The organism is Marinobacter sp. THAF197a (assembly GCF_009363275.1).
Classification (GTDB): domain Bacteria; phylum Pseudomonadota; class Gammaproteobacteria; order Pseudomonadales; family Oleiphilaceae; genus Marinobacter.
In genome coordinates, this window is record NZ_CP045324.1 from 1,834,344 (window position 1) to 2,295,716 (window position 461,373).

Sequence of the window (461,373 nt, forward strand, 5' to 3'; positions counted from 1 at the left end):
GTGGCGAATTTAGTTTTCATGATAGTGTCTCCTTTGGTAGAGCCAGCGAACATCCAGCGCAAACGACCAACCCAGAAGGGCCAGTGCCATGGCCAGTGTGGTGCCGGCAAACCCGGTGGGGGTAAGAGGAAGTATGGCGATCATCAGCGTAACAATCTGCCATACGCATACTGTTTTGCGCCGGAAACTGTCCGGCAGTGGTTGGTTGAGCCACGTCAGGAAATGGCTGGCGGCCAGAAAGCCATAGCGCATCAGGGCAAGCATCAATACCCATGGCCCGGCTTTGCCGACAGCCATCGTGGCAACGCATAAGCCGAGGATAAACAGCGCATCCAACTCCATGTCGAAGCGGGCGCCGAATTCACTGTTGCTGTTGGTGGCCCGGGCCACCTTGCCATCCACGCCATCAAGGATCAGCGCAATGAGGCAGGCCACGGCGTAAATCCACAACGCGGAAGAATCGGCAGCGGACAGAAACGGCGCCCAGGCCACCAGGGAAACGACCAGGATGGATCGAAGCAGGGTAGTGCGGTTGGCCCAGCCAAAGTTTTGTCGGGCTGGCCAACGCGTAAGTATCAAGGCGCCCTGGGTGGCGAAGATCAGAATCGCCAGCAGACCGAACCAGCCGGGCGGGCTGAACCATTCGTGCACGGACAGCAACACCAAAAACAGCAGTAGGGCAGCCCAACCAAGCTCCCTCACAGTGGCAGGAATCTGAAATGTTGCCGGGCGAATCGAATCCATATCCGAGCGTTTCCGTATAGCCTGACTGGTACATGTGTTAGGCCCCGTTCTATGACTATAGTTTGGGGTAGATGCTTTTGCTTACGGAGATAACAAGAGAATGGACTGTTTATGACGTCATCAGGGAATCAGGCGTTCTGGGTGACTGGCCCGGGCCAGGGGGAACTTCGGCCGGCGACTCTGGAATGGCCTGAGAGTGCCGGGGCAGAGATCGTTACCGTGTGCACGCTGTATTCCGGGATCAGCCGGGGCACGGAATCACTGGTATTCAACAATCGGGTTCCACAGGACGAATACCTTCGAATGCGCGCACCCTTTCAGGAGGGCCAGTTTCCGTTTCCGGTCAAATATGGCTATGCCAATGTTGGCGAAGTGCAGGACGGGCCAGAGCACCTCATGGGTAAGCGGGTCTTTTGCCTGTACCCCCACCAGAGGCACTACCGCGTGCCGGCCAGTGCCGTCACCGCACTGCCGGACGATCTGCCGCCGGGACGCGCCATTCTTGCTGCCAATATGGAAACCGCCATTAACGGGCTCTGGGATGCCGAGCCCGCTGTAGGCGACCGGGTTGCCGTGGTTGGGCTGGGGGTGGTCGGGCTTCTGGTGGCCTGGCTGGTCAAACAGATCCCCGGCTCCCAGCTACTGGCTGTCGATACCAATGAGTCCAGGGCTGACATTGCCAAGGCTTTGGGGCTTCCGTTCACAACCGAGGCTTCGGCCCGTGATTGCGATCTGGTGATTCATGCTTCCGGCCGGAGCGAGGGGTTGTCATCAGCCCTGTCCATGGCCGGGCCAGAAGCTCGCATTGTGGAGCTTAGCTGGTATGGCAACGAACCGGTCACGGTTCCCCTTGGCCATGCCTTTCATCCTAACCGCCTTGAACTTAAATCCAGCCAGGTAGGGCAGATTCCGCCGCACAGGCAGCCCCGTTGGAGTTATGCACGGCGGCTTGAGCTTGCACTGCAGTTGCTCAGAGCGCCTGAGCTGGACAACCTGATCAGCGGCGAGTCCCGGTTTGACGACCTTCCTGCGGTTGCCAGCACCATATTGTCACCAGCAGGGGATGCGCTCTGCCATCGAATTACCTATTCCTGAGGAAACACTATGTTCAGTTTGACCGTTCGCGATCACATGATGATTGCTCACAGCTTTAAAGGAGAAATCTTTGGTCCGGCCCAAGGGCTTCATGGCGCCACCTACGTGGTAGACGTGACCTTCGAGCGACACGTGCTGGACGATAACGATTTGATTGTGGATATTGGCCAGGCGTCTGACCTGCTGAAAGAGGTGCTTTCGGAATTCAACATGAAGAACCTGGACGACTTGCAGGAATTCGAAGGCCGGAACACCACCACGGAATTCATGGCGCAAGTTGTGTTCAATCGCATGGCTGCCGCCATTCATGCTGGCCGCCTTGGTGAAGAGGGCCGGCAGGTTGCCGGCCTTAAAGTGACTTTGGGCGAGTCGCACCTGGCCTGGGCCAGTTACCATGCCGGCATCTGATCTATGGTTTGTGGTTCCCGGTGATCCTGACCAGAACACCGGTGGGTACCGATATGTGCAGCGCCTGGTGGCGGCATCGCGCCAGGCGGGGGTAAGCGCGCGGGTTCAGGGGCTCGCTGGGTGCTTTCCGAGACCGGATCAAACTGCTACCAATGCCATGCAAGAGTTCCTGACGTCTTTGCCGGACAACACGTTAGTGGTGCTTGACGGGCTTGCCATGGGGGCCATGCCAGACGTGCTGGAGCGCCACGGCACACGCTTGCGGCTTGTGGCGCTGGTACACCATCCGCTGGCGGATGAGACCGGGCTATCCCAGGAGCAACAGGCCTGGTTTCGGGAAGCTGAAAGGCAATCCCTGGCCCAGGTCGGCAGGGTGGTTACGACCAGTGAGTACACTGCCCGCCGCGTGCAACAGGATTATGGTGTGCCGTCCTGGAAGGTTACGACGGCGCAGCCGGCCGTGGACGCCCTGTTCTTCCAGATTGAGCGCAACCATTTGGACAAGCCCATGAGGCTCTTGTGCGTGGGGCATCTATCCGCCCGGAAGGCGCAGCACCAACTGGTCGATGCCCTCGCCACCCTGCAGGAACTGCCGTGGCAATGCACTCTGGTGGGGGCGGAGGATCGTGATCCGGACTATGCGCGGGCCGTTCGAAGTACCATCGCCCGGCACGGACTGGCTGATCGTATTCAGCTTCTGGGAGAGCTATCGGAGCCCGCGCTGGAGGAGGCCTACCACCGAGCGGATCTGTTCGTGTTTCCGTCACTCTACGAAGGCTATGGCATGGTCATCGATGAAGCCCTGGCCGCGGGCTTGCCGGTGCTGTCTTCCGACGGCGGCGCGCTGGCGTTGACCACCAGCAAACCCGGAGCCCGGAATTTTCCGGCTGGCAATGTGAAGGTCCTGGCGTCAGAGCTTCGCTCTCTCCTGACGAATACCGCAGATTTCTCGGAGCTGGCGCGACGTGCGCGGGCCCATCGGTCAGATATTCGCCAGTGGTCAGATACCACAAGGGAATTCCTCGGTAGTCTGGGCTTTAGCGAAGAGGGTGATCCTGCAAGATTCTCTGGCCAGTGGCTGGAAGCCCGGGAGCAAGCGGATCATACCGCCAGAAGCCGGGCCTTGACGGATACGCTGGCAAACTGGCTAACCGTTGAATACAACACAAAAGCCGCCGGAAAACCGGCCGGTGATCCGTTGCATCTGGTGGATATAGGCAGTGGGCGGGGCTCTAACCCCGGTTATCTGATTCCCCGTTTGCCGGTGCCCCAGCGGTGGACATTGATTGAACCGGATCAGCATCTGCTGGGGCTGGCCTGCCACCGGGTTGGGGCACTGGACGCCCCGGCGGCTCCCATGATGCGGGAGCTGACCCCGCACAACCTGGATGAGCTATTGCCAGACGATGCCACCCTGGTCACGGCTTCGGCCCTGATTGACCTGGTCTCAGAACACTGGCTTCGTGCCTTTTCCAGTGCCGTGGTGCGAAGGCGAGCGGGTGTTCTGGTGGTGATTAGCTACAGCGGGCACTTTGAACTGGCGCCTTCCCATGCCTCCGACGCCCTGGTACAGGAGCTGGTGAATCAGCACCAGCATGGCGATAAAGGCAGCGGGGCGGCATTGGGTCCCGAGGCAACCGGGGTTTTGGAGAGACTGCTGCGTGAGGCAGGCTATACCGTCACGGTGGAGCAGAGCCAATGGCATCTCAGCCCGGGCCAGGGCGGCACGAGTGCTGAGTTGATCACCATGCTAATGACGGGTTGGGCAGATGCCGCCTGCCAGCAGAACCCGGCTGCGCAGGCTGAGATCAGAACCTGGCTGGCAGACAGGCAGGATCAATTGGCCCGTCACGAACTGCGGGTGGTGGTTGATCACCTGGACCTACTTGGGTTACCCGACTCAGGTTTGCCGGCATGATGCGCCAGCGGCCATGGCCAAAGCTGCTGCTTCGGTGGGCTGCGACCCTTATTATCCTGGTGCTGGTGTTACGGTTTGTGGACCTGTCCGGTCTGATAGCCAGGCTCCGATCCATATCGCCCTCACTGATCGCCCTGGCCCTGGCGGTTTCTGTCCTGCAGGTGGTGTTGTCCGCCTGGCGTTGGCGTTACACCGCCGGCAGGCTGGGTGTTTCTGTACCGATGAACTTTGCCGTTCGGGAATATTACCTGGCCACCTTTCTGAATCAGGTGCTGCCGGGTGGTGTTATGGGCGATGTGAACCGGGCCTGGCGACACAGCCGGGCCCACGGGCAGGGCACCGTTGAGCGTTCGGGGCAGCTTTCGGCGGTTCATGCGGTTGTCCTTGAACGGCTGTCCGGGCAATTGGTGTTGTTTCCGGTGGTCTTGCTCGCCGTCGTTGTGCTTTGGAGCGTGGGTGCTTTTAGCAGTCAACCGCTGCCCATCAGTATATCCCTGAACCCGGCATACTGGCTGTTGCCTCCTCTGCTGGTGGGCATTGGAATCTGGCTGCTGTGGGTCAGTGGTCGGCTTGCCTCACTGCGGCGGTACCTTGGGCGCCTGGGTGCCGATCTCAAGAGGGCATTTGCAGGCTGGCGCAATGGTTCGGTGCAGTTGTTTACTTCCCTTGCCGTTCTGGGCACGTATTTAACGGTGTTTGTGTTGTTGGCATTTGGAATGGGATTAGCGGCCGATGCCAGCAGCCTGTTTCTGACCGCCGCCCTGTGTCTGCTATTGCTTCTTGCGATGGTGGTCCCAATAACGGTGTCTGGCTGGGGTGTCCGTGAAGGTGCAGCAGCTCTGCTCTGGCCGGCGGTTGGGCTACCGGCAGAGCAGGGGGTGGCGATCAGTATTGGCTACGGTGCATTGATATTCCTCGCCAGCTGGCCGGGGGCGCTGGTGCTTCTCAAACGCGCCTGATCAATTCCAGCGCCTCTCGAATGCCAGGTCAAACAGCATGTCACTGCCAAGGTTGACCAGCTGGGCCCGCGGGCGCAGGGCATCATCCAGTTGGTCGATTTCCGGCAGCGAGAATGCCGGCCGGCCACTGCCGATGATCATCGGAGCCACCATCACGTGCAATCTATCCAACAGGCCGGCTTTCAGGAAGGACGAAACGGTGACTCCGCCGCCTTCAATAAAAATTTTACGCAGCCCGTGGTCCTGTAACACTTGAAGAATACGCTCGGGTGGCACGGGCGTGGGATCGTCTTCGGCACCGAGGCAGGGAATGGTCGTTACCTGGCCAATGCTGGCGGGTTTCCGGGTTGAGTCATATTCCCCGGCAATCAGGTGCAGAGTGGGTGCTGCGTTGTCGGTAAACAGGTGGTGGCTGCGGGGCACCCGGTTATGGCGATCAATCACCACCCGTACCGGGTTGGGTCCGTTGGCACGGCGAACCGTCAGCCTTGGGTTGTCAGTGGCAGCGGTGCCAGCACCGACCACCACCGCATCGCACAGGGCGCGAATGCGGTGCAGGTGGGTAATGCCATCGTCGCCGTTGATAAACCGGGAGCAGCCGGTCACTGTGGCAATACGGCCGTCCAGGCTCTGACCAAGCTGACCAATCACATGGTTACCCGCCGGGCGCTTGATGGGCTGGCACAGCGGCAGGAACAGCGATATCAGATTCCTGGCATCTTCGGTTGCCTGATGCACCAACTCCCAGCTTTTGCCGTTAATCCGCAACGCTGGTTGGCTAGTTCCCGGCAGTGGAAGGGTGACATTGCTGCGGTTGCTGGCATTCAGTATGAGCTTCCAGGCAGTGTCTGTATCCAGGGTGGCCATGGCTTTCCCGTTTGTTGGTTTTGTGGTTTCAGTATAGGCAGATTGTGTGCAAAGCTATATGTACGATACATTTCCGGATTGATTCACTTTTCCAGCCAATTTTTCAGGAACACTGAGCTATGCGGTACCTGCAGTCCTTTCATCGCCGCTTGCGGCAACTCCGGCAGACCGGGCAGCTGTCTTTGGCGGATGTGGCCAATATGTGCGGTGTGGACGAGGCCCGGGTAGGCAGCTGGGAGGCCACAGATCCCAAGCAGCGGAGCTATCCGGGCGTCAGCGAACTGCTGGATGTGTGCCTGAAAACCGAAACACCGTTGGATCAACTGCTGGATATGGATGATGGCGGTGACAGCGGTCAGCTGGAGCTGCCGGGGCTGGCGTTCAGCAACAGCGATGATTTGTCTGTAGCGTTGAAAGAGCTGGAGCGGGAGCTGAACCGATTGCAGCTATCAGAGGAAGAGTTGGAACTGCTGCGCCGGTTCCGCAAGGCAACCGCGGAAAACCGGCGCATGGTGCTTCAGCTTCTGGGGCGTTAACCGCCCCGGCAGGCGGGCTTACTTGCCCTTTTTGTAGATATTCTCGTAAACGTAGTTGGTGGCTTCGACAAAGCCGTCGATGCTGCCGCAGTCAAAACGCTGGCCCTTGAACTGGTACGCCAGCACGCAACCGTTCTTCGCCTGCTCCAGCAGTGCATCGGTAATCTGGACCTCGCCGTTCTTGCCCGGAGGGGTGCGTTCGATAATATCAAAGATATCCGGTGTCAGGATGTACCGGCCAATGATGGCGAGGTTGCTGGGTGCGTCCTCCGGAGCCGGCTTTTCCACCATGTCGGTAATTCGGTACAGGCCGTCTTTCATGGACTCGCCGGCAATCACACCGTATTTGTGGGTTTCATCCTGCGGCACTTCTTCGATGGCCACGATGGAGCAGCGGAACTGGTTGTACAGTTTCACCATCTGCGCCAGAACACCGTCCTCGCCTTCCGGCCCCACACAGAAGTCATCAGCCAGCACCACCGCGAACGGGTTGTCACCCACCAGGTTGCGGCCAGTCAGAATGGCATGCCCCAAGCCTTTCATCTCGTTCTGACGGGTGAAAGCAAAGGTGTTGTTGGTGATCAGGTCGCGAATGGAGGTTAGCAGGCCTTCTTTTCCGGTTCCGGCAATCTGGTGTTCCAACTCGTAGCTGATGTCGAAGTGATCCTCGATGGCACGCTTGCCACGGCCGGTTACGAAACCGAACTCGTGGATTCCGGCTTCGGCAGCTTCCTCTACGCCGTACTGAACCAGCGGCTTGTTAACGATCGGCAGGATCTCTTTCGGCATGGCCTTGGTGGCAGGGAGAAAGCGGGTGCCGTAGCCGGCTACCGGGAAAAGGCACTTTTTGATCATGGTGTTCATCCTTAGTTTGAATCTTGCATGCTGGGAGCCGTCCCACAAAGTGTGCCAAGTGTAACCAAGTTGTTTCGCGAGTTGGAGGATTTCATTTCTGAATGTTGAGTGTTGGTAATTCTGTGACCTGTTTCCTGCTTCCGCTGAGCGATTGAAATATCTCGAAAATAGTTTCAGTTGGCTCAATAAAGTACTGATTTAAGGTAACATTAAAATTGTAAAATTATGATGACAAGGGTGGTTGACTGGCTCTCCATATTTTAAAGTGGCAATGCTTCGGCACATTTACACGATCTTGACACTTCTACGGGTACTGAATGGCACATCCGCTGGTCGCAAAACGGCACGGCCCTCAACGGAGCTTCATTGCACTGTTTTCGTGCGCACTGGCTGTATTTTCGGTGCAGGGGGTTGCCAGCGAGCTTTCACTCTCCGAGCAGAATGCTCTCAGCACCCAGGAAGCCCTGTTTGCTCAGGACCGTTTGAAAGCCACCCGCGAGCATTGGCTGCGTTCGAAATTCGAGTTCTCAGGACGTACCAACGACGATTCAGATCGCCTTGACGGCACGCTGAACCTTGGGTTGAAGAATATGTTCGGTGAAAGTCATCGGGCTGATCTTCGATACGCGGACTCCAAGACTTATCGAGTCAGTAACGAGCGCAAGGTCCTTGGGTTTGGCTATGGCTTGCCGGTAGGGCGCAACCAGCTGCGAATGGAGCTGACCAATACCGCCTATGATGAGGTGTCGAGGGTTGAGGGGGCCCGCTATCAGAAGGCCGGCCGAATTCGCGACGTGGCCGTAACCGGTAGTCGGCCGCTGTTCTCCGTCAGCGGTTACAGTATCCGGGGGCGTGCAGGGTATAACTCTGTAACCCGTTCCTGGACCCGGCAGAGCGATGAGAACCACAGAAATCACTACGAGGTATCTACCCTGGGCTTTGAAGCCCTGGGGCGCCATGACCTGGTGGGCGGCTTCAGTCTCTCTAGTGGATTCAGGGCTGTCACTGGCATTGAGACAGAGGCGGAACGCACGGCGGTTGGTTATCAGGATTCCCAGGACGATCAGTTCGGGCGAATGTTGTTTACGGCGTCTCTGGACCGGGAAATGCTGGACTGGCAATGGGATCTTGAAGGGCAATATCAAATTGCTTCTGCGGACATTCCCGGATCTCACCGCCTGCAGGTTGCTGGCGCAGCGCTTTCGACGGGCTATAGCGGCCAATCCCTGAGTGTTGCGGAGGGTGGCTGGCTGCGCCTCGGTAGCCGCAGCCCCACCTTTAACGTACCGTTTTTCCCCCAAATGCTGTCCAGCGTCCGGCTGTCGGTGTTGCGGGGCTGGGTTCCCGACGCCTCGTTCCAGCAGGACCAGTCGGGCCACGTCACCTCCGGGGAATTGTCCCTCGGCCTTTCTGCCCGCAAGTTCAGCGCTGATGTCAGCGTTGGCCGGGTACTTGGAACAACCACCGAAGCCATTGTCGTTCCGGACCACCCGGATGTACGGCTTTCCATGAGCTTGCAGATCTGATTCCTCTCATCCTGTAAACAATAAGACTTTAAGCTTGTCTCATTTTGTTGACAATCCAGCTTGTTGGGCGTAATTTCACCAACATCACTCATTGGATTGTTAACAAAACATGGTTCAAGCCCCGGCCCAAGTACATACTCGTGCAGATGAAGCTTTCGATTGTCTGCAAACCGCCATCGTGATGGGCGACCTTGCGCCCGGTGAAAAGATTGGCGAAGTCGAACTCTGCTCCCGCTTTAATCTTACCCGTGGTCCCCTGAGAGAGGCGCTTGGCCGCCTTGAGTCCCGTGGTTTGCTGGTGCGCCGGCCCCATGCTGGTGTGAAAGTGGTATCTGTCAGTGCTGAAGAGCTGCTGGAGCTTTACCGAATTCGTGAAGTTATGGAAGGGTTGGCTGCCCGCCAGGCTGCCGAACGGATGACCGATGAGGAAATCCGCGACCTGAAAGCTACACTGGATAGTCACGAGAAAATGATTGAAGAAGCCCAGGGCCAGGCCTATTACCAGGCTGAGGGTGACTACGATTTCCACCACCGGATTGCCACTGGCAGCCGCAACACCAAGCTGGCCCAGATGCTGTTGGGCGATCTGTATTACATGGTGCGCATGTACCGTTACCGGTTGAGCACCTCCGCCGGGCGCCCGCACATGGCGCTGGGTGAACACCGCCGTATCGTCGAAGCCATTGCCCAGCGCGATGGCGAACTCGCCGAATTCCTTATGAAAAGACACATCAATGCCGCACGCCAGAATATCGAACAAAAGATTCAGCAAGGCGTGTTAACAATCTGATCCAAGAGGTAATGTCCCATGGCTAACCAACTCTCCCCGGGCGCTCGTTTCCGCAAGGCCCTGAAAGAAAACCAACCACTGCAGATCGTTGGTACCATCAACGCCTACACCGCCATGATGGCGGAGCGGGTAGGGCACCAGGCCATCTATTTGTCGGGTGGTGGCGTCGCCAACGCCTCCTATGGCCTGCCGGATCTGGGCATGACCACCATGAACGACGTTGTGGAAGACGTGCGCCGCATCACTGCCGCCACAGAAGTGCCGCTGCTGGTTGATATCGACACCGGCTGGGGTGGCGCGTTCAACATCGGCCGCACCATTCGCGAAATGGAACGTGCCGGCGCTGCGGCTGTGCATATTGAAGACCAGGTGGCCCAGAAGCGCTGTGGTCACCGTCCGAACAAAGAGATTGTGTCCAAAGAAGAGATGGTCGACCGCATCAAGGCTGCTGCCGATGCCCGCCAGGACAAAGACTTCTTCATCATGGCCCGCACCGACGCCTTCCAGAAAGAAGGCCTGGAAGCCGCCATCGACCGCGCCAAAGCCTGCATCGAAGCTGGTGCCGACGGCATCTTCGCCGAAGCTGTTCACGAACTGAGCGACTACAAAGCTTTCGCCGAAGCCATCGACGCCCCGATCCTGGCCAACATCACCGAATTCGGTGCCACCCCGCTGTACAACCGCTCCGAACTGGCCGACGCCGGCGCCGCGATGGTTCTGTACCCCCTGAGCGCCTTCCGCGCCATGAACAAAGCCGCCCTGGCCGTGTACCAGAACATCCTGGAAAAAGGCGACCAGAAAGACGTGGTAGACCTGATGCAAACCCGAATGGAACTGTACGATTTCCTCAACTACCACGACTTCGAACAGAAGCTGGACCAGCTGTTTGCACAGAAGAAGGATTAATAAGGGGTCTGTCCCAAGGGGTCTGTCCCCGAATGGGGACTGACCCCACCTTGGAACAGCTGACTCCGCAGTAAAGGGTCTGTCCCCGAATGGGGACTGACCCCACCTTGGAACAGCTGACTCCGCAGTAAAGGGTCTGTCCCCGAATGGGGACTGACCCACCTTGGAACAGCAGACTCAAAAGTAACCGGGGCTGAGCCAGCCTCGACCAGAATCAAAGCCCCCAGCGCAATGGGTTATAGCCCCTGCAGCAACGGGCAAAAGTGGGTCAGACCCCATTCGGGGTCAGACCCGATAGACTCAATGGGTTCTAGCCCCCGCATCAACGGGCAAAAGTGGGTCAGTCCCCGTTCGGGGACAGACCCGATAACAGAAAAATCAGAAACAACGGGAGACCAACATGGCTGAAGCAAAGAAACTGAGTGGCGCAGGCCTGCGAGGCCAGGTAGCTGGCGAAACCGCGCTGTGTACCGTCGGTAAAACCGGCACCGGCTTGACCTACCGCGGCTACGACGTAACCGATCTCGCCGCCAACGCCCAGTTTGAAGAAGTAGCCTACCTGCTACTACGCGGCAAACTGCCTAACCAGGCCGAGCTGGACGCCTACAAAGCCAAACTCAAAAGCCTGCGCAACCTGCCAGACGCCCTGAAACTGGTGCTCGAGCAGATCCCCAAAAACGCTCACCCTATGGACGTGATGCGCACCGGCTGCTCCATGCTGGGTAACCTGGAAACCGAAAACGATTTCAGCGAGCAGGACGACAAGATCGACCGCATGCTGGCCACTTTCCCGGCCATCATCACATACTGGTACCGCTTCGCCCACGAAGGTGTCCGCATCGACACCGCCAACAGCGAATGCGATTCCATCGGTGGCCTGTTCCTGGAACTGCTGCACGGCAAGAAGCCCAGCGAGCTGCACGAGCGGGTGATGAACGTCTCCCTGATCCTGTATGCGGAGCACGAGTTCAATGCCTCTACCTTCACCGCCCGCGTCTGCGCCTCCACGCTGTCTGATATCCACAGCTGCGTAACCGGCGCCATCGGCTCCCTGCGCGGCCCGCTGCATGGCGGTGCCAACGAGGCGGCCATGGAATTGATTCAGCGCTTCCAGACGCCGGAAGAAGCCGAAGCCGGCCTGATGGGCATGCTGGAACGCAAAGAGAAAATCATGGGCTTCGGACACGCCATCTACAAAGAGTCTGATCCGCGCAACGCCATCATCAAGCAGTGGTCCGAGAAGCTGGCCAAAGAAGTGGGCGACACCGTGCTGTACCCGGTTTCTGTGCGTTGTGAAGAAGTCATGTGGCGCGAGAAGAAACTGTTCTGCAACGCCGATTTCTTCCATGCATCTGCTTATCACTTCATGGGCATCCCCACCGAACTGTTCACGCCCATCTTCGTGATGTCGCGGGTATCCGGCTGGACCGCCCACGTGAAAGAACAACGCGCCAACAACCGCATCATCCGCCCGAGCGCGGACTACACTGGTCCTGAGCATCAGGATTGGTTGCCGATTGAAGAGCGGAGCTGATTATTATGAACACCGAATTCAGAAAACCCCTTCCAGGCACCGACCTGGAATACTACGACACCCGCCAGGCGGTGGAGGCTATCCAGCCCGGCTCCTACGCCAAGCTGCCGTACACCTCCAAGATCCTGGCTGAGCAGCTGGTTCGCCGCTGCGACAAGGAATCCCTTACCGATTCCCTGAAGCAGCTGATTGAACGCCGCCGCGACCTGGACTTTCCTTGGTACCCGGCGCGGGTTGTGTGCCACGACATCCTGGGCCAGACCGCCCTGGTAGACTTGGCTGGCCTGCGTGACGCCATCGCCGAGAAGGGCGGTGATCCCTCCAAGGTAAACCCGGTGGTACAAACCCAGCTGATCGTGGATCACTCCCTGGCGGTTGAAGCGCCGGGCTTTGATCCGGACGCGTTTGAAAAGAACCGCGCCATCGAAGATCGCCGCAATGAGGACCGTTTCCACTTCATCAACTGGACCCGCACCGCGTTCAAGAACGTAGACGTGATTCCAGCCGGTAACGGCATCATGCACCAGATCAACCTGGAGAAAATGTCTCCGGTGATCCAGAACCGCCCGGACGAAGACGGTCATCCGATTGCCTTCCCGGACACCTGCGTGGGCACCGACAGCCACACCCCACACATTGATGCCCTGGGCGTTATCGCCGTGGGCGTGGGTGGCCTGGAAGCGGAAACCGTGATGCTGGGCCGTCCGTCTATGATGCGCCTGCCGGACATCGTGGGTGTGAAGCTGACTGGCAAGCGCCAGCCGGGTATCACTGCCACCGATATCGTGCTGGCCATTACCGAATTCCTGCGTAAGGAGCGCGTGGTTGGCGCCTACCTGGAATTTTTTGGGGAAGGTGCGTCCAGCCTCACCATCGGTGACCGTGCCACCATTTCCAACATGACCCCGGAATACGGCGCCACCGCCGCGATGTTCTACATCGATGAGCAGACCACCGATTACCTCAAGCTCACCGGCCGTGAGCCGGAGCAGGTGGATCTGGTGGAGAAATACGCCAGGGAAACCGGCCTGTGGGCCAGCGAAATGACCGAAGCCCAGTACGAGCGTGTGCTGGAGTTTGATCTGTCTACCGTGGTGCGTAACGTGGCTGGCCCTTCCAACCCGCATCGTCGTGTAGCCACTTCTGATCTGCACGACCGCGGCATTGCCGTGAATCTGGACAAAGCGCTTGAAGAAGAGAAGAAAGGCCTGATGCCCGATGGCGCAGTGATCATCGCAGCCATTACCTCCTGCACCAACACCTCCAACCCGCGCAACGTTGTGGCGGCCGGCCTGCTGGCCAAGAAAGCCAACGAGCTGGGGCTGGTGCGTAAGCCGTGGGTGAAATCTTCCTTCGCGCCGGGCTCCAAGGTTGCCCGCCTGTACCTGGAAGAAGCTGGTCTGCTGCCGGAACTGGAAAAGCTGGGCTTCGGTATCGTGGCCTACGCCTGCACTACCTGTAACGGCATGTCTGGCGCGCTGGACCCGAAAATTCAGCAGGAAATCATCGACCGGGACCTGTACTCCACTGCCGTGCTGTCTGGTAACCGTAACTTTGACGGCCGGATTCATCCTTACGCCAAACAGGCGTTCCTGGCGTCTCCGCCCCTGGTTGTGGCCTACGCCATTGCCGGTACCGTGCGTTTTGATATCGAGCGTGACGCCCTGGGTTACAGCAAGGATGGCAAGCCGGTCACCCTGAAAGACCTGTGGCCGTCTGATGAAGAAATCGACCGCATTGTGGGCGAATTTGTGAAGCCGGAGCAGTTCAAGCAGGTGTACATCCCGATGTTCAACCTGGATGCTGCCGAGCAGGCCAAGAGCCCGCTGTACGAATGGCGCCCTCAGTCCACCTACATCCGCCGCCCGCCTTACTGGGAAGGCACCATGGCCGCTGAGCGGGAACTCAAGGGCATGCGCCCGTTGGCTATCCTGCCGGATAACATCACCACCGACCACCTGTCGCCGTCCAACGCCATCATGATGGACTCGGCAGCCGGTGAATACCTGCACAAAATGGGGCTGCCGGAGGAAGACTTTAACTCCTACGCCACCCACCGGGGCGATCACCTGACCGCCCAGCGTGCGACACTGGCCAACCCGAAACTGTTCAACGAAATGGTTCGGGACGAGAACGGCGAAGTAGTGCAGGGCTCCCTGGCCCGTGTTGAGCCGGAAGGCAAGACCATGCGCATGTGGGAAGCCATCGAAACCTACATGGAGCGCAAGCAGCCACTGATCATCGTGGCCGGCGCCGACTATGGCCAGGGTTCTTCCCGTGACTGGGCGGCGAAGGGCGTTGCTCTGGCGGGCGTAGAAGCGATTGTGGCCGAAGGCTTCGAACGCATTCACCGCACCAACCTGATTGGCATGGGCGTAATGCCCCTGCAGTTCGAGGAAGGCACCACCCGCCATACCCTGCAGCTGGATGGCACCGAAACCTACGATGTGGAAGGCAAGGCTGCACCGGGTGCCAAACTGGAGCTCGTGATTCACCGCAAGACCGGCGAAGTGGACCGTGTTCCGGTGATCTGCCGTTTGGATACTGCGGAAGAGGTGACTGTGTATACCGCCGGCGGCGTACTGCAGCGCTTCGCGCAGGACTTCCTGGCTTCTGAGGGGGCGGCATGAGCTTCCCCCAACAAATAAAAGTCCCCGCCACCTACATGCGTGGCGGCACCAGCAAAGGCGTTTTTTTCCGCCTGCAAGACCTGCCGGAGCCCTGCCAGGTGCCCGGCGAAGCACGGGACAAGCTGCTGCTGCGAGTCATCGGCAGCCCCGATCCCTACGAAAAGCAGATCGATGGCCTGGGCAACGCCACTTCCAGCACCAGTAAGACGGTGATCCTGGCTGCGCCCACCCAGCCGGACCACGATGTGGACTACCTGTTCGGCCAGGTGTCCATCGACAAACCGTTCGTGGACTGGAGCGGCAACTGCGGCAACCTGACAGCTGCGGTTGGCGCCTTCGCCATCAACGGCGGTTTTGTCGCCAAAGACCGCATTCCAGACAACGGTATTTGTACCGTGCGTATCTGGCAGGCCAACATCCAGAAAACCATCGTGGCCCATGTACCCATCACCAACGGTGAAGTGCAGGAAACCGGCGATTTCGAACTGGATGGTGTGACCTTTCCGGCCGCGGAAGTGAAAATCGAGTTCATGGACCCGGCCGATGGCGAAGGTGCCATGTTCCCCACCGGCAACCTGGTGGATGACCTGGACGTACCGGGCGTCGGCACCCTGAAAGCCACCATGATTAACGCCGGTATACCGACCATCTTCATCAATGCGGAAGACATCGGCTACAAAGGCACCGAGCTACAGAACGACATCAACAGCAATCCCAAAGCGCTGGCGATGTTCGAGACCATCCGGGCCCACGGCGCGGTAAAAATGGGCCTGATCAAGGATGTTGCCGAAGCCGCCAACCGCCAACACACGCCAAAAGTGGCGTTTGTAGCCAAGCCAGTGGATTACGTCTCGTCCAGTGGCAAGCAGATCAATGCTGCAGACATTGATGTGTTGGTACGGGCTTTATCTATGGGCAAACTGCACCACGCCATGATGGGCACCGCAGCCGTGGCCATCGCCACCGCGTCCGCCATTCCGGGAACCCTGGTAAACCTGGCGGCCGGCGGCGGAGACCGCACCGAAGTCACCTTTGGTCACCCCTCCGGAACCCTGGGTGTGGGTGCTGAAGCCAAAGAAGTAAACGGCCAGTGGACTGCCACCAAAGCCATCATGAGCCGCAGCGCGCGGATAATCATGGAAGGCTGGGTGAGGGTGCCCGGCGACTGTTTCTGATTCGTTACAGTCAGACCTGTGAGGTGTTGAAGGATTTTACACATTCCGGATACACCTCCGGTTTTTCCCTTCTCAAGTTCAGCTATCTCCCTGATATTTAAAGCCTGACGTGAAACTGGACAGTTTATTGCTCCACGGACCGCTTGGCCGGCGGTTATAAGCGCCGACCAACAACGCGGATTTTTTATCTAAAGGGAGATTAGACAGTGAATCGTATTCCTGAATCATTCAAAAAGCCGGCACTGCTGGCAGGTTGCGCGGCCCTGACACTTGCTTTCTCAGCAACGTCAATGGCGGCACCTATCATCATGGAAGGTGATTATGTTCGTACCGCCATCAGCGACAACGGCACGCTGGGGTACGGCGGAACAACCTCCCCAGGCTTGCTGCACGATCCAAGCGGCACACGCAGCTGGGGCGCAGAAGACTATCTGACTCCTGGCAGTCCCTGGGAAATGTTCGGTGTAAAGGCCGATCAGTTTGGTAACGTTCACAATAACAACGAGTGGCCCAGCAACATTGGTTCCACCTCCCTGACGGACATCAGCGGCGGTTCCGCCTTCGATAATCACGTGCTTTGGAGCGGAACCTACGGTGGGATGTTCAATATCACCCACGAATACATCTTCAATGACAATTACGAGCGCATTGATATCCTGACGTCCATCGAAGCTCTGACTGACCTGACCGGTCTGAAGTTTCTGCGCGCGATTGATCCGGATCCTGACGTAAACACTTACGGTAGCTTCGACACCATCAATACCCGAGGCGGAGCAGGTATTGCCGAGGAAGACTTTGTGAACTCCCAGGGCGCCCAGACCGGCCTGACTCTTGGCTTGTACACAAACTCCTCCATAGAGCATAACACCGGTATTACCTCCTCCTGGAGCAACGACCCGGATGCCTACCTGGCGGGCCAGAACGACGGCAATGGTGATAACGTCATCGGCCTGGCGTTCAACATTGGCAACCTGTTCCAGGGTGACCTGGTCAAGCTGAGTTACTCCTATGTGATGGGTGAAACCCTCGACAACGTCGACATTCCTGACGAGCCTGTGGCGAGTGTTCCTGAGCCGGGGACGTTGGGCCTGCTGGGTCTGGGCCTGGCTGGCTTGCTGGGCGTTCGTCGCCGTAACAAGTAAACCCTTGGGTCAAGCGCATGATCGGGATCTCATCTGTGAGATTCCGATCTTTGTTTTTAAAGGACTCATTGAAGTTTCAGGAGATTGAAGTACAATTCTGTTACGGTTTGTTACGGTGTGTAGCAAAGGATGCTGGCAGTACAGTGCAGTGTGAACCGCACAAGGAGTCGACGTGGCCCACGTCAGGTTGTTCAGACACTATATTCACCTACCTTTTGTCATCCTTGGCCTGATTGATCTGGTCGTGATGGGCTTTGCCTTTGGTTTGGCGGTGTTCTTCCGCTTTTTTGGTGAAGTCGGTTTTTTCCTTGAACATCTGTATTTTGTCTTGCCCTCCATCATTACGTTTGCCCTGTTTAACCTGCTGGTTATGATTGCCTTGGGTGTGCATCAGTCCCGGGTGGAAGAGGGCATGTCCGGCATGATGCTAAGAACCATCATGGCGATGATTCTGGCTATCCCGGTTCACGGTTTCGCTTACTTCATCGCGGATGACTGGCTTTGGTATCTGGGCAGTTTCGGCCTGCTCACCTCCGCCACAGTTCTGGCCATTTTCTCGCTGGGCATAGTGCGCGTGCTGTTTTTTGCCCTGGTTGGCAAAGAGGCTTTCAAGCGCCGGGTATTGGTTCTTGGCGCAGGGCACCGGGCCAGGCAACTGCTGGAAGATCTCACCACCCCATTCAACCGCAAGGGGTTCACGCTTGATGGCTTTGTCCCACTCCCGGACGAACCCATCGAAGTGGGTGATCAGCACCTGATCAACCTGCCTACATCATTACACGACTACGTATTGCGCCATCCCGTTCGGGAGATCGTGGTAGCTGTAGATGACCGCCGGCGCGGTTTGCCGATGGAAGACCTTCTGGAATGCAAAATGGAAGGTGTCAGTATTATTGACGGTGCCAATTTCTATGAGCGGGAATCGCGGAAAGTGGCCCTGGAAATGATCAGTCACGGTTGGCTGGTCTTTTCGGATGGTTTCTCAGTGTCGTCCGTTTACGGTGCGGGCAAGCGAACGCTCGATATTCTCGCGGCAGGCACACTGCTGCTGGCGACGTTTCCCATCATGATCCTCACCGCACTTGCCATCAAACTGGAAGACGGCTTCAAAGCGCCGGTGATCTATAGCCAGGAGCGGGTAGGGCTGAATAACAAAGTCTTCAAAGTTCATAAGTTTCGCTCAATGATCACCGATGCCGAAAAGGACGGAGCCGTCTGGGCAAAAAAGAACGATACCCGGGTAACTCGGGTTGGCGAGTTTATCCGGAAAGTCAGAATTGATGAGTTGCCACAGATCTTTAACGTTCTTAACGGCACCATGGCGTTTGTAGGGCCAAGGCCGGAACGCCCGGTATTCGTGGCGCAGTTATCAGAGAAGATCCCCTTTTACTCTGAACGCCACCGGGTAAAACCAGGCCTGACCGGCTGGGCGCAGCTATGCTTTGCCTACGCAGACAACGAAGAAGACACCCGGGAAAAGCTTCGTTACGACCTTTATTACATAAAGAATCAGAGTTTGCTTCTTGATCTGTTGGTTATAATTCAGACAGTAGAAGTGGTATTGTTCAAAAAAGGATCAAGGTAGTTTCGGGAGTAAGCTGTTCCCGAAACATGGAATGCAGCACGGACCTCACAAGAGAGGGTATACGATGTCACGGAAGTATCTCACCCAAGGGCTGTTTGTGTCCTTCATGGCGGTAGCTTTGGCAACAGGTTGTGCAGGGCCGTCCGCATCTTCTCCTGACAAGATTCAGCGAGCACTCGCACTGGATACCCGCGACAGTGTGGACCAGTACATACTCGGTGCTACGGATGTTGTCCGGGTGTCTGTGTGGCGTAACGAGGACCTGAGTATCTCGGTTCCAGTGCGCCCGGATGGAAAAATATCCGTACCGCTGGTTGGTGATGTTCAGGCCAGTGGCAGAACGCCTGAGGAGCTTGCCAGCTCAATCCGGGCATCTCTGGCTGAATATATACGTGAACCGCAGGTAAGCGTGGTGGTGACCTCCATGGGCAGCCATGAGTTCACTGACCGGGTGCGTGTGACCGGTGCTGTGCGCCAGCCTGTGTCTATTCCCCATCGCAGTGGCATGACGGTACTGGATATGTTTCTCAATGCTGGCGGCGCCAACGAGTTTGCTGCCCTCAACAGGTCCATGCTGTACCGCAAGGTGGGTAACGAGGTAGTTGCCATCCCTGTAAAGCTGGATGACATCCTGAGCAAGGGCCAGGTTGAAACCAATTATTCCATGCGCCCGGGCGACATCCTGACCATCCCGGAACGCAGTTTCTGACAGACGTTGTCTGAACCATTGGTCTCGAATCGAGTGTAGTTATGGCATTACCGTTATCGCAGTTACCGCAAGAGATTATTCGCGAAGTGCGCCAGCGCAAGGGCCTGGCGTTCTTGTTGTTTGTGGTTGTCAGTTTTGCGGTGCTGGGTGCCGGGTTCATATGGCCTTACAAGTACCAGGCAGACACCATTATCTTCGTGGATGACCGGAATATTATTGCGCCTTTGATGGAAGGGCGTGCGGTTACAACCAAGATAAATGATCGAACATCGGCGGCCCGAGAGCTTCTGATGAGCCGAACCTTAATTGAGCGGGTGGCTTCAGACCCGGAGATCTACCGCAACGCTTCTATGGACCCGGATGCTTTGGAAGGGCGCATTGCCAAAATCCGAAGTGGGCTATCGGTGCGCCCCCGGGGCGACAGCTACTTCAGCATTGGCTTTTCTTCGACTTCCCAAATGGAAGCCTTCCGTGTAGCCCAAAAGCTTGGCCAGGTGTTCATAGAAGAAACCAAAGACCGGAAGCGGTCAGAAAGCCGCAACGCCTATGACTTCATCGACAAGCAGGTGAAAAGTTACGAGCAACAACTGACCCAGGCCGAAAACCGCCTGAAACAGTTTCTCTCCGAAAACACCGACGGCACGGAGCAGGAGGCAAACTCCAGAATGGCTCAGCTGCGTAACCAGCTGGAGTTGGCTCAGCTAGAAAAGGAAGAGCTGAGAACACGTATTGCTTCTTTGCAAGGACAACTCAACAACATCCGGCCGACCATTCGCCAGGGCAGAACCGAGGATGCGTTCCGGGAGCGGATTCGGACACTGGAAGAGCGATTGGATGCCTTGAGGCTCCAATACCACGACACCTATCCGGATATTGTGATCACCCAGGAACAGCTGGCCGAGCTCAAACGCCAACGGGATCTGGCTGCGGCACAGCAAGGCGGCACCACCTCCCTTGATGGCGAAGAGGCAGTGAACCCACTTTACCAGGAACTCAGCGCTGCACTCTCCAAAACCCGGGCTGACATGGCGACCATTGATACCCGTATCAACTCGTTACAGCGCCTTATGGAGCAGCAAACACAACGCATGGAGCGCATACAGGCAAATAAAGCCCAGTATTCGGAACTCACCCGAGACATGGAAGTAAACCGCGAAATCTATGATGACCTGCTCAAGCGTCGGGAAAAAGCGCGGGTGTCCATGCATCTTGATATAGAAGGGCAGGGATTGAATTACCGAATTAACGAAGCGGCACAGTTCCCCAGAACGCCTTCTGGCCCCCAGTTTTCCATGTTCGCCATGGCCGGGCTGTTCCTTGGGTTGGCAGCGCCTTTTGGGGCGGTTGCCGGATTGCTCCAGGTAGATCCCCGAATTCGTGCCCGTAAGCAGCTTGAAGACGGCATCGGTTTACCGGTCCTGATCGAAATTCCGGAAGTGCGCACCCCCTTTGAGAAACGCCGGGACCGGCGGGTCACCATGATGGTCGGCATTTTTGTCGTGTTAACTGCAGCGGTGTATATCACCATCGTTGTGCTCGCCCAACTGGGAGTGATCTGATGCCAGAACAACGAAATGATCAGCCCGAACTGGATCCAACAGAGCAACGCTCTGGACATTCCGATGCCCAAGATGCCCGGAGCGCCGAAGAACAGTCTTTCTGGTTGAAGCGCAAAGAGCGTCTCAAGCAGGAGCTCGGACACTTTGACGAAGACGATTCGAGAATGCTGGTGCCCAGCTCCCTTGAGCTGGGGCCGGGCGCTGTCGACAAATATGTCATCAGCAAGCAGATCGTTCGGATGCAGGAGCCCAGACGGCTGACACCTGATGACCTGGATGAACGTCGCATTATCTATCCTGAATCCCGCAACCGGACCCTCGTTAACCGGTTTCGGGATCTGCGGACCAAGCTTCTGGAGCTTTCCGGCGGCAACAATTTCACCCTCGTGGTGAGCGGAGCCTCTTCAGGGGCTGGGTCATCCTTCGTAGCGCTCAACCTGGCCGCAGCCTTTGCCTTTGACCAGGCGAAAACCGCGCTGATCATTGACTGCAACCTTCGGGAGCCGTCCCTGCACACCACGCTTGATGTGTTGCCAGAAACGGGCCTGACAGACTTCCTGGATGACCCAGACTATGACATCGCCAGAATCCTTTACCCAACGGGTATCCCGAGGCTGAGACTGATCCCGGCTGGCAGCCGCCGTGAAACGCCGTCGGAATTCTTCACATCGTTCCGAATGAAGCAGTTCCTGCAAGCCGTTCGCCGCCGCTACCCAGATCGCTTCATTGTTTTGGATACTGCGCCCATTTCTGAATCACCTGACGCTAGGATTCTGACCGAATTGTGTGACTACGCCATGCTGGTGGTTCCTCACGGCAAGATCACAGCAACTACCGCTGAGCATGCTGCCACGGCTTTCAACCCGGATAAATTTGTGGGAGCGGTGATCAATGGATAGCAAGCAGGGCGCAGGGATGCCCCACAGCAGAATACTGGCGATCGGGTTTTTGCTGGTATGTTCCGGTGCTGCAACCACCGCCCAAGGTAATTCAGAGGTCACCGGGGGCCTGGACACCCGTTTCACCGATAATGCCCGCAAAACCAGTAGCGGAGAAACCAGCGATATGGAAACCCGGGCCTACATCAGAGCTGGCTATCGCACTGACCCCGGCCGCTGTAATGCAGACTTTACCGGTACTCTGGGCTATTCCCTGTGGCACGACAACTCCTTTGATGACGAAGCCTTTGGTGAGATGGACTTCATCGGTGATTGCGAACTGGCGAACCGTTTTTACTGGGATGTCAGCAACAACCTACGTGAAGTGAACCAGGACGCGGCCCAGAGCAACACCCCTGACAACCGAACTCGCAAAAACGTATTCAGCACCGGCCCCCGTTACCTTTTGCGCGTGAACGATACCAACTGGCTGAACTTGTCGGCCCGATATGAAAACGTAGAGTTCAGTGAGCCAGAAGAATCAGACAGCGAACGCTACATCGGCTCCGTGGCGTGGAACCACATCGTAAGCCAGACACTGACTGCCGGCGTGAGCACCTCCTACAGTCGGACCGAGTACGACACCGATGCAGAGGTTGATGTAAAGAGCGCCAGACTGACGTTTTCCAACGTATGGGCCACCACAAGATTGTCCGGTGCCATTGGGGTGAGCGAAATAGAAACCCGCTTTGGTTCAACCACCCAAAGCAGCGACGGCCTGATCGGCGAGTTGGACCTCACACGCACCATTACCCCAAGCCTGGATTGGTACCTGCGCGGTGCCCGGGAGCTAACCGACCGCACCTCCAGCTTTGACATCCGATTTGGCGAGTTCGAGTTCAACCTGCGTGACAGTATCTCGGTTGAAACGACAACGCTCTCTACCGGTATCAACCAGCGTTATTCAGACCGGTCATCGCTGACCGTTGATGTCTATGCCAGCCAGGCGGATTACCTGGAATCACCGGAACGTGAAGACAAGTCTGGGCTTAATGCCCGCTATTCCAGGCCGTTGACCGAACTGGCCAGCGGCTACGCCAGCATCGGCTATGACTACACCAAATTCCAGAGCGACCAGGCAGATGACCGCACACTTCGGCTGGAAGCCGGTACCGAGTACCAGGCCACTCGCGACTTTAATTTGGTGGCGAAAGTTGGGCACGAAAGAAAAGTAAGTGATGTGCCTACCCGGGAGTACGACGAGAACTGGGTGTTGGTTGGGGTGGAGTACCGGTTTCGGTAGGTGAAAGAAAAATGCTGACGAATGCTGAAGGAATAGTGAACAAGCTTGCCGCCTACGGGCTGGCGGGCATTGTTGGCACACTGTTTCACTATCTGACCCTGTATATCTTTGTGGAATTTGCTGGTGTCGGTGTTCTTTCCGCAACCGGTATTGGATTTGTGGTTGGCGCGGTAATCAACCACGAACTTAACCGGCGCTATGTATTCAGGGGCGCCGGTGGGCGATACGCCGAGACTGCTGTAAGGTTTTTCGCCATAGCGGTGCTTGGTTTTTGTATGAACATGCTGGCGATGCACCTATTGCATTCGCTGATGCATGTCTATTACTTGTTGGCGCAATTGATAGCGACAGCCGGGGTGTTCCTGGTTACTTTCGTTTTAAACAAGTCTTGGACGTTCAGGACATAGGATGGCGGGTCGAATGGATTCTTTGACGGTACTGGTGCCGGTCTATAATGAGGAAGCTGTAATCGATGAGTTCTATCGTCGAACGGTGGCAGTGTGCGAAAGCCTCGACAGAACGCAGTTCGAGATCCTTTTTGTAGATGATGGAAGCTCTGACGAGTCATGCGACATTATCAGTGGATTGATTGCGAAGGATCCGCGCCTCTCATTGCTCCGACTTTCAAGGAACTTTGGAAAAGAAGCCGCGTTAACGGCGGGACTTGATCATGTGGATGCTGATGCCACTGTTATCATCGATGCAGACCTTCAGGACCCCCCGGAACTTATTCCGGACATGCTCGCTCTCTGGAAAGAAGGATACGACACTGTATATGGCCAGAGAACGGAGCGGCACGGCGAGTCTTTCCTTAAAAAGCTAACAGCCAGTGCTTTTTACCGTTTGATGGCCCACGTCGGACGATTCTCGATTCCTCGGGATACAGGAGATTTTCGCCTGCTAAGCCGGCGAGCGGTGAATGCGCTGCGGAGCCTGCCGGAGTCCAACCGCTTTATGAAAGGGCTATTCTCCTGGATTGGCTACCCTCAAATCGCGCTCAAGTATTCCCGTGATCCCCGCCATGCGGGAGAAACCAAATTCAATTACTGGAAGCTGTGGAACTTTGCACTTGATGGTATCACATCTTTCACCACAATCCCCTTGAAACTGGCGTCTTACATCGGGGTCTTTCTGGCCTTCGGCTCCTTTGTTTACGGCGCCTACGTTATTGTCAAAACCCTGATCTGGGGGGATCCGGTTCCCGGTTACCCGTCATTGATGACCGTGATTCTTTTCATTGGTGGTATCCAGCTCATGTTCCTAGGCGTACTGGGGGAATACCTCGGGCGAATGTTCGACGAGACCAAACGCCGCCCTCTTTATCTTATTCAGGAGCATGTTCGTGGTCCCGATTTCAGGGGCTCGGTTGGTGCGGCAGAGTATGCTAGGGAAAATGTCAAATGACCCTGCAGTTATCGGCTACAGAGCGAAATCTGTGGTTTGTCGCCCTGATTGTATCGATTGGTTTATGTCTGTTTTACGGGCTTCGATACAGTCTCAGTGAAGGGGTCTGGTTTGATGAAGCGCTAACCACTTACTTTATCGGCCTGGGCTGGGCCGATCTGTTTCACTTCATTGCCCGGTATGAAGCCAATATGGCGTTATATTACGTCGTGCTCAAAATCTGGAGCATGGCAGCAGGCTCCGAGTTCGCCCTGCGGGTTTTTTCCCTACTTTGTTACGCTGGCGCACTTTGGCTCATGTTCCTGCCGGTCAACAAGCACTTCGGTATACGAGCTGGGTTTACCGTTCTAATCTTAACCCTCTGCCATTTCTATCTTGCTCGATACAGTGTGGAAATCCGGGGTTATGCCCTTGCGCTGCTGTTCATGGCGCTGATGTGGTTCTGTTGGACTCGCATTGTTCTCGACGGTGAACGGAAATATTGGCTTTGGTACGCATTGGCTGGTTTGTTTGCGGTACATACTCATTTTTACATCGCTCTTGGTATTTTTTGTCTTGGCTTGATGGCGTTGCCGGCATTGAAGAACCGTGGAGACTTCGGCAGATGGCTTGGCGCCCATTCCGTTATCGGTTTGAGCTTTCTGCCCATTCTTGCTTTTGTGGTGTTTAAGGAAAGTGGACAACTGGCTTGGCTTACCGCCCCTGACCTCAAGTCTCTCATCTACCTTGGCTTTGATTATTCCGGAGCCGCACCCGAAGCTAGTGACCCCGTGCGCTTTGGATTGCTGCTTGCAGTCGGCACCTTTGTACTGATCGGCTTGGTGCGGCTCTTGTATTCCGAGGGTGGAATCAAGGTGCGAGGTAACAGCCAGCTTCAGCTCTGGGTTAGTGCGCTTGTCATCGCTGTGGTGCCTGTTGGGATTGTATTTCTGGTTGCTCAGTTTGAGCCTGTTTTCTCCACACGCTTTTTTACACCGTTCATGCCTTTTTATCTGATGCTGGCTGCGATCGGGGCAACACTGGCGTTCCGTACCTGGGCCTTGGCACCCGTGGCGCTGTCCATGCTGCTCCTGGCATTGTCTGCCCACGCATACGCCCATCGCGAACCGAACCGTTGGGCAGCGGCATTCGGTTTTCTCGCCGATCACTGTGGTAAAGAGCAGGCTGTGCTTTACATGAACCCACGGGGGCAAGCTGCCATTAACTACTATGAGAAGCACGCTCCCACCGGCTGTAATCTGGATCCATTGCCTTTTGAGTTGGTCCCGGAGAACTACTTTAAGGGGCCGGATGAGTATCCAGATCAACTGGAGGGACTCAATCAATACCGAACGGTATGGCTAGTATTGACCCATCTCTCAAACCCTGAAAGAGACAAGCTGGATCGTTACCTGGAGCAAGTTGAATCTGCTGCAGGCCCATGTGAGCCCGCATACAGTAATGTTGCGGTAGAAATACACAGGTGCTCACAGGTCGACAAACGGGAGGTGACGAAGACGCCATGAACGAACAACCCATTTCCAACGCTTTAACCATCGACGTGGAAGACTATTTCCAGGTAGCGGCCTTGGCAGAGGCCGTTGACCGTGATAGTTGGCACGCTATGGAATACCGGGTGGAAACCAATGTAAACCGGCTTCTGACGTTGCTGGATGAAGCGCAATGCAAGGCCACCTTTTTTACCCTGGGGTGGGTAGCTGATAAATCACCAAACTTGGTTAAAGCTATTCAGAGAGCCGGCCATGAAGTGGCGAGCCATGGTTACAGCCACCAGTTGATCTACAAACAAACGCCAGAGGTTTTTCGAGAAGAAACCCGTAGGTCTAAGCAGACCCTTGAAGATATCACCGGTGAAGCGATTACTGGTTATCGAGCGGCGAGCTATTCCATCACCAACCAGTCCCGCTGGGCACTGGATATCCTGGCGGAAGAAGGATTTACCTGGGACTCCTCCATATTCCCGGTGCACCACGACCGATATGGCATGCCCGGTACACCCCGCTGGCCCCACAAGCTGACAACTGACAAGGGCTATGAACTGGCCGAATTCCCCTTGAGTACCCTGAAGTTCCCCGGCTACACATTACCCATAGCCGGTGGCGGATACTTCCGACTGTTCCCATACTGGTTCAGTCGCTGGGGCCTGGGCAGCATCAACCGCCAGGGGCAGCCGTTTGTGTTCTACCTGCACCCCTGGGAAATCGACCCGGGGCAGCCAAGGCTGGACGTTAAATGGTTCTCCCGTTTCCGTCATTACAACAACCTGGATGTCTGTGAACAACGCTTAACCAAGCTGTTACACCACTTCAACTTCACCACCATGAGTGACGTGCTGCGCAATCAGGGCGTGCTGGACTCGTCAATCGACAACAAGCTTTTAATGACAGCGGCATCCGGAGCGACGGTGTAATGCAGTTTCTGTTCTGGCTATCCCTGGCGTTGCTGTTTTATATCTACTTTGGCTATCCACTGCTGGCCAAAGTGGTTGCGAAAGTTACCGATTACCAAGTACAGAAAAGCGGGAGCTATGAACCTTCTGTGTCCATCCTCATCGCAGCTTATAACGAGGCAAACGACATTGAGGCAACCCTGCGAAACAAGCTTGCTCTGGACTATCCCACATACAAAGTTGAAGTGTTGGTGATTTCTGACGAATCAGAAGACGGCACGGACGATATCGTGCGTGAGGTGGCGGAAGATGCAGCTTTCCCAATCCGCTTGTTTCGGCAAGTACCCCGGCAGGGCAAAACTTCGGGCCTGAACACTCTGGTGCCAGAAGCAAACGGTGAGATCATCCTGTTCTCTGATGCAAATTCACATTGGGATACTCAAGCCCTCAAACACCTGTGCAGCAACTTTTCGGACCCGGCCGTAGGCTATGTCACCGGAAAAATGGTTTATGTAAATAAAGATGGCTCCCTCGTGGGGGACGGCTGCAGCGCCTACATGAAGTATGAAAACTGGCTGCGGGAGCAGGAAACACAAATTGGCTCTGTTGTTGGCGTAGACGGCGGCATTGATGCAATGCGCAGGGAGCTATACAAACCACTCAGAGCGGACCAGTTACCGGACTTTGTTCAGCCGTTAAAAGTTGTGGAGCAGGGCTACCGCGTAGTCTATGAGCCCAAAGCCTTGCTCAAAGAAGATGCGCTGAACGACAGTGACAGCGAGTTCAGCATGCGCGTGAGGGTAAGCCTGCGAGCACTCTGGGCCCTGAAAGACATGAAGCAACTGATGAACCCGTTACGGGACCCTGTATTTGCGTGGCAGATGATTTCACACAAATTACTGCGATACGGGGCATTTGTGCCCTTGATCCTGCTCGCGATCACCGCATTAATGCTGGCGCCTATGAAAGCAATATATACCCTGGCGGCGCTAGGCTACATCGTGTTCATGGCTTTGGCCTGGGCCGGGCACAAGCAGGAGAAAGAAGGGAAGTCGCTCTCCGCGCTACTGTCTATTCCCTACTATTTTGTGCTGTTGAATATGGCCTCCTACAAGGCATTTATGGCCTTTTTGCGGGGAGAGAAGAAGGTTATCTGGAATCCAAGGAAGGGGTGATCAGTGGCATTGCCAGGGCTTGAAACAATACTTCAATCGAAGAAACTTCCGGGTCTTGATGGCTTCCGGATGATAGCCGTTATGGCTGTGGTATTGGCCCACTCCGGCATTGGAACGCTGTTCTTTTCATCCCGACACGGCGTTGCCGGATTCTTTGTTCTAAGCGGTTTTCTGATTACATGGTTGTTGCTCAAGGAGCATGATAAAAATGGTGATATTTCTCTCAAGAACTTCTATGTGAGGCGTTCACTACGCATATTCCCAGCTTACTATGCGTTTATCGCCGTATCGATCAGTTGGGACCTGTATCGTGGTAACGACGACATCCGGGAGGTGATCTTTCCCGGACTGTTTTATTTGATCAATTACCATAATGCACTGGAAGGTCACAGCTCATCTTCCCTGGCTCATCTTTGGTCGTTGGCTATTGAAGAGCAGTTTTACCTTATCTGGCCTGCTGTCTTCCTGCTGTTGATGAAACGAGGCAAAAGCACCGTACTGACTTTTCTATTATTTGCCAGCCTCGTTGTCATGATCTGGCGAAGCATCACTTATTCTGTTCTCGACTGGGGTAGCTCCTACGCCTATAACGCTTTCGATACCCGGTTTGATAATCTGGCTATCGGATGTGCCTTGGCGTTTTTGATGGAGCGGCAGAGGGCAATTGGGCTGCTAAATGCAGTAAGCAGTCAATTCTGGATGCCGATAGTAACCTTTGTTCTGTTATTCCTGTCTAGACAACTTTCAGATACGCATTATGCCTATGGCCCAGGCTTCACTATCGACGCGTTGCTTTTAGCTGTTTTACTGATGCAGCTTGTCCGTTTGAGCGCGGGTCGATTCTGGGGCTGGTTGAACCATCCCTATGTTGTCTATCTCGGAGTTATTTCCTACCCAATTTATCTTTGGCACATGTGGGGGGTACAGGCCGGCCAGAAACTGAATTTCCTTCCCGAATCTGTCCAATTGATGGCGGGCGTTGTCATCAGTGGTTGCTTGGCCGCAGGGTCTTATCATCTTCTTGAGAAGCGATTTCTGGCCTTGAAAGGTCGCTACGAGGGGCGTAGAGAGGGCGAAGCAACTGGGCCGACTGTAACGGAAACGATCGGAGTAGTGAAATGAAGGTTCTGCACCTGATTGATAGCGGTGGGCTTTATGGTGCGGAGAAGATGTTGCTCGCTCTGGTGAAGGCTCAACTGGATCAAGGGCTGGAACCGATGATACTGAGTGCAGGTGAGCCCAATATCGAGGAGAAACCGCTGGAAGCCGAAGCGAAGCGGTTGGGGTTGCCGATAATTAGCTGGCGAATGACCCCCGGAATTAACATTGTCGAAAGTTGGAAAATTCTGAAGTGGGCGCGTTCTAATGGCTTCCATCTCCTCCACTCCCATGGGTTCAAATTCAACGTTCTGGTTGGCCTTATCCCGCGGTTTCTGCGTGAAATGCCAGTGATTTCTACGTTGCATGGCTATGTGCATGCAAAACGGTTTTCTAAGCTTTGGTTTTACGAATTATTAGACAGGGCAGCTATCAGATCTGTGGATGGCATTGTGTTGGTTAGTGAAATGACGCGGAAAGAGCTCCCGAAAAAAATTCGCCATTCAATGAATGTAGAAGTAATAAGCAATGGAGTGGACTTATTTGAGTTGAGTAAACGTGCAGGCGAAAAGATACCCGAAGATATACAGGCGTTTGTTAGTGGGGCGGTTCCGCTGCTTTTAGGTGTAGGTAGGTTGTCCAGGGAGAAAGGCTTTGATTTGTTAGTCGAATCCTTCGCCGAAGTAAAAAATGTGTACCCAGAAGCAGGTTTGTTGTTAGTCGGTGAGGGAAAGCAGCGCCCTGCGCTTGAAGCCAAAATCAACGCTCTTGAGCTAACTAAATCCGTACTTATGCCCGGATATATGGACGGTGTTCCGGCCCTGCTTCACCAGGCAGACGTACTTGCGATGCCATCCACCACAGAAGGGTTACCTATTACGTTGCTGGAGGCTGTAGGCTTGGGGTGTCCTGTTATTGCGAGTCCAGTAGGGGATATCCCTTTGGTTTTGAAGAAGGTAGATGCTGGCACAGTACTTAAGGAACGGTCGCCAGGTGCCTTGGCTACGGAGATCTTGCGTACGCTGCGGCATTCAGATGAGTCGAAACTGAGAGCAAAGGAGGCGACGCGCAGAGTTCACAGTTTCTATTCCGCATCTGCGATGGCAGAGAGTTACCTCGCGGTATATACCCAGCTAACCTGCAAGCGCCAGGTACGATGATACTTTACAAGAAATTTAGGTCCGTGATCACCAGAGCACTATATCGATTTTTAGGGTTGAATATTGATTATTGGTGTAGAGAGGTGGCGCGGCTATGGAGTTTGCCGAGCGAACAGCTGGTACTTGAGCGGGAAGCGGTGTTGGCTGAAACTGGGCCGCTGAATGCTAGCGGTCAACCGGTAAGAACGCTTGCGCAGCTTTCCTCATCGAGTGTGCTGTCAAAGGCGACGCTAATCGATAGGTTTCAGAAAGCTAATGCCCAAAAATCACCCGGTATGCGCTATTTCTCGCGGCATACTTCGGGCACCACGGGCCAGCCTACAGAGATCATTCTGAGTAGAGCGGAACTGTCTCGCCTTCTCGCCGTTCGCGACTACTGCTTTCGGCACCACGGCATCTCTTTGGGAGAATCAGAAGGCCGACTCTGGTCGGAGCATAAGGGCATTAAAAGTCGGGTGATGAACTTTTTACTTAACAGGAGGGTTGTGTGCCCCACTGGGGCCAATGCTGTCACGAAGGTGCTCGAATTACTGCGTTCGAATCCAACGTATCTTTATGGTTACTCATCGTTGTTACTGGAAGCCGCCCGCTTGATCGATGAATCGGGGGAGTCGTTTCCACCGCCCAAGCTTGTTGTGTGCACCGCAGAAACGATCCTCCCTGCACAGAAGGCGTTCATTAGTAAAGTGTTCAACGCGCCGGTAGCCGAGGAATATGGTTCCACCGAGTTTGATGTCATTGGTTTTGAGTGTTCAAAGGGACATCGTCATCTGGTCAATCCGTGGCTTGTTGTTGAAGATGGCCCGGAAAGGTGTCTGGTGTCAGATGTATCTCGTAAAAGCCAGAGTTTGGTGAGATATGATCTGGGCGACGCTCTTGAGCTCTCTACATCTCAATGTGGCAGTCTTGGGTCTAAACAGGTAATCAAAAATCTGCAAGGACGAACAATTAATCGTTTTTTCTATGTCTCTCCTGACGAAAAAGTTCACTCGTCTATATTTTCCCGCATCATTGATGAATATTCTCACCAGTATAATGAAATGTTTTCCTTCTTGGCGACTCAAGAACATTATGGGGAGCTTGCTTTAAATATTGATGCGGTAAGGTTAACGAATGCTGACGATCTCTCCGAGTTTGTAAGGATTAGGTTTGAGGAAGAGTGTGGAACTACTATTCGTGTCACCGTTAATGCTGGGGCGCGCCAGATGCAAGCTGGAAAACGGAACTATTTTATTCAAAAATTGACGGAGTCTATTTAATGGAGGTTTCAGCAAGCAAGCTCTCAATCTCAGCGGTGGGAGATGTTTCGTTAGGGGATCATCCAGTCTGTGCCGGGATCGGTATGAGAAGCGCGTTCCGAAAACGAGGTGGTTCCATTCTGGCAAACGTCGCTGATAAATTCAGGGAGTCAGACCTAACGGTTGCAAATCTCGAAACGGTAACATCAAACAAGGGGTTAAGACCCTTCTGGTTGCCGTCCTATGAAATGCGAGGGGATCCTCAATCCCTGACTTATCTGCGTGAAGCGGGGATTGACATTGTCGGCGTCGCTAACAATCATGCTATGCAACATGGAGAAGTTGCCTTTCAAGATATGGTCGAGCAAGCCCGTGCCGCTGGAATGGAAGTGATTGGTACCGAGGAGTCCGAGGGACGAACGAAGGTATTTGAGATCGTACATGAAGATGGACTTGTAAGCGCAATTGTTTCACTGTCGATCAGACCAGAAGAGTGGGCAGAGTCAAGTAATGGTTTGCCATATAGTTACCGGGATGGCGCTGACGAATTACTTAATGAAATAGCTCGACTACGTAGGGAATTTTCGGGGTTTCTTATTTGCTCTTTGCACTGGGGTCTTGAGTTTCTGGATTATCCATCCCCCGAGCAAGTTGAGCTTGGGCACAAATTGATCGACAAAGGTGTTGATGTGGTGTTTGGGCATCATTCTCATGTGCTACAGCCCGTTGAGCAATATGGAAATGGGTTGATATTTTATTCCCTGGGAAATTTTGTATTTGACCTTTGGCCGGAAGAGACCCGCTATACAGCAATTGCGCATGTTGACTTGAAAAAGGGCAAAGTTCCGCAGTTTCAAATCACTCCTGTAAAAATCAATGCTGATTATTCGTTATCGATTGCTGTTGGCAGTGATGCAAGAACAGTCGAGGAGCTTTTATCTTGGGAACGTTTTCAGGCTATGGGGAGCAAACCGGAATCAGAAAGCGAGTACCGTGGGCAGTACAATAGCGCACGTCGGAAATTTCGGTTTTCGAGCTATCGGTACTTTCTCAAAAACTGGTACCGATATCCTCCTTGGTTTTTCGCTCAAGCATTGGGGCGCACCGCAATCAGGAGATTAACCGGAACCTGAGTCCAGCGATGATATTGCTTGTGCCAGCCGGGCTTTATCATTCTCCCAATTATAAGTTTCAATGACGGCATTGTGCCCATTGCGCCCGAGCAATTGTCGGAGGTGAGGGTCTCTCAGCTGTTCGAGTTTTTCTGCAATATCAGCAGTATTCTGGTCTTTACAGACCAAGCCGCAATTGCTTTGCTCAACAATCCTGCGAATTGGGATGACTTCTGTCGTCAGCACGGGTAGGCCGGCCAGCATGTAATCAAATATTTTGTTTGGAATTGTATGGTTCCAGTGCCCGCACACTCTATACGTAAGTGAGCCGACGTTAGCTGCGGCCATTAGCTCATTGACGCTTTCATGACTAAGCCAGCCGTGAATAGTCACCGATTTTGCTACACCTAGCTCGGTAACTAAACGCTCCAGTTTTGGTTTGCTTGCTCCTTTGCCAACGATATCGACTCTGATGGAGTCAGCAGTGTTTCCTCTTTTAACGTATTGAGCAACAGCGTGGATTAACAGATCCAAGCCGCGAAGCTCGGTCAGGAAGCCCACATAAACAAGATGAAGGCTTGTTCCGGAGTGTTGATGCACTGATCCGCTGAATTTATCAATTGGTGGTGTGTTACTGACGATCGATATCTGCTGTTCCGGAATATCTTTTTTTAGCAGTCGATCGCGTGATTCTTCGATCATGACCAGGGTGTGATCTAGCTTTGGAAGAACTGAGGATTCGTATCGCTCAGCAACTTCTGGGCTTTTAACCAGCCTTTGAACCACTGATTTGTCAGAAAACTTAGCAGAGGAAGCGTACATTTCGGGGTACACCTCTGCCATGTCAAGAACCACTTTGGTGCCAAGGATGCGCTTCAGGATCAACGCACTTCTTACTAACGGAAGATCGCGGACAATGATTAAATCTACGTTGTCTTGGTGAACAGCCCGGAAAATTCTAAAAATCCAGAGCGGATTAAACCAGAGCGGGAGGTTCAGAAGTTTTCGGAGAAATAAAGGAAGTAGCCTTAAGCGGGGAAGCCTTAATAACTTAAGGTTATTGTCTGTTTCTCTTATCGGTCTTTGTTCGAGATTCCGACTGACGATAGTGACCGAATGGCCTTGCTCTGTCAGTGCCAGCGCGAGTTTCTCAACCCTTACATCCCATGGGTAATCTTCTTTATACACGAGAATTATGTTCAACGAAGGGTCCTCCTTTACCTAAATTATTCACGTTGAAAAATGTGCTGGGGTGGCTTGTGTTAGGCGACGTAGTCTATCATGTAGGTAAGTGGGCTGCCCGTCCTTGACTAGGTTTCCGGAGGGGCCGCTCGGTCTGGATTGGTCCGAATTTTGAGATCTGGTTCTCGTTTTATTTTAGGTAAAGTCCGGGCGTGTTTTGTGTCAGATCGGTAACGACATGTGGCGTTTGGTCGGGATGTGAACGGCAGCAAGCTAATGCTCTGTTTTGACGTTCATAGTCTGCCAATCGGCAACATGCATTCATTACGCAAAGCCTGCGTAATGGTATTTGATAGGAGTGAGAAAAATGATTCTCCATTACGCCCTTCTTGGAAGAATAAACGCACTGATCTTTTTGTTTGCAGCTGGATCATTGTCGTCAATCGCAACTGGCGCCAGTGCAGAGCCGTCTATTTCTGGAGTTCGGGTGTCCGAAGAGGTTAGGCACGGCTCTGCAGTAACTATTAGCGGAAAGGGTTTTGGCAATAAGACGTCACCTGCCCCTGTATTCGTAGACTATGTGGAAGAAACCTATGAATATGGCAAACGAAGAGCAGTATATTCTAACTTTAGAGACGGCGATATAATTCAGCCAGCATCTGAGAATCCGGAATCCCTATGGGGAGCTTCAACATCAATTCTGCCTGTAAGGTATGATAACGACGGTGAGAACGCGCGTCATCAGTTTGACGAAGCCCGATATCATTTTTTCGGTGAGAACTCTTGGCTCGGGCGCCCTGTTGTATACGGCGGACCTGATGGGTGGAGCACTCCTGACAACAACCCACAAATTTACGTTAGTTGGTGGGTAAAGGTCGATTATAACTCTACGTACTATTGGCGGATTAATCCCGCTGAGCTCAAGGGGCAGTTCCGCGCCGGAGAGCCTGTAGCTTTAAATGGTGAAGTGGCCGGCGATTATGTGGGCACAGATGATGAAGGCCTTCTTAACTTTGTGTTTCCCGGACATATCAATTCAAACAACTTACGGGGAATGGTCATAGAGGGTATTGAATCGAAAGCAAGCGCGGTGTTTCCGGAATCGCCAATATCCGGGGCTGGTTATGGTTTCATAAGTCCTGGCACCAAATATATACGAATCTGGGATGAACCAAACTCGAAGGGAATACGCGCTAGTCTTTCTATGACGGATTATTATGTTTCGTCAGCCGAAGACTTAAGTTATGGGACTGGAAAAATATATCAGCGTCGCGAAATGGAGCCGGAGATCTGGCACCATTTCGAAGTTGAAATCGACACTGAAAGAGGTGTGATGCGGTCCTGGTTCAATGGCGAAATGGGTGGGGTCGGTGAGTTTGATCCCCGGGCAGCCTTCGAAGAAGGGTTTAGCCCTACCATTGCGCTGATTGGTAACAATGCGAAGCAGGATAAGCTTCAAAACCTCTACATTTCAGAAATCTACATGGATAGCAGTGTTCAACGAGTTGTGGTGGGTGATGCACCACGCTACGAGGACCTGTCCCACTACGAAATACAGAGGCCCATCGGTTGGAATAGTAGTCAAGTTGAGTTCGTTCTTAATCTTGGTGCGCTTGATACTTCGTCAGGGTTATACGTTTACGTTTTTGATGAGATTGGCGTTCCAAATCAGGAAGGCTTTGCGTTGTGTGCAAGTGTAAATTGCCCCTCGCCACCTGAGCCCATTAAATTACAGGTAAACTGAGTCGCCTGAGTGGCATTTTCTCCACCTCTCGACGCGTATCCACTCAATGGAGTTGTAGATGACAAGGAAGTTAAAGCGAGAGCTGTTTAACCTCGCTCGTGAATCAGATCTTGCCGGCTGGCGTTTTGTGATTCGTATGGTCTGGATTCGTGTCTTCAGTGGTGGGGGGGCGGGAAGGGAACAAAGACTTGATCAACTTACCGGAACGCTGGCTCACTTTCCCGGGAACCACCTTCATAAACGACAGCTATCTGAGGCTCTGGGTTTAGCCGGCTCGGTCAATCGTTCCGTGAAGGGAGATAAACCGCTTTCCCTCAGTTACTGCGCCTTATTGAAGACTTATATCTCGGACTTGGAGAAGGGAATATTACTGGTGTCTTTCGAGAACCAGTTGGAGCAGTTGCTTAACTCCGGTCGTATTGATGACGTTCTTGCTCGCTACCATCTTGTTTTTATCCCTTCTTGGAGTGGTCTGTACTCCAAAGAATTATTCAGATTGGTTGCCGCTGCCGGCCAAGAACCTGTTTTCGTTTTGCCCGTTCATAGGCATGAGCGGGAGCTGGTTCCAACGCTTAGTGCTAATTGCCACGCTCTCCCATTTAACGCAGCCAGTTGGGTTAATCCTGAGTTCTTTGAAGGGCCAGCTCAGGAAAGAGATATTGATTGCCTGATGGTTGCCAACTTCGCCAGTTTCAAAAGACACTGGCTGTTATTCAAGGCATTGAAGGAGTTGCCTGAGGATGTCCGGGTAACGTGTGTTGGCGTTCCTTTGGGATCCCGAACCGCTGAGAGCATTCGTCAGGAGGCAGTGGAATACGGGGTATCGGATCAGGTAACGATCGTTGAGGATCCTAGCCAGGAAGAGCTGAGGCGATATTTTCGAAGGGCAAAGATGTTCTGTGCGATGTCTTACCGCGAGGGGTCGTTTATTGCCGTTGCGGAGTCTTTGATGTCTGGCACGCCTGTGCTTATGTTTCGCAATGCACATATTGGTACAAAGAGCCTCATTAATGAAAACACTGGTGCACTGGTGAAGTCTGTTAGGGAGTTGCGGCAGAAAATACTGGAGTACAGGAACTTTGAAGGGCACGATCAGGTTCGTCAGATTGCGATAGATAATATCAGTGCACAGGCTAACTCTCGTAAACTTAACGATATGCTCCGGGACTGGTCAGACAGTAATGGCAAGGCCTGGACGGTTGACATAGAACCATTCTACAGTCAGCGACTCGACTTTTATTATTTCAACGAAGATAACCGTGATCGTCTGGCTGATGATTACAGGTATTTATCCGAGTTAGGTATCCGGTTTCCGAGGTTCTCTTAATTCCATGCCCTCCAGGAACAGTGTTGTGCCGTCTTCATCCAATAAATTGGTTTCCGTAATCATCCCTTCCTACAATCGTGCAGCCTATATCGAGGCGGCCATTAACTCTGCGCTTGACCAGACTTACGGTCCGGTTGAGGTAATTGTCGTGGATGATGGATCGACGGATGGCAGTTATGAAAAGTTACAACAATGGGCAGAACGAGAAGAACTGGTGCTTCTGACTCACCCTGAGCGCAGGAATCGGGGCCAGTCTGCATCGATTAATCTGGGTATTCAGCGAGCGACCGGTCGCTATATAGCAATTCTGGACAGTGATGACATGTTCGCCAAAGAAAAATTGGCCGATCAAGTAGCGTTCCTGGAAGCAAACCCCGAAACAGGTATGGTTTATGGCCAAGGTCATGCCGTAGACGCTAATGGTAATTTCCTGTTCAAAGTTCCTGGTGATGGCCATCAGGAACTGAGTGATCCTAACCGGCTACTGCTCGATTGTTACATGGCGCTGCCAGGGGGGTCGCTTGTTCGTCGTTCGGTATTTGAGAAGGCTGGCTTATTTGAGGAATCTTTTAGGGCCGGCCAGGATCACGATATGGCTATTCGGATCATGGAAGCGACTAAATGCGCTTATTTGCCGAAACTTGCTTTCTATTACCGCAAACACGACGACGCCATCAGTGTTAAAGGGCTCGAACGTCGCTGGCTTACTGGGCTGGAAATTCTTCGCCGTGCTAATGAGCGGTATCCCTACATGAGAAGCACGATTCGAAAACGCAAAGCGGTGCTTCAATTCAGGTTAGGGCAGACCTATTGGCGAGAAAGGCGCAAGGCCAAAGCGTTACCGCATCTTATCTCTTCAGGTTTGCTTGATCCCGCCCGTGCCTTGATGGTTCTCATAGGGCGAGAGCAGGTTTAATGGATTCCGTACCGCAGCCCATTCTCTTTGTTATCGACCACTTCCGTAATCCCAATGCTGGTACTGAGGGACAGCTCTTCCAGTTGGTTAAAGGCTTGGATCGAACCAGGTTCAAACCTCACCTGCTGGTCTTCCGGGATTCGGAGTTTCTTCAGGTCGGCGGATTTCCTTGTGATTACTCGGTTTTGGGGCAGCATCGTATTCTTTCTGTGGCCACTTGGTATGCGCTTTGGCAAGCCGCCCGGCGGTTTCGCGCTTCTGGTGGCCGCTTGGCTCATGTGTTTTTTAATGATTCCTCGGTCGTCTGTCCGCCGATCTTCCGTTTGCTTGGCATCGAAACGATTATCTCCAGGCGGGATATGGGGTATTGGTACACCCGCAAGTATCTGGCTCTGTTGAACCTAAGTGGACGATTTGTTGCCGCTGCGATCACCAACAGTCAGGCGGTTAAGGAAGTGACGCTTCGGCATGAGCCTGTTTCTTCAGATAATACCCACGTGATTTACAACGGATACGAATTTGAGGACGAGCAACCCTCAATACCCTCCGATCTGCAGGAATTGCGAGCGGAGCATCCAGCTGCAGTATTCGCCGGAATTGTCGCCAACATCCGGCCGATAAAACGGATGGAAGATGCGATACGAGCGTTAGGGTTGCTGTCAGGGCAAAGCCCCGCTTTGCATCTGGTTATCATTGGCGATGGTGAGCCCGAGGACCTCAAAGTAATGGCAAAAGAGCTGGGAATTGAAGGGCAGGTACACTTCCTGGGCGCGCGTAGGGACGTAAGGGGTTGTCTCGCCGGCCTGGATATCGGCTTGTTATGTTCTGAATCAGAAGGTTTCTCTAACGCCGTGGTAGAGTATATGCAGGCGGGATTACCCGTGGTTTGTAGCGCCGTGGGGGGCAATCCGGAAGCGATTGCCCACGGGGAAACCGGTTTTTTGTATGGCTGTGGTAATGTGAGTGAGTTGGCGGAACGCCTCAGAGAATTGGCTTTTGATGGTGATCTCCGTGCCCGTTTGGGAGAAAATGCCAGCGTTAATGCAAGACAGCGCTTCAGTATGGAAACGATGGTTCGGCAGCATCAGGAAGTTTATGGCTCTCTGCTGAACAAGGAGTAAGGCAGTATGGGGTTGTTTTCGAAAACCATTCGCACGCTGGGCCCTTGGGGCGGCTATCAGCTGGCCAGGCAGATCTGCCGGAACCAGCCACGCATCCTTATGTATCACCGGTTTTCGGATCCGCCGGTCAAAGGGTGGGCAAGTCCGCAGTTCTTCGAACAGCAGGTCCGACACATCAAGGATAACTACAATCCGTTTTCGCTGGTTGGGTTAATGCAGTATAAGCGTGAGCATGGCCGCATGCCTTCTCACGCGGTTGTCATTACCGTGGATGACGGTTACCGCGATTTTTATCAGTATGCTTATCCGATCCTCAAGAAGTACCAAGTACCTGCCACGCTGTTCGTTACCACGGGGTTTATAGAACGTAAACTCTGGCTGTGGCCGGATAAGATTACCTGGTTGTTGAGCCAGGTCGACCGCATTGAGGAAACAGTAAAGATCGATACTCTTCGGATTGAGGCTGGGCCGGTGAATGCCGAAACACGTCAAGTCTATTGGCAGCAATGGAACGATCACGCCTTGTCGTTGCCTGATGATGAGAAGCATAGGTTCATCGATGAGTTGGCCCGCCGCCTCGGAAAGACCTTTCCCGAGTCGATTCCCCCGAAGTTTGAGCCGTTAAACTGGGATGAGCTTGCGGAGATGCAGCAGAATGGTGTTGAAATTGGAGGCCATACAGTTACCCATCCCTCGTTGGGGAGGGTCAGCGAATCTCAGGCTCAAGCAGAAATAGTAGGGTGTAGTAATGCATTGAACGAAAACCTGGGACGGCGCTCGCGTACTTTTTGCTATCCAAATGGTCAGCCCTCTGATTTCCAGTGTTTCCTGCCTGCGATAGTTGAAGGTTCAGGGTTCCTCGGGGCAGTGACGGCATTCCCTGATGCGAATGGAACAAAAGATCCGTTTTTAATGCGTCGTCACGTGAGTGGCGATGACATGTTTCAATTCTTCAAAGCTACATCTGGCGTTGAATTGCTAGGGCATATGCTAAGGAGGGATATAAGACTGCGGAGAGATTCTTTTCCGGGCGCTACTGGTATCGCAAGCCCCGGAGGAAATGCGTAATGGTTCTGGCGGTTGGAGCGTTAACTCTCTCTAGGGCGAGACTTTCGACGCAAACTGTCAGCACCTTTACATTTTTATTCTATCTGTATTTTATCGTGGATTACTTCCTTCGGTTTCCAGCAAGGATTCCCGGCTACAGTAGTCTGAGACCGACTCTAATAGGGATTCTGATTCTCTCAACATTATTGTTTGTTCAACGAGAGAAATTCAAAGGGCGTTTTGATGATCCAGTTTTTCGTGGGTTCTTCCTTCTGGTGGGGTACATTATTCTGACTTTGCCCTTGGTAGAGTGGCCTGGGAGTGTTATACGAGGTAACTGGGAAACCTTTCTGAAGGCCGTGGTTTTTCTGTTCTTTACGGCGCTAACTATAGATACCGAAAAACGTCTCAAGTGGTTTGTAGCTGTATTCGTATTTTGTCAGATATTTCGTGTTCTGGAACCATTATATCTTAATATAACCCAGGGGTACTGGGGAAGCGCAACACACCTTCAGGGTGCTGAGTTTGCGAACAGGCTTTCAGGTGCACCAGCGGACGTAATTAATCCGAATGAACTGGGATTTGTTATAGCGACAGTCATCCCATTCCTACATTATCTGCTATGGCCTAAGGGTTGGTTGAGTAAGGGAATTTATTTAGTCCTGATTCCTTTGCTTCTCTATGCGTTGATACTTACTATGTCCCGCGGTGGATTTATTGCTTTGCTGGTGGTTGCCTTTTTTGTGTTCAAGGAGTCAAGGCGAAAGTCGGGATTAATTGCGCTAGGTGTCATCATTGTTGTTGGTGCGTTCAGCGTTATGACTCCGATCCAAAAGGATAGATATTTATCACTTGTCGATAGGGATACTGCCGGCGGGGCTTCGGCAGAAGGCAGATTTCGTGGAATGGTTAATGAGTTTAAAGTGGGGCTGAGCAGGCCCATTGTTGGTCATGGTTTGGGAACAACCCCCGAAGCCAAAACACATAAGCTCGGGTCACGACAGGCAAGCCATAACTTATACGCTGAAGTCTTGATTGAACTCGGGGTTATTGGCTTTATTATATTTATGATGTTTTTGGTGAAAATCGCTAAAAAGCTTAGGTTAGTTAGAGAGAAGATGACCAATATTGTCTCAGATTCCGGGAACTATTTTTTACGATTAAATAAGGTTCTTTTATGTGTTTTTTGGATGTATGTCGTATACAGCATTAATTATTGGGGGCTTTCTCAGTATTACTGGTACCTATTTGCGGGCCTTGTGATTGCTTTCGGAAGGCTAATTCCATCTCCAGATGAGGTCGAAAGAAGCGAGGATCCGAATGGAGAGGATGCAGTAAATCACCGTTACAGGCTGGCTTCGAGTTTGAAAAATAGGCATCCCAGAGAAACACGAGCATGGAAGCCATTGAATGAAAATCAGGAACGATGCTAATGAAGGTTTTAATGTGTGCTCTGCAGCCAGGGGGGGGGATAAAGACATTTCTCAGATACATATATTCCCAGCCTTGCTTTGATGACTGCGAGTTTGTCCTGTTTGCGCCAGACAATGGCTTGTCATCGTACCTTAATGCTGTGGTTGGGGATGATCGAATTGAGGTGATTCCCGCTCCTCAGAATTCGTGGGATTTCGCTGTTGCACTAAGAGGCGTCATGAGAACCAGGGAGCATGACCTGGTTCATTCCCATGGATTTGGCGCAGGCGTACTGACCGAAATTGTAAGAACCTTGTCCAGCCGGTCGCCGCACTTGATGACGGCTCATGATGTCTTTCTTGACTCACAATTTGCAGGGTTGAAAGGAAATGTTCGCAAACTGGCTATGGCGCGGCTTTTTGGTCGAATAGACCGTATTCACACGGTAACAGAGGACGCGACCAGAAACTTCAGCGACTTTTTCCCCGGAGTTTGTACTGAGCGGCTAAAACCAATCTTGCATGGTGTGGATACGGATCTTTTCAGTCAGGGTGAGCCAGCAGATCTTCGCTTTGAACTTGGTATATCAGCATCAACGCCTCTCATTGGTTTTTTCGGTCGGTTTATGGGCCAGAAAGGTTTTCGTACTCTTGTGCATGCAATGTTGGCAATAAAGCAAGAAGGTATCGAACCCTTGCCCCGTGTGCTGACTTTTGGTTGGGGTGGTTTTATCCGGGAAGACTACGAGTACCTGACAAGTCTGGGATTGGCTGACGACTTCGTTCAAATGCCCGCAACAGACAATATGCCCTCGATGATAAAAGCGGTAGACATGGTCGTTATGCCCTCCCGTTGGGAGGCTTGTGGTTTGTTGGCTATGGAAGTGCTTTCTGCTGGCGTGCCGTTGATTTCGACTGATTGCATCGGCCTTCGAGAAGTCGTTGCAGGTTCGCCCACAAGGATTTTTCCGCCCGGGAGCGCTGAAGGTCTTTCTGTCGCCATAAAAGCAGAGATCGCTGCCCCGAGTAAAGATTATTTTTCGGACTATCAGCAAACTGCCATAGCCCGTTTTCACATTGGTCGCCCAGCGAGTGAGCTGCGTGCACTTTATGATGAGTTGGCCGGTCAAACTTCATGATACGTACTTTGCTAGTCAATACTGGCTCAAACGTCCTGGTCATGTTCGTAAAGCTGGTCATTACTTTCATTATGACCCCCGTATTTGTCCACAACCTGGGCAAATACGATTACGGCCTGTGGGAAATGATTGGTGCGGTTATTGGCTACATGGGCATACTCGATCTTGGCCTTCGCCCCGCTATAAGCCGTTATGCCGCCAGGCACCTGGCAGAGAAGGATGAAACCGCACTTCAGTCTGTCTATATGTCTGCGCTCGCATTCATGGTGGTGGTCGGCCTACTGTTGTTTGTGTTCTTTTTCTCATGGGGATTTTGGTTTGGCGGTGCATTGGCCCCGGAGGGTGAGCCCCATCAGAAGTACACCTTGTTCCTCATTATTATTGGCGCCTACCTGCTGATTTCTTTTCCTGGGTACGTGGCAGAAAGCTACCTTGAAGGCTTTCAGAAGTACTACCTGAAGAACAACATTACCATTGTGAACTCGGTAGTGGGCTCTGTGCTGCTGTATAGCCTGATTACACCGGAAAACGGATTGGTGCTTTTGGCGGGTATTAATGCCATTGGTCTTACGGTGAAGTATCTGCTGTTTATGTGGATTCTTTCGCGCCCAGCCTACGGTGCCATTCGCGCGCAGCTGGGGATGTTTTCCTGGGTACGGTTGCGAGAGCTTATCGTATTCGGGTTCAAGTCGTTTGTTCAGGGTATAGCAACCCGTGTTGAGAATGCGACAGACGTTCTGGTCATCGGCTTGATTCTGGGGCCGGCCATGGTGCCGTTTTACAGCATACCCGCAAATCTAACGCAACACATTCGCGGATTGGGCTGGACGTTGACTCATGCTTTTATGCCCCTGTTCAGTGGGTTAAGTGTCAAGGCTGAAGACGAGATGATCCGTCGAGTATTCCTTGTGTCATCCCGATACGTGGTCAGCATCGTGTTTGCCATGGGTACGGGTGCGCTGCTGCTTGGCGTCCCGTTCATTAATATTTGGCTTGGCCCTGAGTTTGGTGAGAAGGCGAAGTATCTGATTATTTTTCTGGTTTTCTTCACCATTCTTCCTTTTATCAATCCCTTTGCCAGCCGCTATCTCACGGCCATAAACAAGCATGGTATTTTTGCCAGGCTTACCCCCATCGCTGCCATTATGAATATCGGGCTTAGCCTGGTTCTGGTGAATCCTTATGGTCTGGAAGGTGTGGCTTTTGCCTCAGTGGTACCTGGACTGATCTTTGTGCCTTTGTATCTCCGCTATACCTGTAGACATTTGGAGCTCCCAGTTTGGAAATACCTCCGTGTGTCTGTGCTGCCTGCATTTGTGCCGGCAGGGACCATGGCATTGATTCTATTGGGTATGGGGGAGTATCTGATCTATGATTCCTACGCTGATATTGTTGCCGGCGCACTTCTGAGCAGTCTTGCCTGGCTTGTGGCGTTTTGGTTACTGGTGTTAAACAGGGAAGAGCGAACGTATCTGGGTATCCGGATCATTCGTATGGCGGGAAGGAAATAAGGAATGTGTGGTTTTGCAGGATTCGTCGGTAAAACACCTTTTCCGGGCGCGGAAGCTGTATTAGAGAAAATGGGGAGCGCCATCGCGCATAGAGGGCCCGATGCCGCCGGAATATGGTTGGACGGCAATCTATCCGTTGGTCTTACCCACCGCCGCCTTTCAATTATGGATTTGTCGGAGCTGGGTGCTCAGCCCATGGCATCGGAGTCTGGCCGTTATGTTATTGCATTCAATGGCGAGATATATAACTTTCGCCAGCTAAGCAAAGAGCTGGAAGCTGACGGTGCGCAATTTCGAGGGCATTCCGATACTGAAGTCATGCTAGCAGCATTCGAAGCCTGGGGGGTCGAACCGGCCCTCCAGCGACTTTCAGGGATGTTCGCCTTTGCGTTAGTGGACAAGCGGTTCCGTAAGTTTTATCTGGCAAGGGACCGAATGGGGGAAAAGCCCCTGTACTATGGCTGGCAGGGTGAAAGCCTGCTTTTTGGTTCAGAGCTTCGGGCGTTACGCCAACATCCCGCTTGGCAGGGGGCAATTGATACATCAGTCCTGCCCGCTCTCCTGCGCCATAATGTGATTCCGGCACCCCGCACCATACACCAGGGTATATGCAAGCTTCCGCCGGCTTCTTATGTGTGCCTCGACCTCGATCACCCTCAGTCCGGTCAGCTGCCGGATCCCCAGCGTTACTGGATGCTGGAAACCAGCTTCAAGGAGCATCCCGGTTACACCCTTGAAAGTGCTGCCGATGAGCTCGAAAGGCTACTGAAGCAGTCAATCAGTGACCAAATGGTCTCTGATGTACCTTTAGGTGCGTTCCTGTCCGGTGGCATCGACTCTTCTACAGTCGTCGGGATTATGCAGAGCCTGGCCAGCCAGCCGGTGCGTACCTTCAGTATTGGTTTTCATGAGAAGGGTTTCAATGAAGCGGAGCATGCAGCGGCCGTTGCTAAACATCTGGGCACGGAGCATACCGAGCTCTATGTGACGGAAAGAGAGGCAAGGAATCTGGTTCCAGACATCCCTGGCATTTACGATGAACCCTTTGCAGATTCATCGCAGATACCAACGTATCTGGTTAGCCAGATGACGCGAAAGCACGTAACTGTGGCACTTTCCGGAGATGGGGGGGACGAGCTGTTTTGTGGTTATACCCGTTACCCGGGCATGCTGGTTGCCTGGAACAAACGTTCATCGATTATCAGCCACCTCAAGCGAATTGCTGGCAGTTTACCGCCCGGGCTTTCTGCCAGGTTTATCCGTGCAATAGTATCTTCCCAGAAGAGCCGAAGCCTGGAGGCAATCCAGTATCAGTTGCGCAGAATTCAATCGATAGCTGGTGCCCGCGACCTTTCGGACTTTTATAGGCGGTCTGTTTCCCTGTGGCCAGATCCTGCAATGGCGCTGAAGGATGCTGGCGAGTACAGTTATGGATTGAACATGACGCTCGCCGAGGGAATCCCGGATAACACCCTTAAGACACTGATGTGGCGGGATCTTAACTGGTACCTGCCGGATGATATCCTCACCAAAGTGGACCGGGCCGCCATGGCCTGTAGCCTGGAAACACGTATCCCGATGCTGGATCCGGCGATTGTGTCGTTTGCATTGGGGCTTCCTGAAGATCTCAACCTGCGGGGAGGTGTTGGCAAGCAGGTTCTGCGTGCTGTGCTGTACCGTTATGTACCCAGACAGCTGATCGACCGACCAAAACAGGGATTTGCAGTGCCGGTTGCCGCCTGGTTAAGAGGGGGGCTACGGGAGTGGGCCGAGGAACTGCTGGCGGAACACCGGCTAAATGATCAGGGTTACTGGCACACAAAGAGAATTCGCTGGTTGTGGGAAGAGCATCTTTCTGGGAGAGAAGACTACAGTTTTGAACTTTGGGGAATTTTGATGTTCCAGGCCTGGTTTGACCACAATCAATCATGAGGAGTTGCTTTGAATAGCCCGCCAGTTTATCTGATGGATTGCGAACAGCGTTGCGCCGAGGGCGTATTGTATTCGCTTGCGCGTAATGGCTGCCGGGTAATTGGACTTACCTCAGTCTCTTTCTTCCCAATGCGATTCTCCAGGCACCTGGCTTCCTGGTATTCCTCCCCAACGTTAAGTGAAGGGTTCGAAGAATATCTCCAGTTTCTTAAAAGCCTTCCTGAAGCCGGCGTTATCCTGCCTTCTGGTGACTTGAGTGTGAAATTTCTTGCCCGCTATTTCCGGGAGCTGACTGATGCTGGTTTTATGCTGAGTGTTCCCGGAACCGGTGATCTCGAAACGTTGTTCGACAAGCTCAGCTGCAATCGGGCATGTGCAAATGCCGGAATTCCGGTCGCGAAGACCTGGTCTTTGTCTGAGCTGGAAGACGATCCCACGATTATCGAAAGATTGCGCTGGCCGGTTATTGTTAAACCTACAGCTCTTGCTGGAGGCAATTACCGCAAGGTTGAAGAGACGGGGGAGTTGGAGCAGGCAATTGACTATATTTCCGGTATTGTCCAAAAGGAATCAGTAAGACTGAATGAATCCGGTGTTGTGATTCAGGAGTGGATTGACTCAGGAATGACAGACAACTGGAGTTGTGACGTGTTTTGTGACAGTCAGGGGCGGATTGTCGATCATGTGACCATTCAACGTGTCAGGACATCGCTCAATGAAAAGGGGACACCCACTAGCCGCATGTACTGTGGCGTATTCCAGCCGGAGCCCAGGCTCCTTGAACGCACCGAACAGTTATTGAAAGCGCATCGCTGGAAGGGGTTCGCTCATGTGGAGTACATATACTGCAGTCGAGATGAGGAGTTCTATCTGACGGAGGTGAATCCTCGCCTGCCTGGGTACTCCTATCTGCTCAGTGCCACAGGCCATGAGCAAGGGTGGTACTACGTGGCCGATCTGATAGGGGTAGATTATGACAGCCAGGGTAAGGATTCCGGCGTCGTTTATTTTGAGTCCTTGCGGTATCCGGGCGACCTGACTGATGGTGTTGTGAATGCCGTTCGTGGAAATCTCGATATTTCCACGCTGCTTTCAAGTTACTGGCGAGCGTTGTTCAGTCCTGATCAGGTCGTTATTGACCATTTTAACCGTAAGGATCTTGGGCTCACGTTTGGTCTTGTTTTATTCAATGTCAGGACGTTTATTGAGAAGGCTGTCAGTTATATTCGAAGGCGGATGTTGAAGAATGGCTTTGCCAGGAAAGCTTGAGCGACCAATTCTGCGTTATGGGATTCTGGGCGGGCTTTCCCATATCGGAAGAGAGGCTTTATCGCGTGTTTTCAAGATCCAGTTGGTCTACCGGGAGACAAAGCAAGTTAGGGGGGCGTCGTCTGCTCTGAGGAGTCTGCTGGTGAGCTGCGAGTCCGAAGCCAACGATCAGGCGACGCTGGATGAATATTGCCCGGATTGGCGTGATCGTCTTCGCCAAGGAAACTTCCTGATATGCGTGGTGGATGAAGAGCGTATGGCGGGGTTTGGTTGGGGGCGGTGGCAGCGTGAATTGGGGTTCACTTATGTGGAGTCCTGCCTGGGCTTGTCTCAGGAGATTTTCTATATCTATGACTGTTACACGATTGCTGAGCATCGTGGCAAGGGAGTCTACCAGGCTGTCTTGACGTCGTTAGCAAAGGTTGCCAGGGAACATCCGGTTTATGTGGCGTGCAGATGGAACAACACTGACTCTATCCGAGGAATAGGAAAGGCTGGATTTATGCTGGACAGGATCTTTGTGTGCTTCGAAGTAATGGGGCTGCGTTTGAGATTTAACTACTGAAATGTCTGAGGACATTCAAGAATGACGAAGGAAGGAACCATGGACGAGAATCCGCTTGTAACCATAATTACACCTACTTATAACCGCGCAGCCTTCCTGCCCCAGGCTATTGATGGCGTTCTTGCCCAGACTTACGGAAATCTTGAGCTGATTATTGTGGATGACGGCTCCACGGATAACTCTCCGGAAATCCTGTCGGAATATCAAAACAAAGATGACCGGATTCGAGTCTATAGACAGGAAAACCAAGGACAGAGCATCGCGAGGAATAAAGCGATCAGGGAAGCCCGAGGTGAATTTATCTGTTTTCTTGACTCGGATAACTATTGGGCGCCGGACAAATTGGAGCAACAGGTCAACCAGTTCAGAACCAATCCCGCTGCGGATGTGATTTACGGGAATGTTGTCACAGTTGATGAACAGGGTAACGAGATTTCCCGGAAGAACATGAAGCGTTATTCCGGGGACATTACTCGCTGGATGCTGCGGGATAACTGCGTGAGTATGAATACTGCTATGGCTCGGCGGCAGTGTTTCGATGAAATGGGGGGGATGAGTGGACAGCGCCGTGTGGCCGATGATTACGATCTTTGGCTGAGGTTTTCTGCCCGCTATCGATTTCTGTATGTGCCACAGTACTGGGCCTACTACAGAGTGATGGAGGATCAGATTTCATCCGATAAAACTGCACGTTTTGAATCCAACGAGGCAATCATTCGAGACTTCAGGAGAAAGTTTCCTGATGCCCTTACCAACAAGGAGTTCGATGTGGGATTTGCCGTGTTTTACGTTCGAAAAGCACGCTATCTGGCATCCACCGGCCGTAAGAGGGAAGCCTTCGGAGAGCTTTTCAAAGCCCTTAGCTATCGCCCGTTGGAGAAAGTTGTTTGGCGGGGCGCCGCGGCAATAGTGCTCAAATAAATGGATTTATGATGGCTGATCAAAGACCTGTAGTTTCCGTTGTTACGCCAACGTTTAATCGCGCTGACTTCTTGCCCTATGCAGTTGAAAGCGTGTTGGCACAGACGTTCCGTGATTTTGAGCTTTTGGTTATTGATGACGGGTCTACCGACAGCACACGGCATCTGATGGAAAGCTATACCAAGGATTTGAGAGTCAGATATTTCTACCAGCCCAACCAGGGGCAGAGCGTGGCAAGAAACAGGGGGCTTGAAGAGGCCCGCGGTGAGTTTATCTGTTTTCTTGACTCGGATAATGCCTGGTTCCCGGATAAGCTGCAAAAATCACTGGATGCGTTCCGGGCATATCCCGACGTTGACGTGATCTATGGGGATTTCCTTGAGATAGATGAGACTGGCGCTGAGCTTGGAACTAACAAGATGAAGCGACATACCGGCCACATAACTTCCGAGCTCCTCAAAGATAACTTTGTCAGCATGAATACCACCATGACTCGTCGTCAGTGCTTTTCAGAGATGGGCGGCTTCGACGCCGCTGATCGCCTGGCAGAGGACTATGGTTTGTGGTTGCGATTTTCCACCCGTTACCGGTTCTATTATCTGCCCGAAGTACTTGGCTACTACCGTGTAATGGAGGATCAGATTTCTTCTGACAAAGTACGCCGATTGAATGCAAACGAAAGGCTGCTGCTCTCCTTTCTGGATGCCTACGCAGGCTGTGTAACATCGAAACAAAGAAGGCGTGGCCTGAGCCACTTTTACCTGAGGCGGGCCAGATTGCTTGCGACAGAAAAGCAATTCGCAAATGCCTACAAAGATATCCTTAGAGCTGCAAAACAGGATCCGCTCTGGCAAGGGCCATGGCGGGGTGCTGTGAAGGTTACTTTAAGGGCGGTGAAACTGTGATTGGCGGCAGCGCTGCCTTGCGGGTGGATCTGCTGGATGAACATGCATTCGCAGCTTTGCAGTGTGACTGGGCGGAATTGTTGGCAAAGAGTAATGCCGACCCATTGTTTATGAGCTGGCCGTGGCTCTATAGCTGGTGGGAAACCTGGGGCGAAAGCCTTGGCCTTGAACTGATGTTGTTGGGGGTTTACCAGGCAGATGATCAGCTCGTCGGGATTGCACCGATGTATCGACACAGGATTCCGCTCAGCGTCGGAATGACAGTAACTCGAGTGCATTTTCTGGGTAATGCGTGGAGGGTGAGCCCTACGGTGCGTACCGAGTATGTAGGGCTGGTCGCTAAGTCTGAGCTTGAATCTGACGTTGCTTTGGCTGTTGCAGCATATTTGAAAACTTTGACCTGGGATGAGTTGGTGATTCCCGATAGCCAAGAGGAAGCGGGTGGAGCGCTGGGGCGTGCTTTGGCTGAGGCTTGCAGAGCGACCCCGGTGGTGCGGAGTGAATCCATGGGGGTGTGTATTGATACGGCCCTTACCATTGAACCGTGGCTGGCCAGTCTTGGTCCCAACACTCGACGTAAAGCGTTTAACCGAAGATGCTTGTTCGAGAAGCAGTTAGGTGGGAATTGGCAACACTTTGAAAATAATGCTGTTTCTCAGGCAGCGTTTCTCGACCAGCTCAACCGATTTCACGTAAAGCGATGGGAAAAGCCTTGTTTTGATGATAAAGCCTGCCAGTTTCATTTAAAGCTGCTTTCAAGGTTGTCTGATAAACAACACGCGTTAATGTCCAGGCTCGTGGTCAATGGACAGGTGGTCTCGGTGCTTTATGACATTCAGGCGGGAGCCAGAGTTTATAACTTGCAATCTGGTTATGATGAAAGCTTAAATCCCAAATTATCTTTAGGCACTTTGCACCTGGGGTATGCTATCGAGCAAGCTTTTCAGGATCCTGGAATTAATCAGTATGATTTGTTGGCAGGTTCCGGTAAAAATACTTTCTATAAGGCAAGGTTTAATGGTCGACAGGTGAGTTTCCCAACGGTTGACCTTGTGCGGTCTCCGGTGTTGCGCGCGGCTTACCGGCTCCGGTCCTGGTTGCCTGGTGGGCTGGTTTCTCGTATTAATCGTGTGTTCAGGCTTTAGAGGTTCTAAGGAAGACAGTAATGCCGAACGAAAGGACTCAATCAATCCATGTGTTGCGTAACACAATTCCATTTGCTCTGAGCCTTCTGGCGCTTGGCTGGCTGATCTTTCCCACGGTGCAGGGTATTGTTAGCCGCTGGTTCAAGTTTGATGAATCCTATTCCCATGGGCTCCTGCTGCTTGCGGTGTCCCTGTTTCTGACAGGCCGGACCTGCCTGAGATATCGGCTCCAGCCCGGTTTCTATCCTCTTTGGCTGATCCCGTTCCTGCTCGCCCTTATCGGTTATGGGCTCGGCGATATACTGCGTATTCAGGCCGTCCAACAGATTGTTGTGGTTCCTTTGTTGCTTGGCGTGCTTGCAGTTTTCATGGGGTGGCGCCAAGTTCGACATTTCATTGTGCCCGTTGGCCTTCTGATATTTACCGTGCCGGTCTGGGATTTTCTTTCCTGGACACTTCAGGTCATAACGGTGGAGATCAATCGGGTACTGCTGGGGCTTATGGATATAGAGTTCCGCGTGGAAGGGGTGTTCGTTTACCTGATTGGTGTGGGAACCTTTGAGGTGGCTCATGGCTGTTCAGGATTGCGTTATCTGCTGGTAGGGCAGTCATTGTCCGTTATCTATGGAGAACTGAACCTCCGGCGATTGCGCTCCAGGATCATTATGTTTTGTTGTGGCGTCCTGTTCGCTTTGGCCGCTAACTGGATACGGGTATTCGTGATCATCTATATGGGTTACGAAACAAATATGCAGACCAGCCTGATAGATGACCACGACAATTTTGGCTGGTGGGTCTTTGCGGCGACGCTGGTGCCGTTATTCCTGATAGGACGGGTGTTGGAGACATCGCCCAGGGAACAAGTGCAAAGTCCAGGGTATAGGGACGATGGTCGACCTGTTGCAGATAGATCTGGTCGCACCCGAATGGCTGTAGGTGTCGCCCTGATGGTAGCGCTTCCTTTAATTCTTTGGCTTGCACTGCCCTCCACTGAACATAAGATACGCTCTGAGCCAGCCCAAATTAATCTCCGACTCGATGGTGAGCAGTTTGGTTCGTTGTTTTCCAGCAATCTTGAAGGGTGGCGGCCGCAGGTTCGCAATCCCGACAGAGTATATGTGCAGACGCTATTTGAGCGAGGGCGGGTTGAGCCGGATCAAGGCTTGGCTGAACGGCTTTTAGTAAGTATCTATAGTTATGATTTTCAAAGGCACTCAGCGGAGTTGGTTCAGTACTCCAATCGCTTATATGACCGTGAGAGGTGGCATCCTGAAAACGTCTTTACAGTGGCCGCCCCTGGGGCTGTATCCTTGCGAGGCGTTACGTTACGCGACAGAGTTTCCGGTAAACATCTACACCTCGCCTATACATACTATGTCGAAGGGATTTGGGAAACTGATGACCTTAAGGCCAAGTTGGCCCAGATTCGGGGATTCGTTAATCCGCGAGAGGATGCGTCTTTGATAATCTATGGTGTTTCTTGCGAAGACTGTAACGGGCTAGAGCGACTGGAAGAATTGATCCTGGGTACATTCAGTCGCGTCGTCGAATCTATAGATCAACATTACGCTCCCTAACGAGAGCTCCCTCGGATCTGGTTTTGTGGTCCAGGAAAGGTCTCATTGGTATATCGAGTCGGAAAACTTTACACGTATTGAGTTTTGAATGGGGCGTTCGGAATAAATTCAGTAAGTTGTAGTCTGGTCTAATATTTGCTGATTAATGAGCCTGACAAGGAGGTGCAGGATGAAACTGTCGACATTAGTGATTTTTGTATTGTTTGGCTTGAGTCCGCTACAGGCTTTAGGGTATATCATCGATTACACGGGAACGATGGAGATGAGCCGAACACCCTGGGGTGATCCAGACCCACTATCTTTAGAAAAGTTCGATGTTCCCTTTGAGGTTGAGGCTGATACAGAAACGCTCAATTTCTTAACTATGAGTATATGGCTTGATGGGATCAAGCTAACTCACCATGTTGAGAACACGGGTCACATAGCGCGATGGGATTATTATCTGAATCAGTGGAATGCTGTTGACGGATTTTATTGGCGATTCGAACATAATGGCGTTAACTATGACCTTGAGTGGCTGTGGGTTGAGATTCCATCTCCGCCCGGCTCCAATCCTATTGAAGAGTTTCATTCGTTCGCTGAAGGGCCATGGTATTTCGGAGTTTATGACTCTGATTACAGCACGTCATACTCGGCCTGGCCAAAAGGGCCTATCCACGGATTGGCCAGACAAATTCCAGAACCGGCCACTTTCATTCTGCTTTCTCTGGGGTTGTTAATCACTGCGATCCAGAGACTGGTGAGAAATTCGCGTGGAGGACCTCACTGACCAGTTGAGGTCTGAGACTTGCGGACTGGGTCCATGGGGAAGGGGGGCAACTAACTCGCTGATAGCTGCTTGGAGGTTTTCAATAAAGGCTTTGTGGTTTGAGGAATACCACTGTTCAGCATTGGCTGAAGTCCGCTCAAGAGTTTCCGGCATTGCGTTTATGGCGGTGTTAATTGTTGCATCAAGGCTTTGTTCTGAAACCATGTACCTGGTTCCTAGCCGGAAGGCTCGGCTATTGTTCGGCTCTGCCAGGTAGCCTCGGCTTCTCTCAATCAGTTCGTTCATTGGTGGTGCATTTGTGGTGATTGTCACACAACCGTTTTCGAGTGCTTCCGCTAATACCTGTCCGTAACCCTCTACTTCAGACGGAAGAATTGCAAATCCTGCTTCCCGCCAAAGTGTTTTCATTTCCTTGTCTGTCAGATTGCTCAGGATCTCGATGTTCTGGTTGGGATAATCAGAGCTATCTATATGTTCTGAAACCACTATTAGCTTTGGCCATTCAGGATGTCGCGACCAGCAAGCCAATACTGCTGAGGTTCCCTTGAATTGACTGTTACCGGCTACATGCAGCGCAAGGCGATAATTTTTGCCGGAAGTACAAGGTTTGGATATCTCGGATCCGCCGGTAAAGCCCAGGTACATCACGTCCGAATGGTATCGCGAAAAGATCTCGGCAGCGTGTTGCGTCTTGCAAAGAATTCGGTCAACACTCGGGAGGTATGGTAGTAGGGATTCAACAAACCACTCCTGATTTGGAATCAGCCAATGCCTTTTACCCCGGCGTAGTTGAGACACTCGAGGGTTTTGAAGGTGGATTACCAAGTCTGATTTTGATTGTCCTGATACTGATCTGGCGATACCGTTTTTTAAAGCATAGTAAAGGCGCCCAACGGGTTCAGGTAGATATTTACTAAGTAATCGGTATCGATAATGTGATAGTTGGTTTTGCCATTCTGGTGTTGGTGGTAATGGCTCTATTTGGCAATTATGCCCAAGAGAATTAAGTGCAGACTCAAGGATAAGCGCATCCTTTCTTAACCCGCGCCCACTGCTAGCATAAACGATGAGGATGTCCATGGGTCACCACCAGAAAGAGAAAAGCCCTGCAAAGGCAGGGCTTTAAAGCGTAGCACAGAGTTGCATGTCAGGCTTTTTTACGACCCTTCATACGCACTGCGATACCGGCTAGGCCGAGGCCCAACAGAGCCAGGGTGCCGGGCTCAGGGACTTTTGAGGCGCGAACGGCAATAACCATGTCATCGTGGTTATCATCGCCACTCCAGCCATCATCGAAACTGATAAGGAAGTAGTCATCTTCTACGTAAAAGAGGTTGAAGTTGACAGAGGTGTTTGGATTTACCGGTACGTTCAGTTGACTGCCATTGGTTCCATCATTGACCACCTCAACGTTGTTTCCATTGATAAAGCTGAACGTTAGTAATTCGTTTAAGCCACCAGTGAATATAGTGCTAAACGTATCGTCTGGAGTGCTGTTGGTATCGAATACCAAGGTGTTACCCCAGTAGAACTGGTTGTTATCTGAAGCCTCTTTACCCAGATAAGTAAATGTCAGTTTGAATGGGTCTGAAGAGGTCGATACGAGGTTGTGCCCGAACAACACTGAGTCACCAACGCTATATAACGGGGCGTCAGCAGTCCAGGTGCCGGCAACGCGGGTTGCGTAATCGTTATCGCCGGGTACGGTTTGCTCGGCGGCTGCGCCGGGGGCATTTCCGTTGGCAACGGCGTCAATGTAGGCTGCCTGTGCGAAACCGGAAAAACCAACTGCGGCTGCCAGTGCGATGCCTTGTGTAAGTTTGTTCATTTGAGTCACTCCTCCAGTGAGTGGTCGAATTTTTACAACACCCTTTAACCAAAGCAGATAGCGTGCCAGATTTTAAACCATTGATTTTAAAGAATTAATTCTTTCTTTAATCTGGGCGATGTAAATTAATTCGACGATCTCTCTTTTACTGCACACTGTACTGAACTGGATCTGACGGTTCGCTACTCAGTCCGTTGGTGTCAATCACCCTTATAGTGAAGTACCAATCTCCCGAGGAGAGCCCTTCTATCCTTGCTTCAGTTGTGCCCGCTGGAACCTCCAGGATCTGGGGCATGTTTGTTGGCGCTTGGCCGTAGTTGATCAAATACCCGGAGATTTCGCTGAGTGAGATACTGCTGCCGTCTACGCGTGTAAGGGGCGGAGTCCAGGATAGCGTGACACTGCCCGCGCTGGCGCCATTATCAGATGGTTCGCTGGTTACCGGCGCATCCGGTTCAGATACGGTCTCAAGTGTGTACGGGTGAAGTCCTGACTGGTAAGCCTGCAACACGGTAATACCGCTGTCATTAAAGACTTGATCGGCGACAGGTTGTAGCAGCGGTAAGCCGTATCGGAGCTTGTACAGGTCGTCTATGCCGTCGTTGAGTGAGCTGTCGCTGGAGGGGCTATCAAGAGAGAGGGCTTGCACCACGTTTTCCGGGTTAAGGTTTTGCCCGGTCGCTGTATCGGATATCACCAGACTTGCAGAGGCGTCCCATCCTGATTCGAAATATTCCATAGTTACCGCTACGGGAATCTCGGCCGGGAGGCTGGCTGTACTGGTATAGGTGGTGGCGGATTGGTTTTTCCACTGATTGATGACCAGGTTGCCATCAAGGAAAAGGCCAACACCGTCATCCGTTCTTGTGGCAAACGTGTATTCGCGCGTGCCTTCCGTGTGCGGTGGAGTAAACCAGCCCTGCCACCGAATACTGAAATTATTATTGGGCATATTGGCAGACGGGCTGCCACTTCCCCAGTTGAAATTAATGGCAGTGTCTCGCTGAGTGTAAACAAAGCTGTCAAAGTTTACGCCTGTGAAATACTGGCCAACGTATCCTGGCTGGTAGGTTGCTTCAGGTGCAGGGAAATCCTCAGGATCCAGTGGGTTTGTGCCCGCCAGGTATTCCTCGAGTACAGAGTATCCGTCTCCATCCAGGTCTCGCGAGGCATCGGTTGGGTCTGTGGGATCAAGGCCGTAAGCGTATTCGTAACCATCGGGAATGCCATCGCCGTCGGTATCTGCAAGGTTGGGATCTGTGCGCGCCCAGAATTCATCCAGTGCTGTAAGCAGGTCTCCGTCGGTATCTGACATCGCATCCGTCGGGTCTGTCGGGTCCAGGCCATAATAGATTTCCCAGTTGTCGTAGAGGCCATCACCATCTTCATCCAGCGGTGGATATTGGGCGTTATACGACAAGCCCTTCTCACCATCGAAAAATCCGATACGGTAGCCGAGTTCATAGGCTTCTTCGGTGGTCAGGTCCGGTTGGGTGCCCGGGGTTGTCTGCGCAAAACTATGCAGGAAAGGACCATCGATCACCTGTTGATTCAGCCCGGGCCCGGACCAGGCCACGGTAAAGTGGTCATCCCAGCCGCCTTCTTTGTGTCTCAGCTCGAAGTAGTATTTTTGCCCGGCCTCAAGGTAATGAATGCCCGAAGTTTGTGAGCTGTAGCGGGTGAAGTTATCGAGGGGGGTCGCCATGGTTGAGGCGATTCGAACGATATCTTCCGGAGACTGTGAAGGGGAGAGCCAGAGTTGAGTTTCGTCGTCACCTGCAATGTAGAAGGTGTATTCACCCGTTGCGGGCGGTTCCACATAGCCACGGATCAGGGTGCCGTAATTGTTAGCCCGGCTCGCTGCGCGCCTTAATTGATTCAGTTCGGTGATTTCATCAGGTGAGTCCGGAAATTTTTCGGCATCTACCATGCTTTGAACGTTGGTGCCTGATATGCCATCAAAGTACCAGACGTCGACTTTTCCCGGTTCGCTGACTTCTGGAATGGCAGCAGTGGGCGGTAGTTTTTCAATGTCCCGAAACTGCCAACTCTGGCAACCACCGAGAAAAACCACCACCACACCGAGGCCGAGAATCTTCTTGGCAGCCATAACTCACCTTCCTTGCGCAACGATACATTGTGTAAAGTATTGTTGCAGTGTGTTAGGGCTGCCACCGAGTCTTAGGAACGTTTCGCTATCTGCCTACCGCGCTTATAGCGTTAACCTCTGTCAGGCCTCGTTATCCAGCTTGGTCAGAATTCGCCTGGCGTCGTCATCCCTGCCGGCTGCCCTGTAGGCCTCCACCAGATGCATGGCAATTTCGCGGGAGCCTGGGTCCAGCTCGTGCGCTTTCTCAAGCACGACAAGGCTTTGTTGTTGCTCACCGGATTCAAACAGTATCCAGCCATAGGTATCCGCCACCGCTGCGCTGTCGGGGACCAGTTCGTAGGCTTTCCTGGCAGTGTCCAGGGCCCGATTATCACCCGTTTCGTAATACAACCATGCCAGGTTGTTAAGGGCTACCGCATTGGTCGGGCTGAGCGATACCAGCTGTTCGTAACTCGCCTTGGCTTTGTCTTGTTGGCCCGTCTGCTGATGTGCCATGGCCAGGCTGAGCATGATTCTGGTGTTGTTCGGGAACTGCTCCATGGCGCGTTCAAGAGATTCCAGTGCCGCGGTGGGTTGGCCTGCACTACTGAGTGCTCTGGCTCGGGCAACTTGCAGCTCTGGGGTGTTTCGTTTGGTGAGTGCGAGCTGATAGAGCTCAGCGGCTTGTTGGTGTTCACCTTGGCTCTCGTAATAGCTGGCTTCCAGCTGATATGGGCCTGGGGATTCGGGGTTGTGTTGTTTTGCGTCCCTCAGAGCGTCCCTGGCTGCAGCGGTATTGCCATTACGGAATTCGATAGAGGCCACTTTCAGGGCCATGTCTTCGTTATCCGGGAACAAGGTGCGGCCCCGATTGAGTATCTGTAGCGCCCGTTCGGTTTGTCCACGCTGTACCAGTTGCGTTGCGATACCGTCGTACACTGTGGCGACCAGTGGCTCGGTGGGAGCTGGCGCATCCGCTTGCTGCCGCTCCATCAGCTGGGCAGTGAGTTCGTCGGCTTCGGAGGTGTTGTTCTCAATGAGTGCTGTCTCAAGAAGAATCAGGCGCGGCCCTGCCGCTTCCGGGTTGTCCTCGCGTATGCTTCGCATCAACTCGGTTAGGTCGTCTCTGGGCAGGAGGTTGGCAATTGCTTGCAGTGCTCCGCGGTTGTCGGGCGCCAGCCTTACGGCCTGAGTATAGAGTTCTCGGGCGGTGTCATTATCATCGCGCAACCGGGCCAGGTTACCGAGCCCTACCAGAGGCGTCGGGTTGTCGGGTGCCGCTTTGTGTGCCATCTCAAAAAATTTCCGGGCGTTGTCCATGTTGCCGGTGTTGCCGGCCAGGTTGCCTTTTGCAATCAAAGCGGCCACGTTTGCCGGCTCTTTTCGTAGCAGGTCGTCCAAGGCCTTATGTGCGGCGTCGGGATTGCCTGAGGCCATCTGCGCCTGGCTCACGAGTATCGTGGCCTGGGTCGATTCAGGAGCCTCTGCTGGAATCTGGCGAGCCTGGCTGATGGCGGCCTCATAGTCCTCGCGTTGGGCAAGGTAGGTGGCGTAGCGCAGCCGAAGATTGTGGTTATCCGGTTGCAGTTCGAGGGCCCTGTTGATGAGTTGGCGGCCACTCTGGTCGTCACCGCTGGCGAGAGAAGCGATGCCAACCAGGGCCAGAGTTTGTGGGTCGCTGTCGCGATCCTTGAGGTCGTCAAGCAGTGTTTTGGCGCCCTGGGGGTCTCGCATGGAGATTCTGGCTGCGGCCAGAAGCTTGCGAACACCGTCGGTGTCGTTCATCTCCGCGAGGGGTTCCAGCAGGCTGGCTGCTTCTTCAGTGCGACCCTGCCGGAAACGGATAACGCCCAGCATCAGCGCACTTTGCTGGTGCCCGGGCGCCTGGTTCAGCACTTCCTGTAAAAAGCGAGCAGCGGTATCGAGATCTCCATCGTTATAGGCGGCGGCTGCTGCTTCAAGGTTGCTCTTGATGGTTCCGGGCCCCGACTTGGCAAGGATTTCTTCATAAACAAAGGCTTCTGCTGATTTGCCTTGCTGGCGAAGGACCGTTACCAGAGCTGAGATGGTCTGGTACTTTCGGTAAGTCATCACGTCGTACTGGCCAATCGTTTCCAGTGCGCGGATATAGTTTTGCTCTGCCTCGGCCCATTGTTCCTGTGAGTGGGCGAGTTGTGCTTTCCATAGCCAGATGTCTTCATGGTCAGAATCGATGGTTTCTGCCTGGCTGAGCAGTTCGCGGGCCTTGGCAATGTCGCCCCGGGCGGCGGCGATTCTGGATAATCCGACCGCGGCGGTGACATTCTGATCGTTGCGTTGAAGGGCGTCAGTATAGGCTATCTCGGCCCGATCAAAATCGCCGGCCGATAACCAGGCCTGGCCCCTCAGGTTATCCGCCTTGAGTTCCTGGTCCCGAGAGGGTGAGCTAATCTGATCCAGCGCCTGGACAGCTTCTGCGGTTTTTCCCTGCAATATCCTTGATTCCGCGCGGATTAACGCGGCCTGGTTCATCTGGGACTGGGTAAGGGCGTCTTCGGACCGGTTCTCCAGGAATTGGTCAAGCTGGCGCTCGGCGTTAACAGCATCTCCTGCGGTCAGCAGGTTGTTGATGATGACGAAGTAGGGATCAACGCGCTCAGGTTGCATCTGGATGGCGCTGCGAGCCTCAATAGTGCTCGCTCTTAACTCCCCCTGGCGTTGGAAGAACCGCGCCTGGTCAAGGTGGCTGATATACTGGATGTCGTCCTGTGACATGTCCGGCTCGCTGTTGCAGCCAGTCAGGCTTAACGCGATGGCAGCTGAAAGCAGCGACACTCTTACAACGTTACTGATTTTCATGCCCTGTTCCTTCCTTTTATCGGGGTCTTGTTCTGAATCCGTTGGAGTTGGTCACACACCGCTTGTCGCGGTGGAGGTCTCAATCCGGTATTTGTCTGTGAGGTTATAGAGCGTTGGGCGGGTGACTCCCAGCAGTCTCGAAGCCTGCGCCATATTAAAGTTGCTGGTGGTCAACGCCTGCATGATCGCTTTACGTTCCGCCGCTTCACGAACCTGGCGAAGGTTTAGCTGGTAGTCAGCTTCACAGCCGTCGGCCGGGAGCACCAGGTCGTCTGCGGTAATCCGTTTGCCGTCAGCCATGATGATGGCCCGTTTCACTTTGTTGATCATCTCCCGCACGTTCCCTGGCCAGCCATAGGCATTAATGGCCTGTACAGCGTCTTCGGAGAAACACAGGTTGGGTCGGTCGAGCTGCTTGCCCAGGGTTTTCAGCAACGACTGGGCTATTACCAGAGCATCGCCTTCACGTTCCCGCAGGGCTGGCACATCCAGGGTGATTTCACTGATCCGGTAGTAAAGGTCTTCCCGGAACTCACCCTGGCTAATCAGGTCCTGAACATTTCTATGGGTCGCGCAAACCACCCGGACGTCTACCGGTATGGGTTTGACTGAACCCACTCTGTCTACCACTCGTTCCTGCAGGAACCGCAACAGTTTTGCTTGCAGGGCCATGGGCATATCGCCGATCTCATCGAGGAACAGGGTTCCCCCGTTGGCGCTTTCAATCTTGCCTTTCTTCGATTGCGTCGCGCCGGTAAACGAGCCCTTTTCAAAGCCGAACAGCTCACTTTCCAGAAGGTTCTCCGGGATGGCGGCACAGTTGATGGCGGCAAAAGGTTTGTCAGCCCGGTGGCTGAGATCGTGCAGTGCCCTGGCCAGCAGTTCCTTGCCAGTGCCGGTTTCTCCGGTAATCAGAGTAGTAACGTCTGCAGGGGCGACTTTTTCAACCGTACGGCAGATAGCGAGCATTTCAGGGCTGGCGGCAACAATGCCTTTGATACTGGTGCCGTTGCCCTGGCCGGCCAGTTCACGGTTCTCTCTCTCGAGCTCTGCGAGTCGGAACGCGCGGTTGACCACGAAAGTAAGGATGTCTGCGTCCAGCGGCTTCTGGTAGAAATCAGAGGCGCCCATGCCAATGGCTTTGACCGCGTTTTCTTTGTCTTCCCGGCCGGTCACGACGATCACTTTAGTCATGGGTGCCAGGCGTAAAATGTCTTCCAGCAGGGCAAAGCCTTCAGAGGCTCCGCCTGGGTCCGGTGGCAAGCCAAGGTCCAGGGTAACCACTTGGGGCTCAAGGCGTCGGAGGGCCGTGAGCGCGGCCTCACGATCTGAGGCAACAGATACGTCAATGTCGTCGCTGAAACACCAGCGCATCTGGCTCTGCAGGCCGGGGTCGTCTTCTACAATCAGTAGCTGCTTCACAACAACACTCAATCCTTTGGTCTGTGTACGGCGCGGCTGCCACCATTGGCTGAACCGGCATTTCCATGGTTATGATTCTTAACTGAACATTGACACTTTGCAATGCTGATTCAGAAAAATACCTTCGGGTGACGATTAGTTGACGGTTTTCTGTGGGTGTACGGTTTCCTGAATTGGCACACTCGGGGCCGCAGCCCGTATTTCGGCTTCGGACGTGAGCAGAGGAATTCTGACGGAGAAGCAAGACCCAACGCCTGGCTCACTGGTGACATCAATATTGCCGCCTAATTCCTGAATGTATTCTCTGGCCTGGTAGGCGCCAATTCCCATGCCGGTAAGGCCCTTTGTGCTCTCGAATGGTTTGAACAGCTGGCTGCGGATGAAGTCGTCGGTCATGCCAGTGCCAGTGTCCTGAATGAAGATCACAACATTGCCTTTGGCGGTTTTAAGATTGATGGATATGTCGCCGTTTGCCGGGGTTGCATCCTGGGCATTCTGCAACAGGTGGCCGAGCACGCTCCGCAGCTGTTCTTTATCCGCAGACACAAAAATGTTGTCTGGGCTGCCTTGCAGGGCAGGTGCCGGAGCCCGGTGGCTGTGATGGGCGATCAGCTCCTGGACCAGTTCGGTCAGGTTTATCGGGCTCCGGTTTTCTTCTGCCGGGCTGGAAGGTTTACGAATGTGGTCCACGAGGTTGGCCATTTTGCGTACTGCGTGGTCTGTGGTGGCGATCATGTCGTCGATAAACGCCGGGTTGTTCCGATGCTTGGGGGCGTTTTTAACCAGCAGCGACAGCTGTGCAATCAGGGTTTTCAAGTCGTGCACCATAAATGCTGAGGCTTTACTCACAGCCTCGAACTGCATGGCCCGCGAGAGGCGGTTCTGGGCATCCATCTGGGCGAGCAGGTTACAGGTCTGTCGGGCTACCACTTTGATCAGGTCGAAGTTTTCCCAGTTCAACTCAACTTTCGAATAGGGGCGCCCCACCATGGCAACGCCGTAAAGCTCGTTGCCAAGGTACAGGGGAATGATCAGCCAGGCGTCTGGGGTGTTGGTGATGGGGTCAGGAATCTCGAGCAGGTTGTAGCTTATCGGGTCGGACCGGTATTCGTTCAGATCAATAATCCACTCCCGATCCGTGAAAAAACGGACCAGTTCCGAATCACTATCGATAATGGTGTATTTGGGCGTGGCGAGGTTCACGCTCGCATTCAGCAGGTAGTCGCCCTGGTCGCTGCGAAGCCAGATGGCGCCAGCGTTGCTCTCCACCAGGCCTGCGAGAATTCGGATTACGCGCTCGGGCAGGGGCGGATCATTGCTCAGGTCGGCCAGTTCACGGGTCATTCTCAGCCATTCGTTCCGGTAATCGTACTTGTAGTCGAAAAAGTTCTGGCTGATGAACACCATTAGCTTGGCCCGGATTCGCCTCGACAATAACAGGGTGACCAGAAATGCCAGGGAAACGCTGATGAACAGCACCTGCATGGCTTCGCCCCACGCTCCCCCCAGGGCGCGAACGTAGTATCCACCTACGGCAAGGAACAACAGGTACCCGCCGGCGAACAGGAAGGTGCCCACATGGAATACCGCGGAGCGCGAAAGCTGGAAATCCACAGGTTGTTTGCGGGTATTGATAATGTTGACGGCAAACAGCGGCATTAATGCAGCGTTGACGAAGCCCCTGGCATTCCAGAACGAATCGGCGACTTTGCCGAACAGCAGGGCATCGGCGTACATGAAGAAGTCAAAGGTGAAGATCGTGGCAACACCAATGCAGAGGTACTTCATGGAGGACCGGCCAAAGCCGGGGGCGTTGCGCCAGATCTGTTCCACCAGTGACAGCCCGAGCAGGGCCAGGGCGATTTGCCCGATGACTTTGGTTTTGCCATCCAGCAGGGCGAGGCCAAGGATAAATTCAAGGCTGCCCAGGGTCAGCAGGGTTGCGATCAGTATGAAGAGGGAGGCGCCAAGCACTTTTTTGAGCTGGCTGGCGAGCTTGCCCTGGCGAAAAGCGTCCCGAAGCATGGCGAACAGCAGCAGGATCCAGGCCGTATCTCTGAGCAATTCAAGCAGGTAACGTACGAAAAAGCCGGGGTGCCCCCAAAGGCTCTGGGAGACCAGGGTGCTTGCCCACAAGGTGGTGACCAACGCCGCAAGGAAGAGGGCGCGGTCAAGATCCCTTCGCAGATAACGTGTAGCGATCAGCACAGACAGCACCGCGAACAATGCTGCCGCCGCACCGTAGCTGATCACGCTGATGTCCCTGAGCATTCGGTCTTTCCTTGAACCTGGGTTCTGTACTTATTCTGTACAGGGTAGCTCTGAACTCCCGGTTCCGTCTACGGGTATCGGCGTTTTCCCGGCCTGGTTCACACTGGCCGTTTGTTGTCCCGATAGTAACGGAAAATATCTTTCAACTGACGTTTGGGGGTAAATCCGAACTCCCGGGCAAAGGCCCGGCCATCAATCACCACTGGGTACTTGAAGAACGCCATCAGGTAAGTCGGGAAGCTCCTGAGGTTCAGAATTCTTGAAATCGCCTTGGGAACGACGGGTGGAATGGATGGCAGTGGAATGCGCTGGCATCCGCAAAGTTTCAGGGCCTGTTGATAGGCTACCCAATCCTGGGGGGCGACGTTGAACACGCCTTTTACGGGTTTGTTCCAGGCCAGTACGATGGCATCTGCCATGTCGTCTATGTGGATGAATTGCATCATCGGCGAGAAGCCGGCCAGCACCGGAGCCCGGGAGCTGCCCAGCAGTGAGCTCATGGAATTTCGCACACCGGGGCCCACGATGTTGCATGGCCGAAGAATGGTGATGTTCAGCTCCGGATAGCGCCAGAGGTAAATGTTGGCCAGGTTCTCCAGTTCCACGGAATCCACAAGATCCGCGCTCAGGCCCGCGCTTTTGAGGGGGGCGGATTCGTCAATCAGGGCCGGGTTGTAGGCGACGGCGCCGTATACGTGGTAAGTGGAGAGAACAATCACCCGGCGAATACCGTACTTCTGGGAAAGATCCAGCAACTTCTGGGTGCCCAGCACGTTGGCGTTATAACGGCGCATGCGGGTGAGCTGGCTGGACAGTATCCGGCCCAGGTGGATCACGCCGTCAAACTGATATCGCCTGAACAGGTCCTCGAAAACCCGCTTGTTGAAGTCGATGCAATAGCTGGGGATGTCATCTCCGAGGTACACCTGCTCACGGAAATCGACGGCGACCAGGTCGCAGGTTTCCTTGAGGCGGCTGATGACCTGTTGAGCCAGGGCGCCGGCGGCACCAGTCACGAGGATGTGGGGTCTGCGTTTGGTGGTCATCAGAACAGCCTTTTCCTTTCACTAAGCCCTTTGTCGATCAATCGGCTGATTTCAGCCTTGACGGCTTCCACCCGCTCGGTCACCTGTTCTTCCGGGATTTCGGTATTGTCGAAATGCATGGGTGGGCCGAAGTTCAGGTGTACCTTGGCCGGAAGAATCACGGGCAGTGCCACCGGAACGTAGGGCACGCCCAGTGCATTGGCCAGTGGCTTTATATTGGCAATGGCAGGGATGGTTTCCTCGCAACCCACCACACCTACCGGAACAATCGTCGCGTTGTATTTCATTGCCAAATGCATGAAGCCGTTACCGAAGCGCTTGAGCTGGTAACGGTCACGGTACAGTTTGCCGGAGCCGCGAACCCCTTCGGGGAAGACGATCACCGCTTCATTGTTCTCCAGCATCTTGGCGCAATTGACCGGGTCCCCAAGAACGGCACCCATCTCATTGAGCAGGTTGCCCAGCCAGGGCACGGTGGGAAAGAACCGCTCGATCATGGCCCGGGGAATGCGGGGGTTGTCTTTTCGTGATGCCAAAGCATAGCCGATAAGGAGGCCATCCAGGGGGAGCTGGCCGGAATGGTTGGCAATGATCAGAACCGGGCCTTCGGCGGGCACATTGTCAACGCCAGAGGCCTGAACACGAAAGTACTTCTCGTAGATCTGCCGGGTAAGGGAGAAGCCGTACTTGATGGCCTCGTTGTTATAACCCCAGGGGTCGTAGCCCAGGGAGCCGATTGGCTTGCGTATTCGCTCTATCTGCTGGTCCAGTTCGGCTGGTACCAGCCTGGATTTGAGAAACGATGCCAGGCCCATGCCTGCTCCCTGTCTGATGGATTTGGATTTTCGGCGCCGTTAGATGCGGCCGATCAGTACACCCAGAGTGTGGCTCTGGCCCTCATTCAACACCCGATAATCGCCCGCGGCATTGGCTGTTTCGACACACAGCATTTTTTGCCAGCCATTGCCGGGGAAGTCCGAAAGCCGGGCAGATTTGTCCGGGCCGGGATTCCACACCACGGTCGAATCACTGCCCACCGAGGTCAGCTTGCGTTTGCCAAGCGGTGTCACCACTGTAAGGGGCTCGCCGGATTCATAGATTCTGTCGGTTTCACCCTCGAAATAGACCGGGCCTTCCTGAGTGCAATACTCCCAGTCTTTCAGGGTGTCTATGTACTGACTGTTGCCAAGGCCAAGCACGCGGGTGCGGCTGATGTCAGCGGTTGGTAAATAGGTGTGCAGCGCCTGGCTGAACGCCAGTGGCTGGCGTGAGAGGTTGGTGGTGGTCAGTGCAACCTGGCAACCCCTGACCGAGAAACTGAACGTGGCCAGCACCAGTGCGTGGCCATCCCATTGCTCGGCGAAATCCTCGTTGGCATTCAGGGACAGGCTGATCTCCACTTCATGGGCACTCTCGCGCACATCTTCCAGGCGCCACAGGGCGGTGCGGACGAAACCGTGAGCAGTCGGTTCATGAACCCGCTTACGGATTTCCGGCGGGTTTTTGGCTGGGTCGCCAAACCAGGGCCAGCAAATTGGAATGCCGCCCCGGATTGGCCGGCCCGGTTGGAATTTGGCCAGCTCACTCAGCCACAGCCAATTGTTCTGGTCCCGTGGGGAAAAGTGAGTCAGGTGTGCGCCTTGGAGGAAAATAGTGGCCTGAAACAGAGGATGGTGCACCTCCAGGGCCTCAAGCTGGCCGATGGTTTGCCAGCGGGTGAACGACCATTGTCCCGGTGTAACCGAGACCGGTGGTTTGTTACTGCTTTCAGACATGGCGTGCGACGACTTCCTTTGCGATGACTTCCTTAAGGGTATCTGCTTACCAAGAGAGTAAATTAAATCCGCCGCGCCGGCGAGTTTGATCATACAATAGCCTAAAATTCAGGGGGTGTATTGATGGATTCTGATAGCCAGAGCGCGGTTATTGTTCCACTGCCGGAGCCTCGGCTCGAACATGGCCAGGGACATTTCGATCAGGTAGTGGGCGAGGGCTCGCTGGCGGGCACTGCGGGCGCGCACGATGTTGATCGCGTTGACGCAAGGTGGCTGGATCAATTGGCGGATGGCTTGAGCGAGCACGCCTGGCTTGAGCTGGATCTTGCTGATCGCCTGCCGGAGGGCTTGGTGCCGGCCCTGCTCAATGAGGTGAAGATTCTCGAACGCACCGAAGCGATGAGCCGGGCTGGTATCGGGCGTGGAGCGGATCTGGTGAAGGATCGCAGCGTTCGGCGAGACAGTATTGCCTGGCTGGAAGGGTTCACCGAACCGCAGGCAAGTCTTTTCAGGTTTCTGGACCAGTTGATGGCTGGCCTCAATCAAAGGCTGTTTCTCGGGCTTAAACGGTATGAAGCGCATTATGCGACCTATCAGGCCGGCGACTTTTACAAGTGCCACCTCGACAGCTTTCGCGGGCGAGCCTCCCGGATGATCAGCCTAGTGCTTTACCTGAATGACGACTGGGGCCTGGAAGACGGCGGCGAATTGCAGGTGTTCAGCCCACGGGAAGAGGATAGGGCGATTGGCCTTGTGCGCCCGGAAGCTGGCCGTGCCGTACTCTTCCTGAGCGAGGAAGTGCCCCATGAGGTGCTGCCGGCAAGGCGAACCCGTCATAGCATTGCCTGCTGGTTTCGGCAGGATGAAGTGCTCTTGCCGCTCTAGGCCGTTGTAGTCCTTATATCCTTCTGATAATATGCGCGCCGCTTTCGGGGTAAAAGTCCCGGAACGCCGTTATGGTGGCCCCATTGGTGCCCCCGCAACATGAAACCGTGAACCCGGTCAGGCCCGGAAGGGAGCAGCCGAAGCGGTGGATGTGTGTGCCGGGGGATTGCTGATGGGGTCACCCCCAGATTTCCCTCCCCTTTGTCCTTGAAACAGCGTTCCCTGAAACAACTTTTCTTCTTTAGAATCACGGTCCATGCTAAGGTTAGGCTCGATTTTCTGAGTAGTTGAAGGATCATGAGCTATCAGGTTTTAGCCCGAAAATGGCGCCCCCGAACCTTTGAGGACATGGTGGGGCAGGAGCATGTGCTTCAGGCACTGGTGCATGCGCTTGAGCACCAGAGGCTGCATCACGCCTACCTGTTTACCGGCACCCGGGGCGTGGGTAAAACCACCATCGGTCGATTGCTGGCCCGTTGCCTTAATTGCGAAACAGGCATTACCGCCAATCCGTGTGGCAAGTGTGGCAGTTGCCAGGAAATCCTGGAAGGGCGGTTTGTTGACCTGATCGAGATCGATGCGGCCTCCCGCACCGGTGTTGACGATATGCGTGAACTGACAGACAACGTTCAGTACGCTCCCAGTCGCGGCCGCTACAAGGTATACCTCATCGATGAGGTACACATGCTTACCAACCAGTCCTTCAATGCCTTCCTGAAGACCCTGGAAGAGCCGCCCGAGCACGTAAAATTCCTTCTGGCTACGACCGATCCCCAGAAACTGCCGGTGACGGTGCTATCCCGTTGTTTGCAGTTCAACCTGAAGCGGATGACACCGGAACACATCGTAGGCCACCTCAAGCACGTACTGACCGAAGAGCAGATTCCCTTTGAAGAACCAGCGCTCTGGCTGCTTGCTCGGGCGGCTGACGGCAGTATGCGTGATGCCTTGAGTCTGACCGACCAGGCGATTGCCTTTGGCAACCAGAACCTGGCCGCCAGTGATGTCAGCAATATGCTGGGCACCATTGATCAGCGCGACATTGAGCGCATAGTTGCAACGCTGGTTGAGCGGGATGGCCCCGGTTTGCTGGCGGAGATCAGCCGCATTTCAGATTTTGCGCCGGATTACGCGGTCATTCTTGCGGATCTGCTATCACTCTTTCACCGGGTCACCATGGAACAGGTGGTGCCGGGCAGCGCCGACAATGCCCTGGGGGATGCCGCCCAGGTTCAGTCACTGGCAAAACAGTTGAGCGCGGAAGACGCCCAGCTGTTCTATCAGGCGGCATTGATGGGCCGGAAAGATCTGTCGATCACACCCGATGCCCGTATGGGGTTTGAAATGACCCTGCTCCGGATGTTGGCTTTCCGGCCGGGGGCTGATCGCCGTGAGCCGCCAACCATTGCCTCTGGTGGCAATGAGGGCCAGGCGCGCGCCGAACCGGAACCAGACCCTGCGCCAGCTCAAAGCCAAAAGCCTGCACCGGTAACTGAGCAGGCGCCAATGCCCGCGCAGAATCCTGAGCCGGTGCAAGAGCCGCGGCCGATTCCAGAATCGGCGCAGGCACACCGTCCAGCCGAGGCTGACTCGGCAGAACCGGAACCCGCGCCGCCCATGATGGATGCTCCACCCTGGGATCCAGACCCCAGCGACCCGGCTCTGAGCGCGGAGGCTGAAGAACCAGAGACTTTGGTGAGTAATATTGCACTTGAGCCCACCGAACCGCCGGTATTTGAGGAAGCCCAACCTCAAGGCCCGGTGGAACCGGAAGTTGAGCCGGTTGTCGAAGCTCAAGAGCCAGTAACCGCTGACGGATTTGTATGGGAACGGGATTTTCGCCAATTGGACATTAATGGCATGCCCGGGAACCTCGCCAGTTACAGTGCCATGGCGATGGACGGGCAAACCGTGGTGTTAACCCTGGATGAAGGTCACGCCCGGCTGCTGAATGCGCGCCATGAAGAAAAAATACTGGCGGCCTTGAGATCGCGCTTCGGTGATGCCACTTCACTGAGAATAGAGCAGGGTGAGCCAGGGCTTCATACCCCGGCCGCCTGGGAAGAACGCCAGCGGGCGGCCAGGCAGAAGGCGGCCGAACAGGCCATCCGTCAGGACCCGGTGGTAAAAAGTATCGTTGAAAGATTTGAAGGGCGGGTCGTTGAAGAAAGTATCCGCCCCATAGAGACAGGCAGGAGATAAACACATGATGAATAACATGGGCGACCTGATGAAAAAGGCGCAGCAGATGCAGGAGCAGATGCAGAAGGCCCAGGAAGAGATTGCAAAGGCGGAAGTTACAGGCGAGTCCGGTGCCGGCCTGGTCAAAGTGACCATGAACGGTCGCCACGACGTTCGCAAGGTAGACATTGATCCGTCGCTGCTGTCTGAAGACAAAGAGATTCTTGAAGATCTGTTGGCAGCGGCCGTTAACGATGCCGTTCGCCGTGTTGAGGCAAATCAGAAAGAAAAGATGTCTGGCATGATGTCCGGAATGGGTGTGCCCCCCGGATTCAAGATGCCGTTCTGAACCTGGCCCCGGCCCGCCATAGTCTTTGAGGAGCGTTCATGGCATTCAGCCCCCTGGTTGATGAATTGGTTGAATCTCTCCGGTGCTTGCCCGGAGTTGGTCAGAAAACAGCACAGCGCATGGCATTTCATCTGCTGGAGCGGGGCCGCTCCGGCGGCACCCGGCTAGCCGGTGCCCTGAGCCAGGCCATGGACGGTGTGCGTCGTTGTAACAGCTGTCAGAATTTCTCCGACACCGAAATCTGCCATATCTGCGAGAAGCCTGAAAGGCGCACCGGCACCCTTTGCGTTGTGGAAAGTCCTTCTGACTTGCTTGCCATCGAACAGGCCGGCGATTATCGGGGCAGTTATTTCGTGCTGATGGGGCACTTGTCGCCGATTGATGGCGTGGGCCCGGAAGAAATCGGTATTGAACGGTTGCTACAGCGGGTGCGCGAAGAAGGCGTGACCGAACTGATCCTGGCGACCAATCCCACCGTCGAAGGCGAGGCAACTGCCCACTACATCGCCGACCGCCTGGATGGCCAGAATATCCTGATCACCCGTCTGGCCCATGGCATCCCGGTGGGTGGCGAGCTGGGCTATGTAGACGGCTTTACACTTACCCATGCATTCCGGGGCCGCAAGCCCCTGTCTGAATAACGTCTCAGGTTCCTTCATGACTCTTTCTGCACCGGCCGTTACCGTTCCCCCGGCCCCTGACACTGTTCGCTGGATTCGCGAGCCAGATACCCTGGACAATTGGCTGGACGCCCTCGAGCCCGGGGTACCGGTGGTGCTGGACACAGAATTTGAGCGGGTGTCTACTTTCTATCCCATTCCCGGTCTGGTGCAGTTGGGCGGCGGCGGTGAGTTCTGGCTGATTGATCCGGATGTAGCCGAGGCCTCCGAACGGTTTCGGGCGATGCTGGCGGATAGTCAGCGACCAAAGCTGCTATACGCCATGAGCGAAGACCTTGAGCTGTTCCGGCACTGGCTGGATGTGATGCCTAAAGGTGTGTTGGACCTCCAGATTGGCGCGGCACTGGCCGGTGCCGGGTTTTCCGTGGGTTATGCCCGCCTGGTGGAAACCCTGTTCGGCGAAACCCTGGATAAATCTGTTACCCGGTCCGACTGGGTAGCCAGGCCATTGAGCCCGGAACAAGAGCGCTATGCTCTGGATGATATTCGTTTTTTGCAACCGGTGTATGAGTGGGTCTGCCACGGCTTGCGCCAGCGCGGGCTGCAGCAGGCCATGGCCGACGAGTCACAGCGCTTTGCGGATGAAGCGGCCAGCCTGGAGGACGCCGGACAACACTACCTGAAACTTCGCGGTGGCTGGACACTGAATCGGGAACAGCAGGCGGTTCTGCAAGCCCTGGTGGTGTGGCGGGAACAGGAGTGCCGGCGGTTGGATCGCCCCCGAAACCGGGTGTTGAATGATGGCTTGCTGATAGCCATTGCCGAGCGCTGCCCTGGCTCGCTCAGAGCCCTGAATGATGTGCAGGGCGTTCCGGGCGGCATTGTAAAGCGTTATGGTGAACACCTGCTGGAACTGGTTCGGGGTGCCAGAGAAGCCGACCACACCGATCTGAAGCCCATACCCAGGCCGCTGACCCGAGATCAGCAGGCGCTGTTCAAGAAAGTTAAGCGTTGCTTCAGAAAAGTGGCAGACGATACTGATATACCAATTGAATTGCTGGCGCCAAGAAAACGCCTTGAAGGCGTTATTGAAGATGGCACCATGGCAGGTAATCCGTTTTTTGAAGGCTGGCGCAGAGACATACTGGCGCCGGTCGTCCCGGAAATTGAGGAGCTTCTCGCACAATGAAAGACCGTGAATTTGTATCGGTGTTTCGCAGCAGTAAAAAAAGCGATACCTACATCTATGTTCGCCGCGGCCAGAACTGGGGCGATCTCCCCGAGGCTTTGCGTTCGATCTTCGGGCAGCCGGTTCACGCCATGGATCTGCTGTTGAGCCCGGACAAAAAGCTCGCCAGGACCACCGGCAAAGAAGTGCTGGAGGCATTGGCCGAGAAGGATTTCTTTCTGCAAATGCCGGAAGAGCAGGAAACCTATATTGTTGATTTTCGAAGTAAAATCGAGCGGCGTGGACAATGATCGCAGAGATTCCCTTCTGGCAGCGTAAGCGCCTCAACGAAATGACCAGGCCGGAGTGGGAATCTCTGTGTGATGGCTGCGGGCTTTGTTGCCTGCAGAAGCTTGAAGACGAAGACACCGGCGAGGTGTACCACACCGACCTGGTCTGCGGTTACATGGATACGCAAACCTGCCGTTGTACCGTGTATTCTGACCGGCTGAAGAAAGTTCCAGGTTGTACGGTTCTGACACCGGAAACGGTATCAGGCTACCACTGGTTACCGTATACCTGTGCTTATCGAACGTTGGCGGAAGGCCGGCCCCTTGCGGACTGGCACCCCTTGCGATCCGGTGATCCGGATTCCGTGCATCGTGCCGGGGTATCCGTTCAGGGCAAAGTCGTCTCTGAGGACAGCGTGCCGGAAGAGGATTGGGAAGACCACATTATTCACTGGGTTCTGTAATGATCGATACTGATGCTTCACTAGCTTACGGAATTTTCTGGGCGGCCTATGCAGTTGCTTTCGTTGTGCTGTTCTACATGATGAAAGCGCTGTTTCGGATACTGCCATTCTATGGTGTGCGGACGCTGCTGTTGTCGGCTCTGGTTGTTTTATTTCTGACGCCCGTAGAGTCTGCAGAGCTTGCAGGCTGGTGGATTCCCGCCTGGTTGTTCGCCGGTTACGAACTTATTCTGGGAGACGCCGACGCGGCGGGCAGGGCACTGCTGAATTTCAGCATTGCCGCTCTGGTGATGTTGTTGGTCTGGATTCTGGATCTCGTCCGGTATCGGCTGGTGCGCAAATAACTCCAAGAACGTGCGAAATGTCAGACAGGTAAGGGTAGCTATGAAGCGAGTTCAGGTAATCCTAATGCTGGTGTTGGCCAGTTTTGTGCCAGCGCAGTCCAGTGCCCAGGGTTCAGGTCTGACATTACCCGAGCAGGCCGACGTGCGCATCATTGTTGATATCTCCGGCTCTATGAAAGAAACCGACCCGGAGAACCTTCGCCGGCCGGCGGTGCGTTTGTTGGCCCGGATGCTGCCAGCGGGTGCTGAAGCCGGTGTCTGGACCTTCGGCCAGTATGTCAACATGCTGGTACCCCACGCCACTGTTGATGATGCCTGGCGTAACAGGGTTATTGAGCGTTCCGAGCAGATCAATTCCGTCGCCCTCTATACCAATCTCGGGCTGGCCATGGAAAAGGCCAGCGACGACTGGTTGTCTGACGGAACCCTGGAAAACACCCACCTGATTCTACTGAGTGACGGCAAGGTCGATATTCCGGGCGGAGAGGCTGCCAGCCGTGAAGAGGAGCGGCGCATCCTTGAAACCCTGCTGCCTTCCCTGAAAGCCAAAGGCGCCACTATCCATACCGTTGGCCTGTCGGAATTGGCAGACATCACCTTCCTGCAGCGCCTGGCCCGGGAAACCGGCGGCAGCTTTCAACTGGCCAAAACCGCTGAAGCACTCAATCTGGCGTTTGCGGATGCCCTGAACACGGCCGTACCGCAGGAGCAGATTCCCATTGAGGGCGATGGCTTCGCCGTAGATGCTGGCGTCCGGGAATTTACCGCTTTGATCTTCACGGGCGGCTCCGACTCCGAAGCGCGAAGCCTGGCCCTCTCTGAGCCGGATGGTGAGCCGTTCACGGCCAATAATCTGCCAGACAACGTGCGGTGGGCGGTAGAGCCGGGTTACGACCTGATTACCGTAACTGAACCAGCCGCCGGGCGATGGCGTATTGTTGGAGACCTCGGGCAGGGTAGCCGGGTGACGGTTGTCAGTGACTTGCGCATGGCCGTGAGTGAGGTGCCGCCAGAATTTTCGGAAGAAACGCCGTTCAATCTGGAGGTCGTGTTTTTCGAGGAATCCGAGCAGATCAGGAATTCGGATTTTCTGGGCGTGATGCAGGTAAGCCTGTCGATCACCGCCAATGATGGCCGGCGGGGCACCAAGGTGCTGTCTGGTGATCAGCCACCGGAAGACGGCGTTTATCGGGACACGGTGACGCGTCTGCCTGCTCCCGGGCGGTACCAGATTGATGTGGTGGCTGACGGCGGTACGTTCTCCCGGAAATTCAGTGCAATGACCGCTTTCACTTTGCCGGGCGAGGAGCCTGAGCTGGCGGTGGTGTCTGAGCCTCTGGTGCCTGACCTCAGTGAACAGGTTGAACCCGAGGCGCCGGCTGAGCCAGAACCGGTCGAGGCGCCGGTGCCTGTCGAGGACCCGGAACCAATGCCTGTGCCAGAATCTGAGCCTGAACAGGCAGAAGCTCCCTCGGAGCCACAACCTGAACCGGTTCACGTACCGGAGAAAGGCACGTTGTGGGGAATACCGGTTTGGGCATTTGGGGCGGGTGCCGCCTTGCTGGTGGCCATTATCGGGCTGGGGCTTTTCGCCTGGCGCCAGAAGAAGTCCATTGCGGAGGCTGAGCAGGCCGCCGCAGCGGAGAGAGAGACCCTGGAGGATCTGCCGGAGGAAGAGCCGGAGATCCCTGTGGTGGCAGCGGCTGTGCCAGACAGCGAACCGGATGAAACGCCGGAGTCCGAGGAAGTCCCGGAACTGACCGAATCGCTTGAAAGCGATGAGATTCTGGAAACGGAAGATGACCAGATTCCCGTTGCCGATGATGCGGTTAACGAAGAGCCGGAAGACGATGAGACTTTGGCCGAAACTGATCCAGAGCCAGAGCCAGAGCCAGAGCCAGAGCCAGAGCCAGAGCCAGAGCCAGAGCCAGAGCCAGAGCCAGAGCCAGAGCCAGAGCCAGAGCCAGAGCCAGAGCCAGAGGAAGACGACGATGATGAGTTCGGTCTTGAAGACTTCGACTTGTCGGAGTTTGATGATCTGCCGGAGCTGGACGAATCAGAAGCGGACGACGAGGCTACGGACAAGTCCGAAGCCGACGACACCGATAAAGACGACGAAGATCAGAAAAAGTAACCAACAGGAAACAGACACATGAAGTTTACCGGTACCGATAAATACGTAGCCACCGATGACCTGCAGATGGCTGTAAACGCAGCAATCGCGCTCCAGCGCCCGTTGCTGATCAAAGGCGAGCCCGGCACCGGAAAAACCCTGCTGGCGGAAGAAATGGCCGCGGCGCTGGGTATGCGCCTGATTCCCTGGCACATCAAATCCACCACCAAGGCCCAGCAGGGCCTGTACGAGTATGATGCGGTATCCCGCCTTCGTGATTCCCAGCTGGGCGATGAAAAGGTCAAGGACATCCGCAACTACATCGTCAAGGGCAAGCTCTGGGAGGCCTTCGAGGCCGATGAGCAGGTGGTGCTCCTGATCGATGAAATCGACAAGGCCGACATCGAGTTCCCGAACGATCTGCTGCTGGAACTCGACCGCATGGAGTTCTTCGTATACGAAACCCAGGAATTCGTGAAAGCGAAGAAACGCCCGATTGTGGTCATTACCAGTAACAACGAAAAGGAGCTGCCAGACGCCTTCCTGCGCCGGTGCTTCTTCCACTACATCAGCTTCCCGGACCACGACACCATGAAAGACATCGTGGATGTGCATTTCCCGGGCCTTCAGCAACAGGTTGTGCGTGATGCCCTCGAAGTGTTCTTTGACGTGCGCAAGGTGCCCGGGCTGAAGAAAAAGCCGTCCACCTCGGAGCTGATTGACTGGTTGAAACTGCTGATGGCCGATGAGCTGTCTGCCAAGGCGCTTCAGGAGAAGGACAGCAGTTCTGCACTGCCGCCTCTGTATGGCGCCCTGGTGAAGAACGAGCAAGACGTGCACCTGCTGCAGAAGCTGGCGTTCATGGCACGTCGCCGCAACTGATCTCTGGCAAGAGTTTCGCTCTATGTTGATCGATTTTTTCCTCGAAGTGCGCCGGGCCAAGGTTCCGGCCAGTCTGCGAGAGTTCCTTGACCTGCTGGAAGCTATCCAGCAGCGCCTGGCGTTCGCAGACATGGAGGAGTTCTATTACCTGGCGCGGGTGTGCCTGGTGAAAGACGAAAGGCACTTCGACAAGTTTGACCGGGCCTTCAAGGCGTATTTTGAGGGCATCGAGAACCTGGACGATCTGCTCGAAGCCCTGATCCCTGACGACTGGCTAAGGGCCGAGTTCGAGAAGCACCTCACCGAAGAAGAGAAAGCCAAGATTGAGTCCCTGGGTGGCCTTGAGGAGTTGATTGATACCTTCAAGAAGCGCATGGAAGAGCAGAACGAGCGCCATGCCGGCGGCAATAAATGGATCGGCACCGGCGGTACTTCACCCTTTGGTGCCAATGGCTATAACCCTGAAGGCTTCCGGATTGGCCAGAAGAACGGCCGCCACGGCCGGGCCGTCAAAGTGTGGGAAAAACGGGAATACCGTGATCTCGACGACAGCATCACCCTGGGGCTGCGCAACATCAAGGTGGCCCTGCGCCGGTTGCGTAAATTCGCTCGACAGGGGGCGGCAGATCAACTGGATATGGATGACACCATCCGTTCCACCGCCCGCAACGCCGGCTACCTGGATCTGAAAATGGTGCCAGAGAGGCACAACGCGGTGAAGGTTCTGATCTTCTTCGACGTCGGCGGCTCCATGGACCCGCACGTCAAAGTATGTGAAGAGCTGTTCTCCGCCGCCAGGCTTGAGTTCAAGCACATGGAGTATTTCTACTTCCACAATTTTATCTATGAGAGTGTGTGGAAGAACAATATTCGCCGCATGAATGAGACCCTGAGCACCTGGGACATCCTGCACAAGTACACCCCGGACTATAAGGTTATCTTTGTTGGGGACGCCACCATGGCACCTTACGAGATTACCCATCCCGGTGGGTCTATCGAGCACTGGAATGAAGAAGCCGGCGCCACCTGGTTCCAGCGGGTGTCGGAGCATTTCCGCAAGGTGGTTTGGCTGAACCCGCTACCGGAAAGTTACTGGGGTAGCGGTGGTTCGCTGGGCATAACCAAGCAATTGGTCAATAATCATATGTACCCACTGACCATTGAGGGGCTTGAATCCGCCATGAAACACCTGAGCAAGTAGTTCTGTTCGAGGTGGGTGGATCAAAAAAAAGCCGATGCGGTTGAGGGCATCGGCAAAGCTCGGCATATTCAAGCGGGGGTTGCCAGAAGGCGCTCCCGCCGCTTTCCCCATAGCAAGCCTTGGGCCACTGGTAAATAGGCTTTAATTATCAACTGGTTACCTTTTTAGTTCGGCCGTATCCACTGGCCCTCTTCGTTCCCGCCTTTTGTTCTGTCAAATAACTCGACACTTATTCCTACGCCACTGCCGGCGAAAGTTTCATTTGGTGAATTGGATACCGTTCTTGGTTGTTAGCGGGTGTTACTCTTTATTTCGAATTGTAACGGTGCCCGGTTTTGCCGGGGCCCGAGATCGCACGGCAGGAAAATTATGTTCGGCAAACAAAAATCACAACACTGCCGGATTGTCCCAGGGACCAAGGGGCTTTGGATATCCGGAATGATGGCCGCACTGGCATTCGGCTCTGTTTCAGCTTCATCGCTGGACGATGAAATCGACCGCCTGACAGCGGACGTTACCCGTCATTCGGCATCGGTGCATGCCCTTGAGCAACGCTTGCTGCACCCGGTGGATACCCGTGTCTCGGTATTCCTGACCCTGGGGAACCGGCAGGCACTCAATCTTGATTCTGTTGAACTCTTTATCAACGATCAGCCCGTAGCATCCCATCTATACAGCGCCACGGAGCGAACGTCGTTGGAGCAGGGTGGGGTGCAGCAGCTATTCGTAGGCAATATGGCTGACGGCAACCACCAGCTGAAGACGGTGATCAACGCCCGCGCTGCCAACAAGCGCTTTGTCCGCCGTGAGGTGGTTCACCGGTTTGATAAACGTCCGGGTACTTTGCGGCTACAGATGAATCTCGATGCCCGGGCTCCGGACTACGAGCCGGAAGTCACGTTCCAGGAATGGAAGTAGCCGATCATGACGGGACCTGTTCGCACCGTTCATTGCGCTGCCCGGGCTTTGCTGGTGGTTTGTACGCTGGCGGTGCCTCAGGCAGGCGCATCTGAGTCTGTGCCGACAGAGCTGGCCACTGGTGTTGCCCGGTTTGCGCTGGATACCGGGAATATCGCACAGGCTATTCCTCTGGCCGGCCAGGTCAAAGGCGATTCCGCCGACTACCTTAACGCGCGAGTGTTGCTGGCCAGTGGTCGAACCAGTGAAGCGAAACGGTTGCTGGAGCGTGTGTTCAACAGCAACGTTCATCGCGCCGAAGCCGCTCTGGAGCTTGCCCGACTGGCAGAGGCGGGAGGGGACCAGGTCGAAGCTGACCGGTGGTATCAGGAGGTTGTCCGAACCGGATTTGGCGAGGTTCGCCAAAGAGCACTGCTGAACCTTGCGGAAACACAGCGGCAGCAGGGAAAAGCGGATCGTGCCGGCCAATACCTTGCCAGTATGGACGACGGTTACTGGGCCGCAGTGGGCTATATGAACCTGGCGGGCGATTTCGCCCGGGATGACCTGGATCCATCAAGGGCCCTGGTGTCTTTGAGGGTTGCCATGGCCATGGCTGCGAAAGACCCCGACAGTGCCCGTAGCGCGGATCTGCGCAATCAGCTTTATCTCCGGGCAGGCTATTTGTCTGTGCGCAACCAGGATTACGACAAGGCCACAGACTTCCTTGAGAAAGTCTCTCTGGAGAGCTATTACACCCCCCAGGCCCTTTACCTGCATGGTTTCGCCCTGTCCGAAAAGGGCAATCACCGAGCGGCGATGCAGAGCTGGCACCGCGCCAAGAAATTCCCGCTGGCGTTTCCCGGGGTGGCCGATGCCTGGATCGGAATGGGCCGTGGATACGATCTGGCGGGCTATCCGGGGCAGGCCGGCGAAGCCTGGCTTGCTGCCAACGCTGCTTACGAAGGGGAGCGGGTAACGCTTGGTAAGCTCGCAGAGCGAATCCGTGTTGAAGGTGCCTACAAGGCGCTGGTGGCAGACGCACGGGGCGTTGATACCCAATGGTTCCTTGCCGACAGCCGAACGTTGACCCAGCCCCGGCTGGCTTACCTTCTTCGCTTCCTTGAGAGCGCCGAGGGGCAGTCGGCGGTTGGCCGGGTAGCCCGGCTTGATGATCTGGCGTTCTCCCTGGAGAGCAGCAAGCATGATCTCGATGTATTTATCGGTGCCCTGGAAAACAACCATTATGGTGGTGGGGGCGGCCAACGGGCCGCGTTGCAGGAGCAGCAAGACACGTTAACCCGGCAACTTGAACAGCTTGCGGATCGCCCATTGAGTGCTGATCACATCGCCCGGCTCCGGCAGCTGCAGCGTTTGCTTCAGTCTGGGGGGCAGCGTCTGTCGTCCTTGCCCCGTCGTGAAGCCGGCAGGCAAGAGCAGTTGCGGGACAACCTTGCCGAGGCCCGGCAATTGCGGGACGAGATCTCTAGCCTGCAGACCCGTGTGAGCAAAGCCCGCACCCGGGCTGCTGACTACCTTGATGAAAAGGCGCTGGCCCTGGTTGCCGCTGAACAGCAGCGGATGGCTCACTCCCTGGATAAAACCGAACAACAGATTGCGCACCTATACGAGTATCTTGCGCTGGAAAACATCGGGGAGGCTGCCCGATGAATCGTCAGTTTATGCGTCGGTTGTCGCTCGCTGTAATCCTGATATCTGCAGTTCCAGGTGGGAGCGTAGCGGCCCAGGAATCGTTCCGTGTGGAACTCGGCCGGGATGGCGAAACCCTGGGCGATATGCGCCCGGTGTTTCTCAAGTTTGAAAGCCGCCCCCTGCCTGCAATCTCGCCGAAAGAGGTGGCTCGTCGCTATCAGAAACTGTTCGAGAAGTCCGACGAACCTGAAGTCCGTATTGATGCGCTGAATCGCCTCAATAACATCCGAGACCGTTCCGGCCAGGATATTGGCTTCTCCGATGAGCAGCAGTCGGCGGTCTATGAAGAGGCTCTGGCCAGCTATGAGAGCATCCTGGCCCGTGGCTCCTTCTCCGGCAAACTCGACGAGTTGCTCTATCAGATGGCCAAAGCCCATGCACTGACTGGACAACATGAAGAGTCCATCCAACGACTCAGACAGCTGGTGGGCCTGTACCCTCGCTCATCTCTGGTGCCGGAAGCCCGGTTCCGGATTGCCGAAGCTGCCTATAACGCCGGCGAGTATCAGGAAGCGGAAACCGGGTATCGGCAGTTGATTGAAGGTGACGGTCACCAGGACCTGGCCATGAAAGCCCGTTACATGCTGGGTTGGAGCCAGTTCAAACAGGGGCCCGCGGCCTGGAACCGGTCGGCCGAGACGTTTATGGCATTGCTGGATCAACACCTTCCCAGCGAAGCCACGTTGCTGGATCCGCCGCACACTGGTTTGGACATGATTGAAGACAGTTTTCGGGTGCTGGCTTTGATGGCCGCCCGGGCTGACAACTCTGCGACATTGGCGGCGTGGCTTGGTAACCGAGCGCCAGTGGCCTGGCCGCACCTGCTTTACGACCGGCTGGCAGATTTGCATGCCCTTGAAGGGCGTTTTGATCTGGCCGTTGGCATTAACCAGGCGTTCGCCGGGAACTATTCCGAGCATTCAGCCGCTCCGGATTTCCTGGCTCAGAGTGTGGATTACTGGCGGATGGCGGGCGACACCAGTAAGGCTCGTGAAGCGAGGGCAGATTATGTGGCCCGGTTCCAGTCACAGCCGAAGTTTCAAGAGTTGAGGGGCCAACAGCAGGCTCTCTGGCGGGACTATGCACGCTTCCTGGGGGATTACCATTATGCCGCACAGGATTGGACCAGTGCGGCTGGCTACTATGAAGTACTTGCAGGCCATTCCGGCGACACTGGCAAACTGTTGCACCTGGCCGGCGATGCCCGGTTACAGGCCGGCAACCGCAACAAGGCTCTGGAGAACTATCGCAACGCCGCCTACGGCGCCCGTAGGGGCGGCCAGCAGCGGTACCCCGATGCGGCCGAGGCGGGTTGGGCTGCTATCAAGGTGTTGAAATCGACCCTTGAGGAAAGCGCTGCCGGGGCAGCCAGAGGCGTCTTGGCGGAGTTATCCAGTGAGGAGCAACAATTCGGCAAAACCTTTACGCAGGACCCCAGGCTTTCAGGTTTGAGGGCTGACCTGGCAAACCGCTGGTACGAGGTTGGTGTCTATGATGAGGCACTGGCGTATGCCCGTTCGACACTGGTTCTTGAATCGGCAAAGACCGAAGAACGTTATGCCACCTGGCTGGTGACCGCCCGGGTACGCCAGAGAACCGGGGAGTTCGGGCTGGAAGAGCGGGCCTGGCGACAGGCGCTGTTGCTGGTGGACAGCGAGCCTGATCTGGCCACAACTCCGGACGAACCGGAACAGATTCGTGAGCAACTGGCGACGGCCATCTACCGGCAAGGTGAGAGAGCGGCAGCCAGTGGCGACACTGCCGTGGCAGTCGCCCATTTCCAGCGTGTGAATTCCGTTGTGCCCAATATCGAGATTGCCATCCGGGCGCGCTTTGATGCCAGTAATGCATTGCTCAAGGCTTCTGAATGGCAAACGGCCATTAACGAGCTGAACCGTTTCCGGCTCGACTACCCGGCCCATGAGCTCACGGAAGAGGTAAGTGAAAAGCTGGTCTACGCCTACCACGAATCCCGCCAACCTCTGAAAGCAGCCGGTGAACTGATGGCTGCCTCTGAACGTGCGCAAGAACCCTGGCCGCTGAAGCTACGCGCTGCGGCGCTCTACCACCAGGCCGGTGAATTGCCCGAGCGCAATGCCCTGTATGTGGATTGGCTGGCGGTTGCTCCGGATCCGGATGCGGCGGCTGACCATGTGCAGCAGCAAACCATGCGCCAGAGGTTGATTGAATCCGGCGTTGATTCAGTGCGCCAGCAGAAAGCGATGGTCACCCGTGAAGCAGCGAGCCAGTGGCACTCGGAAGAAACCCTGCTGTGGGCCGGCAAGGCGGCGCTGGCCCTGGGTGCTTCGGTGGCTCAGGAATTTGCTGCCATCCGCCTGGAACATCCCCTGGAGCGGGCACTTGAACGCAAGCAAAAGGCAATGGAGCAGGCCCAGGCCTATTTCCTCGAAGCGGAATCCTTTGCCGGAGAAACTGTGGCATCAGAGGTGCTATACCGAAGGGCCGAGCTCTATCGCACCCTGGCGGCAGACTTAATGGCTTCTGAGGTACCGTCAGAACTCAATGAGCTGGAAGCCATGCAATACCAGATGCTTCTGGAAGAAGAAGCCTGGCCGCTGGAAGAGCGGGCAATGGAATTGCATTCCAGGAATCACGGGCGCATTGCCAGCCAAGGTTTTGATGAATGGATTGGTCAGAGCCTGGAGGCGCTGGCCGTCATGCACCCGGGGCGTTACGACCGTGAACTTCGCTGGATGAGCTGGAACATGGAGGAGAACGAAGGTGCATAGAGGTTTTCACTACGCGCAACGTGCCCTGATCATCTCGGTGCTGGCGGGTTTGACCGCTTGCGCTACTGGCCCCGGCAAAGCCCCCGAGCGGGCCGCGGTGCAGCCTGTGCATTCACCGGAACAGGCGAGAGAGTGGGCCATAAAGGGGGTGAACGCCCATGAGAACGGCGACATCCCTGGGGCCATCAAGGCCTGGCAGACCTCGGTGGCCCTGGACCCCAGCGACGCGACAACGGTCAATAACCTGGCGCTTTTGCTGAAACAGCAAAACCGTTTCCGGGACGCGGCCAACCTGCTGGAGCAGGGCGTGGAGGCGGCTCCGGACGTTGCCCAGCTGCATTACAACCTGGCTGTGATCAGTGAGCTTTATCTGCTGGATCTTGATAAGGCGCTGGTTCATTACCAGCGATACCGGGCGTTGACCGCCGAGGAAGACAAGCTGGTTGCTGGCTGGATCGCCGACCTTGAGCGGAGGCTGCAATGAGCATCGGCCGGGATCTTCTCCGCCTCTGCATTGTTGTGCTGGCCAGTGGTTTTTTCCAGGCGGCCACGGCCGAAGACCGGGAGCAATCGGCCCTGACAGTGAGCGGTTTGTCTGCCAGCGTGGGGGACGATGACCCCAGGGTGCTTTACATTCTGCCCTGGCAGAACCCGACGCTGCCCAGAAGGCCCAGGGCAGAGCTCAATAGCCAGGCGCCGGAGCTTAACCAACCCCTTTCCCCTCAGGTGCTGGAGAATCATCGCCAGTTCCGGGAATCCCTGAACCCATTGGTCCTGAAGCCAGCCGTGAATGCGGCCGGTCCGGGCCAACCGTGACCCTGCAGTAAACGGAGACAAAGGCATGCTCGATACCATCATTCGATTTTTTCAGGACGGCGGTCCATTCATGTACCCCATTGCCATTGTGTTGGCGCTGGGGCTGGCGATCACGCTTGAACGGTTTCTGTATCTGGGGTCGGTGCGGCGGCGAAATCGTCTGGCGTTTGAGCGCGGTATTCTGCCCGCGCTGCAAAAACGTGACTACCAGCGCGCCATGAAGGCGGCAACCAGTTCCGACAGTGCCATTGCCTCGGTGCTCGGGGCGGGTATTTCCCGGTTGTTGAATAACAGCCGCCGTGAAGATATCGAATACGCTATGGAAGAAGGTTTGATGGAAGTACTGCCGCGCCTGGAAAAGCGCACTCAGTACCTGGCAACCCTGGCCAATGTGGCCACTCTTTTGGGCCTGCTTGGCACCATCATTGGCCTGATCGCGGCGTTCACCGCCGTTGCTGCAGCCGATCCTGCCCAGAAGGCCAGCCTGTTGTCGGAAAGCATCTCGGTAGCCATGAACACCACCGCGTTTGGCCTGATATCCGCCATTCCCTTGCTGTTGTTCCATGCCCTGTTGCAAACCCGCACCAATGAAATCGTGGACAGCTTCGAGATGGCCGGGGTCAAGCTGTTGAATATGGTGTCAGATCCCGACGCCGGCAGGGTAGCCGCCTGATGCACTTCGTGTTTCAGCCAGTGTAAACAGGAGTATGGCGATATGAGACGCAGACATCGCAGGCTGACGGCTCAGGCGGATCTGGACATTACCGCGTTTCTGAACCTGATGATTGTGCTGGTACCGGTGTTGTTGCTGGGCATGGTATTCACCCAGATCCGCATGATAGAGCTGAATTTTCCCGGGATGGAAGCCGGGCAGGCGCCAGCCTCTGAAAATTTCCGGCTGGTGGTCACTGTTATTCCGGGTGGCCTGGAAGTGGCCGACAGTGAGCGTGGGCTGATTGAAGTGCTTCCGGTCAAGGATGGGGGCCAGGACTTTCAGGGGCTCAGCACTGTTCTTCAGCAGATCAAGGCCCGTATGCCCGAAAAGACCGACGTAACCCTGGAAGTAGGCCCGGATGTGGATTATCAGACACTGGTAACCGTTATGGACACAGTCCGCTCTTACCCGGCAGTCGTTGCCGCCAGCGTGGTGGAGGCTGAGTTGTTCCCCGATGTGTCCCTGATGGATGCAGGCGAAGATCGCTCCCTGGCTCAGCGTGCCCCGGCAGCAGACGGAGGTGGCGTATGAAGGCATCACGCCGCGCCCGTCTGCGCCAACGCCATTACGGCAGGATGCACAAGGCCGGTGGCCTGAACCTGGTGTCGCTGATGGATATCTTCACCATTCTGGTGTTCTTTCTGATGGTGAATTCCTCCGATGTGAAGGTCATGCAGAATACGGCAGACGTGCCTTTGCCCACCTCGACGGCGGAGAAAGAAGCCGTGGAGAATCTGACCGTGCAGATCAGTGGCCGGTCTATTCTGGTTCAGGGCCGGGAAGTGGCAAGGCTGGACGGTATTGAGGCCTCGGACACTCACATTGCGGGCCTGTCTGAGGAGCTGGCGTATCGCCGGGGCCGCTGGGCGGAAGTGCCAGATCAGGGACTGGAAGTCACCATCATGGCGGCGAAAGAGACCGACTACCGGTTACTGCGCAAGATCATGCAAACCTGCGTGGACGAGGATTTCCGACAGGTCCGGCTGGCGGTAGAGGCGGAGGTGCGCAATGGCTGAACGCAAGCCAAGCACACAAATTTCCCGCCTTCCCTGGAGCAGTGATGGACGGGAGAGCGCGCGTTTCGGTGTGATACTTGCGGTCGTGGTTGCGCTGTTTCTGGTGCCGGCACTCATCATTCCAAACCTGCATGTACCCGAACGGGAACGGTCCGAAGCAGAGCGCATTCCGCCGCGGCTGGCGCAATTGGTGGAGGCGCCAAAAACCGTTGTAGTTGAAGTGCCAGAGCCAGAGCCGGAGCCGGAGCCTGAACCCGAGCGGGCAGAAGCCGAACCCGTCGTGGCCGACCCGGAACCCCGTCCGGAAACCAGGGTCTCGACACCCCCGGAGCAGACCACTGAACAGGCGAGGGAAAACGCCGCCCGTTCTGGTTTGTTTGCCATGAAAGACCGGCTTGCGGCACTGAGGGCGCCTGAGCCCTCAGCCCGGCCCGAGAACCGAACCGCTAATATTGGTGATGTACAGGCAGGGGTAAAGCAACCGATAGACGACCGCTCCAGGGTGTTAGCCGGCAGTGGCGGCGTCCAGAGCCGTGAGGGGCCGGCCCGGGAAGTGGCGCTGGCAGAGCAGAGCGTGCAAACCGTTTCGGCGCCCCGGGAAGTGGCGGTTGCCCCGGCAACCCCGGCCAGGCCCTCGGTAGGTGAGCGGGCCATGAGCAATATCCGGCAGGTGTTTGATACCCAGAAAAGTGTGCTCTATGCCCTGTACCAGCGGGAGCTGCGACAGGACCCGACGCTGGAGGGCAAGGTCACCCTGGAGCTGGTGATAGAGCCGGACGGCTCGGTGTCCGCATGCCAGGTGGTCAGCTCAGAGCTGGGCAACCCGGCCCTGGAGCAGCGCATTGCCATGCGGGTACAGATGTTCAACTTTGGTGCTGACAATGTCGAAACCCGGAAGGTTCGGTTCCCGATTGATTTCCTCCCGGGCTGACAGAATCCGACCTCAGCTTTCGATAGTAATTTTCGGCAGGCGTGGCTTTTGCAGTGAGATTTTCTCGGTGGGGGCGATGACTTTCGCCTCGCCGGTAACCACCTGGCTGTCATTCTGATTGCGCACATCGCACTGGAGTACCACGCGATGCTTCGGTTCTTTGCGCAGTACGGTGAGGGTGACGGTCAGGGTGTCGTCCAGTTTGACCGGGCGCTTGAACGACAGGCTCTGCTCAAGGTAAATGGTGCCGGGGCCGGGCATGACCGTGGCCAGTGCGGCAGAAATCAGAGAGCCACTCCACATTCCATGGGCAATGCGCTCCTTGAACATGGACTCCGCGGCAAACTCGGAGTCCAGGTGTACCGGGTTCACATCGCCCGAAACCGCAGCAAACAATACCAGCTCATCTTCGGTCAGTGTCCGGGTGAAGGTGGCAGAATCGCCCTCGTTCAATTCGTCATAGGTAATATTTTCAAGGGTATCCAGGGTGTCGCTCATCACAGACTCCGGTGACGGAAGAAGTGTTTGAAAGGGGTATACAGTTGTACCGGTTAACGCTTTGAAAACTACCTCATCGTTAACAAAACTGCTATTCTCTCCCGACTTTTTAAGGCTGAGACTTTTGTCGGGTTGATTTTTTGACCAGTTCGGCCTTGGCAAAACATTACAATCAGGGAGTTTCTGAACCCATCCGGTTGCTCCCCAATAGCGCCAATCAGACAGGAGATGGTGATGGATTTTGAGCAGTTCTATCAAGACAAGTACCCCGCCGGCATTCCCCGTGAGGTAGATCTCAAGAAATACAAAAACATGGTGGATGTATTTGAACAGGCTGTTAAGAAGTTTGCAGACAAGCCTGCGTTCACTGCGGTTGGCGTCACCCTGACATACCGGGATCTTGATACTCAGAGCCGTAATTTTGCGGCCTGGCTGCAGAATAAAACCGATCTCAAACCGGGTGATCGCATTGCGGTGCAAATGCCCAACATTACCCAGTACCCGGTCATTGTCTTCGGTGCCATGCGTGCTGGCCTGATCGTTGTTAACACCAACCCGCTGTACACCACCCGTGAAATGGAGCACCAGTTCAACGATTCCGGTGCCAAGGCGCTGGTGGTGCTGGCCAACATGGCAGACAACGCGGAGAAAGTGCTGCCCCATACCGGCATTGAGCACGTGATCGTGACTGAAATTGCCGATATGCATTCACCCATCAAGCGTACCCTGATGAACGCTGTGGTGAAGCACGTCAAGAAGATGGTTCCGTCCTACAACCTGCCGACTGCCCACAAACTGCCGGCGGTGCTTAGTGCCGGTGCCCGTGAGAAGTTCACTCCGGTAGATATCAATCTGGACGACCTGGCTGTACTGCAGTACACCGGTGGCACCACGGGTGTCGCCAAGGGCGCGATGCTGACCCACGCTAACCTGGTGGCCAACCTGACTCAGGTGCGCCCGATGATGGAAGATCAGGTAGAAGAGGGCAAGGAAGTGGTGATTGCACCGCTGCCGCTGTACCACATCTACTCGTTCACCCTGAACTGCGGCATCATGCTGGAAGCCGGCGCCCACAACGTTCTGATCCCGAACCCGCGCGATATTCCGGGCTTCGTGAAGGAAATGCAGAAGCAGAAGTTCTCTGCTTTCATTGGCCTGAACACCCTGTTCGTTGCCCTGTGTAACAATGAGGACTTCCAGGACCTGGATTTCTCTGGCCTGAAGCTGACGGCCTCTGGTGGTATGGCGCTGACCAGCGATACCGCAAAAATGTGGGAGCGTGTGACCGGTTGTGAAATCAGTGAAGGTTACGGCATGACTGAAACCTCTCCGGTGGTGACCTTCAACCCCCGCAGCGCTATCCAGATTGGCACCATCGGCCTGCCGATCCCGTCCACCGTGGTGAAAACCATTGACGACGACGGCAACGAAACCCCCATCGGCGAGCCCGGCGAACTGTGTGTGAAAGGCCCGCAGGTGATGCGTGGTTACTGGCAGCGCCCGGAAGATACCCAGAAGTCCTTCACTGACGATGGCTTCCTGAAAACCGGTGACGTTGCACTGATCCAGGAAGACGGCTACATCCGCATTGTTGATCGCAAGAAAGACATGATCATTGTGTCTGGCTTCAACGTGTTCCCGAACGAGATTGAAGACGTGGTAACCAGCCATCCGAAAGTGGTTGAGTGTGCCGCTGTGGGCATTCCGGACGCCAAGAGTGGCGAGGCCGTGAAGGTCTATGTGGTGCCCACGAAAGAAGGCGTAACTGCAAACGAACTGAAAGAGTTCTGCCGCGAGCGCCTGACCGCCTACAAAGTGCCCAAGCACTTTGAGTTCCGGGATGAGCTGCCCAAGAGTAACGTGGGCAAGATTCTGCGCCGTGAACTGCGGGACGAAGCCAACGCCAAGTAAACGGCGCAACTGTCAGGTTGCACCGCCTCCCACAAAGACCCTGCTCAGGCAGGGTCTTTGTGTTTCTACCGTTCGGATTTCCCGCTAGACTGTGGCGCCTTGTGATGCATCCATCAACCCATGAGTCTGTTGCCGTTCAATGACTGACAAAACAACGCCCGATAACGACCAATCCACGGCTGCCGATCCTCAGGCGGCAGTGAAGGCCTTTATGAGCCAGCTGGATGTCTGCAACCAGCAGGAGGCGGCGCGCATTATCCGCAGGGTGGGCCGCACCAAGGGCAAGCCGGGCCAGAAAGACCTGGAACAGATGGCAAACTGGTTGGAGCAGGGGCTTGAGAAGGTGCGCCAGCGTCAGGCGCTGCACCGCCCAGCGAGTTTTCCGCCGGGACTACCGGTCAGTGATCGGGTGGACGACATCAGCGAGGCCATCCGTAACCATCAGGTGGTGATCATCGCCGGCGAAACCGGCTCCGGTAAAACCACTCAGATTCCAAAAATATGCCTGAACCATGGCCGTGGCGTTCGTGGGCTGATTGGCCACACCCAACCGCGCCGGATTGCCGCACGCAGTGTCGCCGCCCGTATCGCCGAAGAGCTTGGTGAACAGGTTGGCCAGCAGATCGGTTACCAGGTGCGCTTTACCGATAACACCTCGGAGGCGTCCCGGGTCAAGGTCATGACCGATGGTATTCTGCTGGCGGAAATCCAGCACGATCGCTTCCTGGATCGTTATGACACGCTGATTATCGACGAGGCCCACGAACGTAGTCTCAATATCGATTTCCTGCTCGGGTACCTCAAGCAACTGTTGCCGAAACGGCCGGATCTGAAAGTCATCATTACCTCCGCCACCATTGAGGTTGATCGCTTCAGCGAGTTCTTCGATAAAGCACCGGTTATTGAGGTCAGCGGCCGAACCTATCCGGTGGATGTGCGCTACCGGCCCCTGACCGGGGATGAAGACGACCGGGACCAGGGCTGGACCGACGGTGTACTGTCGGCCATTGAGGAGATCGAACAGCACGAACGCAAGGAGAAGCAGCCCCCAGGAGATGTGCTGGTGTTCCTGCCGGGTGAGCGGGAAATACGGGCCCTCAGTAAAGTGCTGCGGCATGCGGAGCTGCGACACACCGAAGTATTGCCGTTATATTCCCGGCTCAGTAACCAGGAACAGAACCGGGTTTTTCAGGCCCATAAAGGCCGGCGGCTTGTGTTGTCCACCAACGTGGCGGAAACCTCGCTGACGGTACCCGGCATTCGTTACGTGATCGATACCGGGGTTGCCCGTATCAGCCGTTACAGCGTTCGCTCCAAGATTCAGCGCTTGCCGATCGAGCCAATCTCCCAGGCCAGCGCCAACCAGCGGGCGGGCCGTTGCGGGCGGGTGGCGCCGGGTATCTGTTTCCGGTTGTATGATGAAACCGATTTTCTCAACCGCCCCGAGTATACCGACCCGGAAATCCTGAGAACCAATCTGGCCTCGGTGATCCTGCAAATGGCTACCTCGGGCCTGGGCGACATCCAGAATTTCCCGTTTCTGGAAGCGCCGGATCGCCGCCAGGTGAACGATGGCTACAAACTGCTGGAAGAGCTGAGTGCTGTTGATGACAAACGCAGGGTGAGCCGTCTTGGCCGCACCATGGCACGCCTGCCACTGGACCCGCGCCTGGCCCGGATGCTGGTGACGGCGGCAGAGCAGGGCAGCCTGAGCGAAGTGCTGATTGTAATTGCCGGCCTCAGCGTTCAGGACCCGCGAGAGCGGCCCCAGGACAAACAGCAGGCAGCTGACCAGGCCCACGCACCGTTTAACGACAAGGAATCGGACTTTGCCACCTTGTTGAATATCTGGAACTGGTTTGAGGAGCAACGCCAGGAGCAATCCCAGAACCAGCTTAAACGGCTTTGCCAGAAAACCTTCCTGAGCTGGATGCGAATGCGCGAGTGGCGGGATATTCACCGGCAGCTGACGTTAATCTGCCGGGAGCAAAAGCTGGCTCTGAACAAGCAGCCGGCAAGCTATGAGTCCATGCATAAGGCGATTCTTGCGGGTTTGCTGGGCCACGTTGCGGTCAAGGTAGAGAAACGGGAGTACCTGGCAACCCGGAACCGGAAAGTGATGATTTTCCCTGGTTCAAAGGTGGCCAAGTCTGGGCCCAAGTGGATTGTGGCGGCGGAAATTGTGGAAACCAGCAAGGTATTCGCCCGCATGGTTGCTGCTATTCAGCCGGAATGGGTGGAGCCCCTGGCAGGCCATGTCGTAAAGCACCACTTTTTCGAACCCCACTGGGAGCAGAAACGAGCCCAGGTGATGGGTTACGAGAAGGTGACTTTGTATGGGCTGGATATTGTCGCCAAGCGGCGCATCCCCTACGCCAAGGTGGACCCGGAGGAATGCCGTAATCTGTTTATCCGGCGAGCGTTGGTGGAAGGCGATTACCATTCAAAAGCGCCGTTTATCGCCCGCAACCGGGAGATGCTCGATACCGTCGAGAATCTGGAAAAGAAAACCCGCCGTCGTGACCTGTTGGTGGATGACGAAGTGCTGGTGGCCTTTTACGACCAGCGCCTGCCAAAAGACATTGTCAGTGGCCGCCACTTTGAAAGCTGGTGGAAAGGTTTGTCTGCCGACGAACTTCGCAAACTGGAGCTGACCGAGGCCGATGTCTTGCAGCGCCCGCTGGACCAGGGTGCAGTGGAGCAATACCCGGATTATCTGGAATGGGAAGGCGTCAAGTACCCGCTCAGTTACGAATTCGAGCCCACCAGCGAGCGGGACGGGGTAACGTTACAAGTGCCCCTCATGGCGCTCAAGCAGATTCCCTCTCGCCGGCTGGAATGGCTGGTGCCAGGACTGTTGCGAGAAAAATGCATCGCCCTGGTGAAAGGGTTGCCCAAATCCCTGCGCCGAAACTTTGTTCCGGTTCCGGATTTCGTGGATGCGGCCCTGGCCAACATGCAGCCTGGCAACGAACCCCTGGCCCTGAAGCTGGGGGATCAACTGCGCCGGATGACGGGTGTGCAGATTGATCCGGAAGCCTGGCCGGAGGACGAACTGCCCCGGCACCTGCGGATGAACCTTCGGGTAACCGGAGACAAAGGCAAAGTGGTGGCAGAGAGCCGGGATACCGACGATTTGCAGGCCAAGCTGGAGGGCCGGGCGGAAGCTGCGCTGGCCTCGGCCACGAGCGATGAAAGTAGCTCGAAAGCACCTAAAGAATTCAGTGACTGGCAGTTCGGCAAGGTGCCAGAGCAGGTGCAGACTGAAAAAGGCGGTATGCAGGTAACGGTCTATCCCGCCCTTGAGGACCTGGGCAAGCAGGTGCGGTCCATTCGCTGCCTGGACCGGTTAACCGCTGAGGACACCATGCGCAGGGGTATTGCCCGGCTGATCATCAACCGGTTTGGCAACAGCCTGGCGGACCTTGAGCGCAAGCTGCCCCGGTTCAAACAGTCGGCACTGATGTTTGCCCCGGTGGGGCAGGCGAAAGTGCTGCTGGACGATCTGTTGTTGTCTGCGGTGATGCAACACTTCCTGCCCGGAACCCTGCCCAGAGACGAAGAAAGCTTTGTCAGGGTATTCGATGCCCACCGCGGGGATTTTATTCCGGCGTTGGAGCAGGCCGACGAACGCCTTTATCAGGCTATGGCCGGTTACCAGAAAGTCGCCAAGCAGCTCAAGGGCAAAATCAATCTGGCGCTGGCGCAAAGCATGGCAGATCTCAAATTCCAGCTTCAGTACCTGGTCTATCCGGGCTTCCTGGTGGCCACGCCATCCCAGTGGCTGGAACGCTTCGGGGTGTATTTCGAGGCAGCCTTGATTCGCCTGGAAAAAATGCCCAGGGAGATGGGCCGCGAGCGCGAATTCCTGCACACCATAGAGCCACTGTGGGCCCGTTACGCCACGAAGCTCGAACAGCAGAAACGCCAGGGCGTGCAAGACCCTGAACTGGAGCTGTATCGCTGGATGCTGGAAGAATACCGGGTCTCATTCTTTGCCCAACAACTGGGCACGGCGATGACCGTATCGGCCAAGCGACTCGACAAACAGTGGCAGAATACACGGGTGTAGGAGCTGAACAGGGTGCTTCTCGGGCCAGTATGGGGGAAGGCTGCACCGTTCTGGTGCTACTGGACTTTGGTCAGGCGGGCAATTCCGGCCGTGTGTGTTAGTATTTCTGACAGCATAGTGTCTTATTACAACCATGACGTGGGGTTATTGTGATTAAAGCCGTCATCAGCGGAACCGGCCTGTATACGCCACCCGCCATTATTGAAAACGATCAACTGGTTGAAGCCTTCAATCAATACGTAGAGCTGTATAACGATGAACACGCGGAAGAGATAGCCCGCGGTGAACTGACGGCTCTGCAACCTTCGTCATCTGCCTTTATTGAAAAGGCATCGGGCATCAAGCGCCGTCATGTGATTGACCGTGACGGTATTCTGGACCCGAGGCGCATGACACCGAATATTCCGGACCGGGATAACGAAGAACCGTCAGTTCAGTGCGAGATGGCCATTGTGGCCTGCAAGGAAGCACTTGAGCAGGCGGGCAAAACCACGGCGGATGTGGATGCGGTGATTGTTGCCTGTTCCAACCTGCAGCGGGCCTATCCGGCCATATCCATTGAAGTCCAGCAAGCCATGGGCATCGACGGTTTTGCCTATGACATGAATGTGGCCTGCAGCTCCGCCACCTTTGGCATCCAGGCTGCGGTGAACGCGGTGGAAAACGGCAGTGCCAGAGCCGTTTTGGTGGTCAGCCCGGAAATCTGCTCCGGGCATCTGAACTTCCGGGACCGGGACAGCCACTTCATTTTCGGTGACGCCTGCACGGCGATTCTGGTGGAAAGGGAAGAGAACACCCAGGCTGGCCAGGGTTTTGAAATTCTCGGTACCCGGCTGAAGACTCAGTTTTCCAACAATATCCGGAATAACTTCGGCTTCCTGAACCGGGCGGACGAATCGGGTATTGGCAAGCCGGACAAGCTGTTCATCCAGCAGGGGCGCAAAGTGTTCAAAGAGGTGTCACCGCTGGTGGCAGACACCATTCAGGGCCATCTGGCATCCCTGCAGCTGACGCCGGAAGACCTCAAGCGCATGTGGCTGCACCAGGCCAACCTGAATATGAACCAGTTGATTGCCAGAAAGGTTCTCGGCCGGGATGCAACGGTCGAGGAAGCGCCGGTGATTCTGGACGAATACGCCAACACCAGTTCGGCCGGTTCGATCATTGCCTTCCATAAACACAAGGATGACCTGAAAACCGGCGACCTGGGCGTGATCTGCTCGTTCGGCGCCGGCTATTCCATCGGTAGCGTGGTTGTTCGCCATCGGTGAGGCCTGTTACCTCGCTGCCAGCGCCCTCAGGGTGTCTGGCAGGGGGGTGGACTTTCGGGAAGCCCGGTCCATCCAGACAATCTTGGCGTAGCCTTCCGCGTAAACCACCCCTGTATCTGAATCTTTCAGCAGGTGGTAGGTATCCAGACTGGTATTTCCCGCTTTGTCCGCGTATGTTTCAACCACGACGTTGGCGGGGTGAGTCAATTCCTTCAGAAATGTGGCACTGGTCTTTATAATAACCGGTCCGGTTGGCTCTTCCGCGCCACCCAGTTCCAGTGACGACAGCCAGACAATCCGGGCTTCTTCAAAGAAGCGGAAGTAAACCGTGTTATTGGCGTGGCCGTATGCATCCATATCGCCCCATCGCAGCGACATGGTCAGGGAACTGACGGGGTTTCCCGGTACTGACATCTGATTTCCTCCGGATGACTTTCATAATAATAATCAAACGCCGGTATTGTCGACGAACTGAAACAGGTTAAACAACCCAAGAGAGCAACATGAGAAACCTTTTATCCCGGCGCCTGACCACGCTGGCTGCTCTGATCCTGCTGACGTGTGCAGGTGGCCAGTTACACGCCCAGAACATGCAGGAGCCGGTTCCCGAGGGTTCTACCCCGGTGAATACTGATGATCCCTACGAGAACTGGAACCGGAAGGTGTTCTCCTTCAACGATGCCATTGATCGCTGGTTCCTTCGGCCAGTCGCGCAAGCCTACCGCACAGTAACACCAACAATTGTCGACCGGGGTATCACCAATTTTTTCAATAATCTCACCGAAATCCGCAATTTCAGCAACAGCCTGCTGCAGCTGAAAGGTGAGTCGGCGGTGGTGGCCGCCGGGCGCTTCACCTATAACACGGTGTTTGGCCTCGGGGGCATTTTTGATGTGGCCACCGCCTTTGACTTACCCGAGCGCCCGGAAGATTTCGGTCAAACCCTGGGATACTGGGGGGTCGGTTCTGGCCCTTACCTGGTGATGCCGCTCCTCGGCCCGGCGACCCCGCGCTACTTTACCGGCATGGCAACTGACGGGTTCCTGTTGCCATCAGCCTGGGATGAGGTCAGCAGTCCCGAGTGGTATTACCTGCGGGCACTGCAGCTCGTTGATAAGCGGGCCGACCTGATCCCGGCAGAAAGCTTTATTTCTGGTGACCGGTACACGTTTGTGCGTAATGCTTTCCTGCAGCGTCGTGAATTTCTGATTAACGATGGTAAGATCACGCAAGACCCCTTCGCAGATGATGACGACTTCATGCTCGACGATTTCTGAGCGTTCACGCCGGGAGGCCGCAGGTGATCAAGGACCCCAGGATAGCCCGATTCCGCAAGTTGTTGGCGGAAGCTCCCAATTATGAACAGTGGAAGGCCGCCGCGCTGGAGCTGGATTTTCTTGAGGGCAATGCGGAGTGGAAGGAGGACTTTGCGTCTGACCTTTACCACTACGAGCTGATCTATGACCGGCTCAGTAACATCAAACAGTATCGTCAGCAGAATGACTTCGAGCGTTTGAAGCGAGCGCTCCGGGAAGGCCTCCACCATGATCTTGGCAACATGGGCAATCCCGCGCTTTACACCCGTTCCCGGGTTGGCACCAAGCACCTGATCGAGGAATACATCACCCAGGTGTGCGAGGCCCTGGATTACCTGTGTGATCATCCGGTGCCGGGCTTCCCCGTCTATGACAAGCTGCAGTTTTTCCGAGACACCCTGACCAGTTATGGCCGGCCAACGCTGCTGCTCAGCGGTGGCGCCAGTCTGGGTATGTTCCATTTTGGGGTGATCAAGGCCCTATGGGAAAAAGGTCTGCTGCCGCAGGTGATTGCGGGTTCCAGCATTGGCGCCATCATTGCCGGTATTCTCGGCGTGCATACTGACGCGGAAATCCCCGAAATGCTGGTGCCCGAGAACCACAACCTCAACGCCTGGAAGTGGCGGGGGATCATGAGCGCCATGCGGGGTGATGGCCTGATGGATCAGGAAACCCTGAAAAACTGCCTGCGGGCAAACATCGGCGACTATACCTTTGAAGAGGCCTACCAGCGCACCGGGCGAAGCATCAATATCAGTGTGTCGCCGGTTCAGACGCACCAGAAAGCACGGTTGATGTGCGGTTACACCTCGCCTTATATCCAGGTGTGGAGTGCGGCTCTTGCCAGTGCCGCGGTGCCAGGCATTTTCCCGCCCGTTACTCTGATGAAGAAAGACCTTTACGGTAATTCGCTGCCCTACATGCCCCGGTTGAAGTTTGTGGATGGGTCGGTGGTCAGCGATCTGCCCATTGAACGTTTGGTGCATTTATACGATGTGAATTTCACCATCGTCAGTCAGACCAATCCCCACGTTGTGCCGTTCCTCAGCCAGCAGAGTCGGGACGAAAAGCTGTCCCTGGGAAGCCTGCCGATGCATCTGGTGAAGTCCGAGATCCAGTTCCACGGCCAGGGTGTGTTCGATTATCTGAGAAAGCGGGTACGCCCGGAACTGATGCGGCAGATGGCTGGTCAGATGTACACCATCATGGCCCAGCGCTACTCCGGTGATGTGACGATTGCGCCCACCTATGCATTCCGGGACTTCCGTCGTATGCTGTCCAACCCCAGTCCGGAGTATGTTCGTGAGATGATTCTGGCCGGAGAGCGCGCAACCTGGCCGAAAATTTCGATGATTCGCTCCCACGCACGCATTTCGAAAACGCTTGAACGGTGCGTTCGTCGCCTGAAACAACAGAACCGAAAGGCCGCTGAATTACGACTGGTCAGCGGAGCCGACAAGGCTAAACCCTGATCCTGAGGAACCATGTACTACGATTTTTTCGGCTTTAGGGAACCTCCGTTTTCAATCGCACCGGACCCTCGCTACCTGTACCTGAGTGATCGCCACAAGGAAGCCCTGGCGCACCTCATGTATGGCGTGCAGGGGCAGGGCGGGTTTATTGTCATTACCGGTGAGGTGGGAACCGGTAAAACCACCGTGTGCCGGTGTTTTATCGAGAATGCTCCCGAGCATGTCGATATTGCGCTGATTCTCAACCCGCGGTTGTCTGCCCGGGAACTGTTGTCTTCGATCTGCGACGAGCTGGAAATCGACCACGCGCCGGAAGCCACCATCAAGCAGCTGGTGGATGGCATCAATCAGGAACTGCTCAAGGCCCACGCTGCTGGCCGCCATAAAGTTCTGATTATTGATGAGGCCCAGAACCTGTCCGCCGATGTGCTGGAACAATTGCGCCTGCTCACCAACCTGGAAACCGCCGAGAAAAAGCTGCTTCAGATTGTGCTGTTGGGGCAGCCGGAATTACAGGACATGTTGGCGCTGCCTGAATTGCGCCAGCTCAACCAGCGTGTGACCGCACGGTATCACCTCGACGCCATTGAGCAGGCAGATCTGCCGGCTTACCTTCGTTACCGTTTGAGTGTGGCCGGGCTGCGCGGAGATATCTTCAGCCCGGCCGCTGTCCGGAAACTCTATCGCCAGAGCCAGGGGATTCCCCGATTGATCAACCTGATCAGTGATCGTGCGCTGCTGGGCGCTTATGCTGAGGGTGAACACCAGATCACCGCCGACCACATCCGCCAGGCAGCTCGGGAAGTTCATGGTAGCAGCCGCCCGAAGACCACCGGTGGTGGCAGGGAGGTTTCCCGCGCAGGTCATCTGTTGTTGCTATCGGCGTCGATTCTGGTGGCGATCATCGGCACTATCTGGTTGTTCCAGCTGCCGGTAACCGAGCAGACCCTCGCTGACGACCTTGAAGCACCCGCCATCTCCGGCGTCATCGAGCGAGTCAGTGATCCGGTGGTGGCTGAACCCGGATTCGACACCGCTGAGCCAAATACGCTTCCGGAGCCAGCGGAACCTGGTGTAACCTCCTTTGAATTTGAACGCCACACCCAAGCGCTGACCGAGGCGTTTGGGCAGCTGTTCGGCGTTTGGGGCGAAGAGTATGACGCCCGGCAGTTTCCGGTTGCCTGCGATTACGCCCGAAGCATCCGCCTTGGCTGCCTGGAACGGCAGGGCAGCCGACGAAGCCTGGAGTTTCTGGATCGCCCGGCGATTCTGCACCTTCGCAATGGTCGAGGCGACACGGGCTATGTGGTGCTGCGATCTCTGGAGGGTGATACCGCCAGTATCGAGTTGGCGGGTGAAACCCGGGAGATTCCGTTTCGCCAGTTAGAGCAGTATTGGTATGGTGATTTCCGGGTGCTGTGGCGAATGCCCGAGTATATGTCGGGTGATGGTTTTTTTGCTGGCACTTCCGGGGCGCAGCTATGGATGGGCGCGCGGATGATGGAGCTGGCAGACCGGATATCGCCGAACCAGGCAGAGAGCGCCCGGGTAAAGCGGCTGACTACCGAAGAACAGGTGCGCTGGTATCAGGAGGCCAAAGGGCTGACGGTGGATGGAATTGCCGGGCCGATGACCATTATCCAGATCAATAATGACCTGGGCACGAATGTACCCCGGCTGGTAGCGGCCCGTGTGGGCAATAGCGGGTAGGCTATGTCATATATTCTTGATGCGTTGAGAAAATCCGAAGCCGAGCGGCGACAGGGCAAGGCACCAGACCTGGGGCAGCAGGTACAGATGGTCTACAGGCCCAAAAAGAAGCCGTTATCACCCGTTGTCTGGGTGGTTCTGGCGCTGTTGCTCAATGCTGCTGTGATGGCTTACCTGTTCTGGCCAGCGCAGCCTTCAGTTCAGCGCCCGGTGGAGGACGCACCGACAGTGGCGCAGCCAGCGCTAACCGCTGCAGATCCGGATGACGTGGTCACCGAACAGGGGCCAGTGGCCCCGGAAACTGCTCCGGTCGAGGCGACGCCACAGGTTGAGCCAACCCGGGAAGTGGTTCCGGTGTTTGAGGTGGCGGACGAGCCCCTGGTTGAATCCGGCAATGAAGCTCCCCTGGTGATTGTTCCGGACCAGTCTGTTAGGGAAAGGGTGTTGACGCCGGCTGACTCTCAGGGCAGAGTGCCGCACCTGGTAGAACTGCCGCTGTCGTTTCAAAAGAGCGTTCCTGATTTGACCTTCAATAGCCATATCTATTCGTCCGACCCCATGGCCAGCCGGGTAATGATCAACAACCAGTATCTTCGCCCTGGCGACACCTTTGCCAGCCTGGTGGTTGAGCGTATCACTGAGGATGGCGTGATTCTCAGCAAATCTGGCCAACGTTTCCGGGTAGGCACGGTACGAGACTGGGTGAGCCCGCGATAATGGCGCTGACCGACGACGTCAAACAACAGATACAGCAGGCTTATCGAGATGTCTTGGCCGGTAAGGACGTTCGCGCCCGTTACGGCCAACGGCTGATGATCGCGGAGATTGCCCGTTACATGGGTGAAATCACCGACAACGATGGCCAGCGTACCTCGCCACCGGCAGCCTGTGTGGTGGAAGCCGGCACCGGTACCGGCAAAACCCTGGCGTACCTGATCGCAGCGATACCCGTAGCCAAGGCCCTGGGTAAAACGTTGGTGATCTCCACGGCAACAGTGGCGTTGCAGGATCAGATTGTTCTGAAGGACCTTCCCGACCTTCGCAAACACAGCAAACTGGATTTCAGCTGGACCCTTGCCAAGGGGCGGGGCCGTTATCTGTGCATGTCCCGCCTGGAGGCCCGGTTACACGACGAGGGCCATGGTGACAGCGACACCATGCCCCTGTTCCTTCTTGATCAGCCCATGGATGACGAGGCTGCAAGCCGAATCACCTTTGAGAAGATGCTTGCCACCTACGGTTCCCGTGAATGGGACGGCGACCGGGACCATTGGCCGGAGCAGATTCCCGATGAGATCTGGCGCCAGGTGACCACCGACCACCGCCAGTGTACCAATCGCCATTGTGCCTACTTCGACAGTTGCGCGTTTTTCGATGCCCGCAAAGACCTGGACGACGCCGATGTGGTGGTGGCCAACCACGACCTGGTGTTGGCCGACCTTGCCCTGGGCGGCGGTGCCATTTTGCCGGAACCGGAAAATGCCCTGTTCATATTTGACGAAGCACACCACTTGCCAGACAAGGCGTTAAACCATTTTGCTGCGTCGGTACCGTTAAACTCCACACGGCAATGGCTGAAACAGTTGTCCCAGGCCCTGGTGAAAATGCAGCCCTGGTTACCTGGCGGCTCCCAGGCGACCAAGGCGGTTGAGAAAATCAGTACATCTGGCCGTGACCTGGATCTCGCCCTTGGCAAGGTTTACGAAGAGGTTGAGCAGAACACCGGCTGGGAATTCAATGACGAACGGCGCAGCGCCCAGTGGCGTTACCCGGATGGCGAGCTGCCGGAGGCGGTTGCAGAGTTGGCGGCGGAGACCCGGATTGTCACCGCAGGCCTGGTTAGGCACCTGGGCACTCTGGTGGATGAACTGCAAAGTGCCTTTGATGAGCGAAAAGACCCGGAACTGGACCGGGACACTGCCGATTCCTGGTATCCGGTGATTGGCGCTTTCCATAGCCGGGCAGAGGAACAATTACGCCTGTGGGCAGCCTGGTGTGAATCCGGGCTCGCCAGTCCACAAAACGACGAGCAGGCAGAAGCCGCACCGGTCGTGCGTAAAGGGCCACCGTCTGCCCGCTGGGCCGTGCGCCAACGTTGGGACCATGCAGAAGATATTGCCCTGTTCAGCTCACCGGTGCTCGCGGACAACCTGTTGTATTCCCGGCTGTGGTCGCGGGTCTATGGCGCCGTTCTGACCAGTGCCACACTGACGGCCCTGGGCCGTTTCGACCGTTTGCGTTCCCGGGCGGGATTGCCAGAGGCCAGCCGTTATCTGGTGGTTCCCAGTTCCTTCCGTTATGGCGAGATGGCCACGGTGGAAGTGCCGGCTATGGCTGCAATGCCAACCGATGATGGCTTTGCCGAGGCGCTGATCAAGCGACTACCGGATCTCTGGGCAGGTGAGAAGGCCACCCTGGTTCTGTTTACTTCCCGCCGGCAGATGCAACAGGTGAGGGATGCTCTGGCGCCGGACTACCCTGAGTTGATTCTGACGCAGGATGACATGGCGAAGAATGAGGTGTTGCGCACGCACTGCTCTCGTGTTGATGAAGGGCGCCCCAGTGTGCTGTTCGGAGTGGCCAGCTTTGCTGAGGGAATCGACCTGCCCGGAAAATATCTGCACCACGTGGTGATCACTCGCCTGCCTTTCTCTGTGCCGGACGACCCGATCGAGGCCAGTCTGGCTGAGTGGGTGACCCAGCGGGGTGGCAACCCGTTTATGGAAATCACCGTGCCGGATGCCTCCGTAAAGCTGGTCCAGGCTGTGGGGCGGTTGTTGCGCACCGAGCAGGATACCGGGAGGGTAACCATTCTGGACCGCCGTATAGTGGCGCGCCGATACGGCCAGTTGCTGCTGGACGCGCTGCCGCCGTTCCGGCGAATCATTGAGCATTAATTCGGGTAGTGCCCATAAAAAAAAGAGCCAACCCGAAAGGGGATGGCTCTTATCGAAAGGGGTTCAAACGAACCCGGGCGTCGAAACAACGCGGAACAAGAAGTCTGAAGGCCTGAAGTTCAGAATTCCCGGCAAGGCGTTAACCTCACCATGGTTGAATAATAGGGCTTAACGGGGCGTAAACGGATCGTCCAAAGGGCGTAGTGAGGAGGCTTAATTCTCGAAAAGTGTGACATGCATCACACTTTTATTCACGGAGCACTTTCAGTTCCCGTGCCCGGGCCAGAGCTTCGGTGCGCCGGCTAACGCCGAGCTTTCCGTACAGGTTCCGGATATGTGCTTTGACGGTGGCGGGCGCCACCGCCATCCTGATGGCGATGTCCTTGTTGGCCAGCCCCTGATTAATCAGCAGCAGTACTTCCTGTTCTCTCTGGCTCAGGGGTTCGGCCAGCCCGTCAGTTGTTTCAGAAGGCTGGTCCGATTGGGGCTTGGATATGGCAATGTCGGCGTTTCCGGATAGCTGGTCTTTCAGCATGGTCAGCAGTTCACGGTTCCAGCGCCCAGGCGTTCGTAGTCGGGGGCAGTCCAGCAGCATGGCCCGGAGACTGGGGCTTTCTTCCGCAAACAGCTTCAAAAAACCTGCGTTTTCGGCTCTATCCAGCGCCCTCTCCAGCATGACGGCGGCTTCCTCAGTGCGATCTTCCTGCGCAAGGGCATCGGCATACACCAACAGGATCTCCACCAGATGTCGGTTATGGGCGTTGCGTTCCGCCACCGGAACCAGTGCCGACAGGGTTTCCTGCGCTTTCTGGTAATCCTTTTGGGCTACCTGCACCCGGGCCAGCGCGATCTGGTTCTGTTCCCGGTTCAGGGGGTTGGTGGCTGGTGTTTCCAGGGCCGCCTTCAGGGTGGTCATGGCTTTATCAGCGAGACCCAGCGCAAGGTAACAACGAGCCAGAAGGGCCGAAGCGGCAGGTGGCTCAAACAGGATGTGGTCACGGCGCTTGCTGCCAACGGCGACAGCGTCATCCAGCAATTCAATGGCCTCTTCGAGTTTGCCTTGGCTGAACGCAAGGTGGCCGCGTACGTACTGGATGACCACGTGCTGTCCGGGCTCCGTACCTTTCTCCACATGCTCTAGCAGCGGAGACAGGTAACTGGCGGCCAACTCCGGTTCATTGCGTTCACGGTAGATTTCGGTCAGCGCGCTGTTCTGCCAGCAGGAAATAAGGCGTGGCTGGCTTGGGTCTGCAAAATGCTCATCCACCCAGTTGCGTACGCGGGTGGTGGTTTTCAGGGCCAGCTCGGTGTCACCACGATTGTACTGAATCCACGCCAACAGGCCGCCGGAGGACAGCGCGGTGCTGGCCTTGCGCTCTATCTGGCCATAGTGAACGGCTGATTCCAGCGCTTCCTCGGCATCGTTGAGTTCACCCTTGCCAAAGTAGTCGAGGCCGAGGCCGTAATAGGTGACGGATTTCAGCGGAATCTGGATCTGATCGATGTCCTTGAGTACCTGGCGGGTCAGGTCTGACGCATTCTTTTCGTCATTCCTGCTTCGGGCCAGGTAAGAACGCACCAGGGATATTTCACTGTGGATAGCCAGCGCGCCCTCGGCGTCCGGATGGGAATCGGCTACCCGCCGGTCGAGCAGATCTTCGACTTCAGTCAGCAGGGGCGCCAGGCCCTCAACGCGGTTGGCAAAGAACAACCCCCAGATTCTGAGCATCTGCAGCTGAGGGCTTTCAGCCAGTTGCCTTGGCGGTATCGTGTCCAGCCACGCCAGTACCGGCAGGTGGTAGCCACCGTGAATCAGGTTGTTACCATGCTCGGCAAGTACCCGGGCCAGGCGGTCGGTGTCATTCTGGCTGACGATCTGGGCAATCCCTTCCTGTACCTGGCCGTGGCTAAGCAACCAGTCAATGGTGCGGGACTGGAGCTCCGCCGCCCGTTGTGGATCAATCGATTCTATCCGTTGGAGCAGGGCTTCCCGGAACAGGTCATGGTAGCGGAACCACTGGTTGTGTTTGTCCAGGGGAATCAGGAACAGGTTCAGGGAAAGCAGGCGAGTGAGGATGTCCTGGCTGTCATCCCGCTGGCGAACGGCATTGCACAGTGAGCTCGACAGACGAGGGCAGTAAGCAGTGTCCAACAAGAATCCGGTGAGTTCGTCCGGGAGCTGGTGCAGAACTTCGGTAAGAACATAGTCACTGATCAGCGCACCATCTGGTGTGCCGATACGCTCATGGCCGGAGTGGCCGGACTCCAGGGCTTCGGTTTTACCTGCCAGGGCGGAGAGCTGCATGGCGGCAACCCAGCCCTCGGTACGCCGGCAAATGGTGCGGATCTCCTGTTCAGACAGGTTCATTGCCATGGTGTCCTGGAAGAAGGCTCTGCATTCGTCTTCCGAAAACGCCATCAGTCCCGGATGAATATCCTGAACCTGGCGCCTGACCCGCCATCGTGCCAATGGCAGTGGGGGTTCAGTGCGGGAGGCGATGGTTATCAGGATGCCCGGGGGAAGGTAGTCCATGCACCAGGCCAACTGACGGTGGATGCCGTCGTTACTGATCACATGGTAATCGTCGAGAACCAGATGCCAGGGATTGCGGTCTTCGGCCAGGGCATTGACCAGTCCGGTAATGGCGGCAGTCAGGTCGTCACCCTGTTGCCGGGATATCTGCTTCTCGCAGTCTTCAAGCCCCATGAGACCGGCATGCTTGAATGCGCCAATCACGTACTGCCAGAACTGCCCCGGCTGGTCGTCATGTTCATCCAGTGACAGCCAGGCGGTGCTGGTACTGTTGCGGGCGCACCACTGGCTGACCAGGGTGGTCTTGCCAAAGCCTGCCGGTGCCACGATCAGGTTCAGCCTTTTACCTTGCTCCGGTTCCAACAGGGCGTCCAGCCGGTGCCTGCGCACAGCTCTGGAATCGGGTGTTGGCCTGAGAAATTTTGTGGTCAGTAGCATGATTTCCCGGGGTCAGGGCATGGTAGTAACCGGATTGTGTGCTTTGTCGCACACAAGTCAAGTGCTGCGGTGACGCAAAGCGTTGGTGGGGCAGCGAATCCTGGTAATTGGTCTACACTGAATACAGATAAAATTGTATATCCAAAAAGAATGAAAAAATAAATTCTTATGCGTATTATCGGGTAAAAGACTCATCCAGGGAGCGACAGACTCAATGAAATTACAGCAGCTGCGTTATATCTGGGAAGTGGCGCACCACGATCTGAATGTCTCCGCCACCGCCCAGAGCCTTTTCACTTCCCAGCCGGGTATCTCAAAGCAGATTCGGTTACTGGAAGATGAGTTGGGCCTGGAGGTGTTTGCCCGCAGTGGTAAGCACCTGACTCGCATCACCCCCGGTGGCGAGATTATCATCCGGGAAGCCGGTGAAATACTGCGCCGGGTGGAGGGCATCAAAAAGATTGCCCAGGAGTTCAGTAATCAGCGCAAGGGTGACCTGAGTATTGCCACGACCCATACCCAGGCCCGTTACGCCTTGCCACCGGTGATCAGTGGTTTCATTGAAGAATATCCGGACGTGTCTCTGCATATGCATCAAGGCACGCCGATGCAGATTTCCGAGATGGCTGCCAATGGCGCTGTGGACTTCGCCATCGCCACTGAGGGCATGGACCTGTTTAATGATCTGATCATGATGCCTTGTTATAAGTGGAATCGCTGCGTGATTGTGCCCAAGGATCATCCGCTGGCAAAAGGGCAGGAGCTGACCCTGGAAGAGCTGGCGGAGTATTCCCTGGTGACCTACGTCTTTGGTTTTACCGGCCGGTCCAAGTTGGATGAGGCCTTCCAGTCACGTGGTCTGACACCAAAAGTGGTGTTTACCGCTGCCGATGCCGACGTGATAAAAACCTACGTAAGGCTGGGGCTCGGGGTCGGGATTATCGCCAGCATGGCGTTTGATCCAAAAGTGGATACCGATCTGGTATCGCTGGATGCCAGCAAACTGTTCCGGCCTTCCGTCACCCGAATCGGGTTTCGAAAAGGGACCTTCCTGCGTGGTTACATGTACGATTTCATGCACAGGTTTGCGCCACACCTGACCAAAGACATGATCGATAACGTGGTCGCGCATCAGGGCAGTCGCACAGAAATCCAGGATTTGTTCAAGGATATTGAGCTGCCGGTTTATTGAGGTTCTGAATAACAAAAAAGCCCGCCGTCCGTGATGACGTGCGGGCTTTTTTTGCGGATGTGAAATGGGGTTAGCCTGATTTGCCGATCAGGTTGCCCGCATGCAGGCCACATTCCTTATGGGTAGCCTCTTCCCACCACCAGCGGCCTTCCCGCTCGTGCTGGCCCGGCAGAACCGGCCTGGTGCAGGGCTGGCAGCCGATGCTGACGAAGCCTTTTTCGTGCAGTGTGTTGTAGGGCACCTCAGACATCCGGATGTAATCCCAGACCTCTTTCGAGCTCCAGTTCGCCAGCGGGTTGAATTTCACCAGAGTCTTGTTGTCGCTGGAGAAAGCTGAATCAACCTGAACGACCGGTACGTCGTTTCGGGTACCGGGGCTCTGATCCCTGCGTTGCCCGGTAATCCAGGCATCAACGGTCGCCAGTTTCTTGCGCAGAGGATTGACCTTGCGAATGCCGCAACATTCGGAATGGCCATCTTCGTAGAAGCTGAACAATCCTTTGCGGTTCACCATGTCCTGAACTTCACCGGCATCCGGGAACAGCACTTCGATCTCGATTCCGTAATGCTTTCGCACTCGCTCGATGAAGTCGTAGGTTTCCGGGTGCAGCCGGCCTGTGTCGAGGGTAAACACCTGCAGGTTGTCGGTTAGCTTGTGGGCCATTTCGATCAGCACCACGTCTTCGGCGCCGCTGAATGAAATGGCGATGTTGTCATAGCGCGCCAGCGCCGCCTTGAGGATAGCCCGGGGGCTTTGGCCGTCGAGTTCAGCGCGGAGAGTTTCAATATCAGTCATGTTGCTCCAGGGGGCTTTTCCACTGTGCGATCAACGGAGTGAATAAAGGCGTGATCTAACCTGAAATAAAGGCTACCACCAAATGCCTCATAGCTTGAAGGAATGAGCATCTATATCTTTATGCCTCGCTGATAAGGTGATCCATGGGATTCACGATGCATTCCGGTCAGGATTTTCATATCATACGCCCCAGACAACCTGGGCCTTGTTGGCCCGGCCAATTATGACTTTTTCAGGAGACCGTTGTGGAACTCGCATGTCTTGACCTTGAGGGCGTACTGATCCCGGAAATCTGGATCGCATTTGCAGAAAAAACCGGCATAGAGGAGCTCAAGGCAACCACTCGGGATATTCCTGACTATGATGTGCTGATGAAGCAGCGTCTGCGGATTCTGGACGAGCACGGCTACGGGCTGCCGGAGATCCAGGAAGTGATCAGCACCCTGGACCCACTGCCTGGCGCCCGTGAATTTCTGGATTGGCTGCGTGAGCGGTTCCAGGTGGTGATCCTGTCAGATACCTTCTATGAATTCGCCATGCCCCTGATGAAAAAACTGGGCTATCCGGCTCTGCTGTGCCATAAACTCGAAGTGGCGGAGAATGGGCAGATCACCAACTATCTGCTGCGTCAGCGTGATCCCAAGCGCCAGTCAGTTCGTGCTTTTCAGTTGCTGAATTACCGGGTGATTGCGGCCGGTGATTCCTACAATGACACCACCATGCTGGGCCAGGCAGAGGCCGGCATTCTGTTCCATGCTCCGCAGAATGTTATTGACGAGTTCCCGCACTTCCCCGCGGTGCACAATTTCGATGATCTGCGGCAGGAATTCCTGAAGGCCAGCGCTGTTCACCCGGCCTGATCCTTTGGGGCTCTGACTTGCGCTGCCGCAAGCCTGGCAGTGCAGGTCAGAGTTTCAGTTGCTCCAGAAACCGCATCAGCGGCTGAACTTTTGCCAGGGTTTCCTGGTATTCAGCCTCTGGTTCAGAGTCGGCCACGATTCCACCCCCTCCCCAGCAACTAACTGTCCCGTCCGGCTCGCACAGCAGGGTGCGAATCGCAATACTGCTGTCCAGATTGCCATCAAGAGCGTAATAGAACACCGAGCCACAGTAGGGACCCCGCCAGTGGGGCTCCAATTCGGCAATGATTTCCATGGCCCGGATTTTCGGGGCTCCGGTAATGGAGCCACCGGGGAACGCATCAAACAATGCCTGTAACGGGCTGATGCCAGGTTTCAATTTGGCTCGAATGTGGCTAACCAGGTGATGCACGTTGCGGTACGACTCAAGCGCAAACAACTCATCCACACTGACCGAGCCGGGCAGGGCGTGGACGCTGAGGTCGTTACGAAGCAGATCCACAATCATCAGGTTCTCGGCCCGGTCTTTCTCCGAGGTCAGTAGCTCCTGCGCCAAAGCTTCATCCTGTTCAGGGTTCTGGCCCCGGGCACGGGTGCCCTTGATGGGGCTGGTTTCAATCACACCATCGCGAATGGCCAGGAATCGTTCCGGTGATACTGACACTACGGCGTTACCCCGGAAGCGGAGAAAAGCCGCGTAAGGCGTAGGGTTGGCATGGCTGAGCGCGTTGAAGGCGGCCCAGGGGCTGCCCTGGTAACGCCCCTCAAAGGACTGGGACAGATTCGCCTGATAGCAGTCGCCAGACTGAATGTAATGTCTTACCTGATCTACCCGCTGCCGAAAACGCTCGGGGGATTGCGTTGGGGTGAAATGGCTGGTCATCAGCCAGGGGGCATGATCAGCGTTGGGGGAGCTCTCAAGCCAGCTGATTATTTGTTTGGCCGCGGCGGCAGGCAGTGCGGGATGGACCCACAGATAACATTCGCCACTCTCCAGGTCTTCACTGGCCATCCACAGGTACAGCCCGGAGAAAAACAGGGGGTAACGGTGTTCTTTCGCCAATCTGTTCAGCCTTGGCTCCCGGGCGTAGCCGAACTCGTAGGCAATACTGCCAACCCAACCACCCGCTAGCGGGCAGGGCACCTCGGCATTGGTAATCCCGGGCTGCCGGTAGGAGTCTGCCAGTGCCTCCAGCTTGGCGGCCAACGCTGGCGTATCGATTCGGCTACCCGGATTGCTCTCGATGACGACCTGCTCCACGGCAAGACAACTGAAGCCCCTGGCCCCACCACGACCCCCCGATGACGCCTGGCTGCCCAGAAAAACGAAGTCCGGTTGCTGCGAGGCATGGGTGCACAGTTGGTTGTACTGTTGCCGGGTAACAGGCTGGCAGAGAGGAAAGGCCAAGATACCTCCGTTAAAAATTGGAAGAATGATACACGATGCACAAAACGGCCGTTGTCCGATCAGGACAGGCGCTGATCTAATGGTTATACGGAGCCGATCAGCCCGGAGCGTATTTTACCGGGTTTTGACGCCCATGAACTGAAAATCCATAAAACAAGAACGGAAGTTGTCCTATGTCCCGCTTCAGAAAACACGCACTTGCCGCCACGTTCAGTCTGTTTGCCCTGGGTGCGACGCATTCGTTGGCGGAGGGTTTGCCGCAAGACGGTCCCTTGTCTGATGGAAAAATTTCGGAGGATGAGTTGGGTGTGGTTATTCTCAGCGCGCAGCAGCAGCTGATTCGGTTGTCGGAGGCGGCAACGAAAGAGTATCAGTCAGCCATCTTGGAACCGGGTGCAAATACGCCGAAGGCCTGGATGCTGATGAAGGATGGTGAAACCGTAAAGCGGATCAATATTGATGCTCAGGCTGTTGGCATGCCTGCGGTCGCACAATTAAAGATGTATCGGGCAGCTATTAAGTCGATTGCCCAGCGAGGACAGATAAACGCTGCGGCGATCCTCTACACCGGTAGGGTGAGTGAGGGGAATGAGACGGAAGTTCTGGTGATAGAGCATGAGCATCGGTTGGGCGTGTCCTCAAACAAGGTGATTGGCTACGAGATTCGTAATGGAGCGATTTCCTGGGCTGAGCCGGTCTCTCAGGAGAAACCGTTTGAATGGTTTTACGAGGGCAAAGGCGGTAAGTCCTGAGCAAAATGCGAACTCATCGATACTTGTTTCCAATTGTAAATGTAACGTAAAAGACTGTGAATGGAGTCACGGACTAGGACTGTAAAACAATCTTAAATGGACCTGTGGAGTAAAGGACTTCACTTAAAAAACTCACACAAGAATAAAATGAGTTTCACAAGGAGATAATAATGAAAGGCCTGAAGAAAATTGCTCTGGCAACTGCCGTTGCCGCTATGCCATTCGCTGCTCACGCTGACATGAAAGCTCTTGACGATACCGCAATGGGTAACGTTACTGGCCAGGCTGGTGTGACCATCGAACTGGAAACCAAAGTCAGCATCGGTCAGTTCGTGTATACCGATGAAGGTAGCTTCACCGTGAACGACATCGTTCTGGGTGGTTCTGGTGTTGCTGGCGGTCCTGGCTCCGATCTGCTGGACGACCTGTACATCGATATCGATGTAGAGGCTGACGGCGACGCAGTCATCTCCGTTCACTCCATCTCCGGCGCCCCGATCGACTGGGGTATGACAGCCAGCTCCATGGAACTGGTTGCAGCTGATGGCAGCGAGAGCACCACACTGGTTTCCAACCTGAGTGGCTACGGTGCGTTGGGTCAGCTGGACATTCGTGTTGATACCGCGACTGACACCCTGAACCTGGACGTTGCATTCAACGTGCAGCAGATGGACTTCGATGTTGAATTCCTGGGTGTTGGTATCCGTGACATGGCTATCATGGGTGGTAACTTCTTTGAAGAAGTTGCAGCTAACGGCCAGCCAGTTAGCGCAGCCGGTCTTTTCGCTGTTGCTAACGTAGATGTTTACAAAGGCGATGGTCTTGGTGCATCCACTATGACTGACGTCCTGCGTATCGACATCAACGACATCACCATGGACATGTCCATCGGTGCGATCGAGATTGGCGGCGCTTCCATCGGCTCTATCGCCATGGATAACCTGACCATCTCCGACACTCGTCTGGCTGTTTACGGTCACTAATCTGACCTGAACACCTGAGTAGGTGATGAGCGCCCCGCATTGCGGGGCGTTTTTAGTTAGTCAGAAAAAATCTGGCCAAAACAAAACGGCGACACGAAGAAGGTCGCCGTTGTACTTTTTTAAAGTTGAGGGCTCTGAATCAGCGGTCGGGAACCTGAATGGACAGGTCGAATCCGCCACCGGGTCTTGGGGTTAGTTGGATTGGCCCCTCATTGATCCCGTGGGGAATATCAATGCGATCAATGCCCGGCGGATTACCGATACTGAAGTTCAGGTTCTGCCCGTCGAATCCGATTCCCAGTTGGTCGTTAAGAAACGTCTGGGTAAAAGGTTCGTCGGGTATCTGTGGTTGCTGGCCGAAAATGAGTTGTGGAAGGGTATCGGCAAAATTGGCCGGGGGTTGTGCCCGGGCCAGTTCCTCGGTTGGCAGCAGGAGAGCCCTGCGCAGGAATTCCTCCTCGGCGCTGCTCAGAGCGTCGGACTTGCCATCTTCCATATAGCGCTGGAGCGCTTCGCGGTAGGCTTCCTCTTCGGCTTCACTCAGAACCGGCTCGCCGGGCGAGATGGTCAGCGCCCTGATAATGCGCTGGCGATCCGCTTCGTTTCTTTGCTGGTCCCTTGGCACAACTATGACTGCGGAATCCTGAACATAGGTTTCCACCATCTCATCCGATGTCATCGTCTGAACGCCGGCCATGGCCGGAGCGGAGAGAGTGACGGCCATGGCCGTTGCAAGCAGTGTTGGGCGTGTCATGGCATAGCCTCTTGCGTTACCGGATCAGTTGAGGGGCGCGGCTGAGACTACTCTATTCAGTCAATACGCTTCCTTATCGGAGTATTCGGTTTGTCAGACAGTTTTTCAACCGGAAAGTGCCTGGTCTGTGATCAGAATCCGCAGTTTGGCAGTAAAGCTTTATGAGCGGCAGGATAATATGGTTTGATGCGTGCCGATAACGGGTGAACTTTTGAGGAAGAATGCGGCCTGATGGGCATGATAACGCGAAAACTCCGGCAACGATGGCAGCACTGGATTAACCGCAGGGTTCCCCGCGGAGACAGCCAGACGTTCAGCCAGAAAAACATCTTCATCCTGCCAACCGGTGCTGGGGTGGTTTTTGGTGTTCTGCTGCTGATCATGCTGATCACCGGTATCAATTACCAGAACAGCCTTATTTACCTCCTGACCTTCATTCTCGGGGCCCTGTTCGTCGGTGCCATGCATCAGACCCATCGCAATCTCTCGGGGCTGACGCTCGCCCTTATTCAGCCCGGCGAGGGCGAGGCCGGGGATGATGTACCGTTTCGATTCCGGGTCACCGCTGGAAAGGATAGCGGGCTTGCCATTGCGCTGTCGGTTGTGGATTCAAAGCTGGAAGGTGTCCATGTGCCGGCTGGCCAGGCCCGGGACGTTATTTTGCCCATTCCCTCAGCCCATCGTGGGTACCTTCGGCCAGACAAGGTTCGGATTGAAACCCGTTTTCCATTCGGGTTGCTCAAGGCCTGGTCCTGGTTGCGCCCGAGTTCGGCCGGCATTGCCTATCCCAGGCCACTGGTTGCTCCGGAGGTAATCAGCCAGGTGGATGACGGCAGTGAAGCCCGTTCTTCCGCGCCGGTGGCCGGTCAGGACAATGCCGACCTTCGGCCCTGGCGTGAAGGGGATATGAGCCAGCGGGTGATGTGGAAACGGTTTGCCCGCTCCGGGCAGATGGTGGTTGCCGATTGGGAAGGGGAGCAAGGAAGCCCCCACTGGCTGGATTTCAACGCTTTCCCGGGCGCGGATACTGAGCTCAGGCTCAGTTACCTGGCCTGGCTGGTGGCCGACCGGCTACAGAAAGGTGCAAAGTTTGGTTTGAACCTGCCGGGGGAGGTCATCGAACCCGACACCGGCCCAATCCATGGAGACCGGTGCCTGCGGGCGCTGGCGGTCTGGGGCGAAAAGCCGCCGAGAGAGCAGGATGCATTGCCGTTTGGTACCCGTAAAACCGTGGACGGCGCTACGGCGGGAGGCAGCGTATGAGCCGCCTGGTCGATGTACTTCTTGGTAGAAACCGCCGTTCCGAAGTACCGATAGATGCCATTCCTGGCACTGCGCTACTCTGGTTGATTGGCAGTTTTGCACTGTTACTGTTGCCGCAGTGGAACCGGTTACCCTGGTGGCTGATTGCCGCCTGCGTGGTGCTGGCCGGTTGGCGCTGGCTAGCCCAGAGTGGTCGGGTGCGATTGCCGGGGCGCTGGTTGCGTACGGGCATTATGCTGGTGTTGATCGGAGTCTACCTGGGCACTGTTCAGGGCCGCTTTACCGTTGATACTGCTGCGTCGTTCTTCGTATTGGCGGTGGGGCTCAAATGGCTGGAAACCCGCTCCGCCCGGGACTTCTATGTACTGTTTTTTATTCTGGTGTACCTGGCGGCTGTAAACTTCCTGTTCCAGCAGGACATCCTGTGGGCCCTGCTGACGTTTGCGGCCATTGCCTGCCTGCTGGTGGGACTGCAGATTCTCAATGCCCCGGATTTGCCCGGTTCATTGAAGGCGGGCTGGAAGCGGCTGGGCCTTTTGATGGTGAAAACCCTGCCGGTAGTCGTCCTGTTATTCGTGTTCTTTCCGCGTATGGCGCCGCTGTGGAGCGTCCCGCTGGTTTCCGGCGAGGCTCGCAGCGGTATCTCCGATACCATGCGCCCCGGCGATATTTCCAATCTGGCCCAGAGCAGTGAGCGGGCGTTCCGCGTGAGTTTTGGTGGTTCGATTCCGGAGTATCGGGATCGCTATTGGCGAGGGCTGATTCTCGATTATCTTGACGGCGAGACCTGGCGGCAGCGCGACCGGGATCCATTTCAACGCCCGGGCAGGGTGGCGGTGGATGGCGGCATTGGGGCGCTGGCGAGCAACCAGTACGATGTACTGATGGAGCCGACGGACCAACGATGGGCCTTCTCTCTGGAAAATTCCATTGCGGTGTCGGACAACGTGTTTGACGCAGGGGAAGACCTGTTCCGTTTCCGTCGCCCCGCAGATAGCCCGGTGCGCTACCGGTTGGCGATAGACCCCGGGCAAACCCGGCCGGGTAGTGAGCTCACCCAGGCAGTGCGTCAGCGCTACCTGCAATTGCCTGGCGAAGGGAACCCGCGCGCACGGGCATTAGCCAGTGAGCTGGCGGGCCAGTATTCCCCGGCCCAGGTGGTTAACGAGCTCATGCAGCGGTTCCGTAACGAAGAATACTATTACACACTGCGGCCACCGGCGATGCCCGACGATGGTGTGGATACCCTGTTGTTTGAGGAGCAGCGCGGGTTCTGTGCCCATTATGCGGGCGCTGCCACCTTTGTATTCCGGGCCGCTGGTATTCCATCCCGTGTGGTGGTGGGTTACCAGGGCGGAGATGCCGGCGCCGGGGGCGATTATCTCATTGTGCGGCAGTACGATGCCCATGCCTGGGTTGAGGTATGGCTGGAAGGCCGGGGCTGGGTTCGGGTTGATCCAACTGCTGCAATTGCTCCTGATCGTATTGAGTTCGGATTGCGGGAGGCGATGGCCGAAGAGGGCTCCTTCCTGGAGAACAACCTGACCTCTCCCCAGCGTTATGGCGATCTGGCGGTTTTGCAGTGGGCGTCGCTGCAGCTCGACCGAATAAACTACCACTGGCAGCGTTGGGTGGTGGGCTATCAGGGCCAGAGCCAGATGAACCTGATGTCCCGGCTGCCAGGGGGCATTGGCATGAAGGAGCTTGGCTACATTACTGCCGGGCTGGTTGGTTTTGCCCTTCTTGTGGCCGGGTTGGTGTCGGCGCTTTCAATGACCCGGGGAGCCCGTCAGGATGGCTTCAGGCGCGTGGTCGGATCATGGCACCGGCTGTGTGAACAGGCCGGTGTGCCTGTGCGCAGTGGCGAAACTCCGGTGGTGCTGGCGGAGCGCATGGCCGAGGCCCGGCCATCGGTGGCGGAGTCTGCCCGGATCTTTGCCCGGACAGTAAACAGCCATTACTATAGCTCTGCCTCAACCCGTCAGGCTGATGACGATACACGGCGGCTGAGGCGGCTACTGAAAACCATGAAGCGTCAACTCAAACGCAATCAGGAAACCGGATCCCGGATGCCGAAACATGACTGACATCGCACAGGAAATGCCCTGGCTGACCCGCGCCTGGTCGGCAGTGCAAAGCCGACTGGCACAGGATCGTTTGCCCCACGCATTGCTGGTAGTGGGTGAGCGTGGCGTAGGAAAGCGCGCCTGGGCCCAGGCAGTGGCCGGATTGCTGTTGTGTGAAACACCGGCCAAATCAGAATCCGGCGCGGCGGTGGCGTGTGGCCATTGCAAGCAGTGTGAGCTGATGGCTGCAGGCAGTCATCCGGATCTGCGGGTTTATACCCCGGAAAAATCGCGCATGGTGAAGGTTGACCAGATACGGGCACTCTCCACGTTTGCTGTTGCTTCGCCCCAGGTTGGTCACCATAAGGTCGCGATTGTTGACCGGGCAGATCAATTAAACATCAATGCCGCCAATGCGTTGCTGAAAACCCTGGAAGAGCCGTTGCCGGACGTGACGTTGCTGCTGTTGCAGGAGAGCGGTCGGCCGGTCCTGCCGACCATTCGCTCCCGTTGTCAGGCGCTGACCATACCCTTGCCGACAGCAGAGCAGGGCGGGCAATGGCTGGCTGCCCGCGTGGCTGAGCTGGACGAGGCAAGCCGGCCGGGGGCGGAGACCTTAGCCAAAAGCCTGATGCTGGCGGGCAATGCACCGCGGTTGGCGCTGGACTATGCCCTCGGAGATTTTTTGCCCCTTCGGGACAAGGCCTTTGAAGCATTCCGGCAGTTTATGAAAGGGCAGATCCCGGTTGGCGAAGCGGCTAAATCCTTCAAGGCCCTTGGCCTGGACGATTCGCTCTGGTTATTTGAAAGCTGGGCCGCGGATCTGGCGCGGGCCAGTGTGGGGGGGGCAGTATCTGACCCGGAAGCGGCGGACATGCTTGGTTATCTGGCAAACAACAATCCGCCGTGGCGGGCTCATCAGCTCCTGGACCTGGTCAGGGAAAGTCGCAGTGCCGCGGTATATAATGCCAGCCCGGAACTGGAGGCCAGCCAGCTTCTGATTGCCTGGCGGGAACTGATGCCAAGGAAGCGGAAAGCAAGCTGAGCTTTCTTCAATTTCAGCTGCTATGATTGTGAAATGTCAGGAAATTCCTGAAGCATTGTGGCAATGTTTAACGACACAAGAACTTCCAGCGTAAAAGGTATGTGATATGGGCCCAGGATTTGGCGCACGCAGCGGCATTCTCACCCTGACCATCAAGGACAAAGCGGTTCTGTACGCCGCCTATATGCCCTACATTCGGCAAGGTGGTCTGTTCATTCCTACCCAGAAGCAATATCAACTCGGAGACGAGGTGTTTTTGCTGCTCAACCTGATGGACGAGCCGGAGAAAATTCCGGTTGCAGGCAAAGTGGTGTGGATTACCCCGAAGGGTGCTCAGGGTAACCGTGCAGCAGGCATCGGTGTCCAGTTTAACGGTGACGATGAATCCGCAAGGACCAAGATCGAGTCTTACCTGGCAGGCTCGCTGAGCTCTGATCGCCCAACGCACACCATGTAGGACTCGCCTTGCATGACTGACACTGTGTTACCCGGCAGTGGGCACGACATTCCGGCCGGCTGCCGGGAGGCACGCTGGCCGCTCGATAACCTGACCCTTGCCGGCCTGACCTGGCATACGGACCCCTCGCACGAAGTTCGCTCCCCCATACTTATGGTGCACGGCTGGCTTGATAACGCCATGACATTCGCCCGGTTGGCGCCAGCGCTGGCCTCCGATGCCAGTGTTCACGCAATCGACATGGCTGGTCATGGCCACTCGGGGCATCGACCACCGGGCTATGGTTACTGGCTGATGGACTATGTGGCAGACCTCAGTGAATTGATTGACCATCATTTCCCGGAAAGCGAACGGTATCCCCTTGATCTGGTGGGCCATTCGCTGGGTGGTATCGTTTGTGCCCTGTATGCGGCAGCTTTCCCTGAGCGGGTGAGGCGGCTGGTGATGATTGACAGCCTGGGTGCCCTGAGCCGCCCCGCCAAGGAAACCATCCCCCAGTTGCGCCGGGCCTTGCAAAAAAAGCGGAACGGATCTGCACCTCCGGCGGTCTATCCCGATGTGGCGACGGCGGCGAGGATCCGTGAGGGCGGGCTCAGCCCATTGAGCGCCGAGGCTGCAGCATTGCTGGTGCCCAGAAACATGCGGGCTGAAGGAGATGGCTTTGTCTGGCGCACCGATGCACGGTTAAGGCATCCCACGCCTTTGATGATGACCGAAGAGCAGGTTCATGCCTCGCTGGCCGCCATCCAGACGCCAACCCTGTTCGTAAGAGCGTCGGAAGGGTTGTTGGCCAGCCGTGGCGGATTGGACAAGCGTGCAGAGCTGATACCCGACCTGACGACAGTGGACGTTCCCGGGGGGCATCATTGTCACCTGGATGGTGACACCACGCCGGTTGCACATGCTATAAAAAGGTTTCTATTCAATGAATAATCGTGCTGTTGTAATGAAACTCCGGAGCCTGTTGGCGTTTGCTGTGTTGGCTTTCGGTTCCGTGGTGTCAGCATCGGAGCTCGGCGAGCCGTTGGATGCGTTCGCCCAGTCGAGCCTTCAGTCGGCGCTGGACATTCGGTCGTCCGGGCACCTCGTGCTTATGAGCCCGGTTCGTGAGATACGCGGAGAGATCCGCTCGGATGTCATGGCCAGGCTGCCGGTGAACGGCAAGGGCCAGTTATTCGAAATCAACCGGGATGCGAGCCGCAGGGCCGCACAGGAACACTATCGGGGCGAGCTTCAGGCGCGAGGCGGCCAGATCCTTTTCGAATGTTCCGGAGTGGCCTGTGGTCGAAGCAACGTCTGGGCAAACCAGATTTTTGAGCAACCCAGGCTCCTTGGCCGGGATCAGGACCAGGACTACTTCGTCGGTGCCGTGGCGGATGTTGATGGCAACCGATGGTTGACCCTGGTGTACACCGTCACCCGTGGCAATCAGCGTGAATATGTTTGGGTTGAACATCTCCAGGTAGCAACCGGAGCGGACATTCCCGGCTTTCAGGCCTCTGCTGCACGGTTGCTGGGTCCCATTATTGTGCCCTGGCAGGGCGGTGTTACCCATCGGTTTGATTTGTCGACTACCGATCGCCGGCGGTTGGGAGAGTGGGCGGCAGAGGAGGGCGCCGAGGTGGTGCTCGCCGCGTTTTCTTCGCTGGAAAATGATGAAAGCCTGAATGATTCGATCGCAAGGGCGGAAAGGGCTGCGGGCGCCCTGGCCGACGTGCTGGCGAAATCCGGCGTCTCCCGGGAGCAGGTCCGCACCCTGGCCATCGGGCCTGGGGTGCAGGTAGCGGACCCTAACCGCACGGGTGACCGCATCGAAATTCTGGTAATCAAGAGGTAAGGGAATGTCCGGGGACACTAAGCCAGACGACCAACCGGTCGGCAGTGAGCAAGCGGCTGCAGAGGATGGCGTCAGCAAAGTATTGGCAAGTTCTGACGTATCGCCGGCCGAAGCTCCGGCCAATTCTGCACGCAAGCCCTCGCAAACCGGAAACGGCAAAACGGTCGCCTTGACCCTGGGTAGTGGCGGTGCCCGGGGTTACGCCCACATTGGCGCCATTGAGGTACTGCAGGAACGGGGTTACAACATTATCGCTATCTCCGGCTGTTCCATGGGCGCCCTTATCGGCGGTATGTACGCGGCTGGCAAGATGAAAGAATACAAGGACTGGGTGACCGGGCTGGGCCAGTTCGATGTCCTGAAACTGCTGGACGTTACCTTCACCTCGGTCGGCGCGATTCGGGGAGAGAAGGTCTTCTCGGTGGTCCGTGACATTCTGGGCGACACCCGGATCGAAGACTTGCCCATTGCGTTTACTGCGGTTGCCACCGATCTCCTTGCCCACAAGGAAATCTGGTTTCAGGAAGGGCCGCTGGATCGCGCCATCCGTGCATCCATTGCCATCCCGAGTGTTGTGACGCCTCTGGTGCTGGATGGCAGGGTGCTGGTAGACGGTGCATTGCTGAATCCCCTGCCGATTATCCCGACGATCTCTGCCCACGCCGATTTGATCATGGCCGTCAACCTGAGTGGCGAGGATGAACAGCCAAGGCGAATTCCCGATGCGGCATTTGCCGATGAAGACTCCGGCAGCGATATGGATGAATGGGTCGACGCCATCCGGGATAAGGCCTCCCGGTGGTTTGACTGGGATGCCATTAAGTCCCTGACTTCCAGGAAGCTCGATACCGGGGAATCTCCCGAAGAAAAGATCACCCGGGAGATGGCGAAAAAGCATAAAGAGAAGGATTTGAAAGCCCGGCAGGAGGAGCCCGAGAAGGCCGCTCATCACCAGAAACGGGATGACCACGAGACCATTGACTGGGACAAGCTGGGCATTGGCAAATTTGATGTGATGAACCTGACCATCGAAACCATGCAGAGTGCTCTGGTTCAATACAAGATTGCCGGGTATCCGCCTGATCTCCTGGTTAATATCCCCAAGAATGCCAGCCGAAGTTACGATTATCACAAGGCACCGGAACTGATTCAGCTGGGCCGGGAGCGTATGGCTGCCGCACTGGACCGGTTTGAGCAAAGCCGCAGCAGTTCCGGTCCGTTGGCCCTTTAATCTGTATGCGGGCTGCAGGCCTGTGCTTAATAGGCGTATAATGCCGCGCTACATTAGCCTGACCAGGAAGACGTTTTTGTGACCAGTCCAGTTGACGATCTACACACCATCCGGGACTTTCTGCGCTATGCCGCGTCACGGTTTGCGGCATCGCCGTTGTATTTCGGGCATGGTACCGACAACGTGTGGGATGAAGCCGTGCAGCTGGTGTTACGCAGTGTCCACCTGCCATTGGAGAACAACAATGTGTTTCTGGATGCGCGCCTGGTGCGCACAGAGCGCGAACTGATTGTTGAGCGCATTGAGCGCCGCATTAATGAACGCGTACCAATCGCCTATCTTCTGGGCGAAGGCTGGTTTATGGGTATGCCGTTCAATATTGATGAGCGGGTGCTGGTTCCCCGGTCGCCGATTGGCGAGCTGCTGGAGAATGGCCTGCAGCCCTGGTTGGGCAGCCAGCCCGTTCAGCGGATACTGGATTTGTGCACGGGTAGCGGTTGTATCGGTATCGGCGCGGCCACCGTCTTTGATGAAGCCGAGGTTGATCTGTCTGATATTTCCGAGGCCGCCCTCGAAGTGGCGGACTCAAATATCGAGTTGCACGGTCTGGAAGGGCGGGTTCAGACCATCCGTTCGGACGTGTTTGAGAGCATCGAAGGCCGTTACGACGTGATACTCAGCAATCCGCCCTACGTGGATGCTGAAGACATGGCGGACATGCCGGAAGAGTACCGTCACGAACCGGAGTTGGGTCTGGCTGCAGGCGACGATGGTCTTGATATTGCCCACCGTATTATCGCCGGGGCTGCAGAGCATCTTACCGAGAACGGTTTGTTAATCGTGGAAGTGGGTAACTCCTGGGGCGCCATGGACGACGCCTATCCGGACCTGCCGCTTACCTGGCTGGAATTTGATAGCGGCGGCGATGGCGTGTTTCTGGTAACGGCTGCCGACCTGCGCGAGTGGCAGGCCAGAAACAGTTAAAAAATATTTTATAAAACCTTTATAAAGTGCTGAATTATGTCGGGAAATACGTTTGGTAAACTGTTCACCGTAACCACATTCGGTGAGAGCCATGGGGCTGCCCTGGGGTGCATTATCGATGGCTGCCCTCCGGGCCTTGAGCTGTCAGAAGCCGATATGCAGAAGGATCTGGACCGCCGCAAGCCTGGGACTTCCCGCCACACCACGCAGCGGCGTGAGGCCGATGAAGTGCGCATCCTCTCTGGCGTGTTCGAGGGTAAAACCACCGGGACGCCGATTGGCCTGATCATCGAGAACACCGACCAGCGCTCCAAGGATTACTCCAAGATTTCCGAGCAGTTCCGGCCGGCGCACGCCGACTACACCTACACGCACAAGTATGGTGTCCGGGATTATCGGGGTGGTGGCCGGTCATCGGCCCGTGAAACAGCCATGCGCGTTGCTGCCGGCGCGGTCGCCCGCAAGTTTCTTGAGCAGCGTCTGGGCATTCGCATTCGTGGCTATCTGTCTCAGCTAGGGCCGATCAAAGCGGAAAAACACGATTGGGACCAGGTGCATCAGAACCCGTTCTTCTGTCCGGACGCCGATAAGGTGCCGGAAATGGAAGCCTATATGGACGCCCTGCGCAAAGAAGGGGATTCCATCGGTGCCCGCATCAACGTGGTCGCTGACGGTGTGCCGCCGGGACTGGGTGAGCCGATCTTTGATCGGTTGGACGCAGACTTGGCCCACGCACTGATGAGCATCAACGCGGTAAAGGGTGTGGAAATCGGCGCCGGGTTTGGCTGCATTGATCAGAAAGGCACTGAACACCGGGATGAAATGACGCCGGAAGGGTTCTTGTCCAATCACGCCGGCGGCGTACTCGGCGGGATTTCCTCCGGTCAGCCGATTGTTGCCAGCATTGCGTTAAAGCCCACATCCAGCCTGCGTTTGCCGGGCCGGAGTATTGACGTGCATGGTAATCCGGTTGAGGTGATTACCACTGGTCGCCACGATCCCTGCGTGGGCATTCGCGCCACGCCTATCGCCGAGGCCATGATGGCCATCGTGTTGATGGACCATTACCTGCGCCACCGGGGGCAGAATGGCGATGTGGAAGTGAGCACTCCGGTCATCGGCCAGCTTTGATCAAAGGGAGGTGACACCATCTACTGGCGGCTGTCTAACCTCTACTTCTGGTTCTTCGCACTCCTTGGAGGGCTTTTGCCTTATTGGTCCCTCTACCTGGAGGGGCAGGGGTTTTCCTATCTGCAAATCGCCACTTTGATGGCGACCATTCAGCTCACCAAAATTGTCGCGCCAAGTGTCTGGGGCTGGCTGGGGGATCGTTCCGGCCAGCGGGTGCGATTGGTCCGTTTTGGAGCCATTACCGGGTCGCTGTTCTTTGCCGGCGTGTTCATGGAACCCGGGTTCTATGGCCTGCTTCTGGTGATGCTGGCCTTCACCTTCTTCTGGAACGCGATCCTGCCGCTGTATGAGGTGATTACCCTACGGGCACTTGGCACGAGGAAAGACAAGTACGGCAAGGTTCGGCTCTGGGGCTCGGTGGGTTTTATCGGTGCCGTGGCTGTCGTGGGTGCCATTCTGGAGTGGGTTCCAGTCACTTATCTGCCCTGGCTGCTGTTGCCGGTCTTTGCGGGCATCGCGGTATCGGCGTTTCTGGTGCCTGCAGAGCGGGGCGAGCGTAAACCGCCGGCTCCCAAAGGCAGCCTGAAAGCCATCGTCACCCATCCTGCTGTGATTGCCTTCTTCCTGATGAACTTCCTGCTGCAGGTATCTCACGGTGCCTACTACACCTTCTTCAGTATTCATCTGGAACAACATGGCTACGGCAAGCTGTCGATTGGCTTGCTCTGGTCGCTGGGGGTGCTGGCGGAAATCGGACTGTTTCTGGTGATGCACCGGTTGTCGCATCGGTTCAGTGTGCGCCAGATTGTCATCGGGGCTCTGTTCCTGACCATGATTCGCTGGATACTCATTGCCGAATTGACCATGGTCGTGCCCATTCTCATCTTCGCCCAGCTGCTTCACGCAGCGTCCTATGGTGCGTTGCATGCGATTTCTGTGCAATACATTCAGGGGTTCTTTGGCAAGCATCATCATGGCCAGGGGCAGGCCTTGTACAGCGGTCTGACCTTTGGTGCCGGCGGCGCCCTCGGCGCCTGGATGTCCGGTTTTCTGGTGGAGGGCATCAGCACCTCCGCCGCGTTCTGGGGTGGCGCTGCCGCCATGGCTGTGGCCATCCTGATCACCTGGCGCGGCTTGCAACCCATGCCGAAGGTTGATGAGGAGACTGGGCGCTAATCAGCTCCTGATTTCTTCCGCTTCCACAATCTCAAGCAGCGCCCGGGCACCGTTGCTCAATTGCCGGCCACTCAGCGCGACGGCGCCAAGTACCCGGGAAACCGGGTGTCCAACGTCAAGCACCCGCAGGCTGTTGTCCAGCATGCTCACTGGCAGCACACTCCAGCCCAGGCCAACGCTGGTCATCATTTTGATGGTTTCCAGGTAGTTGGTGGGCATCAGGGGTTTCAGTGGCTGGTTCGCTTCCAGAAATAATCGGCTGACCACCCGGTAGGTCGCAGTGCTGGTGTCCGGCAACAGGGCCGGGTGTTGGGCCAGGTCTTCAAGCCGTGGGTGTTGCAGTTGTGCCAGCGGATGCTCCGCGCCAATGACAAAGGCCATCGGGTCTGGCCATTGCACCAAAATCCGGAACTCCGGGTTCATGCTGTCGCTGAGGGTGACGAACGCGATCTCGGCATTACGCTTGTTCATTTGGTGGTAGGCGGCGTCGGATTCCATAAACTGGAGATCCAGTGTTACCTGTGGGTATTCGCGGCGGTAGCGCCTTAGCCAGTTTGGCAGGTGGTGCAGGCCGATGTGGTGGCTGGCGATGAGCTGGAGTTCGCCTTCGATGGTGTCGGCGTTCGGGCTGAGGGCGAGGCGGGCGTTGTGTATTTCATCAAGGATTTTGCGTGCGTGGGGCAGGAGTCTGGCGCCGGCCTCGGTGACGCGGATTTCGCGGTTGCTTCGGTCGATGAGTTTGGTGCCAAGCTGGGTTTCGAGGGCGGCGAGGCGTTTGCTGATGGCCGGTTGTGTCAGGTGGAGTGTTTCGGCGGCTTCTGAGAAGGAGCCCTGGTCGACTATGGTCAGGAAGGCTTTCAGGGAGTTTGCGTCCATTTTTGTTGTCCCGCCTCTGGTTGGGATAATCCTCTGGTTCTGTGGCAGGTCCCGGCTTGCGGGGCACCTTTCCAAAAAACGCTACGAGCACATCCCTGTGCGCTTCGCTCCGGCCATCCATGGCCTACGAGATTTTTGGAAAGGTGCCCCGCAAGCCGGAACTCAAGCTTTGGGTTATAGCCGATCGATTCATTGGTTTTAAAGACGCCCCGATTATTGTCCGGGGCGCGACTGGGCGGGAAGGCTTTTCAAAACCGTTGAGGGCCATGGACGGCCCGAAACGAGTCCACATGGACGTGCTTGTAGGCGTGTTTTGAAAAGCCTTCCCGCCCAGTTGTGCCTGACACCAAACTTGGGGAATTCGTTCGAGCCAAGAACCGACCATGCTTAATCTTAATGGTATGCCTCTCGGGAATGCAACGAATGAAAAACATGAGTTGAGGTTATTCTGGGCGAGAGAGTAAAATAGGCGAACTGAGAGCATAAACAGAAACCCCCAGAGAGTGAGAGAGCAACCATGGCGGGCAAGACTTTATACGACAAGTTGTGGGACGACCATTTGGTCAAGCAGCGGGATGACGGTTCCGCGTTGATCTACATCGACCGGCAGTTGCTGCACGAAGTGACATCTCCCCAGGCATTTGAAGGCCTGCGTCTGGCCAGTCGCAAGCCCTGGCGGATTGATGCCAACATCGCCACGCCGGATCATAACGTGCCGACTACCGATCGTGCCAAAGGTATCGACGGGATTGTTGACCCGGTGTCACGCACCCAGGTGGAGACTCTGGACAAGAACTGCGACGAGTTCGGAATTCTGGAATTCAAGATCAAAGACCAGCGCCAGGGCATCGTGCACGTGATCGGGCCGGAGCAGGGGGCAACCTTGCCGGGTATGAGCATTGTCTGTGGTGATTCCCACACCTCAACCCACGGCGCCTTTGGCTGTCTGGCCCATGGTATTGGAACGTCTGAAGTTGAGCATGTACTGGCTACCCAGTGCCTGGTTCAGAAAAAGATGAAGAACATGCTGGTGAAGGTGAACGGCAAGCTTGGCGCGGGTGTGACCGGCAAGGATGTGGTTCTGGCTATCATCGGCAAGATCGGCACCGCAGGTGGCACCGGTTACGCCATCGAGTTCGGTGGTGAGGCGATTCGTGGCCTGAGCATGGAAGGCCGGATGACCATCTGCAACATGGCCATCGAAGGCGGTGCCCGTGTGGGGATGGTGGCGGTGGATGACATCACTATTGACTACGTGAAAGGCCGTCCGTTCTCGCCAAAAGGCGAAACCTGGGACAAGGCGGTTGAGTACTGGCGTACCCTGCACAGCGATGACGATGCGGTATTCGATAAGGTAGTTGAGCTGGACGGTTCCGCGATCAAGCCGCAAGTAAGCTGGGGTACGTCTCCGGAGATGGTGACCGGTGTTGATGGCAGCGTGCCGGACCCTGCGAAGGAAGAAGACCCGATCAAGCGTGAAGGCATTGTTCGTGCGCTTAAATACATGGGGCTGCAGCCGAACCAGAAGATTACCGACATCCAGCTGGACCGGGTGTTTATCGGTTCCTGTACCAACAGCCGCATTGAAGACTTGCGCGAAGCTGCGGCCGTAGTGAAAGGCCGCAAGGTGGCCGCCAGTCTGAAGCAGGCGATGGTGGTGCCGGGTTCTGGTCTGGTGAAAGCCCAGGCAGAGCAGGAAGGTCTGGATAAGATCTTCATCGAGGCGGGCCTGGAATGGCGTGATCCCGGTTGTTCCATGTGTCTGGCCATGAACGCCGACAAATTGGGGCAGGGCGAGCATTGTGCGTCCACGTCCAATCGGAACTTTGAGGGCCGTCAGGGCTTTGGTGGGCGTACCCACCTGGTGAGCCCGGCGATGGCGGCGGCAGCAGCCGTGTCTGGCCATTTTGTTGATGTTCGTGAGTTGCTGAACTGATCCACAGGAGAGAGACCATGCGCGCATTTACGCAACACCAAGGTATTGTTGCCCCCATGGACCGGTCCAATGTGGATACGGACATGATCATTCCCAAGCAGTTTCTGAAGTCGATCAAGCGCACGGGCTTTGGCCCGAACCTGTTTGATGAGCTGCGGTATCTGGATGAAGGCAAGCCGGATCAGGACTGTTCCAATCGCCCCGTGAACCCGGATTTCGTTCTGAACCAGGATCGATACAAAAGCGCCAGTGTGCTGTTGGCTCGCAGGAACTTCGGTTGCGGTTCCAGTCGGGAGCATGCCCCGTGGGCGCTGGATGATTTCGGCTTCCGGGTGATTATTGCCCCGAGCTTTGCCGATATTTTCTACAATAACTGCTTTAAGAATGGCCTGTTACCCATTGTTCTGGATGAAGAAATAGTTGATAAGCTGTTTCAGGAGACCGAGGCTAACGAAGGTTATGAATTAACGGTGGACCTGGAAGCTCAGACAGTAACGACCCCCTCTGGTGAGTCTTACAGTTTTGATGTCGATAATTTCCGTCGTCACTGTCTGCTCAATGGGCTCGATGATATCGGTGTGACCCTTGAAGACGCCGATGCCATTCGCGCCTACGAAGATGCTCGCCGCCAGACTGCCCCCTGGTTGTTTAACGCTGGAAACTGATAAACAAGGATTCTGATATGTCCCGTAATGTGTTGCTTCTGCCTGGTGACGGCATTGGTCCGGAAATCGTCGCTGAAGCGGAGAAGGTTCTGAACAAGGTTAATGACCAGTTCAATCTTGGCCTGGCCTTTGACAAGGCCCTGGTGGGTGGTGCGGCTATCGATGCCACGGACTCACCGTTGCCGGACGAAACCCTGGAAAAAGCGCGCAATGCCGACGCCATTCTGCTGGGTGCCGTCGGTGGCCCCCAGTGGGACAGCCTGCCGATGGCCAAGCGCCCGGAGAAGGGGCTGCTGGGTCTGCGTTCGAACCTGCAGCTGTTTGCCAACCTGCGCCCAGCCATTCTGTACCCGCAACTGGCGTCTGCGTCTTCCCTGAAGCCGGAAGTGGTTTCTGGCCTGGATATCCTGATCGTGCGCGAGCTGACCGGCGGTATCTATTTTGGACAGCCCCGCGGTGTGCGCGAGCTGGAGAATGGTGAGCGCCAGGGCTACAACACCTATCAGTACACTGAGTCTGAGATTCGCCGAATCGGCCGCGTCGCCTTTGAAGCGGCCCAGCAACGCGGCAAGAAGCTGTGCTCTGTCGACAAGGCAAACGTACTGGAAGTGACCGTGCTGTGGCGCGAGATCATGGAAGACCTGAAGCGTGAATACCCGGATGTCGAGTTGTCCCATATGTACGTGGACAACGCCGCCATGCAGCTGGTTCGGGCTCCCAAGCAATTCGATGTGATTGTGACTGGCAACATGTTTGGTGATATTCTTTCTGACGAAGCGGCTATGCTCACCGGCTCCATCGGCATGTTGCCGTCGGCGTCGCTGAACTCTGAAAAGCAGGGCATGTACGAGCCTTGCCACGGTTCGGCGCCGGATATTGCCGGGCAGGGCATTGCCAACCCGTTGGCCACCATCATCAGTGCAGCCATGATGCTGCGTTACAGCCTGAATGAGGAAAAAGCCGCAGAAGCGATTGAAGCGGCGGTCAGCAAGGTACTGGATCAGGGGCTGCGCACCGCAGACATCATGTCAGACGGTGGTAAGAAGGTTTCAACCCGGGAAATGGGTGAAGCTGTTCTCAATGCGCTTTGAGTCAGCCCTGATTCGCTAAACCGAGACCCGACAGTGGCGCGATGCTGCCACTGCGGGATCATCCATCCTGTCCCTGCCAGCGATAACGGTAGCGGGCGGGCATAATGTGAGGTTCAAAGGTCGCACATGAAGCGAGTTGGACTTGTAGGTTGGCGTGGCATGGTAGGCTCAGTCCTCATGCAGCGCATGCGTGAAGAAAACGATTTTGCCGACATCGATCCGGTGTTTTTTACCACTTCCCAGGCGGGCAAGCCGGCCCCGGACGTAGGCAAAGAAGGCGTTCCGCCACTCCAGGATGCCTTTGATATCGACGTCCTGAAAGGCATGGACGTAATCCTGACCTGTCAGGGCGGTGATTACACCTCAGCGGTGTACCAGAAGCTGCGCGATGCAGGTTGGAACGGCTACTGGATTGACGCGGCATCGTCCCTGCGGATGGTGGATCACTCCGTCATTGTGCTGGATCCGGTTAATCGCAACGTGATCGATGCCGCCCTGGATAAGGGCGTAAAAGATTATATTGGCGGTAACTGCACCGTGAGCCTGATGATGCTGGCCCTGGGTGGTCTGCTGGAGCAGGATCTTATTGAGTGGGTCTCTCCAATGACCTATCAGGCGGCTTCCGGTTCCGGTGCCCAGAACATGCGGGAACTGCTGAGCCAGATGGGTGCGTTGAACGACAGCGTCAAGTCAGAGCTTGCTGACCCCTCGTCGGCGATCCTGGAAATCGACCGCAAGGTAACCGATACCATGCGTTCCGGTGATTTCCCCACCGAGCACTTCGGCGTGCCCTTGGCGGGCAGCCTGATTCCGTTTATCGACAAGCAGCTCGATAACGGCATGAGCAAGGAAGAGTGGAAGGCGGGCGTTGAGACCAACAAGATTCTTGGCCGCAGCGACAATCCGATTCCTATCGACGGCATCTGTGTTCGTATTGGCGCTATGCGCTCTCACAGCCAGGCGCTGACTATCAAGCTCAAGAAAGACCTGTCGGTTGCGGAAATCGAGGGTATCCTTGCCAAGGCCAACGACTGGGTGAAAGTCATCCCGAATGATCGTGATGCCACCATGCAGGAACTCACGCCGGCGAAAGTGACCGGCACCCTGAGTATCCCCATCGGGCGGATTCGCAAATTGTCCATGGGGCCGGAATACATTTCTGCGTTTACCGTGGGTGACCAGTTGCTGTGGGGGGCCGCTGAGCCTCTGCGCCGCATGCTGCGGATTCTGCAGGAACGTTAAATAGTGTTACACAGTGGTAATTAATGCCAACTGTGTCCGGTTTTTCGTATGCCGGAGTGGGGCGGAGGCTGATTTCAGCGTCCGCCCCTGTTATTTTCAGGGCTGTTAAGGAGTTCCGCCCGATTGGTAAAAAAACGGTGCAAGGATTGCGGCTGATTGATTGATAAAAGAGGCTTTATCAACAATACTTGCCAAACTGAACGGTATAATTGCGATATAACAACGAGAACTAAAAAGACGGAAGTCATCCAACCTCGTCCGATTCTGTTGAGATACAGCAGTAAAGAATAACGGAGACTGGAAAGGAAAAAGCATGAAGGTACGCAAGCTTGCGGTTGCCATGGCGCTGGCGGGAGGGCTCGGTTCCGGTGTCGCTCAGGCGTTGGGGCTGGGGGAAATTGAACTGCAGTCCTGGCTGAATGAGCCCCTGGATGCGGAAATATCACTCCGTGAAAGTCGTGGGGTGGATCCCGGTGATGTATTTGTAAATGTTGCGCCGGAAGCCGCTTATCAGCGGATTGGCATTGATCGCCACCAGTTTCTGAGCAGGCTGAGGTTTGAGGTGGTTACCGTTTCCGACGGCAGTCTCGTTGTTAACGTCTCTTCCCGGGAGCCGCTCCGGGAACCTTACCTGAATTTTCTGTTGGAGCTGACCTGGCCTAATGGCCGACTGATGCGGGAATATTCGGTACTGGTAGATCCACCAGTGTATGCCGAAGATTCCGGTGTTCAGGAGCAGGTGAGTGCGCCTTCGGCAGCGCCAGCAAGTCCAAGGCAGGCAGCGCCCCGTAGCCAGGAGTCTGTGCGTCGCCAGGCCCAGGCCGAGAGTTCACTTGCTCGGGGCTATCAGGCTGACACGTTCGGCCCGACCGGTCCATCAGACACGCTCTGGACTATCGCCCAGCGTGTCCGCCCGGACAGCTCTGTGTCTATGCAGCAGGTTATGCTGGCCCTTCAGGACCAGAACCCCAATGCCTTTATGGGCGGCAACATCAATCGGTTGAAGCGTGGTGAGGTGCTGAGAGTTCCAACCATGGAACAGATCCGCAGCCGGAGCCAGGCAGAAGCTAACCGCGTTGTTGCACAGCAAAACGAGGCGTTCCAGTCTCGTACCGTCGACGCCACCCGTACCGCAGAGGCTGAATCCGCTCCGGCGCCTACCCAGGCGGGCGCAGCCGGTGACGAATTGCGCTTGCTGGTAGCGGATGGCGAATCTCGCGATGTTACCGAGGGTGGCTCCGCTGGCGGTGATGGCGATTTGCCGGGCGGCAGCGACGTGGGCTCAGCGGTAGCGATGGAAGAGCTGGAAGCCACGCGTCGCGAAAACGAAGAATTGAACAGTCGCCTGGCTGATCTTCAGGATCAGGTTTCCACCCTGCAGCGTCTGTTAGAGCTCAAGAACAGCCAGCTTGCAGATTTGCAGGGTATGACGGCTGAAGAGGCAGCGGCGGCGGATCAACTCCCGGACGACGAGGCCGAAGCGCCGACCGGAGAACTGGCGGCAGTTGATGGTGCTGATGACGTCGCCGAGGACGATTCAGAAGTACTCGAAGATATGCCCGCAGCTGAGGGTAGCGAGCAGGCCGTATCGGATGAGCTGACAGACGACAGTGGCGTAGATGGCGCCGGTGAGGAAGTCGCTACTACCGAATCCGCGCAACCCGCCGACGAAGCGGCAGAGCAGGAAGCCGATGAGGTAGACGTGGCCGCCGCTCCGGCAGCGGAGCAGCCCCGCGAACAGCCTCGCCAGCCAGCGCCGGTTGCCCCTCCCGCCGTGGAGAAGGGTTTCCCCGGTAATGTGATTGACGCCATTTCAAACAATCCGATGTACCAGATTGCCCTGGGTGGCGGCCTGGTTCTGCTCTTGCTGTTGCTTCTGCTGGTTGCACGCCGGAACGCCAATCGTGAAAAGGCATTCTACGACCAACTCAACAGCGAGGACGGTAGCGAAAGCGATTCGTTTGATCTGAGCCTGGAAGACGAAGCTGTTGATCAGCAGGAAGGCGCTGACGCCCTGGCCGAAGCCGACACCTACATTGCCTATGGTCGTCATGATCAGGCAGCACAGGTACTTGAAACCGCCATTTCCCGGGAGCCGAGCCGCACTGATCTCCGGTTGAAGCTGCTTGGGGTATACGCGGACAGCCAGGATCGTGATTCGTTCGAGAAACAGTACGGGGAAATTGAGGCCCTGGAAGACGAAGCCGCTATTGAGCAGGCAACCGTTCTTCGCGAGCGTCTTGAAGAAGCCGAGTCTATGCCAAGCATCGACGACCTTGAGTCGCAACTGCGGTCTGATTCCTTCAGTACTTCGGTGGCGACAGAGGAAGAGCCTGGTCAGGAAGACGAGTTACCGTCTGATGATGATTGGCATCTGTCCGATGACCTGAAAGCAGACGAGTTTGAGGCCAGTCCCGAGCCTGAGCAGGAGAACGAGTTCGGAGAGCTGGAATCGGACGTCGAGAAGGAGGGTGATTCTCCCGACGATCTGATTGAATACGACCTTTCCGGTCTTGAGGTATCTGAAAAAGACGAATCCGCCGTCGACACTTCCGAAGAGCAGGATTTCTCTTCTCTCGAAATGGATCTTGAAGACTCGGGCGAGGCCAAAGCCGACGAAGAGGATCTGAGTTTCGATTTCGAGTCCGCACTTGAAGACGAAGCCACCGAAGAGCCGGCGGTTGAGACAGCGGAAGAGGATACTCTGGATTTCGGACTGGAAGAGGAGTCTGATAAAGCAGAACAGGTTGGAGATGCGGAAACCGTTGAGGATGAATTGTCGGGCGACGTGGATGCCCTGGATGAGTCCTTCCTGGACGAGCTTGATGCCGAACTGGACAAGGTTGCTGAGGAAGAAGGCGAGCCGGAAGGGCTGGACCTTGACGAGTCTACGCTGGACGACCTGGAACTTGATGTGTCTGACGAGGATCTCGCCCTGATGGAAGAGTTCTCTGAGTCTGACGAGCAGCCCGCAGGTCCGGAACAGGAAGCGGCATCCCTGGATGAAGAGCTTGGTCTGGAAGACGCGTTCAGCAGCGAAGAGCCGGCTGACTCAGAACCAACAAGTGAGCAGGCTCAGGAAGGTGAGCCTGAGGCCACTGAGCAGGAGGCTGATGCCATGGATGACGATCTGGTTCCGCTGGCGTCCGAATCGCTGGATGGCAAGCAGGAGCAGAGTTCCGCGCTTGATATCGATGAGGAGTCATTGGGCGAGGACGATGATTTCGATTTCCTTGCCGGGACTGACGAAGCGGCGACCAAACTCGATCTGGCCCGGGCCTACATCGAGATGGGGGACAGCGACGGAGCCCGTGATATCCTGGAAGAGGTCGCTCTGGAAGGAAACGACGAGCAGAAGGCGGAAGCGCAGGAGCTCCTTAAAAATCTTTCCTGATCCGTTATAATCTCGTGATATCGGTAACAGCGCCGGCCATAAGGCCGGCGCTTTGTTTTTCAGTGAACTCTTTTCGACGGACCAATCCTTGTTTCTCAATTCTCAGCCTTTGACCACAGATAATGCGATCGGAAACGGTCGGGTAGCCATTGCGTTTGAATACGATGGTCGCGGGTTTCATGGCTGGCAACTCCAGAAAAGCGGTGTCCGGTCAGTGGAGAGCGAGCTGGCCAGGGCCGTGTCCAGAGTTGCTGATCACCCGGTTGACCTGGTGTGCGCGGGGCGTACGGATGCCCGCGTTCATGCCAGCTTTCAGGTGGCTCATTTTGATACTCCCTCGGTGAGGAATCTCCGCTCCTGGGTCATGGGCATGAATACCGCCTTGCCGGATGATATTTCCGTGCACTGGGCGGGCAATGGTGTGGCAGATTTTCATGCACGGTTCTCGGCGGTTTATCGGCGCTACCGGTATGTTATTCTGAATCGTCCGGTAAGGCCCGGGATTCAGCGGGGGCAGGTGAGCTGGACCTTTCGGCCGCTTGACGTTGCCAGTATGCACAGGGCGGCTCAGGTGCTTGTCGGTGAACACGACTTCAGTTCGTTCCGGGCAGCCGGTTGTCAGTCCAGAACGCCAGTTCGCTATCTGGAGCGGATTTCGGTAACCCGAAAGGGCGACTATGTCGTAATAGATGTTCAGGCCAACGCTTTTCTGCACCATATGGTGCGCAACATTGCTGGCGCCTTGATGGCCGTGGGGGCAGGCAAACAGCCTGAACCATGGGTTGGTGAGGTGTTGGCCAGCAAAGATCGCAAGTTGGCGGGTGTGACCGCACCACCGGACGGACTCTATCTTGTGGATGTTGGCTACCCGGATCAGTACGGAATACCGAGGGCTCTGTGCGGCCCCGGTTTCGTAAGTCCCTGGTTCACCGACGGTGAGAACGGACCTATTGAGCCAACGCACATTCACCCCAAACAACCGGTGTCAGAAACATGACCACCCGTGTGAAAGTTTGCGGCTTGACCCGGCCGGAAGATATTGACGTCGCGGTAAGGTGCGGCGCAGACGCCATCGGTCTGGTTTTCTATGAGCCGAGCCCACGCTCGGTTACGGTTGAGCACGCCAGGGCGCTGGCGGATCGAATACCTGCCTTCGTCACGCTGACCGGTTTGTTTGTGAATCCGGATGCCCGGTTTGTCGAGAGTGTGCTGGATCAGGTCCCGCTGGATCTGTTGCAGTTCCACGGCGATGAATCCCCGGACTTCTGTGCCAGCTTCGGACGCCGCTGGATCAAAGCGGTCAGGGTTCGCGAAGAGGGTCAGATAGAGAAGGCCTTTGATGACTATCGCAAGGCCTCCGGCCTTCTGGTCGATGCCTGGGATCCGAATCGTTATGGGGGAACCGGGCAGTCCTTCAACTGGGCATTGATTCCTGAACACCGGCCGTTACCCCTGATATTGGCCGGTGGGTTGTCTTCTGCTAACGTAGCCCGCGCCATTGAAGAAGTCAGGCCCTGGGCTGTCGACGTAAGCGGAGGGGTGGAGCAGAGCAAGGGCAAGAAAGACGCCACCAAACTATCCGATTTTATGAAAGAGGTTCACCGTGTCTGTAAAACTGACTGAAGAGATGTTGAAGGCGCTTCCGGATGCGAAAGGTCACTTCGGTGCCTTCGGTGGCCGGTTTGTTTCCGAAACCCTGATGGACTCGTTGATGACGCTGGAGAAAGAGTATCTCCGGCTGAAAGATGATGCCGAATTCCAGGCCACTTTCGATAAAGACCTGGCGGACTATGTGGGGCGTCCCAGCCCATTGTATTTTGCCGAGCGACTGACGCGGGAAACCGGTGGTGCCCAGATCTGGCTGAAGCGTGAAGACCTCAACCATACCGGTGCTCACAAGGTGAACAACACCATTGGCCAGGCGCTTCTGGCCAGTTTCCTGGGCAAGAAACGAATTATTGCTGAAACCGGGGCCGGACAGCATGGTGTGGCAACCGCAACGGTGTGCGCGCGGCTTGGGCTTGAGTGCCATGTGTTCATGGGGGCGGAAGACGTCAAGCGTCAGTCCCTCAACGTCTACCGGATGAAGCTACTCGGGGCCACCGTGCATGCGGTCCAGAGCGGCACCAAAACCCTGAAAGATGCCATGAACGACGCCATGCGTGACTGGGTGGCCAATGTTGATGAAACCTTCTATATCATCGGTACCGTGGCTGGCCCGCATCCCTATCCACTGCTGGTTCGCGATTTCCAGTCGGTGATTGGTCGGGAAACCCGTCGCCAGGCCCTTGAGCAGGCCGGTAAACTGCCGGATGCGCTGGTAGCCTGTGTTGGTGGCGGCTCCAATGCCATCGGCATGTTCTATCCGTTCCTGTCTGATGAGAATGTTGAGCTTTACGGTGTTGAAGCAGGCGGCCTGGGTATCGAAACCGGTCAGCATGCCGCACCTCTGTGTGCCGGGCGCCCGGGGGTTCTTCACGGAAACCGTACGTACCTGATGGAAGACGAAAACGGCCAGATCGCAGCAACCCATTCGGTCAGCGCTGGCCTGGATTATCCGGGAGTAGGCCCAGAGCACTCCTGGTTGAAAGACATCGGTCGCGCCAATTATGTCTCGGTCACCGATGACGAAGCGCTGGACGGTTTCCGTAAGCTGACCCGTGTTGAGGGTATTATGCCGGCGCTGGAAACCGCCCATGCGGTTGCCTACGCGCTTAAGCTGGCAGCAACCATGGACAAGGACAAGATGATCGTGATCAATGTCTCCGGCCGTGGCGACAAGGATATTCACACCATTGCCCAGTTGGATGGCATTGAGATCTGAAGGTATCAGGAGCAGGCATGAGCCGAATTGAAGGCGTACTGAAATCATTGAAAGAGCAGGGTCGAAAGGCGCTGATACCGTATATCACCGCCGGTGACCCAGAGCCGGGGCAGACGGTCAGTCTGATGCACACCCTGGTGGATGCTGGCTCAGACATCATTGAGTTGGGCGTGCCGTTTTCCGATCCCATGGCGGACGGGCCTGTTATCCAGCTTGCCTGTGAGCGAGCCCTGGTGCACGGCACGTCCCTGCGCCAGGTAATCGGAATGGTCAAGGAATTCCGGAAGACCAACACCACCACACCGGTGGTACTGATGGGGTATCTGAACCCGATGGAAGCCATGGGTTACGAGGCGTTTGCGGATGCTGCGGCCGATGCGGGTGTAGACGGTATCCTCACCGTTGACCTGCCACCGGAAGAGGCCGAAGACGTCGCTCCATTGTTTTCCGCCCGTAACATGGACCCAATCTTCCTGCTGGCGCCCACCACCACGGATGAGCGCATCAAGGCAATCAGCGAACACTCATCCGGTTATGTGTACTATGTTTCAATCAAGGGCGTGACTGGGTCGGCAACCATCAATGTTGATGAAGTGGCGAAAAAAGTGGCCCATGTGCACGAACTGACGGCGCTGCCGGTCGGTGTCGGATTCGGAATCCGGGATGCGGAGACAGCGGCTGCCGTTGGCAAAGTATCCGATGGTGTAATTGTCGGAAGCGTGCTGGTCGATACAATAGCCCGACACCAGACAGATCCCGAAGCCCTGGCCAAGGCGCTGACGGATCTGTTGCACCCGATGCGTGAAGCCCTGGATAGTCTGGCATCCTGAGGGGCCGGCTTCCAGGCATCAAAGGACAGGATGAAAGCATGAGTAACTGGCTGGATAAGATCATGCCGAGCAAGATTCGCTCGGAATCGCGGCAACGTACCGGGGTGCCGGAAGGGCTGTGGAAGAAGTGCCCCAAGTGCGGGGCGTTTTTATACAAGCCTGAACTCGAGAAAAACCTGGACGTCTGCCCGAAGTGTAACCACCACCTGCGTGTGTCTGCCCGGCGCCGGCTGGACATCTTCCTCGACAAGGACGGCCGCGAAGAAATAGCCGCAGAACTGGAGCCTTCTGATCGGCTCAAGTTCAAGGACAGCAAGCGCTACAAGGACCGGCTTTCAGCAGCCCAGAAAGCAACCGGCGAAAAAGACGCCCTGGTCGCTATGAAGGGTTCAACGATGGGCGTTCCCCTGGTGGCTTGTGCTTTCGAGTTCAACTTCCTGGGCGGTTCCATGGGCCAGGTGGTTGGTGAGAAATTCGTACAGGCGGCCAATGTTTCCCTTGAGCACCGTATTCCCCTGGTCTGCTTTTCTGCCAGCGGTGGCGCCCGTATGCAGGAGGCCATTCTGTCGTTGATGCAGATGGCAAAGACCGCTGCAGTGCTGGAGAAGCTCAAGCAGGAAGGCATTCCCTACATTTCGATCATGACCGATCCGGTGTTCGGCGGTGTGTCTGCCAGCCTCGCGATGCTGGGCGACCTCAATATAGCCGAGCCTTATGCGCTGATCGGTTTTGCGGGCCCCCGGGTGATCGAGCAGACCGTCCGCGAGAAACTGCCGGAAGGTTTCCAGCGCAGTGAATTCCTGCTGGAACACGGTGCTATCGATATGATTCTGCACCGGCACCAGATGCGCGAGCGGGTAGCCCACGTTCTTGCCAAGTTCACCGGCCAGGAAAAGCCAGGCACGGAAGATCCCATCGAGTTCGAGATCACGGAAAAACCCGACACAGATGAACCCTCCCAGCACTGACGCAAGGCCCGTACCGGTCCCTCCCGGGGCCGGTGCGTCTGTTGAAAAGTGGCTTCAGTATCTGGAAGCCATTCATCCCACCGAAATTGACCTTGGCCTGGATCGGGTTCTGGTGGTTTTGCGCCGCCTGTTTCCGCGAAAGCCAGCAGCGCGAATCATCACTGTAGCGGGCACCAACGGCAAAGGCACGACCGTGGCGGCCCTGGAGTCGCTTTTGCGGGCCGCCGGGCGAACCACCGGAGCTTATACTTCTCCCCATCTTCAGCGTTATAACGAGCGGGTGCGGATTAACGGTCAGGATATCAGCGATGCCGCGTTGATATCCGCCTTCGAACAAGTGGAGGCGGCACGGGGTAAGGTTTCCCTGACCTACTTTGAATTCGGAACCCTGGCAGCCTTCGTGGCGCTCGCCGACGCGGGTGTCGAAGACTGGATTCTGGAGGTCGGCCTTGGTGGACGTCTGGATGCCGTTAATGTGCTGGACGCTGACTTCGCGGTGATCACCTCTATTGATATCGACCATATCGGATTTCTGGGCGATAACCGGGAAGTGATCGGCTTCGAAAAGGCCGGTGTTCTGCGGCCCGGGATTACTGCGGTCTGTGCAGATCCGGAGCCTCCCGCCTCTGTGCTTCAGCAGGCCGCCGCGCAGAAGGTCAATCTTAAGGTGACCGGGCGTGATTACCGGCTCAGGCCGGTTGGCGATTCCGTTGAGCTGACGATCGAGGGGCTCAGTATAACCCTGCCGGCCGGCCCGCTACCTGTCGAAAGTGTTGCGGCAGCGGTGGTGTTGGCGCGGGTGTTGGCGCCAACCATGACTGTCAGCCTGTTAGCGGATACAGCCAGGTCTGTAACGGTGCCGGGGCGTTTTGAGCGGTTGAGAACAAGGCCGGATGTGATCGTGGATGTTGGTCACAATCCCCATGCCGCACGCTGGTTGGCTCAGCGGCTTGAGTTGCAGCGGTCAGGGCAGGGCAAGGTGTTCGGTGTTTATGCCGCTCTGGCGGATAAAGACGTGGAGGGGGTAATGCGGGCCATGGCGCCAGTTGTCGAACGCTGGTGGTTCGCCGGTCTCGATGTGCCGCGCGGGCTGGAGGTGCAGACTCTGGTGGAGCGGGCGCGGGCTTGCGGAATTGCCGGTTGCACGACGTCTGAGTCTGTGGCTGATGCCATGGCTTCGGTACTGGCGGAGGCCGGCGAGAACGACACTATCGTGGTATTCGGTTCGTTCTACACCGTTGCGGAGGCCCGGGCCCGACTTGCCGGCGAAGTCTCTTAAACTTTGTCCATGGCAGGCGCCGGAGCTTTGTGTTAACGGCACTCGGCGGTTAGTATCAATACCAAACTGTTAGGTTAAGGGAGCCCTTTCTCGTGAACGGATTGAAACAAAGAATCATTGGTGCGCTGGTTCTGGTCTCCCTGGCTGTGATTTTTGTGCCGATGATATTTGACGAGCCCCATTCCGAGCGCCAGTCCCGGCCTGTCACCATCCCCGAGGAGCCGCCGTTCCCTGAAGTGGACGTTCCCCCGGAGCCGGCCCTTGGCGGCAGCGACTACGGCATGAATTCAGCGCCTCAGGACACTCCCGCTACGGAATCAGCTCCCGGTTATCGACTGATTGAAGGCGTTGAGGAGCCTGCGCCAGAATCGTCCAGCGCCCGCGTGCCCGCGGCCCAGGTAGCAGAGCCGGTTACCCGCACGACGGATAGCCCTGCAGCCAGCTCAGAACCTCAGCCACAGGTTTCGCAATCCTCTGAGCCTGCAACTTCTGCCAGCTCGGCGGTGGAATCCGCTGAGTTCACCCGGTCACTTGAAGGTGCCTGGGTTGTCCAGCTTGGCAGCTTTGGTAATGCCGACAATGCCCGCCGGCTGCGCGACAATGTTCGCGACATGGGGTACGGCGCCCACCTACAGCAAGTGGAGCGCGGCGACACCACGTTGACCCGGGTGTTCAGCGGGCCGTTTGTCAACAAGTCCGAGGCCGAGGCCGCCAAGAAAGCCTTGGATGATGCCTTCTCACTGAACAGCCTGGTTACCTCCGGCGGAAAGTGACCCGGTGACTTGCAATTTATGAGCCTCAGGCGGTTTGGTGACGCCCGGTTTCCTGTTAGAATTCGCGCTTCCTTTTCTCCATCGGGTTTTTCATGGACGCGCTGATCTGGATTGACTGGGTCATCATTGCTCTGATTGCTGTTTCCACGCTGATCAGTCTGAAGCGGGGCTTTGTTCGCGAAGCCCTGTCGCTGGTGACCTGGGTTGCGGCATTCATCATTGCCCGCACGTTCCATCCTCAGATGCAGTCATTGCTTGAATCCACCGTGGAAACACCACTGGTGCGTTTGATTGCGGCCTTTGCAATTCTGTTTTTCGGCACCCTGATTGTGGGCGCTATTATCAATAATATGATTGGTCATCTGGTGCGGGCGACCGGATTGTCAGCCACCGACCGCGTTCTCGGCATGGGGTTCGGGTTGCTGCGGGGTGTGGTGGTGGTCATTGTCGGTATCGCGTTTACCCGCTACACACCGCTTGCCGAAGATACCTGGTGGAGAACGTCAGTGATGATCGACCGTCTGGCGGTGGTCGAAGACTGGTCCCGCCGAACCCTGGGTGATGAATTTGCCCGGTTCCTGGGCCCCGAAGCAGGGGCCGGGTACAGCACCGAATCCTCAACAGAGCAGGAAGGCGTGGAACCCACGCCTGCATCCCGTTAACATTCAGATTTAACACTCGGAGAGTTCCCCAGCCATGTGCGGCATTGTCGGTATTGTCAGTACTTCAAACGTCAACCAGCTTCTTTACGATGCACTGACTGTTCTTCAGCACCGTGGCCAGGATGCGGCGGGTATTGTGACTTTTCAGGATAACCGGTTTTTTCTGCGCAAGGACAATGGCCTGGTCCGGGACGTATTCCATACCCGGCATATGCGCAGGCTGGTAGGCAATGTGGGGATCGGTCACGTCCGTTACCCCACCGCTGGCAGTTCAAGCTCTGCCGAGGCCCAGCCGTTTTACGTGAACAGCCCCTATGGCATTACTCTGGCACACAACGGCAACCTGACCAATGCCGATGACCTGAGCAGCGATTTGTTCCGCACCGATCTGCGCCACATCAACACCAATTCCGATTCCGAAGTGTTGCTCAACGTATTTGCCCATGAGCTGCAGAAGCTTGGGAAACTGAACCCGACCAAAGACGAGATCTTTGCCGCCGTCCGCGCCGTGCACAAGCGGTGCCGGGGTGCCTATGCTGTTATCGCGATGATTACCGGCTACGGCATTGTCGGTTTCCGCGACCCCAATGGCATTCGCCCGGCCTGTTACGGTGTGCGGGAAAGCGACGATGGCCAGAAAGAATATATGATCGCCTCGGAGAGCGTGGCTCTGAACGCCGCCGGCTTCGAGATCGTTCGGGATATCGCACCGGGTGAAGCGGTTTACATCGAAACAGACGGTACCCTCTATACCGAGCAATGTGCGGAATCCCCCAAGCTGTATCCATGCATCTTCGAGCACGTCTATTTTGCTCGTCCCGACTCCATCATGGACCGGGTGTCGGTATACAAGGCACGCCTGCGCATGGGCGAAACCCTGGCAGACAAGGTGCTCAGGGAGCGGCCGGACCATGACATTGATGTGGTGATCCCGATTCCGGACACCAGCCGGACGTCGGCCATGCAGATGGCCTATCAGTTGGGCGTCAAATACCGGGAAGGCTTTATCAAGAACCGCTATATCGGGCGGACGTTCATCATGCCCGGCCAGAAAATGCGGAAGAAGTCGGTGCGCCAGAAGCTCAATCCCATAGACCTGGAGTTCCGCGGCAAGAACGTCATGCTGGTTGATGATTCCATCGTCCGGGGAACCACCTGTAAGGAGATCGTTCAGATGGCCCGTGACGCCGGTGCCCGGAACGTCTACTTCGCCTCGGCAGCGCCGCCTGTGCGTTATCCCAACGTATACGGCATTGATATGCCCTCGGCCAGTGAGCTGATTGCCCACGACCGTTCGGTGGAGGAGGTTCGGGAGCAGATCGGTGCTGACTGGCTGGTATACCAGGACCTGGAAGACCTGATTACCTGCGTCAACGATGTCAACGACGATATCGATGGTTGGGAGTGCTCGGTGTTTACCGGTGATTACGTAACCGGTGACGTAGACGAGGCCTACCTGCGCCGGCTCGAGGACCTGCGTAAAGACGAGAAGCGTCCCGGTGGGCAGATCATCGATGGTGATAATGCCATTATCGACCTCCATAATGACGAAGACTGAACCCCTAACGCCCGTGCCAGGAGAACACTATGACAATCGGCCGTGAAGAACATCTCTGGATTCCTGAATCGGATCTGGACGGTATGTCAGTGGATACCCTGGCAGTGAGGGCAGGGCAGGTCCGGACCGGTCAGCTGGAGCACAGCGACGCCATCTTTCCGACCTCCAGTTTCGTCTATGGCAGTGCAGCCCAGGCGGCAGCCCGTTTTGGTGGTGAGGAGCCCGGCAACATCTATTCCCGCTTTACCAATCCAACCGTTCAGGGTTTTGAGGCCCGCATCGCTGCCATGGAAGGTGGAGAAAAGGCCGTTGCCACTGCCTCGGGCATGGCGGCCATCCTGAGTACCTGTATGGCGTTGCTGCAGTCCGGGGATCACGTTATCTGTTCCCGTGGCGTGTTTGGCACCACCAACGTGTTGTTCCAGAAGTATATGGCGCGTTTCGGGGTTGAGACCACGTTCGTTAGCCTGACGGATGCAGACGGCTGGGAGGCAGCAGTCCGGCCGGAAACCCGGATGCTGTTTATTGAAACGCCATCCAACCCGCTTTGTGAAATCGCTGACATGGACGCATTGTCGGCGCTGGCCAGGGCCAACGATGCCCTGTTTGTGGTGGATAACTGTTTCTGCACGCCGGTATTGCAGCGACCCCTGGAACAGGGGGCGGATCTGGTGATCCATTCAGCCACAAAGTACCTGGATGGCCAGGGCCGCTGTGTTGGCGGAGTGGTGGTAGGGCCTGCCAGGTATCTGGATGAGATCTACGGGTTCCTGCGATCTGCCGGGCCCACCATGAGCCCGTTCAATGCCTGGGTGTTCCAGAAGGGGCTGGAAACCTTACCGATTCGTATGCGAGCCCACTGCAACAATGCGTTAGAGTTGGCGAACTGGCTCGAACGCCAGCCAAGCGTGGAAAGAGTGTTCTACGCGGGTCTTGAAAGCCATCCCCAGCATCAGCTGGCGAAGAAGCAACAGGACGGGTTTGGCGGAATTGTGTCGTTTCTGGTCAAAGGGGGCAGAGAAGAAGCCTGGCGCTTTATTGATGCCACCCGAATGATTTCAATCACAGCGAATCTGGGTGATGTGAAAACCACCATTACCCACCCGGCGACGACAACCCATGGCCGGTTATCTCCCGAGGATAAAGACAAGGCGGGCATCACCGAGAATCTGATCCGGTTGTCTGTTGGCATTGAAGCCATTGATGACCTGAAAACCGATCTGACACGGGGTTTTCAGGCGCTGAAAGACTAAACTCACTGACGGTTTGAGCATTCATGGCGGAATCCGCTAAAGCGAAACAAGCAGCATCGACGGAACTGACAGAAAAACAACAGCGCTTTCGCCGCCTGATGGCCCAAGGGGCCAGAGAGGGTGCGGTTATCGGCATGATTGTGCTGTGCATCTATCTGGCGATGGCGCTGTTTACCTTCAGTGCGTCTGACCCCGGGTGGGCGAGTATCGGCCACGATACTCGCGTGGATAACGCCGCCGGGCGCTCCGGCGCCTGGCTCGCAAGCCTGCTGGTGGACTTCTTCGGGCAGGTTTCCTGGCTGTTCCCGGTGATGATTGCCGGTTATGCCGTCATGCTGATCCGTCGCAGGCATGAGTCACTGGACCTCCATTGGCCACTGTTCATGGTTCGCTTTGGCGGGTTTCTGCTGATTCTGTTGTCGGCCACCAGCCTGCTTTCCCTTTATTCGGTATTTGGCCTTGGTGCCTCCTCCGGTGGTGTACTGGGCACGGCGGTTTCAGAAGCCATGGTGCGCTTCTTCAATCTGCCAGCCACCACGCTGTTGCTGATCGCGATCTTCCTGTTCGCCCTGACCGTGACCGTCGGCCTGTCCTGGTTCCGCTTGATGGACCATGTTGGTGGGTTGACGCTCAGAACCGGACGTTGGCTTCAGTTGCTGTTCAAGGGCAGCGAGCGCAAGGTCAAAAGCCCTGGTGTGCCTCCTGCTGCCCGCCCTGAGCCAGAGCCTCCGGTTATCAAGGACCGGGTGGCGCAGACCAATCCGGTAGCAGAGAAAGCACCTCAGAAAGGCTCCTGGTGGCGCCGTTTATTCCGCCGCAAACCAAAAGCGGCCGATAAGGGTACACAGAAGGATAGAAGCAAAGCTCGTAAGGAACCGGCGATTGACGGGCTTCCTGAAATTGAACCAGAACCCGCAAGACTGGAAAGTTTCAGCTCGGGGGATCGGGATGAAACGCCTCGCAAGGCGGCCGCGCCCCAGCAGCCCAAGCCCGCGAACCGGGCACTGAAAATTGCCCCGTTCAAGAAGGATGATCAGGGGCCTGCCGACAAGAAAGCCAACAGCAAGCAGGGCTCTTTGCTGGAAGACATTGAGAGCCTGATTCCGCCCATTTCCTTGCTGGACCCGCCTGAGGAACATAAAGAAAAGGGTTACTCGGAAGAATCACTGGAGCACATGTCGCGCCTGCTCGAAGAGAAGCTGGCGGATTTCGGTGTCACGGTAGAGGTGGTCGAGGTCAATCCTGGCCCGGTTATCACCCGATTCGAGATCAAGCCCGCCGCCGGGGTGAAAGTCAGCAAGATTTCCAACCTGGCCAAGGATCTCGCCCGTTCATTGGCGGTGTTGAGTGTACGGGTGGTGGAAGTCATACCCGGAAAGTCCGTGGTGGGCATCGAGATTCCCAATGAGGAGCGGGAAATCGTTCGTCTGAGCGAAGTTCTTGGGGCCCGGGTGTTTACCGAGTCGTCATCGCCGCTGACACTGGCACTGGGTAACGATATTGGCGGTAATCCGATGGTGGCCAATCTGGCCAAGATGCCGCACCTGCTGGTGGCCGGTACGACCGGTTCGGGTAAATCGGTCGGGGTTAACGCCATGCTGCTGAGCATGCTGCTCAAAGCCAGTCCCGATGAAGTGCGCTTTATCATGGTGGACCCGAAGATGCTGGAACTGAGCATCTACGACGGCATCCCGCACCTGCTGGCACCGGTTGTGACGGACATGAAAGAAGCCGCCAATGCACTGCGCTGGTGTGTGGCGGAGATGGAGCGGCGCTACCGTTTGATGGCCAGCCTGGGCGTGCGCAACATCGCCGGCTACAACAAAAAGGTGAAGGACGCCAGGGCTGAGGGCGAGCCGTTACTGGACCCTCTCTGGAAACCGGATGAATACCTGGCTAACGACGAACAGGAGCGGCCAGAACTGGAAACCCTGCCGTTCATCGTTGTCGTAATCGACGAATTCGCTGACATGATGATGATTGTCGGCAAAAAGGTGGAAGAGCTGATCGCCCGCATTGCCCAGAAGGCCCGTGCCGCCGGTATCCATCTGATTCTTGCTACCCAGCGGCCATCCGTGGATGTGATCACAGGCCTGATCAAGGCCAATATCCCGACCCGGATGTCGTTCCAGGTGTCGTCCAAGATCGACTCCCGTACCGTGCTTGATCAGGGTGGCGCCGAACAGCTGCTGGGCCACGGCGACATGCTATACCTGCCGCCGGGTTCTGGCCTGCCGGTTCGGGTACACGGAGCCTTCGTTGACGATGACGAAGTACACCGGGTGGTCAGCGCCTGGAAAGCCCGGGGTGAACCGGAATACGTGGATGATGTGCTTAACGGCGCCGAAGGTGAGCACCTGCCGGGCGTGCCAACCCTCAGCGAAGGCGGTGCCGGCGGTGGTGACGAAGGAGACGCGCTGTTCGACGAAGCGGTGGCCTTTGTGACCGAGAACCGACGGGTGTCGATCTCCTCCGTTCAACGTAAATTCAAGATCGGCTACAACCGTGCTGCGAACCTGGTAGACGCCATGGAAGCCTCGGGAGTGGTCAGTCCGGCGGGTCATAATGGTGCCAGGGAAGTTCTGGCGCCGCCGCCCCCAAGAGACTAGGAGCAGCACACTTATGATCAGATCTGTCTACACGATGATAGCGACGCTGTGCATGATGGCCGTTGTGGCAACGGCCTCTGCGGAACAGGGCAACAGCTCTCGCGATGCCGCTGAAGAACTGGCCTCTATGTTGCGCAGTTACCAAACCTACCAGGCCGATTTCATCCAGATTGTGGTCAATGAAAATGGCAACCGGGTTCAGGAAACCCGTGGGTCTCTGAAGGCCAAGCGACCGGGTCTGTTCTACTGGGAAACCGGTGCGCCTTTATCCCAGTTTATTGTCAGTGACGGCGACACGGTGGAGGTTTACGACCCGGATCTGGAACAGGTCACCATCCACACCCTGGATGATCGGGTGCAGACAACACCGGCGCTGCTTCTGAGTGGCGAAGTGGATAATCTTGAGGAAACCTACGATGTGAGTGAGCGCCGGATGGGTGACAATACCCGCGAGTTCACACTGGTTCCGAGGGGCGCCGATTCCCTGTTTACATCCTTGCGCTTGAGCTTCTACAACGGTGAACTTCAGGAAATGAGAATGGAAGATTCGCTGTCTCAACTGAGTATTCTCAGCTTTGACCGGATAACACTGAATCAGGAACTGGACAACAGTGCGTTCCGCCTGGAATACCCCGAGGAGGTGGATATTATTCGGGACGGTGCCTGATGCAGGACAACCTGTTTGAGCCCGAGGCCGGATTCCAGCCCCTGGCGGCGCGAATGCGGCCGGCCAACCTGGACGAATACGTTGGCCAGTCTCATCTGGTCGGCCCCGGAAAACCGCTCAGGCGCGCCGTAGAGCAGGGCCAACTGCATTCGATGATTCTCTGGGGGCCACCCGGAGTGGGTAAAACCACCTTTGCCCGGCTGTTGGCCAATGTGGGTGACTTGTCCTATGAAACGCTCTCTGCCGTGCTCAGCGGCGTCAAGGATATCCGGGATGTGGTCGAGCGGGCCCGCAACCGCAAGCAGTCCCAGGGCAGGGACACGCTGCTGTTCGTTGACGAGGTGCACCGGTTCAACAAAAGCCAACAGGATGCCTTTCTCCCTCATATTGAAGATGGCACGTTCATTTTTGTGGGTGCCACCACGGAAAACCCCTCTTTCGAACTGAACAGCGCGCTCTTGTCGCGGACCCGCGTATATGTGCTCAAAAACCTGGACAAGCCGGACATCCTTGAACTCCTGAATCGAGCATTGGTTTCGCCAGCGGGCTTCGGCGGCACCCTTCAGGTGCCAGCCGGGGTGCTGGATAACATGGCCGAAGCCTCTGGAGGCGATGCCCGGCGTGCTCTGAACATTCTCGAGGTGGCCGCTGACCTGGCCGAGCCGGATGACAACGGGCAGAACGCCATCACCGCCCAGACACTGGAACAGGTACTGCAAACCAGCCTGCGCCGGTTCGACAAAGGCGGCGACGTGTTCTATGACCAGATCTCCGCGTTGCACAAATCCGTGCGGGGCTCCAGCCCCGATGGTTCCCTGTACTGGCTTTGCCGTATGCTGGACGGTGGCTGTGACCCCCTGTATGTGGCGCGGCGCCTGGTGCGGATCGCCAGCGAAGACATCGGCAACGCCGACCCCCGTGCCCTGCAAATTACCATGCAGGCCTGGGATGCCCAGGAGCGGTTGGGATCACCGGAAGGGGAGCTGGCGCTGGCTCAGGCTGTCACCTACCTGGCGCTGGCACCAAAGAGTAATGCCGTGTACAAGGCGTTCAACGAGTGCATGGCGGACATCCGAAAGGATCCCGATTACGAAGTGCCGGTGCACTTGCGTAATGCTCCTACCAAGCTGATGAAAAGCCTGGGCCACGGTGATGAATATCGCTACGCCCATGACGAACCGGACGCTTACGCGGCCGGAGAGTCTTACCTGCCTGAAGCTATCCACCAACGCCGTTACTATCAGCCTGTCATGCGTGGGCTGGAGATCAAACTGGCTGAAAAGCGCCAGCGTCTGGATGATCTCGATGCCCGAAGCGGCAAAAAGCGTTATTGATGTAACGCTCATGCCGCAAATTACCTGGCCTTCGCCCGGGGATGGTGGTCAGCAGAACCACGGCAGGTATAATGCCGTGATATCCATACTATTCGTTAACCGGAAAATTCAGGAAGATCATGCTCGATCCGAAACGTGTCCGTTCACAGACTGAAGAAATTGCCCGTCGGCTGGCTATCAAAAACTTCGAGTTTGACGTTGCCACCTTCGAACGCCTTGAGGAACGCCGTCGAGCCATTCAGGTTCGTGCGGAAACGCTGCAGAGCGAGCAGAACAAACGGTCGAAATCCATTGGTAAGGCCAAAGCGGCGGGTGAAGACATCAAACCGCTGCTGGAAGAGGTGGACAATCTCAAGCAGCAGAAGGCCGAGGCTGAGGAGGAGTTGCGCTCAGTACAGGAATCCCTGAACGCGTTTTTTGCCGGTATTCCCAATCTGCCGGACGAAGACGTACCGCCGGGAGCGAACGAAGACGACAACGTGGAGACCCGTGTTTGGGGCACGCCGCGTCACTTTGATTTCGAGCCCAGGGACCACGTTGCCCTGGGCGAACAGCTCAAGGGTCTGGACTTCGAGAAGGCCACCCAGCTGGCCCATTCCCGCTTTGCCGTCATGCGTGGTCAACTGGCGAAGCTGCATCGGGCACTGGCTCAGTTCATGCTCGACCTGCACACAGAAGAGCATGGCTATACCGAAGCCTATGTGCCGTACCTGGTCAATGCCAACGCGCTGTTCGGTACCGGCCAGCTACCCAAGTTTGAAGAGGATCTGTTTCGTACCGCCGGTGACAACCCTCTGTACCTGATCCCGACGGCCGAAGTACCGGCGACCAACCTGGTGGCCGACAGTATTCTGGAAGCCAGCGAAATGCCACTGCGGATGGTTTGCCATACCCCCTGTTTCCGCAGCGAAGCGGGCTCCTACGGGCGGGATGTGCGTGGCATGATCCGGCAGCATCAGTTCGACAAGGTTGAACTGGTGCATGTTGTGCGCCCCGAGGACTCCACCGAGGCGCTTGAGCAGCTCACTGGCCATGCCGAGAAGGTGCTGCAGTTGCTGGAGCTGCCGTATCGGGTGGTTACCCTGTGTGGCGGCGACATGGGCTTCTCCGCAGCGAAGACCTACGATCTGGAAGTGTGGCTGCCCGGGCAGGGTAAATACCGGGAAATTTCATCCTGCTCCAACACCCGTGATTTTCAGGCACGGCGTATGCAAGCACGTTGGCGCAACCCGGAAACCGGAAAGCCCGAGCCTGTTCATACCCTGAACGGATCGGGTCTGGCCGTTGGCCGTGCGATGATCGCGGTGATGGAGAACTACCAGCAGGAGGACGGCAGTATTCTGGTTCCGGACGTTCTCAAACCCTATATGAAAGGCATTGATCGGATCCAATGAGCGAACCATTCACGGATGCACCAGAAAGGGGCGTCAAGGCAGGGCCTGCACCAGTTCGGTACAGGCCCAACCCGGTAACCGAAAACCCGAATAATTCTGCGGGCGAGGTCGCCCTGGTGGGCGCCGGCCCGGGTGATCCTGAACTTCTGACCCTCAAGGCCTGGCGCCTGATCCAGTCGGCCGACGTTATTCTCTACGATCGGCTGGTTTCTCCGGAAATACTCTCCCTGATCCCCGATAACGTTGAGATGGTTCATGTCGGCAAGCAGCGCTCAAATCACACGTTGCCGCAGGATCAGATCAACCAGCGCTTGGTGGAGCTGGCCCGGGAGGGCCGCAAAGTGGTGCGCCTCAAGGGTGGTGACCCGTTCATCTTCGGCCGCGGCGGCGAAGAGATTGAAACGCTGGCAGCTGCCGGTGTTCGCTTTCAGGTGGTTCCCGGCATAACCGCAGCGTCCGGCTGTGCGGCCTATGCGGGCATTCCGCTGACTCACCGGGACCACGCCCAGTCGGTGCGCTTTATTACCGGGCATTTGAAAAACGATACCTGCGATTTGCCCTGGTCAGACTTTGTGCAGAATAATCAGACACTGGTGTTCTACATGGGGTTAGTCGGTTTGCCGATTATCTGCCAGCAATTGATTGGCCATGGCATGACACCAGACATGCCGGTGGCGCTGGTGTCCAAGGGCACAACGGCCGACCAGAAAGTCGTGGTGGGTACGCTCAGTGATATTGTTGGAAAGGTCGAGAACAGTGGTGTCCAGGCCCCCACTCTGGTGATTATCGGTCACGTGGTCGGGCTCAGAAGTCGCCTGGACTGGCGGGGAGCTGTAGCGAGCGCCTGAGGGTGGAGAAGCAGGGCGGGCCCGCGTATCGGTCTCACGGGGCGCCGAAGCTGATCGGCTACCCCGTGAATCCTGTCAGCACGCTCAGGCGTTACGCTTGGGCAGCACGTCTTTGAGCTTTTCGCGCATATCCCGAATGGCTTTCTCGGTGGTTTCCCAGTCAATACAGGCATCGGTTACCGACACGCCGTATTTCAGGTCTGCCAGGTTTTCCGGGATGGACTGGTTACCCCAGTTGATGTGGCTTTCCACCATCAGGCTCTGGATAGACTGGTTGCCCTCCAGGATCTGATGGGTCACATCCTGCATGACCAGAGGCTGAATGGCCGGATCTTTGCTGGAATTGGCGTGGCTGCAATCCACCATGATCGACTTGCGCAGATTGGCTTTGTCCAGCGCCTGCTCGCACAGTGCAACACTCACGGAATCATAGTTCGGTTTGCCACCGCCACCGCGCAACACCACGTGGCCATAGTTGTTGCCCTTGGTGCGGATGATGGCCACCTTGCCTTGCTGGTCGATGCCCAGGAAGCTGTGGGGGTGAGAAACCGATTTCATGGCGTTAACGGCTACGTCCAGGCTGCCATCAGTGCCATTCTTGAAGCCAATGGCCATGGACAGGCCGCTGCTCATTTCCCGGTGGGTTTGAGACTCGGTGGTGCGGGCGCCAATGGCGGACCAGGCAATGGTGTCTTGCAGGTACTGGGGGGAGATCGGGTCCAGGGCCTCGGTGGCGGTTGGCAGGCCCATCTCGTTGATATCCAGCAGCAAGCGACGGCCAATGTGCAGGCCCTGTTCAATATCGAAGGTATCGTTCAGGTGTGGGTCGTTGATCAGGCCTTTCCAGCCAACGGTGGTGCGCGGTTTCTCGAAATATACCCGCATCACCAGCAGCAGGGTATCGCTGACTTCGTCGGCGAGTTTTTTCAGCCGGGCAGCGTAATCGCGGGCTGCCTCCACATCGTGGATAGAGCAGGGGCCAACCACGATAAACAGGCGGTGGTCTTTGCCATCCATGATGTCGTAAATGGCCTGGCGGCCAGAGGCTACGGTTTCGGCAGCTTCATCTGACAGCGGCATTTCGTTCTTCAGCGCTTCAGGAGTGATCAGTGGTTCCTGGCTGGCCACGTTCAGGTTTTCCAGTTTCTTGCCCGACATCTTGTTGTGCTTCCCCGAATCAGATCGTTACATCACCGGGTAACGCTGTCATTATGGGCCCGGTGTTTAATAATTAACGCGAATGGTGCCGGTCTGCAGTTGCTGTAAACCCCGGCGAGTTGGTTATACTGCGTTATTTGAAGGCCCTTTTCAACGCTTCCAGTCAACAGGTAACGGATGTCGCCGCCAGCCAGGAAACTACAAGCAGACTCTTCCCCCCGAAAGGTGGTTTCAGAGAGGATTACGCAGGTTCTTTCGGGTATCCGGGTGCCGGATTTACCCTATCCGGCCGGAAAATCGTCACCTGAGTCCAATGCCGATTGGCGCCCGCTGTTGTTTTCCTGTTGGACGGAACAACGGGACGAGCGGGTAACGGACGTTCTGCGGTCGGTGGAGATCGAATGGACCGTGCGCCAGGTCAATGCAGCCTATCTGTCTGACCGGATAATGGACGTGTTCCTGAAAACCAGTGGTTTGCATCGTGCCCTGGTTAGTCGTATTGCCAGATTACGGTTCTGGCTGGCGTGGCAGCTCGATACCCGCGGAGCCAATGTGTTCAGCGACGTTGTTCTTGACTGGTTGGACAACCTGCAGGAGTGGCGGGGGTGGAGTGATACCGGGGGGCGATCATCCAGGGTGTTGCTGGACCAATTGGACAGCCTGGTTATCGCGGTGTCCGGCAGCTTTGAAAGTGGCCAGCCCGAACTGGTGGAGAGCTATTGTAAACAATGGCTTGATGACCGGGAGAAAGGTGAGCACCAGGTCAGCCGGTTGCGTGAACGCCTGCTTGAGACCGAGCGTGGTGCTTCGCGGCAGCGTCTTGCCGACCAGGTTTCCCGCGCGCTGATCGGCAGGGCGCTGACTGGGCGTGAGTTACCGGTGGTCATCAGTCGATTCATCATCGAAGACTGGTACAAGGTTCTCAAACAAAGCGTGTGGTCCGAGGGCACAGACAGTGAGCTGTATCGACACGCCAACAAACTGCTCGAGTGGTTGGTATGGCTTGGTGACCCGGCACTGTCTGACAGAGATCGGAACCGGCTTTACCATGTAGGCGAGCAGATAGGGGACCGGATACAGGATGTGTGGACCCGGGCCCTCGGGCAGGGATTACCGGATAATGCATTGGCGGATATCCAGGCGGTTATCGTAGCGCGTATCCGCGGCGAGGTGCCGGAACTCAAGCCTGCCCTGGGTAGCGGTAACAGTCTTACCTGGGACAGCCGTTGGCTGTCCCTGACTCCGGTAGACCCGAAACAGGCCGCGGGCTTCATCGGCCGCTGGTTTGTTGAAGGCGAGGGTGCTACCGAGCAAAGGCGCTATCTGTTCGCGCTGCTCGAAGACAGCGGGGAAGTGCTTTGGACCAACGGCGCCGGGGTCAAGCTTGGGCTTCAGGACTGGGTGTTGTTCCTGGCAGATCTTGAAGCCGACACCCTGCGGTCCTTACCGGCTCCGACACCGTTTGGTGAGGTGCTCTCGGAAACCGTGAATCTGTTGTTCAAGGTGTGCGAGAAACAGCAGAAACAACGTGAAGAGGCGGCTCGGGAAGCGAGGGCTCGGGCAGAGGTACTGCGAAAGGAGAAGGAAGCCGCCGAGCGCGCAAGAAAGGCCGAAGAAGAGGCAAAACAGGCAGCCCTGGAGCAACAGAGGGCAGAAGCGGAACGGCAGCGCCAGGAAGATGAGAAAGCGGAGGAGGAACGTCTCCAGAAAGAACATGAGCTGGCGGCGGCCAAACAGGTGGATAGTATTGGTTTGGGAGGCTGGATTGTACTGGCCGCCCAGAAGGATGGTGAGGAACCGACCAGGCTGAAACTGGCGGTCAAGATTTCTGCATCCCGGAAGTTCGTGTTCGTGGACCGTCTGGGGCTTAATCGCCGTGAGTTTCTGCACGATGAGCTGGTATCCGGGGTCGTATCAGGCCGCATCCGGATATTGGGGAGTGCAGCAGAGTTCGACGACACCCTGAGCCGGGTTGTTGGCCGGATCCGTGTTGGCCGTAACTGAGGATGGCTTATGGTTGATGATAACTACGAGTTCGGAAGCTCCCAGGGGTTACCCGGTGGGCAGGACAATCGCGAGGAATATCGTTTAACCGCCAGGGCTCGGGCATGGCTGTGGCTTGAGTCACCTGAACCGGATGTTGAGGTACAGGATGCCATTCCTCTTGAATGCCAGATTCGCGATATTTCGGCGAGAGGCCTGAGCCTTGTCTCGTCGGAGCCGTTGGTGCTGAACTCGTTGCTGATGGCGGAGATCAGTCTTGGGCACAAAACGCAGCGGTTTCGGTTAATGGTGGAGGTTGTGTGGTGCCGTGAAACGGGCCAGGAATACCTGGTGGGTGTCCAGATTCTGGAATCGGATGAGACGGATTATCTGGAATGGATGGATGCGGTTGCCACAGCACTCACTGAAAGTTGAACCAAAAAAGCCGGCAAGGAGCCGGCTTTTGGGATGATGTCTCAGGACTGCGATCAGGATTCCAGTTCGCTCATCCCGGTGATGTTGAAGCCGCCATCCACGTAGAGAATCTCACCAGTAATACCAGAGGCGAGATCGGACGACATGAACGCTGCGGCGTTACCGACTTCTTCAGTGGTGACGTTGCGGCGAAGGGGAGCCTGCTTGGCGTTCTCGGCCAGCATTCGGCGGAAACTCTTGATGCCGGAAGCAGCCAGCGTCTTGATCGGGCCTGCGGAAATACCGTTTACCCGAATACCTTCCCGGCCAAGGCTGGCGGCCATGTAGCGGACGTTGGCTTCCAGTGAGGCCTTGGCAAGCCCCATGACGTTGTAGTTCTGCAGAACCCTTTCCGCACCGAGATAGCTCAAGGTCAGCAGGCTGCTGCCCTCATGCATCATCTTGCGAGCGCCCTTGGCCAGTGCGACAAAGCTGTAGGAGCTGATGTCGTGGGCGATACGGAAACCGTCACGGGTGGTCACATCCACATAGTTACCGTCGAGTTCATGCGCTGGCGCGTAACCAACAGCGTGAATAATGATGTCGATGTTATCCCAGTGTTTGTTGAGCTCGGTGAACACAGCGTCAATCTGCTCGTCACTGGCCACATCGCAGGGGAACGTCAGCTGACTGCCCCACTGATCCGCGAATTTCTCAACCCGGGACTGAAGTTTTTCGTTCTGGTAAGTGAAGGCCAGTTCAGCGCCTTCACGGGCGAATGCCTCGGCGATGCCGTAGGCGATGGAATGTTTGCTGGCTACACCAACAATCAGTGCTTTCTTGCCACTGAGGATTCCCATGGGTATCTGCTCCCTGTGTTCCTTGGTTTCAGCGCATTATCCCCGACATGCGTCGGCGGGCGTAACGGTCAATTGGTCGTAGGCTGATAAAAGAAAGCCGCGGTCAGCAGTTCCCGGGTGTAGTCCTGTTTCGGTGCCCGGAAAATAGCCTCTGCGGCCCCGTACTCCACTATCTGGCCGTTCTTCAGCACCAGCAATTTGTGGCTGAGTGCCCGAACGACAGCCAGATCATGACTGATAAAGATGTAGCTTAGCTTATATCTGGCCTGAATTTCCCGTAAAAGCTCAATCACTTGCTTCTGGACGGTCCGGTCCAGGGCGGAGGTAGGCTCATCGAGAATGATCAGTTCCGGCTGCAACACCAGTGCCCGGGCGATGGCAATGCGTTGTCGCTGCCCGCCGGAAAATTCGTGGGGGTAACGGTGCCTGGCGTCTGGGTCCAGCCCCACATCCTTCAGTGCCTGAATCACTCTGGCGTCGTGTTGCTCGGCATCGTTGGTGTCGTGTATCTCTAGCCCTTCACGGACAATTTCAGCCACCGACATCCGGGGGCTCAGACTACCGAAAGGATCCTGAAAGACAATCTGGACCCGCTTGCGCCAGGGTCGGAACTGCTTCTGGGACAGAGGCCCAAGTTCGGTTCCCGCCAACCGGATACTCCCGGTGCTGGCGGTTAACTTCAGTAGCGCATGTCCGATGGTGGTTTTGCCACTGCCGCTTTCACCGACAATACCCAGTGTCTCGCCTGGTTGCAGGGCAAAACTCACGTTCTGAACCGCGTGGAAACTCTCCTTGACCTTGCCCAGCAGGTTCTTGCGAATAGGGAACTGAACATTCAGCCCCGTGACTTCCATCAGTGTTCTACCACCATCAGTCGGTGGGAGAGGGTTTTCTGGTGGTTCCGCATCAATGAGCTTCCGGGTATAGGGGTGCGCAGGCGCGGTGAACAGTTGCTCGGTGGCGGCTTCCTCAACGCATTGACCCTGTTCCATAACCACCACTCTATCCGCATAGCGGCGGACAATGCTCAGGTCGTGGGTGATCATCAGAATGGCCATGCCGAGTTTCTGTTTCAGCGATTCCAGCAACTCCAGTACTTGTTTCTGTACGGTCACATCCAGAGCCGTGGTGGGTTCGTCGGCGATTAGCAGATCCGGTTCGTTGGCCAGGGCCATGGCGATCATGATCCTCTGTTTCTGGCCACCGGACAGCTGGTGTGGGTAGCTGTTCAGGCGCCGCTCTGGCTCGGGAATGCCCACCAGGTCGAGCAGTTCAATACAACGCTTTCGGGCCTGGGGGCCACGCATGCCCTTGTGTAGCTCCAGAGTTTCGGTGATCTGCTTTTCAACCGTGTGTAAGGGGTTGAGCGAGGTCATGGGCTCCTGGAAGATCATGCTGATTTCCCGGCCGCGGATTTGTCGCAACCGGCTATCCGCAGCCGTCAGCAAATCTTCGCCACGATACAGAATCTTGCCAGAGGGATAACGGGCATGCCGGGCATCCAGTAACCTGAGAACAGACAGGGCCGATACCGATTTTCCAGAGCCGCTTTCGCCCACCAGCGCCAGGGTTTCGCCGAGACCAACTCGCAGCGACAGGCTGTCTACGACCAGCGGGCCGTTATCAAAGCGGATGGACAGGTCCGAGATGGTCAGGAGCTCACTCATATCAGTTCTTTCTCGGGTCAAAGGCATCTCGTACGGCTTCGCCTACAAACACCAGCAGCGTCAGCATCACCGACAGGGAGACAAAGGCAGAGATACCCAGCCAGGGGGCATGAAGGTTGGCCTTGCCCTGGGCGATCAGCTCCCCCAGGGACGGAGAACCGGACGGCAGGCCAAAGCCCAGGAAATCCAGCGAGGTTAGCCCGGTAATGGCGCCAGTCAGGATAAACGGCAGAAAGGTGAGGGTGGCCACCATGGCGTTCGGCAGAATGTGCCGGAACATGATGTGCCGGTTACCCAACCCGAGCGCCCGAGCCGCTTTAACGTATTCGAAGTTTCTCGCCCGCAGGAATTCAGCACGAACGACATCCACCAGCCCCATCCAGCTGAACAGCAACATAATGCCCAGCAACCACCAGAAGTTGGGCTGGACAATGGCAGAGAGGATAATCAGCAGATACAGCATTGGCAGGCCCGACCAGATCTCGATAAAGCGCTGGCCGAACAGGTCCACCTTGCCTCCGTAAAAGCCCTGAATGGCGCCGACGATCACGCCCACAATGCAGCTGGCGATGGTCAAGGTCAGACCAAAAACCACGGAAATCCGGAAGCCGTAGATGACCCGGGCAGCCACGTCCCGGCCCTGGTCGTCTGTACCCAGCCAGTGTTCGGCGCTGGGTGGTGCGGGCGAGGGTACGCTCAGTTCATAGTTGATGGTGTTGTAGCTGAATTTGAACGGCGGCCAGAGGATCCAGCCGTTGGCCTCTATTTCGTCCCGGATGAAGCGATCCCGGTAGTCGGTTTCTGTGGGCAGAAAGCCGCCAAATGTTTCCTCGGGCACCATCTGGACTACCGGGAAATAGACATCGCCCTGATAGGAGACCACCAGTGGCTTGTCGTTGGCGATTAGCTCTGCCACCAGGGAAAGACCGAACAGGGCCAGGAAAAGCCACAGTGACCAGAAACCACGGCGATTATTCCTGAAATTCCGCAGCCGGCGCTGCTGTATGGGCGTCAGTCGGGGCATGGTTACGCACCCTCCCGGCTTTCAAAATCGATGCGCGGGTCTACCAGCACATAGGTGATGTCGCTGATCAGTTTCAGAATCAAACCCATCAGCGTGAAGATGTAGAGAGTGCCGAAAATCACCGGGTAATCCCGGTTCAGGGCCGCTTCAAAGCCCAGCAGGCCTAGGCCGTCCAGGGAAAAAATCACCTCTATCAGCAAGGACCCGGTAAAGAACAGGGACACCAGAACACCCGGCATGCTGGCGATCACAATCAGCATGGCGTTGCGGAACACGTGGCCATACAGCACTTGTTTCTCTTCCAGACCCTTGGCCCGGGCCGTCACCACGTATTGTTTGCCGATCTCATCCAGGAATGAGTTCTTGGTCAGCAGGGTGAGGGTGGCAAAGCCGCCAATCACATTGGCGGTCACCGGCAAGGCCAGGTGCCAGAAGTAATCGGCAATCTTCTGGTACCAGTTGAGCTCATCGAAATTCGGAGAGGTCAGGCCCCGGAGGGGGAACCAGTCGAAATAGCTGCCGCCGGCAAACAACACGATCAACAGAATGGCAAACAGGAAGCCGGGAATGGCATAGCCCACCACGATGGCAGAGCTTGTCCAGACATCGAATCGGGAGCCGTCAGACACGGCTTTGCGAATGCCCAGGGGGATGGAAATCAGGTAAATGATCAGTGTGGACCAGAGCCCCAGGGAAATGGAAACCGGCATCTTGTCGATGATCAGCTCAACGACGGTACGGTCCCGGAAAAAGGATTCGCCGAAATTGAAGGTGGCGTAATCCTTGAGCATTTTCAGGAAGCGCTCATGGGCGGGCTTGTCGAAACCGTACATCACCTCGATTTCTTTCAGCAATTCCGGTGGCAGGCCCCGGGAACCCCGGCTGTCGCCGGAGCTGGTGACGACTTCACCACCGGTATCTCCACCGCCCGCCCGTGCCAGGGCACTGCTGCCGTGGCCTTCCATCTGGGCAATAAGCTGGTCAACCGGGCCGCCCGGTGCGGCCTGCACAATGATGAAATTGAGTAGCATAATCCCCACCAGCGTGGGGATGATCAGTGCTAGCCGCCGGAGAATGTAGATGCCCATTTAGGGGAGGAATCCTTTCGTTACAGCGTTGGTGACAGTCGATGGATCAGCGGTTGATCCACCAGTTGTTCAGGTCGATACCATTTTTCGGTGTGACCTCAGGTCGCTGTAGATGGTTCCAGTAGGCTACCCGGTCTTTGGTCAGGTGCCAGTGCGGAATCACATAGTGGCTGTGCAGAAGCACCCGGTCGAGCGCCCGCACACGGTGTACCAGCTGTTCCCGGTCCGGCGCCTGGATGACCATGTCGACCAGTTGGTCTACCACGGGATCATTAACGCCCATGAAGTTCCGGGACCCGGATACCTCTGCGGTACTGGAGTGCCAGTATTCCCGTTGCTCATTACCCGGGGAGTCTGATTGCGGCAGCACCTGGGTGATCATGTCGAAGTCAAAGCTGCGCACCCGTTGAATGTACTGGTTGCTGTCAACGAGCCGCACGGTGACGTCTATGCCCAGACGTTCCAGGTTGCGGGTAAAGGGTAGTACCACCCGCTCAAAACTCTTCTGGAACAGCAGTACTTCAAAGCTCAGTTGCTTGCCGGTTTCCTCGTGCACCATTTTGCCGCCTCGGATGCTGTAGCCGGCCTCGTTCAGCAGTTCCATTGCCGCCCGCAGATTGTCACGCATGGACCGGCTGTCGCTGGTGTCCGGCGGGGTGTACTCGCGGGTAAATACCTCCGGGTTAAGCTGATCGCGGAAGCGCTCCAGGATGTCCAGTTCAGGGCCTTCAGGTAGGCCGGATGAGGCCAGTTCACTGTTTTCAAAATAACTGTTGGTCCGGGTGTACTGATCAAAAAACAGGTTACGGTTAGCCCACTGGAAGTCAAAGCCGTAGGCCAGGGCCTGGCGGACCTTCGGGTCACGGAATACCGGCTTTCGGGTGTTGAAGACAAAACCCTGCATACCGCTTGGGCGTTGATGAGGGATGGCCTCGCGAACGATTCGGCCATCTTCGAAACGCCGGCCGGTGTAGGCGGTTGCCCAGTTCTTTGCGGAGGTTTCCTGGCGGAAGTCGAAGTTGCCTGCTTTGAAGGCTTCCAGCGCTACCGTGTCATCGTTGTAGTATTCGTACTGGATGCGCTGGAAATTGAAACGTCCTACACGTACGGGCAGGTCTTTTGCCCAGTAGTCTTCAATCAGCTCATAGGTAACAGAGCGCCCAGCATCAAACGAACCAATGCGGTAGGGCCCACTGCCCACCGGAATGTCCAGACCGTTTCGACCAAACTCCCGCTCTTCCCAGTAATGGGCCGGGAGAATAGGCATTTGCCCCAGGATCAGAGGCAGCTCACGGTTATCGGTTTCGCCGAAATCGAATCGGATACGATGACTGTTCTCGATGGTAACCTTGCGCACATCCGCGTAGTAGTTGCGGTAGAAGGGGTGCCCTTCAGTGGTCAGGATACGGTGCGAGAATTCGACGTCTTTGGCGGTGATCGGGGTGCCGTCCTGGAATCTCGCTTCTTCCCGCAAATTGAATATGACGTACCGGCGGTCTTCGGGAAACTCAACGCTCTCGGCAATCAACCCATACTCGGAGAATGGCTCGTCAGAAGACGATTCCATCAGTGTGTCATAGACGTAAGTGCTGACGCCGGCAGCTGCTACGCCGCGAATCACAAACGGGTTGAAGCTGTCGAACCCGTTGGATACCACGGACAGCTTCAGAGTGCCGCCTTTGGGCGCCTCGGGATTAACGTAATCGAAGTGGCTGAAGCCTTCCGGGTATTTCAACTCACCATGCATGGCGATCCCATGAACGGGCGCTGGCCCGTTTTCATGGTGATCGTCAGCAGCGGAAAAAAGTGGAGTGGCCATCAAGGCCAGGGATGTGATCAGTCCAGACAGGATCAGATGAGGTGCTTTCCGTGTTTTTGTCATGGTTCTCGCACGTTATGGGCTGTTTCTTATGTCCACGTAGAGTACCAGACTTTGGCCGGGTTGCAGATAACGGTTGGTATTAAGATCGTTCCATGATGCGATATCCCGCACATTCACCGAGAAGCGGCTTGCAATGGCAGACAGCGAGTCACCCTGGCGCACACGATATCCCACCTTGCGAACCATGGCGCTGTCCCGCTGGCTACTGGCAACATTCTTGGTGGGTTGTGCGGTTTTAGACCAGATCACCAGTTGTTTGCCCGGGATCAGTGGGTCGCCCGGCGCCATCCCGTTCCAGGCCGCCACTTCCCGTACCGAAACCCGGTGTTCCCGGGCAATGTCCCAGAAGGTATCGCCACGGCGGACCGTGTAGTTAACCTTGTTGCCATCCCGTTGCCGCTCCTGGGTGCGTTGCAGGCGCTGGCTCTGGCTCAGCGCATAGGTCTCCGAACCCTTGGTGGCCGAGGGAATCAGCAGCTGCTGGCCGATGCGGATGAGATCGCTGTTCAGCTTGTTAACCTGCTGGATGACGGAAGGTGTTGTCGAAAACTTTCGGGCGATGGTGTTCAGGCTATCGCCTTTCTGCACCCGGTAATTCTGCCAGGACACCCGCTGCTCGGTCGGGAAATCGGCAAGCGCTGTACGGAAGCCCTCGGCTTTCTCAACCGGAACCAGCAACCGATGAGGCCCATCCGGGTTGGTGGCCCAGCGATTGTAAGAGGGGTTCAGCAGATAGATTTCGTTGATTTCGATACCGGCAAGTTCGGCCGCCTGGGCGAGGTCGAGCTGAGAGCCGGTGTCGACGACCTCGAAAAATGGCTCGTTCTTCAGGGCCGGCAGTTCAATGCCATAGGCTTGAGGGTCGTCAAAGATCTTTGCCAGCGCGATCAGTTTGGGTACGTAGTGCCGGGTCTCGGTGGGCAGGCTGAGCGACCAGTAGTCGGTGGACTTACCGGCGTTGCGATTACGGCGCATAGAGCTGGATACCGTACCGCCACCCGCGTTGTAGGCTGCCAGCGCCAGGGTATAGTCGCCGTCAAAGCGGTTGGCCAGGCGGTCAAGGTAAGTAAGGGCTGCATCGGTGGCCGCAATCACGTCCCGGCGGTCATCGTGCCACCAGCTTTGAGTCAACCCGAAATACTTGCCGGTTGACGGGATGAATTGCCACAAGCCCGCAGCCCGCCCGTGTGAATAGGCGAAGGGGTCAAAGGCACTTTCAACAATGGGTAGCAGTGCGAGTTCGTTGGGTAGCCCCCGCTTTTCGGTTTCTTCGAGGATGTGGTACAGGTATCGGGAGCCGCGTTCAACAACCCGGTCGATATAGCGGGGGTGTCGGGCATACCAGTCCAGCTGTGCCTGAACCCGGGCATTGTCGACGGAGTGGTCCATCTGGAAGCCTGCCCGGAGTCGATCCCACAAATCCGACTCGGATGCGGCAACGTCCTGACCGTCGCGGGGGTTATCCAGTTTTTCCCGCGCTTCCCTGGCTTGCTTGCGCAGTTCGGGGGCGATGGCGTCGTCCAGCGGGGCTTCGGCAGCGCCGTCACCGTTTCCAGAGGCTACCGACCTCTTCAGGCCTTCGTCTCCCTGTGCAACCACGACTTCATCGGAATCCAGGGGGTTGGTGTCCGCGGTGTTGTTGTCTTCACCAAACCAGGCTGACGGTGTGTGCCAGTTTTCCAGAACCTGGCTGGTGCTACAGCCTGAGAGGAGGGTGCTGGCAAACAGCACATAAGACAATCGTTTCACCGACATAGACACAGCTTCCGGATATTGGCCGGGTGTGGACAGAAACCCGGCACATTAATGAGTTACGGTAACAAACAGGCTTGGATTCTATGGGAGCCCTTTTCCGGGGGTCAATAAGGCTGATGTTACGGCTGTGAGAAGAAATGTTAAGAACTCAATCAACAACGGCTCAGAAATGGTCCTTGCCGTGCCGGATGGCCGCGAACACGGCATCCGCCGTATCGCATGGCAAACCCTGCCTTGCAGCATATTGCCGGGCGCTTTCGATCACTTCCGGCTGGTCCCAGCGCATAAACGGGTTCAGGGTTTTTTCTGCACCAATACTGGAGGGTACGGTTGGCTCGCCACGGTCTCTCATGGCCTGACAGTCCTGCTCAAACTGCTCGAGGGCCTTGTCGTCTGGCAACCAGCTGCGGGCAAACCGGAGATTGGCCAGGGTGTATTCGTGGGCACAGTAAACCCCGGTCTGATCGGGCAGGGCGCGCAACGACTCCAGGGACTGTCGCATCTGCTCGGGTTTGCCCTCGAACAGCCTCCCGCAGCCGCAAACGAAGAGCGTGTCGCCGCAGAACAGCACAGGGCGATCATTAATTTCAGTTTCCGAGTAGTAGGCAACATGGTCGAGAGTGTGGCCCGGTACTGCCATGACCTCGAAGGTCAGGCCTTGCCAGACCACTTCGTCACCGGGATGGATCGAGTTGGTGGTGCCCTTGAAGGGCGAATCCTCCGGGCCCGTTATGCGAACATCCGGAAAGGTCTTTGCCAGGCTGGCGATGCCGCCGGTGTGGTCGGGGTGGTGGTGGGTGACCAGTATGGTATCCAGAACCAGCTGCTGACTTTCCAGGTAGTCTTCCACCGGCTTGGCCTGCCCAGGGTCTACCACCAGCGCTTTGCCGGATGACCGGTCGCAGAGGCACCAGATATAGTTGTCGGAGAACGCAGGAATGGCCTGGATATCGAACATGAATGACCCCATGTGCTGATTGGATGTGGCTGTTATGATAGTGCAACGCCGTTTCTATCCCAAGGGTCGTTCGTGAGCCGGGAACAAAAGGCGGTGCAGGGGAATCCGGTTAATGCAGAGATTCAGATTGGGCGCCACAGGGGCGGTGGACTATTCGCAAAGGCATGAGAGTTTCGAACGCTGGTTCCAGACTCCGCTAGGCAGATCGTTGCTGGCCAGCCAGCGCCGTGTGCTTGATCATGCATTCGAAGACCTGGCCGGGGCGCGGCAACTGCAGGTGGGGCTAAGCCACAGGCTGCCGCTTGCCAGTGGCGCTGATTTCGTCCAGAAAATCATAACCACGCCTGGCTGGCACCCGCAGATGCCGGACGGCGTAGCAGTGTGTGATGCTGACGAGCTGCCGTTTCCAGGGGACTCCATGGATCTGGTGATACTGCATCACACAGCCGATTTCTCCCCGGATCCCCACGAGGTATTACGGGAATCGGCCCGGGTGCTGAGGGGCGAGGGGCGAATTGCTCTGATTGGATTCAATCCACTGAGCCTTTGGGGTGTCAGGCGTTTCCTTTCAAGGCACCATCAGGGGCCTTGGGGAGGACGCTTCCTGATGCGATCACGGATGGAGGATTGGCTCCGGCTACTCGGCTTTGAGCTTGAGACTTCCTGCACCCATTTCTGCACCCTGCCGGTTCAGAGAAAGGAAGGCTACTCCACCAGGAATCACCGTACCCTGAATGAGAACGGTCATTTCCTGCCGGTAGGCGCATATTACTGTATCCTTGCCCGCAAGCGCGTTTACGCCCCCATCCGCAGGCGGGCGCCCTGGCGCAAGAGCAAGGTGATTTCAATGCCCGGCACCGTGGGCGCCTCGCGGGGGTGTTCAAACCAGAGTGCTGGCGCGACAGAGAATCAATGAATAATTGGGAGAGTAAATGGCTGGCAAGGTGGTGATGTACACCGATGGTGCCTGTAAAGGCAATCCTGGTCCCGGTGGGTGGGGTGTGGTTTTGCGATACGGAGATGCCTGCAAGACCCTGCATGGTGGTGAGCGCCAGACCACGAACAACCGTATGGAGCTTATGGCCGCTATTCGCGGTTTGAGGGCCCTGAACCGTGCATGTGAGGTTGAGCTGTATACAGACTCCCAGTATGTCCGCAAGGGCATCACGGAATGGATGGCGGGCTGGAAGCGAAACGGCTGGAAGAATTCGGCGAAGAAGCCAGTCAAGAACGCCGACTTATGGCAAGAGTTGGACACCGAAACGGCACGACATAAGGTGAACTGGCACTGGGTCAAGGGCCATTCCGGTAACCCCGACAACGAGCTTGCGGATGAACTGGCCAACCGTGGCGTTGACGAACTGACCAGCGCCTGACGCGGCCTGTGGCGTGGGCGACGACGGAAACAGAGAGCACAGAGACATGAGACAGATCGTACTGGATACCGAAACCACGGGTATCGACCCGAACGACGGCCACCGCATTATCGAGATTGGCTGCGTTGAAGTCATTGAGCGTGAGCTGACGGGCCGTAATTACCACGTCTACATCAATCCAGAACGGGAGGTTGAGGCCGAAGCTATCACCGTTCACGGCATCACCAATGAGTTTCTGGCCGACAAACCCAGGTTCGCCGAAATTGCCGATGAATTTTTTGAGTTTATCAAGGGTGCGGAGCTGGTTATACATAACGCGGCTTTTGACGTCGGCTTCATGGACGCCGAGTTTGCGCGCCTCAAGCCGGTCCGGAAAACCGCTGACCACTGCGGCATCGTCGACTCGCTGGCCATCGCCCGGGCCAAGCATCCGGGTCAGAAGAACAACCTGGATGCTCTGTGCAAACGCTACGGAGTAGATAACAGTAACCGGGAACTGCACGGCGCGTTGCTGGATGCGGAGATTCTGGCTGACGTTTATCTGTTGATGACCGGCGGGCAAACAGCGTTATCCCTGGATGCCGGGTCAGGCGATCATGGAACTGCCGGTGGCATCCGCCGCCTGACTGGCAGCCGACCGGCTTTGGCTGTGATCCGTGCTGACGGAGCCGAGGCCTCGGCCCACGAAGAATTTCTGGCGATGATGGAAAAGCAGGCCGGCCACACCGTCTGGAGCAAATTGCAGCAATCGGAATGAGAACCACGTCAGGGTGTACCATTTGTTACATTCCGCCTTTCTTGAGGTACTTGAGTTTTATGTTATAAGTAATGATAAGTTCGCCAGTTTTCTGCGAGCTGAATGTTGGCCGGCAGGGTGCATGGCCCAATAACAAACGCCGGCCCCATGTCCCCGGCATTAGTTCACGAACAGGATGCGGTAGTCTCCGCAAAGTAACAGGAAGCGTTTATGGTTCAATCGTCTCTGGCGACGAAATCGCAGTCGTTTGATTTGGTCAAAAGCGAAATCGAACAGACCATCAAACAGGCAGAATCCAGCCTTGAGCGCTTTCAGGAAAATCGTGAGAGTGGGGAAGACCTGCAGAACTGTGTTGATTATCTCAATCAGTTGCGGGGCATCTTCATTCTGGTGGAATTGCGTGGTGGAACCCTGCTGTGTCAGGAGGCAGTGAACCTGGCCAACGATGTGCCCGTTGGCGCCAATGACGACAAGAACATTCTGCTGACGACCCTCAACAGCGCCCTGTTTATCTTGCGTCGCTACGTTGAATATTACCACCAGCAACGGGAGGACCATCCGGAACTGCTGCTGCCGGTGATCAATGATCTGCGCGAGGCGCGGCGCGAGAAACCCTATCCCGAATCCTGTTTCTTTGATGTGGATGTGAAAGAGCGTCCGGATTTCTGCTCCGGGCTCTCGCTTCAGCCGCTTGAAGGCGGCGATGCCGAATACGAAATTCTCGCCAGGCGTATGCGCCTGACCCTACAGGTCGCTCTGCTTGGCATTCTTCGTGAGCGTAATGAGGTAGTCAGCAAAAAGCTGGTTGCCAGAGCTTCCCGTGGCTTTGCCAGGCTTTGTCGGGGCGCGCCAATGGGACAGATGTGGTGTTTGCTGTCTGTGGTTGCAGACACCATGCTGGACCGGGCCATGGGCTTCAATAAGGCCCGCAAACGTCTGCTTATGCGAATAGAGAAGTATGCCCGCGAAGTGGTGTACGTTGGCAAAGTGGCCACCACCAAAGATGCCCCTGACTCGGTCATCAAAGACCTTGTCTACCTTTTGTACCGCAGCGGGTCCGCTAACCCTGAGGTTGCGAGCGTTCTTTCCGCCTACCGGCTGGCGCCCTCTGAGTTTCCCGATGCTATCCTTGAAGCCCATTCGCGCCGGCTGTACGGCCCGGGTTCGGATGTACTGAAATCCTTGTCGGAAGCGCTGCAGGAAGAGCTCAACCAACTGAAGGATAAGCTGGACATCATCGAACGGGGTATTGAGCCGGACCTGGCCGAGCTGGCGTCCATCGCTGACGCCCTCGAGCGCCTGGCGAACACCCTGGTGATGCTCGATCTCAATCGCCTGGCCGGTATTGCCCGTGAGGAAGCGACGAAACTCCGTCAGTGGGAGGAGGAGAAGCGCCTGCCGGCAGAGGACGAACTCTATCGCCTGGCCGATTCGGTGCTGGGGGTGGAGGATGCCGTCATGCAGATCGTCATTCGAGGTATTACCTCGGAGACCGATGCGTTGGCAGGCAGTGAACGCAAGCGGGACGAGTCTGTCTACCTGCAGGAAGCCATCTGGGTGGTTGCAGACGAGGCGCGTAGCGCCCTGACCTTGGCCAAGCGTGCCATTACCGCGTTTATCGAATCCGACTACGACAAGTTGCACCTGGCCAACCTGCCGGGCACCCTGCGCAGTATCTGGGGTGGTTTGCAGATGGTGAACGACCCCCACGCTGCCAGTGTCATTGCGCGGGTAGCGGCATCCATTCAGGAGCAGCTACTGGATGCGAGGGAAGCGCCGGCACCTCAGGTGCTTGAAGCGCTGGCGGACGCGCTTACGTCGCTGGAGTACTACATTGAAAGCATTGGCCGCCGCGAAGAGAGCAACAGCGACCTGCTGAAACTGGCGGAATCGTCGTTGGGCGACGTCGGGCTGTAATAACAGCTTCGGTGTCGTTGAAGGGCCATAAAAAAACCTGCGACTTGCGCAGGTTTTTTTGGTCTGTTAAGCGGGGCTTAGCCCATGTTGAACAGTTCACCCAGCTTGGTTGCCAGCATCATGTCGCCTTCGGCGCGCAGCTGACCAGCCATGAATGCCTGCATGCCGTCGGTCTCGCCGGAAACGATTCCCTGCAGGGTGTCGGAGTTCATGATCAGGGTAACGGAAGGATCGTCGTTCGCGCCTTCGTGCAGCTTGCAAGTGCCGTCGTTGATCACCAGGTGGTAGGTTTTGTCATCTTCGATGTCGAACTGGAACACCAGATCCAGGCCTTGTGCCGCGTCTGCGTTGAAATTCTGTTCGAGTTTTTCAAATACCTGAGCTACAGACATTGTTTTACCCTTTTGAGTGGTTGTCTTGTCATGGTGACGGCTTGGAATCCCTGGCCTCAGAAGCCTGTTTGATAGCCCGGGTAGCGCCGACCTCGCCATCCGACTTTATGGTTAGAACACGGTTGTGTCAAGCTTGATCGAACGCTTGTTTTAATTTTCTTTTGGACTTATCACGCCCCCTGTGAGGGGGTACACTCATGGCTTTGCAACGACGTCTGGAGACTGCATTTTGGAATTTCTGACCGAATACGGACTTTTCCTCGCTAAAGTGGTGACCTTCGTGGTGGCCGCCATCATTCTGGCCTCGGTGATTTTCTCCGCCACCCAGCGGGACCGGAGTGATCATGAAGGAGAGGGCGAGCTCAAAATTCGCAAACTGAACGACCAGTACCGGAAACTGAAAGAATCCATCCAGTCCCGGTTGATGTCAGACGCCGAACACAAGGCGTGGCAGAAACAAAAGAAAAAGGAAGAGAAAGCCGAGAAAAAATCGGCCAAACAGGATAAAACCGCTGAGGAAGAAAAGGCCTCCAAACCACGCATCTATGTCATCGACTTCGATGGCGACATCAAGGCCAGCGATACCGACACGCTCAGGCGGTCGGTCTCTGCGGTGCTCAGTGTCGCCAACCCGGAGACAGACGAGGTGGTGGTTCGCCTGGAAAGCGGTGGCGGCCTCGTGCACGCCTATGGTCTGGCAGCCGCACAGCTTGATCGGATTCGCAGTAAAGGGGTTCCCCTGACGGCCTGCGTAGACAAGGTGGCGGCCAGCGGTGGTTACATGATGGCTTGCGTTGCCGACAAGATCATTGCATCGCCCTTTGCAGTCCTGGGTTCGATTGGTGTGGTTGCCCAGCTACCGAACTTCCATCGTTTCCTTCAGAAGAACGATGTGGATTTTGAAGTGCTGACCGCCGGTGAGCACAAGCGCACGCTGACCGTGTTTGGAGAGAACACCGAAAAGGGCCGGCAGAAATTTCTTGCGGACCTTGAAGATACCCACGGCCTGTTCAAGGAATACGTCAGTGAGAGGCGCCCTGCGCTGGATATCCAGGCGGTGGCCAATGGCGACATCTGGTTCGGCAAGCGTGCCCTTGAGGTCAAGCTCATTGACGATATCAAGACGTCGGATGAATACCTGATAGAGGCCTGCGATCGGGGTGAGGTGGTCTCGGTGTCATTCCAGCGTAAGAGAACCCTGCCGGAACGGCTTGGCCTGGCCACCAGTGCGGCGCTTGAGCATACCGTTTGGCGGGTGCTCAGTGCTTTCCGTAATCAGAAGATTCAGTAGGTCAGGGCGGGGCGCAGAGAGTTTAACGCTCTGCGCCCACCCGTGATTGCTCAGGACGCCCTGCGACGGAACAGGGGCTGGTCGGTATCAGTGGCGGCCTGGTAGGCCTGACTGAAGAAGTTCAGGCAGCGAGCTGCCTTGCTGATGTCCTTGTCGGCCCGCAGTACGTAGGAATCGAAGCCGCACCGTTTCATGAACTGCAACTGGTCCAGAAGTACATCTCCGATGGCTCTCAGCTCTCCCTGGTAGCCAAACCTTTCCCGCAGCAGGCGGGCAATACTGTAGCCTCGGCCATCCACAAAGCGTGGAAAGTTCACCGCAATCAACGGTAGTTCCTTAACCTTGTCCCCGAGCATTTCGGGCTCGTCATGGCTGTCGAACCAGACTCCGATATCATCCCGACCTGCATAGTGCTCGTAGCCTGCAAGCCACAGATCCGCGGGAATCAGCGCAGGCTGGCCTGCGGCTACATTGAGGGATTCACCCTCGGCAGGGCGCTCTACGACCACCCAGCTGTCGTTACGGATGCTGCCGTCAGCAGCGATTACATCAGGCATAGACCCGCTCCTTGAATGGTTCAATACCAACACGGCGATAGGTATCCAGGAAGGTTTCTTCCTCGCTCCGCTTGTCGACATATACATCAATGATCTTGGCGATCACTTCGGGCATCTGGTCCCTTGCAAACGAGGGCCCCAGGATCTTGCCAATGGCAGCGTCATGATGGGAATCGCCACCGAGACTGATCTGATAGAACTCTTCGCCTTTCTTGTCAACGCCCAGCACGCCAATGTTTCCAACGTGGTGGTGGCCACAGGCATTCATGCAGCCGGAGATGTTGAGGTCGATGGGGCCGAGGTCGTACAGGTAGTCCAGATCATCAAAGCGACGCTGGATAGCCTCTGCAACGGGAATCGACTTGGCGTTGGCCAGGGCGCAGAAATCGCCGCCCGGGCAGCAGATGACGTCGGTCAGCGTGTTCAGGTTGGCAGTGGCAAAGCCCAGGGGTACGAGGCGCTGCCAGAGCTCGAGCAGCTGATCCTGGCGAACATCGGCCAGAACCACATTCTGCTCGTGTGTCGCGCGGGCCTCACCAAAGCTGAACTGGTCTGCCAGGTCAGCAATCTGCTCAAGCTGATAATCGGTCACGTCACCCGGCGGGGTCCCGGTTTTTTTCAGGGTCAGGGTGACACTGGCGTAGCCGGGCTTCTTGTGCTCGCTGACGTTGTGAGTCAGCCACTTATCGAACTCGCGGTTCTCAAACCGTTGCTCACTCAGCAGGGCAGTGGCGTTTTCCAGTGTCTCGTAGTCAGGCTCGGTGAAATAGCCCTGGAATTTGCGGATCGCTTCCGGGGTCAGGCGAGTCGGGGAGTCTTTGATGTGTGCCCATTCAGCTTCGACTTTCTCGGCGAAACCTTTCGGGGTCAGTGCCTTTACCAGAATCTTGATGCGTGCCTTGAACTTGTTGTCGCGCCGGCCGTAACGGTTATAGACCCGCAGGACCGCCTCCAGGTAAGTCAGAAGGTCGAGTTCCGGCAGGAATTCCCGAATAACTGGGCCCACCATGGGCGTGCGGCCCAGGCCGCCACCGACGTGTACGCGGAAGCCCAGCTCACCCTGATCATTCCGGACCAGTTGCAGGCCGATGTCGTGCACCTGAATGGCCGCCCGGTCTGTCTTCTCGGAGGCATTTACCGCCACCTTGAATTTGCGGGGCAGGAAAGCAAACTCCGGGTGGAAGGTAGACCATTGCCGGATAATCTCGCAGTAAGGGCGAGGGTCGGCGATTTCATCGGCCTGAACACCGGAGAACTGGTCTGTGGTGGTGTTACGGATGCAGTTACCGCTGGTCTGGTTGGCATGCATTTCCACTTCGGCCAGTTCGGCCAGGATATCCGGAACGTCTTCCAGATTTGGCCAGTTCAGCTGGATGTTGGTACGGGTTGTAAAATGCGCATAACCCTTGTCGTAATCACGGGTGATGCGGGCCAGGCGGCGAATCTGGTCTGAACGGAGCATGCCATAGGGCACACAGATACGCAGCATGGGTGCAAGACGCTGAACGTAGAGACCGTTCTGCAGACGAAGTGGAAGAAACTCTTCTTCCGCCAGCTCGCCCGCCAGGGCCCGCTCGGTTTGGTCCCGAAACTGTGCGACACGTTCCGCGGCGATTTGCCGGTCGTGCTCATCATAAACGTACATAGGGTAACGTCCTGCCTGGTAACTTCTGAAATGCGGTTGTTGAATGGCGCCAAAATGACATTGGGCCTTATTCCTGAAGCGGAGGATATCACTGGGTTTTTATTCTTAAAATGATTATTTCAAAATATCATTATCGATTCAGGTGATAAGCAGCAAAATCAGCTGCGACGGGCAGGACTGGACGAATATCAATTTCCTGCTTTAATAAGAGCCGGGTACTGAAACAACAACAAGACTGGATAACCGAGGAGTAAGCTATGAAAAAGACAGCGGATTCAGATAGCCAGGCCGATGCCGTTGCAGCCGTGTTACTGGTGTTGCTGGCTGTTGCCTTTGCAGTGGCGTGGGTTGCCGGCCAGTAGCACTACTGGCCTGCCAGCACCACCTTTACCACCAGTATCAGCCCGCCCACAAACGCAGCGCCAAACAGCAGCCCGGCAATGATATAGGGCACCGGGCTGTGGCTGGCGAAATCCTCTTGTCGGCGTTTTTCAGACTGCACCCCCAAAGCGCCGGCGAGGATACTTTGCATGATTTTCAGAACGCCCGGCGAACCGGGCTTTTTCTTGCTGCTGTTATTGTTGTTGTCAGCCATATCGTTCATTGAGTCACCCTGGTTTATTCGGCCGGATCGTAGGCCAGGCTGGGCATCAGCCAGCGCTCGGCTTCTGCTTTGGACAGCCCTTTTCGTTCAGCATAGTCTTCAACCTGGTCCACGCCAATTTTGCCGACGGCAAAGTATTTGGATTCCGGGTGGGCAAAGTACCAGCCAGAGACCGCTGCCGTTGGGTACATGGCAAAGTGTTCGGTCAGCTGGAGGCTGGTGTTGGCTGTTGCATCCAGCAGTTTGAACAGGGTGGCTTTCTCTGTATGGTCAGGGCAGGCAGGATAGCCGGGGGCCGGGCGGATGCCCTGGTACCGTTCCTTGATCAGGTCATCGTTGGCCAGCTGTTCATCGGTTGCATAGCCCCAGAATTCTTTGCGAACCCGTTCGTGCATACGCTCGGCAAAGGCTTCTGCAAGCCGGTCTGCCAGAGCCTGGACCATAATGGCGCTGTAATCGTCGTGGGCATCCTTGAACTCTTTGGTCAGTTCGTCCACCCCGATACCGGTGGTTACGGCAAAGCCGCCGACATAGTCACCCACGTGGGAGTCTTCAGGGGCCACAAAATCAGACAGGGCCATCATGGGTTTGCCGGGCGCTTTTTCGTCTTGCTGGCGAAGGTGGTGCAGGGTGGTCAGCTCCTCGGTGCGGGACTCGTCTGTGTAGACGACAATATCGTCTCCGCGACGATTGGCCGGCCAGAAGCCAATCACGCCTCTGGCGGTGATGCGTTTATCTACGATCATCTTCTTGAGCAGTTTCTGGGCGTCGTCGAACAGAGTGCGTGCAGCTTCGCCCCGCTTCGGATCGTCGAAGATTGCCGGGTATTTGCCGGCAATGTCCCAGGAAATGAAAAACGGCGTCCAATCGATGTAGTCCACCAGTTCGTTCAGGTTGTAATCGTCGAACGCCCGCACCCCGGTGAAGACCGGTTTCGGTGGCTGGTAAGTCTCGAAATCGAGTTCCGGTGCCCGTGCCCGTGCTTCTGATATAGACACCAGCTTTGTACGGTCGCCACGGTTCTTACGGCGCTCACGAATCTCGTCGTACTCGGTACGGGCGGCTTCCACGAGCGTGGGCTTTGCGGTCTTGCTCAGTAGCTGAGAGGCCACGTTTACGCACCGGGAGGCATCGGATACATACAGGGCAATGTCGTTCTTGTACTGGGGCTCGATCTTCACCGCAGTGTGGGCTTTGGAGGTGGTGGCACCGCCAATCATCAGCGGGATATTGAAATCCAGCCTCTGCATTTCTCGGGCAACATGGACCATTTCATCCAGCGAGGGTGTGATCAGGCCGCTCAGACCAATAATGTCGACATTCTCTTTTTTCGCAACGTCCAGAATCTTCTCGCAGGGCACCATCACGCCTAGGTCGATGACTTCGTAGTTATTGCACTGCAGGACCACGCCCACGATGTTCTTGCCAATGTCGTGTACGTCGCCCTTCACGGTGGCCATCAGAATCTTGCCCTTGGCCTGCTGGTCTTCTGTTTTCTCAGCCTCGATGAAGGGGATCAAGTGGGCAACGGCCTGCTTCATTACCCGGGCGCTCTTGACCACCTGGGGCAGGAACATCTTGCCATCACCGAACAGGTCGCCGACCACATTCATACCCGCCATCAGCGGGCCTTCGATCACTTCGATGGGGTGGCTGGCGTTCTGCCGGCAGGCTTCTGTGTCGTCAATAATGTAACTGGTGATACCTTTCACCAGGGCATGCTCAAGACGCTTCTCGACGGGCCATTCACGCCAGGCAAGGTCTTCTTCTTTGGTCTGGCCGCCTTTGCCTTTGAACTTTTCGGCCGCCTCAAGCAAGCGATCTGTTGAGTCATCGCGGCGGTTCAGGACGACGTCTTCCACCAATTCCTTCAGGTCTGGCTCGATCTCGTCATAGATCACCAACTGGCCCGGGTTCACTATGCCCATGTTCATGCCGGCCTTGACCGCGTGATACAGGAAAACGGAGTGAATGGCCTCACGCACCGCATCGTTACCGCGGAAAGAAAACGAGACGTTACTCACGCCACCGGAAATGGACGCGTGGGGCAGGTTTTCCCTGATCCAGCGGGTGGCATTGATAAAGTCCACCGCATAGTTGTTGTGCTCTTCGATGCCGGTGGCGATGGCGAAGATGTTCGGATCAAAAATAATGTCGGCCGGGTTAAAGCCGATGCCGGTCAGCACATCATAGGAGCGTTTGCAGATCTCGGTTTTGCGCTCGAAGGTGTCGGCCTGGCCATCTTCGTCAAAGGCCATGACCACAACGGCCGCACCGTAACGCATGCAGTCTTTTGCCCGCTTGATGAACTCGTCCTCGCCTTCCTTGAGGCTGATGGAGTTCACGACGGCCTTACCCTGAATGCACCGAAGACCGGCCTCGATCACGTCCCACTTGGAAGAATCGATCATGATCGGCACGCGGGAAATGTCAGGCTCGGATGCCACCAGTTTCAGGAAGGTCTCCATAACCTCCCTGGAATCCAGCATGCCCTCGTCCATGTTGATGTCGATGATCTGGGCGCCGTTTTCCACCTGATCCCGGGCCACGCTTAGTGCTTCCTCGTACTGTTCTTCCTTGATCAGTCTCAGAAAGCGCTTGGAGCCGGTCACGTTGGTGCGTTCGCCCACGTTAATGAACAGCGTGTTTTCGTCACCGGTAAAGGGCTCGAGGCCTGACAGGCGCAGTGCCTTGGGGCGGTCGGGAATCTTCCGGGGCGGATACTTGGATACCGCGTTGGCGATGGCTTCGATGTGATCCGGTCGTGAACCGCAACAACCCCCGATGATGTTCAGGAACCCGTCCTTGGCGAAGCCCTCAATGATGTCGGCCATTTCTTCGGGGGTCTGGTCGTATTCGCCAAATTCGTTGGGCAGCCCGGCGTTGGGGTGGGCCGACACATAGGTTTCTGCCTTGTTGGCCAGCTCTTCCACATAGGGGCGCAACGCATCCGCGCCCAGAGCGCAGTTAAGACCCACTGAGATGGGTTTTGCATGGGCAATGGAGTTGTAGAAGGCCTCGGTGGTCTGGCCCGACAGTGTTCGACCAGACGCGTCGGTAATGGTGCCGGAGATCATGATCGGCAGTTCAAAACCGTTGTCCTCAAAGAACTGCTGGGTCGCGTAAATGGCGGCCTTGGCGTTCAGGGTGTCGAAAATGGTTTCAATCAGGATCAGATCGGAGCCGCCTTCCACCAGGCCTGAGACCGCCTCATAGTAGTTATCCACCAGGGTCTGGAAATCCACATTCCGGTAACCCGGGTTATTGACGTCTGGTGAGATGGAGGCGGTGCGCGAGGTAGGGCCCACGGCGCCGGCAACAAACCGCGGTTTTTCCGGATTGCGGGCGGTGAACTCATCAGCGATTTCCCGGGCGATCCTGGCCGCTTCCACGTTCAATTCACGGGCCAGATCTTCCATGCCGTAGTCCGCCTGGGAAAGGCGGGTGGAATTGAAAGTGTTGGTTTCGATGATGTCTGCGCCGGCATCCAGGTAGTCTGCGTGGATGTTGCGGAGCAGGGCCGGCTGGGTCAGGTTGAGGAGATCGTTGTTGCCCTGAACTTCCCGGTCGAAATCCTTGAATCGGTCGCCCCGGAATGCGGCTTCGTCCAGCTTCTGGTTCTGGATCATGGTGCCCATGCCACCATCGAGGATGATGATGCGTTCCTTGAGGGCCTTATGAAGCTGTTCCAGGCGGGTAGTACGATCGGTCATAGGGAATTCTTCCGGGGTCATTAATAACGTCGTGTTTGTTCGGACGGCGCGGGATCATAGCAAAATTGTACGTATACGTCTTAATACAGATGATCATTATCAAGCACTGACCACAAAGTTCCCGGCGGGAGGTTATACGTGCAATTCATTATCCTGTTAAAGCCCGACTATTTTACTTGGTCTTTTAAGTTCCTGCGAACTCTCCTAAAATAGAGACTACATTTGAAAACAGGTAGGAAGCATGGCTTTGGTAACTGTCACTGATTCCGCAAGGGATTATCTTGCGCAACTGATTGAAAAGCAGGATGTCGAGGGCATGGGCGTTCGTATTTTCGTCACCCAGCCGGGTACCCGCAATGCCGAGACCTGTCTGGCCTATTGCCCGCCAAACGAAGTCGTCCCTACAGACGAGCAGGTTGATCTGCAGAAATTCACTCTGTTCCTGGACCATAACTCGGTACCGTTTCTGGAAGATGCCTACGTGGACTACTCCAAAGACCAGATGGGCGGCCAGTTGACCATCAAGGCGCCGAACGCCAAAGTGCCCCAGGTGTCTGATGACGCACCCCTTCCTGAACGGGTGAACTACGTGCTGGCGTCTGAGATCAACCCCAATCTGGCGGCCCACGGCGGTGATGTATCACTGGTGGAGATCGTTGAGGAGTCGGTGGCAGTGCTGCGTTTCGGTGGCGGTTGCCAGGGCTGTTCCGCCGTCAGCCTGACCCTCAAGCAAGGTGTTGAGAAAACCCTCAAGGAGCGGGTTCCGGAGATCACTGCGGTTCGTGATGTGACCGACCACTCGAACACTGAAAACGCCTACTATCAGTAAGTTCGGCATTACCTCTGCCAGGCCGCCGTTCACCGCGGCGGCTGCCGCAGATGCCTGTCTTTCGTGGCTACACGGCCAATGTCCTGATATCTGCAATACTCCATCATCCTGTTGACTAACAGAACCGTGCACGGTTGCTGTACCGTGCCATAAAAAACAGTGATATCAGCGGCGCCATCGCCGCCAGACTTGAAGCCGGGGTAACACTTGCTCGACCTTGCTCTCTTATCCGTACCTGTGATGGCTGCTGTCGTCGGCTGGTTTACCAACTGGCTTGCGATACAGATGTCATTTCACCCGGTGCGTTTCATCGGCATTGGCGTTATTGGTTGGCAGGGTGTTATCCCCCGTAAAGCCGAGAAGATGGCGCACATCTGTATCGACCGCACGCTGCAGCAGTTTGGTGATCTGAATACCGTCTATCAAAAGCTGGAGCCCCAGCGCATTGTTCAACAGGTGGTGGCACAGGTTTCACCACGGATGGATGAATACATCGACGAAGTCATGTACGAAGTGCAGCCGGTGTTGTGGGATAACCTGCCGCTGTTTGTTCGCGCCAGGATCTACCAATGGGCCAGGCAGCAGCTGCCGGACAGGATTGAAGAGCTGGTTGAGGATTTCGGTGACGACCTGAATGAGCTGGTGGATCTGAAAGCACTGCTCAGCCGCGAATTGCAGAATCATCCTGACCTGATGAATCGCATTTTCCGGGAAGCCGGTTCCGTTGAATTGCAATCGGTCATCAACCGTGGTGCCATCATTGGCGGTTTGCTGGGTGCCATCCTGGCGCCGCTGTGGCTGGCCTATCCGGAGCCATGGCTGCTGCCGGTCGGTGGTTTTGCCATTGGTTTTATCACCAACTGGATCGCCATTAATCTGATTTTTGCACCGCTTCGCCCTCGCCGGGTTCTGTTTTGGCGGATTCAGGGGTTGTTTCTGCGCCGTCAGGAGCAGATCAGTGATACCTGGGCACGTCTGGTGGCCGAGGAACTGATCACCGTTGAGAAGGTGGCGGACGCCATGATCAATGGCCAGCACGGAGCAAGAACCCGAGCCATCATCCAGAAGCATCTGCGGCCGATGCTGGATAACTCCATGGTTATGAAGCTGGCGGCACAGGTGACAGTCGGTATGACCGGCTACACTGATCTCAAGCGAGTGATGAACCAGAAGGCGGTGATCGCCACCCGGGATGTGTTCAACGATCCCGCTTTTAACAAGGAGCGGGCGCCCATCGTGGCCGGTGTGCTGGCGGGCCAGATGAAATCGCTCCGTCCGGAGGAGTTCCAGGACATATTGCGGCCGGCGTTCAGAGAAGAAGAGCTCCAGCTGATGTTTGTTGGAGGCTTGTTCGGCGCAGTGGCCGGCCTGATTCAGTTTATCGCGATGAACCAGCTGCCGATGCCGCCACTGGGTGGCTAACAAGGGAGACAGGTAATGTCTGTGTGGGTTTTGATGATTGTTCAGGTGCTGTTGACCGCTGGTACGGTGGCGGCGGTTCTGTTTGCGTTCTGGTACCTCGTGGTTCGGCCCTGGCTGGCTGAACGCATGCGGGAGTTGGTGGAGGCCGCTGACCAGATCGAGCCCAAGGTGGCCAAGGGTGTCAACAAAGGCGTCGCCGATGCCGTCCGGCAGCTCCCGCAAAATGCATGGGAAGGCGCGACCAAGGAATCGACCAAGCAATTCCTGAAGTTTGGCTCCAATCTGTTCGAGAATGGGCTCAGCAGTTTTCTGGGCTCGACTGCCGAAATGCAGAAATCCCAATCCAGCAGTGGTAGCCGGCCACCAGGGCAGGGCGATCGCTGATCAAAGGCAGTTGGTTGGTCTGGGCAGCCCGGCAATCCGGCAGGCGGTTTTGGCGGGTGTGCCGGGGAAGAGCTGCATCAGGTAAATACTGTTGCCCTTGTCGTCCCCGAACGCCTCTTTCACCGCCTTCACAAATAACCGGTTTGACGGCGGAGACATTTCATGTTGTTTGTAGAATTCCCTCAGGAAATCTATGATCTCCCAGTGATTTTCATTTAGCTGTATGCTGTCCTCGGCGGCAATCTCCTGTGCTACCTCAGGGGTCCAGCTGCCAGCGTCTTCCAGAAAACCCTCGTTGTTGCGCAACGGCAAAGTCGTCATTGTATTACCAGCTCACCGTACGTGAATGTTCGGCGGTCAGGCGCACCAGATCGCCATAGCTGATGATTTGTACATTGGGGTTGCCTGCCAGGCCTCTGGCCTCAAGGTCTGCGTCAAGCGCAACACAGTTTCGGGGGAGGCCAGCAGTGCTGTCTGTTACCGCCAGTACCGCATTTTCCGCCAGTGCCAGCGTGTCTCCTTCGTGAAGGGCTGCCAGACAGGTTGCGAACCTTGGGTGACTGGGTGATTTGTTCAGGATATGAAGTGTCGGCTGAATCGTTTGTTCCTGTGTCATTCCGTCATCCTTAGCCTGCAAAAACGATGCGTTCAAAGCGATCAAGGGCGTCTCTGACCGATGGAATCAGTTCCACGCCATTCAGCCTGTCTTCCTCACCAAGCCGAAAACGCTCGCAGGCGGATTGTTCTGCGAGAATCTGTTCGACTCCGAACACCGGTGCCGCAGCAAGGTTCTTTTCAACCGTTCTCTGGCCGATGCCTCCGGCATCCTGGGATTTGCGCAGCCAGTTAACACCAGCGCCCATAAAGAGCAATGCCGCTGGTTGATCGAAGGCTGCGAGGGAAAACACCATATCCAGCGCTTCGCGACCAGTCCAGGAGCCATACGGAGCCTGATCAATCACAATCAAGGTGGTCATCTCAGTGGCTCCCATGAAAGTAGATCACGCGGTCAGACTTCATGTTGCCTTCCACCCATTCCCCCAAGCCCGCTATCTGGTAAGGCTGGCGAAGGTTGTTGGCGCTGAGTTCATACCTCGCCTGTTCGCCCTGGTCGACGATTCCCCGGCGCAAGGCCGAGGCAATGCAGGCGACCCCAGGCGTCTGGTTGTCAGCAAGGAAATCTGCCCACTGTCCAGGCCAGTCGGGTTCATCGGAGGGGGGCGTACTCAGGGCTGAAGCTAGGTGTACGCCCTCGCCATAAAGAAACACCCGGTCGATGTGGTGGCCGGCTGCAATCAGCTCCTGTGCGAATGCCAGTGCTGTTTGTGGTGCCTGGCTAGACCAGGGAGCGCCGGTAATAACCAGGGTGTAAGAAAGGCCAGGGGACATAACGATAGGTTGCCGGTCAGAAATGGATCGGATTTCAGTTTACCGAAAGCAAGAACCCCGGCAAAGGCCGGGGTTCCTGTTCAACGCATTGCTCTGGCGAATCAATCGTCGCCGCTGAATGCCGCCAGCAGGTGCAGCAGGCTGACAAACAGGTTGTAGATGGCCACGTACAGGCCAACGGTTGCGATCACGTAGTTACGCTCGCCGCCTTTGATGATCCGGCTGGTTTCAAACAGGATCATGATGGAGGCGAAAATGGTGAAGCCAGCGGATACCGCCAGATGCAGGGCAGAGCTCTGCATGAAGAAGGCCAGCAGCATGGCACCGATCAGCACGAACGCACCGGCCGTCAGGAAGCTGGACATAAAGCTGAAGTCTTTCTTGGTGATCAGCGCGGTGGCTGACAGACCAACAAAGGCTACGGCTGTCAGGGTCAGTGCCTGGGCGACAATCTGAGAGGCACCCGCGGCAACGAACGCGCCGATGATCGGGCCCAGGGTGTACCCCATGAAGCCGGTCAGGGCGAAGGTGGTTACGATGCCCCAGGGGCTGTTTTTGAGCTTATAGGTCGCGAACAGCAGGCCAATATAGCCAACGATGGTGATCAGGAAGCCCGGATGCGTGCCGTTCATGTTCAGGAACGCAGTCAGGGCCGAGAAGGCCAGGGTCATGCCCAGCAGCATGTAGGTGTTGCGCAGTACCTTCAGCGCATCTTCATCAATGCCCGCTGTTACGCCGGTGGCTTGACCGGACTGCGGGTAGGCAGCCTGGTTGTTCTGAACGCCGAAACGTCTGTCTTCCATTGTCATCTCCGTTTATTGCAACTGGATACTGAGTCCCATGATAATGTCGAATCCGCAACTTTCAATCATTTACGACAGAAAATGCCCCAATGGATTCCATTAAACTGGTGTAATCTTGCTCGCACCGTGACCAGAACCAGTGGAATTTCCAACGTTTTTTCTTCAAGGCGTTGACAGTAATGGCAAATCCGGTATCATTCCACCCGCTGTCGCGACGGCAGCAACTGAAATACGCCTTCTGGCGTTTTTTCGGTAAGACGGTGGGCTGGCAGAGTGGCTGAATGCAGCGGTCTTGAAAACCGCCGACGGTTAATAGCCGTCCCGGGGTTCGAATCCCTGGCCCACCGCCATTTTCTATTTTTTCCTCTAAATCAGTAGCTTGCACGGCATGTGCTGACCAAAATGTTGACTGCCCGCTTGACCTAATTGAAGTTGTACGGGCGTCAATATCAGTGAGTCGCCCCTTGCAACTTTCAAGCCCTGGAGGCGACGCCTCCGCAACAGTACATTTAGCTGGCCATTCTCAACCCTGAAGCACCGTACTTGCGCCTTAGTGAGTCATCAAAATTGTCTACCACTCGGGACGCATCTTGCCGGAGGTCTTCTCCAATAATGCGATGAGCCGCACGAACCGCATCTGCTCTCAGCTTTCGGTTCGGGGTAAGTTGCATCAACAAGTCCAAATTGTCTTTGCGGCAGAAGTTCCGCATCAGTTTGCGTTGACGAACTAGCTCTTGCTCAATTTTGTCTAGCTGAGACACCTGCTTAATAACCTCTTCAGCTTCTTTGATCTCAGGCTCGCTCAGAAATAAGTGCGTTGGAAGATTGTTCAACCGCCGTCCAACTGCACTGAAACTGATACCCCACCCGCCCCTTCTTGGGGTAAGCCAATCTCCAAGCCCTTCTAGAGGGCGGAAGTCCATTAGGTGCCAATCCTCAGCAGTTGAGGTTGATCCGTCCTCCCGCTTTACTTCCTTTCGAACCGAATATTCCCAAGTTAAGTCAAAGCTCCGTCTCTTCCATCGATCCCGAAGAGTTTTCAAGATTGGTCCAGGTAGGTTTTCTACAATACGAGAGGCTTCATGGAAGTTACTCTCCGCGACTTGCTTCAAATAACCGAGCCTGTTTTCTATCTCTTTGCGGCCTGCCAAGAACTTGCGAACTTTGGCGCGGTCTGCTTCGAGCTTTTCTGATTTTCGGAGCCTGCTAAACGCCAGCTTGATATCTTTGTCCTCGATTCCGAGGTGTTTCTCAGCGCAACAGTTCCCAATAAGAACTTTGTTGTTACTCTTCGTCTCGACTACATACCCCCAGAGGTGCTCTTGGCCACAAATGTGTTGCCCTCTGAGGTACTGACATCTGGCTTCTTGCTTCAGGAGGCGGTAGGACTTGATGGGGCATCTGAAATTGTCTTTCGACAAAGGCTCGTCGCCATTAATGTCAAAGCTTTCGCAAAGCTGACTGTAGGTCTTGATATTAAGAATATGGAGGCTATCAGAAGACATGGGCAAAGGGGGCTCCTTCACTGATTTCAAAGAAATCCGACTGCTCAACTGGATGCCTGAAAACAGGGTACTACAGCTCGACTGTACATAAAAGCAGCATTGTTTAAATATACAGTATTATTTGTGAGGCCCCGTTTGCCAAAGACTCATATTCAAGTGGACAGTTTACCGATCTGGATTGGCCGTAGCCCTTTCCCGTGAGGCCAAAAGCCTAAAATGACTCGCCAGAGGTCGAAGCAAGGGGGTACGGGGGGGAAGCCAGATGTTGACGCGATTAAAGAATACAGACGAATTTTATGTTAATTTTCGATTCGGTTGGCTGTCATGGTAGACGGTCCAGAATCTTGTCACGCTCGCAGAAACGGAAAAGCAACAACTCATGGCCTCATCACGCAAAACGCAAGAAAGACCAATTGGCATTGACCTATTCGCAGGTGCTGGTGGTTTATCCCTGGGCTTTGAACAAGCCGGTTTCGATGTTGCGGCTGCCGTAGAGATTGACCCAATTCACTGTGCTACGCATGAGTACAACTTTCCGTACTCTAAGGTCATCTGCGCGAGTGTCACGGACCTCACAGGTGAGGACATCCGGCGGCGTGCTGATTTGGGGAATAAACAAATCGATGTTGTCTTTGGCGGAGCGCCGTGTCAGGGATTTTCACTCATCGGTAAGCGCACTCTCGATGACCCCCGAAATCAGTTAGCGTCAGACTATGTGCGCCTAGTGTACGAACTTCAGCCCCGTTACTTCGTGTTTGAGAACGTCAAGGGTCTGACGGTTGGCAAGCATGTGAAGTTTCTTAAAGACATGATCAAAGCCCTAAAGGACTCTGGCTATGATGTGGTCAATCCATACGAAGTGCTGAATGCGGCTCACTACAGTGTCCCTCAGTCGCGCCAAAGGCTATTTCTCGTGGGTGCTAGGCGTGGCCTACCCCTGCCTGTGTATCCCGAGCCATACAATAAAATAGTTACTGTCGAGGAAGCTATTGGCGACCTGCCGGACGCTAACGAATTTCCTGAACTTGTCGATTCGGACACGGTTGCGACTGAGTGGGAGACCACATCGACATATGCACGAATCCTCAGGGGCCAACAAACCGATGAGTCAGACTATAGCTTCCCCCGTCGCTTTGATCACTCTCTGCTGACATCGAGCTTGCGAACAAAACACACGGAGTTGTCCCAGTCTCGATTCCTTGCCACTGAACCCGGCAAGACAGAGCCTGTAAGCCGTTTCAGAAAACTTGATCCTAAGGGGCTGTGCAACACCCTGCGGGCCGGGACCGATAGCGCGAGAGGTGCCTTTACCTCACCACGACCGATCCATCCTGCGCTACCACGGGTTATCACCGTGCGTGAAGCTGCGAGGCTCCATTCTTACCCAGACTGGTTCAGGTTCCATTCAACCAAATGGCATGGATTCAGGCAGGTCGGAAATAGTGTTCCGCCCATGCTGGGAAGAGCTGTGGCCAGGCAGATTGCAGAGGCGCTTCGTTATACCCCGGTTCAACCCGCTGACTACATTAACCTCGGTGCTGAAGAACTGCTTTACATGGACATGAGCAGGGCCGCGAAAAAATTCGGTGTCCCAGTCGACACCATAGCTCAGAGGACACGAAAGACTGCTAAAGCTGCTGAACAAGCAGAAGATGCAGAACAACTGACCCTGGCCCTGCAAGCTGCAATCACTGAGGAAGCTAATGCCTAAGAAAAAGCAAAACCGATACAGCGCCCTGATCGCGGAAATATTTGCTAATCATTACCAGCCCGGTATGACTGAGTTTGTCTTCGAGAGGAGTGAGCTGATTGATTGTGCGCACAAACTACAGGTCGATCTGCCAAAGAATCCCGGCGACGTGATTTATTCCTTCAGGTATAGAAACAACTTCCCTCAGACCATTCAGGAAACTGCACCCGATGACCTTGAGTGGATCATCGTAGGCGCGGGCCGCGCGAAGTACCGTTTCAAGCTCGTGAAGCTCAATCGCATCGTACCGCGCGATGACCTAATAAAAGTTAAGATTCCCGATTCAACACCAGAAATTATCAACGCATACGCCCTCAACGACGAGCAAGCTCTCCTTGCGAAGGTCAGGTACAACAGACTGGTAGATACCTTTTTGGGAGTTACTGCGAACTCGTTGCAAAACCACCTGAGAACTACCGTCAAAGGAATAGGTCAGATTGAAATTGATGAAATTTATGTTGGCCTTAACAAGCATGGACAACACTTCGTAATCCCGGTGCAAGCAAAGGGCGGAAAAGACAAACATGGATCAGTCCAGACATCGCAAGACATCCTGTTCTGCGAGCAGAAGTTTCCATACCTAGCCTGCCGGGCAGTGTCCGCACAATTCATGGATGATGACCTTATCGCAATGTTTGAGTTGGTGATGCAGGATGACGAGGTGTGTGTGGTGCAGGAAAAACACTATCGCCTCGTACCCGCTGCAAGCATTTCGAAAGCGGACCTAGAGCTATACGCTAGGGAGGGTCTGATTAATGCCTGATTTCTTGCCGAATAACTTTATTAGCTCAAAAAAAGCTATTCAAAGGCAATTTAGGCACGATCAGCCCCTCTATTTGTTCATTTTTTGCCCGTTTCCCGCCATTTCGGCGGAAAACAGGCGCACTGGCACTACGCCAGCAGGTATTTTTCACCCATCAGCAGGTTGCTGAACGCGGCCAGCAAGTGTAATCGGTTACTGTTTTTAGCCAGGCCGCGATAGCGAACCTTGCTGTAGCCAAAGACCTGTTTGATGTACCGGAACGGATGTTCCACTTTGGCACGGGCGCTGGCTTTGAGCTTTTCAGCCTTCAACTTTCGGTCGTCCAGTTTTTTACGAGAACCGGGGCGTTTGGCAATGAACCAAGAGACGTTTTTGCGATCCTTATGCTCATCCCGCTTTTGAATGCCAAGATAACCGGCATCACCGAACACGCGCTGCTCGTCACCGTGAAGAAGGTTGCCGGCCGGCACAATGTCGTGGACGTTGGCGGCCGTCGTGTCGATGCTGTGGATCAGTCCGAGCGTGTCATCAACGCCGATGTGCATCTTCATGCCGAAATACCATTGATTGCCCTTCCTGGTTTGGTGCATCTCTGGATCCCGCTGACCACTTTTGTTCTTGGTGGAACTCGGTGCCGAAATAATGCTGGCATCCACAATGCTGCCTTCGCGCAGCATCAGGCCGTTCTTTTCCAAGTGCTTGTTAACTTCTTTGAACAGCACCTTGCCGAGTCCGTGGCGTTCAAGGAAATGGCGGAACTTGAGAATGGTGGTTTCGTCCGGCAGGCGGTCCAGCTTCAGACCAGCGAAGTGCCGCATGGATTCGATCTCGTACAGAGCGTCTTCCATGGCCGGATCGCTCAGGTTATAGAACAGCTGCATGCAGTGAACTCGAAGCATGGCCGGCAGCGGATAGGGAGGCCGGCCATTCTGGCCCTTCGGGTAATAACGGGCTACCTTCTTCTCCAATTGCTTCCAGGGAATCAGCTTGTCCATCCGCTCCAGAAAGATCTCACGACGCGTTTTGCGCTTCTTGGTCTGGTACTCAGCTTCGGAGAAGGTGATCTGATCCATGGTGGCAACGAATCCTATGCGGTTGATGATGGCCGTATTATCGCTGATTTTGGGGACTTATTCAGAGTCTCCCTAGGTCCGAGTAATTCTACCCCTGAAGACAATGTAACGAGGCTTGCTTTGCGTGCAGGTGGTGATCAATGACGGTCACCACGAAGCCCTTGTAGCCTTCTGCCGGTACCTGGATGTAGCTCTTCGGGACGCGCCGGTTGAATGACTAAGTGTTGTCTTTCAGTACGAGGTGTTTCTTATCGGAGATGGCGAGAGCAGATGCCAAGTGTTGACTAGTTTGTTGGTATCATGCCCGTCGGGAACCCGCATGCCCCATGGGCTCTGGGCTGGCAGGGGCGGCGCAGTTTCCCTGGCCCACCGCCATTTTTATTCTTATATTTCCTCTTTTTGATACTCAGTTTCGATCAACGAGCCTTTTCAGAACAGCAGAAGTTTGCATTTAGTTCGATACCTAGCTCGTACCGCAACAAGCTTAGGTTTTCATGACGAATTCAACTGCATTGTTGCGTTTCTGGACTAATTGGGGTTATTGTCATTATCGCTCAGGAGAGCGCAGGGATAGATCAACGGACAAGGAAATGGAACAGTGTCCTATCAGTTATACGTTGCTGGTGGCTACGGCTTCACCGAGAGGATTTTGCCGTCGTTACTACACCCTTCCGACGCGGTGTCCATCGCACAGGATTATTTTTCACGCGGTTACCAGGGCGCTCACATAGAGCCACCTCCGGATGGGGGCTATCGCGCCCTTGAGCAATCATCCAGCAGTGAGCGCCAGGCAATACTGGATGCCTTGCAAAGCGGCCAACTGGTTCTGGGCCGCCTGGATAGCGCAGCCTTTGGTATTTTCACCGACCGCACAGCAAGTCCAGAGCACCTTCGCTCGGATTTGCCGGCACCCCTGGCAAACCGTTTGCGAGACCGCTGGCCCTCTGGAGCCATTGGCGGGCCTGCTGTCCGATCCGATTCCCTGCATGCGCCAGCCAGCCAGGACTATCAGCTTGCACCGGAGCCGGTTGCGGAGCCCGTGCCAGGTAAAGGCCCCTATAGCCTGACCATTGAGTATCGCTGGCCGGACGGTACTGGTGTAGCGAACCTGCCGTTTGAGGTAGGCACGGATTTGGAAAGCGTCACCGGAGTTCTGGACCATCAGGGTGCCGCGTCGGTGGAGGGCCTGAATGGCCGGTTTGCCACTGTCAGACTGGGCTCAAGCGCCATGGACGATGTGGTCCGGCAAGAACGCAAGACAATCATAGCGGGCCTCCAGCGACTGCTGGAGCAGGAAAGGAAGGACTACGAAGCCCGGGAAACGGTCTATCAGCAGATGCCTCACTATGAAAAGGCTCTGGTGAACACCGGAGCGGTGTTTCAGGGCGCTTATGATGCGGGGATCGGCCTGTTTGATTTTGTGGTTGGCGTCAGTGATCTGGCTAATCCAACCAAGACACTGATGGACGGGCTTAAATCGGCATGGTCTGCAAACCAGGAAAACGGAGCCAGCAGCTGGTACGAGACCTTCAACAATCTCTATGACGACAAACGCCGGGAGCGATGGGTGCGAGCGATTGGGTTCTCGCCATCTGACATCAGTGGGGAGGACATTGCAAAAGCATATGAGTTGGCCAGTCTGGTGATGACGGATGCTCAGCTCAGCGCTGCTCTGAAAGACTTTGTAACCGATTATGCCGCCATTCAGCACCATACCGATTATGCCTACATTTTCGGAGCGATAGCATTTGAGCTGGTTTTGGCCGGTTTGCTGGCGGCAACCACACTGGGAGCGGGTAACGCAGCGCAGGCGACCAGCCGTATCCGCCATGCTCGGATTCTGGCGGGGCTCGGGCCGGCATTCGGGCGATTTGCCGAGGCGCTAAAGCTTCAAGGGTTGCGCAAGATATGGCGCGATTTCGACCTGAACAGGAAGAATCGTTTTGAGGCTGAAGCATCACCGCGTCCAAAGGGCGTGGACCCCGACCCCGTCCAGCTAAGCACGAGGCCAGGGAAAGTTCGGCCCAGATCCTTCGACGAGGCAAAGAAGCTTTTAGGAGATGCGCGGAATTCCATCATCGCCAATGGCAAGGCCCCTTCGCCCAAGTACACCCAGGCACAGCTGCACCGCATCGCTCAAGAGGGTTTTGCAGACGAGAAGTTCATTGTCCGCTTGGTAGAAGAGCCCCATGTGCATCGAAATGGCCCCCACAACGGAACATTAGGTAAGGAAGGTCCGGCCGGTGTGCAGATCTGGTCAACGAGTTTTGATCAGATAGCGCACCTGGATACGGACCCCAAATTGATCACTGAAGCAATGGGTGTGAATTACAAGCCAGATGCCAAGTATAAGTTGGCCATCATCGATCAGGCAGACGCGGTTAGGTATGCGGATGCTGAGACGATTGTTCCCACATACGGAAATCTGACGAAGTTTGTTGAGGATAAGTTGCCGGGAAAAGTTGAAAATCCTGCTTTGACGAAGGAGGTTATGACGCCGGAATATTCGCGGGAGTATGAGGCGTTGATCAGGGGCATGCCTGATGATGCGTGGGTTAGCGCAAAATTACGAAAGCAGTACCTCGCTGATAACGGTGTTGTCGGAAATGAAAAGGCGCTGTTTGATGCTCGCTTTAGTATTCAGGACAACACGGGCGCCAATGAGCATTTCACTGGAAACGGTCTAACCAAAACTGCTAGTTCAACTGCGGATAAACCAATATACGGGACCGTTGAAGCATTTAGTCTGCACAAAAATCCCAAAACGTTCCGGCAAATGACTGGCATGGAAGGTAGCGGTGCACAGTGGGTCGAGTTGGTGGACCTTGAACCGATTAATTTTGGAGCTTAAGCATGGCATATCCGAAGCTGCCTGAGTGGCCGATTATAGACCCTGATCGTCCGCCGGTGGGCTATATTAAAGTGGCTCATCACGAAGATAGAGATCGGAATAGTATTCCCTGGGATTTCTTTGTTACAGATGGATACTTGTTGTTAGTCAGCAAGGAGTGGATTCAGTATGGAGGCAAACCGGGCAGGTTTATTACCGAACAATATGAATATCCCATCGAGGCCGCTCGCTGGTTTGTAACGACTATTTCTCGTTTCTTTCTGGAGCCAGGGCATCCTAATGCGGTACCTAGAGGCGAGATTACCATTGAGGAGCAGGTTGGCGGAGAAATCTTGGGTGTTACCAGGGGCGCCCAGTACGGCAGTATCCCTAAGTCGATTCCTGGTTACTCGTTGGATAACCTTAATCGCTTTGAGCATACGTCTTTGGGGCCCGACGATAACTGGTGCCAAATGTTCAAAATGGGTGATCCGTGGTTGTTTGAGCAAGGTCTGTTGGATGTCTTCAAAGACATCGCTGAACGCCATGAGCGGGGTGAGTTTTGATATGAATGAGAACCAGAATCCCGAAGCCGAGCAGGATCGAAAGAACCGGCGCTTTGCCGTCTCTGCCAATCGTGGGAGCGCTAGCCACCGGGTGCGTTACGTTGAAACGGGTGGTGCTGCAGTGGATACCGAGGAATGCACCTTTTGCCAGGCTGTTCCAGACCTGGACCATGCCGGTGGTATCAGAGCCACTCAAGTGCCCGGCCGCTCCGACACCAGCGAGTGTGCTGGTAATGGAGCTCAAACAGGCGCCGCTGATTCTGCACAGTAGCCAGGTCAGATAATTCAAACCGGACTTGGGCGCCGGGTAGTTGTTGGGACAGAAGTGCGCAATCCATGGTGGGAACGACGCCGGGCTTCGGGTAGCCACCAATGGTCTGGCAATCGTTCATCAAGACGATAGGTTGACCATCACCGGGAATCTGGACGGCTCCAAGGGCGATGCCTTCGGAAATAATTCCGGGGGGCGGGGAGCTCAGGGGCGTTCCCTGGAGTCGAAAGCCCATGCGGTCGGATTGGTCGCCAACTGTATAGCGGCTGGTTGTTAGCCGGATGATATCCGCTCGCTGAAACTGAGGGTATTGATAGCCCGGAATCAGCCGGATAACCGTTTCTGCATCAAGGTCGGGACGCTGGTGATCTGGTACTTTCCGCTCTGGCACTTGCCGTTTTGGCTGCAACGGCATCAATCGGTCTCCTGTCTGCACCGGGCCCTGGCCCTCGAGCTTTTCCCGAACAACCACCGAATGGCTCCCGAATTGTTCCGGCGCATCCAACCCACCCACCACGGCAAGGTAGACAAGCCGATGGTGCGTTGAGTGGTCAATCGTTAGTTCGTCACCATCGTTGAGGTTCAGGGTTTGCCACAAATCAACCGTTTGCCTGTTCACCGTTACGCGTGTTCTGGCGCCGGTGAGGGCTACCTGAAGCGCACCATGGGCAATGGCGCGAAATCCACCCAGCACTATCTCCAGACAGGCCGCATTGCGAGGGTTGTCCAGCAGCTTGTTGGCCCAGGTATAGCTGATCAGGTCCAGCGCGCCGCCTGCGGCCAGCCCATGGTGGCGATAACCCCGACGACCGCTGTCTTGAACGGTGCTTTGTACGCCGGGGCGGACGACTTCCAGAAAGCTCATGGGGTCAACTCCCCGCCCGCGGCCAGAAACGCCTCCCGGCTTATGGCTTTGAATCTCACCCGGTCGCCGACCCTGAGCAGCGACAGGCTGTTTTGGTCGAACAAGGGTGTCGGGCACCGGCCAATCAATTGCCAGCCTCCAGGGGACGCCTGCGGGTATACGGCGGTCTGCCGGTTGGCTATGCCAACACTGCCAGCGGGCACCCGTTTGCGGGGGCTGGTCTTTCGGGGCGCGGCGATGGTGGGGTCCACTTGCCCCATAAAGGCAAATCCGGGAGCAAACCCAAGGGCATGGACCCGGTACTCAACGGCGCTGTGTTTGCGGATGATGTCCTCGCACTCCAGGCCGCACTCTGAGGCCAGCCATTGCAGGTCAGGCCCGGTCTCGGTGCTGTAGTAAACCGGCAGCTCAACCAGTCGGCCCTTCACCTCCGGCGCGCGCTTACAGGTGTTTTCGAGGGTAACCAGTGGCGTCAGCTCAGACACAGCCTGCCGAAAGTCGATCTTCAATGGATCGTAGACCACCATCAGCGTGGTGTATGAGGGAACTATATCGACTAACCAGGGGAGACAGGCACTGCGAATGTTGTCAGCAAGTCCGGCGATGCGGGCAGGCAGGCGCTCGTCGATGGCCTCGGCCAGGGTGATCAGGATGGTATCTTCCGAAACCGCTTCAATCATTGCCCGGGTTTGCCAAGAGCCTTGCGGATGGCCTTGATCGCCTCAAGCGCGGCTTCGTTGTCGCCATGAACGCACAGGCTGTCTGCAGGAAGTTCAAGCCAGTTACCGGTGGCACTGAATACGCCACCTTTTTCGGCAAAGTACCGGGCCTGGCGCACAATGATTTCAGGGTCTTCGTGCACCGCCCCAGCCTGGCGTCTGGACACCAGTTGGCCTTCGTCGTCGTAGGCTCGGTCGGCAAAGGCTTCCAGCAGCAGAGGAACGCCGACATCGGCGGCCATTTGCTGATGCTCCCGGTATTTCCGGGTGACCGGAATCATCAGGGGCAGATCCTGCCGGAAGGTTCGGGTGGCAACCATGACCGCGTGCAACAGGGTTGGGTCCCGCATCATGTCGTTGTTCAAGGCGCCGTGGGGCTTCACGTAACTCAGGCTTAAACCTTCTTTACGACACATGCCCTCCAGGGCGCCCAACTGATAAAGCAGAAGGGCTTCGATTTCTTCCGGGGTGTGGTGGATAGACCGCCGGCCAAATCCGCTGAGGTCGTGGTACGAAGGGTGAGCGCCAATCTCCACATGGTAACGCGATGCCAGCGCCAGCGTGTTGCGGATGACCATGGGATCTGCGGCGTGGAACCCGCAGGCCACATTAGCCATGTCGATCAGGGGCATGACCAGATCGTCCTGGCCCATCTGCCAGGCGCCGTAACTCTCGCCGAGATCGCAATTCAGTTTCATAGCGTACCGGTCGTCTCAGATATCCGTCCGGCCGGGAAACGTCGCCTGTTTCCGGGCTTCTGCGCATTTCTGCCTGGCAGCCAGATTGTCCGGGCTGTTGTCAGGCACGGCCCACCCTTTCAGGTTGTCTTCCACCAGTTGCACCAATGCGTCGATATGGCCGGGTGTGGCGTTCAGGCAAGGGATGTAGCCAAAGGCTTCACCCCCGGACTCCATGAAGTATTCCCGGTTTTCTTCGTTGATTTCCTCGATGGTTTCGAGGCAGTCCGAAGAGAACCCCGGGCAGAAGACATCTACAGATTTTACACCTTTTTCCGGTAGGGATTTAAGGGTTTCGTCGGTGTAGGGTTGCAGCCATTCTTCCCGCCCAAAGCGCGATTGGAAGGTCGTCAGGTAGTCGTCCTGGCCAAGGCCAAGCCGTTCGGCCAGCAAGCGTGAGGTTTTATGGCATTCACAGTGATAAGGATCGCCCTTGAGCAGGTATTTCAGGGGGACGCCATGGTACGACAGGATGAGTTTTTCGTGCCGGCCATGATTGGCCCAGTGCGCCTCAATATGGCGTGCCATGGCCTCAATGTAGGGCGGGTAGTCGTGATAGTGAGACACAAACCGGAAATCCGGCAGCCAGCGGCGGCGGGTAAAGTCGGCGGCGATGGCATCAAAGGTAGACGCCGTGGTGGATGCCGAATACTGGGGGTACAGCGGCAGGACAAGCAGCTTGCGAACACCTTGTTGCTGCATGTCTTCCAATACCCGGGAAATTGACGGGTTGCCGTAGCGCATGGCAAAACCCACCACCACGTTGCTGCCATACTTTTTCTTCAGCGCTTCCCGAATGCCTTCCGCCTGTTTGGCGGTGTGTATCAGCAGGGGAGAGCCCTCCGGTTGCCAGACACTGGCATAGGCCTGGGCGCTTTTTCTTGGCCGGATTCTCAGGATGATGCCATGGAGGATCAACCACCAGATGGGGCGGGGTACTTCCACCACCCTTGGGTCCCACAGGAACTCGGCAAGATACTTTCTCAGCGCTGGTGTGGTGGGGGCGTCTGGTGTGCCAAGGTTGGTCACAAGTACCCCCAGGCGTTCGGGCTCGTTATGGCTGAACTGATCCGTCCCTTTATATGGCATTGATGCTATCCGATGGTGGTGGGTTAATGCTTGCCAGCCTGCTGTGCCAATCGCGGTATAAGGCCCGTGATGTCATATCCCGCGCGATGAGCTTTGGACAGAATCTCCTCCGGCTGGGTTTCCCGTGCGGCACTCAGGGCCCACAGCACGGTACAGCGGGTTCCAGACCGACAGAAGGCCAGTACGGGTTTATCGGCATTCCGGATCATCGGCGTAAACTGGTCAACGTCCTGATCGGTGATGTTGCCAGACTCCACCGGGAGGAATACCCACTCCAGGCCATGTTCCCGCGCTGCCGCTTCTATGTCCGCCATGGCGGGTTGGCCGGGCTCTTCACGGTCCGGGCGATTTGCAACCAGGGTCCGGAAGCCGAGCCTGGCAATTTCGGCAACATCCTGAACCGAAATCTGGGGGGCTACCGATAGGGTTTCATCAATCTTTCTGATATCCACTTGGGGCTCCAATGGTTGATGGCCGGGGATTTAACGACGGGCCCCTTGGGGCCCGGCGCAATGCTGTGATCGGTTCGTGTTGCGCAGCAGTTAGGCGTTATGACCGGATGATGCCCTTATACGTTCAGCAATTTCAAACAGAATCATACCTGTGACCATCGATGCAACAAAGACCACGCCTTTGATTTCGCCCGCACCAAAGGCAACCAAAGCCGGCCCCGGGCAGAATCCGGCAATACCCCAGCCGACCCCAAACATCATACTACCGACAACCAGCCGTTTATCGATCTGGGTGTTGGTGGGGAGCTTTATGTTGAAGCCCAGGAATGACAATGTACGTCTGCGGGCGATGGTGAAGGCTATCAGCCCAACAACAACCGCACCGCCCATGACAAAGGCCAGGGATGGGTCCCAGGCACCGGCGATATCCAGAAATCCGAGGACTTTTTCCGGGTTGGCCATACCGGAAACAATCAAACCAAGGCCAAAAATCAGGCCGGCAAACAGGGAAGCAATATGATATTTCACGGCTTCAGGCTCCAATCAGGTGACGGATAACATAAACGGTCACGAACCCCATGCCCATAAAGCTGAGGGTGGCCACCAGGGAACGAACAGACAGCCGGGACAAACCGCAAACCCCATGACCGCTGGTACAGCCAGACCCATAGCGTGTTCCAATGCCCACCAGCAGGCCGGCGACAATCAGGGCAGGGTAACCGGCGTTGATTTCGATAGGTGGTAACTGGCCTGCCAGTGTCCAAATCGCTGGTGCCCCAATCAGCCCGGCAAGAAAGGCAATTCGCCACAGAATGTCGCTTCTGGTGGGGGTAAGCAAACCGCCGAGTATGCCGCTGATGCCGGCAATGCGGCCGTTCAGAAGCAGGAAGCTGGCGGTGGCCAGCCCAATCAGAATACCGCCAGTCAGTGCAGTGCCAGGGGTAAACTGGCTCCAAGCAATCTCAATCATTTACGTGCTCCAAGTTTCGCTTTGAGGAATAAGCTTATAAGTATGGGCGATAATACCAAAAAAAAAGCCCGGCAAGGAATGCCGGGCAGAGGCGTGCGAGTAGTATCCATGAAAGACTTCCAGACAAACCGACATCAACTGGGATGCCGGTAACGGGAAGTATTGACCATAATGTGAGCAGTTCAAGTGAGAGCGGCTTTCGTTTGAAAACATTTTTTCATATGCCTTGGGTGTTTATACTGCGCCCCTTCGTTATGCGGGTTTCAGGGAGGTGTGTATGACCACTGAAATCCCCGTTTGGCTGTAATACAATGGGGCCAGACCGTTCCCGCTTTGTTGCCAAGAGGTATTCATGTCAGACCACGACGATAAAAACCCGGAAAATGATCCGCAGCTGGCGGACAAAATCAAGGATTCCGCCCGCCAGATCTGGCTTGCGGGTCTGGGTGCATACACCAAGGCCGAGGAAGACGCGGGTAAGTTTTTTGAGCGCCTGGTGCAGGAGGGTGAGCAACTGGAAACCAGGACCCGGGGCGTGGTGGAAAAGCAGATCAAGACCGTAGAGGGTCGCGTTGGTGAGGTTAAGGAAAAGGCGACCGGAACCTGGGACAAGCTTGAGCACATGTTCGACCAGCGCGTATCCGGTGCTTTGCGTCGCCTTGGTATTCACCGGCGCGAGGAAATTGAAGCGATGGAGCGCAGGATTGAAGCGCTGGAAAGCGAATTGGCCAGATTGCGGGGTGATTCACCAGCCTCGGATGAAGAAGAATAACCCTCAAAGGTAGCTGCGGCTGGTCAGCTGAATCTCCTGTTGCTCCTGTTCCGCCAGGTACGGAAGGATCAGGTGCAGCATTTGATACACTCCCTTGCCCGGATCTACCGATTCCCGGTCATCCAGATGGGACAGCGTGTCAAAGCTGCTCCAATAGCAGGCCGTCAGGGTGAGCTGTTCGCACAGTGAGAGCAGCTCGTCTTCACTGATGGTCATGACCCCTTGGCTTTGAAAGCTCTCACACAAAACCCGAAACGCATTTTTTTTCTTCGCCAGAATCCGTTTAAATCGCACTTGCAGCTGGCTGTAGCGAGACAGCACGTTCACCAGATCCTGATACAGAAAACGATATCGGGCGACAGCCTCAAACAGCAAATGCAGGAAAAAGCTGAACTGGTCCAGTGAAATATCGGCGTCGTCCGGCACCGCGAGTAAGTCCACCATTTCCGCTTCAAAGCTCTGGAACAGCTCGTCGACAATGTCGCTTTTACTTTTGAAGTGGTAATAGAGGTTGCCCGGGCTGATGTCCAGCTCATCGGAGATCAGCAGGGTGGTGACATTGGGCTCGCCCAGGCTGTTGAACAGCGCCAGGCTGGTGCCGAGAATCCTGTCCCTGGTTTTGATTTTTTTCATAATCGCTGAATCGATTCCTCAGAGGTCAAACCGCGCCCATACCGGGCAGTGGTCTGATGGCCGCTCCATGCCTCGGATATCATAGGATACGCCGGCCTCTGTGGCTTTGGGCAGCAGGCTGTCGCTGGCCATAATCAGATCAATTCGCAGGCCCCGTTTAGGGTCCCGTTCAAAGCCTTTGCTACGGTAGTCAAACCAGCTGAAGGTATTGGCTTCGTCCGGGTGCAGGTGGCGGAAGACGTCGGTATAACCCCGGCTTTCAACCTGGGCAAGCCATTCCCGTTCCTCTGGCAGAAAACTGCATTTCCCGGTGCGCAGCCAGCGCTTGGCGTTATCCGCGCCAATGCCGATGTCTTTGTCTGTGGGCGAGATGTTCATGTCGCCCATGACAATCACATGGCCAGGTTGGCTCTTCAAGTCGTCCAGGTAGGCCATCAGATCCCGGTAAAACTTCTGTTTTGCGGGAAATTTCACCGGATGATCCCGGCTCTCACCCTGGGGGAAGTAGCCGTTGATCACGGTCAGCGGCTCTCCCTTCACGGTAAAGCGACCGGTTATAAGGCGGCGCTGGGCATCGTCGTCATCGGTGCTGTATCCCTTCTGGACCGACTCGGGCTCTGCCCGGGAGAGCAGGGCGACGCCATAATGGGTTTTCTGGCCGTGAAAGTGCACGTGGTAGCCGAGTTTGCGGATGTCATCTACCGGGAATTCCTGGTCAGTGACCTTGGTTTCCTGAAGCCCGATGATATCCGGGTTCAGTTGCTCGATCACAGCTTCAAGCTGGTGCAGACGGGTGCGGATACTGTTGACGTTAAACGACACAAACATCATGGGGGCGAAGTCTCCGGTACGTTTTGCCCGAGAGTTTACCACACCATGGCCGGTTATCTGTTTGGCGGCCGGGCCGGGTTCAGGGCGTCAGTTCACAATCCGGGTATTGTTCCACCTCGTAGCGGATGTGCGCTGTGAAATTGGCGTCTGCATTTTCACGGATGTTGGTAAGGCCCAGGTACTCGGTTAGTGCGCCCTCTTTGTTGTACCCCAGCACGATAGGGTCAACCAGAAACCGGAGAACGAGGCTGGTGGGGCGAATGCGAAGGACAACATCGGAGTTCAGTTGGTTATTGCTAGTGGGTTCCAGTACAAACCCATAATGCTCGCCCCGTGTCGGGCCCAGGAAGCGAAACTCCACCGACTCCCCCCGGGTAACCTTGCCCCAATTGGCCCGGACCAGATGATCAAAACCGGCATCCACCACTAATTGGTCATCGAAGCTTACCCCGTACCTCTCAACTTCGCCGGCCGGGGTCTGCCATTCAATAGCCAGGCGGTCTGGCTCGGGATAGGTAATTTCCAGCGTCTCGTTGAAGTCTGGTTGCTGAAAATCCACGCTCGGGCGGAGCGAAGAGTCCTCATAGCTCATCTGTTTGGTTGCGAATGGGGCCTCGCCAGGTTCCTTTCGGTAGTTCACTGAGTGAGTTTGGGGTTCGAAGATGCCTTCCGCACAATGGCCCTCAACCTGATGGATTTCCTGGTAAAGCAACGTGCTACCGTTACTCTTGGCTGTGCCGGTGAACACGAACTGGTTGGCGTTTACGGGCAGTACCAGAATGGTCAGGGCGCTGAAGGTAATGGCTGAGCGAATCATGGCTGCAACTCCGAATACAGGGTCTTCCGAACGTAAAGCAGCAACGGGAATAACAGGAACCACCCTACAGCCATGGCGGCCAGAGAGATCGTGAGGTCGGGCAGGGTGACGATACCCAGTTTGCTGGCGGACCAATAGGCGAACGGCCCTCCGATCGGCGCAAACACAAACGGTAGCCATTTGCGTTGCGCTATCCAGCCCAGTGAGTGGCATAGGGTGGTCATGAATATGGCCCAGATAGCGACCAGCCAGGGGGGCGCAACCAGGACTTCATCGGAACCGTTGATGCCCAGTACACCGGTCCGGAACCAGAGTGTATCCATCAGGCTGCCAAGCACCACCCCGAAGCCGATGAACTGGAGTTCGGAAAACCGCTTCTGACTGACCAGCACAAAGTGTGCTGCCAGAAACACCAGCACCAGCCCTGCAGCCGCCAGGCCAGGAAACAGAACGCATACAAGCCAGCCTGTCTGGAACAGGACGAAGTTCAGGATGTTGCGGGCGGTGTCTGAGGTGATCATAAACTGAGTATGTTGGCGCGCTTGTTGGCGGGTTTGGCCAGCACCAGGTGAGCCACACCAATGGCCCGTTCGCTGAAGCCAGCCTCACAGTAGGCAAAGTAGAAGTGCCATAGACGCTGGAAGGCCTCGTCGTAGCCTCGTTCAAGCAGGGCGTTCCGGTTTGCCATGAACCGATCACACCAATCCCGCAGGGTGCGGGCGTAATGGAAACCGAAGTCTTCGGAGTGGGTAAGCACCAGGTCGGATCCGCGGCGCATGGACGCGATAATGGCTCCGAATGAGGGTATGAAACTGCCCGGGAAAATGTACCGTTGAATAAAGTCGACGTTCTTCAGGGCCCGGTCGTAACGCTGCTCTGGCATATTAATAGCCTGTACCAGGGCAAGGCCGTCCGGCTTGAGCAGCGTGCTTATCTGGGCCAGGTAGCTGTCCAGGAACTGCGGTCCAACGGCCTCAATCATTTCGATCGACACCAGCTTGTCGAATTGCCCGGTCAGGTCACGGTAGTCATCAAACAGAAGGGTAATACGGTCTTCCAGTCCTTCGGCTTTCACCCGCTCTTTGGCCAGCTCAAGTTGCTCCCGGGAGATGGTGGTCGTGGTTACGTGGCAGCCGTAATGCTTGGCGGCGTGAATGGCAAACCCGCCCCAGCCGGTGCCTATTTCGATCACACGGTCTTCTGGTTGCAGGTCCAGCTTCTTGCAGATGGTATCCAGCTTGTAGACGGCGGCTTCTTCGAGCGTTGAGTCCGCGCTCGGGTAAATGGCAGATGAATACATCATGGTTGGGTCGAGAAAGAGCTGGAACAATTCATTACCCAGATCGTAGTGGGCACTGATGTTCTTGCGTGAACCGGCAGGGGTGTTGCGGTTCAGCCAATGCAGCGCTTTCAGGGTCGGCTTGCTTACCCAGCTGAACTTGTCTTCAAAGGCATTCATGGTGTCCAGGTTTCTGCTGAAAAAACGCAGCAGGGCGGTCAGGTCCGGGGAGCTCCAGTCCCCTGCAACGAAGGACTCGGCGGCCCCAACGCTGCCACCAGTCACCAGATCACGCCAGGTGGTGTGATCATGGATGACCAGTTCCGCTGCCGGATACTGCGGGTCTCCGTCACCATAGACGAGATCCTCAGCACCGTGTTCCTTGACCACCAGTTTGCCGTGGGCCAGTTGTGACAGCTGCTGGCAGACAAGCTGTTTTGCAATACGGCTCACCAGCGGCGTTTGGCTGGTGCGCTGGCTGTCTACGGATGTGTTCAGGTTCTCCATGAGCTTACCCTTCCCGCTATATCATCTGACTCTGAGTGCCTGGGTGCCGGTGTTAAAGTGATCTCTGCGCCTTTATCTTCCACGCCCTTTCGATATTGGCTGTCCGTTTTGTCCAGCTTGTCCGGGTGGGTGTAGAAAGGCGCGCCCTTGAGCTTCAGCTTCAGGGCATTCCAGTAAATGCCGGCGGTGCCTTTGAGGGTTTCCAGGGGAAAACGCCTCAGGCTTCTGTGCAATGTTCTACGATCAAACGGGCTGCGTTGGACTACCAGGGTGGCATCAAAATGTTTTTCCTGTCCCTGTTGCACGTTCATGTGAATACGTAGCTCGGAGTCTTTGAAACTGAACAGCCATTGGTACTGCTGATCCATGCCGTTAAACGGGGACACGTGAAAGCGCTTGCTGAAGGCAAAGCGTTCGGTATGCCACGCGCCGGCCAGGGTAGCTCCGGGCTGATGGCACTCAAGGCAGTAAACATGACGCTGCTTCCAGGGGGTGTTGGTAATCTGCGCCAGAATCACTCGGGGAACGTCGCCATTTCGGGGGCTTTCGCCGTGGTTGTAACACAGGTAAAAGCTGACGGGATTGAAAACGTACCCCAGGTAGCGCGGGTGAGTAATCAGCTCTATTGGGCCGTCCGGTGCCCAGCCAGTGGCGCTTTTCACCTGGTTGAGCACTGCCTGGCGCAGGCTGGGCACTTCCGGGTTCAGGTAATCCCGCCGGTACAGAGACATCCAGTTAAACCGTTCCAGGGAAAAGAACGGGCTAGAAGAGGTGATGGTCTCCCAGTCATCCAGGTCTAACGCCAGCATACCGATCTTGTACTTAAACTCGTGCAAAACCGGAATCTTACGCCGGTGTCTTATAGTGCCTTCTAGCCACTGGCTGGCCATTATCAGAGCTCCACCCCGAACGCACGGGTAACGCGCAATGCGCTGCGTACACCGTCTTCATGGAAGCCGTTGAACCAGTAGGCGCCACAGTAGTGGGTCCGGTTCCGGTTACCGATTTCGTCATAGCGCTCCTGGGCGGCCACGGCTTCGAGGGTAAATACCGGATGGTCGTATTCAAATCGCTTGATGACTTTGGCGGGGTCGATGTCGTGGCTTCGATTGAGCGTAACGCAGAAGGTTTCAGGCGCATCATCGAAGTTCTGCAAGGTATTCATGTTGTAGGTCACCGACACCGGCTGGGTGCTGTGTTCGGGAATCATGTAGTTCCAGGCTGCCCAGGCCAGCCGGGTGGATGGCAAAACGCTGGCATCGGTGTGCAACACTACATCGTTCTTCTGGTAGCCGATGGCACCAAGGATGTCCCGTTCCTGGTCGGTCGGATCGTTCAACATCGCCAACGCCTGGTTGCTGTGGCAGGCCAGCACAACCTGATCGAACCGGTGCTGTTGGCCGTTCACCACAATGATGACGCCTTCTTCGTCCCGAGTAATCGCCGTTACCGGACTGTTCAGGTGAGTGCGGTCGCCCAGCCGCGCCATCATCTTGTTCACGTAGGTGGCGGAACCGCCGGAAATCACCCGCCAGGTTGGGCGGTCGTCCACCGAAAGCATGCCGTGATTGTTAAAAAACTGGAGGAAAAACCGGATCGGGAACTGCTCCAATACGATTTCCGGGGCAGACCAGATAGCAGCACCCATCGGAACAATGTAGTTGTTCCGGAAATAACGGCTGTAGCGGTTGCGATTCAGGTATTCGCCCAGGGTTTCACCTTCTGGAATCTGGCCGGCAGCGAGATCGGCGCGGGTTTCCTTGTTGAACCGGAGGATTTCCCGGATCATCTTCAGAAAGTTCAGGTTAAGAAGGTTCTTGCGCTGGGCAAACAGCGTATTGAGGCTGGTCCCGTTGTACTGCAGGCCAGACACATGGCAGTCCACGCTGAAGCTCATGTTACTGACTTCCGATTTCACCCCCAGGCGGTCCATCAGTTTGATGAAATTCGGGTAGGTCCAGTCATTGAACACGATAAAACCGGTGTTCACCGGCCAAACGCGCCCGCCAGCCTCAACCTGCTCGGTGTTGGTGTGGCCACCCGCATAATCGCCAGCCTCGAACAGTTGAACGTCGTGTTTTTCGCTAAGCAGCCAGGCCGCCGTCAAGCCGGATACACCGGCACCAATCACAGCAATACGCTGACGATTCGGGTTCATGCAAACTTTTCCTGTTACCAAAGTGTTCAAGAGTGGTTGTTACGGGCCATGGATGCGGCCATGCGATCCACAAGGCCTCGAGGCAAGGCGCCCAGCGCTTTGAGCAGCCAGGTAAAACGCCGGGGAAAGGCGATTTCTGTTTTACCCTTTTCAAGCCCTTTAACGATGCGGTGGGCTGCATCTTCGGCGCTGATGATGAATGGCATGGGGAAGTCGTTACGGTCCGTCAGAGGTGTTTTCACAAAGCCCGGTGAAACCACCACCACGTCGATGCCTTCTGCCGCCAAATCGGCACGCAGCGCGTGAGCAAAGTAGGTCAGGGCAGCCTTTGAGGCGCCGTAACCCTCTGCCCGGCCAAATGGAAACCACCAGGCCGACGAGCTGACGATCACCAGTGTTGTCGGTTTACCTTTGGCCCTCGTGGCCCTGAGAGCTGGAAGCGCGATATCCAGGCTGCGGGCGGTGCCAACCACATTGGTAATCATGTTGGCTTCAATAACGCGGCTGTCGTACTCGGCGATTTCCAGGTATTCGCAGGTACCGGCATTGAGTATCGCCATATCCAGATCACCAAAGTGGCCCAGAGAATCCTTCAAAGCCTCAAGGTCACTCTTACTGGTGGTGTCGGCGGGGGCGGCCAGCAACTGTGAGGGATGCTGATTTACCAGGGCATCCAGTGGCTCCTTTCGGCGCCCGGTGACAATCAGCCTGTGACCGTGGGTGGCAAGTTGTTTCGCCAGTGCCTCGCCAATACCGGATGATGCGCCGGTCAGCCATATGTTGCTGGCGGTTTCCAGGCGTCTGCTCATCCTGCCTGCTCCTTGACCCAGCGGATCACACCGCCCACTACCGGAAGATTTTCATAGAGTAACTGGCCGGCATCGAAGTAATCCCGGTGGTACCGTACCCGACCGTGCAGAATCCGGAGGTGGCTGATACCCTCAACCTCTACGGTTTTTCCCCCTTTGATGCGCTTGTGCTGTAACTCCATTACCCAGGGAATGGTGCACCAGGAGTCCTGGATCACCGGGCTGTTGAAGCGGAACTGACAGCGGATAACGTTGCCATAGGCGCCGGCAAAGTAATTCGTCAGCTCATCCAGGCCATTCACCATTCCAAATGGATCCTGAAACTCGATGTCTTCACCATAAACCTGCTGAAGTTTGTGCAGATTGCCCTTATCCAGCTGATTGAACAGGGCGCAGAACTGGTCGAGCACAGCTGGCAGGGCGGGGTTCGGTGAGCCGACCTCGATGGCAGAAGCAGTTGTCATTTGCGCTTCCTCCTCTGTTCGTCCAATTCACGGGTTTCTTTCTGGATATGTGCCGGTATCGGATTCAAATCCCACACTATGCCGAGCTTGGACAATGCCCAAAGCCCGTACCAGGTAATATCTATTTCATACCACCGGAACCCCTGGCGCACGGATTGTGGCCACCGGTGATGATTGTTGTGCCATCCTTCGCCCAGCGTAATGAGCGCGAGCCAGAAATTGTTTCGGCTGTCGTCGTCGGTTTCGAACCGGCGTTTTCCCCACACGTGCGACAAGGAGTTGATGGATACCGTCGCGTGGAACAAGCACACCGTTGAGATGAAAAATCCCCAAACCAGCAGTTGCAAACCATTGGTGCCCAGCCCCGGTGCCCAAACCGCCAGGGCTTCACCAAGTAGGTAGATCAGCACGGCTGCCGCCACCGGGATCAATGAATCGAAACGGTTGATAAACTTGAGTTCCGGAAATTTCAACCAGTCGCGTACCCGGCGTTCATCCATGCTGAAACCGGCATCACAGGTAAACCAACCAGCGTGAGACCACCAGAACCCGCCGTGGTGGGGGGAGTGCAGGTCTTCGGCATTATCGGAGTGCTGGTGATGATGGCGGTGGTGAGCGGCCCACCACAATGGGCCCCGCTGGGCCGAACTGGCGCCCAGTACGGCAAACACGAACTGGGCGGCTCGACTGGTCTTGAATGTCTTGTGGGAAAAGTAGCGATGATAGAAGCCAGTGATGGCAAACATCCGAATGACAAAAAAGACTGCGGCAAACACGATGGCAAACGCGCTGACGCCAGTGAAAAATGCGAGTAGGCAAGCAAGATGCAATGCGATAAAAGGCAGCACTCTCACCCAGTTAAAGGATCTGGAGCTGGAGTCCAGGTGATCTGAACCGGCTTCGGAATCGAACCATCTCAGAATGTTTGTTAACCAGTAATTCAATCGGGCCATATACAACCATGCTTAAAGTGACATCAGACACCACATCAATACGCAGCGTAGCGGTTATCGGTTCAGGTCTGGCAGGCCTTACGGCTTCCATTTTACTTGGCCAACTGGGCCATAGTGTCACGGTGTTTGAGAAAAGTCGCGGGCCGGGTGGTCGTATGGCCTCCAAGAGAGTTGGTAGTGGCTCTGCCGATGTTGGTGCTCAATATTTTACCGCCCGCAATCCTGAGTTTCTTTCGTTCTTGCAGCGCTGGGCGGGAAGCGACGCTTTCCGCGAGTGGCCAGCAAGATTTCGTTTTCAGGACGACACACTGAACTGGCAGCCGTTTCCGGAAGAGAAGCGTTATGTTGGCGTACCGAGAATGACCGCCATCACCCGTGCATTGTCTGCTCACGTTGACGTAACTGCCCGGGTGAGAATTGAACGGTTGGAGCGTTCCGGTAACCAGTGGCAACTGGTGTGTACAGAAGGACTGAACCACGGTGTATTCGATCAGGTGATCATCACCGCGCCCCCGGCCCAGGCCCGGGAGCTGTTATTGGCAAGCCAGCTTGACGGGCTGGCGGAAGAGCTGGAAAACCCCGTTGATCAGATTCTCCCGTGTTGGGCAGTGGCGGCTCACTTTTCGGAGCCACCTGACGTGAACGCAGACGCCATGCGCCCGCACTCTGAGGTGCTCTACTGGGTTGCCAACAATTCCTCCAAGCCGGGCCGGAATGATTCCGGACAATGGTGGGTACTGCATGCCACCCCGGAGTGGACCAAGGCCCACGTGGATGCAGAGCCGGGCCATGTCAGTAACGCCCTGGTGGGCGAATTCGCGGCGTTAACCGGTGCCGATGCCCGACCCGATGAGACGGTGGCCCACCGCTGGCTTTATGCCCGGTCGGCCTGGAGTAGTCAGCCCGGCTATCGGTACGATGCCGAGAATGGGGTCGGGCTGGCGGGCGACTGGCTGGCTGGCGGCCGGGTGGAAGGCGCGTGGGAAAGCGCCACCCGTTTGGTTGCCGCGATTCGGTAGCGCACCAGCCTATTCCAGCATGTCGGGAGGCGCCATCCTGGTGACTTCCGGCCGGCTGTAGAAATGGGTGATGGTGCCGTCACCAAACTTCGAGAAAAACGCGCTGACCTCGGTAATCTTGCGCAGTGAGCGCTCCCGGGAAATCGGATTCTTCACCAATACTTTTATGCCGTTGAAGTTGTCCTGGATATTCGAGAAACGGGCGCGCATGGAGCAGGTCACCACGTTGCCCGGGTCCATGGCCAGCTCGCCGGCCAGCCAGTGGCTGTGGTCGGCAATCTGCTGTTTGTCGAGATTTTCCCGGGTATCGAGGTGGTGCAGCTTCACCCGGTTTACAATGCAGAATGAGTAACTTTTCGGCTGCTTGCGGGCCACTTTCCGGAAGGCTTCCCAGAAGAAGTTATCGGTCAGCTCGGCAAAGTACTTCATATCACTCAGGCAGGTGTCGATCCAGTCAAAGCTTTCCGGGTCTTCCAGTACTTCGTTGATGGCTTCCCGCAGCAGCCAGTCGAAACCCAGGGCTGTTTTGTGGGCGTAGACTTTCCGGTACATCTGATACCGGCTGTAAACGAAATCTTCCAGGGCACCCAGGCCTTTCTGGGTAATCGCAAGGCCCATCCAGGGTTCGGACACATCCCAGCCAAACCTCAGGTTGCTTAGAAGGTGGTCCAGGTTGAACCCGCCGATGGTAACGGAACTGTGGAAACCATCCCTCAGCATGTAATCTGCCCGGTCAGCATCGATCTCACCGGACACGATGGACGACAGCAACCCCATGACCAGGGCCGGCACGTCCTGTTCGCCGATGGTGCCGGCGACGGCATCTTCGCCGGCAATGAATTCCCAGAAAGTGCGGGCGTGGCGGCAAAAGGTGTCGCTTGGGGTTACGTCGGTGGTCTCCATGATGCCAATCACATCGACGGCGTTCAGCCCAGCGTTATCCAGATCTACCGATGAAAGCACGTCATGGGCAACCCGGACGGAATAATGTTCATGCTCCAGTTCTCCGGGTTCATCCGGGTGATAGCGAGTGAAATCGACCCCGCGCCAGAGGTCCCGGAAACGCTGGGGGCGAGACATCAGATCCCGGATGCGGCGGGCCTGGGTGAACTGGTGCGAAAAACTGGAGTGACCGCTGTCGTGCAACAGGCAACCAAGGCGGATGGTTTTGGCCAGGTAATCTATGGCGTCCAGCTGGCTCAGGCTCAGGTCTGTGCGTTCGCTGAGCTGCCTTTCCCGCAGGTAGGCGTCTATCATCGAGCGAAACATACGGGTGCCCACGTGCATTACGCCAATGCTGTGCAGGAATCGGGAGTGGGTCGCGCCGGGGAATACCAGGCTCAGGATGTCGTTCTGGCAGATGTTTCTCAGGCGCTGGAACAGGGGATGGTCAATCACCTGGATTTCATGCCGATACAGGGGGATGCCGCCGTGCACGGGGTCCATGATGAGCTTGTCGTAGGCTCCGAGCAGGTCGTTGACGGCACGTCGCATGGTTACAAATCTCCCAATTTAATGACACGGCCCTTGTTATATCACAGGGGCATGCCAGAATAGGCGTTATGAAGCCAATTTCTCTTTTATCGCTGGTAGTTTAAGGCAATCAACATGACCTCGCGCACCGAGCGCATTCTGATTATTGACGCCAACGAACAGGCTAGATCGGATTTGTCCCGCTACCTTGAAGCGAGAGGCTTCTACGTGACTGGATTTCCCGATGTCAGCGCCGCCCGAAGCCTTTTCGAAGATAACATTCCTGATGTCATCTTTGCGGATTTGCCCCCCGAGGCCATCCGGGAGCTGTCAAGGCGGCTGGATGAAGCCGACAGCTTTACGCCTATCGTTGCCTGTACCTGCAGTGAGTCCAGTGCGGAGATTGTCCAGGCCCTCAGAGCAGGTGCAGCGGATGTTGTTCTTAAACCCTGTAACGACGACAAGGGCGCCCTGGACGACGTTATCGGCAAACTGTTTGACCGGGTAAGGGTGAATCGCCTGAACCAGCTTTACCGGCAGGAACTTGAAGAAGCCAATCGGGAACTACGTACTGGTATCGCGGAGCTGCGAGCTGACCAAAATGCCGGGCGCAAGGTCCAGTTAAAGATGCTGCCGGACCACGAGCTGCGCCTGTCCGGTTTGCAGGTCGATCACCTGATCAAGCCTTCGCTCTACCTGAGCGGCGATTTTCTGGATTATTTTCGTATTACCGAAGACAAGGTATTGGTTTACATTGCCGATGTCTCCGGGCATGGCGCCAGCTCGGCGTTTGTCACGGTGTTGCTCAAGAACCTGACCAATCGCCTGCAACGCAATATGAGGCGCCAGTCCAGCGACGATATTCTGTATCCAGAGAGGTTTCTGGAAAGGATAAATTCGGAGCTTCTGGATACCGGTCTCGGTAAGCACGTAACCGTATTTGTAGGCATTATTTCGATTTCTACCCGTACATTAAATTATGCGGTTGGTGCCCACTTCCCGATGCCGATTTTGTCGTTCGAGGGCGGCGAAACCCGCTTTCTGGAAGGCAGTGGGCTCCCGGTGGGGTTGTTCGAGGCACCAGAGTGGGAGGTTTACGAGGTCAAGCTGGACAAGCCGTTCCGGCTGTTGCTGTTTTCAGACGGGATTCTGGAAGTGATTCCGGCAAAATCCCTGGATGAAAAGGAGAAGACACTACTTGAACTCGTATCAGGAGGTAGTCACACTATCGCATCGCTGAGCGATGCTCTGGGGCTTGGTAAAATCTCGGAGCTGCCGGACGATATCGCGATAGTATCGGTAACTGATACCATAAACGGTTCAGACAACACGTCGTCGACTTAGTGGCAGTGTGAAAATGGCTGGTTATAAAATCCTGCAAGCTGAGAAGCAGGGAATCTATGTCCTGAAGTTTATTGGGGAAATCCGGCTGAACCTGTGTTCGACGCTGGATAATCTGGTTGAGTCCATCACCCGTGATCCCCAGTTCAAAACGGTTGTGGTCGATCTCACCGAAACGGAAATCATCGACAGCACCACCCTGGGCCTGCTGGCCAAAATAGCCCTTTCGGCGCAGAAGCAAAGCCAGTTTTTACCAACTCTGATCTCGACCAACCCCGATATTACCCGCATTATTGCTTCTATGGGCTTCGACAAGATTTTCATCATTGTCCGGGAGCCTGCCTCCAGAATTGAAGAGCTCGAAGAAATCCCCGTATTGAAGGCCAGTGAACAGCAGGTCAGAGATAAAGTGCTCGATGCTCACAAAGTATTGATGAGCATGAACAGCAAGAACAGGGAAGAATTCAAGAACCTGGTGCGCGCACTGGAGTGCGAAGAACCGGGCTGAACGTTCGGTTACGCATTCCTTGCAGTGCCCCTGAAGCAACAAAACGGAACAGATATGTCTGAAAACGCAACCTACCGCACCGCCGGCGCGGGCTCTCGTGACGTCGCCGTTCTGGGTGGCGGCAGTTTTGGCACTGCTATGGCCAAGGTGCTTGGCGAGAATGGCCACACGGTCCACTTCTGGATGCGTGATGAACAGCAAGCCGAAGATATTCGTCTGCACCGCATCAATAAACGCTATATGCCAGGTATCACCCTGGAAGGTGATATCCAGCCCACCACCGATCTTGCAGACGCCGTCCGTAAAGCCGAGGTGGTGCTGGTCGCCATCCCGTCAAAGGCATTTCGTGCTGTTATCCGCGAAAACAGCCAGGTATTCCGGGATGGCCAGATTGTTGTCAGCCTGACCAAGGGCATCGAAGAGCATGGCTTCAAGCTGATGAGCGAAATTCTTCAGGAAGAGATTCCACGTTGCCGCACCGGCGTACTCAGCGGCCCTAACCTGGCAGCTGAGATTGTTAATCGGGAGCTGACGGCCACCGTCATTGCCGCCAAAGATCCAGATGTGCGACGGGCCATTCAGGAGCTGCTCGGTTGCGAGTACTTCCGGGTTTACGCCAACGTCGACGTGTATGGGGTGGAGCTGGCCGGAGCACTGAAGAACATTTACGCAATCGTGGCGGGCCTGGCCAACGCCCTGGAAATGGGTGAGAACGCCAAGGCAATGCTCATTACCCGTGGCCTGGCGGAAATGAGCCGTTTTGCGGTCAGCCTGGGTGCCAACCCGATGACGTTCATGGGGCTGGCAGGCGTTGGCGACCTGATTGCCACCTGTACCTCCAACAAAAGCCGGAACTTCCGGGTTGGGTATGCGGTCGGTAAAGGCAAGAAGCTTGACGAAGCCGCACAGGAGCTGGGGCAGGTAGCCGAGGGTATCTATACTCTGAAGCTGGTCCGTGAGAAATCGGAGGCCATTGGCATTTATATGCCTCTGGTGAGGGGGCTTTATGAAATCCTGTACGAAGGCGCCTCCATCAACGCGGTCATCAACAGCCTGATGATGGCTGTCCAGAATTCCGACGTTGAGTTTATTCTGCCCCGTACCATCAGTCAGTAAGCCCGCGCCGGGCAGGGAGGGTAACCTTGCATCTTATCATCATGCGCCATGGTGAGGCCGGCTGGCACACCCTGGACCAGGAACGGGAGCTGACGGAAGCCGGCCGGGCCGGAGTCGCCTCTGTGGCTGCACAGATTGCCAAATCCCCCTGGCGGCCGGAGCGAATCTGGTCAAGCCCGTACACTCGCGCCCGTCAGACCGCCGCGATCGTGTCTGAAGTGCTCAATTGCCCGGTTGAAGAATGCCCGGTCATCACCCCGGATGACGATCCCGGAAAGTGCCTCGATCTGCTGCTGGAGAACAAGGCCTCGCCGCTGATGCTGGTGTCTCACATGCCGTTCGTTGGCTGTCTGTCCACCCTGCTGGTAGATGGCCACCGCAAAGGTATACCGTTCATGACTGGGCAGGCGGTGTTGCTCGACATGCCAGTGGTAGGACCCGGCTGCGCAGACTTGAAAGCCCAGTTTTTGCCCTGATCTTACCCATACCCAACTTCCCTGATTTGTTGCTAAGACGCCATGTACAGCTTTCCGATTGAATACGTTGAGCCGGTGTTCCGGCCACCGAGTGAAGCCAAATCGCTGATACTGCCGGTAACCAACGGGTGCTCCTGGAACCAGTGCACCTTCTGTGAAATGTACACCCAACCCCAGAAAAAATTCCGCGCGCGCAAACCCGACGATATTCGCCGGGATATTGCCCGGGCCGCTGAGGCCTTCGAAACTGTACCTAGGGTGTTTCTGGCAGACGGCGACGCCATGGTGCTGCCAACACGCCGGTTAGTGGAGATACTGGCAGACCTTAAACAGGCTTTCTCTGGCCTGCGCAGGGTGTCGAGTTACTGTTTGCCTCGCAACCTGGCCAAAAAATCCGTGGAAGAACTTGTCGAGTTGCGGGAAGCCGGTTTGGGCATTTTGTACGTCGGTATGGAATCGGGTGATGACGAAGTGCTTCGCCGGATCAACAAGGGCGAAACCTGGGAGTCCACCCGGTCGGCGCTGGAGAAGATAAAGCAGGCAGGGCTGACCAGCTCTGTGATGGTGCTCAATGGTCTGGGTGGCGAGGTGCTCTCCCGGCAGCATGCTATCAACACAGCCACTCTTTGCAACGAGACTCAGCCCGATTACCTGTCCACACTGGTAGTGAGCTTTCCCCAGGGTGAGGAGCGCTTTCGCGCCGGTTTCGGCGACGACTTCGTTCCCCTGAGCCAGCAGGGTCTGTTCGAAGAGATTCGGGTGTTTCTCGAGCACCTGGAACTGGACAGCACCATATTCCGTAGTGATCACGCATCCAATTACCTGGTCCTCAAGGGCACCCTTGGGCGCGATAAGCAGCGACTTCTCGGCGAAGTTGACCTTGCTATTCGCGACCCCGGCGCCGCGCCGCTGCGTGCCGAATGGATGCGCGGCCTGTAACTTGGGAGTTTCCGCCAATGAACATGAAGCCTGATGATATCGAACGTTCAGTAAAGCAACACAGTAGCGCAAAGGGCCTTCCGCCACTGCACCAGTGGCATCCGGAGTTGTCTGGCGACATGGACCTGGTGATCACCCGCGACGGCCAGTGGCTTTACCAGGGAGCCCCAATCGCGCGGGAAGCCACGGTTAAACTGTTCTCAACCATTTTGCGCCGGGAAGACGACGGGCACCATTACCTGGTCACACCTGTCGAGAAATGGCGCATCCAGGTAGAAGACACCCCCTTGTTGGCACACTCCCTGGGGCGCAAAGGAGAGGGCGCAGGGCAAGTGCTCTCACTAACCACCAGCGTAGGTGAGATTCTTGAAATAGGGCCCGAGCATCCCCTGGCAGTGAGCCAGTACCCGAACAGCGATGAGCCCCGCCCAGTGGTTTACGTCCGCCACGGTATTGAGGCCCGATTGGTGACGGCGGCATTCTACGAGCTGGCTGATCTGGTGGAAGAACGGCACGAAAATGGGGAAACCCAGTATGGCGTGCTTAGTCACGGAAAATTCTGGAAAATCGGGCAGGGCGGTTGAAAAGCGGAAGTTCGCCTCTATAAATAGGGTAGAAAACGCAGTCTGTCACTTGTTAAACTGTATTTTCATACTTGTTACCGAGCCTGGCTCTCTAACGAGGCCCGGTGGTCGTTAGTCCCTCTGTGCAGTATGGCTGTTCACGAACACTTTCGATTGCCTACAATCTAAATACACAGTCATTGCGACACGCAAGGAGATCACATGGCCCAACCTCGTGTTGTCACCATCCATTACACGCTCACTAACGACCAGGGAGAGCAACTCGATTCCTCCCGTGTAGAAGGCCGTGAGCCGCTGTCTTACCTGGAAGGTGCACAAAACATTATCGGTGGACTGGAAAGTGCGCTGAACGAAAAGAACGCAGGCGATCAGGTGAAAGTATCCGTTGCTCCCGCCGAAGGCTATGGCGAAGTCAACGAAGAGCTGATTCAGCCGGTTCCGCGCTCTGCCTTTGAAGGCGTAGACACCATCGAGCCGGGCATGCAGTTCCAGGCTCAGACTCCGGGCGGTCCCCAGATCGTTCGTGTTGTGGAAGTCAGCGACGAAACCGTCACAATTGATGCCAACCACCCGCTGGCGGGCCAGACTCTGCACTTCGACGTAGAAGTGGTAGAAGCTCGCGAAGCAACTGACGAAGAGCAGGAGCACGGCCACGTGCACTGATCTCTTCCGAAAGGTTGATAAGAAAACGGCTCCTGCGGGAGCCGTTTTTTTTGGTTTTTTTGTGGCAAAAAAATACCGGAGGCGAGCTCCGGCATTTTCTGGCTAGTCTACTCGTTTACATGTTCGGGTAGTTCGGGCCGCCGCCGCCTTCCGGCGTTACCCAGGTAATGTTCTGGGCAGGATCCTTGATATCACAGGTCTTGCAGTGAACACAGTTCTGGGCATTGATCTGGAACTTCTTGCCACTGCCGTCGTCTTTCTCGACCACTTCGTATACGCCGGCCGGGCAGTAACGCTGCGCTGGCTCGTCGTATTTGGGCAGGTTGTCCTTCAGCGGAATGTCCGGGTCGGTCAGTTTCAGGTGAACCGGCTGGTCTTCCTCATGGTTGGTGTTGGAAATGAACACCGAGGACAGGCGATCGAAGGTCAATTTGTTATCCGGCTTCGGATAGCTGATCTTCTTGCACTCAGACGCTGGCTTCAGGGTGGCGTAGTCCGGAGTGGTGTCGCGGAAGGTGATCGGCAGGCTGCCACGCAGAATGTTCTGCTCGAAGAAGGCAATGGCGCCGCCTACAACGTTACCGAACTTGTGCATGGCCGGGCCGAAGTTACGCTCAGCGTAAAGCTCTTTGTACAGCCAGCTGTCTTCAAAACGCTTCTGGAAGCTGGTGATCTCTTCGCCAGATTTACCTTCCTTCAGGGCTTCAAACACAGCTTCGGCGCCCAGCAGGCCAGATTTCATGGCGGTGTGGGATCCTTTGATCTTGGAGCTGTTCAGGGTGCCGGCGTCACAACCCAGCAGCAGGCCGCCCGGGAAGCTCATCTTCGGCAGGGCGTTGTAGCCACCTTTGGAAATGGCGCGGGCGCCGTAGGCAACGCGCTTGCCGCCTTCCAGATACTTCTTGATTTCCGGATGGTGCTTGAGGCGCTGGAATTCCTCGAACGGGCTCAGATACGGGTTGCTGTAAGACAGATCGGTGATCAGGCCGACATAAACCTGGCCGTTTTCAAGGTGATACAGGAAGGAACCACCGGTGGAACCGGACTCGTTCAGCGGCCAGCCAGTGGTATGAACCACCAGGCCGGGCTCGTGTTTGGCCGGGTCAATGTCCCACAGTTCCTTGATACCGATACCGTAGTGCTGTGGATCTTTGCCTTCGTCCAGCTTGAAATCGTTGATCAGGCGCTTGCCCAGGTGACCACGACAGCCCTCGGTAAACAGGGTGTACTTGGCGCGCAGTTCCATGCCGGGCATGTAGCCGTCTTTCTGGGAACCGTCACGGGCCACGCCCATGTCACCGGTGATGATGCCTTTAACCTGGCCATCTTCAATAATGGTCTCAGAGGCAGCAAACCCCGGGTAAACCTCTACGCCCAGCTGTTCAGCCTGTTCAGCCAGCCAACGGCACAGGTTACCAAGGCTGATGATGTAGTTGCCGTGGTTGTGCATGTTCCTGGGCACAAAGGCGTTGGGAATCTTGGTGGCTTTTTCCTGGTTCTTGAGCAGGAAAATGTCATCCCGGGTAACCGGCGTGTTCAGCGGCGCGCCTTTTTCTTTCCAGTCCGGAAACAGTTCGTTCAGGGCTGTGGGCTCAAATACCGTACCGGCGAGGATGTGCGCGCCGATTTCGGAACCTTTCTCAACCACACAAACAGTCAGTTCTTCGCCAGCTTCCTGCGCCAGTTGCATCACGCGGCAGGCTGCAGACAGGCCAGCAGGGCCGCCGCCGACGATCAGAACATCAAATTCCATCGATTCGCGTTCCACGTTGGTCTCCTCAAACAGCTTTTTTTAGTGGGTGTTGTTTGCCCGCAGGCCTAACTCAATTCATTCAGGGGCGACATCATACCGGTAAAAGTGCCTATAGACGACAGCCCCAAGCCCGAAACACAGGCCCTTTGTCCCGAAAGGATAACGCATTTCAGGAATCAAACAAACGTTTGTTTGAAATTTGCGTTTACCTTTGGCATTGTACGTATACACCGAAATGTCGTGTGTTTTGAGTCGATTTTTAGTATCGTCTCATTGCCAGGCCGGGTCAACCCGGTCTATTGGCTGTGAAGGCAGTCCTGATGCGTCGAATGGGGCTATTGACCCTGTAGACAGTAGCCTGCAGTATTACTGCGCACTATCCAGCAGGCTCCCCGTTAAGGATTGCGAGTCATTAAACCCATCGTAGAAGAACGAGGAATCTATGAAGGTTCTGGTCGCTGTAAAACGAGTTATCGACTACAACGTGAAGGTGCGCGTCAAGCCGGACAACACCGGTGTTGACCTCGCCAACGTCAAGATGGCAATGAACCCGTTCTGCGAAATCGCTGTTGAAGAAGCGGTTCGTCTGAAAGAGAAGGGCGTTGCCAGTGAAATCGTTGTTGTATCCATTGGACCGAAAGCTGCTCAGGAGCAAATCCGTACTGCTCTGGCTCTGGGTGCTGACCGTGGTATCCACATCGAGACTGACGAAGAAGTTCAGTCCCTCGAAGCGGCCAAGCTGCTGAAGGCTGTTGTTGAGAAAGAAGAGCCGAAGCTGGTTATTCTTGGCAAGCAGTCCATCGATTCCGACAACAACCAGACCGGCCAGATGCTGGCTGCTCTGACTGGCATGGGCCAGGGCACTTTCGCTTCCGAAGTGGTTGTTGATGGCGAAAAGGTTAACGTAACCCGTGAAGTAGACGGCGGTCTGATGACTGTTGCTCTGAACCTGCCTGCGGTTGTTACCACTGACCTGCGCCTGAACGAGCCGCGTTACGCTTCTCTGCCGAACATCATGAAGGCCAAGAAGAAGCCGCTGGACGCCGTGAGCCCCGCCGATCTGGGTGTTGAAATCGCCCCGCGCCTGTCCACCCTGAAGGTCGAAGCCCCGGCAGCACGCCAGGCTGGTATCAAGGTGGCTGACGTAGCTGAGCTGGTGGACAAACTGAAGAACGAAGCGAAGGTGATCTAAATGAGCATCCTGGTAATTGCTGAACACGACAACAGCAGCCTCAAGCAGGCTACCCTGAATGTTGTAGCGGCTGCCAAGGCCATCGGTGGTGACATCGACGTGCTGGTTGCCGGTGAGAACGTAGGCGCCGTCGCTGAAGCCGCTGCCAAGGCAGAAGGCGTGAACAAGGTACTGGTTGCCGACAACGCTGCCTACGGTCATTTCCTGGCCGAAAACCTGGGCGAGCTGGTTGCCGAAGTAGGTAAAGGCTACAGCCACATCCTGGCTGCTGCCGGTACTACCGGTAAAGACTTCATGCCGCGCGTTGCTGCGCTGCTGGACGTGGCCCAGGTGTCTGACATCGTGCGCGTTGAATCCGAGGACACCTTTGTTCGTCCGATCTACGCGGGTAACGCCATCGCCACCGTTAAGGCGAGCGACGCCATCAAGGTTATCACGGTACGCCCGACCGGTTTCGACCCGGTAGCTGCCGAAGGTGGTTCCGCCTCCGTTGAGCAGCTGGACGTTGTAAAAGACGCAGGCCTGTCTTCCTTCGTTGGTGAAGAGAAAGCCCAGTCTGACCGTCCGGATCTGGCTTCTGCCGGTATCGTTATCTCCGGTGGCCGCGGCATGCAGAACGGCGACAACTTCAAGATGCTGGAGCAGGTTGCTGACCTGATGGGCGCTGCCGTTGGTGCATCCCGCGCCGCGGTTGACGCAGGTTTCGTACCCAACGACATGCAGGTTGGCCAGACCGGCAAGATCGTTGCGCCGCAGCTGTACATCGCAGTCGGCATCTCCGGTGCCATCCAGCACCTGGCCGGTATGTCTGATTCCAAGGTGATCGTTGCGATCAACAAGGATGAAGAAGCGCCGATCTTCCAGGTTGCTGATTACGGCCTGGTTGCGGATCTGTTTGAAGCCGTACCGCAGTTGGAAGAAGAACTGAAGAAAGTCCTGTAACTTTCTGATAGTTTGATTAAAAAAGGCGCCTCAGGGCGCCTTTTTTGGTTTCGAAGCAATGCGCTTTTCCGCTTTGCTGATAATCAGCGTGTCTGCCAGGATGTGCAGGGCACGATTGGTGGTTCTCACCGCCTGATAAACCTGCTCACTTTTCTGGTGATGAGTTTGCCGGGCCTTACGGGTGCTGTCTTTGAACTCTTCATCCTTAGAGAACATGTCGATCAGACCGAAGGTGGTGTTGGCTATCGCCTTATGCACCTTCTCAACCGCAGAAGCGCCGCCTGAGACGGTATCTTCGAGAAGTCGGGCCCGGTTGCGCACTTCCGCCAGGTCCATCCTGCTCTTCTGGATGGCGCTACGGGCCGCAATTCGATGGGCATTGAGAATCAGTAACCGTTTTCGGGTTTGGTTCGACAGACGGAACCCTGAAAAAAGAAGCGTTGCAGTGCCGGCGAGGCAAATGATGATCAGAACCTGAGAGACCATAGCCGTGCTCCTCAGCGATACTCAATGTGCATTTCAACGTCAATATCCCGCTCAAACAGCTCGCTTTCCAGTTCTTTCATGACTTCCTGATAGACCATTTTTCGGGTCATAACCGGCAGTTTGTCTGCCAGAGCCCGGCCGGTTCGGGATTCGCGCTTTGCCAGGGCAATCGGATCCAGCACCCTCAACGTAAGCACCAGTTCCGGTTCGCGATGGATATCACTGATATCCTCGTTTTCCAGCATGTTATTGATCATTTTGCGCTGTTCAAGCAGTTGCCAAAGCAGTAAACCGCTGATGGCCAGCAATATCAGGCTTGTGATGGTCAAAAAGATGATCAAGGGATGCCTCCACACTTGTGTCATTATGCGCCACAGTGTGCAACAAGCTGTATGACAAACGATTGGCCGGCCGGACGCCTGTCATGGTGTATCCGGGAAAGTCGTGCCGGTTTTAAACCTGTTACCATCAATTCAATGAAACTTGAAAGGAATCCATTATGGTCTGGATAAAGGCGTTTGTTGCGGGCTTTCTGGCAACACTGATTTTCCATCAGGGGCTATTTGCCGTGTTTTACCTGGCGGGTGTCGTACCCGCTGCGCCATTTAACCTTACTCCCGTACCGCCATTGGGGGTACCATCGGTGATCTCACTGGCATTCTTTGGCGGGTTATGGGGTTTCGCGATATGGGCCATCGCCGGCCGCCTGAAAGGAGCGTTGTACTGGCTCGGCCATGTGATACTGGGTGCCGTCGGCCCAACCGCCGTCGCGATGCTGGTTGTCTTTCCGATGAAGGGTTTGGCAGTATCAGCCCAGACTTGGGTAGGTGGTCTCATTCTTAACGGCTTCTGGGGGCTGGGAGTGGCCGTATTTATGGTGCTGATGGCAGCAAAAGTGTCTCGCCAATCCTGATCGATCAGAGATATTCGTACACGCAAACCAAAAAGGACATGTAATGACGAATTCCAAGCAGGCAGACTATGATCTGGTGGTATTTGGTGCCACCAGCTTTGTGGGCCAGATTCTGACCCGATACCTGGTAGAGAACTATGGCGCGTCCGGCAAGGTGAAGTGGGCGATCGCTGGCCGTTCAGAGGGCAAGCTGAATGCCCTCAAAGCCGAACTGGGTGCTCAGGCTGCGGACTTGCCGGTTCTGGTGGCAGACGCGGCCGACGATGCCGCACTGGCGGGCATGTGCCGACAGAGCCGCGTGGTGATCTCCACCGTTGGCCCATACGCGTTGTATGGCGAACCGCTGATCAAGGCCTGCGTGGACACTGGCACCGATTATTGCGACCTGACCGGCGAGGTGCAGTGGATTCGTCGGATGGTCGAGGGCTATGAAGCCCAGGCCAGGAAAACCGGTGCTCGCATTGTCCATTGCTGCGGTTTCGACTCAATCCCGTCTGATATGGGCGTCTGGTTCCTGCAGCAGCAGGCTGAGAAAGCCTTCGGCAAAACCTGCCAGGATGTGCGCATGCGGGTGAAGGTCGCCAAGGGCGGTTTGTCAGGCGGCACCGTGGCATCCATGATTAACGTGGCCAAAGAAGCCGGCGCCGATCCGAAACTGCGTAAGGAGCTGGCCAATCCCTTCTCGATCTGCCCGGAGGGCCACCGCTCCAAGGTACGCCAGCCCAGCCTGAAAACCGCAGAGTACGACAAAGACTTTGACGTGTGGCTGGCGCCGTTTGTAATGGGTGCCATCAACACCCGCGTGGTTCACCGTTCAAACGCGCTTCAGAATGCGCGTTACGGTCAGGAATTCACCTACGACGAAGCCATGATGACCGGAAAGGGCGCCAAAGGCCGCCTGACCGCTTACGGCATCACCGCCGCACTTGGCGCATTCTTTACCGCTTCCGCCATCAAGCCAACCCGTTGGGTGGTTGAGAAGCTGGTACCCAAGCCCGGTGAGGGCCCAAGCCCGGAAGACCAGGAGAACGGCTTCTATGATCTGCGTTTTGTGGGGCGTACCACAGACGGCAAGACCATCATCACCAAAGTCACGGGCGACCGGGATCCGGGTTACGGTTCCACGGCCAAAATGCTGGGCGAGGCAGGCCTGTGCCTGGCGTTTGATTTGTCAGACGATGACCAGGGCGGTTTCTGGACGCCGGCTTCCATGCTGGATGGCAAACTGCTGGACCGCCTGACCAGCAAAGCTGGCCTGACTTTCGACGTGTTAGAAACCCGCTGAGGGTCAATTCAGATGCAGGGTATGGCCGGAGGAGGGCAATAGCGCCTCCGGTCCATGCCCCAGGCAGATAACCGCTCGATCTTCCAGCCATCGATTGATCTGGGGCGCTATCCGCCCCCTGGTGTCTGTATCCACGCCAGTAAAGGGCTCATCCAGAATCACCAGGGGTGCCGTGCTCAGCAATACCCTCGCCAGCACCAACCGCCTTGCTTCACCACCAGACAGCCGGTTACCGGCACTTCCCAGCCAGGTGGATAAACCTTCGGCTTCACGGGCAAACCTGTCTGCCAGCTCTACCAGTTCCAGAACACGCCAGAGTTCGCCATCGGTGGCCTTGGGGTTGCCCAATAACAGGTTGGCTTTAACCGTGTCCTCGAACACCACCGTCGCCTGTGTGAGATAGGCGCAGGGCAGGGCGGCGAGCTTCCCTTGCCGGGGCGGAATCACGCCGGCGAAGGTATCCGCCAGGGTGGATTTACCGGAGCCGGAGGCGCCAATAATTCCGAGTCGTTCTCCTGCCCCAACCTTGAGGCTGAAATGGGTCAGAACCGGTGGCAGCCCTGGGTGGCCAACCGAGAGATCCCGTGCTTCCAGTACATTGGCGGTGGCTTCTGCTGGCTGCCTGTCAAACGCTGAAGAATACTCGGTTCCCGGAGCGGGCTGCACCTCCTGGTTCAGGCGCCTGGCTGCAGACAGGGTGGCGCCCAGTTTGGCGAAGGCATCCGGCAGCATGGCATAGACTTCCAGCAGCCCCATCAGGGCGATGGGTAGCAGAACCAGCACGGGGCCGGTTACCGATCCCTGGTTAAACAGGGTAATACCAACCCACAGTGTCACCACAACCGCCAGATTCACGAGTAACTGTGTGGCTGCCTGGTGCCATCCGGCACGGCTATCCACGCGCGCCTGGGTTCTGGACATTGCCAGCGCTTGCCTCATCAACCGGCCGGAGTGTTTGCCCGTGCGCCCGGCCGCAGTGAGCTCGGCAAAGCCTTCCAGGTGCTCAATAACATCGCCGCGGAGCTGCTCTTGCTGGTCACTTAGCTGACCCGATAAGTATTGTGTACCGGCGAACACTCGCCAGCTCGAAAGCAAGATAGCCACCGCCAACAGTACTAGCAGTATCAGCGCCAATGAGCCCGAGAACAGCAGCCATGCTGAGAGCACCAGCAACACGCTGACGACCCCGGCCAGGGACGTGGGCGCGATCACCCGAAGGTACAGGGTATCCAGAGCATCCACGTCTGCGGTAAGCCTGGATAGCCATTGGGCGCCAGATTTCTGGCCCCGGTCACGGTGTCCGGCTTCGGCCATTCGGTTAAACAGGGCAACACGAATATCGGTTAGCAACTGCAGTACCGTGTTGTGGTTGTACACCCGTTCCAGATAGCGAGAGACCGTGCGGGACACCGCGAAAAAACGGATGCCGCCGCCCGGAACGTACAGGTTGATGTAGGCTTGTGTGCCAGCGGCCAGCAGCAGCCCCACCAGTGCGGTCTCGGTCAGGAACCAGCCCGACAACGCCAATAACCCGATACCGGAGAGCAGGGTAGCCAGCAACAACAGGGCTCCAACCACCAGGCGGCCGCGCCGCTGAAGAATCAGGTCCAGCCAGGGCTTGAGTTCATGCATGGCGAACCTCCCCGTCACTGACAATCAGCACCTGGTCCGCGAGGGTCAGCAGGGCCTGGTGATGCGTTGAGAAAACCAGCGTTTTGCCCGCTTCCGCCAGTTTGTGAAGCGCTTCCAGAACCAGAATCTCGCTGGTCGCGTCCAGCCCGGCGGTGGGTTCATCCAGCAGGATCAGGTCATAATTCGCCAGGAAAATACGTGCCAGACTCAGCCTGCGAGCCTGTCCGCCGGACAATCCCTGGCCATCTTCCCCGATCAAACTGTGAATAAGCTGGTCCCGGCTTTCAAGCACACTACCCAGGCCCACCAGGCGCAGCGCGTTCTCAATGGCAATGTCGGATGCCTCCGGACTGGTCAGGCGGAGGTTGTCTGCCCAGGATCCCTGTATCCAGAACCCGCGTTGGCCAAGCCAGCCAAACGGGGACTGGCCGGCCGCCTGGCCGAACACACTGATGGCCCCGCTATCCGGCTGGATAAACCCCGCCATCAAGTGCAACAAAGAGGATTTGCCGCCTCCGGAGGGCCCGGTCAGCGCAACCGCCTTTCCGCGTTCAATGGTCAGGTCAAGATTAGTGAATACCGGCGTGCCGCCCTGGTAGCTGAGGGTGACGTTGTCCAGGCTAAGACCATGATCCGGCAATGATGCGGACGTATTGGATGCAGGCTCCCCGCCAACGGGGGTTGCCAGTCGAGCAAGGATTTCAGCGCCGGCACCAAGAGCGGCGGCCCGGTCGTGGTAGTGTTGCGACAGCGTGCGCAGCGGCTGGAAGAATTCCGGCGCCAGCAACAGAATCAACAAACCGGAAAAGAGTGTGAGGTCTGCGCTGGGCCCATAAGTGATGTAGCCCAGCAAACCAAAACCAATGTAGATGGCAATAACGGCAATGGCGACGGAGGCAAAAAACTCCAGTACAGCGGAAGACAGAAAGGCCACCTTGAGGGTTTTCATGGTGATCTTGCGGTATTGGTCAGACCGCTGGTGCAGGGTGCGGGAAGCATCCTCCGTCTGACGAAACAATTGCAGGGTTGTGAGGCCTCGAACTTTGTCCAGAAACTGGCCGGACAACCGGCTGATGGTCTCGAAATGCTGCTGGTTGACCTTCTCAGCACCCATTCCCACCAGTGCCATGAAAATCGGGATCAGCGGCGCGGACAGCAGGAGAAAAATGCCCGCAAGCCAGTCCAGCCAGGACACTATAACCAGAATGGCCAGTGGCACAATCACCGACAACGACATTTGCGGTAGGAAGCGGGCGAAATAACCATGCAATGCTTCCACATGGTCAAGCCATTCCCGGGCCAGAGTGCCGGCTGAGCTGTCGGCGAGCGCTACCGGGCCGGTATCCCGCCAGTGGCGGTGAATTTGCCGTCGGGCATCGCGCCGCACCTGTTCGCTGCAGCGCGCCGCAAATTGTGTCTGGAAACCCTGGCCCAACGTGCGAACCAGCAGTGTGGCCACCAGGGCGACGAACCAGGGTGCGAGAGTAGACGCAGTCTGGCCGTCAATGACGATTTGATGCACCAGCCAAGCCAGCAGAGCCATCTGAACGATGGTTGCCAGCCCGACCAGCACCCCGGCCACGACCGTGGCGCGAATCCACCGCTGGTTTTTCCGGGCGAGCCCGGCAAGCCATTGGCGACTCTCAGCCTGGACCGGTTCCGCCACTCAGTGGTACCCCTCACCAGCACGGACCTTGCCCCGGAATACCCAGTAGGTCCAGGCGGTGTAGGTCAGCACGATGGGGATGACAAAGAGCAGCCCGAGCAGCAGGAACAGCTGCGATTCATAGGCAGAGGCGGCATCCCACAGGGTGTACTCCGGCGGAACCACATAGGGCCAGCGGCTGACAATCAGACCCAGGTAAGTAGTGATGAACAACCCCATGGTCGCCACAAAGGGCATGCCCTCGAAGCGATTGCGAACCGAGCGCCAGATCTGGAACGCACATAGCAGGGTCAGTGCCGGCAAAACCCAGATCATTGTGATGTGATCAAACCAGCGCTCACGGACCATGTCATCCACGAACGGGGTCCATACGCTGATGATGGCGAAGATCACCAGCACCGCGATCAGCAGAGGTGTAGTAATACGGTATGCCCACTCCTGCAACCGGCCTTCCGTCTTCATGATCAACCAGGTGGAGCCCAGTAAGGCATAACCGGCAAGCAGGCCAAGACCGGTCAACACCGTAAAGGGTGTCAGCCAGTCAAGAGCGCCACCAGAGTAGGCACCGTTGGTAGTTTCAAAGCCCTGGATATAGGCGCCAACCACAGCACCCTGAGCAAAAGCAGCGATGGTGGAGCCGCCGGCAAAGGCCCAGTTCCAGAGATAGCGGGAGGTCCGGGCCTTAAACCGAAACTCGAAGGCTACACCCCGGAAAATCAATCCGGCAAGCATCAGAAATACGCCAATATAGAGCGCAGGCAGGATGATGGAATATACCAGCGGGAAGGCGGCTAACAAGCCGGCGCCACCAAGCACCAGCCAGGTTTCGTTGCCATCCCATACCGGAGCCACGGTATTCATCATGGTGTCTCGGTCGGTCTCCGTTGGGGCGAAGGGGAACAGGATGCCCACACCCAGATCGAAACCATCCATCAACACATACATGATCACGCCGAAGCCAATAATGAATGCCCAGATCAAAGACAGATTGAACAGTTCCATGATCAGTGACCTCCCTCGTTGGCAGGTTTGGCGTGGCTAACATCACCTTGGCCATGTTCAATTTCAAACGGTACATGGGCGGCAGACAAAGGCCGAGCAGGGCGGTCAGATTCGTGCTCGCCTTCATCCTCGTCTTCGAGGCCCACATAGAGCACACGTAGCAGGTAGTAGACGCCTGCGCTAAAGACAAGTCCATACACAACAACATAGCCAATCAGGGTGAACAGAGCCATGCCCCCGGTAAGCGACGGTGTCAGTGCCTCGGCCTGGTTCATCATGCCATACACCAACCAGGGCGAACGGCCTATCTCAGTCACAAACCATCCTGCAATCACCGCAATAAACGGGGTGATACTCATGAACCGCAAACCCTGAAGGAACCAGCGCTTCTGGTAATAGGCGCCATTGCGTCTGAGCAACAGACCAGCGAGGGCAAAGGCAATCATCAACAGTCCCAGGCCAACCATCACCCGGAAAGACCAGAACACGACACCCACTGGCGGCTGCTCTTCTACCGCAACCTCGTTCAGGCCAGGCACCTCACCATCCCATTCGTGGGTCAGGATAAAGCTGGCCAGGTTAGGAATACCAATCTCGAACCGGTTGGTCTGGTTTTCCTGGTCGGGAATAGCAAACAGCAGCAGCGGCACGTTTCGAGAGGTTTCCCAATTACCTTCCATGGCTGCGACTTTGACCGGTTGATGCTCCATGGTATTCAAACCATGAAGATCACCAATCACCGCCTGAGTCGGGGCCAGGAACAACAACATCCACAGGCACATAGACAAGGCCTTGCGGTTTGCTTCCACCTCTCGCCCACGAAGCAGGTACCAGGCGCTGACGCCAGCTACCACAAAGCCACCAGTCAGGAACGACGCCACAACCATGTGGGCGAACCGATAGGGGAAAGAGGGATTGAATATGGCCTGAGACCAGGACGTTACATGGAATACGCCGTCTCTCAATTCCACACCCGCGGGTGTGTGCATCCAACTGTTGGCAGACAAAATCCAGAACGACGAAATAAAGGTGCCAACCGCCACCATAATGGCTGCGAACAGGTGAACGCCCGCCGGCACCTTATGACGACCGAAAAGCAGCACACCCAGAAATGCGGCCTCCAGGAAAAACGCCGTGATCACCTCATAGCTAAGCATGGGGCCGAGGAAGTTGGCTGAGGCCTGGGAGAAGTTGCTCCAATTGGTACCGAACTGAAACGACATCACGATGCCTGATACCACCCCCATCCCGAATACCACGGCAAACACCTTGGTCCAGAATGCGGACAGCTTTTCCCATAGTGGATTGCCGGTTTTGAACGCCAGGCCTTCGAGGACAGCTATGAAAGACGCCAGACCGATGGAAAACACCGGGAAAATGGCGTGAAATGACACGACAAACGCGAACTGGATTCGCGATAGGATGAGAGGATCGAGTTCCATAGTACCTCCGGTAACTCAAACATAGTCAAAAAAACGGGTCAGCGCGCCCGTTCAGCCGCTGCCTTGGCTCATCTTGTCTATTGTTATTACCGGCAGTTCATTACGATGCTACGCAAATTGTAGCAATAATGGATAGGGCAGTTTGTCGCACCCCTTGATCAAAAACAATTATGGTGAGCCGCATGAGCTTTTACGAGGATAGAGTGTTACCTCACATTATCGACACGGCATGTTCCATGGGGCAGGTGATGAAACTGCGTAGCCAGATCGTACCGAGGGCCCGCGGCAGAGTGCTGGAGGTTGGTATGGGCTCCGGAATCAACCTGGAGTTTTATGACCAGAGCCGGGTTGAAATGGTCTATGGCCTGGAGCCCTCGGAAGGGATGAGGCGCAAAGCATTACCAAATCTTAACCGCTCGCCCATCGCGGTGGAGTGGTTGGACCTGCCCGGTGAAAAGATTCCGCTTGAGGACAACTCCGTGGATACGGTATTGCTGACGTTCACGCTCTGCACCATCCCGGACTGGCATGCGGCTTTGCTGCAGATGAAACGGGTACTGAAGCCCGGCGGCGACCTGTTGTTCCTGGAACACGGGGAGGCTCCCCATGAAACCGTCCGAAAATGGCAGCATCGCATAACCCCGGGCTGGAAAATGTTCGCGGGTGGTTGCCACCTTAACCGACAAATTGCAGACCTTATTCGCCACGCCGGCTTTGAGATTCAGGAGCTGGAAAACCTGTACATGCCCAATGCGCCGAAAATAGCCGGGTTCATCTACAAAGGGCGCGCCACCAAGCCGGTTTGATTCAAGTTGGCGGGAAAGTGAGCGATCAGGGCTGAGGGAGTGGAACAGAATTGCGTTACGCCATCGGGCCTTATACAATTCCGCCCTTCAAGAATCTCCCCTCCGATGCCCGGATGGTGAAATTGGTAGACACAAGAGACTTAAAATCTCTCGGCCGCAAGGCCGTGCCGGTTCGATTCCGGCTCCGGGCACCACTATATGTCTTCCCTTTGCTTAAATCCGGACACAAAAAAAACCGCTACATCAGCAATTGGAGTGCCTGGGCTTGAAATTCCTTGGATTAACAAAAGGAAAGCGGGAAGTTGCCACTCAATTCATCACTGATCCTGCTCAGCTCTTTCCTCGGGCTCCTGGTACTGTGATTCCTGGGCAGGCATTACCGGGCGTACCTGGTTGATATCGCCGGTGGGCACCCTGGGGTCATCTTTTATCAATACCATGATCGCACCGCCAAAGATCAGTGCCAGCAGAAGTATCTTGATCAGCGCATTGCGAGACATAGATGCTCCTTTTTACGTTCACCTCCTATTACCCTGAGGGCTCCGGCGCTATTTACAACCATCGTCCAAAGGTCGGTTCGACACAGAAGCCGGGTTTGGTGATACTGCCTGCACGTGTTTTGTGGGAGGAGCAGGCTATGACACAAGCAACCGGGAATCTGGTGCGACAGCGCACGGAGAATGGCATCACCACCGTAACGCTGAGCCATCCGGAGCGGCGAAACAGTCTGTCGATGGCCATGCTGGAGGCATTGTCAGATGTTTTTACAGCCATAGAACAGGATTCCGAAACCCGTGTGGTGGTGCTGGCTGCCGAGGGGCACGTATTCTGCGCGGGGCATGATCTTCGGGAGATGCGTTCGCAGTTCGACAGCCACGAATTCCAACTGGCACTGTTTCAGCAATGTAGCAAGGTGATGCAGCAGATCGTGAACCTGCCGCAACCAGTGATTGCCAGGGTGGCCGGGGTAGCCACGGCGGCCGGTTGCCAGTTGGTTGCCAGCTGTGATCTGGCCGTGGCGGAGCAGGGGGTCCGGTTTGCCACCCCCGGCGTGAATATTGGCTTGTTCTGTTCCACGCCAATGGTGGCGTTGGCCCGAAACGTTTCCCGCAAGCACGCCATGGAAATGCTGCTGACCGGGGAGATGATTGATGCGCCCAGGGCGGAAGCCATCGGGCTGGTTAACCGGGTGGTCGCGGCAGACGTTCTGGATGAGACGGTGTATCGAATGGCGGCAACGATTGCCAGTAAGTCCGGGCATACCCTGAAAATTGGCAAATCTGCGTTCTATCGCCAACTGGAAATGCCGTTATCAGACGCCTACGAATACACCGCTGAGGTGATGGCAGCCAATGCCTGCACGGAGGATGCCCAGGAGGGGATCTCAGCCTTTCTTGAGAAGCGTGACCCCAATTGGAAGCACCAGTAAGACTGTTGTTTTTATGGCTGGCAGGCCTGTTCTGCCGGCCATACAAGCTGATCGCCCGCAGTGATGCCCCGCGCCTCGAAGAAGCCCGCATTCATTTCTACCGCGTTCCAGAACCGCTCCCCCGATGGATAGGTTGGGCAGTTACGGCCATCCGATGAGGGGCAGGGAGTCATCGTATGGATACTGACAATAACGCCTTGCTTGTCCAGATAGGCGATGTCCAGGGGGATCAGAGTCTGGTACATCCAGAATCCGTGATTGGCTGAGCGCTCGGTCTGGTAAGTGAACAACATGCCGGCATCGTCTGCCAGTGCGGTCCTGTTCATCAGTCCCCGTTGCCGTTGCTTGTCCTTACTGGCCACCTCAAGCACCACTGTATGGTGTTGGCTGTTTGAGAGGAAGCAGGCCTCAACCGTGGGAAGTGTTTCTGGCGCGTCGGCCAACCCTGCCGGCGCCCAGCCTGCTGCCGCCAGCGTGACGACAGCGGCAATCCGCCACGTGTTCATGTGCGCAACCGGTAACCGGTTTTGAAGATCCACCACACGGCAATCATGCATAGGGCGAGGAAGACCAGGGTCATGCCCACGCTGATCGCCACATGCACATCTGCCACGCCATAGAAGGCCCAGCGGAAACCGCTGATCAGGTACACCACCGGGTTGAACAGGCTGATGGTTTGCCAGATGTCGGGCAGCATGTCGATGGAGTAGAAGGTGCCACCCAGGAACACCAGAGGCGTGACGATCATCATGGGCACAATCTGCAGCTTCTCAAAACCGTCCGCCCAGATGCCGATGATAAAACCGAACAGGCTGAAGGTGATGGACGTCAGTACCAGGAACGAGAGCATCCAGAATGGGTGCAGAACCGAGTAATCCACGAACAGCCGGGCGGTGGCCAGGATGATCAGGCCGAGGATGACAGCCTTGGTGGCTGCGGCGCCCACGTAGCCAAGCACAATCTCGAAATAGGAGACCGGCGCAGACAGCACCTCGTAGATGGTGCCGGAGAACTTGGGCATGTAGATACCGAAGGAGGCGTTTGAAATGCTTTGCATCAGCAGCGACAGCATCACCAGCCCGGGGATGATGTAGGCGCCGTAGTCAATACCACCGATCTCGCCCATGCGAGAGCCGATGGCCGAGCCGAACACCACAAAATACAGGCAGGTGGAGATCACCGGCGACAGCACACTCTGCATGACGGTGCGTTTCATGCGCGCCATCTCGAACTTGTAGATTGCTTTTACACCGTACAGATTCATTACGCTCTCCATTCGTACCGGCGGCTATTCGTGCACCAGGCCAACAAATATTTCTTCCAGCGAGCTTTCCCGGGTTTGCAGATCCCGGTATTCAATACCCAGATCCCCAAGGGTGCGGAGCAGGCGGGCAACGCCGGCCTGTTGTTGCTGGGCGTCGAAGGTATAGATCAACTGGTAGCCGTCGTCTGACAGTTCTACCGGTTCCAGGGTAAGCTCGCCGGGAATTTTTTCGAGCTTGTTCTGCAGATGCAGGCGCAGCTCTTTCTTTCCGAGCTTGGACATCAGGCGATCCTTGTCTTCCACCAGGATGATCTCTCCCTGGCGTATCACCCCAATGCGGTCCGCCATTTCTTCGGCTTCTTCGATGTAGTGGGTGGTCAGAATGATGGTGGTGCCGTTCTCACGAAGTTTGCGCACCATTTCCCACATATCCCGGCGCAGTTCCACATCCACCCCGGCTGTGGGCTCGTCCAGGAACAGGATACGAGGCTCGTGAGACAATGCCTTGGCAATCATCACCCGTCGCTTCATGCCGCCAGAAAGAGACATGATGCGGTTGTTGCGTTTGTCCCAGAGTGAAAGATCTTTCAAGACCTTTTCGATGTGGGCCGGCTTGGGTGGTTTGCCAAACAGCCCACGGCTGAACGACACCGCATGCCAGACCGTCTCAAAGGAATCGGTATTCAGCTCCTGGGGGACCAGGCCAATGGCCTCCCGGGCTTTGCGGTAGTCTTTCACGATATCGTGGCCGGCGGCTTGTACTTCGCCGTCGCCTTTATTGACGATGCCGCAGATGATGGAGATCAGGGTGGTTTTGCCGGCACCATTGGGGCCAAGCAAGGCAAAAATCTCACCGGGGTAGATTTCCAGATTGACGTCTTTCAGGGCTTGAAAACCGTCGCCGTAGATCTTGTTCAGGTGCTTTACGGAAATGTCCGGTTGCACGGGCGTGTCCTGTTTTTTTGAGTGACTCAGACCAGAAAGCCCGACATTTTCTCATGCTGGCAGCAGTTTAGAAACCTTTGCTATGTCGGGATTTATCCCCATAATGCCCACTTTGGGACAGCTGGGGGCGGAGAATGGTACGAGCCATCGTGATCGTAGGTTTAGTGGTGGGAGCAATTGTTCTTACACTGTTCGGTTCGCGCCTGCTCGATACAACGGGTGACACCGCTAACCATCCCGAGTGCGATCTTCTGGCTGGTGCCTGTAGCTGGACCACCCAGGATGGCAAATGGCGACTGAGGTTGCAGGAGTTAGAGGAGGGCGCCCAGGGCATGGAATATGTTCTTCAGGTTTCCGTTCCGAAGGCGCCTGACCGCTTTCTGGCTGTCCTTAAAGGCCAATCGATGTACATGGGGGAGTATCCGGTTCCGCTGGTACGGGAAGCTCCGCTCGAGTACCAGGCGAGGTTTACCGCACCGTTCTGCACTACCGGCGCCGACATGATCTGGCGAATCGAGCTTCAGGATGGTCAGGAAAGATTGGAAAATGTGCCCTGGACACTGGTGTTCAAAGCGCAAAAATAGTTAAATCCTGCAAAATTACAGTGGTTTTCAGGAAAAAGTGATGGATTACGGGGAAAGTGTTCAGAAGGTTCTGCTGCGCAAGATTACGAAAGCCGAGCAGGATCTGTTGCAGCTCAAACTGGATTACTGCCGGTTTGTTTTTGGCCTGTCTCATCGAGCCCGGGTAACCGCTAACGGTAAAACCTGGCTTGTGCGCTCAGTAGACGTGCAGTCGATGACCTACACTGACGACGGCACATTCACCAAGCCCAGTGTCAGCGGCACTCCCGAAGAAGATGATACCGGCCGGCAGGTCATTGCCCTCGGCACTGAATGGGAATTGGCAACGGTCAAATAAAGGCGTTGCCGGTTACGACTTCATAGAGGCTGAATGCCGGTGGCACGAACTGATGCTCCGCCCAGAATTCCGCGCCTTCCAACCCTGCACGATAACAGGCCAGTCGTTCGCTGCTCGAGGTAAGGGTGGCGATGGCCTGGATGGCCGCCGGCTGGCGGATCCCGGTTTTCCGATGCACGATTCTGGCAACCAGCCCTGCAAGGGCGTCGTTATGGCGATTGGCACGTGGGCTAAGGGCGCAGGCGGCACCGTACAGCCAGGCGGCCGTGTAGGCGTGCACCACCTCTGGAGCCTCTGTCAGCGCAAGTCCTTTGACCCGGCAGTCACGCTCCTGCAGGGCGGCCAGGATATGCAACTTTGTAAACAGTTCCATTTTGTCGGAAGACACCACCGATGTTGATTCTGACTTCGGCCGGGCAGGGTGTTCCGGGGCGGGCGATTGAGTAAACCGTGCACCGTCAATGCCGCCGCCATTGGCAATAACGCCACCCTGAACCGTGGATTCCTGTCGAATGAGCGAGAACATTCGCAATCCCAGCAAAGCCATCAAAATCACGAGCCCAACTTGGGTAATAACGACCAGTCCATTGACCATCATGGGTGTGCCTGCCTTTCAAACATTCGGTTAACTGCTGATGCTGATAATTGTAACAGTGTGTAACTGAATGGCGAGCCAACTGGCCAGCAGAACGGATAAAAGCTCGTGGCTTACTCTGAAATTGTGAACGGCATCCCAGCGCCTTAGCAGGTGGGCATGGTTTGCAGTGCCAGTTTGCGACGTATGTAACGGCCGAGGATATCGACGCCAATGTTCAGCAAGGCCGTGATCAGTATCAGGATCATGGCGCGGTCAAACTGAATGTTCTGGATGGCGGAATCCACATAGAATCCCAGGGTGTAGATGCCCAGAATGCCCAGAATCGCGGTTTCCCGCATGATGATTTCCCACCGGTAGAACAGAAACGCCAGGAACGATCGATAAATCCGGGGCACCAATTCCCAGCTGTAGCGGGCGAAACCCTGTGGGGCGTCCGGGCGCAGGTGAATGGTGTTGGTCTGGCGGCCAATCAGATGCCCGATGATGCCGCCGTTATGCAGTGCCAGGGCCACCACTGCCGGCAGCATGGATGGTCCCCACAGTTGCAGCAGAATGTACGCCAGGATGTATTCCGGGGTGGAACGGGCAATCACCAGAAACACGTGGCCGGAGGTGCGGCGCACCGGCCCGCCAAAGTGTTTCGAGATCAGCGGGAATGCCAGTAGCGACAATATCCCCGTGGCCACCAACGCGATCTGGGTGAGCACTACCGTGTTCCATATTCCAGGCAGGGCCTCGCTGATCATCACATCGCCAAGCCAGCTGGAGAAAGCCGCCAGGCCTTCACCATTGCGTAACGGCGCCGGCACAATGTCTTCGGTAAAGAAACGCTCAACGTTACCCCAGACAATCGGAAAGCCCTCTCCCAGAAAGAACGGTGCGGCCAGTATGTAGACAGGCAGTGCCTTGGGCCGTACCCAGAGCGGCATGGTGGCAATTAGCACGTAAAACAGAATAAGCATCGCTCCGGCGTCGGAATACATTCCCTGGGAGAACGACGACTCCAGATAGAAACCGAGTGTAGGCAGGCCAACAAAACCGAGGATAGCGGAGGACCGCAAACCGCATTCAAGGCGGTAGGCGGTGTAGGTGCGCAGTTGAACCCAGCAGTCCGGTATCCGGGCGTACAGGAAGGCGGCAATGGCGTGGGTGCCTTTAGGCAGAAGTTGCGCCGGTTCCGGGTCTGATTCATCCAGAATTTCTGAATACACCTTGGCAAAGATGCCGGCGTAGGGGATGGCAATCGCCAATACACCGGTCAGCGGGTGAAAGCCAAAGAACTGAAGGAAGATCAGCGCCCAGAACAGTTCATGGATTGCACGGATGAACGCACAGAAAATCCGTACCGGCATGAAACGATACAACAGCGCCAGCAGGAAGCCGAAGAAACTGCCAAGGGTGACGCCCACAAAACCAAAGGCAACCGTGCGTAGCAGAGCGGTTAACAGACCTTCGGTACTGAAGAAATTGGGGGTAACCACTCCCAGAAAGAATTGCCCCAGATCCCGCCAGGGGTTGGCGGTGGTAATGGCAATGTCGGCCACCAGCAGGCCTGCCACGGCGATGGCAAGAAACAGAAAGCTGGCGCGAACGGTGGGATAGGAGAACATGGGGTGCCGGCGCTGCCTGTCAGTAAAGCGTCATGATATCAGACGCGTTCAGTTTGCTGGCCGGTTGGTCCAGTGCCACCTGGCCATCCTGAATACCCACGATCCGGTTACAGTAGGCAAGGGCCATATCCACATCGTGGAGTGCAATCACGCTGGTATGGAAGCGCTCTGTCAACGCACTCATAACCAGATGCGCCATAGGGCCGTCCAGGGCAGAGATGGGCTCATCGGCGAGCAGTATCGGAGCATGCCTGTACAGAGCCCTGGCAATGGCAACCCGCTGGCGCTGGCCACCAGACAGCGAGGCCGTGGGTGACCATTGCTTTTCAGCAATGCCAAGTTGATTCAGCAGGTCGCTGATGACGGCGCGGTCCTTGCGGAACGGCCGGAGCAGGGTAAGGGTGTTGTACCACAGGGGGTGCTGGTCCAGCTGGCCCATAAACACGTTGTGAAACACCGGTAGTGCGTTGACCAGACCAAGCCCCTGGGGGACCAGCGAGGCGTCGCGGGTCAAGCGTTCATACAGCAGTTTGATCAGCGTGGACTTACCGGCACCGCTCTTACCCACCAGGGCCACATGCTCACCATCGTTTACCTTCAGAGACAGCGGGCCTATCACCCGCTTGTCTCCAAAACTTGCCTTTAGCTGATCAAATGAAAAGCCTGACATCAATCGATGATTCCAATGTCTTTGGCAACGCTGCGAATGGGCTCGTAATCATCGTTGGAAGCAGGAACAAAGCCTTCACGGGGAAAGCTCTCCAGCAGCGCGGGGTCGTCCAGATCAAGCAGGGCCTGACGAACCCTGTCCTTGAAGCCTTCACCAAATCGGGCATCAACGTCGCCACGGATGGTCCACTGGTAGTTGGGGAAGCCCGGGGTCTTCCAGATAATCCGGACATCGTCTGTATTGATGTTGCCGTCTTCCAGTTCCTTTTCCCAAACCTTGTAGTTGAGAGCGCCGACTTCATAGGTGCCGGATTCGACCAACCTTAATGTACGGGTGTGGTTACCGCTGTAACCAACACGGCTGAACACCGATTCCGGCGCTTCGCCGAAACGCTGGCGGATATGGTACTCGGGAATCAGGCGGCCGGAAGTCGAACCCTTGGAGCCAAACGTGAATGTTTTGCCGCGAACGCCCTCGGGCAATTCGTCACTGCGCTCAAGACCGGTACTCTTGTGGGCGATGAAGTAGTTGTAAAACGCCTGGTCTTCAACGCCCTGGGCGAGTGCTTCTGAGCCGGGAACCAATGCACGGGCCTGAACACCCGACAACCCGCCAAACCAGGCCAGTTGTACCTGGTTGTTGCGGAATGCAGAAATGGCGGCGGCGTAGGACTTAACCGGAATATAGCGTACATCTACCTCCAGTTGCTCAGACAGGTAATCCGCAATGCCGCGGAAGCGCTCTACGAGTTTGGTTTCGTCCTCATCGGGAATCGCGGTAAAGACAAACGTTTGTGCAGACACAGTGCCGGAGGCAAGCAGGATCAGGAAACCGGAAACAAGCCATTTCCGTATTTGCTTGGTGATCATAATCTTTCCTTCTACAAAGAGGGTGATGATGTTGCTGGGGATTGCGACCTGCAGAGGATAACGTGATTACCGTCAAGTCTGAACCGATATACGGTAGAAGTCTTTACCTGGAGCATTCAGAGCGACAGAATTGTGCAAAATCTTCCTGGCAGGCCTATGAATATTAGCATTCTTACCCCGGCGGGGCCGGACTCAAAAGCGGGGAACCGCGCAACCGCCGTGCGATGGCAGCAGTTGCTGGAGCAGGCTGGCCATCAGGTAACGGTGGTTACAGGTTATGATGGAGAGCCAACAGACCTGCTGATAGCCCTTCATGCCTGGCGAAGTGCCGGCGCGATCCAACAGTTCCACACCGAATGGCCTGAAAAGCCACTGATCGTCGCCCTGACCGGCACCGACATCTATCACCACCAGTACGAATACCCGGAACCAACCCATGCCTCTATGGCAGCGGCATCGGTACTGATTGGCTTGCATGATCTTGTTGCCCAGGACATTCCTGAAACCTTCCGGCACAAGCTGCTTACCTTGCGGCAGTCCGCCGCCAAGCCGGCGGTGCGCGGCGGATCCCGGCCAGAGCCGGGTCAGTTCAATATCTGCGTGATCGGTCACCTGAGGGATGAGAAGGATTCCCTGCGTGCCGCTTGGGCCAGCCGGCTATTACCGGAGGAGTCTGCCATCGTTGTGTCCTGTGCCGGAAAGCCGCACAACGATGAGTGGCGGGAACGGGCATTGAGCGAAAGCAAGGATAACCCTCGTTTCCACTGGCTGGGAGAACTGGATAAAGCGAAGCTGGAAAATCTGATGGCCGTGAGCAGCCTGATGGTGATCAGTTCTGTGATGGAGGGCGGGGCCAATGTGGTGTCTGAAGCCTGCAGGGCAGGGTTGCCCATTCTGGCTTCTGATATTCCGGGTAACCGTGGCCTGCTGGGTGAGCACTACCCTGGGTATTATCCGGTCAAGGATGAGGCCGCGCTGGCCCGGCTGATGCGCAAGGCCGAAACTGAACCGGAATTTCTGGCACAACTGGCCGCCTGCGTGAATGAGCTGGCAAAAACCTTTACCCCGGAGCGCGAACGCCAGAGCCTGGAACAGGCCGTGGCGCTGGCGCTCGCTGCGGTTAATCCCGCAGGGTAATGGGTTCTATCGGGCCGTTTTCATCCTGAGCGAGTACCCGGCCGATAATCGCGGTGTGGGGGTAGCCCAGGGCCTTGAGTTCCCTGACACAAGCTTCCGCCACGGCTGCGGGCACGCTGGCCAGAAGTCCTCCAGCGGTTTGCGGGTCAAAGATCAGGGGATACCGGGGGTGGTTAACCCAGTTGCCCTGGTCCCGGATACCCCGGCGCAGCCTTACGTTCGCCGGCTGCAGCGAGCTCAAAATCCCGGCCGCCACGGTTTCTTCCGCACCAGGCAGAATGGGGATAGCGGTCAGGTCCAGCTCGGCATCGACACCGGAAGGCCTGGTCATTTCCACCAGGTGCCCCAGCAGGCCAAAACCGGTGACATCGGTGCAGGCCCGGGCCCCGTGGCGCAGCAAGCACTCAGCAGCGGCTTTATTGGACTGGACCATGGAGGCCAGCGCGGCATCAATCCAGCGGCCCTTGGCCGCCAGGCGGGCATGGGCTGCGAACAGGGTTCCGGTACCAATGGGTTTGGTCAGCAGCAATACATCACCGGCTCGAAGGCCGCCCTTGCTCATGACTTTGTCCGGATCGATCAAGCCATTGACGGCGAACCCGAGCGCAAGCTCCTTACCTTCGCCGGTATGGCCGCCGACCAATGCACAACCAGCCTCATTCAGGACTTCCACCGCACCCGACATCATCTGGAACACGGTATCTTCCACTTTTGACTCGATACCATAAGGGACAGTCGCCACCGCTGTAGCGCTCTGGGCTTCCGCGCCCATGGCAAATACATCACCCAAGCTGTGATTAGCGGCTACCTTTCCGAAGATGTAAGGGTCATCAATGAACGCCCGGAAGAAGTCCACGGTGTGGACCACGGCCTTACCCGGTGGCACTTTCAACACCGCGGCATCATCCGGAGCGTGCAGGCCAATGAGGATGTCGTCGCGCTCAATCGGGCGCAGCTCGCCCAGCGCCCTGGACAGCACTGTGCTACCAACCTTGGCGCCACAACCGCCGCAACGCATGGCAACGGCCGATATGGCCTGGGAGGCTTCTTCGGGATTCTGGGCGGCCGAGGTGTCTGGTAATCTTGCGCTGTCTTCCATGGCCGGCAGGTCAGTGAATTTCTTCATGAACCGGCGGTCAATCCAGTCTTTCCAGCGCCAAACCCAGGCGCCCGAAAACCCGTAATTGCCTTTGGAAGCGACGGCGAACTGGTCACCGGTGCTGATCAACGCCAGCCAGGTTTTCTGGGGATTGAACGGTCTGGGTGGTTTGCCCAGGGCCATCCGCTTGAGGTTGTCCGCCAAAGGCCGCCCCTGGCGCACGGCAAACACTCCGGCTTTTTCACGGGGGTGGTTCACCACGTTGGCGATGTCGCCGGCCACAAAAATGTGGTCGTCGTTCTCGGTCTGCAGGGTGTCCCGGGCCCGGATAAACAGGCCGTCATCCAGTTTCAGGCCAGTCGATTCCAGCCAGGCCGGGCCACCGGCCCGGGTAACCCAAAGCACTTCGTCGGTTTGCAGTGTCTGGCCGGATTCGGTGGCCAGTAGCCCTGCGTCTACCCGGGAAACAGCATCGCCCAGATGCAGCTTTACGCCTCGGCGAACCAGTTTGTCCCGGAAAACCGCGCGAACCTTGGCATTATGGGTGGGCAGAATCTCGTTTGCGGCATCGAACAGATGAAAGTGCAGCTGGTCCGGGTCTTTGCCCCGGTTAGACAGTTCATTGCGCAAGCGGAACTGCATGGCCAGAGTGAGCTCCACGCCGCCGGCACCGGCACCCACCACGGCGATGGTCATGGGTCCATCGTGGTTCTCGATGCGTGACAGCAGCGATAGCCATCGGTTGTTGAACCCGGTGATGGGTTTCACCGGTACCGCATGTTCCGCAGCACCGTTTACCTCGGAAACCCGGGGAGAGGAACCGATGTTGATCGAAAGGATATCGTAGGGAACATTCGGGCGGCCTTTGCAGATCACCCGTTTTGCCGCACGGTCAATGCCAGACACTTCCGCACGGTAGAACCGGGCACCGGCGTACTCTGCCAGTCGGCTCAGATCAATATGCACATCGTCATAGCTGTAATGCCCCGCCACATAACCGGGAAGCATGCCGGAGTAGGGGGTGTGGGTATCACGGCATATGAGCGTGAGCCGAACGCCGGGGACCGGATTCATGGCGAATCGCTTGAGGACCCCGACGTGGCTGTGCCCGCCACCTACCAGGACGATGTCCCGTAATACAGGTTGATCGGGTGTTTGCATCAGATGACTTTCTTGGCTTCAGCAGACAGCTCACTGAACCCTTTGATGCTCTTGAAGGCTTCCAGTTTCTGTTTATCGGCATCGCTCGGGTTGGCGATCTGGTCGATGGATGTAATACCGGCATCTTTCATTTTCTTCGCCGTTGCCGGGCCAATACCCTTGACGCGAGTCAGGTCAGACTTGTCCGCCGGCTTGGCGGCTTTGGCTGCTACCGGTTTCTTTGCTGCAGGCTTTTTGGCGGCGGCAGGCTTGGCCTTGCTGGCGGCCGGTTTTTTCACAGCAGGCTTCTTGGCCGCAGGCTTTGCACTTGTTGCCTTTTTAGCGGCAGTAGTGGCCTTCTTGGCGGTGGTGTCTGCGGCTTTCTTAACGTCCTTGCCAGATTCCTTGGCTGCAATACCCAGCTTGTCCAGCAATGAGCTCTGCAGTTCGTGGAATTCGTTCATCCGGCGCTCGAACTCTTCATTGAAGCGCTTTACCTCACGCTCACGGAGTTCGTCCATTTCCTTGAGCAGTTTACGAACCGGATCCTGAACCTGATGCTGCAGGTGGTCGAACTGTTTCAGGGCATCATTGATGAGTGTTTCAATCTGAGCCGTGGTTTTCTCGAACTCTTTGTTCACTTTTTTGACAATCTTATCAACACTGGGTTTGGCTTTCTTTGCCATAGGACGTCTCCTTACAGAGGGGGATAGAACGGTGGAACGGTGTATCAGGCCAATTGCCTCATTCCGTTTGTCGTATTCGAGCTTCTTCTGGACTTGAGGCTCTGCTTCTTCAGAAGCACTTCACGAATACGGCGTAGCTTGTCCGAAAGAGGGGAGTTATCTCCGGATTCAAGTTGAAAAAAATCAATCGAGTAGAAGAAGTTGCTACAGTGCTTTCTCTTTTCGGTAACCAGTCCGGTAACACCCTCGGCGCGGATTTCTTCAAACGGCATATCCATAATAAGGTCGAGTGTAATGGTATCACCGGGCTTGAACAGCTTGTCGGTTTTCATCACACAACCGTAGCTGTCGAGCTCATAAAGCCGAGCTTCCACGGTTTCCTTGCGAAACAGGCCGTGGCGTACGCGGAAACGGGCAACAAGATCCGGTAGTTCTTCGTTCATGAAATGCTTTCTCTGCCTCTGAGATCAGCCAGATTATTTGAGCATAAATTAAACAATAGACGGGCTATTTAATTTTGGCAATGCCATCAGCTGTCTACCGTAACCCTTTCATGGAATAGTTCAACATCCGCCCCCCGCAAAGGGGGCCAGATGCGGTCGTTATCTGGTTTTCAATTCGTACAGATCAACACGACGATCTTTCAGATTGGTGACTGAGCCTTCGTTACGTACCAATTTGAGTTTCTCCAGGTCCATATCCGAGAACATGATCATTTCAGTGTTTGGTGTGGTCTCCGCCATCACGGCATCGTGCGGGAATGCGAAGTCAGACGGTGAAAATACGGAGGATTGCGCGTATTGGACGTCCAGGTTCTCTACCTTGGGCAGGTTGCCGACACTGCCGGTGATCACCACATAACACTCGTTTTCGATGGCGCGGGCCTGGGCACAATGGCGAACCCGCAAGTAGCCGTTTTTGGTGTCGGTCCAGAAGGGTACACAGATGATGTCCACATCCTGGCTGGCAGCTACGCGCCCGAGCTCCGGGAACTCGATGTCGTAGCAGATCATAATGGCAACCCGGCCAGCATCTGTATCGAATACCTGGAACTTGTCGCCGCCTTCAATCACCCAGTCGCGGCGTTCATGGGGCGTGATGTGGATCTTGCGTTGCTCGTCCACCCGTCCGTCCCGGTGACACAGGTAGGATACGTTGTAGACCCGATCGTTCTCGATCAGGGGCATGGAGCCGGTGATGATGTTGATGTTGTAACTGACCGCCATTTCCGACATCTCATTGCGGAACTGCTCGGTAAACCCGGCTAGAAAACGGATGGCGCGGGTCTGGTCCATCTGGTCGGTCAGGCCCATCAGTGGGGCGTTGAAGAATTCCGGGAAGAGGGCAAAGTCACTCTTGTAATCAGACAACGCATCTACGAAATACTCAACCTGCTTCAGTACTTCCTCCACTGAGGTGAATTCCCGCATCTGCCATTGCACGGCGCCCAGGCGAACCTGGGTTTTCTTTACGTTCAGGACCGAGGAGGGCGGGGTGTACAGGATGTTCCGCCATTCCAGCAAGGTGGCATAACCCAGCGACTTTTCATCTTCCGGAAGATACTTGTGCATCAAACGGGTTACCTGAAAATCATTGGACAGCTGAAAGGTGAGAATCGGATCGTAGATCTCTTTGCGGTCGACACGATGGATGTACTCTTCCGGCGTGTACTGTTCAGAATACTTGAAGTAATTGGGGATACGCCCGCCGGCGAGAATAGCCCGCAGGTTCATGGAACGGCAAAGTTCCTTGCGGGCTTCATAGAGCCGCCTGCCCAGGCGGTAGCCCCGGTACTCGGGATGAATAAATACATCCAGGCCATAGAGTGAATCTCCATTGGCGTTATGCCAGATTTTCTCGTTACGGAGGATCAGGTCGTCATAGGCGTGGGGGTTACTGAAGCGCTCGTACTTAACGCATACGGTCAACGCTACGGCCACCAGGTGGCCGTTGTCTTCAATACAGATCTGACCGTCCGGGAACTGCTCAACCAACGCCTTGATGGTTTCCTTTGGCCATGCGCCACCGATATCGTCGTAAACCTCATCCATCAGCTCCTGGAGCTGGCTGTAGTCTTCAAGCGTCAGGTTTCGCAGATTCAGGTGGAGCTCTTCATGGGCCATCGGGTGTATCTCCTTTGGTTTGGCAGCCTTGGTTGCCTGTCACTCCATTCTAACAAAGAGTTCTAAAGACTTCGCTCAAATTGCCGTTAGTCAATTAATTCACATCTATAATTGATGAGAAGCTGATCGAAACAACCTCAGTCTTATCGGAGGGACTCCCCTTGCAATTCTCATTTTCTCAAAAACTGCTCGTTGCCGTAGGTGCTCTCATCATCATGCTGATGGCTGCGTTGACAGTGGCGACGGATATCAGGCTCAGATCGACGACGGATCGATATGTCGATGCGCTGATGGCCGACGCGGTAGAGCAGAGTACGTCCAGTATTTCCGATTGGCTCAACACTCGCCTGGATATGGCTGAGGCGACGGCCAGCGCCCTTGAGGGCATCCGCACCGACAATATGGCCCGTACCCTGATGGAAGCAATGACGCGCGGCGGCAATATTATGGATGTCTATGCCGGCACCGAGGACGGACGGATGCTAATGCGGAGTCCGGAGGTGGAAGCGACACTGCCACCTGACTACGACCCCCGCACCCGCCCCTGGTACCAGGGAGCCCAGCGGTTAGGGCGTTCATCATTCACTGAGCCCTACCAGGATGCCAGCACTGGCGCGACCATTATCTCCGCCATGGCCCCGATCAAGTCCGGTTTATACAAGGGAGCTGCCGGCATGGATATCGGGCTTGGCACAATTGACCGGATGTTGTCGACGATCACACTGGCCGATACCGGGTTCGCCGCACTGGTAAACGAGAAAGGCACTGTGCTCTTCTACCCGGACTCAGAGGTGGTCGGAAACAACATTTCGGACATTATCGGCCAGCGGCCCGCGCTTGATGGCAGTCAACATCAGTTTGATATGGACGGCGCCCGGTGGAGTGTCAGCTTCCACCCGATAGCCGATGCCCGGGCTGTGGAGTGGTACCTGGTGACGTTTGTGAACGAGGACCTGATCAATGCTCCGATTGTTGAGGCCCGGGTAGGCGGCCTGGTCATTGCCGCTGTGGGTTTGATTGTTGCCCTGGTGGCGCTGTATTTCGGAATACGACTGCTGATGGTGCCGGTGCGCCGCCTGAATAGCGCGATGTCCAGCATTGCTTCGGGTGACGCTGATCTTACCCGCCGACTGGACGATTCCGCTTCGGACGAGTTTGGCGAACTGGCCCAAAGCTTTAACCGGTTTGTGGAGAACATTCAGCAGGTTGTCCGGGAAGTCAAAGAGGGTAGTGATGACCTGGATGAAAATGTAACCGCCTTGCGCAACACCTCCAGTACCAGCCGTTCGAGCGTTGAAAGCCAGCAGAGCGAGATTGACATGATTGCCACGGCCATCAACGAAATGTCTGCTGCTGCCGGGGAAATCGCCCAGAACGCACAGCAAACGGCGGAAGCGGCTGAGAATGCCGATCAGGAGAGCCGCGAGTCGTTGCTGACGGTGACTGCGTCCCGGGATGCGGTGCAGAAGCTTTCCAATGAGGTTAACGCAGCGGCTGAAGTCATCGACACCCTGGGTAAGGATGTGTCGTCCATTACCACGGTGCTGGAGGTTATTCAGGGCATAGCAGAACAGACCAACCTGCTGGCACTGAACGCCGCCATTGAGGCCGCAAGGGCAGGGGAAGCGGGTCGTGGCTTTGCGGTGGTGGCAGACGAAGTACGCAACCTGGCCCAGAGAACCCAGTCTTCCACTGAGGAAATCAATAACATGATCGAGCGTCTGCAGAAAGGCGCCGGCGATGCGGTGGAAGTGATGAAGGCGTCAACGGCGGTGTCTAATGTCAGTATGGAAAAAGCCCAGGACGCCATGGAATCACTGAACCGGATTGCCGAGGCCATCACCGCCATCAGCCAGATGACGTCTCAGATTGCCACGGCTTCAGAGGAACAAACCTCGGTTACCGAAGAGCTGAATGCCTCCATTACCCGGATTGCGGACCAGGGCCAGGAGGCAGCCAAAGCCGCCAGTGAAAACGATGTGTACAGCGGGCACATTGAAACCATCGGCAGAACATTGAATGAAAAAGTGACCCGCTTCCGCGTATAGAAGAGGCTGGCCATGGACGGCCAGCGGGTTACAACCTTTCAATCAGGTGAGGCAATCTGGTTCAGATAATCGAGCCGGCGGCGCAGGTTTTCCAAAGTGTGCCGCCCCACATACATGGATTCCTCGCTGAGGTACGGGTTCTCCAGGGTAATCACTTTGCGCTTCTCAAGGCCGAGCTCTGTCACTGCGCGACCGAACCAGCGCTTCAAATAAACGGCAAAACTGCCATCTTTAATGGCGCGCTCTATTCCCAGCTGTAACCGATGGGCGGCTTCCTGGTCGTTTGGAGCGACAAAAAGATAGGATGGCATGTGGTAGGCGAACAAAATGTTGGGTTCGATGACCAGGTCGTCTGCCCGATTGTGTTCAAGGTCAAACAATACTTCACCAACGCCACGGGCAAAGCATTCAAAACGTTCGTTGCGCAGCATACCAAACAGGATTTCATAGCGGGTGTGCGTAACGACATGTAAGCCGTTGGCCTCCAGAATCGGCGTGTCTGGCCAGTGGGAGCCCTGGCCAATCCGGATGTTCCGTGACGTCAAATCGTCAATATTCTGAATGCCCTCGAACTGGGGCAGATGCTTTGGTAATACCAAGCACACCCTAAAGCCCAGCAAGCCGCCATCTACCGGCAAGGGAATGGGATTGAGAAATTCCTCCCGTTCAGTAGTGGTCGCAACATTGGCAATATCCACCAGCCGGTTATTATTGTTGGCCAACTCTCGAAGTACCCGGCCCTGGCTCAGTTCCTCACTGCGAACGACCTTGAAGTCGCCGTATTCCGACGTTTTGGCCAGTGCCAGTTCCACCAGTGACCGGATGGCCGGATTATCGTAATTCCGGTACCAGAGAATGAAGGTGCGCTGGTCATCCGGTTCGGCTGAAACGGCTGGAGCGGGCAAGGACAGGCACAGGGCCAGAAGAAACCCCGGTAGATAACGATGAATAAAACGAGTTCCTGCAACCAATGCCTTGTTCCTTAAGTGGCGCGCCCCCTAACTGTAGAACAGAATCGGTTACTTAAACCGGACAACTTTCAAAAATACTGTAAAAGATTCTTGAAGCACGCGCGTTCGGCTGCAATGATCCCGAAAACCCATTCTCTGGAGCCCCGAATATGGCACTCATTGATACACTTATCGGCACCGCTGGCCAGTGGGTAACCGCGAGCGACCCGAAAGCCACGCTTCTGCAGCCTGTTGAATGGCTAAAGAAAACCGGTAGCTACGCCACCGTTAACCGCCTGATTGGACTCGCCATTCCCTTTGCCCCGCGAAACGGCTTCAGTGTCGAAGAGATGCGCCCCGGTTATGTTCGGGCGAAAATAAAGCTCAAGGGCAACAAGAACCATTTTGGCAGCCTGTACGCCGGTGCCTATTTCCTGGTGGCGGAGATTCCGGGTGGTGTGCTGTCGCTGTTTGACCTGGGGCCCGCCTACACGCCTATTCTCAAGGAAATGACCCTGGAGTTTCTGCAGCCGGCCAATTCGGATGTTACGGTCGAGTTTTCACTGGCGCCGGAAGCGGTTGCCGCCATTCTGGCGGACGCCGATGCCACCGGCCGGGCAAAGTTCACCCTGGAAGGCAAGCTGAAAGACAAAGAGGGTAACCACGTGGCCACCTCGCTGGCCCATTACCGGGTGCGCAAGAAGGGGTTCAAGCCTCAGGACTGAGCAATTTCCCGTAGGGTTTGCAGGAAGATCTCGCCATATTTCTCCAGCTTGGCGGCCCCTACGCCGCTGACCTCTGCCAGTTGCTCCAGGGTTTCCGGGCGGCGTTCCAGCATATCGAACAGGGTTGTGTCGTGGAAAATCACGTAAGGCGGCACACCCTGTTTATCTGCCAGTTCCTTCCGGCAGGCCCGTAACGCATCCCAACCGGCCTGGTCGGTAATCTGCTCCCGTAGTGCCGGGCCCAAGCGTTTGCCGGCCGATCTGGACGATGCGGATTTTTTGGCCACCGGGTCTTTGCGTAACTCGATAGCCTGTTCACCCTTCAGCAGCGGGCGACACTGCTCCGTGAGCTGTAAGGCGCCATAACCCTCCGGATCTGCCCGCAGGTAACCGTTGGCAACCAGCTGGCGGAATACCGATTTCCATTCGTTAGCCGAGAGTTCGGTACCAATACCGTAAGTGGAGATGGCCTGGTGGCCAGATTGAAGAATGCGTTCGTTCTCGGAGCCACGCAGCACGTCAATCAGGTAGTTAACGCCAAAACGCTGCCCGGTGCGATACACACAGGACAGCGCCTTTTGCACGGCCACGGTGCCATCCCAGGTTTCAGGGGGCGTGAGGCAGGTATCGCAATTACCACAGGGCTGCTCCAGTTCATCACCAAAATAACGCAACAGTACCTGGCGGCGGCAGCGGGTGACTTCGCAGAGGCCAAGCATGGCATCGAGCTTCTGGCGTTCCACCCGTTTAAACTGGTCGTTGCCCTGCGACGCTTCAAGCATCTGCCTCAACTTAATGACATCCTGCAGGCCGTAAACCATCCAGGCGGTGGACGGCTTGCCGTCCCGGCCAGCCCGGCCGGTTTCCTGATAATAGGCCTCCAGGCTTTTGGGTAAATCCAGGTGGGCGACAAACCGAACGTCTGGTTTATCAATGCCCATACCAAAGGCAATGGTCGCCACAATGATAACGCCGTCTTCGCGCAGGAACCGTTCCTGATGGCGGGCCCGGGCTGTGGCATCCAGCCCCGCATGGTAAGGCAGGGCGGTGTAGCCTTTGTCCGCCAGCATCCTGGCGGTGGCGTCTACTTTGTTGCGAGACAGGCAATAGACAATCCCGCAATCACCTTCATGTTCCGCTTTAATAAAATCCAACAACTGCTTGTTTGCGTTTGTTTTTGGCGTGATCCGATACTGGATATTCGGGCGATCAAAGCCGCTGACAAAGTGCCGGGCGTTGGTCAGGGACAGGCGCTCGGCAATCTCTTTGCGGGTTCGCTCATCCGCCGTTGCCGTCAGGGCTATCCGCGGGATACCCGGGAACTCACGGGCGAGCATGCTTAACTGAAGGTAGTCGGAACGGAAGTCATGGCCCCACTGGGATACACAGTGGGCTTCGTCAATGGCAAACAGCGATAACGATGCGTTGTGTAGTAGCTCTATGGTGCGAGGCTGTATCAGCCGTTCCGGGGCGCAGTAAAGCAAGTCCAGTTCGCCGGTCATCAGGGCGTATTCGGTGGCACGGGCCTGCTCATAATCCATGGTGGAGTTGAGGAATGCCGCTCTCACACCGAGTTCCCGCAACGCAGCCACCTGATCCTGCATCAGCGCGATCAGAGGCGAAATAACAATGGCCGTGCCGGGGCGGACCAGCGCGGGCACCTGGTAACAGAGCGATTTACCACCGCCGGTGGGCATCAGAACCAGGGCATCGCCACCATTTACAACTTCCTGAACAATCTCTCCCTGTAGTAGACGGAAACTCTCATACCCAAAAACCTCATGCAGTACCTGCTCCGGGCTGCGGTTAGCGGAGGAAGGCGGTTCGCGGGTCAGTTGCTCGAAGTCCTGGTCCGGATACATGGTGGTTGTCAGCCTTTGGGCGGGTGAAGTTCGGGGCGAAATGATACCAGATACTGCCGCTGGAGTGGTCAATACACCTTTTGGGATGGAGGCAAAGCGACAAGAGAAAGGATACAATAGCGCCCCTTCAGAGACTGTGATTAACCATTTCGAAAAACAACAGGGCATGCATGCAGGAATTTGACGCGATCCGACCTTATTCGGATGAAGAAACCGCCCCCGCGATTCAACGCCTGGTTAACGACCCGGATTTCCTGGACATGGTTGGCCGGTTCAAATCACCGGTTGCGGCCAAGTGGGCGCCGGCCCTGCTGAGAATGTTTGTGAAGCGCTGGCTGGTTCGGAATTTCGGCCACTATCATCGGGTGGATGACTTGCAGGCCGGCTTGTCCGGCTACGTTGGCGACCTGGTTGAAAGTACCACGTCCAGGGTGACTCATAGCGGCCTGGAAAATCTGAGCAAGAACTCTGCGCACCTGTTTATCTCCAACCATCGGGATATTGTGTTTGACCCGATGGTGGTGAACTATCTGCTGTTCCAGAACGGCTTTCACACCACCCGTATTGCCATCGGGGACAACCTGCTGGCAAACCGGGTATTCGCGGAGATGATGCGGCTGAACAAGAGTTTCGTGGTGCGCCGCAACATGACCAGCCCCCGGGAAATGCGGGATGCCTACCTGACCCTCTCCGGCTTCATCAATCACAGCATTGATACCAACCACAGCATCTGGATTGCCCAGCGCGAAGGCCGCGCCAAAGACGGCATCGATGTGACAGACCCGGCCATCATCAAGATGTTCTACATGAGCCGAAAGAAATCCGGGCTGGAGTTTGACGAAGCCATGAACCGGCTGCACATCGTGCCGGTTTCTATCGCCTATGAATACGACCCCTGCGATGCGGACAAAGCCCGGGAACTGGAGGTAAGGGCCAGAACGGGCAATTACCAGAAAGCAGAAGGCGAAGATACAAATCAGATAATGAAAGGCCTGACCGGGTACAAGGGGCACGTTCACGTGCATTTCGGCGCGCCGATCGCGGATGCGGAGGATAACCCGAGGGCCCTTGCGTCGCGGATCGATCATGAAATGCATGCCAATTATCACCTGCATGCGTCTAACCTGGTGGCCTACCAGATGCGGGGTGTTCACCCGGAAGCCCACGAGACACCGGGCAGTGTGAGCGAAAGTGTTGTGACAGCGGAAACCTGGTCACCGGCAGACCTGGAAGCCGCCAAGGCAGAAATGGAGCGGCGGCTGGAGGCCTGCGATGCGGCCATTCGCCCGTATCTGCTGGATATGTACGCCAACCCGGTGGTGAACGCCCTCGCCGCAAACGACATCGGCGAGGCTGTGCTTTCGCCAGCGGAGTAAGTCAGGCCCAGAGCATGGCGCCCATCTCCAGTGGATGGGTGAGTGCGTCATGGTATGGGTACATTCGCACTCGAAGGGTCTGCAGCCCAGGATAGGGCGGTTGCACCTGGGTTTTGAACAAGGTCTGCCCATCTTTTTCGCCATCCGGTTCCAGCAAAAACCGATCTGGCCCGGGTTGTGCGTGAGTACCCGCACATTCCGGCGTCACCAGACATTCAACCCGAACATCGCTGGGAGCCAGGCCATTCAGGCTAACGCCAATGCTCAGTTCCACGGATTCATCCCAGGCACACTGGTCGTCCACGCAACCCCGAACGTGAATCGAAACACCATCCCAGGCGGCCCTGACTCGAGCTTTCCACTCTGCCAGCTCGGTGGCCAGGTTAAAGCCATCGGCAGTCAGGCGTTTACCTTGCGCCGTGGCGGGTTGGTAATAGTTGCGAACGTAGTCCATCACCATGCGCTGGGCGTTGAATCTCGGCGTGATGGTCTTCATGGAGGCTTTTGAGCGGGTTACCCAACCCTTGGAGTAGCCCTGTGACGCACGGTTGTAGTAGAGCGGGATGATGTCCTGTTCCAGCAGATCGAGCAGGTCCCTGGCTTCTTCCCGATTGCGAAACTCCGGGTCCAGCCCGGTATCCCTTGGGGTAATCGCCCAGCCGTTGGTTTTGTCATAACCCTCTCCCCACCAGCCGTCCAGAACACTGAGGTTGAGGGCACCATTAAGCGCGGCTTTTTCTCCGGACGTACCGCTGGCCTCTTTCGGGTACTCGGGCGTGTTCAACCATACATCCACGCCGCTGAGCAGTCGTCGGGCCATGGCTTGGTCATAGTTTTCGAGCAGGATGATGTGGCCCATCAGGGAGGGCTGCATGGATAATCCATGGATGACCTTGATCAGTTGCTGGCCGGGTTGGTCCTGGGGATGGGCCTTGCCCGCGAACACCAGCACCACGGGGTGATCTGGATTGGTCAGCAGTCGTTCCAGCCTGGCCAGGTCGGAGAAGATCAGGGTGGCCCGTTTGTAGGTGGCGAAGCGCCTGGCAAAGCCGATAACCAGGGCGTCTTTTTCAGGCGAGGCCAGCTGCCGGGCCATGCGCTCGGTTACCGAATGCCCGGTGCCGTTTCGTTTGTGCTGGCGCTTGAGCCGGCGCACGGTGTATTCGGCCATCTGTTGTTTAAGCGCCTTGTGAACGCTCCAGTAGTGATAGTCCGGAATATTATCGATGAAGTGCCAGAAGTCCGGGTTCAGCAATTCGCTCTTCCAGGTTGGGGCGTGCATGTCGAACAGACTCGCCCACTCCGGTGCCAGGAAGGTTGGTACATGCACGCCATTGGTGATGTACTGGATCGGGTTGTCCCTGGCTGGCACCTGGGGCCAGATATCTCCCTCCATGTGCGAAGCCACCCCACCGTGAATTCGGCTGACACCGTTGTGAAAGCGGGAGCCACGCAACCCCAGACTGGTCATGTTGAAGCTGTCGTCGCCATTTTTTGAGCCCAGCGCAAACACTTCGGCAAAGTCCAGCCCTGAATCCTCTACATAGGCCCCAAGATGATGGGCGACCAGATCCCGCGGGAAAATGTCGTGGCCAGCCGGTACGGGTGTGTGGGTGGTGAACAGGGTTGAACCTGCAACGGCTTCCAACGCCGCACTGAATGGCAGACCTTCCGCCATGGCCATGCGGCACCGTTCAAGAATCTGGAACGCGGCGTGGCCTTCGTTGATGTGCCAGGTTGTCGGCTTGATCCCGAGTTCAGATAGCACCCGCACGCCACCGATCCCGAGCAGCATCTCCTGACTTACGCGTGTGCTGAAGTCGCCACCGTAAAGCTGCAGTGTCAGCGCCTGGTCGTCTGCGTTGTTTTCCGGCGTGTTGGAATCCAGCAGGTACAGGCGAATATGCCCGACCCGTGCCATCCAGACTTTGGCGTAGACATCGCGGCCAGGGAAGGGCACGGACACCGTCAGCTGTTTTCCGTCTCGTTCCACCGGAGTAATGGGCAATTCATCACTGGAATGGCTCTGATAGCGCGCGATTTGTTGACCCAGGGCGTCAATGGTCTGGATGAAATAGCCCTGCTGATACAGCAGCCCAACGGCCACGAACGGCAGGCCCAGATCGCTGGCGGCCTTGCAGTGATCGCCGGCCAGAACGCCAAGGCCGCCGGAATAGATGGGAAAGCTTTCATGGAAGCCAAACTCTGCACAAAAGTAGGCCACCAGGCTAGTCTTTGGGTCGAGTGCCTCCAGAACACCGGCCCCGGGCTCGGATTCAAGGTAGGCATCGTAACTGGACAGTACCCGGCGGTATTCCGCCATGAAGGCGCGATCTTCTGATGCCTCATTCAGCCGGGTCTGGGAAACCCGGCGCAGGAACAGTTTCGGGTTGTGCTCAACCTTTTGCCACAATCGAAGATCGATGCGGGCGAAGAGGCTTCGTACCCCATGATCCCAGCTATAGAACAAATCGTTAGCCAGAACCTCAAGCCCTTCAATAGCCTCCGGAATATGGGGGCGGGCTTCCAGCCGGAACTCCGTTGCCTTGTGCATGATCATGACCTCCTTGCGGCCACTGGCACTGTCTCAGTCATCGTGTATCCGGCCATTGCCGGTCAACAGGTTCTGATAAAGCGTTGCGTAATCCCTGGCTCGCTGCTTCCAGGAGTAATCTACATTCATTCCGTTTTCCTGCAGTCGCCGCCATGTCTTTCTGGTGTCAAGGGCCTGCAGGGCGCGCTCGACCGCCCGGAATAGTGCATCGGGTGTGGGTTCCCGGAACACAAAGCCATTGGCCTGGTCAGCTGTGACCTCCGAGGGGTCAAACACGGTGTCGTTCAGGCCACCTACACCGTGGACAACCGGCACGGTGCCGTAGCGTAGGCTATACATCTGGTTCAGCCCACAGGGCTCGAAGCGTGATGGCATGAGGAACAGGTCCGCGCCGGCGGTAATGCGGTGGGCCAGGCCCTCGTTGTAGCCCAGGGTCAATGACAGCTGCCCGGGCCATGCCCGTGCCAGTTCCTGCAGCCGCACCTGGTAGTGGCTTTGGCCCGACCCCAGGATGGCAAACTGGCAGCCGCGCTCCAGCAGGGGCACCGTGACGGCCAACAGCCAGTCGAGGCCTTTTTGTTCCACCAGGCGACCCACGAAACCCAACAGGGGAGCTCCACTGGCCTCAAGCTTGAGCTCCTGTGCCAAGCGCGCCTTGCACTGTTCCTTGTTTTTCAGGTGGCCGGGGCCGTAATGAAAGTCTAACCATCGGTCCTGTTCCGGGTCCCAGGCGCGGGTGTCAATGCCATTGAGAATGCCGTGCAGGTGGCGGGAACGATGGCGCAGCAGGCCATCCAGTCCGTAGCCAAACCAAGGTGTCTGGATTTCCTCGGCGTAGCCGGGGCTGACCGTGGTGATGGCGTCACTGAACACCAGGCCGCCTTTGATAAAGGATAGCTGGCCGTGGAATTCAAGCAGTTCCATGCGCCAGAGAAAGTCCGGCAGGCTCAGGGCCCGAAAGGTTTCGTGGCTGAAAAGCCCCTGATACGCCAGGTTATGAATGGTAAACACGCTCTTGGGCGGGTGTTGGGCGTTCTCCAGGAACACCGGTATCAGCCCTGCCTGCCAATCGTTGCAATGCACAATGTCGGGTTGCCAGGACAACCCAAGCTGCCCCAGTGCCATCATGGCACCGATTCGGCCGAAAAGATGAAAACGGTGAGCATTATCCCACCAGTCTTCACCATCATCGTTCTGGTAGGGGCTGTCGCCGGGGCGATCAAACAGCGCCGGGCAGTCCACCAGCCAGAGACTGACGGCCGTTCCGGGTAAACGTGTCTGCCACAAGGCAACGTCATACTGGCCATAACGGAAACGGGTTTTGCGGCGCGAACCTGCCCCTCGGGCGGCTTCCAGGGCAGCGGGATAACCGGGTAACAGTATCTGGCAATCATAACCAAGCTTGCACAAGGCCTCGGGCAGACTTGCGGAAACATCCGCCAGGCCTCCGGTTTTCACTAGCGGGTAGACCTCGCTTGTGGCAAACAGGATGCGGGTCATCGTGCTGCCCTCAGAATGATCAGCGCCAGGGGAGGCAGGGTTACCTCCAGCGAGGACGGACGTGCCATCCACGGCTGGTCATCGGCGATTAATGGGAGAGGGTTGCCAAGGTTACTGCCGCCATAATAAGTGGAGTCGGAATTGAAGATTTCCCGCCAGGCCCCGCCAACGGGCACCCCGATTCGATAATGTTGGCGCGGGATGGGCGTAAAGTTGACGATAACAACAAGAACTTCCTGCTGCTGCCCACCTTTGCGCACATAACTGATCACCGATTGCGGCGAGTCGTGGCAATCAATCCACTCAAACCCCGCACCGGTGAAGTTCCGGCCGTGGAGGGCGGGCTCACGGCGATACAAACCGTTCAGATCCCTGACCAGCGTTTGTATGCCACGATGCGCTTCGTGTTCAAGCAGGTGCCAGTCCAGCTCCCGCTTTTCGCTCCATTCACGGCGCTGGCCAAACTCCCCGCCCATAAACAGTAACTTGGCGCCGGGATAGGTGTACATGTAACTGAATAAAAGGCGTAATGAGGCCCGTTGTTGCCATTCATCACCCGGCATTTTCTGGATCAGGCTGGACTTACCGTGTACCACCTCATCATGGGACAACGGCAGCAGGAAATTCTCGGAGAACGCATAAAGAAGGCCGAACGTGAGTTTTTCATGGTGATACTGCCGGTACACCGGATCTTGCTGGAAGTAACGCAGGGTGTCGTGCATCCAGCCCATGTTCCACTTCAGGTTGAAACCCAGCCCGCCAATTTCCGGCGGCCGGGTTACCCGGGGCCAGGAGGTGGATTCTTCCGCCATCATCAGGATGCCCGGAAAGCGGCTCTGGCATACCCGGTTGAGATCTTTCAGAAACTCGATGGCTTCAAGATTCTCATGCCCTCCGTAGTCATTTGGCAGCCACTCACCTTCTTCGCGGGAATAGTTCAGGTACAGCATGGAGGCCACGGCATCCACCCGCAAACCGTCCAAGTGGAAGGCGTCAAGCCAGAACAGCGCACTCCCAATCAGGAAATTACGGACTTCATGGCGGCCATAATTGTAGATCAGGGTGCCCCAGTCCTGGTGCCGGCCGCGACGGGGGTCTTCATGCTCGTAAAGCGCTGTGCCATCAAAGTGGGCAAGGGCGTAATCGTCATCTGGAAAATGCCCCGGCACCCAGTCCAGTATTACGCCAATGTTGTTCTGGTGGCACTGGTCTACCAGGTAACGTAAATCATCCGGGCTCCCGTAGCGGCTGGTGGGTGCATAGTAACCGGTGGTCTGGTAACCCCAGGACTCATCCAGCGGGTGCTCGGTAATCGGCAACAGCTCTATGTGGGTGAAACCGGCCTCCAGTACATAGGGAATAAGTTGCTCTGCTAGCTCGCGATAGGTCAGCCAGCGGCCTGAACCATGGTGGCGCCAGGAGCCTGGGTGCACTTCGTAGATACAGATTGGTCGGTGCTGCCAGTCGAATCGGCTCCGCTTGTCTTGCCAGTCACCGTCCCCCCATGGATAGCGGCCACGCTCCGTGACCACCGCTGCGTTGGCAGGCCGAAGCTCGAATGCCTGGCCATATGGGTCGGTTTTGATGACCTCGCCCCGGGGGGTTCCAATAGCAAATTTGTACAACGCGCCCGGTCGGATGCCCGGTACAAACAGTGACCAGACACCGTACCCGTCGTTTGCCTGCATCACATGGCGGCTGGAGTCCCAGCCATTGAAATCACCAACCACACTGACTGAGCGAGCATTCGGGGCCCAGACCGCAAAACGCACGCCTTCCTTGCCCCGAACGGTGACCGGGTGGGCGCCCAGGACGTTGTAGATGTGCCAATGGCGACCTTCGGAAAACAGGTGGAGATCGAATTCACTTAGGGCAGGGCTTTCCATAGACCTTCGATTCCCGATCAGGGTGGCAGGGTAATGACGACCATTGAACGCCGTAGTGCCTGTACAAAAAATGATCCAAGACAATATTACGTCATAATCACGTGCTAGTGTTCTAATATTAGTTCCAGTGTCAAATTGATGTCGAACCCCCTTCGTCTACCTATAAGGGGAAGAGGACCACCGAGGTTTTCAGGGAGGGTGTCATGCATACTGCGAAGCGCTTCGTCAGCCGTCTTACACGGCAAACTCTCGCTCTGGTTCTTGCCGGGGGGCGCGGTTCCCGACTCCATGATCTCACCAAGTGGCGCGCCAAGCCCGCCGTGCCATTCGGGGGAAAGTTCAGGATTATTGATTTTCCCTTATCTAATTGCATCAACTCCGGCATCGCCCAGGTCGGAGTGATTACTCAGTACAAGTCTCACTCTCTGATACGCCATATACAGAGAGGCTGGGGCTTCATGCGTGGTGAGCTTGACGAGTTTGTGGAATTGCTTCCCGCCCAACAGCGCATTGAAACCTCCTGGTATGAGGGCACTGCAGATGCGGTATTGCAGAATCTCGACATCATTCGCAGCCATGAACCGGAGTACGTGCTAATCCTGGCCGGCGACCATGTCTACAAGATGGACTACGGCACCATGCTGGCGGCCCACGTGGAGAGAGAGGCAGACATAACCGTTGGCTGTATCGAAGTGCCGATTGAAGACGCCAAGGCCTTCGGCGTGATGTCGGTGGATGATGAACTACGGATTACCGAGTTTGAGGAAAAACCCGCGGTACCGAAGGCCATGCCAGGACACCCCGATAAAGCCCTCGCGTCCATGGGCATCTACGTATTCAGTACCCGGATTCTTTTTGATGAATTGCTTCGAGATCATAAACTTAACAACGAATCTTCACATGATTTCGGCAAAGACATCATCCCGTCGGTCATCCGGCGTCTGAATGTGTGTGCCTTTCCGTTCCGGGATCCTGTCAATAAAAAGCCGGCCTATTGGCGTGACGTAGGGACTATCGATTCACTCTGGCAAGCGAACCTTGAACTGATTGACGTGAGCCCCGAACTGAACCTGTACGATGCCCATTGGCCGATCTGGACCTATCAGGAGCAGCTACCGCCGGCCAAGTTCATATTTGACGATGAGGACCGCCGGGGAGCCGCCGTTGATTCCATGGTGGCCGGAGGCTGCATAGTGTCCGGGGCCCGAATTCGCCATTCCTTGCTGTTTTCACAGGTGCGTGTGCATTCGTTCACCACGGTTGAGGACGCGGTAATCTTTCCGGATGTAGATATCGGCCGCCATTGCCACATTCGCAAAGCCGTCATCGATCGAGGATGCAGAATCCCGGATGGCACCCGCATTGGGTTTGACAAAAAAGCAGACGAAAACCGTTTCCATGTTTCGCCCAAAGGCGTTGTTCTGATCACACCCGAGATGCTCGGGCAGGATTACCCCCATGGACTCTGACCATCGCACACCCGTTGTCTTTTGCTGGCATATGCACCAGCCCGTGTATCAGGACCAGCACACGGGCGAATTTCTGTTCCCCTGGGTCTATCTGCATTGCATCAAGGATTATGTCGATATGGCAGCGCACCTGGAGGCTCATCCAGAGGCCAGGGCCGTGGTGAATTTTGCCCCGGTTCTGCTGGAACAGATAGAAGAATATCTGGTTCAAATTGAGCGCTGGCGACACAGTGGTACGGCAGTGAGCGATCCGGTGTTGGCAGCACTGGTGGCTGACTCCTTGCCCGAGCCAGGCTCTCCTGGCTTTCTTGAGCTGATGGAAAAATGCCTGAGAGCAAACGAAAACCGGATCATCAAGAGGTTTGCGCCCTATAAACGGCTGTCGGAACTGGCCCGCTTCTATCGCACCCGCCCGGATATCCAGCGTTACATCTCACCACAATTACTGGTGGACCTGCTGGTTTGGTACCACCTTGGGTGGATGGGAGAAACCGTGCGTCGTACTCACCCGGTGATCCAGACCCTGCAGGAGAAATGCCATCAGTTCACCATGGAAGACCGGAGAGCGTTACTAGACGTCATCGAAGAGCTGATGGCTGGCCTTGGCCCCAGGTACCGCCACCTTTCGCAAACTGGCCAGGCCGAGTTAGCCATGAGTCCCTGGGCTCACCCTATCGTACCGCTGTTACTGGACTTCGGTTCCGCCAGGGAGGCCATGCCGGATATCCGTATGCCCGAGCATTCGACCTATCCCGGCGGCAAGGACCGGGCAGACTGGCACATTCGTATGGGGCAGCAGGTATTTCAGCGGTTCTTTGGTGAGCCGGCCGCAGGCTGCTGGGCGTCTGAAGGTGGCCTAAGCCAGAATACCCTGGCATTGCTGAGTGAACACGGGTTTCAATGGACCGCGAGTGGAGATTCCGTTGGTCACAACAGCTTTCGCCTGGCTAAAGAACAGGGGGCGCTGAACAAGGAGCCTCCTATTCACCGTCCTTTCCTGTTCGGGGAACAACCGGTAACCGTGTTTTTCCGCGATGACGGTTTGTCGGATCTGATCGGATTCAATTACGCGGATTGGCATGCGGAAGATGCCGTTGGCGACCTGGTCCACCACATGGAGAATATTGCCAGTCACAGCAAGGCAGGGGAGTGTCCGGTTATTTCTGTGGTTCTTGACGGTGAGAACGCCTGGGAGTACTACCCGGAGAACGGCTACTACTTTCTGGATGAGCTATATCGGGTACTGAAAAACCATAAGACCCTGCGGCTGACTACCTACCGGAACCTGCTGAACGAGCCGGTGTGCGACCCCGTGAAATTGCCGCACCTTGTGGCCGGGAGCTGGATTTACGGTACTTTCTCAACCTGGATTGGTGACCCGGACAAAAACCGAGCTTGGGACCTCCTTTGCGAGGCCAAACAACACTATGACCGTGTTATGGACAATGGCAGCCTGACGGCCGAACAGAAAGAAAAGGCCAGCTACCAGCTTGGCCTTTGTGAGGGGTCGGATTGGTTCTGGTGGTTTGGTGACTACAACCCGGCTCCGGTGGTTCGGGATTTCGAGCATCTTTATCGCCGGCATTTGGCCAACCTCTACGACAACATTGGCTACCCGGCGCCTGCCCGCCTGTTCCAGCCAATCAGCCAGGGTGGGGGCGAGCCTGCGCGGGGCGGCGCCATGCGCCCGGGGCATGAGGCCGGGGGGCTGGAATGACTGGAGCACTGACACCGGCACCGGTATTTTCCCGTCGTCGTGCAGGTGTGTTGCTACACCCGACTGCCTTGCCAGGAAATGACGGCAAGCTTGGGCAACAGGCCCGGAGCTTTATTGACTACTTGGCAGACGCAGGCATAACGGTTTGGCAAACCCTGCCAACAGGCCCTACCCATTCCGATTTATCCCCTTATCAGTCGTTATCCGCCCACGCCGGCAACCCTGAGTTTATCGACCTGTCGGAGCTTGTTTATCTGGATTTGCTCAGTACCGATGAGCTTGCGCGCGAGGCCAGGGCCCGCGCCCTTGAAATCGCAGCCGGGCGTTTTCTAGCGGCCACCGGCCCAACGTCCGTAACCGCCAACCAGGACACTTGGCGACAGTTCCTGTCTGACCACAAAGCATGGCTGGATGACTTTGCTCTGTTCATCGCCATCCGGGATGCCCATGGCGGGATTCCCTGGCACGAGTGGCCAATGCCGCTGCGGCGTAGGGAACCATGGGCCCTTGAGGAGTTCAGAGCCCGGCACTGTAACGCCATCGAACAGGTCTGTTTTGAACAGTTTATTGGTCACTTGCAATGGCAGGCAATGCGCCGCTACGCCCGGGAACGGGGGGTGCTGTTGTTCGGAGATATCCCCATTTTTGTCGCCCATGACAGCGCTGATGTCTGGGCCCACCCTGACATGTTCAAGCTGGATGCTCAGGGCCAGCCCCTGGTCGTTGCTGGCGTGCCCCCGGACTACTTTTCTCCCGATGGTCAGCACTGGGGTAATCCACTTTATGACTGGCAAGCCATGGCCGGTGATGGTTATCGATGGTGGATAGATCGGCTGGCCAGCCAGCAGGAGAAGTTCGACCTGCTCAGGATTGATCATTTCCGGGGCCTGCAGGCATTCTGGGAAATTCCTGCGGCAGATGCCCGCCCGGTGAACGGACACTGGGTGGCGGGCCCGGCCGATGCCTTCCTGTCAGCGTGTTTTGAGCAACTCCCGGAACTGCCGCTGGTTGCAGAAAACCTTGGCATCATAGGGGCCGATGTCGAGGCACTTCGGCAGCGGTTCAACTTGCCCGGCATGACGGTCATGCAGTTTGGTTTTGACGGTAGCGCAAGCAACCCTCATTTACTTCATAACCATAAAGAGCATGACCTGGTGTACACCGGTACTCACGACAATGACACCACCCTGGGCTGGTACCAGAGCCTGGATGAACGTACCCGGGATCACGTAAATCAGTACCTTCGGCTCACCGACGACAACGTTCCAAGGCAGATTATCCAGGCGGCGCTGGGGTCTGTCTCAGGGCTTGTGATGATTCCCATGCAGGATCTTCTCGGTCTGGACTCCAGTGCCCGCTTCAACACACCTGGCACAACTTCCAATAACTGGATCTGGCAGTTGCCAGAGAACTATCAATCGCTGGCGCGGTCTGATTCCCTGCGGTCTATGGTCAACATCTACGGACGTTAAAACTGACGATTGGTCATTAATTGATCAGCATCAAGATGGTTAAACCTTGACCAGTTTTAAATGCAAGCAGCGGGTGTGTTTATCGAAGGGTATTTTACGTTGAGTAAATGCAGGGGGATATCATGGAGCATCGGCTTAGCCAGCGCATTGAGGGTGAATTACCTATACTGGTGTACAAAAGGGGAATGCCGGTAGCCACCGGGAAAATCCAGGACGCATCCCGGCGAGGATTGTTTGTGGCGACCGATTACGCCGACATCCGGTTGAACCAGCCCATTCAGCTGGCCTTCAAGCTCCCGGATCAGGGACGGGATTGCCACCGTGTGCTGAAGGCGCACGTTATTCGCCGCTCTTCCGGCGGACTTGGTTTGGGGTTTGATGGCACGGATAACGAGGTGGACGTGATTACAGAGTTGGTCCAGTGGCTGCAGAACCAATATTTGCTAACTGGATTCAGGGTAGAGGGCGGCACAGACCGCACCCACAGAATCGCCGCAAGAAGGAATGGATAACATGGCACGATTAGCAGGCAAGGTAGCAGCAGTGACAGGCGGAGCCGTTGGAATAGGCAAGGCCGCGGCTCAACGTATGGTGGAAGAGGGCGCAGCGGTTGGCATACTGGATGTTCTTGACCAGGCCGGTGAAGCGCTCGCCACGGAACTGGCCGCCAAGGGTTACAAGGTGGCCTATTGGCATTGCGATGTAGCAGACGAGGCCCAGGTAAAAGAGGCTATCAATAGCGTTGCGGATAAATTCGGCAAGCTCGACGTATTGGTGAACAATGCCGGTATATCCGGCACCAACAAACCGACCCATGAACTGACAGAGGAGGAGTGGGACAGGGTCCAGGCGGTTAATGTGAAAGGTGTTTTCTTCTGCACGAAGCACGCGATACCGCACATGAAAAAAGCGGGCAGCGGCAGCCTGATCAATCTTTCATCCATCTACGGCCTGGTAAGCGCTCCAGATGTTCCGCCTTACCACGCGTCGAAAGGCGCGGTGAGATTGATGACCAAGACCGACGCGATGATATATGCACCAGACCGGATTCGCGCTAATTCGATTCACCCCGGATTCATCTGGACGCCCATGGTTGAGAATCACCTGAAAACCACCGGCATGGACCCGGAAGAAGCCAGGCAGGCGACTGCGGCCTTGCATCCGTTGGGCCACATGGGTGAGCCGGACGACATTGCCTGGGGCATCGTTTACCTGGCGTCTGACGAGTCCAAGTTTATCACTGGCAGCGAACTGGTTATCGACGGCGGCTACACGGCGCATTAACACCGGGCCAAGATCATGACGCTCGCTGCATACACCATGCGGGCCCTGCCAGCGCAGCTGTCGGGGCTTATTCCACTGGCGCATGATTTGCGCTGGAGCTGGCACCATGGCAGTGATCAGCTATGGCGATTGCTGGATGAAGATGTCTGGGAGTCTACGCAGAACGCATGGTTGGTGCTCAACAGCGTGTCTTCTGAACATTTACTGGCTCTGGCGGAGAATCCCGAGTTCCTCGAGGTTTACCAGGCCCAGATAAGTCACCATCAGGCACTCAACGCGGCAGATACCTGGTATACCGATACCTGCGATGGCCAACTTGGTGAGGGCGTTGCCTGGTTCTGTATGGAATACGGTGTGTCTGAGGCTTTGCCGTTGTACAGCGGCGGCCTCGGCGTACTGGCGGGAGATTACCTCAAAGCTGCCAGTGATCTCGGCGTGCCGGTGATGGCGGTCGGCCTGCTGTTCCAGCAGGGTTATTTTCGCCAGGCCCTGAGTGCTGACGGCGAACAACTGGAGTTTTACCCCTACAACGACCCAACCATGCTGCCGGTGGCACCTGTGAGAGACCCAAGCGGAGAGTGGGCAAGGGTGACGGTTCCGTTCCCGGGACGGGACGTTCGATTAAGGGCCTGGAAAGGCCAGGTCGGCCGATGCGAATTACTGCTGCTGGATGCAAACGACCCCCGTAACGAACCCGGCGACCGGGGCATCACCAGTGAACTCTATAGTGGCGACCCCGAAAAACGTATTCAACAGGAAATGGTACTGGGTATTGGCGGTTGGCGATTGCTGGAGCTATTGCAGCGCAAGCCTGCCGTATGCCATATCAACGAGGGACACAGTGCACTGGCGTTGATCGAACGTGCCCATTGCTGGCAGAAGGCAAATCAATCGGATTTTGCAACGGCCCGACTGGCTACCCGCGCCACCAACTTGTTTACCACCCATACCTCGGTGGCCGCCGGTTTTGATCGATTTGCGCCGAAATTGGCAGAACTCTACCTCTCCCCCTGGCTTTCCGAGAACAAAAACTGCCTACAGAACCTCATTGAAATCGCCAACGGTGGCAGTCGCGATCTGAACATGGCTGGCGTTGCGCTTGGGATGAGCGGCCGCTTTAACGGTGTAAGCCAGATCCACCGCAAAGTTACCCAGGCAATTTTCCAGCACTGGTTCGGGCGCTGGCCTGCTGACGACATCCCGGCCGAGTTCGTGACCAACGGCGTGCACACTCCCAGCTGGGACTCACCGGAATCCGATGCTTTGTGGACCAGGGCGTGCGGCCAAGAGCGCTGGCGCCGGCCGTTAACACAATCCTGCCCGCTGCAGCCCATCACCGACAACGAGCTTTGGCAGATGCGCAGGAACCAGCGCAAACGGCTGGTCAGTTATCTCCGCAAACGCCTGCGAAGCCAACACTGCGAACACAAGGTTGGTACCAGTGTCGAGGCCGCGTGCGGCCTGCTGCTAGACCCGGAAACCCTCACGCTCGGGTTTGCCCGACGTTTTACAAGCTATAAACGCCCGGATCTCCTGCTAAAAGACCCAGAAAGACTGCTGGCGTTACTCTGCTGCCGCGACAGGCCACTTCAGATTGTTTTGGCAGGCAAGGCCCATCCTCATGATCAAGCCGGAAAAGAGCTTATCAAACGCTGGAAAGATTTCTCCAGGCGCCCCGAGGCAGAGGGCCGGGTAGTGTTCATTGAGGACTATGACCTTGCCGTGGCCAACCAGCTTATTCAGGGCGTGGATGTGTGGCTCAATTGCCCGAGGCACCCCTGGGAAGCCTGTGGAACAAGTGGTATGAAGGTGCTTGTGAATGGTGGCCTGAACCTGTCCCAATACGATGGTTGGTGGGCAGAAGCCTGGAACGAGAACGTGGGCTGGGCCATTCGGCCTGGCGCCACTTTTGAAGAACTCAGCCATTCCGACCAGCATGATGACGCCGACGCAAACGAACTCTTCGAGTTGCTGGAGAAGCAAGTGGTACCCGAGTTCTACCAGCTCAACGGCGAGGGATTGCCGGCGAACTGGTTACAACGGGTGCGAGCCAGCATGGACCAGTTAACGGCCAGTTATTCCGCCAATCGCATGGTTCGGGAATACGTTGATGCTTTCTACCTGCCGATGATTGCCAAGGGCCATCAGAGGAACCCTGAAACCGCCAGACAATTGCTTCAATGGCAGCAACAAATTGCCCAGCATTGGGCAAGATTGCGCTTTGGAAGACTCACCAGCCAACAGGAAGACGGCACACGGGTGTTTACCCTAGATGTGTACCTGGACGGACTAAGCCCAGAACAGGTGATGATCGAGCTGGTGGCTGAGGCTTCGGAACACGGTGGGCGCATTGTTCAGCCTATGAAGCTTGAACGAAGCCTGCCCGGCGCTGAAGACAGCTACCTGTTTTCAGTATCGGTACCAGACCGGCCGGAGGATCACTACACTCCAAGGATTCGCCCACACCACCCGCTGCTTCATATCCCGTTAGAGGATCAGCACGTGCTCTGGTATCGCTAATGGGCGTTAGCCGCGCCAGAACCCGGGTGAAAGCACGATCACCACACTGAGAATTTCCAGCCGGCCCATCAGCATACCCACCGACAGGATCCACTTGGCGGCATCCGGCAGGGGAGAGAAGTTACCCGACGGACCAATAATGTCACCCAGCCCCGGGCCAACGTTGGTTAAAGAGGTGAGGGCGCCAGACAGGGCTGTCACGAAATCGAGCTGAAGTGACGCCAGCAGCACCGTGATAATCAACAGGCACAGCAGAAAAATGAAGGTGTAGGCAATCATCGATGAAATAATCTCGTCGCTGACCGCCCGCCCATTGTAGTTCCGGGTGAAGACCGCCCTTGGGTGAAGCAGCCGCATCAGCTGTTCCCGAAGAATGATCAGCGACAGTTGGAAACGGAAAATCTTCATGCCGCCAGAGGTCGAGCCGGAACAGCCGCCTACAAACATCAGAAAGAAGAACACCACAAAAGCCAGTGGCCCCCAGGCGGCGTAATCTTCCGATGCGTAGCCTGTTGTGGTGACCACCGAGGTTACGTTGAACAGCGTTGCTACGTAATTATGCAAGGGATCAAACGGGATCGGCGACACCCACCAGCGGTAGAGCGTGAGCAGCGCAGGAACCGTAAAGAGAATTGTCAAAAACAGTCGAACTTGCTGATCTTTAAACAGAACACCGTGTTGCCCATGCATTTCACGAACGAATAAAAAGAACGGCAAACTGCCAATGATCATGAACAACGTGGCTTCCATCAGGATCAGATCGCTGAACTTGCCCATCGACAGATCAGAGGTGGAGAAACCACCGGTGGCAATGCTGGTCAAGCCGTGATTAAAGGCATCAAACAGACTCATGCCGGACAGCCAGTAGGTAACCACCGCAACCACCGAGAACACCAGGTAAACAATCAGCAGGCCACGACTCAGCGTTTTCATGCGCGGCAAGGCTTTGTCTGTCCATTCAGACGATTCTGTCGCGAACAGCCGCATACCACCAACGCGCAGGAACGGAAGCACCGCAACGAACATTCCGATGATACCGATGCCGCCGATCCATTGCAGGATGGACCGCCAGAGCAGCAGATCCCGATCCATATCATCAAGACCGCTGAGCACCGTGGCACCCGTTGTGGTAATGCCGGAGGTACCCTCAAAAAACGCATCCGCTGCAGAAATACCGTTGCCACTGAGGTAAAAGGGAATAGATGAGAGCAGGGCGATGATCAACCAGCTGGAGACGGTAAGAACAAACATGTAGCGGGGCTTGAGATCCCTGGGTTGCCGATACATTGACAACACACCGGCCGCACCGAGCAGGAATACTATTCCGGCAGACTGGGCGAAGGCTACCGCGTTTGGTACATCCTCACCTGCAAGTGCCAGAAGAACAACCGGTAAAGTCATGAAAACACTGAGAAGTATAAACATGACGCTGATAATAAAAATAACAGGGTAAAGGTTTCTCAAGGTGCGCCCGCGCCAGCTGACAAAGAGACGGCGTCAGGATACCCGCGGTACCGGGCTTCCGCAAGGAAACAGGCGAACGCACGGGCCATTAACACCAAATTAAATCCCTGTAAAAGCAACGTAAATTCGGAACCTGGCTATGGCAAACAGCGTCTCTGTGATGCAAGTTGTAAAAAGGAGCGTTACTCATCAGCTCCCCATAAGGAACAAGGAGAACCGGTTATGAACGTAAGAAAGAATCTGTTACTCGCATCGGTTGCGTCTGCAGGCATCGCTATGGCTGGGGCTGCATCTGCGCAGGATATGTATAAGTCTGGCGTGGGCAGTTTGTACGCTGGCTTGAACTATACCTTTATGGATGTGGACTTTGACGGCTTCGGCAGCGCTGATGTTGGCACTCTGTCCGGTAAAGTGGGCGTCATGGCCAACGAATTTCTGGGCATAGAGGCCCGCGCCGGTTTTGGTGTAGACGATGACCGCCTGTTCGGTCAGAAAGCCAAACTTGATAACTTCTTTGGTGGATACGCCACCATTAACATGGCAAACCAAAGCCCGGTAACTCCGTATGCCGTGGTTGGTTTCACCAGAATCGAGGCCGAAATTGGTCCCCAGACCGATGACGACTCTGACTTTTCCTACGGTGCGGGTGTGAATTTCAAGTTTGCACAGAATCTGTCAGGAAACCTGGAGTACATGCGCTACTACGATGATAGTAACGTGACGGTTGATGGTATTGGTCTGGGTATACAGATGAACTTCTGAGCCAGAATTAACCAGGCGATTGCCCTCCTGCAATGACCAAAACAGTGTGTTGCGGGAGGGGCGTTGAGGCGCCTCCCCTAATGCGATTCAGGAGATTCCCAGAAACCGGTAACCGACGCCGGGTTCAGTCTGAATATAGCGCTGCTCTGTTGGATCGTCCCCCAGTTTTTGTCTGAGCCTTCCTATCAAAATTCTCAGATAGTGAGTATCGGTGGTATGTGTCGGGCCCCAGATATCCTTTAACAATTGCGACTGAGTGACGATCTTTCCAGACGCAAGCAGCAGGACCTTCAGTACGGCAAACTCCTTGGGTGTCAGCCTGACAGGGTCACCGCTTACCGTGACTTTGCGCATAGCTAGATCAATATTAAGCTCACCGTTATCAAAAATGGCCGAGGTTTCAGGAGCTACTGCGCTTTTTCCTTTCTGGTGTATGCGCAACTGGGTTCGAACTCGTGCAAGGAGCTCATCGATGCCAAACGGTTTTGTGACGTAGTCGTTCGCGCCAAGATCCAGGGCTTTTACCTTTTCCAGTTCCCGATCCCGCACCGAAAGAATGATAACCGGAGCTGATGACCACTCCCGCAAACCGGCCAGCACCTCTGAGCCATCCATATCCGGAAGCCCCAAATCCAGAATTACGAGATCCGGTGAGTGCCTCGCGCAAAGCCCCAGCCCGGCCTCTCCATTCTCGGCTTCAAGCAGTTCGTAGCCTTCCGTTTTCAGGCTGATGCGCAGGAAATGACGTATTTGCGGTTCGTCATCGATGATCAGAATGCAGGGCTTTTCCCGGTTATGTGCTGGTGTAGTCATTCACTGGATTCCCGATTAGACTCTCGCTCAGGCGATTCTATCAGGGGCAGGGCTATTTCGATGGTCGCACCGACACCATTTTCGCCAGCCAATGCCTGAATCCGGCCACCATGAGCCGCAACCATGCCGTGACAGATAGCCAGGCCAAGCCCGCTACCATGAGGGCCCCGGTCTCCTTCGCCGCCTGTGAAGAACATATCGAATACCTGGCCCCGCTGGTTTTCTGGTATGCCCGGTCCCTCATCCGAAATCGCTATGATTAATTCGTCTTCCTTCCTGCGGGCGAGGATAGACAGCGTTGAGTCATTGGGCGCAAACTTGGCGGCGTTCTCCAGCACATTGACCAATGCCTGCTCAATAAGCGCCGGATGCACGAAAAGCAACGGAAGGTCCTCTTCTACCTCCCGTTCGACACGGACTTTCGACATCAGGTTTCTGGTGCGCCTGAGCGCTGACGAAAGGATGTCGGTGAAAGCAATCCAGTCCCGTTCGATCTTGAGGGTGCCATGGCCCAGTTTGGTCATGTCCAGCAGATTCCGGATGTAGCGATCCAGACGCTCGCCTTCACCGAGCACTGAATCCAGAAGGCTATCGCGATCCTCGTCCGAGAGCCGGTCGAACATCGATTTCAGCGTGCTGGCAGAGCCAATCATGGAGGATAACGGTGTCCTCAGGTCGTGGGAGATGGAAGATAGCAGGGCAGAGCGCAGCCGTTCGGTTTCCTCTGCCACCCGTGATGCTGACAGATTGGCCGCCAGGCGGGTACGAAACCATGCCAAACCCAATTGATGCACGTAAACGTTGATGGCCAGGCCCCGGTAGTACTCCGGGGTCATATCCTCCACTCGAAAACCGAGTACGCCGTAGACTTCACCGTCTGCTTCAATCGGTTCAAAGCGCCAGGAAAGGCTGTTCAGCGTGTCAGAAAAAGCACCGCTGGGTTTGGCGTTACGGATGGCCCAATCAATGGCCGATCGTGCCGCATCGTTTAGTAAGTGAGAGGGGCCGCCCTGAACCACCACTTCAATTGCATCATTTTCAGGGCTCCGTTGGGCGATAATCAGAGGAAGCTTGAGCTGGGCATAGAGAGCCTCGACCGCCTCGGTCTGGACAGAGGTGATATCAGGCGCGGAGGCGAGCCTGCGGGTAAACTGCAGATGAGCATCAGTGAGATCATTCGAGGCGCGAAGCATCTGGACCTGGTCCCGCAATCGGCCGGCAAGGTTACCTCCCATGACAGCGATAATCAGGAAGAACACCACGGTCAGCAGCTCATCCGTATCGGCCATCTGGAAGGTCAAACGGGGTTCTGTGAAGAAAAAATTGTAGGTCAGAAAGCTCAGAGCCGCCGTAAACAGGGCTGGCCGAATACCGGTTCGGGCGGCCACCCACAATACAGATGTCAGAAATATCAGGGACAGGTTGCCCAGCGGAAGAACGTTTTGCATTCCCATTGCAATGGCGGTTGCAGCAGCCACGCTACCGACGGCCCAGGTATAGTCACTCCATCTGACCGGATGGCCGGCGGCTTCAGCAAGCCGACGCCGTTGTTTTCTTGGCACTGGTATAAAGGTAACTTCAAAGGCCTCAGCCTCTTTCAGCAACTTACGACTGGTGGATTTTCGTAGGTGCCACCAGCGATTGTGGGAGCGGCCGAGAATCAGGGTTGTGACGTTTTGCTCTCTTGCGAAGGCCAGGATTTCTCCGGCCACGTCGTATCCGCGTAGCGTTCTGACCTCTGCGCCCAGGCGGGTGGCCAGGTCGAACACTTTTTCCAGCCGTTGGCGTTCGTCGGCGCCTGCCCGGCCACTGTCCACGGTGACCACGGTCCAGGGCGCTTTCCGTCGCTCGGCGAGTCGCCGTGCTGCCCGAACCAGGGTTTCACCCTGCCCAGACCCGTCTACGGCAACCAGCATTCGGGCGCGGATGTGCCAGGGACCTTCGATGCCACGGGATTGCATGGTTTCACGGACATCCGAATCCAGCCGCTCGGCGATTGCCTGGACCGCCATTTCCCGTAGGGCAGATAGGTTTGAAGGTGAGAAGTACCCCTCCATCGCTGCCCGAGCCTGTTCAGGCACGTAAACCTTGCCCTGTTTCAGGCGTTCAAGCAGCTCCGAGGGTGTCAGGTCCACGAGCACGATGTCCCGAGCCCGTTCAAGAATTGAATCGGGTACGGTTTCCCGCATCCGCACGCCGGTAATACTGGCCACTACGTCTGACAAGCTTTCCAGGTGCTGAATATTGATCGCTGTCCAGACAGTAATACCTTGGTCGAGCAGTTCCTCAATGTCCTGGTAACGTCGTGGATGCCGGGAGGTAGGGATATTGCGGTGGGCCAGTTCGTCAAGAAGCAGAACCTCCGGTTTCCGCTCCAGGGCGGCATCGACATCGAACTCCCGGAAGTGTTTCCCGGCGTACTCAACTTCTTTTGCCGGGAGCTGCTCAAGGCCCTCACAAAGTGCGAGCGTATCGGCTCGCCCGTGAGTTTCCGCCACACCCACGACTATATCCACACCCTGACGCTTCAGCTCATGGGCCGCCTGGAGCATCTGATAGGTTTTCCCCACCCCCGGGGCTGCGCCCAGAAAGATCTTGAGCCCGCCGGCGGAATCACGCTCCTGGGCTTTCAGGAGCGCGTCCGGGTTGGGGCGATTCGGATCGCCATGATTCAATCGTTCAACTCCTTGCCATCCAGTGCCAGATTAATCTTGAGAACGTTAACTCGCGGCTGGCCAAAAATCCCCAGGGTAGGCCCTTCCGTGTGCTCCGCAATCAATTCATTGACCCGCGCAACCGGAATGTCACGAGCCATGGCCACACGCTCGGCCTGTATCATAGCCGATTCTGGCGAAATGTGAGGGTCTATGCCGGAGCCCGACGCTGCCAATAGGTCCGCAGGGATGGACGTCGGGGCAATACCCTCCCGCTCGGCAACGGCCGCGGAATCCTCCGCAACGCGGACCCTCAACTCCGGATTGCTGGCCGCGTAATTCGAACCTCCGACGGAGAACGGATCATAACTGGCCGCGGAAGGCCGACCATGGAAGTACTCGGGGGCGACGAACCGCTGACCCACCAGTTCTGATCCGACGATCTTGTCGTCCACGATGATCATGCTCCCCAATGCCTGATGGGGAAACATGACTTTTCCGGCCGTTGTAACCAGCAGGGGATACAGTCCGCCACACAGTAGGATCAGGACAACGGCGGCGCGCACCGCAGGGAGCCAGGAAGCGGACCGGGTGACGGCCCTGGTTTTTGAATCAGTCATCATGTCATTCTCCTCAGATAACCACGGTGAGCATCAGATCCAGGGCCTTGATGGCCGCGAACGGCAGCAGCAGGCCTCCCAGTCCGAAGATCAGAAGGTTACGACGCAACAGCTGGGTTGCAGTTGCCGGTTTGAATTGCACGCCTTTCAGGGCGAAGGGGATCAAAGCCGGGATAATCAATGCGTTGAAGATGGTGGCGGCCAACACCGCGCTCATCGGGCTTTCAAGATCAAGCACGTTCAGGGCATCCAGGGCCGGCAGGCTGGTGACAAACAGCGCTGGCAGGATTGCGAAGTACTTGGCGACGTCGTTAGCCAGGGAGAAGGTGGTTAACGAACCCCGGGTTATCAGCAATTGCTTGCCAATTTCAACCACAGCGAGCAATTTCCCGGGGTCGGAATCGAGATCCACCATGTTGCCGGCTTCCCTCGCTGCCTGCGTGCCCGAGTTCATGGCCAGGCCAAGATCCGCCTGAGCCAGGGCAGGGGCGTCATTGGTGCCATCCCCCATCATGGCCACCATGCGGCCCTCCGCCTGTTCCTTGCGAATGATATCGAGCTTCTGCTCCGGTGTGGCTTCGGCGATGAAATCATCCACACCCGCTTCGGCGGCAATCGCCGCAGCAGTTATCGGGTTGTCACCGGTAATCATCACCGTCTTTACACCCATGTCCCGAAGCTTGGCGAAACGCTCCTTGATGCCGGACTTGATTACATCCGACAGGGCAATCACACCGAGTACCCGATTACCTTCAGCAACCACCAGTGGAGTGGCGCCGTTCTTGGCGACCCGGTCAACCAGAGTGTCTGTTTCCTGGGGGTAGTTGCCGCCGTTCTCCGTGACAAATTTTCGAATGGCATCCGTTGCGCCCTTGCGGAGAATCCGCCCATCCGGCAGGTCCACACCGGACATGCGGGTGTTGGCAGAGAACGCAATGAATTCCGTGCCCTCGGCTGCCTCGGCGTCTGAGCCCTTGTCCCGAGCCAGAGCGACAACGGATTTGCCCTCGGGGGTGGGATCTGCCAGAGACGTGAGCAGTGCGGCATCCCTAAGGGTACCCGGTGCCACGCCCCGAACCGGTTCGAATGCAGTTGCCTTTCGATCGCCCAGGGTGATGGTGCCGGTTTTATCGAGCAAAAGTGTGTCGATAGAGCCTGCCACTTCCACCGCTTTACCGGACTTGGCAATCACGTTGGCGCGCATGGCACGATCCATACCGGCAATGCCGATGGCCGGCAGCAGGCCCCCGATGGTCGTCGGTATCAGGCACACCAACAGGGCCACCAGAACCGAATAGGAGGGTGTGGCGCCGACAAATCCGCCAAAGGGCACCAAAGTCACCACTACAATCAAGAACACCAGGGTCATGGCGGCCAGCAGCACTGACAGCGCCAGCTCATTGGGTGTCTTCTGGCGCTTTGCGCCTTCCACCAGGGCGATCATGCGGTCCAGCAGTGAATTGCCCGGGTCGACGGTTACTTCGATCACGATCTCATCCGACAACACTTTGGTGCCCGCGCTGACACCGCTGTTGTCGGTACCTGCTTCCCGAAGCACCGGCGCAGATTCACCAGTGACCGCCGACTCATTGATAGTCGCGGCGCCTTTCACAATCTCGCCATCAGCCGGGATCAGTTCGTTCGGTTTTACCAGCACCCGGTCACCCTTCCGAAGGTCTGTGGCGGCCACGTCCTTGTGTTGCTCGCCATCGAGTTTGCGGGCTTTCAGGTCTTTCCTGGTTGCCCGGAGCGCACCCGCCTGAGCTTTGCCGCGAGCTTCCGCGACAGACTCGGCGCCATTGGCGAAGAGCACCGTGAACAACAGGATCGCGCTGATGGCGAAATCCATACCAGCCGGGGCGCCCTGGGCGAGATGGCTCAGGCCCAGCAAAAACGTAACTACCGTTCCGATACCGACGACCATCATGACCGGGTTACGGGCCAGATCCTTCGGCGTCAGCCGCCTGATGGATTGGCCGACAACTGTGCCCAGATCAAGTGAGTCAGTCATTTTGGGGGTTCTTTTGGACATCATCATTCTCCACTCAGGACATCAGAGCCAGGGCTTCAGCGATCGGGCCGAGAATCAGCACCGGCATAAAGCTCAGCAGGGTAAACATCACAATCACCGCCAGGGTCATCAGCCCGAAGGTGGGCGTGTCGATGCTCAGGCTGCCGCGACCTTCAGGAGCGGAACGCTTGGCCGCGAGCGAGGCCGCGATGGCCAGGGGCGCCAGGATTGGAATGAAACGACCGAGGGCGAGGTTGACTGCACATGTCACGTTCCACCACACGGTGTCGTCGCCGAGGCCTTCAAAGCCGGAGCCATTGTTGGCAAAGGCTGAGGTGTACTCGTATATCACCTGGCTGATGCCGTGGAAGCCCGGATTGGAGTTGCCGGTCAACGCCGGGAAGGCAACGGTAATGGCGCTGAAACCAAGGATCAGGAGGGGCTGGATCAGCAGAGCGATACAGACCAGTTTCATTTCCCGGGTTTCCAGCGCCTTACCGGCAATTTCCGGTGCCCGGCCAATCATCAGTGAGCCAAGGAAGGCCGCCAACAGAAGGAAGAGCAGGTAGCCGATCAGACCCACGCCGATACCACCAAAGGTGACATTGATGAACATGTCGATCATCGGAACCATGCCGCCAATGGGGTTAAAGCTGTCGTGCATGCCGTTGACCGACCCGTTCGAGGTCTGGGTGGTCCAGCTGCCCCAGAGTGCGGTTGCGGTGGCACCAAACCGGACTTCTTTGCCTTCCAGGTTCTCACCGTCTGCCGCAAGTCCAGAGAAGGCGGCGTTAGGCTGGTTTTCGGACCATATCGCCACCGACGTCAGCGACACCGACATCACCACCATCACGCCCATTACCACCATGGCCAGGCGCCGCCGGCCGGTCATGAACCCGAGCGCAAACACCAGGGCGGCGGGAATCAGCACGAGAGCGACTGTCTGGACAAAGTTGCTCAAGGGTGTCGGGTTTTCCAGGGGAACACTGGAGTTGGGGCCGTACCAGCCACCGCCGTTGGTGCCTACCTGCTTTATGGCCACCATTGGCGCCACCGGACCGATCGGAATGTTCTGCTCTTCCATACCAGCGGTCTGGTCCAGCGGAATGGCCGTACGGGCACCCTCGTAGCTGTTCGGCACGCCCTGGGAGGCAATGATCAATGCCACCACCGCAGCGACCGGCAACATGACGCGAAAAATGGCCCGGGTGATGTCCTCGTAGAAGTTGCCCACAGAGACAACACCATCGACGGCCGGTTGTTTCTTCTTGTCTGAACGGCCCAGAAGCGTGCGCACAATCGCCACCAACACCGCCATGCCGGCCGCAGGTGTGACCACCTGAAGCGTCACGATGCCAAAGGTGTGCGCCAGGTAGCTGAGCTGCGCCTGCCCGGAATAGTGCTGCTGGTTGGTATTGGTCAGGAACGAGACTGCCGTATGAAGCGCCAGATCCCAGCTCATGCCGTCGATACCGTCCGGATTCAGAAACAGAAAGCCCTGGGCCATCAGCAGGCCGAAGACGATTAGAACCAGAGCAAGGTGCAGTTTCAGCAACGCCTTGCCGTAACCCTGCCAGCTCATAGGCTGGGAAGGGTCTACACCAAACAGTCGATACAGACCATTTTCCACCGGCAAAAAGACGGCGCCTGCCGTCCCCCTGGCGCCGCCGAAAACGCCTGCGATGTACTTACCCAAGGGCCACGCCAAAAGAAGCGTGACCGCGTAAATTACAATGACCTCGTTCACAGCCGTTCCTCCAGATCAATGAACAGGAAACACAGGCCAAACAGCCCCAAAATCACGCCAATACCGATCAGTGCCATGGTCAGAACCTCTCGGGCCGGAGCAGGGCGGCAACCAGGTAGCCGCCGACTGCAACAGAAACAAGTAACAGGAAAATAGACACGCTCAATCTCCTTCTGTGAGTTCGCACTTCCATGGTGCGGGGGCAGAGCGTAAAAATTCGATGACCAAAACGGGGGCGGGCGTAAAAAAAGCGTTAAAAATAGGGCTCTCTCCCCTTCGATAACGTTCGGAAAGGTAGACTTTGCGCAACAATGGGTCGCTATTTAGAGGTAGGTGTTCAATGCTTTTGCTGTCTCGAAGTTCCCATTACTCGCTATCGAGTTGGCGCCACATGTGAGGGTGCTGCTGTTTAGCTTTCTGGCTCTGGTGCTGGGAGGATGTGATCAGCCGACGAATCTCATCAAGTTGAGTGGCTGGGCACAGGGGGCGGTTTCTGATCAACCCACCGGGAACTCGGTTTTCGCATAGCGAACATGGGATTTACGTCGTACTGTCAGGGTATAACCCAAGGTAAGCGGGCCAAGGCGACCGATTAGCATGATTGCCATGACGACCAACTGGCCGGCGGTGCCGAGTTCGCCCGTCGTACCCCGTGAAAGACCAACGGTGCCGAACGCGGAAACCACCTCAAACGCGATGTCCAGAAATTCATCCTCAACCAGGATGCTCAGTGAAATTACGCCGAGGAAGACCACCGCCATCCCGATGGTGGCTGTGGCGAGGGCTTTGAGTACGGTCTCGCTGCTGAGGGAGCGTTTGAAGAAGCTGACATTCAGATTGCCCCGCAAAAACGAACGGGTTGCGGCAAGAACAATGACGAAAGTCGAAATTTTGATACCACTGGACGTGGAGTTCGGGGCACCACCGATGAACATTAGAAGCAGCATCAGCACACTGGTGCCGGCGGTTAACGATCCAATATCGAGAGTGTTGAAGCCTGCGGTTCGTGGTGTCACTCCTTGAAACCAGGCGGCGAGGAGCTTGTCCCAGAAACTATCCAGTGCACCAAGAGTGGCTGGATTGCCAAATTCCAGGATAAGGATGGCGCCGGTGGCGAACAGGTTCAGAAGCAAGGTGGCTAGTAGTATGACTTTGACGTAAACCGACAACCGCGACCAGCAGCGCTTATCCAAGAGCTCCATGATGACGATGTAGCCCAGACCGCCTGTGATAAACAGGGCCGTTACCGACAGACTTATGCCTGGATGGTCGACATAGGTAGAGAGGCTGTCTGGCGACAAGGCGAAGCCGGCATTGTTAAACGCTGAAATCGTGTAGAACAAGGCCTGGTAAAAACCCTCTGACCACCCCAATTCCGGGACGAAAAATAGACCGAGTAATACAACGCCGATGGCTTCAGCCGTCAAAGCAAATACGGCTATCGACACAGCGGCTCGTCTGGCTGTCTGAAGTGAGATTTCGTTGAACGCTTCCTGAGCAACCAGTTGGTGCTGCAGTCGTAACTTGAAGCCCAAAGCGAGAGCCGTGAGCACTGCGAAGGTCATCAAACCCAGCCCACCCAGCTGGATCAGAGCCAGTATCACCAGCTGTCCAAACAGGGTGTACTGGCTGCCAGTATCTACAACCACAAGACCGGTCACGGTCACCGCCGAGGTTGCCGTGAAGGCAGCCTCCATCCAGGTGACCTGCTCAACCGTTGCCACGGGAAGTTTGAGCAAACACGCCCCAAGCGCAATGAGGACAAGAAATGACTCAAGCAGCAGTCGGGGAGGGTTGATGCCCCGTTTGCCGGGGGTATTTCCCTTGGTCTGGTGGGAGACCAGATCCAGAAAATGGATTTTCATAAACGGTTGACCAGATCCCTCAAGTCTTCGAGTTGGCCGCCTAGGACTATCCTGTCGCCCTTTTTAATCTTCCAAGTATGATCCGGATGAGGGTGGGCTTCTTTCATTCGCTTCACAATCAGTGCTACTACCGGTTCTCCGTTAATCACTTCTCCAATGGTCTTATCGACGAGGTCTGCTGTGGTATGGAAGTCCACGATAAAATAGTCATCGTCGAGACCCAGGTAATCGTGAACCATCGGATAGTTCAATTCCTGGGAGATCCGCACCCCCATCTCATACTCGGGTGCAATTATGCGGTCGGCTCCAAGTCTCTCCAGAATCCGGTGATGCTGATTCGTCAGCGCTTTCGCCCAGACTTTTTTTACCCCAAGCTCCCGGAGCTGCAATGTGGCCAGCATGGTGGCTTCGACGTTCCTGCCGATGGCGACAACAGCCGCATCATAGCTGCCGGCGTTCAATTCAATAAGAGAGTTTTCGTCGGTGACATCGGCGATCACCGCGTGGGTAATCTCTTCTGCCAGTCGGTCTACACGCTGTTCATCCGAATCGATACCAAGTACTTCGTGTCCAAGGCGCGTTAACTCGCGCGCAATGGTTGCTCCAAAAACGCCAAGGCCAATAACAATAAACTGTTGTTTCTCAATCATGGCTGTCAATCCGGTATCGGTAGAATGTGTCAGGAAGCCGCGACCAAAATTTTCTCATGAAGCAGCCACGGTCGCTCCAACTATGCCGTAAAAAAACCGTAAAAATTTGCTTTTGGCCGTCCTCATTTTTCTCGGGATGTGATCTCCTTATGCCGTCTAATGGACAGCCGGGCAGGGCGGGACTTTTAGCTAATGAAATTCTATCGGTTAAAACCGGAACTCCTTGGTCATATCGTAGTCGCGTTGGCTTGGCTTGGTTTTTTGGCAGCGGCGAACAGTCAAGCTCCTCAGCCAGTGACGTCCATCTTTCCTTACTTGGCGCCCGTGGTTTTTTTTGCTTGGGTATACGGTGCCAAATGGGGATTTTTCTTTGCCGTAATTTCAACTATCGCAGCGCTTCCCGGTGACTATATTGATACCCACACCAAAGCCGAATTACTCTATGCTGCTTTATCTACTTATTCTCAGTTAACAGGAGCTGTCATAGGCTGTGTGCTGGCAAAAATGATACGTGAACGGTCTGGGCGATCCTGATGCTGCCTCTGTTAAATATCCTTCCAGTTATCCAAATACTCGGTTTCCTACTGATTTTGCTCAGTTTACTGATGACGCTGCCAGTAAATCTCCTAATGTTCGGTGATACACCGGATTGGCTGGCTTTCGTGAAGTCCGCCAGTATCTGTTGCGCTGTTGGCCTGTTATGTTTTTTTGGAGCGGGCGGAAAACGCCGCCATGCCCTAAAACAAAGGCAAATGTTTATCCTGACCGTATCTGCCTGGATTTTTATTCCATTATTCTCAAGCCTGCCGTTATTGTTGAGTGATCTTGACCTGAGTATTACAGACGCATTCTTCGAAAGCATCTCTGGCGTGACAACCACGGGCTCTACGGTAATGAGTGGGTTAGACCACCTCCCGGGAGACATTCTGCTCTGGCGATCGATCATGCAATGGATGGGAGGTATCGGCATCATTGGCATGGCCGTAGCGATTCTTCCATTTCTCCGAATTGGTGGTATGCGGCTGTTCGCTACGGAATCTTCAGAGTGGACGGAGAAAGCCGTGCCGCGCACGAACCGTCTTGCGAGGGGGCTGGTTGCCAGTTATCTGGTGCTGACATTTGGCTGCATCCTAACATACTGGGCCTTGGGCATGGATCTATTCAACGCAGTGAACCATGCCCTGACAACCGTATCCACCGGCGGCTATTCCACATCAGATAGCTCGATGGGGCAGTTTGACCAACTTTCGATACTCTTTGCTGCGAGTATTTTCATGATGCTCGGCGGTATTCCATTTTTCCTGTTCGTCAGACTATTGAACGGGCAAGTTCAGCCGTTACTGCGCGATCAGCAAATTCACTTTTTCCTAAAGTTCCTGTTTCTGATTGCAGCCGTTATTGCCGTATACCGCATCTGGAATGACGGAACGTTTCCACTGGATGCGTTTGTGCACGCGCTATTCAATGTGACATCGGTTGTAACGACAACGGGCTACGCTTCTCAGGATTATTCGCTATGGGGACCTCTGGTCGTGGTCCTGTTTTTCTTTCTTACGTTTGTGGGTGGCTGTTCCGGTTCAACAAGTGGTGGCATGAAGATCTTCCGGTTCCAGCTATCCATGCTGCTACTGCGGGAGCAGGTATCCAGATTGCTCCACCCAAGAGCGGTTATAGCAAGGCATTACAACGGGCGGATCATCAGTGATGAAATCGTGGCGTCCAGCGTAGCGTTCTCATTTATATTCCTGGCAACGTTAGCGGTAGTGGCAGCAGTTCTTGCCGCATTGGGCCTTGACCTGGTAACCAGTTTGACGGGGGCGGCGACGGCACTCGCAAACGTGGGGCCCGGCCTTGGTGACACCATCGGCCCTGCGGGTAATTTTCAACCATTACCAGATGCGGCAAAGTGGGTGTTGATGGTTGCCATGCTTTTAGGACGATTGGAGTTGCTGAGCGTGTTCGTGATGTTCTCACCGCAATTTTGGCGGAGCTAGAGCAAGCTGTGTGTGAGGTACCATAAATAATCCATGGCGATGGGTTAGTCGTACTATCACCATCTACTTGCTAGGCGACAAAACAATGAACAAAGTAGCCCTTCAAATCGTCACGTTTCTTGGCGCTCTATCATGTTATGGATCAGTAAATGCAACGGAGGCGAGAACCGCGCTCGTTCCACTTCCTTCCATTGACGATTTTACAAATGGCGATGGTTGGGGTTTTGGGCTTGGGTTGGGTGTTGAGTATGAGACTGCCTACGAGGGATCCGACGAATTTGAATTTGAGGTCGACCCAGCGGGCGGTGTTCAGTACCGGACCGGCGATCACCTGTTTTTCTGGGCAGGCGAAGCAATTGGCTGGCGGACACTGGTAAAGGATACCTGGTTGTTTCAATCATCCATCGGCTATGAAGAAGGCCGTGAAGAAGGTGACTCAGACGATGGCAGACTGGACGGTCTAGGCGATTCACGTTCCGGAGTCACCGTGCTGCTGGAAGTGCGCCATGCGCTGACGGAAGACTGGCGTTACTTTCTGGATGGCCGTGTCTTAACAGGCGAGGTCGGTACACTGGGAATTTTCGGGGCAGGAACCTGCCTGGCCTGCAAGCCCAACGGCACTGGCTGGGAAGTGGGTGCGGTTGTTACGTTCCACGATGGCAAGCTTGCCAACCGTGACTTTGGCGTGACCACACAACAGTCCATAGATTCCGGCCTACCGGCAACCGATGTTGATAGCGGGTATAGATCAACAGGGTTCAATGTTAGCTACCGTAATTACTTGCACAAGAACTGGCAGATCTTCGGTGAGGCTCTTTACGAAGCCTTTGGGAGTGAGGTTTCAGACAGCCCGATCACGCGCAACAATTACGAGGCGGAGATTGGTGTTGGCTTCATTTATGTTTTCTAGTTTTGGGTGAGGGAGAGGTAAACGATTCTGTGTCTCCTGCAAAAGCGACATCCTGGTCTATACCGTATTTAACATAATATACATTATGCGCAGTTGTGTGTGAGTCGGAATCACAGAAAGGATACTGTGCTGCTTCAGATCAGCTTCAAGCTCGGACTGGGATTCCAGGAAGTCGGGCTTCTCCAGATCATAGCCACTGGCTGACACGCCCATCACCCGACACATCAGGCGCACTGCGTAGCACTGACAGAATCGCTCAATCGGCGCGTACTTCACTGCCCCTATAATTTATGTACCGAATACCATAAAACTCAGCGCCACATATACACCGTAGCCCAGCAGGAGCAACCCGCCTTCAAGTCTGCTGAGCCGGCTGCCGGTATACAGGAAAAACAACAAAATCAGCGACGTTCCCAACATGACCCATTGATCAAATTGCAGAATTCGCTCATGGACTGGAAGCGGCTGTAGCAACGCAGAAATTCCGAGTATTCCGAGCAGATTGAAAATATTGCTACCCAGGATATTCCCAATAGCAACATCGGCATGTCGGCGAAATGCCGCGATTACCGAGATCGAAAGCTCCGGCAGAGACGTACCAACCGCAACAAGGGTCAAACCTATTACAGCTTCTGAGACACCAAGCGACTCGGCTATTCCCACGGCCCCCTTTAAAAGCACTTGTGAGCCGACGATCAAAAGGAACAAACCCAGCACAACCGCCATGACTATCCACAGCGTTGTTTTTGGTAGAGAAGTAACCTCCTCCCCTTCAGCTATGTGTAACCCTGCAGAAGGTGCCTCCCCAAGGCGCTCGGTCCAATAAGCCCAGATCAGAAAAGCGGCGAGCGCCAAAAGGAATATAGCAGCATCAGACCTTACCAAAGCATCCCCACCGACAAGAACAATAAACAACAAGCTAGCCGCGACAACCGTGACACCATCACGCCGCAGTACGAGCGGCTTGACAGCAAGAGGCGTAATCAGCGCGCATAAGCCCAGAATTAACAGGATGTTACTGATATTGCTTCCCACAACGTTACCGATTGCGATGTCAGGCCGCTCACTAAGAGCAGCCTCAACTGAGACCACCAGCTCTGGCGCAGACGTACCGAAACCGACAATTAACAAGCCGCTGAGCAAAGGAGAAATGCCCAGCCTATTTGCGGCTGCCAAAGATCCTCTGATAAGCGCTTCACCGCCACTAGTCAGAAGCAATACTCCGATAGCGACGAACAGCAGGTTCAGCATGATTGTGATCTTCCGGTTGTGAACTTAATAAAAATTGGGTGGATCAGCCTGGACTGCTGTTAACGCACGGCTCACGCGCCGGTTTGGAGCCGCAAAGCGGCGGAAAATCGGTCGCTGTGCAGCCGATTGTTAAACCATCAGTGTATGATTTTTCTTATAACTTGTTTTTTAGAAGAGATGATTTCGTATAAGAAATCTCGATAGTCATTATCCCCAGCAAACTCCATGATCTCCCTCATAAATGAATCACTATCGAGTAGATCTTCATATTCCAACTTATCGACGTACTCGCATAGCGTTTTTAATTGCTCCAAATGGTGCGTGAGCTCCAGAGTTGGTGTAGACGAATACTCTGTGTCAATTCTGGCATTAATCAACTGCTCTAACTGCTCGCGGTTAGCCGGAATTGATTCAGTTCCATTTCGGACATACGCAACGTTGGATTGAATGCCAGAACCTTCTTTGAGCGCTAGCAAAGGCAAAATTTTCTCTGAATACTCAACCATGATTACTTGGAAATTTTTACCTTCCAGTGACGGTTCTGCCTTATCGTATGAGAAATTGAATAGCTCGTAATTTAGCTGCTCTGGAACAAACTTCCTCAACTTCTTGTTGAGATCAGCCCTGTCTTGAAGCTTTTCTAACCCCTTAGAGCTAAACTCGCCACTTTGCTCCTCTGTGACACCAAGAACAATAGCACCCCCGCCAGAGTTCCCCATTGCTAGTATATGCTTTGCCACATGCTCAAATTTAGGCCATTCCGCCTTAAAATCTAAGTAATCAGTTTCACCAATGTTTTCTTTGAGCACCTGACTCAAAAAAGCACGGGTTGGCTTTTCAAAGAACTGTCGAAACAGCTCATGCTGATTTTTCTTTAAACTCATATTAGATCTCGATGCCGACAGTTCTCTACCTGTTTAACGCCCGCCATAAACGGCGCGAGGAACGAGCGTCCGGCGACCGAAGGGAGCGAATTTAATGGCCTGGTTATATGTTGGCATGTTGCAGCTCCAGAATACCGAAAGCCGCTAGCGCCGAGATACCCACGCTGCAACCCAGGCCAAGGATGATAATTTGAATCTGCCATCTCTTGAACGTTGACACCTGATAAACAGATGGCACCAGACATGCAGCTGACAGAGAAACTACCAATGTCAAAAAAATAAAAGGATACTGAATTTTCGTGCCATCGCCATAAACCTGCATTACAAGGGAGACCGCAATGGCCGATAGCGCGATCAATGACAATTCCACACAATGCCAGACGCGCTTCCATTTCCTGCCTTCAGGTTCTCTGTACCACTGGATCTTTTCAGGCAACGTCTTCATGGCTCACTCTGCACATATAACGCTGCCAGCACGCGCGCCTTTGTAGTGGAGGCGAAGCCGCAACGAAAAAGGCGTCGCTGTGCCTGGCCTGGTTAAGGGCCGTTCACCCGTTTTTTGATTGTGGCACCCAGTGCCGAATGCCTACTTCCGATACCTTGCAGGAACTTGACCCATTGCGCCAGGAACCAGAACACCGAATGGACGGAAGCTGTCCGATGAATGCGTCGAATTGCCCCACGACTTGAACACCAAACTACCAGCCAAAACCACTGCCCAACTAAGGGCTGTTTTCTGCCTGCCGGCAACCACAAAAATTGCAGCTAAACACACAACCAAAGAACACCGGGGCAAGGCCTTTAACGCTGAGGTAACCGGCGCCGGAGCGCAGCGGAGGGAACCAAAAGCGGTACGCTTTTGGCGTCCGGTTGACCGCCTGGTTAATGGCCGTTCACCACCGTGGTTGAGCCTGGAAACCCAGACCGCATGCCCTCTCCCGGACAGCTTGCACCAACTCGACGGATGGTGAAAGGAACCAGAACGCAAAGGCTACCGGCCCGATTACCGTTTAAGACGGACGGCCCCACGACTGGGGCACGCCATGAATACCAACGCTACTGGCCATTGTGGCAACCAAACCAGACAGCGAAGATTCCGGGCTTGGCGATCACCAGAGTGAGCGGGCTTTACAACCAACGTCGGTGCCAAGACCTTTGCACCGCCCCAGCAAAAACTCATGAATGCCGGGCCAATAACGCCTCAATAACCGGCGCGCGGTAGCGCGTCCGGCGCCGAAGGCGCGAAGTTAATTGACTTGTTATGTGGCGAGTATCTCATACCCATACCTATTTTCTATTGGGGCTGCCACATGCTCCTTACCCGTTACATCTACTGCTAGAGCATTGCAGATTAGATACAACTCTTTACTGCTCAATTCGGGAGCCAAAAAAGTGAATGTAAGTGCTGGAACATAACTAGCTTCCACTCCCTGCGAGGCCAGCATTGAGTCAAAATGTTCATTTAACCCGAGAAGTGATTTTTTAAGAACAGCCTCATGCTTTAGCCCGGCCGGTTCAATTGTAGCGCTTCGAATATTGATGTTTATGCAGCTAACACCAGACTCCAAAGCTGCACGGTACAGCCATGTACTTTTGTAATCTCCCTCGATCCAGCCAAGCGTGCTCATATATGAGTCTGCAAGGTTATGGACAAAAGACTTTATGAGTTTGATTCGAGGCACAATATTCCTTTAGCCACATAACAGCTGGTTCAACAACAAATGACATTTATCACCCAAACGCTTATCCGCATCGACCAGAGTGCCACCCATATTTTTTATCTTTAATTTCAAATGCTTGGAATTTTTACTGCCACCACTAAGTAGAGCATAACCGCAAAAAAATCCATTTTTGTGCAGACGACTCGTTCGATTACTTCGCTTATGAGACTAACTATTTCATAACTTTCATAGACTTGTAAGCCCAGCTAGTGAAGATTTATGAAGTTTTTCGACTTTTGTCGTTGATATACGTGGGACAAACAAACTCACCCGAAGCCATTTGAGAACTCCCCCGGCGCAATGTCCGCTTTTGTTTAAAATTGCCCAAACCTTCACCGAGACTGTCTTCGGCTCTCTTCTACTACAGGCACTGACCGCCTTGCATGTGACTGGAAAGTCCCGCTCGTTCTTCCGAAAACTCCCCAGCCACAGGTAGCTCTGGATCCAGGTCCGAAAGTCCCAGTCGATCTCGACGCGCTGGCGCTTGATCAAACGTCAATCTATCCAACCTGCTGCGCAATACGCGGCGCTGCGAAGTCAATAAACGCACGCAGTTTCTGCGGAATCAGAGCTCGCTGCTCATAGACAAACTGAACAGGCAAAGGCGCCGGTTCCCAGGGCTGCAAGATCGCTTCCAGGCGCCCGGCTTTTATTCCGGGTGCTGCTTGATAAGACAGCACCCGAGTGATGCCGAGGCCGGCCTCTGCGGCGTCAAGGGCGGCTTCGGCTGTATTCACGTGAAGGCGTGCGTTGACGGGAATCCGGAGTGTCTTTCCTGCCGCTTCGAAACTCCAGGCGTGATCCGCTAAAAACTGGTCGAAGACGATGCACGGCGCCCCCTCAAGGTCGTCTGGCGCTTTGGGTTCACCGTGGGTCTCGAGATATGACCGGCTTGCACAAACGATACGACGCACCTCCCCTACCTTACGTGCAATCAGGCCGCTGTCCGGCAGTGGCCCAATTCGAACGGCCATATCGATATGTTCCTCACTGAGGCTGACTGGCCGGTCGATAAGCTGCAGCCGAACGTTGATGTCTGGATAGCACTGCAGAAACTCTGTGACCACCGGCAGTACGTGCATACGCCCGAAGACAATCGGTGCCGTTAGGGTCAATGTTCCTTTAGGCGCTGCAAATTCGCCTGAGGCCCCACGCTCTATTTCTGCAACGTCGTCGAGAATTCTGCGGCATGCTGCCACGTAGGCAATTCCGGTATCCGTCAACGTCAATCCACGGGGAGAACGCAGCACCAACTCGGCATTCAGGTCGGTTTCCAGCTCGGATATCCGTCGACTAACGGTCGCAACAGGCATTCCCAGAGCCTTTGCGCCCGATGAGATGCTGCCCTTATCAACCACTTTCACAAGCATGGCCATCGTTTTCAGTCGGTCAGGCATAGCGTATCGAGCCTCTCTGTGGGTTCCTCTCAAGCTTTCCAATAAATGGAAATCAAGGTTCCAAAATTACCGCCTACTGCATGTTTATGGAAAACCTTACCCTTGATGAGCAACAAATGCCATGCCGCCAAAAACGGTCAATGTCTCATCCGAAGGAATCTGACTATGAATACGAACTTCCCTACACACGCTGCCCCCATAAAGCTCTATCGACACCCGAAATCCGGTCACTGCCATCGCGTTGAACTCATGATGGCTCTGCTCGATCTTCCCTACCAGGCGATTGATCTTGATATGGCAAATGGCGCGCATAAGGCGCCGTCGTTTTTAGCCATGAGTCCTTTTGGTCAGGTGCCTGCCATCGATGACAATGGCGTCACCCTCTGTGACTCCAACGCCATCCTGATCTACCTGGTGAAATCCTACCCCACAGGCTACAACTGGCTGCCGGAGAGCCCGGAAGCCGCTGCGGAAGTCCAGCGCTGGCTGTCGGTCGCCCCCGGGGAGATTGCCCACGGGCCTTGTGCAGCGCGGCTGGTCACGGTGTTCAATGCGCCTCTGGATCACGAGCATGCCAAGGCTGCTGCCCATCGGTTGTTTGCGGTGATGGAACAAACGCTGAAGGTTCGTGATTTCCTCGCGGGCTCCGCGATTACGATTGCCGATGTGGCGGGCTATAGCTACATCGCTCATGCGCCGGAAGGTGGTGTGAGCCTTGAAGGTTACCCATCGATCCGGGCCTGGCTGAAAAGAATCGAAAGCCAGGAGCGTTTTGTTGGCATGGCCCGCACTCCGCTACCTGAAGCCGGCTGACCAGGAGGATGCTCGAATGAAGAAGGTCCCTGATGTTTTCCATATCGGTGAACGTGTTGTGCAGGCCCGTGCTGACGTTCCAGATACATGGTTGAAGCAAACGGAACGCTTCGTTGGCACCGAAATGCCCCAACAGCACAGGGACTTCTTTGAAAACCTGCCCATGCTGTTTTTGGCGCTGCTAGACCGCACTGGCCGGCCCTGGTGCGTTCCTGCTTTCGGAGCGCCGGGGTTCGTGGTCTCCCCTGCTCCGGACAGGCTGGCGTTAAGAGGAACACCGGTTCTTGCCAATGAGCTTGAACTGGAGCGGTCGACCGGCGCCAGCGTGGGTATCGTCGGGGTCGATCTGACCAACCGGCGCCGCAACCGGATGAATGGTCGAGTACAAGATACATCCGGTGGTGTCATGACCATTCAGGTGGACCAGAGTTTTGGGAACTGCCCGCAATACATTCAAACCCGCACTCTGAGCGCAGCTCAGGACGAAGCCAAGCCCACGAATCGCCGGCGGGCCGACCTGCGTGACCCGGAGGTTCGCCGCATTATTGAGGCGTCCGACACTTTTTTCATCGCTTCCCGTGCGGCTGGTTCGCTTGACGGTGGAAGTGCGGGTGTCGATGCATCGCATCGTGGAGGCCGGCCCGGGTTTCTCGGTATCAATGACGACGGCACCCTCTCCTTTCCGGATTTTTCCGGCAATCGCTTTTTCAACACGTTGGGTAATATTGAAAGCGACGGCCGGGTCAGTCTGTTCATTCCGGATTTCGAAACAGGGTGCGCGGTGTTACTGACAGGGCGCGGCGCCATCGACTGGGATTCAACCCGCGTTGCGTCTTTCGAAGGCGCAGAGCGTATCGTCGACGTCGTGCCGGAAGAGATCTGGCACGCCACTGCGGCTTTACCGGTTATTTCGTCAGCCCCGGAGCCATGGCCCGGGCTTGATAGCACTGGAACCTGGGCTGACGCCCGCCTGGCTGCCCTCAAAACCGATGGTTATCGGCGCTTTGAGATTGCCGCTAAGCGGAAAGAAAGCGCCAACATCACGTCTTTCTACCTGAGGCCCGCTGACGGTGGCCCGATTGAACCGCACGTGGCAGGGCAATTTCTGCCGATACGGATTCAGAAAGATGATGGCGCCATATTGCGCAGTTACACGATATCTCAAGGGCCGAACGGGCAATATTACCGCCTCTCGATCAAACGTGAAGAACATGGCCTGGCGTCCCGGCTTCTGCACGATCACTTCGGCAATGGCGATACCATCGGGGTCGGCTCGCCGTCGGGCGATTTCGTTCTGGACGACGGTACTCAGCCGATCGTCATGCTATCCGGTGGCGTTGGCATAACGCCCATGATCGCCATGCTGGATGCGCAGGTGGCCGCGGTTCAGGGCGGCGCGCCCCAACGCGAGGTGTACTTCATCCACGCCACTCAGAACAGCGCTAACCAGGCTTTCACGGAAGAGTTGATTGCTTTGGCCAGGCGGTACGACTGGCTCCATCTTTATATTGCCTACAGCGCCCCATTGAAAGGCGACACGCTGGGCGATACCCATGATACGGAAGAACGGCTCAGCATGAACGTTCTTGCCAAACTTCTGCCATTTGGCGGTAACCAGTTCTACCTGTGCGGCCCCGAAATGTTCATGCGATCGCTTTATTCAGGGCTACGGGGAATTGGGGTCGATCGCTCGCATATCCATTACGAGTTCTTTGGTGCCGGAGAGCTTGATGAACCCGAAGTGGGCATTCCGGTTGTGGTGCTTCCCGAGCGCTCAAACATCGCGTTTACCCGATCGGGCGTCCAGGCCGAATGGACGCCCCAGACCGGTACGCTGCTGGAAACCGCCGAAGCCGCGGGCCTGAAACCGACCTACAGCTGCCGCTCGGGCAAATGTGGTGCTTGCGCCACCCGACTGGTCTCTGGCGCTGTGCACTATCAGCGAACCCCGGTGATAACGCCGGCGAAAGGCGACGTGCTGACCTGTTGCGCAGTGCCGATGGGTGAGGAGGTGCAGATCGATATTTGACCCCCTTCCCCCGAACCAATCGGGGTTCGCCCTCAAGGTCGGCGATGACCGTAAAAATGGAATACGAGACGGTTAATCGTCGGCTGCTTTCAATAGGGCGTTGTATAGCTTGTCCTTGAGATGGGCGCGATCTGATTTCATTCGGGTAAAACTCTCGTCTGATACCGGAACATCTCGCCGTTCCAGCGCATAAATTTCCTTATCCAGCTTGGCATACTCTTTGAGTTGCTCTCTGAAATGGGCGTCTTGTTCGGACAGCCGGTCTATGAGGTCACTGTGTTGAGGAAATTCATGGTGAAGCTCATGGTTCGAAATGCCCATCGGTCCTGACTCCTTATTGGTGGGAATGTAGAGAAGAGTGTAGTACTTGATTCAGAGAACACTCATTGATGGTGATTCACCATTGGCGCCACTCGGCGAGTGAGTTCCTCTCAATGCGGCACGGCCAGGGCTTCGATCCGTTCCGGCGGGAGCAGTGTCAACAAGGCCTTCATCTCACGCACCTCCTCACCAGGTGGACGCCCGAAGAAGCGCTTGAACTCACGACTGAACTGGGAAGGGCTTTCGTAGCCCACCCGCATGGCGGCCGCCGCTGCAGGCAAACCATCCCGTATCATCATCATACGTGCGTGATGCAAGCGGGTGGACTTGATGTACTGCAGAGGGGTGTTTTGCGTCACCGCCTTGAAGTGCACATGAAATACTGATGTGCTCATACCGACTTCGCTGGCCAGCCGACCAACCTCCAGAGGCTCTGCAAAATCGGCGTGAATACGGTTCAGTGCCTTGGCGATTCTGCCAAACTGGCCTTGTTGGGCCAGGGCCGTTCGTACTGCCCCACCCTGTTCATCAACCAAAACCCTGTAGCAGATCTCTCGCACGATGCTCGGCGCCAGGACCTGCGCCTCCTCGGGAGAGCGAAGTGCCTCAAGTAGCCGGACAGTTGCGTTCGTCATACTCATTTTAAGCGGTGTTGAGAACATACACTGCGGCGAACTCATCGAACGGGCCTCCCCGTGCTCCACCATGCTGACCAGTTCTGCCACCGTCGCCATGTTGAGTCGAATCGAAACGGCTAGCAGAGGCTCATCAGGACTGGCATCCGTCTCCGAGATAAAGGGCAGCGGCACGGACAGCACGAGGTAATGCATTGCGTCGTACACGTAGACTTCGCTGCCAAGGTACCCTCGTTTACGACCTTGGCACACGATGACGATGCTTGGTTCATAGAGGACTGGTGTCAGCCTCAGTGGACGGTTTGATCGCATGAAGCGCACGCCCTCCAGCAATGACTGCGTATAACCCTCGTTAGGTGCCAGTGAATATAGCAATTCGACCATCCGTTGTTGCGCAGCGGAATTCGTCTGTTCCAGCATCTTCATATTCTCCGTCGTCTCGCCGAATCGGAAAAGGTATAGGCAACGATAATCCCGGAAGGCCTGGCGAAAGACAATCCCATCAATAGAATCAGGCAAGCATTTCAGAGAAATGTGAATATCGACATCTCCGCCCTCTCCCTAAGCTTCTAGTACGCGCCCTTGGAAAAACTCATTGATCGTTAGTCAGTCGTTGAGCCAAGCGCGCCCTGAAAAAACCATACGGAGATTTTTTCATGAGCAAAGTTATTCTTCTAACTGGCGCCAGCAGTGGTATTGGCGAGGCCACTGCAAGACTTCTGTCAAAACAAGGTCATCGGCTGGTTATAGGCGCTCGCCGTACTGAGCGGCTCGCGGCGTTGGCCCATGATTTGCGCTCTGAGGGCGGCAGCGTGGAGTATCGTGCGCTCGATGTTACCCGGGCCGAAGACCTCCAAGCCTTCGCCGACGCGGCGCTGGCGCTTTATGGTCGGATCGACGTTATCATCAACAATGCCGGCGTCATGCCGCTCTCGCCGTTGGCAGCGCTCAAGGTTGACGAATGGGACCGCATGATCGGCGTCAACATCCGCGGCGTGCTTCACGGGATCGCGGCAGTGCTTCCTACTATGCAGGCTCAAGGCAACGGTCAGATTATCAACATCTCCTCGATTGGCGGGCTCTACGTTGTACCAACCGCCGCTGTTTATTGCGCGACTAAGTATGCGGTGCGCGCCATTTCTGACGGCTTGCGCCAGGAACATTCCGATCTCCGTGTCACCTGCGTCTACCCTGGCGTAGTCGAATCGGAATTGGCCAACACTATTACTGACGCCGGCACTGCCGAGGCGATGAGGCGTTTCCGCGAAATCGCTCTGAAACCCGACGCCATAGCAAAGGCCATCGCCCATGTTATCGACCAGCCTGACGATGTGGATACCAGCGATATTGTTGTTCGCCCTACCGCAAGTCCGGCGTGACGCTCAATTGATGTTGGGCAATTAGTGGTGTTTATTGGGCACAGAACCCTACGGAGGGTGGTTCTGTGCGCCTTTATTCTAATCGGGGAGTCGCACGATCAATTCCATTTCAACTTGAAGCTCAGGCGCTGCCAGGGCCTGAACTCCAATACCCGTTACACACGGCTGTGCGCCACCAAATGTTTCTAGAAAGGCAGGCATAAGCTCCTCTAACCTTTCACTTGTAAGATCAGTGACATAAATGCGCGCCATGACCACATGCTCAGGTATGGCATGCAGGGCATCCAAGGCAGCCCGGGCATTCTCCGAAACTAATTTCATTTGTTCCGCGAGGTCATCTGGAACAGGCTCGCCACCAGGTTGCCAGGCTACTTGGCCGGAGACGAAAGCCATGCGGCCGGGCTCTACTATGGAGATTTGGGAGTAGCCCATCTCTCCGGCATCCGGCAATGTTGAAGGGTTAAGGCGGACGATTGCGTTCGACATGATCTTTCCTCGTTTTTCAAAAAGTAATTTCCGACTCTCTTGCTAACAAATCGCGGCTTAGTTGAGTAATCCTATTCGTCAGCTGACAATGTACCGACATTTTTGTAGAAACGGATTCGCCAATGAGACGCCTGTCAATCTCTACATCCAGTAGTCCTCGCTCAAACCTTGACTTGGGCACACTTCGGATTTTCGTCGCAATCGTCGAGACGGGGAGTTTTGTTGCAGGTGGGAAAGCTCTGGGTTTGACACGATCCGCAGCGGGCAAAGCTATGGCACGGCTTGAGGCACACCTTGGTACTCGCCTGCTACACAGAACTACAAGAAATGTGTCATTGACCGTGGATGGAGAGCGCTTTTATCAACGGTGCGTTCAAATCTTACAAGATCTGGAGGAAGCTGAAGCCGACATTCGTCAGGACCTGCCTCAGCCTACAGGCACCCTGCGCATATCAGTTACCGAAGCATACGGCCGGATAGTCGTTCTGCCTTTTCTCAAGAGCTTCCTGGACACGTGGCCTGAACTCGACGTGGAGGTCAGCCTCACTGACAGAATCGTCGATCTAGTGGAGGAAGGGTTTGACTTGAGCATCCGCATAGGAGACATCCCAACAAACTCCCAACTAATAGCACGTACCGTTGAATACGCGCGACCTTACTTATATGCAGCGCCGTCGTACATCAACTCTTTTGGCGCTCCGACAGAACCGTCGGAGCTGACGAATCACCAACGGCTGATTTACGGGCTGGGTATGCATTCCACAGGGTGGAATCTGGTCACCGCCTCCGGATCGGAGGTCTCTATCGATGGAGGTAGAAAATTGCGTTTCGATAGCGGAGAGGCCATTCGCGAGAGTGCGCTTCACGGCATGGGAGTGGCGTATCTTCCTTCGTTTCTGGTCAACGATGATGTTGAATCTGGACGTTTAGTCAGGCTTTTGCCGAATTACGGAGGTAAAAAACTGCCTATACAGGTGGTCTATGTAAGTCGTAATCACCTGGCACAAAAGATACGTTTATTTATTGATGGTCTCGTCAAGCACCGTCAAGGAAGTTGACCCAAACATCTCCGATTAAATTCTCTCTTCACGCCTGAGTGTCAGTACTTCATAACCATCTGCGGTAACAGCCACCGTATGCTCCCATTGAGCAGATAGCTTCTTATCGCTGGTGACAACGGTCCACCCATCCTTTTTCAATTTAACCTTGGCCTTTCCCTGGTTAATCATTGGCTCTATCGTGAACACCATCCCTTCCCGAAGCTCCAGCCCTTTACCGGGCTGGCCATAATGCAGAACCTGCGGCTCTTCATGCATGTCTCGCCCAATGCCATGCCCACAATACTCGCGCACAACAGAATAGCCGTGTTTGTGGGCGTGGCTCTGGATGGCATAACCGATATCCCCAAGGGTCGCTCCGGGCCGGACACATCGTATACCTTGCCACATGGCTTCATAGGTTTTATCGACCAAGCGCCTCGCTACGGGAGTTACATCACCGATCATATACATTTTGCTGGAGTCAGCGATAAAACCGCCCTGCTCGAGGGTGATATCCAGGTTGATAATATCGCCTGACTTCAGCTTCTGAGTGGTTGAAGGGACGCCGTGGCATACAACACGGTTGACAGAGCTATTGAGCGCATATTGATAACCATACTGGCCTTTACTCGCTGGGCGAGCATTCAGTTGATCGGTGATGTACTTCTCCGCCAGGTCATTGATCTCCATCGTAGACATACCGATCCCGATAAAGCTGTCAATATAGGCGAAAACCTCTGCCAGGAGCCGACCTGACTCGCGCATCAGATCCAACTCTTCAGCACTTTTGAGTATCACGTTACCCACAAACAGCCCGCACCACGTCTACTTCGGCCTGCTTCATCTGCTCCCGCATGATTTCAGTGAATGTCATGCTTGGATTTGCCTCAGCGAGCATGCCAATCTTTATCCAATACTCAGCTTGCGCATTGATGGAACGGACCATTACCGAACTAGCCTTGCGAATTTCCCCATGTAGCTCGTCGTCAATCTTTACAATGCCCATAGAAAACCTGCGATATACGAAGTGTATATGGATCATATGTTATGGACTTGAGGCTAGCAATAGGAGCAGTGTGAAATTTCATACTTTTGCCGAAGCCGGTTTTACTTGCTGTGACCTTCAGCCATGAATGGCGTATGCAATAACGTGCGCAAGCACATGTGCAGTGATGGCAGCCTCCAACCCATAACGCCAGAAAAGATGCCCGGCAACCAGGCCGAAAAGTGCGTTACCGAGGGTGATATACGCAACGATTGTCAGAGGCACGCTACCCACTGCGGCAACAACGGAGGGAACGTGGGCTACTCCGAACAGCAATGCGCTTATCCCAATACCGAGCCAAACCACGGTGCTGGATGGAGCACCTTTTCCTCGTTGAAGAACGCGCCAAGCTAGCCACACAAGGATCGTCATTAGCCCCCACCGGACAAGCACTTCCTCTGTTATACCACCGTAGAGAACACGCGCCGCCAGTGGTATTGATTCACTCTCTCGCAAGGCAGCCAATTCTTCAGGGGCGAATTCGTGGAACCCGACAATGACTGCTGCGCCTAGAAAGCCACCGATAACCCCCGGAATCAGCTGGGGGGCGATTGCAGACATCAAGTCGCCCCGCTTGGTCAGCGCTGACAGAGCGGGAGCACGCAAGCCTACTTTGGCGCTTAGAAACGTTCCCAAGCCAGATGCCAAAGCAACCAATACGATGCTTTGAGCCGCGGTAGCAATCTGCAATGTCTGAAGGGGAACCGAAAGATTATCCGTATCGATCAGCATGGGTAGAGCCAGCCACGATATGGCTATAGGCCCGGGAATGGCTACCAAAGCCACCAGGAATGCGAGTCTCCAGTTCATTATCAATTCCTCAATTTGATTGGGGGGCAGAATACCAGAAGCGCACTCGCGTATAACCTAAACCCGGCCGACGAATTTGGTACTTGCCGGTCAGAGCCGCCAGCGCATCGCATGGCTTTGTTTGAGTACTCCAGCCTTATCCCAATCATCCCAGCCGGTAAACGGAATCGAGGGCTCGCGAGAAAGCATTGGTAGCCGCTCCGCCCAGGCGCTTTTTTTCTGTTCCAGCTGGTTTCTGAAAGCGCTTTCATGCTGATACCGAATACCACCGCCTTGGATTCCATAGCTTACCTGGGGTGCCAGCACATCAAATCCCACGTAATAGAGCGACGAATGAACAGGCCACAGCCATTCCACCATATTCCCTGCCCGACCAAAGGGCATAAATGCCTTTTCCGGAGAACCGGTTGTAACAGAACAAATCGCCTTCTTGCCCTTAAAATGGCCTCTATTGTAGCGCCGGCTGCCGGAATAGAGCCCCCCATAGACCAAAACCCGGTCGAACCAACCCTTCAAGATCGCCGGTTGGGCGTGCCACCACAGAGGGAATTGAAATATCACCATGTCCGCCCATTCAAGCCGAGAGATCTCCCGCTGAACTTCTGCAGGCAACCGATTCCGTTCAAAGTGAGTTCGTTGTTCATTCAAGGGCGCAAAGTAATCAGGATCAAACCTATCGGGATAGTTATCGGCACGTTCTACCGGATCAAACTCTTCCCCGTATAGGTCGTCTATATCCACCGAATGCCCTTCATTCTGAAGGCATTTCTTTGCAATATCGGCAAGGCCGCCATTGAACGATGCCCGCTCTGGGTGAGCCAGTACAATCAATACATTCATAGCCCGTTTCTCCAGTTGAAGGTATTTCGAGTTAGTCTATGCTGTTCGTAAACACACATGAATTACCTAAACTTGAGAACTGGGTTTGCATGAATGAACATTCTATTCGCTGGGATGATCTGCAGATGGTATGGGCCATTGCCGACACTGGCAGTCTCTCAGGCGCTGGTCGAAGACTGGGTGTCAGCCATGCCACGGTGTTTAGGCGCCTTACTGACATGGAAAAGCGACTTGGCGTGGCACTGTTTGAGCGCTCACGCACTGGCTATACACCGAATTCTGCGGGAGAAGACCTCGCTGCGGTTGCAAGGCGGGTAGAGGCCGATATTCTTGGCGCAGAGCGCAGACTCGCCGGGCAGGATCTAAAGCTTTCAGGCAGTGTTCGGCTTACCACCACTGATACCCTGTATGCTGGCTTGCTGGCACCGGCACTGGCGGACTTTCGTGTTAACTACCCTGATATTGAACTAGAGGTTGTGGTTTCGAATCAGGTTCACAGCCTGAGTAAACGGGAAGCTGATATTGCCATTCGCCCAACCCGGAACCCACCTGAGACGCTTGTTGGGCGAAGGGTCGGTTCTATTCGGCAGGCGATCTACGGCCAGAAACAGTACTGGGACGACACGCCCATTCCGCTGAACTCATTAACGGAACACCAATGGATTGGCCCGGACGCTCATATGGGCGACAGCACTCTGGAGGCCTGGATGACGCAGCAAGAGCTGGATAAGCGGTGCCACTACCGCGTTGACTCCATGCTGGGCATGCAAACGGCATTGCATCATGAACCTTGCCTGGCCGTGCTGCCCTGCTACCTGGGAGAAGCAGACCCCAGGCTACGTCGATTAACCGATCCGATACCGGAGCTCTCAGTACCGCTTTGGTTACTTACCCATTCCGATTTGAGGCGCACTAACCGGATAAGAGTGTTCACACAAGAGATTGGCGAGTGCATTCGACAAAGGCTGGATGAGCGCTATTGGTCATGACGAACAACTGTAGTGTGACGTACCACCAACACTGAAAAGTTCAAGCGGCTTCAGCCGGTAGTATTTGTTCTCCACGTCTTTCGATTGCTCGGCATATGGCTGCGTCATCACTTCCTGCAGTTCTCGCAGCAACTCGTAATTTCCTTCTGCCGCTTGCTGATAGGCAGGCACAACAAACCAATCCCGCAGACTGTATTTGGGGTTGACGAGTTTCATCTGGCGGGAAAGCACCTCACGGTTAACAGAACCAGTGAGCGATCTCCAGTTTGCGAGCCATGTTGACCAGCGTTGTTCCAGTCCCTCGGGGGCCGCAGCATTGGTCACGTTCCTGTAAAAGCTTTTCTTAAGTGGCTCGATATCGTCAGGCACTGAAGACAGCTCCCTGAAGAACACCGTGTAATCGACGGGCGTGTGCACCATCAGGGTTGCCAGCTCTCGGAACAGATCTTCGTCGAAAGCCTCTAGCCCAAGTTTGGCGGCCCACATCTTGTCCATTTGAGCTCGCATCACCTGGGGAAAACCGCTTTCGAGTTCGTCCAGTTGCCGCAAACTATCCCGATGCGCCGCTAACAATGGCCGCAACGCCGTGCAGAACGAATGGAAATTGCGCTCTGCCGCCGCGGGTTGGTTAAGGAACGAAAAGTGCTGCCCGCCACCGGTCCAAGGCTGGTATTGCGGGTTGAATAGATCGATGAATCCAAATGGACCATAGTCGAGGGTGAACCCGCCGGCTGCACAGTTGTCGCTGTTGAAGTTGCCCTGGCAGTAGCCAACGCGAATCCAGTTGGCTACCAGCGACGTCAGGCGGCTGCGGAACTCATGGGCAAGCAACACGACTTTTTCGGCGGTGGATAATGTCTGGTCGATAAGGCCATCGTACTCACGATCGATCAGGTGCAAGACGATCTTTTCGAGTTCTTCCATGGCTTTAGGGTGTTCGTTTTTACGGGCTCGTCGCCCGAAGAGTTCGAGCTGCCCTACCCGGATAAACGACGGTGCAACGCGGGTGGAGATGGCGACGGGCTCGGATACCAGCACATCAGGGTCAATCGAGCGCGTGCCCTCTGAATACCAAGGGCGCCGAACATTCTCGGTTTTGGACACGTACAGACTCAAAGACCGTGATGTGGGCACACCCAGCGCGTGCATGTGTTCCTGAGCCAGGAACTCACGAACACTGGAGCGAAGAACGGCCCGGCCGTCTGCGCCACGGCAATAGGGTGTGCGCCCTCCCCCTTTGAGCTGCATTTCCCAGCGCTGACCGTTGATGACGGCCTCAAGTACGGAAATGGCGCGACCGTCGCCATAACCGTTGCCGGTCTGGAATGGGCATTGCTGGTAGAACTCGGTGCCGTAGATAGACAGTGCGTAGCCACACGCCCAGCCGGTTCTGCGCAGAGGCTCCGGAAGATGCGTTAAATCACCCGAGAACATCCGCATAAAGTCTTCTGACTGCGCCAGAGTGTCGGCGAAGCCCAGTTCGCGAAACAGGCTCTTGCTGTGGGCCACGTATTCCGGGTTTTCGATGGGTGTGGGATTGACGGGAACATAATGGCCCGAGTACACCTGTCGTGGTGCATAGTCTGCACCGTTTGCTTTTCCCTCGGGGTCGCAATTGAGGGTGTCCATGAGCGAATAGTCTGCCAGTGCTGCGAGATCGTTGAGGTTCGTGATCATCGGGGCTGTGTGGCTGGTTGTTCCCTTTGGCATAGGAATTCCTCATGCGTGGTTTGCGTATGTTGAAGAGACCGATGTCTCTCGCAGCGCACATTAAAAATGCTTTCAAGGATGTAAAACGTTCAGTTAGCTGATCCTTGATTCATGCGGGGAGCACTCCATGCCAAACAGGCAAAGCCAAATCCTCCGGGTCGTCGTTCGGGCCACCGGTTCGGCTCTTGAATGAGCCTTCCTCAATGGGTATCCGGTATAGCGCAGTCGCCTTACGCTCTTTTTGGTTGGGCGCGCGAACCTGATCCCAGCGCCCAGGTTCAATCTGGTTGATGATCGCCCGGAACGCGGCATCAAACTCGGCGCTTTCCGTCACCGGTGAAGCTTTCCCGAACAATACCAGCGATTCGTAGTTCGCACTATGATGGAAAGCAGACTTGGTCATCACCCATTCGTTTGTCACCGCAAACGATATGCATAAGAGGTCCCCTGCACTGAGGCGTTTTGACAAACGCCCTCCGTTCAGCGTGTGCAGGTAGAGGTTATCATCCAGCCGCCAAACCGTTAGTGGCACAATGCGTGGCTCCCCCTGTTCGACAAACGCCACATGGGCTGTTTTCAGGCGATCAATCAGCGCATAGGCCGGCGCGCGGTCATAGCTTGCCCGCTTAGGTGCGCGCTTCACCTGACTGCGAGGGCAGCAAGTTAGTGGGGATGAGTTTATCGTCGATTCGTTTGTTGCAGTCATCATCTGCTCCTGAAGGGCTGTGCGTCCAAAAAAGTACCCCGCTATTGAAGGCCACTTCTGATACCATCAAAAGAGCCAGATTATGATTTTTATTGGGACCAGTTGGTATGATCGATGATATTCGCCTGACCAATGAGGCACCGCTCCAAAAACAGCTTTACCAGCAACTGTCCGAGCGCATTCTGAAGCAGCGATTTCCAGCTGGGAGCCGTCTCCCTTCTAGCCGACAGATGGCTCTGGATCTTGGGATTAGCCGGAACACCGTGAACGCCGTTTATGATCAGCTCAAGGCAGAGGGATTCCTTACAAGTTTTGCCGGCAGGGGTATCTTCGTACATGAAGACATCAAGGCCGCGGTAAAGCCGGCTGGACTGGGGCTTAAACAGCCAATAAAAAATGCTACTTCCCTTCCCCCATTGCCCGCTGTTCCTCGCAACAGGCTCAAAGCCGTGGAAGACGCAAGCCTGCCGTTTCAGCCGGGTCTACCTGATCTGGATGCCTTCCCCATTCGAGCCTGGAACCGGATTCTCCATCATCAGGAGAGCCGCCGGGCCCTGAGAGGTTATGACACCATTCAGGGATATCAGCCACTTCGGAGCGCCATTGCCAGCTACCTAAGGGCCTCTCGGGGCGTTCGCTGCGAAGAACATCAGATAATCATTACTAATGGTGCCCAGCAGGCGCTGTCCCTCATCGCCGATGTGTTTCTGCAACCTGGCGATCGTGTCTTGTGCGAGAACCCGGGATACCGAGGCGCCCGTAACGCACTAAGTCGTCACAATAATCCCTTGATTCCGGTCCCTTTGAGGAACCAGGTTCTGGATGTAAACGCACTCTCTGACCTGGGGCCGGCGAAACTTTTCTTCTGCACCCCCACCCACCAATACCCGATGGGTGGCATCCTCGACCTGTCCCAGCGAATGACGCTTGTGCAGTGGGCGCAGCAAAATGACTGCTGGATTATCGAAGACGACTACGACAGCGAGTTCCACTTTTACAACAAACCCTTTGCCGCCATTCAGGGGATGTTCGACAACGCCCCGGTACTTTATGTGGGTAGCTTCAGCAAAACGCTGATGCCCTCCCTACGGGTAGGCTACCTGGTGGTGCCAGAGCCCGTTGTCGAACCCTTGCTCTGGGCCAAACAGATTAATGGTGGGGAGTCTCCTTTGATGACTCAGGCCACCATCGCCGAGTTCATCGAAAGCGGTCAGTTCACGCGGCACCTGCGCCGCATGCGCCAGCTTTACCGGGACAAATGGCAGCTTTTCCAGAAGCGATTAACGCAGGAACTGGGAGGCCTGGTGCAACCTGTGGCGGAAAGCGCCGGCATGCACCTGGTGGTTGAAGGAGATTTCGACGATGTGTCCGTCAGCCAGTGGCTGAAAACCCGGGGTTTTGGCAGTACGCCGCTGAGCGCCCACTTCATCGGACAACAATCCCGGAGTGGCCTGGTGATGGGGTTTGCCAGTGCCAATGAGCGCCAGATTGAGGAGTGTGTGGTGGCGTTAAGAGCAGGACTGGTGAACTTCAAGCCGGCCCTGAACTCAGTCACAACTCGCTAACAACTGCGTAGCGTGTTCCCTCACCACTTCCTTCAGTGCGTCCGGCTTGAGGATTGTGAACCGGAAAGGGAGTTGGGCCAGCCACCAGGCAAACCACTCGTAACTGTCCGTTTGTGTGTTCAGTAGCAAGCCGTCATCGCACTGCTCTAATTCGTCTGCACAGGACGAGTGGAAACTGAAAACGGAGGCTGCGGATTCACGGTCCGTGTGCAACAACAGAGACACCTCATGTGTTCCACCCCAAGACCGCAAACTCTCACTCAGGAACTCTGCAGCATCGAAATCCGGTGGCCGCTGGAAGGTGGTATCCAGTATTTGTACATCGCTGATGCGGTCCAGCCGGAACGAACGCATGGCCTGCCTGAGGTGGCAGAACCCGGTGACGTACCAGCGCCCCTGACGGAACACCAAACCATACGGATCAACTCTTCGCTCTATCGCACCTTGGTCGCGAGAGTGATAGGTCAACCCCACCCTGCGCATGGCTTCAGTGGCAACTGTCAACGTTTGAAGGGCCCGGTCGTCCAGGCTGGGTTCGCCTCTTGGCAGGATCACGCGGGTGGTATCACTGACACCGCGCACGCGTTTTTTCAGGTTGGCCGGCATAACCCGTTCCAGTTTCGCCTGAACACTGGCAATGGCCGGTGCCGCATCCGTAAGCCCAAGCTGGCGGGCGGCCAGCAGCCCCAACGACACCGCCAGGGTTTCCTCTTCGGTAAACATCATGGGTGGCAGCTTGAAGCCGGCCACCAGTCGGTAACCCCCGTAGCGCCCCTGCTCCGTCGTTATCGGGATCCCGAGCTCTTCCAATACCGTAATGTAGCGCCGGATCGTACGCCGGTCCACGCCAAGCCGCTCGGCCAGTTCGGCACCGCCAATCTGGCCGTGTGCCTGCAATAATTCCAGCACGGTAAGCACCCGGGTTGTGGGACCAGACATAGTCGCCCTCCTGCTGGCAGCATTTTCCGGTGTTCATATTAAAGATGCATTGTCAGGTTTATTTAGGACAGTTTCTCGCCTACATACAAATTAATCTGGCCCTGCAGTAACTCACATCACTGAAATACTGGCTTGAGAAGGAGATCAAACATGTCAGAGATTACCTTTTACACCCACCCTATGTCCCGTGGCCGGGTAGTACGCTGGATGCTGGAAGAAATTGGCGTTCCCTATACGGTAGAGACCATGCAGTTCGGCCCGGAGATGAAAACCCCGGAATACCTGGCCATCAACCCCATGGGTAAGGTGCCTGCGATCAAACACGGCAACACCGTCGTCACCGAAGTGGCAGCCATCTGCGCCTACCTGGCGGACCAGTTCCCCGAAAAGAATCTGGCGCCACCACCGCACTCGATGGAACGCGGCCCCTATTACCGCTGGCTTTTCTTTATGGCAGGGCCCTTTGAGATGGCCGCCAGTGCATTGGCCTACGATTGGAAAATCGATAGCAGCAACGCGCAGGCTGTCGGCTGTGGCCGCGTGGAGGACAGTGTCAATACCCTGGAAAAAGTGCTCGGCCAAAACCCTTATATCTGCGGCGATCACTTCACCGCGGCGGATGTGCTGGTCAGCAGTTACCTGTGGTGGGAAACCATGCAGAAGAACATTCCGCTGAACGAGGTTTTTCAGGACTACATCAAACGCACGGAAAGCAGGCCCGCCGCCCAACGTGCCAATGAACTGGACGATGCGCTGGCAGAGCATATGAGCGAGGGCCACTTACCTGTCACACAATGAGTTTAACCGGGTTGGCCCGCCATTGATCGGTATACATCAACCATGGTGAGAACCACGGCTGTGCGGCTACGCACAGCCTCATCCCGGACTTCAGTAAACTCCTGCTCCGCGGCCAACACCTCGAAATAGCCCACAAATCCCTGTTCGTAACGCGCCCGTGCCAATTCAACTGCTTTCTCGGCATTGGTCACGGCCAGGGCCAGCCGCTCTTCCCTTTCCTGGGCGCGCCTGTACCGAACCAACCGCGTCTCGGTTTCTTCCAACGCTTCGAGCACAGTTTGCTGGTAGCTTGCCAATGCCGCACGGCTCTCCGCTCCCGCAGCCTCAATACGGGCCCTTACCTTTCCGTGGTCCAGGAAGGTCCAGTCTATGCCGAGGGCCAAGCTGCGGGTTTCACCTGAGCTGGCAAACAGGTCGCTGGTGTCTGAAGCCAAAGTCCCGAGGAACCCACTCAATGTGAACCGGGGATAAAGGTCCGCAGTAGCAACGCCAATGCGAGCGGTAGCCGCCGCCAGCCGGCGCTCTGCAGCGGCAACATCCGGGCGGCGACGCAATACCTCACCAGGGCTGTCGACGGGAATAACTGGCAGGGTGTCCGGTAACGCACCGACCGCAGTCAGGGTATCCACCAGAGCCGTCGGCGGCTGCCCAACAAGGATAGCAATACGATGCATGGCTGCGCGCATGTTCGCCTGGAGGGTCGATAGTTCAGCGCGGTTACGTTCCAGTTGGGCGCGGGCACGTACCTGATCAAACTCTGTGCTCCGGCCAGCCTGAACCTGAGCTTCCACTATGTCCAGGGATTGCTGCCGCAGCGCGACACTCTGCAGTGCTACCTGATACTGCTGTTGCAGCCCTCGTAGCTCAAAGTAGCTGCTGGCTAACTGGCCCCCCAGTGCTACCTGTATGGTGCCAAGATCCGCACCAGTTGCTTCGAGTTCTGCCCTTTGAGCCTCACTGGCACGCCTCAGGCGACCAAACATGTCCAGCTCCCAACTGGCGGCAATACCCGCCTGATAACGTTGCACCCGGTCAGGGCCTGTTCCGGGAGGTGACCGTTCGATATCCGCCAGGTGCTGCTCGGCTGCCATGGCGCTGGCGGTTATGCTGGGCCATTGATCCCTCTGTGCGCCGTAAAGCAGCGCCGCCGAGCGCTCGTATTTTGCTATGGCGCCTTCAAGGGTGTGGTTCGCTGCCAGGGCCTGATCAATCAAGTCATCCAGCATTGGATCCCGAAATCCCTGCCAGAAAAGCTGTTGGCCGGCATCGCTGGCTACCATCTTACGGCCCTCGGAGAAGCCCTCTGGCTCCGGGCTGGACGGCGCACGGTAGTCAGGGCCGACGGCGCAACCAGTCAGGAGCAGTAACACCACGGACATTATGATCAGGTTATGCATGACTACCTCCCGGGAGAGCATCGTTGTCAGGTCCTTCTTCGCATTCGAGTGTGGACGTATGGTTGCTGTGCAAGCGTTGACCTCCAGACAGTTTGCGCAATGCTACATAGAACACCGGTGTCAGAAACAGGCCAAACAGCGTGACCCCGATCATGCCGGCGAACACGGCTGTGCCCAGAGCCTGGCGAACCTCGGCGCCGGCGCCGGTGGCCAATACGAGGGGAACCACGGCGGCGGTGAAGGTAATCGAGGTCATGATGATGGGCCGAAGCCTCAGCCGGCACGCTTCAAGCGCCGCTTCCACAATCCCCCTGCCCTGCAGCTCGAGCTCCCGGGCGAACTCAACAATCAGGATGGCGTTCTTGCAGGCGAGACCGATCAGTACAACCAGCCCTACCTGGACGAAGATGTTATTGTCGCCGCCACCGAACCAGACCCCGATCATCGCGGAAAGCATGCACATGGGCACGATGAGGATAACCGCCAAAGGCAATGTCCAGCTTTCGTACAGGGCAGCCAAAACCAGAAACACCAGCAGGATCGCCAGCGGGAAAACCACCAACGCAGCATTACTTTGGGTAGCCTGCTGGTAGCTCAGGTCAGTCCATTCGAAATCCATGCCGACCGGCAGCACTTGTTCCGCGAGTGTCGTCAAGGTTTCCATGGCCTGGGCAGAAGACAGTATCCGGGGGTCTGCTTCGCCGGCAATATCTGCCGCGGGGTAACCGTTGTAACGCAAAACCGGGTCCGGGCCGAAGCTTTGCCGTATGTTCACCATTGACCCGATGGGCACCATCTCACCCTGTTCGTTGCGGGTACGCAGGCGGGCGATGTCCTCTACGCTGTCACGGTGCTGGGTCTCTGCCTGGGCAATTACCTGCCAGGTGCGGCCAAATCGGTTGAAGTCGTTCACATAGGTGGAACCAAGATACGTCTGCAAGGTATGGAAAAGCTCGGTCAGCGGCACTCCCTGGGCCTTGGCCTTGATTCGGTCCACTTCCACGTCCAACTGAGGCACGTTTGCCTGATAACTCGTGATGGGATATCCCATACCCGGTGTCTGGCTGATTGCGCCCTGGAACTGGTTCACCGCATTCTGCAGGGCCCCATAGCCCTGGTTACCTCTGTCTTCCAGGAACAGCTGGTAACCCGAACCATTGCCCAACCCTAGAATTGGCGGTGGCATGAATGAGAAAGCCAGTCCTTCCTTGAGCTCACCGATTTTCTGGTTGATCTGAGCATTGATCTCTCCCGCGCTGAGTCTGCGTTCGTCAAACGGTTTCAAGGGAAAGAACACGACACCGGTATTCGAGGTATTGGTGAACTGGAGCGCATTCAGGCCCGGAAAGGCCACGGCGTTGGCCACGCCATCCGTGTCCATTGCGATATCCACCACCTGCTGCAGAAGCTGGTCGGTGCGTTCAAGCGATGCGCCCTCCGGCAGTTTCACGCCGGCCATCAGGTACAGCTTGTCCTGAACCGGTATAAAGCCCGGAGGTACCGCCTTGAACATCAGCCCGGTGCCAGTCAGCAAAACCGCATACACCACAAACACCATGCCACGCCGGCGCAGTGACCGCGCTACTCCTCCTTCGTATTTCATGGCACTGGAGTTGAAAAATCGGTTAAAGGGCCGGAACAACCAACCGAATAGCAGGTCGATGATCCGCTGTAGACTGTCTTTTGGCGCGTCATGGGGTTTAAGTAGCATGGCTGCCAACGCCGGAGACAGTGTCAGCGAGTTGACTGTTGAGATAACGGTCGATATGGCGATGGTCACCGCGAACTGACGGTAAAACTGCCCCGTCACGCCAGACAGGAACGCCATGGGAACAAACACCGCGCACAGCACCAAACCAATGGCAATAATAGGGCCGGATACCTCTTTCATGGCCTGATGAGCCGCCGCCATGGAACTCAGACCCTCCTCGATGTTTCGCTCGACGTTTTCCACGACGACGATGGCGTCGTCTACCACGATGCCGATGGCCAGTACCAAACCGAAAAGGGTCAGCGTGTTGATGGAGTACCCCAGGAGGTAGAGCGCACCGAAGGTCCCGATCACCGAAACGGGCACTGCCAGCAATGGGATGATGGAAGCGCGCCATGTCTGCAGGAACAGGGTGACCACCAACACCACCAGTAACACCGCTTCTAACAGCGTTGCTACGACAGACTTGATTGAATCACTGACAAAGATGGTAGTGTCATAAACCGCCTCGTACTCCACACCCGCGGGGAATCGATCGGCCAGTTCATCCATGGTCTCGATCACCTCGTCACGGATGTTCAGGGCGTTCGCCTCCGGGGCCTGAAAGATACCGATGGCCACGGCGTCCTTCCCATCCAGTTTGGAGCGGAGGGTGTAGTTGTTGGCGCCCATTTCCAGTCGGGCCAAATCCTTCAACTGAAGAATCTCGCCGTTGGCGCCGCGTTTGAGAACGATGTCGCCAAACTCTTCCACCGTTTCCAGACGGCCCCTCGCATTGATCAAGGTGAGGAAATCACTCTCTGGAGCGGGCTCGGCGCCTATCTGACCTGCAGACACTTGCACGTTCTGTTCACGCATGGCATTGATCACGTCGCTGGCCGTCAACCCACGGGCGGCAATCCTTTCAGGGTCAAGCCAGGCACGCATGGCATAGTCGCCTCCACCGAATATCTGGGCGTCTCCCACGCCCTGAATCCGTGCCAGGCGGTCGCGAACGTGCAGGCGCGCATAGTTGCGCAAGTAGAGCGTGTCATAGGTGCCATCGGGCGATGTAAGGTGAACCACCATCAGAAAGGTTGGAGACTGTTTCTGGGTAGTGACTCCCTGGCGGCGAACCTCTTCCGGTAACCGGGCAAGCGCCTGGCTCACCCGGTTCTGCACTCGCACAGTTGCATCTTCCGCGTTGGTCCCTGGTCGGAACGTCACGGTCATCTGCAGGACACCATCCGATCCGGCAACCGATTTGTAATACATCATGTCTTCCACACCGCTGATCGCCTCTTCCAGGGGTGTAGCGACAGTTTCGGCGATTTCCTTGGGATTGGCGCCCGGATAGACCGTACGTACCACCACGGAAGGCGGCACCACTTCCGGATACTCACTGATCGGCAAATTGGGAATCGAGATCAGGCCAATGGCAAATATGATGATCGATAGAACGGCGGCGAATATCGGTCGATCAACAAAGAATCGGGACACGTTCATCGGGACAACTCCTGCGCTATAGCAACCGCCCCTGAATCCCGGGCCGGCGCCCTCATGGCAATATGCTTCGGCCTGACCTCCACGCCGGGGCCGAACACCTTCTGCACGCCGTTGACAATGACCCGTTCGCCACTCTCGAGACCCTCGTTAATCACCAGGAGATCTTCTATTTGCCGCCCGGTTTTAACATGCCGGGGTACAACCCGGTTGTGCTGATCCACCACGTAAACGAATCGTCGGTCTTGATCGGCCATCACCGCTTTACGGCTGATCAGCAGCGCATGGTTGAGCTCGGCAACGGGCATTTCCACATGGGCAAACTGACCGTGCCTGATGGCACCGTCCGGATTTTCCAACACCGCGCGATACTGCAAGGTGCCGGTTCCGGGGTTAAGTTGGTTATCGACGAAGTCGAGCCTGCCCTTGTACTGGCGATCGCTTCCATCTCCGAACGAGACACGTACGCCCCGTAACGAATCATCGGCGAACAGTGTCTGGCTCCGTAAAGCGGATTTCTCATTTACCTCGAAGTACACGTGCACAGGGTCAACGGATACAACCGTCGTGAGCAGGGTTTGGTCAGCATTTGCAAGGTTTCCCTGGGTTACCACCGCCCGCCCGGCGCGGCCGTTGATTGGCGCCGTGACCTGTGTGTATTTCAAATCGAGCTCGGCGCTTTCCAGCGCGGCCTCGGCGGCCTGAACCCGAGCACGGGCACTCATCAAGGCCGCATGGCGTTGGTCGTACTCTTCCCTGGAGATGGCACGTCCTTCCATGAGTTTCCTGGCCCGATCAGCTTCGCTGGTGGCCAAGGTCAACTGGCTGTTGGCGAGAGCCAGTTCGGCAAGCGCAGCCTGTTTGCGTGCCTGATAAGGGCGCGGATCAATCTGGAAGAGAACGTCACCCGCGCTCACAAGTTCGCCTTCTTCAAAGGCAACCTGATTGATATAGCCACTGACCCTTGGTCGCATTTCCACGGTTTCCGGAGAGGCTATTCGACCGGTAAAGGATTCCCAGAGGGTAACCGGCTCCACCAGAACTTCCGCAACATCCACCTCCGGTGGAGGTGGTATGGTCATCGCCTCATCACTTTGTGCCTTACAACCACTCAGTAGCACCGCCAGTGCCGCGACCACACCAACGGTCTTGCTGAAACTACTCGTTTTTCCTGAAATCTGACGTTCCATGGTTTCTCGCTCCAGTATCTGGACGACCTTTTGGGCTGTCCTGGTTGCCAAGCAGTCGGTTGGATTGCTTGTTTAGTCGGTTGAGGGAAAACGGATTCGACACGCAGCCTAATTCCTCAAGTTAACTTGAGGTCAATAGAGCAAATCGAGGTGTTGGCTATGCATGAGATAGTGCTGGCCTATGAACTTCGGTGGTGCTTTCCCCAACAGGCCATTTACGATAAAGAGAGACTGGTTAAAAACGGTAGCGGGTTACTGCGGGAAGCTTGCCTGATTCTGTCAGACGTCCTGTACCCTGATAATCGGGGTTGCCAATTTCTGCGGCGTCATTGCCTGATTCTGCAAATTCAGGTGCGGCTTCGTACATTTCAGGGTATGAAGAATTATACTGCCCCGAAAGGGAGGACACCGATGACGGCCATCATTCCAGAGATTGCTGGCAATCTCTCAGTCAGCTTGCAACAACAGCTTGCCCGCGTAGCCAGTCAATGGACGACACATCAGGGCATTCAGGGAACTGCCATTGATGGGCTGGAACTGATTCGCTGTAACGAGCCATCCAGCTGCGGTTCCAGTGTTTACGAGCCGTCACTGTGCTTTGTGATTCAGGGCACCAAGAGCATCCAGTTAGGTGATCGCCAAATCACGTATGAACCGCTGTCCTATCTGGCCAGTTCGGTCCATCTTCCAGTACTGGGGCGTATCATTGAGGCCTCGGACGAGCGCCCTTATCTGGCAGCAAAGCTTAAGGTAGACCCTCAGGAGGTTGCCGAGCTCGTTCTGGAAATGGGTGATAAAGCCCCTCCCCTCCAGCCAGGCGAGTCCTGCCCGGAAATGCAGTGTGGTCTCTGCGTGTCCTCTATGGGCGAAGAATTGCAGGGAGGGCTTTACCGGCTACTTCGCCTCTTGGATTATCCCGGGGACATTCCCATCCTGGCGCCATTGGCGCGCAGGGAGATCATCTACCGGGTGCTGGTTGGTGAAATGGGTTCCCGGATGCGAAGATTTGCGGCCTCCGACACACACGCTCATCGAATTTCAACCGTTATCTCGGCGCTGAAGGATCATTATGCGGAACCTCTGCGCATCAGTGAGCTGGCGGAAGCTGCGAACATGAGCGAATCCACCCTGTATCACAGCTTCAAGCAAGTGACCCGGATGTCACCGCTGCAGTTCCAGAAAAAACTGCGCCTGCACGAAGCCCGAAGGCTAATGCTGACAGAAGGCCTGGAGGCCGCTACTGCCAGCTACAGAGTGGGTTACGAGAGCCCATCCCACTTTAGCCGCGAATACAGCCGCATGTTTGGAGCGCCGCCCAAAGCAGACGTCACACTCCTTCGTGGAGAGTGGGAAATACCCGACCCTGTTTTCTGATTATCCTGTCGTTCAGACCTGGCTTGCCGATTCCAGCATTATGGAACGAAATGCATTCGCAGCGGGCGAAAGTGACCTGCCATAACGCTGTACTGCCCCATAACGCGTCCGCAGCATCTCAATTCCGGTGACACGTAAGGTCGTCACCTGACTGGTGGCCAACAAACCTGACACCACAGGCTTTGGCGCGAGGCTAATTGCCTGGCTGCCTGCGACAATCGCTGCGAGCATAGCAACGTTGTCGCATTCGATTCTGCGTTTGAGCCCTCCATGTGAAGCGCTCATGGCTTGAATTTCACGCTCCAAATCTTCGGGTACATGAGTCATCGCCATGGGGTACTCCAGTAAATCTTCCCATACCAATTCCGCTTTACGGAGCAGCGGATGATCCGGGCGGCAAATAACAATAACCTCTGGCTGTGGTAAGGGAGTAATGTCCAAGTCTGGGTCCCCAGACAGTTCACCTGTATCAGCTACGAAAAGCTCCAACTCGTGATCCAGCAATGCCAGGCGCAGCCCCTGCCAGTTATCCGTTCGGATATTCAGTCGAATACCCGGGTAACGATCCACAAACCTGGCACACACCTTGTCCATTAATGCCAGCGCCGGATAAGGGCCGGTTCCGATATTCAATTCCCCGGTTTCCAATTCATCGATTGCCTGGACTTCCTGTCGCAACGACTCTGTTGCTGCCAGTAATCCGCGTACATGAGGCAGGGCGGCCTGACCGTGAGCTGTCAGCACCACGCCAAACCGACCTCTCTCGAACAGCGTCACCCCCAGTTGGTGCTCCAACTGTTGAATGCTGCGGCTTAATGCAGGTTGAGACAGGTGAACGACCTCACAGGCGCGGGCAAAACTCCCGCACTCCACCAAGGCCAGGAAATGTCGAATGTGTCTTGTATCCATTCCTGCATTTGTATGCGTAAAGCGCATACTAAGTCAACAAACTATGCATTGGATATACATCAAGACTCCCTTCAGACTGTCTTCAGGTGGCGTCGGGCCCGTCTGCCAACAACAATTCAGCCGCCAAAACGAGGAGTTCTTTATGCGCCCCATAGTTAGAAAGCTTGCTCTGGCCTCTTTCTGTGCCAGTTTGCTGTTGCCTGCATTTATTCAGGCCAGCCCATCGAAAGCCGCAACTGATATAACAGCGGAGCTTAATAAGTCGGTTTTGAACCAGTTGCCCTTTTCCGATACTCAATCCTTTGAGGATGCGCGCCGCGGCTTTATTGCGGCTCTGCCTCAGGGCAAGGTGGTGGATAACGAGGGGCACGTGGCCTGGGACATGGAGCCTTATACCTTCCTGCAGCAAGACACAGCGCCGGACTCCGTCAACCCTAGTCTGTGGCGCATGGCCCAACTGAATGCCATTCACGGATTATTTGAAGTTGTTGAAGGTATGTACCAGGTTCGAAATATGGACCTCTCAAACATGACCATCATCGAGGGCAACAGCGGTCTGGTGATCATAGATCCCCTTCTGACACCCGCCACTGCCCGTGCAGGCCTGGAACTGTATTACCAGCACCGAAGCAAGAGGCCGGTTGTAGCAGTACTCTATACACACAACCATGCAGATCATTTTGGGGGAGTAAAAGGTGTTGTAAACGAGGAGGATGTTCGAGCCGGGAAGGTTCAGATCTATGCTCCGGAGGGATTCATGGAGCATGCGATCGCTGAGAACGTGATTGCCGGCAATGCTATGACCAGGCGTGCCACCTACCAGTTCGGCGCCGGTCTTCCACCGGGCGAGCGAGGACACGTCGACACCGGGCTGGGTAAGGCACTCGGTAGCGGCCCTCTGAGCTTGATCGCTCCAACTGATACGGTTCCGGATAACGAAAGTCTCACCATTGATGGTGTTGAGATCGAATTCCAGATGGCGCACGGAACTGAAGCGGAATCAGAGATGATGATGTACTTCCCTCAGTTTGGTGTACTTAACACGGCCGAAATCACCAGTCAGCACTTGCATAACATCTATACCATCCGCGGTGCCGCAATTCGCGATGCCAGCGCCTGGGCCAGATTTATTGATAAAGTACTGGTACGGTTTGCCGATCGCTCTGACATTCTGATCGCCCAGCACCACTGGCCTGTATGGAATCGCGATGACATCAAACACTTCCTGGCGATCCAAAGGGACCTGTACAAATATATCCATGATCAGACAGTACGCATGATGAACCGCGGCATGCTGCCTGGAGATATTGCCGAGAACCTCCAACTGCCTGAGAGTCTGAACCGGGAATGGTCCGCTCGGGGTTACTATGGGACGATTCGCCACAATGCTCGCGGAGTTTACCAACGCTACATGGGGTGGTATGACGCTAACCCCGCCAACCTGAACCCCCTCCCCCCTCGGGAAGAAGCGAAGCGCACAATCGAATACATGGGCGGAGAGAAAAGTGTCCTCAGCAAAGCTCGCGCGGATTTTGACGCTGGTAACTATCGGTGGGTTGCATCAGTGATGCGGCATCTGGTGTATTCAAATCCAGAAAACAGAGAAGCCCGTGAACTGGCCGCCGACGCATTGGAGCAGCTTGGTTACCAGGCTGAGGCCGGTACCTGGCGTAGCGCCTATCTTGTCGGAGCCCACGAATTACGTCATGGCGTTATAACGCCCAAACATGCCGGTTTGCAGCCGGATCTTATGCAGGCACTGGAAACCAGTATGTTCTTCGATGCCATGGCTGTCAGACTGGACCCCGAGAGAGCCGAAGGAAAGCACCTGGTCATCAATTGGTCTGTCACCGATAAGAACGAAGATTTCAGGCTGAACCTCGAAAATGCAACGCTGACGCACAGATCGGGAGAGTTGGACGATAATGCCCATGCAAGTGTGAGTATGACTCGCGACGTACTGGACAATATCCTTCTGCAAAAAACCAGCTTCCCGAATGCCGTGGAAGCGGGTGACATCAGGGTGGAGGGTTCCCCGGAGGCATTTTTTGCTCTGTTGCAGATGCTTGAGGCCCCGTCAGTCGACTTTCCGATTATTGAGCCAGTTGACTAGGAAACTCGTGTCGCCTTGGGACCACTGCTACTTAGTCGGAATGGAAAAGTCCACTTCATCCATGGACTCTGCAAGAAAGTCCAACAATGCCCGGACCGCAGGTAGCAACCCCCGACGAGAGGGAAAAACAGCATGAAGGATCCCACCCCTTGGCTGCCAGCCTGGCAACACGTTGACCAGGCGCCCTTCTACGAGGTCTCGCCCGCCGACAATCAGCGGCATGCGCACCACTCCCAGGCCTTCCAGGGCCGCCTGCCTGAGAGTAAACACGTCATCAGTCACAAGCCTCGGCGAGTGCCGCACCTGGGCGGTGGCGCCGCTGGGGCCATCGAGGCACCAAATGTGTCGTCCATCGGATTGCTCAAAATCCAGGCTCGGCAGATTTGCCAGCTCATCCGGATTCTCAGGTTTGGTGTAATGATTGAAGAAGTCCTTGGACGCCATCAAACATTGCGGGCTTTTTGACAGCACCTTCATGGTTAGCCCGCTGTCTTCCAACGGAGGAAATCGGACCCGTAGCGCCAGGTCCAACCCCTCTTTCAAGACATCCACCCGGCGGCTGGTGGCGTCAATCTCGACTTTCACCTCCGGGTATTTGGCCATGAAGCGCACTAACAGCTGGCCAACGTGAAAATAGATCAAGCCTGGCGGGCAGCTCATCCGAATTACCCCCCTGGGCTCCGCCCGTGATCGATCTATCACCTCCTGAGCCGCCTCTGCCTCCACCAACATGGCAACACAGTGACGGTAATACTCCTGCCCCAGCTCTGTGATGGTAAAGCGTCGAGTAGAACGATTGATCAACCGGGTGTCCAGACGGTCTTCCAGGAACGCGATACGACGGCTCAGTTTGGATTTGGGCACGCCTAGTGCCCTTCCCGCCGGCGCGAAACCACCGTGGTCCACCACCTTGACGAAATAAAAGAGGTCGTTGAGATCCTGCATATCGGCCATCGTCCTGAAATTGGAACGGTGAGTATAGATTTTGCCATCTACTCACGCCAACCGTCCAAGCCTATGCTGGCCTTGTTGGCACTGCAGGCGAAGATTACTTCCAAAAGGGGGCATCATGCTGAAATCAATCCTTTCTACCTACACGGCACCTCGAGGCCATTGGGTCGGTAACGGATTTCCTGTCCGCTCCCTTTTTTCTTATGACCGCCAAGGCGCAAGCAACATCAGCCCTTTCCTGCTGCTTGATTATGCAGGCCCGGCAGATTTCTCACCCTCAGATAATCGCCGTGGCGTGGGCCAGCACCCTCACAAGGGTTTTGAGACAGTCACGCTGGTCTATCAGGGCGAGCTTGAGCACCGCGATTCCACCGGCAGCGGCGGCCTGATTGGTGCGGGTGACGTGCAGTGGATGACGGCCGGTTCCGGCATTGTGCATGAGGAGTTTCATTCTCCGGCCTTCTCGGAGAGCGGCGGCACCCTGGAAATGGTTCAGCTCTGGGTAAACCTGCCAGCCAGGCATAAAGAAACGCCTGCGGCCTACCAGACACTGCTAAACGAGGATATTCCCCGGGTATCGCTGGACAACGTTAATGGTCATCTGCGGGTTATCGCTGGCGACTTTCAGGGCCACCGGGGGCCGGCACACACCTTTTCGCCCATTAATGTCTGGGATATGGATCTGGAACCCGGCAGCGAGTTGTCTTTACCCGTGCCGGAGGGTGACACCACCCTGCTGGTGGTCCTGAGCGGTACGGTGATGGTAAACGGCACCGATGTCATGCGAGAAGCGGAACTGGCGAGCTTTGCGCGCCGGGGAAACGAAATACAACTGGCGACCAACAACTGCTCACGATTGCTCCTTCTCAGCGGCACGCCCTTAGACGAACCCGTTGTAGGCCACGGTCCATTTGTTATGAACAACGACGAGCAAATCCGACAAGCCATTCTAGACTTTCAGAATGGAGTGTTCGGCAACCTGAACCGCCAGTAGCCAATTGGCTCATTGGCTGTGCCCCGGCGAATGTCGCCGGTTTTTGATAAAAAACGAAAAGGAGAACGAACATGTCTTTTAAATACAATCGTTTGAACAAGGACGATGTTGCTCTGCTCATGGTAGACCACCAGTCCGGTCTGTTGTCGCTGGTTCGGGATTTCTCGCCAGATGACTTCAAGAACAATGTGCTGGCGCTGGCGGACATTGCCAAGTTCTTTGATATCCCGACCATCCTGACCACCAGTTTCGAAAACGGGCCCAATGGCCCGCTGGTGCCGGAATTGAAGGAGATGTTCCCCGATGCGCCGTATTTTGCGCGGCCCGGTCAGATCAACGCCTGGGATAATGAGGACTTCGTGAAGGCGGTAAAAGCCACCGGTAAGAAACAGCTGTTGATTGCCGGCGTGGTGACCGATGTGTGTGTTGCTTTCCCCACACTCTCTGCCCTGGAAGAAGGCTACGAAGTGTTTGTGGTAACCGACGCCTCCGGCACCTTTAACCAGACCACCCGCGATGCTTCATGGAGCCGAATGGAACAGGCCGGCGCACAACTGATGAACTGGTTCAGCGTTGGCTGCGAACTGCACCGTGACTGGCGCAACGACATCGAAGGTTTTGGCGGCATCCTGGCCAAGCACCTGCCCCATTATGCCAACCTGATGCAAAGCTTCGGCGCCCAGCAAGGATAAGTAACTGAAATCACAACTTCACCCACAGGGATCGTGGGTTTTGGTTGGCCAACCTGATACCGCGAACTTACTGAATCACGCTGCGGGGTAATCCCATGTCTGACGCCACACCCAACGTGCACTATAGTAGCGGGAGAACAATTTATATTCGGCACTCTGTTAAGGCCGATCAGAGAAACCGCTATGAAACCTGGCTAAGACAGATCATCAACGCGGCAGCCGAGTTTCCCGGTCATCAAGGCGTGCATATCGTTCGTCCGGCTACCGGGGAACACACTTTTGAAATTTCTGTACGATTTTCCAGCCGGTCCGAAGCTGAAGCGTGGTTAGATTCTGATATTCGGAAGGAATTGATCAGCGAGATACGTACTGCGCTCGAATCTCAGGAGCAGGTTGAGATCAAGACGGGCATCGATTTCTGGTTTACGCCACCAGCATCCGCTGCTCGACAGCCTACACGCTGGAAACAGTGGATGCTGACCACGGCAGTGATCTGGCCGCTAACCATGGTTGTTCCGGCAGTTTATAGACCGGTATTTGATTCAATACCGGTTCTGGGGACCTGGGGCGTACAACACGGTATCGTGGCCGCTACCATTGTCGGTCTCGTTGTTTATCTGATTATGCCAAGGCTGGTTCGCCTGCTGGCGGGCTGGTTGTTCCGCTGATCTCCCTCAATACATTTGTAAACTGGAGCCGATTATGAGCAATCTCTCACCGCAAACCGAATTCGACTGCCCAATCACCAAAGAATGTGGCGCCTTGGTTCAACTCCTTCAACCACGTGAACGAGACCTCGGCGGCTTTTCAGTGCGGCGGGTTCTTCCGGTGGTGGGCCAAAAGCTGATCGGACCCTGGATTTTCTTTGATCATATGGGGCCTGCACACTTTCCTGCCGGCGACGGCATCAATGTGCGCCCTCACCCGCATATTGGCATTGCTACCGTCACTTACCTGTTTGAGGGCGAAATCCTGCATCGCGATTCCCTCGGGAGCCTGCAACCCATCCGCCCGGGCGATATTAATCTGATGGTGGCCGGGCACGGTATTGTGCATTCAGAACGGGAACGCCCGGAGATCACGGCAACTGACCACACACTCCATGGCTTGCAGCTATGGCTGGCACTGCCTGAGGCGGAAGAAGAAACAGGTCCCGCCTTTTACCACTACCCGGAGAGTACCGTTCCCTCCGTGTCGGTAGGTGATGTACCTGTCCGTGTAATGATGGGTACCGCCTATGGTGAGACCTCTCCGGTGAAGGTGTTTGCCGACACTCTGTATATAGAAGCCTGGCTGAAGGCTGGCCAAAAGCTTACCTTGCCAGACGCCCGAGAACGCGGGCTCTATGTGGCGAAAGGTCGACTTCTGGCAGGCGGAACGGAGATTCCCGAGTTCTCCATGGCGGTTCTGGCAGAGCAGGAAGGCGTCACCGTTGAAGCCCTGGAAGAAACGCGGCTCGCACTAATTGGTGGCGAGCCCCTTGGTAAACGGTTTATCGAGTGGAACTTCGTTTCCAGTCGTAAGGAGAGAATTGAAGAGGCTAAACGGGATTGGGAAAACGGCCGATTTCCCACCGTTCCGGGGGATGAGGACGAGTACATCCCACTTCCGGGTTAGGAAAATCTGTTACAACCAGCGTCGAACTTCCGCCGAATACTGGTTGTATTGCTCTCCGAAGAGTGCCCGCATATGCCGCTCCTCGGGCTTGATCTGAAAGCGATTCATATAAAACACATAGAGCGGAAGCAACAACGCGGCGAACACACTGCCGAGATAAAGCCACCAAGCTGCCAGAATCGCCAGAAATCCCACGTACATGGGGTTTCTGGTGTGGCGATAAACACCATTGACCACCAGGCTATTGGTCTGGTGAGGCGTGCGTGGATCCACCGTTGTGCCTGCGCGCTTAAACGCGAGAACGCCCAGTAACGCGATGCTTGCACCGGCCATCAAAACAGCGGCGCAAAGAACCAGCCGCCCCGGAAAGGCGAAGTAACCGGAGGGCAGCACCCGGGAAACGGCCCACATCGCAGCCCCGAAGAGAAGCGTCAGGATAACCGGTGGAACCTTGAGTTCAAGCACATTCACTTGTCATTCCCTTCCACGTTTTTAACCGGGCAGTTTTGAAGTAATGCCAAGTGATGTATTGGCAGCATCCCGCACCTCCCGATACCGTTCCGGGTTGTTGATCAGCGTGTCCAGATTATCTTCCGGAAACATGGCTCTCAGTTTCGCTTTGGCTTCATCGTTTTCAACGATAGCGGGCATTAACTGCTCAAGCGCCCGCAGCATCGCCTCCGGAGATACCGAAGCCCCCGGAGATGCACCCAGTATGGTGCCGTAGGTTTTATCGGAAGACACGATAATCTCTGTGCCCATCTGCAAGTCACCGTCCTTGATGATCTGTACCCGCTGCCCCGCCTCTATGGGCTTCCAGTCAAACTTCTGGCTCAGGCCGGGGGCAAACTTGTCGAGGGCCGCCAACATACTTTTATCGCCTTTGAAAGTTTCGGAGATCAGATACTTGACCAGCGGGAAATGCTCAAGGGCCACATTCAGCAGTCCCGGAATATCGTGCAGCCGCATGGCCCGGAGGTAATCGAATAAGCCTCTGCCCTTTTCCAATACGGGCTTGAACGAAGCGAACGGGCCAAACAGGAGGTAGTGCTGGCCATCAGCCACCCGTAAATCCAGATGCGGTACCGACATGGGCGGGGCCCCGACCTCCGCTTTGCCATAGGTTTTGGCCCGGTACTGGTCGGCCTGTTCCGGGGTAATCCTGGCCTGCAGAAAACGCCCGCCCACGGGAAACCCGGTAAACCGGCGAGCGAAAGGTAGATGGCTCTTCTTCAGAATCGGAAAGGCTCCCCCGCCGGCACCCACAAACAGAACGTCCGCGCGGTGTTGCACCGGCTCGCCCCGGGTTTGGGTTTCCACCAACCAACTACCTGCCGGGCTGCGATGCACTCGCTTAACATGCACACCGTATTCGACCTTTACACCCAGCTGATTCACGGCGTATTCCGCCATCAGCTCAGTCAAGGCGCCAAAGTTGACGTCGGTGCCCGTTTCGATAACGGTAGCGGCCATTTTCTCATCGCGTGCGCGGCCTTCCATGGTGAAGGGAATCCAGCTTTTGATTTCATCAAAGTCTTCGGAGTAACGCATATGCTCAAAGAAATGATGGGCCGACATTTCTTTGAATCGCAGTTTCAACTCCTCGATGGAGGATTCAGATACGATGGTGCAATGCTTGGTCTGGTTGATAAAGCTGGTTGGCTCTTTAATAGCGCCTTTATCAACCAGGTAGGCCCAGAACTGTTTGGCAACGTTAAACTGGGCGTGAATTTTCAGGGCTTTCTCAACGGAAATAACCTCTTCATCCACCGGCGTGTAGTTGAGCTCGCAGTTGGCTTCGTGACCAGTGCCGGCATTGTTAAATGCCCAGGAGTTACCCGCCCCTGCGCGGTCCAGGCGTTCCAGAATGGTTACGTCCAACTCCGGGGCCAGTTCCTTTGCCAGGATGGCAAACGTCGTTCCCATAATGCCTGCGCCGATGATGGTTACTTTCATAGAGATAGCCGCCCGTGTCCGTTTGAGTGTCTTTAACTGAAATATCTTCCCAGAACCTAACATAATTCCAGAGGGCTCGATAACGATATCAGAATAGGCTACTATGGAACTGTATATTTATACAGTCATCCATAAACAGCGAGGAATCTACTTAATGGCTGTTCAATCTTTGTTCTACTCAGACCGCGACGGACTCGAAATGGCACTCAAGAATCCCGACTCGATGCTTTTCACTTCCAAAGCCGAAGCTGATGCCCGCGATAAAATGCTGGAGCTGTCGGAGAATATCCAGCTCTGGTTTGAGAAGAAAATCCCGGATATGCCGGAGCAACTGGCGGAGCAGTGCGCCCTGCTGATTGCTGAGAACAAGGACCTGTTCCAGAAAGCACTGAAGAAGCCAGAGATCCTGGCTGAAGCTGAGATTCCGGCTGACTAGAAACGAAGGCCCAGGCCAACACTGGCCGGTGTGACAATCCAGTGGTAGGCGACTTCCAACCGCTGCGGACCGATGTTTACTGTCACTGGTTTGCCGTACCCCGCCATTGAGTCAGGCTGGGTGCGTATAGCGACCTCGTTGACCAACATGCCCACGGCAAAGTTAATGGCACCGTCTTCCGGGCGGTCATCAATCACGCCAATGGTTAGACCTGCTGCCAGATTCACCGCAAACGGCAGCATTCTGGCATTCAGGCCTTGCCGGCTACGTTCCTGTCGGGCCAGCTCTACCCTCAGTGCTTCTGCCAGTTTCAAGTGCTCGGCGTCATCAGCGGCTGACGCCGCAGCCGCTCTATACTTTTTTAACGCAGGGCGATGGGGTTGGGGGGTCAGGTAGAGATTGCCCAGCGCCAATACCGATTTGACGGCAGACACCCGGGCATCAAGCCGGTCATCCGCATCTGATGCATTTCGGGAAACCACGCCATAAACCACGGCTGCGCCGCCGTAAATGCCAGCCCAGGTGTTGGTCCATACCCTGTCGTGCTGGGCGGCGTCACGAAACCCGGCTTCCAGCTGATGAACGCGCGCCTGTTGTGCCGATGTCATGCCATGAGCTGGTGTTAACGAGAGAAACCAGAGAGCGACAACGCCCATAACAATGATCGACTGACTGGCACCCTGCAACCGCACTGACATGAAGCCCCTCTCATCATAAAGTAAATCGTGTACGTTAATGATTTAACCGCCGGGTAAACGTGAGCCCGGTGGGAAAATAGCTCTTTTATTGAAATATTTGTTCGTACACTGGTCTGAAAATCGATGGTAACGTAACAACACCCGTAACCCGGAATACCATTTAGCAAGGAGTCTTTAATGGCCAATACCCGCGCATACGCAGCATCAGGTCCAACGTCGGGCCTGGCGCCCTACTCCTTTGACCGGCGTGAGCTGAGACCAGACGACGTCGCCATTGAAATTGATTACTGCGGCGTTTGCCACAGTGACCTGCATACCGTCGAGAACGACTGGGGCGGCTCTCAGTATCCCGTTGTTCCTGGTCACGAGATCATTGGCCGTGTCACTGCCGTAGGCCGGGATGTTACCCGTTACCAGCCCGGCGATCTGGTCGGCGTAGGCTGTATGGTTGATAGCTGTCGTACATGTTCCGCCTGCGATTCCGGGCTGGAACAATACTGTATAGAAGGCTCCACCATGACGTATGGAAGCCTGGATCGCCACGATGGCACCGTCACCCATGGCGGTTATTCCGAGAACATCGTGGTAAGCGATCGTTTCGTGGTACGCGTGCCGGAAAACCTGGACCCGGCCAGCGCTGCACCGCTCCTGTGTGCCGGTATCACCACTTACTCCCCGCTTAAGCACTTCAAAGTTGGCAAGGGCCATAAAGTGGGCGTTCTTGGTATGGGTGGCCTGGGCCACATGGGTGTGAAGCTGGCCAAGGCCATGGGGGCGGAAGTCACCATCTTCACCCGTTCAGAAAGCAAAGTGGCGGAGGCGAAGAAGCAGGGTGCTGATCACGTCATCATTTCCACAGACAAGGCCCAGATGAAGGCCGCTGCGGATTCCTTCGACTTCCTGCTCGACACCATTCCCGTGGCCCACGATCTCAACCCTTACCTGAAGTGCCTGAAATACGATGGCACCCATATTCTGGTAGGGCTGCTGACGCCTGTGGAGCCCGCACTCCAGGCGGGACTATTGGTAACGAAGAGGCGGGTGGTTGCCGGTTCGCTGATCGGCGGTATGCCGGAAACCCAGGAAATGCTGGATTTCTGCGCGGAACACAATATTACCTGTGACGTTGAAATGCTGGACATCCGCAACATCAATGACGCCTACGAGCGACTGAAAAGGAGCGACGTGAAGTACCGCTTCGTGATCGATATGGACACGCTCAAGCAAGGCTGATTGCCACCCGTTAACACCCCGGGCTGGCATTGTGTCGCCCGGGTGGTCTTTGACAATCCGCTAATAACCATTCCGGTTGCAAAGGGTTAGCATGGGTCTATTGTTATCGTAATCGACCCTGGACACAGCGCATGACTTTTGCACGCATTGCCGGAACCGGCTCCTATCTGCCGGACAACATCGTTACCAATCGCGACCTGGAGCAGAAGGTGGACACCTCTGATCAATGGATTCGTGAGCGCACCGGCATTGAACAACGTCACATAGCCCTGCCCGGCCAGTCCACCGTGGATCTGGCAGAGCAAGCCGCACTGCGGGCCATCGAAGCCGCCGGCATTGAGGTAACGGATATTGACCTTATTGTTTTTGCTACCACCACCCCGGATAAGGTTTTCCCGAGCTGTGCCTGTATTCTCCAGGCCAGGCTTGGTATTCAGGGATGCCCCGCCTTTGATATCCAGGCGGTATGCAGCGGTTTTGTCTATGCCCTGGCAACGGCTGAGAAGTTCATAAAAACCGGCACCAGTAAGAAGGCACTGGTCATCGGCGCTGAGGTGTTCTCCCGAATCATCAATTGGGAAGACCGGGGCACCTGCATCCTGTTCGGTGATGGTGCCGGTGCGGTAATTCTTGAGGCCAACGAAGAAACCGGAATTCTGTCCACTCACCTCCACGCCGATGGCCGCTACGAGGATCTGCTACACGTTCCTTGCGGCGTATCTAACCACTTCGATGCCATTAAGGCAGGCAATGCGTTTGTAGAAATGAAAGGCAACGAGGTGTTCAAGGTTGCGGTAAACACCCTTGGCCAGATTGTGGATGAAACCCTGCAGGCCAATCAGATGCGAAAATCCGACATCGACTGGCTGGTACCGCATCAGGCAAACCTGCGCATCATTGCCGCCACGGCCCGCAAACTGGATATGTCCATGGACCAGGTTGTGGTGACTGTTAATCGCCATGGCAACACCTCCGCAGCGTCCATTCCCCTGGCACTGGATGAGGCCGTTCGGGATGGACGTATCAAACGGGGTGAAACCGTTCTGCTGGAGGCCTTCGGCGGAGGGTTCACCTGGGGCTCCGCATTGCTGAAATACTGATCAGGCGCGGCGCCCTCATTCCCGAAAGCGCTATTATTATTTTCTTTTAGTATTTTTGGTTCTTAAAAAACTTTGTTAGATTGCTTCTCAGATTCACTATTTCCGGTTCTGAGGAGCGTCTGATGAAACAACTGCTTAAAGGATTTGCTCTGGGCGCAGCCCTGCTCTCCGCCCAGCCAGCGCTGGCGGCTGATCGCGAGCTTCTCAATACTTCCTATGACATCGCCCGGGAACTGTTCGCGGCCTACAACGTGGAGTTCCAGAAGCACTGGCAGGAAAAAACCGGTGAAACGGTCAATATTCGCCAATCCCACGCTGGCTCATCCCGCCAGGCGCAGGCCATCATTCAGGGCCTCAAGGCCGATGTGGCCACGTTCAACCAGGTCACGGATATCGATATTCTGCACCAGCGTGGAGAGCTGATTCCCGAGGATTGGGCTGACCGCCTGCCCAACAACAGCTCACCCTATTACTCCACCATGGCCTTTCTGGTCCGCAAGGACAACCCGAAGAATATCCAGAACTGGGATGACCTGGTTCGCGAAGATGTTGCCCTGATCATGCCTAATCCGAAAACATCCGGTAATGGTCGTTATACCTATCTGGCTGCTCTTGGTTATGCCCAGGATGCCTATGGTGACGATGAGGCAAAAATCGACCAGTTCATGGCCAGTATGCTTGGCCAGGTCAGAGTCTTCGACAGCGGCGGCCGTGGCGCCACCACCACCTTTGTTGAACGCGGCATTGGCGATGTGCTGCTGACCTTTGAATCCGAGGTTCTGAACATCGCCGATCGTTTCGAGAACGGCGAATACGAAGTAGTCACCCCCAAGGTCAGCTTCCTTGCAGAGTTTCCTGTGACCTGGATTGACGATTACACCCGCCAGAACGGGACTGAAGAACTGGCAAAAGAGTACCTGAGCCATCTGTATTCTGAAGATTCCCAGCGCTTGCTGGCCGGGTTCAACTACCGGGTCCATAACCAAAAGGTTATCGAGGAAAACGCAGACCGTTTCCGTGAGCTGAAGTTGAAATCCATCGACGAGATTGCTGGCGGCTGGGAAAACGCCATGACCAAGCATTTCAGCAGCGGTGGCAAACTCGACCAGTTACAGCGGCGTCGGTAAGAGGCTGAGATGTCTGCTCCCGCTCAAGTGAGCGCCGCCCCAGCGCGGCGCTTTTCAGGTCGTAGCAAACGGGTATTGCCGGGGTTCGGTTTGAGCCTCGGCATTTCGCTGTTTTTCGTCAGCCTGGTTTTATTGCTCCCGTTATCTGGCCTGGTGGTGGAAACATCCGGCATGACCTGGGATCAGTTCTGGTTCACGATCACCGATCCCCGGGTGGTTGAATCCTACAAGGTGACATTGTGGACGGCCCTGGCCGCATCGCTGTTTAACGGTGTCTTTGGCTTGTTATTGGCCTGGGTTCTGGTGCGTTATGACTTTCCGGGCAAGCGCGTACTGGATGCCTTTGTCGACCTACCATTTGCGCTGCCTACCGCGGTTGCAGGTATTACCCTCGCTACCCTGTTTGCCCAAAACGGCTGGTACGGCCAGTGGCTGGCCAAGCTGGGCATTGAAGTGGCGTTCACCCCTTTGGGTATTGTGGTTGCCATGGCTTTCACCAGCATTCCCTTTGTGGTGCGCACTGTCCAGCCTGTGCTGGAGGAATTGTCACCGGCGGATGAGGAAGCCGCCGTCAGCCTTGGGGCCTCCGATGGCCGGGTCTTCCGCAAGGTCATCTTTCCGTCATTGTGGCCCGCGCTGGTCACGGGCATCGCGCTTTCCTTCACCCGCAGCCTGGGAGAATTCGGCGCCATCATATTCATTGCCGGCAATACCCCCTACGTCAGCGAAGTCACCAGCCTGATGGTATTTATCCGGTTGCAGGAATACGACTACGCTGCGGCCAGCGCCATTGCCTCGGTTGTTCTGTTGGCCTCACTGGTATTGCTGTTTGCCATTAACCTCTGGCAGGGCCGATACCTGCGCCGTCTGGAGGGCCGATAGATGGCGGCTGAACATCATCGCGTTGGCGATCAACCCTGGGTGCGCCGCCTGCTCATTGGTACTGCGGTTCTGGTGTCGCTTGTTCTGCTGGTGATTCCGGTCGTGGTCATTTTCTTCCAGGCCCTGAGTTCCGGCTGGAGCACCTTTACCGGTAACGTGCTGGATCAGTTCACCCTGCACGCCATCGGCCTGACCCTGCTGGTTGCAGCACTGACGGTACCACTCAATCTCATCTTTGGTACTGCCCTCGCCTGGGCCGTTACCCGGTTCCGGTTTCCGGGCCGGAAACTGCTGGTGACCCTTATCGACATTCCCTTTGCCGTATCACCGGTAATCGCCGGCTTGCTGTATCTGTTGCTTTACGGCCGGAACGGTTGGCTCGGCGGCTGGCTGGCCACCCACGATGTCCAGTTGATGTTTGCCTGGCCGGGCATTGTCATGGTCACCGTGTTTGTGACCTGCCCGTTCGTTGCCCGCGAGCTGATCCCACTGATGCAACAGCAAGGCAGTGAGGAAGAAGAAGCCGGCGTGGTTCTGGGTGCGTCTGGCTGGCGTATTTTCCGGAAGATTACCCTGCCTAACATCAAGTGGGCGCTGATCTACGGCGTAGTACTGACCAATGCCCGCGCCGTGGGTGAATTCGGTGCCGTGTCGGTTGTTTCAGGTAACATTCGCGGTGAAACCAATACCTTACCGCTGCATGTTGAACTGCTTTATCAAGATTATAACGTGGTAGGCGCCTTCGCCAGTGCCGCCCTGCTGGCAACCATAGCCATCCTGACCCTAATTGTTAAAGCCTTTGTAGAGTGGCGCCAATCCCGCCCAACGATCCTGACGCCCGAGAAAGGAGGTGTCTGATATGAGCATCACTATCGACCAGATTTCCAAAACCTTCGGCCGTTTCCAGGCGCTGAAAGACGTTTCTCTGGAGATTCCTGAAGGTAAACTGACCGCGCTTCTGGGGCCGTCCGGCTCGGGCAAAACCACGCTGCTGCGGATTATCGCCGGGCTTGAATCTTCGGACTCTGGCCGAATCCTGTTTGGCGGCGATGACGTCAGCAACCTGCACGTTCGGGATCGTAATATTGGCTTCGTGTTTCAGCACTACGCCCTGTTCCGTCATCTTACCGTGGCAGAGAATATTGCATTCGGCCTGGAGTCCCTGCCCCGCAAACAACGGCCGACAAAATCCGAGATACGCCAGCGGGTGGCCAAACTGCTGGAGATGATCCAGTTACCGCAACTGGCCGACCGATATCCGGCGCAATTGTCCGGTGGCCAGAAGCAACGGGTGGCCCTGGCCAGGGCCCTGGCAACTCAGCCCCGTATACTGCTGCTGGATGAGCCCTTTGGCGCCCTGGATGCGAAAGTGCGCAAAGACCTGCGTCGCTGGTTACGGGCGCTGCATGACGAGTTTCATTTCACCAGCATCTTTGTCACCCACGACCAGGAAGAAGCCCTGGAGCTATCCGATCAGGTGGTGGTCATGAGCCAGGGACAGGTGGAACAGGTCAACGAACCTACCGATCTGTACGCACGGCCCGAAAGCCGGTTTGTGTTCGACTTCCTGGGCCATGTCAATGTGATCTCCGGCGTCGTGAAAAATCATAAGCTGGTTCAGGGGGATGCCTGGGTGTCTCTGCCCGGGCAGAGGTCTGACCAGGAAGCCCAGCTGTACTTGCGCCCCCATGAGGTCCACCTTGCCCGGGCGCCGGCGATTCACGCCCGTTTACCGCTGCGTATCGAAGCCATCAGTCTGATTGGCTCGGAAGTGCGGATAGAGCTTGTGCCGGTGGGCTGGAACAGTGACGAGATCTGGGAAGTTGGCATGAGCCACAACGAATTCGCCCGCCACAACCCAAGCAGGGGTGAACTGTGGTACGCGGTGCCAGACATAGGCCACCTGTTCGTTGCCGATAGTGCCCAGCCACGATCCGTCGACTGGGCTTATACCACAGCGGCTAACGCCAGTAATATGTGATCCTCAGGCCGCCACCCAGCGGCCTTCGGAATACTGCTGCAGGCCGCTGTCATCCATCCGCCATAGCCAGAGCCACCGGTTTTCAACCAGGGCTCTGACGTCGTCCTGAGCCTGCAGTACTTGCTCAATTCGCTCTGCTGGCGCGTCGATCACCACGGTCAACCGTATGGGTTCATGGCGCAAACGTTCACCATCGTGAACGGATTGCCAGGGTAATCCGATGCGAAGATCGGTGCCGTTGCCCTCGACTACCCCAATATTGCCTCCCACGACCGAATGCAGCAGTTTGTTGCCCGCGCCGTAGAGCGACGGCTGGGTAACCGATCCGAAATACTGCAGGTTGATCCAGTTTGCCACCACCATCGGGGCCGACATCAGCGCAGACAACACTGAACCTGTATCATCCAGCTCTGGCCTGTATTCGTGAAGGAAACACCGGCCGGCAAGATTGATTGAACGGCTGCGGTGCCGGGGCGCAATAATCATGGCGGCGTTGTTTGCCAGCCCCCATTCAGGCCTGACCTCCGCCCAGTTTTGGGTGCGCTTGTTGAGTTCTTTCAGGAGGCCCTCATCGGAGTGACCATTCAATCCGAGTGTTCCTGCCCGCTCACGGCGTGTGGCCACCGAAGCGCTTTCAAAGCACTGCAATAGTTCACTGGCAATCCTTTGATGGCTGGCGGGTATGGCCGTTTCCCCCAGAAGGCGTACCTGATCCGTCACCGTGCAGTGCTCCGCAGCCACAACCAGAGTGCTTTCCGGCAAGACAATGCTCCGCTCCGCCAGCCCGACGCGCACACTGCGGTCATTAAGCAACTGTGCGGCAATGCTGGCATTAACGTCGCCGTTTTTACCGCCGCAGGCTCCGCAGGCAAGCCCGGCCTGGTTCGGATTGTTATCGGTATGAGCTCCATGGCCAACCAGCACCAGCAATGGTGCAAAATTGCCGGTCAACGACATGGATCTCAGCAGCCCCTCAGCAAGGTTAACCCGCTCTGGATCCGATAAGGGATCTCCGCCATAGCGGTGAAACAGACGGCCTTCGGGCGTCGCCTCCCTGGTTTTTCGGTTCTTATGCAAGCCGTCCCGAACCAACTTCCATGCCCACGCCAGTCCGGTGGTTTCCACCAACGTAAAGGTTGAGAGGCTACCGTATTTCGCATGTCGAACCGTTTCCCGTACCTGTTCCCGCCCGTCCAGCCGCTTGTTGCGTTCCAGGTCTGCCGAAAGACTGCCAAGGGTATCAACATAACGATAAGCCGGCGCCAGCAAACCCGGCAACCGGGCTTCATCGTCTGACGGGCCTAGTTTTTGATGCATCACGGGCAGCCCAAAGAACCCGGCAACACCAAGAGTGTCTATTTTTGCCGAAGCGCTTTCCAGGTGCCGCCTCAACACCTCTGAACGGACATCAATGCAGAACGCCGCCTGGACTTCAGGGATTCTGCTTGCCGTTTCTTCGGGTTGTTCCGCCGGGCGCCGTAACCAGTCCCTGAACTGGCGCTGCCATGCCATTTCATAGGCGCGATGCCAAACCCACATCAGTGCATCATCACCGTGAACGTGCCTTGTCAGCTGCCCACCAGAGACCGCCTGTTGCCATTTAGCCCGCTCATCGGCCGGTAGCGCAGACGCAGCCATCCACTCGCAAGCCAGTAACACCGTAGCTAACTGGTGGCAGAGGTGGGATGGCTGGCCGTCGAGGGACGCTCGCCAATCTTCGCCGCGGCACCATGACGCCCAGCCCGGCAGATGCAGCAGCAATGAATGTCCCGCCGCCGTGAACTGATCTGGAGTATAGGGCAAAGCTTGAGCAAGAAAATCTGCAGCACTCTGCCAATCATCCGGAAGTTGCGCTGCCAGCGCTTTTGAAGCCAGGCCCCGGGGTCCGGCCATGGATAACCAGTAGCGATAAAGGTCGGTTCCCTTGGTATTCGTCAGCCATTGTCCCTGCCGATGATCAAAATACCGACCACAGAGCAGCCCGAGAAACTGCATAGTCTGTGATAGCACATCACCATCACCCGATGGCTTAACGTGTGACAGCGCCAGCCCCGGTTTCACATCACGTGGCCGTAACCGGGACAGCTGTTCAAGCAATAATTGCGTCGGCCTGTCTACCCCCTGCGCCCTGGCTGCAGCGATCAGGTCGCCCTCTCGGATACGGCCCCCGTGCCAGGCCTCCAGATAGAATTCCGGCGCCATTAACATGCCTTGCCCCCTGCGGGAAACCAGTTCGATGGCGGCTTCCTCGATACCCTGATGCCTGTGGCCCCACCAGGGATTCACCGCTATCCACCGATCCAGAGGCCAGCTAGGGGCAATCCGTTTACAGGCCATAGCGACCTGATCAACAGCCTGCTTCTGATCAACGTCCGGCACGCGTAAGGTGGAATTCATGAAGATTCTCCCGATGACAGAACGTAACGGGCTTTTTTCGTCTTTTCCGTGCCCCCCTGGAGCCATTGCCTGGCCCACCGTCGGGTTACCCGTTCGAACGGTTGATCAAGATACAGGCCCTGGCTGAGCGGCAGGTTCAACCGCTGCAACCAGGCCCAATCCGGCCGGAAAAGCACAAGTAGTGACATCCCGGCCAGAAGACCCAGCATTACCCAGGCCACCACAGTGGCCGCCGGCCAGAGCACAAAATTATCTGCGCCCGCAACCGAAGGCCCCAGTACCAGGTGGAGAAGACCATATAGCGGTACCAGACTGATCGCCATGACGACAACCAATAGCCGGGCACGGGCCGTGCTACCCGATGGAAGTCCGAGAACCGACGCGGCAACTGCCAGCACCAGTAAGGCCGCCAGTATCGCTTTGCCCTCCACAAGATCGGGAAGCATCCACAGAATGGCTGCCGCCAAACCTGATGCCACGCCGGCGAGCACCAGCTGCGATGCCCCCGGGCGACCGGAGAAGTAGACCGCCGTGGCCTTTACCGCCCGGCCAGACGCCAGCAATGAGTGCGCTTTGTATAGTGAGTGGGCAAGCAAATGCAGTAATGCCAGGGTGTAGGCGCCCAGCGCAATCTCAAAGAGCATAAAACCCATCTGTGCGTTGGTGGACCAGACCAGCGCGTGTTTTACCGAGCTCTGAGTCATCATGGCAAACACTGCCACGATGGCGGTCACGCCGCCAGCGACAAGCAACACGAGGTGACCCACTGTAAACCCCTCAAACACAGGGAATAACCGCAGCCAGAGGAACCCGCCGAGGTTGATCACACCAGCATGAAGCAGTGCCGATACCGGTGTAGGCGCTTCCATCACCCGGATCAACCACCCGTGAAATGGAATCTGTGCGCATTTGAGCACGGCGGCAACGGCAAGCAGTACTGACGCGGTCGACAGCTCGGGGGACGAGCCACCTATTTCCCCGGCCAATGCGTAGATTTCGGGAATATGAAAACTGCCGTAGTGGCGCCAGATAGATACCACAGCACCAATAATCGCCAGATCGCCCAGGCGACTGGTAATGAACTTCTGTGCAGCGGCCAACCGGGCTTCCGACCGTTCCGGGTAAAGCGTCAGCAATTGATGCAAGGCCAGGCTGACACCAATCCAGGCGAATGCCAGAACCAGAAGATGATTGGTGAATACCAACACCAACACACTGGCCACTGTGGTGAGGAACCAGGGCAGGAACACCGGGAAGGCGGCATCGCCACGCAGATAATCCCGGGAATATCGCAGAATCACCCAGGAGACAAAACTGACCATCAGCGCCATCCATACCGACAGGCCATCGGGATACAGCCCCAGCGGTGCCCCCAGTTCCGGCAACCGCGTATCCAGCCCCGCCGACTTCAGCAATAGCAAAAAGCCCACCACACCGGTGACCGCAACCAGCCCTTGCAGCAAAAACTCCGCCAGGCGCCAGCAATGGTCAATCTTGGTTTTTGATTGAGTCCAGTTGGCGAAGCCGGCCAGCGCCAGGAGCAGGATAGGCAAGGCCAGCCAGGTAGCCAGGACGGAGGTAGAAAATACGCTGGTGATTGTCGGCATAACGAACTCCTTTTGCGAACAGAGCCACTTTGCCGATTATGAATTCATAGATAAAATGGTTTATAAAGATCAAACTGTTCTTCAAAAGAGAACAAAGGCAAAGCCGGGGAATATCCATGCGCCTCAACTATCATCATTTGTACTATTTCTGGAAAGTAGCCAGCACAGGCCATTTGACCCGCGCAGCGGATGCGCTGCATATATCCCAGTCTGCGCTGTCCGGTCAGATCCGGAAACTCGAGGACAGTCTTGGCCATGAGCTGTTCATCCGGGAGGGGCGGCGGCTAAAACTATCCGAAGCCGGCCGCGTGGCCTTTACCTATGCGGAAGATATTTTTCGCCAGGGCGCGGAACTGGAAGCCCTTTTCCGAACCGGGCGCCAGACCAATCGGGAGGTGCTCAAGGTTGGCGCGGTAGCAACTCTGTCAAGAAACTTCCAGGAAGGCTTCCTTCGGCCATTGCTCGGCCGCCAGGATCTGGGGCTCAAGCTCCAGAGCGGTAGTCTGGAAGATCTGCTACGAAGACTATCGGCCCACCGTTTGGATCTTATTCTGTCCAATCAACCCGTTCACGGTGACGACGAAACCCCTTGGCTATCCCGGCGCATAGCCAGGCAACCTGTCAGCATTATCGGGCCGGCGGCCGCCGAATCCCGGGGCGGCTTTCCTGACATGCTGCATGACCAACCATTGATCGTGCCGGGCCAGGACAGCAATATCCGGCAGGCTTTCGATCAGCTGTGTGAGTACCACCAGATCCACCCGATTATTCTGGCTGAGGTGGACGACATGGCGATGATGCGCCTGCTGACTCGAGACAGCGGGCATTTCGCCATCCTGCCCCCGGTGGTTGTGCGTGACGAATTGCGCAAAGGCGAACTCAGGGATTACGGTGCGTTGCCGGGCGTGTTCGAAGAATTCTATGCCATTCGTATTCGCAGGCAATTTGAGTCTCCGGCCCTTCAGGAGTTAATGGCTCAACCTCCGGAACGACTATTGACCTTTCCGGACAATGATTCTGGTTGAACTGGTCTTTTGATGCGGCGCCGGGGCCGTTATAGTCATGGGGCGTAAAAATACAACAAGATCAGGAAGTAGCCATGACATCGCGCGCCCCTCGAAAACCTTCTGTCATCATAATCGGCACCGGATTTGGCGGGCTCGGCATGGCCATCCAGCTAAAAAAGGCCGGCTATGAGCAAATCACATTGCTGGAAAAAGAAGGTGCCGTTGGCGGAACCTGGCGAGACAACACCTACCCCGGCGCGGCCTGCGACGTTCAATCGCACCTTTATTCCTACTCCTTTGAGCCCAAACACGACTGGAGCCGGAAGTTTGGCCTCCAGGCCGAAATACTCGGGTACATGGAGCATTGTGTTCAGAAGTACGACCTGGCGCGCCATATCGAGTTCGACCGTGCCGTCGCCACGGCCAGCTTTGACAGCCAGTCGAATGAGTGGGTAGTTGGTACGGAATCGGGCGATGAATATCGAGCTGATGTGCTGATCACGGCCACCGGGCAGCTGAACCGCCCTGCCATACCCGCCATACCCGGCATTGACCGTTTTAAGGGTACCTGCTTCCACTCTGCGCGCTGGAACCACGATTATGATGTGACCGGCAAGCGGGTTGCGGTGATCGGCACCGGCGCAAGCGCCATCCAGTTTGTTCCGGAGATCACTCCAAAAGTTGCAGCGCTGGACCTGTATCAACGCTCCGCTGCCTGGGTATTGCCGAAAGCCGACCGCCCATTTACCGCGCTTGAGCAATCACTGTTCCGGAAACTGCCGGCCTGGGACAGGCTCTACCGGGCCATGATCTACTGGAAGAACGAGTCCCGCGGGCTTGCCTTTACCAGGTTCAACCGGCTACTGGATATCTTTGCCCGACAGGCCAGGAAGGAAGCACAGGCATGGGTGACCGACCCCCACAAACTGAAGCACATCATTCCGGACTATCGTATCGGCTGTAAGCGGATTCTGATCTCCAACGACTGGTACCCGGCCATTAACCAGCCCCATCTGAATCTGATCACTGAGGGGATTTCTGAAATCGATGAAACCGGCGTTGTGACCGCCACCGGAGAACACCGCCCGGTCGACGCCATTATTTTCGGAACCGGCTTCAAGGCCACGGAGTTTTTGTCACCCATCAAGATCACTGGTCGTCAGGGTGTTGCCCTGAATGACGCCTGGGCAGACGGAAGCAAAGCGTTCAAAGGCATTACCGTGAATGGCTTTCCGAATCTGTTCATGCTGTATGGGCCCAACACCAATCTGGCCCACAATTCGATTCTGTTTATGCTGGAATCCCAGTTCCGATATATCATCAGCTCACTTGATTCCTTGGCCAGATACCCAGGGGCTGCCATGGAAGTGCGGGAAGATCGGCAAACCCGCTATTGCCAGGTGGTCCAGCACAGCCTTGAGAACAGCGTCTGGGATTCCGGATGTACCTCCTGGTATCTGGATGAACACGGCCGTAACACCATCAACTGGCCCGGGTTCACGTTCAGTTATCGCTTCTCTACCCGCGCCGCAGACACCGCTGATTACCAGTTTCTGGAGCCTGAAGCAGGCCGTTAGTCCTCTGCTGTAACCACTCGGTTGCAGTTCAACGCTAAACATAGGATGATTGGTTCATCATTTGTCTGGGTGATCGGAAATGTTAAAGCCAATCAAAAAAGGCTCCCTGGTGGAGACCGCGATCGAAAGCCTGAGGGGCGCCATCGAAAACGGCCAGTGGCCTGTAGGAAGCCGACTTCCGATTGAAGCCGAGCTGTCTGAAGCTCTGGGAATCAGTCGCAACACCATCCGCGAGGCCGTTCGCGTGCTGGTGCATGTGGGCATGCTGGAAACCCGACAGGGTGATGGCACCTACGTACGTGCCAATCGTGATGCAGGGGAAACACTTCGACGTATCGCCCGCAGCCAACTGGCGGAGCAGCTTGAGGTGCGACTGATGCTGGAAACCGAGGCGGCGAGATTGGCAGCCACCCGGCGTACAGACCGCGATCTGAAAGCGATGAGCGACGCACTGGATGCACGGGCAAGTGCTGGCGACAACCTCACCGATCGAATCCACCATGATGAATGGTTCCACCATGCCCTGGTGCGGGCTTCCCACAATTCCGCTCTGATCGAGCTCTATGATTATTTTTCACACGCCGTCAGCCAGACAATCGAACGTACGGAGCGCGATGACGACCTGCCAGAACCCAGCCAGGAAGACCACGAACTTCTGCTGGCAGCCATCCGCCGAAAGGACCCAGCCAAGGCAGAAATGCTTTCGCGCGCCCTGCTCTCCCCCAGCCTTGATGTGATTAACCGGCAGAATCAGCCATGAAATTCCGTCTCGATACGTTCACCCTTCTATTGCTCGGTGCCATCGTCCTGGCGTCGTTCCTGCCGGTTACCGGGCAGGCCGCGGACATGCTTGCCACCACCGGTACCATTGCTGTAGCCCTACTGTTCTTTTTCCATGGTGCAGCCCTATCCCGGCAGCAGATTATCGACGGCGCCACCCATTGGCGCCTGCACATCCTGATTACCGCCCTGACCTTCGTGTTCTTTCCCCTGGCAGTATTGCCCATTAATGGGCTCAGCAACCTTGTGCCGGAATGGATGCCGAGGGATCTGGGGTTGGGATTTCTCTATCTGGGCGTACTTCCGTCAGCGGTGTCGTCGTCCATTGCCTACACCGCCATGGCCAGAGGCAATGTGCCTGCCGCCATATGCAGCGCTGCAGCGTCTAATGTGTTCGGAATGATGCTCACTCCGTTCCTGCTGCTTTTACTGGTTTCGACTTCGGGAACCGGGGAGTTTGCCGTGGCTGAGGCGTTGAAAGACATTGTTCTGCAACTGTTGATGCCCTTTGCTGTAGGGCATGCCTTCAGGCCAATGCTGGGAGGTTTTCTTTCACGCAATGAATCATTGATGGCCCGGTACGACCAGTGTGTCATCTGGATTATCGTTTATTCGGCATTCTCACACTCGGTGGTCAGCGGCCTATGGCAGAACCTGCCGCTTCAGGCCGTGGTGTTGACCATTCTTCTATGCGTCGGTTTGCTTGGGTTGTTCATGCTGGTGGCGATGGTGATGGTCAGAAAGCTGGGCTTCAGTCTGGAAGACGAAGCCGCGGTGGTGTTCTGTGGTTCGAAGAAAAGCCTGGCATCCGGTTTGCCAATGGCCAAAGTGCTGTTCTCTGGCCATCCGGGCTTCGGCATGATTGTGCTGCCGATCATGTGCTACAACCAGATTCAGGTCATCGTCGGGGCCATCCTGGCCCAGAAGTATCGAGCGAAAATCGATCGGGCGTCAGCCGCCCATGCCTCCGAATAGGGTTGCCAGGATAACCAGGCCGACGATCCACCCAATAACGGCAGGCCAGAAATTCACCATCTGCGGTGGTTGGTCTGCCTGATCGGCACTGGCCTGCTCCCTGGACACCTCTTCATCCGGGTAATTTCGCGGGTCTGGTTCATGGCTTGCTTCCCGAACGCTGAACCAGTCAAACCAATCACCCAGAAACTGCGCCACCGGACGGGGAAAACTGCCGTTCTCTGCCATCGGGCGGATCTGGGGCTCAAGGCTTTTGGCGATTTCCCTGCGCAGCGGTAACTGGTCTGCAGGCGGTTCGCACAAGATGGCCTTCCAGATACCAGCATCCTGCTGGCGCTGGTTGTCGTTCATCAGGGCTTTAATCTGAATCACCACTTCGCGGACAACCTGGGCTTCGTGGGCGTCCAGCGCCCGCTCTGCGTTGCTCTCAACCCCGGATTCCTCAGTCTGCTCTCGGCGGACTTCTTGGGCGACTGGCTCAGGTTGGGCGGCAGCGCTGGCGGCCGGCATGCCACCGGTCGCCTCCCTGAAAGCCTGCTCCAGCGCCTGGGCCTCGTTGTCCGAGGCAAATTTCATCTGGCGCTCATAAGCCTGCCGAATGCGTTCGCGATCTCCGGTTGGCTCGATGCCAAGGATGTCCCAGCAATTCATAAAACAGTCACTCCGGATCTGTAAAATCTGTAATCTTTATAGAGACAAATCAATCGTTCTCCCCTAGGATTCAGGGAGAATCACAATAAATCAGTCCGCTCGGCAAATTATAGAACGACACCCATGCGCATTACGAATTACCTGTCAGAAAATCGCGCTAACCGGCTCCGCATGCGCAGAACCTTCGGCCATTCCCTGCTTGCCTCAGCCATTTTAGCCCTCTCGACCGGCAATGCCGGCGCGGATACCGGTTTTCCGGAGTTCAGCAATGGGTTGGTGGCTTTCAGCGATGACATTCCAGAGGTGCTAACCACCACCCGGCTGCGCCAGCCCAAAACCCGGGTTCCCGGAAGTACCACCGTGATCACCGGTGATATGATTCGGGACCTTGGCATCCAGAACCTGTACGAGGTGTTCCGCCTGGTTCCGGGCATGGTGGTCAATTTCGTTGGTAGTCACCAACCGGTTACCACCTACCATGGCACTGTGCATTATGAACAGCGCCGTATGCAGGTCCTGGTAGACGGCCGAACTGCGCATAAGGCAACCCTGTCTGATATGGACTGGGAAACCATGCCGGTGCCTCTTGAGATGATTGAACGCATCGAAGTAGCCCGGGGGCCCAACTCGGCTGCCTACGGCATTAATGCCTTCCTGGGCACCATCAATATTATTACGCGGGACCCGGCCGATACCGCAGGCGTTGAGGCGCGAGTGGTTCGGGGCTCCCGGGGTCACGTACGTACCTTTGGTTCCGTGGGCAACGCCGACCCAGATATGGATTGGCGATTAACCTATGAAAAGCGCAAGTTCGATGGCTTCGACTACCAGGTAGACGGCGGCGAGCGCTTTCCATTCCATGACGGCCACGACATCAACTCCTTTACCTATGATTCCCGCGTCAAGATCAACGACCGCACGGATGTTGAGCTGCGGGGAGGTGTTGTGGATGGCATGAATTACCAGGACAAGGACAAAAGCGGCGAGCTGAACCCGTTCGAGAATCCGGATATTGATGTGCGGGATTACTACCTGCAATCCAAACTGAACGTGATTGCGTCCGAGCGTCATTTTTTCCATGTGATGGCCAGTGTTCAAAATTTTGACCGTCGGCAACAGTACACCGTTGGCTTTCCGGATAGCACTGTGCAGTGCCTCAGAGACAACACACCGCTGTATCAGTACACCTATTTCCCGGATGGCAGTCGAGAACGGCTCTGCTTTGTAGACGGGGGTGGCGCGCCCGCCATTGCCCAGGTAGACGCGGATTCAGAGGATACCCGCCTGGAACTGGAGTTTCAGGACACCATTCTGCTCAGCGACGACCTGAGAATTGTGTCCGGCGCGGGATTCCGGAAAGATACCTTCCGCTCTGAAACCTATTTCAACGGCCGCGGTAACAATTACCAGTCCCGCTTCTTCGGCAACGTGGAATATACGCCGATAAACTGGCTGACCCTTAACGCAGGCGGTAACTGGGAACGCACAAGCACAACAGACGATCACTACTTCTCACCCCGGTTGGCTGCGAATTTCACGCTCAACAGCCGGCACGCCCTCCGCTTTGTCTATTCCCAGGCGGTCAGAACCCCGGATGGTTTCGAGCAGAATCCGGACTGGGGCTACACCCTCCGCAATGTCCGCCCTGCTATTTATTCCGATCTCGAGGGCCGCAGGGTAACAACCGCGGATGCATACGAAGACCTGGGGTGGCTTACGCTCGGCAAAGACCTGAGGGAAGAACGAATCATTTCCCGGGAAGTCAGCTACTTCGGCCAGTTCCCGCTGGAGCGGGCCATGCTGTCTCTGGAAGTGCGGGGCTTCAAGGATGAAATGCGGGACATGATCAGCGGTGTTATTCAGCTCAAGGACTGGAGCATCGACAACAACGTTGCCGTGGATCAGCAAGGTTTTGAAGTGGAAGCGATGATTGAATACCCGGGCACAACCTTCCGTGCCAGCTACGGCTACCTGGATCAGGATACCTGGTACACCGGTCAGCCAATCATCAATCAGGACGGCGAACTTGATACCGGAAAACAGGAGCAGGCGGTCAGTTTGCTGACCCGGCTGTCTATAAGGCACTCCGGCAGTCTGGCGCTGATTCAGGATCTGCCCTGGGGTCTCAAGGCCTCATCGGCTTTCTACTGGGCGGACGAATTCAGGCGCAGTCAATTCGAGCGCATTGATGCAAGAGTTGCCAAGCGCTTCTATCAACCGCGTTATACGGCGGAAGTTGCCCTAACCATGCAACACTATCTGAACCGGGAACCGGAACTGAGCTCTGATAACAACATCAAAGACCACAACCAGTTCTTTGTGGAGGCGGGAGTCCGGTTCTGACACTATGCTAAAAGGATTGACCAACGGGATAGCACACCAATTGGGACGGTATGATCTCATCCAGACACTCTGTTACTGACCAGCCACGATTCCAGCAACGGTTCAGGGGATGCCTGATGGCGCTGGCACTGATACTGTTGTTGCCATGGCCCAGCATTGTCTTCGGGCAAAACGGTCAGCCCGCGCTACCGAGTGTGTACATTGCCGGTTCGGGTAACACCGCCCTGGATCAACACGTGACCCGACTATTACGTTCAGAACTCGGAGAATCGGTTGAACTGGTATTTCTGTCAGAGGGCCAGGAAACTCTTGTATCGGCCAGCCCAGTGATCACCATTGGCCCGGCCGCATTCACTCGTATTCGTCAGATCAACAGGAACGCACAGATACTGGCATTGCTGGTAGAGCGCAAGTTTATCCAAGGCTATGTTAACCGCTCCCCTGGGCTGGTGTCTGCGGTGTTTTATGACGTTCCCCTGTTGCGGCAGGCACTGACCGGTAAAGCGATACTGCCTCAGTCCAAGCGTATTGCCTTGCTGGCTTCCACGGAGTCTGTCGAGATCTATGAAGATTTGATGGATCAGCTGGCGGAGTACAGTCTCGAAGCGCGCGTATTCGTCACAGATAGCGACGACCAGTTGATTCCTACCCTTATCAGGGCCCTGAACTACGGTGATTTTCTGCTCGCCGGCCCTGACGACGTCATCTACAACCCCAGAAATATCAAACATATTCTGCTGACCGCCTATCGGCGAAACCGTATCGTCATCGGGCCAAGCCAGGCCTATGTGAAAGCCGGAGTGCTGGCCTCAGGCTATGCCCCCTTCCCGGCCATGGCGGCGAAGGCTGGCGAGTTACTTCAGACATACTTTGATACAGGTAGTTTTCCTGAACCCGTCTATCCGAATGAGTTTCGTGTGGAGGTCAATGAACAAGTGGCCCGATCACTCAATATCCCACTTCCCAGCCGTGAATGGATATCGCAATACCTGGACGACCTGATGCTTTCCAGCCAGGAGGATTCCGAATGAACAGGCAGAATGCATCCCTGTCCAGAAAACTTCTGTTGCTTGGCGCCCTGCCTGCGGTTGTCATGTTTGTTGCCCTAATGGCGTTTTTTACCTCGGCCCGGCTGGAGGACGCGCGTACCGACCTGGCTGAAAGCAGCCAGATGCTGGCGGACAGCCTGGCCCCGGCACTCGAGTACGCTGTGGTTTCCGGCAATATTGCGGCCCTTGAGCAGACACTTAATCAGTCACTACGGCGTAGCAAAGCCGAGTGGATACGCGTAACCGATGTGGTCGGAAAAGAGCTCGGCTTTGTCAGCAATAGTCTTGACAGCCCCTCACAGCGACACCACAACTTCGATATTTATTCTGCAGAAATCCTTCAGGAACCCCTGGACCTTGGAGCAGGCGCTGGATGGTTCAACCCCGGTTATGGGTTCAGTTCTGGTTCCTTGCGGGTTGGTGCAGTTGAAGTCGGTGTTGAACCGCGCGTGCTGGCTGATCGCCAGCAGAGTATTCTGTGGTCATCTATCGCAGTTGGTGTCGCCATGCTGCTGTTCACCATCGTTCTGGTGAACCATTTCCTCAATAATATCCTGCAGCCCATTCGCAGGGTGGCAAGCCGGGTTGATCAACTGATTACCGGTGATTATGACGCCCAGCCCGTGACCACCAAGGGAAACTCCAAAGAGATCGTCGCCATACAGAAACAACTGAACGAGTTGGGGGACCATCTGGAGAAGCTCAGAACCACCCGCGACCAGACCCTGGCGGTGTCGGAAGAGGCCCGGGAAAAGGCCGAACTGGCAAGCCATGCCAAATCTGAATTCCTTGCAACCATGAGCCACGAGCTCAGAACTCCGCTTAATGGGGTACTGGGAATGGTTGAGTTAATCCAGGAGGAACCGTTAACCAAGCGACAGCGGGATTACCTTGGCACTGCCCGGCAGGCGACAGAGGACCTGCTTACCGTTATCTCCGATATTCTCGATTATGCCCGTATGGACAGCGGCACTCTGGAACTGGAACACCAGGAGTTTGATCTAAGGTCCATTCTGGCCAACTGTGCGGCTTCCTATCGCCATGCAGCAGAGCAGCAAGGCTTGGCACTGGACATCAATTTTCTGGGGGACTGGCCAGACAAACCGGTGGTGGTTGGCGACGCACCTCGAGTCCGACAGATTCTGGCAGGGCTACTGGATAATTCGATTAAATATACCACGAACGGTTTTGTCAGTGTTCGCGCAAGTTGGCTGTCGCTTGAAAGCGGTTGCGTACTGTTCGGCTGTTCCGTCAGTGATTCCGGAGCAGGTATTCCCGGTGACCGCCTCCACAATATTTTCCACACATTCGAACAAGTTGACTCCGGTAACACCCGCGCCCATGACGGCGCCGGACTGGGGCTCTCTCTGGTTCAGCGGTTGGTGGAACTGATGGGCGGCCATATTCAGGTGGAGTCTGATTTCGGAGAGGGCTCCTCGTTCCGTTTTGAGCTGCCATTTGAGCTGGCGGATGCCCCGGCCCAGGTTCAACCGGAGCTCCCGGATATCCCGCGGGAGCAGCTGGGAAGAAAGTCCTGGGCCCTGGTGGTCGAGGACAATGAGGTAAACCAGAAGGTCTCCACCACGCTGCTGAACAAGCTCGGTTTTGAAACCGATACCGCGAATAACGGCCAGGAGGCCGTCGACAAAGTAAAAAACAAACACGAAGGCTACGATGTCATCCTGATGGATTGCCAGATGCCAGTAATGGACGGCTATCAGGCAACCCGAATGATTCGCGAATGGGAACAGGGGAACGGGCAATGCGGTACGCCGATCATCGCCCTGATGGCTGATGTCTCAACAGAAACCGAGGCCAGCTGCCGGGCCAGCGGCATGAATGATTACATACCCAAACCGGTACGCTGCGAGACCCTCAGGGAAGTACTAAGCCGCTGGATTCGATTGTAAAGAACCGGAAAGCTTACGCTACCGGTTCACGCATGGTGACAAATTCTTCCGCTGAGGTCGGGTGAATACCCATGGTTGAGTCAAACTGCGCCTTAGTGGCACCGGCCTTGATGGCAACGGCCAGCCCCTGAATAATCTCGCCGGCGTCTGGCCCGACCATATGAGCGCCGAGCACCTTGTCGGTCTCATCGTCCACCACCAGTTTCATCAGGCATCTCTCGTCCCGTCCGCTCAATGTGTATTTCATCGGTCGGAACTCTGAACGGTAAATGCGCAGCCTGTGACCGGCTTCCCTGGCCTCTTCCTCAGTCAGGCCAACGGTACCGATATTCGGCTGGCAAAACACAGCGGTCGGAATAGCGCTGTAATCCATATCGCCCTGACCGTCACCAAACAGCCGACGCGACAGCACCATGGCCTGGGCCAGTGCCACTGGAGTGAGCTGCGGTGTGCCGATGACATCGCCCAGCGCGGTGATTGAGGGTACCGAGGTCTGGAAATGGTCGTCCACAACGATGTGACCCGAAGCGTTGAGTTCAATACCCAGCTCCGTCAGGCCAAGGCCGTCAACCAGGGCTCTCCGTCCGGTTGCTGCCATGACAAGACCGGTCTCCAGGCGTTCTCCGTCAGACAACATGACCTGATAGTGGGCGCCCTGAGTCTCAATGGATTCGATGGTGGCGTTGAAACGCAAGTCGACGCCCTTTTTGCGCATCTCCTGCTCGGTGAACCGGCGCACATCGTTATCAAAGCCCCGCAGGAACAAATCACCCCGGTACAACAAGGTGGTTTCCACACCAAGCCCGGCCAGTATGCCGGCGAACTCTACCGCGATATACCCGCCACCCCAAACCACCGCATGACGGGGTAATTGCGGAAGGTAGAACATTTCATTGGAGGTAAGGATGCAGTCTTTACCGGGAACATCCGGCACTACCGGCCAGCTTCCCGTCGCGACTGTGATGTGTTTTGCGCTATAGCTCCGTTCGCCTACCGTAACGGTATTGGCATCGCTGATGGTTGCCGTGCCATTGATGATCTCAACTCCGGCATTCTCGAGCAGGCGACCATAGATGCCATTCAGGCGCTCAATCTCAGCGTTTTTGTTTGCCACCAGAGTGGGCCAGTCGAAGCTGACCTGATCGAGCGGAACTCGCCAGCCATAGCCTGCTGCATCTTCCAGTTCGTCATGAACATGGGCGCCGTACACAAACAGTTTTTTCGGAACACAGCCAACGTTGACACAGGTGCCGCCCAGGTACCGGGACTCAACCACCGCAACCTTCGCGCCCCGCTGGGCTGACATTCTCGCCAGGCGGACACCACCGGAACCGGCACCAATTACGATCAAATCAAAATCATGGCTGTCGGACACATTCACTCCTGATGACAAATACTGTGTTAATGCGGCGTTGCCTCGTTCCGGGCGTCATTAGCTTCAGATCCAATTTCCCGGAACAGGACATGATCTTCAAAATCACCCAGGCGTATCTTGCCCAGGCTGCGGAAGCCCTCGGATTCGTAAAACGGCAGGTATCGGCTGTTACCGGTATCCAGTACCAGCCCCTTGCCCCGGGGATTTTCCTCACAAAGCTTCTCGACCGCTTTGAGCAAAACCCGACCATACCCCTGATTCTGGTATTTTGGATTGACCCCCATCAAAGGCAACTGATGAGCCTTTGGGTGCGGCAACAGGTCGCGGATTTTCTGATGGTAATCCAGGTATCGGCGAGTCGAGGCAAACCCCGCGGTCAACACCATGCGAATTCGCCAGCTAAGCTGCTCGGCGAGGTTCATCCGGAGTTCCGGGTCGCCGATGAAGGCCACGGCAATCAGGGTATCCCCTTTCATCACACCAACGGCATCCTGATTGAGCTCAAGGTACAGGTCAATCAGTTCCCTGACTGTCGCTCTTACTCGCTGGTCGTAACCCGCCCGGCGATGATCAAACAGATACTGGAACGTTGGATCTTCCCGGTACGCATGGCAAAGAATCGACTGGGCCTCGTTGCGGGCAGTCTCATCAAGACGAACCACGACAGCATCAGAATTATTATTGTTTTCCTGCTTATCACGCATTTACTCGCGCTCCTCCGGAATCACCGGTCAGCTTGGGGCATGCCCCTTTCAGATCGTCAGTGTCAGCCGCACGGATACCCGCCCCGGCTCATTTCCCCTGTCCATGGCAGCCTGATCCACAATCACCCCATGCCGGGCATCAAGCTGCTCCAGCCAGGCCGCTACCTCGGCAAACGGTGCGGCTTCAAGCCATACCCGTATTGCAGACTCGCCGCTTGGCTCAAATCGCTGCAGCGAAAGCCCCGCTTCACCTGCGGAGCGGGTAACCAGGGCCATCAGTGCCCGACCGTCTTCAGGCTTGTCAACGCCGGCCCCCGCCGACGAACCGGAACCCGCACCACCAAGGCGACGAATGGTTGCCTGGTTTGCCTGCATCCAGGCCAGAAGTTGCTCGGCATTTTCACGACTGGCTTCCGCCTGGTTGCTGAAATCAGCCACAGGCCGCCAGATGCCAAAATAGAGAATGGCCAACAGCAAGGCAATGCCCAGCACCACCAGCGCCTGTCTATCCCGCACCGGCAGTTGATCGTATCTCGCGATAAGCTTACCGACCGCCGGCTGGTCTTTGATTCGTGCCCACATGGCGTTAGCCTCCCGAAACCGTCAACCGGCCACGGGAGCCGGAGCTTTCATTAACCACAGACCCAATCTGCGCACGCAATCCCTGATTGGCCAGGCCATTTCTCAGATTACTCATCCGTTCATAACTGTCGGCCCGGACATCTACCACTAGCTCTCCCCTGTTCCGGCTGTAGTTAATGGAATTAAAGGTAACCGCCTGGGCATTCGCAACCCGGCTGTACTGATCTCCGGTGTATTTCATCAGCGTGATGAAATCCACTTCTTCCTGGCCAGCGCCTGCCACCCTCAACTGACCCTCAATCACCCGGCGCACATTGCCCGCGTGGGTACGGCGGTCAGCGGGAAAAGCGTCACGGTAGATGGCCATGGCCTGGCTTTGCAGCTCCTCGGCCTCCTGGTTGTGATACACACCCATACCAATCTCAAGCCCTAGCTGAATCACAAACCAGACGGACGCAACTGCAATCAGTGGCTTCCAGGGCTTCAACGGGCTGCTGCCGCTCGTTTTAACGGAGAAGGCGCCCTGGCAGAGATTGACCGGATGGCACATATGATGATGGTGGGACCACGCCAGCAGCTCCAGCGCCGTAAATTCCAGGGGCTTCTGCGCCAGATGTACCCGGCCATCGGCACCGCTCAGTTCCAACAATGCCGGCTGCCAGAGTTCCAGCTCGGGCTCGGTTCCATAAACCGTGACCGGTATCTCCGCGACCACCTCTTCAGTGGCTGGCGCTGCGAGGGTAACCCCCAACATGCCCAGGTTGGCGGTCTGCAGTCGCAGCCACTCGCCTCGATGACTTACCAGCATGGCCCACTCGCCGTCGAGGCAGGCGGTCCAGCCGTTATCGGTTGTCGGCAACAGGGAGGCGTCCGGGTAAATGGCATCCAGGCGCACGTGCTCCCAGCCTGTAAACAGCTCTAACCACTGCCCCATTTGGGATTGATCTATTGCCGCAACATGGTATCCATCCGAGGTATGACGGCCAAGCGCTAGGTGGACGCTCTCGATATCCTGGGCAATCTGTTCTTCCACCGCGTATGGCAACGCCTGGTGTACGAACCGGCTTTGCTTGGCGGGAATGTCAGCCAGGCAAAACAGGGCTTCGTCACCCGGAATAAGGCCGATCAGCAGCACTTTTTCCAATGCATTCTGGCCGAGTGTCTGCTCAATCGCATCCCGGGTATCTGCCGCACCACTGGCCTGGGTATCGCCACTGGCATCCTGTAACAGCCAGCTGAACAGCTGTGATTCCGGGTTCTGGTCCAGGTCTGCGAAGGGCGGGACCGGCCGAACAAAAAGGCGGTAAGACATGGCTATCCTTCTGAGAATGTATAAGGCTCTTTGGTGATGCGATTCTTCTGCCCGGAATCCCTGTGAACCGTCCGGACTTCACCCTCGGGACTCCTGAATACCGTGCTGACCATATTAACGACACGATTATCGTAGGTAATCCGTGAAACAACTTCAAAAAAACGGGTTTGCAAGGTCAACCCGGTGGTTTTCAGCCCCATGCCGGAAAACTCGGGCAAAGCGAGGAAATCCTGTAAATTCTCAAACCGCTCTTCTTCCCTCTTGGCCAGAACTGACTCTGCCTGAGCTTCCGTCATGTCATCGTGCAACGACATCAACACCGCGCCAGTGGCGGTATTCACGTTGATCCCGATACCACTGACCGGCAGCGTACTGACATGAGGCCGGAGCGCCACATAGATTTCCTCGGTCATCCCATCGATCAGGCGTAATTCGGTGATTGACACAAACGGCTGATTGGCCGCCCGATACGCCGGCTCCGCTATCAGGTACTGGCCATCTTCGGCGCCATAGGCACTGATGGTCTGGTCATCTGCATCAATCCAGTCAATCAGTGCGTCGACTGAAACAGCGGTAATGCCGAGAGCCCGGAACAGCCGCACCAGTCTGTCGCGGGTCAAAGGGTCTACCTGGCCGTTTGGGGTAACCAGATCATTGAGATTGATGCGCCCTGCAAGGTCATCTATCTGAACCTCCGCCACGCCGTTGTCGTCCAGTGGCAGGATGGCAGCATATTGAGCCCAGAATTCATCGGGGCTGTCCACCATCACGCCGTCCTCCCGGTCCTGCTCAAAATCGCGTACCAGAATCCGGCGGGCGAACTCTTCGGCGCCCAGTGCAATGCTGTGCCCCTGCTGCTGCGCCAGGTAATGCCCGGCCTTGAACACCTGAACACTTTGTTGCCTGCTCATGCCTGTGGCCAGCATCACCACCAGAGCCATGGCCAGCAGCACCATGATCAGTGCTACGCCCTGCTGTCCCGACGGCTTACTCTTGACCGGTTGCCGTGTCATGTGCCGGTACCTTGCTGGGTATCCTGAACTTCCTGAGATTCTTCTTCATCGGTATCCGAGTTGCCCGTTGCCTCCTGCTGCTGGTTAACCACGGCCTGTGCCTGGGCAAGGTCAAAGTCAGCCAGGGCAAAGGTTCTGACCAGTTCTCCGAACAGTTCATGCTCCAGAGTAATTTCAATGCCCCTCGGCATGGGCAGGACTGGCCTCGCACCGGGCGACAGGCTGGCGAGGTCCTGATCTGACGGCCAGTCGTCCTGCCAGTTCAGTTGACTGTTCAGAAAGCGAATTTCGAGCGACACCACGTTGTCCAGTAACAGCAGATCCTGGCTGTTATCTTCCTGCCCCTGGTCAACCGTCGGCCAGTAGCGGCGCCGGAGCTCGGTCCCGGTGTATTCCCAGGCAACCCGTTGCAGCCCACTGCGCCTCAGGCCAAGGGGGTTGCGCCAACCCTGGCGGGTTAATACCAGCTCAAAAGCGTCCTCACGACTGCTGAGTGCGGGCCGGAAGTCGCCGTAGACATCCCGAATCGGCCGGTTAACCAATTGGTTCAGGTCCCTCTCCAGCAGTAACATGGTTTTCTGGAGGTTTTCGAACTCGCCAGACACATCATTTACCCGGTCCCGCGCAGTCACCACGCCATTGATCACCTGCCATACGCCGAGGCCGATAACAGCGGTGATGGTCACCGCAATCAACACTTCCATCAAGGTAAAACCGGAACTGGTGTGAAGACCTGAATAGCCTGAACGGGAGCGCATCACTTCTCCCCAAGAAATGCTGACAGGGTATGCACCGGAACCGGGTCGCCCCCACTGTCAGTGTAGCGGGCAACGGTTACTTCCACCCGACGCATGCTCGGCTCGGCGGTACCTTGAACAACCGTGGTGACCCGCCACCGGTACTGGCCGAAATCCTGATCATCGGAGTTTTCGGAAATGCCCGGCAACGCCTCTTGCAAACGGAGTTCATTAATCCGGTTATCGGCCACCCAGCCGGCCAGGGTTTTATCGCGAACCCGTTCGTAGCTTGCGATGTACTGGCTACCCACCTCCGCTGCGGCGGTGGCGATCAACCCGAACACCAGCAAGGCAATCAGCACTTCAAGCAGCGTGAAACCTCTGACTGTGTTTACCATGCCTCATCCTCACTGCCCGGCTTTCGCCACTGAAGCGGGGATACACCGTCAGATTCGATTACGTGCATGTCGTCGGTGTTGTTGCCGATGGTGAACTCAATAATAAAGGGTGTGGTTTCGCCACTGGAGAAAAACACCACATCCGGGCGCAGACGATCTTCTGCCGAGGTCAGGCGGGGCGCGTCGTTCTCAATGTAATCAGTGAGGGTTAGCCATTCAGGCAAGGGCCTGGCACGGAACAGCCGCTCCCCGGACAACTTCCATTCACCGGTGTCATCCTGATACGACACGAATCGGTAGTTGTCGTCCTCAATTAACAGCCCAAGCTCCAGATTGTTCAGGATCGCCTGTTCCGATGCGGTTTGCATCAGCAGGAACAGATCCTGAACGGTATTCTCCAACTCTCGCTTCTGGGAACTTCCGGCCATGTTGAACACCGCCAACGCGGCCAGAAGCCCGACAATAATCAGGACAACCAGAATTTCAATCAGCGTAAAACCGATTTGGTTCGCCCTGCGTTTCACAATCAATCAGTTCCCGGTTTTCCAGACACTGATATCGGCAGCATCACCCTCGCCACCCTCCTGGCCGTCAGAGCCGAAGGAGTACAGATCGTAGGGACCCTCCGTTCCGGGGCTCACGTACTGGTACTCGTTACCCCAGGGATCTTCCGGGACGCTTTTCAGGTAGCCGTCTGCGTTCCAGTTACGGGGTTCGGGTGATCCACTGGGCCGGCGCACCAACGCTTCCAGACCTTGCTGTGTAGACGGGTAATGGCTGTTATCCAGGCGGTAGAGGTCCAGGGCATTGGCAATATTGCTGAGCTGGGTTTCCGCCACCGTCACTTTAGCCTGGTCGCTACGGCCCATGATGTTGGGTGCCACAATCGCTACCAGCAAGCCAAGGATGACCATCACCACCATGATTTCAATCAGCGTGAAGCCTTTGTTACGGGCCTGGTTCGGGTTCTGTTTCATACTCATCGTTCCACTCATCATTGACCTGGGTCTTGGGTTAGTCAGTCTTCAAGGCAGGCATCAGCCCACCAGATTGCTCATGTTCAGAATGGGCAGCATGATCGCCAATACGATGATCAGCACCACAACGCCCATCACCAGCAGCATCAACGGCTCAAACAGGCCGACAATGGCGGCAATTTTCGACTGCAGGGTGTTCTCCTGCATCCGGGCGGTGCGCTCCAGCATGCCGTCCAGCTCACCACTGGCCTCGCCACTGGCAATCATGTGCAACATCATTGGCGGAAAGTAGCCAGTCTGATCCAGCGACCGATGCAACGAGCCGCCCTCGCTGACTTTACGTGCTGCATCTTTCAGTTCTTTTCGAAGGTAGTCGTTAGACAGTACCTCACCGGCGATTTTCATGGCCTCCACCAGTGGCACACCACTGGTGGTCAGGATGCTCAGGGTGCTTGCATAACGCGCAGTGTTCACACCCCGAACCATGCCCGAGAACAACGGAAGATGTAACAACTGCTTGTGAAATTTCATCCGGAACCCGGGTTTGTTCAGGGCAATCCGAAATCCAACCAGCGCCAACATCAGCAAGATAAAGAGATAGACACCATAAGTGCCGAGAAATTCCGACACCGATAACATGGCCATGGTCAGCCCGGGCAAGTCCTGCCCTTGCCTCACAAACACCTCGATGATATCCGGCACCACGTAGGTCAGCAGGAAAACTACAATGGCGATAGCAACCACACTGAGAATGATCGGGTAGATCGCGGCCAACTGAATTTTTTGCCGGGCTTCCTGGCGGTTTTCGGTGTAGTCCGCCAGCCGGTTCAGTACCAGGTCCAGGTGCCCGGCATGCTCACCGGCGGCGACTGTCGAGCGATAAAGCCGGGGAAACGCCCTTGGAAACTCACCAAAACTGTCCGCCAGGGTGTAGCCTTCCATCACTTTGGCCCGAATCGCAATCAACATACTGCGGATGCGGGGTTTGGTGGATTGCTGGGCAGCAGCACTGAGCGCCTGTTCGATGGGAATCCCTGACTGAATCAGGGTGGCCAGTTGGCGGGTGACCAGGGCAAGGTCCGCAGCACTCAGGGAGCCTCGATTACTGAACGGGTTAGTACGAGCCTGTTGTTTGTCAACGGCCGGTTCAACGGTCAGCGGGGTTAACCCTCTCTCCCGCAATTGCTGGCGCACGGCACGAGCAGCGTCTGCCTCCAGAACACCCTGTTTCTGCTTTCCCCGTTGGTCCAGCGCTTTGTAAACGTAGGCTGGCATGAATTACTGGCTCCGGTGGGTAACGCGCAGAACTTCTTCCACGGTGGTCGTGCCTTCCAGGATTTTTTTGACCCCGTCTGCGTGAATACTCGGACTGCGGAGGCGAGCGGCTTTCTCCAGGTCCATCTCCCCTGCTCGTTTGTGAATCAGCGTGCTGATTTCTTCGGTAATTTCCACCACCTCATAGATACCGATACGCCCACGGTATCCCAGCTGGTTACAGTGTTCACAGCCTTTGGCCCGATAAATGGTGGGCGGATTGGCTGGGTCCTGCTGCAGGAATTCGCAATGTTCTTCGGTCGGCGTATAGGGTTCGCGACAATGGGTACACAACACCCGCACCAGACGCTGGGCAACAATACCCACCAGGCTTGAGGAAATCAGGAAGGGTTCAATGCCCATATCCATCAAGCGGGTAATGGCACCCACTGCAGTATTGGTATGCAGGGTTGAGAGCACAAGGTGACCGGTCAAACTGGCCTGAACGGCAATCTCCGCCGTTTCCAGATCCCGGATTTCACCAATCATGACCACATCCGGGTCCTGGCGCAGGATAGCCCGAAGCCCCCGGGCGAAGGTCATATCCACCTTGGTGTTGACCTGGGTCTGGCCGATACCAGGCAGGTTGTACTCGATGGGGTCTTCGACGGTCAGAATATTGCGGCTTCGGTCGTTGATCTCCTGCAATGACGCGTACAGGGTTGTCGACTTACCGGAACCGGTCGGGCCAGTAACCAGAAGAATCCCGTAAGGGCGGTAGATGAGTTTGCGCAGGATCTTGAGGTCATTTCCCGCCATGCCCAGGGATTCCAGCCGAATGGTACCCGCCTGTTTATCCAGCAAACGCAGCACCACCCGCTCGCCACTGGACGACGGCATGGTGGACACCCGGATATCCACTTCCCGTCCTGCCACCCGGAGCGCTATACGGCCATCCTGGGGTACCCGCTTTTCAGCGATATCCAGTTTTGCCATAACCTTGATGCGGGAAACCAGCAAAGGCGCCAGAGCCCGTTTCGGCTGAACCACCTCACGCAGCACGCCATCAACGCGGAAGCGCACTACCAGGTGCTTTTCATAGGTTTCGATATGCACGTCCGAAGCGTTGGTCTTCACCGCCTCAGTGAGAATGGCGTTGATCAGGCGAATGATCGGGGCGTCGTCTTCCTGCTCCAGAAGATCTTCGGTCTCCGGCACGGAATCCGCCAGCGATGCCAGGTCCATGTCATCGCCAATACCCTCCACCATCTGCATGGCTTCGGCCGAATCGTTCTGATATGCAGCGTTCAGGGCCTGGTCAAAACGGTTTGCTTCAATTGTGGTAAAGCGGGCCCGACCACCACTGATCCGGTTTGCTTCAGCAAGTGCAGAGTGGGACGCACCCGGTCGCACCAGGATAATCGCTTCACCGTCTTCATTGCGGGTAAGAATGACACCGTTGCGCTTGGCAAAGGTGAACGGAAGACGGCCCAGCGGCGCATCCTGCGGCTGCATTTCGGTTTCGGTGGTCAAGGGCTTCCTCGTTGTTTCCGTCAGATCATTCATTATTCTTCTGGGACTTTCCGGCGCTGGAAAAATCCTTTAATTCTTTAGCCATACAAAGGCACTAAAAAAGGCTACCACAGGAATGGGAACCACTGAACAACTCTATACACTATACTGCCACTAATTCATTTCAGTCTGATAACCTGTGAGCTTTTTACGCCTACGATCATTCATTCAGGAAACCCGATGCTCGCTCTTGATCAAAGGATACCATTGTTACTTGCGGTGACTGCGGTTGTGGCCATGCTAGGGCTGACCAGTTGGCAGGCATACCAGTTCTGGCAAAACGAGTCGCAGCGTACGCTGCCCCAGGTGCAGACAGCGGGTAACAACACCGACACACCAAGACAGAACGTGCCTGAGGTACAGCTGGCAAACCTGACCCTGTTCGGTACAGCTTCGGATACCGGTGGCGCAGTGGAGGTGGATACCGAAAATCTGCCAGAAACCAACCTCAGGCTTTCGCTGCGCGGTGTGTTGGCTGCTGACGGCGAATTCCCGGGCAGCGCGCTGATTGAAGATGACAAGGGCAAGACCGAAGCGTACCTGGTAGGCAACGAGCTTCCCGGTAACGCCAAGCTACGCACCGTGTTCCCTAACCGTGTCATCATCGAGCGCGCTGGCAAACTCGAAAACCTCTATTTTCCGGAGCTTGATGATCGTTCAGGCGTTTCTCTGGCCAGTAGCAATGCAGAATCACTCGACCAGGAGATACAGCAACGGCAAACACCACAGCCTGCACAACGTGCATCATCCAGCGGCACGGCCACGCCAGCGGGCGAACAACAACGTAGAGAGGAGATCAGACAGCGACTGGAGCAGTTACGCCAACGGCTACAGAACAGTAACTGAGGCCTGATATGGCAACGGCAACCTGGTCTGCACGTCGCCACTCCATCCTCATCCCCCTGGTGTTTGCTTTTTCCCTGGCGGGCGCCATTGAGCTCAGCGACCGGCTGATGACCTACGTGCGGAGTGAATTCGGCCAGGAAGCCCATCAGAGGCTGCAAGACTGGCAGCGGCTGCATCAATTGGCCCGTAATGCCCCCATCGACCGACAGCTTCGTCTGGTCAACTCGTTCTTCAATCGGATCCCTTTCGTCAGTGACATCCAGCATTGGGGGGAGGAAGACTACTGGGCCACCCCGGTAGAATTGCTAACCACCAACGGCGGAGACTGCGAAGACTTCTCCATTGCCAAGTATCTGACACTACGAGCCATGGGCGTTCCCGACGAAGAACTGCGTATTGTCTATGTCAAAGCCCTGGAGCTGAACCAGGCCCACATGGTTCTGGCCTGGTACAAGACCCCGGACGCCGATCCGTTGATCCTTGACAACCTGATAAACGACATTAGACCTGCCTCGCAAAGAACTGATCTGGAACCAGTTTATAGCTTTAACGGTGAAGGCCTCTGGCTCAACCGTTCCTCCGGGGAGCGCTCGAGGATTGGCGATGCCCAGAGGCTTGAGCACTGGCAGGACCTGAACCGACGTTTGACCGAGTCCCTGCGACACTGATGTTTCACCTGGCGCCAAATGACAAAGCCACTGTCGCACTCTGCCACTGGGTTTTGGCGCCAACGCTATAGAATGCCGACACTTTTCATGAAATCGGGAGTTGTGGTCGATGCGACGCTGGAACGGATGGGGTGATGATCAGTTTAACCTGGAGCTGCCTGCGCAGGGTCAGGCATTTCTTGAACAGCGAGTTGGTTCTGCTAATCCGTTACAGGATGCGACCCTGGAGCAAGTAAGCCAAAAGGTACCCGCCACACGCCTACCGGCTGACCCCAAGGTTGATGACCTGATCGATACCAGCGCGGAAGTGCGCGTACGCCACGCCCGAGGCCAAAGCCTGGTGGACTGGCTGGCCCTTCGCAGCGGCGAGATCGGCACGTTTCCCGACGGGGTTGCATTTCCGAACTCCAATTCGGATGTTCGAGCCTTGCTGCGCTATGCCGAAGACCACGACTTGCACCTGATTCCTTACGGTGGCGGTACCAGCGTGGCGGGCCATATCAACCCCGTCGACCAAGGCAAACCAGTGCTGACCATCAGCCTTGCCAAAATGAACCGCCTTCTGGACCTGGACCGGGAAAGTCAGCTGGCCACGTTTGGCGCAGGCACTCCAGGCCCCCTGGTTGAGGCGCAGTTACGTGCCCACGGCTATACCTTGGGCCACTTTCCCCAGTCCTTCGAGCTCTCCACCATTGGCGGCTGGGTGGCCTCCCGCTCCAGTGGGCAACAGTCCCTCCGCTATGGCCGAATCGAGCAGTTGTTTGCCGGTGGCCGAATCGAAACCCTGCAGGGCACGCTGGACCTGCCCACTCTGCCCGCTTCCAGCGCCGGGCCGGACATCCGGGAGATGATTCTGGGCTCCGAAGGTCGGCTGGGCCTGATCACTGAGGTCAAAGCCCGTGTCAGCCGCCTGGCTGATCAGGAAGACTTCTATGTGGTGTTCTTCCCGAGTTGGGAACAGGCAAAAACCGCTTCGCGAAAGCTGGTGCAGAACCGTGTAACCCTATCCATGCTGCGTTTAAGCAACGCGATCGAGACCGAAACCCAACTGGCGTTAGCGGGCCACCCACAACTGATCGGTATGCTGGAGAAATTCCTGTCCTTCAGAGGGGTGCGCGAAGGCAAGTGCATGATGACCTTCGGCATTACCGGCAGCAAAGCCCAGTGCCGTTCCACCCTGGCTCAAGCCAAGAAAGTGTGCAGTGCCCATGGTGGTGTTTATACAGGCACCAAACTTGGTGCCAAGTGGGCCGAAAAGCGCTTTACCATGCCCTACTTCCGGGAGGCGCTCTGGCAAATGGGCTATGCGGTAGACACCCTGGAAACGGCTACAGACTGGGATAACGTCGATAACCTGCTCAATCGAATTGAGAGCAATCTGCGAGAAGGTCTCAGTAAGGACGGAGAAAGAACCCACGTGTTCACCCACCTGTCCCATTTCTACGGACAGGGTTGTTCCATCTACACAACCTATGTGTTCCGCGTAGCCGATACCTACCCGGAAACCGTGGCCCGATGGCAGCATCTGAAAAACACTACCTCGGAACTGATCGTCCGCAACCGGGGAACCATCAGTCACCAGCACGGGGTTGGCAAGGACCACGCCCCCTTCCTGCCGGTAGAAAAAGGCGAACTGGGCATGCGCGCCATCCGTGCGCTGACGGATAGCTTTGACCCAGACGCCCGCCTCAATCCCAAAACCCTTCTGGACTGAGGTCGGTATGACACGACAACAGATTCTCGCAGAACTGAAAAGCGGTAATGCCCGATTCGATGTGGTGATTGTCGGTGGCGGCATCACCGGCGCAGGTGCTGCCAGAGAAGCCGCGGGGAGCGGCCTGAGAACCCTTCTGGTGGAACAGAAAGACTTTGCCTGGGGCACGTCCAGTCGGTCCTCAAAAATGGTTCATGGCGGATTACGCTACCTGGGCAGCGGCCATATTGGCCTGACCCGGGATGCCGTCAGGGAGCGCCAGCGCATGATGGAGGAGGCCCCGGGTCTGGTTGACCCGCTCCGGTTTGTCATGCCCCATTACCGGGGCCAGTTCCCCGGCCCCCGACTGTTCCAGACTTTGTTATCGGTATACGACCGGCTTGCCGGTGTCCGCAGCCGGCAACGCCTGACCCCCTCACAAAGCCAGCAGTGGGCGCCCGGTCTGAGCCAGGCCGGGCTTCTGGGTGCCAGCCTGTTTACCGACGCCCTCACCGACGACGCCCGACTGGTGCAAAGGCTGATCGCCGAGGCGAGTCGGGACGGCGCCTTCTGCCTCAACTATGTATCCGCCAACCGGATCACCCGGAATGAGGCCGGCAGGGTTAATGGTGTTGTTCTGGTTCCGGAGGGGGAACCGCTGGAAGCTGGCGTTTCCGTATCAGCCAACATGGTTATCAATGCCACTGGTGCCTGGGCAGACAAACTGCAACAGCAGGGCCCGTCAGAACAACCACTGAGCATTCGCCCGCTCAGAGGCAGCCACCTTGTCGTGCCCTGGCAACGGCTGCCGGTAACCTGTGCTGTGTCTTTGTTCCATCCCGAGGACAAACGCCCGGTGTTTGCCTTTCCGTGGGCCGGCACAACGGTACTCGGCACCACCGACCTGGACCATCCGGGTAGCCTGGACCAGGAACCGGTTATTAACGACCAGGAGGTTCGCTACCTGTTGCAGGTGGCTGAACACCTGTTCCCCAGCGCCAGCCTGACCGCCCAGGATGTGATCTCCACCTGGGCTGGTGTCAGGCCGGTGGTCACGGATGGTCAGGGCAAAGCCCCCTCCCGTGAGAACCGTGAACACGCCCTGCGCCGGGATAAAGGCCTGATCAGTGTCGCCGGCGGCAAACTCACGACCTTTCGCCAGATTGCCCGGGAGGCTCTGGAAGCCGCACTCGGGCCAGATGGCAGCCACAGGCTCCGGGCCGATGACCAGCCAGTGTTCACTCCACCGGACGACCTTCCGCGGCCCACTCAGGTTCGCCACCTGAGCTGGCACCGTCTCAAGGGCTACTACGGACCGGCCCTGGGCGAACTGTGCCGCGATGCGGATTTCACTGAAATCGCCGATTCCGGCGTGCTCTGGGCTGAACTGGAATGGGCCTGCCAGCATGAGCAGGTACAGCACCTGGATGACCTGTTACTGCGCAGAACCCGCCTGGGGCTTATCTGCCCCGCCGGCGCCAGAGCCCTGCTGCCAGACATCCAGAAGCGATGCCAACGCCTGCTGGACTGGACTGACGATCGTTGGCAGCGGGAAGTGGACCGTTATCTGTCGCTGTATCAGCAGGCTTATGCCCTGCCATCCGGGGGCAGGTAAACAGTATGGCCAACACACCGCTTATTCTGGCGATCGACAATGGCACCCAGAGCGTCCGGGCGCTGCTGTTTGACCAGCAGGGCAATCTGCATGGCAAGGGCAAGCAGGAAATCGAACCCTACTTCTCAGAACACCCGGGCTGGGCCGAGCAGCATCCGGACTACTTCTGGCGCAATCTCGGGCTGGCCTGCCAGGCGCTCTGGCAGAGTACCGATGCCACACCGGACCAGGTCGCCGGCGTCACCGTCACGACCCAACGGGGCACGGTGATCAACCTGGACAAACACGGGCAACCGTTGCGCCCGGCCATTATCTGGCTGGATCAACGCCATGCCCGGGTGGATGGCCCGGTAAAGGGCCCCTGGGGACTTTTGTTCAAGCTGGCAAGGCTTGAAGACACCATTGAGCGTTTCCGGGAGAAAACCCAGGCCAACTGGATTGCCCAGAACCAACCGGATCTTTGGGCACAAACCCACAAATTTTTGCTGCTCTCCGGTTACCTCAATTACCGGCTGACTGGCCTGTACAAAGACTCCACCGGCAGCCAGGTGGGCTACCTGCCTTTTGACTACAAAAAACAGCAGTGGGCCGGTAATCGGGATTTCAAATGGCAGGCCATGCCCATCACCCGCGACATGCTGCCAGACCTGGTGCAACCCGGTGAAACCATCGGCCAACTGATTCCCGACGCAGCCCATCACCTGGGCCTGCCAGCGGGCCTGCCGGTAATAGCGGCAGCGTCAGACAAGGCCTGCGAAATACTCGGCTCCGGCGGGCTCAGCCCGGACATCGGCTGCATGAGCTACGGCACCACCGCGACGATCAATACCACCAATCATCGGTACGTTGAGCCCACCCGGTTCATGCCACCTTATCCATCGGCCCTGCCCGGTCACTACTCAACGGAAGTAATGATTTACCGGGGCTTCTGGATGGTCAGCTGGTTCAAGAAAGAGTTTGGTCTGCGGGAGCAAAAGCTGGCCGAACAACGGGGAATTGAACCGGAGGTCCTGTTCGATGAACTGGTCAATTCGGTACCGCCCGGCTCAATGGGCCTGATGCTGCAGCCCTACTGGAGCCCGGGCGTGCGCCAGCCGGGTCCCGAAGCCAAGGGTTCGATCATCGGGTTCGGCGACGTCCACACTCGGGCACACCTGTATCGGGCCATTCTGGAAGGCCTTGCGTACGCACTCCGGGAAGGCAAGGAGCGGATCGAGAAACGCAGCGGTCAGAAAATCCGCCGGCTCAGGGTGGCCGGTGGCGGCTCACAAAGCGATGCTGCCATGCAGTTGACCGCCGATATTTTCGGACTGCCTGCCGAGCGACCGCACACCTATGAAACCTCCGGCCTGGGCGCGGCGATAGACGCCGCCGTTGGTCTGGGCCTGCACCCGGATTTCGATACTGCGGTACGGGAAATGACTCGTGTCGGCCAGGTATTCACGCCGTCTGGGCAAGCGACTGAGCTCTACCAGCGCCTGTATTCCGAGGTGTATCTTGACATGTACCCAAGGTTACAACCGCTGTATCGGAAAATCAGGAGTATCACCGGCTACCCCAAGTAATGATTGACTAGCACCGCATGGTGCATTTTCGCCACATAGGTATATAATGGTGAAAAATGCACAAAGGAGCCCTTGCCATGAATGAGCCGGCTACCCTGGCCCCCCAAACCAGCGACAAAGCTCTGCTGGCCAAGGCCTTGCTGAATTCCGCCAAGGCGTTTGGTCTTTCCCAGGCCGAAGCCGCCGCCGTTGTTGGCCGAAATCGCAGCGGGTTGACCCGAGACGGCATTGATCCAGACAGTAAGTCCGGAGAACTGGCGCTGCTGTTCGTACGCTTGTATCGAAGCGTTTATGCCCTGACCGGTGGCGACAACCAGGCCATGGCCCATTGGCTCAATACGCCGAACCACTACTTTGAAGGCACCCCCAGGGATATGATTCAGTCAACGGAAGGGCTGGTTCGGGTGATTCACTATCTGGATGCCATGCGGGGACGGATTTGAACTACAGGGAACGTATCAAGGGCACTCTGGGCAGCCTACAGGGCCAGCTCTTTCGGGTGGTTGAGAGTCAGGAAGACATAGCCACCACCCGAATCGTTGATAACATGCAGGAACAGGCTCGCCTGGAGCAACTGCTGGATGCCAGCAAACCGAGGATCCCCGAGCAGGCCAGTAAACTGCATTACCTGCTTGCGACGCCCTTTCGATACCCGCCACTCAAATACGGCTCTCGGTTCGGCCGTAGCTTCGAACCCAGCCTGTTCTACGGCGCCATGAGCATTCCGACAGCCCTGGCAGAGACCGCGTTCTATCGGTTTGTGTTCACCAGCCACGTGTCAGAACCGTTCAAGCGCCCTTTGACCACGCTGCACACGGTCTTTACCGCCCGCTTCCGTTCAAGTCGGGGTGTTCGGCTTCAGGCCACAGAGTGGCAAGACCTTCAGAAAACCCTCACCGACCCGGTCAGCTACCGGGAATCCCAGGCGCTGGGCAGCGACCTGCGCCACTGCGGCGCGGAAGCGTTTCAGTTTCTCTCAGCCCGGGCTCTTCAGGCCGGCTTGTACCAGCTACCCTGGCAAACCGGAAGCGGAATGGATGGGCTCAACGTGGCGCTGTTCAGCCCTCGGGCACTCCGGGACACGGCGCCAAGGTCGTACCACAAGCTCATCGTTGCCACCTCAGACCAGCAAGTATCCATGAGTCTGACGCTGGCGGATGGCAGCAAGCAGGTTCATAACTTCGGCCGGGAAGCTTTTCTGGTAGAGGGCGTTATTCCTCAACCGGCCCTGTAGCCACCACCTCGTCATCCCGCTGCCAACCTCCGCCCAGGGCTTTGTATAGGTCAACAGCGGCAATCAGTCGGTTCAGGCGCATCTGGCTCAGTTGCTGACGGGCGTCGAACACACTGCGCTGGCTCTCCAGCAAGGTCAACAAGTCGTCTGCGCCCTCCCGATAACGGACTTCGGTCAGTCGGAGTGTTTCTTCAGCCCGTACCAGGATCTCTTGCAGGCGCTGCTCCTGAAGCTCAAACAGAGAATCCCGGTCCAGGGCATCGCCCACTTCCTGGAACGCCGTCAACAGACTACCGCGATAGCTTTCCAACAGAGCCACCCGCCGGGATTCCGAAATCGCCAGGGCGTTTCGCCGCTGGCCGCCGTCAAACAACGACTGACTCAAACCCAACAGACCACTCACGCTTTGAGTCGGATCAGCAAGGCTGAGAAAACTGTCGGTGGACAAACGCACCGCCGCGCTCAGGGAAACTGATGGCAACAGTGCTGCTCTGGCCTGCTCGATATCGGCACTGGCAGCCACCAGCCGAGCCTCCTGGGCGGCCAGGTCTGGCCGACGGGTGACCAGGCTGGCCGGCGCCAGGGGGCTGATCACCGGTATACTCACCGCGGCGATATCTGCGTCTGGCGTGTCGCCCTCAAACGGTAATTCTCCAGTCAGCACCCGTAATGCTGCCAGCCGTTGCCGAGCCTGGTATTCCAGTGGCGGCACCGCGTTGCGCAAACTCAATACCGAGGTTTGTTGGCGAGCCAGCTCAGCCCGACTGGCAGCCCCATTGCGGAAGCGTGCCTCCACTAATACCAGAGTACGCTCGCCAATCGCCAGGTTGTTCCGTGCTACCTCTACCCGCTGCTGTAGCTCCAGCCATTCAAACCAGGTGCTGGCGACCGATGCAATCAGGGTGATACGAGCTGCGTCGTAGTCAAACCTGGTGGCCTGGAAAGATGCCAGAGCTGCGCCTTCCACGGCAGACAACCGCCCCCAAAGATCCAGCTCATAGTCCACGGATAACCCGGCACTGGTTGACCCCCCGGTGTTGGTATCACCACCGGAGACTCGAGAAGCCTGCCGCCCGGTATTGGCCGTTGCCCCCACTGAGGGCAAGAGGCCAGCACCGGCGGACTGCAGTTGCAAATCGGCCTGAATGACGGACTGGGCAGTGGCCGCCAAGTCGGGGTTGGCCGCCAGGGCCTTGTCAATTAGCCGGTTCAAATGGTCATCATTGAAAGCCTGCCACCAGCTGGCATCGATGCCCTGCCCCTCATCGGATTGGACGGACCATTGCTCCGGTGGAGTAACCGGCAAAGGCACCGGCTCCGGCGTGAACGTGGCGCACCCGGCAATCAGGAAGGCCGGCAGGATAACCATTAATCGAGCGGTCATAGTCATAGTCTTATTCCGACGCCAGGGCATGGACAGGGTCCAGGTGAGCGGCTTTACGGGCTGGCAGAAAACCGAAGATCAGCCCGGTGGCAAAGGCACAGGAGAACGCCAGCACCATCGGCAACACCGTCATATGAACGGGCGTGCCGAATGAGCCGATCAATTGGGTGGCAGTGATTCCCAGCGCGACACCGATCAGTCCCCCAATGGCGGAGACCAGCCAGGCCTCGGTAAGGAACTGCTGCAGAATGTTCCAGGCACGGGCGCCCGTGGCCATGCGAATGCCGATTTCCCGGGTGCGTTCGGTAACGCTCACCAGCATGATGTTCATCACACCAATGCCGCCGACCAGCAAAGAGATCGCCGCGATCGAACCCAACAGCCAGGTCAGGGTGTTCTGGGTTTCGGAAATGGTGTCGATCAGCGAAGCCATGTTACGGATGGTGAAATCCTCTACCCCTCCATGCCGCGCCAACAGGGTTTCATGGATGATCGCTTCGATGTCGCTCATCCTGCCAAGGTCAGCCACGGCCACCGTGATGTTGCGCAGGTGGGTCTGACCAAAAATACGCAAGCTGCCCGTTGTGTAGGGCACAAGGACCACATCGTCCTGATCCTGCCCCATGGGTGATGCGCCTTTCTCCCCCATCACGCCAATCACCTGGAAGAGTACATTGTTCACCATCAGGTGCTTTCCCAGAGGGCTTTCACTGGGGAAGAGTGTATCGGCGGTGGTTTTACCCAATACCGCCACTGCGGCGTAGTTGAGCTCATCCTGTTCAGAAAAGAAGGTGCCTTCAATCACCGGCCACTGCCTGGCGACCGGAAACTGGTATGAGGTGGCGTTAATTTCTGCACGGTGGTCAAGGTTAAAGTACCGAAGCGTTTGCGAACCGGTTAGTTCAGGTATCGCTGCAAGAACCCCTTCTACTTCATTGATTGCACGATAATCTTCGGGGGTTAGCGTAGTCACTGACCAGCGGCCACCACGCTGATCCGGGCCGCCGGGGCGTATCAGCAACAAGTCACTGCCCATGGTACTGATTCGATCAACCACGTCTTTCCTGGCCCCCTCCCCGATGGCCAACATGGTGATCACAGACGCCACGCCAATCACAATGCCCAACAATGTGAGTGCGGTTCTGAACAGATTGCTATGCAACGAGCGCACGGCACTTTTCAGGGCCTCCTGCCAGTCACTCAACACCACGCCATGGCGACCTGCTTCGATCGCCGGTGAAGACGCTGCAGCGCTGTCATCCTGGCCGGTATCTCGAACCACTTCGCCGTCGGCGATATGGATCTGCCGGCGGGCAACATCGGCCACATCCTGGTCATGGGTGATCAGAATAACGGTATGCCCCTTACCAGACAGCTCCGTCAGTAGCCGGATAACCTCTTTACTGCTTTTGCTGTCAAGTGCGCCGGTCGGCTCATCGGCGAAGATCACCTGGCCACCGTTCATTAATGCCCGGGCAATTGAAACGCGCTGCTGCTGACCACCAGACAACTGGCCGGGGCGATGGGTAAGCCGCTCTCCCAGCCCCAGTTCAGTTAACAGTTTCTCAGCCCGCTCCCGGCGTTGAGCGGGCGCCCTGCCTGCATAGATGGCCGGAATCTCAACATTCTCCCGAGCGGTCATGCCCGGCAGCAGGTTGTAGCTCTGGAAGACAAAGCCGAAAGCCTCCCGGCGCAACAACGCCAGGTCATCCCGACTGAGCGCGGAAACGTCACAGCCGTCATACCAGTATTCCCCGGAGCTTGGCTGGTCAAGGCAACCGAGGATATTCATCAAGGTGGATTTTCCGGACCCGGAGGGGCCCATAATAGCAACGAACTCCCCCGGATAAATTTTAAGGTCAATGCCTTTGAGTACCGGTACGGCTAACTCCCCCTCCCCGAAAGAACGGGTAACGCCGCGCAACTCGATCAGAGGCCGGCTTGCGGTCATCGCAGCATACCCCGGAAATTGCTGGTGTTATTGGAACCAGAACGCGGATCCCGGGAAATCAGCACGACCTTTTCGCCTTCCTTTACGCCGGAAACCACTTCCGTATGCACCCGGTTACTGACGCCGGACACCATGTCCCGCCATTCAACCTGGCCCGCCTGGGTCAGGACCTGCACCCGGCCCCGTTGAACCGAGGACACTGGCACACGCAGAACATCCAGGGCTTCGCTCTGAATGAAAAACACCTGGGCTGTCATGTTCGGTAGCAGTTTGCCATCGTCGTTATTGGCATCGAACAGGGCGTTGTACAGTACAACATTGTTGGTCACTTCCGGTGTCGGCTCTATGTACAGCAACTCGCCGTACACCTTCCGTTCCGCGTCCCCCAGGGTGGTGAAATAAACGCGCATCCCAGGCTCGAGTTTGCCCACATCGGCTTCCGATACCTGTGCCCGCACGCGCATGGTGGCCAGATCAGCAATACGCATCAGAACCGGGGCCTGCTGTGTTGCATTCAGGGTCTGGCCCTGGCGGGCTTCAATGGACACGACCGTGCCGTCCATGGGTGCATAGATTCGTGCATACCCGAGGTTGGCTTCTTCCGCACGCAAGGTGGATGAGGTTTGTTCAATCTGGGCTTCCAGCATGGCCAACTGCGCTTTGGCGGATGCGAGAGAAGCCTCGGCGGTTTGCAGTGATTCCCGTGTAGTGGCTTCTTCTTTATAGAGGTTGGTCTGGCGCTGATACTGGATTTCTGCCAATCGCAATTGCGCCCTGCGATCATCCAGTTGGGCCCGCTGATTCTTGAGCTGGGCCCGGGTGGCGTCTACTTTGGCCACGTAAACGGTCGGATCAATCTCCGCCAGCAAGTCGCCCTGGGATACCGTTTGCCCCACTCGCACATGGATGGTTTCGAGCTGGCCAGACACCTGGGCCCCCACGTCCACATAGTTGCTGGGCTCTAACACGCCGGTAGCGGAGACCAGCTGCTGGATGTCGCCGCGGGTGACTTCGATGGTATTCAGTGGCGGCTGTTTGTTCCCGCCGTTCTGGAAATACCACCAGCCTCCGGCGGCAAGAATCACCAGACCTGTGAAAACACCAACCCAGGTTGGCCAACGCCGGCGGTGGCGGGGAGCAAGTGCCATTCAGAAGTTCTCCATACGCTCTGGTCAGCGGCAACCATAGAGAACGTCGGGGAGAAAAAAAAGAGTATGCTCAAGGTTTTGCCAAACCTTTACATAGCCCCGGTTCAGCTACCAACTGCGGTAACCGCAACCGTTTGCCAGCGGAAATTCGCGGCCCAGTCATAAGCCTGCTGGTAAGGCATCGGCCTCGCATAGTAGAACCCCTGCCCTAGATCGCACCCGAGTTCGATCAGACGAGCGTGATGCTCAGCGTTTTCAATGCCCTCAGCCACCACCCGTCGGCCGAAGCTGCGGGCCAGGCCCAGTATCGCGGTGACCACCATATCGCTCTCCGGATCGTCCAGCATGTCATTAACAAACGAACGATCAATCTTGATCTCGTGGGCAGGAAGCTTACGGAAGTAGTCCAGAGAAGAATAGCCGGTACCAAAATCGTCCAGCGACAACTCCACCCCCAAGTCCCGACACTGCCGAAGCGTGTCAATTACCAGGCTGGCATCATCCATGACGGTGGTTTCAAGTAGCTCCAGAATCAGACGGTGGCGGAGCCCGCGGGGCAAGCGCTCGACTGCCTGGGCCAGATCTTCCGGGAAGGTTTTGCCCAGAAAGTGCGATGGGCTGAGGTTCACGCTCAGGGAATAGGCCAAACCCTGACTATTGAACAGCAACAGTTTGTCGACGGCTTCATTGATCACCAGGTTGCCAACGGTGCGAGCGTATTCGGTGTATTCAATATGTTCCAGAAAGTGCCCCGGGGCCAGCAAGCCATCATCGGGATGATTCCAGCGAATAAGGGCCTCAAAGCCTTCGATGGTCTGGCGCTTATAATCAATCTTGGGCTGGTAATACAGCTCCAATTCCGCACGACTGATGGCCTGGCCAATCTGCTCCAGAACCCTTACTCGCTCTTTCCGGGTAAAATGGGACTGCAAATCAAAGATTTTGTAGGCGTTCTTGCCGGATTCTTTGGCTGCATACATCGCCTGGTCCGCGTGGCGAAGCAGTAAATCGGTATCTGCGTCGTCATCCGGATACACTGTCACGCCCATGCTGCCAGACAGGTGTAAAACAAAGTGCCGGTAACTTATGGGCTGGCGGATGGCTTCCAGAATGCGAGAATACACTCGCTCATCGTCTACATCCCGCAGTATCGCCACAAATTCATCACCGCCAAGACGGGCAATCAAATCGTGGCCCCGCACGGTATTCTTCAGCCGCTCTGCAATCGACTTGAGAACTGCGTCGCCAACGGAGTGACCATGCTCATCATTGATCTCCTTGAAACCATCAAGGTCAATAAAACAAACCGCCACGGTGCCTTTGCGCTGCTTAGCTTCAAACAGCTCCTGTTCAAACAGTTCCGTTAACCGTCTGCGGTTGGGCAGCCCGGTCAGGGCATCAAAATTAGCGGCCTGTTCCAGGCTCAGTTGGTGCTCTCGTTTTTCCTGATAAAGACGTTTCCGTTCAATCAGGGTGCCAACGGTCTGCAGCAGCGGGGCAAGGTCGTCGGCAAGGCTTTCTTTATAGCCGCCCACCCGGTTGGCCAGGCCAACCAATCCGATCAGATTCCCGCCACTGTATACCGGCAACCCGATGTAACTGGTGATTGGAGGGTGGCCAGGTGGCAAACCACCTCGGCGGGAATCGTTTGCATAGTTGTTGGCAAGCACCACACCGCCAGATACCAACCCTGCACCTAAGAGGTTATCCAATCTCTCAAACAGCATGCCCCTGCGTTCTACCTGCTGGAACAGGGCCTGGGTTTCAGGGCTCCAGGCGATGTTGGTGATAGCGCCTACCTTGAGGTACGGCGTGCCATCGTCGTGATACAACACCTCACCGATAAACCCGAACTGGCTACCCGTAAGGGCCAGCAAGTCTGCCAGCATCAACTCGAACGCCGCCCGCTCGTTGTCATTGGTCAGAAAGACATTCTGAGCCCTCTGGATGGCCCGGCTGAGATGCGACACCGCGACGTCACCCGCGTCTCCTCCAGAGAGATAGGCACATTCCAGCTCGTCTTCGATGAGACTCGCCAAAGTACGAAGTACATCCAGGTCCACTTCCTGAATCTGACGGGGCTTGTCATCAATAATGCACAAAGAACCAAGTTTGAAACCACTGGGTTCCCGGACAGGAATACCAGCGTAAAACCGGATGTGTGGGTCACCGGTGACCAGAGGATTCGATTTGAAGCGGGGGTCCTGGGTGGCATCTTCAACAATAAACGCTTTGTCCTGGCGGATAGCGTAATCGCAGAATGCCACTGAGCGCGGTGTTTCACGAGCCTCAATGCCGTCCTTGGATTTAAACCACTGGCGCTTATCATCCAGAACGGTGAACAAGGCCGTTTTGACGCCATAAAACTGGCGGGCGATTCGAACCAGCCGGTCAAACCGCTCCTCTGGTGGCGTATCCAGAATCCCTAACTTCTCAAGCGCAGTGAGGCGCCTTTTTTCCATAGGGTCCAGGGACATACGGGTTTTGCTCCGCGCAAGGAAACACCAGACAGGGCCGTTAGGCCGTATCAGTTTTTCAGAAGAGGTAACAACAAATCCCTCTATCTACCTGACATCAGTGTAGATCAAGGCAGGGTCAGAGTTATTGGATTTTAGTAACCAGACACCAACGCGTGAACTACCAGCACGCTGCATTTCGAATAGACAAATAGCCCCTGTGGGTTAATGCCTATAAGAAATAGCTTTCTATTCAGACCGGGCAGGAGTACAGTGGCCCTCGTTGGAAAGATTTAGCACAGCACTCATCAATAAGACGCATCTCTGTTGTAAGTTGTAACAAGTAGCTTTCGTCCTGTTTTTGATCACGCCAGTTTTTTGTTTCCGCACACCGCTGACCAAGCATCACAACGAAGTTTGGCGGCACATAAAATGATTGAATTCAGGATTTATAACTATGTCTACTGTTACCGGTACTGTTAAGTTTTTCAACGAATCAAAAGGTTTTGGCTTTATCACTCGTGAAGGCGGCCCGGACGTTTTCGTTCACTACAGCTCCATTCAGGGCGGCGGCTTCAAGACTCTGGCAGAAGGCCAGCAGGTTGAATTTACCGTTTCTCAGGGCCAGAAAGGTCCTCAGGCGGATAACGTAGTAGGTCTGTAATTTTACAGCCCTGATACGATAGAAAAAGGCAGCTTCGGCTGCCTTTTTCGTTTTAGGCGTGAAAAGTTTGCAACACCGCGAACAACATCCTCCCTTCCCGATCATTACCTGTAGCATCCGCCCCCTGGTCAGGCTTTGCCACTAGGCTTGTTGCGGTTCGAAGAAATCTCTCTCCCTCCATCGGTTTACTCTGCCACGCGCCCCCTTACAAGCATTGGGCGATCCGAAACATAGCACCTATACTGCCCTAAGCAGCTGAAAGATATGGCGGGTATTTTGATTTCTGCAGACGCGCGTTTGGGAGGCATAAAATGTCGGCTCGTAATGGACCGAAAGGACACCGTTCATCCGCTGACGACAGTGGGCGTTTGCGGGCTTCCGCCAAGCAGAGCGAGCAAGATTTCTATGAGCTGATCGAAAGCCTTCCAATGGTCGCAGTTCAAGGCTATGACAGGAAACGCCGGGTAATCTATTGGAACGATGCCAGCCGACACCTCTACGGCTATACCCGGGAAGAAGCCGAGGGTCAGCTGCTGGAAGATCTGATCATTCCGGACCATATGCGCGAGGGCGTAATAGACGCCCACCGGGATTGGTTGGAGAGCAACATCAGCATTCCACCAGAAGAAATTGAGTTAAAGCACAAGGATGGGCACCTCGTGCCGGTTTACTCCAGTCACGTCATGATCAAGCAGGACACTGGCGACTGCGAAATGTTCTGCATTGATGTCAGCTTGCAGGAGCAGAAGAAAGCCAACGACAAACTCCAGTGGATGGCTAATTTTGACGACCTGACTCAACTGCCCAACAGACGGATGATGGAAGTTGAACTGTCGGCTCGCCTGATGGAGGCAGAACGGCGCCAAAGCGGCGAGATCGCCGTTGTGTTTATTGACCTGGACAATTTCAAACTGATCAATGACACCCTGGGGCATCACTATGGAGACGAACTGCTGCTGGATGTTGCGAATGGCCTAAAGGGGGAAATTCGTTGCTGCGACCAGCTTAGTCGCTTCGGTGGCGATGAGTTCGTACTCTTGATGTTCGATTTTGACGGTCCCGAAAGCATTCATGAAGTATTTCGCCGCTTGAGCAGTATGCTCGAGCGTGGCTTCGTTCTGAATGGCGCTTGCTATCAAGTCACCGCGAGTTTCGGCGTCAGTCTTTACCCCAATGATGGCACGACGGTCCCAGAATTGATGGGAAACGCCGATGCCGCGATGTATCAGGCAAAGGAAAGCGGCAAAAACAGCATCTGTTTTTATACCTCAGACATCAATGATCGCCTGCTTCATTATCAGAAAATAACGGCGCTCCTCCGTAACGCTCTGGTTGCAGGCACCCTGCAACTGTATTTCCAGCCCCAAATTGATCTGAAAAACGGGCGCATGCGGTCATGTGAGGCCCTGCTGCGCTGCTTTGATGAAAATTCACGGCCTGTACCCCCGGATATCTTTATACCGGTGGCAGAAAAATCAGGACTGATTAACCGCATTGGAGACTGGGTTATTGATGCAGCCTGCAAACAGCTTACGGCCTGGAAGGGTACGGCGCTTGGGGACCTGCGAATTGACATCAATTTGTCGGGCAAACAACTGACAAACCAACATTTGGCCAGCCATATCCTGCAGAAGTTGCACCATCATGACCTGCGTCCTTCCCAGTTAGGCGTAGAGCTAACAGAAAACGAAGTGATCGAAGGTGATGAAGTACAGATTGGTCAACTGGAAAGACTGAAAAACGCCGGGGTGCACATTTCCATTGACGATTTCGGCACCGGTTATTCTTCGTTGCTCTATTTGCGTAAACTGCCCGTTTGCAGCCTGAAGATTGACCGGAGCTTTCTGCACCATGCCATGGAAAACAACAGTGATATGGCGATCATGCAAGCCATCATCACCGTTGGGCACAGTCTCGGCTTGAGCGTAGTCGTGGAAGGCGTGGAAACCAGTGAACAAGACAATCTCGTCAAGACCCTGAGCTGTGATCTGGCTCAGGGATATCTTTACGCCAGGCCCATGCCAGCCGATTCAATGCCAGCGTATCTGGTGAGTATGGGGGAATAAAACGGCCCTTCAGTAACCGTTATGGGCGAATCTTCTCCCCAAGCTTTTTATCCATCAGCCTGAACAACGGCTGGGTGTAACGTGTAACCGGACCTGGTAACGCCGCAAGCGCAATGCTGCCGGCAGTCCCCATCAGGCTACCAACCCTTGCCGGCCCTTCATCTACGGCCTTGACGATCCATCCCGCAGCCTTATCCGGAGTCATCATCGGCATGTGCTTGTAAATGCTGGTTTGTGACGACATGGGCGTGCGCACCATCGGGTAGTACACTACGGTAACGTCGATCCCCTGATCCCCCATTTCGGCCAACAAAGAACGAGAGAAAGACTCCAGCGCAGTCTTGCTGGCCAGGTAGGCGGAGAACAAGGGAATCGGAACCTGGGAGGACAAGGTGGAAATGTTCACCACCTGCCCCCGGCCCTGTGCCAACATCCTTGGAAGTAACTTCAGCGTCAACCCGACCGCAGCAACGTAGTTGATATTCATGGTTCGCTGATAGTCGTGCAACCGGTCCAGCGCCTCGGCGATGGGGCGGCGGATGGAGCGGGCAGCATTATTGACCAGCACATCCACCCGTTCGTGTTCTGCCAGTATCCGATCCGCAACCGACTGCAAGCCGGCTTCATCGGTCAAGTCTGCCGGGTATACCCAGGCTTTGCCGCCCTCGGCGATGATAGCCTGCTGCACCCTCTTCAACTCATCTTCTCGACGGGCGACGAGGCAAAGGCGCGCCCCTTTTCGGGCCAATTGATAGGCTGCCTGTTCCCCAATACCGCTGGACGAGCCCGTCAGAACAATGGTCTTGCCGCTCACACTCATGAATACACTCCGGTTTCTTGTCTTGTTTTTATAACGCCACCTTGATACACCTTGGCGCACCTCTGCCGAAAGGCTTCAAATATAACAACGTGATAAACGCCATGGGCATAGACTACAGCAAACTTGGCTCACCAGAGACCCGATCTTTCTGGCTCAATCAATTTGGCCCCTACTCCCCTAACCTGCCGCTGATTGAAGACCACCGGACCGATATTGTGATTATTGGCGGTGGATTCACCGGTTTGTCCTGTGCAGCGCACCTGAAAGAACTGGAGCCATCGTTGGACGTCACTGTTCTGGAAGGCAGTGCCGTTGGTTTTGGGGCCTCAGGGCGCAACGGCGGGTTTTCCATGACCCTGTTCGGCTTTGAGCCCGAAATAACCTGCCTGCTTCACGGCAAGGAGAAAGCCCGGGCCGCCCACCAGTACATGCAAGATGCCGTCGACTACGTGCGTGAATGTGTTACCCGGTACAACTTCGACAGCGATTACGAACACAATGGCTTTCTGCGGATTGCACTGACCAGCAAACATCGTGAGCGCCTGCAAAAACAGCAGGATCTCTACCGTGAACTGGGGTTTTCGAGCTCCTTTGATTGGTGGGGCGAAGACCAGCTCTCGCAACGGCTTCACAGCCCGCTGGCTAAAGCCGGCCTGTTTGAGCAACGATGCGGCATCCTGAATCCTGCGAAGCACGTCCGGCACTGGAAAGCCATCTGCGAACAACTGGGTGTCCATATCTATGAGAACACCCAATGTCAGGCCATCACCTATCCCCGGGGCGGGGTTACTGTGCAGACCTCCGGCGGCACCGTTACCGCCAGCAAGGTTGTACTGGCAACCAACGCGTACAGCCATCTACTACCGGAAATGGGAGCGTTTCGCCGCAATCAGACCCCCGTCTGGACACATCAGATCGTCACCCAACCCCTTACTCCAGAACAGTGGCAAGCCATCGGCTGGGCCGGACGCTACGGTATAGAGACTAACCGGCACCTGGTTCACTACCTGAGGCCAACGGCAGACGGGCGCATTACCTTTGGCGGCGCCAACGTTGTGACAACCGCAGGCCAGAACATGAGCCTCGACCATCACAAACCAACATGGCGGACGCTGGAAAAACACCTGAAAACCCTGTTCCCGCCACTGGCGGAGATTGGCATTGATTACCAATGGGGTGGCCCTGTTTCGGTTACCCTCGACATGGTTCCCAACCTTGGCCTCTACAAAGATGATCGCACCCTGTACCTGTGCGGATGCACTGGCCATGGTGTATCGCTGACGCAATACAGCGGGAAAACCCTGGCGGAGCTGGCCCTCGGCCTGGACAGCAAACGCACCAGGGCCTGGTTCGTAAATCGAACACCGGTGCGCTGGCCTGTACAGCCATTCAAACAACTGGGAATAGGAGCCGTTAAGGGGGCGCTGAAAGCCGAGGACTACTGGTGGGAGCGAAAGCTGTGGTAAAGCCCCCACTCCCAACGGCGCCAGCCATTACCCCTCGTTGACAAGTGTGCCCTGCAGCACGGGCAACTGAACAGTCGCCTCGAAGTTGACGGCTTGCAACAGCGGGTCTCTTGACCAGCTCAGCGGGTACTGAGGGTGGAATCCGTAGACCAGCAGTGCCAGCTCGTCGCCCGGGTTTAACGCTTCTGCGACTCCGACCAGTTCAATAACCTCTGCCTCTTTCAGGCCCCTGACCGGTTGGATCTGATCATCGATCAGCCTCCACCGGCTGCTGCCTTCACTACGTTTACCTAACCCGACAAACAGAATCGCGTCGCAGCCCGGCTCATACTGACTAAGGTCAGCCGCGCATTCTGTTCTTCCCAGTAGATCGGACACAGTTACAAGCGCTGTAGGAATGCCTCCAATTGTCACACCATTGTCGCCGGCTTTGCCCAGCAACAAAGCCTCAGGTGGCAAGGTCGGCGTAGCCGCCGCGGTGGCACCGTTCGGAACAGGCATATCGGACCTAACCACGCGCTCCACCACGGCATCACCGCTCAGTAACGTACCCGGTGCGCCAGGTGCCGGGAAGGAATCAACGGGCACCTGAACCGCAGCCCCATCTTCCAGAGAAAGGCAGACGTTCTGATCAGTCCCGTCAAAATAGCCCGCTAGCGGCTTGCCCTGAAGATGGTGCTGGAGCCAATTCAGAGTGGCATCCGATATGGAGACATCGCCGCAGGCAAAAGCCCCGCCGGCAGACTGAAACCCCGGGATCTCCAACAAGCTTGCGGTTGGATCAACGTACTCAGCCGGCTGCAGTTCGTCTGGCGCTTCAACGGGGAGAATATGACCGGTCTGGTGTGTGAGCAATCTGACATCGCCTCCCCGGGCACGCAAACAATCAAAATTTCGCCAGGCTTCGTTGAAATTGAACAGAGTGTCTTTCATCCCCTGAGTAAGCAAAACATTAACGGGCCGGAACGGAGTTGGCGGCACGTCATAGGCTGGCGGAGCAATCTGAAAACTCAACAAATCCGGAGATTCGGGTACCGACAATGGTTCACCGGTGCAGCGATAAGCTGGGCTGTGGTAGAAGAAGAAATCCAGCCCGGATTCAGGAAAACGGTTTAAGAGGAGCCCCTGCGCGAGAATCTCACGGATAATCGGGTCCAGCCCGCCGTTTCCGTTACCGGTTGATCCGGCTTCACCGCCAGCTACAAGCACCAGATCCCATCCGGTCTTGATCACGTTTCCGGGGTTAAGGCTTGATCGCAAGTCATACCAGGTGATATCAGGAACCAGCGCGTCTAGTCGCTGCTTAGGATCTTGCCCGTGCAGCAATAACTGAAATCCACCACCGTAACTGCCACCTATGGCGCCGACTACCGGGTTCGGGTTCAGCGCCGGTGGCAATGACGGCTCGCGCCGATACTGAAGATATTCTAGGTTATCCTCGGCCCAATCCAGTATCTGAATCAGATCGAGGCCTTCGAACTCCGGGTCCATAACTCGAACAGTACCCGTACTCTCACCAAAGCCACGTTGATCAATGGAAATCACGACAAAGCCTGACTCCCGATAGTTGTCGAAACCGGACGTGGAGCGAGATCCGCCAAAACCATGGCCATGCAAGACCAGAGGATGCCCCTGCCGACAGTCAATGCCTCCGATGGGCTCCAGCACCTGAAAGGAAATGGTTTCGCCGGAGCTCGACGTAATGGCAACCGGATAGCTGCGGCCACCCTCGGTGGGTGTGTTTGCGGAACACGAAATTGGCACAATCGCGGGAACATCACACGCCTGGCCGGCATTTTCACAACCGTTGTTTGCCGGCCTTTCCGTTACCTGGGGATTGGAAGAAGGCTGTTGTGCATCGCTGGAGCCGCTATCAAGGCAGCCGGAAAGACTCACCGTCATGGCAGCTGCGCAAGCAAAGCGCAGACTATTGGTACAACGGATGTAGTGACGCATTTGGGATTCCTCTCTTGTTATTAGAATGCCAACCTAACCCTCTCAAAATTGGCATATATTGTATTATGCGATGCTATTGAGCAAAAGTTCAACTAATTCATCGATACCTTACGTCGTCACACCATCGTAACGAAATTGCCACAAAGGCGTATTAGGCTGCTCTGTAGTCGGATTAATACTGATTATACGATATCAAAGGAGTTCAGATGAATTATCAGAGGCGACGGTTTCTGCAGATACTGCTGGTGGGTGGCTCAACCGTGGCAGTGAGCGCTTGTGTGGGAGGATCCGGCGATGGCAACCCACTTAACAATCCGCCTGCACCGAATCTAAACCCAGCACCCGACCTGGGAGACGCGCCCGCGGACATCCTGGCCATGGAACTTCCGCTTTCTCCCGGGCCTCTCATGAGCATTGGCCCCCTCGAAAACAGCGGGGTTGACGGCATTCTGATTCCTCCAGAGTTCGAGATCCGTCGAGTTGCCGTCTCCGGCCTTACAAGCTCCACAGCCATTCCTCTGCCTTCACTGGGGCTGATCAATTACCCATGGCACATCTTTCCGGATGGTGGCGCGGTATTCGATCTTGATGACGGAGGCTGGATCTACGTCAGCAACAGCGAAATCACTCCAGCGGGCGGCGTCGGCGTGCTGCGATTCAATCGTGATGGTGAGATCACAGACAGCTACCCCATCCTTCGAAACACCCGCCAAAACTGTGCTGGTGGCGCCACGCCCTGGCAAACCTGGCTGTCATGTGAAGAAGTACCCGACGGCAGGGTTTACGAATGCGATCCTTTGGGCACACCGGACACCGCAAGAGAACTCCCGGCGCTGGGCATTTTTAACCACGAAGCGGTTGCAGTCGATCTCACAACGAAAACACTCTACCTCACAGAAGACTCAGGAAGCGGCCGGTTATACCGTTTCAGGTCCGGCGGTATGACCGTATCCATCAATGGAAAGCCGGGGCTTGATATGGATAACGGAATCCTGGAGGTATTGGAAATTGAGGGCTTCGAAGCCGGCGCATATCAACAGGACCTGGTCGAAGCCCGAACGGTGAAGCGGGTTCGCTGGGTACCCGTTCAGTCCCCGGACCGACCTCAGAGCCAGGTCCGTTCGGAAATCGAGATCGCTACGGGCGCCGGAGCCCCAGGCACTGTTTTCAAAGGCGGTGAAGGGATCTGGATTCAGGAACTGCCGGAGGGCCAGCGACCTCAGGTGAGCGGCGCGAACAACCCGCTTCGTGCGGTGGTCTATTTTGCCTGCAAAGGTGACAACCGAGTGTACGCCCTGGACATTGACAACGACTTGATCGAGGTTGTGTTCGACAACGAACAACTGATCGCCCCCGACACCCCGTTCGATGATGTTGATAACATCACCATATCACCCATGGGTGATGTCATTGTCGCCGAAGACGGCGACGCTATGCGACTAATGGTAATGAACCCCAATGGTCCGTCAAAAATCCTGTTGCAGATACCCGGTGGCGGCAGTGAACTGACTGGCCCGGCGTTTACCGGTAATGGTCGCTTCCTCTATTTCAGTTCCCAAAGAGGCAATGCCGCAGGTCCCGGAGTTCCAGGGCTGGGTATCACTTATGAGCTGACAATACCAGAACGTTTTCGGGCTGGTTGACCTAAAGGCAGCCAGTGTGGGTCACGTGAGATAAAAATAAAATGGAGGCGCGGGTCGGAATCGAACCGGCGTACACGGAGTTGCAGTCCGCTGCATAACCACTCTGCCACCGCGCCGGGTAAGCCTGGATTCTGGCTTATGCTCTCAGGAGGCGTGAGAGACTTGGAAATTGGAGCGGGAAACGAGATTCGAACTCGCGACCCCAACCTTGGCAAGGTTGTGCTCTACCAACTGAGCTATTCCCGCTCTTCGTCTAGAGGCTTTGCCTCGTCAACGGCTGCGTATTCTACGGATTCCGCCGGGGGCGTCAACACCTTTTTTTCAAGTTTTTGTTTTTACGGCAATTGTGAACAAACTTTAGCCAATAGCACCGCCATTGTCATTTCCGGCCAACCCATCAGAACCGTTACCTGCGCAATGGTTTATCGCCCCCTCATCTTTCAAAATCCATGACACTCAATCACATTAACAGGAAGACCGATACCATGCGCGTTCCCGCAACCGTCTTCGCCACCCTCGTTACCCTGTCAACCATGGTGGCCAGCCACGCATCTGGCGAAGGATGGACACCCAAGCAGCAAGGCAAGGAACGGTCTGACATCAACACCTATGTCAGGACAGTTTCGGATACACCAATCAAACAGTTCCGCGGTGTGGTTGAAATCCAGCACTCTATGGTGGCTGCGCTATCAGTGATTGATGACATTTCCCTGTGCCAACAGTGGATCTACAACTGCCAGGAAGCCAACTACCACATGACAGACGACGGAGAGCGGCTGCTGTGGATGAAGTTTGATGGGGTTTGGCCGGCATCTGACCGCGATGTGGTCATGAAGTCTGTGTTCCTTCAGGACGAACCGGGTGGCGCCGTCACCGTGCAATCCACGGGCCGCCCGGATGATGCCCCGAAGCAATCAGGTTACGTGCGCATCCCCATGCTGGATAACAGCTTCGTGGTGGAACCACTTGAAGACGGCTGGATACGGGTGACATTCACCACCCATATGGACCCGGGAGGCCTGGTGCCCGCGTGGGTTGCCAACATTGTGGCCACCGATGCACCAATTCGAACACTGGAGGGATTGAAGCGGATGATGGAAGCATCACCCTATCGGGATTACTCAACGGACACACCACCGAAAGAACTGGTCGAGAAGCATAACCTGCGCTTCCCGACCAGCGATTCCTGAGCTACTTCAGCTATTGCCACCACGGGCCGCGCGATTACCTGCCACCTGGGTAGCACTGTCGCAGTTAAGGAAACTGGAGGTCTGCAGCCAGTTCTGGTCCGGGTAGTATTTGAAGACCAACTGGCCACCCTTGAGGTTGTCCACCACGGTTTGCACCACTTTCTGGTCTACCGCCGGGCAGCCATGACTGCGGCCGATGCGCCCGTATTGGTCCACCCAGTTGCTGTTTACATAGTCAGCACCGTGAATCACGATGGCCCGCTGCCTCGCAAGATCGTTAATGCCTGGCTCCAGGCCGTCCAGTCGCAAGGAGTACCCGTGCATACCACGATAGGATTCACTGGCCTTGAACAGCCCGATGCTAGACTGGTAACTGCCCTCAATGTTCGAGAAGGCAGTTGCCTCTTCATTGCCTGAATTTCTGCCGTGAGCAACCAGATCCCGCAGCAGTAAATCGCCCTGCGCCAGGTCAAAAATCCACATCCGCTCCTGGCTCGAATGCAGAGAAAAATCAATCACTGCAAGCCGTTCTGGCATGGCAACGCCGTTGGCAATGGCGCAGTGCGTGGCTTTAAAGGCTGCCTCAAGCACTTCCGGGTTCAGCTTGGGTGCGACACTGGCGAGACGGGCAAGCAACTGGTCATCCAATGACTGGGCCTGGGCCGGTATGGAAATGGCTAAAGAAACCGCCAGGCCGGAAAACAATGAAAAAACGCGTCGATTGTGATGCTTGGGCATGCACGTTACCTCAGGATTCAGGAAGATAAGCTACCTGATTGAAAAGATGCCTTATTCTAACAGAGAATTTTGAGACGCCGTTCATTCCGTACAATTTTTAACCGTTCCCATACAAATGGTGGACGTTAGATCCTTCCTTCCCGCCGCATAACGAGACCGAAACGTTACCGGCCCGGTCACCGGCAAGGTTACGGAAAACCAAAGATACTGGCAGAGCTGTTCCGGAATCTTTAAGCTTGAGAGTATCTTTTCTGGATACCGGACAAGGATTAACGGCACCTGTGGCGACTGATTCCGGCTATTTGACGACAGCACACCGCGACACCCCCGGCAACCTTGACTGCAACGGTGACACCCTGACCCTATCCGGCAGTTGGACGCTCTCCTATTATTCAGTACTCAACCAGCGGGTTACCGAGGTTCAGGCCAGCGGTGCCACGATCACCAACATTGAGTTCGATAAGCTAAGCCGGGTTGATACGTCTGGGGCGGCACTTATCGCCCGGCTGACAGGCCCGGAACAGCTCCTGAGGTTGCTGGAGAATGCCAGCCTGCCAGAGGAACAGCGGCAACTTCTGATCACCGTTGCCGAGGCGTTGGCAGGCGCACCCTGGCAGCCCACCCGGAAAAACGCCCTGCTGGATTTTCTGGCCGACGTCGGAGAGAAAGTGACCGCCATTGCCCGCCAGCTATGGATGCTTGCAGGCTTTATCGGTCAAACCCTTGCTACCCTGTTTTATATCCTTCCCCGGCCCCGCCGCTGGCGTATCACTCCGTTCGTCGCGGCAGTACACGACACCGGGCTGAATGCCCTGCCCATTGTTGCCTTACTGACTTTCCTGGTGGGCGCCGTTGTCGCCTTTCTTGGAGCGACGGTGCTGGAAGACTTCGGCGCGACAATCTATACCGTCAATCTTGTGGCATTCTCTTTCCTGCGGGAGTTTGGCGTTCTGCTGGCCGCCATTTTGCTCGCCGGGCGCACCGCCAGCTCCTTCACCGCTCACATCGGCGCAATGAAGGTTAATGAAGAGCTCGACGCCATTCGTACCCTGGGTTTGAACCCGGTGGAACTACTTGTAGTCCCACGAGTTCTGGCCATGATGGTCAGCCTGCCAGTGCTCATCTTCATTGGCATGATCTCCGGAATGGTTGGCGGCGCCGCGGTCTGCGCACTGGTGCTGGATATTCCACCAAGTCAGTTTATGGCCATCGTGGAACGGGATATTGCCCTGAAGCACTTTCTGGTGGGTATTGGAAAAGCCCCTGTGTTTGCCTTCCTGATTGCGGTCATTGGGTGCCTCGAAGGCTTCAAGGTGGCGGGCAGTGCCCAGTCGGTGGGTGAGCACACCACCTCCAGTGTGGTTCAATCGATCTTTATGGTGATCCTGCTGGACTCCATAGCGGCGTTGTTTTTCATGGAAATGGGCTGGTAAGTCATGCCGGAGATGAAGCCAGAGAACGGCCGTAGTTCGTCAACACCGGTGATCCAGGTTCGGGGACTGTGTAACCGCTTTGGTGATCACCTGGTCCATGAAAACCTGAACCTGGACCTGTATCCCGGAGAAATTCTGGGGGTTGTTGGCGGATCCGGCACGGGCAAATCGGTTTTGCTGCGCAGCATCGTTGGCCTCAATACTCCTTCAAACGGCCACATCCAGCTTTTTGATGTCGATCTCACGGAACTTTCCGGTGCGGAGCGGTCTCTCTACGAGCAGCGATTCGGCGTGCTGTTTCAGGGCGGCGCCTTGTTTACCTCGCTCAACCTGGTGCAGAACGTTTCACTGCCACTGGTAGAGCACGCGGGGCTTACCCGCACGGAGGCCGAGGAACTTGCCCGGATGAAGCTGGCCCTGACCGGGCTGCCAGCGGATGCTGCCCTGAAATACCCTGCTGAGCTCTCCGGTGGTATGGTGAAACGAGCGGCCCTGGCACGCGCCCTGGCTCTGGACCCGGAGGTTCTGTTTCTGGACGAACCCACAGCGGGGCTGGACCCGATAGGCGCCGCAGCGTTCGACGAACTGATCGTAACCATGAGAAACGCCCTTGGGCTGACGGTCTTTCTTGTTACCCACGATCTGGATACGCTGTACACAACCTGTGACCGGGTAGCCGTATTATCCCGCAAAAAAGTGCTGGTGGCAGACACACTTGAAAACGTCGCCAGGACAGATGACAAATGGATACAGGAATACTTTCATGGCCCCAGGGGGCGGGCCGCAATCGATGCACATAACCGGCTGACCAGACAGGAGCCCGTTTAATGGAGCCAAAGGCCCATCACGTTATTATCGGACTGTTCACGCTGGCTGCAGTGACGGCTGCTTTACTGTTTGCGCTCTGGCTGGGCAAGTCCACCGCAGACCGCGAGTGGGCGTACTACCAGATAGGTTTTGATCATCCGGTGGGCGGGCTTTCAAAAGGCAATCCTGTGCTCTATAGCGGCGTTCCGGTTGGCGATGTTCTCGAGCTGTCTCTGGCACCAGACAACCCTGCCCATGTTCGGGTGCTGGTGCGTGTGGATCGGGACATTCCGGTTCGTGAGAACACCCGGGCGGAGCTGGTTCTTGCCAATATTACCGGCAGCATGAGTGTCCAGTTCACCGGCGGCACAACCGACAGCCAGGTACTTCAGGGTAACCGTGATAACCCACCGCTCATCAATGCACAGCCATCGGCGTTTTCCAACCTGCTAAACAACGGTGAGGCCATAATCTCCAGTGCAGAACAACTGTTAACCAGCATGAACCGCTTGCTTGCGTCGGAGAATCTGGAGAACGTCTCGGCCATTCTGGACAACACCCGCCTGGCAACGGAATCATTGCTCGCCAATCGGGAAGAGTTACTTGCCCTGATGGCTCAGTTCGACACGGCCGCTATCCGCGCCGAGGAAGCCGCGATCAAGGTTTCTGATACATCGGACCGGGCGCGCCAAACCCTGGAGCAGGAAATTGCGCCGGTTCTGGAATCCATGACCCAGGCCCTGTCCACCTTGCAGCCTACCCTGAGCCGGTTGGACCGACTGACCGAAGACAACGAACAGGTGTTGGATGCCGGGATTCAAGGCCTGGGTGACATCACACCGGTACTTCGCGAAATGCGCAACACTCTTCGCAACCTGAATTCCTTTACCCGCAGACTCGACGCAGACCCAATAGGCACCCTTCGTGGCGGCCCCAACCTCCAGGAATTTGAGCAATGACAATCGGCCTCCGCCGGCTGGCGGTTTATATCTCCGCAGCCACGCTAACGACTGCCTGCACCGTGTTCCCAACACCAGAACCGCCACGGGCTATGGATCTTGCCCCGTACGCTTCCGAGCCAATGCGGGAAACTCCCCGGCCGGTTTCGCTAAGAATAGATACCCCGCTGGCTTCAGACCCTCTGGACAGCGCAAGGGTCTTGCTTAAACCTTCGCTTTATGAGTTCCAGGCGTTACCTGCAGTTCGCTGGCGTGACAGCATTCCGGTGGTGGTCCGAGACTATCTGATACAGAGTTTTCGTTTCAACAGCGGGTTTGACAATGTTGTCACTGACACCAGTCCGGCGTTCGCCAGCCATACCCTGATTTCCGAACTATCGGCCTTTCATGCTGAGAACAGGCAGGATCAGGGTGTTACGGTGGTGATGGAGTTACATGCAGAGATCATGGGCAATCGCACCCGGAGAAGCCTTTGCAGCAAAAGCCAACGGGTGGAGCAGCGAGCTGAGAGCGCCTCAGTGGATGCCTTGATGGAGGCTTTCAGTGAGAGTTCCCGGGCGCTGGCCGAAGCCACGAATCGCTGGGCGTACGCCTGTCTGGCCGAAGCCAGACAACGCTAGTACCGGAAACGTCAGTGATCGTTATCCGGGAACAGGTCGGGCCAGGCCGCCTGCAGGTACAGCACCATTGACCATAGCGTAAGAACCGCCGCCAGATACAACAGCCCGATCGAAACATACGCCAGCAGCTGCCCTGGCGGGAACGCCAAAAGCCCAACAATGGCGACCATCTGGGCGGTGGTTTTTATCTTGCCGATATAGGAAACCGCGACACTGGCCCGGCTACCCATTTCCGCCATCCATTCCCGCAACGCTGAAATAACAATCTCCCGCCCGATAATAATCGTAGCGGGAATGGTCATCAGCACCGCAGCATGTTCTTCAATCAATACCGCCAATGCCACCGCCACCATGAGCTTGTCTGCCACCGGGTCCAGAAACGCACCAAATGGCGTGCTCTGGTCAAGCTTTCGGGCCAGGTAACCATCCAGCCAGTCGGTAATTCCCGCCAGCGCGAAGATAACGGCACTGGCCATGTAGCTCCATTGCATGGGCAGATAGAAAACAACCACGAACACCGGAATCATCACGATGCGAGACATGGTCAGTACGTTGGGTAAATTCATGGTGTTCCTATTCATCGTGCAATGCTGCGTATATGGATTCAGCCAGTGACTTGCTGATGCCTTGCACTTTGGTCATTTCATCCACACTGGCTTTGCGAATTTCCTGTATGCCGCCAAAGTAACGGATAAGTTCCCTGCGACGCTTGGGCCCAACCCCTTCGATACCTTCAAGGGTGGACTGCCGACGTTTTTTGTCCCGGCGAGCGCGATGGCCGGTAATGGCAAATCGGTGGGATTCATCCCGAATATGCTGAATCAGATGCAGCGCCGGCGAGTCAGCGGGCACCCGGAAAACATCGCCGGTCATGGCATCAATCAGCTGCTCCATTCCCGCCCGGCGGGTCACACCTTTGGCAACGCCAATCAGCGGAATGTCAGAGATCCCAAGTTCTTCAAACACTTCCCGGGCAATGTTCAACTGCCCTTTACCACCGTCGATAAACACCAGACTCGGGCGTTTGCCCTCACCGTTAACCAGCCGGCGATAACGGCGTGTCAGCACCTGGCGCATGGCGGCATAATCGTCACCAGCAGTCACACCCTCAATGTTGTAAAGCCGGTAATCGCTCTTCAGGGGCCCATTCTCGTCGAAAACCACACAAGATGCGACGGTATTTTCCCCGTGGCTGTGGCTGACGTCGAAACACTCCATTCGCGCCGGCGTTTCTGCCAGCTCCAGCAGGTCCCGCAGGGCGAGCAATCGCCGGTACACGGTTTCCTTGCTGGCTAAATGGGTCAGCAGAGTCTGGCGGGCGTTCGTCATGGCCAGCTCCAGCCAGCGGCGGCGTTCACCACGTACATTGCCACGGATACGGGTTTCCCGATTGGCGGCCTCACTCAGGGCTTCTGCCAGCAGCGCCTCTCCTTCAACCGCCACAGGCACCAGAATATCCCTTGGAATCTCCCGGCGGGTATCGCCGCCAAAATAGTACTGGCCCAGAAACGCCGCCAGCAACTCACCTTCGGACTGCTCCAGTGAAAAGCGGGGGAAATAGTCCTTGGTACCCAGAACCCGGCCACCGCGAACGATGATCACCACCACACACACCACACCGGCATCCTGGGCAATCGCAATAACATCAGCATCACCACCCTCACCGTCTACCGATTGCTGCTCCTGTACATGGCGCAGATGGTTGATCTGATCCCGGTAAGCGGCTGCTTTCTCGAATTCCAGGTTCTTCGATGCCGCTTCCATGGCATTCATCAGGTCATGGATGATGGCCGGGTTCTTACCCTCCAGAAACATGGTGGCGTGGCGAATATCCTGCTGGTAGTCCTCTGGGCTGATGTACTCCACGCAAGGTGCGGTACAGCGGTTTATCTGGTATTGCAGGCAAGGACGATTCCTGTTTCTGAAATAGCTTTCACTACAGGACCTTATACGGAAAACCTTCTGTAGAACATTAAGACTTTCCTTGACCGCCCCGGAGCTAGGGAACGGCCCAAACCAGGTGCCACCCCCCTTCTTGGTACGCCCCCGCCGGAACGTCAGCGACGGGTAATCACTGTGGGACGACAGATAGATATAGGGGTAGGACTTATCATCCCGAAGCAGGATGTTGTAGGGCGGCCGCAGGGATTTGATCAGGTTCTGTTCAAGCAACAGCGCTTCGGTTTCACTGCCGGTAATAGTGACTTCGATGGAGGCAATCTTGCCCACCAGGGCCTCGGTTTTCGGGGCCAGGCCGGTTTTGCGGAAATAACTGCTGACGCGTTTCTTGAGGTTGCGGGCTTTGCCCACGTAGAGCACGCCGCCGGTGTCATCGTACATACGATAAACGCCGGGGAGCTCGGTCAGTTGCTTCAGGAAGTCTTTGCTGTCAAACATCCCGACAATTTCTTCGGGTTCAGACCTTGTCGGCATCCAGCAACCCAAGCCGTACCGCCATCAGGGCCAACTCGACATCGCTGGAGATCTCGAGCTTCTCGAAAATACGATAGCGGTAACTGTTGACGGTTTTCGGGCTCAGGCAGAGCTTGTCGGAAATGTCCTGTACTTTCTGGCAATCCACCACCATCATGGCGATCTGCATCTCCCGCTCAGACAACCGCTCGAACCGGGAGAGCTCCCCGTCTTCCTCTCGGTCACCACCCAGCGTTTTGAGGGCCATTTTCTGGGCGATTTCCGGGCTGATGTATCTCTGGCCGGAGTGGGCCTTGCGAATAGCCCGCACCATCTCCTGGATATCAGCACCCTTGGTGATATACGCAGTGGCGCCACTCTGCATGACACGGGCGGGGTATGGGTCGTCGGCACAGGCCGTTACAACAATCACCCGGATGGAATCATCAATACGCAGTATTCGCCGGGTTGCTTCGAGACCACCAATGCCAGGCATCCGAATGTCCATCAGGACAATATCCGGGCGGTCCTTGCGCACAAACTCAATCGCATCCTCACCGGATGAGGCCTGGCCAATCGCTTCAATATCGGGATTGTCAGCCAACATGCGGGTTATACCGGAGCGCACCAGCTCGTGATCATCAACAACCAGTACCCTGATCAAATGTCACCTCGCCATCAGGTATGAAAAAAACAGACTGATTGTAACGTTTAGGAAAGCCGACGGGTAGGCACCGCAGGCAAAAGCCTGCAGACAAACCAATAAAAGCTTTCAGACTTCGGCGGAAGGGCTACCAAGGCCAGCAGTGTTCTCGACGGGGTCAAACCAGACCACCAGATCGCCCCGGCGCACGGCAGACAGCACCCGCTCCCGCTCTGCCAGTGGACTCTCGGTGTCATTCAACCCGTGGTAACGTGTGCAGTACTCCTCAGCCAGCCCTTGCAGCTGGTCTTCGGTCAGCAACTCGGCGTCCACCACAAATTTCTCTTCCCGGGGGTCCGCTTCCGGCTGCCGCGCTGCTTCGTCACTCATAAAACCTCCAATCAGTCGCTGTATGTTACGGTTTTATGGCGACAATCAGAACCCCCGCTGTTGGAGACACATGCTATTGTTCCGCATACCGGGTTCGAAAGCCGGAGGCCAGCTGCCGCATAGACACAGACTCCTGCCTGAGCGACTCACTCACCCGACGCGCATTGTCCACGTTCTCCGTCAGAGTGTCAGCGCTGGCAGACAATGAGACAGCCCGGCGGCCTACCCTGCCGATCTCCTCGTGCTGAAGGGCAATGGAACTACGGATATGATCGCTGTGCTGCTCCAACTCATCGAACTGGTTTTTAAGTCGCTCCAGGTGAGTTTTAAGCGCCAGGAGGTTGGTCTGGTTCAATTCCCCCGCCTCTCGCATTTCCGCCAGAAGCCCATCGACACTACCAACGCCTGTTACAAGGTCCTGCACCCACTGGCGGATGTTGCTGGTGGACTCCGCCGTCCTTCGGGACAGCGTGCGCACTTCGTCTGCAACCACCGCAAATCCCCGACCATGCTCACCGGCCCTCGCAGCTTCTATAGCGGCGTTAAGCGCCAGCAAATTGGTTTGTTCCGCAATATCGGCAATCACACCGATTACCTGTTCGATCTTGCCCGTCGAGTCATTAAGAGCGTGAATGGACTCGGAGACTCGCGCTATCACCTCAACCGTATGCTCTGCCGCCTGCTCGCTATTCCGCAAACCGCCCTGCACTTCCACATTGGCAACCACGGCCTGCCGGACAGTGACGGCCGACAGCTCTGTGGCTTGCTCAATCTGTGATGCCTGGTCAGCAATTGAGGTCATCGACGCACTGACATCACCGATCTGTTGTCCCGTTTCCTCTGAGGCACGCTGCAAGGCTTCAGCCCCTTCATCAAGCGCCGCAGAACGCTCGTCCAGGCCGGCCGCTGCACGACGGATATCGCCAATGAAACCCTCAAATCGGCGCACAAGGCTTTCCAGCGCGCCGGCAACGCCTGCCACTTCGTCGCGGCCGCCCACCTCCGGCGTTCGTGACAAGTCAGACTCGGCCTCCATTGCCATCAGTTCCCGCTCCATGTATTGCAGCCGCAGAATGACCGAATGCCTGAGCCACAGGGTCATGGCCACGACCACCACAAGGAACGCCAGTGAGCCCCCAAACAGAACAACTCTCTGGCCCGAGAGGAACGCCAGCAAATCATCGGCGCCAGCTGACACGTCGTCCCGACTGGCAGCCTGTTGATGATTTATTGCTTCGAGCATTGGCTCCAACGCTGGAAACAGCTGAAAATCGACCACCTGGCCTACCCGGTAGTAACTTTTCTCTTCAACACCCTTGCCCATGTCGCCCACCAGAGCCAACACCCGATCAAACTCGCCTTGATGATCAACAGCCCAGCTGCGCAAACGCTCAGCTCCTTGCACGCGTTTCCAATGGTCCCGCAAAGCGGTGTCCAGATAGTCAAACTCCGTCTCGATCTCATCCCATAACAGTAACTGCGCCTTTATCTTGAAAGCGAGGTCCTGAAGCCGGCGATGATCCTGCTCAAGATCCATAAGCACCCAGGTGTCCTGAAGATTGTTGCGCATGAGATTCTCGGAGGCATCCTCGGCCTTGAGAATGATTATCCAGGAAAGAACCGCCAGGCCTGTGACGGCAATAAGAGAAAGGACAGCAAAGAACAGGATGCGGGCTCGAACGGTGGACAGCATGACAACTCCAGACGGGAAGGTACCCGTGGAGGGTATGCCTGTTTTATGACGCTTTTATTTCATCTTTTGCGTCAAATACTTGATTGCGCCTTTTGGCGCACTTCAAAACCCTGTTCCAATTCACTATCATCGCCACTTTCATAACGTTTGGATGCTAATGAACCAGGACACCTTCCGACTGACACTGCCGATCCTGTTTGGTTATCTGCCCTTGGGCATGGCCTTCGGCGTGCTGTTCACCACACAGCTGGATTATGCCTGGTGGGTTGCGCCCCTGATGGGCCTGGTTATCTATGCAGGGTCTGGCCAGATACTCGCTGTCAGCCTGCTGGCCGCAAGTGCCGGACTACTGGAAGTGGCTGTTGCCATGTTCGTACTTAACGCCAGGCACCTGTTTTATGGGCTTTCTCTTTTGGGGCAGTTCCGCGGTGCCGGCTGGCGCAAGGGCTATCTGATTTTCGGTCTCACCGATGAAACCTACTCGCTGCTTACCAGCAGGCCAAGGACACCTGATCGCCAACACGAACAAGCCATTGATTTCAGAATTACGCTGTTCAACCAGCTTTATTGGATAACGGGCTGTGCCATTGGTGCCCTGCTTGGTGAGCTGGTCGCTTTCGACAGCACCGGTATTGAGTTTGCCCTGGTAGCGCTGTTCATCGTTCTGACCATCGAGCAATACAAGGCCTTGGGCAACACCTTTCCGCTCTGGGCAGGCGCACTGGCGGCGGGCCTGGCCATGTTGCTGGTACCGCCAGCCCATCAGTTGATCGCAGCGATTACCCTGGTCACAACCACCCTGCTACTCCACTACTGGAAGCTACACAAACGCACAAATAGCGGTGAGGTAAGCCATGGCTGAGCAGTATTATCTGGCGGCCTTCATTGCGGTGTCTGCCGGTGCAACCTTTGCAACCCGTGTGGTGCCGTTTCTTTTTTTCGAGCGCCACACCGAGCACCCCCTGGTAAAGCATATCGGGCGCTTTCTACCGGCAGCTGTAATGGCGTTGCTTGCAATGATTTTTCTTCAGAGGTCGGCAAACTGGAGCGCCAGCGCGCCAGGGTTGGACGCCTTGGTTCCAGGGTTGCTGGTGGTCATCATTCACTTGTGGCAGCGTAACGCGCTTCTCTCCATAGCCGCGGGTACTGCCGCATACATGACCATTCAGCAAGCAGGCTGGCTTACCTAGTGTCCCGTCTGGCTAATTCCTTAACCAGACGGGATGCCAGATCAGGGCGTACCTTCAACATTGGCAACGAGCCTGGAATCTTCCAGCGCCGCCGTGCGGTGCTTGACCACACCTTTATATTCCGGGCTTTCAATCATGGCCAGAAAGGCATTGATCGACGGGTAGCGCACCAGCAAGACCTGATCCCAGGACTCATCGGGCGGAGCAATCAGCGAACCTACAGAGCGGCCCGACCAGATCACTTCCGCACCAACGGTGCGAACGCATTCCGCAGCTTCTTCCATATATCGCTTGTAGGCATCACGGCCTGAACAATCGTGAGCGTCATCCTGGTAAGCAGCCCGGTCGCGAAACCTTAAAAGATTCAGCATCACGACGGGCTGATCTTTGGGGGTTTCCTGCAAAACTTTGCGGAGCTCTTCCTGAGATGGATTGATGGTCGCCATGTTTGTCCCTGTTCATGAATGCTGAAGCGTTACTGTATATCAAACCTGTGTAACCAACAGTAAACCAATTTTCGGGAATATGCACCAGCTGACTACGACCGACTTAAACAAGAACACCCCGTAAAGTCGCCACGGCAATCGTAGATCAGGGGTTCAGCCCAGGATCGCTACAAGCCGAATGAAACTAACCCCCAAGCAGCGCTAAAACGTCAGAAGTGCAAACGGCTACCAACCATCGCAACACGTACATCATCGTAGTCACCGGCATCTGCATCCAGTGCGAAATTGTTATAGACGGCGTAGACCTCGAGACGCTTGATGGGCTGATAGACGTATGCGACGCCGAAGACCTCTACATCGGAGCCCGCAATGGTCGTACGAACCTCAGGGTCACCTTCGTTTGCTCCGGGCGTTACAACAACCGGATTAAAGTCCTTGCCCTGGGCACGATGCACTGTAAAGGCATGCTTTCCAGTCTTGTATCCAACCTTGAACATGCTGAAGTCCGAATCACGGCCGGCATCGTTCTCGGTATTCGAGTACACCACACCCAGATTGATACCTGTATCGTGCAACCAGGAAACCGAGCCTCCGATGGTCTCCAGATCGCCCGCGGCGCTCCCTACGTCCTTGGTGGAGTAGCCAATAGAGGCAGACATGCGACCAAGGCCATCAATAGTTTCGTTGTAGGAAGCGGCAAGTTCCGTGATGTCCTGCTCGCTCTTATAGCCCTGGCTGACAGCCACGCTCACAGGACCAAACCGCGGACTGTCATAGCGCACACGATCGTAGCGGGACTCGAAATCCTGGCTCCGAATAGACTGGAATACCGTTGGGCTAGGGCCACCATTTTTCTCAACAAACGGCAAGGCACCACCTACCAACGCAAGATCAGGGAACGTGACGACCTTGGTGCCGGACAGGTCGGCTTCAGTCGCGCCATCAGCAGCGCCAGATCCCTGCCCCACGGCCAACGTTCCATAGGCACCTTCAACAAACAGACTGATGATTCGCTCATCAAAGTCACCCTTGATGGATCGGTTTTCCGGGGTCACGAGGTTCGAGGGGTTATGCTGATATTCCCACTCCAGATGTGCACCCACTTTCAGGCCGGTATCCGGGAGATCGGTGCTGATCACACCGCCAACACGACTGGACGCGTAATCGTTGTCCACGATGTACTGCTCTGAACCATTGCCGGTATCGGAATGCATAATGGCCATGTTAATAAAGCCGTACACTCGCACGTCCAGGTCAGGCATCTCGACTTTTTGGGCAAACGCGGGGGCAGAAGTCATGCCTGCCAGGGCAACACACAACGCAAGTTTGGCCTTCTTCATCTCTTATCTCCGTTTTGGAATAACGTTATGCCATGTAGTTTAACAGAGCAGGATAAGTGATAGAGACTAAAACTGGTTTGACGGAGGTCAGTTTAAGGAGCTGCGGGGAAATCAATGAAGAGGAATAGAAATAAAAAAACCCCAGCATTTCTGCTGGGGTTTCATATTGGCGGAGAGGGAGGGATTCGAACCCTCGATACGCTATTAACGTATACACACTTTCCAGGCGTGCGCCTTCAGCCACTCGGCCACCTCTCCAATAAACTGTTTCAAATCAGCGATGTCGTCGCTCATTTGAGGGCGCAAACTTTAATGGTTTTGGGGGCGTTTGGCAACTGTCTCCAGCGAGATTCCTGAAAAATTTGTTTGAACGGGGATAATTGCTCATTCTTGTAGCCAGATCCTTTAACCTGGAGTGAAAAACCATGCTGATGAAGGCAGAACAATCCACGCTGCTACTTGTTGATGTTCAGGAACGCCTGATGCCCGCCATAAGCCAGGGCGCTGAAGTGGCTGATCGTTGTACCTTGCTGGCCACCATTGCGGGGTTGCTGGAGGTACCGGTGGTGGGCACGGAGCAGCTACCCGAGAAGCTGGGACCGAATGTTGAGTCAGTGCGGGAACTGTGCAACGTCACCGTCGGCAAACATCACTTTGATGCCTGCCCGGACGGTTTGATTGATCAGCTACCGGAGGGGCGCCAGCAAATTGTCATCGGTGGCTGCGAAACCCACGTATGTATGCTGCAAACGGCACTGAGTCTGCTGGATGCTGGCTATAAAGTATGGGTGGTAGCGGATGCCACCGGCTCCCGTAACGACTTCGACCGGGATGTCGCACTTGACCGCCTGCACCAGAGTGGCGCCCGGATTGTCACCACCGAGATGGTGGCCTTCGAGTGGATGGTGCATTGCAAGCATCCCCGATTCCGGGACATTCAGGCGCTGATCAAATAACCGAACTAATGAGGTGTTCATGCTGAATATGGATTTCTCCCAACGGGTGGTGATTCGTACCGCCGAGCAACCCTGGGTTGCCAGCCCCGCCGCCGGGGTTGAACGCAAACCCCTGGCCCGGGAGGAAGCCGAACGGGGACACGCCACCAGCGTGGTACGTTATCTTCCGGGCTCGGCTTTTGCCCGTCATGAACACCCGCTGGGCGAAGAGATACTGGTTCTGGATGGCGTATTCTCTGATGAAACAGGCCACTACCCAGCAGGCACTTATTTGCGCAATCCGCCAGGTAGCGGGCATGCACCCTTCAGCAAACAAGGCTGCACGTTATTGGTGAAGCTACACCAGTTTGATCAACGGGATACGGCCACGGTTCGTGTCGATACCAACACCGCAGAATGGTTGCCTGGCATTGGCGGACTGCAGGTGATGCCGCTGCATGAGTTCGAGCATGAGCATGTAGCACTGGTAAAGTGGCCAGCCAATGAAGTGTTTCAACCCCATCGGCATTTTGGCGGCGAGGAAATCTTTGTACTTAGCGGAGAATTCTGCGATGAGCATGGCCGTTATCCCGAGGGAACCTGGTTACGTAGCCCACACCTGAGCCAGCATCACCCGTTTGTTGACCAGGAAACAGTCATCTGGGTGAAGACCGGTCACCTCCCCTTGGCTTGATTTAACCAAAAGCGGCCCCTCGAGAGGGGCCGAAATAGAGCACTATCCCGACTACAACAAAATCATCAAACACCACCTGGCTAAGAGGCGAGATTGGTGCGCCAACCGGGCTGGCCAAACTCATCACTGCCGAATCGTTCGTGGCCATTACCGATAGCCATCCCTTCACCAGCCGGCACTTCGAATACGTGGTAGGCTTCTGGTCCGAACGGATCGAGTGCGGTATCCAGGTACTCATAGGCATCTGGCACCGGCTCGCCGGACATGGCAACCCTGAACTGCCGCTCCACCATCGGGACCGTAACGCTCAGAGGCTGCTGCACCCAGAGAAAAACGGCCTTCTGGGCGACCAGATACTCGCACCGAACCACTTTGCATCCCTCACGCAGGGTCAACGTGGTCGGCTCTTTTCCAGGCTCAAGACGGAACTTGTGAATGGTTTTCATGGCGATACTCCTTCAGAGGTTGCCAGACACAATTCCATCATGCACCGCCGAAGACTTCGAGAAAATAAGATTTATTGAGCAAAAATCATCGATATTATCGAGGTAAATCAAAGCCGCTACAGATTGCCCGCACACCTTCATGGGCAACCTTCCGGCTTCGGGTGATGGCGTACAGTTGATCGGTTACCGCTTTGACAGGCGCAATTTCCTCCACCTGATATTGGCGGCAAACCTCCTCCTTGATTGCCGTTGGCGCCGCAAACACGCCCAACCCTTCCCGCCCGAACACTTTGATAAGCGCACTGTCGTCTACCCGGGCCACCAGGTCCATCCTGACATTGCTGATGGTCAGCCAGTTCATCAGCTTCTGGAAATACGGCGCGTCCGTGGCGTTGGCCAGCAAGGGCTGATGATTGAGAGAGGCCGGAAAGTCGTCCCGAAGCCGCCCAGCCATCTCCGGGGCGGCAAACAAACTGATGGTAGACGATGTCAGGGGATGAACCGCGAAGCGATCTGTGACCGCTTCGGTCTGAGGCATACGGTCTGTCAGCACGACATCCAGTTCTTTGCGTTTGAGACTGAGAAGCAAATCTTCGGCGCGGCCTGTTCGGCAATCCAGGTTGACTCGCCTGTTCAGCTTCAGGGCCGGCTGCAATAACTGAAAAGCAATCAGCTTATGAATAGACGCCGAAACGCCGGCCGCCAATCTCAGCGGGCGATCAGCGGGGGCCAAACGCAAGGTTTCAGACAGCTCCCCAGTCAGTGCAAAAATGTCGTTGGCGTAGGACTGAACCAATTGCCCCAGTTCGGTCAGGACCAGACGCCGCCTTTCCCGGCTGAACAACTGCCCTCCGACTGATTCCTCGAAAGTGGCAAGCTGGCCACTCAGGGTTTGCGGCGCAAGATCGAGCAGCTCGCTGGCTTTGGCAATCGAGCCCTCACGGCTGATGACCCAGAAATAATAGAGGTGCCTGAGATTAAGCTGATCCATGACGTAAACCTAGTTTGTGGTCGCTCTTCGTGACCGCAGCAACCAAACCGACATCAAAACACTGTGCAGCACCAATAATGGTACCGCCACCAGTAGCAGGCTTGCCCAGCCAACCGAGGCCAGTACAGCGCCGGCACTCAATGCCGCTGTCGCCTGGGCGGTGAACACCATCATGTCATTCAGGCCCTGCACACGGAAACGCTCAGACTGCTGGTAGCCCTGGGGCAACAGGGTCGTCCCACCAACAAACAGGAAATTCCACCCCACGCCAAGCAACAGAAGAGCCCACAGATAATGGTGAAAGCTGATACCGCTGGCCGCCAGCAGAATGCAAGCCAGATACGCCAACAATCCCGCCGCCATCATTAACGGGATGCCGACAATCCGGGTCAACCAACCGGAAATCAGTGACGGAAGATACATAGCCATGATGTGCAATTGGATGACCCGTTTGGCGTCATCCAGATCATGCCCGGCCATTTCCGTCATACTCAACGGGGTTGCCGTCATGATAAAGCTCATCACTGCGTAGCCAATGGCGGCGCCGCTGATAGCTGTCCAAACCAGCGGGTTTGCCAGAATCTCCCTGAGTGGGCGACCTCCGCCAACCACGGTTTCGGGCACCCGTTCTGACTTGGCACGGTACCCGAGCGCAAGAATGACAAACGCCAGGGCCTGAACCACGGCCAATCCAGCCCAACTGTACAGGAACGGGTAGGATTCAGATTGACCACTGCCCAGGCCAGCCACTTCAGGCCCCAACCAGGCTGCAACCAGGCCACCCAGCAACACTCTCGCAGCGGCCGAGCCGGCCAAATCCGGTGCAACCGACTCCATCGCCGCAAAACGATACTGATGCACCACGGCCAGGCCCGCACCACCCAGAACCGCAGCAAGACACATCAGGGTAAAGTGCGACTGCCAGGAAGCATAGGCCCCCAGCAAACCGGCAAGAACCCCGGAAACCGCGCCCAGAAGCATTACCTGCTTGCGCCCTACCCTCTCCATCAGCCAGGTCGCCGGCTTGATGGCCAAAACCGTGCCGACCACCACCAATCCGACCGGCAAGGTGGCCAGCTCTGGCGCAGGTGCCAGCAAACGCCCCTGGATGGAGCCGATGAATACGATAAAAGGCGCGGTGCACATGGCCAGCGCCTGGGCAGCCACCAGCACCCAGACATTCAATGGCATGAGTTATTTCTTCCTGTAGATAATGCCGGGGTGGCACTGAACCATCTCGTACAGATCAGGAAGGCCGTTCAACGATTCAGAGGCGCCCAGAATGAGATAGCCACCGGGGTTGAGAGCCCCGTGCAATCGAGTAAGGATGTCTTTCTTGAGGTCCGCGGAAAAATAGATCAGTACGTTTCGGCACATGATGATGTCGAACTTGCCAAGCATATACCGCTCAAGCAGATTGAGTTCCTTGAACTCCACCATGGCCTTGATTTGCGGCTTTATCTGCCAGCCACCGTTGGCAGAGGGCGTAAAAAACTGCTTCTGCCGCTCTGGTGACAGCCCACGACCGATGGCGATCATTTCATATTCGCCCCGCCGGGCCACTTCCAGGACGCTTTTGGAAATATCCGTTGCAGTAATTTTTACGTCCCGCAACTTCCCGGGCCGGTTGCGCCGGAACTCATCCACAACCATACCTACCGAGTAGGGCTCCTGTCCTGTTGAGCACGCAGCAGACCAGATGCGAAGCGGTTGAAGCGAATTGCGCTCGGCGAACTCCGGCAATAGCTTGTCCTGAAGGATACGAAATGGGTGGTTGTCCCGAAACCAGAGGGTCTCGTTGGTGGTCATGGCATCGATAACCAGCTCACGCAGGCCGCTGCGCCCCACCCGCTTCAAGCGATCGAGAAGCTCACCCAGTGAATTCAGGTTGTTTTCCTCAAGAATCCTGCGTAGACGGCTCTTCACCAGGTACTGCTTGTTGTCACCCAACAGAATGCCACAAGCGTCCTGCAGGAATGTCTTGAAGGCTTCGTATTCCTGAGGCGTAATTTCCGCTTTCATTGGATCTCTATCGTGGGTAAGTCCATGAGCCGAGGCATCAGTTCTGGTCAATAATTTCCATTACCCGCTCGGCAAGCTCGTCCGGGCTGAATTTCGCCATGAAGTCATCGGCACCGACCTTCTGAACCATCGCCCGGTTAAAGACACCACTCAGGGATGTATGGAGCATCACATACATGCCGCTGAGCGCCGGATTCTCTTTGATTCTGGTAACGAGGGTGTAACCGTCCATCTCCGGCATTTCCACATCGGAAATGATCAACGATAAGTGGTCTCGGGCAGTGGAACCGTCCCCCGTGATCTCCTTGAGATAGTTCAACGCCTGTTTACCGTCATTTTTGGTGACCACTTCCATTCCGATCGCGGTCAGGCAGCGCTCGATCTGGCGCCTCGCCACAGACGAATCATCAACAACCAGTACCGGCAAATGCCCGGGCACACGCTCGGCGCTGCGAGTTTTCAGCTCTTCGGTGACATCTTCCCTGAGCGGAGAAACTTCTGCAAGAATCTTTTCTACATCAATGATTTCTACAAGTTTGTCATCAATCTTGGTGACCGCCGTCAAGTACACATCCTTGCCAGCCCCCTTGGGTGGCGGGAGGATATCTTCCCAGTTCATATTCATGATCCGGTCGACACCCGTCACCAGAAAGCCCTGAGTTTTGCGGTTGTACTCGGTAATGATGACAAAGCTTGTGGCCAGCTCTTCCTGCGGAATGCCTGCCATGCCAATAGCCATGCTCAGGTCGATGATGGGGATGGTCTCGCCACGGATATGGGACACGCCCCGAACTACCTGGCGGCTGTTAGGAATCGATGACAGCTTCGGGCATTGAAGGACCTCCTTCACCTTAAAAACGTTGATCCCGTAAAGCTGCCGCCCGCGCAAACGGAACAACAACAGCTCAAGCCGGTTCTGACCAACAAGCTGCGTCCGCTGGTTAACGCTGTCCAACACCCCTGCCATAACTTTCTACTCCCGGCATGCCAACGATCGGCACAGAATTTGCTCAGTTATTATTAAACAACTTGCTTACGCGAACCCGGACCAAAACATTGACGCCCGGTGTCCAATCAAGGTTAACGGCCCCAGCGCCATTTTCCTTAACGGAACTCGCATAAATATGCCTAACTGACAGCATAGGACAAAGCAGTGCAGATGCGAACCATCTTTTTAGCGACCTTTTGCCTATCGACCCTCGGCCTGAATACCGCGGCTGCGGCCACCACCGCAAACGAGATACGCGATGCCGCCGGTCAATTTATCGAAGCCTGGGCCGACGAGCAGCGCCAGCAACAATACGAGGTGAGCTTCGCTGTCGGCAGCATCGATAGCCGGCTTAGCCTGGCTGCTTGCGAACAGGCACTCGAAACCGCATTTACCAACGATCCCCTGCGGACGACATCGCCATCGGTGATGGTGTCCTGTGCCGGGGAGCGGCCATGGCGGATGTTCGTCACAGCCAGTATCGAAGTACACGGCCCCGCCCTTGTGGCAGCTCGGCCTCTGGCCCGCGGTGAGCGCATCAGCGGTGAACTGTTGCAGGAAAAGCAGGTGCAGATCAACGCCAGCCGCAGAGGCATTCTCACAGATAGCGAACAGGTATCCGGCATGCTGGTGAGGCGACCAGTTAATGCAGGGTCGGTGCTGACGCCAGATCTGCTCGAAGCTCCCAATGCCGTTGAGCGGGGCGATCATGTTATCATCACCGCCAAATCCGCAGTGTTCTCGGTCAGTTCCCGAGGCAAGGCGCTGGCCAGTGCCAGTGTCGGCGAGCAAGTAATGGTCGAGAATCTGCAATCAGCACGCACGGTTCGGGCAACGGTCACGGCTCCTGGCCGGGTGGAAATTGCCATGTAACGGCAAATCCGTGCCCAGCGGAAAATTTTTTCCGTTTTTTTCTAAAGGTCAGCTTAACGCTGCCGATACGCAGATATAAACCCGATTCCGCCACCTTTGAAGGTGGCCACAGGCAAGCAGGTATCCTTATGTCAGTTGACTTAAATGGAATTGGCCCCGGCCAGGTCAACACCACCAGAACCACGGCCGACAAAGCAACAGGCAGCCAGAGCACGCCCTCCACGGCTGGAGAGCAGGCAAAGGCTCAAAGCACGGCTGCCCGCGGCGACAACGTCAGTCTCAGCAATCAGGCAAAAAACCTGAAGCAGCTGGAACAGAAACTGGGCGACTACCCGGAAATGGATGACGACCGCATTGCGCAGATTCGCGCAGCACTGGAAGATGGCACCTACAAAATTGATGCAGAGAAACTGGCCCAGAAAATGCTTGAGATGGATAAAAGCATTTTCGGGTGAGTAAGACATGGCTGCAATCATTGAATTGAAGACCCTCCTCTCAGAAGACATCCGCCAGCTTGAAACCCTGGCGGACCTTCTCAACCAGGAAAAACAACTCCTGGCGTCCTCGGACATCGCTCCGCTCCAGGAAATAACCGCTCAGAAAAACAACATCCTGACGGATATCCGTGAGCGTGCGAAACAAAAGATCCGCCTGTTGGTGAGCATGGGGTACCGACCGGATGCCGGCGAGCCCTCGAGGTTTATCCGTGCCGGCGGCATGGAAGACCTGTACCAACTCTGGAAAACCGCCGATGGGCGCCTTCGTGCGTGCCAGGAACTGAACCAGAACAACGGTCGTGTTGTCGGACACCTTCAAAAACGCCTGACGCGACTCACGGACATCTTCCGTGGGGCCTCTGCCCAACAGAAGCTTTATGGTGCCAAGGGCGAGCAAACCAGCGTATCCGGCGGCAACATTCTGGCCAGCGCCTGACAGACCCTGCAAACCAAAACGCCCGGATGAGCTATCCGGGCGTTTTTCGTCAGATTCACCTTACCCGTGCATTAACGGGTGTACATCGTCATTTGGGAATCCGGATGAAACCGTATGTTGTGAATGCTCACGTTCCCCATGGATGGACTCTGATTGCCGCTCACGCGGATGTTGTCCATCCGGATCTCCTCAATCCGTTCGGGAAACGCCAGTCTCAAGGCACCATCCTCTCGAATGGAATATCGGGGCTCACCCTCCCTGTAGTGAACACCAGAGATGGTCAGGTCGGAATCGAGGAAACTGAGCACTGGCACAAAAATGTTGGCGGCCAGTTTGATTCCCTCTACTGAATCGAGTCCGGCGAGTTGCGGATCATCAACAACGCCGCCAGCACTTCCCGGCATTGCGGCAACCGTTTCAATACGCTCCAGCAAGCCCACACTGCTTTGAGCCGTTACGCCGGCCATATCGCTGTCAGACAGAGGCGCAAAGCCCCCCTTTTCATATAACTGACCGGCCTGTGCAGGCATGGATGCCGCGCTGGTATTGCCAGCCGCCAGCGACACCAACGGCTGAAACGGCAACGTCACCATGGTAACCAGCGCTGCCGCATTACGATAACGGGCCTGGTGCTTGAGAACACGATGCAGTTCCTTGTCAGTCACCCAGCCAGCGGCGATCAGCACTTCGCCCAGGCGCTGCCCGGTTTCCCGCTGCAACAACAACGCCTCGTCCAGCTGACCTTCCGACAAATAGCCGCGATTGATCAACAACCGGCCAAGCCGGGACTTTTCTTCAAACCCCTTACGGATTCTCACTAGGCTCCTCCCGCATTCAGAGTGATCACCGTACAACCAGGCCCGGTATTGATAATGATTAAAGCGTAGCCCAATCACCTGGCCTACGCTGTTCTGATTTGCACTTATTCAGGTAAGGATCTGTTAAGATCTTCGCTAATTTTGTTCTATCCGGATTGTCTCAGGATTCCTGATAACAACTGAAACTGTGAGAGCCTCTGAAATGACAAATATCGTAAAACCCGTATCAACTGTGATGTCAGTCCTGTTTGCCGCCATCGCTGCCCTGATGCTGGCCACTCCGATTCAGGCAGAAGAACTGCCGAAGGTTCGCTTTGTTACCTCTGAAGGGGCCTTTGAGCTTGAGTTGCGCCCTGACGTAGCCCCGAAAACCGTGGAGAATTTCCTCTCCTATGTCGAAGACGGATTCTACGACGGTACGATCTTTCACCGGGTGATTCCCGGCTTTATGATTCAGGGCGGCGGATTTACCGACACCATGGCCCGTAAACAGACCAAGAACCCCATCGTTAACGAAGCTTCAGCAACCCTGCCTAATCTTCGGGGCACCGTGGCCATGGCCCGAACCAGCTCCCCAAATTCAGCAACCTCTCAGTTCTTCATTAATGTCGCCAAAAACGATTTCCTGAATGCTGGTGTGCGTGGTGCGGGCTACGCGGTCTTTGGCAAAGTCACCGAAGGCATGGGCGTGATCGACAAGATTGCCGGCGTACAAACCGGACATCGCCAGGGCATGGCGGATGTTCCGGTTCAGGCCGTCGTGATCGAGAAAGTGACTCTGGTTAACACTGAAGACTGAGCACCATGCATTCCCCCTGCCTGCCGCCGGCCATGGAGCCGGCAGAACTTGTCTGGCGCGACGGCGTGCCCGAATCCACCCGGTTTGGAGACGTATATTTCAGCAGGGACAACGGCCTGGCAGAAACCCGGTATGTTTTTATCGGGCATAACCAGTTGCCGGAGCGGTTCCAGCAGGTGCCAGACGCGAGCCACTTTGTGATTGCTGAAACCGGTTTTGGCACGGGCCTGAATTTTCTCGCCGCCTGGGCGGAATGGTTAAAGCAGCGCTCGGCCGATGACAGCGCCATTCTGCATTTTGTGTCGGTAGAGCGATTTCCCCTGCGCCGTCAGGACCTCGAAAAGGCCCTGTCGTACTGGCCCGAGCTAACCCCCCTGGCAGCGGAGCTTATCGAACAGTACCCTCCACTGATCAAGGGCACTCATCGGCTGGTGCTGGCCGGAGGTCGGGTTCGGCTTACCCTGTATTTTGGAGATGTCCTGGACGCCTGGAAGGATCTCACTTTTACAGCCGATGCCTGGTTCCTTGACGGCTTCGCCCCGTCGTTAAACCCGGACATGTGGCTGGACGACGCCATCGGGCTGATCACAAGCCACAGCAAACCCGGAACGACCCTGGCCACGTTTACCGCCGTTGGCCGTGTGCGCCGCAGCCTTGCAGAGGCTGGCTTCGAGATCGCCAAAGTCCCTGGCTTTGGCCGCAAGCGGGAAATGCTTGCAGGTATTTACGCGCCGGGGAATGCGACTAAACAAGAGGCGAAAACTGGCACGGTTGCCATTATCGGTGCAGGAATTGCCGGCACCTTGCTCGCCCGCAACCTGGCGGAACGGGGTGTTCAGGTGCTGCTACTGGACAAGGCGCCCCACACCGGTTCTGCGGCATCTGGCAATCCCCAGGGCGCACTCTATGTAAAACTTGGCGTGGAGTACAACGCACAGACTGAGCTTTCTGCAACGGCCCTCAGTTTCAGCCAACGTTTCTATCGGCCCTGGCAAAACCGCTTCTGGCACCCAACGGGACTACTGCAACTGGCAACCGATGATCAGGAAGCCGATCGCCAGCGGCGGTTCTGCGATCGCAATGATTACCCGGCTGACCTGCTGGAACCGGTGGATGCAATCCGGGCAAGCGAGCTGGCAGGAATTGCGGTTAACACTGGCGGTCTCTGGTTTCCCGGTTCTGGCTGGCTTGAGCCTGCAAAGGCCTGTCAGCAGCTGGCTGAACACCCGCTGATTGAAACACGATTCAGTTACCAGGTCGCTAACCTTCTGCCATGTAACAATCAATGGTGTATCCGAAATCACTCTGGCGAAGACAGCCGCGCAGACGCTGTGGTCATTGCCGGAGGTCACGAAAGCCCCGCCCTGGTGCCCGTAGGCGGGCAGCTCCGTTTGAAAGCGATCCGAGGTCAGGTTACTGAACTACCGGAGGCAGACTTCAACCTGCCTCAAGCCGTAATCTGCGGAACCAAGTATGTCAATCCGGTTCACGGCGGCCGTGCGGTTACTGGCGCGACGTTCGACTTGAAGGACAGCACCCGGCACCCTACCCGGGCCGGCCATCAGGAAAACCTCGATGAGCTGCAACGCTCACTGCCATCTGTCGTTAAAGGGTTGCTGCCCGATCCGGATCAGCTGCAAGGGAGAGTGGCCTTTCGTTGCACCACCCACGATTATCAGCCTGTGGCCGGCCGCATGCAGGATACCGAAGGGAACCACCTCAACGACCTGTATCTGCTGACTGGCCTCGGTAGCAAAGGGTTGGTCTGGGCACCCTTGCTGGCAGAATACCTGGCAGATGTTATCAGCGGCCAACCCCACTGCTTGCCAGCGCCGCTCTCAAAGCGACTGGAAACGGGGAGGCTATACCGAACCTGACACTTACTCAGGCGTAATGAAGCCGGTATACAGTTTTGTGACATTCAGCCGTTACCATTACAGGAGCTGCTCTGCATTGGGATGTTGCAGCAGTCACATGGGAGAGTTAGTGGAATGTCTATTCACGTAAGTGAGCCGGGGCGACCAATCGGCACCCGATTGCCGGAAGCCTTGCGAAGCCGTCGCGTTGGCGACGTCACCGAGCTGACGGAATCCGGCGCGATTTCACCGGGCCACAGCGAGGCAACCGACGCGGAGTTTCAGCAGGCCGCCAACAGCGGCCGCCACCGTGCACTCCAGGAGTATGGCGCCGCAGCCGCCGGAGAGCGGCGCGAGGAGCGCGTGTACCTGCCCGTTTCGGCAATATGCTCACCGGCGCTTTACTCAGTACCCGCCACGGCGTCCATGGGTGAGGCCATGTCCAGCATGGAAGACAACAATGTGCACCATCTGGTCATACTGGCCGACCACAACGTTGCGGGCCTGATTGACCTGCGCTGGCTGCTCTCCTGGCTCCACGAAAACCCGCCACAAGCAGTAGATCACAGCCTGTCTCAGGTTGAACTGCCAGCTTTCCTGACCGCCTCTCCGGAAACAGACGCACACCAGCTCGCACGGCTTATGCTTGCGCACCAATTGAACGCGGCACTGATCGTTGACGCAAAGGGCCAACCATCAGGCATTGTGACCAGTACCGACTACCTGAAGCTGTATGCCAGCGCCAGCCGGCACGAGGGGGCCGTCTAAGTCCCCTTCCCCTTTCAAAGCCATTAAGGGGTATCGGAGGTCAGTGCATCGCCCTCCGGGCCGAACAGTCTAATTGCCAGCTCACCACCCAGGTCCACCAACGCAGTAATTTCATCATCCCGATAGTTTTTCAGCCTTAACACATTCAACCCCTCTACCTCAGGCTGAATGCGCCAGCTCCGGTAAGCCGCTTCTTCTTCACCACGATTCAGCCTTGCCAGGATTGCATGGCGGGTGGAAGGGTTTCCAGCCACTTCAGCGAAGACCCCATCGGTGGAGCCAGCAATGACCATATCGCCGTTAAACAGAAGGCCCTGACTCAGCTCTACAATGGCAGTGTCATTCTGATCATTGGCCGACAATGCGCTGCCGATGGCGCCCGAGGTACTGTAACCGAGAGCAAACCCGGCCCGGCTGTTCACACGTGTGCGAATGAGTTCGTCAGCGTCGTCTTCGTTGACTTCCACTCGATACTCAAAGGGGCCGTCACCAATCAGCCAGGCGCTACCATCGCCGTAAAACCCGTGCCGCAGAACCTCGGCGGATTCTTCTCCAACCTGGTAAACCGACACTGTCCCCGAGGCGCTGCCACCGAAGAAGAAGGGGCCAGTAACCGCCGTGCCATCGATCGATGATGGTGCAAAGCCAAACAGCAAAGGGCTGAGAGCGGCGACACTGCCGCCCACCACGTTATCATCGCCTCCGGAGCCCACCTGGCGAGTCCAGGCGATCGTTGGCACCAGCACATCGCCATCAGGGATGGTGTCGACTCTTGTCAGGAATGCGTCGATGCCGCCGGCGGACGACTCGCCACTCCAAACGCCGTCGGTTTCACCGGCAATCGCTACATAGCCGCTGCCTGGATTGAGCCCTATCCATCGAACACGGTCCTGCCCGGAGGTACCAAACCGAAGCAGATCATCCCAGCGCAGCTGATACTCTCCTTCACTTAGTCGATAAACGCCTACAATCACATTATCTCCGGCCCCGGCATCACCTGAGCCGATCGGCTCGTCAGTAGTGAATGCCACGGCCATTTCATATCGGGTGACCCGGACCGTGTCTTCGGTCACCCGGCGCTCCGCCACATCCACGAATACATCCGGGCGGGCTGAGGCATCTGCGAGATCGGCAACAACCACGGGGTCGCCTAGCAGGGCGCCAGTCTGATCATAAATGCGCACCTGAACCTGGCCATTGTGACTCCCGGCCACAAAGTAGCGGCCGCCATGACCAACGGCAAAGTCCGTCGCAACAAACCCGTCATTCCAGACAATAGACTCTTTTAGACGATTGAAACTGAGCCTCAACAGGTTATCGCTGGCACCTCTGGCATAACCTTCCCGGCCCGCCTGGAACCGGCTGTCTACCGCCAGGTTCGCAAACCGGTCGTGCAGGTCCTCCGGCGACGAATAGCTCTCACTGGCACGGACCTCGAAAAGCAATTCATTCTGGCCAACGGGGAAGCTTAACGTATCGTTTTCCACGCCCTCCTGCTCAATGACAAACTCGGTTCCCAGCCGTGCCGTGGAGCCTTGGGCGTGCGTCAAACGGACCTTGACGACGTCCTCCCTATCACCGGACAGTGTGGCCCGATATTGCCCGGTTGTACCGGTGTTCAGAGTATCCCTGGGGCCACCGTTGAGCGTTTCGATGGCAACCGTCGGTTCGTTGTCACGAATGGTCAGGTTGGTTCGCACACCGGTGTCCGATGCGCCCAGGGAGGCAATGCCCGTGCGCACCTCTGTTAAATGAAGCTGCGCCAGTTCGGAAGGCTCGGGGATGGTGTCGTCAATGACTTCCAATGGTATGTAGCACTCGGTGATGCCTGGCTCGAGGGTAATCAGCCCCCGGTCCTTGATGCCAGCGTCATTCTCGTAGTACTCAATGTAGGTCAGCTCCTCGCCCTGTTCATCCACCGGAAACGCGGTGTTGCTGCCCTGCACGACAATGTCGTTACCGATAATGGCCCGGCCGAGGTTGTCACTGCTGTATTCACACCGCTGGTGCGGCGGGTTTTCCTCGTCATCACAGTTATTCTCATCAAACTCCGAGCGCAGCTCGAAAGCGATGGAAACCCTTGTCACGGAGGGTTGGTCTAAAAGGACCTTTGCAAACACGCGATTGGTTGGCGAAGTAACTGCCTTGGACTCCTTAAACGAACCATCCTCGTTGTACAGGTCAATCTCATAGTCATGTTCGCCGACCACATCCAGGGCGGGCAGCTCACAACGGGTTCTGGAGCTGTCGGGAATGTCCGGGCTTTCGCCCTCGGTGAACGACGGCGCCTCCAGCGACACCACATTCCGTTTGACTTCAATATCAAAAGGCTGGAACCCGGCCATGCGGCCATCGGTAGTGACGATATCGATATTGTCGTTTCGGCCCAGGTCTGCCTCACCTCTCGCCCCTCCGGAAAGCCCGGGGACGCCACGCATGATGATGCCTTGCCGGGCCTTGTTGCTGGTATCTTCCAGCGCCAGCCAGGACGGTGCGTTAGTAAGGGAATAATCCAGAATACTTTCGCCACCATAGGCGCCCCAGTTGTAGTAATACTCTACGCCCAGGTAGGCGGTAGTAGGCGGCGCGCCAAGCAGCGTGGGCTGGTCGGGGTCTTTCTCGGTTTTACAGCCGGCAGACGCCAGTGCGATCAGGGCCAGGCCCAGGAGGCGGCCAGAGAAGGAGGTGCGAGGGAGCAGATCGGCGCGCATGCAAAAATCCGTTTCATGACGTTGTTGTTATGGCGGTGCCAGCGGGTGCGTTACACGCCCCGTTTACACACCGTTACAGATCAACGCCATGTTAGCCAATTTGCGCCCTGCCGGATCTGCGCGAGTTCTCAGATTCACCGGCCGGGCCCGCATCAGCCTGCTACGCCGTGCTCCTCTAAAAGGGCGAGAAGCCCCTCTTCATCCAGGACAGGCACTCCCAGCTGTTCTGCCTTGGCCAGTTTGGAGCCAGCAGCCTCACCCGCCACCACGCAGGCGGTTTTCTTGGAAACGCTGCCCGCCACCTTGGCCCCCAGCTTCTCCAGTTTTTCCTTCGCCTGGTCCCGGGTCATCTGTGACAGGGTGCCGGTCAGCACCCAGGTTTCGCCAGCAAGAGGTTTGGCCTCGGCAGGGACAACCTGTTCTTCCTGCCAGCTTACTCCGGCGTCTTGCAAAGCCTGCAGGGTTTCCTGGTTGTGGGGCTGGTCGAAGAAAGTGCGAATATGCCCGGCCACGATGGGGCCAACGTCCGGAACCGCCTGAAGCGCCTCGTCATTGGCGGCTGAAATTGCCTCAAGGGTACCGAAATGCGACGCCAGCGACTTCGCGGTCGCCTCACCCACCTCACGAATACCCAGGGCGTAGAGGAATCGCCACAGCACCGGATTACGGGCCCGGTCAATGGCCGCCACAAGATTACCTGCGGATTTATCCCCCATACGGTCAAGGCTCGACAATTGGAATTTGGTTAGTCGGTACAGGTCCGCGACGGTGTTTACCATGCCCTCATCCACCAGCACTTCAATCAGCCGGTCCCCCAAACCCTCAATGTCCAGGGCCTTCCGGGAGGCATAATGACGGATGGCTTCCTTTCGCTGAGCCGGGCAATACAGGCCGCCGGAACAGCGAGCCACCGCTTCGCCTTCAATCTGCACGATATCTGAGTCACAGACCGGGCATTGGCTCGGCATGACCACTTTGGCTGCGCCCTCCGGGCGTTTCTCTGGAACCACCTTCACCACTTGCGGGATCACGTCTCCGGCCCGGCGGATGAATACCGTGTCGCCGATGTGCACATCCAGCCGGCGAATCTCGTCCATGTTGTGGAGTGTTGCGTTGGAAACGGTCACGCCACCCACAAACACTGGCTTGAGCCGGGCAACAGGCGTGACAGCCCCGGTCCTGCCCACCTGGAACTCCACATCTTCAATTACGGTCAGTTCTTCCTGAGCGGGGAATTTGTGGGCAATGGCCCACCGGGGCGCCCTGGACACAAAGCCCAGCTGCTGCTGCAAATCCAGTCGATTCACCTTGAACACGATACCGTCTATTTCGTACGGCAGCGTGTCGCGCTTGGCCATCAGCTCCTGGTACGCTTGGAGACACGCTTCAACGCCCTTGGCTGTGCGCATTTCCGGGTTAATACGAAACCCCCAGCCTCGAACCCGCTGCAGGCTTTCCCAGTGGGTTTCAGGCAGCAGGCTGTCGTCGGTGACCGCCATGCTGTAGGCACACAGCTCCAGGGGCCGCTTGGCGGTGACTGTCGATTTCTTCTGGCGCAGGCTGCCGGCGGCGGCGTTTCTGGGGTTTACAAAGGTCTTTTCACCTTGCTCAGCGAGGCGCCGGTTCAGTTGCTCAAACCCCGCCTTGGGCATATACACTTCACCCCGAACTTCCACCAGATCCGGGTAGTCGTCGCCCCGCAAGGTCAAAGGGACTGACGGAATGGTGCGTATATTGGCAGTGATATCCTCGCCGGTATAACCGTCGCCTCGGGTGGCGGCCCGAGTCAATACACCCTGCTCATAGTGCAGGCTGACCGCAAGGCCATCCAGCTTGGGCTCACAAACATATTCCACTGGATCCTCGGTTGCCAGGCGATCACGCACTCGGCGGTCGAAATCACGGAGCTCGTCGTCGCTGAACGCGTTGTCCAGTGACAACATGGGCAATCGATGAGTGATTTCTTGAAAACTGGTTTCCGCAGTACTGCCAACCCGCCGGGTGGGCGAGTTATCTGTGGCCAGTTCCGGGTAGTCCGCTTCCAGTGTCTGGAGTTCACGGAACAGCCGATCGTATTCGGCATCGGGTATCCTGGGGTCATCCAGAACGTAATAGTAGTAGTTATGATCGTCCAGGGCAGCGCGCAACTGTTCCACGCGCTGCTGGATATCGGCAGAAACCTGGCTCATCGGATCGAATGTCCTGATTAAGTGTTATACCCGATGGGAACGCTGTTTGCGTTCGAATTCACGGATGCGCTGCCGGCAGTGTTCAATCGTCTGCGGAGTCATCACGCTGCGGCGCTCGTCTTTCAGTTCACCGCCCATATTGCGCACAACGCACTGAGCTGTTTCGAGCATGAATTCGAAGGCCTGCATGGCATTGGATGGCCCGGGCAGGCTCATGAAGAAACTGATGCCAGGAGTGTTCAACGCTGGCATATCCTGGGGCCGGAAGGTTCCCGGCTCCACCGCGTTGGCAACGCTGAACTGCACTGGCGTGGTAGTGTCAGCACCTTCATGCCGGTGATAGATGTCCATGTCGCCATATTCAAGACCGCAGGCCTCAAACAGCTTTTTCAGTATCGTTCCCTGGAACTCCTCACCGCTACGCGCCAATACGTTAATCACCAGCACTTCCCTGGCTTCCGGGCGATTGGCTCCCGCCAACGGCTGGTTCTTGCGTGGGCCCGGTGCCGCTTCCCGGCGAGCGGTATCCTCCTCAACCTCTGTGGTCAACACAGGAGGTTCTTTCGCTCGGCTTTTTGCCGCGGGACGAGACTTCGGTTCTGGTGCGGGCTCGGGTGCCGGCTCCGGTTCTGGCGGCAGTTCGGGCTCTGATACCGGCCGGGCGGAGACTTCGTCGTCGTGGGCCTCAGTAGCCTCACCCGCCGGTGGTTCTACTGAACGCTCGGAACGGCTATTCACGACTCTTGGCTCACCCAGGACACCATCATCGACGTTGTCGTCGGTCGCGCCCCATCCCGATTCCAGCATAACGTCGTCATCGTCCGAACTGCCGAAATCCTCTGACGTGTCCCGCTTGAGGTAGCCCCGCTCTTCGAGGGTTCCCCTGGATACGGTTCGGGCTCCACCATTGGGAAGTTCTGGATTGTAATCATCATCGAGCGGGGAATCCTTCAGATCATCCGCGCCCATTCCGGAGGAAATCGCCATGGATTCCTTACGGGCCCGGCGCATCCGCCGAACACCATCAATGACGATTCCAAGAATAACCAGGGTACCTATGGCAATTAACCATTCCCTAAGTGACATAGTGCTGCTGTCCTGTTTGCAGTTCGGAACGTTGCTACTCTAAGAAAAGCCCGTAATGAATACAACGCACTCCGGGCCGAGATGGCGTTATTGTCATGGTTGACGCCTTTTTCGCCAACCCTCAAGCCTCCGCCAAGGCTGCCGCCTCGTCGACATCCACCGAAACCAGCCGGGAGCAACCCGGTTCGTGCATGGTTACGCCCATCAACTGGTCCGCCATTTCCATGGCGATCTTGTTGTGGGTAATGTAGATGAACTGTACCTGTTTGGACATCTCTTTCACCATATTGGCGTAACGGCCAACGTTGGCATCGTCCAGCGGGGCGTCCACCTCATCCAGCATACAGAAAGGCGCCGGATTGAGCTGGAAGATAGAGAATACCAGGGCAATTGCAGTCAAGGCTTTCTCGCCACCGGACAGCAGGTGAATGGTACTGTTCTTCTTGCCCGGTGGCCGCGCCATGATCGCCACGCCGGTCTCCAGCAGATCTTCGCCGGTCAGCTCCAGGTAGGCATTGCCACCGCCAAACACTTTTGGGAAAAGCGCCTGCAAGCCGCCATTAACCTGATCAAAGGTTTCCTTGAATCGCTGCCGGGTTTCCCGGTCTATTTTGCGAATGGCGGTATCCAGGGTTTCCAGGGCTTCCATCAGGTCGTTGTGCTGCTCATCCAGGTAGGTCTTTCGCTCACTCTGCACCTGATATTCCTCGATGGCTGCCAGATTAATGGCCCCCAACCGCTGGATACGGCTACCAATCTTCTCCAGTTCTTCGGCCCAGATTTTCTCATCGGCATCTTCCGGCAACTGGCCCAGCACTTCCTGGAGCTTTACATCCAGCTCCTTGAGCTGCTCGATGTGGTTACCGGACCGGATTTCCAGTGCCTGGGATTCCATCTTGAGCTTTTCCAGCCGGGCCCGTACCTCACCGACCACATGCTCGGTGCGGCTTCTGCCCTGCTCCCGCTCCCGTACTTCGCGGTCAATGTCTTCCAGGGCGTCCCTGGCGGCCGAAAGCTTCTCCTCCTCCGCCAACCGGCGCTCCAGAAGCCCCTCGAGTTGAAGTTGCAGGTCTTCCAGTGGCTCTTCAGCGCTCTCTCGGGTTTCCCGGAGCATATCAAGACGCTCTTCCAGCCGTTCTTTCTGCATTTGCATCCGTTCGATGGTCTGCTTCAAACCATCGCGCTGGCTTTGCAATGACTGCAGCTGCAACTGCAACTGGTGGGCATGGTCCCGGTCGTGGCGGGCTTCCTGGCGGAGCCTGTCCAGGTTCTCCCGCAAGGTGTCTCGCTGCTCCAGCAATCGCTCTTTCTCTTCATCGCTGTCCTCGGTTGAGGCCAGCGCCATGTTCCACTCTTCCCTGGCGGATTCGAGATCTTCCTTCTGCTGTTCAAGGCTCCCGCCCACATCCTCAATGTCATCCCGGATACGGCCAAGGCGGGCATCAATCTGTTCAGCCCGGGCTTTCAGACCACTGACTTTTGAGCTCAACGCACCGAGTTCCCGCTCAGCGTCACTCAAACGGGCCTGGGCTTCTTCCCTGGCCGACTCAGCACGCTCGCCCTGTTCCTGAAGCAACTCCAGTGCCTCGACCGCCTGCTCAAGCAGCTCTTCCGCCTCTTGCAGACGTACCTCAAGCTCACTCACTTTCTTCTGGCGCTCAATGACACCGACTTGCCCGGCTTCGGAGTCGGGCATCAAGATCCAGTCACGAGCAACCCAGACGCCTTCAGGGGTAATCAAGCTGTCACCGGCCGAAAGTTGGGCCCGGCGCGCCAGTGCGTCACTGGTAGAGTCTGCCGTATCAATACCGGCAAGCAGATGGCTGATCGCCGCCACGCCCTCTACCTTGGCCGCCAACCCGCCAGCAGGCCTTGGTTCAGGCCCTGCAGATACCAGCGCAAGGCCTTTTGGCGCGCTGCCCAGGGCGTCAACCAGGTGGTCAAACCCCGGCAATGCAAGCCCCTGGCTGAAGCGGCCAATCACCTGCTCTACCGCAAACTCCCAGCCATCTTCAATACGCAATGCGGCGGCGACCCTGGGCGCATCCGACAAACCGTTGTCCCGCAACCAACCCTGCAAGGTGTCGTCATGGCCGCCCATCTGTTCATCCAGCAAGGCCATCTGGGAATCCAGGGCAGCCTTCAGGCTCTGAACCTGTTGCCGGCGTTCGGCAACACCCTGCTCGGCTTCCCGCAATTTCTGCCGACTCTGATAAACGTCATCCTGCAGCGCCTGGATACGCTCCGCTGCCTCTTCACGCTGTAGCTCGAGGGTTTCCTGCTGTTCGAGCAGCTCATCCAGTTCCGCCCGGTCCAGCTGCTCTTCCAACAACACCTGTTCGTCCAGCAGTTTGCCGTGACGGTTCTGTAGTTGGGCAATAGCGTCTTCCAGCGACCGGATTCGGGATTGGGCGAGTTCCGCCTGGCGCCGAGCGTCGGATGACCGGGTGCTGAACTCCTCCCACCGGTGCTGCCAGTCACTCATGGCGTCTTCGGCCAGCTGGAGTTTTTCTCCGGACTCTTCAGAACGCATAGCCAGGGCTTCCTGCTCCGGCTCAATCATATCGAGCTCTTCCTGAATGCCCGCCAGCTTTTCTTCGTCCTGCTCAAGCTCACGCCCCAGTTCCCGCTGGTTGGCCATGGCCTGATCCAGCTCTGCGGCGGTCTGGCGGCTGCGCTCCCGCTGGTGTTCCAGGCTTTGTTCGATCCGGGCAATATCGGCGCCGGCTTCGTAGTAGCGTGCCTGGGCCCGATTGAAATGTTCGGTGCGTTCGTGGTGGTCTTCCCGAAGCGATTCCAGGGAGGTTTCCAGATTAACCCGTTCGGTCAGCAGTTTTTCCAGCTCGAGCTCGGTATCCCGAATCTTTCCACGCCAGGACTGTAAGTCATTATCCAGCGCCTGCCATCGCAGCACGGTGAGCTCTGCCTTTTTCTGCCGTTCTTCCTGCTTATAGGCCTTATACTTCTCGGCCGCGGCCGCCTGCCGCTCCAGATGCTGCAACTGGCGCCCCAGCTCTTCGCGGAGGTCGGTAAGCCGTTCCAGGTTCTCCTGGGTGCGCTTGATCCGGTTCTCGGTCTCGCGCCGCCGTTCCTTGTACTTCGAGATCCCGGCGGCTTCCTCAATATAAACCCGCAATTCTTCCGGCTTGGCCCCAATCAACCGGGAAATCATGCCCTGCTCAATAATCGCATAGCTGCGCGGGCCGAGGCCGGTGCCGAGAAACAGATCGGTGATGTCCCGGCGGCGGCACTTGGCGCCGTTCAGAAAGTATTCTGACTGGCCCTCCCGTGACACCCGGCGCTTGACCGAAATTTCGTTGAACTTGACGAATTCACCAGGCGCGGTGCCGTCACTGTTGTCAAACACCAGCTCAATAGACGCCTGGCCGACAGGCTTGCGGGCACTGGAGCCGTTAAAGATGACATCCGTCATGGACTCGCCGCGCAGATACTTGGCGGAGCTTTCGCCCATCACCCAGCGCACGGCGTCAATGATGTTGGACTTGCCACAACCATTAGGCCCCACCACCGCCGTCATGTTGGATGGGAATGGCACCGTAGTGGGATCAACAAACGACTTGAAGCCAGCCAGCTTGATGGACTTGAGCCTCATATCAGGCGTTCTCCTCCGTGAGAATGCTCAAAACCTGTGCTCTCTGGTGTTCACCGAAATCCTGGATAACCCGCTCCAGGAGCGCCGAATCGCCCTTAACCGCCGCATCCGCCAGATGCCGGAAGAAAGTGCCGGTTTCGGCGATCTCGCTTCTGAAATGCTCAAGGGCGACGTAATAGGTACGACTGATGGCGGGCCGAAAGTTTTCGAGTGTTTCCTCAAGAAACGGATTTTCAACCAGTCGGAAAGCGTAACGCATAACGCCGAAGCCGGCATCGATCACCTGCTCCGCCGCGTCAGTCGCATTGGAATTGAGAGCATCAATCACCGCCTGCATTTCCTTGACCTGGCTCATCACACCACCAAGCTCGGAACCAGACCAGCGCTCAAGCACCTTGCGACCGAGCATGCACAGCAGATCAATGTAGATATCGTAGAGCGCGTTAACCGAATCCGGCGTCAGATCAGACACCACCGCCCCCCGGCGTGGAAAGATTTCCACCAGGTGCCGACGCTCAAGAATGAGCAACGCTTCGCGCACCGAGCCACGGCTGACGTTCAGCTCACCGGCCACTTTCAGCTCTTGAATCCGCTCCCCCGGCTTGAGATCACGAATGATGATCCGTTGGCCGATATGCTGCGCGATTTGCTCTGAAAGGCTCTCCGGTGCCTGAAATCTCATAAACCTGATGCTCTCTTGTTATGACAGGACATGGTCAAGCGCAGAAGTTTATCACAGCCTCCGGCCAGCCCCACCCCTTGTCTGACATTTTGATTGCAGGTTTTGCACCAGCGGCAATGCCCTGCCGGAAAAATGGCGCTTTCGGACAATCACCCCGCCCAAATCCTCAAAACGGAATAAAGAAAACATTATATTCCATTGTTTATTATGCCTTTATTTTCAATGGCACAGTTCATGCTCATAAGGCTGTAACCATACCCGTTTCCAGAAGCAGAGCGAGCCATTGTGAAAAACCTGACTTCGATTCAGCCGTCAAAGACGCAGCCGGCCAGGCTGGCCGCCCTGAAGCAGTCGTTTCATGACTGGAACCAGTCCCCTGATGTTCTTACCAAGATGGCAAAACGGCTGTCTACCACCCTGTCACTGGAAACCCAACTAGGCATCATCGCAGAGGAAATTGCACAAACCATCCCGTTTGATGCCCTCAATTACCGGCATCGGATTGCCCGGCAGGATTTTGTGTTCTCAACCGGTATGGGTGGGCCCCATCGCTGCGAATACCGCCTCACGTTGGAAGGTAGTTACTATGGCACGCTCGCCTTTCATCGCCGGCAAAAGTTTACAGACGAAGAACTTACTGGCCTGGAGATGATGCTCTCGGCAGCCATCTGCCCACTGCGCAATGCCTGCCAGTTCATCGCCATTGAGCAAGCCGCGTTGACCGACGCACTGACCGGCATTGGCAACAAACGAGCCCTTGACGAAGCCCTGCTGCGGGCAAGCGCTCTGGCCGACCGGCATGGCGCGCCCTGGAGCCTCATCCTGTGCGACCTGGACCACTTCAAACTGATCAATGACAATCACGGGCACGTGGTTGGGGATCATATCCTGACCAGAACCGCAGAGAAGCTGGAACAAGCCATTCGAAATTCAGACACAGTGTATCGATTTGGCGGGGAAGAATTTGCGGTATTACTGCCTCACACCAGCGAGCAGGAAGCACGGGAGGTAGCCGAGCGCATTCGTCTGGCGATCGAAAGTATTCGGGTGGATGGTGGTGAGACCCCGCTGACGGTTACCGGCAGCTGCGGTGTGGCAACCCACCTTGCAGACGAGGCGCCGGAGCAGTGGCTGGCACGGGCGGACGAAGCGTTATATCGGGCGAAAGCGCAGGGCCGCAACTGCACCCGCGTTTTCGCCAGTATTTCCTGAGCGACAATCGGGGGGCTTATTCGCCCCGATTGTTCCGAGCCGGCTTCTTTGCGCCTGACCTTGCTTTGCGGTCATCGCGCTTTGGCTTGGCGGGCGCAGCGTCGCTGACCTGCCAGGTTCCCTTGCGGGCACGCTGCAGAGACTTTCCGGGACTTTTTCGTCGCCTGCGATCATGAGCCGCCTGCTCACCGGGCGTCTTTTGCGGAATATCCACTGCCGACAGCCCAACTGCCTTGCTCAGGGCATCCACACCTTTCTGATCCAGTTCTTCCCACTTGCCCAGGGTAAGGCGGCTTGGCAAGAAAATTGGCCCATAGCGCACCCGCTTGAGCCTGCTGACCCTAACCCCCTGGGACTCCCACAGGCGCCTGACTTCCCGGTTCCGTCCTTCCATCAGGGTCACGTGGAACCACTGGTTGATGCCGCTGCCGCCAGCGGGTGCCAGGTCGGAGAACTTGGCCATGCCGTCATCCAGCAACACACCTTCCAGCAAACGCTGCTGCATGGCGTCGTCTACCTCACCAAATACCCGCACGGCATATTCCCTGTCAATCTGGCTCGACGGGTGCATCAACCGGTTGGCAAGCTCACCGTCAGTTGTGAACAACACCAGCCCGGTGGTATTGATGTCCAACCGCCCGATGGCGATCCAGCGCTGGTCTTTCAGGCGTGGCAAGCGGTCAAATACCGTAGGCCTGCCCTCCGGATCTTTCCGGGTGGTGACTTCGCCCTCGGGCTTGTTGTAGATCAGCACCCTGCGAACTACCTGGGCGGCAGCTGACACATCCAGCTGCTTTCCATCCAGCTCGAAACGGTCGTCCGTAGTGGCTTTCTGTCCCGGCTCCGCCGGCTGGCCGTTAACCTGTAAACGCCCGGATTCCATCCACCCTTCAATCTCCCGGCGAGACCCAACACCCGCTCTTGCAAGCAGTTTCTGAATGCGTTCAGGGCCCGCCGACAGAGCCTTATCGCCCTGAGATGCTCGGGTTCTGGAACCTGGTTTTCCAGGGCCTTGTTTTCCGGGGCTAGATGCCGCCATGTAATACGTCCTTACCGATTAACCGATGTCTTTTGACATCAGTGAAGTGTCTGTTCCGATTCAGCAGTCTGGTTGTCTCCGGGTTGTCCGGGGTCGTCACTGCTGTCATTTTGGGATGATTCAAACTGAATCTCCCCCTGTATGTTTCGTTCGATCTCCCGGCCAATTTCCTCGAGATCACGAACCTCAGACAGCGGTGGCAGTTCATCCAGCCCTGTCAGGTTAAAGTAATCCAGAAACTGTCGGGTGGTGGCGTACATTGCAGGGCGACCCGGCACGTCACGATGTCCAACAACCCTTACCCACTCTCGCTCAAGCAGGGTACGAATGATATTGCTGCTTACCGTAACACCGCGAATATCTTCAATTTCACCCCGGGTGATTGGCTGCCGATAGGCAATCAGGGCCAGGGTTTCGAGCAGTGCCCGGGAATACCGCTGGGGTTTTTCCTCGAACAAGCGTCCAACCCAGGGTGCCAGCTCTTCCCTCACCTGCAGGCGGTAACCGCTGGCCACCTTCTTCAACTCAAAACCTCGCCCCTCGCAGGCTTTGTCCAGCTGCACCAGCACGTGCTCCATCACCTGGCGGGATGGCCGCTCGTCTTCCACAAACAATTCTCTGAGCTGTTCCAGCGACAGGGGCTTTCCAGCCGCCAGCAGGGCTGCTTCGGCAATCGCCTGAACACGCGCAAGATGGTCTTCGTTCATAATCTGGCCTTCACCTAGCTGGCAGCCCGGGCACGCACGTGAATCGGGCCCAGCACCTCTGCCTGTACAATTTCAATCAGCTGCTCTTTCACCAGTTCGAGCGTTGCGAGGAACGTCACCACCACACCCAGCCGCCCTTCCTCAATGGTAAACAGGCTTTCAAACGTGACAAACCGGTCGCCCTGAAGCACTGAGAGAATGTGAGACATTCGCTCGCGGGTCGACAGCCGCTCTTTTTCAACATGGTGACTGGTGAATAGATCCGCCCGTTTCAGCACGCCATGCAAAGCCAACAAAAGCTCTTTCATATCCACTTCCGGGTGGGGCTGAGACGAAGGCAGCTTCGGTAAGGCAGCTGACGCTGCAAAAATGTCACGCTCCATACGCGGCATTTCATCGATATCTTCGGCAGCCTTCTTGAACCGCTCGTACTGCTGCAACCGGCGAATCAGCTCCGCCCTGGGGTCCAGCTCCTCGTCATCGTCTGTTTCATGGCGGGGCAGCAGCATTCGGGATTTTATCTCTGCCAGCGTGGCCGCCATCACCAGGTATTCGGCCGCCAGTTCAAAGCGCATGGCTTCAACTGCGCCGATGTAGTCCATGTACTGGCGGGTAATTTCACTCACGTCAATATCAAGGATGTTCATGTTTTGCCGGCGTATCAGATACAGCAGCAAATCAAGGGGACCCTCGAAAGCCTCCAGAAACACCGCCAGGGCATCGGGAGGAATGTAGAGATCCTTGGGGATATCCACCAACGGCTTGCCGGAAACCAGAGCCAGAGGCACCTGCTCGCCGGCCTCAGCCGGGGCGTGTGTCAACTCGTCAGTCTCGTCGGTCATGGCCTCTCCAGCCGTTGGCAGTGGCTACCGGGTAAACTCAGCGGTAGCTGAGGCCCATGGCAGCGCGAACTTCTTCCAGGGTGTCGCGAGCCGCATCCCGCGCGTGTTCGCGGCCTTCTTCCAGAATGGACCGAACCACATCCGGGTTTTTCTCATAATCCCGGGCCCGCTCGTGAAGCGGCCGCTGCTCTTCAATCACTGCATCGATCAACGGCTTTTTGCAATCCAGGCAACCAATGCCAGCGCTGCGACAGCCTTGCTGTACCCACTCACAGGTCTCGGCGTCTGAGTACACCTTATGCATACTCCAGACCGGACATTTCTCCGGGTCACCCGGATCGGTCCGGCGCACCCGCTGAGGGTCTGTCTGCATGGTGCGGATTTTCTGGGAAACGCTGTCAGGCTCTTCCCGCAGGCCGATGTAGTTGTTATAGGACTTGGACATCTTCTGTCCATCCAGGCCCGGCATTTTCGATTCCGGCGTCAACAACGGCTGGGGCTCTGGCAGGATTACCTTGCCGCCGCCTTCGATATAGCCGTACAACCGCTCCCGGTCACCCAGGGAAATGTTCTGCTGCTCTTTCAGCAGTGCCCGTGCGGTTTCCAGGGCCTCCATGTTGCCCTCTTCCTGATAGCGTTTCTTCAGGTTGCGGTAGAGTTTGGCGTTTTTCTTACCCATCTTCACGATGGCTGCCTCAGCCTGTTCTTCAAAGCCAGGCTCGCGACCATAAATGTGGTTAAACCGGCGGGCGATCTCACGGGTAATTTCCACATGAGATACCTGATCCGCTCCAACCGGCACCTTACCCGCACGGTACATCAGGATATCGGCAGTCTGAAGCAGCGGATAACCCAGGAACCCGTAGGTTGCCAGATCTTTCTCACGCAGCTTCTCCTGCTGATCTTTGTAGGTAGGAATGCGCTCCAGCCAGCCCAGCGGCGTAATCATCGAGAGCAACAGGTGCAGTTCCGCATGCTCCGGCACTTGAGACTGAATGAACATCGTCGACGACCCCGGGTTAACGCCTGCCGCCAACCAGTCGATAACCATGTCCCACACGCTTTGCTGAATGCCGGAAGTGTCATCATATTGCGTGGTCAGGGCATGCCAGTCTGCCACGAAGAAGAAGCACTCATACTCGTGCTGGAGTTTCACCCAGTTTTTCAGCACACCGTGATAGTGGCCGAGGTGAAGCTTGCCGGTCGGTCGCATACCGGACAAAACCCTTTGCTGGGAATCTACAGAACTCAAAGCACGAACTCCTTATTTCTGTTTATTAGGCGCCTGGTTTCACCACCGGAGGTGGCTGAGGAAATCAGGCTGACCGGGCATTATAGTCTTTACACCTCGCTGCGTTAAGCAAAGCGATATAAAACACCGGCGCCATAACGCAAAACCCCCGGAATTCTCGCGAACCCGGGGGTTTTGGTGAAGGTTATGGCGGGCTTACCAGCCAGTCACTTCCTTCAGGGCCTTGCCGATTTCGGCCAGGCTGCGCACGGTTTTAACGCCGGCATCTTCCAGGGCGGCAAACTTCTCATCTGCAGTACCCTTACCACCAGAAATGATGGCGCCAGCATGGCCCATACGCTTGCCAGGAGGTGCAGTGACACCGGCAATGTAGGAAACCACAGGCTTGGTGACGTTCTCTTTGATGAACGCAGCCGCTTCTTCCTCGGCAGTACCACCGATTTCACCGATCATCACGATGGCTTCGGTTTCCGGATCTTCCTGCAGCAGCTTCAGAATGTCGATGAAGTTGGAGCCAGGAATCGGATCGCCGCCGATACCGATACAAGTAGACTGACCATAGCCGAAGTCAGTGGTCTGCTTGACCGCTTCGTAGGTCAGGGTGCCGGAGCGGGATACGATACCAACCTTACCCTTCTTGTGGATATGGCCCGGCATGATGCCGATCTTGCACTCGTCCGGAGTGATCACACCTGGGCAGTTGGGGCCGATCATGCGAACGCCTTTACGATCAACGTATTCTTTGGCGTACAGCATGTCGATGGTCGGGATACCTTCAGTGATACAAACGATCAGCTGAATGCCGGCATCGGCCGCTTCGATGATGGCGTCCTTACAGAACGGAGCCGGAACATAGATGACGGTCGCTTCTGCACCGGTCTTCTCTACCGCTTCACGTACAGTGTTGAAAACCGGCAAGCCCAGATGCTCAGTGCCGCCCTTACCGGGGCTGACACCACCGACCATCTTGGTACCGTAGGCAATGGCCTGCTCAGAGTGGAAGGTACCCTGTGCGCCGGTAAAGCCCTGGCAGATAACCTTGGTGTCTTTGTTGATCAGGATGCTCATTATTTACCCCCTGCGGCTTTAACGACTTGCTCTGCGGCGTCCGCCAGACTGGTAGCGGCGATAATGTTCAGGCCGCTGTCCTTGAGCACCTTGGTGCCCAGTTCGGCATTGTTGCCTTCGAGACGAACCACAACCGGCACTTTAACGCCCACTTCCTTGACCGCACCGATGATGCCTTCAGCAATCATGTCGCAACGCACGATGCCGCCGAAGATGTTGACCAGAACGGCCTGCACAGCGTCGTCAGACAGGATGATCTTGAACGCTTCGGAAACGCGCTCTTTGGTCGCGCCGCCACCTACGTCCAGGAAGTTAGCGGGCTGGCCGCCAGACAGCTTGATGATGTCCATGGTACCCATGGCGAGGCCAGCACCGTTAACCATACAACCGATGTTGCCTTCCAGCGCTACGTAGTTCAGTTCCCACTTGGCCGCTTCGGCTTCGCGAGCATCTTCCTGGGAAGGATCACGCATTTCGTGGATTTTCTTCTGACGGTAAAGCGCATTACCGTCGATGCCGATCTTGGCGTCCAGACAGTGCAGGTCGCCAGCCGGAGTGATCACCAGCGGGTTGATCTCTACCAGCGCCAGATCGCGCTCTTCAAACAGCTTGGCCAGGCCCAGGAAAATCTTGGTGAACTGACCAATCTGCTTGCCTTCCAGACCCAGTTTGAATGCCAGCTCGCGGCCCTGGTACGGCTGAGCGCCTACCAGCGGATCGATTTCGGCTTTCAGGATTTTCTCGGGAGTCTCTTCAGCAACCTTCTCGATTTCCACGCCACCCTCGGTGGAGGCCATGAAAACGATACGGCGGGTGCCACGGTCAACCACCGCACCCAGATACAGTTCCTGATCGATGTCTGTCAGGGATTCAACCAGAATCTTGCTTACCGGCTGGCCATTCTCGTCAGTCTGGTAGGTTACCAGGTTCTGGCCCAACCACTTCTGGGCGAACTCACGGATGTCTTCCTTGTTCTTGACCAGCTTTACACCGCCGGCCTTACCGCGGCCACCGGCGTGAACCTGAGCCTTGACAACCCATGCGTCACCGCCAATTTCAGTGGCAGCGTCAACAGCTTCTTGAGGCGTATCGCAGGCAATGCCCTGGGATACTGGCAGGCCATACTCAGCGAAAAGCTGCTTGCCCTGATATTCATGCAAATTCATAGTTAATGTCCCGTCTATTGATGGAGGATAACCACGTACGGAAATGAACCCGCTGGCACACCGCCCTTGGCATACCAATCGCGAATTCGTTCTGGCGGGCAAGGGATCGCCTGAACCCGCCGGTTACGCACACAGAAAGCTGCCTTTATGATGGCAGCGGGGCGCCGACATTGGCGCCCCGATTCCGGTGTTGCGTTACTTCTTCTTGCGACGGTTGGCGACGTGAATCGCACCGCCAGCAACAGCCAGGGCCGCCTCGTGCACTGACTCTGACAGAGTCGGATGCGCAAAGCAGGTCAGGGCCAGATCTTCTGCACTGGAACCGAATTCCATGGCAATGACGCCCTGGGCAACGATTTCAGACGCCTGAGGACCAACAACGTGAAAGCCCAGGATACGATCCGTCTTCGCGTCTGCGATGATCTTGACCATACCGGCGGCCGCATTCGCCGCCATGGCTCGGCCGTTGGCCGCAAACGGGAAGCTGCCTACGTTGTATTCTTCACCTTCGGCCTTCAGTTGCTCTTCGGTCTTGCCGACCCAAGCCACTTCCGGGAAGGTGTAGATCACGTTCGGGATGCAGTCGTAGTTGACCTGCGGCTTATGACCGGCAATGCGTTCGGCAACCATCACGCCCTCTTCAGACGCTTTGTGCGCCAGCATCGGGCCACGAACGATGTCACCTACCGCCCAGACACCCGGCGCTTCGGTTTTGCAGTTGTCGTCCACAAAAATGAAGCCGCGCTCGTCCATGGTCACGCCGGAATCCTCGGCCAGGGCGCCGTCGGTGTACGGGCGACGGCCAACGGCAACGATCAGCTTGTCGAACTTCGCTTCCTGCTTGCCCTTGGAATCTTCGTAGCTGACGTTCACCAGCTTGCGCTTGACCTCAGCACCGGTCATGCGGGCACCGGTGATGATGTTCAGCCCCTGCTTCTTGAACTGCTTGAGCGCATCCTTGGCGACCTGCTGGTCCACCGCCGGGAGGAAGCTGTCCTGAGCTTCAAGGACAGTCACTTCTGAACCCAGGCGGGCCCAAACGCTGCCAAGCTCAAGACCAATCACACCGGCACCAATAACGCCAAGGCGCTTGGGTACTTCAGTGAACTCCAGCGCGCCCTCGGAATCGACGATATACTCGCCGTCAAACGGTGCAGGCGGAATCTCGATCGGCTTGGAACCCGTCGCCAGAATAACGTTGTCGGCTTCGTAGGTCTTGGTCTTGCCATCTTTGTCGGTAACTTCCACCTTGCGACCAGCCAGTAGCTTGCCGTGACCGTGAATGGAAGTTACGCCGTTAGCCTTGAACAGGCCGGCAATACCGCCAGTCAGTTGCTGTACGATGCCGGACTTGCGCTCCATCATCTTCGCCACATCGATATCAACACCCTTGGTCATGATACCCATGGACTCATAATCGTGGCTGGCTTCCTCAAATTTGTGAGTCACCTCAAGCAGTGCTTTGGACGGAATACAGCCCACGTTCAGGCAGGTGCCGCCCAGAACCTGGCTTTTACCGTCTTTGCTTGTCCAGGACTCCACACAGGCCGTTTTCAGGCCAAGCTGGGCCGCCTTGATAGCTGCAACGTAACCGCCGGGGCCGGCACCAATGACAATAACATCGAACTTATCGGACATAATCTTTCCTGTTATCGAATTCGTTGAGTGTCAGCTTACACGTCCAGCAGGATACGGGCCGGGTCTTCCAGCATTTCCTTGATCGCAACCAGGAACTGCACCGCTTCCTTACCGTCGATCATACGATGATCGTATGACAGCGCCAGGTACATCATCGGCAGGATCTCGACCTTGCCATTCACCGCCATCGGGCGCTCCTGGATCTTGTGCATGCCCAGAATAGCGGTCTGCGGCGGATTCAGGATCGGCGTGGAGATCAGTGAACCGAAGATACCACCGTTGGTGATGGTGAAGGTGCCGCCAGTCATGTCTTCGATGGCCAGCTTGCCTTCCTTCGCCTTGGTACCGTACTCGACAATCTTCTTCTCGATATCAGCCAGGCCCATGGCGTCGGAATCACGAAGTACCGGAACCACCAGGCCGCGATCCGTGGATACGGCAACACCAATATCCTGATAACCGTGGTACACCATGTCGTTGCCGTCGATCGAGGCATTTACCGCCGGGAAGCGCTTGAGGGCTTCGGTGGCAGCCTTGGTGAAGAACGACATGAAGCCCAGCTTGATGCCGTGGCGCTTCACAAAGCTGTCCTGGTACTGCTTGCGCAGCTCCATGATGGGCGCCATGTTCACTTCGTTGAACGTGGTCAGCATGGCCGCTGTCTGCTGGGCATCCACCAGACGCTTGGCAATACTGGCGCGCAGGCGAGTCATCGGAACACGCTTCTCCGGACGCTCACCCTGGGCAACATTTACCTCAGGCATGGCTGCCGGCTTGGCAGCGGCACCACCGGAGGACTTGCTGCTGTCCACAAAGTTCTGCACGTCTTCTTTCGTCACACGGCCGTCTTTGCCAGTGCCCTTGACGGAGGCCGGGTCAACGTTATTTTCTTCGGCCAGCTTACGGGCAGCCGGGCTCAGGATGGTGTCGCCGGAAGTTGCAGCCGGGGCTTCTTCTTTCGGCGCCTCAGCCTTGGCTTCAGGCTTGCTCTCTGCCGGCTTGGATTCACCCGCAGCGCCTTCCTTGAATTTGCCGATCACCTCACCGCTTTCGCAGGTGTCGCCTTCGCCCTTGAGAATTTCTTCGATCACACCATCAGCAGGCGCAACCACTTCGAGCACAACCTTGTCGGTCTCGATATCGACAATCAGCTCGTCACGGGAGCATGCCTCACCGGGCTGCTTGTGCCAGGTCGCGACGGTGCCTTCGGCGACCGACTCAGGGAAAACGGGGGCTTTAATCTCTGTTGACATTACGGATCCTTAGTTCGGTAGCTCGTCAGATTTCAAACGCGTCGTTAACCAGTTTCTTTTGCTCTTCGATGTGAACAGACATGTGTCCACAGGCAGGAGCAGCAGAAGCCTCACGACCGGCATACTGAAGGTATAACTTGGGGTTCAGGCGCTGCAGCGCGTTACGCATATGATGCTGACTGCAGTACCAGGCACCCTGGTTCATCGGCTCTTCCTGACACCACACCACATGCTTGAGCTTGGGGTACTGGGCCAGGAGCTCGTCCAGATCATCACCGGGGAACGGGTACAGCTGCTCAATCCGGACAATGGCGACGTCGTCTCGTTCATCCGCCTTTTTCTTCTCCAGAAGGTCATAATAGACCTTGCCGCTGCACATAATCAGTCGGGACACCTTCTTGGGATCAGAGGGCTCCTTCTCGGGCAGAACGGTCTGGAAGGTACCGGAGGTCAGATCATCGAGGCCGGAAATGGCTTCTTTATGACGCAACAGACTCTTGGGGGTAATAGCCACAAGCGGCTTACGCAGCGGGCGCTTGACCTGCCGACGAAGCATGTGGAATACCTGGGATGGCGTAGTGGGCACGCACACCTGGATGTTGTGCTCCGCACACAACTGCAGGAAGCGCTCCAGACGGGCTGAACTGTGCTCCGGTCCCTGGCCTTCATAACCATGGGGCAGCAGCAGCGTCAGGCCACACAAACGGCCCCACTTGTGCTCCCCGCTGGTCAGGAACTGATCAATAACCACCTGGGCGCCGTTGGCAAAATCACCGAACTGGGCCTCCCAGACAATCAGTGCGTCCGGCGTGGTGGTGGAATAGCCATATTCGAATGCCATAACCGCTTCTTCGGAAAGCAGCGAGTCATAGATATCGAACTTGGGCTGTTCGTCTTTCAGGTTCTGCAGGGAAATATGGGTAGACCCGTCTTTCTGGTTATGCAGAACAGCGTGGCGGTGGGAGAAAGTGCCCCGCCCCACGTCCTGACCGGTCAGGCGGATCGGGTGACCTTCATTCAGCAAGGTGGCATAAGCCATCATCTCACCGTAGCCCCAGTTCAGTGAGAGTGCGCCGGCCGTCATCTTTTCGCGGTCATTGACGATCTTGGAAACCTGACGCTGAATGCTGAAGCCTTCAGGCACCTCGGTAATCTTCTTGCCCAGCTTCTGGATGGTCTTCAGAGCCACACTGGTCTTGCACTTGGCAGTCCACTCATGACCAAGGTACGGAGCCCAATCCACATACAGCTCTTTGTTGGGCTCTTTGACCAGCGATTTGACCACGTGATCGCCCTTATCGAGCGCGTCGCGGTAGTCGGTCTCCATCTGCTTGGCTTCTTCTTCAGTAATCACGCCAGCTTCAACCAACTGGTCTGCGTACAGATTGCGGGTGGTCTTGAGCTTGCGGATCTTTTCATACATGAGCGGCTGGGTAGCCGCCGGCTCATCGGCTTCGTTGTGACCGCGGCGGCGGTAGCACACCAGATCAATGACCACATCCCGCTTGAATTCGTTGCGGTAATCCATGGCCATCTGGGTAACAAACATCACCGCTTCAGGATCGTCTGCGTTTACATGCAGAATCGGCGCCTGAACCATTTTGGCGACGTCTGTGCAGTATTCAGTCGAACGCGCATCTTCCTGCCGGCTAGTGGTAAAACCAACCTGGTTGTTGATCACGATGTGAATGGTACCACCCACGCCGAAGCCCCGGGTCTGGGACATCTGGAAGGTTTCCATCACAACACCCTGACCCGCAAACGCTGCGTCACCGTGCATGACAATTGGCACAACCTTGCTGCCGTCGGTATCGCCACGGCGATCCTGACGGGCGCGTACAGAGCCCACCACCACAGGAGATACAATTTCCAGGTGCGACGGGTTAAACGCCATGGCCAGATGGACTTCGCCACCGGGTGTCATCACGTTGGAAGAGAAACCCTGGTGATATTTCACATCACCGGAGCCTGAATCTGCGAGCTTCTTGCCCTCAAATTCATCAAACAATTCTTTCGGGTTTTTGCCGAGAGTATTAACCAGCACGTTGAGGCGGCCACGGTGGGCCATCCCCAGAACAATTTCCTTGGCGCCGTATGAGCCTGCTCGCTGAATCAGTTCATCCAGACATGGAATCAGGCTCTCGCCACCTTCCAGACCAAAGCGTTTTACACCCGGATAGCGGGAGCCAAGGTACTTTTCCAGGCCCTCGGCAGCTGTCAGACGCTCCAGGATATGCTTGCGGGTCTGAGCTTCGTACTCAGGGCGCGAGCGCACAGGCTCCATACGCTGCTGAAACCAACGCTTGATGCGAGTATCTACCACGTGCATGTACTCAGCACCGATGCTTTCGCAATAAGTCTGGCGCAGGCCCTGCACGATGTCGCCGAGCTTCATCGTTTCGGAACCGAAGTTCAGTGAACCGGTCTGGAATTCCAGATCAAGATCCGACTCGCCCAACTCGTGGAAAGACGGCTCGAGATCTTCAACAGACTCACGCTGCCAGACACCCAGAGGGTCAAGCTTGGATTCCTGATGTCCGCGGAAACGGAACGCATTGATCAGCTGAAGAACACGAATCTGCTTTTTATCGGCATCTGAGGTGGCACTGGCGGGTACGCCACTGCTGGCCAGGAAACGCTGATTGCGGGAGATATGCTCAAACTGTTCGCGGATGGTTGAGTGGACAATGTCGCGGCCATGATAGCCATCAACACTGGGAAGCTTGTCGAAGTAGCTTCGCCACTCTTCAGGAACGGCGTTGGGGTCTGTCAGGTAGGTTTCAAAAAGCTGTTCAACATAGGCCAGATTGCCACCTTGCAGGTGGGAAGTCTGCCATAACTGCTCCATGATGCTTTCGTGCATTTTGAATAGCTCACCTTGGGCTGGTGCGGGGGAGCCGGTATGGTCGGCCAGGGGTAATTCACAGTCAATACGGGTTATTACGGCATGACTTTGGCCACCACACCCAGCAAGGATGTTTTCCGTCCCCAGTGATTTTTTATACTCGGCAACACTGCCCGGCATCCTGGATAAGTCAACCGAAGCAGCGGGCCTAAGTTTGCACTCCATTAAGACCTTTGACTATAAGCCTTTGGTTGAAGGCCCCGCGTAATGCGAGGCCTTCGGGGTACTAAACTGGTGCCGAAACACCAGTATAGCTGGTGCTACAGAATTTGCGCTCAGGTAGCGCGCTGCAGCAACAGGTTCCGAATGTGGCCAATTGCCTTCGTGGGGTTCAGGCCTTTCGGACATACACTGACACAGTTCATGATACCCCGACAGCGGAAGACGCTGAACGGGTCATCCAGATTGGCCAGACGCTCCGCCTGTGCGGTATCACGGCTATCCGCAAGGAAGCGATAGGCCTGCAGCAGGCCAGCCGGGCCGATGAATTTGTCCGGATTCCACCAGAACGACGGGCAGGACGTGGAACAGCAGGCACAGAGAATACACTCGTACAGGCCGTCCAGCTTCTCACGATCTTCCGGAGACTGCAGGCGCTCAATGGCGGGTGCCGGGGTGTCATTCACCAGGTACGGCATCACCTTTTCATACTGCTTGTAGAACAGGCTCATGTCGACCACCAGGTCCCGGATCACCGGCAAACCAGGCAGCGGGCGCAGAACCAGCTTGTTGTTCTTGACCACATCCGACACCGGAGTGATACAAGCCAGGCCGTTCTTGCCATTCATGTTCATACCATCAGAGCCACAGACACCTTCCCGACAGGAACGGCGATAGCTCATGGAAGGATCCCTCTCCTTCACCAGATTCAGAACATCAAGGACCATCAGGTCTTTACCTTCCGGAATCTCAACCTCTACATCCTGCATGTAAGGGGCATTATCGGTTTCCGGATTGTAGCGATACAGGCTTACCAACATTTTCAGGATACCCCCTTAGTAGGTCCGGACTTTCGGCTGGAAAGTCGGAACCGTTTTCGGTGCAAAGTTCACGTCACGCTTGCCAACACGCTTGTCCAGCGGGAAGTACATGGAGTGCTTGAGCCAGTTCTCGTCGTCACGCTCAGTGAAGTCGTTACGGGCGTGGGCACCGCGACTTTCCTTACGCTCGATCGCAGACTTGGCGGTGGCGTATGCAACTTCGTACAGGTTATCCAGCTCGAGCGCTTCAATACGCGCGGTGTTGAATGCCTTGCTGGTATCGGCCAACTTGGTTTTGCGTACACGCTCGCCGATTTCCTCCAGCAGCTTGATACCCTTCTCCATGCTGTCGCCATCGCGGAACACGCCGAAGTAGAGCTGCATGCAGTTCTGCAGATCCTTACGGACCTTGGCCACATCTTCGCCTTCGGAAGCACTATCCAGACGCTCCAGACGGGCCATGGCGCGTTTGATATCTTCCTCGCTGGCACCATCAACCTCGAAACCGCCGCGCAGCTGCTCTTCAATGTGCAGGCCAGCCGCACGACCGAAGACCACCAGATCCAGCAGAGAGTTACCACCCAGACGGTTGGCGCCGTGTACCGATACACAGGCAGCCTCACCGCAGGCAAACAGGCCGGGAATCGGTTTATCGTTGCCGTTTTCATCTTGAGTCAGTGCCTGACCACCTACGTTGGTGGGAACACCACCCATCATGTAGTGACAGGTCGGAACGACCGGGATCGGCTCTTTCACCGGATCAACGTGCGCAAAGGTACGGGACAGCTCACAAATGCCCGGGAGGCGCAGGTTCAGGGTTTCTTCGCCCAGGTGATCCAGCTTCAGCAATACGTGATCCTTCTCGGGACCACAACCACGGCCTTCCAGGATTTCCAGAACCATGGAGCGTGCAACCACATCACGGCCAGCGAGGTCTTTGGCGTTCGGAGCATAACGCTCCATGAAGCGCTCACCCTCGGAGTTGATCAGGTAACCACCCTCACCCCGACAACCTTCAGTAACCAGTGTGCCAGCGCCGTGGATACCGGTCGGGTGGAACTGCCACATTTCCATATCCTGCACCGGGAAGCCGGCTCGCAGCGCCATGCCAATACCGTCACCGGTATTGATCATCGCATTGGTGGTGGAGGCATAAATACGACCAGCACCGCCGGTGGCAAGGACAGTGGCCTTGGATTTGATGTACGCCACTTCACCGGTTTCGATCTCGATGGCTACAACACCAACCACTTCATCCTTGCTGTTCTTGACCAGATCAACCGCATACCACTCATTAAGGAAGGTGGTACCGCCCTTCAGGTTGGCCTGATAAAGGGTGTGCAGCAAGGCGTGACCGGTACGGTCCGCAGCAGCACAGGTACGAGCGGCCTGGGTGGGGTTATCCGGACCCTTGGACTGCCCGCCGAACGGGCGCTGGTAGATACGGCCCTGCTCGGTGCGGGAGAACGGGAGACCCATGTGCTCCAGTTCGAATACTGCCTGGGGGCCCACAGAACACATGTATTCGATGGCGTCCTGGTCACCGATATAGTCGGAACCCTTGACGGTATCGTACATGTGCCAACGCCAGTCATCGTTGGGATCGGCACTTGCGATCGCACAGGTAATACCGCCCTGGGCGGACACGGTGTGCGAACGGGTCGGAAATACTTTTGTGATACACGCAGTTTTGACGCCAGTCTCGGTCAACTGCAGGGCGGCTCGCATACCGGCACCGCCGCCACCGATAACAATCGCGTCGTAAGACATGGTCTTGATGTTAGCCATCGATTAAAGCCCCCAAAGAATCTGAATGCCCCAGATCAGGTACACAAACATGGTCAGACCGCACAGCGCCTGAACAAGGAAACGGGGCGCCATGGATTTGAGATAATCAGTCGTCACAGTCCAGAGACCAACCCATGCATGGGCACCCAGGGAAAGCAGTGCCAACAGGGTAAAAATACGGAACCAGGTCTGGTCGAACAGCGCGCTCCAGGTTTCGTAGTTGATGTCTGTCATCACCATGAAGCCCAGCAGAAACACTGTGTAAATAGCCAGTACGTAGGCAGTGACACGCTGGATCAGCCAATCAAAAACGCCACTGCGGCCGAGGTTAGTTACGCTGCTTACCATACCCAGACTCCTGCCAGAATGATGAGAACAATGGAAACCACAACAGTGATCTTCGCGGCGAGGCGACCGCTCTCAAGCTCTTCTGCAATACCCATATCCATCAGCAGGTGCTTAATGCCCGCAACCAGGTGGTACAACAGAGCAGACAGGATGCCCCAGATAATCAGCTTCGCCAGGAAGCTGTCCAGCAGTTCGCTCACCCGGGCGAAACCATCTTCTCCGGACAGGGAGAGATCCAGGCCGTACAACAGGAAGGCAACACCAACAAAAATGATGATGCCGCTGATACGATGCAGGATCGACGTGATGGCAGGCAGCGGGAAATGGAACTTGCCGAGATCGAGATTTACTGGTCGTTTGCTATTCACAGCGCTCTCACACTCTCTCTTGGTTCCGCAGGACCGAAAACCGGCTGCGGATGGTTGGTATGTTGGGATCGGAGGATCGATACGAGACCGATAACCGATTGGTTCAGGAGGGCGGATGGTAACCCGGTAGCTTGCTATGCTGAAGCGTGCATTGAGGTTCATCCCCGATTCCGGGCTACGGATTATAAGGAGACACCCCGGTAATTACAAACTTGCAACAACGCCCAAAGCCTTGGCCACAGGCGCCCCACACCCTCTATAAGCATTATTGACAAATTCAATTTCACCCGTTTGGCACCGTTATTCCGGATATCCCTCATTTACACGCGAAATTTAAATTGCCGCTTTTCGAGACTTGTGCATTGACAAAAAAGGCTGACGCCCTATATTTTGCCGCCAGTTTTGCGATAATACGCGCTTTCTGGCGCATCTACATATGCAGAAAAGCTGTTACAGCTAATCAAACAGGAGAGCACCATGACCGACAGGAAAGCCACGCTCTCGGTGGGAGATAAGTCCATTGAGCTACCGGTTTATTCCGGCACCGTCGGCCCTGACGTTATCGACGTACGCGGCCTAGTCCAGGAAGGCGTTTTTACCTACGATCCGGGTTTTGTATCCACTGCAGCCTGCGAATCCGCCATCACCTACATTGATGGCGCTAAAGGTGTGTTGCTGCACCGCGGTTACCCGATTGACCAGCTGGCCGAGCAGTCTGACTTCCTTGAAGTGTGCTACCTGCTCCTGAACGGCGAGCTGCCCAGCGAAGACGAAAACAAGCGCTTCCACGACACCATCAAAAACCACACCATGCTGCACGACCAGATGCGCAACTTCTTCAACGGCTTCCGCCGTGACGCGCATCCGATGGCTATCATGTGTGGCGTTGTTGGCGCCCTGTCTGCGTTCTACCACGACCAGATGGACGTAACCGATCCCAAACAGCGTGAAGTAACAGCTCATCGCCTGATTGCCAAGATGCCAACCATCGCGGCCTGGTGCTACAAGTATTCCGTTGGTCAGCCATTCATGTATCCGCGTAACGATCTCTCTTACGCTGAAAATTTCCTGCACATGATGTTTGGCACTCCATGTGAAGAGTACAAGCCGAACCCGGTTCTTGCCAACGCGATGGACAAGATCTTCATTCTGCACGCCGATCACGAGCAGAACGCCTCTACCTCCACCGTCCGTCTGGCCGGCTCTACCGGTGCTAACCCCTATGCCTGTATCGCTTCCGGTATCGCAGCACTCTGGGGGCCCGCCCACGGTGGCGCGAACGAGGCCGTTCTGGACATGCTGGCTGAAATCGGTGACGAGTCCAACATTGAGACGTTCATCGCCAAGGCCAAGGATAAAGATGATCCTTTCCGCCTGATGGGCTTTGGCCACCGGGTGTACAAGAACTTCGACCCGCGCGCCAAGGTTATGGCACAAACCGCTCACGAAGTGCTGAGCGAACTGGGCCTGGAGAACGATCCACTGCTGAAGATCGCCCAGCGCCTGGAAAAGATCGCCCTGGAAGACGAGTACTTCGTGCAGCGCCAGCTGTATCCGAACGTCGACTTCTACTCCGGCATCATCCTGAAAGCTATCGGTATTCCGACTTCCATGTTTACCGTTATCTTTGCGATGTCCCGTACCATTGGCTGGTTCTCCCACTGGAACGAGATGGTCAGCGGCAACTACCGCATCGGCCGCCCGCGCCAGCTGTATACCGGCTCGCCAAAGCGCGACTATCCGAAGAAGTAATCAGTTCGGATTGCCCGGAAATGAAAAAAGCCGCTGACCCAGCGGCTTTTTTCGTATCATGGCAATACAAAACTCTCCCAATCCAACGATGACAAGGAGCAGACCATGGCAACCATCGCTTTTATCGGGCTCGGCGTAATGGGCTATCCGATGGCCGGTCACCTGGCCCGAGCCGGCCACGACGTATCCGTATGGAACCGCAGTGGCACAAAGGCTCAGCAATGGGCGAAACAGTACCCAGGAAAAGCCTGCAACAGTATTGCAGAAGCGGTCAACAATGCCGATGTGGTACTGACCTGCGTTGGTGCCGACAAAGACCTCGAAGAAGTCTACACAGCCCCCGAGGGGATCATCAGCAATACGCCGGCCACCGCCATTCTGGTAGACCACACCACGGCCTCTGCCGGCATTGCCGAGACATTGGCTGAAGCCGCGCAGGCCAAGGGTCAGGGTTTCATTGATGCCCCGGTATCCGGCGGCCAGCAAGGGGCTGAAAACGGACTTTTAACCATTATGTGCGGCGGCAGTGACGAAGATTTCCGGAAGGTTCAACCGATACTCGAATGCTATGCCCGGGCACTCAACCTGATGGGCCCGGTGGGTAGCGGCCAGAAAACGAAGATGGTCAATCAGATTGCCATTGCCGGCCTGGTTCAGGGCCTGTCAGAAGCCCTGCACTTTGCCGAACAGGCAGAGCTCGATGCACGCAAAGTGGTTGACGTGATTTCCAAGGGGGCGGCGCAGTCATGGCAGATGGAAAACCGTTCCGGCACCATGATTGACGGCGAATTTGAGCACGGTTTTGCGGTGGACTGGATGCGCAAGGACCTGGCCATCTGCCTGGAAGAAGCCCGCAAAAACGGCTCCAGGTTGCCGGTAACGGCGTTGGTAGACCAGTTTTACGGAGATGTGCAGGAGATGGGCGGCAACCGCTGGGACACCTCTTCGCTGATTCAGCGGCTTCGCAAGAAGTAATGATTAGCCACGGACACTCACGCCCGTGGCTAAACTATCACTTCTTCTTGTCCCGCGGCACCCAGCGGCCGTTTTCGTACCAGGCGGACCAACCGGTGGCTTTGCCATCCTGTTCCGACATCACGTACTGCTCTTTGGACTTCCGGCTATAACGGATCACCGTCGGGTTACCCTCGGGGTCTTTCTCCGGGGCGTCCATCAGGTAATCGTATTTCGGATCGATTTCCTTCCGGTGTGGTTTGATTTCCATCACCAGCGGTGGACGGGTTTCCCGGTTTTTCGGGAACTTGCTGGCGGCCAGGAACAGGCCGGAAGCACCATCACGGAGCACATAAGTGTCATCCACTTTCTGGCACTGAAGCTCCGGCATGGGTACCGGGTCCATTTTGGGCGGGGCCGGCTCGCCGTTCTTGAGTAATTTGCGAGTATTCTTACACTCGGCGTTGGTGCAACCGAAATACTTGCCGAATCGACCGGTTTTCAGCTGCATTTCCGAGCCACACTTATCGCACTCGAGTGTCGGCCCGTCATAGCCCTTGATGCGGAAACTGCCCTCTTCTACTTCATAGCCAGAGCAATCCGGATTGTTGCCGCAAACGTGCAGCTTGCGCTTCTCATCAATCAGGTAGCTGTCCATGGCAGTGCCACACTTCGGGCAACGGCGCTTCTTGCGCAGCAGGCGGGTTTCGCCCTCGCCTTCCACATCTTCGTCGGCACTGACCACTTCGTCGCCAGAGACCAGGTTGATGGTGGTCTTGCAACGCTCCTTGGGCGGCAATGAGTAACCGGAACAGCCAAGGAACACACCGGTGCTGGCCACGCGAATCTGCATATTACGGCCGCAGCTCGGGCAGGATATGTCGGTCTCTGTCGGGGTGTTGGCACGCATGCCGCCATCAGACTTCTCAGCGCTCTCGAGCTGATTGCGGAACTTGGCGTAGAAATCGTTCAGCACTTTCTTCCACTGAACATCACCCTCTGCGATTTCGTCCAGCTCACCTTCAAGGCGAGCTGTAAAATCGTAATCCATCAGGTTCGGGAAGGACTCCGCCAGCCGTTCGGTAACAATTTCACCCATTTTCTCGGCATAGAAGCGGCGATTCTGAAGCCGAACGTAGCCACGGTCCTGGATGGTAGAGATGATCGAAGCATAGGTGGAAGGCCGGCCAATACCCTGTTTCTCCAGCTCTTTCACCAGGCTGGCTTCGGTATACCTTGGTGAGGGCTTGGTGAAATGCTGGGTTGGGTCCAGCTTTTTCAGATCCAGCGACTGGTCCACCTTAATGTCGGGCAGAGCCACATCTTCATCTTTCTTGGCAGACTGGGGCGCAGCTTTCAGGAAGCCGTCAAACTTCACGATACGACCACGGGTGCGGAGCTCATAATCGCCATTGGCGACCACAATGGACGTACTCAGGAACTCGGCATCGGCCATCTGGCAAGCAATAAACTGACGCCAGATCAGGTCGTAGAGCTTCTCAGCGTCTTTTTCCAGGCCGCTTATATCCGTAGGCCTACGGGATACGTCAGTAGGACGAATCGCCTCGTGGGCCTCCTGAGCGCCTTCCTTGCTGCCATACAGGCGGGGGCTGTCCGGCAAATAGCGATCTCCGAACTGCTTCTGGATAAATTCACGGCAGCCCGTCACCGCATCCTGACTCAGGTTGGTGGAGTCAGTACGCATATAGGTAATGAAACCGGCTTCATAAAGGCGCTGGGCCAGCATCATGGTTTTCTTGACACTGAAGCCCATGCGATTGCTCGCCGCCTGCTGGAGCGTGGATGTAATAAACGGCGCCGACGGGCGTGAGCGGGTCGGCTTGTCTTCCCGCTTCGAAACCCTGAAGCCGCCGGATTTCAGGCGATCGACGTGCTCTTTGCTCTGAGCCTCGTTTACCGGGCGATAGGGTTTGTCATTGTAACGCGTAACCTCGAACCGCACCGGATCTGCAGAACCATCTGCGGTCAGGTCCGCATGCAGCTGCCAGAACTCTTCCGGTACGAATTTCCGGATTTCCCGCTCCCGCTCAACAATCAACCGAACGGCAACAGACTGCACCCGGCCGGCAGACAACCCCCGGGCAATCTTCGCCCACAACAGCGGAGACACCATATAACCCACGACACGATCGAGAAACCGGCGCGCCTGCTGGGCATTTACACGGTTGTTATCGAGGTTTCCAGGGTCTTTGAACGCTTCCTGAATGGCTCGCTTGGTAATTTCATTGAACACCACCCGGCGATACTTTTCCGGTTCGCCGCCGATGGTCTCCTGAAGGTGCCAGGCAATGGCCTCCCCTTCTCTATCCAAATCCGTTGCGAGGTAGATGTGGTCGGCGGATTTGGCCAGTCGCTTGAGCTCGCTGACAACTTTTTCCTTGCCGGGCAGTATCTCGTAGCGGGCGCTCCAGTCGTCATCAAGGTTTACGCCCATGCGGGCAACCAGCTGCTCCCGTGCCTTACGCTTCTTGTGCTCGGCTTTTTCTTCCGGGCTCATCTTGCGGGTGGCTGCGGCCTGCTTTGCCCGTTCTTTCGGGTCTGACTGGCTGCCACTACCACTGACAGGCAGGTCACGAATGTGGCCAACACTGGACTTCACGATAAAATCCGAGCCCAGGTACTTGTTGATGGTCTTCGCTTTCGCTGGTGACTCGACAATAACGAGACTTTTACCCATATCGGAGATCTGTATCCTTGGCGATAATTCGGTTAATAGCTGAACAAACCGCAAACTCGCATAAAAATCAGGCAACTGGAAAACATAGAGCTGCCATTGTGTATAGGCTCACTGTTTTACAGGGTCAAGAATTGCAAGACAACCCATTCTTTGATTTCAGTCAGCCTTTTTTTCAAATATCAGCAGCAGACACCAGGCCCTGAAACAGGAAGGCCCGGCAAAAGCCGGGCCTCCTGATGAGCGTTACTGATTCGGATCAACCGATCAGAGGCGCTCCCACACAGTGGCAATGCCCTGGCCAAGACCGATACACATGGTGGAAACACCAAGCTTACCGCCTTTGGCCTGCATAACATTCAGCAGTGTGGTGGAGATACGGGCACCAGAGCAGCCCAGCGGATGGCCAAGGGCAATCGCGCCGCCGTTCAGGTTAACCTTCTCTTCCATTACGCCCAGCAGTTTCAGATCTTTCAGAACCGGCAGGGATTGGCCAGCGAAGGCTTCGTTCAGTTCCCAGAAGTCGATGTCTTCGACTTTCAGGCCAGCACGCTTCAGCGCCTTCTTGGTAGCCGGAACCGGACCGTAGCCCATGATCGCGGGATCACAGCCGGCAACTGCCATGCTGCGAATCTTGGCGATCGGCTTCAGGCCCAGGGCTTCTGCGCGCTCGGCTGACATCAGCACCATCGCAGCGGCACCGTCGGTCAGCTGCGAGGAAGTACCAGCAGTCACGGTACCGTTCTTCGGATCAAACGCCGGACGCAGCTGGCTGAGGGACTCAGCCGTGGTTTCTGGACGAATGGTCTCGTCTTCTTCGATCAGCTTCACAAAGCCATTTTCGTCATGACCTTCAACCGGAACGATTTCGTTCTTGAAGCGGCCTTCAACGGTAGCTTCGTGAGCCAGGCGATGGGAACGGGCACCGAACTCATCCTGTTGCTCACGGGTAATGCCGTGCATTTTCGCCAGCATTTCTGCAGTCAGGCCCATCATGTTGGAGGCCTTGGCAGTATACTTGGACGCAGCCGGGTTGTGGTCAAAGCCAGCGGTCATGGGTACGTGGCCCATGTGCTCGACACCACCCACCATGAACACATCACCGTTGCCAGTCTGGATAGCCTGGGCAGCTGTGTGGATGGCGCTCATGGCGGAACCACACAGACGGTTAACGGTCTGGGCAGCAGACTCGTGAGGGATACGGGTCAGCAGGGAAATCTGCCGTGCCACGTTAAAGCCCTGCTCTTTGGTCTGGTTTACACAGCCCCAGATCACATCTTCTACTTCTTTCGGGTCGAGCTTCGGGTTGCGCTCAAACAGTGCTTCAATCAGCGCAGCGGACAGAGTCTCGGCGCGAACGTTGCGGAAACAGCCGTTTTTGGCACGACCCATCGGAGTCCGCACGCAATCGACGACGACAACGTCTCTCGGATTAAGGCTCATAGATCTTTCTCCGTTCGGAAATCTCGTTAGGGTTAGCCAAAGAACTTCTTGCCGGTCTTGGCCATTTCACGCAGCTTCTCGGTCGGCGCGTACAGCGGGCCAAGATCTGCGTACTTGTCTGCCAGTTCGACGAACTTGTCGACGCCCATGTCGTCGATGTAGCGCAGAGCACCACCACGGAACGGAGGGAAACCGATACCGTAGATCAGGCCCATGTCTGCATCGGCCGGGTCTTCAACAATGTTGTCTTCCAGGCAGCGAACGGTTTCCAGGCACAGAGGAATCATCATGCGGGCGATGATTTCTTCTTCGTCGAAGTCCTTGCTGCCGTTAACCACAGGCTCAATAAGCTTGTAGGTTTCTTCGTCGACAACTTTCTTCGGCTTGCCCTTCTTGTCTTCTTCGTACTTGTAGAAGCCTTTGTCGTTCTTCTGACCGTAACGGTTGTTCTCGAACATCACGTCAATGCCAGACTTGAAGTCGGCCTTCATGCGATCCGGGAAGCCCTCTGCCATCACTTCGTTGGCGTGCTTGGCAGTATCCATACCCACGACGTCGAGCAGGTAAGCCGGGCCCATGGGCCAGCCGAACTTCTCCATCACCTTGTCGATCTTCTGGAAATCAGCACCGTCACGCAGCAGCGCGGCAAATCCACCGAAATACGGGAACAGGACACGGTTAACCAGGAAGCCCGGGCAATCGTTGACCACGATCGGGGTCTTGCCCATGGCCTTGGCGTAAGCAACGGTGGTCGCGATGGCACGGTCACTGGTCTTCTCGCCACGGATAACCTCAACCAGCGGCATCATGTGTACCGGGTTGAAGAAGTGCATGCCACAGAAGTTCTCCGGACGCTTCAGGTTCTTGGCCAGAAGGTTGATGGAGATCGTAGAGGTGTTAGAGGTCAGGATGGTGTCTTCGCGAACCGCGTCTTCAGTTTCACGCAGAACCGCGTCTTTAACCTTCGGGTTCTCAACAACCGCTTCAACCACCAGATCTACGCTCTTGAAATCGCCGTAGTTCAGGGTTGGTGTGATGTTGTTCAGAACATCGCCCATTTGGCCGGCGTCCATCTTGCCCTTGGCAACGCGCTTGGACAGCAGTTTCTTGGCCTCATTCAGGCCCAGCTTGATGCCGTCCTGATTGATGTCTTTCATAACGATCGGCGTGCCTTTCAGCGCAGACTGGAATGCCACACCGCCACCCATGATACCGGCACCCAGTACAGCGGCCAGTTTCACGTCAGAAGCTTCTTTTTCCCAGGCACTAGCTTTCTTCTTCAGAGCCTGGTCATTCAGGAACAGACCAACCAGACACGCGGCAACGTTGGTCTTGGCCATCTTGGCGAAGCCCTTGGCTTCCACTTCGATCGCCTTGTCGCGGGTCATGCCGGCATGCTTCTGCATGGTCTTGATGGCTTCCACCGGCGCCGGGTAGTTTTTGCCAGCCTTGCCGGCCACGAACGCCTTGGAAATCTCGAACGCCATCATGCTTTCCATGGCGTTCAGCTTGATCTTGCCCTTCTTCTCTTCGCGACGGGCCAGGTTATCCAGCTTGCCTTCGTTGCACTGGCTGATAATGGCAACAGCGGCGGCTACCAGCTTGTCTGCTTCAACCACGGCATCAACAGCGCCCACTTTCAGAGCGGCATCGGCACGGTTTTCAGTACCACCGGCAATCCACTCAACGGCGTTGTCCACACCCACCAGACGGGACAGACGTACAGTACCGCCAAAGCCCGGGAAGATACCCAGCTTCACTTCCGGCAGACCAACCTTGGCCTTGGGAGCCATAACACGGTAGTCGGTGGCCAGACACATCTCAAAACCACCGCCCAGAGCGATACCGTTGATAGCGGTAACCGTCGGGAACGGCAGATCTTCGATGGCGTTGAAAACTTCGTTCGCCTTCAGGTTGTTAGCAACGAGGTCTTCCTCGGAACCTGCAAACAGCTCGGTGAACTCGGTGATATCCGCACCGACAATAAAGCTGTCCTTGGAGCTGGTAACTACCAGGCCCTTGAGGTTCTTCTGGGATTTGAGTGCTTCAGCTGCGGCGCCCAGCTCTTCGATGGTGAGACGGTTGAACTTGTTAACTGACTCGCCTTGCAAGTCAAAGTCCAACTGAGCGATCCCGCCTTCGATCTCTTTAACCGTGATGGCTTTACCTTCGTAAATCATCAACTGATCTCCAGTCTGTGTTTGGAACTGCTGACAACCGGTTGGCGAAACGCCGAGCCGACTGCCTGTGCAGCGAGATTTCGGTCACTGCCCGATCATTCGATCCAAAAAATTCATACAGTCGTTTGAATCGTGAGGACACACGATGAAAAAAAAAGACGCGTTTGTCAATTTGTTTCTTGATGAAACCTGAAGAAAAAAGGGAGTACAGCCTGTAAGGGCCGGAAACTACTTGATTAGCCGGCAGAGTTACTTTAACTTCGAGATGCGACTTTAGTCCACAATAATAAAACAGTATTACGGAGACTCATCCGATGAAAGACGCTCGCCTGCGCATTCAGTCACTGCTTGCCGCACTGCTACTACTATCCCTGACCGCGTTTGGCGCCCAGGCACAGGACACCGGCGCAGACTTCCTGTCAGATCTGCACGATTTCCGCATCAACAACTATCTGGCTCTGGACTCGTTCTACGCATTCAGCGCCAACGGCGACACGGAAGCCCTCAATCGTATCGTGGGCAGCATCAATGCCTCCAATAATGCGATGAACGCCGTGATCGCCAGCACCAGTGGCGTTCTGTCGCCACAGCAAGTGGAAGGGCTCAACCAGGACTTTGACCAGTTCAAGGATCTCATGCGCGGGAACATCAACGAAGTCCGGGATCGCGGCTACCCTGACCTCCGCCTGATGGCCGATCTCGCAAACAAGGCGTCAAGCATGAACGAGCGTGCTACAGAGCTTTATGGTGTTGCCCAGGAGAACAGCGGTACCCAGGCTGACGCGCGTATTGAGTCAGCTCGCTCCGCGGCCGTGGTGATGGCGCAAATGATGGCAAGGTACTCCGCACGCACCCACTCCTCCGTGGCCCAGACATTCCAGGGCGCATCAGATGAAGCATCGCTGGACCAGCAGGCCCTGATGTTTGATAGCTTGCTGGCCCGGGTACAATCCGGCTCCGCCAGTGCCGAGCTCAAGGCCGCCATTGATGATGTCAGCTCCAAATGGCAGTTCATCCGCAGCTCCTACATCAACTACAACGAAAACAACGTCAGCTTCGTCATTGACCGCTATTCCAAAGGGATCATTCGCAGCCTGACCACCACCATCGAAATCCTCGAAAGTAACGCCTGATGTGTCTTCGGGCGGACTAACGGTCCGCCCGAAGTTTTCCTTCCTGTTGATGCCCGTCAGAATCCCGCTACACTTTCTCGTATAAACTGTTGATACTGACTAATACCCCAATTTGCAAAGGAGTGACCGAATGTCGACCTACAACAAGATGCTGGTTGCCATTGACCTGACAGAAGAAGCCCCGCAGGTTCTGAATAAAGCGAAAGCGATCTGCGACGCTTATGGCGCCGAGCTTTTTCTCGTCCATGTTGTTGAGCCGGTGGGTTACGCCTACGGTGGTGATATCCCGATGGACCTGACCGAACTTCAGGACCAGTTGGACAAAGCCGCCCGCGAGCAGCTGGCGAAGTACGGTGACCAGTATGGCGTACCGAAAAGCCACCAGATCGTCACGGTTGGCCGTCCGGAATCCGAAATCCATCGTCTGGTAAAAGACCAGGGCGTTGATTTGGTGATCGTTGGCAGCCATGGCCGCAAGGGGTTTCAGTTGCTTCTGGGCTCAACTGCCAACGGCGTACTGCACGGCACCCAGTGCGACGTTCTGGCCATCCGGATTCACTGAGCCACCCCGCCCAAAACGCCGATTGAGGCACCATGACAAAGGGAGGCTTACGCCTCCCCTTTCATTCTCGCCTGCAGTTTTCTCAGTTGACTCTCCAGTGACACGCTGACACTCGACGCCATGGAGAAAAAATTCAGCAATGCTTTGAGGTTACTGTCGCCTTTGCACACCGCATGAATCCGTTGCCAAAGCGCCTGATTTACCAATTGAAGCCTCTGATTCCGCTCTACCAGCCCCTTTAACTCCCAATCAGCCTGCTCCTGGTTCCGCTGGGCAAACAATTGCTGCAGCAGATAGTAGCCGACGCTCCGCATAACGAATTCGTCGCTGTTAGCGAATGGAAGATGATGCAGCGCCATCGGTTTAAGTTCTGACAGCACCGGGCAGCCACTGGTCGCCATCTTCAGCCCAAGCAATGAACGCAGCGCTTCCTCAAGCGTCGTCTGCTTGGAGTAAGTGCGCCGGTCGTCGGTGACCTCTACATCTACTTTCTGGTAGGCATCTTCGGCCTGAAACGCCTCAACCACTGGCAGGATTTCAACTGCCGCCGGGCAGTATTCCACCTCCCCCGCTTTCAGCGGACAATTTGAGCACTTGCAGTGCTCAAGCCTGACCCAGGAAGGGAATCCCGAGACCGGTGGCTTCGCGGGCTCACCGGTCACCTTGAATTCGATGTTTCGTCCATCATGAAATTTAAAATTATAATTGATATTCATTGACTCGCCTGTTCTTCCAGCTCCATCCACCGCTCGATAACCGACTCCAGTCGGGTTTCCGTTTCCGACAACTTTTCAAGAGTGGCTGAGACTTCGTCCGGTGGGCCTGAATAAAAGTCCGGGGCAGAAATGGATTCCTGAAGTTCTGCCACCTCACGTTCCAGTGCCTCAATCTTGCCCGGCAACTGTTCCAGTTCCAGTTTAAGCTTGTAACTCAGCTTTGCGGCCTTCGGTTTTGCCGACTGCGACACAGTCTCTGACACCGGCTGCGTATTTTTGTCCGAACTGTCGGATTTATCACGCTTGTCCTGCTTGTCGAGGCGACTTCCGGAGGTCTCCGAGGGAAACCTGCCGCCCTGCCGACGCCAGTCTGTGTACCCGCCAACGTACTCCCGTACCGAACCGGAGCCATCCAGAAAGATGGTATCCGTCACCACATTATCGAGAAATTCCCGATCGTGACTAATGACGATGACTGTACCGTTAAAGTTCCCTAGTTGTTCTTCCAGCAATTCAAGGGTTTCGACATCCAGGTCATTGGTAGGTTCATCCAACACCAGTATATTGGCCGGCTTGCTGAAAAGCTTGGCCAGCAACAAACGCGCGCGTTCGCCACCGGAGAACACCCTGACCGGGGAACGGGCACGCTCAGGCGTAAACAGGAATTCCTGGAGATAGCCCAGAACATGCTTGCTCTGGCCGTTGATATCGATGAATTCGCGGCCTTCAGCCAGGTTATCGAGGGCATTACGTGAGAGATCCAGCTCTCCCCGAAGCTGATCAAAGTACGCCACTTGCAGGTTGGTCCCCAGGCGGATACTACCCTCAGTAGGCTCAAGCTCACCAAGCAGCAACCTGACCAGGGTGGTTTTACCGGTGCCGTTCTCCCCCACCAGACCAATCTTGTCGCCCCGGATCACCGTCAGGTCCATATCGCGCACAACCTGTTGACCGCCCGGGTATGAGAAGCCAGCCTGTCGCGACTCTGCCACCAGCTTGCCGGATTTCGCCGCCTCTTCCACGGAGAAGTTTGCCGTACCTCCTCGCACCCTACGCTGTCGATGCTCCTCGCGCATAGCCTTCAAAGCCCGCACCCGCCCCATGTTCCTGGTGCGGCGGGCCTTGATACCCTGGCGAATCCAGGCCTCTTCCTGTTTCAGGCGCTTATCGAACAATGCGTTCTGGCGCTCTTCATCTTCCAGCGCCTTCTCCTTGAGCTCGAGATACCGGTCATAGCTGGCAGCAAAACTGATCAGCTGCCCACGGTCGAGTTCAACCACCCGCGTGGCCATGCGCCTGATAAATGCCCGATCATGACTGACAAACAGCATCGCCCCGCGAAACTGGGTCAAGGCCTCCTCCAGCCAGGCAATAGCGGGCACATCAAGGTGGTTAGTTGGCTCGTCCAGCAACAGGATATCCGGCTCTGCCACCAATGCCTTTGCCAGCAAAACCCGGCGTTGCCACCCACCTGAGAGGGTGTTGAGGCGGCGGTCCGGGTCTATGCCATATTGCCCCAGAATGGTGTTCACCTTTTGATCAAGGCGCCAGCCATCCAGTGACTCCAGGCGCTCCTGGACCTTCATCAGACTATTCATGGAGGCCTCGTCAGCACTTTGGGACAGCCGATGAAACTCCGCCAAGAGTTCGCCGGTTTCCGGAAACGCCGAAGCCACAACGTCATAAGCCGTCCGGACATCGTCTGCTGGCAGGCTCTGAGGCAATACCGCAAGCACCGAGCCTTCCTCAAGACGGACAACACCCGCATCCGGGGTGACGTCACCACTGACGATTTTCAGTAAGGTTGACTTGCCCTCGCCGTTACGCCCGAGAAGGCACACTCGTTCCCCGGGATCAATCATCAGGGTTGCCTCATCCAGCAATGGATGCATGCCGAAAGCCAGGGATATTTTTTCCAGTGTTAACAAAGGCACCTTGATCAAGACTCCTGTTGGGAAATGTCTACCGCATCACCGACCGAAAGGCGCCCGCTACCCTGGTGAACGACATTCTGGCCGAAAATCACACCATCCCCGGTTTTGCGATAACGGGAGAGCGTTCTGAGGGGCTCGGTATCCGGCTCTTTCAGGCCAGTATCCGGGTCCACCGTGGTCATGATGCACCGGGAACAGGGTTTTGCGACCGAAAACCGGGTTTCAGCGACGGTAATACTTTGCCAGCTATCTTCAGACCAGGCCTCAGCCCCTGAAATGACAACGTTCGGCCGAAAACGTCGCATTTCCACGGCTTTGGCCAGCCGGCTATTGAGCTCATCCAGGGATGCCTGATTGGTTATCAGCAAGGGGAACCCATCGGCAAATCCGACCCGGCGGTTTTCCGGCACCCGCAACGGGTCTACACGACGAAAACTCTCATCGGGCATGTACACAAAACGAAGGGACTGGCCTACGTAACGACTGATCGCCGCATCGGCCGGCTCAGGGCCGGTCACGGCGTCCACGGTATCGCGCCAGACCTTGACCGCCATCCTGCCATTGCCGGGACTCAGGCCAAAGTCACCCTGCCCCGGAACACCGATCTCAACACCCTGAGGCCCTAGACGGGTCGCAACGTTTGCCAACAAAGGCAGCTGTCGCTGGGTAATAAACTGCCCCTGATCGTCCACCAGCATCCAACGGCGGTCCCCCGCGGGTCCGAATTCATCCAGTTCGAATGAAGACACTTCGATGCCAGCCAGAGACTTGACCGGGTATATAAAGAGGGATTGAACACGCATGATGACCACCCTTGCAAGTAACAGGTTTGGGATGGAAGTGAGCGAGTATAACCGACGAACCCATGTCCATGGGGGAGAAATGCGGAGCAGAAAACAAAAAACCCGGCCTTGTGGGCCGGGTTTTTCCTGAATCTGGAGCGGGAAACGAGATTCGAACTCGCGACCCCAACCTTGGCAAGGTTGTGCTCTACCAACTGAGCTATTCCCGCTTGCTGTCAGAGGGCGTTGCCTCTCAACGGCTGCGTATTCTACTGATCAGCGTTCGGCCGTCAACAATTTTTGTTAAAAATTTGTGATTACCCTCAACAGCGCCGTTTTACTGACCAAATCGGCGACCGCCCGCCAGATAGGCCTGCTCTGCCTCCGTGGATGTTCGCCCCAGCGCCTTGTTTCGATGGGGGAAGCGGCCGAATTGCAGCACGATATCCCGGTGATCAACGGCCGACTGCAGGAAGCTACCCAAAAATTCGGCGAGCAATCCGTCGGCACTGGCAACCAACTGCTCATAACATGCCACTGACAAATCCTGATCCTTCTTGAGCTCCGAATGCTGCATGGGCATATAAAGAAACGCCCTTTGAATTAGAGGTAGCTCAAGATCCTGCCCCCTATCCATTGCCTGCCTGCTCAGATGGCGGGCCAGCCGATCACTTTCGAACGCCAGGGCACCGCCACGGAAAATGTTACGGGTAAACTGATCGAGCAGCAGTATTTCAGCCAATGCGCCTCCCGCTTCATTTCGCCAATGCTCCAAACCCTGCTCAGAGGCGAATAGCACCAGCGAAAGAAAGCGCCTTCGAATTTCCTGGTCAAACTTCCGATCGGACCGAAACCAACGGTTTCGGTGATCGGCATCCGGCAGCCCATGCTCATCCAATTTTCCAAACCAGAAATCCAGAAGCTCTTTCCAATCGAACATTTACCGACTCCCTGTTACATTTAAATCAGCGGGTGTACAGGATCTTATTTGATTACGACCGAAGCATTCCATTTGACCACCCAGGAGCAACCATGACCCAGCCTCACCGAATTATTCTGCTGGCCCACGGCAGCAGTGACCAACGCTGGTGTGAAACCTTTGAACAACTGGCAGCACCAACACTCAAATCGGTCGAGAACGCCGCCATCGCCTATATGGAGCTGGCCGAACCCTCGCTGGAAACCATCGTGAGCCAGGGCAAAGCCGAGGGTACCGAGCACTTTACCGTGGTTCCCCTGTTCCTGGCAGCGGGCCGGCACCTGCGCAAAGATGTACCGGCAATGATCGCAGACCTGGAAAGCCAGCATGGCGTCCAGATCAAACTGGCGCCACCCATTGGCCAGAACCCTCAGTTGGGCGATGCCATCCGGGACGTTGTGCTCCAGGAGCTGGAGAATAGCGGATCCTGAAACCATCAGCCGACAGGAGGAGATCACCATGGAGAAAAAAATCCTGATTACCGGTGGTACCGGTTTTATCGGCACCATACTCTGCCGCGAGCTCGTCAACAAAGGGTATGGGCTGACCGTTCTCAGTCGGCAACCGGCAGATACGGTTCGGGCACTGTGTGGTCGAGTAGAAGCGACATCAGACCTGAAGCTTCTTGAAGGGCACCAAGGGTACCATGCCGTCATCAATCTGGCCGGCGAAGGAATCGCCGACAAGCGTTGGACGGCGTCCCGAAAGCAGGCCCTGCGGGACAGTCGTATTGGCGTAACCCGGACTTTGGCTGATGTATGCAAAAGCTGGCAAAGCCCGCCGGAAGTTTTGGTATCTGGTTCTGCTGTGGGCTATTACGGCGACCAGGGAGATCATCTGGTTACAGAGGATACCCACCCACATCCGGAGTTCACCCATGAATTATGTCGTGACTGGGAACAGGCAGCACTGCCTTTGGAGGAGCTCGGCACCAGGGTTTGCCTGTGTCGCACCGGCATTGTAACTGGCAGGGGTGGCGGCTTCCTGCAGAGAATGATCCTGCCCTTCCGGCTTGGCCTTGGCGGTCGCCTCGGCAACGGACAACAGTACATGCCCTGGGTGCACAGGGATGATGTGGTTTCAGGGCTTATCTGGATGCTTGAGAACCCCCACGCGAAAGGAGCCTACAACATGGTAAGCCCCAATCCGGCCACCAATAGGGAGTTCACCAAAACCCTTGGCAAGGTTGTTCACCGGCCCACGGTATTCCCGGCCCCCGCGCCGGTGCTCAAACTGGTACTGGGTGAGATGGCAGGGCTATTACTCACCGGGCAGAAAGCAGTTCCGGCGAAACTGCAGCACGAGGGCTTCCGGTTCAAATACGCCGAACTGGAATCAGCACTTGCGGATAGCGTGGCGGGGTAATTTTTTCAAAAAAATCGTTGACAGGGCAAAAGCCCTTACTTAATATACGCGCCACCTCGACGAGGCAAGTTGTTGAAAACGTTGCGTCCCCTTCGTCTAGTGGCCTAGGACTCCGCCCTTTCACGGCGGCAACAGGGGTTCGAACCCCCTAGGGGACGCCAATTTTTTCAATCGGTTAACCGACTTCTTTCCGGTTATCCGCCCTGCCCTCTATGTTGACCATTGTGACCTTTTCCTCCGTGGGCTTTCTGGTCTTTCATTACGAAAATCCCAACCCCCACAAAAAAGCCAACCATCAGCAACACGGTTGCGATACCTGCGATAACGACTGCATCCATATACATAGCGTTAACTCCTGTTCTATCTGAAACTTGATTAAGCTCAGGTTACGCCCGGGCGACCAACCTCGTATTGATCTGTGTCAAAGGCAACTATCACCTCTTTCATTTCACAAACTGCGAAACACCGCCCGAATTATTCCGATATTTCCTGCATTTGCAGCGCATTCGACATAAACTACTGCTATAGTCGGTAACAGGATAAGCACCCACTCTGCGCATCTTATGCCTGATATCCAATGTGATAGCGAAGTTCGCAACATGCCAGAATTCATGCCCCGATTGAGGCGTATTCGCACAGCCTCTCCGCTTTCTTTCAGGCTCCTGGCATGGATCCTATTGTTCAGTACTGCCTTCACGCTTCTGGCGGCGGGCGTGCAGATCTATTCTGATTACCGTAAAGACCTGTCGCTGATCGAAGAACGGATGGAGGTGATTGAATCCGGCTACGCCTCAAGCCTGGCCCGAAGCCTCTGGGCCCTGGATCAGAAACTGCTGCAAACCCAGATGGAAGGCATCCTCAGCCTACCGGACATCATCCACCTCCGACTCCGAATTGAGCCTGACTCCGAACTTGTGATGGGCGAGATCCCGAGGCACGCAGACACCCTTGTCCACCGGTTCGAACTCGTTCAGCGAGATGGCAATGAATTCCTGCTTGGAGAACTGGAGATTACCGCCAACCTGGAACGGGTTTATGGGGAGCTCCAGAGGAAAGTCGGTGTTATTCTGGCGACCCAGTTCCTGACGGTCTTTTTTGTTTCCGTCCTGATACTGTGGATCTTCCAGCACCTGGTCACAAGACACCTCACCGCCATGGCGGACTACACCAAGGATCTATCCCTGAAAAACCTGTCCAGGCCCCTGGTGCTGGACAGGCCTGACAGCTCGGCCAACGGCAAAGATGAACTGGGCATGGTAACGGATGCCATCAACCAGATGCGTGAGCGATTGATTGATGATGTCGCCCGTCGCGAGCGCGATGCGGCCGACATCCTGAAGTTTTCCAAGGCCATTGATCAGAGCCCGTCATCAGTTCTGATCTGCGATCGCCAATGGCGAATCGAGTATGCCAACCGGAAGTTCAGCCAGCTTACCGGCCACACGACAGACGACATCATTGGTAAACACCCGTCTCATCTGATCGAAAACAGTATGGACATCCAGGATGCCCGCCACCTTTGGCAGTCCATCAGGCTCCAGGTGCAACGGGTTGGTGTTTGGCAAGGCGAAGTCAACAGCGTCCGGCGCAATGGTGAGCGCTACTGGGAGCAACTGGTGGTCACCCCTATCCGCGATAATAACGGTGACACCACCGGCTACCTGATCCTCGGTGAAGACATCAGCATCCGTAAGCGTTATGAACAGCAACTGTTGCGCCAGGCCAATTACGACATATTGACCGGCCTGCCAAACCGGATGCTGGCCCTGGATCGCCTCAAGCTGGCACTGGCCCAGGCCCGCCGAGACAATTCCCAGGTGGGGGTCATGTTCCTGGACCTCGACAATTTCAAACACATCAACGACACCCTCGGCCACGATGCCGGCGATACGCTGCTGGTTGAGGCCGCCCGCCGTATCTCCAGCTGCCTCAGGGGCACCAGTACCGTAGCCCGCCTGGGTGGGGATGAGTTTCTGGTTATCCTGCCGGGCCTCACGGGAACCGAGGCCTCATGCCAGGTCGCGGAGAGGATCCTGAAAACCTTTGCCCCCGCGTTTATGCTCAATGGCCAGGAAGTCTTCGTGACAACCAGTATCGGGATCGCCATCTTCCCTACCGACTCCGATAACAGTGGCACATTGCTCCAGCATGCAGATGCCGCCATGTATCAAGCCAAGCATAAAGGAAAGAGCTCCTACGCCCAGTTCACGCCGGAAATGACCGAAGTGTCCCATGAGCGGCTTCAGATGGAGTCCCACATGCGCAAGGCGCTGGAGCTTGGAGAATTCGAGCTGTATTACCAGCCGATAGTGGACACCGCTTCTGGCTCATTGATCGGTGCCGAGGCGCTTCTGCGCTGGAATAATCCGGCCATGGGCATGGTCATGCCCGACCGGTTCATTCCGCTGGCTGAAGAAACCGGCCTGATCATCCCGATCGGTGAATGGGTTATCGAGGAGGCCTGCAAAGCCGCTGTCGCCTGGCGAGCCATGACCGGCCTCGAATCCCTTTCGATTGCGGTCAATGTATCGCCCCGCCAGTTCCGGGACCCCGGCTTTACCGATGCAGTCATGCGCTCCCTCAACGCCAGCGGGCTGCCACCGGAATGCCTTGAGCTGGAGATTACCGAAAGGCTCATTCTTGATAACACCATTGAAACCGCCGACATCCTTCGGCAACTGGACAGGACCGGCATCCGGCTGTCAGTTGACGACTTCGGAACCGGCTATTCGGCCCTCAGCTATCTGAAGTCGTACCCGTTCGACACACTCAAGATCGACAAATCCTTTATTCAGGATGTGTTGAACGAAAGTGGAGACGCCTCACTCGTGCGCGCTATCATCAACATGGCCCACAGTCTGGGACTGAAAGTCATCGCCGAGGGCGTCGAAGAAGAGGGGCAAACCCACTTCCTCAAGAATGAAAACTGCGACTATTCCCAGGGCTACTTCTACAGTCGCCCGATGCCCGAGCAGGATTTCATCTACTGGCTGGAAACCAATCATCGGGCCAATCTCTGAATCATCAAAACGGCACCAAGCATGGACGAAACAATACTGGTCGTGAACTGCGGCAGTTCATCTATCAAACTCGCGCTGTTCGACAGCAACCTCGAGAAACAAGCCTCTGCACTGGCTGAACGGTTGAACAATCCCGACTCAATGGCAAAGATTTCCGGTGACAGCGTACCGGTGGCCTTACCTGCAAACGCTTCCCACGACCACGCCCTGCAGGCCCTGGTAAACGCTTTCTACGACCGCAACCTGATGAGCCGAGAGCCTGCCTCCATCGGTCACCGGGTGGTTCATGGTGGCGAGGCCTTTCGGGAGGCCGCACTGATCGACAAAAACACCATAAAAGCCATTGAGGATTGTGCCTCACTGGCGCCACTTCACAATCCAGTCAACCTGATCGGCATCAACGCCATGCAGCGACTGTTTCCGGATGTACCGCAGGTGGCGGTTTTCGACACCGCTTTCCATCAGAGCCTGCCAAAACGGGCCTTCCTGTATGCCCTGCCTGAACACTATTACCGGGAATGGGGTATCCGGCGCTATGGGTTTCACGGCACCAGCCATCAATTTATGGCCCATGAGGCTTCGCGCCGGCTGGGCAAGACACCGGCGACGACGTCCATCATTTCAGCGCATCTTGGCAACGGCTGCAGCATGACTGCCATCGATAACGGCATCAGCAAAGACACCAGCATGGGGCTGACGCCACTTGAGGGGCTGGTGATGGGCACCCGAAGTGGCGATGTCGACCCGGGGCTGTTTGACTACCTGGCCGGGCGCGGCATCAGCGCCAGTGAAGTTCACAGGGTTTTGAACCAGGACAGTGGCTTGCTCGGGCTGTCTGGACAGACCAATGATATGCGCTCGCTGTGCGAGCTGGCTGACCATGGCCACGAACCTTCACAACTGGCCATCGATGTATTCTGCTTCCGTCTGGCGAAGTACTTTGGGGCCATGATGGTGTCCCTGAGCCATCTGGATGCCCTGGTGTTCACCGGTGGCATCGGAGAGAACAGTGCGAGAGTCAGAGCCCAGACGATCGAACACCTGAAATTACTGGGCATTACTCTCGATCCGGACCTGAACAACCATCACGGCCAGTACAGTGAAGGCCATATTGGTGACGCGGATTCCCGTTTTCCGGTACTGGTCATCCCAACCAACGAGGAACTGGTGATTGCCAGAGAAGCCAGCCGGCTCGCTAACCTAAACTGACATTCAAGGACGTAACCAGGAACCATTATGGCTAAGAGTCTGTTTATTGCCCCGACATCCCTTGATTCGGGCCTCACTTCCGTATGCCTGGGCTTGCTGAGGGCTCTGGAACGGGAAGGAGTAAGCGTCGGTTTTTACAAGCCTTTCAGTCAATCGGTGCATCGTGGTGAGGCCCGGCACAACGAAGGCAAGGACTCCTCGGTAGAGTTCGTCCGCTCCCGCAGCCACGTGCAGACACCCGACCCCCTACCCCTCAAGCAAGCCCAGCAGTTATTGAACCACGGCAAGGCGGATTTGCTGCTGGAAACCATTGTCGGGGAGTACCAGAAGGTCGCCAAAGACTTCGACGTTGTCATTATCGAGGGCCTTGTGCCAGACCGAAGCGAGGCCTACATTGCCCGGCTGAATGTAGAAGTGGCCCGGAACCTGAATTCCGAGGTCATTCTCGTCAGCACCCCGAGAACCTGCACGGCTTCCGAACTGGACGAGGAACTGGATTTCTCCGCCCGGATTTTTACCGCCCCGTCGGACCCTGACGTGATCGGCGTTATCCTGAACAAGGTTGGTGCCCCGGAAAAAACGGGCATCGCCCTTGACCAGCACCCCGATCACGAACACCAGGACATCGATTATCAGACAGCCTGTTCGGTATTCAACACCGGGCGCTTTCGCCTGTTGGGTGAAATCCCCTGGCAACCGCACTTGCTGGCACCCCGTGTTTCCGACGTGGCCCGCGAGCTCGCGGTACCGGTACTCCATGGCGGCCAGATGCACTCCCGGCGGGTACAGCGCGTGTCTGTGTGCGCCCGCACCATCCGGAACATGACCGACATCCTCAAGCCAGGCACCCTGCTGGTCACCCCGGGTGACCGGGAAGACATCATCGTGACCACAGCCGTGGCGGCACTCAACGGTGTGCCGCTCGCCGGGTTGATGCTCACCGGTGGCCTGATGCCTGATGACAGGGTAATTGACCTGTGTCGGCGAGCACTCGAAACGGGGCTGCCGGTGCTCAGTTCTTCAACCAATACCTATGAAACCGCTCACATGCTTGCCAACCTGTCGGCCACCATTCCCATCGATGACCCCGATCGGATTGAACAGGCCATGGAGTCTGTGGCTACGCGAATCGATACCGACTGGCTGCAGGAACATTTGAAGGTTCAGCGCCAGGGGCGCCTGTCGCCACCAGCGTTTCGTTATCAACTGTCCGAACGGTCCCGGGCCGCCAACAAACGCATCGTGCTGCCTGAAGGTGCGGAACCCAGAACCGTTCAGGCCGCCATCATTTGCCACCAGCGTAAACTTGCCCGCTGCGTTCTGATCGGTGATCCGCGAGAAATACAATCGGTTGCCAGCTCCCAGGGCGTTGAACTGCCCGAAGACCTTGAGATTCTTGATCCTCAGTCAGTCCGGAATCGCTATATCGCGCCCATGGTGGAATTGCGAAAACACAAAGGGCTAACTGAAGACATGGCCGAAGCCATGCTCGAGGACAACGTGGTACTGGGCACCATGATGGTTGCCATGGATGAAGCCGACGGTCTGGTGTCAGGGGCCATTCACACCACCGCCAATACCGTTCGACCGGCTCTGCAGCTGATCAAAACCCACGATCACGCCAAAGTGGTGTCATCGGTATTCTTCATGCTCCTGCCCCAGCAGGTACTCGTTTACGGTGACTGCGCCATCAACCCGGACCCGAACGCTGAGGAACTGGCAGATATTGCCATCCAGAGTGCCCAGTCCGCCGAGGCCTTCGGCATCGAGCCGGTGGTTGCCATGATCAGCTACAGCACCGGGGAATCCGGCACCGGCGCAGATGTAGATAAAGTCAGGGAAGCCACTCGTATTGCCAGGGAACGCCGCCCTGACCTGTTGATAGACGGCCCGCTGCAGTACGATGCCGCAGCCATCGAAAGTGTCGGCAAGGCCAAGGCACCCGACAGCAAGGTTGCCGGCAAGGCAACGGTATTTGTGTTCCCGGATCTCAACACCGGCAATACCACCTACAAGGCGGTTCAGAGAAGTGCCAATGTGGTCAGTGTTGGCCCGATGCTGCAAGGCCTGAGAAAACCCGTAAACGATCTGTCGCGTGGGGCGCTGGTGGAGGATATTGTTTTCACAATTGCCCTGACGGCGGTTCAGGCCCGCCAGGTAGAGAGTGCCGGGTTGGCGTAACGCCAACCCGTTACAGAAGGGGCACGGCCCGGCAGATCAGCGCTTGACGCTCTTCTGCCGGATTTTGCGCACACGGCGCCCCTTCTTGATGTCGTTGTCTTTTTTCACTTTCTGGCGCGGCGTCAGGCGGTCCACCTTGGTGGCGAAGGGGTTTTCCCCAGACCGGAACTCAAACCGGATGGGCGAGCCCACCACCTTCAGCACCTTGCGGAAGGTATTCTCCAGGTACCGTTTATAAGCACCGGGCAACGAATCCACCTGATTGCCATGCACCACCACCACCGGCGGGTTGGAACCACCCTGGTGGGCGTAGCGCAGCTTGATACGACGACCATGAACCATGGGGGGCTGATGCTGGGCCACGGCATCCTGCAGGATGGCGGTCAAGCGATTGGTTGGCCACTTGGCCATTGCGGACTCATAACAGGCCTGCACAGACTCGTACATGGTGCCAACACCGGTACCATGCAAAGCCGAGATATAATACTTGTCGGCGTAGTCCAGGAAGTCCAGGCGGCGCCCCACCTGCTCTTTCACCTTTTCGCGGTCTTCCGGATCCATGCCATCCCATTTGTTGATGGCAATCACCAGGGAGCGGCCCGCATCCAGAACAAAGCCGATCAGGTGCATATCCTGGTCAACGAGCCCTTCCCGGGCATCAATCACCAGAATAACCACATGGGCGTCGTCTATGGCCTGAAGGGTTTTGATGATGGAGAACTTCTCCACCACTTCTTTCACATTCTTCCGGCGCCGCACACCGGCTGTATCAATGAGGGTGTACTGATGGCCATGCCGCTCATAGGGGATATACACGCTGTCCCGTGTGGTGCCGGGCATATCGTAGACAACCACTCGTTCCTCACCCAGCATCCGGTTGACCAGAGTCGATTTGCCTACGTTCGGGCGACCGACCACTCCAATTCGGATACCCGGGTACCGATCAGCCCGGTCCTGCTCTTCAACGTCCACCGGCTCAGGCAGCAGAACTTCCAGTAGCGAGCGGATACCCCGGTTATGGGCGGCCGCAATCTGGAAGGTGGACTCAAAACCCAGGGAGTAGAAATCGGCGGCGGCGACATCCGGGTCCTGGCCATCGGTCTTGTTCACCACCAGGTGCGCCTGCTTGCCGGAACGGCGCAGATGATCTGCAATCATCTCATCACCGGCTGTCAGCCCTGCCCTGCCGTCGACCAAAAACAGCACGATATCCGCTTCCTCAACGGCCTGCATGGACTGGCGGGCCATCTCTGCGTCCAGCCCTACCTCGTCACCGGTCAAACCACCGGTATCGATGACAATGAACTTCTGCCCCTCGTATTGACCCTCTCCGTATTTCCGGTCACGGGTCAAACCCGGAAAATCCGCCACCAGCGCGTCGCGGGAACGGGTCATCTGATTGAAAAGAGTGGACTTACCCACGTTCGGGCGTCCTACCAGGGCAATAACTGGGGTCATAATGTTCTGCTATATAAAAAGGTCAAAAGCCCGGCTCATGCCGGGCTGATCATGTGAACGGTGTTACTTTTTTGGTTTCAGGCTGTAAACCGCCATTCGCCCACCGTTGCCGTAAACCAGCAGGTTACCATCTTCAATCACCTGAACCGGTACGCGGATACCGTCACTGTCGAACTTCAGCTGGCCCTGCAAGCGGCCATCCTCCCGGGAGAGTGCGTGCAGGTAGCCCTCGTAATCTCCGGTAACCACGTACTCACCGCTGGCCACCGGCCGGGTGACCTGGCGCCAGGACAACCGGTCCTGAACCCAGAGTTCGCGGCGGTCGCTGCCCCGGTAAGAAATAATGTCACCGTTCGCCGCCGCCAGGAAGATGCTGCCACCACCGATACTTGGCGAGTAGAAACTTGAAGCACGGCGGCTCCAGATTTCCTGCCCGGAGCGAATATCGACCAACGCCAGCTTGCCCTGGTACCCCGCCACCATAATGGCCGATTCCAGGACCAACGGCTGGCCACCGATATCCACCAGCCGCTCCAGTTCTGTGCGGCCCTGTGGTTGCCCGACTTCGTATTGCCAGACTGGCTGGCCCGCATCCGCGGTGAGCGCAATAACACGGCCGTTGGCGAAGGAAGCAATCACAATGTCGCCGCCCACCAAAGGAGCCGCCGCCGTGCGCATGGACAGCACCGGCACCTGGCCGTCGTATTGCCAGCGACGCTCGCCGTTCGCGGCATCGAAACCGATAACGCGGCCATCGGTGGTTTGGGCAACCACCAGGGAGCCGTTGGACTGGGGCGCAGCCAGACCTTCGGTTGGTAATGAGGCCCGCCATAACTCCTCGCTGGTTTCCCGGGACAGGGCGACCAGTTCGGCATCGCGGGTGATGTAATACAACTGCTTACCATCGCCACCAAAGCCGGCAAATATCCGGTCTTTCGACCGCCGCTGCCAGAGCGCCTTGCCATTCCCGGGCTCCACCGCCACCAGCAGGCCATCGGCAGAGGCTGCATAGATCACGTCGCCGGCATACAACGGTGCCAGGTGCAAAAACTGGTCATCATGTCCCTTACCGACTGACATGGTCCAGATACGTTTGAACTCAACAGTGGCATCAATTTCAGGAACCGGCACCGGCTGTTCAAAGGTGTCCTTGGTGCTGCAGCCCACGAGCAGCACCATCAAGGATGCCAGAGAAAAACGAACGAACCTGTTGCGAGTTACCCGCATCAGGCCCCCTCCCCGACACCGAGATCAGAGAGTTTCAATTCCAGAATGCCGCTGCGGCCCTGTTGGTTCTGCTCCCGTGCGGCGAGGTAGGCATCACGAGCGCCGTCGGTGTCACCTTGTGCGAGCAGGATGTCCCCACGCAATTCTGAGAACACGCCAGCGAAGGCGTCGGCGTTGGCCGCACCATCCAGGGTTGCCAGGGCGTCATCGTACCGCTCGGCAGCAAACTGTGCGCGGGCCAGTCGGTTACGCACAACCAGACTCAGGGCCGGGTAATCCGCTGCCTTGTCCAGGGCCCAGTTCAGTGAGTCAATGGCGGCCTCGGCGTTACCGTCCACCATCATCTGTTGGCGAGCCAGTACCAGGTTGCCATAGATGGCGTAGGCGCTCTTGCCATAGTCGTTGCGAAGGGTCTCGGCAACAAATGCAACGGTTTCGCTGGCATTCTCGTCGGATTCATCGGCAAAGGCATTGAGCAGAGTGGCAAACTGGTTAGCCGCTTCCGCACGCTGCTGAGCCTGGTGGTTCTGCCAGGCCTGCCAGCCGAATACGATGGCCAGCGCAGCACCGATACCAATCAGCAGAGAACTGCCGTTCTTCTTCCACCAGTCCTTGATCGCCTGGATCTGTTCCTCTTCGGTGCGCAACTCAGCCATGTAAACTCCTGTTCATCAATAATGTTGCTGTTCTTGTGAAATTCATTGTGCAAGCCGGCTGGCGAGCGCGTGGGCCAGTTCACTGCGGGCAATGTCCTGCTGCGGCTCATCGTCGCGCAAGGGCTTCAGGCCAACATTGCCACTGGCCAGCTCATTCTCGCCCAGGATGACCGCGTAGCGGGCGCCGCTGCGGTCCGCCTTCTTCATCTGGCTCTTGAAGCTGCCGCCGCCACAGTGAGTGACAACCACACTACCGGGCAACGCGCTGCGAAGTTCTTCGGCAATCGCCATTGCCGGGGCAATAACCTTGTCGCCCATGGCGGTTACGTATACGTCGGCATGGTTGTTAACGTAATCAGGCACCAATTCCAGGGTTTCCAGCAACAGGATCAGTCGCTCCAGCCCCATAGCAAAGCCCACCGCCTTGGTTGGTTTGCCACCCAACTGCTCTACCAGGCCATCGTAACGGCCACCAGCACACACGGTGCCTTGTGCGCCGAGGCTGTCGGTAATCCATTCGAAAACCGTTTTGCCATAGTAATCCAGACCCCGAACGAGGGCCGGGTTTACGCTGTATTTCACACCGGCGGCGTCCAACAGCCCCTTCAATTGCTCAAAGTGGGCCCTGGATTCGTCATCCAGGTAATCGTCCAGGCTTGGCGCCCCTTCCAGGATTTTCCGGGTTCCGGCATCCTTGCTGTCCAGAATTCGTAACGGATTCGTGGTTAACCGGCGCCTACTGTCGTCATCCAGCTGATCCCGGTACTGGTCCAGATAATCAACCAGAGCCTGGCGGTAGACTTTCCGGGCTTCACTGGTGCCAATGGAATTAATCTCAAGGCGCGTATGCCCGGCAAGACCAAGGGCCTGCCACAGCCGCGCCGTGAGTATCAGCAACTCGGCGTCTATATCCGGACCATCCATGCCAAAACATTCCACGCCAATCTGGTGGAACTGGCGGTAACGGCCTTTCTGGGGGCGTTCGTGGCGGAACATCGGGCCGGTATACCAAAGCCGGCGGGTCTGGTTGAAAAGCAAGCCATGCTCTTCGGCTGCCCTGACGCAACCGGCTGTACCTTCCGGGCGAAGGGTCAGGCTGTCGCCATTCCTGTCGTCAAAGGTGTACATTTCTTTTTCGACGATGTCAGTTACTTCGCCAATCGAGCGCTTGAACAGTTCGGTCTGTTCAACCACCGGCATTCGGATTTCCTGGTATCCGTATTGCCCAAGTACCTGACGTACCGTTGACTCTACATACTGCCAGACGGGGGTCTGCTCCGGCAAAATATCGTTCATTCCGCGGATTGCCTGAATCTTAGCCAAGTTAAAACCCTGATACTTTAATGAATGATGTCGAATTGGACGGCTCAGTCCGCAGACCGGGCAATCACGGATTCTTCCTGCTGCTGCCGCTCTGCAACTTTTTCCCGGATGATTCGCTCCAGGTCATCCGTCAGCGTCGCATTGTCCAACTTCTGATTTGGTTTTCCGTCCAAATACAGAAGGTTTTTCGGCGTACCGCCCGTCAACCCGAGGTCCGCTACCTTGGCTTCTCCGGGACCGTTCACTATGCAGCCAATAATGGCAACGTCCAGGGAGGTATTGACGTCTTCCAGGCGAGCCTCCAGATCATTCATGGTCTGGATCACATCGAAGTTCTGTCTGGAACAGCTGGGGCAAGCGATGAAGTTGATACCACGACTGCGCAAACGCAGGCTCTTGAGAATATCGAAGCCAACCTTGATTTCCTGCACCGGGTCGGCGGCCAGTGATACCCGAATGGTGTCGCCAATACCGTCCATCAGCAACATGCCGAGGCCGATAGAGGATTTCACTGTGCCCGAACGAAAGCCGCCGGCCTCGGTAATGCCAAGATGCAGCGGCTGTACAATCTGGGAGGCAATCTTCCGGTAGGCATCAACGGTCATAAATACCTCTGACGCCTTCAGGCTAACCTTGAAATCCTGGAAATCGTGTTTATCCAGAATATCGATGTGCCGCATGGCAGACTCTACCAGGGCCTCTGCAGTGGGTTCACCGTATTTGCGCTGCAGGCTCTTTTCAAGAGACCCGGCATTCACGCCAATACGGATCGGGATATTGCCGTCCCGAGCGGCACTGATGACCGCGTTGACGCGATCGTCCCGGCCAATGTTACCGGGGTTGATGCGCAAACAGTCAACACCAAGCTCGGCCACTCGCAGGGCAATTTTGTAATCGAAGTGAATATCGGCAACGAGCGGCAGAGATACGCGCTTGCGAATCTGTCCGAACGCTTCAGCGGCCTCCATGGAGGGTACTGAAACACGGACGATATCGGCGCCGGCCTCCTGCAACGCTGCAATCTGGCCAACAGTCGCCTCTACATCACAGGTGTTTGTGTTGGTCATGCTCTGAACCGCAATCGGTGCATCGCCGCCAACCGGCACATTGCCCACCATGATCTGGCGGGATTTACGTCTTTTGATCGGGGATTCGTGTTTCATTTGCTGGAACCAACAGTTATTCGGGCGTTCGGATCAAAGTTCGAGCGTGAACTCCGATCGGTTGTTCACTACGCGAAAATCACCAATATTCAGGGTTTCACCCTGGAATCGAATGGACTCAACGGCGCTCACCGCACCAATAACCACAGTCAACGGTGCATCTCCGGTCACATCCAGTTGCTCTCCGCTACGTCGCAAGCCGCTGACCAACCGGCTACCGCCGGCGTCTGTCACCTGCACCCAGCAATCTCCTGAAAAGGCAATCTGCAGCCTGGCCTCGGTTGTCGCGGCGGGAGCAAGGAGCTGTTCTTCCTGCAAAGCAGGCTCTGTAGACTGGGTGACAGCGGGCACCCGGTCAGCCGGAAGCTCTTCCAGCTCCGCACCGGTGGGTTCAGGCTCCAGCGGCTCTGCCGGGGGTACACGTTCAATTTCCGGAACCGACGAGGCTTCGTCAGGTAACGGCTGTTCTGCGCCGCTGAACTCGTCATTCGGCTCGGTAACCGGCTGCACGTCCTGACCATCACTCATTTGGCCCTGATCCGGCGTCACTGTCCCGGCCGGGGTTTCCGCCTCTGGAGCCGCCTCACCGTCCGTTCCCTGCTCCGCAAGATATCCTGCGATCAGGTAGGCCACCAACGCGACAACCAACAGCACCAAGAGCAGTTTTGCAACCTGACGCTTGCGGCGCTTCTTGCGTTCAATGGAAACCAGGGGGCTTGCCTGGTGTTCCAGTTCCTTTTGCTGGCGAGCCGGCTCCAGCTCCCGATTCAGGTCGGCAATAACCGCGTCTGCGTTGAGCCCCACCTGGCGGGCATAGGCACGCACATACCCTTTGAGGAAAAGCTCACTGTCTATTTTGCTGTAATCGCCGTTTTCTATAGCCTGAATCACAGACGGCCGGAGATGCTGTTCATCAGCAATGGCTGAGACGCTCAATCCGAGACGTTCACGACCTTGCCGAAGTTGCTCCCCGACAGGCTCCGCCGTCACCTGATCTGGCTCCACGTCACCGGTCATTGGCAATCAACACCCTGTATTGTTGGTATTCCAAAGAATCTGAGTAATCATTTCGGAGCAACATCGCCAGGCTCACTTCCTGATCACGATCATTAAAATGCCTCGCTATCCGAATACCCGTATACAGGCTTTCCGCCGAGTGTGACAAGCGGGTATTGCGCTGGATCATGGTCTGGAGGCGGCTGTAATAACGGGAAGCCTCGGTAAAATCCTCCTGTTCAACCAACACCCTGGACAGAGAAAGCAAGGTTCTTGCTTCACCGCGAGTCAGTTCCACCGCACGTCGGTAGGCTCCCGTAGCAGCATCCAGGTTACCAAGCCGCTCCTCAGTCATGCCCAGATTATAGAATACCGCTCCGCGTTCCCGGTAACCGGTGTCGCGTGAAGCAACACTGAACTGATCCCGGGCTTCGGAAAACCGTCCGTTACTATATAGAAAAGCACCGTAGTAAACCCGCGCCCGGGAGTAACTGGAATCCTGACTGATGGCGCGTTTGAAGTTACGCTCGGCCAGTTCCGGCTCACCCTCAGCGTTATAGACCAAACCCATGGCAGCCAGGGCTTCAGAACTATTCGGGGAGAGTTCCAGGGCACGTTCAAGGTGGTGGCGAGCACGATCAAGATTACCCTGACCGATATAGGCCGTGGCCAGCTGTACGTAGTTACTGACCGCTTTGTCGCGGTCCGCTTCCCGGGAAAAGCGACTGTCGGTTGTGGTTACACAGCCAGAGAGAACAAGACCGAACAAAAGAACAGCCATTGTAAACAGATGCGAGCCTTGTGCTTTTCCTTTCACGAAACACCTTACCTTAGTCGCTTCCGCGTTGTTAAATCAGGGGTTTACCTGCTGTACTGCAATATATCTCTGGCTCCTGCGAGTTCGGTCCTCCACCCGCCCGACCAATTGCCCACAGGCAGCGTCGATATCGTCACCACGGGTGGTACGAATGGTGGTTACGTATCCGCCCTCGTTGAGTACCGTCTGGAATCGGCGCGTTGCGTTCATGCTGGGCCGCTTGAAATCGCTTTCCGGGAACGGGTTGAACGGGATCAGGTTAATCTTGCAAGGCAGACCTTTCAACAGGGCCACCAGCTCCCGCGCATGTTCCGGTTTATCATTAACGCCTTCAATAACCGTATATTCAATGGTGGCCTTACGTTTATCCGGCAACCGGGCGAGATAACGCCGTGTCGCCGCCAGAAGTTCCGCTATGGGATACTTTTTATTCAATGGAACCAGCGTGTTGCGCAGCTCATCATTGGGTGCGTGGAGCGAGATGGCCAGTGAAACATCGGTAACCTCACCCAGCCGGTCCAGGGCAGGCACCACGCCAGACGTGCTCAGGGTCACCCGCCGTTTGGAGATACCATAGGCCAGATCTTCCATCATCAGGTTCATGGCATCGACGACGTTGTCGAAGTTAAGCAGCGGCTCACCCATGCCCATCATCACCACGTTGGTGATCGGGCGATCATTGGGATCAAACGGCATGAAGGCTCTTCGGGCAACCCAGACCTGACCGATAATCTCAGCGGCAGTCAGGTTACGATTGAAGCCGCGCTTGCCGGTGGAACAGAACGTGCAGTCAAGGCTACAGCCAATCTGCGAAGACACGCACAGGGTGCCCCTCTCGCCGTCCGGAATCAGCACGGTTTCAACACTGTTGCCGTTGTCCATGCGCATCACCCACTTTCGGGTGCCATCTTTGGAGGTTTCGTCATAAACCACCTCCGGACCACGAACTTCGGCGATTTCCTTGAGCCGTTCACGCAGTACGCGGCTCATATTGGTCATTTGATCGAAGTCATCAACGCCTCGCTGATGGATCCACTGCAGCACCTGCTGCGCCCGGAAGCGCTTTTCGCCCAGGGTCTCAAAGAACGCCTCAAGCTTGGCTTTGGGCATCCCCAGGAGATTGATTTTTTCGGCAGTGCCAGTCATGCAATAACCTCGATCAGATAACCAATTCAGGGGTGGTTCTCACCACCCCTGAACCAACAACATCAACCGCGCGGGCAGATCTCGTTGTCATTGAAAAAATACGCCACTTCACGCTCAGCGGAAGCTGCTGAGTCAGAACCGTGAACGGCATTGGCATCAATGGATGATGCAAAGTCAGCACGGATAGTGCCGGCTGCCGCTTCTTTCGGGTTGGTAGCACCCATCAGATCGCGGTTCTTGAGGATGGCGCCTTCGCCTTCCAGCACCTGTACAACCACCGGGCCAGACGTCATGAAAGCAACCAGATCGTTGAAGAACGGGCGCTCTTTGTGCTCGGCGTAGAAGCCTTCTGCCTGCTCCTGGGTCAGGTGCATCATCTTGGCAGCGACGATTTTCAGGTCAGCTTTCTCGAAACGGCTGTAGATTTCGCCGATAACGTTCGTGGCGACCGCGTCGGGCTTGATAATAGAGAGCGTGCGCTCGTTTGCCATGGTATTTCTCCAGTCAGGTTCATGAAAATTCAGAGGTGCGATTATACGCAGTCCGGGTGCAACTGCCTACCGCACGGCACGAAGTCGGGTAACAACATCAATAATTTGCGAACAGGCAAAATCCATTTCCTGCTCGGTGCTGAACCGGCCAAACGAAAACCGCAGGGCACGGTGTGCCAATTCATCACTCAAACCTATGCCCCGAAGCACAAACGAGGGCTCTACAGTCGCCGAGGCACAGGCGGAACCGGACGATACCGCGAGATTTCGCAGCCCGAGCATTAAAGACTCTGCCTCCACGCCCTCGAATGACAGATTGACAATGCCAGGCACCCGATGTTCCCGGCTGCCGTTAAAGTGCACCCCTTCGAGCCCTTCCAGGCCTGTGAGAAATCGCTCGCGCAGCGATTCAAGCCGGGACATTTCATCATCAAGGCCCGCGCCGGCCAGCTCAAACGCCCGCCCCATGCCAACAATCTGATGGGTTGGCAGGGTACCAGAACGCATCCCCCGCTCATGGCCACCGCCATGCATCTGGGCCTGAATACGCACATCGGGAGAACGGCGCACATAAAGCGCACCCACGCCCTTGGGGCCATAGACCTTGTGCGCTGACAACGACAGAAGATCAACGTTCAGCTGCCCCACAACCACCGGGATTTTACCCGCAGCCTGGGCGGCATCAACATGCAGCAGGATGCCGCGCGGGCGAAGCTGCTCGCCGATGGCGGCAATATCGGTCACACACCCCAGCTCATTGTTCACCATCATCAGGCTGACCAGCACGGTGTTATCACGCAGAGCGGCTACCACCGCCTGGGGGGTAATCCGGCCGTCAGACCCGGGGTGCAGCCAGGTAACGTCAACACCGTTTTGCTCGAGCCATTTGCAGGTATCCACAACCGCCTTGTGCTCGATCACCGAGGTTACAATGTGAGGCGACTCGTGGCCGGCAACCGCACCCTTGATGGCCAGGTTGTCGGACTCGGTAGCGCCGGAGGTCCAGACAATCTCCCTTGGGTCGGCGTGAATCAGGTCAGCGACATGGCGTCGCGCGTTCTCAACGGCCGCTTCCGCTTGCCACCCGTAGCCATGGGAACGAGAAGCAGGATTACCAAACACTCCGTCAAGGGTCAGGTAGTTCATCATGTCTGAGGCAACAGACGGATCAACGGGCGTCGTGGCCGCGTAGTCCAGGTATACGGGCTTTTTCATAATCACAGGATGCTGTTTATCAGGCAGTGGCCTGGTCGGTCAGGCGTTGGGTATTAATCGCGTCAGAGTCATCATCCGAGTGCTTCCGGTTCTGCCGATCCGCCACCTGACGGATCTCGCGCTTCCGCATCAAATCCCCCAGACTGATCTCACTCAGGAACTGGTGGATCTGATCACTCAAATCAGACCATAAATGGTGGGTAAGGCACTTCTCGCCATTCTGGCAATCGCCCTTGTTGCCGCAGCGGGTGGTGTCGAGCGATTCACTGACTGCATCTACCACTTCAGCAACAAACACGTCGTCGGCAGGCCGGCTCAGACGGTAGCCACCGCCCGGACCACGCACACTCACCACCAGGTGCTGTCGACGCAAACGCGAAAACAACTGTTCCAGATACGAGAGGGAAATTTCTTGCCGGGCTGAAATATCCGCAAGACTTACCGGCCCCTGGCTTCCGTGAAGAGCCAGATCAAGCATCGCCGTCACAGCGTAGCGGCCTTTGGTGGTCAGCTTCATATTCTCAGCCCCAGTGATGGGATTGAATCTCGATTCGCAGGGCTGAGTATGAATTGACCCACCAAAACAGTCAAGTATTCAACCCCTGCCCTCGTTGTCCGCCTCATCGCGCACGCAGTCAAAGTCTTCTTCATGCAACGGCGGCAGCTCTCCGTTCTGATATTCACTGTTCACCTTACGGAGTGCTTTGCACATGTTTTCAATGCGATCATCCACCGCATGCATGTGGTCGAGTAGCGAACGCATGGCCCGGGCAACCGGGTCGGGCATCTCTTCCGTCACACCATAGGCGTCAAAGCCCATGCGTTCTTCCATCTCCTTGCGCCGCACATCATCGTCGGAGTGGCGCTTCACAATCACCCGGCCCGGAATACCTACCACTGTGGCGCCGGCGGGTACAGCCTTGGTCACCACGGAATTGGAGCCAATCTTGGCACCAGGGCCCACTTCGAACGGCCCAAGAATCTTTGCGCCTGCGCCAACAACCACGCCATCACCGATGGTTGGGTGGCGTTTGCCTTTGTTCCAGCTGGTTCCGCCCAGGGTAACACCCTGGTAGAGGGTGACGTCATCGCCAATAACGGTGGTTTCCCCAATCACCACGCCCATGCCGTGGTCGATAAAAAACCGCCGACCAATGGTCGCACCCGGGTGAATCTCAATACCGGTGAACCAGCGCGCCAGCGTGGAGATGGTCCGCGCCAGCCACTTTAGCCCAAGATTCCAGAGCCAATGGGAAAACCGGTGAAACAGCAATGCATGAAGGCCCGGGTAATTGGTTAGCACCTCGAAGGTGTTCCGCGCCGCCGGATCCCGGTGAAATACGCTTTTGACATCTTCCCTTAAACGCTCAAACATGGCCTTTTTCCTGCCCCTCATCCGCAGTATTGTTCTGCTTGTCGCTCCCCGGCAGGGTTCCGGCAGCCTTTTGTACGGATGTCAGAATGCCCCTAAGGATATTGATTTCCATCTGGTCAAGACGTGCGCGCTGAAACAGGCGTCGCAGGCGGGTCATCAGTTGCCTGGGGTTGTTGCGACGATGGAAATCCACATCCACCAACACCTGTTCCAGATGCCCGAAGAAGCCTTCCACCTCCTGCACCTCTGCCGGCGGCACATCCCAGCCACGGTCGCCCGGTCCAACCATGGCCTCAAGGTTGGGACTCGCCTCACCTTCTTCAAGGCTGTGCAGGTAATGCATGCGCAATTCATAGCAAACCACCTGCACCGCCATGGCCAGATTCAATGAACTGTAGTCCGGATTCGACGGAATATGAATGTGGTAGTGGCAACGCTGAAGCTCATCGTTGGACAAACCGTGGTTTTCACGCCCAAACACCAGTGCAACCCGACCCTGCCGGCTGTATTCGCCCGCCGTCGCCGCCGCCTGGGGCGGAGCAATCACTGGCCACGGCACCTTCCGGCCGCGGGCACTGGTGCCCATCACCAGAACACAATCTGCCAGCGCTTCGTCAAGCGTGGCAACTACCTGAGCCCTGTCCAGAACATCTGAGGCACCGGCAGAACGCGCGTAGGAGGCTTCATCCGGGAACGACGCCGGGTTAACCAGCCATAAGTTGCCCAGCCCCATGTTTTTCATCGCCCTTGCGACCGCACCAATATTGCCGGAATGCGATGTTTCAACCAGAACGATCCGGACCTGATCATTGAACGTGTCAGAACCTTCCTGTGGCAATGCGGGCTTATGCATGGTCTTCGGGCCTATGAATTAACAGACGTTAAATATTGGAAGGGAATGATAGCAGAAACCCGGGCCGCCCTGCTCTCCGGAGTTGCCGAAACTCCGTGGTATCCGTGCATTTGCTAAGCCAAAAAACGTACAAGCGCGGGTTGTTTTTGCTATCATACCGGGCCTTCACACACCCGGATAATGAACACTCAGATGCAACCAGCAATTAAAATGGCCCTGCGCGTTGCCCGCCAGGGATCAGATTACCTGAAAGCACATTTCGAGCGACAGGAACCCAACGGCAAGGACGAGGCCGAGCGCTACCGCCAGCTCGAACGGGTTGAGAAATCCATTTACGACAACTTCACCGAGCAACTGGAAAAGGCATATCGGGATCACACCATCGCACCGATGGGCGAGGCCGACGCCGCTGGCAGCGAACGCAGCTGGCACATCTTCCCCGTGCTTGGCCGCGAAAACTTCATTCGTGGTATTCCGGAATTCGCCCTGGCACTGAGCCAGAAAAAGAACAACCGGACAGAAAACCTGTTGCTGGTCAATCCGATCACAGGTGAAGAATATTCTGCCAGCCGCGGCCATGGGGCAGCCCTCAACAGCCGCCGCGTGCGCACGTCTGAAATCAAAGTACCCGGCAAGGCGGCATTTGCCACCAACCTGCTGGATCAGACTCGCAAAGGCGACGACCCGATGATCTGGGGCGAAATGGCCGCAGTTCTGGCGCGTGAAAGCGCCATGTTCCGCACCTCCGGCTGCGTTGTTCTTGATATTGCCCGTGTTTCGGCGGGCCTTCTGGACGCCGCTGTTATCTTCCGCCCGGAAGCCTCAGACCTGGACCTGGGTGTCACCCTCGCCATGGAATCCGGCGCACTGACTGGCGACTTTTCCGGCAACCCGTCTGCTGGCAATGCCAAACAGCTGGTTGTGGCCAATCCAAAGCTGTTCCGCGAAGTGCTCAAGGTATTGCACCCGTTCCGCGGCCGTCTGCCCAGATAGACTTTCCGGCACAAAAAAAAACCGCCAATCCTTCACGGGACTGGCGGTTTTTTTATGCCTCGGAAAACGGGAGGCCTTGGGCCTCCCCATCGGATCACATCCGGTTAAGCCACTCGGGCGGCTGCTCTTCCTCGACTTCTTCACCGGTGCCTTCCTTCGCCGGTACCATCAGGTCTTCACGGGTAACACCCATCACCATCAGCATATTGGCAGAGACATAGATGGAAGAATACGTACCCACCACCACGCCAATAATGAGCGCAAGGGCGAAGTTGTTGATGGCCTCACCACCGAAGAAATACAGTGCCAGTAACACCACCAAGGTAGTACCAGAAGTATTGATGGTACGGGTGATGGTCTGGTGGATGGACTCGTTGATGATATCCCAGGGCTCGCCTACCCGCATTTTCCGGAAGTTCTCCCGGATACGGTCCGCCACAACGATGGTATCGTTCAGCGAGTAACCGATCACCGCCAGCAACGCTGCCAGCACGGTCAGGTCAAACGTCCACTGGAACAGCGCAAACACGCCCAGCACAATAATGACGTCGTGAGCCAGCGGTATCACCGAAGCGATACCAAACTTGAACTGGAAGCGCATGCCCACGTAGATCAGTACCACCGCCAGGGCAATCAACAACCCGAGCCCGCTGTCTTCTTTAAGCTCATCGCCAACCTGAGAACCGACGAATTCGGACCCCACCAACTCGAGCTCGGCGCCGGAGGCAGCCAGCATGCCAGCCACCTCACGGGCCAGCTGATCGTTCTCAGCTTCCGCCATGCGGATCAGGATGGTGGTATCCGCGCCGAAGTTCTGAACGACGAACTGCTCATAGCCCGCTTCTGCCAGTTGGTCCCGGATAGCGTCAAGGCTCGGCGCCTCGGCGTACTCCAGCTCTACTGAGGTACCGCCGGTGAAGTCCATGCCAAAGTTCAGGCCGCGAACACCCAACAATGCAAGGGAAACCACCACAAGCGTGATAGAAAGCACGGAAGCAATCTTCCGCAACCCCATGAAATCAAATGGTTGTTTCTGTGTATCAGCCATTAGCCAGCTTCCCCCCGATCGACAATTTCTCGACCCTGCGGCCGCCGTAGACAACGTTCACAATGGCGCGACTGACCACCAGGGCACAGAACATGGAGGTCAGGATACCGATGCTCAGTGTTACCGCGAACCCTTTGACCGGACCGGAACCCATGGCAAACAGGATCACAGCGACCAACAGCGTAGTTATGTTGGCATCAAAGATAGACACAAAGGCCCGACTGTACCCCGAGTTAATCGCACTCTGCGGCGGCACACCAGCTTTAAGCTCTTCCTTTATTCGCTCAAAGATTAGAACGTTGGCGTCAACCGCCATACCCACTGTCAGAACGATACCGGCAATACCCGGCAGGGTGAGCGTGGCAGACAGAATGGACATACAGGCCAGCAGCAACATCAGGTTCAGGGTCAGCGTGACATTCGCCACTACCCCGAAGCCACGATAGAACACCAACATATAGATGAGCACCAAGGCGAAACCAAACGCAACCGAGGTAACACCAGCGTCGATGTTCTTCTGCCCGAGGCTTGGCCCAATGGTCCGTTCCTGTACAAAGTACATGGGGGCCGCCAGGGCACCTGCCCGCAACAGAAGCGCGAGCTCTGCAGCCTCCGGTATCGAATCCAGACCAGTAATGCGGAAACTGCTACCCAGCGCTGACTGAACCGTTGCCAGGCTGATCAGTCCTTTTTCCACAATCCGCTTTTCGACTTCCCGAATCTCACCGTCTACTTCCTGGGCCTCAGTCTCGGTCCGGAACTCGATGAACAGCACCGCCATGCGGCGCCCCACATTGTTGCGGGTAGCGCGGTTCATAAGATCGCCGCCAACCGAATCCATGGTGATGTTTACCTGCGGCTGACCATTCTCATCGAAGGCCTGCTGGGCATTAGCCACATTATTACCGGTAGCGATAACGTCCCGCTCCAGGCGAGCTGTCCTCTGCGGGGTATCACGGAAACCGAACTGTTCGGTTTCTGCTGCAGGTGCATCCTGGCGGGCTTCCATCCGGAATTCCAGATTGGCTGTTGCACCGAGAACCCGCTTGGCCTGGGCGGTATCCTGCACACCTGGCAGCTCAACAATAATACGATCTGCGCCCTGGCGCTGAACCAGCGGCTCCGCCACGCCGAGTTCGTTGACACGATTACGGATAGTGGTCAGGTTCTGTTCCAGGGCATATTCCTGGATATTCCTCACTTCAGCTTCGGAGAGGGTCAGCGCCAACAGGAATTCGCCTTCCCGGGTGCTTTCATTGAGCAAAAATTCGTTGTACTGCCGACGAATCAGATCAAAGGCCGCACTGCGAGACTCAGAATCCCGGAAGCTAAGAACAATCTCCCGGTTGCCTTCAACATCTCCACCCCGATAGCGAATACGCTCATCCCGAAGTTCTCTTTTGATCTGCCCGGAAAACGCCTCCAGACGCTGGCTGACCGCCGTGTCCATGTCTACTTCCAGCAGGAAGTGAACACCACCTCGCAGGTCAAGACCAAGCTTCATCGGGCCTGCGCCCAGGCTACGCAGCCACCCAGGGGTTGAGGGAGCCATGTTCAGGGCCACCAGGTAATCATTACCCAGGGCGGCCTGCACTGCCGGGCGAGCCCGCAACTGCGCGTCGGAACTGTTCAGGCGAATCAGGGCATTGCGGTCTTCAAGAGAACTTTCCTTGACTTCGATCCCGCGGCTTTCGAGGGCGCCGAGGGCACGGTCCAGCACACGCTGGTCTACCTCGGTGCTGCCCCGGGCGCCGGTAACCTGTATGGCGAAATCATCGGGAAAGAAATTCGGTAACGCGTAAATGAACCCGATGACCAGTGCGAACACTATGACCAGGTTCTTCCAGAGAGGATACTTGTTCAGCATGAGAATCCTTCGAGCCAGCTATGGTGCCGGCCTTGGTGTTTCAGCAAGTCAACACAAAACGGGCGACCAAAGGCCGCCCTGCGCACAACTGGCTCAGATATCTTTCAGTGTGCCCTTGGGCAGCGCCGCAGCCACCGCCACTTTCTGAATCTTGATCTCGACGTTATCAGACACTTCCAGCACGATGAAGTCGTCAGACACCTTGGTGATGCGGCCGGCAACGCCACCGGAAGTCACCACTTCGTCGCCCTTGTTCAGGCCGGACATCAGCGCTTTATGCTCTTTGGCACGCTTGGACTGCGGGCGCCAGATCAGGAAGTAGAAAATCAGGATAAAGCCGGCGAAGAAGATGATCTGACCCATCACGCTCATGCCCTGGGCACCGGCATCCTGCGCCACGGCAAGTGCAGGCATCAGAGACAGCAGACCAACGATGAGCAGTTTGATTGATTTCATTCAGGTTCTCCGTTTATTGACTGATATTGAGGTAAAAATTGCTCAGGATTCACCCAGCGGCGGCACAGATTCGCCACGTAAGGCATAGAATTCGCTTATAAAGTCGGACAATGTACCTGCTTCAATGGCCCCACGCAATCCACTCATCAGGTTCTGATAGAAGCGCAGATTGTGGATGGTATTGAGCTGCGCGCCCAACATTTCACCACACTTATCCAGATGATGCAGATAGCTCTTTGAGAAATTCTGACAGGTATAACAGTCACAACGTTCATCCAGCGGGCCGGTATCGTGACGATTCTTCGCATTACGAATCTTGACGATGCCGGTCGAGGTGAACAGGTAGCCATTCCGGGCGTTACGGGTGGGCATAACGCAGTCAAACATGTCTACCCCCCGGCGAACTGCCTCAACAATGTCTTCCGGGCGTCCAACTCCCATCAGGTAACGAGGCTTGTCTTCCGGCATTCTGGAAGGCAAATGGTCCAGAATGCGAATCATGTCTTCTTTCGGCTCGCCCACCGACAGACCACCAATGGCGTAGCCATCAAACCCGATATCGGTCAGTCCCTGCAGGGATCGGTCCCGCAAGGACTCGTACATGCCACCCTGGACAATACCAAACAACGCCGCCGGATTGCCCTCATGAGCCTTCTTGCTGCGTTCCGCCCAACGAAGGGACAGCTCCATGGATTCTTTTGCCTGCTTCTCGGTAGCAGGATACGGCGTGCATTCATCAAATATCATGACAATGTCGGAACCGAGGTCACGCTGCACCTGAATGGCAATTTCCGGCGACAACTCCACCTTTGAGCCGTCTACTGGCGAGCGGAAGGTCACGCCCTGCTCGGTGATCTTGCGCATATCGCCCAGGCTGAACACCTGAAAGCCGCCGGAATCCGTCAGTATTGGCCCTTGCCACTGTGTGAAATCGTGCAAGTCGCCGTGTGCCTTGACCACTTCCGTGCCCGGGCGCAGCATCAAGTGGAAGGTGTTACCCAGGATAATTTCCGCGCCGATTGCCTCGATATCTCTTGGCAACATCCCTTTAACCGTGCCGTAAGTACCAACCGGCATAAACGCAGGCGTTTCAACCGTTCCACGGGGGAAGGTCAGCCGGCCCCGGCGGGCTCTGCCGTCTTCGCCCAGCTTCTCGAACGACATAAAACAGGAATTGCTCACAAGGATTCTCCACGGGATTCGGTCTGGTTTGCCCCGGCCAGCATGCCCCGGCTTGGCTCCTGGGCGGTCAGGAACATGGCGTCACCGTAACTGAAAAAACGGTACCGCTGTTCAACGGCTTCCTGATAGGCAGACATGATATTACGGTAGCCGGCGAAAGCACTGACCAGCATGATCAGCGTGGACTCCGGCAAATGGAAATTGGTGATCATGGCGTCAACCGTCTGAAAACGGTAGCCAGGGTAAATAAAGATATCGGTTTCGCCACGGAAGGCATTCAGGCGCCCTCCCCGACTGGCCGATTCGAGCGAGCGAACGGAGGTAGTGCCAACCGCTACTACCCGGCCTCCCCGGGCCCTTGTGCGCTCAACCGCATCCACCGTCTCCTGGGGAACATGGGCCACTTCGCTATGCATCAGGTGGTCTTCGATTTTGTCGACCCGCACCGGCTGGAAGGTTCCCGCACCTACATGAAGGGTTACATACGCAAACTCAATGCCGTTGCTCTTGAGGACCTCAAGTATGTCGTCGTCGAAATGCAGCCCTGCCGTTGGCGCCGCCACAGCGCCTGCTTCTTTGGCATAGACGGTTTGATATCGCTCCCGGTCAGACTGGTCATCATCCCGCTCCATGTACGGCGGCAAGGGCATGTGCCCAATACGTTCCAGCACATCCAGAACAGGCTCACGGCCCTCGTATACAAACCGGAAAAGTGCGTCGTCCCGGCCCACCATGCGCAGAGCAGAGCCATCTTCCAGGATGACCTTCTGGCCTTCTTTAACAGCCTTTGAGGCACGGGCGTGGGCCAGCAATTCATACTCACCCAACAGGCGCTCCACCAGGATTTCAACACGACCACCGGTTTCCTTCTGGCCAAACAAGCGGGCCGGAATCACACGGGTATTGTTGAATACCAGAAGATCGCCAGGCTGTAACAGGCCGGGGAGATCGGTGAAGTTTAGGTGTTGGGTCTGGCCGGTAAGGCCTTCGAGTGCCAGCAGTCGGGACGCACTGCGTTGCTTGAGCGGGTAACGGGCGATGAGCTCGTCCGGCAGGTCAAAATGAAAATCGGAGACGTTCATGGGCCGGCTATTCACGATGCCGCAGGTTGCGGCCAATAAGTGGTAGCGGCGGGCGGACTCGAACCGCCACGGGTTTTACCCCAACGGATTTTGAATCCGTCGTGTCTACCAATTTCACCACGCCGCCATCGGAGAGTGGGAGGATTATACTGAGCCTGAATCTGAAAGCAACCGGGCGGGGAGTAAAAATCTCCTACCGCCTCAGCCAATTACAGACGATCGAACAAAGAGAGCCTGGAAATCTGTGCAAACGACTGTTGTGCCGCCTGTAACACAAAGCTCTGGAAGCTCAGATTACTGATCGCCTCGGCATAATCCACGTCTTGCAGCTGTGAACGTATTTCCTTGGTGTACAGCCCCGAATCCTCCAGAAATGACGAAGTGGATTCGATG

The 461,373-nt window shown here is 56.1% G+C and carries 408 protein-coding genes, 8 tRNA genes and 1 other RNA gene (2 of these 417 running past the window's edge); 218 read left to right on the plus strand and 199 right to left on the minus strand.

Annotation, left to right across the window (positions count from 1 at the left end; genetic code table 11):
• Positions 1-20, minus strand: partial view of a YceI family protein gene (locus FIV08_RS08540; protein WP_152438002.1) — the 5' end (the start) only. The gene continues 571 nt to the left of window position 1, outside the view; 20 of the gene's 591 nt are visible here — the first part of the coding sequence; it begins with the start codon at positions 18-20; its stop codon lies off the left edge, out of view.
• Entirely contained in the window at positions 10-744 is a 735-nt protein-coding gene (locus FIV08_RS08545) for a CDP-alcohol phosphatidyltransferase family protein (RefSeq protein WP_058089613.1), read from the minus strand. Before FIV08_RS08545 ends, FIV08_RS08540 begins: the two co-directional genes overlap by 11 nt.
• A 111-nt stretch (positions 745-855) precedes the next feature.
• Here FIV08_RS08545 and FIV08_RS08550 point away from each other — a divergent pair, with 111 nt between their 5' ends.
• From FIV08_RS08550 to FIV08_RS08565, 4 genes are read left to right on the plus strand one after another with little or no spacing between them, the layout of a single operon-like run.
• Entirely contained in the window at positions 856-1,839 is a 984-nt protein-coding gene (locus tag FIV08_RS08550) for a zinc-dependent alcohol dehydrogenase (RefSeq protein ID WP_152438003.1), read from the plus strand.
• A 9-nt stretch (positions 1,840-1,848) separates the two neighbouring features.
• Positions 1,849-2,247, plus strand: a complete 399-nt coding sequence (locus FIV08_RS08555) for a 6-pyruvoyl trahydropterin synthase family protein (RefSeq protein WP_152438004.1) — start codon at positions 1,849-1,851, stop codon at positions 2,245-2,247.
• Positions 2,234-4,165, plus strand: a complete 1,932-nt coding sequence (locus tag FIV08_RS08560) for a glycosyltransferase family 4 protein (protein ID WP_152438005.1) — start codon at positions 2,234-2,236, stop codon at positions 4,163-4,165. The genes FIV08_RS08555 and FIV08_RS08560 overlap by 14 nt, the downstream gene beginning before the upstream one ends.
• Positions 4,162-5,124, plus strand: coding sequence for a lysylphosphatidylglycerol synthase transmembrane domain-containing protein (locus tag FIV08_RS08565; RefSeq protein ID WP_228715516.1), 963 nt, complete (start codon positions 4,162-4,164; stop codon positions 5,122-5,124). Before FIV08_RS08560 ends, FIV08_RS08565 begins: the two co-directional genes overlap by 4 nt.
• On the opposite strand, the gene FIV08_RS08570 is transcribed toward FIV08_RS08565, so the two are convergent.
• Positions 5,125-5,991 carry a RibD family protein gene (locus FIV08_RS08570; protein WP_152438006.1) on the minus strand — a complete coding sequence of 289 codons (867 nt, stop codon included), beginning with the start codon at positions 5,989-5,991 and terminating at the stop codon, positions 5,125-5,127.
• A gap of 119 nt (positions 5,992-6,110) precedes the next feature.
• Between FIV08_RS08570 and FIV08_RS08575 the strand changes: the two genes are divergently transcribed.
• Positions 6,111-6,527, plus strand: coding sequence for a helix-turn-helix domain-containing protein (locus FIV08_RS08575; RefSeq protein ID WP_058089618.1), 417 nt, complete (start codon positions 6,111-6,113; stop codon positions 6,525-6,527).
• Positions 6,528-6,545: 18 nt separating this feature from the next.
• Here FIV08_RS08575 and galU read toward each other — a convergent pair whose 3' ends face one another.
• Positions 6,546-7,382 (minus strand): UTP--glucose-1-phosphate uridylyltransferase GalU, encoded by an 837-nt coding sequence (gene galU / locus FIV08_RS08580; RefSeq protein WP_061331053.1) that lies wholly within the window; start codon positions 7,380-7,382, stop codon positions 6,546-6,548.
• Positions 7,383-7,699: 317 nt separating this feature from the next.
• On the opposite strand from galU, the gene FIV08_RS08585 reads away from it, so the two are divergent.
• The 21 genes from FIV08_RS08585 to FIV08_RS08685 all read left to right on the plus strand — a co-directional run bounded on the left by FIV08_RS08585 (position 7,700) and on the right by FIV08_RS08685 (position 32,716).
• Complete coding sequence (locus FIV08_RS08585) at positions 7,700-8,908, plus strand: ShlB/FhaC/HecB family hemolysin secretion/activation protein (protein WP_152438007.1); 1,209 nt, start codon at positions 7,700-7,702, stop codon at positions 8,906-8,908.
• A 109-nt stretch (positions 8,909-9,017) separates the two neighbouring features.
• Positions 9,018-9,698: a GntR family transcriptional regulator gene (locus FIV08_RS08590; protein WP_058089623.1), complete on the plus strand. Its 681-nt coding sequence runs from the start codon at positions 9,018-9,020 to the stop codon at positions 9,696-9,698.
• 18 nt (positions 9,699-9,716) lie between these two features.
• On the plus strand, positions 9,717-10,604 hold the full coding sequence (gene prpB / locus FIV08_RS08595) for a methylisocitrate lyase (RefSeq protein ID WP_152438008.1): 888 nt from the start codon (positions 9,717-9,719) through the stop codon (positions 10,602-10,604).
• Positions 10,605-11,004: 400 nt separating this feature from the next.
• The gene (gene prpC, locus FIV08_RS08600; RefSeq protein ID WP_152438009.1) at positions 11,005-12,138 is read left to right on the plus strand and encodes a bifunctional 2-methylcitrate synthase/citrate synthase; all 1,134 of its coding nucleotides are present in this window, start codon (positions 11,005-11,007) and stop codon (positions 12,136-12,138) included.
• Positions 12,139-12,143: 5 nt separating this feature from the next.
• A complete protein-coding gene (gene acnD, locus FIV08_RS08605; RefSeq protein WP_152438010.1) occupies positions 12,144-14,768 on the plus strand; it encodes a Fe/S-dependent 2-methylisocitrate dehydratase AcnD in 2,625 nt (874 codons plus the stop codon).
• Positions 14,765-15,943, plus strand: a complete 1,179-nt coding sequence (gene prpF / locus FIV08_RS08610; protein ID WP_152438011.1) for a 2-methylaconitate cis-trans isomerase PrpF — start codon at positions 14,765-14,767, stop codon at positions 15,941-15,943. The genes acnD and prpF overlap by 4 nt, the downstream gene beginning before the upstream one ends.
• Positions 15,944-16,149: 206 nt before the next feature.
• The gene (locus FIV08_RS08615) at positions 16,150-17,085 is read left to right on the plus strand and encodes a PEP-CTERM sorting domain-containing protein (protein WP_152438012.1); all 936 of its coding nucleotides are present in this window, start codon (positions 16,150-16,152) and stop codon (positions 17,083-17,085) included.
• Positions 17,086-17,257: 172 nt separating this feature from the next.
• A complete protein-coding gene (locus FIV08_RS08620; protein ID WP_152438013.1) occupies positions 17,258-18,670 on the plus strand; it encodes a TIGR03013 family XrtA/PEP-CTERM system glycosyltransferase in 1,413 nt (470 codons plus the stop codon).
• A 64-nt stretch (positions 18,671-18,734) separates the two neighbouring features.
• On the plus strand, positions 18,735-19,379 hold the full coding sequence (locus FIV08_RS08625) for an XrtA/PEP-CTERM system exopolysaccharide export protein (RefSeq protein ID WP_152438014.1): 645 nt from the start codon (positions 18,735-18,737) through the stop codon (positions 19,377-19,379).
• Positions 19,380-19,420: 41 nt separating this feature from the next.
• Complete coding sequence (locus FIV08_RS08630; protein WP_152438015.1) at positions 19,421-20,938, plus strand: XrtA system polysaccharide chain length determinant; 1,518 nt, start codon at positions 19,421-19,423, stop codon at positions 20,936-20,938.
• Entirely contained in the window at positions 20,938-21,837 is a 900-nt protein-coding gene (locus FIV08_RS08635) for a polysaccharide biosynthesis protein (protein WP_228703986.1), read from the plus strand. The genes FIV08_RS08630 and FIV08_RS08635 overlap by 1 nt, the downstream gene beginning before the upstream one ends.
• Positions 21,830-23,119 carry an outer membrane beta-barrel protein gene (locus tag FIV08_RS08640; protein WP_228715517.1) on the plus strand — a complete coding sequence of 430 codons (1,290 nt, stop codon included), beginning with the start codon at positions 21,830-21,832 and terminating at the stop codon, positions 23,117-23,119. Before FIV08_RS08635 ends, FIV08_RS08640 begins: the two co-directional genes overlap by 8 nt.
• An 11-nt stretch (positions 23,120-23,130) precedes the next feature.
• The gene (locus tag FIV08_RS08645; protein WP_152438016.1) at positions 23,131-23,526 is read left to right on the plus strand and encodes a GtrA family protein; all 396 of its coding nucleotides are present in this window, start codon (positions 23,131-23,133) and stop codon (positions 23,524-23,526) included.
• Between the two features lie 13 nt (positions 23,527-23,539).
• Positions 23,540-24,523: a glycosyltransferase family 2 protein gene (locus FIV08_RS08650; protein WP_152438017.1), complete on the plus strand. Its 984-nt coding sequence runs from the start codon at positions 23,540-23,542 to the stop codon at positions 24,521-24,523.
• Positions 24,520-26,028 (plus strand): glycosyltransferase family 39 protein, encoded by a 1,509-nt coding sequence (locus FIV08_RS08655; protein ID WP_152438018.1) that lies wholly within the window; start codon positions 24,520-24,522, stop codon positions 26,026-26,028. Before FIV08_RS08650 ends, FIV08_RS08655 begins: the two co-directional genes overlap by 4 nt.
• Positions 26,025-26,933, plus strand: a complete 909-nt coding sequence (locus FIV08_RS08660; protein ID WP_152438019.1) for an XrtA system polysaccharide deacetylase — start codon at positions 26,025-26,027, stop codon at positions 26,931-26,933. The genes FIV08_RS08655 and FIV08_RS08660 overlap by 4 nt, the downstream gene beginning before the upstream one ends.
• Positions 26,933-28,087: a glycosyltransferase family 2 protein gene (locus FIV08_RS08665; RefSeq protein WP_152438020.1), complete on the plus strand. Its 1,155-nt coding sequence runs from the start codon at positions 26,933-26,935 to the stop codon at positions 28,085-28,087. Before FIV08_RS08660 ends, FIV08_RS08665 begins: the two co-directional genes overlap by 1 nt.
• A gap of 3 nt (positions 28,088-28,090) precedes the next feature.
• Positions 28,091-29,209: an acyltransferase family protein gene (locus FIV08_RS08670; protein WP_152438021.1), complete on the plus strand. Its 1,119-nt coding sequence runs from the start codon at positions 28,091-28,093 to the stop codon at positions 29,207-29,209.
• Complete coding sequence (locus FIV08_RS08675) at positions 29,206-30,345, plus strand: glycosyltransferase (RefSeq protein ID WP_152438022.1); 1,140 nt, start codon at positions 29,206-29,208, stop codon at positions 30,343-30,345. The genes FIV08_RS08670 and FIV08_RS08675 overlap by 4 nt, the downstream gene beginning before the upstream one ends.
• Positions 30,346-30,368: 23 nt before the next feature.
• Positions 30,369-31,604 (plus strand): CoF synthetase, encoded by a 1,236-nt coding sequence (locus FIV08_RS08680; protein WP_172972261.1) that lies wholly within the window; start codon positions 30,369-30,371, stop codon positions 31,602-31,604.
• Positions 31,604-32,716, plus strand: coding sequence for a CapA family protein (locus FIV08_RS08685; RefSeq protein WP_152438024.1), 1,113 nt, complete (start codon positions 31,604-31,606; stop codon positions 32,714-32,716). Before FIV08_RS08680 ends, FIV08_RS08685 begins: the two co-directional genes overlap by 1 nt.
• Here the strand turns inward: FIV08_RS08685 and FIV08_RS08690 are convergent.
• Positions 32,702-33,898, minus strand: a complete 1,197-nt coding sequence (locus tag FIV08_RS08690; RefSeq protein ID WP_152438025.1) for a glycosyltransferase family 4 protein — start codon at positions 33,896-33,898, stop codon at positions 32,702-32,704. The genes FIV08_RS08685 and FIV08_RS08690 overlap by 15 nt on opposite strands.
• Before the next feature lie 346 nt (positions 33,899-34,244).
• Between FIV08_RS08690 and FIV08_RS08695 the strand changes: the two genes are divergently transcribed.
• The 16 genes from FIV08_RS08695 (at position 34,245) to FIV08_RS08770 (ending at position 53,177) form a co-directional block, all read left to right on the plus strand.
• Complete coding sequence (locus FIV08_RS08695; RefSeq protein WP_152438026.1) at positions 34,245-35,621, plus strand: hypothetical protein; 1,377 nt, start codon at positions 34,245-34,247, stop codon at positions 35,619-35,621.
• 58 nt (positions 35,622-35,679) lie between these two features.
• Complete coding sequence (locus FIV08_RS08700; protein WP_152438027.1) at positions 35,680-36,948, plus strand: glycosyltransferase; 1,269 nt, start codon at positions 35,680-35,682, stop codon at positions 36,946-36,948.
• 25 nt (positions 36,949-36,973) lie between these two features.
• Positions 36,974-37,864: a glycosyltransferase family 2 protein gene (locus FIV08_RS08705; RefSeq protein ID WP_228715518.1), complete on the plus strand. Its 891-nt coding sequence runs from the start codon at positions 36,974-36,976 to the stop codon at positions 37,862-37,864.
• Positions 37,864-38,985 carry a glycosyltransferase gene (locus tag FIV08_RS08710; RefSeq protein WP_152438029.1) on the plus strand — a complete coding sequence of 374 codons (1,122 nt, stop codon included), beginning with the start codon at positions 37,864-37,866 and terminating at the stop codon, positions 38,983-38,985. Before FIV08_RS08705 ends, FIV08_RS08710 begins: the two co-directional genes overlap by 1 nt.
• Positions 38,986-38,991: 6 nt before the next feature.
• Positions 38,992-40,053: a polysaccharide deacetylase family protein gene (locus tag FIV08_RS08715; RefSeq protein WP_152438030.1), complete on the plus strand. Its 1,062-nt coding sequence runs from the start codon at positions 38,992-38,994 to the stop codon at positions 40,051-40,053.
• Complete coding sequence (locus tag FIV08_RS08720) at positions 40,053-41,465, plus strand: O-antigen ligase family protein (protein WP_152438031.1); 1,413 nt, start codon at positions 40,053-40,055, stop codon at positions 41,463-41,465. Before FIV08_RS08715 ends, FIV08_RS08720 begins: the two co-directional genes overlap by 1 nt.
• Before the next feature lie 11 nt (positions 41,466-41,476).
• Positions 41,477-42,583, plus strand: a complete 1,107-nt coding sequence (locus FIV08_RS08725) for a glycosyltransferase family 4 protein (RefSeq protein WP_228715545.1) — start codon at positions 41,477-41,479, stop codon at positions 42,581-42,583.
• A complete protein-coding gene (locus FIV08_RS08730; protein WP_152438033.1) occupies positions 42,580-44,094 on the plus strand; it encodes an oligosaccharide flippase family protein in 1,515 nt (504 codons plus the stop codon). The genes FIV08_RS08725 and FIV08_RS08730 overlap by 4 nt, the downstream gene beginning before the upstream one ends.
• A gap of 3 nt (positions 44,095-44,097) precedes the next feature.
• Positions 44,098-46,026, plus strand: a complete 1,929-nt coding sequence (asnB, locus tag FIV08_RS08735; protein WP_152438034.1) for an asparagine synthase (glutamine-hydrolyzing) — start codon at positions 44,098-44,100, stop codon at positions 46,024-46,026.
• A gap of 9 nt (positions 46,027-46,035) precedes the next feature.
• Positions 46,036-47,295: an ATP-grasp domain-containing protein gene (locus FIV08_RS08740; RefSeq protein WP_152438035.1), complete on the plus strand. Its 1,260-nt coding sequence runs from the start codon at positions 46,036-46,038 to the stop codon at positions 47,293-47,295.
• A complete protein-coding gene (locus FIV08_RS08745; protein ID WP_152438036.1) occupies positions 47,273-47,860 on the plus strand; it encodes a GNAT family N-acetyltransferase in 588 nt (195 codons plus the stop codon). Before FIV08_RS08740 ends, FIV08_RS08745 begins: the two co-directional genes overlap by 23 nt.
• A 39-nt stretch (positions 47,861-47,899) precedes the next feature.
• Complete coding sequence (locus FIV08_RS08750) at positions 47,900-48,781, plus strand: glycosyltransferase family 2 protein (RefSeq protein WP_152438037.1); 882 nt, start codon at positions 47,900-47,902, stop codon at positions 48,779-48,781.
• Entirely contained in the window at positions 48,748-49,686 is a 939-nt protein-coding gene (locus FIV08_RS08755) for a glycosyltransferase (RefSeq protein WP_228715519.1), read from the plus strand. The genes FIV08_RS08750 and FIV08_RS08755 overlap by 34 nt, the downstream gene beginning before the upstream one ends.
• Positions 49,683-50,831, plus strand: coding sequence for a GNAT family N-acetyltransferase (locus tag FIV08_RS08760; RefSeq protein ID WP_228715520.1), 1,149 nt, complete (start codon positions 49,683-49,685; stop codon positions 50,829-50,831). Before FIV08_RS08755 ends, FIV08_RS08760 begins: the two co-directional genes overlap by 4 nt.
• Before the next feature lie 20 nt (positions 50,832-50,851).
• Entirely contained in the window at positions 50,852-52,408 is a 1,557-nt protein-coding gene (gene xrt / locus FIV08_RS08765) for an exosortase (RefSeq protein WP_152438039.1), read from the plus strand.
• Between the two features lie 169 nt (positions 52,409-52,577).
• Positions 52,578-53,177 carry a PEP-CTERM sorting domain-containing protein gene (locus FIV08_RS08770; protein ID WP_152438040.1) on the plus strand — a complete coding sequence of 200 codons (600 nt, stop codon included), beginning with the start codon at positions 52,578-52,580 and terminating at the stop codon, positions 53,175-53,177.
• Here the strand turns inward: FIV08_RS08770 and FIV08_RS08775 are convergent.
• The 9 genes from FIV08_RS08775 to FIV08_RS08815 form a co-directional block, all read right to left on the minus strand.
• A complete protein-coding gene (locus FIV08_RS08775; protein WP_152438041.1) occupies positions 53,124-54,257 on the minus strand; it encodes a glycosyltransferase in 1,134 nt (377 codons plus the stop codon). The genes FIV08_RS08770 and FIV08_RS08775 overlap by 54 nt on opposite strands.
• Before the next feature lie 67 nt (positions 54,258-54,324).
• Entirely contained in the window at positions 54,325-55,005 is a 681-nt protein-coding gene (locus tag FIV08_RS08780) for a PEP-CTERM sorting domain-containing protein (RefSeq protein WP_152438042.1), read from the minus strand.
• Between the two features lie 145 nt (positions 55,006-55,150).
• Positions 55,151-57,115 carry a PA14 domain-containing protein gene (locus FIV08_RS08785; RefSeq protein ID WP_152438043.1) on the minus strand — a complete coding sequence of 655 codons (1,965 nt, stop codon included), beginning with the start codon at positions 57,113-57,115 and terminating at the stop codon, positions 55,151-55,153.
• A 120-nt stretch (positions 57,116-57,235) separates the two neighbouring features.
• Entirely contained in the window at positions 57,236-59,932 is a 2,697-nt protein-coding gene (locus tag FIV08_RS08790) for a tetratricopeptide repeat protein (RefSeq protein WP_152438044.1), read from the minus strand.
• 51 nt (positions 59,933-59,983) lie between these two features.
• Complete coding sequence (gene prsR, locus FIV08_RS08795; protein ID WP_152438045.1) at positions 59,984-61,354, minus strand: PEP-CTERM-box response regulator transcription factor; 1,371 nt, start codon at positions 61,352-61,354, stop codon at positions 59,984-59,986.
• Positions 61,355-61,489: 135 nt separating this feature from the next.
• Positions 61,490-63,625, minus strand: coding sequence for an XrtA/PEP-CTERM system histidine kinase PrsK (gene prsK, locus FIV08_RS08800; RefSeq protein WP_152438046.1), 2,136 nt, complete (start codon positions 63,623-63,625; stop codon positions 61,490-61,492).
• Between the two features lie 98 nt (positions 63,626-63,723).
• Complete coding sequence (locus tag FIV08_RS08805; protein ID WP_152438047.1) at positions 63,724-64,671, minus strand: SDR family oxidoreductase; 948 nt, start codon at positions 64,669-64,671, stop codon at positions 63,724-63,726.
• A complete protein-coding gene (locus tag FIV08_RS08810; RefSeq protein ID WP_058089657.1) occupies positions 64,671-65,486 on the minus strand; it encodes a lysophospholipid acyltransferase family protein in 816 nt (271 codons plus the stop codon). The genes FIV08_RS08805 and FIV08_RS08810 overlap by 1 nt, the downstream gene beginning before the upstream one ends.
• Positions 65,487-65,525: 39 nt before the next feature.
• On the minus strand, positions 65,526-66,446 hold the full coding sequence (locus FIV08_RS08815) for a D-hexose-6-phosphate mutarotase (RefSeq protein WP_152438048.1): 921 nt from the start codon (positions 66,444-66,446) through the stop codon (positions 65,526-65,528).
• A gap of 123 nt (positions 66,447-66,569) precedes the next feature.
• On the opposite strand from FIV08_RS08815, the gene FIV08_RS08820 reads away from it, so the two are divergent.
• The 21 genes from FIV08_RS08820 (at position 66,570) to FIV08_RS08920 (ending at position 85,781) form a co-directional block, all read left to right on the plus strand.
• Positions 66,570-67,331, plus strand: coding sequence for a 2OG-Fe(II) oxygenase (locus FIV08_RS08820; protein WP_152438049.1), 762 nt, complete (start codon positions 66,570-66,572; stop codon positions 67,329-67,331).
• 81 nt (positions 67,332-67,412) lie between these two features.
• An RNA gene (gene ffs, locus FIV08_RS08825) (signal recognition particle sRNA small type) lies at positions 67,413-67,509 on the plus strand.
• A 119-nt stretch (positions 67,510-67,628) separates the two neighbouring features.
• Positions 67,629-69,533 carry a DNA polymerase III subunit gamma/tau gene (dnaX, locus tag FIV08_RS08830; RefSeq protein WP_152438050.1) on the plus strand — a complete coding sequence of 635 codons (1,905 nt, stop codon included), beginning with the start codon at positions 67,629-67,631 and terminating at the stop codon, positions 69,531-69,533.
• Positions 69,534-69,537: 4 nt separating this feature from the next.
• Entirely contained in the window at positions 69,538-69,861 is a 324-nt protein-coding gene (locus FIV08_RS08835) for a YbaB/EbfC family nucleoid-associated protein (protein WP_152438051.1), read from the plus strand.
• A gap of 38 nt (positions 69,862-69,899) precedes the next feature.
• Positions 69,900-70,502, plus strand: coding sequence for a recombination mediator RecR (gene recR, locus FIV08_RS08840; RefSeq protein ID WP_072677420.1), 603 nt, complete (start codon positions 69,900-69,902; stop codon positions 70,500-70,502).
• Positions 70,503-70,518: 16 nt separating this feature from the next.
• Positions 70,519-71,670 (plus strand): ribonuclease D, encoded by a 1,152-nt coding sequence (locus FIV08_RS08845; protein WP_152438052.1) that lies wholly within the window; start codon positions 70,519-70,521, stop codon positions 71,668-71,670.
• Positions 71,667-71,960, plus strand: a complete 294-nt coding sequence (locus tag FIV08_RS08850) for a YcgL domain-containing protein (RefSeq protein ID WP_152438053.1) — start codon at positions 71,667-71,669, stop codon at positions 71,958-71,960. Before FIV08_RS08845 ends, FIV08_RS08850 begins: the two co-directional genes overlap by 4 nt.
• A complete protein-coding gene (locus FIV08_RS08855) occupies positions 71,957-72,403 on the plus strand; it encodes a YcgN family cysteine cluster protein (RefSeq protein WP_152438054.1) in 447 nt (148 codons plus the stop codon). The genes FIV08_RS08850 and FIV08_RS08855 overlap by 4 nt, the downstream gene beginning before the upstream one ends.
• Positions 72,403-72,747: a hypothetical protein gene (locus tag FIV08_RS08860; RefSeq protein WP_061331099.1), complete on the plus strand. Its 345-nt coding sequence runs from the start codon at positions 72,403-72,405 to the stop codon at positions 72,745-72,747. The genes FIV08_RS08855 and FIV08_RS08860 overlap by 1 nt, the downstream gene beginning before the upstream one ends.
• 40 nt (positions 72,748-72,787) lie before the next feature.
• Positions 72,788-74,881: a VWA domain-containing protein gene (locus FIV08_RS08865; protein WP_152438055.1), complete on the plus strand. Its 2,094-nt coding sequence runs from the start codon at positions 72,788-72,790 to the stop codon at positions 74,879-74,881.
• Between the two features lie 18 nt (positions 74,882-74,899).
• The gene (locus FIV08_RS08870; RefSeq protein ID WP_061331101.1) at positions 74,900-75,742 is read left to right on the plus strand and encodes an AAA family ATPase; all 843 of its coding nucleotides are present in this window, start codon (positions 74,900-74,902) and stop codon (positions 75,740-75,742) included.
• A gap of 22 nt (positions 75,743-75,764) precedes the next feature.
• Positions 75,765-76,943 carry a vWA domain-containing protein gene (locus FIV08_RS08875; RefSeq protein ID WP_058089669.1) on the plus strand — a complete coding sequence of 393 codons (1,179 nt, stop codon included), beginning with the start codon at positions 75,765-75,767 and terminating at the stop codon, positions 76,941-76,943.
• Between the two features lie 438 nt (positions 76,944-77,381).
• Positions 77,382-77,861, plus strand: coding sequence for an AraC family transcriptional regulator (locus FIV08_RS08880; protein ID WP_323847476.1), 480 nt, complete (start codon positions 77,382-77,384; stop codon positions 77,859-77,861).
• A gap of 6 nt (positions 77,862-77,867) precedes the next feature.
• On the plus strand, positions 77,868-79,511 hold the full coding sequence (locus FIV08_RS08885) for a tetratricopeptide repeat protein (RefSeq protein ID WP_152438056.1): 1,644 nt from the start codon (positions 77,868-77,870) through the stop codon (positions 79,509-79,511).
• Entirely contained in the window at positions 79,508-82,303 is a 2,796-nt protein-coding gene (locus FIV08_RS08890; protein ID WP_152438057.1) for a tetratricopeptide repeat protein, read from the plus strand. The genes FIV08_RS08885 and FIV08_RS08890 overlap by 4 nt, the downstream gene beginning before the upstream one ends.
• Positions 82,296-82,787 carry a tetratricopeptide repeat protein gene (locus FIV08_RS08895; protein WP_152438058.1) on the plus strand — a complete coding sequence of 164 codons (492 nt, stop codon included), beginning with the start codon at positions 82,296-82,298 and terminating at the stop codon, positions 82,785-82,787. The genes FIV08_RS08890 and FIV08_RS08895 overlap by 8 nt, the downstream gene beginning before the upstream one ends.
• Entirely contained in the window at positions 82,784-83,119 is a 336-nt protein-coding gene (locus FIV08_RS08900) for a hypothetical protein (RefSeq protein WP_152438059.1), read from the plus strand. Before FIV08_RS08895 ends, FIV08_RS08900 begins: the two co-directional genes overlap by 4 nt.
• Before the next feature lie 25 nt (positions 83,120-83,144).
• Complete coding sequence (locus FIV08_RS08905) at positions 83,145-83,792, plus strand: MotA/TolQ/ExbB proton channel family protein (RefSeq protein WP_152438060.1); 648 nt, start codon at positions 83,145-83,147, stop codon at positions 83,790-83,792.
• A gap of 42 nt (positions 83,793-83,834) precedes the next feature.
• Positions 83,835-84,365 (plus strand): ExbD/TolR family protein, encoded by a 531-nt coding sequence (locus tag FIV08_RS08910; protein ID WP_152438061.1) that lies wholly within the window; start codon positions 83,835-83,837, stop codon positions 84,363-84,365.
• Complete coding sequence (locus FIV08_RS08915; protein ID WP_152438062.1) at positions 84,362-84,850, plus strand: ExbD/TolR family protein; 489 nt, start codon at positions 84,362-84,364, stop codon at positions 84,848-84,850. The genes FIV08_RS08910 and FIV08_RS08915 overlap by 4 nt, the downstream gene beginning before the upstream one ends.
• Positions 84,843-85,781 (plus strand): AgmX/PglI C-terminal domain-containing protein, encoded by a 939-nt coding sequence (locus tag FIV08_RS08920; protein ID WP_152438063.1) that lies wholly within the window; start codon positions 84,843-84,845, stop codon positions 85,779-85,781. The genes FIV08_RS08915 and FIV08_RS08920 overlap by 8 nt, the downstream gene beginning before the upstream one ends.
• Before the next feature lie 12 nt (positions 85,782-85,793).
• On the opposite strand, the gene FIV08_RS08925 is transcribed toward FIV08_RS08920, so the two are convergent.
• A complete protein-coding gene (locus tag FIV08_RS08925) occupies positions 85,794-86,279 on the minus strand; it encodes a MaoC/PaaZ C-terminal domain-containing protein (protein ID WP_152438064.1) in 486 nt (161 codons plus the stop codon).
• A gap of 234 nt (positions 86,280-86,513) precedes the next feature.
• Between FIV08_RS08925 and FIV08_RS08930 the strand changes: the two genes are divergently transcribed.
• The 3 genes from FIV08_RS08930 to FIV08_RS08940 all read left to right on the plus strand — a co-directional run bounded on the left by FIV08_RS08930 (position 86,514) and on the right by FIV08_RS08940 (position 93,533).
• Positions 86,514-88,190, plus strand: a complete 1,677-nt coding sequence (locus tag FIV08_RS08930) for a long-chain fatty acid--CoA ligase (protein ID WP_106695669.1) — start codon at positions 86,514-86,516, stop codon at positions 88,188-88,190.
• A gap of 139 nt (positions 88,191-88,329) precedes the next feature.
• Entirely contained in the window at positions 88,330-92,262 is a 3,933-nt protein-coding gene (hrpA, locus tag FIV08_RS08935; protein WP_172972264.1) for an ATP-dependent RNA helicase HrpA, read from the plus strand.
• Between the two features lie 149 nt (positions 92,263-92,411).
• A complete protein-coding gene (locus tag FIV08_RS08940; RefSeq protein WP_152438065.1) occupies positions 92,412-93,533 on the plus strand; it encodes a beta-ketoacyl-ACP synthase III in 1,122 nt (373 codons plus the stop codon).
• Positions 93,534-93,539: 6 nt separating this feature from the next.
• On the opposite strand, the gene FIV08_RS08945 is transcribed toward FIV08_RS08940, so the two are convergent.
• On the minus strand, positions 93,540-93,947 hold the full coding sequence (locus tag FIV08_RS08945; RefSeq protein WP_061331114.1) for an acyl-CoA thioesterase: 408 nt from the start codon (positions 93,945-93,947) through the stop codon (positions 93,540-93,542).
• 89 nt (positions 93,948-94,036) lie between these two features.
• On the opposite strand from FIV08_RS08945, the gene FIV08_RS08950 reads away from it, so the two are divergent.
• Genes FIV08_RS08950 through dinG form a run of 5 tightly spaced genes read left to right on the plus strand, consistent with a single transcriptional unit; the run spans position 94,037 to position 100,928 of the window.
• The gene (locus FIV08_RS08950; RefSeq protein WP_152438066.1) at positions 94,037-94,810 is read left to right on the plus strand and encodes a VacJ family lipoprotein; all 774 of its coding nucleotides are present in this window, start codon (positions 94,037-94,039) and stop codon (positions 94,808-94,810) included.
• Positions 94,811-94,833: 23 nt separating this feature from the next.
• Positions 94,834-96,321 carry a DUF3336 domain-containing protein gene (locus FIV08_RS08955; protein ID WP_061331116.1) on the plus strand — a complete coding sequence of 496 codons (1,488 nt, stop codon included), beginning with the start codon at positions 94,834-94,836 and terminating at the stop codon, positions 96,319-96,321.
• A 12-nt stretch (positions 96,322-96,333) separates the two neighbouring features.
• Positions 96,334-98,031: an ExeA family protein gene (locus FIV08_RS08960; RefSeq protein WP_152438067.1), complete on the plus strand. Its 1,698-nt coding sequence runs from the start codon at positions 96,334-96,336 to the stop codon at positions 98,029-98,031.
• A 3-nt stretch (positions 98,032-98,034) separates the two neighbouring features.
• Positions 98,035-98,748 (plus strand): general secretion pathway protein GspB, encoded by a 714-nt coding sequence (locus FIV08_RS08965; protein WP_152438068.1) that lies wholly within the window; start codon positions 98,035-98,037, stop codon positions 98,746-98,748.
• On the plus strand, positions 98,748-100,928 hold the full coding sequence (gene dinG / locus FIV08_RS08970) for an ATP-dependent DNA helicase DinG (RefSeq protein ID WP_152438069.1): 2,181 nt from the start codon (positions 98,748-98,750) through the stop codon (positions 100,926-100,928). Before FIV08_RS08965 ends, dinG begins: the two co-directional genes overlap by 1 nt.
• Positions 100,929-101,175: 247 nt before the next feature.
• On the opposite strand, the gene FIV08_RS08975 is transcribed toward dinG, so the two are convergent.
• Positions 101,176-103,899 carry a LuxR C-terminal-related transcriptional regulator gene (locus FIV08_RS08975; protein WP_152438070.1) on the minus strand — a complete coding sequence of 908 codons (2,724 nt, stop codon included), beginning with the start codon at positions 103,897-103,899 and terminating at the stop codon, positions 101,176-101,178.
• 214 nt (positions 103,900-104,113) lie between these two features.
• Here FIV08_RS08975 and cysB point away from each other — a divergent pair, with 214 nt between their 5' ends.
• On the plus strand, positions 104,114-105,091 hold the full coding sequence (gene cysB, locus FIV08_RS08980) for an HTH-type transcriptional regulator CysB (protein WP_152438071.1): 978 nt from the start codon (positions 104,114-104,116) through the stop codon (positions 105,089-105,091).
• 70 nt (positions 105,092-105,161) lie between these two features.
• Here the strand turns inward: cysB and FIV08_RS08985 are convergent, their stop codons facing one another.
• Entirely contained in the window at positions 105,162-105,887 is a 726-nt protein-coding gene (locus FIV08_RS08985) for a phosphoadenylyl-sulfate reductase (protein ID WP_152438072.1), read from the minus strand.
• Between the two features lie 245 nt (positions 105,888-106,132).
• Here FIV08_RS08985 and thrH point away from each other — a divergent pair, with 245 nt between their 5' ends.
• Positions 106,133-106,747, plus strand: coding sequence for a bifunctional phosphoserine phosphatase/homoserine phosphotransferase ThrH (gene thrH, locus FIV08_RS08990; RefSeq protein ID WP_061331123.1), 615 nt, complete (start codon positions 106,133-106,135; stop codon positions 106,745-106,747).
• A 46-nt stretch (positions 106,748-106,793) separates the two neighbouring features.
• On the opposite strand, the gene pabB is transcribed toward thrH, so the two are convergent.
• Entirely contained in the window at positions 106,794-108,155 is a 1,362-nt protein-coding gene (gene pabB, locus FIV08_RS08995; RefSeq protein ID WP_152438073.1) for an aminodeoxychorismate synthase component I, read from the minus strand.
• A gap of 173 nt (positions 108,156-108,328) precedes the next feature.
• Between pabB and FIV08_RS09000 the strand changes: the two genes are divergently transcribed.
• Together FIV08_RS09000 and FIV08_RS09005 are read left to right on the plus strand one after the other, a co-directional pair.
• The gene (locus FIV08_RS09000; RefSeq protein ID WP_152438074.1) at positions 108,329-108,907 is read left to right on the plus strand and encodes a hypothetical protein; all 579 of its coding nucleotides are present in this window, start codon (positions 108,329-108,331) and stop codon (positions 108,905-108,907) included.
• A gap of 170 nt (positions 108,908-109,077) precedes the next feature.
• The gene (locus FIV08_RS09005; RefSeq protein WP_152438075.1) at positions 109,078-109,890 is read left to right on the plus strand and encodes a DUF6160 family protein; all 813 of its coding nucleotides are present in this window, start codon (positions 109,078-109,080) and stop codon (positions 109,888-109,890) included.
• A 139-nt stretch (positions 109,891-110,029) separates the two neighbouring features.
• On the opposite strand, the gene FIV08_RS09010 is transcribed toward FIV08_RS09005, so the two are convergent.
• The gene (locus tag FIV08_RS09010; protein WP_152438076.1) at positions 110,030-110,644 is read right to left on the minus strand and encodes a hypothetical protein; all 615 of its coding nucleotides are present in this window, start codon (positions 110,642-110,644) and stop codon (positions 110,030-110,032) included.
• A 237-nt stretch (positions 110,645-110,881) separates the two neighbouring features.
• Here FIV08_RS09010 and FIV08_RS09015 point away from each other — a divergent pair, with 237 nt between their 5' ends.
• The 10 genes from FIV08_RS09015 (at position 110,882) to FIV08_RS09060 (ending at position 121,834) form a co-directional block, all read left to right on the plus strand.
• Positions 110,882-111,907 (plus strand): DUF58 domain-containing protein, encoded by a 1,026-nt coding sequence (locus FIV08_RS09015; protein ID WP_106696030.1) that lies wholly within the window; start codon positions 110,882-110,884, stop codon positions 111,905-111,907.
• A complete protein-coding gene (locus FIV08_RS09020; protein ID WP_152438077.1) occupies positions 111,904-113,994 on the plus strand; it encodes a transglutaminase TgpA family protein in 2,091 nt (696 codons plus the stop codon). The genes FIV08_RS09015 and FIV08_RS09020 overlap by 4 nt, the downstream gene beginning before the upstream one ends.
• Positions 113,987-115,018 carry a DNA polymerase III subunit delta' gene (gene holB, locus FIV08_RS09025; RefSeq protein WP_152438078.1) on the plus strand — a complete coding sequence of 344 codons (1,032 nt, stop codon included), beginning with the start codon at positions 113,987-113,989 and terminating at the stop codon, positions 115,016-115,018. The genes FIV08_RS09020 and holB overlap by 8 nt, the downstream gene beginning before the upstream one ends.
• Before the next feature lie 106 nt (positions 115,019-115,124).
• Positions 115,125-115,475, plus strand: coding sequence for a PilZ domain-containing protein (locus FIV08_RS09030; protein WP_058089697.1), 351 nt, complete (start codon positions 115,125-115,127; stop codon positions 115,473-115,475).
• A gap of 12 nt (positions 115,476-115,487) precedes the next feature.
• On the plus strand, positions 115,488-116,408 hold the full coding sequence (locus FIV08_RS09035) for an alpha/beta fold hydrolase (protein ID WP_072677389.1): 921 nt from the start codon (positions 115,488-115,490) through the stop codon (positions 116,406-116,408).
• Positions 116,401-117,312, plus strand: a complete 912-nt coding sequence (locus FIV08_RS09040; RefSeq protein ID WP_152438079.1) for a DUF4892 domain-containing protein — start codon at positions 116,401-116,403, stop codon at positions 117,310-117,312. Before FIV08_RS09035 ends, FIV08_RS09040 begins: the two co-directional genes overlap by 8 nt.
• Positions 117,313-117,316: 4 nt before the next feature.
• Positions 117,317-118,543 carry a patatin-like phospholipase family protein gene (locus FIV08_RS09045; protein WP_152438080.1) on the plus strand — a complete coding sequence of 409 codons (1,227 nt, stop codon included), beginning with the start codon at positions 117,317-117,319 and terminating at the stop codon, positions 118,541-118,543.
• Between the two features lie 78 nt (positions 118,544-118,621).
• On the plus strand, positions 118,622-119,527 hold the full coding sequence (gene prmB / locus FIV08_RS09050) for a 50S ribosomal protein L3 N(5)-glutamine methyltransferase (protein WP_072677386.1): 906 nt from the start codon (positions 118,622-118,624) through the stop codon (positions 119,525-119,527).
• A 36-nt stretch (positions 119,528-119,563) separates the two neighbouring features.
• Entirely contained in the window at positions 119,564-120,658 is a 1,095-nt protein-coding gene (gene aroC / locus FIV08_RS09055) for a chorismate synthase (RefSeq protein ID WP_106695687.1), read from the plus strand.
• Positions 120,659-120,688: 30 nt separating this feature from the next.
• The gene (locus FIV08_RS09060) at positions 120,689-121,834 is read left to right on the plus strand and encodes an MFS transporter (protein WP_228715546.1); all 1,146 of its coding nucleotides are present in this window, start codon (positions 120,689-120,691) and stop codon (positions 121,832-121,834) included.
• Here the strand turns inward: FIV08_RS09060 and FIV08_RS09065 are convergent, their stop codons facing one another.
• The gene (locus FIV08_RS09065) at positions 121,835-122,710 is read right to left on the minus strand and encodes a LysR family transcriptional regulator (RefSeq protein ID WP_152438082.1); all 876 of its coding nucleotides are present in this window, start codon (positions 122,708-122,710) and stop codon (positions 121,835-121,837) included. It abuts the gene before it with no gap.
• A gap of 119 nt (positions 122,711-122,829) precedes the next feature.
• Here FIV08_RS09065 and FIV08_RS09070 point away from each other — a divergent pair, with 119 nt between their 5' ends.
• From FIV08_RS09070 to cobA, 21 genes are all read left to right on the plus strand, one after another.
• Entirely contained in the window at positions 122,830-123,027 is a 198-nt protein-coding gene (locus FIV08_RS09070) for a hypothetical protein (protein WP_152438083.1), read from the plus strand.
• Between the two features lie 200 nt (positions 123,028-123,227).
• The gene (gene leuC / locus FIV08_RS09075; RefSeq protein ID WP_152438084.1) at positions 123,228-124,646 is read left to right on the plus strand and encodes a 3-isopropylmalate dehydratase large subunit; all 1,419 of its coding nucleotides are present in this window, start codon (positions 123,228-123,230) and stop codon (positions 124,644-124,646) included.
• Positions 124,647-124,663: 17 nt separating this feature from the next.
• Positions 124,664-125,311: a 3-isopropylmalate dehydratase small subunit gene (gene leuD, locus FIV08_RS09080; RefSeq protein ID WP_058089707.1), complete on the plus strand. Its 648-nt coding sequence runs from the start codon at positions 124,664-124,666 to the stop codon at positions 125,309-125,311.
• Between the two features lie 17 nt (positions 125,312-125,328).
• Positions 125,329-126,402, plus strand: coding sequence for a 3-isopropylmalate dehydrogenase (gene leuB, locus FIV08_RS09085; protein WP_152438085.1), 1,074 nt, complete (start codon positions 125,329-125,331; stop codon positions 126,400-126,402).
• A 126-nt stretch (positions 126,403-126,528) separates the two neighbouring features.
• The gene (asd, locus tag FIV08_RS09090) at positions 126,529-127,644 is read left to right on the plus strand and encodes an aspartate-semialdehyde dehydrogenase (RefSeq protein WP_152438086.1); all 1,116 of its coding nucleotides are present in this window, start codon (positions 126,529-126,531) and stop codon (positions 127,642-127,644) included.
• Between the two features lie 313 nt (positions 127,645-127,957).
• Positions 127,958-131,038: a FimV/HubP family polar landmark protein gene (locus FIV08_RS09095; RefSeq protein WP_152438087.1), complete on the plus strand. Its 3,081-nt coding sequence runs from the start codon at positions 127,958-127,960 to the stop codon at positions 131,036-131,038.
• Between the two features lie 88 nt (positions 131,039-131,126).
• Positions 131,127-132,035 carry a tRNA pseudouridine(38-40) synthase TruA gene (gene truA / locus FIV08_RS09100; RefSeq protein WP_058089711.1) on the plus strand — a complete coding sequence of 303 codons (909 nt, stop codon included), beginning with the start codon at positions 131,127-131,129 and terminating at the stop codon, positions 132,033-132,035.
• Complete coding sequence (locus FIV08_RS09105) at positions 132,032-132,661, plus strand: phosphoribosylanthranilate isomerase (protein ID WP_152438088.1); 630 nt, start codon at positions 132,032-132,034, stop codon at positions 132,659-132,661. Before truA ends, FIV08_RS09105 begins: the two co-directional genes overlap by 4 nt.
• Positions 132,654-133,862: a tryptophan synthase subunit beta gene (gene trpB, locus FIV08_RS09110; RefSeq protein ID WP_197463805.1), complete on the plus strand. Its 1,209-nt coding sequence runs from the start codon at positions 132,654-132,656 to the stop codon at positions 133,860-133,862. The genes FIV08_RS09105 and trpB overlap by 8 nt, the downstream gene beginning before the upstream one ends.
• A 17-nt stretch (positions 133,863-133,879) precedes the next feature.
• Positions 133,880-134,692 carry a tryptophan synthase subunit alpha gene (gene trpA / locus FIV08_RS09115; RefSeq protein ID WP_072677375.1) on the plus strand — a complete coding sequence of 271 codons (813 nt, stop codon included), beginning with the start codon at positions 133,880-133,882 and terminating at the stop codon, positions 134,690-134,692.
• Positions 134,693-134,730: 38 nt separating this feature from the next.
• Positions 134,731-135,660 carry an acetyl-CoA carboxylase, carboxyltransferase subunit beta gene (accD, locus tag FIV08_RS09120; RefSeq protein WP_106695698.1) on the plus strand — a complete coding sequence of 310 codons (930 nt, stop codon included), beginning with the start codon at positions 134,731-134,733 and terminating at the stop codon, positions 135,658-135,660.
• Positions 135,641-136,939, plus strand: coding sequence for a bifunctional tetrahydrofolate synthase/dihydrofolate synthase (gene folC, locus FIV08_RS09125; RefSeq protein ID WP_152438089.1), 1,299 nt, complete (start codon positions 135,641-135,643; stop codon positions 136,937-136,939). Before accD ends, folC begins: the two co-directional genes overlap by 20 nt.
• Positions 136,940-137,031: 92 nt before the next feature.
• On the plus strand, positions 137,032-137,712 hold the full coding sequence (locus FIV08_RS09130) for an SPOR domain-containing protein (protein WP_152438090.1): 681 nt from the start codon (positions 137,032-137,034) through the stop codon (positions 137,710-137,712).
• 92 nt (positions 137,713-137,804) lie between these two features.
• Complete coding sequence (locus FIV08_RS09135) at positions 137,805-138,374, plus strand: CvpA family protein (RefSeq protein WP_152438091.1); 570 nt, start codon at positions 137,805-137,807, stop codon at positions 138,372-138,374.
• Between the two features lie 34 nt (positions 138,375-138,408).
• The gene (gene purF / locus FIV08_RS09140; protein ID WP_058089719.1) at positions 138,409-139,932 is read left to right on the plus strand and encodes an amidophosphoribosyltransferase; all 1,524 of its coding nucleotides are present in this window, start codon (positions 138,409-138,411) and stop codon (positions 139,930-139,932) included.
• A 29-nt stretch (positions 139,933-139,961) separates the two neighbouring features.
• On the plus strand, positions 139,962-141,185 hold the full coding sequence (locus tag FIV08_RS09145) for an O-succinylhomoserine sulfhydrylase (RefSeq protein ID WP_152438092.1): 1,224 nt from the start codon (positions 139,962-139,964) through the stop codon (positions 141,183-141,185).
• Positions 141,186-141,208: 23 nt separating this feature from the next.
• Positions 141,209-143,794: a DNA translocase FtsK gene (locus FIV08_RS09150; RefSeq protein WP_152438093.1), complete on the plus strand. Its 2,586-nt coding sequence runs from the start codon at positions 141,209-141,211 to the stop codon at positions 143,792-143,794.
• A gap of 13 nt (positions 143,795-143,807) precedes the next feature.
• Positions 143,808-144,461 (plus strand): outer membrane lipoprotein chaperone LolA, encoded by a 654-nt coding sequence (gene lolA / locus FIV08_RS09155; protein WP_152438094.1) that lies wholly within the window; start codon positions 143,808-143,810, stop codon positions 144,459-144,461.
• Entirely contained in the window at positions 144,461-145,795 is a 1,335-nt protein-coding gene (locus FIV08_RS09160; RefSeq protein ID WP_152438095.1) for a replication-associated recombination protein A, read from the plus strand. The genes lolA and FIV08_RS09160 overlap by 1 nt, the downstream gene beginning before the upstream one ends.
• Before the next feature lie 119 nt (positions 145,796-145,914).
• Complete coding sequence (gene serS / locus FIV08_RS09165; RefSeq protein WP_058089724.1) at positions 145,915-147,189, plus strand: serine--tRNA ligase; 1,275 nt, start codon at positions 145,915-145,917, stop codon at positions 147,187-147,189.
• Positions 147,186-148,037 (plus strand): uroporphyrinogen-III C-methyltransferase, encoded by an 852-nt coding sequence (gene cobA / locus FIV08_RS09170; RefSeq protein ID WP_152438096.1) that lies wholly within the window; start codon positions 147,186-147,188, stop codon positions 148,035-148,037. Before serS ends, cobA begins: the two co-directional genes overlap by 4 nt.
• Positions 148,038-148,121: 84 nt before the next feature.
• Here the strand turns inward: cobA and FIV08_RS09175 are convergent, their stop codons facing one another.
• Complete coding sequence (locus FIV08_RS09175) at positions 148,122-149,195, minus strand: 3-deoxy-7-phosphoheptulonate synthase (protein ID WP_061331154.1); 1,074 nt, start codon at positions 149,193-149,195, stop codon at positions 148,122-148,124.
• A 267-nt stretch (positions 149,196-149,462) separates the two neighbouring features.
• Between FIV08_RS09175 and FIV08_RS09180 the strand changes: the two genes are divergently transcribed.
• Together FIV08_RS09180 and FIV08_RS09185 are read left to right on the plus strand one after the other, a co-directional pair.
• Entirely contained in the window at positions 149,463-151,199 is a 1,737-nt protein-coding gene (locus tag FIV08_RS09180) for a DUF1631 family protein (protein WP_228715522.1), read from the plus strand.
• 9 nt (positions 151,200-151,208) lie between these two features.
• Positions 151,209-151,613 carry a PilZ domain-containing protein gene (locus FIV08_RS09185; RefSeq protein WP_152438098.1) on the plus strand — a complete coding sequence of 135 codons (405 nt, stop codon included), beginning with the start codon at positions 151,209-151,211 and terminating at the stop codon, positions 151,611-151,613.
• A 53-nt stretch (positions 151,614-151,666) separates the two neighbouring features.
• Here FIV08_RS09185 and FIV08_RS09190 read toward each other — a convergent pair whose 3' ends face one another.
• From FIV08_RS09190 to gloB, 7 genes are all read right to left on the minus strand, one after another.
• Positions 151,667-152,452 (minus strand): enoyl-ACP reductase FabI, encoded by a 786-nt coding sequence (locus FIV08_RS09190; protein WP_061331157.1) that lies wholly within the window; start codon positions 152,450-152,452, stop codon positions 151,667-151,669.
• Positions 152,453-152,520: 68 nt separating this feature from the next.
• Complete coding sequence (locus FIV08_RS09195) at positions 152,521-154,119, minus strand: ABC transporter ATP-binding protein (protein ID WP_152438099.1); 1,599 nt, start codon at positions 154,117-154,119, stop codon at positions 152,521-152,523.
• A 1-nt stretch (position 154,120) separates the two neighbouring features.
• The gene (locus FIV08_RS09200; RefSeq protein ID WP_152438100.1) at positions 154,121-155,143 is read right to left on the minus strand and encodes an ABC transporter permease; all 1,023 of its coding nucleotides are present in this window, start codon (positions 155,141-155,143) and stop codon (positions 154,121-154,123) included.
• A 2-nt stretch (positions 155,144-155,145) separates the two neighbouring features.
• On the minus strand, positions 155,146-156,231 hold the full coding sequence (locus tag FIV08_RS09205) for a microcin C ABC transporter permease YejB (RefSeq protein ID WP_138435570.1): 1,086 nt from the start codon (positions 156,229-156,231) through the stop codon (positions 155,146-155,148).
• Positions 156,232-156,277: 46 nt separating this feature from the next.
• Positions 156,278-158,113, minus strand: a complete 1,836-nt coding sequence (locus FIV08_RS09210; RefSeq protein WP_152438101.1) for an extracellular solute-binding protein — start codon at positions 158,111-158,113, stop codon at positions 156,278-156,280.
• A gap of 12 nt (positions 158,114-158,125) precedes the next feature.
• Positions 158,126-159,868 (minus strand): LysM peptidoglycan-binding domain-containing protein, encoded by a 1,743-nt coding sequence (locus FIV08_RS09215; protein WP_152438102.1) that lies wholly within the window; start codon positions 159,866-159,868, stop codon positions 158,126-158,128.
• Between the two features lie 163 nt (positions 159,869-160,031).
• Entirely contained in the window at positions 160,032-160,826 is a 795-nt protein-coding gene (gloB, locus tag FIV08_RS09220) for a hydroxyacylglutathione hydrolase (protein WP_152438103.1), read from the minus strand.
• A 112-nt stretch (positions 160,827-160,938) separates the two neighbouring features.
• On the opposite strand from gloB, the gene FIV08_RS09225 reads away from it, so the two are divergent.
• The 4 genes from FIV08_RS09225 (at position 160,939) to FIV08_RS09240 (ending at position 164,876) form a co-directional block, all read left to right on the plus strand.
• Positions 160,939-161,742 carry a class I SAM-dependent methyltransferase gene (locus FIV08_RS09225; RefSeq protein ID WP_152438104.1) on the plus strand — a complete coding sequence of 268 codons (804 nt, stop codon included), beginning with the start codon at positions 160,939-160,941 and terminating at the stop codon, positions 161,740-161,742.
• A gap of 16 nt (positions 161,743-161,758) precedes the next feature.
• Entirely contained in the window at positions 161,759-162,202 is a 444-nt protein-coding gene (gene rnhA, locus FIV08_RS09230; protein WP_061332824.1) for a ribonuclease HI, read from the plus strand.
• A gap of 13 nt (positions 162,203-162,215) precedes the next feature.
• Entirely contained in the window at positions 162,216-162,959 is a 744-nt protein-coding gene (gene dnaQ / locus FIV08_RS09235) for a DNA polymerase III subunit epsilon (RefSeq protein WP_267313128.1), read from the plus strand.
• A gap of 210 nt (positions 162,960-163,169) precedes the next feature.
• Complete coding sequence (locus FIV08_RS09240; RefSeq protein WP_152438106.1) at positions 163,170-164,876, plus strand: chemotaxis protein; 1,707 nt, start codon at positions 163,170-163,172, stop codon at positions 164,874-164,876.
• Positions 164,877-164,953: 77 nt separating this feature from the next.
• Here FIV08_RS09240 and FIV08_RS09245 read toward each other — a convergent pair whose 3' ends face one another.
• Positions 164,954-165,268 carry an SCP2 sterol-binding domain-containing protein gene (locus FIV08_RS09245; protein ID WP_058089740.1) on the minus strand — a complete coding sequence of 105 codons (315 nt, stop codon included), beginning with the start codon at positions 165,266-165,268 and terminating at the stop codon, positions 164,954-164,956.
• 229 nt (positions 165,269-165,497) lie between these two features.
• Between FIV08_RS09245 and sohB the strand changes: the two genes are divergently transcribed.
• A complete protein-coding gene (sohB, locus tag FIV08_RS09250) occupies positions 165,498-166,559 on the plus strand; it encodes a protease SohB (protein WP_106695716.1) in 1,062 nt (353 codons plus the stop codon).
• A gap of 50 nt (positions 166,560-166,609) precedes the next feature.
• Here the strand turns inward: sohB and FIV08_RS09255 are convergent, their stop codons facing one another.
• From FIV08_RS09255 to metH, 4 genes are all read right to left on the minus strand, one after another.
• Entirely contained in the window at positions 166,610-167,116 is a 507-nt protein-coding gene (locus FIV08_RS09255; protein WP_152438107.1) for a DUF934 domain-containing protein, read from the minus strand.
• On the minus strand, positions 167,109-168,761 hold the full coding sequence (locus tag FIV08_RS09260) for a nitrite/sulfite reductase (protein WP_152438108.1): 1,653 nt from the start codon (positions 168,759-168,761) through the stop codon (positions 167,109-167,111). Before FIV08_RS09260 ends, FIV08_RS09255 begins: the two co-directional genes overlap by 8 nt.
• Before the next feature lie 364 nt (positions 168,762-169,125).
• Entirely contained in the window at positions 169,126-169,365 is a 240-nt protein-coding gene (locus tag FIV08_RS09265; protein ID WP_082780601.1) for a DUF2970 domain-containing protein, read from the minus strand.
• A 14-nt stretch (positions 169,366-169,379) separates the two neighbouring features.
• The gene (gene metH, locus FIV08_RS09270) at positions 169,380-173,078 is read right to left on the minus strand and encodes a methionine synthase (RefSeq protein ID WP_152438109.1); all 3,699 of its coding nucleotides are present in this window, start codon (positions 173,076-173,078) and stop codon (positions 169,380-169,382) included.
• A 241-nt stretch (positions 173,079-173,319) separates the two neighbouring features.
• Between metH and nfuA the strand changes: the two genes are divergently transcribed.
• The 3 genes from nfuA to FIV08_RS09285 all read left to right on the plus strand — a co-directional run bounded on the left by nfuA (position 173,320) and on the right by FIV08_RS09285 (position 175,713).
• Positions 173,320-173,907 (plus strand): Fe-S biogenesis protein NfuA, encoded by a 588-nt coding sequence (nfuA, locus tag FIV08_RS09275; RefSeq protein WP_058089746.1) that lies wholly within the window; start codon positions 173,320-173,322, stop codon positions 173,905-173,907.
• A 207-nt stretch (positions 173,908-174,114) separates the two neighbouring features.
• Entirely contained in the window at positions 174,115-175,329 is a 1,215-nt protein-coding gene (locus FIV08_RS09280) for a DUF445 domain-containing protein (RefSeq protein ID WP_208622845.1), read from the plus strand.
• A gap of 15 nt (positions 175,330-175,344) precedes the next feature.
• Positions 175,345-175,713 carry a hypothetical protein gene (locus FIV08_RS09285; protein ID WP_061332841.1) on the plus strand — a complete coding sequence of 123 codons (369 nt, stop codon included), beginning with the start codon at positions 175,345-175,347 and terminating at the stop codon, positions 175,711-175,713.
• Here the strand turns inward: FIV08_RS09285 and FIV08_RS09290 are convergent, their stop codons facing one another.
• The 5 genes from FIV08_RS09290 to FIV08_RS09310 all read right to left on the minus strand — a co-directional run bounded on the left by FIV08_RS09290 (position 175,714) and on the right by FIV08_RS09310 (position 177,905).
• Positions 175,714-176,034 (minus strand): TusE/DsrC/DsvC family sulfur relay protein, encoded by a 321-nt coding sequence (locus tag FIV08_RS09290; RefSeq protein WP_061332843.1) that lies wholly within the window; start codon positions 176,032-176,034, stop codon positions 175,714-175,716.
• Between the two features lie 4 nt (positions 176,035-176,038).
• The gene (tusB, locus tag FIV08_RS09295) at positions 176,039-176,329 is read right to left on the minus strand and encodes a sulfurtransferase complex subunit TusB (RefSeq protein ID WP_152438110.1); all 291 of its coding nucleotides are present in this window, start codon (positions 176,327-176,329) and stop codon (positions 176,039-176,041) included.
• 10 nt (positions 176,330-176,339) lie between these two features.
• Entirely contained in the window at positions 176,340-176,690 is a 351-nt protein-coding gene (locus FIV08_RS09300) for a DsrE family protein (RefSeq protein ID WP_072677346.1), read from the minus strand.
• 1 nt (position 176,691) lies between these two features.
• On the minus strand, positions 176,692-177,102 hold the full coding sequence (tusD, locus tag FIV08_RS09305) for a sulfurtransferase complex subunit TusD (RefSeq protein WP_152438111.1): 411 nt from the start codon (positions 177,100-177,102) through the stop codon (positions 176,692-176,694).
• 101 nt (positions 177,103-177,203) lie between these two features.
• Positions 177,204-177,905 (minus strand): Bax inhibitor-1/YccA family protein, encoded by a 702-nt coding sequence (locus tag FIV08_RS09310; RefSeq protein WP_058089752.1) that lies wholly within the window; start codon positions 177,903-177,905, stop codon positions 177,204-177,206.
• A 259-nt stretch (positions 177,906-178,164) separates the two neighbouring features.
• Here FIV08_RS09310 and FIV08_RS09315 point away from each other — a divergent pair.
• Positions 178,165-178,255, plus strand: a tRNA-Ser gene (locus FIV08_RS09315).
• Positions 178,256-178,414: 159 nt separating this feature from the next.
• Here the strand turns inward: FIV08_RS09315 and FIV08_RS09320 are convergent.
• Entirely contained in the window at positions 178,415-179,410 is a 996-nt protein-coding gene (locus FIV08_RS09320; protein ID WP_152438112.1) for a hypothetical protein, read from the minus strand.
• Between the two features lie 379 nt (positions 179,411-179,789).
• On the opposite strand from FIV08_RS09320, the gene FIV08_RS09325 reads away from it, so the two are divergent.
• Positions 179,790-181,121, plus strand: a complete 1,332-nt coding sequence (locus FIV08_RS09325) for a DNA cytosine methyltransferase (protein WP_152438113.1) — start codon at positions 179,790-179,792, stop codon at positions 181,119-181,121.
• Entirely contained in the window at positions 181,114-181,923 is an 810-nt protein-coding gene (locus FIV08_RS09330; RefSeq protein WP_152438114.1) for an endonuclease, read from the plus strand. Before FIV08_RS09325 ends, FIV08_RS09330 begins: the two co-directional genes overlap by 8 nt.
• Before the next feature lie 128 nt (positions 181,924-182,051).
• Here the strand turns inward: FIV08_RS09330 and FIV08_RS09335 are convergent, their stop codons facing one another.
• Positions 182,052-182,996, minus strand: a complete 945-nt coding sequence (locus FIV08_RS09335; protein ID WP_152438115.1) for an IS5 family transposase — start codon at positions 182,994-182,996, stop codon at positions 182,052-182,054.
• A gap of 805 nt (positions 182,997-183,801) precedes the next feature.
• Between FIV08_RS09335 and FIV08_RS09340 the strand changes: the two genes are divergently transcribed.
• Both FIV08_RS09340 and FIV08_RS09345 read left to right on the plus strand, forming a co-directional pair.
• On the plus strand, positions 183,802-185,847 hold the full coding sequence (locus tag FIV08_RS09340; RefSeq protein WP_152438116.1) for a hypothetical protein: 2,046 nt from the start codon (positions 183,802-183,804) through the stop codon (positions 185,845-185,847).
• A gap of 2 nt (positions 185,848-185,849) precedes the next feature.
• Positions 185,850-186,392: a hypothetical protein gene (locus FIV08_RS09345; protein ID WP_152438117.1), complete on the plus strand. Its 543-nt coding sequence runs from the start codon at positions 185,850-185,852 to the stop codon at positions 186,390-186,392.
• A 182-nt stretch (positions 186,393-186,574) separates the two neighbouring features.
• On the opposite strand, the gene FIV08_RS09355 is transcribed toward FIV08_RS09345, so the two are convergent.
• The 7 genes from FIV08_RS09355 to FIV08_RS09385 form a co-directional block, all read right to left on the minus strand.
• The gene (locus FIV08_RS09355; RefSeq protein WP_152438119.1) at positions 186,575-187,528 is read right to left on the minus strand and encodes a biotin-dependent carboxyltransferase family protein; all 954 of its coding nucleotides are present in this window, start codon (positions 187,526-187,528) and stop codon (positions 186,575-186,577) included.
• Complete coding sequence (gene pxpB / locus FIV08_RS09360; RefSeq protein ID WP_152438120.1) at positions 187,525-188,208, minus strand: 5-oxoprolinase subunit PxpB; 684 nt, start codon at positions 188,206-188,208, stop codon at positions 187,525-187,527. Before pxpB ends, FIV08_RS09355 begins: the two co-directional genes overlap by 4 nt.
• On the minus strand, positions 188,205-188,945 hold the full coding sequence (locus tag FIV08_RS09365) for a 5-oxoprolinase subunit PxpA (RefSeq protein WP_152438121.1): 741 nt from the start codon (positions 188,943-188,945) through the stop codon (positions 188,205-188,207). Before FIV08_RS09365 ends, pxpB begins: the two co-directional genes overlap by 4 nt.
• A 15-nt stretch (positions 188,946-188,960) precedes the next feature.
• Complete coding sequence (gene hemH, locus FIV08_RS09370) at positions 188,961-190,073, minus strand: ferrochelatase (protein ID WP_106695728.1); 1,113 nt, start codon at positions 190,071-190,073, stop codon at positions 188,961-188,963.
• 23 nt (positions 190,074-190,096) lie between these two features.
• A complete protein-coding gene (locus tag FIV08_RS09375) occupies positions 190,097-190,525 on the minus strand; it encodes a TIGR01244 family sulfur transferase (RefSeq protein ID WP_152438122.1) in 429 nt (142 codons plus the stop codon).
• A 90-nt stretch (positions 190,526-190,615) separates the two neighbouring features.
• Positions 190,616-191,053, minus strand: a complete 438-nt coding sequence (locus tag FIV08_RS09380; RefSeq protein ID WP_106696031.1) for a YeeE/YedE family protein — start codon at positions 191,051-191,053, stop codon at positions 190,616-190,618.
• Between the two features lie 4 nt (positions 191,054-191,057).
• A complete protein-coding gene (locus FIV08_RS09385; RefSeq protein WP_152438123.1) occupies positions 191,058-191,495 on the minus strand; it encodes a YeeE/YedE family protein in 438 nt (145 codons plus the stop codon).
• Positions 191,496-191,847: 352 nt separating this feature from the next.
• Here FIV08_RS09385 and FIV08_RS09390 point away from each other — a divergent pair, with 352 nt between their 5' ends.
• Entirely contained in the window at positions 191,848-192,267 is a 420-nt protein-coding gene (locus FIV08_RS09390) for a phasin family protein (protein WP_061332867.1), read from the plus strand.
• 3 nt (positions 192,268-192,270) lie between these two features.
• Here FIV08_RS09390 and FIV08_RS09395 read toward each other — a convergent pair whose 3' ends face one another.
• From FIV08_RS09395 to FIV08_RS09440, 10 genes are all read right to left on the minus strand, one after another.
• Entirely contained in the window at positions 192,271-192,900 is a 630-nt protein-coding gene (locus FIV08_RS09395) for a TetR/AcrR family transcriptional regulator (protein ID WP_061332869.1), read from the minus strand.
• 18 nt (positions 192,901-192,918) lie between these two features.
• Positions 192,919-193,731: an exodeoxyribonuclease III gene (xthA, locus tag FIV08_RS09400; protein WP_152438124.1), complete on the minus strand. Its 813-nt coding sequence runs from the start codon at positions 193,729-193,731 to the stop codon at positions 192,919-192,921.
• Positions 193,732-193,810: 79 nt separating this feature from the next.
• Positions 193,811-194,548: a hypothetical protein gene (locus tag FIV08_RS09405; RefSeq protein WP_152438125.1), complete on the minus strand. Its 738-nt coding sequence runs from the start codon at positions 194,546-194,548 to the stop codon at positions 193,811-193,813.
• On the minus strand, positions 194,545-195,069 hold the full coding sequence (locus FIV08_RS09410) for a DUF2878 domain-containing protein (protein WP_138435550.1): 525 nt from the start codon (positions 195,067-195,069) through the stop codon (positions 194,545-194,547). The genes FIV08_RS09405 and FIV08_RS09410 overlap by 4 nt, the downstream gene beginning before the upstream one ends.
• Positions 195,066-196,334, minus strand: coding sequence for an SAM-dependent methyltransferase (locus tag FIV08_RS09415; protein ID WP_138435549.1), 1,269 nt, complete (start codon positions 196,332-196,334; stop codon positions 195,066-195,068). The genes FIV08_RS09410 and FIV08_RS09415 overlap by 4 nt, the downstream gene beginning before the upstream one ends.
• On the minus strand, positions 196,322-197,224 hold the full coding sequence (locus FIV08_RS09420; RefSeq protein WP_152438126.1) for a DUF1365 domain-containing protein: 903 nt from the start codon (positions 197,222-197,224) through the stop codon (positions 196,322-196,324). The genes FIV08_RS09415 and FIV08_RS09420 overlap by 13 nt, the downstream gene beginning before the upstream one ends.
• Positions 197,225-197,226: 2 nt before the next feature.
• Positions 197,227-198,492 carry an NAD(P)/FAD-dependent oxidoreductase gene (locus tag FIV08_RS09425; RefSeq protein ID WP_072677333.1) on the minus strand — a complete coding sequence of 422 codons (1,266 nt, stop codon included), beginning with the start codon at positions 198,490-198,492 and terminating at the stop codon, positions 197,227-197,229.
• Positions 198,493-198,518: 26 nt separating this feature from the next.
• Entirely contained in the window at positions 198,519-199,301 is a 783-nt protein-coding gene (locus FIV08_RS09430; protein ID WP_152438127.1) for an SDR family NAD(P)-dependent oxidoreductase, read from the minus strand.
• The gene (locus tag FIV08_RS09435) at positions 199,298-199,765 is read right to left on the minus strand and encodes a nuclear transport factor 2 family protein (protein ID WP_152438128.1); all 468 of its coding nucleotides are present in this window, start codon (positions 199,763-199,765) and stop codon (positions 199,298-199,300) included. Before FIV08_RS09435 ends, FIV08_RS09430 begins: the two co-directional genes overlap by 4 nt.
• Complete coding sequence (locus tag FIV08_RS09440; protein ID WP_072677330.1) at positions 199,762-200,718, minus strand: acyl-CoA desaturase; 957 nt, start codon at positions 200,716-200,718, stop codon at positions 199,762-199,764. The genes FIV08_RS09435 and FIV08_RS09440 overlap by 4 nt, the downstream gene beginning before the upstream one ends.
• 8 nt (positions 200,719-200,726) lie before the next feature.
• On the opposite strand from FIV08_RS09440, the gene FIV08_RS09445 reads away from it, so the two are divergent.
• On the plus strand, positions 200,727-201,737 hold the full coding sequence (locus FIV08_RS09445; RefSeq protein ID WP_152438129.1) for an NAD(P)/FAD-dependent oxidoreductase: 1,011 nt from the start codon (positions 200,727-200,729) through the stop codon (positions 201,735-201,737).
• Positions 201,738-201,746: 9 nt separating this feature from the next.
• Here the strand turns inward: FIV08_RS09445 and FIV08_RS09450 are convergent, their stop codons facing one another.
• Complete coding sequence (locus FIV08_RS09450) at positions 201,747-203,231, minus strand: HD domain-containing protein (RefSeq protein ID WP_152438130.1); 1,485 nt, start codon at positions 203,229-203,231, stop codon at positions 201,747-201,749.
• Positions 203,232-203,345: 114 nt separating this feature from the next.
• On the opposite strand from FIV08_RS09450, the gene FIV08_RS09455 reads away from it, so the two are divergent.
• The 7 genes from FIV08_RS09455 (at position 203,346) to FIV08_RS09485 (ending at position 208,837) form a co-directional block, all read left to right on the plus strand.
• Positions 203,346-204,554, plus strand: coding sequence for a PP2C family protein-serine/threonine phosphatase (locus FIV08_RS09455; protein WP_152438131.1), 1,209 nt, complete (start codon positions 203,346-203,348; stop codon positions 204,552-204,554).
• Between the two features lie 13 nt (positions 204,555-204,567).
• Complete coding sequence (locus tag FIV08_RS09460) at positions 204,568-205,059, plus strand: STAS domain-containing protein (protein ID WP_152439630.1); 492 nt, start codon at positions 204,568-204,570, stop codon at positions 205,057-205,059.
• Positions 205,060-205,113: 54 nt separating this feature from the next.
• Positions 205,114-206,175 carry an NAD(P)H-dependent glycerol-3-phosphate dehydrogenase gene (locus FIV08_RS09465; RefSeq protein WP_072677325.1) on the plus strand — a complete coding sequence of 354 codons (1,062 nt, stop codon included), beginning with the start codon at positions 205,114-205,116 and terminating at the stop codon, positions 206,173-206,175.
• A 26-nt stretch (positions 206,176-206,201) separates the two neighbouring features.
• Positions 206,202-206,651 carry a phosphohistidine phosphatase SixA gene (gene sixA, locus FIV08_RS09470; RefSeq protein ID WP_072677324.1) on the plus strand — a complete coding sequence of 150 codons (450 nt, stop codon included), beginning with the start codon at positions 206,202-206,204 and terminating at the stop codon, positions 206,649-206,651.
• 42 nt (positions 206,652-206,693) lie between these two features.
• Positions 206,694-207,590: a radical SAM protein gene (locus FIV08_RS09475; protein ID WP_152438132.1), complete on the plus strand. Its 897-nt coding sequence runs from the start codon at positions 206,694-206,696 to the stop codon at positions 207,588-207,590.
• Positions 207,591-207,607: 17 nt separating this feature from the next.
• Positions 207,608-208,174, plus strand: a complete 567-nt coding sequence (locus FIV08_RS09480; RefSeq protein WP_072678216.1) for a DUF1285 domain-containing protein — start codon at positions 207,608-207,610, stop codon at positions 208,172-208,174.
• Positions 208,175-208,375: 201 nt separating this feature from the next.
• Complete coding sequence (locus FIV08_RS09485; protein ID WP_058089788.1) at positions 208,376-208,837, plus strand: FKBP-type peptidyl-prolyl cis-trans isomerase; 462 nt, start codon at positions 208,376-208,378, stop codon at positions 208,835-208,837.
• A gap of 115 nt (positions 208,838-208,952) precedes the next feature.
• On the opposite strand, the gene FIV08_RS09490 is transcribed toward FIV08_RS09485, so the two are convergent.
• Positions 208,953-210,605 (minus strand): electron transfer flavoprotein-ubiquinone oxidoreductase, encoded by a 1,653-nt coding sequence (locus FIV08_RS09490; protein WP_152438133.1) that lies wholly within the window; start codon positions 210,603-210,605, stop codon positions 208,953-208,955.
• Between the two features lie 427 nt (positions 210,606-211,032).
• Here FIV08_RS09490 and FIV08_RS09495 point away from each other — a divergent pair, with 427 nt between their 5' ends.
• Together FIV08_RS09495 and FIV08_RS09500 are read left to right on the plus strand one after the other, a co-directional pair.
• Positions 211,033-211,782 carry an electron transfer flavoprotein subunit beta/FixA family protein gene (locus FIV08_RS09495; RefSeq protein WP_061332887.1) on the plus strand — a complete coding sequence of 250 codons (750 nt, stop codon included), beginning with the start codon at positions 211,033-211,035 and terminating at the stop codon, positions 211,780-211,782.
• Positions 211,783-212,724 (plus strand): electron transfer flavoprotein subunit alpha/FixB family protein, encoded by a 942-nt coding sequence (locus FIV08_RS09500; protein ID WP_061332888.1) that lies wholly within the window; start codon positions 211,783-211,785, stop codon positions 212,722-212,724.
• A 30-nt stretch (positions 212,725-212,754) separates the two neighbouring features.
• Here the strand turns inward: FIV08_RS09500 and FIV08_RS09505 are convergent, their stop codons facing one another.
• Both FIV08_RS09505 and FIV08_RS09510 read right to left on the minus strand, forming a co-directional pair.
• Positions 212,755-213,210, minus strand: coding sequence for a hypothetical protein (locus FIV08_RS09505; protein ID WP_072677319.1), 456 nt, complete (start codon positions 213,208-213,210; stop codon positions 212,755-212,757).
• 11 nt (positions 213,211-213,221) lie between these two features.
• Positions 213,222-213,551, minus strand: coding sequence for a hypothetical protein (locus tag FIV08_RS09510; protein WP_058089793.1), 330 nt, complete (start codon positions 213,549-213,551; stop codon positions 213,222-213,224).
• Positions 213,552-213,709: 158 nt separating this feature from the next.
• Here FIV08_RS09510 and FIV08_RS09515 point away from each other — a divergent pair, with 158 nt between their 5' ends.
• The gene (locus FIV08_RS09515) at positions 213,710-214,123 is read left to right on the plus strand and encodes a hypothetical protein (protein ID WP_152438134.1); all 414 of its coding nucleotides are present in this window, start codon (positions 213,710-213,712) and stop codon (positions 214,121-214,123) included.
• Positions 214,124-214,166: 43 nt separating this feature from the next.
• Positions 214,167-215,408 (plus strand): saccharopine dehydrogenase family protein, encoded by a 1,242-nt coding sequence (locus FIV08_RS09520; protein ID WP_152438135.1) that lies wholly within the window; start codon positions 214,167-214,169, stop codon positions 215,406-215,408.
• A gap of 3 nt (positions 215,409-215,411) precedes the next feature.
• Here FIV08_RS09520 and cydC read toward each other — a convergent pair whose 3' ends face one another.
• From cydC to FIV08_RS09540, 4 genes are read right to left on the minus strand one after another with little or no spacing between them, the layout of a single operon-like run.
• Entirely contained in the window at positions 215,412-217,040 is a 1,629-nt protein-coding gene (gene cydC / locus FIV08_RS09525; protein WP_152438136.1) for a thiol reductant ABC exporter subunit CydC, read from the minus strand.
• On the minus strand, positions 217,033-218,706 hold the full coding sequence (gene cydD, locus FIV08_RS09530) for a thiol reductant ABC exporter subunit CydD (RefSeq protein ID WP_152438137.1): 1,674 nt from the start codon (positions 218,704-218,706) through the stop codon (positions 217,033-217,035). Before cydD ends, cydC begins: the two co-directional genes overlap by 8 nt.
• On the minus strand, positions 218,707-219,708 hold the full coding sequence (gene cydB, locus FIV08_RS09535; RefSeq protein ID WP_152438138.1) for a cytochrome d ubiquinol oxidase subunit II: 1,002 nt from the start codon (positions 219,706-219,708) through the stop codon (positions 218,707-218,709).
• 2 nt (positions 219,709-219,710) lie between these two features.
• Positions 219,711-221,150: a cytochrome ubiquinol oxidase subunit I gene (locus tag FIV08_RS09540; protein WP_152438139.1), complete on the minus strand. Its 1,440-nt coding sequence runs from the start codon at positions 221,148-221,150 to the stop codon at positions 219,711-219,713.
• A 182-nt stretch (positions 221,151-221,332) separates the two neighbouring features.
• Here FIV08_RS09540 and FIV08_RS09545 point away from each other — a divergent pair, with 182 nt between their 5' ends.
• Together FIV08_RS09545 and FIV08_RS09550 are read left to right on the plus strand one after the other, a co-directional pair.
• On the plus strand, positions 221,333-221,956 hold the full coding sequence (locus tag FIV08_RS09545; RefSeq protein ID WP_152438140.1) for a class I SAM-dependent methyltransferase: 624 nt from the start codon (positions 221,333-221,335) through the stop codon (positions 221,954-221,956).
• Positions 221,957-222,063: 107 nt separating this feature from the next.
• Positions 222,064-222,150, plus strand: a tRNA-Leu gene (locus FIV08_RS09550).
• A gap of 123 nt (positions 222,151-222,273) precedes the next feature.
• Here FIV08_RS09550 and FIV08_RS09555 read toward each other — a convergent pair.
• Positions 222,274-222,456 (minus strand): hypothetical protein, encoded by a 183-nt coding sequence (locus tag FIV08_RS09555; RefSeq protein WP_152438141.1) that lies wholly within the window; start codon positions 222,454-222,456, stop codon positions 222,274-222,276.
• 137 nt (positions 222,457-222,593) lie between these two features.
• On the opposite strand from FIV08_RS09555, the gene FIV08_RS09560 reads away from it, so the two are divergent.
• Positions 222,594-223,385 carry an enoyl-CoA hydratase gene (locus tag FIV08_RS09560; protein ID WP_152438142.1) on the plus strand — a complete coding sequence of 264 codons (792 nt, stop codon included), beginning with the start codon at positions 222,594-222,596 and terminating at the stop codon, positions 223,383-223,385.
• Positions 223,386-223,396: 11 nt separating this feature from the next.
• Here the strand turns inward: FIV08_RS09560 and FIV08_RS09565 are convergent, their stop codons facing one another.
• Genes FIV08_RS09565 through FIV08_RS09575 form a run of 3 tightly spaced genes read right to left on the minus strand, consistent with a single transcriptional unit; the run spans position 223,397 to position 225,594 of the window.
• Complete coding sequence (locus tag FIV08_RS09565; RefSeq protein ID WP_152438143.1) at positions 223,397-223,891, minus strand: DUF192 domain-containing protein; 495 nt, start codon at positions 223,889-223,891, stop codon at positions 223,397-223,399.
• Positions 223,888-224,649 (minus strand): ABC transporter permease, encoded by a 762-nt coding sequence (locus FIV08_RS09570; RefSeq protein ID WP_061332900.1) that lies wholly within the window; start codon positions 224,647-224,649, stop codon positions 223,888-223,890. Before FIV08_RS09570 ends, FIV08_RS09565 begins: the two co-directional genes overlap by 4 nt.
• A 24-nt stretch (positions 224,650-224,673) precedes the next feature.
• Positions 224,674-225,594 (minus strand): ABC transporter ATP-binding protein, encoded by a 921-nt coding sequence (locus FIV08_RS09575; RefSeq protein WP_152438144.1) that lies wholly within the window; start codon positions 225,592-225,594, stop codon positions 224,674-224,676.
• Between the two features lie 149 nt (positions 225,595-225,743).
• Here FIV08_RS09575 and FIV08_RS09580 point away from each other — a divergent pair, with 149 nt between their 5' ends.
• Together FIV08_RS09580 and FIV08_RS09585 are read left to right on the plus strand one after the other, a co-directional pair.
• Complete coding sequence (locus FIV08_RS09580) at positions 225,744-226,178, plus strand: hypothetical protein (protein WP_228715523.1); 435 nt, start codon at positions 225,744-225,746, stop codon at positions 226,176-226,178.
• Positions 226,179-226,218: 40 nt separating this feature from the next.
• The gene (locus FIV08_RS09585; RefSeq protein WP_152438146.1) at positions 226,219-226,515 is read left to right on the plus strand and encodes a hypothetical protein; all 297 of its coding nucleotides are present in this window, start codon (positions 226,219-226,221) and stop codon (positions 226,513-226,515) included.
• Here the strand turns inward: FIV08_RS09585 and FIV08_RS09590 are convergent.
• The 4 genes from FIV08_RS09590 to FIV08_RS09605 form a co-directional block, all read right to left on the minus strand.
• Entirely contained in the window at positions 226,508-227,041 is a 534-nt protein-coding gene (locus FIV08_RS09590) for a hypothetical protein (protein ID WP_228715524.1), read from the minus strand. The genes FIV08_RS09585 and FIV08_RS09590 overlap by 8 nt on opposite strands.
• A gap of 215 nt (positions 227,042-227,256) precedes the next feature.
• Entirely contained in the window at positions 227,257-228,723 is a 1,467-nt protein-coding gene (locus FIV08_RS09595) for a PhnE/PtxC family ABC transporter permease (RefSeq protein ID WP_152438148.1), read from the minus strand.
• A 19-nt stretch (positions 228,724-228,742) separates the two neighbouring features.
• Positions 228,743-229,393: an ATP-binding cassette domain-containing protein gene (locus tag FIV08_RS09600; RefSeq protein ID WP_152438149.1), complete on the minus strand. Its 651-nt coding sequence runs from the start codon at positions 229,391-229,393 to the stop codon at positions 228,743-228,745.
• The gene (locus FIV08_RS09605; protein WP_072677302.1) at positions 229,393-230,262 is read right to left on the minus strand and encodes a putative selenate ABC transporter substrate-binding protein; all 870 of its coding nucleotides are present in this window, start codon (positions 230,260-230,262) and stop codon (positions 229,393-229,395) included. Before FIV08_RS09605 ends, FIV08_RS09600 begins: the two co-directional genes overlap by 1 nt.
• 156 nt (positions 230,263-230,418) lie before the next feature.
• On the opposite strand from FIV08_RS09605, the gene senB reads away from it, so the two are divergent.
• Positions 230,419-231,399 (plus strand): selenoneine biosynthesis selenosugar synthase SenB, encoded by a 981-nt coding sequence (senB, locus tag FIV08_RS09610; RefSeq protein WP_152438150.1) that lies wholly within the window; start codon positions 230,419-230,421, stop codon positions 231,397-231,399.
• Here senB and selD read toward each other — a convergent pair.
• The 4 genes from selD to FIV08_RS09630 all read right to left on the minus strand — a co-directional run bounded on the left by selD (position 231,383) and on the right by FIV08_RS09630 (position 236,447).
• Positions 231,383-233,659, minus strand: a complete 2,277-nt coding sequence (gene selD, locus FIV08_RS09615; RefSeq protein ID WP_152438151.1) for a selenide, water dikinase SelD — start codon at positions 233,657-233,659, stop codon at positions 231,383-231,385. The two genes, senB and selD, sit on opposite strands and share 17 nt — an antisense overlap.
• Positions 233,659-234,324 carry a helix-hairpin-helix domain-containing protein gene (locus tag FIV08_RS09620; protein ID WP_152438152.1) on the minus strand — a complete coding sequence of 222 codons (666 nt, stop codon included), beginning with the start codon at positions 234,322-234,324 and terminating at the stop codon, positions 233,659-233,661. Before FIV08_RS09620 ends, selD begins: the two co-directional genes overlap by 1 nt.
• A 44-nt stretch (positions 234,325-234,368) precedes the next feature.
• Entirely contained in the window at positions 234,369-234,767 is a 399-nt protein-coding gene (locus tag FIV08_RS09625; RefSeq protein WP_061332911.1) for a hypothetical protein, read from the minus strand.
• A gap of 159 nt (positions 234,768-234,926) precedes the next feature.
• Entirely contained in the window at positions 234,927-236,447 is a 1,521-nt protein-coding gene (locus FIV08_RS09630) for a bifunctional GNAT family N-acetyltransferase/carbon-nitrogen hydrolase family protein (RefSeq protein ID WP_061332912.1), read from the minus strand.
• 161 nt (positions 236,448-236,608) lie between these two features.
• Here FIV08_RS09630 and FIV08_RS09635 point away from each other — a divergent pair, with 161 nt between their 5' ends.
• The gene (locus tag FIV08_RS09635) at positions 236,609-238,495 is read left to right on the plus strand and encodes a methyl-accepting chemotaxis protein (protein WP_152438153.1); all 1,887 of its coding nucleotides are present in this window, start codon (positions 236,609-236,611) and stop codon (positions 238,493-238,495) included.
• Positions 238,496-238,533: 38 nt separating this feature from the next.
• Here the strand turns inward: FIV08_RS09635 and FIV08_RS09640 are convergent, their stop codons facing one another.
• On the minus strand, positions 238,534-239,418 hold the full coding sequence (locus FIV08_RS09640; protein ID WP_416376921.1) for a hypothetical protein: 885 nt from the start codon (positions 239,416-239,418) through the stop codon (positions 238,534-238,536).
• Between the two features lie 197 nt (positions 239,419-239,615).
• Here FIV08_RS09640 and FIV08_RS09645 point away from each other — a divergent pair, with 197 nt between their 5' ends.
• Positions 239,616-240,170, plus strand: coding sequence for a PaaI family thioesterase (locus FIV08_RS09645; RefSeq protein ID WP_072677296.1), 555 nt, complete (start codon positions 239,616-239,618; stop codon positions 240,168-240,170).
• On the opposite strand, the gene recQ is transcribed toward FIV08_RS09645, so the two are convergent.
• Positions 240,161-242,032: a DNA helicase RecQ gene (gene recQ / locus FIV08_RS09650; RefSeq protein WP_152438154.1), complete on the minus strand. Its 1,872-nt coding sequence runs from the start codon at positions 242,030-242,032 to the stop codon at positions 240,161-240,163. The genes FIV08_RS09645 and recQ overlap by 10 nt on opposite strands.
• Positions 242,033-242,202: 170 nt before the next feature.
• Here recQ and FIV08_RS09655 point away from each other — a divergent pair, with 170 nt between their 5' ends.
• A complete protein-coding gene (locus FIV08_RS09655) occupies positions 242,203-243,408 on the plus strand; it encodes a 1-acyl-sn-glycerol-3-phosphate acyltransferase (RefSeq protein ID WP_152438155.1) in 1,206 nt (401 codons plus the stop codon).
• A 1-nt stretch (position 243,409) separates the two neighbouring features.
• On the opposite strand, the gene glgP (FIV08_RS09660) is transcribed toward FIV08_RS09655, so the two are convergent.
• The 3 genes from glgP (FIV08_RS09660) to glgB are packed head-to-tail and all read right to left on the minus strand — an operon-like array spanning position 243,410 to position 249,348.
• Positions 243,410-245,962, minus strand: coding sequence for an alpha-glucan family phosphorylase (glgP, locus tag FIV08_RS09660; protein WP_152438156.1), 2,553 nt, complete (start codon positions 245,960-245,962; stop codon positions 243,410-243,412).
• 33 nt (positions 245,963-245,995) lie between these two features.
• Positions 245,996-247,462, minus strand: a complete 1,467-nt coding sequence (gene glgA / locus FIV08_RS09665) for a glycogen synthase GlgA (RefSeq protein ID WP_152438157.1) — start codon at positions 247,460-247,462, stop codon at positions 245,996-245,998.
• Positions 247,459-249,348, minus strand: a complete 1,890-nt coding sequence (glgB, locus tag FIV08_RS09670) for a 1,4-alpha-glucan branching protein GlgB (RefSeq protein ID WP_152438158.1) — start codon at positions 249,346-249,348, stop codon at positions 247,459-247,461. Before glgB ends, glgA begins: the two co-directional genes overlap by 4 nt.
• Before the next feature lie 203 nt (positions 249,349-249,551).
• Between glgB and glgC the strand changes: the two genes are divergently transcribed.
• From glgC to glgP (FIV08_RS09700), 6 genes are all read left to right on the plus strand, one after another.
• On the plus strand, positions 249,552-250,817 hold the full coding sequence (glgC, locus tag FIV08_RS09675; protein ID WP_152438159.1) for a glucose-1-phosphate adenylyltransferase: 1,266 nt from the start codon (positions 249,552-249,554) through the stop codon (positions 250,815-250,817).
• Positions 250,807-252,534, plus strand: a complete 1,728-nt coding sequence (locus FIV08_RS09680; protein WP_152438160.1) for a glycoside hydrolase family 57 protein — start codon at positions 250,807-250,809, stop codon at positions 252,532-252,534. Before glgC ends, FIV08_RS09680 begins: the two co-directional genes overlap by 11 nt.
• On the plus strand, positions 252,531-254,006 hold the full coding sequence (gene malQ, locus FIV08_RS09685) for a 4-alpha-glucanotransferase (protein WP_152438161.1): 1,476 nt from the start codon (positions 252,531-252,533) through the stop codon (positions 254,004-254,006). Before FIV08_RS09680 ends, malQ begins: the two co-directional genes overlap by 4 nt.
• A 122-nt stretch (positions 254,007-254,128) precedes the next feature.
• Positions 254,129-254,518 carry a PilZ domain-containing protein gene (locus FIV08_RS09690; RefSeq protein WP_152438162.1) on the plus strand — a complete coding sequence of 130 codons (390 nt, stop codon included), beginning with the start codon at positions 254,129-254,131 and terminating at the stop codon, positions 254,516-254,518.
• 1 nt (position 254,519) lies between these two features.
• A complete protein-coding gene (locus tag FIV08_RS09695; protein ID WP_152438163.1) occupies positions 254,520-255,290 on the plus strand; it encodes an SDR family NAD(P)-dependent oxidoreductase in 771 nt (256 codons plus the stop codon).
• A gap of 15 nt (positions 255,291-255,305) precedes the next feature.
• On the plus strand, positions 255,306-257,810 hold the full coding sequence (glgP, locus tag FIV08_RS09700) for an alpha-glucan family phosphorylase (RefSeq protein WP_152438164.1): 2,505 nt from the start codon (positions 255,306-255,308) through the stop codon (positions 257,808-257,810).
• 6 nt (positions 257,811-257,816) lie between these two features.
• On the opposite strand, the gene FIV08_RS09705 is transcribed toward glgP (FIV08_RS09700), so the two are convergent.
• Positions 257,817-259,235: a TrkH family potassium uptake protein gene (locus FIV08_RS09705; protein ID WP_152438165.1), complete on the minus strand. Its 1,419-nt coding sequence runs from the start codon at positions 259,233-259,235 to the stop codon at positions 257,817-257,819.
• Between the two features lie 261 nt (positions 259,236-259,496).
• On the opposite strand from FIV08_RS09705, the gene FIV08_RS09710 reads away from it, so the two are divergent.
• A complete protein-coding gene (locus FIV08_RS09710; RefSeq protein ID WP_152438166.1) occupies positions 259,497-260,036 on the plus strand; it encodes a porin family protein in 540 nt (179 codons plus the stop codon).
• A gap of 87 nt (positions 260,037-260,123) precedes the next feature.
• Here FIV08_RS09710 and FIV08_RS09715 read toward each other — a convergent pair whose 3' ends face one another.
• The 8 genes from FIV08_RS09715 to FIV08_RS09750 all read right to left on the minus strand — a co-directional run bounded on the left by FIV08_RS09715 (position 260,124) and on the right by FIV08_RS09750 (position 270,396).
• Positions 260,124-260,849, minus strand: coding sequence for a response regulator (locus FIV08_RS09715; protein ID WP_152438167.1), 726 nt, complete (start codon positions 260,847-260,849; stop codon positions 260,124-260,126).
• Entirely contained in the window at positions 260,846-263,524 is a 2,679-nt protein-coding gene (locus FIV08_RS09720; protein WP_152438168.1) for a sensor histidine kinase, read from the minus strand. The genes FIV08_RS09715 and FIV08_RS09720 overlap by 4 nt, the downstream gene beginning before the upstream one ends.
• On the minus strand, positions 263,521-264,126 hold the full coding sequence (gene kdpC, locus FIV08_RS09725) for a potassium-transporting ATPase subunit KdpC (RefSeq protein ID WP_228715525.1): 606 nt from the start codon (positions 264,124-264,126) through the stop codon (positions 263,521-263,523). The genes FIV08_RS09720 and kdpC overlap by 4 nt, the downstream gene beginning before the upstream one ends.
• Positions 264,127-264,136: 10 nt before the next feature.
• The gene (gene kdpB, locus FIV08_RS09730; protein WP_416376912.1) at positions 264,137-266,155 is read right to left on the minus strand and encodes a potassium-transporting ATPase subunit KdpB; all 2,019 of its coding nucleotides are present in this window, start codon (positions 266,153-266,155) and stop codon (positions 264,137-264,139) included.
• Positions 266,156-266,168: 13 nt separating this feature from the next.
• Complete coding sequence (gene kdpA / locus FIV08_RS09735; protein WP_152438169.1) at positions 266,169-267,881, minus strand: potassium-transporting ATPase subunit KdpA; 1,713 nt, start codon at positions 267,879-267,881, stop codon at positions 266,169-266,171.
• A 79-nt stretch (positions 267,882-267,960) separates the two neighbouring features.
• The gene (kdpF, locus tag FIV08_RS19970; RefSeq protein WP_152438170.1) at positions 267,961-268,074 is read right to left on the minus strand and encodes a K(+)-transporting ATPase subunit F; all 114 of its coding nucleotides are present in this window, start codon (positions 268,072-268,074) and stop codon (positions 267,961-267,963) included.
• Positions 268,075-268,378: 304 nt separating this feature from the next.
• A complete protein-coding gene (locus FIV08_RS09745) occupies positions 268,379-269,746 on the minus strand; it encodes a TrkH family potassium uptake protein (RefSeq protein ID WP_152438171.1) in 1,368 nt (455 codons plus the stop codon).
• On the minus strand, positions 269,743-270,396 hold the full coding sequence (locus tag FIV08_RS09750) for a potassium channel family protein (RefSeq protein WP_152438172.1): 654 nt from the start codon (positions 270,394-270,396) through the stop codon (positions 269,743-269,745). Before FIV08_RS09750 ends, FIV08_RS09745 begins: the two co-directional genes overlap by 4 nt.
• Before the next feature lie 192 nt (positions 270,397-270,588).
• Here FIV08_RS09750 and FIV08_RS09755 point away from each other — a divergent pair, with 192 nt between their 5' ends.
• The 3 genes from FIV08_RS09755 (at position 270,589) to FIV08_RS09765 (ending at position 273,300) form a co-directional block, all read left to right on the plus strand.
• Complete coding sequence (locus FIV08_RS09755) at positions 270,589-270,930, plus strand: hypothetical protein (RefSeq protein ID WP_152438173.1); 342 nt, start codon at positions 270,589-270,591, stop codon at positions 270,928-270,930.
• On the plus strand, positions 270,930-272,390 hold the full coding sequence (locus FIV08_RS09760; protein ID WP_228715526.1) for a TrkH family potassium uptake protein: 1,461 nt from the start codon (positions 270,930-270,932) through the stop codon (positions 272,388-272,390). Before FIV08_RS09755 ends, FIV08_RS09760 begins: the two co-directional genes overlap by 1 nt.
• An 85-nt stretch (positions 272,391-272,475) precedes the next feature.
• Complete coding sequence (locus tag FIV08_RS09765; RefSeq protein ID WP_152438174.1) at positions 272,476-273,300, plus strand: MipA/OmpV family protein; 825 nt, start codon at positions 272,476-272,478, stop codon at positions 273,298-273,300.
• Between the two features lie 288 nt (positions 273,301-273,588).
• Here the strand turns inward: FIV08_RS09765 and FIV08_RS09770 are convergent, their stop codons facing one another.
• From FIV08_RS09770 to FIV08_RS09790, 5 genes are all read right to left on the minus strand, one after another.
• A complete protein-coding gene (locus FIV08_RS09770; RefSeq protein ID WP_152438175.1) occupies positions 273,589-274,551 on the minus strand; it encodes a calcium/sodium antiporter in 963 nt (320 codons plus the stop codon).
• A gap of 137 nt (positions 274,552-274,688) precedes the next feature.
• Complete coding sequence (locus tag FIV08_RS09775; protein WP_152438176.1) at positions 274,689-275,435, minus strand: helix-turn-helix domain-containing protein; 747 nt, start codon at positions 275,433-275,435, stop codon at positions 274,689-274,691.
• Positions 275,436-275,538: 103 nt separating this feature from the next.
• Positions 275,539-275,880, minus strand: a complete 342-nt coding sequence (locus tag FIV08_RS09780) for a hypothetical protein (protein ID WP_152438177.1) — start codon at positions 275,878-275,880, stop codon at positions 275,539-275,541.
• 814 nt (positions 275,881-276,694) lie between these two features.
• Positions 276,695-277,063, minus strand: a complete 369-nt coding sequence (locus FIV08_RS09785) for a hypothetical protein (protein ID WP_152438178.1) — start codon at positions 277,061-277,063, stop codon at positions 276,695-276,697.
• Between the two features lie 593 nt (positions 277,064-277,656).
• On the minus strand, positions 277,657-278,553 hold the full coding sequence (locus FIV08_RS09790) for a LysR family transcriptional regulator (RefSeq protein ID WP_152438179.1): 897 nt from the start codon (positions 278,551-278,553) through the stop codon (positions 277,657-277,659).
• Between the two features lie 165 nt (positions 278,554-278,718).
• Here FIV08_RS09790 and FIV08_RS09795 point away from each other — a divergent pair, with 165 nt between their 5' ends.
• Positions 278,719-279,366, plus strand: coding sequence for a glutathione S-transferase family protein (locus FIV08_RS09795; RefSeq protein ID WP_152438180.1), 648 nt, complete (start codon positions 278,719-278,721; stop codon positions 279,364-279,366).
• Between the two features lie 16 nt (positions 279,367-279,382).
• Positions 279,383-281,395 (plus strand): pyridoxamine 5'-phosphate oxidase family protein, encoded by a 2,013-nt coding sequence (locus FIV08_RS09800; protein ID WP_152438181.1) that lies wholly within the window; start codon positions 279,383-279,385, stop codon positions 281,393-281,395.
• Between the two features lie 72 nt (positions 281,396-281,467).
• On the opposite strand, the gene FIV08_RS09805 is transcribed toward FIV08_RS09800, so the two are convergent.
• Positions 281,468-281,716 (minus strand): YdcH family protein, encoded by a 249-nt coding sequence (locus FIV08_RS09805; RefSeq protein ID WP_152438182.1) that lies wholly within the window; start codon positions 281,714-281,716, stop codon positions 281,468-281,470.
• A 110-nt stretch (positions 281,717-281,826) separates the two neighbouring features.
• Positions 281,827-282,771, minus strand: a complete 945-nt coding sequence (locus tag FIV08_RS09810; RefSeq protein WP_228718374.1) for an AraC family transcriptional regulator — start codon at positions 282,769-282,771, stop codon at positions 281,827-281,829.
• 236 nt (positions 282,772-283,007) lie between these two features.
• Here FIV08_RS09810 and FIV08_RS09815 point away from each other — a divergent pair, with 236 nt between their 5' ends.
• The gene (locus tag FIV08_RS09815) at positions 283,008-283,730 is read left to right on the plus strand and encodes an SDR family oxidoreductase (RefSeq protein WP_152438183.1); all 723 of its coding nucleotides are present in this window, start codon (positions 283,008-283,010) and stop codon (positions 283,728-283,730) included.
• A gap of 78 nt (positions 283,731-283,808) precedes the next feature.
• Here the strand turns inward: FIV08_RS09815 and FIV08_RS09820 are convergent, their stop codons facing one another.
• Positions 283,809-284,216, minus strand: a complete 408-nt coding sequence (locus FIV08_RS09820; protein WP_152438184.1) for a RidA family protein — start codon at positions 284,214-284,216, stop codon at positions 283,809-283,811.
• Positions 284,217-284,338: 122 nt separating this feature from the next.
• Here FIV08_RS09820 and FIV08_RS09825 point away from each other — a divergent pair, with 122 nt between their 5' ends.
• Complete coding sequence (locus tag FIV08_RS09825) at positions 284,339-285,274, plus strand: LysR family transcriptional regulator (protein WP_152438185.1); 936 nt, start codon at positions 284,339-284,341, stop codon at positions 285,272-285,274.
• A 15-nt stretch (positions 285,275-285,289) separates the two neighbouring features.
• On the opposite strand, the gene map is transcribed toward FIV08_RS09825, so the two are convergent.
• The 4 genes from map to FIV08_RS09845 form a co-directional block, all read right to left on the minus strand.
• Complete coding sequence (gene map / locus FIV08_RS09830) at positions 285,290-286,051, minus strand: type I methionyl aminopeptidase (RefSeq protein ID WP_228715548.1); 762 nt, start codon at positions 286,049-286,051, stop codon at positions 285,290-285,292.
• Positions 286,052-286,055: 4 nt separating this feature from the next.
• Complete coding sequence (locus tag FIV08_RS09835) at positions 286,056-286,262, minus strand: ParD-like family protein (RefSeq protein ID WP_152438187.1); 207 nt, start codon at positions 286,260-286,262, stop codon at positions 286,056-286,058.
• 117 nt (positions 286,263-286,379) lie between these two features.
• Complete coding sequence (locus FIV08_RS09840) at positions 286,380-287,111, minus strand: CPBP family intramembrane glutamic endopeptidase (RefSeq protein ID WP_152438188.1); 732 nt, start codon at positions 287,109-287,111, stop codon at positions 286,380-286,382.
• A gap of 90 nt (positions 287,112-287,201) precedes the next feature.
• The gene (locus FIV08_RS09845; protein ID WP_152438189.1) at positions 287,202-287,951 is read right to left on the minus strand and encodes an NAD(P)H-dependent oxidoreductase; all 750 of its coding nucleotides are present in this window, start codon (positions 287,949-287,951) and stop codon (positions 287,202-287,204) included.
• An 89-nt stretch (positions 287,952-288,040) separates the two neighbouring features.
• Here FIV08_RS09845 and FIV08_RS09850 point away from each other — a divergent pair, with 89 nt between their 5' ends.
• Entirely contained in the window at positions 288,041-288,940 is a 900-nt protein-coding gene (locus FIV08_RS09850) for a LysR family transcriptional regulator (RefSeq protein WP_152438190.1), read from the plus strand.
• On the opposite strand, the gene FIV08_RS09855 is transcribed toward FIV08_RS09850, so the two are convergent.
• Together FIV08_RS09855 and FIV08_RS09860 are read right to left on the minus strand one after the other, a co-directional pair.
• Complete coding sequence (locus FIV08_RS09855) at positions 288,935-290,650, minus strand: protein adenylyltransferase SelO (protein ID WP_152438191.1); 1,716 nt, start codon at positions 290,648-290,650, stop codon at positions 288,935-288,937. The genes FIV08_RS09850 and FIV08_RS09855 overlap by 6 nt on opposite strands.
• Positions 290,651-290,759: 109 nt before the next feature.
• On the minus strand, positions 290,760-291,293 hold the full coding sequence (locus tag FIV08_RS09860) for a pyridoxamine 5'-phosphate oxidase family protein (protein WP_228715527.1): 534 nt from the start codon (positions 291,291-291,293) through the stop codon (positions 290,760-290,762).
• A gap of 170 nt (positions 291,294-291,463) precedes the next feature.
• Between FIV08_RS09860 and FIV08_RS09865 the strand changes: the two genes are divergently transcribed.
• Positions 291,464-292,921: a PLP-dependent aminotransferase family protein gene (locus FIV08_RS09865; RefSeq protein ID WP_152438193.1), complete on the plus strand. Its 1,458-nt coding sequence runs from the start codon at positions 291,464-291,466 to the stop codon at positions 292,919-292,921.
• On the opposite strand, the gene FIV08_RS09870 is transcribed toward FIV08_RS09865, so the two are convergent.
• On the minus strand, positions 292,904-293,860 hold the full coding sequence (locus FIV08_RS09870; protein WP_152438194.1) for a helix-turn-helix transcriptional regulator: 957 nt from the start codon (positions 293,858-293,860) through the stop codon (positions 292,904-292,906). The two genes, FIV08_RS09865 and FIV08_RS09870, sit on opposite strands and share 18 nt — an antisense overlap.
• A gap of 150 nt (positions 293,861-294,010) precedes the next feature.
• Here FIV08_RS09870 and FIV08_RS09875 point away from each other — a divergent pair, with 150 nt between their 5' ends.
• Complete coding sequence (locus FIV08_RS09875; protein WP_152438195.1) at positions 294,011-294,658, plus strand: glutathione S-transferase family protein; 648 nt, start codon at positions 294,011-294,013, stop codon at positions 294,656-294,658.
• A gap of 2 nt (positions 294,659-294,660) precedes the next feature.
• Here FIV08_RS09875 and FIV08_RS09880 read toward each other — a convergent pair whose 3' ends face one another.
• The 3 genes from FIV08_RS09880 to FIV08_RS09890 are packed head-to-tail and all read right to left on the minus strand — an operon-like array spanning position 294,661 to position 300,438.
• Complete coding sequence (locus FIV08_RS09880; protein WP_152438196.1) at positions 294,661-296,055, minus strand: efflux transporter outer membrane subunit; 1,395 nt, start codon at positions 296,053-296,055, stop codon at positions 294,661-294,663.
• On the minus strand, positions 296,048-299,251 hold the full coding sequence (locus FIV08_RS09885; protein ID WP_152438197.1) for an efflux RND transporter permease subunit: 3,204 nt from the start codon (positions 299,249-299,251) through the stop codon (positions 296,048-296,050). Before FIV08_RS09885 ends, FIV08_RS09880 begins: the two co-directional genes overlap by 8 nt.
• A complete protein-coding gene (locus FIV08_RS09890; protein WP_152438198.1) occupies positions 299,248-300,438 on the minus strand; it encodes an efflux RND transporter periplasmic adaptor subunit in 1,191 nt (396 codons plus the stop codon). Before FIV08_RS09890 ends, FIV08_RS09885 begins: the two co-directional genes overlap by 4 nt.
• Positions 300,439-300,849: 411 nt before the next feature.
• Between FIV08_RS09890 and FIV08_RS09895 the strand changes: the two genes are divergently transcribed.
• Positions 300,850-301,812 carry an AraC family transcriptional regulator gene (locus tag FIV08_RS09895; protein ID WP_152438199.1) on the plus strand — a complete coding sequence of 321 codons (963 nt, stop codon included), beginning with the start codon at positions 300,850-300,852 and terminating at the stop codon, positions 301,810-301,812.
• Positions 301,813-301,824: 12 nt separating this feature from the next.
• Here FIV08_RS09895 and FIV08_RS09900 read toward each other — a convergent pair whose 3' ends face one another.
• Positions 301,825-302,721: a LysR family transcriptional regulator gene (locus tag FIV08_RS09900; protein WP_152438200.1), complete on the minus strand. Its 897-nt coding sequence runs from the start codon at positions 302,719-302,721 to the stop codon at positions 301,825-301,827.
• Between the two features lie 142 nt (positions 302,722-302,863).
• On the opposite strand from FIV08_RS09900, the gene FIV08_RS09905 reads away from it, so the two are divergent.
• Positions 302,864-304,834 (plus strand): alkyl/aryl-sulfatase, encoded by a 1,971-nt coding sequence (locus tag FIV08_RS09905; protein WP_152439635.1) that lies wholly within the window; start codon positions 302,864-302,866, stop codon positions 304,832-304,834.
• Between the two features lie 27 nt (positions 304,835-304,861).
• Here FIV08_RS09905 and FIV08_RS09910 read toward each other — a convergent pair whose 3' ends face one another.
• Entirely contained in the window at positions 304,862-305,779 is a 918-nt protein-coding gene (locus tag FIV08_RS09910; RefSeq protein ID WP_152438201.1) for a LysR substrate-binding domain-containing protein, read from the minus strand.
• A gap of 127 nt (positions 305,780-305,906) precedes the next feature.
• On the opposite strand from FIV08_RS09910, the gene FIV08_RS09915 reads away from it, so the two are divergent.
• The 4 genes from FIV08_RS09915 to FIV08_RS09930 all read left to right on the plus strand — a co-directional run bounded on the left by FIV08_RS09915 (position 305,907) and on the right by FIV08_RS09930 (position 309,088).
• The gene (locus FIV08_RS09915; protein ID WP_152439636.1) at positions 305,907-306,779 is read left to right on the plus strand and encodes a pirin family protein; all 873 of its coding nucleotides are present in this window, start codon (positions 305,907-305,909) and stop codon (positions 306,777-306,779) included.
• A gap of 71 nt (positions 306,780-306,850) precedes the next feature.
• A complete protein-coding gene (gene ycaC, locus FIV08_RS09920) occupies positions 306,851-307,471 on the plus strand; it encodes an isochorismate family cysteine hydrolase YcaC (RefSeq protein WP_152438202.1) in 621 nt (206 codons plus the stop codon).
• 95 nt (positions 307,472-307,566) lie between these two features.
• On the plus strand, positions 307,567-308,139 hold the full coding sequence (locus FIV08_RS09925; protein WP_152438203.1) for an antibiotic biosynthesis monooxygenase: 573 nt from the start codon (positions 307,567-307,569) through the stop codon (positions 308,137-308,139).
• Positions 308,140-308,173: 34 nt separating this feature from the next.
• Positions 308,174-309,088 (plus strand): pirin family protein, encoded by a 915-nt coding sequence (locus tag FIV08_RS09930; RefSeq protein WP_152438204.1) that lies wholly within the window; start codon positions 308,174-308,176, stop codon positions 309,086-309,088.
• Between the two features lie 9 nt (positions 309,089-309,097).
• Here FIV08_RS09930 and FIV08_RS09935 read toward each other — a convergent pair whose 3' ends face one another.
• Both FIV08_RS09935 and FIV08_RS09940 read right to left on the minus strand, forming a co-directional pair.
• Entirely contained in the window at positions 309,098-309,559 is a 462-nt protein-coding gene (locus tag FIV08_RS09935; RefSeq protein WP_152438205.1) for a methyltransferase family protein, read from the minus strand.
• A 21-nt stretch (positions 309,560-309,580) separates the two neighbouring features.
• Positions 309,581-311,044 carry a malate:quinone oxidoreductase gene (locus FIV08_RS09940; protein ID WP_152438206.1) on the minus strand — a complete coding sequence of 488 codons (1,464 nt, stop codon included), beginning with the start codon at positions 311,042-311,044 and terminating at the stop codon, positions 309,581-309,583.
• A 154-nt stretch (positions 311,045-311,198) separates the two neighbouring features.
• On the opposite strand from FIV08_RS09940, the gene FIV08_RS09945 reads away from it, so the two are divergent.
• Positions 311,199-311,480 carry a YebG family protein gene (locus FIV08_RS09945; protein ID WP_058091036.1) on the plus strand — a complete coding sequence of 94 codons (282 nt, stop codon included), beginning with the start codon at positions 311,199-311,201 and terminating at the stop codon, positions 311,478-311,480.
• Here the strand turns inward: FIV08_RS09945 and FIV08_RS09950 are convergent.
• Complete coding sequence (locus tag FIV08_RS09950; RefSeq protein ID WP_152438207.1) at positions 311,477-312,178, minus strand: hypothetical protein; 702 nt, start codon at positions 312,176-312,178, stop codon at positions 311,477-311,479. The genes FIV08_RS09945 and FIV08_RS09950 overlap by 4 nt on opposite strands.
• Positions 312,179-312,355: 177 nt before the next feature.
• Between FIV08_RS09950 and FIV08_RS09955 the strand changes: the two genes are divergently transcribed.
• The 6 genes from FIV08_RS09955 to FIV08_RS09980 all read left to right on the plus strand — a co-directional run bounded on the left by FIV08_RS09955 (position 312,356) and on the right by FIV08_RS09980 (position 318,501).
• The gene (locus FIV08_RS09955; protein ID WP_152438208.1) at positions 312,356-313,411 is read left to right on the plus strand and encodes an NAD(P)-dependent alcohol dehydrogenase; all 1,056 of its coding nucleotides are present in this window, start codon (positions 312,356-312,358) and stop codon (positions 313,409-313,411) included.
• 131 nt (positions 313,412-313,542) lie between these two features.
• Entirely contained in the window at positions 313,543-314,511 is a 969-nt protein-coding gene (locus FIV08_RS09960; RefSeq protein WP_152438209.1) for a beta-ketoacyl-ACP synthase III, read from the plus strand.
• Positions 314,512-314,633: 122 nt separating this feature from the next.
• Entirely contained in the window at positions 314,634-315,638 is a 1,005-nt protein-coding gene (gene cysP, locus FIV08_RS09965; protein ID WP_152438210.1) for a thiosulfate ABC transporter substrate-binding protein CysP, read from the plus strand.
• 9 nt (positions 315,639-315,647) lie between these two features.
• Positions 315,648-316,520, plus strand: coding sequence for a sulfate/thiosulfate ABC transporter permease CysT (gene cysT, locus FIV08_RS09970; RefSeq protein ID WP_152438211.1), 873 nt, complete (start codon positions 315,648-315,650; stop codon positions 316,518-316,520).
• Entirely contained in the window at positions 316,521-317,378 is an 858-nt protein-coding gene (gene cysW, locus FIV08_RS09975; RefSeq protein WP_152438212.1) for a sulfate ABC transporter permease subunit CysW, read from the plus strand.
• Between the two features lies 1 nt (position 317,379).
• Positions 317,380-318,501 (plus strand): sulfate/molybdate ABC transporter ATP-binding protein, encoded by a 1,122-nt coding sequence (locus FIV08_RS09980; RefSeq protein WP_152438213.1) that lies wholly within the window; start codon positions 317,380-317,382, stop codon positions 318,499-318,501.
• Positions 318,502-318,504: 3 nt separating this feature from the next.
• Here FIV08_RS09980 and FIV08_RS09985 read toward each other — a convergent pair whose 3' ends face one another.
• Together FIV08_RS09985 and FIV08_RS09990 are read right to left on the minus strand one after the other, a co-directional pair.
• Positions 318,505-320,898 carry a YbcC family protein gene (locus FIV08_RS09985; RefSeq protein WP_172972265.1) on the minus strand — a complete coding sequence of 798 codons (2,394 nt, stop codon included), beginning with the start codon at positions 320,896-320,898 and terminating at the stop codon, positions 318,505-318,507.
• The gene (locus FIV08_RS09990) at positions 320,895-322,505 is read right to left on the minus strand and encodes an NADH-quinone oxidoreductase subunit L (protein ID WP_152438215.1); all 1,611 of its coding nucleotides are present in this window, start codon (positions 322,503-322,505) and stop codon (positions 320,895-320,897) included. The genes FIV08_RS09985 and FIV08_RS09990 overlap by 4 nt, the downstream gene beginning before the upstream one ends.
• A 116-nt stretch (positions 322,506-322,621) precedes the next feature.
• Between FIV08_RS09990 and FIV08_RS09995 the strand changes: the two genes are divergently transcribed.
• The 4 genes from FIV08_RS09995 to FIV08_RS10010 all read left to right on the plus strand — a co-directional run bounded on the left by FIV08_RS09995 (position 322,622) and on the right by FIV08_RS10010 (position 326,844).
• Positions 322,622-323,530 (plus strand): LysR family transcriptional regulator, encoded by a 909-nt coding sequence (locus FIV08_RS09995; RefSeq protein WP_152438216.1) that lies wholly within the window; start codon positions 322,622-322,624, stop codon positions 323,528-323,530.
• 74 nt (positions 323,531-323,604) lie between these two features.
• On the plus strand, positions 323,605-325,089 hold the full coding sequence (locus tag FIV08_RS10000; RefSeq protein WP_152438217.1) for a flavin-containing monooxygenase: 1,485 nt from the start codon (positions 323,605-323,607) through the stop codon (positions 325,087-325,089).
• A 79-nt stretch (positions 325,090-325,168) separates the two neighbouring features.
• A complete protein-coding gene (locus FIV08_RS10005; protein ID WP_152438218.1) occupies positions 325,169-325,849 on the plus strand; it encodes a FadR/GntR family transcriptional regulator in 681 nt (226 codons plus the stop codon).
• Positions 325,846-326,844: a bile acid:sodium symporter family protein gene (locus FIV08_RS10010; RefSeq protein WP_152438219.1), complete on the plus strand. Its 999-nt coding sequence runs from the start codon at positions 325,846-325,848 to the stop codon at positions 326,842-326,844. Before FIV08_RS10005 ends, FIV08_RS10010 begins: the two co-directional genes overlap by 4 nt.
• Here FIV08_RS10010 and FIV08_RS10015 read toward each other — a convergent pair.
• Positions 326,821-327,495: a J domain-containing protein gene (locus tag FIV08_RS10015; protein WP_152438220.1), complete on the minus strand. Its 675-nt coding sequence runs from the start codon at positions 327,493-327,495 to the stop codon at positions 326,821-326,823. The two genes, FIV08_RS10010 and FIV08_RS10015, sit on opposite strands and share 24 nt — an antisense overlap.
• A gap of 123 nt (positions 327,496-327,618) precedes the next feature.
• Between FIV08_RS10015 and FIV08_RS10020 the strand changes: the two genes are divergently transcribed.
• From FIV08_RS10020 to FIV08_RS10030, 3 genes are all read left to right on the plus strand, one after another.
• Positions 327,619-329,838, plus strand: coding sequence for a TonB-dependent receptor plug domain-containing protein (locus FIV08_RS10020; RefSeq protein WP_152438221.1), 2,220 nt, complete (start codon positions 327,619-327,621; stop codon positions 329,836-329,838).
• Between the two features lie 116 nt (positions 329,839-329,954).
• Complete coding sequence (locus FIV08_RS10025) at positions 329,955-330,869, plus strand: ABC transporter substrate-binding protein (protein WP_058091051.1); 915 nt, start codon at positions 329,955-329,957, stop codon at positions 330,867-330,869.
• Positions 330,866-332,797: an ATP-binding protein gene (locus tag FIV08_RS10030; protein WP_152438222.1), complete on the plus strand. Its 1,932-nt coding sequence runs from the start codon at positions 330,866-330,868 to the stop codon at positions 332,795-332,797. Before FIV08_RS10025 ends, FIV08_RS10030 begins: the two co-directional genes overlap by 4 nt.
• Positions 332,798-332,810: 13 nt before the next feature.
• Here FIV08_RS10030 and gorA read toward each other — a convergent pair whose 3' ends face one another.
• The 11 genes from gorA to gspE are packed head-to-tail and all read right to left on the minus strand — an operon-like array spanning position 332,811 to position 342,682.
• On the minus strand, positions 332,811-334,172 hold the full coding sequence (gorA, locus tag FIV08_RS10035; protein WP_152438223.1) for a glutathione-disulfide reductase: 1,362 nt from the start codon (positions 334,170-334,172) through the stop codon (positions 332,811-332,813).
• Positions 334,173-334,198: 26 nt separating this feature from the next.
• The gene (locus FIV08_RS10040; RefSeq protein WP_152438224.1) at positions 334,199-334,876 is read right to left on the minus strand and encodes a GNAT family N-acetyltransferase; all 678 of its coding nucleotides are present in this window, start codon (positions 334,874-334,876) and stop codon (positions 334,199-334,201) included.
• Positions 334,877-334,924: 48 nt separating this feature from the next.
• Complete coding sequence (gene gspM / locus FIV08_RS10045; protein WP_152438225.1) at positions 334,925-335,458, minus strand: type II secretion system protein GspM; 534 nt, start codon at positions 335,456-335,458, stop codon at positions 334,925-334,927.
• Between the two features lie 4 nt (positions 335,459-335,462).
• Positions 335,463-336,770 (minus strand): type II secretion system protein GspL, encoded by a 1,308-nt coding sequence (gene gspL, locus FIV08_RS10050; protein ID WP_152438226.1) that lies wholly within the window; start codon positions 336,768-336,770, stop codon positions 335,463-335,465.
• Between the two features lie 2 nt (positions 336,771-336,772).
• Positions 336,773-337,783: a type II secretion system minor pseudopilin GspK gene (gspK, locus tag FIV08_RS10055; RefSeq protein WP_152438227.1), complete on the minus strand. Its 1,011-nt coding sequence runs from the start codon at positions 337,781-337,783 to the stop codon at positions 336,773-336,775.
• Complete coding sequence (gene gspJ / locus FIV08_RS10060) at positions 337,780-338,541, minus strand: type II secretion system minor pseudopilin GspJ (protein ID WP_152438228.1); 762 nt, start codon at positions 338,539-338,541, stop codon at positions 337,780-337,782. The genes gspK and gspJ overlap by 4 nt, the downstream gene beginning before the upstream one ends.
• Complete coding sequence (gspI, locus tag FIV08_RS10065; RefSeq protein WP_058091058.1) at positions 338,541-338,918, minus strand: type II secretion system minor pseudopilin GspI; 378 nt, start codon at positions 338,916-338,918, stop codon at positions 338,541-338,543. The genes gspJ and gspI overlap by 1 nt, the downstream gene beginning before the upstream one ends.
• Positions 338,912-339,448: a type II secretion system minor pseudopilin GspH gene (gspH, locus tag FIV08_RS10070; protein WP_374786585.1), complete on the minus strand. Its 537-nt coding sequence runs from the start codon at positions 339,446-339,448 to the stop codon at positions 338,912-338,914. The genes gspI and gspH overlap by 7 nt, the downstream gene beginning before the upstream one ends.
• Complete coding sequence (gene gspG, locus FIV08_RS10075; protein ID WP_152438229.1) at positions 339,449-339,901, minus strand: type II secretion system major pseudopilin GspG; 453 nt, start codon at positions 339,899-339,901, stop codon at positions 339,449-339,451.
• Positions 339,902-339,955: 54 nt separating this feature from the next.
• Entirely contained in the window at positions 339,956-341,170 is a 1,215-nt protein-coding gene (gspF, locus tag FIV08_RS10080; protein ID WP_152438230.1) for a type II secretion system inner membrane protein GspF, read from the minus strand.
• Between the two features lie 3 nt (positions 341,171-341,173).
• Entirely contained in the window at positions 341,174-342,682 is a 1,509-nt protein-coding gene (gspE, locus tag FIV08_RS10085; protein WP_058091077.1) for a type II secretion system ATPase GspE, read from the minus strand.
• A gap of 219 nt (positions 342,683-342,901) precedes the next feature.
• Here gspE and FIV08_RS10090 point away from each other — a divergent pair, with 219 nt between their 5' ends.
• The 7 genes from FIV08_RS10090 to FIV08_RS10120 all read left to right on the plus strand — a co-directional run bounded on the left by FIV08_RS10090 (position 342,902) and on the right by FIV08_RS10120 (position 350,342).
• Positions 342,902-343,567 carry a type II secretion system protein N gene (locus tag FIV08_RS10090; RefSeq protein ID WP_138437482.1) on the plus strand — a complete coding sequence of 222 codons (666 nt, stop codon included), beginning with the start codon at positions 342,902-342,904 and terminating at the stop codon, positions 343,565-343,567.
• 8 nt (positions 343,568-343,575) lie between these two features.
• Entirely contained in the window at positions 343,576-344,235 is a 660-nt protein-coding gene (locus tag FIV08_RS10095) for a transglutaminase-like cysteine peptidase (protein WP_152438232.1), read from the plus strand.
• A 109-nt stretch (positions 344,236-344,344) separates the two neighbouring features.
• On the plus strand, positions 344,345-345,949 hold the full coding sequence (locus tag FIV08_RS10100) for an FAD-binding oxidoreductase (protein WP_152438233.1): 1,605 nt from the start codon (positions 344,345-344,347) through the stop codon (positions 345,947-345,949).
• Positions 345,950-345,956: 7 nt separating this feature from the next.
• Positions 345,957-347,543 carry a glycerol-3-phosphate dehydrogenase/oxidase gene (locus tag FIV08_RS10105; RefSeq protein ID WP_152438234.1) on the plus strand — a complete coding sequence of 529 codons (1,587 nt, stop codon included), beginning with the start codon at positions 345,957-345,959 and terminating at the stop codon, positions 347,541-347,543.
• Positions 347,544-347,548: 5 nt separating this feature from the next.
• Positions 347,549-349,108: an FGGY-family carbohydrate kinase gene (locus tag FIV08_RS10110; RefSeq protein WP_152438235.1), complete on the plus strand. Its 1,560-nt coding sequence runs from the start codon at positions 347,549-347,551 to the stop codon at positions 349,106-349,108.
• A gap of 77 nt (positions 349,109-349,185) precedes the next feature.
• Complete coding sequence (locus FIV08_RS10115) at positions 349,186-349,551, plus strand: MbcA/ParS/Xre antitoxin family protein (RefSeq protein ID WP_152438236.1); 366 nt, start codon at positions 349,186-349,188, stop codon at positions 349,549-349,551.
• Entirely contained in the window at positions 349,548-350,342 is a 795-nt protein-coding gene (locus tag FIV08_RS10120) for an RES family NAD+ phosphorylase (RefSeq protein WP_152438237.1), read from the plus strand. The genes FIV08_RS10115 and FIV08_RS10120 overlap by 4 nt, the downstream gene beginning before the upstream one ends.
• Here FIV08_RS10120 and FIV08_RS10125 read toward each other — a convergent pair.
• The 4 genes from FIV08_RS10125 to FIV08_RS10140 all read right to left on the minus strand — a co-directional run bounded on the left by FIV08_RS10125 (position 350,320) and on the right by FIV08_RS10140 (position 357,302).
• Positions 350,320-351,732 carry an efflux transporter outer membrane subunit gene (locus FIV08_RS10125; protein WP_228715404.1) on the minus strand — a complete coding sequence of 471 codons (1,413 nt, stop codon included), beginning with the start codon at positions 351,730-351,732 and terminating at the stop codon, positions 350,320-350,322. The two genes, FIV08_RS10120 and FIV08_RS10125, sit on opposite strands and share 23 nt — an antisense overlap.
• Positions 351,733-351,736: 4 nt before the next feature.
• On the minus strand, positions 351,737-353,677 hold the full coding sequence (locus tag FIV08_RS10130) for a MacB family efflux pump subunit (protein ID WP_152438238.1): 1,941 nt from the start codon (positions 353,675-353,677) through the stop codon (positions 351,737-351,739).
• Entirely contained in the window at positions 353,674-354,825 is a 1,152-nt protein-coding gene (locus FIV08_RS10135) for an efflux RND transporter periplasmic adaptor subunit (RefSeq protein WP_152438239.1), read from the minus strand. Before FIV08_RS10135 ends, FIV08_RS10130 begins: the two co-directional genes overlap by 4 nt.
• 104 nt (positions 354,826-354,929) lie before the next feature.
• Entirely contained in the window at positions 354,930-357,302 is a 2,373-nt protein-coding gene (locus FIV08_RS10140) for an EAL domain-containing protein (RefSeq protein WP_152438240.1), read from the minus strand.
• A 436-nt stretch (positions 357,303-357,738) separates the two neighbouring features.
• Here FIV08_RS10140 and FIV08_RS10145 point away from each other — a divergent pair, with 436 nt between their 5' ends.
• On the plus strand, positions 357,739-357,945 hold the full coding sequence (locus FIV08_RS10145; RefSeq protein ID WP_058091071.1) for a cold-shock protein: 207 nt from the start codon (positions 357,739-357,741) through the stop codon (positions 357,943-357,945).
• Between the two features lie 311 nt (positions 357,946-358,256).
• Positions 358,257-360,011, plus strand: coding sequence for a putative bifunctional diguanylate cyclase/phosphodiesterase (locus tag FIV08_RS10150; RefSeq protein ID WP_152438241.1), 1,755 nt, complete (start codon positions 358,257-358,259; stop codon positions 360,009-360,011).
• Between the two features lie 19 nt (positions 360,012-360,030).
• Here FIV08_RS10150 and FIV08_RS10155 read toward each other — a convergent pair whose 3' ends face one another.
• Positions 360,031-360,831: an SDR family NAD(P)-dependent oxidoreductase gene (locus tag FIV08_RS10155; protein WP_152438242.1), complete on the minus strand. Its 801-nt coding sequence runs from the start codon at positions 360,829-360,831 to the stop codon at positions 360,031-360,033.
• A 101-nt stretch (positions 360,832-360,932) separates the two neighbouring features.
• Here FIV08_RS10155 and FIV08_RS10160 point away from each other — a divergent pair, with 101 nt between their 5' ends.
• Entirely contained in the window at positions 360,933-362,297 is a 1,365-nt protein-coding gene (locus tag FIV08_RS10160) for an NAD(P)/FAD-dependent oxidoreductase (RefSeq protein ID WP_152438243.1), read from the plus strand.
• 27 nt (positions 362,298-362,324) lie between these two features.
• Here the strand turns inward: FIV08_RS10160 and FIV08_RS10165 are convergent, their stop codons facing one another.
• A complete protein-coding gene (locus FIV08_RS10165) occupies positions 362,325-364,253 on the minus strand; it encodes an alpha/beta fold hydrolase (protein ID WP_152438244.1) in 1,929 nt (642 codons plus the stop codon).
• Between the two features lie 206 nt (positions 364,254-364,459).
• Between FIV08_RS10165 and FIV08_RS10170 the strand changes: the two genes are divergently transcribed.
• Positions 364,460-365,896 carry an alkaline phosphatase PhoX gene (locus tag FIV08_RS10170; protein ID WP_152438245.1) on the plus strand — a complete coding sequence of 479 codons (1,437 nt, stop codon included), beginning with the start codon at positions 364,460-364,462 and terminating at the stop codon, positions 365,894-365,896.
• A 42-nt stretch (positions 365,897-365,938) separates the two neighbouring features.
• On the opposite strand, the gene FIV08_RS10175 is transcribed toward FIV08_RS10170, so the two are convergent.
• Positions 365,939-366,012, minus strand: a tRNA-Cys gene (locus FIV08_RS10175).
• Positions 366,013-366,066: 54 nt separating this feature from the next.
• Positions 366,067-366,142, minus strand: a tRNA-Gly gene (locus FIV08_RS10180).
• A 239-nt stretch (positions 366,143-366,381) separates the two neighbouring features.
• On the opposite strand from FIV08_RS10180, the gene FIV08_RS10185 reads away from it, so the two are divergent.
• On the plus strand, positions 366,382-367,086 hold the full coding sequence (locus tag FIV08_RS10185; protein WP_172972266.1) for an START domain-containing protein: 705 nt from the start codon (positions 366,382-366,384) through the stop codon (positions 367,084-367,086).
• 6 nt (positions 367,087-367,092) lie between these two features.
• Here the strand turns inward: FIV08_RS10185 and FIV08_RS10190 are convergent, their stop codons facing one another.
• Complete coding sequence (locus tag FIV08_RS10190; RefSeq protein WP_152438247.1) at positions 367,093-367,824, minus strand: murein L,D-transpeptidase catalytic domain family protein; 732 nt, start codon at positions 367,822-367,824, stop codon at positions 367,093-367,095.
• Positions 367,825-368,105: 281 nt separating this feature from the next.
• Here FIV08_RS10190 and FIV08_RS10195 point away from each other — a divergent pair, with 281 nt between their 5' ends.
• The 4 genes from FIV08_RS10195 to FIV08_RS10210 are packed head-to-tail and all read left to right on the plus strand — an operon-like array spanning position 368,106 to position 371,643.
• A complete protein-coding gene (locus FIV08_RS10195) occupies positions 368,106-369,257 on the plus strand; it encodes an MlaE family ABC transporter permease (protein WP_416376895.1) in 1,152 nt (383 codons plus the stop codon).
• Positions 369,258-369,260: 3 nt separating this feature from the next.
• Positions 369,261-370,085, plus strand: coding sequence for an ABC transporter ATP-binding protein (locus tag FIV08_RS10200; protein ID WP_152438248.1), 825 nt, complete (start codon positions 369,261-369,263; stop codon positions 370,083-370,085).
• Entirely contained in the window at positions 370,085-371,023 is a 939-nt protein-coding gene (locus tag FIV08_RS10205; protein WP_152438249.1) for an MlaD family protein, read from the plus strand. The genes FIV08_RS10200 and FIV08_RS10205 overlap by 1 nt, the downstream gene beginning before the upstream one ends.
• A complete protein-coding gene (locus FIV08_RS10210; RefSeq protein ID WP_152438250.1) occupies positions 371,020-371,643 on the plus strand; it encodes an ABC-type transport auxiliary lipoprotein family protein in 624 nt (207 codons plus the stop codon). The genes FIV08_RS10205 and FIV08_RS10210 overlap by 4 nt, the downstream gene beginning before the upstream one ends.
• An 11-nt stretch (positions 371,644-371,654) precedes the next feature.
• Here FIV08_RS10210 and pgsA read toward each other — a convergent pair whose 3' ends face one another.
• From pgsA to FIV08_RS10235, 5 genes are all read right to left on the minus strand, one after another.
• On the minus strand, positions 371,655-372,209 hold the full coding sequence (pgsA, locus tag FIV08_RS10215) for a CDP-diacylglycerol--glycerol-3-phosphate 3-phosphatidyltransferase (protein WP_152438251.1): 555 nt from the start codon (positions 372,207-372,209) through the stop codon (positions 371,655-371,657).
• 7 nt (positions 372,210-372,216) lie between these two features.
• The gene (gene uvrC / locus FIV08_RS10220) at positions 372,217-374,076 is read right to left on the minus strand and encodes an excinuclease ABC subunit UvrC (RefSeq protein ID WP_152438252.1); all 1,860 of its coding nucleotides are present in this window, start codon (positions 374,074-374,076) and stop codon (positions 372,217-372,219) included.
• A complete protein-coding gene (uvrY, locus tag FIV08_RS10225) occupies positions 374,060-374,719 on the minus strand; it encodes a UvrY/SirA/GacA family response regulator transcription factor (RefSeq protein WP_058091151.1) in 660 nt (219 codons plus the stop codon). The genes uvrC and uvrY overlap by 17 nt, the downstream gene beginning before the upstream one ends.
• 108 nt (positions 374,720-374,827) lie before the next feature.
• Positions 374,828-375,088: a hypothetical protein gene (locus tag FIV08_RS10230; RefSeq protein WP_152438253.1), complete on the minus strand. Its 261-nt coding sequence runs from the start codon at positions 375,086-375,088 to the stop codon at positions 374,828-374,830.
• Between the two features lie 73 nt (positions 375,089-375,161).
• Entirely contained in the window at positions 375,162-376,781 is a 1,620-nt protein-coding gene (locus FIV08_RS10235; RefSeq protein ID WP_152438254.1) for a methyl-accepting chemotaxis protein, read from the minus strand.
• A gap of 157 nt (positions 376,782-376,938) precedes the next feature.
• Here FIV08_RS10235 and FIV08_RS10240 point away from each other — a divergent pair, with 157 nt between their 5' ends.
• Both FIV08_RS10240 and FIV08_RS10245 read left to right on the plus strand, forming a co-directional pair.
• On the plus strand, positions 376,939-377,643 hold the full coding sequence (locus FIV08_RS10240; protein WP_152438255.1) for an AzlC family ABC transporter permease: 705 nt from the start codon (positions 376,939-376,941) through the stop codon (positions 377,641-377,643).
• Entirely contained in the window at positions 377,636-377,971 is a 336-nt protein-coding gene (locus FIV08_RS10245; protein WP_152438256.1) for a branched-chain amino acid transporter permease, read from the plus strand. Before FIV08_RS10240 ends, FIV08_RS10245 begins: the two co-directional genes overlap by 8 nt.
• A 41-nt stretch (positions 377,972-378,012) precedes the next feature.
• Here the strand turns inward: FIV08_RS10245 and FIV08_RS10250 are convergent, their stop codons facing one another.
• From FIV08_RS10250 to FIV08_RS10260, 3 genes are all read right to left on the minus strand, one after another.
• The gene (locus tag FIV08_RS10250) at positions 378,013-378,417 is read right to left on the minus strand and encodes a DUF1330 domain-containing protein (RefSeq protein ID WP_058091156.1); all 405 of its coding nucleotides are present in this window, start codon (positions 378,415-378,417) and stop codon (positions 378,013-378,015) included.
• Between the two features lie 209 nt (positions 378,418-378,626).
• A complete protein-coding gene (locus FIV08_RS10255; RefSeq protein WP_152438257.1) occupies positions 378,627-379,757 on the minus strand; it encodes a porin in 1,131 nt (376 codons plus the stop codon).
• A 167-nt stretch (positions 379,758-379,924) separates the two neighbouring features.
• Positions 379,925-380,015: transfer RNA gene (locus FIV08_RS10260), tRNA-Ser, on the minus strand.
• Positions 380,016-380,182: 167 nt separating this feature from the next.
• Here FIV08_RS10260 and FIV08_RS10265 point away from each other — a divergent pair.
• Entirely contained in the window at positions 380,183-380,713 is a 531-nt protein-coding gene (locus tag FIV08_RS10265; protein WP_058091157.1) for an isochorismatase family protein, read from the plus strand.
• 19 nt (positions 380,714-380,732) lie between these two features.
• Positions 380,733-381,386: a cupin domain-containing protein gene (locus FIV08_RS10270; protein WP_152438258.1), complete on the plus strand. Its 654-nt coding sequence runs from the start codon at positions 380,733-380,735 to the stop codon at positions 381,384-381,386.
• A gap of 80 nt (positions 381,387-381,466) precedes the next feature.
• Here the strand turns inward: FIV08_RS10270 and FIV08_RS10275 are convergent, their stop codons facing one another.
• From FIV08_RS10275 to FIV08_RS10295, 5 genes are all read right to left on the minus strand, one after another.
• On the minus strand, positions 381,467-381,832 hold the full coding sequence (locus tag FIV08_RS10275; protein WP_061332202.1) for a DUF7352 domain-containing protein: 366 nt from the start codon (positions 381,830-381,832) through the stop codon (positions 381,467-381,469).
• Between the two features lie 94 nt (positions 381,833-381,926).
• Positions 381,927-382,823 (minus strand): LysR family transcriptional regulator, encoded by an 897-nt coding sequence (locus FIV08_RS10280; RefSeq protein WP_152438259.1) that lies wholly within the window; start codon positions 382,821-382,823, stop codon positions 381,927-381,929.
• Positions 382,824-382,832: 9 nt separating this feature from the next.
• On the minus strand, positions 382,833-384,014 hold the full coding sequence (locus FIV08_RS10285; protein WP_152438260.1) for an MFS transporter: 1,182 nt from the start codon (positions 384,012-384,014) through the stop codon (positions 382,833-382,835).
• 3 nt (positions 384,015-384,017) lie between these two features.
• Positions 384,018-384,845, minus strand: a complete 828-nt coding sequence (locus FIV08_RS10290; RefSeq protein WP_152438261.1) for a CheR family methyltransferase — start codon at positions 384,843-384,845, stop codon at positions 384,018-384,020.
• 37 nt (positions 384,846-384,882) lie between these two features.
• The gene (locus FIV08_RS10295; protein ID WP_058091162.1) at positions 384,883-385,812 is read right to left on the minus strand and encodes a chemotaxis protein CheV; all 930 of its coding nucleotides are present in this window, start codon (positions 385,810-385,812) and stop codon (positions 384,883-384,885) included.
• Between the two features lie 192 nt (positions 385,813-386,004).
• On the opposite strand from FIV08_RS10295, the gene flgA reads away from it, so the two are divergent.
• The 3 genes from flgA (at position 386,005) to FIV08_RS10310 (ending at position 387,639) form a co-directional block, all read left to right on the plus strand.
• A complete protein-coding gene (gene flgA, locus FIV08_RS10300; RefSeq protein WP_172972267.1) occupies positions 386,005-386,706 on the plus strand; it encodes a flagellar basal body P-ring formation chaperone FlgA in 702 nt (233 codons plus the stop codon).
• 128 nt (positions 386,707-386,834) lie between these two features.
• Positions 386,835-387,161 carry a flagellar biosynthesis anti-sigma factor FlgM gene (gene flgM / locus FIV08_RS10305; RefSeq protein WP_106695863.1) on the plus strand — a complete coding sequence of 109 codons (327 nt, stop codon included), beginning with the start codon at positions 386,835-386,837 and terminating at the stop codon, positions 387,159-387,161.
• 7 nt (positions 387,162-387,168) lie between these two features.
• Complete coding sequence (locus FIV08_RS10310) at positions 387,169-387,639, plus strand: flagella synthesis protein FlgN (RefSeq protein WP_152438263.1); 471 nt, start codon at positions 387,169-387,171, stop codon at positions 387,637-387,639.
• A gap of 71 nt (positions 387,640-387,710) precedes the next feature.
• Here the strand turns inward: FIV08_RS10310 and FIV08_RS10315 are convergent, their stop codons facing one another.
• Entirely contained in the window at positions 387,711-388,457 is a 747-nt protein-coding gene (locus tag FIV08_RS10315) for a pilus assembly protein PilB (protein ID WP_152438264.1), read from the minus strand.
• A 202-nt stretch (positions 388,458-388,659) separates the two neighbouring features.
• Between FIV08_RS10315 and FIV08_RS10320 the strand changes: the two genes are divergently transcribed.
• From FIV08_RS10320 to FIV08_RS10330, 3 genes are all read left to right on the plus strand, one after another.
• Entirely contained in the window at positions 388,660-389,256 is a 597-nt protein-coding gene (locus FIV08_RS10320) for a peptidylprolyl isomerase (RefSeq protein ID WP_152438265.1), read from the plus strand.
• A 5-nt stretch (positions 389,257-389,261) separates the two neighbouring features.
• Positions 389,262-391,133 carry a bifunctional tRNA (5-methylaminomethyl-2-thiouridine)(34)-methyltransferase MnmD/FAD-dependent 5-carboxymethylaminomethyl-2-thiouridine(34) oxidoreductase MnmC gene (gene mnmC / locus FIV08_RS10325; protein WP_152438266.1) on the plus strand — a complete coding sequence of 624 codons (1,872 nt, stop codon included), beginning with the start codon at positions 389,262-389,264 and terminating at the stop codon, positions 391,131-391,133.
• A 114-nt stretch (positions 391,134-391,247) separates the two neighbouring features.
• On the plus strand, positions 391,248-391,880 hold the full coding sequence (locus FIV08_RS10330; RefSeq protein WP_072677200.1) for a CBS domain-containing protein: 633 nt from the start codon (positions 391,248-391,250) through the stop codon (positions 391,878-391,880).
• A 23-nt stretch (positions 391,881-391,903) separates the two neighbouring features.
• On the opposite strand, the gene FIV08_RS10335 is transcribed toward FIV08_RS10330, so the two are convergent.
• The 5 genes from FIV08_RS10335 to FIV08_RS10355 all read right to left on the minus strand — a co-directional run bounded on the left by FIV08_RS10335 (position 391,904) and on the right by FIV08_RS10355 (position 402,161).
• Positions 391,904-394,591, minus strand: coding sequence for a hypothetical protein (locus FIV08_RS10335; RefSeq protein WP_152438267.1), 2,688 nt, complete (start codon positions 394,589-394,591; stop codon positions 391,904-391,906).
• 152 nt (positions 394,592-394,743) lie between these two features.
• Complete coding sequence (ligA, locus tag FIV08_RS10340; RefSeq protein ID WP_152438268.1) at positions 394,744-396,780, minus strand: NAD-dependent DNA ligase LigA; 2,037 nt, start codon at positions 396,778-396,780, stop codon at positions 394,744-394,746.
• Positions 396,781-396,804: 24 nt separating this feature from the next.
• Positions 396,805-397,866 carry a cell division protein ZipA gene (gene zipA, locus FIV08_RS10345; protein WP_152438269.1) on the minus strand — a complete coding sequence of 354 codons (1,062 nt, stop codon included), beginning with the start codon at positions 397,864-397,866 and terminating at the stop codon, positions 396,805-396,807.
• A 121-nt stretch (positions 397,867-397,987) separates the two neighbouring features.
• Positions 397,988-401,479 (minus strand): chromosome segregation protein SMC, encoded by a 3,492-nt coding sequence (gene smc, locus FIV08_RS10350; protein ID WP_152438270.1) that lies wholly within the window; start codon positions 401,477-401,479, stop codon positions 397,988-397,990.
• Position 401,480: 1 nt separating this feature from the next.
• Positions 401,481-402,161, minus strand: a complete 681-nt coding sequence (locus tag FIV08_RS10355) for a GntR family transcriptional regulator (RefSeq protein WP_072677195.1) — start codon at positions 402,159-402,161, stop codon at positions 401,481-401,483.
• A gap of 285 nt (positions 402,162-402,446) precedes the next feature.
• Here FIV08_RS10355 and FIV08_RS10360 point away from each other — a divergent pair, with 285 nt between their 5' ends.
• Positions 402,447-403,373: a GGDEF domain-containing protein gene (locus FIV08_RS10360; protein WP_152438271.1), complete on the plus strand. Its 927-nt coding sequence runs from the start codon at positions 402,447-402,449 to the stop codon at positions 403,371-403,373.
• 16 nt (positions 403,374-403,389) lie between these two features.
• On the opposite strand, the gene rluB is transcribed toward FIV08_RS10360, so the two are convergent.
• The 13 genes from rluB to sdhC form a co-directional block, all read right to left on the minus strand.
• Positions 403,390-404,412, minus strand: a complete 1,023-nt coding sequence (gene rluB / locus FIV08_RS10365; protein WP_152438272.1) for a 23S rRNA pseudouridine(2605) synthase RluB — start codon at positions 404,410-404,412, stop codon at positions 403,390-403,392.
• Between the two features lie 38 nt (positions 404,413-404,450).
• Complete coding sequence (gene scpB / locus FIV08_RS10370) at positions 404,451-405,119, minus strand: SMC-Scp complex subunit ScpB (RefSeq protein WP_072677192.1); 669 nt, start codon at positions 405,117-405,119, stop codon at positions 404,451-404,453.
• A gap of 14 nt (positions 405,120-405,133) precedes the next feature.
• Positions 405,134-405,961: a segregation and condensation protein A gene (locus FIV08_RS10375; RefSeq protein ID WP_152438273.1), complete on the minus strand. Its 828-nt coding sequence runs from the start codon at positions 405,959-405,961 to the stop codon at positions 405,134-405,136.
• Between the two features lie 37 nt (positions 405,962-405,998).
• On the minus strand, positions 405,999-407,213 hold the full coding sequence (locus FIV08_RS10380; protein ID WP_072677190.1) for a tryptophan--tRNA ligase: 1,215 nt from the start codon (positions 407,211-407,213) through the stop codon (positions 405,999-406,001).
• Positions 407,214-407,408: 195 nt separating this feature from the next.
• Positions 407,409-408,281, minus strand: coding sequence for a succinate--CoA ligase subunit alpha (gene sucD / locus FIV08_RS10385; protein WP_011784666.1), 873 nt, complete (start codon positions 408,279-408,281; stop codon positions 407,409-407,411).
• Complete coding sequence (gene sucC / locus FIV08_RS10390; protein ID WP_061332180.1) at positions 408,281-409,447, minus strand: ADP-forming succinate--CoA ligase subunit beta; 1,167 nt, start codon at positions 409,445-409,447, stop codon at positions 408,281-408,283. The genes sucD and sucC overlap by 1 nt, the downstream gene beginning before the upstream one ends.
• Before the next feature lie 195 nt (positions 409,448-409,642).
• Positions 409,643-411,085 (minus strand): dihydrolipoyl dehydrogenase, encoded by a 1,443-nt coding sequence (lpdA, locus tag FIV08_RS10395; RefSeq protein ID WP_106695876.1) that lies wholly within the window; start codon positions 411,083-411,085, stop codon positions 409,643-409,645.
• A 35-nt stretch (positions 411,086-411,120) separates the two neighbouring features.
• Positions 411,121-412,338, minus strand: coding sequence for a 2-oxoglutarate dehydrogenase complex dihydrolipoyllysine-residue succinyltransferase (odhB, locus tag FIV08_RS10400; RefSeq protein WP_152438274.1), 1,218 nt, complete (start codon positions 412,336-412,338; stop codon positions 411,121-411,123).
• Between the two features lie 25 nt (positions 412,339-412,363).
• Positions 412,364-415,201 (minus strand): 2-oxoglutarate dehydrogenase E1 component, encoded by a 2,838-nt coding sequence (locus FIV08_RS10405; RefSeq protein WP_152438275.1) that lies wholly within the window; start codon positions 415,199-415,201, stop codon positions 412,364-412,366.
• A gap of 317 nt (positions 415,202-415,518) precedes the next feature.
• The gene (locus tag FIV08_RS10410) at positions 415,519-416,223 is read right to left on the minus strand and encodes a succinate dehydrogenase iron-sulfur subunit (RefSeq protein WP_058091183.1); all 705 of its coding nucleotides are present in this window, start codon (positions 416,221-416,223) and stop codon (positions 415,519-415,521) included.
• A 15-nt stretch (positions 416,224-416,238) separates the two neighbouring features.
• Positions 416,239-418,011 carry a succinate dehydrogenase flavoprotein subunit gene (gene sdhA / locus FIV08_RS10415; protein ID WP_058091184.1) on the minus strand — a complete coding sequence of 591 codons (1,773 nt, stop codon included), beginning with the start codon at positions 418,009-418,011 and terminating at the stop codon, positions 416,239-416,241.
• A 3-nt stretch (positions 418,012-418,014) separates the two neighbouring features.
• Positions 418,015-418,359 carry a succinate dehydrogenase, hydrophobic membrane anchor protein gene (gene sdhD / locus FIV08_RS10420; RefSeq protein ID WP_061332176.1) on the minus strand — a complete coding sequence of 115 codons (345 nt, stop codon included), beginning with the start codon at positions 418,357-418,359 and terminating at the stop codon, positions 418,015-418,017.
• The gene (gene sdhC / locus FIV08_RS10425) at positions 418,353-418,727 is read right to left on the minus strand and encodes a succinate dehydrogenase, cytochrome b556 subunit (RefSeq protein WP_058091197.1); all 375 of its coding nucleotides are present in this window, start codon (positions 418,725-418,727) and stop codon (positions 418,353-418,355) included. The genes sdhD and sdhC overlap by 7 nt, the downstream gene beginning before the upstream one ends.
• Positions 418,728-419,204: 477 nt before the next feature.
• Between sdhC and gltA the strand changes: the two genes are divergently transcribed.
• The gene (gene gltA / locus FIV08_RS10430) at positions 419,205-420,479 is read left to right on the plus strand and encodes a citrate synthase (RefSeq protein ID WP_072677186.1); all 1,275 of its coding nucleotides are present in this window, start codon (positions 419,205-419,207) and stop codon (positions 420,477-420,479) included.
• A gap of 33 nt (positions 420,480-420,512) precedes the next feature.
• The gene (locus FIV08_RS10435) at positions 420,513-421,454 is read left to right on the plus strand and encodes an NAD(P)-dependent oxidoreductase (protein ID WP_228715549.1); all 942 of its coding nucleotides are present in this window, start codon (positions 420,513-420,515) and stop codon (positions 421,452-421,454) included.
• Between the two features lie 37 nt (positions 421,455-421,491).
• Here FIV08_RS10435 and topA read toward each other — a convergent pair whose 3' ends face one another.
• From topA to fadB, 3 genes are all read right to left on the minus strand, one after another.
• On the minus strand, positions 421,492-424,131 hold the full coding sequence (gene topA / locus FIV08_RS10440; protein ID WP_152438277.1) for a type I DNA topoisomerase: 2,640 nt from the start codon (positions 424,129-424,131) through the stop codon (positions 421,492-421,494).
• A gap of 264 nt (positions 424,132-424,395) precedes the next feature.
• Positions 424,396-425,571: an acetyl-CoA C-acyltransferase FadA gene (fadA, locus tag FIV08_RS10445; RefSeq protein ID WP_058091189.1), complete on the minus strand. Its 1,176-nt coding sequence runs from the start codon at positions 425,569-425,571 to the stop codon at positions 424,396-424,398.
• Between the two features lie 32 nt (positions 425,572-425,603).
• Entirely contained in the window at positions 425,604-427,751 is a 2,148-nt protein-coding gene (gene fadB / locus FIV08_RS10450) for a fatty acid oxidation complex subunit alpha FadB (protein ID WP_072677183.1), read from the minus strand.
• Between the two features lie 314 nt (positions 427,752-428,065).
• On the opposite strand from fadB, the gene FIV08_RS10455 reads away from it, so the two are divergent.
• Positions 428,066-428,884, plus strand: coding sequence for a hypothetical protein (locus FIV08_RS10455; protein ID WP_061332170.1), 819 nt, complete (start codon positions 428,066-428,068; stop codon positions 428,882-428,884).
• 130 nt (positions 428,885-429,014) lie between these two features.
• On the plus strand, positions 429,015-429,446 hold the full coding sequence (locus FIV08_RS10460; protein WP_072677182.1) for a universal stress protein: 432 nt from the start codon (positions 429,015-429,017) through the stop codon (positions 429,444-429,446).
• 47 nt (positions 429,447-429,493) lie between these two features.
• Here the strand turns inward: FIV08_RS10460 and FIV08_RS10465 are convergent, their stop codons facing one another.
• The 5 genes from FIV08_RS10465 to FIV08_RS10485 form a co-directional block, all read right to left on the minus strand.
• The gene (locus FIV08_RS10465; RefSeq protein ID WP_061332169.1) at positions 429,494-430,162 is read right to left on the minus strand and encodes a DUF6901 family protein; all 669 of its coding nucleotides are present in this window, start codon (positions 430,160-430,162) and stop codon (positions 429,494-429,496) included.
• On the minus strand, positions 430,159-432,096 hold the full coding sequence (locus FIV08_RS10470; protein ID WP_072678203.1) for an ATP-binding cassette domain-containing protein: 1,938 nt from the start codon (positions 432,094-432,096) through the stop codon (positions 430,159-430,161). Before FIV08_RS10470 ends, FIV08_RS10465 begins: the two co-directional genes overlap by 4 nt.
• 5 nt (positions 432,097-432,101) lie before the next feature.
• Positions 432,102-432,899, minus strand: a complete 798-nt coding sequence (locus FIV08_RS10475; RefSeq protein WP_152438278.1) for an MOSC domain-containing protein — start codon at positions 432,897-432,899, stop codon at positions 432,102-432,104.
• Between the two features lie 133 nt (positions 432,900-433,032).
• Positions 433,033-433,108: transfer RNA gene (locus FIV08_RS10480), tRNA-Gly, on the minus strand.
• A gap of 107 nt (positions 433,109-433,215) precedes the next feature.
• Positions 433,216-433,818, minus strand: coding sequence for a DUF924 family protein (locus FIV08_RS10485; protein WP_072677180.1), 603 nt, complete (start codon positions 433,816-433,818; stop codon positions 433,216-433,218).
• 92 nt (positions 433,819-433,910) lie between these two features.
• Between FIV08_RS10485 and FIV08_RS10490 the strand changes: the two genes are divergently transcribed.
• The 3 genes from FIV08_RS10490 to FIV08_RS10500 all read left to right on the plus strand — a co-directional run bounded on the left by FIV08_RS10490 (position 433,911) and on the right by FIV08_RS10500 (position 435,383).
• Entirely contained in the window at positions 433,911-434,288 is a 378-nt protein-coding gene (locus FIV08_RS10490) for a sirohydrochlorin chelatase (RefSeq protein ID WP_072677179.1), read from the plus strand.
• Between the two features lie 28 nt (positions 434,289-434,316).
• The gene (locus FIV08_RS10495; protein WP_152438279.1) at positions 434,317-435,222 is read left to right on the plus strand and encodes a TIGR01777 family oxidoreductase; all 906 of its coding nucleotides are present in this window, start codon (positions 434,317-434,319) and stop codon (positions 435,220-435,222) included.
• 85 nt (positions 435,223-435,307) lie between these two features.
• A tRNA-Glu gene (locus FIV08_RS10500) sits at positions 435,308-435,383 on the plus strand.
• A 33-nt stretch (positions 435,384-435,416) separates the two neighbouring features.
• On the opposite strand, the gene ccoM is transcribed toward FIV08_RS10500, so the two are convergent.
• Positions 435,417-435,566, minus strand: coding sequence for a cytochrome c oxidase subunit CcoM (ccoM, locus tag FIV08_RS19975; protein WP_172972268.1), 150 nt, complete (start codon positions 435,564-435,566; stop codon positions 435,417-435,419).
• 255 nt (positions 435,567-435,821) lie between these two features.
• Between ccoM and FIV08_RS10505 the strand changes: the two genes are divergently transcribed.
• The 3 genes from FIV08_RS10505 to pta are packed head-to-tail and all read left to right on the plus strand — an operon-like array spanning position 435,822 to position 441,632.
• Positions 435,822-438,242: an EAL domain-containing protein gene (locus FIV08_RS10505; protein WP_152439639.1), complete on the plus strand. Its 2,421-nt coding sequence runs from the start codon at positions 435,822-435,824 to the stop codon at positions 438,240-438,242.
• A gap of 21 nt (positions 438,243-438,263) precedes the next feature.
• Entirely contained in the window at positions 438,264-439,451 is a 1,188-nt protein-coding gene (locus tag FIV08_RS10510; protein ID WP_072677177.1) for an acetate/propionate family kinase, read from the plus strand.
• 27 nt (positions 439,452-439,478) lie between these two features.
• The gene (gene pta / locus FIV08_RS10515) at positions 439,479-441,632 is read left to right on the plus strand and encodes a phosphate acetyltransferase (protein ID WP_152438280.1); all 2,154 of its coding nucleotides are present in this window, start codon (positions 439,479-439,481) and stop codon (positions 441,630-441,632) included.
• A gap of 36 nt (positions 441,633-441,668) precedes the next feature.
• Here pta and der read toward each other — a convergent pair whose 3' ends face one another.
• The 13 genes from der to trmJ form a co-directional block, all read right to left on the minus strand.
• The gene (gene der / locus FIV08_RS10520) at positions 441,669-443,090 is read right to left on the minus strand and encodes a ribosome biogenesis GTPase Der (protein WP_152438281.1); all 1,422 of its coding nucleotides are present in this window, start codon (positions 443,088-443,090) and stop codon (positions 441,669-441,671) included.
• 63 nt (positions 443,091-443,153) lie between these two features.
• Positions 443,154-444,317, minus strand: coding sequence for an outer membrane protein assembly factor BamB (gene bamB, locus FIV08_RS10525; protein ID WP_152438282.1), 1,164 nt, complete (start codon positions 444,315-444,317; stop codon positions 443,154-443,156).
• Positions 444,317-444,973 (minus strand): YfgM family protein, encoded by a 657-nt coding sequence (locus FIV08_RS10530; protein WP_152438283.1) that lies wholly within the window; start codon positions 444,971-444,973, stop codon positions 444,317-444,319. Before FIV08_RS10530 ends, bamB begins: the two co-directional genes overlap by 1 nt.
• Before the next feature lie 42 nt (positions 444,974-445,015).
• Positions 445,016-446,296 (minus strand): histidine--tRNA ligase, encoded by a 1,281-nt coding sequence (gene hisS / locus FIV08_RS10535; RefSeq protein WP_152438284.1) that lies wholly within the window; start codon positions 446,294-446,296, stop codon positions 445,016-445,018.
• Between the two features lie 44 nt (positions 446,297-446,340).
• Entirely contained in the window at positions 446,341-447,459 is a 1,119-nt protein-coding gene (gene ispG / locus FIV08_RS10540) for a flavodoxin-dependent (E)-4-hydroxy-3-methylbut-2-enyl-diphosphate synthase (protein ID WP_061332158.1), read from the minus strand.
• A 33-nt stretch (positions 447,460-447,492) separates the two neighbouring features.
• Positions 447,493-448,476, minus strand: a complete 984-nt coding sequence (locus FIV08_RS10545; protein WP_152438285.1) for a RodZ domain-containing protein — start codon at positions 448,474-448,476, stop codon at positions 447,493-447,495.
• Positions 448,466-449,236, minus strand: a complete 771-nt coding sequence (pilW, locus tag FIV08_RS10550) for a type IV pilus biogenesis/stability protein PilW (protein WP_072677170.1) — start codon at positions 449,234-449,236, stop codon at positions 448,466-448,468. The genes FIV08_RS10545 and pilW overlap by 11 nt, the downstream gene beginning before the upstream one ends.
• Before the next feature lie 72 nt (positions 449,237-449,308).
• Entirely contained in the window at positions 449,309-450,418 is a 1,110-nt protein-coding gene (gene rlmN / locus FIV08_RS10555; protein ID WP_058091091.1) for a 23S rRNA (adenine(2503)-C(2))-methyltransferase RlmN, read from the minus strand.
• Positions 450,419-450,480: 62 nt separating this feature from the next.
• Positions 450,481-450,909 carry a nucleoside-diphosphate kinase gene (gene ndk, locus FIV08_RS10560; protein WP_152438286.1) on the minus strand — a complete coding sequence of 143 codons (429 nt, stop codon included), beginning with the start codon at positions 450,907-450,909 and terminating at the stop codon, positions 450,481-450,483.
• A gap of 66 nt (positions 450,910-450,975) precedes the next feature.
• Complete coding sequence (locus FIV08_RS10565) at positions 450,976-452,124, minus strand: IscS subfamily cysteine desulfurase (protein WP_072677169.1); 1,149 nt, start codon at positions 452,122-452,124, stop codon at positions 450,976-450,978.
• A gap of 19 nt (positions 452,125-452,143) precedes the next feature.
• Entirely contained in the window at positions 452,144-452,641 is a 498-nt protein-coding gene (gene iscR, locus FIV08_RS10570; protein ID WP_061332149.1) for a Fe-S cluster assembly transcriptional regulator IscR, read from the minus strand.
• A 78-nt stretch (positions 452,642-452,719) separates the two neighbouring features.
• Positions 452,720-453,499 carry a serine O-acetyltransferase gene (gene cysE / locus FIV08_RS10575; RefSeq protein ID WP_072677168.1) on the minus strand — a complete coding sequence of 260 codons (780 nt, stop codon included), beginning with the start codon at positions 453,497-453,499 and terminating at the stop codon, positions 452,720-452,722.
• On the minus strand, positions 453,492-454,352 hold the full coding sequence (gene trmJ, locus FIV08_RS10580) for a tRNA (cytosine(32)/uridine(32)-2'-O)-methyltransferase TrmJ (RefSeq protein WP_072677167.1): 861 nt from the start codon (positions 454,350-454,352) through the stop codon (positions 453,492-453,494). The genes cysE and trmJ overlap by 8 nt, the downstream gene beginning before the upstream one ends.
• Positions 454,353-454,544: 192 nt before the next feature.
• Here trmJ and FIV08_RS10585 point away from each other — a divergent pair, with 192 nt between their 5' ends.
• The gene (locus tag FIV08_RS10585) at positions 454,545-455,345 is read left to right on the plus strand and encodes an inositol monophosphatase family protein (protein ID WP_072678201.1); all 801 of its coding nucleotides are present in this window, start codon (positions 454,545-454,547) and stop codon (positions 455,343-455,345) included.
• Positions 455,346-455,439: 94 nt separating this feature from the next.
• Here the strand turns inward: FIV08_RS10585 and secF are convergent, their stop codons facing one another.
• The 7 genes from secF to flgL form a co-directional block, all read right to left on the minus strand.
• Positions 455,440-456,393 (minus strand): protein translocase subunit SecF, encoded by a 954-nt coding sequence (gene secF, locus FIV08_RS10590; protein ID WP_072677166.1) that lies wholly within the window; start codon positions 456,391-456,393, stop codon positions 455,440-455,442.
• Positions 456,386-458,260, minus strand: a complete 1,875-nt coding sequence (gene secD, locus FIV08_RS10595) for a protein translocase subunit SecD (protein WP_072677165.1) — start codon at positions 458,258-458,260, stop codon at positions 456,386-456,388. Before secD ends, secF begins: the two co-directional genes overlap by 8 nt.
• A gap of 93 nt (positions 458,261-458,353) precedes the next feature.
• Entirely contained in the window at positions 458,354-458,716 is a 363-nt protein-coding gene (gene yajC, locus FIV08_RS10600; protein ID WP_072677164.1) for a preprotein translocase subunit YajC, read from the minus strand.
• Positions 458,717-458,758: 42 nt separating this feature from the next.
• Positions 458,759-459,880 (minus strand): tRNA guanosine(34) transglycosylase Tgt, encoded by a 1,122-nt coding sequence (tgt, locus tag FIV08_RS10605; RefSeq protein WP_072678200.1) that lies wholly within the window; start codon positions 459,878-459,880, stop codon positions 458,759-458,761.
• A gap of 14 nt (positions 459,881-459,894) precedes the next feature.
• The gene (queA, locus tag FIV08_RS10610; protein ID WP_072677163.1) at positions 459,895-460,980 is read right to left on the minus strand and encodes a tRNA preQ1(34) S-adenosylmethionine ribosyltransferase-isomerase QueA; all 1,086 of its coding nucleotides are present in this window, start codon (positions 460,978-460,980) and stop codon (positions 459,895-459,897) included.
• Positions 460,981-461,020: 40 nt separating this feature from the next.
• A tRNA-Leu gene (locus FIV08_RS10615) sits at positions 461,021-461,107 on the minus strand.
• A gap of 82 nt (positions 461,108-461,189) precedes the next feature.
• Positions 461,190-461,373: the end of a flagellar hook-associated protein FlgL gene (flgL, locus tag FIV08_RS10620; RefSeq protein WP_152438287.1), read on the minus strand. 1,064 nt of this gene lie beyond the right edge of the window; only the last 184 of its 1,248 coding nucleotides appear in the window; its start codon lies beyond the right edge, outside the window; its stop codon occupies positions 461,190-461,192.

Coding starts and splice junctions, on each gene's coding strand:
- FIV08_RS08545 (WP_058089613.1), bottom strand. CDS start 744: ATGGATTCGATTCGCCCGGCAACATTTCAGATTCCTGCCACTGTGAGG.
- FIV08_RS08550 (WP_152438003.1), top strand. CDS start 856: ATGACGTCATCAGGGAATCAGGCGTTCTGGGTGACTGGCCCGGGCCAG.
- FIV08_RS08555 (WP_152438004.1), top strand. CDS start 1,849: ATGTTCAGTTTGACCGTTCGCGATCACATGATGATTGCTCACAGCTTT.
- FIV08_RS08560 (WP_152438005.1), top strand. CDS start 2,234: ATGCCGGCATCTGATCTATGGTTTGTGGTTCCCGGTGATCCTGACCAG.
- FIV08_RS08565 (WP_228715516.1), top strand. CDS start 4,162: ATGATGCGCCAGCGGCCATGGCCAAAGCTGCTGCTTCGGTGGGCTGCG.
- FIV08_RS08570 (WP_152438006.1), bottom strand. CDS start 5,991: ATGGCCACCCTGGATACAGACACTGCCTGGAAGCTCATACTGAATGCC.
- FIV08_RS08575 (WP_058089618.1), top strand. CDS start 6,111: ATGCGGTACCTGCAGTCCTTTCATCGCCGCTTGCGGCAACTCCGGCAG.
- galU (WP_061331053.1), bottom strand. CDS start 7,382: ATGATCAAAAAGTGCCTTTTCCCGGTAGCCGGCTACGGCACCCGCTTT.
- FIV08_RS08585 (WP_152438007.1), top strand. CDS start 7,700: ATGGCACATCCGCTGGTCGCAAAACGGCACGGCCCTCAACGGAGCTTC.
- FIV08_RS08590 (WP_058089623.1), top strand. CDS start 9,018: ATGGTTCAAGCCCCGGCCCAAGTACATACTCGTGCAGATGAAGCTTTC.
- prpB (WP_152438008.1), top strand. CDS start 9,717: ATGGCTAACCAACTCTCCCCGGGCGCTCGTTTCCGCAAGGCCCTGAAA.
- prpC (WP_152438009.1), top strand. CDS start 11,005: ATGGCTGAAGCAAAGAAACTGAGTGGCGCAGGCCTGCGAGGCCAGGTA.
- acnD (WP_152438010.1), top strand. CDS start 12,144: ATGAACACCGAATTCAGAAAACCCCTTCCAGGCACCGACCTGGAATAC.
- prpF (WP_152438011.1), top strand. CDS start 14,765: ATGAGCTTCCCCCAACAAATAAAAGTCCCCGCCACCTACATGCGTGGC.
- FIV08_RS08625 (WP_152438014.1), top strand. CDS start 18,735: ATGTCACGGAAGTATCTCACCCAAGGGCTGTTTGTGTCCTTCATGGCG.
- FIV08_RS08630 (WP_152438015.1), top strand. CDS start 19,421: ATGGCATTACCGTTATCGCAGTTACCGCAAGAGATTATTCGCGAAGTG.
- FIV08_RS08635 (WP_228703986.1), top strand. CDS start 20,938: ATGCCAGAACAACGAAATGATCAGCCCGAACTGGATCCAACAGAGCAA.
- FIV08_RS08640 (WP_228715517.1), top strand. CDS start 21,830: ATGGATAGCAAGCAGGGCGCAGGGATGCCCCACAGCAGAATACTGGCG.
- FIV08_RS08645 (WP_152438016.1), top strand. CDS start 23,131: ATGCTGACGAATGCTGAAGGAATAGTGAACAAGCTTGCCGCCTACGGG.
- FIV08_RS08650 (WP_152438017.1), top strand. CDS start 23,540: ATGGATTCTTTGACGGTACTGGTGCCGGTCTATAATGAGGAAGCTGTA.
- FIV08_RS08655 (WP_152438018.1), top strand. CDS start 24,520: ATGACCCTGCAGTTATCGGCTACAGAGCGAAATCTGTGGTTTGTCGCC.
- FIV08_RS08660 (WP_152438019.1), top strand. CDS start 26,025: ATGAACGAACAACCCATTTCCAACGCTTTAACCATCGACGTGGAAGAC.
- FIV08_RS08665 (WP_152438020.1), top strand. CDS start 26,933: ATGCAGTTTCTGTTCTGGCTATCCCTGGCGTTGCTGTTTTATATCTAC.
- FIV08_RS08675 (WP_152438022.1), top strand. CDS start 29,206: ATGAAGGTTCTGCACCTGATTGATAGCGGTGGGCTTTATGGTGCGGAG.
- FIV08_RS08685 (WP_152438024.1), top strand. CDS start 31,604: ATGGAGGTTTCAGCAAGCAAGCTCTCAATCTCAGCGGTGGGAGATGTT.
- FIV08_RS08695 (WP_152438026.1), top strand. CDS start 34,245: ATGATTCTCCATTACGCCCTTCTTGGAAGAATAAACGCACTGATCTTT.
- FIV08_RS08700 (WP_152438027.1), top strand. CDS start 35,680: ATGACAAGGAAGTTAAAGCGAGAGCTGTTTAACCTCGCTCGTGAATCA.
- FIV08_RS08710 (WP_152438029.1), top strand. CDS start 37,864: ATGGATTCCGTACCGCAGCCCATTCTCTTTGTTATCGACCACTTCCGT.
- FIV08_RS08715 (WP_152438030.1), top strand. CDS start 38,992: ATGGGGTTGTTTTCGAAAACCATTCGCACGCTGGGCCCTTGGGGCGGC.
- FIV08_RS08720 (WP_152438031.1), top strand. CDS start 40,053: ATGGTTCTGGCGGTTGGAGCGTTAACTCTCTCTAGGGCGAGACTTTCG.
- FIV08_RS08725 (WP_228715545.1), top strand. CDS start 41,477: ATGTGTGCTCTGCAGCCAGGGGGGGGGATAAAGACATTTCTCAGATAC.
- FIV08_RS08730 (WP_152438033.1), top strand. CDS start 42,580: ATGATACGTACTTTGCTAGTCAATACTGGCTCAAACGTCCTGGTCATG.
- asnB (WP_152438034.1), top strand. CDS start 44,098: ATGTGTGGTTTTGCAGGATTCGTCGGTAAAACACCTTTTCCGGGCGCG.
- FIV08_RS08745 (WP_152438036.1), top strand. CDS start 47,273: ATGGCTTTGCCAGGAAAGCTTGAGCGACCAATTCTGCGTTATGGGATT.
- FIV08_RS08750 (WP_152438037.1), top strand. CDS start 47,900: ATGGACGAGAATCCGCTTGTAACCATAATTACACCTACTTATAACCGC.
- xrt (WP_152438039.1), top strand. CDS start 50,852: ATGCCGAACGAAAGGACTCAATCAATCCATGTGTTGCGTAACACAATT.
- FIV08_RS08770 (WP_152438040.1), top strand. CDS start 52,578: ATGAAACTGTCGACATTAGTGATTTTTGTATTGTTTGGCTTGAGTCCG.
- FIV08_RS08775 (WP_152438041.1), bottom strand. CDS start 54,257: ATGGACATCCTCATCGTTTATGCTAGCAGTGGGCGCGGGTTAAGAAAG.
- FIV08_RS08780 (WP_152438042.1), bottom strand. CDS start 55,005: ATGAACAAACTTACACAAGGCATCGCACTGGCAGCCGCAGTTGGTTTT.
- FIV08_RS08785 (WP_152438043.1), bottom strand. CDS start 57,115: ATGGCTGCCAAGAAGATTCTCGGCCTCGGTGTGGTGGTGGTTTTTCTC.
- FIV08_RS08790 (WP_152438044.1), bottom strand. CDS start 59,932: ATGAAAATCAGTAACGTTGTAAGAGTGTCGCTGCTTTCAGCTGCCATC.
- prsK (WP_152438046.1), bottom strand. CDS start 63,625: ATGCTCAGGGACATCAGCGTGATCAGCTACGGTGCGGCGGCAGCATTG.
- FIV08_RS08805 (WP_152438047.1), bottom strand. CDS start 64,671: ATGACCACCAAACGCAGACCCCACATCCTCGTGACTGGTGCCGCCGGC.
- FIV08_RS08810 (WP_058089657.1), bottom strand. CDS start 65,486: ATGGGCCTGGCATCGTTTCTCAAATCCAGGCTGGTACCAGCCGAACTG.
- FIV08_RS08815 (WP_152438048.1), bottom strand. CDS start 66,446: ATGTCTGAAAGCAGTAACAAACCACCGGTCTCGGTTACACCGGGACAA.
- FIV08_RS08820 (WP_152438049.1), top strand. CDS start 66,570: ATGGATTCTGATAGCCAGAGCGCGGTTATTGTTCCACTGCCGGAGCCT.
- dnaX (WP_152438050.1), top strand. CDS start 67,629: ATGAGCTATCAGGTTTTAGCCCGAAAATGGCGCCCCCGAACCTTTGAG.
- FIV08_RS08835 (WP_152438051.1), top strand. CDS start 69,538: ATGATGAATAACATGGGCGACCTGATGAAAAAGGCGCAGCAGATGCAG.
- recR (WP_072677420.1), top strand. CDS start 69,900: ATGGCATTCAGCCCCCTGGTTGATGAATTGGTTGAATCTCTCCGGTGC.
- FIV08_RS08845 (WP_152438052.1), top strand. CDS start 70,519: ATGACTCTTTCTGCACCGGCCGTTACCGTTCCCCCGGCCCCTGACACT.
- FIV08_RS08850 (WP_152438053.1), top strand. CDS start 71,667: ATGAAAGACCGTGAATTTGTATCGGTGTTTCGCAGCAGTAAAAAAAGC.
- FIV08_RS08855 (WP_152438054.1), top strand. CDS start 71,957: ATGATCGCAGAGATTCCCTTCTGGCAGCGTAAGCGCCTCAACGAAATG.
- FIV08_RS08860 (WP_061331099.1), top strand. CDS start 72,403: ATGATCGATACTGATGCTTCACTAGCTTACGGAATTTTCTGGGCGGCC.
- FIV08_RS08865 (WP_152438055.1), top strand. CDS start 72,788: ATGAAGCGAGTTCAGGTAATCCTAATGCTGGTGTTGGCCAGTTTTGTG.
- FIV08_RS08870 (WP_061331101.1), top strand. CDS start 74,900: ATGAAGTTTACCGGTACCGATAAATACGTAGCCACCGATGACCTGCAG.
- FIV08_RS08875 (WP_058089669.1), top strand. CDS start 75,765: ATGTTGATCGATTTTTTCCTCGAAGTGCGCCGGGCCAAGGTTCCGGCC.
- FIV08_RS08880 (WP_323847476.1), top strand. CDS start 77,382: ATGATGGCCGCACTGGCATTCGGCTCTGTTTCAGCTTCATCGCTGGAC.
- FIV08_RS08885 (WP_152438056.1), top strand. CDS start 77,868: ATGACGGGACCTGTTCGCACCGTTCATTGCGCTGCCCGGGCTTTGCTG.
- FIV08_RS08890 (WP_152438057.1), top strand. CDS start 79,508: ATGAATCGTCAGTTTATGCGTCGGTTGTCGCTCGCTGTAATCCTGATA.
- FIV08_RS08900 (WP_152438059.1), top strand. CDS start 82,784: ATGAGCATCGGCCGGGATCTTCTCCGCCTCTGCATTGTTGTGCTGGCC.
- FIV08_RS08905 (WP_152438060.1), top strand. CDS start 83,145: ATGCTCGATACCATCATTCGATTTTTTCAGGACGGCGGTCCATTCATG.
- FIV08_RS08910 (WP_152438061.1), top strand. CDS start 83,835: ATGAGACGCAGACATCGCAGGCTGACGGCTCAGGCGGATCTGGACATT.
- FIV08_RS08915 (WP_152438062.1), top strand. CDS start 84,362: ATGAAGGCATCACGCCGCGCCCGTCTGCGCCAACGCCATTACGGCAGG.
- FIV08_RS08920 (WP_152438063.1), top strand. CDS start 84,843: ATGGCTGAACGCAAGCCAAGCACACAAATTTCCCGCCTTCCCTGGAGC.
- FIV08_RS08925 (WP_152438064.1), bottom strand. CDS start 86,279: ATGAGCGACACCCTGGATACCCTTGAAAATATTACCTATGACGAATTG.
- FIV08_RS08930 (WP_106695669.1), top strand. CDS start 86,514: ATGGATTTTGAGCAGTTCTATCAAGACAAGTACCCCGCCGGCATTCCC.
- hrpA (WP_172972264.1), top strand. CDS start 88,330: ATGACTGACAAAACAACGCCCGATAACGACCAATCCACGGCTGCCGAT.
- FIV08_RS08945 (WP_061331114.1), bottom strand. CDS start 93,947: ATGTCAGTACCGGGAAACCCCGTCAGTTCCCTGACCATGTCGCTGCGA.
- FIV08_RS08950 (WP_152438066.1), top strand. CDS start 94,037: ATGAGAAACCTTTTATCCCGGCGCCTGACCACGCTGGCTGCTCTGATC.
- FIV08_RS08960 (WP_152438067.1), top strand. CDS start 96,334: ATGTACTACGATTTTTTCGGCTTTAGGGAACCTCCGTTTTCAATCGCA.
- FIV08_RS08965 (WP_152438068.1), top strand. CDS start 98,035: ATGTCATATATTCTTGATGCGTTGAGAAAATCCGAAGCCGAGCGGCGA.
- dinG (WP_152438069.1), top strand. CDS start 98,748: ATGGCGCTGACCGACGACGTCAAACAACAGATACAGCAGGCTTATCGA.
- FIV08_RS08975 (WP_152438070.1), bottom strand. CDS start 103,899: ATGCTACTGACCACAAAATTTCTCAGGCCAACACCCGATTCCAGAGCT.
- cysB (WP_152438071.1), top strand. CDS start 104,114: ATGAAATTACAGCAGCTGCGTTATATCTGGGAAGTGGCGCACCACGAT.
- FIV08_RS08985 (WP_152438072.1), bottom strand. CDS start 105,887: ATGACTGATATTGAAACTCTCCGCGCTGAACTCGACGGCCAAAGCCCC.
- FIV08_RS09000 (WP_152438074.1), top strand. CDS start 108,329: ATGTCCCGCTTCAGAAAACACGCACTTGCCGCCACGTTCAGTCTGTTT.
- FIV08_RS09005 (WP_152438075.1), top strand. CDS start 109,078: ATGAAAGGCCTGAAGAAAATTGCTCTGGCAACTGCCGTTGCCGCTATG.
- FIV08_RS09010 (WP_152438076.1), bottom strand. CDS start 110,644: ATGACACGCCCAACACTGCTTGCAACGGCCATGGCCGTCACTCTCTCC.
- FIV08_RS09015 (WP_106696030.1), top strand. CDS start 110,882: ATGATAACGCGAAAACTCCGGCAACGATGGCAGCACTGGATTAACCGC.
- FIV08_RS09020 (WP_152438077.1), top strand. CDS start 111,904: ATGAGCCGCCTGGTCGATGTACTTCTTGGTAGAAACCGCCGTTCCGAA.
- holB (WP_152438078.1), top strand. CDS start 113,987: ATGACTGACATCGCACAGGAAATGCCCTGGCTGACCCGCGCCTGGTCG.
- FIV08_RS09030 (WP_058089697.1), top strand. CDS start 115,125: ATGGGCCCAGGATTTGGCGCACGCAGCGGCATTCTCACCCTGACCATC.
- FIV08_RS09035 (WP_072677389.1), top strand. CDS start 115,488: ATGACTGACACTGTGTTACCCGGCAGTGGGCACGACATTCCGGCCGGC.
- FIV08_RS09040 (WP_152438079.1), top strand. CDS start 116,401: ATGAATAATCGTGCTGTTGTAATGAAACTCCGGAGCCTGTTGGCGTTT.
- FIV08_RS09045 (WP_152438080.1), top strand. CDS start 117,317: ATGTCCGGGGACACTAAGCCAGACGACCAACCGGTCGGCAGTGAGCAA.
- aroC (WP_106695687.1), top strand. CDS start 119,564: ATGTCGGGAAATACGTTTGGTAAACTGTTCACCGTAACCACATTCGGT.
- FIV08_RS09065 (WP_152438082.1), bottom strand. CDS start 122,710: ATGGACGCAAACTCCCTGAAAGCCTTCCTGACCATAGTCGACCAGGGC.
- FIV08_RS09070 (WP_152438083.1), top strand. CDS start 122,830: ATGGCCTACGAGATTTTTGGAAAGGTGCCCCGCAAGCCGGAACTCAAG.
- leuC (WP_152438084.1), top strand. CDS start 123,228: ATGGCGGGCAAGACTTTATACGACAAGTTGTGGGACGACCATTTGGTC.
- leuD (WP_058089707.1), top strand. CDS start 124,664: ATGCGCGCATTTACGCAACACCAAGGTATTGTTGCCCCCATGGACCGG.
- leuB (WP_152438085.1), top strand. CDS start 125,329: ATGTCCCGTAATGTGTTGCTTCTGCCTGGTGACGGCATTGGTCCGGAA.
- asd (WP_152438086.1), top strand. CDS start 126,529: ATGAAGCGAGTTGGACTTGTAGGTTGGCGTGGCATGGTAGGCTCAGTC.
- FIV08_RS09095 (WP_152438087.1), top strand. CDS start 127,958: ATGAAGGTACGCAAGCTTGCGGTTGCCATGGCGCTGGCGGGAGGGCTC.
- FIV08_RS09105 (WP_152438088.1), top strand. CDS start 132,032: ATGACCACCCGTGTGAAAGTTTGCGGCTTGACCCGGCCGGAAGATATT.
- trpA (WP_072677375.1), top strand. CDS start 133,880: ATGAGCCGAATTGAAGGCGTACTGAAATCATTGAAAGAGCAGGGTCGA.
- accD (WP_106695698.1), top strand. CDS start 134,731: ATGAGTAACTGGCTGGATAAGATCATGCCGAGCAAGATTCGCTCGGAA.
- folC (WP_152438089.1), top strand. CDS start 135,641: ATGAACCCTCCCAGCACTGACGCAAGGCCCGTACCGGTCCCTCCCGGG.
- FIV08_RS09135 (WP_152438091.1), top strand. CDS start 137,805: ATGGACGCGCTGATCTGGATTGACTGGGTCATCATTGCTCTGATTGCT.
- purF (WP_058089719.1), top strand. CDS start 138,409: ATGTGCGGCATTGTCGGTATTGTCAGTACTTCAAACGTCAACCAGCTT.
- FIV08_RS09145 (WP_152438092.1), top strand. CDS start 139,962: ATGACAATCGGCCGTGAAGAACATCTCTGGATTCCTGAATCGGATCTG.
- FIV08_RS09150 (WP_152438093.1), top strand. CDS start 141,209: ATGGCGGAATCCGCTAAAGCGAAACAAGCAGCATCGACGGAACTGACA.
- lolA (WP_152438094.1), top strand. CDS start 143,808: ATGATCAGATCTGTCTACACGATGATAGCGACGCTGTGCATGATGGCC.
- FIV08_RS09160 (WP_152438095.1), top strand. CDS start 144,461: ATGCAGGACAACCTGTTTGAGCCCGAGGCCGGATTCCAGCCCCTGGCG.
- serS (WP_058089724.1), top strand. CDS start 145,915: ATGCTCGATCCGAAACGTGTCCGTTCACAGACTGAAGAAATTGCCCGT.
- cobA (WP_152438096.1), top strand. CDS start 147,186: ATGAGCGAACCATTCACGGATGCACCAGAAAGGGGCGTCAAGGCAGGG.
- FIV08_RS09175 (WP_061331154.1), bottom strand. CDS start 149,195: ATGTCGGGCAAGAAACTGGAAAACCTGAACGTGGCCAGCCAGGAACCA.
- FIV08_RS09185 (WP_152438098.1), top strand. CDS start 151,209: ATGGTTGATGATAACTACGAGTTCGGAAGCTCCCAGGGGTTACCCGGT.
- FIV08_RS09190 (WP_061331157.1), bottom strand. CDS start 152,452: ATGGGAATCCTCAGTGGCAAGAAAGCACTGATTGTTGGTGTAGCCAGC.
- FIV08_RS09195 (WP_152438099.1), bottom strand. CDS start 154,119: ATGAGTGAGCTCCTGACCATCTCGGACCTGTCCATCCGCTTTGATAAC.
- FIV08_RS09200 (WP_152438100.1), bottom strand. CDS start 155,143: ATGCCCCGACTGACGCCCATACAGCAGCGCCGGCTGCGGAATTTCAGG.
- FIV08_RS09205 (WP_138435570.1), bottom strand. CDS start 156,231: ATGGGCATCTACATTCTCCGGCGGCTAGCACTGATCATCCCCACGCTG.
- FIV08_RS09210 (WP_152438101.1), bottom strand. CDS start 158,113: ATGACAAAAACACGGAAAGCACCTCATCTGATCCTGTCTGGACTGATC.
- FIV08_RS09215 (WP_152438102.1), bottom strand. CDS start 159,868: ATGTCGGTGAAACGATTGTCTTATGTGCTGTTTGCCAGCACCCTCCTC.
- gloB (WP_152438103.1), bottom strand. CDS start 160,826: ATGTTCGATATCCAGGCCATTCCTGCGTTCTCCGACAACTATATCTGG.
- FIV08_RS09225 (WP_152438104.1), top strand. CDS start 160,939: ATGCAGAGATTCAGATTGGGCGCCACAGGGGCGGTGGACTATTCGCAA.
- rnhA (WP_061332824.1), top strand. CDS start 161,759: ATGGCTGGCAAGGTGGTGATGTACACCGATGGTGCCTGTAAAGGCAAT.
- FIV08_RS09240 (WP_152438106.1), top strand. CDS start 163,170: ATGGTTCAATCGTCTCTGGCGACGAAATCGCAGTCGTTTGATTTGGTC.
- FIV08_RS09245 (WP_058089740.1), bottom strand. CDS start 165,268: ATGTCTGTAGCTCAGGTATTTGAAAAACTCGAACAGAATTTCAACGCA.
- FIV08_RS09255 (WP_152438107.1), bottom strand. CDS start 167,116: ATGCCTGATGTAATCGCTGCTGACGGCAGCATCCGTAACGACAGCTGG.
- FIV08_RS09260 (WP_152438108.1), bottom strand. CDS start 168,761: ATGTACGTTTATGATGAGCACGACCGGCAAATCGCCGCGGAACGTGTC.
- FIV08_RS09265 (WP_082780601.1), bottom strand. CDS start 169,365: ATGAACGATATGGCTGACAACAACAATAACAGCAGCAAGAAAAAGCCC.
- metH (WP_152438109.1), bottom strand. CDS start 173,078: ATGACCGATCGTACTACCCGCCTGGAACAGCTTCATAAGGCCCTCAAG.
- nfuA (WP_058089746.1), top strand. CDS start 173,320: ATGGCTTTGGTAACTGTCACTGATTCCGCAAGGGATTATCTTGCGCAA.
- FIV08_RS09285 (WP_061332841.1), top strand. CDS start 175,345: ATGTCTGTGTGGGTTTTGATGATTGTTCAGGTGCTGTTGACCGCTGGT.
- FIV08_RS09290 (WP_061332843.1), bottom strand. CDS start 176,034: ATGACGACTTTGCCGTTGCGCAACAACGAGGGTTTTCTGGAAGACGCT.
- tusB (WP_152438110.1), bottom strand. CDS start 176,329: ATGACACAGGAACAAACGATTCAGCCGACACTTCATATCCTGAACAAA.
- FIV08_RS09300 (WP_072677346.1), bottom strand. CDS start 176,690: ATGACCACCTTGATTGTGATTGATCAGGCTCCGTATGGCTCCTGGACT.
- tusD (WP_152438111.1), bottom strand. CDS start 177,102: ATGTCCCCTGGCCTTTCTTACACCCTGGTTATTACCGGCGCTCCCTGG.
- FIV08_RS09310 (WP_058089752.1), bottom strand. CDS start 177,905: ATGGAAGACAGACGTTTCGGCGTTCAGAACAACCAGGCTGCCTACCCG.
- FIV08_RS09320 (WP_152438112.1), bottom strand. CDS start 179,410: ATGTCTTCTGATAGCCTCCATATTCTTAATATCAAGACCTACAGTCAG.
- FIV08_RS09325 (WP_152438113.1), top strand. CDS start 179,790: ATGGCCTCATCACGCAAAACGCAAGAAAGACCAATTGGCATTGACCTA.
- FIV08_RS09330 (WP_152438114.1), top strand. CDS start 181,114: ATGCCTAAGAAAAAGCAAAACCGATACAGCGCCCTGATCGCGGAAATA.
- FIV08_RS09335 (WP_152438115.1), bottom strand. CDS start 182,996: ATGGATCAGATCACCTTCTCCGAAGCTGAGTACCAGACCAAGAAGCGC.
- FIV08_RS09345 (WP_152438117.1), top strand. CDS start 185,850: ATGGCATATCCGAAGCTGCCTGAGTGGCCGATTATAGACCCTGATCGT.
- FIV08_RS09355 (WP_152438119.1), bottom strand. CDS start 187,528: ATGAGCTTTCTGGAAGTCGTCCGCCCCGGCGTACAAAGCACCGTTCAA.
- pxpB (WP_152438120.1), bottom strand. CDS start 188,208: ATGATTGAAGCGGTTTCGGAAGATACCATCCTGATCACCCTGGCCGAG.
- FIV08_RS09365 (WP_152438121.1), bottom strand. CDS start 188,945: ATGAAACTGAATTGCGATCTCGGCGAGAGTTACGGCGCCTGGCAGATG.
- hemH (WP_106695728.1), bottom strand. CDS start 190,073: ATGCCATATAAAGGGACGGATCAGTTCAGCCATAACGAGCCCGAACGC.
- FIV08_RS09385 (WP_152438123.1), bottom strand. CDS start 191,495: ATGATTGAGATTGCTTGGAGCCAGTTTACCCCTGGCACTGCACTGACT.
- FIV08_RS09390 (WP_061332867.1), top strand. CDS start 191,848: ATGTCAGACCACGACGATAAAAACCCGGAAAATGATCCGCAGCTGGCG.
- FIV08_RS09395 (WP_061332869.1), bottom strand. CDS start 192,900: ATGAAAAAAATCAAAACCAGGGACAGGATTCTCGGCACCAGCCTGGCG.
- xthA (WP_152438124.1), bottom strand. CDS start 193,731: ATGATGTTTGTGTCGTTTAACGTCAACAGTATCCGCACCCGTCTGCAC.
- FIV08_RS09405 (WP_152438125.1), bottom strand. CDS start 194,548: ATGATTCGCTCAGCCATTACCTTCAGCGCCCTGACCATTCTGGTACTG.
- FIV08_RS09410 (WP_138435550.1), bottom strand. CDS start 195,069: ATGATCACCTCAGACACCGCCCGCAACATCCTGAACTTCGTCCTGTTC.
- FIV08_RS09415 (WP_138435549.1), bottom strand. CDS start 196,334: ATGGAGAACCTGAACACATCCGTAGACAGCCAGCGCACCAGCCAAACG.
- FIV08_RS09420 (WP_152438126.1), bottom strand. CDS start 197,224: ATGGCCAGCCAGTGGCTAGAAGGCACTATAAGACACCGGCGTAAGATT.
- FIV08_RS09425 (WP_072677333.1), bottom strand. CDS start 198,492: ATGAACCCGAATCGTCAGCGTATTGCTGTGATTGGTGCCGGTGTATCC.
- FIV08_RS09430 (WP_152438127.1), bottom strand. CDS start 199,301: ATGAGCAGACGCCTGGAAACCGCCAGCAACATATGGCTGACCGGCGCA.
- FIV08_RS09435 (WP_152438128.1), bottom strand. CDS start 199,765: ATGACAACTGCTTCTGCCATCGAGGTCGGCTCACCGAACCCCGCCCTG.
- FIV08_RS09440 (WP_072677330.1), bottom strand. CDS start 200,718: ATGGCCCGATTGAATTACTGGTTAACAAACATTCTGAGATGGTTCGAT.
- FIV08_RS09445 (WP_152438129.1), top strand. CDS start 200,727: ATGCTTAAAGTGACATCAGACACCACATCAATACGCAGCGTAGCGGTT.
- FIV08_RS09450 (WP_152438130.1), bottom strand. CDS start 203,231: ATGCGACGTGCCGTCAACGACCTGCTCGGAGCCTACGACAAGCTCATC.
- FIV08_RS09455 (WP_152438131.1), top strand. CDS start 203,346: ATGACCTCGCGCACCGAGCGCATTCTGATTATTGACGCCAACGAACAG.
- FIV08_RS09460 (WP_152439630.1), top strand. CDS start 204,568: ATGGCTGGTTATAAAATCCTGCAAGCTGAGAAGCAGGGAATCTATGTC.
- FIV08_RS09465 (WP_072677325.1), top strand. CDS start 205,114: ATGTCTGAAAACGCAACCTACCGCACCGCCGGCGCGGGCTCTCGTGAC.
- FIV08_RS09475 (WP_152438132.1), top strand. CDS start 206,694: ATGTACAGCTTTCCGATTGAATACGTTGAGCCGGTGTTCCGGCCACCG.
- FIV08_RS09480 (WP_072678216.1), top strand. CDS start 207,608: ATGAACATGAAGCCTGATGATATCGAACGTTCAGTAAAGCAACACAGT.
- FIV08_RS09485 (WP_058089788.1), top strand. CDS start 208,376: ATGGCCCAACCTCGTGTTGTCACCATCCATTACACGCTCACTAACGAC.
- FIV08_RS09495 (WP_061332887.1), top strand. CDS start 211,033: ATGAAGGTTCTGGTCGCTGTAAAACGAGTTATCGACTACAACGTGAAG.
- FIV08_RS09500 (WP_061332888.1), top strand. CDS start 211,783: ATGAGCATCCTGGTAATTGCTGAACACGACAACAGCAGCCTCAAGCAG.
- FIV08_RS09505 (WP_072677319.1), bottom strand. CDS start 213,210: ATGGTCTCTCAGGTTCTGATCATCATTTGCCTCGCCGGCACTGCAACG.
- FIV08_RS09515 (WP_152438134.1), top strand. CDS start 213,710: ATGGTCTGGATAAAGGCGTTTGTTGCGGGCTTTCTGGCAACACTGATT.
- FIV08_RS09520 (WP_152438135.1), top strand. CDS start 214,167: ATGACGAATTCCAAGCAGGCAGACTATGATCTGGTGGTATTTGGTGCC.
- cydC (WP_152438136.1), bottom strand. CDS start 217,040: ATGCATGAACTCAAGCCCTGGCTGGACCTGATTCTTCAGCGGCGCGGC.
- cydB (WP_152438138.1), bottom strand. CDS start 219,708: ATGGAACTGTTCAATCTGTCTTTGATCTGGGCATTCATTATTGGCTTC.
- FIV08_RS09540 (WP_152438139.1), bottom strand. CDS start 221,150: ATGGAACTCGATCCTCTCATCCTATCGCGAATCCAGTTCGCGTTTGTC.
- FIV08_RS09545 (WP_152438140.1), top strand. CDS start 221,333: ATGAGCTTTTACGAGGATAGAGTGTTACCTCACATTATCGACACGGCA.
- FIV08_RS09555 (WP_152438141.1), bottom strand. CDS start 222,456: ATGTCTCGCAATGCGCTGATCAAGATACTTCTGCTGGCACTGATCTTT.
- FIV08_RS09560 (WP_152438142.1), top strand. CDS start 222,594: ATGACACAAGCAACCGGGAATCTGGTGCGACAGCGCACGGAGAATGGC.
- FIV08_RS09565 (WP_152438143.1), bottom strand. CDS start 223,891: ATGAACACGTGGCGGATTGCCGCTGTCGTCACGCTGGCGGCAGCAGGC.
- FIV08_RS09570 (WP_061332900.1), bottom strand. CDS start 224,649: ATGAATCTGTACGGTGTAAAAGCAATCTACAAGTTCGAGATGGCGCGC.
- FIV08_RS09585 (WP_152438146.1), top strand. CDS start 226,219: ATGGATTACGGGGAAAGTGTTCAGAAGGTTCTGCTGCGCAAGATTACG.
- FIV08_RS09590 (WP_228715524.1), bottom strand. CDS start 227,041: ATGTTCTCGCTCATTCGACAGGAATCCACGGTTCAGGGTGGCGTTATT.
- FIV08_RS09595 (WP_152438148.1), bottom strand. CDS start 228,723: ATGTTCTCCTATCCCACCGTTCGCGCCAGCTTTCTGTTTCTTGCCATC.
- FIV08_RS09600 (WP_152438149.1), bottom strand. CDS start 229,393: ATGTCAGGCTTTTCATTTGATCAGCTAAAGGCAAGTTTTGGAGACAAG.
- FIV08_RS09605 (WP_072677302.1), bottom strand. CDS start 230,262: ATGATCACCAAGCAAATACGGAAATGGCTTGTTTCCGGTTTCCTGATC.
- senB (WP_152438150.1), top strand. CDS start 230,419: ATGAATATTAGCATTCTTACCCCGGCGGGGCCGGACTCAAAAGCGGGG.
- selD (WP_152438151.1), bottom strand. CDS start 233,659: ATGCAAACACCCGATCAACCTGTATTACGGGACATCGTCCTGGTAGGT.
- FIV08_RS09620 (WP_152438152.1), bottom strand. CDS start 234,324: ATGGCAAAGAAAGCCAAACCCAGTGTTGATAAGATTGTCAAAAAAGTG.
- FIV08_RS09625 (WP_061332911.1), bottom strand. CDS start 234,767: ATGAACGAAGAACTACCGGATCTTGTTGCCCGTTTCCGCGTACGCCAC.
- FIV08_RS09630 (WP_061332912.1), bottom strand. CDS start 236,447: ATGGCCCATGAAGAGCTCCACCTGAATCTGCGAAACCTGACGCTTGAA.
- FIV08_RS09645 (WP_072677296.1), top strand. CDS start 239,616: ATGGCACTCATTGATACACTTATCGGCACCGCTGGCCAGTGGGTAACC.
- recQ (WP_152438154.1), bottom strand. CDS start 242,032: ATGTATCCGGACCAGGACTTCGAGCAACTGACCCGCGAACCGCCTTCC.
- FIV08_RS09655 (WP_152438155.1), top strand. CDS start 242,203: ATGCAGGAATTTGACGCGATCCGACCTTATTCGGATGAAGAAACCGCC.
- glgP (WP_152438156.1), bottom strand. CDS start 245,962: ATGCACAAGGCAACGGAGTTCCGGCTGGAAGCCCGCCCCCATATTCCG.
- glgA (WP_152438157.1), bottom strand. CDS start 247,462: ATGACCCGCATCCTGTTTGCCACAAGCGAGGTCTACCCGCTAGTGAAA.
- glgB (WP_152438158.1), bottom strand. CDS start 249,348: ATGGAAAGCCCTGCCCTAAGTGAATTCGATCTCCACCTGTTTTCCGAA.
- glgC (WP_152438159.1), top strand. CDS start 249,552: ATGCATACTGCGAAGCGCTTCGTCAGCCGTCTTACACGGCAAACTCTC.
- FIV08_RS09680 (WP_152438160.1), top strand. CDS start 250,807: ATGGACTCTGACCATCGCACACCCGTTGTCTTTTGCTGGCATATGCAC.
- malQ (WP_152438161.1), top strand. CDS start 252,531: ATGACTGGAGCACTGACACCGGCACCGGTATTTTCCCGTCGTCGTGCA.
- FIV08_RS09690 (WP_152438162.1), top strand. CDS start 254,129: ATGGAGCATCGGCTTAGCCAGCGCATTGAGGGTGAATTACCTATACTG.
- FIV08_RS09695 (WP_152438163.1), top strand. CDS start 254,520: ATGGCACGATTAGCAGGCAAGGTAGCAGCAGTGACAGGCGGAGCCGTT.
- glgP (WP_152438164.1), top strand. CDS start 255,306: ATGACGCTCGCTGCATACACCATGCGGGCCCTGCCAGCGCAGCTGTCG.
- FIV08_RS09705 (WP_152438165.1), bottom strand. CDS start 259,235: ATGTTTATACTTCTCAGTGTTTTCATGACTTTACCGGTTGTTCTTCTG.
- FIV08_RS09710 (WP_152438166.1), top strand. CDS start 259,497: ATGAACGTAAGAAAGAATCTGTTACTCGCATCGGTTGCGTCTGCAGGC.
- FIV08_RS09715 (WP_152438167.1), bottom strand. CDS start 260,849: ATGACTACACCAGCACATAACCGGGAAAAGCCCTGCATTCTGATCATC.
- kdpC (WP_228715525.1), bottom strand. CDS start 264,126: ATGATGACTGATTCAAAAACCAGGGCCGTCACCCGGTCCGCTTCCTGG.
- kdpB (WP_416376912.1), bottom strand. CDS start 266,155: ATGTCCAAAAGAACCCCCAAAATGACTGACTCACTTGATCTGGGCACA.
- kdpF (WP_152438170.1), bottom strand. CDS start 268,074: ATGGAAGTGCGAACTCACAGAAGGAGATTGAGCGTGTCTATTTTCCTG.
- FIV08_RS09745 (WP_152438171.1), bottom strand. CDS start 269,746: ATGAAAATCCATTTTCTGGATCTGGTCTCCCACCAGACCAAGGGAAAT.
- FIV08_RS09750 (WP_152438172.1), bottom strand. CDS start 270,396: ATGATTGAGAAACAACAGTTTATTGTTATTGGCCTTGGCGTTTTTGGA.
- FIV08_RS09755 (WP_152438173.1), top strand. CDS start 270,589: ATGAAATTCTATCGGTTAAAACCGGAACTCCTTGGTCATATCGTAGTC.
- FIV08_RS09760 (WP_228715526.1), top strand. CDS start 270,930: ATGCTGCCTCTGTTAAATATCCTTCCAGTTATCCAAATACTCGGTTTC.
- FIV08_RS09765 (WP_152438174.1), top strand. CDS start 272,476: ATGAACAAAGTAGCCCTTCAAATCGTCACGTTTCTTGGCGCTCTATCA.
- FIV08_RS09770 (WP_152438175.1), bottom strand. CDS start 274,551: ATGCTGAACCTGCTGTTCGTCGCTATCGGAGTATTGCTTCTGACTAGT.
- FIV08_RS09775 (WP_152438176.1), bottom strand. CDS start 275,435: ATGAGTTTAAAGAAAAATCAGCATGAGCTGTTTCGACAGTTCTTTGAA.
- FIV08_RS09780 (WP_152438177.1), bottom strand. CDS start 275,880: ATGAAGACGTTGCCTGAAAAGATCCAGTGGTACAGAGAACCTGAAGGC.
- FIV08_RS09785 (WP_152438178.1), bottom strand. CDS start 277,063: ATGAGCACGCTTGGCTGGATCGAGGGAGATTACAAAAGTACATGGCTG.
- FIV08_RS09790 (WP_152438179.1), bottom strand. CDS start 278,553: ATGCCTGACCGACTGAAAACGATGGCCATGCTTGTGAAAGTGGTTGAT.
- FIV08_RS09795 (WP_152438180.1), top strand. CDS start 278,719: ATGAATACGAACTTCCCTACACACGCTGCCCCCATAAAGCTCTATCGA.
- FIV08_RS09800 (WP_152438181.1), top strand. CDS start 279,383: ATGAAGAAGGTCCCTGATGTTTTCCATATCGGTGAACGTGTTGTGCAG.
- FIV08_RS09805 (WP_152438182.1), bottom strand. CDS start 281,716: ATGGGCATTTCGAACCATGAGCTTCACCATGAATTTCCTCAACACAGT.
- FIV08_RS09810 (WP_228718374.1), bottom strand. CDS start 282,771: ATGCTGGAACAGACGAATTCCGCTGCGCAACAACGGATGGTCGAATTG.
- FIV08_RS09815 (WP_152438183.1), top strand. CDS start 283,008: ATGAGCAAAGTTATTCTTCTAACTGGCGCCAGCAGTGGTATTGGCGAG.
- FIV08_RS09820 (WP_152438184.1), bottom strand. CDS start 284,216: ATGTCGAACGCAATCGTCCGCCTTAACCCTTCAACATTGCCGGATGCC.
- FIV08_RS09825 (WP_152438185.1), top strand. CDS start 284,339: ATGAGACGCCTGTCAATCTCTACATCCAGTAGTCCTCGCTCAAACCTT.
- FIV08_RS09835 (WP_152438187.1), bottom strand. CDS start 286,262: ATGGGCATTGTAAAGATTGACGACGAGCTACATGGGGAAATTCGCAAG.
- FIV08_RS09840 (WP_152438188.1), bottom strand. CDS start 287,111: ATGAACTGGAGACTCGCATTCCTGGTGGCTTTGGTAGCCATTCCCGGG.
- FIV08_RS09845 (WP_152438189.1), bottom strand. CDS start 287,951: ATGAATGTATTGATTGTACTGGCTCACCCAGAGCGGGCATCGTTCAAT.
- FIV08_RS09850 (WP_152438190.1), top strand. CDS start 288,041: ATGAATGAACATTCTATTCGCTGGGATGATCTGCAGATGGTATGGGCC.
- FIV08_RS09855 (WP_152438191.1), bottom strand. CDS start 290,650: ATGCCAAAGGGAACAACCAGCCACACAGCCCCGATGATCACGAACCTC.
- FIV08_RS09865 (WP_152438193.1), top strand. CDS start 291,464: ATGATCGATGATATTCGCCTGACCAATGAGGCACCGCTCCAAAAACAG.
- FIV08_RS09870 (WP_152438194.1), bottom strand. CDS start 293,860: ATGTCTGGTCCCACAACCCGGGTGCTTACCGTGCTGGAATTATTGCAG.
- FIV08_RS09875 (WP_152438195.1), top strand. CDS start 294,011: ATGTCAGAGATTACCTTTTACACCCACCCTATGTCCCGTGGCCGGGTA.
- FIV08_RS09880 (WP_152438196.1), bottom strand. CDS start 296,055: ATGCATAACCTGATCATAATGTCCGTGGTGTTACTGCTCCTGACTGGT.
- FIV08_RS09885 (WP_152438197.1), bottom strand. CDS start 299,251: ATGAACGTGTCCCGATTCTTTGTTGATCGACCGATATTCGCCGCCGTT.
- FIV08_RS09890 (WP_152438198.1), bottom strand. CDS start 300,438: ATGGAACGTCAGATTTCAGGAAAAACGAGTAGTTTCAGCAAGACCGTT.
- FIV08_RS09895 (WP_152438199.1), top strand. CDS start 300,850: ATGACGGCCATCATTCCAGAGATTGCTGGCAATCTCTCAGTCAGCTTG.
- FIV08_RS09900 (WP_152438200.1), bottom strand. CDS start 302,721: ATGGATACAAGACACATTCGACATTTCCTGGCCTTGGTGGAGTGCGGG.
- FIV08_RS09905 (WP_152439635.1), top strand. CDS start 302,864: ATGCGCCCCATAGTTAGAAAGCTTGCTCTGGCCTCTTTCTGTGCCAGT.
- FIV08_RS09910 (WP_152438201.1), bottom strand. CDS start 305,779: ATGCAGGATCTCAACGACCTCTTTTATTTCGTCAAGGTGGTGGACCAC.
- ycaC (WP_152438202.1), top strand. CDS start 306,851: ATGTCTTTTAAATACAATCGTTTGAACAAGGACGATGTTGCTCTGCTC.
- FIV08_RS09925 (WP_152438203.1), top strand. CDS start 307,567: ATGTCTGACGCCACACCCAACGTGCACTATAGTAGCGGGAGAACAATT.
- FIV08_RS09930 (WP_152438204.1), top strand. CDS start 308,174: ATGAGCAATCTCTCACCGCAAACCGAATTCGACTGCCCAATCACCAAA.
- FIV08_RS09940 (WP_152438206.1), bottom strand. CDS start 311,044: ATGAAAGTAACCATCATCGGCGCAGGCATTATGGGAACGACGTTTGCC.
- FIV08_RS09945 (WP_058091036.1), top strand. CDS start 311,199: ATGGCTGTTCAATCTTTGTTCTACTCAGACCGCGACGGACTCGAAATG.
- FIV08_RS09950 (WP_152438207.1), bottom strand. CDS start 312,178: ATGTCAGTGCGGTTGCAGGGTGCCAGTCAGTCGATCATTGTTATGGGC.
- FIV08_RS09955 (WP_152438208.1), top strand. CDS start 312,356: ATGGCCAATACCCGCGCATACGCAGCATCAGGTCCAACGTCGGGCCTG.
- FIV08_RS09960 (WP_152438209.1), top strand. CDS start 313,543: ATGACTTTTGCACGCATTGCCGGAACCGGCTCCTATCTGCCGGACAAC.
- cysP (WP_152438210.1), top strand. CDS start 314,634: ATGAAACAACTGCTTAAAGGATTTGCTCTGGGCGCAGCCCTGCTCTCC.
- cysT (WP_152438211.1), top strand. CDS start 315,648: ATGTCTGCTCCCGCTCAAGTGAGCGCCGCCCCAGCGCGGCGCTTTTCA.
- cysW (WP_152438212.1), top strand. CDS start 316,521: ATGGCGGCTGAACATCATCGCGTTGGCGATCAACCCTGGGTGCGCCGC.
- FIV08_RS09980 (WP_152438213.1), top strand. CDS start 317,380: ATGAGCATCACTATCGACCAGATTTCCAAAACCTTCGGCCGTTTCCAG.
- FIV08_RS09985 (WP_172972265.1), bottom strand. CDS start 320,898: ATGAATTCCACCTTACGCGTGCCGGACGTTGATCAGAAGCAGGCTGTT.
- FIV08_RS09990 (WP_152438215.1), bottom strand. CDS start 322,505: ATGCCGACAATCACCAGCGTATTTTCTACCTCCGTCCTGGCTACCTGG.
- FIV08_RS09995 (WP_152438216.1), top strand. CDS start 322,622: ATGCGCCTCAACTATCATCATTTGTACTATTTCTGGAAAGTAGCCAGC.
- FIV08_RS10000 (WP_152438217.1), top strand. CDS start 323,605: ATGACATCGCGCGCCCCTCGAAAACCTTCTGTCATCATAATCGGCACC.
- FIV08_RS10005 (WP_152438218.1), top strand. CDS start 325,169: ATGTTAAAGCCAATCAAAAAAGGCTCCCTGGTGGAGACCGCGATCGAA.
- FIV08_RS10010 (WP_152438219.1), top strand. CDS start 325,846: ATGAAATTCCGTCTCGATACGTTCACCCTTCTATTGCTCGGTGCCATC.
- FIV08_RS10015 (WP_152438220.1), bottom strand. CDS start 327,495: ATGAATTGCTGGGACATCCTTGGCATCGAGCCAACCGGAGATCGCGAA.
- FIV08_RS10020 (WP_152438221.1), top strand. CDS start 327,619: ATGCGCATTACGAATTACCTGTCAGAAAATCGCGCTAACCGGCTCCGC.
- FIV08_RS10025 (WP_058091051.1), top strand. CDS start 329,955: ATGGCGCTGGCACTGATACTGTTGTTGCCATGGCCCAGCATTGTCTTC.
- FIV08_RS10030 (WP_152438222.1), top strand. CDS start 330,866: ATGAACAGGCAGAATGCATCCCTGTCCAGAAAACTTCTGTTGCTTGGC.
- FIV08_RS10040 (WP_152438224.1), bottom strand. CDS start 334,876: ATGCGTGATAAGCAGGAAAACAATAATAATTCTGATGCTGTCGTGGTT.
- gspM (WP_152438225.1), bottom strand. CDS start 335,458: ATGTGGGCACGAATCAAAGACCAGCCGGCGGTCGGTAAGCTTATCGCG.
- gspL (WP_152438226.1), bottom strand. CDS start 336,770: ATGTCTTACCGCCTTTTTGTTCGGCCGGTCCCGCCCTTCGCAGACCTG.
- gspK (WP_152438227.1), bottom strand. CDS start 337,783: ATGACACGGCAACCGGTCAAGAGTAAGCCGTCGGGACAGCAGGGCGTA.
- gspJ (WP_152438228.1), bottom strand. CDS start 338,541: ATGCGCTCCCGTTCAGGCTATTCAGGTCTTCACACCAGTTCCGGTTTT.
- gspI (WP_058091058.1), bottom strand. CDS start 338,918: ATGGTAAACACAGTCAGAGGTTTCACGCTGCTTGAAGTGCTGATTGCC.
- gspG (WP_152438229.1), bottom strand. CDS start 339,901: ATGAGTATGAAACAGAACCCGAACCAGGCCCGTAACAAAGGCTTCACG.
- gspF (WP_152438230.1), bottom strand. CDS start 341,170: ATGCCAGCCTACGTTTACAAAGCGCTGGACCAACGGGGAAAGCAGAAA.
- FIV08_RS10090 (WP_138437482.1), top strand. CDS start 342,902: ATGCTCGCTCTTGATCAAAGGATACCATTGTTACTTGCGGTGACTGCG.
- FIV08_RS10095 (WP_152438232.1), top strand. CDS start 343,576: ATGGCAACGGCAACCTGGTCTGCACGTCGCCACTCCATCCTCATCCCC.
- FIV08_RS10100 (WP_152438233.1), top strand. CDS start 344,345: ATGCGACGCTGGAACGGATGGGGTGATGATCAGTTTAACCTGGAGCTG.
- FIV08_RS10105 (WP_152438234.1), top strand. CDS start 345,957: ATGACACGACAACAGATTCTCGCAGAACTGAAAAGCGGTAATGCCCGA.
- FIV08_RS10110 (WP_152438235.1), top strand. CDS start 347,549: ATGGCCAACACACCGCTTATTCTGGCGATCGACAATGGCACCCAGAGC.
- FIV08_RS10115 (WP_152438236.1), top strand. CDS start 349,186: ATGAATGAGCCGGCTACCCTGGCCCCCCAAACCAGCGACAAAGCTCTG.
- FIV08_RS10125 (WP_228715404.1), bottom strand. CDS start 351,732: ATGACTATGACCGCTCGATTAATGGTTATCCTGCCGGCCTTCCTGATT.
- FIV08_RS10130 (WP_152438238.1), bottom strand. CDS start 353,677: ATGACCGCAAGCCGGCCTCTGATCGAGTTGCGCGGCGTTACCCGTTCT.
- FIV08_RS10135 (WP_152438239.1), bottom strand. CDS start 354,825: ATGGCACTTGCTCCCCGCCACCGCCGGCGTTGGCCAACCTGGGTTGGT.
- FIV08_RS10140 (WP_152438240.1), bottom strand. CDS start 357,302: ATGTCCCTGGACCCTATGGAAAAAAGGCGCCTCACTGCGCTTGAGAAG.
- FIV08_RS10145 (WP_058091071.1), top strand. CDS start 357,739: ATGTCTACTGTTACCGGTACTGTTAAGTTTTTCAACGAATCAAAAGGT.
- FIV08_RS10150 (WP_152438241.1), top strand. CDS start 358,257: ATGTCGGCTCGTAATGGACCGAAAGGACACCGTTCATCCGCTGACGAC.
- FIV08_RS10155 (WP_152438242.1), bottom strand. CDS start 360,831: ATGAGTGTGAGCGGCAAGACCATTGTTCTGACGGGCTCGTCCAGCGGT.
- FIV08_RS10160 (WP_152438243.1), top strand. CDS start 360,933: ATGGGCATAGACTACAGCAAACTTGGCTCACCAGAGACCCGATCTTTC.
- FIV08_RS10165 (WP_152438244.1), bottom strand. CDS start 364,253: ATGCGTCACTACATCCGTTGTACCAATAGTCTGCGCTTTGCTTGCGCA.
- FIV08_RS10170 (WP_152438245.1), top strand. CDS start 364,460: ATGAATTATCAGAGGCGACGGTTTCTGCAGATACTGCTGGTGGGTGGC.
- FIV08_RS10185 (WP_172972266.1), top strand. CDS start 366,382: ATGCGCGTTCCCGCAACCGTCTTCGCCACCCTCGTTACCCTGTCAACC.
- FIV08_RS10190 (WP_152438247.1), bottom strand. CDS start 367,824: ATGCCCAAGCATCACAATCGACGCGTTTTTTCATTGTTTTCCGGCCTG.
- FIV08_RS10200 (WP_152438248.1), top strand. CDS start 369,261: ATGCCGGAGATGAAGCCAGAGAACGGCCGTAGTTCGTCAACACCGGTG.
- FIV08_RS10205 (WP_152438249.1), top strand. CDS start 370,085: ATGGAGCCAAAGGCCCATCACGTTATTATCGGACTGTTCACGCTGGCT.
- FIV08_RS10210 (WP_152438250.1), top strand. CDS start 371,020: ATGACAATCGGCCTCCGCCGGCTGGCGGTTTATATCTCCGCAGCCACG.
- pgsA (WP_152438251.1), bottom strand. CDS start 372,209: ATGAATTTACCCAACGTACTGACCATGTCTCGCATCGTGATGATTCCG.
- uvrC (WP_152438252.1), bottom strand. CDS start 374,076: ATGCCGACAAGGTCTGAACCCGAAGAAATTGTCGGGATGTTTGACAGC.
- FIV08_RS10230 (WP_152438253.1), bottom strand. CDS start 375,088: ATGAGTGACGAAGCAGCGCGGCAGCCGGAAGCGGACCCCCGGGAAGAG.
- FIV08_RS10235 (WP_152438254.1), bottom strand. CDS start 376,781: ATGCTGTCCACCGTTCGAGCCCGCATCCTGTTCTTTGCTGTCCTTTCT.
- FIV08_RS10240 (WP_152438255.1), top strand. CDS start 376,939: ATGAACCAGGACACCTTCCGACTGACACTGCCGATCCTGTTTGGTTAT.
- FIV08_RS10245 (WP_152438256.1), top strand. CDS start 377,636: ATGGCTGAGCAGTATTATCTGGCGGCCTTCATTGCGGTGTCTGCCGGT.
- FIV08_RS10250 (WP_058091156.1), bottom strand. CDS start 378,417: ATGGCGACCATCAATCCATCTCAGGAAGAGCTCCGCAAAGTTTTGCAG.
- FIV08_RS10255 (WP_152438257.1), bottom strand. CDS start 379,757: ATGAAGAAGGCCAAACTTGCGTTGTGTGTTGCCCTGGCAGGCATGACT.
- FIV08_RS10265 (WP_058091157.1), top strand. CDS start 380,183: ATGCTGATGAAGGCAGAACAATCCACGCTGCTACTTGTTGATGTTCAG.
- FIV08_RS10270 (WP_152438258.1), top strand. CDS start 380,733: ATGCTGAATATGGATTTCTCCCAACGGGTGGTGATTCGTACCGCCGAG.
- FIV08_RS10275 (WP_061332202.1), bottom strand. CDS start 381,832: ATGAAAACCATTCACAAGTTCCGTCTTGAGCCTGGAAAAGAGCCGACC.
- FIV08_RS10280 (WP_152438259.1), bottom strand. CDS start 382,823: ATGGATCAGCTTAATCTCAGGCACCTCTATTATTTCTGGGTCATCAGC.
- FIV08_RS10285 (WP_152438260.1), bottom strand. CDS start 384,014: ATGCCATTGAATGTCTGGGTGCTGGTGGCTGCCCAGGCGCTGGCCATG.
- FIV08_RS10290 (WP_152438261.1), bottom strand. CDS start 384,845: ATGAAAGCGGAAATTACGCCTCAGGAATACGAAGCCTTCAAGACATTC.
- FIV08_RS10295 (WP_058091162.1), bottom strand. CDS start 385,812: ATGGCAGGGGTGTTGGACAGCGTTAACCAGCGGACGCAGCTTGTTGGT.
- flgA (WP_172972267.1), top strand. CDS start 386,005: ATGCGAACCATCTTTTTAGCGACCTTTTGCCTATCGACCCTCGGCCTG.
- flgM (WP_106695863.1), top strand. CDS start 386,835: ATGTCAGTTGACTTAAATGGAATTGGCCCCGGCCAGGTCAACACCACC.
- FIV08_RS10310 (WP_152438263.1), top strand. CDS start 387,169: ATGGCTGCAATCATTGAATTGAAGACCCTCCTCTCAGAAGACATCCGC.
- FIV08_RS10320 (WP_152438265.1), top strand. CDS start 388,660: ATGACAAATATCGTAAAACCCGTATCAACTGTGATGTCAGTCCTGTTT.
- mnmC (WP_152438266.1), top strand. CDS start 389,262: ATGCATTCCCCCTGCCTGCCGCCGGCCATGGAGCCGGCAGAACTTGTC.
- FIV08_RS10330 (WP_072677200.1), top strand. CDS start 391,248: ATGTCTATTCACGTAAGTGAGCCGGGGCGACCAATCGGCACCCGATTG.
- FIV08_RS10335 (WP_152438267.1), bottom strand. CDS start 394,591: ATGCGCGCCGATCTGCTCCCTCGCACCTCCTTCTCTGGCCGCCTCCTG.
- ligA (WP_152438268.1), bottom strand. CDS start 396,780: ATGAGCCAGGTTTCTGCCGATATCCAGCAGCGCGTGGAACAGTTGCGC.
- zipA (WP_152438269.1), bottom strand. CDS start 397,866: ATGTCACTTAGGGAATGGTTAATTGCCATAGGTACCCTGGTTATTCTT.
- smc (WP_152438270.1), bottom strand. CDS start 401,479: ATGAGGCTCAAGTCCATCAAGCTGGCTGGCTTCAAGTCGTTTGTTGAT.
- FIV08_RS10355 (WP_072677195.1), bottom strand. CDS start 402,161: ATGAGATTTCAGGCACCGGAGAGCCTTTCAGAGCAAATCGCGCAGCAT.
- rluB (WP_152438272.1), bottom strand. CDS start 404,412: ATGGCGGCATCTAGCCCCGGAAAACAAGGCCCTGGAAAACCAGGTTCC.
- scpB (WP_072677192.1), bottom strand. CDS start 405,119: ATGAACGAAGACCATCTTGCGCGTGTTCAGGCGATTGCCGAAGCAGCC.
- FIV08_RS10375 (WP_152438273.1), bottom strand. CDS start 405,961: ATGACCGACGAGACTGACGAGTTGACACACGCCCCGGCTGAGGCCGGC.
- sucD (WP_011784666.1), bottom strand. CDS start 408,281: ATGAGCATCCTGATCAACAAAGACACCAAGGTTATCTGCCAGGGCTTT.
- sucC (WP_061332180.1), bottom strand. CDS start 409,447: ATGAATTTGCATGAATATCAGGGCAAGCAGCTTTTCGCTGAGTATGGC.
- lpdA (WP_106695876.1), bottom strand. CDS start 411,085: ATGTCCGATAAGTTCGATGTTATTGTCATTGGTGCCGGCCCCGGCGGT.
- odhB (WP_152438274.1), bottom strand. CDS start 412,338: ATGTCAACAGAGATTAAAGCCCCCGTTTTCCCTGAGTCGGTCGCCGAA.
- FIV08_RS10405 (WP_152438275.1), bottom strand. CDS start 415,201: ATGCACGAAAGCATCATGGAGCAGTTATGGCAGACTTCCCACCTGCAA.
- FIV08_RS10410 (WP_058091183.1), bottom strand. CDS start 416,223: ATGTTGGTAAGCCTGTATCGCTACAATCCGGAAACCGATAATGCCCCT.
- sdhA (WP_058091184.1), bottom strand. CDS start 418,011: ATGGCTAACATCAAGACCATGTCTTACGACGCGATTGTTATCGGTGGC.
- sdhD (WP_061332176.1), bottom strand. CDS start 418,359: ATGGTAAGCAGCGTAACTAACCTCGGCCGCAGTGGCGTTTTTGATTGG.
- gltA (WP_072677186.1), top strand. CDS start 419,205: ATGACCGACAGGAAAGCCACGCTCTCGGTGGGAGATAAGTCCATTGAG.
- topA (WP_152438277.1), bottom strand. CDS start 424,131: ATGGGTAAAAGTCTCGTTATTGTCGAGTCACCAGCGAAAGCGAAGACC.
- fadA (WP_058091189.1), bottom strand. CDS start 425,571: ATGAGCCTTAATCCGAGAGACGTTGTCGTCGTCGATTGCGTGCGGACT.
- fadB (WP_072677183.1), bottom strand. CDS start 427,751: ATGATTTACGAAGGTAAAGCCATCACGGTTAAAGAGATCGAAGGCGGG.
- FIV08_RS10455 (WP_061332170.1), top strand. CDS start 428,066: ATGAAAGACGCTCGCCTGCGCATTCAGTCACTGCTTGCCGCACTGCTA.
- FIV08_RS10460 (WP_072677182.1), top strand. CDS start 429,015: ATGTCGACCTACAACAAGATGCTGGTTGCCATTGACCTGACAGAAGAA.
- FIV08_RS10465 (WP_061332169.1), bottom strand. CDS start 430,162: ATGAATATCAATTATAATTTTAAATTTCATGATGGACGAAACATCGAA.
- FIV08_RS10475 (WP_152438278.1), bottom strand. CDS start 432,899: ATGCGTGTTCAATCCCTCTTTATATACCCGGTCAAGTCTCTGGCTGGC.
- FIV08_RS10485 (WP_072677180.1), bottom strand. CDS start 433,818: ATGTTCGATTGGAAAGAGCTTCTGGATTTCTGGTTTGGAAAATTGGAT.
- FIV08_RS10490 (WP_072677179.1), top strand. CDS start 433,911: ATGACCCAGCCTCACCGAATTATTCTGCTGGCCCACGGCAGCAGTGAC.
- FIV08_RS10495 (WP_152438279.1), top strand. CDS start 434,317: ATGGAGAAAAAAATCCTGATTACCGGTGGTACCGGTTTTATCGGCACC.
- ccoM (WP_172972268.1), bottom strand. CDS start 435,566: ATGTATATGGATGCAGTCGTTATCGCAGGTATCGCAACCGTGTTGCTG.
- FIV08_RS10505 (WP_152439639.1), top strand. CDS start 435,822: ATGCCAGAATTCATGCCCCGATTGAGGCGTATTCGCACAGCCTCTCCG.
- FIV08_RS10510 (WP_072677177.1), top strand. CDS start 438,264: ATGGACGAAACAATACTGGTCGTGAACTGCGGCAGTTCATCTATCAAA.
- pta (WP_152438280.1), top strand. CDS start 439,479: ATGGCTAAGAGTCTGTTTATTGCCCCGACATCCCTTGATTCGGGCCTC.
- der (WP_152438281.1), bottom strand. CDS start 443,090: ATGACCCCAGTTATTGCCCTGGTAGGACGCCCGAACGTGGGTAAGTCC.
- bamB (WP_152438282.1), bottom strand. CDS start 444,317: ATGCGGGTAACTCGCAACAGGTTCGTTCGTTTTTCTCTGGCATCCTTG.
- FIV08_RS10530 (WP_152438283.1), bottom strand. CDS start 444,973: ATGGCTGAGTTGCGCACCGAAGAGGAACAGATCCAGGCGATCAAGGAC.
- ispG (WP_061332158.1), bottom strand. CDS start 447,459: ATGAAACACGAATCCCCGATCAAAAGACGTAAATCCCGCCAGATCATG.
- FIV08_RS10545 (WP_152438285.1), bottom strand. CDS start 448,476: ATGACCGGTGACGTGGAGCCAGATCAGGTGACGGCGGAGCCTGTCGGG.
- pilW (WP_072677170.1), bottom strand. CDS start 449,236: ATGGCTGTTCTTTTGTTCGGTCTTGTTCTCTCTGGCTGTGTAACCACA.
- rlmN (WP_058091091.1), bottom strand. CDS start 450,418: ATGACTGGCACTGCCGAAAAAATCAATCTCCTGGGGATGCCCAAAGCC.
- ndk (WP_152438286.1), bottom strand. CDS start 450,909: ATGGCAAACGAGCGCACGCTCTCTATTATCAAGCCCGACGCGGTCGCC.
- FIV08_RS10565 (WP_072677169.1), bottom strand. CDS start 452,124: ATGAAAAAGCCCGTATACCTGGACTACGCGGCCACGACGCCCGTTGAT.
- iscR (WP_061332149.1), bottom strand. CDS start 452,641: ATGAAGCTGACCACCAAAGGCCGCTACGCTGTGACGGCGATGCTTGAT.
- cysE (WP_072677168.1), bottom strand. CDS start 453,499: ATGTTTGAGCGTTTAAGGGAAGATGTCAAAAGCGTATTTCACCGGGAT.
- trmJ (WP_072677167.1), bottom strand. CDS start 454,352: ATGCATAAGCCCGCATTGCCACAGGAAGGTTCTGACACGTTCAATGAT.
- FIV08_RS10585 (WP_072678201.1), top strand. CDS start 454,545: ATGCAACCAGCAATTAAAATGGCCCTGCGCGTTGCCCGCCAGGGATCA.
- secF (WP_072677166.1), bottom strand. CDS start 456,393: ATGGCTGATACACAGAAACAACCATTTGATTTCATGGGGTTGCGGAAG.
- secD (WP_072677165.1), bottom strand. CDS start 458,260: ATGCTGAACAAGTATCCTCTCTGGAAGAACCTGGTCATAGTGTTCGCA.
- yajC (WP_072677164.1), bottom strand. CDS start 458,716: ATGAAATCAATCAAACTGCTCATCGTTGGTCTGCTGTCTCTGATGCCT.
- tgt (WP_072678200.1), bottom strand. CDS start 459,880: ATGTCGTTCGAGAAGCTGGGCGAAGACGGCAGAGCCCGCCGGGGCCGG.
- queA (WP_072677163.1), bottom strand. CDS start 460,980: ATGAACGTCTCCGATTTTCATTTTGACCTGCCGGACGAGCTCATCGCC.